Origin of the sequence: Ralstonia nicotianae, from assembly GCF_018243235.1 — a bacterium.
Classification (GTDB): domain Bacteria; phylum Pseudomonadota; class Gammaproteobacteria; order Burkholderiales; family Burkholderiaceae; genus Ralstonia; species Ralstonia nicotianae.
The window spans coordinates 1,072,236-1,530,346 of the sequence record NZ_CP046674.1 but is presented as its reverse complement, the minus strand read 5'-3'; the positions used below and the strand labels follow the sequence as shown (position 1 = coordinate 1,530,346).

Here is a 458,111-nt window from a genome sequence, read left to right as displayed (position 1 = left end):
ATGAGCCCGGCACCAGCGGCGTCGCGCCCGGCAGCGGCGAGATCATGTGGCCGCCGGTCTCGGTCTGCCAGAAGGTGTCGACGATCGGGCAGCGGCCGCCGCCGATGTTCGTGTGGTACCACATCCAGGCTTCCGGGTTGATCGGCTCGCCCACGGTGCCCAGCAGGCGCAGGCTGGACAGGTCGTACCGCTTCGGGTGGCTCGTCTCATCGGCCTCGGCGGCCTTGATCAGCGAGCGGATCGCCGTCGGCGCAGTGTAGAAGGTGTTGACCCGATGCTTCTGGATCATGTCCCAGAAGCGGCCGGCGTTCGGGTAGGTCGGCACGCCCTCGAACACCACCTGGGTGGCGCCGGCGGCGAGCGGGCCATACGCGATATAGGTGTGGCCGGTGACCCAGCCGATGTCGGCGGTGCACCAGAAGACATCGTCGGGCTTCAGGTCGAAGGTCCACTGCATCGTCAGCAACGCCCACAGCAGGTAGCCGCCGGTGCTGTGCTGCACGCCCTTGGGCTTGCCGGTCGAGCCCGAGGTGTAGAGGATGAACAGCGGATGCTCGGCGCCGACCGGGGTGACCTCGCAGGTGTCGGGCTGGCCGGCTTCGACTTCGTCCATGGCGCGGTCGCGGCCCTCGACCCAGTTCACGCCGGCGCCGGTGCGCCGATAGACGATCACGTGGCGGACGGCCTCGCTGCCCTCCATCGCCAGCGCCTCGTCGGCGATGGCCTTGAGCGGCAGCGCCTTGCCGCCGCGCATCTGCTCGTCGGCCGTGATGACGGCAACGGCCCCCACGTCGACGATCCGCTCCTGCAACGACTTGGCCGAGAACCCGCCGAACACCACCGAGTGCGTCGCCCCGATGCGCGCGCAGGCCTGCATGGCGACGACGCCCTCGATCGACATCGGCATGTAGATCACCACGCGGTCGCCCTTGCGGATGCCCAGTGCCTTCAGGCCATTGGCGAAGCGGCACACGCGGGCATGCAGCTCGCGATAGGTGATGCGCGCGACCGAGCCATCGTCGGCCTCGAAGATCACGGCGACCTTGTCGGCGTTGCCGTTCTCCAGGTTGCGCTCGAGGCAGTTGTACGAGGCGTTGAGCTCACCGTCCTCGAACCAGGTGTAGAACGGCGCCCTGGATTCGTCGAGGACCTTGGAGAAGGGCTTGTGCCACAGCAGGTGCTCGTGCGCCAGGCGCGCCCAGAAGCCTTCGTAGTCGCGCTCGGCCTCGGCGCACAGCGCGCGGTAGGCGTCCATGCCGGCGATGTTGGCCTGTTTGACGAAGGACGCGGGCGGCTCGAAGACACGCGTTTCCTGCAGAACAGATTCAATGCCAGCCATGATGTCTCCTGATAGCGAAGTCTGTAATCGTTTTGCCGCGAATCTAAGCAGCCGGCCTTACTCCAGCCTTACGCAAGCGCGACGTGCGCCGGCCGCCGCAGTGTGTCATGCAACGCATCACTATAATGCGTCACCCGCGTCCGCCGCACTCACCGCAGTGCAGCATGGCTGCCCGGCAAGCCGCGTCCGGCGCCGCTCTTCGTCGATCTTCCATCGTGCCCATCCACGCCCTCTTCCTCATTGCCGCCATGGCCCTGGTCGGCAGCAACGTCGGCTTCGGCAAATCCATCGTCGCCGTGATGCCGGTGATGCTGTTCGCCCTGCTGCGCTTCGTGATCGCCGTCGCCTGCATGGCGCCGTGGTACCGGCCATCGCGCATGCGGCGCGTGACGCGCGGCGAGTGGACCAACCTGTTCCTGCAGGCGCTCTTCGGCACCTTCGGCTTCACGCTGCTGATGCTCAATGGCGTGCGGCTGACCTCGGCGCTGGCCGCCGGCATCATCACCAGCACCATCCCGGCGACGGTCGCGCTGCTGTCGTGGCTGGTGCTGCGCGAGAAGCCCTCGGGGCGCACGCTGGTATCGGTGACGCTGGCGGTGGCGGGCGTGGCGCTGCTCAACGCCGATCGCGGCGGCGAATTCGCGGGCGCTGCCCCGGCCGATGCGGCCCGGGCCCTGCTGGGCAACGCGCTGGTGATGGGCGCGGTGCTGTGCGAATCGGTCTACGTGGTCCTGTCGCGCCGGCTGACGCAAACGTTGCCGGCCATCGAGATCTGCGCCTATACCCACCTGATCGGCGCGCTGCTGATGCTGCCGCTGGGGCTGGCGCCGCTGCTCACCTTCGACCTGCCGTCGGTGCCGCCGCACATCTGGGGCCTGGTCGTGTGGTATGCGCTGTCGGCCAGCCTCTTCTCGTTCTGGCTGTGGATGAAAGGCATCCGGCACGTGCCGGCGCATCTGGCCGGCGTGTTCACCTCGGTGCTGCCGATCGCGGCCGCCGCCTACGGCATCATCGCGCTGGGCGAGGCGCCGGGCTGGGCGCACGGCGCGGCGCTGGCCTGCGTGGTGGCGGGGATCCTGGTGGCGAGCTGGCCGGCCCGGCCGCGCCGGACGGTGCCGCGCGGGCGCATGCCCGATCCGCTGGACCCGCTCGACCCGTCGCTGGACCACGACTGACCATCGGCCCCGCCACAACCTCAGCCGCCCGACAGGCGCGCAACGTTAGAATCACGCGGTTTTCCCGTCCTATCCTTCCGAGCATGAAGTCGCCCATCGCCCCGCTCCGCCCGATTCCCCGCCTGATCTTCTTTTCGCGCTGGCTGCAGCTGCCGCTGTACCTGGGCCTGATCGTCGCCCAGGCCGCCTACGTCTACCTGTTCCTGGTCGAGGTCTGGCACCTGGTGGCCCACCTGGGCGAGCTGGACGAGACCAAGATCATGCTGGCCGTGCTGGGCCTGATCGACGTGGTGATGATCTCCAACCTGCTGATCATGGTGATCATCGGCGGCTACGACATCTTCGTCTCCAAGCTGGGCATCGAAGGACACGAGGACGAGCCGGAATGGCTCGATCACGTCAACGCCGGCGTGCTGAAGGTCAAGCTGTCGATGGCGCTGATCAGCATCTCGTCGATCCACCTGCTCAAGACCTTCATCGACGCCGCGCAGAAAGACACCCACACGATCCTGTGGCAGGTGACGATCCACGTGGCGTTCCTGATCTCGGCCCTGGTGATGGCCTGGGTGGACCGCCTCGTCTCGCACGCCATCCCGCAGGAAGCGGCCGCCCAAGCACACTGACGCGGCGCCCGCCGCCGGGCGATTCCGACCAATCCGCTCGGACAATCCGCCGCCGGCATTGCGTGTATGATTCCGGGCTGGTCTGAGCCGGCGGCGCCCTGCCGCCGGTACGCCGCGCAGGCCACTGCCGCTGCGGTTGCCGCACCCGGTTTCCCATTCCTACATCGTTGGTCCCCACCATGACCGTCATTCGTCAAGAAGACCTCATCCAGAGCGTCGCCGACTCCCTGCAGTACATCAGCTATTACCACCCGATGGACTACATCACTGCTCTGGGCCAGGCCTATGAGCAGGAGCAGAGCCCGGCCGCCAAGGATGCCATCGCGCAGATCCTGACCAACAGCCGCATGTGCGCCGAAGGCAAGCGCCCGATCTGCCAGGACACCGGCATCGTCACCGTGTTCCTGAAAGTCGGCATGAACGTGCGCTGGGACGGCGCCACGATGAGCCTGGAAGACATGGTCAACGAAGGCGTGCGCCGCGCCTATAACGACCAGGACAACAAGCTGCGCGCCAGCGTCCTGGCCGACCCGGCCGGCAAGCGCACCAACACGAAGGACAACACCCCGGCGGTGATCAACATGTCCATCGTGCCGGGCGACACAGTAGACGTGATCGTCGCGGCCAAGGGCGGCGGCTCCGAGGCCAAGTCCAAGTTCGTGATGCTCAACCCGTCCGACTCGATCGTCGACTGGGTGCTCAAGACGGTGCCGACCATGGGCGCCGGCTGGTGCCCGCCGGGCATGCTGGGCATCGGCATCGGCGGCACCGCCGAGAAGGCGATGCTGCTGGCCAAGGAAGCCCTGATGGAGCCGATCGACATCCAGGACCTGATCGCGCGCGGCCCGTCGAACCGCGCCGAAGAGCTGCGCATCGAGCTCTACGAAAAGGTCAACGCACTGGGTATCGGGGCCCAGGGCCTGGGCGGCCTCGCCACCGTGCTCGACGTGAAGATCAAGGACTACCCGACCCACGCCGCCAACCTGCCGGTGGCCATGATCCCGAACTGCGCGGCCACCCGCCACGCGCACTTCACGCTGGACGGCAGCGGCGTCGCCAAGCTCGAAGCGCCGGACCTGTCGCAATGGCCGAAGGTCGAGTGGGCGCCGAACACCGAAACCTCCAAGCGCGTTGATCTGAACGCGCTCACGCCGGAAGAAGTCGCCTCGTGGAAGCCGGGCCAGACCCTGCTGCTCAACGGCAAGATGCTCACGGGCCGCGACGCCGCGCACAAGCGCATCGCCGACATGCTGGCCCGCGGCGAACAGTTGCCGATCGACTTCACCAACCGCGTGATCTACTACGTCGGCCCGGTCGATCCGGTGCGCGACGAGGTGGTCGGTCCGGCCGGCCCCACCACGGCCACGCGCATGGACAAGTTCACCGAGACAATGCTCGCCAAGACCGGCCTGATCGCCATGGTCGGCAAGGCCGAGCGCGGTCCGGTCGCCATCGAGGCCATCCAGAAGCACAAGTCGGCCTACCTGATGGCCGTGGGCGGCGCGGCCTACCTTGTGTCCAAGGCCATCCGCGGCGCGAAGGTGCTGGCATTCGAAGACCTGGGCATGGAAGCCATCTACGAATTCGACGTGAAGGACATGCCCGTCACCGTGGCGGTCGACAGCGCGGGCACCTCGGTGCACAAGACCGGCCCGGCGGAATGGCAGGCCAAGATCGGCAAGATCCCGGTCGCCGCGGCGTGATCGGCTGACGCCATCCCGCCATGACGACACGCGCGCAGGCACCGGTCGGGGTCTTCGACTCCGGCCTCGGAGGGCTCTCCGTCCTGCGCGCGATCCGTGCCGAACTGCCGGCCGAATCCCTCCTCTACCTGGCGGATTCCCGCCATGCCCCGTACGGGGAAAAACCTCCTGAATTCATTGCCGGGCGTACGCTGCGCGTGTGCGAGTGGCTGGTCGGCCAGGGCTGCAAGGCACTGGTGATCGCCTGCAACACGGCCACGGCGCAGGCCGTGCACCTGCTGCGCGAGCAGCTCGCCGTGCCGGTGATCGGCGTCGAGCCGGGCCTGAAGCCGGCGGTGGCCACATCGCGCAGCCGCGTGGTCGGCGTGCTGGCGACGGAAAGCACGCTACGCAGCGACAAGTTCGCGCGCCTGCTGGGCAATGTCTCGGGGGATTGCCGCGTGCTGTGCCAGCCCGGCTACGGCCTCGTTCCGCTGATCGAGCGCGGCGACACGCACTCGCCCGCCGTGCTGGAGCTGCTGCGGGCCTACCTGCTGCCGATGCTCGAAGCCGGCGCCGACACGCTGGTGCTCGGCTGCACGCACTACCCGTTCCTGCAGGACGCCATCCGCGAGATCGCCGGCGACCGCCTCACGCTGATCGACACCGGACACGCCGTGGCGCGCCATCTCGGCCGCACGCTGGCCGCCGCGCACTTGCAGGCCACGGGGGCCGCCGCGTCCCCGCGCTTCCTGAGCACCGCGGACGTGCTGCCGCTGCAGGCCATGGTGGCCGCGCTGCTGGGCGAGGCGCCAATGGCACAGCGGATCGACATCGGCGACATCGGCGACACCGCCGTCCCGCCGCTCGCTTCGCACCAATAAGCAATCCGCAATAAAAACGGGCCCGCAGAAACCTGCGGGCCCGTCATGTCATGGCCTCGGTGGGAGCGCGGCTCCCTGGACCAGCGGACTGCGCCGCCGGTCCGAGGGCAAGGACGCGCCTTAGCCGGCGCTCGCGATATCCGCCTGCGCCGCGGCGGGCTGGACCGCTTCCGCCTCGACCTCGTCCTCACGCTCATACTTCGCCACCACGGCGGTGGCAATGCTGTTGCCGATCACGTTGGTGGCCGTGCGGCCCATGTCGAAGAACTGGTCGATGCCCAGGATCAGCAGCAGGCCCGCCTCGGGCAGATGGAACATCGGCAGCGTCGCGGCCACCACCACCAGCGACGCGCGCGCCACGCCGGCCATGCCCTTGCTGGTCAGCATCAGCACCAGCAGCAGGGTCAGCTGTTGCGTGAAGCCCATTTCGATGTTGTAGGCCTGTGCGATGAACAGCACGGCAAAGGCCTGGTACATCATCGAGCCGTCGAGGTTGAACGAGTAGCCCAGCGGCAGCACGAAGCTGGAGATGCGCTTGGGCACGCCAAAGCGATCCAGCGCCTCGATGGTCTTCGGATAGGCCGACTCGCTGCTGGCGGTCGCGAAGGCCAGCAGGATCGGCTCACGGATCAACGAGGCCAGGCGCCCGATGGAGCGGCCCAGCAGCAGGTAGCCCACCAGGAACAGGATCATCCACAGCAGCGCCAGGCCGAGGTAGAACTCGCCGATCAGCTTGCCGTACGTCCACAGCACGCCCACGCCTTCCACGGTGATGGCGGCGGCCATGGCGGCAAACACGCCCAGCGGCGCAAAGCGCATCACGTAGTCGGTGATGCGGAACATCAGCTTGGTCAGTTCCTCCAGCCCGCGCCCGACGACGGTCTCCATCGGCTTCTCGACGCTGGCCAGCGCCGCACCGAAGAACAGCGAGAACACCAGGATCTGCAGGATCTCGTTGTTCGCCATCGATTCCACGATGCTGCGCGGGAAGACGTGGGTGAAGAAGCCCTTGAGCGTGAAGTCGCCCGTCTTGAGCCCCACCGCCGCCGCCGTATCCGGCAGCGGCATGTTCAGCTGCATACCGGGCTGGAAGAAGTTGACCAGCACCATGCCCAGCGCCAGCGAGATCACGGACGCGGTGACGAACCACAGCATCGCGCGCAGGCCAATGCGGCCGACCGAGCGGCCGCCGCTCATGCTCGCCAGCCCCGTCACCAGGGTCGAGAAGACCAACGGCGCAATGATCATCTTGATCATGCGCAGGAAGATATCGGTCACGATACTGAAGTACGAGGCGAGCTCCTTGGCCGCCTGGGCGTCCTTCGCGTACTCGTGGCATCCCCAGCCGACCGCGATGCCAAGCAGCATCGCTACGCCGATATGGGTGGTCAGGCGTTTGGTGTTCATTCCCCCTCCTACGGGTGCTCGGGCCATGACTTCGACCCTTGGCTTTGATGGTGTCGCTGCGGATGGCGTCTGGCCTGCCGCTGCGCCCGAAAGCGCGAGCGGGTCAGCCTCTGCGTACCGGGAATCCGCCGTCCAGTTGCCTGGCCGCCATACTCCCCACTCCGTCACGATCTGACAAAAAGCGAGGATATTAGAGAAGCAGGGGCCTATTGTTATGTCGATGTTGCATAGCACCATGCAAATTTTGCATAGTTTTGCGCAAAAACCGTGTGTCCGCCCCGGATCGCCGCACCGCTGCTGGGGTGGTGGCGTACGACCGACATTGTGAAGACGGGCGACAGCGCGTGCCGCGCGGACGATGCGGGGCGCCTTGCCGCGCACAAGCGCTGCGGGCCATCCCGCGCCGCCGCACTGCTAGCATCGAGGTCCACCGCAATCCGCATTCAGCCAGGAGCCCGCTCCATGAAGATGGCCCCCTTCGCCTTCGGCACCACCGACTGGTCACGCATTGAACCCACCGAGCACAAGGGCGAGACCGGCATGGCGACCTGGCGCACATGCCACTTCGGCGCCGAGCCGGACCGCATCCGGGTGCGCATGGTCGAGTACACACCCGGTTACCTGGCCGATCATTGGTGCAAAAAGGGACACATCCTCTTCTGCATGGAAGGGGCGCTGGAGACCACCCTCGAAGACGGCCGCAAGTTTGTTCTCACCGCCGGCATGAGCTATCAGGTCGGCGACAACGCCGAAGCGCACCGGTCCTATACCCGGAGCGGCGCCCGGCTGTTCATCGTCGATTGAGCCGGCGCGGACCGGCCCCTTCCGGTTCACGGCCCACGGCCCGCGCTAGCCGTCCAGCGAACGCCCCAGCGCATCGAGCAGGAACTGCGTGCCGCGCTCGCGCGAGCCGGCATCGTCGTAACCGTCGAGATAAGCGCCCTGCTCGGTCATCACCAGCCGCGTTCCGGTGCCGGTCCCGGACGGCTTGAGCTCGATCGTGGCCAGCGAGACGGAAATCTTCCGCGCGTCCAGATGCATGGTGTATGCGTAGACGATGCGCTCGTCCGGCACCACGTCGTGGTAGACCGCCTCGAAGGTCGACACCACGCCGCTCTCCCATCGCCCCTTCACCAGCTCGCGCCCGCCGGGCCGGACGTCCATCTCCCGCACGAGCACCGTATAGCCGTTGCCGCCGGCAAACCACCTGGCCTTGGCGGCCGGATCGGTCAGCGCCTGGAACACCCGCTCGCGCGGCGCCGGGTACGTTCGCTCGATCGTGAAGCTCGCGTGCACGGCCGAGCGCTCCGCCGGTACCGACTCCGGCATCCGGGCGGCTTCGCGGGCCAGGCGATCCAGCGTCTGCTCCCAGCCCTGCGGGGCGCCCCGCAGCATGGCCTCGGCCACCGACGGCACCAGCACCGTGTAGCGCTGCGTGACCTCCAGCCGCGTCCCGCCCTGCGCGTCCGTGAAGGTGGCGACCGTGTGCGCATGAAACAGCGGCTTGCCCTGATCATCGACCGCGCTCATCTCGATCACCAGCCGGGCGTCGGGCACGATCTCCGTGTAGTGGCCGCGTGTCCAGTAGTCCTGCCCTTCCGGCGAGCGCATGCAGACGTTGAAGACCCCGCCGACCCGGAAATCGATCTCCGCCTGCGGCACGGAAAAGCCCGCCGGGCAAAACCAGCGCCGGATGTGCTCCGCCGATGTCCATGCCTTGAATACCCACGCGCGCGGGACCAGGAACGTCCGGGAGACCACCAGCGGCCGTGCCTGCAGGTCCGTCGCGTTTTCATTCGCCGTCGTCATGAGCTGCTCCTTCCTGTCCGAGGGTTGCCAGGTAGGCGCCAAGCCGGTCGAAGTGGTGTTCCCACTCGATGCGCCGCTGGTTGATCCATTGCTCCGCCAGGCTCAGCGCCTGCGGTTCGATCCGGCAGGTCCGCACGCGGCCGGTCTTCTCGGAGCGCACGAGGCCCGAATGCTCCAGCACCGCCAGGTGCTGCATCACGGCCGGCAGCGACATCCCCAGCGGCCGTGCGAGCTCGCTCACAGAGGCAGGGCCCCGGGTCAGCTGCGCGAGCATCGATCGCCGGGTCGCATCGGCGAGCGCCTGAAACGTCAGATCGAGCGAAGCGTCATGGTTAAGCATGTCCTTAAGTCTAGGAAGGCAAAACAGTTAAGCAAGTCCTTTATCTTCCGATTGCGCCGGCAATGAAAAACCCGCGCACCCTGTGGGAATGCGCGGGCAGTCACGTGCCGTCGCGGGTATCCGCCGGCTAACGCGGCACAAACCCCATCGAGCGCCGTTCGCGCAGCTCCGGCTTGATCGCGTGCTCCTGCCGCAACTGCGCCAGGAACGCCTCCGGATCGAGCGCCTCGCCCAGGAGCACCGCCTGCTGCTTGACGGTGGCGAAATCGCCGGGGGTCAGCACGTCGAGCGAGGCAAGCGCATCGCGCCACGCCGCGGTCATGGCGTCCGCATTGCCGCCCAGCGCCTCGGTGATGAACATCCGCTCGCGCTGCGCGCGCTCCAGCGGCCGGAAGCGGATCTTGAAGGCAAAGCGCCGCAGCGCCGCCTCGTCGATGCGGTCGAACAGATTGGTCGTGCAGACGAAGATGCCGTCAAAGCGCTCCATGCCCTGCAGCATCTCGTTGACTTCCGACACTTCGTAGTTGCGCACCGCACCCTGGCGGCTCTGCATGAAGCTGTCGGCCTCGTCGAGCAGCAGCAGCGCGCGCTCCTCCTCGGCCCGCGCGAACATCGCCGCGATCTGCTGCTCGGTCTCGCCGACGTACTTGCTCATCAGGTCGGAGGCGCGGCGGATCATCAGCGGTATGTCCAGCCGGCTGGCGATGTGCTCGGCCAGCACGGTCTTGCCGGTACCCGGCGGCCCGAAGAAGCACAGCGTGCCGCGCCGCCGCACGCGCAGGGCCTCGATCACGCGCTCGACCGGGAAGCGCGTCTCCAGGTTCAGGTAATCGAGCCGGTATTCCGTCACGACGCGATGGGCCTGCATCTCCGGGCGCATCCCCATGGCGTGGTCGGCATGGTCGAGCTGGCGCACGATCAACGACTCCGCGGACTCGGCCATGGCCGGCTGCGTCAGGCGCGCGAACCGCGCGGCGGAATCGATCTGCGCGGGCGTGAGCGTCTTGCGCGCCGCCAGCTTGGCCATGAAGGCATCGGAGACATCCAGCCCCTCCAGGTGCTTGCGGATGATGCTCTCGCGCACCATCGGCGGCGGCACCCTCAGCTCCAGGTGGAACTGGAAGCGGCGCAGGTAGGCCGGATCGATCTGGCGGATCGAGTTCGACACCCAGATCACGGGCACCGGATTCTGCTCCAGGGTCTGGTTGACCCACGCCTTGCCGTTGACCGAGCCGCGCGGCTCCTCGTGGCCGAACAGGCTCATCAGCTCGCGCGTCGGCCCCGGGAAGACATCCTCGACCTCGTCGAACAGCAGCACCGCGCGCGACCGGCCCCGCAGGAAGGCCTGCGACACCTGCAGCGAGCGATAACGGTCCTTGCCGGACAGGCTGTTGCCGTCCTTGTCCAGGCAGTCGACTTCGTACAGCTCGCAGCCGGCGTCGCGCGCCAGCACGCGCGCCAGCTCGGTCTTGCCCGTGCCCGGCGCACCGTAGAGCAGGATGTTGACGCCCATGGCGCGCTGGCGCGTGGCGCTCTCCAGCAGGGCCGCCAGGTAGCGCGCGTCGGTCTCGACGTGGGGGTAGTCCGCCTGGGTCAGCGTGGTCGGCGGGGCCGGCCGCGTGAACACGGCCATCATCTCGGCCTCGCAGGCATAGTCGCCCAGCAGCACGTGCAGCAGGCGATCGGAGATGCGCATCAGGTCGCCCAGGTCGGTCACGCTGTTCTCGGGCAGCGGCGGCTCGATCAACCCCAGCGTCTCCAGCCGCGACCCCGGCCGCAGCGAGGCCGCCACCTCGGCCGTGCTGGCCCCGGCCAGGCCCGCCAGCAGCTGGAAGGCCTCCTGGCTGTGCGCCACCTTGCAGTCGACCATCACCGCGCGCAGGTCGCGCTTGTACTTGACCAGCGACGCGAACAGCAGCAGCGCCCGCTCGTGCGGCGGCAGGCCCAGCACGCGCGCGAGCATGTCGATGTTGCCGACCAGCAGCACGCGCTCGCTCGCCAGCCGTTCGTTCAGCGCATCGCACGATGCGCCAAACACGGTGAACATGTCCTTGGCGTGATGCTTGACGTATTCGTCGAGGTAGTAGAACAGCGAGCCTTCATCGAAGGCGCTGCTCCATTGGCCGTGGCGGTCCATGAAGGTGGACAGGTCCAGCCGGCCGACGCTGCGCCAGCCCGGCATGTCGGCGCAGCGGGCGGCCAGAAAGCGCTGCAGCCGCTGAATGACCGTCACCGGCCAGATCAGCTCCGGCGCGCACACCGTCAGGATGTCGTTGATATTGGTGCGCAGGTTGAAGCGCAGGCCCATCGCGCACACCGTGCGCAGCGCAAACTGCGCGCACATGGAATCCAGCGACGACAGCAGCGCTTGCGGCTGCCTGCCGCCGGTGGGGACGAACGCGCCGTCATCGGCGTCGTCCAGGCTGAGGTTGACATCGTCCATGATCGCCCCCGTTCCCCGTTCACGGTTGGCCGGCCGGTCACCGTGTTCGAATGCATTCAATCCTAGCGCGTTTGAACGAACACCGTACCCCCGGTCCATCCCTGCCTCCGCAAGTTGCAGGCCAGCACCCGCGCTTCGGATAGGCCACCGCAGCCGGACACGCCCTGCCCTAGGCCATCCGGATACAGCCCCCACCCTACAAATGACGCGGCCATTCCCCGCAAATGGGAATCATTATCGTTTATACTCGACCCAATCGACGCGATAGGCTGAACCGTCACTGCTTCCCGTTGTCGCAACACTGTTGCATGAAGGTCGCCTACAATGTCTTCTCTTGCGGGCCTCGCGGCTTGGCCGCAACCACTCCTTGCGCCATGGAACTGCTCCTGAGTCTGATCATCAGCATCGGTGTTTCGCTGATCGTCTTCGGCAAGCGCTGAACGCGCGCGCCATGCCCCGGATGCCGGCCAACCGCTCACTCCCGATTCCGCTTTCGATTTCCCGCCGTTGATGATTCACCCTCGTACCCTCAAGATCCTCGTCGTGGTGCTGCTGATGCACGTGGGTGTGCTGACGCTGATCCAGCTCGGCCTGATCGCATCGCCGCTGCGCCAGGAACCACCACCCGAACTGCAGGTGAACATCATCCCGGACACGCCGCCGCAACCGGTGCGCCAGCCAGAACCGCCCAAGCCTGAGCCCGCCAAGCCCGCGCCGCCCAAGCAGGTGAACATCGTCAAGCCCGTGCCGCAACCCAAGCCGGCTCCGACGCCGGCACCGGCCTTGCCGCCCTCCGATACCGCACCCGTGGTGCCGGCCGCACCGCCCGCGCCTCCCGCCCCGCCGGTGGAGGCCGCACCCGCGCCGGCTCCGGCCCCGGTCCAGTCGGGCCCGATCAACGTCGGCATCAACGACATCCAGTGCAGCAACCCGCCGCTCGTCTACCCGACCATGTCGCAGAAGATGGGCGAGGAAGGCCGCACCCTCGTCAAGATCACCATCGGCCCCGAGGGCGACGTGGTCAACGCGCTGGTGGCCACCACCAGCGGCTCCGCGCGCCTGGACCGCGCCGCGCTCGAATCGGCCCGCAGCCTCCATTGCTCGCCATACAAGCAGAACGGCCGCGCCATGACCGTGGTGGCCAACAAGCCGTTCGTCTTCAAGCTCGACAATTAAACTGAACTTCGTCTTTCGCTAAGTAGGAAACCCATCATGCAGGAACTCGGTCTCTCCCATCTCTGGACACAGGGCGACATCGTCGCGCGCGGCACGGCCCTTCTGCTGCTGCTGATGTCGCTGGCCTCCTGGATCGTCATCCTCACCAAGGCGTGGGACCTGATCCGGCTCAAGTCGATGGCCCAGGGCGCCGAAAAGCGCTTCTGGCACTCCGATGACTTCGATCACGCCATGCACACGCTGGGCTCGCCCAAGGACAACCCGTTCTACGCGCTCGCGCAGACCGGTCGCGAGGCCGCCCAGCACCACCGCGCCAGCCATCCGCAACTGCACGACGTGATGGACATCTCCGACTGGATCACGCGCTCGCTCAAGAGTGCGATCGACGAATCCGTCGGCCAGATGCAGTCCGGCCTGGCGGTGCTGGCCTCGGTGGGTTCGACGGCTCCGTTCGTCGGGCTGTTCGGCACGGTGTGGGGCATCTATCACGCGCTGATCGGCATCGGCGCGGTGGGCGTGCCGACCATCGACAAGGTGGCCGGCCCGGTGGGCGAGTCGCTGATCATGACGGCCTTCGGCCTGGCCGTGGCGATTCCCGCCGTGCTCGGCTACAACGCGCTGACCCGCGGCAACAAATCGGTCATCGCCAAGCTCAACCGCTTCGCCCATGACCTGCACGCCTACTTCGTGACCGGCGCGCGCCTGCGTCCGGGCAACGCGCGCCAGGACGACGCGAGCGTGCGCCTGGCCTCGGTCAAGCCGCAATAAGGAACGGTCATGGCTTTCGGAACCTTCGACAACGATGACGAGGTGATGAGCGAGATCAACATGACGCCGCTGGTGGACGTCATGCTGGTGCTGCTGATCATCTTCATCATCACCATCCCGGTGATCAACCACGCCGTGAAGATCGACCTGCCGCGCGCGACCAACAAGCCCGACGACGCCAAGCCGCAGAGCGTCAATGTCGAGATCGACGCCAAGGGCCTGGTGTACTGGAACAACCAGCCGGTCGACGATGCCACGCTGGAGGCCGACATCGTGCAAGCCGCACGGCAGCAGCCCCAGCCCGAGATGCATCTGCGCGCGGATCGCAGCGTCCGCTACGAGCGCGTCGCCCAGGTGATGGCCGCCATCCAGCGCGGCGGCCTGGCGCGCATCGGCTTCGTGACCGAACCGATGCACAACTGACGCACCCGCCCCGCCATACGAGAACCCCCGCCACTGCGCGGGGGTTCGTCTTTTTGCGTACGCCGCAGACGGCGAGCCTCACGGCGTCAGCGTTTTGTCAGCACCGCACTTGTAATGATAACGATTCTCATTTAGAGTGACAGGTATTCGCTGGAACCTTGCCAGCCCATGCCTTCCGCCAGCCAGGACATCGCCATGAACACCGTTGAATCGCAGGACGCCGGCCGCACCGTCACCCGCCGCCGGCACATCATCGTGGCCCGCAAGCGGCCGGCTACCCTCGAGCACAGCCCCCTGGATGCCGAACCGGCTGCCGCGCCCAGCGTCAACGCCCCGGCCACCGTCGTGGGCGACGCCCGCATCATGACCTCGGAACAATTGTTCGGCGGCCAGAACGCTGTCGCCATCCGCCACAACGGCGCGCTTTACACGCTGCGCGTGACACGCTTCGGCAAGCTGATCCTGACCAAGTAACCGTATCGACTTTTGTGGGGACTGTCTCTCTCAGGAGACATTCGGCAGTAGCCAGCCATTGTCCATTCGCGTTCGCAGACATCCCAGACCCCGTCTGCCCGACAAGCGCCAGCCAAGCCGTTTCTTTCCCGCATCCTCCGAAAAAAAAGGGCGCCACGATGCGCCCTTTTCCTTGCCGGAGATGGATGTCCGTTCAGCAGATCACGTGCACGGCGGCGATGCCCGCCTTGGCGATCTGCACATCCTCCGCCGACTTCACGCCCGACACGCCCACTGCACCGGCGCACACGCCCTCCACCAGAATAGGCACGCCGCCCTCCAGCATGCCGTGCAGCAGCGGCACCGACAGGAACGAAGTCCGGCCATTGTTGATGATGTCTTCGTAGATCTTCGATTCACGACGGCCCAGCGCGGCCGTGCGCGCCTTCTCCGGCGCGATGTAGGCCGAGATGGACGCACAGCCGTCCATGCGGCGCAGGCCCAGCGGATGGCCACCGTCATCGACCACGGCGATCGTCACGGCCCATTGATGCGCGCGCGCTTCCTTCTCTGCGGCATCCAGGATCTTGTTGACGTCTTCCTGGGTCAGACAGGGCTTGGTTTTCATGGTTTTCTCCTTGGTCGTGTCATGCGATCAGCGAATGCCCTGACGGATGGACAACCACAACTGGCCCAGCGCTTCGCGCAAGGCGAAGCGGGTCAGCATCAGGCCATCCGTACGCGGCAGCAGCGAGAGTATGCCACCGGCGGGGCTCTCCTCCACCTCGCCACCCCAGCCGCACGGCGCCGGCGTGACGGTGAATCCTTGCCCTTCAAAGTATCGTCGCGCGCGCGCCATGTGCCAGTAATGCGTGACGAGGTAGATGCGCCGGATGCCCGCCGCGCGCAGCATCGGCGCGGAGAACGCGGCGTTTTCCTCGGTGGTGGCCGAGCGTGTCTCGATCCAGCGCGCATCCTGCCCCATGTCGGCGACAAGCCGGCGCATCAGCTCGGCCTCGGGCACGCCATTCCCCTCCGGCGCGCCTCCCGTCGCCAGCACCGGCAGGTGGGCAGCGCGCGCCAGCCGCGCCGCGTAGACCGTGCGCTCGAGCGACGGGCCGGACAGCGCGGTCGCGCCCTGCCCCGCATATTCACGCGCCGCCAGCTTGCGCGAACCACCCAGCAGCACCACCGCGCCCTCGCCCTGCGGCTGCAGCGCATCGAGGCGCAAGGGCGGCGCGGGATGCGTCCACGATGCCAGCAGCCGGCCGCACCACGGCGTCGCCGCCACCCAGGCCGCGATCAGCGCGATACCGAGCACCCGGCCCGCGGAGCGGCGCCAGCGCGGCACGCGCCAAGCCACCGTGCCCGCCAGCAGGGCCAGCACCAGCGGGCCGCCGGGCGGCAACAGCAGCGTGACGACAAGCGTGCTCAACAGCCAATGGGGATGCATCCGGTTTCGGTCCGTGGCGACAATGGCGCGCACCTTAGCACGCGCCCTCGCGTGGCCAGATGCCCAAATGGAGAGCCCGGGAATATGCCGGGCCTGATCGTGAAGCGCGATGGCCGCCCGCAGCCGCTGGAAGCCGTGCGGCATACCTGGGTTCCGGCCAAAGAAAAAGGCTCCCGAAGAAGCCTCTTTCCTGATGCAGCCGCCTGCGCGTCAGCGCCAATGTCCCCAGCGGTAGCCGTCATACCAGCGGTAGCGCGGCCCCCAGCGGTACCAGCCCGGGGCCACCACAACAGGCGGCGGGCCGTAGTAGACCGGTGCCGGCGCGTAATACACCGGCGGCGGAGGCGGTGCGTAGTAGACCGGCGGAGGCGGCGGGTAATACACCGGGGCCGGGGCCACGTACACCGGCGCAAACGGGACCCCGATGCCGATCCCGACGCTCACGCGCGCCGACGCTGCCTGCGGCACGGCCAGCACGGCCAATGCGGCGGCAGTTGCCATCAACAGCCCATTGCGTCGATTCATCTTCATCACCTGCGACTGGATTGGCCGGACACACCTGATTGATGCGTACCCAGGCACGATTGCGGTCTCTCTATTTTATGCAGGGCCCCAATCACAGGTGCTACGGCGAGGGCAAATTGGTAACAGGACGTAACGCCGGCGCAGGGCGGCTAAGCCGCCTTGGGCTTCGCGTCGAGCGCACCGTCCTCGATGATCCCTTCGGCATAGGCCCGTGCGGCTTCCAATGCACCACCGGCGGTGGGATACGCGCTGACCGAGTCGAGCACGGTGGTGAGCGGCAGCAGCGTCTCGCCCGTGCTGACGCGCGAGATCACCACTTCTGCACGCCACGTATCCGGCGAGATTTCATAGGCGGCCACTTCGATCTTGCAGTCGTCGTGGAACGTCATGCTTCCTCCGCATCGTGTGAAGCGCACGTCTGACCTCGCGCGTATCCGTGCGTCAACGCACGGACAGCCGGATCAGCAGCATGAATGCGGGAACGCCCGGCAGCCACGCGACGCGATCGGGCACGGTCTCCCTCCACACAGGGTGGGACATGCAGGAAGTGTAGGCGCCGGCGCCCGGCACGGGTATCGAAGCCCGCCCGCGCCGTCGTGTAGGACGGCGCCGAAACCCCTGTCGGCCCGGTGCCGACGATCCTCCCCCGGCTGGGGCAGCGCGGATCAGCGCGGCTCGGTACGCTGGCCCCCAACCTCTTCGATGACCAGTTCTTCCGCAACCTCCGCCGCGGCGACTTCCCAGCCGACCGCCGCCTTCATCAGACTCACCACCGCCTCCGAACCCGGCGGCGCACTGTCGACAAGGTTTTCCGTGACAGCGCCCCAATGGCGGCGCACCTCGTCGCCGTGACGCTGCAGCGCCTGGGCGATGCCGTTCTGCGTCTGCACGCCAATCTCCACCAGGTTGCGCGTATAGCCCGAGACCCGCTCGCCCGCCGGTTGCAGGTAGCGCACATGCGCGGTGAACCACTGGCCGGCATCCTGCGCGCCGGCAACCTCGTGCAGGCACTGTTCCGTCTCGCCGAGCCCGGCCTTCAGCGCCTGGAGATTGAGACCGATCACCCGATTGATGCCGTCGACCGCCTCCTTCGTCACAGCCAGCCAAGCTTCCAATTGGGCGCGATGCAAAAAGCCGAGTTGCTCGAGCGTCATCATGACTGTCTCTCCATGTCGTCGTTGCGAGATTGCGAACCGGTCGCCGCTGCCCGCCCGGACGCCGTCGCGGCCCGTCCATCCGCAACGGCCAGCAAGGCGCGGCGTTTCAGTGTAGCCCGCGCGATCGCCCCGTGGCGCGACCTCCTCCGTTTGCCCGACACCGGAGACGGACCGCTCCATCAGGCCGGCGGCGGCATGCGTCATGCACGGCGCGGCCGGCACACACGCCGCGGCACCGACGCACACACAAGGGCAACGTTTGCATGCGCGGCGGCCCTCGTGTCACCGGCGGCATGCGGTGCATGCGGCGGATAGGCGGCCGACATGTCGGAATCGGCTGACAACCTTTTCAGGCATCGCCGGCTGCACATCGCGCGCCGCAGCGCCTTGAATGGAAGTATGCGAACAACAAGGAGTTTGCTATGCGTGCCTTCGTATCCCTCATTCTGGCGGCCGCGCTCGCATCCGTCAGCGGATGCGCGGACATGACACCCAAGCAGCGCAATACCGCGCTCGGCGCAGCCGCAGGTGGCGTCGCCGGGGCTGCCATCTGGGGCGGTCCGGGCGCGACGCTGGGTGGCGCCGCACTGGGTGGCGTGATCGGTAACGTCGTCACAAAGTAGGTCGCCATACGCAGCCGCTGTGCGCTGCGGGATCGGGGCCAGGCAACGCTGCCTGGCCCTTTTTGTTGACTGAGCGCGCCGATTCCCTGCACGCGTCCCGGTCATACGCGGCTGCCGGAGCGGGCGCATAATCACCGTTTTGCAACGGAGGCCACTTGCGATACGAGCAACCGCCCGGCCCGGGCATCGGCAGCACGCCGATCCTCAGCGTCGAAGGACTGCGCAAGCGCTATGGCGAGCAGACGGTGGTCGACGGCCTGAGCTTTTCGGTCCGCCGCGGCCAGTGCTTCGGACTGCTCGGGCCCAACGGCGCAGGCAAGACCACCACGCTGCGCATGCTGCTCGGCATGACGATGCCCGATGCGGGCACCCTGCAGCTGTGCGGCGAGACCATCCCCGGACATGCGCACCGCGCGCGCATGCGCGTGGGCGTGGTGCCGCAGTTCGACAACCTCGACCCCGATTTCACCGTCTCGGAAAACCTGCAGATCTTCGGCCGCTACTTCGGCCTGCCTGCCGCGACCATCCGCAAGCGGATGCCGGGCCTGCTGGAATTCGCGCGGCTCGAGCAAAAGGCCGACGCGCCCGTGCGCGCCCTGTCGGGCGGGATGCGGCGGCGGCTGACGGTCGCGCGCTCGCTGATCAACGACCCCGATGTCCTGGTGATGGACGAGCCCACCACCGGGCTCGACCCGCAGGCGCGCCACCTGATCTGGGAACGCCTGCGCTCGCTGCTGGCCTCCGGCAAGACCATCCTGCTGACCACGCACTTCATGGAAGAGGCCGAGCGCCTCTGCGACGAACTGTGCGTGATCGACAACGGCCGCAAGATCGCCCAAGGCAAGCCGCACGAGCTGATCACCCATGAGATCGGCTGTGATGTCGTGGAGGTCTACGGTGACGACCTGCCCGCGCTGCGCACGCTGCTCGCCCCCCTGGCCGAGCGCGTCGAAGCCAGCGGCGAAACGCTGTTCTGCTACGCCCGCGATCCGCAGCCGCTGGTGGCCACCCTGCGCTCGCAGACCGAGACGCACGCCATGCCCGGCCTGCGCTACCTGCACCGCCCGGCCAACCTCGAAGATGTGTTCCTGCGCCTGACCGGCCGCGAGATGCGCGACTGAGCCGAAACGAACGCGAGACAATGATGCCCTCCGAAGCCACCCTCACCGCCCCGGCGCAGCAAGCGTATCCGCAGTCCCTGCTGCCGCTCAATTTCAGCAACTGGCGCTATGTCTGGCTGCGCAACTTCATGGTGTGGCGCAAGCTGGCAATCCCGTCGATGGCGGGCAACCTGGCCGACCCCATGATCTACCTGTTCGGCCTGGGCATGGGCCTCGGCTTGCTGGTCGGCCGCCTGGACGGCGTGTCGTACATCGCCTTTCTGGCAGCGGGCACGGTGGCCTCGAGCACGATGATGTCGGCGAGCTTCGAGGCGATGTATTCAGCGTTTTCGCGCATGCACGTGCAGCGCACCTGGGAGGCCATCCTCTACGCCCCGCTCACCCTCGGCGACGTGGTGCTCGGCGAGCTGCTGTGGGCAGCCAGCAAGTCGGTGCTGTCGGGCCTGGCGATCATGCTGGTGGCCGGCGTGCTGGGCTACGCATCGATGCCGCAGGCGCTGCTGGCGCTGCCGGTGGTCGTGCTGACCGGCTTCACCTTCGCCTGCCTGGCCATGAACATGACGGCGCTGGCGCCCAACTACGACTTCTTCATGTTCTACCAGACGCTGGTAATCACGCCGATGATGCTGCTCTCGGGCGTGTTCTTCCCGCTATCGCAGTTGCCGGCGCCGATCCGCGCCGTCACCAGCCTGCTGCCGCTGCCGCACGCGGTCGAGCTGATCCGCCCGCTGATGCTCGGCCGCACGCCGGACGACATCCTGCTGCACCTGGGCGTGCTCGTGCTCTATACCGTGGTCGCGCTGTGGTTGTGCCTGTGGCTGCTGCGCCGTCGCATGCTGAAGTGATGCCCTCGTCCGCCGCATGAAAAAAGCCCGTCACCAGGACGGGCTTTTTGCTGGAGACCAGTACACGAAAACAGCAGCGCACAGCCCATGGGCCGGGTGCGCCACCGTCCGCGAACCGCCCGCCCCTTACTCGTTGACGGCCGACGGCTGCAAGTGCAGCTGCGTGCGCGGATTGTCGTTCTGCGCGCTGTCGCGGGCAGCGCAGGCCGCCGCGCTGTTGCGCGACGCTTCCAGCCGGTCGAGATACGCTTCGTCGATATCGCCGGTCACGTAGTGGCCGTCGAAGCACGATGCCTCGAAATCGCGCAGCGCCGGGTTGACGTCGCGCACCGCGCGCTTCATGTCTTCCACGTCCTGGTAGACGAGCTGGTCGGCGCCGATGATCCGGGCGATCTCGTCGTGCGTGCGGCCGTGCGCGACCAGTTCGCTGCGCGTGGGCATGTCGATGCCGTACACGTTGGGGAACTTCACCGGCGGCGCCGCCGAGGCGAAGATCACCTTCTTCGCGCCCGCATCGCGCGCCATCTGCACGATCTCCGACGACGTGGTGCCGCGCACGATGGAATCGTCGACGATCAGCACGTTCTTGCCCTTGAACTCGATCGCCATGGCGTTCAGCTTCTGGCGCACCGATTTCTTGCGCACCGCCTGGCCCGGCATGATGAAGGTGCGGCCCACGTAGCGGTTCTTGAAGAAGCCTTCCCGGTACGGCACGCCCAGGCAGTTGGCGACCTGCATGGCCGCCGGCCGGCTCGAATCGGGGATCGGCATCACCACGTCGATCGGGTCGGTCACCTCGCGCTTGATCTTCTCGGCCAGGTAATCGCCCATGCGCAGGCGCGCGTCGTACACGGACGCGCCGTCCATGCGCGAGTCCGGCCGCGCCAGATAGACGTATTCGAAGATGCAGGGCGTCAGGACCGGATGATCCGCGCACTGCTTGGTGTGCAGCTGGCCTTCGAGGTCGACGAAGATGGCTTCGCCCGGCGCTACATCGCGCTCGAACTTGAAGCCGATGCCTTCCAGCGCCACCGATTCGGAGGCCACCATCCACTCGACGCCGTCCGGCGTTTCCTGGCTGCCCAGCGCCAGCGGACGGATGCCGAACGGGTCGCGCACGGCCAGCATGCCGTAGCCGGCGATCTGCGACACGATGGCGTACGAGCCGCGCACGCGGCGATGCATGCCGGCCACCGCCTTGAAGATGGCCTCGGGCGACAACGCGATGTCGTTGCTGGCGCGCTGCAGTTCGTCGGCCAGCACGTTGAGCAGCACTTCGGAGTCGGAGTGCGTGTTGATGTGGCGGCGGTCGCGCCGGAACATCTCTTCGCGCAGCTGCTCGGAGTTGGTCAGGTTGCCGTTGTGAGCCAGCACGATGCCGAACGGTGCGCTGACATAGAACGGCTGGGCCTCTTCCTCGCTGGCGGAGCCGGCGGTCGGATAGCGCACCTGGCCGATGCCGATGGTGCCCGGCAGGCCGCGCATGTTGCGCGTGCGGAACACGTCGCGCACCATGCCGTTGGCCTTGTGCATGTGGAAGGTGCTGCCGGCCGCGGTGGCAATGCCCGCCGCGTCCTGCCCCCGGTGCTGCAGCAGCAGCAGGCTGTCGTAGATCAGCTGATTGACGGGCGTGGCCGAAACCACCCCAACGATACCGCACATGTCGATCTCCAGCGAGAACGTATTGGTGGCGCCCACACCCGTTGCGGGCACCGAAAAAGCATGGACCGCCCGGCTCGTGGCCAGACGCTCCCCCTCAATAGTGAATGTATTTCGCGACGTCGGGCGGCAGCAGCGGCTTGGCGGCCCGTGCCGCCTCCTCCGCATACGGCCGCGTGAGCGCATCGCGCCAGAACGGCTGCTCGGGCACACTGGTGAAGCCCGCCACCGTCATCAGCACCAGGATGATCACGCCGCCGCGCGCCAGCCCGAACACCATGCCGAGGCCGCGATCGGCGGGCTTCAGCCCCGCGCTCTCCAGGACCGCCGACAGCAGCGCGCCCACCAGCGATGTCCCGATCACCGTCACTACGAACAGTAGGACGAATCCGAGAACCGTGCGTGCCACCGGTCCGCCCGGCAGCGACTCCGGCATCCAGCCCGCCGCCACGCCCGAGAAGGTATAGGCCACCCACGCCGCAAACAGCCACCCGGCCAGCGCCAGGATCTCGCGGATCAGTCCGCGAAACAGGCCCACCAGCGCCGACGCCACGACGATGAACAGAACGCCGTAATCAAAGAAAGTCGGTTGCATGAGGCGGCTGGGTTGGGCGGAAGACGGTGCAGCGGATCGGTCGGCCTGGCAAACGCGCATCGGGCCGCATGGTCACTGCTGCACCAGCTTGGGCGTCAGGCCCAGTTGCTCGGCGCGCTTCTGTGCCATCTCCGCCGAGGCGCGATCATTGAACGGGCCCGCGCGCAGCAAGGCCAGATCGCCCTTCTCGGGCACCTTCTTGTGCTCGATGTAGCCGGGAATCTTCTCGCCCTTGAGTTTGCTCAGCCAGTTGCGGGCGCGGTCTTCCGAAGCGAACGCGCCGATCAGCAGCAGGAATTTGCCGTCCTTGGCTTCGGCAGCCGGTGCAGCCTGGACGGACGCGGCAGGCTTCGCCTGCGGCTTGGTATCGGTTGCCGTCGCGCCGGCGGCGGCCTTGGGCGACGGCTTGGCGGCGGCCGGCGTGCTCGCCGCGGAGGTGCCGCCGGCGGAAGACACGACCTCTTCCCCCTGATCCAGCGCCTGCGCCTGCTGCGGGGCCGCCCCGTCGGCACGCGGCGCCGAGCGGCGGCTGGCCACCTTGGGTTCATCGGCCGACGCCTTGGCGCCGCGATCGACCGGCTGGTCCTGGATCTGGACCGCGACGCCGTCCGTCACCGGGCGCGGCTTGGCATCGAACACCAGCGGCAGCACCACCACGGCGGCCCCCACCAGCACGACCGCGCCGATCAGGCGCCGCCGCGCGCGCTGCTTTTGCGGCAGCTCGGGATCGAGACCGTCATCGACGTCATCATCGCGCCGCGCCGCGCGGCTGCGGGATGCCGAGGCGGCCCGCGACTCGCGCACCGCGTCGCGCGCTACATCGGCAGCGCTGCCGGCGGCGCCACGCGCGCTTTCGGCAGGCTTGCGGGAAGAGAAGATGGAAAACAGTCCCATGGATTGCGCCCGGGTTGGCTCTCTGACGATGCGAAACGAGGGGCTGCAGCACCGGCACCGGATCGCCCGGCGCTGCCTGGTCTTCGTTAGTGCGCGCGGGTCTTGCGCTCCGCCAGCACACCGGCAACGGTGAAGAACGATCCGAAGACGACGATTCTATCATCCTCGGTCGCCCGCTCCATGGCGTTGCGATAGGCGGTGGCGGGATCGCCATAGGTTGCGACGCTGGCCTCCTTGCCCGGGCTGAAGCCTGCATCCGCCAGGGCTTGCTCGAGTTGTGCCGCGCTCGCCGCGCGCGGCGTCGGCAGATCGGTCAGGCACCAGTGATCGACCTTGTCGAGCAGATGGCCCAGCACGCCCGCGATGTCCTTGTCCTGCATGGCGCCGAACACCGCGTAGGTGTAGCGGAAGAAGCCCATGTTCTCGAGATTCTGGCCCAGGGCCGCCGCGGCATGCGGATTGTGGGCCACATCCAGGATCACCGCCGGTCGGCCCGGCATCACCTGGAAGCGTCCCGGCAGCGCCACGCGCGATAGCCCGACGCGCACGTCCTGCGCGGTGATCGCCAGCCGGTCGCGCACCGAGTCCAGCGCAGCCAGCGCCGCCGACGCATTCAGCAGCTGGTTGGCCCCGCGCAGCGCCGGATAGCCCAGCGACGACCAGCGCCGGCCCCGCCCGCTCCAGCCCCACTGCTGCTTATCGCCCTGGAAGTTGAAATCGCGGCCGATCAGCCACAGGTCCGCGCCGATGGCCTCGGCGTGCCGGACCAGCGAGACCGGCGGCACCGGGTCGGAGCACACCGCCGGCACGCCCGGCCGGAAGATGCCGGCCTTCTCGAAGCCGATCGCCTCGCGCGTGTCGCCCAGGTAGGCCATGTGGTCGAGATCGACACTGGTGACGACGGCACAGTCGGGATCGATGATATTGACCGCATCCAGCCGGCCGCCCAGCCCCACCTCCAGGATCACCGCATCCAGCCCTGCCCCGGCAAACAGATGCATGATCGCCAGCGTGGTGAACTCGAAGTACGTCAGGCTGACGGGCTCGGCGAAGCTGCAGCGGGCGCGCTCGACCGCCTCGAAATGCGGCAGCAGCATCGCGTCGGTGGCGATCTCGCCATTGACGCGGGCGCGCTCGTTGAAGTCGATCAGGTGCGGCGATGTGTGGCAGCCGACCTTGTAGCCGGCCGCCATCAGGATGGCCTCCAGCATCGCGCAGGTCGAGCCCTTGCCGTTGGTGCCGCCCACGGTGAAGACGACCGGATCGAGCTTGAGCGCCAGCGCGTCGCGCACGCGGCTGATGCGCTCGAGCCCCATGTCGATGCCGACGGGGTGCGCGGTTTCCAGATGGGCCAGCCAGTCCGGCAGGTTATCGAAACAATGCATGCGGTGCGGTGTGCGATCGGATCGCGCAAAAAGAAGAAGCGCGGACTCTCGCCCGCGCTTCAGTTCACAGGGTGCGGGGCATCAGGCCAGCGCGTCGGCCGGCTGCTTCTGCAGCAGGGCAAGCAGCTCGGCGATTTCGCGGCGCATGCTGCGGCGGTCGATGATCATGTCGATGGCACCCTTCTGCAGCAGGAATTCGGCGCGCTGGAAGCCTTCCGGCAGCTTTTCGCGCACGGTCTGCTCGATCACGCGCGGGCCGGCGAAGCCGATCAGCGCGCGCGGCTCGGCGATCACCACGTCGCCCATGAAGGCGAAGCTGGCGGAAACGCCGCCCATGGTCGGATCGGTCAGCACGCTGATGAACGGCAGCTTGGCTTCGGCCAGCTTGTTGACCATGGCCGTGGTCTTGGCCATCTGCATCAGCGACAGCAGGCTTTCCTGCATGCGCGCGCCGCCCGTGGCTGACACGCAGATGAACGGCACCTTCTGCTCCAGCGCCGTCTGCGCGCCGCGCGTGAAGCGCTCGCCCACCACCGAGCCCATCGAGCCGCCCATGAATTCGAACTCGAAGCAGGCCACCACCACCGGCAGCGCGTGGATGGCGCCGCCCATCACGACCATGGCGTCGGTCTCGCCGGTGTCGTCCATGGCCGTCTTGATGCGGTCGGGATACTTCTTGGTGTCCTTGAACTTGAGCGCGTCGACCGGGAGGATCTCCTGTCCCAGCTCATAGCGGCCCTCGGCGTCCAGCAGCGCATCCAGGCGCGCGCGGGCGCCGATGCGCATGTGGTGTTCGCACTTGGGGCAGACGTGCAGGTTGGCTTCGACGTCGGTACGGTACAGCACCGACTCGCAGGCGGGGCATTTGATCCACAGGCCTTCCGGAATGCCCTTGCGTTGCGACGGATCGGTCTGTTGGATCTTGGGCGGAAGCAGTTTGTCCAGCCAGCTCATGCGTACTCCTTGAATGCGCTCGCGCGGGTCATGTGGCTCAGGCGTCGAGCGCCTGGCGGATGTCCGCGATGAAATCAGTCAGACATTGTACCGCTTGTTCGCGGGACGCCTCCTCCAGCAATTGCACAATGCGGGATCCGATCACCACCGCATCGGCCACGCCGCCGATCGCGCGCGCCGTCGCCGCATCGCGGATGCCGAAGCCGACCCCCACCGGCAGCCGCGCGTGCTGGCGGATCTGCGGGATGCGCGCGGCCACGCTGTCGAGGTCCAGCGTCGCCGCACCCGTCACGCCCTTGAGCGAGACGTAGTAGATGTAGCCACTCGCCACGCGGGCGATCTGCGCCATGCGCGCTTCGGTCGACGTGGGCGCCAGCAGGAAGATCGGGTCGATGCCCGCGGCCCGCATGGTCTTGGCGAACGCCTCGCACTCCTCGGGCGGATAGTCCACCACCAGCACGCCGTCCACGCCGGCTTCCGACGCGGCCTTGGCGAAGGCGTCGATGCCCATGCGCTCGATCGGGTTGGCGTAGCCCATCAGCACCACGGGCGTGGTCTTGTCGGTGGCGCGGAACGCACGCACGTAGTCCAGCACGGTGCGCAGGCCGATTTTCTTGGCGAGTGCGCGCTCCGACGCACGCTGGATGACCGGGCCGTCGGCCATCGGGTCGGAAAACGGCACGCCCAGTTCGATGACGTTGGCGCCGCCCTTGACCAGCGCATGCATCAGGTCGACGGTCAGCTCGGGATACGGGTCGCCCGCCGTGATGAACGGAATCAGGCCCTTGCGGCCCTGCGCGGACAATTGCGAAAAAGTTTGAGCAATGCGGGACATGGATTGAAGAGGTTTCAGGCGACCCTGACGGTGTCGGGCACCTGGGAATCAGTCGATTGGGGTCCAAGCGGCGTGACGGCGGCCACCCGCTCGCGCGCCACGCGGCAATACTCGGCGTTGATCTCGAAGCCGGCAAACCGGCGGCCCAACCGCGCGCAGGCCGCGGCGGTGGTACCGCTGCCCAGGAACGGGTCCAGCACCAGCCCGCCCGGCGGGCAGCTCGCCAGCACCATGCGCTCGACCAGTTCCAGCGGCTTCTGCGTCGGGTGCTCGGCGCGTTCGGGGTCCTGCCGGTGCAGGCGCGACACGCTCCACACGTCCTTCGGGTTGTAGCCGACCTCCAGCCACTTCTTGCCCTCGAAGCGCTTGCGGCTGCGGGCCTTCTTGGTCTCGGCGTCGTACGGGATGCGCACGGCGTCGACATCGAAGTAGTAGTCGCGCGAGGCGGCGAAAAAGCCGATGTTGTCGTGCACCGAAGAGAACTTGCGCGTGCTGCCGCCCATGCTGGGCACGCGGCGGTCCCAGATGATCTCGTTGATCATCGACAGGCGCCGCTTGAGCATCACGAACAGCTCCGGCGCGTACTGCCACGTGCAGAACAGGTAGAGCGAGCCGTTGCGCGCCAGCTTCGGCAACACCGCCTCGATCCAGCGTTCCGACCAGGCCAGGTAGGCCTCGCCCGACAGCTTGTCGGAGTCGTTGCCATAGTCCTTGCCCAGCCCGTACGGCGGATCGGCGATGACGAGGTCCACGCTGCCGTCGGCCAGGCGGCCGACACCGGCAATGCAGTCCTCGTTGAAGATGCCGTCGATGGCGCGCTTGGTCATTGCGTCAGAGATCGATGCCCGAGAGTTCGGCGACGGTATGCATGTCCTTGTCGCCGCGGCCGGACAGGTTGACCAGCAGGATCTTGTCCTTCGGCAGCGTCGGCGCCAGCTTGCAGGCGTAGGCCAGCGCATGGCTGGACTCCAGCGCGGGGATGATGCCCTCCATGCGGCACAGGTCGTGGAAGGCCTGCAGCGCTTCCTTGTCGGTGATGCCGACATACTGCGCGCGACCCGCGTCCTTCAGCCAGGCATGCTCGGGGCCGACACCGGGGTAGTCCAGGCCGGCCGAGATCGAATGCGTCTCGATGATCTGGCCGTCCTCGTCCTGCAGCAGATAGGTGCGGTTGCCGTGCAGCACGCCCGGCGAGCCGCCCGTGAGCGACGCGGCATGCCGGCCCGACTCGAGGCCCTCGCCCGCCGCTTCCACGCCGATCAGCTGCACGCTGGCATGGTCGATGTACGGATAGAAAATGCCCATGGCGTTGGAGCCGCCGCCCACGCAGGCGATCACGGCGTCCGGCTGGCGGCCGGCCAGCTCGGGCATCTGCACCTTGCATTCCTCGCCGATCACGGCCTGGAAGTCGCGCACCATCATCGGATACGGGTGCGGACCGGCCACGGTGCCGATGATGTAGAAGGTGTCGGCCACGTTGGTGACCCAGTCGCGCATCGCTTCATTCAGCGCGTCCTTGAGCGTGCGCGAACCGGACTCCACCGGCACCACGGTCGCGCCCAGCAGCTTCATGCGATAGACGTTGGCGGCCTGCCGGCGCACGTCCTCGCTGCCCATGTAGACCACGCACTCCATGCCGTAGCGCGCGGCGATGGTGGCGGTGGCCACGCCGTGCTGGCCGGCGCCGGTCTCGGCGATCACGCGCGGCTTGCCCATGCGGCGCGCCAGCAGCGCCTGGCCGATGACGTTGTTCACCTTGTGCGCGCCGGTGTGGTTCAGGTCTTCGCGCTTGAGGTAGATCTGCGCGCCGCCGCAATGCTCGGTCAGGCGGCGGGCATGGTAGATGGGCGACGGACGGCCGACGAAATGCTTCAGCTCGTACTCGTATTCCTTGATGAATTCGGGATCGTGCTGATAGCGCGCATAGGCATCGCGCAGCTCGTCCAGCGCGTGGGACAGCGTTTCCGCAACGAAGGTGCCGCCGTAAGGGCCGAAGTGGCCGTGGGCGTCGGGCAGGTTGTACATGGCAATCTCTCGAGGCATCCGCCGGGCTCAGACCAGGGACCGGCCGGCGGCGATATTCAGGAAGGTGCGAACCGCGAGAGACCGGCCAATGTGGCTCAGGCTTGCACCGACGCGCCCAGGGCGGCATCGGCCTCGCGGACCGCACGCACGAATGCGGTCATGCGGGCGCGGTCTTTCACGCCCCGTGCGGCCTCGATTCCGCTGCTCACGTCGACAGCGTAAGGCCGCACACGCTCAATCGCGCCAGCGACGTTTTGCGCGCTCAACCCACCACTCAAAACGAGCCGAGGAGCGGCGCTTGGCGGTGCGGATTGCGAGAGCCATTGCGGGGGAATCAGGGTCCAGTCGAAGACGTGGCCGCCGCCGCCGTAGCCCTCGACGAATGCGTCGAGCAGCAACCCCTGGGCAGCGGCAAACCGATCGGCGAATTCTACCAAATCGGTTCCCGGCTGAACACGCAGGGCGCGCAGCCAGGGCAGCCCCACCTTCCCGGCGATCTCCGCGCACTGCTCGGGCGTCTCGTCGCCGTGGAACTGCAGCAGCGTGAGCGGTACCTGGTCGAGCACCCGGGCCACGTCGTCGGCGCTGGCATTGACGAACAGGCCCGTCACGGTGACGAACGGACCGGCACGGCGGGCCAGCTCGGCCGCGCGCCCGGTGGCGACGTAGCGGGGGCTGGGCGGATAGAACACCAGCCCGATGGCATCGGCGCCCAGCGCGACGGCATGGTCGACGTCGTCCGGCTGGGTCAGGCCACAGAGCTTGATACGGGTACGGTGAAGCGGCATGGCAATGGTCATGGGCCGGCGTGCTCGTCGAACACGCCGCGAAACAGGCTGGACGACGCCGGGGATGCCGGCAGCCGGAAGGCATCAGGATAGCCGACCTCGGCAAGGTACAGGCCGTCGGGCATGAAGGTGGGGGCGGCGGCCTTGCGGTCGCGCGCGGCCAGCACCTCGCCCATCCACGCCGCCGGGCGCTTGCCCCGGCCGATCGCCACCAGGCAGCCCATGATGTTGCGCACCATGTGGTGCAGGAAGGCACTGCCGCGGATGCGCACGAACACCCATTCGCCCTGCCCCCGCACCTCGGTCGAATACATCGTCTTGACGGGCGACTTGGCCTGGCATTCTGCCGCACGGAAGGAGGAAAAATCGTGCTCGCCGACCAGCACCTGCGCGGCCTCGTGCATGGCTGTCACGTCAAGTGACTGTCCGGGCGGCAGCGTCACGTAGCCAGCCTTGCCTTCGAGCAGCGGTGCGCGCGTCGGACCGTAGGTCAGCGCGTAGTAGTACGTGCGGCGATGCGCGGAGAAGCGCGCGTGAAAATCTTCCGGCATCGCCTGCGCCCAGCGCACGGCTACCGTCGGCGGGAGGAAGGCATTGGTGCCGCGCACCCACGAGAATGGATCGCGCACCAGGTCGGTGTCGAGATGGACCACCTGCCCCAGCGCATGCACGCCGGCGTCGGTGCGGCCTGCCACGGTGGTCGGCAAGGCCACGCCGGCAAACTCGCGCAGCGCCGCCTCGAGCACGTCCTGCACGGTGTTGCCGTGCGGTTGCGACTGCCATCCCGAAAACGCGGCACCGTCGTACTGGATGCCGAGCGCGATGCGCGTCATGCCGAATGAATCCCCATGCGAAATGAAAAACGCCGGCAGGATACCACCCTGCCGGCGTTGGCGAAGCCGTACGGCGCAGTGCCGATCAGCCGATCTGGCGCATCAGCGCCTGGGCCTCGGCGTGGAACGACGGATCGCCCAGGTCCAGCACTTCCTGCAGCAGCTCGCGCGCACCTTCCTTGTCGCCGATCTCGATGTAGGCCTTGGCCAGATCGAACTTGATCTGCAGGTCGCGCACGCCATCGATGCCACCCTCGGCCGACAGCGTGTGCGGGAGGTTGGTGTCCAGGCGCATGACCGTCAGCGGCTCTTCTTGCTGCGCGACGACCTCCTGGGGCTGCGGCGCTGCGTCGAGCTGCACCGGCGTTTCCGGCAGGTCGGCAGGCTGCGCCCAGGCCGGCAGGCTGTCTGCGGCCACGGCGGCAGGCGCCGGCTCCACGGCAGGCGTCTCGGCAACGGGCGCCGTCGGGTTCAGGTCCAACGACAGATCGGACAGATCCATGTGCAGCGGCGGCACCGAAGCCGGCTGGAACGCTTCGCCGGCATGGCCAGCGAAGTCGGTCTGCGGCAGTTCGAGCGCCGGCGGGGCTTCCGGCTCGGCAAGCGGCTGGAACACCTCGGCTGCCTGGAGCGGCGCCGTGATCGGCTCGCCGGCCGCCGGCGCCGGGAAGGATTCCAGCGGCAGCTCCAGATCCGCCAGTTGCGGTGCCTTGGTCGACGGCATGGACGGATCCATGCCCGGATCCACCGTGGTCCATTCTTCGCCGCGGCGGGTGGTTTCGCCCGTCACGGTCGGCTTGAACGCCTCGGCAGCCGCCGCGACAGCGCCCATGCCCGCCAGGGCAGCGCCCGCAGCAGCCACGGCACCACCGCCGGCGTGACCGTGACGGTCATCGGCGGCAACCTGCTCGTGGTGGCCGTCGCCCTGCACCGTCAGGTACAGCGGATTGGCCGGATCGAACTTGCGGCCCAGCGCGGCGGCCTCGGCCCAGTCGGGCGATGCGGCCCCCACCTGCGCCAGCATTTCCTCGGCGATGGTCTGGAAGCCGTGCGCATCCTGGCGGTTGGCGTAGATTTCCATCAGTTTGAGGCGGATGGCCTGGCGCTCCGGATGCTGCTCGAGCGCCTCGCGCAGGATTTCCTCGGCCTGCACGTCGCGGCCATAGGCGATGTAGACGTCGGCTTCCGCGATCGGATCGACTTCATTGCTCTCGTTGCCACCGCCGATGCGGAAATCGGCCCCGAACACGCTGTGCTGCGACGTATCGATGCTCTGGCCGCCAGCCGCGCCGAACAGCGAGTTGGCCCCGGCCATCACCGTGCTCTCCTGCGACAGCAGGCTGTCCTGAAAGCCGTGCGCCTGCTCGGGCTTCTGCTGGCGACGGCGATACACCGCCAAGCCGCCCGCCAGCGCCACCACCAGGCCGCCCAGGCCCAGCGCCATCGGATTGCCCAGCAGCGAGGAGAAGAACGACTCTTCCTCGGCCGGCGGCTGCGGTGCCACCACCACTGGCGCCTTCCTGGGCGCAGCGGCGGGAGCCGAAGCCTCGGCCGCCACCGGTGCGCTGGCCGCTGCCGGCGTGGCAGCAGCCGGAGCCGACGCGCCCGCCGTTGCCGTGGCCGACGAAGCCGTTTCCGCCGAGGACGCGGCCGCAGCCGGGGCTTGTGCCGGCGTTGCCGAAGCCGAAGCTGACGGCGCCGGTGCGTTGGCAGCCGTCACCGCCGGCGCAGCCGTCGCCGGCGACGGCGCAGCACCCGCGGCGGGCTTGGCAGCCGCCGCCTTGGCGAGCTCCGCATTCTTCACTTCGATCAGGTGCTGCATCTCGGAGAGGTTCTTCTCCAGTTGCGCCACCCGCGATTCCATTTCCTTGAGCGCGTGCTCCTTGGCAACCAGTTCCTCCGCACGTGCGCCGGCGGTGGCAGCGGCCTTGCCGGTGCGATCCGCCTTGGACAGGCGCAGCTCGTCGCGCTCGCTGGCGGACGGCGTAGCCTGATCCTGGACACGGGCGGACACGCTGCCGCTCTGCTGCCTGGCGGAATCGGTATCCGTCGCGGCATTGGCTTCGGCGGCCGTAGCCAGGCGGCTGCGGTAGCCGGCAAAGCCGGACGTCTGCGCGACCACCTCGCGGCGTGCCTCACGCGACGACACCTTCTGCGCTTCGGCCGCCGACGGAACCGTCAGCACGGAGCCGGTACGCAGGCGGTTGATATTGCCGCCGATGAATGCCTTGGGATTGTTTCGGTACAGCGCAAGCAGCATCTGGTCCAGCGACACGCCGTCCTGGCCCTGCACGGCATTCGAGGCGACGTCGTAGAGGCTGTCGCCGCGCTGCACGGTGTATCCCGCGCCGGACGACGGCTCCGCCGCGGCCGCATCCGCTTGCGGGCGGGCGGCGGCCTGGCGCGCCGGACGGGCGGCGCGCGGTGCGGCCGCCGGTGCCTGCGGTGCAGCCGCGACCGGAGCCGGCGTGGAATCGACCACACCCGGCGTCGTGGCCTGCACTACCGGCGTCGGCGCAAAATTGCGGGGCGTATTGCTGGAGCCCGCGGGGTCCAGCAGGAAGGTATAGGCGCGCGAGACGCGGCCCGATGCCCAGGTCAGGTCGACCAGGATATCGACGAACGGCTCGGCGACCGGCTGGGCGGAAATCACCCGCACCACGTAGCTGCCGCCGGACTGGCGCACCAGCGAGGCCCGCAGCGTCGAGACGATCGGGTTGTAGGTCAGGCCGGCGCGCTGGTAGGCATCAGGCGAAGCCAGCTTGGCGACCAGATTCTGGGCCTCTTCCTCGGTCACGCCGCTCAGATCGATCTCGGCCTGCAGCGGCTGTCCCAGGCTGGAACGCACGTGCAAAGCGCCGAAGCCGGCCGCGTGCGCGGCGGGCTGGATCAGCAGCAGGCTTGCCGCGGCAATTGCGACAGCCGACCAGCGAGGACTGCGATGGGACGATTCTCTCCGGCGGTATTGGCTCACCCTCACCTTCGACTCCGTGATCTTTTTAATGTGCAAAACGAACTTAGCATCAATGAGTTAGCGCAGCAATCTCACTTGAAACGTGAGATGCCGAGGGCTCGACACCGTCGATGTCAATCCAAACGACGTAAATGGCGGTATCTGAAGCGTTCGGCGTACCCCCCGGAATACGAACGCTCCGATGCGGCGCTAACTCCTCCCCGTTGCTCGCCCACCCTACGAATGGGCGGACGGCGTTCCGGCCGCTATTGTGTACCAACGTAACAGTCCGTGGGCGTCCGGATGAAAAACGCCGCGTGGTGTGCGCGGCGTGGCGGCAAAAATCCTCAATTTTGTTGTCAGGTTGCAACGACAAGCATTGCGCCCCGACAACCTGCCGACAGCAAAGCCGGGATCACTTGCCCAGCAGAATGCGCAGCATCCGACGCAGCGGTTCGGCAGCGCCCCAGAGCAACTGGTCGCCGATCACGAACGCGCTGACATATTCCGGACCCATATTCAGCTTACGCACGCGGCCCACGCCGATATCCAGCCCGCCGGTGATGGCCGCGGGCGTCAGCTCCTGTTCGGTGATGCCGCGCTCGTTCGGCACCCACTTCACCCACGGGTTGCCCGAACGGATGATGGACTCGATCTCTTCGAGCGGCAGGTCGCGCTTGAGCTTGAGCGTCAGGCCCAGGCTGTGGCAGCGCATCGCGCCGATCCGCACGCACAGGCCGTCCACGGGAATCGTCCGGGCGGTGCCCAGGATCTTGTTGACCTCAGCCTGGCCCTTCCATTCTTCCTTGGACTGGCCGTTGTCGAGCTGCTTGTCGATCCAGGGGATCAGGCCACCGGCCAGCGGTGCCGGGAAGTACTCGGTCGGCACGTCCTCGCGGATGGTCTTGGCAACCTTGCGGTCGATCTCCAGGATGGCCGAGGCCGGGCTGGCCAGCTCTTCCTCCACTTCGCGGTGGATCACCCCCATGCCCTTGAGCAGTTCGCGCATGTGGTTGGCACCACCGCCCGATGCAGCCTGGTAGGTCATCGAGCTGACCCACTCGACCAGCCCGTCGCGGAACAGGCCGCCCACGCCCATCAGCAGGATGGAGTTGGTGCAGTTACCGCCGATGAAATTCTTGGTCCCGCGGGCAACGGCGTCCTTGATCAGCTGCAGGTTGACCGGGTCCAGCACGATCACCGCGTCGTCTTCCATGCGCAGCGTCGAAGCGGCGTCGATCCAATAGCCGTTCCAGCCGGCGGCGCGCAGCTTCGGGAAGATCTCGGTGGTGTAGTCACCGCCCTGGCAGGTGATGATGGTGTCGCACTGCTTGAGCGCGTCGATATCGTTGGCGTCCGCCAGCGGGGCGTCCGTCTTGGCGAACGACGGCGCTTTGCCGCCGGCATTGCTGGTGCTGAAGAACACCGTATCGATCAGGTCGAAATCCTTTTCTTCCTGCATGCGCTGCATCAGCACGCTGCCGACCATGCCGCGCCAACCGACGAGACCTACCTTCATGATGTGGAACCCTTAGTGATTTTCCCCGCCTCGGACGCCCGGCGTGACCGCGCGGGGAAGGCGAACGGGCACGACGGACGATCTACGAGATCGTTTTTTTAGTAATGATTTTGGTGGTCGTGCGAATCTCGACGGTCGTCATGCGAGCGCGTGCGGCAGCGCCCTTGGCGGCGATGGCCAGGGTGCCCAGAATGCCGAAGAGGAGCGCGGTCGAGATCATCCGACAAAATATACACGATTTGGCTGCAGCACAATGCGGTGCAGCATAGCGCCGCGCAAAAAACCACGGTCGCGGTGCCGCATGTGACGGCACCGCAACGCGTGGTCCGGCTTACAGCGCGGCCACCACGGCGTCGCCCATCTCCACCGTGCCGACCTGCTTGCAGCCCGGCGTCAGGATGTCGCCAGTGCGATAGCCTTGGGCCAGCACCTTCTTGACCGCGTTCTCGATGCGGTCCGCCTGCTCGGCCTTGCCCAGCGTGTAGCGCAGCATCATCGCCGCCGACAGGATGGTCGCCAGCGGGTTGGCGATGCCCTTGCCCGCGATGTCCGGGGCCGAACCGTGCGACGGCTCGTACAGGCCCTTGTTGTTGGCATCGAGCGAGGCCGACGGCAGCATGCCGATCGAGCCCGTCAGCATCGCGGCCTCGTCCGACAGGATGTCGCCGAACATGTTGCCGGTGACAACCACGTCGAAGTTCTTGGGCGCCTTGACCAGCTGCATCGCGGCGTTGTCCACGTACATGTGCGAGAGCTCGACCTCGGGGTACTCCTTGTGCACGTCGGTGACAATGTCCTTCCAGAACTGGAAGGTCTCCAGCACGTTGGCCTTGTCGACGCTGCACAGCTTCTTGCCGCGCTTGGCCGCCGCCTGGAAGGCGACGTGCGCGATGCGACGGATTTCCGGCTCGCTGTAGCGCATGGTGTCGAAGCCCTCGCGCGCGCCGGCGAACAGGCCGTCCGGTGCGGCACGCACGCCGCGCGGCTGGCCGAAGTAGATATCGCCGGTCAGTTCGCGCACGATCAGGATGTCGAGCCCCGCCACGATTTCGGGCTTCAGGCTCGATGCACCGGCCAGCTCCGGATAGCAGATCGCCGGGCGGAAGTTGGCGAACAGTTGCAGGTGCTTGCGCAGGCCCAGGATGGCCTGCTCGGGACGCAGTTCGCGCGGCAGCGTGTCGTACTTCCAGTCGCCGACGGCGCCGAACAGGATGGCATCGGCTTCCTTGGCGAGCTTGAGCGTGTCCTCTGGCAGCGGATGACCCTTGGCCTCGTAGCCGGCGCCGCCGACGGGCGCGGTTTCCATCTCGAACGTCTCGCCCAGCGCCTTGAGCACCTTGACGGCCTCGGCTACGATTTCCGTGCCAATGCCGTCACCCGGCAACACTGCAATTTTGGTCATGCGTTTGTCCTTGTTATGCATTTGCCGGCATCAGCCGACCAGCTTGTGCGCGAGCCACGGCATCTTGGCCAGGCGTTGTGCTTCGTAGGCCTTGATCTGATCGGCGTAGCGCAGGGTCAGGCCGATGTCGTCGAAACCGTTGAGCAAGCAGTACTTGCGGAAGGCCGTGACATCGAACGGATAGGCCGTGCCGCCCGGCGTGACGACAACCTGCTTGTCCAGATCCACAGTGAGCTGGTAGCCGGTGAAGGCCTGCGTCTCGTTGAACAGGTGGTCGACCTGCGACTCCGTCAGCACGATCGGCAGCAGGCCGTTCTTGAAGCAGTTGTTGAAGAAGATGTCGGCAAAGCTCGGCGCGATGATGGCGCGGAAGCCGTACTGCTGCAGCGCCCAGGGAGCATGCTCGCGCGAGCTGCCGCAGCCGAAGTTCTTGCGCGCAAGCAGGACCGATGCGCCCTGATAGCGCGGCTGATTCAGCACGAAGTCCGGGTTCAGCGGACGCTTGCTGTTGTCCTGGCCGGGCTCGCCCACGTCCTTGTAGCGCCACTCGTCGAACAGGTTCGGGCCGAAGCCGGTACGCTTGATCGACTTGAGGAATTGCTTCGGAATGATGGCGTCGGTATCGACGTTCTCGCGGTCCAGCGGCGCAACCAGGCCGGTGTGGATGGTGAATTGTTCCATGATCGTTCTCTCCTGCCGGTCAGCCGAGCTTGCGCACGTCGACGAAGTGGCCTTCCAGCGCGGCGGCGGCGGCCATCGCCGGGCTCACCAGGTGGGTGCGGCCGCCCGCGCCCTGCCGGCCTTCGAAATTGCGGTTGGACGTGGACGCGCAGCGCTCGCCCGGCTCCAGCCGGTCGGCGTTCATCGCCAGGCACATCGAGCAGCCCGGCTCGCGCCATTCGAAGCCGGCGGCCTTGAAAATTTTGTCCAGCCCTTCGCGCTCGGCCTGCTCCTTGACCAGGCCCGAACCCGGCACCACCATGGCCAGCTTCACGTTGGAGGCAATGCGCTTGCCGAGCTTCTGCACCACCCAGGCGGCGGCGCGCATGTCCTCGATGCGGCTGTTGGTGCACGAGCCGATGAAGACCTTGTCGATGCGGATGTCGCCGATGGCGACGTTGGGCTGCAGGGCCATGTACTCGAGCGCGCGCTCCATGGCATTGCGCTTGACCGGGTCCTTTTCCTTGTCCGGATCCGGCACGCGGTCTTCGATGCTGACCACCATTTCCGGCGAGGTGCCCCAGCTCACCTGCGGGCGGATCTCTTCGGCGCGCAGCTCGACCACGTGGTCGAAGCGGGCACCCTCATCGGAGTGCAGCGAGCGCCAGTAGGCCACGGCCTGCTCCCATTCCACGCCCTGCGGCGCGAACGGACGGCCCTTGATGTACTCGAGCGTGATGTCGTCCACGCCGACCATGCCGGCGCGCGCGCCCGCCTCGATCGCCATGTTGCACACCGTCATGCGGCCTTCCATCGACAGCGCGCGGATGGCCGAGCCACCGAACTCCATCGCGTAGCCGGTGCCGCCCGCCGTGCCGATCTTGCCGATGATGGCGAGCACGATGTCCTTGGCGGTGCAGCCGCGCGGCAGCGTGCCTTCGACCTTCACCAGCATGTTCTTGCTCTTCTTGGCGAGCAGCGTCTGCGTGGCCAGCACGTGCTCGACTTCCGAGGTGCCGATGCCGTGCGCCAGCGCGCCGAACGCGCCGTGCGTGCTGGTGTGCGAGTCGCCGCAGACCACCGTCATGCCCGGCAGCGTCGCGCCCTGCTCCGGCCCGATCACGTGCACGATGCCCTGGCGCTTGTCGGTCATCTTGAATTGCGTGATGCCGAAGCTGTCGCAGTTGGCATCGAGCGTGTCGACCTGCAGCTTGGAGACCGGGTCGGCGATGCCGTGCGAGCGGTCGGTGGTCGGCACGTTGTGGTCCGAGACGGCCAGGTTCGCGCTGATGCGCCAGACCGGGCGGTTGGCCAGCTTCAGGCCCTCGAACGCCTGTGGGCTGGTCACCTCGTGCAGCAGTTGGCGGTCGATGTAGAGCACGGTCGTGCCGTCCTCTTCGGTGTGGACGACGTGGTCGTCCCAGAGTTTGTCGTAGAGCGTCTTGGCCATGATGCGATCCGTGCACAGTGCGCCGTGTGCGGGCGCCCGCGCGGGCAGTTTCGTGGGGAGTGACCGATTATGCCACCCGGCGGCCGCGAGGCTGGACGTCACTGGCGAAAGGGGGTTTCGTCGTTTTGCGAAGGCCGCGGGCAACAAAAAACCCCGCCGGTCGCCCGGGCGGGGTTTCGCACGCCATGTGCGCCGAACGGATCAGCGCTTGCCCAGCTCGGGCACCGCGCGGGTGGCGGCGCCGTTGAACAGCTGGCGCGGACGGCCGATCTTGTATTCCGGATCGGTGATCATCTCTTCCCACTGCGCGATCCAGCCCACCGAGCGGGCCAGCGCGAAGATGCAGGTGAACATCGAGGTCGGGATGCCCAGCGCGCGCTGCACGATGCCCGAGTAGAAATCGACGTTCGGATACAGCTTGCGGCTGACGAAGTATTCGTCTTCCAGCGCGATCTTCTCGAGCGCCATGGCCAGCTTGAACAGGCGATCGTTCTCCAGGCCGAGTTCCTGCAGCACTTCATGGCAGGTCTCACGCATCAGCTTGGCGCGCGGATCGTAGTTCTTGTACACGCGGTGGCCGAAGCCCATCAGGCGCACGCCGCTGTTCTTGTCCTTGACCTGCTTGATGAACTCATCGATCTTGTCGACGCTGCCGATCTCTTCCAGCATGTTCAGCGCCGCTTCGTTCGCACCGCCGTGCGCCGGGCCCCACAGGCAGGCGATGCCGGCTGCAATGGCGGCGATCGGGTTGGTACCCGAGGAGCCGGCCAGGCGCACCGTCGAGGTCGAGGCGTTCTGCTCGTGGTCGGCGTGCAGGATGAAGATGCGGTCGAGCGCGCGCTCAAGCACCGGGTTGACCTTGTAGTCCTCGCACGGCGTGGCGAACATCATGCGCATGAAGTTGCCGGTGTAGGACAGGTTGTTCTGCGGGTAGATCAGCGGCTGGCCGATGTTGTACTTGTAGGCCATCGCCACCAGTGTCGGCAGCTTGGCGATCAGGCGGATCTGCGAGATCTCGCGCTCGCGCGAATCGTTGATGTTGGCGGCATCCGGATAGAACGCGCTCATGGCGCCCACCAGGCCGGTCAGCACGGCCATCGGATGCGCATCGCGACGGAAGCCGCGCAGGAAGAACTGCATCTGCTCATGCACCATGGTGTGGTTCATGACGGTGCTGTTGAACTCATCCTTCTGCTTGGCGTTGGGCAGCTCGCCCTTGAGCAGCAGGTAGCAGATTTCCAGGAAGTCGCACTTGCCCGCCAGATCGTCGATGGCGTAGCCGCGATAGAGCAGCTCGCCCTTGTCGCCATCGATATAGGTGATCTTGGAGTTGCACGACGCGGTCGACATGAAGCCGGGGTCGTAGGTGAACTTGCCCGTCTGGCCGTACAGCTTGCGGATGTCGATCACGTCCGGGCCAACCGTGCCCGTGTAGATCGGCAACTCGACGCTGGGCGAGCCATCGGAAAACGATAGGGTGGCTTTCACATCGGACGGCGTCATGTCGGTTTCCTTCTCTGCTGTTTATAAAAATGGACTCGGGAGTCTCCCGCTAGACGGATCGCACAAAACCGGGGGCCAGAGCGATTCGCCTTGCGGCAACCTCTCGCAGCACGCCTAGACGGCGCGCAACAAGCTCAGCACATGCCGTACGGAAGGCACGTCGAGCGCTCCTTCGGGCTCCTTGCGGGCCAGCAGGAGATCCATCAGATCGTTGTCCGGCAACTCGAACAACTGCGTGAGCGCGCCGACGTCGTCATCGGACAGCTCGGTCTCGTAGCGGTTGAAAAAACGCTCGACGATGATGTCGTTCTCCAGCAGGCCGCGTCGGGCACGCCAGCGCAGGCGCGCGCGCCTGTGCGGATCGGACTGGTGGGAAAACGTCGAAGTGTTCACGGCGGTCATGCTCTACAAAGTGCGTCGCCGGAACAATCGCTCCGGCGACGCTGGGCTGGCGGCTTACACCGCGCGGCGCACCATCAGTTCCTTGATCTTGCCGATGGCCTTGGTCGGGTTCAGACCCTTCGGGCACACATCGACGCAGTTCATGATGGTGTGGCAGCGGAACAGGCGGTACGGGTCCTCGAGGTTGTCGAGGCGCTCGCTGGTCGCCTGGTCGCGGCTGTCGGCGATGAAACGGTAGGCCTGCAGCAGGCCGGCCGGGCCGACGAACTTGTCTGGGTTCCACCAGAACGACGGGCACGACGTCGAGCAGCTCGCGCACAGGATGCACTCGTACAGGCCGTCGAGCTCTTCGCGCTCTTCCGGCGACTGCAGGCGCTCCTTCTCGGGCGGCGGCTCGTCGTTGATCAGGAACGGCTTGATCGAGTGGTACTGGTTGAAGAACTGCGTCATGTCGACGATCAGGTCGCGCACCACGGGCAGGCCCGGCAGCGGACGCAGCACAATCTTCTCGGGCAGCTCGCGCATGTTGGTCAGGCAGGCCAGACCATTCTTGCCGTTGATGTTCATGGCGTCGGAGCCGCACACGCCTTCGCGGCACGAGCGGCGGAACGCGATCGACTCGTCCAGCTTCTTCAGCTTGACCAGTGCGTCGAGCAGCATGCGCTCATGGCCGTCGAGCTCGACCTCGTAGGTCTGCATGCGGGGGGCTGCGTCCTTGTCCGGATCGTAGCGATAGACTTCAAAAATACGCTTCATTTTTGTGGGTCCTTTCCGGTGCTTAGAAGGTCCGCGCCTTGGGCGGCACGCTTTCCACCGACAGCGGCTTCATCTGCACGGGCTTGTACTCGAGGCGGTTGCCTTCGCTGTAGAACAGCGTGTGCTTGAGCCAGTTGTCGTCGTCACGGTTCGGGAAATCGCTGTGGGCGTGTGCGCCGCGCGATTCCCTGCGGGCGGCGGCCGACACCATCGTCGCCTTGGCGACTTCCACCAGGTTGGCCACTTCCAGCGCTTCGACGCGCGCGGTGTTGAACACCTTGGACTTGTCCTTCAGGTGGATGTTGGCGGCGCGCTCGGTCACTTCCATGATGCGCTCGACGCCTTCGTCCATCAGCTTCTGCGTGCGGAACACGCCGGCATGCGCCTGCATGTTGCGGCGGATATCGTTGGCGACGTCCTGCGCGTACTCGCCCGAGCTGGAGCTGTCCAGCTTGGCCAGGCGGGCCAGCGCGCGGTCGGCGGCATCGGCCGGCAGCGGCTTGTGTTCGCGGTTCTTCAGGTTCTGCGCGACGATGTGGTTACCGGCCGAGCGGCCGAACACCACCAGGTCGAGCAGCGAGTTCGTGCCCAGGCGGTTGGCGCCGTGCACCGACACGCACGAGCATTCGCCGATCGCGTAGAAGCCGTTCACGACTTCGTTCGGGCTGCCGTTCTTCGGCACCACGACCTGGCCGTGATAGTTGGTCGGGATACCGCCCATCTGGTAGTGGATGGTCGGCACCACCGGGATCGGTTCCTTGATGGCGTCCACGTTGGCGAACTTCAGGCCGATCTCGCGGATGGACGGCAGGCGCTTCATGATGGTCTCGGCACCGACGTGGGTCAGGTCGAGCAGCACGTAGTCGCCGTTCGGGCCGCAGCCTCGGCCTTCCTTGATTTCCTGGTCCATCGAGCGCGACACGAAGTCACGCGGCGCCAGATCCTTCAGCGTCGGGGCATAGCGCTCCATGAAGCGCTCGCCGTCCTTGTTACGCAGGATACCGCCCTCGCCGCGCACGCCTTCGGTGATCAGCACGCCCGCGCCGGCCACGCCGGTCGGGTGGAACTGCCAGAACTCCATGTCTTCCAGCGGGATGCCGGCGCGCGCCGCCATGCCCAGGCCGTCACCCGTGTTGATGAAGGCGTTGGTGGAAGCTGCGTAGATACGGCCGGCACCGCCCGTGGCGAACAGCGTGGTCTTGGCTTCGAGGATATAGACCTCGCCGGTTTCCATTTCCAGCGCGGTCACGCCCAGCACGTCGCCGTCCTGGTCGCGGATCAGGTCCAGCGCCATCCATTCGACGAAGAAGTGGGTCTTGGCACGCACGTTGCGCTGGTACAGCGTGTGCAGCAGCGCGTGGCCGGTCCGGTCGGCGGCGGCGCAGGCACGCTGCACCGGCTTCTCGCCGTAGTTGGACGTGTGGCCGCCGAACGGGCGCTGGTAGATGGTGCCGTCGGCATTGCGGTCGAACGGCATGCCGAAGTGCTCCAGTTCATAGACCACTTGCGGCGCCTGGCGGCACATGAACTCGATCGCATCCTGGTCACCGAGCCAGTCGGAACCCTTGATGGTGTCGTAGAAGTGATAGTGCCAGTTGTCTTCGCTCATGTTGCCCAGCGAAGCACCGATGCCACCTTGCGCCGCCACGGTGTGGGAGCGGGTGGGGAAAACCTTGGACAGCACGGCCACGGAAAGGCCGGCTTCAGCGAGCTGCAGCGATGCGCGCATGCCCGCGCCGCCCGCGCCGACGATCACGACGTCGAACTTGCGGCGCGGCAGCCCAGTCTTGACTGCGACCATGTCTTAAACCCTCCAGAGAATCTGAGCTGCGTAGCCCGCGCAACCGACGAGCCACAGAATCGTCAACACTTGCAGCGTCAAACGCACTGCCACGGGCTTCACGTAGTCCATCCAGATGTCACGCACGCCGATCCATGCGTGATATGTGAGCGACAGGAAAGCGAGGAACGTCAGCAGCTTCATCCACTGGTTGGCGAACAGGCCTGCCCAGCTTTGGTACGACGTGTCTTTCGAAAACAGGAACGCGGCCAGCAGCACGATGGTGTAGACCGCCATGATCACGGCGGTGACGCGCTGCGCGAGGAAGTCCTTCAGGCCGTAGTGTGCGCCGACGACGAGGCGCTTGGGACCGATATTGTTTTGTGCCATCGGGGACTCCTCAGAACAGGCCGAACAACTTGGCGCCGAACACGACGGTCAGCAGCAGGCTGACGATCAGCACGCTCACGGCCGACTTGGACGACGTGGTCTTGTCGATGCCGATGTGCAGGTCGAGGATCAGGTAGCGGATGCCGGCGCAGAAGTGGTGCAGGTAGGCCCAGATGAGCGCGAGGACGACAACCTTGGCGAAGCCGTTGGACAGAAGCGCCGTGAACTTGGCGAAACTGATTTCCGACGTGAGACTCTGCTCGAACAGGTACAGCACGAACGGAAGAAGAAGGAACATCAGCGCACCGCTGGCGCGATGCAGGATGGACACCTTGCCGGCCCAGGGCAACCGGTAGCGGGCGATATCCCCCAGACCGATGTTCCTGAATTCCGGCCTGGCTTTCTTGATGGCTTCTGCCATGTCAGACCCCATTGGCTAAAACGACAAACGAAACTGCTTATGCAAATCCACGCGATTTTAGCGCGCTTTTGTTGCGCAGCGCACCAATAATTTCCCGCGCCGCGCGCCACTTTTGTGCTCCGTGCGCCAGCAACGATGCAGCGCCGCGAACGATTGCCCTCCCCCGTCTTCACGGCGCGCAATACACTGTTGCGCACGCCACAAATCAAGCGCCGCCGGGCCAGTGGGGCCGGCACGACGGCGCACCGTCAACTCAATTCATTCTGGTAATAGTGCCGCGTCGTGACATACAGGCCGCGACGCAGCTCCACCGGCTTGTCACCAAACGTGTGCGACACCCGCTCGACCGACAGCAACGGCGAACCCGGCGCCACCGACAGCAGCCCGGCCGTGCCCGCATCCGCGGCCACGGCGCGGATGCGCTCGGTGGCACGCAACATGCGCACACCGAACTCGGCCTCAAAAAATGCGTACATCGGCCCCTTCCAGTCGGTGAGCTTTTCGGCCGTCAGACCCTTGAAGCTCGAGCCGGGCAGCCAGATCTCTTCGAACACGGTCGGCTCGCCGGAGAAGAACAGCACGCGGCGGATCTGCACCACGCTGTCGCCCGGCTTGAGGTCGAGCAGGCGGGCGATCTCGGCGGGCGCGCGCAGGCGCTTGCACTCCAGCACGCGGCTGCTCGGATAGTGCTGCTCGCCCTGCTCCGGCATCAACCGCAGGAAGCGGAACTGCACGCCCTCTTCGTAATGCGTGGTAACGAAGGTGCCCTTGCCCTGCCGCCGCGCGACCAGGTTTTCGGCCGCCAGTTCGTCGATGGCCTTGCGCACCGTGCCCTGGCTGACCTTGTAGCGGGCCGCCAGTTCCATCTCGGAGGGGATCATCTCGCCCGGCTTCCACTCGCCGGCCTGCAGGCTCTGCAGGATCAGCGTCTTGATCTGCTGGTACAGCGGGCTGAAGGTGGGCGCCCCGGCTCCCACGCCCGCGGGCGACGCGCCCGCCTCGCCGCCCGGAGACGGCGGCACGGCGGCGGAATTGGAAGTGGAGGCACTCGACATAGCTGTCGATTTCACCACAAAAGCGATCCACGCGTCCAGCCCGTTTATAGAATGTCTTATGTCTTATATAAGACAGAAGATTCGTTGACTTCACAAGGGCCCCGGCCTACACTCGCGCCTGTTCCGGATGAAGGGCTCCACGCGGGCGCCGGCGCGGCCATCCTCCCTGACCCAAGGGTGTTTCCACTTCGTCATGCGGACGCAGTACACTCCGAGGCTCTTGCCGATTCCGGGCCGGCTGCCAGCGCGGCGCCCGGACCGGCAATGCCTGCGCAGTGGGCGCCGACATCCCGCCAGGATGCGACTTCGCGCAGGGCGATCCGCTTTTCACTACCGTTTGGAGAGTTCTCATGGCTAAAGCACCCATGCGCGTCGCGGTGACCGGCGCTGCTGGTCAGATCGGTTATGCACTGCTGTTCCGCATCGCCGCCGGCGAAATGCTGGGCAAGGATCAACCCGTCATCCTGCAACTGCTGGAAATCCCCGACGAGAAGGCCCAGAAGGCGCTCAAGGGCGTGATGATGGAGATCGAAGACTGCGCCTTCCCGCTGCTGGCCGGCATGGAAGCCCACGCCGACCCGATGACCGCATTCAAGGACGTGGACGTGGCCCTGCTGGTCGGCGCCCGCCCCCGCGGCCCGGGCATGGAGCGCAAGGACCTGCTGTCGGCCAACGCACAGATCTTCACGGCACAGGGCAAGGCCCTGAACGCCGTCGCTTCGCGCAACGTCAAGGTGCTGGTGGTCGGCAACCCGGCCAACACCAACGCCTACATCGCCATGAAGTCGGCACCGGACCTGCCGCGCGAGAACTTCACCGCGATGCTGCGCCTGGACCACAACCGCGCCCTGTCGCAGATCGCCGCCAAGACCGGCAAGCCGGTGTCGAGCATCGAAAAGCTGTTCGTGTGGGGCAACCACAGCCCGACGATGTACGCCGACTACCGCTACGCCACTATCGACGGCCAGAGCGTGAAGGACATGATCAACGACCCGGTGTGGAACAACGACGTGTTCCTGCCGACCGTCGGCAAGCGCGGCGCCGCCATCATCGAGGCGCGCGGCCTATCGTCGGCTGCCTCGGCCGCCAACGCCGCCATCGACCACGTGCGCGACTGGGTACTGGGCTCCAACGGCAAGATCGTCACGATGGGCATCCCGTCCAACGGCGACTACGAGATCCCGCAGGACGTGATGTTCGGCTTCCCAGTCACGACGGCCAACGGCAAGTACGAAGTGGTCAAGGGCTTCGAGGTCGACGCCTACAGCCGCGAGAAGATCAACATCACGCTCAAGGAACTGGAAGAAGAGCGTGCCGGCGTGCAGCACCTGCTGGGCTGACGCGCATGATCTGACGAGAAACCGGAGCGGATCGGCAGCGAACCCTCCGGTTTTTTTACATCCCAACCCGGCGCCGGAAACGTCCGCGCCCCCACCCAATACAACGCAGTGCACCCGACCGAGGTCTTGTTCCAGGACGATGCCGCACCGGCCCAGTTGCCGGTCTGCGACCACTATGCCGGCGCAGAAAAGCTGATGCGCAAGTCGCTCGCCCTGCAACAAGCGCTTGGACCGGTCTTCGACATCACCTTCGATTGCGAGGACGGCGCCGCCGTCGGCCAGGAGCGCGCGCATGCCGAACTGGCCGCGCGGCTCATCAACAGCGACGACAACCGCTTCAACCGCGTGGGCGTGCGCATCCACGACCCGAACCATGATGCCTGGGCCCAGGACGTCGACATCCTGGTCGGCCAGGCCGGGCGCCGGCTGGCCTACGTGACCGTGCCCAAGGTGCGCGACGTGGTGGAAGTCGCGCGCGTGACCGACCGGGTCAACCAGGCGGCCCGCGCGGCCGGCATCGCGCGGCACCTGCCGATCCACGTGCTGATCGAGACGCACGGCGCGCTGGCGCAGGTGTTCGACATCGCCGCGCTGGTACAGGTGGAGTGCCTGAGCTTCGGCCTGATGGACTTCGTCTCGGCGCACAACGGTGCGATTCCCGGCGCGGCGATGGGCTCGCCGGAGCAGTTCGAGCATCCGCTGATCCGCCGCGCGCTGACGGACATCGCCGCCGCCTGCCACGCGCACGGCAAGGTGCCGTCGCACAACGTGAGCACCGACATCAAGCGCCCGGACCGCGCCGGCACGGACGCCGCCCGCGCACGCAACGCATTCGGCTATCTGCGCAAGTGGAGCATCCACCCGGACCAGATCGAACCGATCGTCGCCGCGTTCCGCCCGTCGCACGATGAAGTGGCGCAGGCCGCCGCCATCCTGACGGCCGCGCAGGACGCGTCGTGGGGGCCGATCCAGCATGAAGGCCGCCTGCACGACCGCGCCAGCTACCGCTACTGGTGGGCCGTGCTGCAACGGGCGCACGCCACCGGCGTGACCGTGCCGCCCGAAGCCGCCGCGCGCTTCTTCGGATGACGCACGCGCAACCGCATTGAGGAGACCGGACATGACCCTCGCCCCGCAAGCCAGCCCCGGCGCCCGCTTCCGCCAGGCCCTGGCCGACGAATCGCCGCTGCAGATCGTCGGCGCCATCAACGCCAACCACGCGCTGCTCGCCAAGCGCGCCGGCTACCGCGCGATCTACCTGTCGGGCGGCGGCGTGGCGGCCGGCTCGCTGGGCCTGCCCGACCTCGGCATCTCGGGCCTGGACGACGTGCTGACCGACGTGCGCCGCATCACCGACGTGTGCGACGTGCCGCTGCTGGTGGACGTCGATACCGGCTTCGGCGCCTCGGCGTTCAACGTGGCGCGCACAACCCGCTCGCTCATCAAGTTCGGCGCGGCGGCCATGCATATCGAGGACCAGGTGGGCGCCAAGCGCTGCGGCCATCGGCCCAACAAGGAGATCGTCTCGAAGGACGAGATGGTCGACCGCATCAAGGCCGCCGTCGATGCCCGCACCGATCCGGGCTTCGTGGTGATGGCGCGCACCGACGCGCTGGCCGTGGAAGGCCTGGACCGCGCCATCGAGCGCGCCGTGGCCTGCGTGGAAGCCGGCGCGGATGCGATCTTCCCCGAGGCGATGACCGACCTGTCGATGTACCGCCGCTTCGTCGATGCGATGAAGGTGCCGGTGCTGGCCAACATCACCGAATTCGGCCAGACGCCGCTGTTCACGCGCGACGAGCTGGCCTCGGCGGGCGTGGCGATGATCCTGTACCCGCTGTCGGCGTTCCGCGCCATGAACAAGGCCGCCGAGAACGTCTACGCCGCCATCCGCCGCGACGGCACGCAGAAGAACGTGGTCGACGCCATGCAGACGCGCATGGAGCTGTACGACAGCATCGGCTACCACGACTACGAAGCCAAGCTGGACGCACTGTTCGCGCAGAGCCGCGGCTGAGGCTCGCGCCGATCGGCAAGCGCAGAGAAGGAGCAGCGTAAAGGCACAAGATACAAGGCGGCGGCCCGGACACCGGGCTGCGCACGGCGAGCCCCCCTCCATTTGGATGAAAGGTGGCATCGCCGGGCAATAGAACATTGGGCACGGCGTGCAAATCGGTCAAAATATCGGCCGGTGTGCGAAACGCCATGATGTTCCCAGTCCGTGGCGGCCGCCTCCCCCACCCTGTCCGACCGAAGGAAATTCTATGAACAAGTTCATCGTGGGCGCCTGTGCCGGCGTGCTTTCGCTGGCCGCATCGCAGTACGCCAGCGCCCAGCCCACCACGTCCGCCAAGCCGGCCGCCAAGAAGGCAACGGCGAAAAAGAAGGCCGCCAAGAAAGGCGCACCCGCCAAGGAAGTGGCCGCCAAGCCGGAAGGCGTGCTGTGGAAGTGCGAACTCGGCAACGAGATGTACATCGCGGGCGACATGACGCGTGACCAGGTCGTCACGATGCACTGGAAGGGCCGCAACTATCAGCTGCCGCGTCAATTGACCCGCACCGGCGCCGACCGCTACTTCGACCAGCGGACCGGCATGGACCTGGTGGTGATCCCCGCCAAGGCCATGCTGTTCGACCGCAACGAAGGCCACCGACTGGCCGACGAGTGCCAGACCGCGGAAATGGCCGCGGGCGCACCGGCCCCGACGCAAGGCGGCGCCCTGCGCGCGCCGGCCGGCCTGCCGCTGATGATGCAGGACAACGCCGCACCGGCGCCCGCTCCGGCGCCCGCTCCGGCGCCCGCTCCGGCCCCCACGCCGGACGCCACGCAACCGGCCAAGCCGTAACGCGAGAGGCCCCGGAAACACGCCATGTCCGCGCCGGCTGCGAACATCCGCCCGAAACCCGACAAGGTCATCGTCGACATCGTCGACTACGTGACCCGGTTCAAGGTCGACAGCAAGGCCGCCTATGAAACGGCGCGCCACTGCCTGATCGACACCTTGGGCTGCGGGCTGGAGGCGCTGTCGTATCCGGCGTGCACCAAGCTCCTGGGGCCCATCGTGCCGGGAACCGTCGTGCCGAACGGCGCGAAGGTCCCGGGCACCCAATTCCAGCTCGATCCGGTGCAGGCGGCGTTCAACATCGGCGCCATGATCCGCTGGCTGGATTTCAACGACACGTGGCTGGCCGCCGAATGGGGCCATCCGTCGGACAACCTCGGCGGCATCCTGGCCGTCGCGGACTGGCTGTCCCGCACGAACCTCGCCGGCGGCAAGCAGCCGCTCGCCATGAGGGACGTGCTGACCGCGATGATCAAGGCCCACGAGATCCAGGGCTGCATCGCGCTCGAAAACGCATTCAACCAGGTGGGGCTGGACCACATCGTGCTGGTCAAGGTCGCCACCGCCGCGGTGGTCGGGCAACTGCTCGGGCTGTCGCGCGAGGCGCTCATCAACGCCGTGTCGCTGGCGTGGGTCGATGGCCAGGCGCTGCGCACCTACCGCCATGCCCCGAACACGGGTAGCCGCAAGTCCTGGGCGGCGGGCGACGCCACCAGCCGCGGCGTGCGCCTGGCGCTGATCGCCAGGACCGGCGAGATGGGCTACCCCTCCGCCCTCACCGCCAAGGGCTGGGGCTTCTACGACGTGTCCTTCAAGGGCCGGCCGTTCAGGTTCCAGCGCAAGTACGGCACGTACGTGATGGAAAACGTGCTGTTCAAGATCAGCTTCCCGGCCGAGTTCCATGCGCAGACCGCCGCCGAAGCGGCCATGACACTGCACAGGGCCATTGCCAAGGCCGGCAAGACCGTCGATGACATCGAGCAGATCACGATCCGCACGCACGCAGCGGCAATCCGCATCATCGACAAGCAAGGCCCGCTGAACAATCCGGCGGACCGCGACCATTGCATCCAGTACATAGTCGCCGTGCCGCTCATCTTCGGCCGCCTGACCGCCGGGGATTACGAAGACACCGTCGCCCGCGACCCGCGCATCGATGCGCTGCGCAAGAAGATCGTCTGCGTGGAAGACCCGCAGTTCACCAAGGATTACCACGACCCGGAGAAGCGTTCGATCGCCAATGGGATCACCGTCCGGTTCAAGGGCAAGACGGCGCCCAACGAAAGGGCGCTCAAGGAGGTCGTGGTGGAGTACCCGATCGGCCACAGGCGGCGGCGCAAGGAAGGCATGCCGCTGCTGCTCGAGAAGTTCAGGACCAACCTGGCCCGCCGCTTTCCGGCCAGGCAGCAGGACGCCATCCTGCGCGCTTCGCTGGACCAGAAAGCGCTCGAGGCCATGCCGGTCAACGAGTATGTCGATTTGTACGTGATTTGATTTGATGTATCCGCGCGGGGTGCTCCTGGTGCTCCGCGCATCCTTGAGCCTTGGAGTCATGCCATGCCCCACAACCTGAAAAAGACACTCAAAACATTCAAGATCAACGGCGGCCAGACCGGCAAGTTCCATTCCCTGCCGCAACTGGGCAAGGAACTGGGCGTGGCGATCGAGCGCCTGCCGGTTTCGATCCGTATCGTGCTGGAATCCGTGCTGCGCAACTGCGACGGCAAGAAGGTGACCGAAGAGCACGTCGCGCAGTTGGCCAACTGGAAGCCGAACGCTGACCGCGTGGACGAAATCCCGTTCGTGGTCGCCCGCGTGGTGCTGCAGGACTTCACCGGCGTGCCGCTGCTGGCCGACCTGGCCGCCATGCGCAACGTGGCCGAGCGCATGGGCAAGAACCCCAAGAAGATCGAGCCGCTGGTGCCGGTCGACCTGGTGGTGGACCACTCGGTGCAGGTCGATCACTTCCGCGAGAAGAAGGCGCTGGACCTGAACATGCAGCTGGAATTCTCGCGCAACAACGAGCGCTACCAGTTCATGAAGTGGGGCATGCAGGCGTTCGACACGTTCGGCGTGGTGCAGCCGGGCTTCGGCATCGTCCACCAGGTCAACCTGGAATACCTGGCACGCGGTGTCCATAAGAAGGACGGCGTGTTCTACCCGGATACGCTGGTCGGCACCGACAGCCACACCACCATGATCAACGGCATCGGCGTGGTGGGCTGGGGCGTGGGCGGCATCGAGGCGGAAGCCGGCATGCTGGGCCAGCCGGTGTACTTCCTGACGCCGGACGTGGTGGGCGTGGAACTGAAGGGCCGCCTGCGCGAAGGCTGCACGGCCACCGACCTGGTGCTCACCATCACCGAACTGCTGCGCCGCGAAAAGGTGGTCGGCAAGTTCGTCGAGTTCTTCGGCGAAGGCACCGCCAGCCTGTCGCTGCCGGACCGCGCCACCATCGGCAACATGGCCCCGGAATACGGCGCGACCATGGGCTTCTTCCCGGTTGACGACAAGACCATCGACTACTTCAAGGGCACGGGCCGCACGAAGGAAGAAATCGCTGCGTTCGAAGGCTACTTCCGCGCGCAGAAGCTGTTCGGCGTGCCCAAGGCCGGCGAGATCGACTACACCAAGACGCTGACGCTCGACCTGAGCACGGTTGCACCGTCGCTGGCCGGCCCGAAGCGCCCGCAAGACCGCATCGAGATCGGCAACGTGAAGTCGACGTTCTCGTCGCTGTTCGCCAAGCCGGTGGCCGAGAACGGCTTCAACAAGAAGTCGGAAGACCTCGACAAGACCTTCACGACCACCAACGGCGTGGACGTGAAGAGCGGCGACGTGCTGATCGCCGCCATCACCTCGTGCACGAACACGTCCAACCCGAGCGTGCTGCTGGCTGCCGGCCTGCTGGCCAAGAAGGCCGTGGAAGCCGGCCTGACGGTCGCTCCGCACATCAAGACCTCGCTCGCCCCGGGAAGCCGCGTGGTGACGAAGTACCTGGAAGCCGCCGGCCTGCTGCCGTACCTGGAAAAGCTGGGCTTCGGCGTGACGGCCTACGGCTGCACGACCTGCATCGGCAACGCCGGCGACCTGACGCCGGAACTGAACGAGGCCATCGTGAAGAACGACATCGTGGCCGCCGCCGTGCTGTCGGGCAACCGCAACTTTGAAGCGCGCATCCACCCGAACATCCGCGCCAACTTCCTGGCCTCGCCGCCGCTGGTCGTCGCCTACGCGATCGCCGGCAACGTGACGCGCGACCTGATGACCGAGCCGGTCGGCAAGGGCAAGAAGGGCCGCGACATTTACCTGGGCGACATCTGGCCGACCTCGGACGAGATCGCCAAGCTGATGAAGTTCGCGATGAACGCCGACACGTTCCGCACGAACTACGAGCAGGTCAAGAAGCCGTCCAAGCTGTGGGCCAACGTCAAGGGCACGAAGGGCCAGGTCTACGACTGGCCGAAGTCGACCTACATCGCCGAGCCGCCGTTCTTCGAAGGCTTCGGCATGACGCCGGCCGCTGCCTCGGCATCGGTCAAGGGCGCCCGCGCGCTGGGCGTGTTCGGCGATTCCGTGACGACCGACCACATCTCGCCGGCCGGCTCGATCAAGGAAACCTCGCCCGCCGGCAAGTACCTGCTGGCCAACGGCGTGCTCAAGGCCGACTTCAACAGCTACGGCTCGCGCCGCGGCAATCATGAGGTGATGATGCGCGGCACGTTCGCCAACGTGCGCATCAAGAACCTGATGATCCCGGCCAAGGCTGACGGCTCCCGCGTGGAAGGCGGCGAGACGCTGTTCCAGCCGAGCGGCGAACAGATGTCGATCTACGACGCCGCCATGAAGTACATCGCCGCAGACACGCCGACGGTGGTGTTCGGTGGCGAAGAGTACGGCACGGGCAGCTCGCGCGACTGGGCCGCCAAGGGCACGCAGCTGCTGGGCGTGAAGGCCGTGATCGCGCGCAGCTTCGAGCGCATCCACCGCTCAAACCTGGTCGGCATGGGCGTGCTGCCGCTGCAGTTCAAGGGCAATGACTCGGCGCAATCGCTGGGCATCACGGGCGACGAAACCTTCGACATCGAAGGCCTGGAAGGCGAAATCAAGCCGCAACAGGACGTCACCCTGGTGATCAAGCGTGCCAACGGCGAAACCAAGCGCGCGAAGGTGCTGCTGCGCATCGACACGCCGATCGAAGTCGACTACTACAAGCACGGCGGCATCCTGCCGTTCGTGCTGCGTCAGCTGCTGGCCGCGTAAGCCGCCAACCGCTGTTGCAGATCGGCAAGGCCGGCTCTTCGGAGCCGGCTTTTTTGTTGCTGCCATGCCAATCGGCATGACGAAGGCGCGCGCGCTTTTGGTACAGTGTGGCGGATAGACCGCGTGACGCCGGCCCGGCAGGCGCGCCAGCGGTCCGACCGCCGCGTTTTGCAGGAGCCCGCGTTCATGGCCAAAGTGGTACTCGCCCTACTCGTCGTCGCTGCCGCCGTCTTCTACATCCTGTTCAAGGCCCCGCAGGGCAGTACGGTGAGCGCATCGACGCCGGCCCCGGCTCCCGCGTCACAGCCGACGGCATCGGCCGAGCCCGCCTCCGGCCCGGCCGCATCGGCGCCGGCGGTGGCCGGCGCGGCGGCTGCCGAGGCACCCGCTTCGGCCGCTAAGCCTTGAAACGCGGCACTACGCGATATCCGAAGGTAAAATAACCGCCCTCTTCCCAATCTCCAATCGACCGGTACGGCACAGCATGGCAGGTTTTCGCTCCAAGGCCCCCCAACGTCTTTCTCCCGATGCCGAACGGCTCGTCGCCGACGCGCTGGCGCTCGATGCGTCCGGCAGCCGCATCGAAGACGTCTACTGGGAACAACGGCTGTCCGAACGCCTCTCCCGGCTGCTGAAAAACGGCAGCCAGTCCGCGCTCGACGCCGCACTCGACCACCTCTTCAAGCACAACGAGGAAGCTTCCGACGTGCTGGCCGAACAGGCCGAGACGCTGGCTGAATCGGCAGTGCTCAGCTCGGGTGGCGTGGAATACGATGCGCTGCTGATCGCGGCGCCCATCCTCGCGCACACGCGCTATGTGATCCCGTCGGGCGCGGTCAAGCCCGAGCTGGCGCAGACGCTGCAGGTGCATCTGCAGGCACATGTGCTGGCGTCCACCGCCCGCGTGGCGCTGGCGCCGTACCTGTACAGCATCGACCAGCTGCCGCGCACGCACTCCGACACGTTCGCCCTGACGCACAAGCTGGCCGCGTACGCGCTGTCCGGCCAGCCGCCCAAGGTAGACCTGCGCGAGATGCCCGAGACCGCGCCGATCCTGGCCGATCCGCGCTACCTGCTGGCCATCGTGGTCGCCCAGCACGGCCAGCCGCTGTTCCGCTGGCAGGAAGATGCGAAAGAGCATCATGCCGAGCGCACCACCTGCCTGGAGCAATGGCGCGAGCAGGTCACGCCGACCATCTCCACGCTGATGCCGGGCTGCGAATTCGAACTGCTGCTGCCCGACGCCTTCTTCCTGTCGTGCCGCGAATCCGACAAGCGCATCCGGCCGCTGACGGTGCGCGCGGCCGTCAACTACCTGCAGGGCGCGCTGGAGCTGCCCGCCGACCGCTTCTCGGCCATCATCGGCGCCTTCGGTGAGGAATCGATCGAGGAATACCGCGTGGCCTTCACCGTGCGCGGCGAGAAGGACCTGATCTACGGCATCGTCTGGCCGGTCTACGGCCGCGACGGCGGCGCCACCGAGGTCAGCACCGAGGGCGAGCCGGGCAGCCCGCTCGAGCAGATCTGCGAAGAGCTGCGCGCCTGCGGCATCGAAGACATCTTCCGCCACGGCCAGCTGTTCGAGCCCGAGTACTGCGAAGACTGCGGCGCCCCGCTCTACGCCGACCGCACGGCGGAGATCGTCCACGCCGAAATGCCCGAAGACGCGCCGACGCAGCAGCCGCTGTTCCACTGACGCGCCGCAAGCCAGCCACCTCCGGGTGGCTTTCTTATTGCTTGCCTATCAGCCCGTCGGCCATCCCGATGGCCGGGATGCGCCGCGCGCGCCGGACCGGGCTGCGGCACAATGACGGTCCTTCGCCACCTGGCATCACCGCCCGAACCCGAGGAGCCCTGCCGATGAACCCACGCCCCCTGCTTCGCGCCCTGATCCGCACCGTCGCCGCCTGCGTGCTGGCGGGCGCCGCCGCCACGCCGCTGGCCGCGCGCGCCGACGACCTGCGCATCGGCCTGGCCGCCGATGTGACCTCGATGGACCCGCACTGGAACAACGCCGGGCCCAACAACGCGATGGCGCTGCACATCTTCGAATCGCTGGTGTTCCTCGACAAGAACGGCCGCTACGCGCCGGGCCTGGCCACCGCATGGAAGGCCGTCGACGCCAATACGTGGGAGATCAAGCTGCGCCCGGGCGTCAAATGGAGCGACGGCACGCCCTTCACGGGCGAAGACGTGAAGGCATCGATCGAGCGCCCGGCGCGGCTGACCAACAGCCCGGGGCCGTTCACCAGCTACACCAAGTCGATCACCGGCGTGCAGATCGTCGATCCGCTGACGGTGCGGCTGAAGCTGTCGATCCCGAACTACGCCAGCATCCCGAACGACCTGAACAGCCTGCCGATCATCCCGAAGAAGGTGGCCAATGCCACACAGGCCGACTTCGACGCCGGCCGCGCCATGATCGGCACCGGCCCGTTCCTGTTCGACCACTTCACGCGCGGGCAGGAGATCGTGCTGAAGAAGAACCCGAGCTACTGGGGCCACGCGCCGCAGTGGGACAAGGTGACCTTCAAGATCATCACCGACAACGCCGCGCGCACGGCCGCGCTGCTGGCGGGCGACGTGGACGTGGTGGAAGCCGTGCCCGCCGCCGATGTGCCGCGCATCCGGCAGAACAAGGCCTTCCACCTGGAGCAGCAGGTGTCGTGGCGCACCCTCTTCTGGCAGATGGACCAGAGCCGCGACGCCTCGCCGTTCATCACCGACCGCGCCGGCAAGCCGCTCGCGAAGAACCCGTTCAAGGACCGCCGCGTGCGCGAGGCGGTGGCGCTGGCCATCAACCGCGATGCCATCGTCACGCGCGTGCTCGAAGGCCAGGGCGTGGTCGCATCCAGCATCGTGTCGCCGCAGATCTTCGGACACCCGGGCGGCAAGCCCATCCCGTACGACCCCGAAGGCGCGAAGAAGCTGCTGGCGCAGGCCGGCTACCCCGACGGCTTCGGGCTCACGCTGCATGCCACCAACAACCGCTACCTGAACGACGCACAGGTCGCCCAGACCACGGCGCAGTTGCTCACGCGCGTCGGCATCCAGACCAAGGTGGAGACGCTGCCGGTGGCGGCCTACTTCTCCAGGGCGCGCCAGGGCGAGTTCTCGTTCATGATGCTGGGCTGGGGCTCGGTGGCGGCGGACGTGGCGCTGCGCAGCATCCTCGGCACGCCCAACCCGCAGACCGGCTATGGCACCTGGAACTGGGGCCGCTACAGCAATCCGGAGCTCGACAAGCTGGTGCAAGCTTCGCTGTCCACTGTCTCGGGCGACCAGGCCCACGAGCAGGCCGCCAAGGCCGCGGCGCGCTTCGCGCAGAACGACTACGCCATCATTGCGTCGCATCACCAGCTCGCCACCTGGGCGATGCGCAAGGGCATCCGCTATGAAGCGCGGACCGACGAATGGTCGCTCGCGCATCTGTTCACCCGGCAATGACGGCGACGCCGTTACGTACGGTTACAGTAAAACGGCCGCGCACGCTGCATTGGGGAAAGCCGTAGGACCTTTCGGCCCCGGCTTTCCTCTATCATGGCGTTTTTCCACGCCGACACCTGAACGCTCGTGATGTTGCGTCCTTCCCTACTCTGTCTCGGCATCGTCGCGCTGCTGGCCGCCTGCTCCAATCTGCAGAACCCTGCGCCGGAAGACACCGCCCCGGCCAACGCCAGTACCGCCAGCCCGACGTCAAACCCCACGCCGGCCCAGCCGACCGGCACCGCGCCGGCCCTTGCCCTCGGCACGCCTGACGGCAACGGCAACACGACCATCAACCTGCCGCCCAAGGACAAGATGAGCCTGTCCGAGTACCGCGCGCAGACCCGCGACCGGCTGATCCAGAGCGAACATGCCCGTCCCGACGTGGCCGACTGCGCCGCGCATGCCAGCTGGATCGTGCCGCGCTCGACCAACTTCGACCAGTTCCGCCTGCCCACGGGGGCCCTGTCCGAAGGACAGGCCAAGGTGGAGCCATGGGACTCGCGCTTCTCGCAAAGCAAGCAGGGCGCGATCAAGGTATCGAGCGTGGTCAGCTTCAACGCGGCCGTGCACAAGCGCGGCACGCCCGGCGACCAGTGGGAGCCGGTGCACGTGCGCTGCGGCTACGACGAAGGGATGATGCTGGCGTACGAGCTGCTCGACGCCAACGGCCAGCCGTTCGCCAGCCCGGCAGCGGCATCGTCGTCGTCCGCGCGCGTGCATTGCAAGCGCGGCCGCCATTGCTCGGCCGGCACGCACGGCAAGGCCGCCAAGGGCAAGGCGTCCGCCAAATCGGCCAAGGGCGCCGCCAAGGCCAAGAAGACCAAGAAGTCGAACGCCGGCTGACAGCTCAGGCCGATGCCGCCGGAACCGCGGCGGCATCGGCTCCGCATCGGCCCCAGGCCGCGCCGTTCAGCCCAGATATTCGAGAATCGCCTGCAGCATGGCCGCGCCCAGCGCGGCGCTGCGGGCGCCATCCCAGCCGACCCGGGCATCGGGCAGGTTGGCGTTGTCCTTGAACGGCATTTCCAGCGTCAGCGACAGGCAGCCGAAGGTGTGGCCGATGTACTTGGAGGCCAGCTTGAGCGCGTCCTGGTCGTACTTGCTGGCCTCGTAGCCGAACCGTGTCTGGAAATCGGGCGAGGCGCGCAGGAACGCCGCGGCGAAGCGCGCCTGATCGGCGCGCTGGGCGTCGGTGAAGCCCGGCAGCATCTCGCTGCCCGCGATGAACACGTAGGGCAGCGCCTCATCGCCGTGGATGTCGAAGAACAGGTCGACGCCGGTGGCTTCGATGGCCTGGCGCACGCACAGGACTTCGGGGCTGGTCTCGGCGTTCGGCTCCATCCACTCGCGGTTCAGGTTGGCGCCGGCGGCGTTGGTGCGCAGGTTGCCGAGCGACGAACCATCAGGGTTCATGTTCGGCACGATGTGGAAAACGGTGCGCTCGGCCAGCACGCGGCCCAGCGGGTCACCGCGCCATGCGCCCTGGCGCGTCAGGCGGGCGAGCAGCCCTTCGACGAACCACTCGGCCATCGTTTCACCCGGATGCTGGCGCGCGATGAGCCACACCGTCTTCTTGCCCGGACCGGGCTCGCCCACGGTGATGCAGGTCATGTCGCGGCCCTGCACCGTCTGCCCCAGGCGCCGCGTGCGCACACCCGGCGCGGCTTGCGCCGCTGCCACCAGCGACAGGTGGCGCTCATCGGGATACGGCTCGAAATAGGCGAACCAGAGGCTGTCGTGCTCGGGCGTGAGCTCGATGGTGAGCGCCCGGCCGTCGTAGCGCGTCGGCACGCGGAACCAGTGCTGCCGGTCGTAGGACGCGACGGCCTGGTAGTCCTTCCAGCCGGCCGGGTACGTGCACTCGCCGGCGTTCTCCAGCACCAGCCGGCACGCCTGCCCCTGCACGCCCTGCAGGCGGAAGTGGAACCACTGCGTGAAGTCCGCGTGCGAATCGCGGCGGATGCGCAGCCGGATGGCGTCGGCGCGCGCGGCATCGACGATCTCGATGGCGCCGCTGTCGAACGTGCTGGAGAGATACGGCTGGGTGGCGGTCATGGGCAATCCTGTGGTGCGCGATGCGGGAGAAATCAGGCGGCCTTGCGGCGGAAGACCCAGCGCTCATCGTCGGAGGCTTCGGCGGCAAACGCGTAGCCTTCCGCGTCGAAGTGCTTGAGCTTGCGCGGATCGGCGATGCGGTGCTCGATCGCATAGCGCGCCATCAGCCCGCGCGCCCGCTTGGCATAGAACGAGATGATCTTGTACCGGCCGCCCTTCCAGTCTTCGAAGACGGGCGTGACGATGCGCGCCTTCAGCACCTTGGGCCGCACCACCTTGAAGTACTCCTCGGAGGCCAGGTTGACCAGGACCGGGGCGTCGTCCGCCTGGAGCAGCGCGTTGAGCGCGAGCGTGACGTCGTCGCCCCAGAACGCGTAGAGATCCTTGCCGCCCGGATTGGCCAGGCGCGTGCCCATCTCGAGTCGATATGGCTGCATCCGGTCGAGCGGGCGCAGCACGCCGTACAGGCCCGACAGGATCCGCAGATGCTGCTGCGCGAACTGCAGATCGTCGGCCGACAGCGTGTTGGCATCGAGCCCGCCGTAGACATCGCCGTCGAAGGCGAGCACGGCCTGCTTGCTGTTGTCGGTGGTGAACTCGGTGGACCAGTCGCCGTAGCGGTTGGCGTTGAGCACCGCCAGCGGGTCGGAGATGTGCATCAGCGTGCCGATCTGGGCCGGGGAAAGCTTGCACAGCGTTTCGATCAGGACAGCGGAGCGCTCGATGAAATCGGGCAGCGTGTGGGTCTTGATGCGCGGCGGTGTATCGTAGTCCAGCGACTTGGCCGGCGAGAGGACGATGATCATGTCAGAATCGCGGTTCACAAGTCTTGGATTGTATCGAATGGCCGACACCGCCGCCCCCGTCCCGCGGGTGGTCCTCGACTCGAATATCTGGGTCGACCTGCTGATCTTCGACAACGCCGCGGCCCGCCCCATCCGCGCCGCGCTGGAGGCCGGACGGCTGGCCGCCATCATCAGCCCGGCCTGCCGCGAGGAGCTGCGCCGCGTGCTCGGCTACCCGCAGTTCGCGCGCTATGCGATCGACGCGCAGGCGGCGCTGGCGTGGGTCGACCGCGTCACGCAGCCGGTGGCCGATCCGGAAGAGGCGCCGCGCCTGGAGGGCGCCGCGTTCGTGCCGCGCTGCAAGGACCGCGACGATCAGAAATTCCTCGCGCTGGCCCATGCCGCCGGCGCCGCCTACCTGGTCTCCAAGGACAAGGCCGTGCTCAAGCTCAGGCGCCGCATGGCCAAATACTGCGACGTGGCGGTGGTGCCGCCCGGACAGTTCATCACCGAGATCCGGCTGGACGCCGCGCCCCTCGCTTAGACCGTCTTCGCTTGCGCTCCCCTATCGCCCTCGCCATGACCACTGCTTCCGCTACCCGGCCCGCCCCGTCCGCTGACACGCTCGCGCCCATCGCCCCGCCACCGTCGCGGCTGCCGAAGGTCGGGACCACCATCTTCACCGTGATGTCGGCGCTGGCCGCGGAGAAGCAGGCCGTCAACCTGGGCCAGGGCTTTCCGGATTTCGATTGCGACCCGCGCATCGTCGACGCCGTGTCGGATGCCATGCGCGCCGGCTTCAACCAGTACCCGCCGATGACCGGCGTGCCGGCGCTGCGCCAGGCGATCGCCGCCAAGATCGCCACGCTGTACGGCCACGCCTACGACGCCGAGCGCGAGATCACCGTCACCGCGGGCGCCACGCAGGCGCTGCTGACGGCGGTGCTGTGCTGCGTGCATCCGGGCGACGAGGTGATCGTCTTCGAGCCGACCTACGACAGCTACCTGCCGTCGATCGAGCTGGCCGGCGGCAAGGCGGTGCCGATCACGCTGGAGGCGCCCGACTACCGCATTCCGTTCGACAAGCTGGCCGCCGCCATCACGCCGCGCACGCGCCTGATCATGCTCAACACGCCGCACAACCCGACCGGCACGGTCTGGCACGCGGACGACATGCGCAGGCTGGCCGAGATCGTCGCGCCGACCGATGTGCTGCTGCTCTCCGACGAGGTCTACGAGCACATGGTCTACGACGGCGTGCCGCATGCGTCGGTGTCGCGCATCCCGGAGCTGGCGCGGCGCGCCTTCGTGGTGTCGAGCTTCGGCAAGACGTATCACGTGACGGGCTGGAAGGTCGGCTACGTGGCCGCGCCCGCGGCGCTGTCGGCGGAATTCCGCAAGGTGCACCAGTTCAACGTGTTCACCGTCAACACGCCGGTGCAGCACGGGCTGGCCGCCTACATGGCCGACCCGCGCCCATACCTGGAGCTGCCCGCGTTCTACCAGCACAAGCGCGACCTGTTCCGCGCGGGGCTGGAGCGCACCCGCTTCAAGCTGCTGCCGTGCCAGGGCACCTACTTCCAGTGCGTGGACTACAGCGCCCTCTCCGACCTGCCCGAGGCCGCGTTCGCCAAATGGCTCACCAGCGAGATCGGCGTGGCGGCGATCCCGGTGTCGGCGTTCTATTCGCAGCCGCACGAATCGGGCGTGGTGCGGTTCTGCTTCGCCAAGAAGGACGAGACGCTCCGGCTCGCGCTGGAGCGCCTGTCCAGGCTGTAAGCCCGCCGGGCGTTACTGGCGCTTGCCGGCGTAGTACGCGAGCATCTGCTCGGTGTTCACCTTGCGCTCGGCGTTCACGCGCTGCACGTTGGGCATCTCGCCCATCCTGGCAAGGTACGGCTTGAGGCCCTCGATGGGCGCGAGCAGGTCTTCGCCGTAGATGATCTTGGTGGCCGAGCTGATCAGCGGGAAGTGCACGATGGCCGCGCAATCCGCGATCGTGAAGGTGTCGCCCGCCACATAGGGTGCGAACTTCAGCAGCCGGGCCGTCGCGGGGATGTTCTTCTGCAGTTGCTCGCGCACCCGGGCCTTGAAGTTGTCGCTGATCTTGCCGCCGAAGAACGCCTCCGGATACAGCTGGCGCGCCACCAGCTCCAGGTGCAGCTCCAGGAAGGTGATGATCTCGCGCACCTTGGCCGCCTGGAACGGGTCGGCCGGCATCAGCGGAGGCTGCGGATAGCGCGCCTCGAGGTAATCGACGATGACCTGCGATTCGCACATCCCCCCGTCTTCGCCCACCATGTAAGGCACCTTGTGCAGCGGCGAGAGGTCGCCGTCGGTCTGGTCGGGCCAGCGCAGCGCTTCCTCGAAGGGAATGCCCTTCTCCATCAGCGCGAGCTTGACCTTGTTGTAGTAGTTGCTCGCGGCAAAGCCGTACAGCTTCAGCATGGGCCATCTCCTGGTGGTATGACTGCGGTTCGGGTCTGTGCGGATGAAAAAATCGCACGCTCGTGCTATTTTAACCGGACTTCCTTCACGGCGGATTTTGCATGAATGCGATCGGGATCGTGGGTACCGGCGCCATGGGGCGCGGCATTGCGCAGATCGCGGCCCAGGCCGGCCTGCGCGTCAGGCTGTTCGACGCCAGCCCACAGGCCGTGGAGGCAGCCCGCGCCGCGCTGGCCGATACGCTCGCCAGGCTGGCGGCCAAGGGCCGGCTCACCGCCGACCAGGCCGACGCCGCCCTCGCGCGCCTGATGCCGGCCGCCGCCCTCGCCGACCTGGCCGACTGCGACCTCGTGGTCGAGGCCATCGTCGAGGACCTGGAGGTCAAGCGCGATCTGTTCCGCCAGCTCGAGGCCATCGTAAGGCCGGAAACAATCCTCGCCTCCAACACCTCGTCGCTGTCGATCACGGCGATTGCCGCCGCGTGCCGGCGGCCCGAGCGCGTGGCCGGCTTCCATTTCTTCAACCCGGTGCCGCTGATGAAGGTGGTCGAGGTGATCGCGGGCCTGCGCAGCGCCCCCGCCGCCTGCGATGCCCTGGCCGCCCTGGCCGGGCGCATGGGCCACGCCGCCGTGCGCTGCATCGACATGCCGGGCTTCATCGTCAACCACGCGGGGCGCGGCATGAACACCGAGGGCCTGCGCGTGGTGCAGGAAGGCGTGGCCGCCTTTGCCGACGTGGATGCGGTGATGCGCGAGCAGGCCGGCTTCCGCATGGGCCCGTTCGAGCTGATGGACCTGACCGGGCTGGATGTGTCGCATCCGGTGATGGAGTCGATCTACCGGCAGTTCTATGACGAGCCGCGCTACCGGCCGTCGCGGATCACCGCCGTGCGGCTGGCCGGCGGCCTGCTCGGCCGCAAGACCGGCGAAGGCTTCTACCGCTACGCCGACGGCCAGAAGCCGGTGCCGCCGGAAGCGGCCGCGCCCGCCGCGCGGCCGAAGTCGGTGTGGGTCAGCCGCGCGCACGCGGCCGGCCACACCGCCGCGCAGCGCCTGCTGCTGGACCTGGGCGTCACACCCGAGGACGGCGCCTGGCCCTCGGCCGAAGCGCTCATCGTGGTGACGCCGCGCGGGCTCGACGCCACGGCCGCCGCGGTGGCCGAAGGCCTGGACGGCCGCCGCACCGTCGCGCTCGATACGCTCTATCCGTTCGCCGCCACCCGGCGCCGCACGCTGATGACCACGCCCGCCACCGACCCCGCCCACCGCGACGCCGCGCACGGCCTGTTCGCCGCCGACGGCGTGCCGGTGACGGTGATCCGCGACTCGGGCGGCTTCGTGGCGCAGCGCATCGTCGCGTGCATCGTCAACATCGCATGCGACATCGCGCAGCAGCGCATTGCCACGCCGGCCGACATCGACCTGGCCGTCACGCTGGGCCTGGGCTACCCGCAGGGGCCGCTGGCGTTGGGCGACACGCTCGGCGCGGGCGCGGTGCTCGAAGTGCTGCAGAATCTCACCACGCTGTACGGCGACCCGCGCTATCGCCCGAGCCCATGGCTGCTGCGCCGCGCGCGCCTGGGCCTGTCGCTGCTGACGCCGGACGCCTGATCCGCCCCCCCCCCCCTTCCTCCGAGGCCATCGCCATGACCGCGCAACTGCTCTCCCGACGCACCGGCTCCACGCTGGTGCTGACGCTCTCCAACCCCGACGCGCGCAACGCGCTGGACCCTGTGATGTACACCGCGTCGATGGAGGCCCTCAACCTCGCCGCCAAGGACAAGGAGATCCGCAGCGTGATCTTCACCGGCGCGGACGGCGCCTTCTGCGCCGGCGGCAACCTCAACCGCCTGCTGGAGAACCGCAGCAAGCCCAAGCACGTGCAGGAAGAAGGCATCGATGCGCTCAACCACTGGATCGAGACCATCCGCACCTTCCCCAAGCCGGTGATCGCGGCGGTGGAGGGCCCGGCGGCGGGCGCGGGCTTCTCGCTGGTGCTGGCGTGCGATTTCGTGGTGGCCGCCGCGGATGCCAAGTTCGTGATGGCCTACGTGAACGTGGCGCTGACGCCGGACGGCGGCGGCTCGTGGCACATCGCCCGCTTCCTGCCGCGCCCGCTGGCCAGCGAGATCATCATGCTGGGCAAGCCTGTCAGCGCGGAGCGGCTCGCGCATTTCGGGCTGGTCAACGAGGTGGTCCGGCCCGGCGCAGCCCTGGACCGCGCGCTGCTGCTGGCCGAGCAATTGGCCGCGCAGTCGCCGCACGCGGTCGGTCGCATCAAGGGGCTGATCGCGCATGCGGAGGAGGCCTCGCTGCACGCGCACCTGCAGGCCGAGCAGCACAGCTTCGTCGAAGCGCTGCACCACGCCGACGGCAACGAAGGCATTTCGGCCTTCCTGCACAAGCGCCAACCCCAGTACCGCTGAGGCGCCGCGCGATGGTCCCGTTTCCCGCCCCCAAGCGCCGCCGCATCTACCTGATGCGCCACGGCGCGGTCACGTACTTCGACGCAACCGGCCGCCCCATCCTGCCCGAGACCGTGCCGCTCAACGAAGACGGCCGCAGGCAGGCCGCCGCGGCCGGGCAGACCTTCGCGGCCGAGCGCATCGTCTTCGACCGCGTGATCGTCAGCGGCCTGCCGCGCACGGTGGAGACCGCGCAGCGCGTGCTGGCCGAGATGCCGGCCATGCAGACGCGGGACCTGGCACTGGAGCCCTGGCCCGAACTGCAGGAAATCCGCGGCGGCAAGCTGGCCGAGATTCCCGAGCACGACGTCGCCCAGGCCTTCATCGGCGCATTCGAGGGCAGGGTGCCGGAGGACCGGCGCTTCCTGAACGGCGAGCGCATCGGCGACTTCCTCGACCGCGTGGTCCCGGCCATCGCCCGGCTGCGCGCCCTGCCCGACTGGGACACCGTGCTGATGGTGCTGCACGGCGGCACCAACCGCGCGATCCTGTCGCATGCCATCACCGGCGGCGAGCGGGTGTTCTTCGGCAACCTCGCGCAGACCGCCGGCTGCATCAACGTGCTCGATGTGGGCGAGGCGCCGGGCGACTGGGTGCTGCGCATGGCCAACTTCTCGCCGCCCTCGCCGGCCCATCTCGGCTCGCGCCTGACGACGATGGAAGTGCTGCTGCAGCAGTACCTGCGCTACCGCCAGCCATCGGCCTGAGCGCATCCACCACGGAACACGATTCGGAGACACACCATGACGCAGCAGGATTTCTCGGCCTTCGAGGGCACCCGCCCGGTGGCGGAACAGCAGCGGTTCGACATCGGCGCGCTGGAGGCCTGGATGCGCGGCCACGTGGAGGGCTTCGCCGGGCCGCTGTCGGTCGAGCAGTTCAAGGGCGGCCAGTCCAACCCCACCTTCAAGCTCATCACGCCGTCGCGCACCTACGTGATGCGCGCCAAGCCGGGGCCCAAGGCCAAGCTGCTGCCATCGGCGCACGCCATCGAGCGCGAATACCGCGTGATGGACGCCCTGGCCCGAACCGATGTGCCGGTCGCGAAGATGTTCGCGCTGTGCGAGGACGAGTCCGTCATCGGCCGCGCCTTCTACATCATGGAATTCGTGCAGGGCCGCGTGCTGTGGGACCAGGCCCTGCCCGGCATGACGCGCGACGAGCGCGGCGCCATCTACGACGAGATGAACCGCGTGATCGCCGCGCTGCACAGCGTGGACCACGCCGCCATCGGCCTGGCCGATTTCGGCAAGCCGGGCAACTACTTCGCGCGCCAGATCGAGCGCTGGAGCCGGCAGTACAAGCTGTCGGAGACCGAGTCGATCCCGGCCATGGACAGCCTGATCGACTGGCTGCCCGAGCACGTGCCGCACGAGGCCGACGAAGTGACCCGCATCGTGCACGGCGACTACCGGCTCGACAACCTGATCTTCCACCCGAGCGAGCCGCGCGTGCTGGCCATCCTCGACTGGGAGCTGTCGACGCTGGGCCATCCGCTGGCCGACTTCAGCTACCACTGCATGAGCTGGCACATCGCGCCGGGGCAGTTCCGCGGCATCGCGGGGCTGGACCATGCGGCGCTGGGCATTCCCACCGAGGCCGAGTACATTCGCCGCTACGAAGCGCGCACCGGCCGCCGCATCACCGGCGACTGGAACTTCTACCTCGCCTACAACATGTTCCGCATCGCCGGCATCCTGCAGGGGATCATGAAGCGCGTGGTGGACGGCACCGCGTCGTCCGCGCAGGCGCTGGAGGCCGGCAAGCGCGCCCGTCCGATGGCCGAGCTGGGCTGGCAGTACGCCCGGCAGGCCGGCTGAGGCTGGACGCGCGCGGCTCAGCCGGCGTCGCGCGCGCCGTCCAGCGGACCGGACAGGCGCGCCTCCAGCTCCAGCACCACCGCGCCCGGCAGTTGCACGAAGATCTGCGCGGCCGCGCGCTCCGGATGCGACTGCACGCGATGCGGCATGCCGCTCGCGCGCACCCTGGCCAGCACATCGGCCGCATCCTGCGTGGTCCGGAAGGCGATGTGCGAAAACACCAGCCCGGGCGCATCCCCTTCGGTCGCCACCAGGTGGACCAGCGCATCCTGGCCCTGGTACAGCCAGGCGCCGGGCACCGGAAACGGCGGCCGGTGACCGGGCTGCCAGCCGAGCACATCGGCGAAGAACTTGAGGATGGCCGGTTCGCCCGCCACGCTGAAGTTCACGTGGTCGAAGGTCCATGCGCCGTCGGATGTCATCGCTGCCTGCCTCCCTGGAGGTTGATGATGGCGCCGGCCATGCCGGCAGGGGGTCCCGGGCGGGAGCGCCGGCATGCCGAGACCGCCGGCCGGCACGCGCCGATGCGCGCCATCATGGCACGGCACCGGTCCGGACGTCGGCATCGGCCGCACCGGCTGCCGCGATGCACCGGACACCATGACGCCGCCCCCGGGGATGGAAAGACCGTAGGCCGATTGCGGCCGTTCGTCCAGCCGGCCGCCCGCTATGCGTTCCTGCCGGCGAGCGCCGCGGCAGCCTCGTCTTCGGCCACGCTGGCCATCGCGGCGAGTACGTGATCGCGCAGCCAGCGGCCGGCGGCATCCTGGTCACTGTTGGCGTGCCAGTACAGGTAGAGCTCCAGCGGCGGCACCTTGAACGGCAGCGGCAGCATCACGTTGCCGTACGGCGCGTTGGCGATGCGCGCATAGCGCACCGGCAGCGTCACCAGCAGGTCGGTGCAGCTGACCACGCGACACGCCGCCGGGTAATGCTGGCAGCGCAGCCGCACGCGCCGCTCGCGCCCGAGCCGGCGCAGCTCCACGTCCTCCAGCCCCGCGCCGCGCCGGCGCGATGACACGTGCACGTGCTCGTAGGCCAGGTAGCGCTCCAGTGTCAGCGGCCCCTGCGTGACCGGATGGCCAGGCCGCGCCAGCACCACCATCGGGTCCGACAGCAGGGGCGCATGGCGGATGGCCGGCGACACCGGCAGCAGGATGTCGACCGCCGCATCGATGGTGCCGGCGAGCAGTTCGGCTTCGAGCTGGCGGCGGTCGCCGCGCACGGTGGTCACATCGATGCGCGGCGCCTCGCGGGCGATGGCGGCCATCAGCGGCGGCAGCAGCGTCGCTTCCAGCGCATCGCGCATCGACAGCGTGAAGCGGCGCTCGCTGGCGGCCGGATCGAAGCGCGTGCCTTCGCGCAGCGTGCGCTCGAAGCCCTGCAACGCGGCGCGCACCTCGGCGACCAGCGTGCGGGCCAGCGGCGTCGGCACCATGCCCTGCCCGCGCCGCTCGAACAGCGGATCGTCGAACAGCTCGCGCAGCCGCCCCAGCGCGTGGCTGACGGCCGGCTGCGTCAGGTTGAGCGTGCGCGCGGCCGCGGTGATGCCGCCTTCGCTGTAGATGGCGTCAAAGACGACGAACAGGTTGAGATCGACCCGCGAAATATGCACGATGTTGATGGATGGCAATCCACGAAATTCATTTCTCTTATTTTAGGCGAGCGCTTATGCTGCGGGCATCCGTGTTTGCCGTCGTGCCCGCCATGACCTCCGCCGCCAACCTGACCGTGCCGACCGTGCCCGCCGGCTTCGAGACGCTGGTCAAGCCCAGCCCCTTCCTGACGCTGCTGGGGCCGGTGTACGCACGCGGCATCGGCCCGTCGAGGGTGATGGGTTTTCACGTGGGCCATCATCACCTGAACCGGCGCGGCATCCTGCACGGCGGCGTGGTCGCCTCGCTGGCCGATGCGGCGCTCGGCTACTGCCTGGCCGACCCCGCCAGCGGCGACGGCAGGGACGGCGTGCTCGCCATGTCGACGGCGAGCCTGACGGTCGACTTCATCGCCTCGGCGGGCGCGGGCGACTGGATCGAGATCACCCCGCAGGGCCTGCGCACCGGCAGCAAGCTGGCCTTCGCGCAGGCCCTGTTCCATCGCGGCGACCGGCTGGTCGCGCGCGCCAGCGCGGTGTTCGCCGTGCTCGGCACTCGCGTGGCCGGCCCGGTTTGAAGCGCATCGATTTTCGGAGGAGACACCATGCATTTCGACTACTCGCCCAAGGTCAAGGAGATGCAGGCCCGCCTGCTCGACTTCTTCGACCGGCACATCTATCCGAACGAGCACCGATTCCACGAAGAAGTCGAAGCCAACCGCCGCGCCGGCAACGCCTGGGTCCCGACCCGGGTGATCGAGGCGCTCAAGCCGCTGGCGCGCGAGGCCGGGCTGTGGAACCTGTTCCTGCCGCGCTCGCCGCGCGCGCCGGAAGGCCTGTCGAACCTCGAATACGCGCCGCTGTGCGAGATCATGGGCCGTGTGCCCTGGGCGCCCGAGGTGTTCAACTGTTCCGCGCCGGACACCGGCAACATGGAGACGCTGGAGCGCTACGCTTCCGAGGCGCTGAAAGACCGCTGGCTCGAGCCGCTGCTGCGCGGCGAGATCCGCTCGGCCTTCCTGATGACCGAGCCGGCCGTGGCCTCGTCGGATGCCACCAACATCGAGTGCCGCATCGAGCGCCAGGGCGACGACTACGTCATCAACGGACGCAAGTGGTGGTCCTCCGGCGCCGGCGATCCGCGCTGCGCGGTCTACATCGTGATGGGCAAGACCAACCCGGATGCGGGCCGCCACGAGCAGCAATCGATGATCGTGGTGCCGGCCGACGCGCCGGGCATCACCGTCCTGCGGCCGCTGTCGGTGTTCGGCTACGACGACGCGCCGCACGGCCACATGGAAGTCGATCTGAAGAACGTGCGCGTGCCGGCCACCAACATCCTGCTGGGCGAGGGACGCGGCTTCGAGATCGCGCAGGGCCGCCTGGGTCCGGGCCGCATCCACCACTGCATGCGCAGCATCGGCGTGGCCGAGCGCGCGCTGGAGCTGATGTGCAAGCGCCTGTCGAGCCGCATCGCCTTCGGCAAGCCGATCGCGCAGCACAGCGTCTGGCACGAGCGCATCGCCGAGGCGCGCTGCATGATCGAGCAGGCGCGCCTGCTCACGCTCAAGGCCGCGTACATGATGGACACCGTCGGCAACAAGGTCGCCCGCGCCGAGATCGCGATGATCAAGGTGGTGGCGCCCAACGTCGCCTGCCAGGTCATCGACTGGGCCATCCAGGCGCACGGCGGCGGCGGCGTGTCGGGCGACTTCCCGCTCGCCTCGGCCTATGCGCACCAGCGCACGCTGCGCCTGGCCGACGGCCCGGACGAGGTGCACCGCGCGGCCATCGCCAAACTGGAACTGGCCAAGCACCTGCATCGGCTGGCGGACGTGGTCGACATGCCGATCGCGCGCGGCGCCTGAGCGGACCGTACCGTTCACTCCTTGGTCCCCGCGTCATGCGGGGATTTTTTTTGCGCGCGCGGGCTGTCTGCGCGTTTTCGCGTTCTGTGCTTGAATGGGCGGCTTGCAACGTCTCCCATCTCTCTTTTCCGCTCAGGAGCACCAACTCATGATCGACGTCTACAGCTGGGCCACACCCAACGGGCACAAGGTTCACATCATGCTGGAGGAATGCGGACTGCCCTACCGCGTCCATGCCGTCAACATCGGCGCTGGCGACCAGTTCAAACCCGAGTTCCTGAAGATCAGCCCGAACAACAAGATTCCGGCCATCGTCGACCAGGACGGGCCGGACGGCCAGCCGATCTCGCTGTTCGAGTCGGGGGCCATCCTGCTGTACCTCGCCGGCAAAACCGGCAAGTTCCTGCCCGAGGACGTGCGCGGCAAGTACGAGGTGCTGCAATGGCTGATGTTCCAGATGGGCGGCGTCGGCCCGATGCTCGGCCAGACGCACCACTTCCGCATCTACGCGCCCGAGAAGATCGACTACGCGATCAACCGCTATACCAACGAGGCCAAGCGCCTGTATGGCGTGATCGACAAGCGCCTGTCGGAATCCAAGTACCTGGGCGGCCCGGACTACTCCATCGCCGACATCGCCACCTGGCCGTGGCTGCGCAGCTGGCAGAACCAGGGGATCGTGCTGTCGGACTACCCCAGGCTGCAGCGCTGGTTCGAGGCCATCGAGGCGCGCCCCGCCGTGCAGCGCGCGGTGAAGGTGCTGGCCAAGGAACGCTCGCCCCTGCAGGACGACAAGGAACGCGAGGTGCTGTTCGGCGCGACGCAATACGCGCGCCGCTAGGCAGCGCTGCTGCACAGGGAAAGGGGCCGCGTCGTGCGGCCCTTTTTGCTTGGGACGCCCCCCTGCGGAAACCGCCGGCCCCGCCCGCGCCGCCTACACTGGCATGAGACCCATCCCATTCCCGAGACGACGCGGCCATGGCACCCTCCCCCAAGCTCGCGGCCATTACGGTGGTCTCCGTGCTGGCGTTTCTCGGCCTGGCCGTGCTGGGCTGGGGCGGCCTGGCGGCCTTTCTCGCCCACCCGGCGCGCGTGGCGCTGGTGGCGGTCACCGCCGTGCTGACGGCGGCGGCGCTGTGCTCCGAAGGCAACCTCAGCGCCGGCGAGCGCGAAGACCGCGCCAACCGCTGGGTGCTGCCGGTCTTTGGCGTGATCGGCGTGCTCAGCGCCTGGCTGCCCGCCTACACCGACCGGCACGACCTCTGGAGCCTCGACGGCGACACAGCGCGCTGGCTGGGCATCGTGCTGTACGCGGCGGGCGGCGCGCTGCGGCTGTGGCCGGTGTTCGTGCTGGGCAAGCGGTTCAGCGGCCTGGTGGCGATCCAGCCGGGGCATCAGCTGGTGACCGACGGCGTGTACGGCGTGGTGCGCAACCCGAGCTACCTGGGCTTGCTGGCCAACACGCTCGGCTGGGTGCTGGCGTTCCGCTCGCTGGCGGGCGTGGTGCTCACGCTGCTGCTGATTCCGCCGCTGGTGGCCCGCATCCGCGCGGAGGAGGCGCTGCTGCGCACCCAGTTCGGCGAGGCCTACGACGCCTACTGCGCACGAACGTGGCGGCTGATCCCCGGTGTGTACTGAGCCGGGCGCGCGGTCATGCCCTCGCCCGCCGTCAGGCCGGCAGCGCGACGCATCGGATGTCCGGCGCCGTGTAGGGCGTCGGATACGGCGCGCGCGGCCCGACCTGCAACCGCAGCGGCTGCGTGGCCAGCACTTCGGCCTCGTTGCGCTCGCGCGTGGTCAGCGGCGCCGAGGTGCCCGGCGACATCACCGGCGCCATGGGCTGGTTAACCGCGCAGCGCACGGGCCTGCCGTCCGCCAGCCGCACCTCCATCGTGTACGACGGCCCGATGATGGCCGGTGTACACGCCACCGCACTCCATGCCGATATCGCCAGCACGCATCCGATCCGTCGGCCCATGGCACACCTCCGCGCCGCATCCGCCCTGTGACCGGTTGGACCCCGGCCACGCAAGCGAGTGCCGCCCGCACGACCGCCGGACGGCGCCATGCTTTCCTCCTACCCGGCGCCCCGGCGGCTCAGGTCTGCAGGAACGCCAGCTTGCCCGCCAGCATCAGCATGGTGACGCCGATCACGAAATCGAGAATCCGCCAGGCCACGGGGCTCGAGAACAGCGGACGCAGCAACGCCGCGCCGTACCCCAGGCAGAAGAAGAAAATCAGCGACGCCGCGCTCGCGCCCACGCCGAATTTCCAGGACTCATCGCCGAACTGCGCCGAAATCGACCCGATCAGGAAGACCGTATCGAGATAGACATGCGGATTGAGAAAGGTGAACGCCAGGCAACTGAGCAGCGCCTTGGGCAGGGAATCGGCTTCCTTGGCCTTCGAGATGTCCATCTGGCTGTCGCCGCGCAGCGCGGACAGCAATCTCGAGATTCCGTACCACAGGATGAACGCCGCGCCGCCATACCGTGCCACGTCCACAATATAGGGCGTGTGCTTGACCAGCACAAAGAACCCCGACACGCCCGCCACGATCAGCAGGGCGTCGGACAGGGCACACACCGAGCACAGCACGAACACATGCCGGCCCAGGATGCCCTGCCGCAAGATGAAGGCATTCTGCGATCCGATGGCCAGGATCAGGGAGAAACCGAGAATCAATCCTTGGGTTGCTGCGTTCATTTTGCTTCGGACATGTCGTGTTGCGCGATGGCGAGGCGCTGGAAGAAATCGGCCCGGTGCATCAAGGTGCGGTAGTTGTAGTCTTCGGCCATCAGATATCGGTGCGCCGCTCCCTGGCGCCACCAGGGGATCGCAGGATACAGGTGATGCAGCAGGTGATAGGCATCGCCGGCCGGATGAAAGATCAGCTTGTCGACAAACGAGCAGTTGTTGAACGTCGCCTGGGCTTCCGTGTCCGAGGCGGCGTAGTCATGCTCGGACCATTCGGCGACCAGCCGCAGGCACGGCAGGACCAGCAGGCCCGCAACCAGCAGGTGGCCGTAGAAGAAGCCGGCGAACTCCGGGTTCAGCGCATTCATGGCGAAATAGGCCGCCGCGTGATAGAGCAGCGAATAGAGCAGGATCGTCCGGTTCGACCCCACTTCCCGATAGAACGAATAGATGCCGTAGACGATTCCGGAAACCAGCCCGAGCTGCCGCGACTCGACGCGATCGCGGATGCCGTTGATCGCCTCGATCCGGTTCTTGCAGGGATCGTCGTCACCACCGAACAGCACGTGGTGCTTGTTGTGAAACACCCGGTATCGCTGCACCCACTGGAAGGTCGGAACGGCCGCGACGGCGTTGACGATGGCGTCATTCACGCTGCGCTTGCTGGTGATGTTCAGATGGCTGCCGAAGTGAACGATGTTTTCCATGGCCCGCAGCTGGCGGGCGAAGAAGATGCACACCACCGCTTCCATGACCCAGCGGGCGGCCCCGAGGCTCCCATCGACCGAGAATGACCAGGCCATGTAGCCGCCCACGAGCATGCTCGCCGGCACGCATATGACATACAGCAGGGCGAGCCAATGATTTCTCGCGCTGAATTCGCGCCTGAAACTCGCCAATTTCTCTTTCGGCATCGAGCTATGGTAACCAATGGATTTGTACGCCATGCGTTCTCCTATTTTTCAAATCGATCCAAACATCAGCGAAATCGCCGAAACGACCCGCGCGCCCAAGCGGACAGACCGCGCCACGGACTTGTGCCATGGCACCGTCGTCCAACGGCCCCCCAATTTCTGATTTTTTTTTGAGATTTGGCTCAACGGAATTCGCGCTGTTTCCGGATGCGAATCGGTCTCCGTCAATCCGCGCAGCCGACTAAAGCGCCGCGCCGGATTTCCTCTGATTCAGCGCCGCCCGGCACCGATCATCGAAATGACACGACGACGATCCGCATGCGGCCGCAATGGCTCCGCCGTTTCGGCAATGCCCGACGCAAGATGAATACCGAAGCGGCGCATGCCGGCGTGCGATGGATGCTGTGACGGCCAATCGCGCCGGTGTTCCCATTTCCGGCGAAATGCCGGTGCGCGGGCGAACAGCGGATTGCTTGCGCGGACGACACACGGGCGGCCACGCCCGATGCAGGCCATGGTGCCCCTGCCATTGCTTACCATCATGCTGACCACGTAGTCATACGTACCGGAATGGCCGTCGATCAAGGGCATGGCTGTCATTTCATATGCCCGATCACGGCGAATGACCGATAGAGAGAGTCCAGGAACGGTCTACGATAGTTCGGATTGGAACCGATATCTAATGAAAAACAGATTTCGATTCGGAAAGGGGGATTTCACGGATGCGCGAGCGTGGCATCCCATGACCCAATCCATGCATTGATCGAATATCGACTAACACATGATTGAGGCAATTGATCGCGATTGGATCATTCAATCTCCCGCACGAAGCCGGAAGCGTGAAATCGATGGGTGTAAAAACAAGCGCCAATAACCAGCGTTGCGGCAAAGGTCGTTACCGGGAAGTCGACAAGTCAAGTCTTGCCCAATTGGGCGGTTTGAATTGCGTGGCGGAAGGAAAAAGAAAAGGCTGAGGATTGGCGAGAGCGAAACAGCGTCCGCTCCCCATTGCAACCTTACGGCATCCGCCATGCCGGCGCCGGCGCCGCCGTCGTCCGCGACGGCGCGGCGATGATCGGCCGGCGGCCCACCCCGTGGCCGGAGCGCTCGCGGCCACGCGGCCGCATGCCGATGCCGCCCGGATCAGCCCGCGGCGGGCGCCGCCAGCATGCCCTGCTGCTCGATGAAGCGCACGACCGCGTCCAGCCCGGCCTGCTCCTTCAGGTTGCACATCACGAACGGGCGGTCGCCGCGCATCTTGCGCGCGTCGCTGGCCATCACGTCCAGCGAGGCACCGACATACGGCGCGAGGTCGGTCTTGTTGATGATCAGCAGGTCCGACTTGGTGATGCCCGGACCGCCCTTGCGCGGAATCTTCTCGCCGCCCGCCACGTCGATCACGTAGATCGTCAGGTCCGACAGCTCGGGGCTGAAGGTGGCCGCCAGGTTGTCGCCGCCGGATTCGATGAAGACGACGTCGGCATCCGGAAACCGCGCGAGCATGCGGTCGACGGCTTCGAGGTTGATCGAGGCATCTTCGCGGATGGCGGTGTGCGGGCAGCCGCCCGTCTCCACGCCCATGATGCGCTCGGCCGGCAGCGCGCCGGAGAGGGTCAGCAGGCGCTGGTCTTCCTTGGTGTAGATGTCATTGGTGATGGCGACGAGGTCATAGCGCTCGCGCATGGCCTTGCACAGCATCTCCAGCAGCGTGGTCTTGCCGGAACCGACGGGGCCGCCCACGCCGACGCGCAGGGCGGGCAGTTTCTTGGTACGCATGATGAGGTTCAGGAACGGAAGAGTCGTGAGTATTGCGTCTCGTGCCGGGCCGACAGGACACCGAGCCCGGGCGAGAAGGTCGAGAGTTCGGGCGGATGGCAGGCTGCGCGCCGCGCGGCGTCTTCCGCCGCCTGCCCCACCGCCGCATGCAGGCCGAACAGGATGCGCTGGCCGGCCGCCTGCCCCAGCGGAATGGCCTTGACCGCCGCGGCCACCTGGTTTTCCACCCAGGCGAAGCTGTACGCGGTGAGGCCGTCGCGTGCTTCGATGCCCAGCGCGACGGCGGCGGCGGCAAAGGCGGTCGGGAACGTGATGGCGGCACGGGCGGCCAACGCATCGCGCATGGCCGGGGCGCCCCACCCCATCTGCGCGATCAGGCGGGCGAGCGACCAGCCCATCTGCGCGGTCTCCAGCCGCAGTTCGCGGGTCTCGCGCGTGGCCAGAAACCAGCCGTCGCGCTCGGCCACCGCGTCCAGGCGGCCGGCCTGCCAGTCGGCGTACTGCAGCAGCCACAACGGCGCCTCGCAGGCGGCCAGCACCGCCAGCCCTTCGGCGATCCATCGCGCGGCGGACGCCTCATCGTGCACGTGGCGCGCCTCCACCGCCGCTTCCAGCCCCTGCGAATAGCTGAACGCCCCCACCGGCAGCGCCGGTGAGGCGAGGTGCAGCAACGCGGTCAGCTGCGCGGCGCTAGTCATGGCGATGGTGATGCGCGTGACCGCAGCCGGGGCCGTGCACATGGCCCTGCCCATGGCCGTGATCGTGATCGTGATCGTGATCGTGATCGTGATCGTGATCGTGGCTGTGGCTGTGGCTGTGGCTGTGATCGCAACCGCGGTCGTTCGAATGGCCGTGATGTTCCCGGTATAGCGCCTGCGCGGCGGCGTAGTCTTCCTCGAACGTGGTGTCGTGCCCATGACGGTGGCCCCCGCCATAGGCTCCCGCCTCGGGCTCGAACGGGGCTTGCACGTGCGTGACGGCCACGCCCAGGCGCACCAGCATGTCTTCGAGCACGGGGTCGGCTTCGAGCTGCAGCGCGTCGGCCACCACCTGCACCGGCGTATGGCGATTACCGAGGTGGTACGCCGCGCGCATCAGCGCCAGGCGGCTGTCGCTGGTGACGCGCAGCACCTGCTCGGGCGCGGCCTGCACTTCCACCAGCGTACCGTCCTCGGCGACCAGCACGTCGCCGCCGCGCATCACGGTGCCGCGCGGCAATACGACGGCGACTTCGCGTCCGTCATCCAGCGTGGCGCGCAGGCGGCTGCGGCTGCGCGCCAGGAACGGCAGCACCAGCTTGGGCGCGCGCCTGACCAGCACGGCGGCCAGGCCATGCGGCGCGGGAAGATGTTTATCGATCGACAGCATGTTCAGAACAGGAAATAGCGCTGCGCCATCGGCAGCACCTCGGCCGGCTCGCAGGTCAGCAGCATGCCGTCGGCGACGACCTGGTAGGTCTCGGGATCGACCGTGATGCTGGGCTGCCAGTCGTTGTGGATCATCTGCGCCTTGGTGACCGCGCGCGTGCCCCGGACGACGGCGGTCGTCTTGGCGAGGCCGTAGCGCTCGGCCACGCCGGCCTGCGCCGCCGATTGCGAGAGGAAGCTCAGCGACGACCGCGCCAGCGCGCCGCCCGCCGCCGCGAACATCGGCCGGTAGTGCACCGGCTGCGGCGTCGGGATCGACGCATTGGCATCGCCCATCGCCGCCGAAGCAATCATGCCGCCCTTGAGAATCAGGCTCGGCTTGACGCCGAAGAAGGCAGGCTTCCACAGCACCAGGTCGGCCCACTTGCCGACCTCGATCGAGCCGACCTCGTGCGCGATACCGTGCGTGATGGCGGGGTTGATCGTGTACTTGGCGACGTAGCGCTTGACGCGGAAGTTGTCGTGCCCGCCGCGCGCGTCGTTCGGGTCGCCGGCCAGCTTGCCGCGCTGCGCCTTCATCTTGTGCGCGGTCTGCCAGGTGCGCAGGATCACCTCGCCGACGCGGCCCATGGCCTGCGAGTCGCTCGAGAGCATCGAGAACGCGCCCAGGTCGTGCAGGATGTCTTCGGCGGCGATGGTTTCTCGGCGGATGCGGCTCTCGGCGAAGGCGATGTCCTCGGCGATGGAGGCGTCCAGATGGTGGCACACCATCAGCATATCGAGGTGCTCGTCCAGCGTGTTGACGGTGAACGGCCGCGTCGGGTTGGTCGACGAGGGCAGCACGTTGGACTCGCCGCACACGCGGATGATGTCCGGCGCATGGCCGCCGCCCGCCCCCTCGGTGTGATACGTGTGGATGGTGCGGCCCTTGAACGCGGCGATGGTCGCCTCGACGAAGCCCGATTCGTTGAGCGTGTCGGTGTGGATGGCGACCTGCGTGTCGGTGTCGTCGGCCACGCCCAGGCAGCAGTCGATGGCGGCGGGCGTCGAGCCCCAGTCTTCGTGCAGCTTCAGGCCGATGGCGCCGGCATCGATCTGCTCGCGCAGCGCGCCGGGCAGGCTGCCGTTGCCCTTGCCCAGGAAACCGATGTTCATCGGGTAGGCATCGGCCGCCTGCAGCATGCGCTGCAGGTGCCACGGCCCCGGCGTGCAGGTGGTCGCATAGGTGCCTGTGGCCGGCCCGGTGCCGCCGCCGATCATGGTCGTCACGCCGCTGTTGAGCGCCTCGTCGATCTGCTGCGGGCAGATGAAATGGATGTGCGTATCGACCCCGCCCGCCGTGACGATCATGCCTTCGCCCGCGATGATCTCGGTGCCCGGCCCGATGACGATGTTCACGCCCGGCTGGATGTCCGGATTGCCCGCCTTGCCGATGGCGGCGATGCGGCCGTGCTTCAGGCCGATGTCGGCCTTGACGATGCCCCAGTGGTCGATGATCAGCGCGTTGGTGATGACCGTGTCGGCGCAGTCCTTCGATTCGCGCTGGCTCTGGCCCATGCCGTCGCGGATGACCTTGCCGCCGCCGAATTTCACCTCTTCGCCGTAGATCGTGTAGTCGCGCTCGACCTCGACGATGAGGTCGGTGTCGGCCAGGCGGACGCGGTCGCCGGTGGTCGGGCCGAACATCTCCGCATAGGCGCGGCGGGTGATCTTGAGTGTCATATCGGTTCCCTCAACCTCAGAGCTTGCCCATCACGCGGCCGGCAAAGCCGTAGACCACGCGGTCCCCGGCCAGCGCCACCAGTTCCACGGTGCGCTCCTGCCCCGGCTCGAAGCGCACGGCGGTGCCGGCGGCGATGTTGAGCCGGTAGCCGCGCGTGGCCTCGCGGTCGAAGCGCAGCGCGTCGTTGACTTCGTGGAAGTGGTAGTGCGAGCCGATCTGCACGGGACGATCGCCGGTGTTGGCCACCGTCACCGTCAGCGTGGGCCGGCCCGCGTTGAGTTCGAGATCGCCGTCCTGCGGCAGGAGTTCGCCGGGGATCATGGCGCGCCCCTCAGACCGCGGCGGCCAGCAGGCCGGCGCCGTACAGCGCGACGCCCACGCCCGACAGGCGGGCCAGCCACGCCAGGCGCGGCTTCAGGGCCAGCCCGGCGCCGATGCCCGCCGCGTGCAGCAGCGCCGTCGCGGCGGCAAAGCCGGCCACGAAAGACGGGAACATCGCCTGCGCGCCGGCCGGGAATTCCGTGCCGTGCGCGTAGCCGTGGAACAGCGCGAAGCCGCCGCACAGCAGCGCGCCGGCCCACCGCGGCATCGCCGCGCGCGTGGCGATCAGCAGGCCGAACACCAGCAGCGACGCGGCAATCATCGGCTCGACCATCGGCAGCGCCATGCCGCCCGCGCCCAGCAGCGCACCCGTCACCATCAGCGCGACGAAGGCGACCGGCGCCCACAGCGCGTCGCGCACCGCGCGCGCGGCCAGCGCGCTCCACACGCCCACGGCCACCATGGCCAGCAGGTGATCGGCACCGGTCAGCGGATGCAGGAAGCCGGCCAGCAGGCTACCGCCGGCGGTGTGGCCCGGATGCCCCGGGTGCGCAAACGCTACGGAGGCGCCCAGCGTGAGCGCGATGGCGGCCGCGGGCCGGATGAAGCGAGACAGGGAGTGCGTCATGGCAGGACTCTTTTTGGTTGGTGTTCGGGTTCAGACGATCGGCTGGTGCACGGTGACCAGCTTGGTGCCGTCGGGAAAGGTCGCCTCGACCTGGATGTCGGGGATCATCTCGGCCACGCCGTCCATCACGTCGCCGCGCGAGAGGATGGTCGTGCCGTAGTACATCAGGTCGGCCACGGTCTTGCCGTCGCGCGCGCCCTCCATGATGGCGGCGCTGATCAGGGCGACCGCCTCCGGATAGTTGAGCTTGAGGCCGCGGGCCTGGCGACGCTCGGCCAGCAAGGCGGCGGTGAAGATCAGCAGCTTGTCTTTTTCGCGCGGGGTCAGTTCCACGGGAGGCTCTCTAAAAGGGTTGAATGCGGACGGGCGACGCGCTCACGTCGCCCACAGGCGCAGCGGACGGCCCGCCACGCCATGGATCGGTTCGCGCAGCGCCAGCCAGGTCTGGCTCAGCAGGGCGCGCGCGTCTTCGGGCCGCCGTGCCAGCACGCGCAGCAGCAGCACGCTCGGGCGGCCGGGCGCGTCTTGCGTCAGGCACGTCACACCGGCGCGGAGATCGTCGCGGTAAGGCAGTTGCTCGGCCAGTGTCTCGGCAAGGGCTTCAGTGGCGCCCGCCCCCACGGCCCACAGCGTGCCGACCACGTGAAAGCCGGCCATGCCCGTCGTCGCGCCCAGCACGGGCGACTGGGCATCGAACGCCGTGGACTCGATCCACAGCGGCTGCCCCTCGCAGCGCAGGCGCGTGTGCATGGCGATGCGGCCTTCCTGCCAGGACTCGCCGGCGGCATGACGGCCGAGCATGGTGATGTCCCAGCCGATGGCGGCGGCGCCCGGGGCGAGGTCCAGCGTCAGGTCGATGATCGGGCGCGCCTGGTTGAAGACGATGTTCTCCTGCGGCAGCCAGTCGAGCCGCGCGCCGGCGTCCAGGCGGATGGCCACCTGCTGCATGGCGGTGCGGCCGGGCGACTTGTACCACTTGGTGGCGCCCGGTGTGGTCAGCACCGCATGCGCCTCGGCACCCAGCTCGATGCCGATGTCGAGCACGTCGCCGCCGGCGATGCCCGCGGGCGGATGCAGCAGCACGACATGGCAGACGCCCTCGCCTTCCGGATACAGCGCCTTCTGCACGCGCAGCGGCCCCCGGTGCCGGCACGATGCCAGCACGGTGCGCCCGCCCCGGCGCGCGAATGCGAGCCGCAGCGAGGCTTCCCAGGAGGCGAATGCATCGATCCGGGGCGGAACGGGAAAATCGGGATGGCGCATCAATCGTGCAGCGCAGCGGCGGAACGGGGTTTCATCATAGCGAGATGCCGGCCGTTTGGCACGGCTTCGCGCCCCGCTTTTTCGCCGCGCGCGCGAGAATCAGACGGCCACCAGTTCGCGCACGCCATCGGCATCCATGTCGGCGCCGTCGCCCTGGGCGATGACCTCACCGCGCCGCATGACGACGTAGCGGTCGGCGATGCGCCGCGCGAAATCGTAGTACTGCTCGACCAGCAGCACCGACATGCCGAACTCGTCCACCAGCCGGCGCAGCGTGCGGCCGATCTCCTGGATGATGGATGGCTGGATGCCCTCGGTCGGCTCGTCCAGGATCAGCAAGCGCGGCTCGCTCATCAGCGCGCGGCCGATGGCCAGTTGCTGCTGCTGGCCGCCGGACAGGTCGCCGCCGCGGCGCCCCTTCATCTGCGCGAGCACGGGAAAGAGCGCATAGATCGAATCCGGCACCCCGGACGGTGCGCGCCTGGCCGCCGCGCCGATCAGCAGGTTCTCTTCCACCGTCAGGCGCGGAAAGATCTCGCGGCCCTGCGGCACGTACGCGAGCCCCCGCGAGACGCGCTCGTAGGCCGGCAGCTTGTGGATGGCCCGGCCCTCCCAATCGATCATGCCGCTGGTCGCCGGCAGCACGCCCATCAGGCACTTGAGCAGTGTGGTCTTGCCCACGCCGTTGCGCCCGAGCAGCGCGGTCAGCTTGCCGGCCGGCACCTCGAAGCTGACGTTGCGCAGGATGTGGCTGCCGCCGTAGTACTGGTTCAGTTGCTGGATCTGCAGCATGTCGGATTCGCCGTTAGCGCCCCAGGTAGGATTCGATCACGCGCGCGTCGCGCTTGACCGCGTCGAGCGTGCCCTCGGCCAGCACGCTGCCTTCGGCCAGCACGGTCACGCGGCCCGTCTCGCCCGCCAGCGCGGCGACGAACTCCATGTCGTGCTCCACCACCATGATCGAGCACGCGCCGCGCAGGCCGTTGAGCAGGTCGGCCAGCTGCATCGTCTCTTCATCGGTCATGCCGGCCACGGGCTCGTCGAGCAGCAGCAGCTGCGGCCGCTGCATCAGCAGCATGCCGATCTCCAGCCGCTGCTTCTGGCCATGCGACAGCAGGCCGGCGCTCCGGTACGCCTCGGCCTCCAGCCCGATGCGGCCGAGCGTCTCTTCGATGCGGCGGCGGCCGTCGTCGAGCAGCCGCGCGCGCAGCGGCACCCACCAGCGCTTGTCGGCCTGCATCGCCAGCTCGAGGTTTTCCCACACGCCGTGCTGCTCGAACACGGTCGGCTTCTGGAACTTGCGGCCGATGCCGATCTGCGCGATGCGCGGCTCGGTCAGGCGCAGCAGGTCGATGGCCTGGCCCAGGTAGACGCGGCCGGCGACGTCCGCGTTGCGCGGACCGGTCTTGCCGGTGATCACATCCATCATCGTGGTCTTGCCGGCGCCGTTGGGACCGATCACACAGCGCAGCTCGCCGTGGTCGATCGACAGCGTCAGCGCGTTCAGCGCGCGGAAGCCGCCGAAGCGCACCGTCACGTCTTCGAGGTACAGGATGGGGCCGTGCGAGACGTCGATGGCGTCCGGCTCGAGCACGTGGCCCATGCCGGTGGTGGTGCCGCTGAAGTTTCCGACCTGCGCGCGGTCGGGGCGTGCGGTGAAGGGCCTCATGCGCGGTCTCCGGCGGGCGGGGTGACAACGGGCTCGCCGGCGCCGGCATCCGCACGGCCATCGGCCGCCGGCCGCACGCGCCGCCCGGAGCGGCCACGCAGCAGGCCCAGCACGCCGTTCGGCAGGAACAGGGTCACCAGCACGAAGACCGCGCCCAGCACGAACAGCCAGTACTCCGGCACCCAGGCCGTCAGGACGGTCTTGGCGCCATTGACGAGGAACGCGCCGACGATCGGGCCAACCAGCGTGCCGCGCCCGCCCACGGCCACCCACACCGCCATCTCGATCGAGTTGCCCGGCGACATCTCGCTCGGGTTGATGATGCCGACCTGCGGCACGTACAGCGCCCCGGCGATACCGCACAGCACGGCCGAGAAGGTCCACACGAACAGCTTGTAGCCGAGCGGGCTGTAGCCGGAGAACATCACGCGCGCCTCGGCGTCGCGGATGGCCGTCACCACGCGCCCGAACTTGGAGGTGACGATGGCCCGGCATGCGATGAAGGCCAGCACCAGCGCGATGAAGGTGGCGACGAACAGCACCGTGCGCGTGGACACCGCTGCAATCGGGTATCCGAGGATGCGCTTGAAATCGGTGAAGCCGTTGTTGCCGCCGAAGCCCGTTTCGTTGCGGAAGAACAGCAGCATGGCCGCGTAGGTCATGGCCTGCGTGATGATCGACAGGTACACGCCCTTGACGCGCGAGCGGAACGCGAAGAAGCCGAACAGCCACGCCAGCACGCCCGGCACCAGCACCACCAGCAGCGCGGCCCAGGCGAAATGCCCGGTGCCGTGCCAGAACCAGGGCAGGTCCTTCCAGTCGAGGAAGACCATGAAATCGGGCAGATCGCTCTGGTACACACCGTCGCGGCCGATGGCGCGCATCAGGTACATCCCCATCGCATAGCCGCCGAGCGCGAAGAACAGGCCGTGGCCGAGGCTCAGAATGCCGCAGTAGCCCCACACCAGGTCGAGCGCCAGCGCGGCCAGCGCGTAGCACATGATCTTGCCCACCAGCGTGAGCGCATAGGCCGACAGGTGCAGCGGATGCCCCGCCGGCACCGCCAGCGCGCACACCGGCACGCCGACGCAGACCAGCAGCGCCGCCGCCGCCAGCACGGACCAGCCCCGCCGCGACAGCAGCGGCATGCGCGCGGGAATGTCGAGGGAGAACGGTGGCTGCGCCATGTCAGGCCTCCGCGCTGCGGCCCTTGAGGGCGAACAGCCCCTGCGGACGCTTCTGGATGAACAGCACGATCAGCACCAGCACGAAGATCTTCGCCAGCACCGCGCCATAGAACGGCTCGATGCACTTGTTGATCAGCCCCAGCCCGAACGCGCCGACGATGGTGCCGGCCAGTTGCCCCACCCCGCCCAGCACCACCGCCATGAAGGAATCGATGATGTAGCCCTGCCCGAGGTCCGGCCCCACATTGCCGATCTGCGACAGCGCGCAGCCGCCCAGGCCGGCGATGCCCGCGCCGAACGCGAAGGCGTAGCTGTCCACCTTCCAGGTCCGCACGCCCACGCACGCCGCCATGGCGCGGTTCTGCGTGGTGGCGCGCACGAACAGGCCCAGCCGCGTGCGGTTGAGCACCGCCCACGCCAGCGTGACCACCACCAGCGCGAAGGCCAGGATCACCAGCCGGTTATACGGCAGGATCAGCCCCGGATACAGCGCGATGCCGCCGCTCATCCAGCTCGGGTTGGCCACCTCCACGTTCTGCGCACCGAACACGCTGCGCACGGCCTGCATCAGCAGCAGGCTGACGCCGAAGGTGGCGAGCAGCGTCTCCAGCGGCCGGCCGTACAGGTGCCGCAGCACCATGCGCTCCAGCACGAAGCCGACGACGGCCGCGGCCAGGAACGCGGCCGGCAGCGCGGCGGGCAGATACCAGTCGAACGCCGCAGGGAAATGGTTGCGAAAAAGCGTCTGCACCACATAGGTGGCATACGCGCCGATCATCAGGAACTCACCGTGCGCCATGTTGATGACGCCGATCAGGCCGTAGGTGATCGCCAGCCCCAGCGCGGCCAACAACAGCACCGAGCCCAGGCTCAGGCCGGCGAACAGGTTGCCGATCAGCTCGGCCTTGCGCGCCTGCGCGGCAAGGTTGTCCAGCGCCTGCCGGGCAGCGGCGCGCAGCGCGTCGTCGGCGCCGCTGTCCTTGGCGAGCAGCGGCGCGATGCGCTGGCGGGTCTGCGGGTTGGTATCGCCGGCGAGCAGCCTGAGCGCTTCGAGCTTCTCGGCAGGCGAGCCGTCGTCGAGCGCCAGGTTGGCCCACAGCAGATGCAGGCGGGTCCGCAGTTCGGGATCGGTCTCCTGCTTGCGCGCCGCATCGACCACCGTGCGCGATGCCGTCTCGGGATGCGCCAGTAGCGTATCGATGGCCTGCGCGCGCACGGCCCGGTCGGGCGACTGCAGCACGAAGCCGCTGGCCGCGCTGTCCACCTGGGCGCGCAGGGCATTGTTCAGCGTCAGCGCTTGCAGGTCATCGGCCTTCATGGCAACCGGCTGGCCGCTGATCGCATCGAGATAGCGCTCGCCCTCCTGGCGCAGCATGCCGGCAGCGGGCGCATAGAACAGCGCATCATTCTGCAACGCCCGCAGGATGGGGCCGGCCTGTTCGGCGGGCGCGGCGGCCAGGGCGTTGAGCACCTTCACCTTGGCGTCGAAGTCGTCTTCGGCCAGCGGCTTGAGATCGGCCTGGGTCAGCGGTTGTCCGGCCGCCCATGCCGATGCGGCAAGCGTGGCAACCAGGCAGAAGGCGCACAGCAGTGCGGCGAGGAAGCGTGTCATGGCCATCCGGAACGCGGCGGCCCTTGCAGACCGCCACGCCATGCAACGTCGAAAAAGAGACCGGCCGGCGCTGCGGGCCGGTCCGCCCGGTCACATCACCTGATCGGGCTTGCCCTCGTTGCCCGGAATGTACGGGCTCCACGGCTTGGCGCGGATCGCCGTCGGTGTCTTCCACACCACGTTGAACTGGCCGTCGCCGCGCACCTCGCCGATCATCACCGGCTTGGACAGGTGATGGTTGTTGTTCATCGCCAGCATGAAGCCCGACGGCGCCTTGAACTGCTGGCCGACCATCGCCTTGCGGACCTTGTCCACGTCGGTCGAGCCGGCCTTCTCCACCGCCTGCTTCCACATCATGATGCCGACGTAGGTGGCTTCCATCGGGTCGTTGGTGACGCGCTTGTCGCCGCCCGGCAGGTTGTTGCTCTTGACCCAGGCCGCCCACTTCTTCTTGAAATCGTCGTTGACCGGGTTCTTGACCGACATGAAGTAGTTCCACGCCGCCAGGTGGCCGACCAGCGGCTTGGCGTCGATGCCGCGCAGCTCCTCCTCGCCCACCGAGAAGGCCACCACCGGCACGTCCTTGGCCTTCAGGCCCGCGTTGCCCAGCTCCTTGTAGAACGGCACGTTGGAGTCGCCGTTGATGGTCGACACCACCGCCGTCTTGCCGCCCTGCGCGAACCGCTTGATGTTGGCGACGATGGTCTGGTAGTCGGCATGGCCGAACGGCGTGTAGACCTCTTCGATGTCGCTGTCCTTCACGCCCTTGCTGTGCAGGAAGGCGCGCAGGATCTTGTTGGTCGTGCGCGGATACACGTAGTCGGTGCCCAGCAGGAAGAAGCGCTTGGCACCGCCGCCTTCCTTGCTCATCAGGTATTCCACCGCGGGAATCGCCTGCTGGTTGGGCGCCGCACCGGTGTAAAAGACGTTCTTGGACATCTCCTCGCCCTCGTACTGCACCGGATAGAACAGCAGGCCGTTCAGCTCCTCGTACACCGGCAGCACCGACTTGCGCGACACCGAAGTCCAGCAGCCGAACGTGACCGCCACCTTGTCCTGCGTCAGCAAGCCGCGCGCCTTCTCGGCGAACAGCGGCCAGTTCGAGGCCGGGTCCACCACCACCGGCTCCAGCTTGCGGCCCAGCACGCCACCGCTCTTGTTGATCTCGTCGATCATCATCAGCGCGACGTCCTTGAGCGACGTCTCCGAGATGGCCATGGTGCCCGACAGCGAATGCAGGACGCCGACCTTGATCGGCGCCTTGGCCTGGGCCAGCGCGACATGCGGTACCGACAACAGCGCTGCGGCGGCAACGGCCGACAGCTTGAGCAGCTCACGACGTTTCATTTCGGCTCCTTGGTGATGGGTGGCGAGAACGACCCCCAGCGGCCAAAATCGCAACTAGCGTGCCATCGCATTTCGCTCACGGGCCGTGAACCCCGCCCCAAAACCGTGCCGGAGCCGCGCCAAACCTGCGCATCTTGCATAGGCAACGCCCCCATGCAGGGCGCGGGCAGACAAGCACAGAACCGTCGATACGCAAGAAAAAAAGCTGACGCCCCTCACGGGAACATCAGCTTTCCGGTGCGGCAGCGATCGCCGCGCGGGCTCAGGTCAGGAATAGCGGCGCGAAATCGACTCGGCCACGCACACGGGCCGCGCCTGCCCTTCGCACTCGATCGTCACGCCCCAGGTCATCTGCGCGCCGGTCAGCGCGGGCGCATCCGGCGATGGCTGCAGCGGCGGCAGCATCTCCATCTCCAGCAGGCTCACGCGGGCGCGCAGACGGCTGCCCACCGGCACCGGCGCCGGAAAGCGGACCTTGTTCAGGCCGTAGTTCACGCCCATCTTCACATCGGGCATGTCGAGCGCGCTCTGCATCAGCGCCGGCAGCAGCGACAGCGTCAGGAAGCCGTGCGCCACCGGCGCGCCGAACGGCGACTCGCGCCGGGCGCGCTCCACATCCACGTGGATCCACTGGCGGTCTCCCGTGGCCTCGGCAAACTGGTTGACCTGCTGCTGCGTGATCTCCACCCAGTCGCTGACCGCGACCTCCTGGCCGATCAATCCCCGCAGCGCGTCGAGCGATTCGATGACACGCATCGTTGGCAGTCTCCTCGTGACCCGGTTCAGGCGGCCGGGCGGCGGCCGAACAGACCCATGCCGACCAGGGTGCAGACCAGCTCGCCGTGCTGGTTGCGCGCTTCCCAGCGGTTGATCGCCACGCCGCGGTCGGGCTTGGACTGCGACGGCCGCACCTCCAGGCAGGTGCTCGACACCGACAGCGTATCACCCGGATACACCGGCCTGAGCCAACGGATCTCGTCCACGCCCGGCGAACCCATGCTGGACGACTTGCTGAGAAAGTTCTGCACCATCAGCCGCATCATCACCGCGCAGGTCATCCAGCCGCTGGAAATGAGGCCGCCGTAGATGCTGCGCCGGGCCGCCTCCGGGTCGACATGAAACGGCTGCGGGTCGTACTGCCGGGCGAAGGCCAGGATCTCGTCCTCAGTCACCGCGTAGGTGCCCATCTCCATCGTCTGGCCGACCTGGAAATCGTCGAAATAGAACGTGTACGGCAACGCTGCTTCCGTCATGGTTTCTCCTCCATCGCCGCCTCCGCTGCGCGGGCGCGGCCGCTCAAAAAGACAGCGCCCCGCGGCTGCGCGGGGCGCGCCGGGTGGCATCACGCGGCGTCGCGGAAACCCGGCCGCGACGCAAAGCGCGCCAGATGGTGATCGACATCGCCGAGCGTGGTGTTGATCATCGTCAGCCGCTTGAACATGTGCGCGGCGGGCAGCTCGTTGGTCACGCCCATGCCGCCGTGCAGTTGCACCGCCTCCTGCCCCACTTCGCGGGCCGCCTGGCCGACGCGCGCCTTGGCGGCCGACACGTAGCGGCGGCGCGCCTCGGCATCGCCGTCTTCGAAATGCGCGGCCGCGAGATAGGTGATCGAGCGCGCCTGCTCCGCATGGATGAACATGTCGACCATGCGGTGCTGCAGCGCCTGGAAGCGCGCGATCGGCACGCCGAACTGCTGGCGCGTCTTGGTGTATTCCAGCGTGGCGGCGTTCAGCGCATCGATCAGGCCGATCGCCTCGGCGCACAGCAGCACGCAGCCGAGATCCGCCACCGCATCGATGATCTCCCACGCCTCGCCGGCCTGGCCGAGCAGCGTGGCCGGCGCATTGTCGAAGCGGACGTCGGCCGCGCGCAGGTTATCGATGGTGCGGTAGTCCTTGACCGTCACGCCCGCGGCCTCGCGATCGACCAGGAACAGCGACAGGCCCGATGTGTCGCGCGCCTCGCCGCCCGTGCGCGCCGAAACGACCAGCTTGTCGGCCTGCCCGCCGTGCACCACCACGGCCTTGGCGCCCGACAGCGTCCAGCCGCCGCCCTGCCGCGCCGCGCGCGTGGTCACGTTGAACAGTTCGTAGCGCGACTGCGGCTCGCCGAAAGCCGCCGCCAGCTTCAGCGCGCCGCCCGCCACCGGCTCCAGCAGCGCCTCCTGGCCGCCCGCCAGCTTGAGTGCCTGCATGCCCAGCACGGTGGCCGCATAGGGCTCCACCACCAGACCGCGCCCCAGTTCCTGCATCACCACCAGCAGGTCCATCGCGCGGCCATCGAAGCCGCCCTGCGCTTGCGGCACCGGCAGCGCGGTCAGGCCCAGCTCGGCCAGGGCGTCCCAATGCGCCTGCGACACGCCCGCGTGCGAGTAGACGACCTTGTTGCGCGCTTCAAAGCCGTAATCCTTGTCGATGAAGCGGCGTACCGCATCCGCCAGCTGCTTCTGTTCGTCGGTGAACGAGAAATCCATGGTTGTCTCCGCTGTTCGTTCTGGTCAGACGCCGAGGATCATCTGGCTGATGATGTTGCGCTGGATCTCGTTCGACCCGCCGTAGATCGAGGTCTTGCGATAGTTGAAGTAGTACGGCGCCAGCGGCGCGGCATCGTTGTCGCCGGTGACGGCGCGCGGCGTCTCGCCTTCCAGGTAGTCCGGGTCGAACGGCTGCGCATACGGGCCCACCGCCTCGACCATCAGCTCGGTCAGCATCTGCTGGATCTGCGTGCCCTTGATCTTGAGCAGCGACGCCTCGGGGCCCGGCCCCCGGCCCACGCCCTCGCTCGACACCACACGCAGCACAGTGATCTCCAGCGCCATCAGCTCGATCTCCAGCGATGCCACCTTGGCCGCGAACACCGGGTCTTCCAGCAGCGGCCTGCCGTTCTTCTGGTGCTGCAGGGCGACGCGCTTGAGGAACGCCAGCTCGCGCTTCGAATGCCCCACGCGCGCGATGCCGGTCCGCTCGTGGCCCAGCAGGTATTTGGCGTACGTCCAGCCACGGTTCTCTTCGCCGATCAGGTTCTCGGCCGGCACGCGCACGTTGTCGAAGAACACCTCGTTCACTTCGTGCTCTTCGTCCAGCATGATGATCGGCCGAACGGTGATGCCCGGCGTCTTCATGTCGATCAGCAGGAACGAGATGCCCTCCTGCTTCTTGGCCTGCGGATCGGTGCGCACAAGGCAGAAGATCATGTCGGCGTGCTGGCCGAGCGTGGTCCAGGTCTTCTGGCCGTTGACGATGTAGTGGTCGCCCTCGCGCACGGCGCGGGTCTTGAGCGAAGCGAGATCGGAGCCGGAGCCGGGCTCGGAGTAGCCCTGGCACCACCAGTCGGTGCAGTCGAGGATGCGCGGCAGGTAATAGCGCTTCTGTGCCTCGTTGCCGTACTTCATGATGACGGGCGCCACCATGCTGACGCCGAACGGCAGCACGCCCGGCGCGCCGATGCGGGCGCATTCCTCGTCCCAGATGTGCTTCTGGATCGGGCTCCAGCCGGTGCCGCCCCACTCGACCGGCCAGTGCGGCACCGACCAGCCCTTGGCCGCCAACGCCTTGTGCCAGCGGACGAAATCGTCGCGGTTCAGGCGGCGGTGGTTCAGCACCTTGTCCTGGATGTCCTTGGGCAGTTCGGCTTCCAGCCAGCCGCGGACTTCCTGGCGGAACGCATCGTCGGCCGCCGAGTAGTTCAGATCCATGCCTGTCTCCTGTGGTGTCGCCACCGCCGCGGCAACCGGCGGAGCGTGCTTCGGACCGGCGCGGACCTGATTGCGCGCGACTAGTGCACAGGCTGCTTGAGCGCGTCCGGCACCAGCAGCGGCATCACCTCGATGCCCTCCTCCGCCAGCTCCAGCGCCTCTTCGTGCGATGTCGTCCCGCGAATGCCCCGCTCCGGCGCCTCGTTGTAGTGCATCCGGCGCGCCTCTTCCGCAAACCGCTCGCCCACGTCCTCGGTATTGGCCAGGAGGTGGCGCACGGCCTTGAGATAGCGCTGCTGCAAGGTCGCCAGCGCGCCACCCTCGTCCGCCGATGTCTTCACGGTGCCGCTCTGCCGGGCGGCATCCGGTCGCGACGACGACAGGTTCAGGCGCGGTGCGCTCGGCAGGCGCTCAACCTCGGTATGGCCGCAGACCGGGCACGTCAACAGACCGCGCTCGCGCTGCGACTGCAGGTCGGCATCGGAGCCGAACCAGCCTTCGAAGCGATGGTCATTGGCACAACGGAGGTCCAGCACTTTCATGATCGGTCCAGCGCATGGGGAGCAGTGTATCCCCGATTCGAAAATTTTTGAACGGTCGTGCTAATTTTTCCGCACGGCCGTCCGTCCGGGTGGCGAAGCGTTGTCAGATGAGGGCACCCGGCGGCACGTCAAGCCGCCGGAGCAGGCCATCCAAGCGGTTCAGGCGTCGCCCGGCGTCCACGTGCCCGACAGGATTTTCTCCAGCCAGAATACGCCGATGATGGTCTTGACGTCGGAGATCCTGCCGGTGCGCACCCAGTCGATCAACTGGCCGGCCGGCGCGCTGAAGGTCTCGAGGAACTCGCCCTCGTCCAGCGCGCTTTCGCCCGGCTGCAGGTCGCGGGCGAGATAGAGATCGATGAACTCGGTGGAATACGAGATGACCGGGTGGATGCGCGTCAGAAAATCCCAGCGCTGCGCCACGTAGCCCGTCTCCTCGCGCAGCTCGCGCTTGCCGCAGGCCAGCGCGCCCTCGCGCGGATCGAGCTTGCCCGCCGGGAATTCGATCATCACCTTGCCCACCGGATAGCGGAACTGGCGCTCCATCAGCACGGTGCCATCGTCGAACAGCGGGATCATCATCACCGCGCCCGGATGGATCAGGTATTCACGGCTGGCGTTGCGGCCATCCGGCAGGCGGACGACATCCTGCTTGAGCGTCAGGAACTTGCCCTGGTGCACCAGCGCCGAAGCCAGCTGCGTTTCGCGCAGGCCGGCATCCGGATCGGACACGGCCTCATTGGAATCGGCGGACAGGCGGGCAGGATCGGGTTTCATGGGAACCTCGAACGCCGGACCATTGGCGTGCCCGGCTGGAAATCAATGACGTTGGCGGCGCACCAGATACTGCCAGGTGAACCCGGGAAAGGCGAACACCAGCATCAGGCAGGCGGTGATGGCGTAGAACTGCCAGCCTTGCGAAAAGGCATTGCCCTGGCCCGATTCGATGCCGAAGCCGACCAGGCCGACCACGGCATACATGGCCATCAGCTCGACGCCGCGCAGCCAGAACGGCTTGCACGGCCAGCGTGCCGGCAGCAAGGCCAGCACGCGCTGGTTGACGAACGGCAGGTTGGCACAGATCAATGCCAGCACGATGACAAACAGGCTGCCTGTCGAAGTGCCCATGCCGTTCGCCGCCGACTCAGGACGCCAGCGTCAGGCGGATCGCCTGGTAGCACAGGCCCATCAGGCTGGCCGGGAAGATGCCCAGCAGCAGCACCAGCAGACCGTTGACCGACAGCAGCGAACGCAGGCCGAACGTCGCCTGCACCGGGCCTTCGTCGGCCGGCGCGTCGAAATACATCGCCTTGACGACGCGCAGGTAGTAGAACGCGCCCACCAGCGAGAACAGCACCGCCACGATGGCCAGCCACGACATGCCGGCGTCGACCACCGCGCCCAGCACCGACAGCTTGGCGTAGAAGCCCACCGTCGGCGGCAGGCCCGCCAGCGACATCATCATGAACAGCGTCAGCAGCGCGAACCACGGGCTCTTCTTCGACAAGCCCTTCAGGTCGGCGATCTCCTCGGCCTCATAGCCCTTGCGCGCCAGCAGCAGGATGACGCCGAAGGCACCCAGCGCGGTCAGCACGTAGGTGATGGCGTAGAACATCGACGCGCTGTACGCCTGCGCGGTCAGGTCCGGCTTGCCGCTGCTCACGCCCGACAGCAGGCCCAGCAGCAGGAAGCCCATGTGCGACACCGTCGAATACGCCAGCAGACGCTTGAAGTTGGTCTGCACCACGCCGGTGATGTTGCCGATGGCCAGCGACGCGATGGCCAGCACGATCAGCATGTTCTGCCAGTCGAACGCCAGCGGCAGCAGCCCTTCCACCAGGATGCGCAGCGTCATCGCGAACGCCGCGACCTTGGGCGCGCCGGCGATCAGCAGCGTCACCGCCGTCGGCGAGCCCTGGTACACATCCGGCACCCACATGTGGAACGGTGCGGCACCCAGCTTGAACGCCAGGCCGGCCACGATGAACACGACACCGAACACCAGGATGGTCTTGTTGATGTCGCCGGTCTCGATCGCGTGGAAGACCTTGCCCAGGTCAAGCGAGCCGGTCGCGCCGTACAGCATCGACATGCCGTACAGCAGCAGGCCCGAGGCCAGCGCGCCGAGGATGAAGTACTTCATGCCCGATTCCGACGACACGTTCGAGCCGCGGCGCAGCGCCACCAGCGCGTACGAGCCCAGCGACAGCAGCTCCAGGCCCAGGTACAGGGTCAGGAAGTTGTTGCCCGAGATCATCACGATCTGGCCCAGCAGCGTGAACAGCGCGAGGATGTAGAACTCGCCGTTGAACATCTCGCGGTCAGCCAGGTAGCCGCGGGTGTAGACGAAGGTCACCAGCGTCGCCAGCGCGCAGAACGAAGACAGCACCTGCGCCATCGGATCGAACACGGCCATGTTGCTGAACACGTAGTGTGTCTCGCCCGAGGCGGCCTGCACGGCAAACCAGAGGGTCAGCGCGAGCGTGGCGAACAGGCTCAGGCCGTAGGCCGGGCTGCTGCCCTGCTCGCGGCGGAACACGTCGGCCAGTTGGATCACGGCGATCATCACCGACAGGAAAATAATCGGCAACAACGGTGCCCAGTTCATGTTTTGCATGATCGTTTCGACTCCCCGCTTACAGCTTGGTCTGGGCCACGTGGGTGAGGAGATTCACCACGGACGCATGCATGACATCGGTGAAAGGCTTCGGATACAGGCCCATGTACAGGGTCGCGATCGCGAGTACGCCCAGCATGAAGAATTCGCGCGCATTCAGGTCCTGCAGCTCGGCCACGTGCTTGTTCGCCACGTCGCCGAAGATCACGCGCTTGACCATCCACAGCGAGTACGCTGCGCCGAAGATCAGCGCGGTGGCCGCCAGCAGGCCGATCCAGAAGTTGAACTTGACCGAACCCAGGATCACCATGAACTCGCCCACGAAACCGGAGGTGGCCGGCAGGCCGCAGTTGGCCATGGCGAAGAACACCGACAGCGCCGCGAACTTCGGCATCGTGTTCACCACACCGCCGTAGTCGGCGATCTGGCGCGAGTGCACGCGGTCGTACAGCACGCCGATGCACAGGAACATCGCGCCCGAGATGAAGCCGTGCGAGATCATCTGCACGATACCGCCCTCGACGCCGATCTCGTTGAAGATGAAGAAGCCCAGCGTGACGAAGCCCATGTGCGCGATCGAGGAATACGCCACCAGCTTCTTCATGTCGGCCTGCACCAGCGCCACCAGGCCGATGTAGATCACGGCGATCAGCGAAATCGCGATGACGAAGGCCGCCAGGCTATGGCTCGCGTCCGGCGCGATCGGCAGCGAGAACCGCAGGAAACCGTACGCGCCCAGCTTCAGCATGATGGCGGCCAGCACCACCGAACCGCCGGTCGGCGCTTCCACGTGGGCATCCGGCAGCCAGGTGTGCACCGGCCACATCGGCACCTTCACGGCAAACGCCATGAAGAAGGCGATGAACAGCAGGATCTGCTCGTTCAGCGACAGCTTCAGCTGGTGCCATTGCAGGATCTCGAACGTGCCGCTGTGGAAGTACAGGTACAGGAACGCAACCAGCGTCAGCAGCGAGCCCAGCAGCGTGTACAGGAAGAACTTGATGGCCGCGTACACGCGGTTCGGGCCGCCCCACACGCCGATGATGATGTACATCGGGATCAGCGTGGCCTCGAAGAACACGTAGAACAGCAGGCCGTCGAGCGCCGCGAACACGCCGATCATCAGGCCCGACAGGATCAGGAACGCCGCCATGTACTGCGCGACACGCTCGGTGATCACTTCCCACGCCGAGATCACGACAATCACCGTGATGAACGCCGTCAGCACCACGAACCACATCGAGATGCCGTCGACCCCGAGGTAGTAGCTGATGTGGAAGCGCTCGATCCAGGTCGACTTCTCGACGAACTGCATCGCCGCGGTCGACTTGTCGAAGCGCGTGATCAGCGGCAGCGTGATCACGAAGCTGACCAGCGAGCCGATCAGCGACATCCAGCGGACATAGCCGGGATTGCGGTCTGAGCCCGAAGCCAGCACCAGCACGCCAAAAAAGATCGGCAGCCAGATCGCAAAAGACAGAACCATTTTTCGTTATCCCTTATTTGCCCGCCAGGAACACGAAGTACGTCAGCAGCAGCACGGTGCCGACGATCATCGCGAACGCATAGTCATAGATGTAGCCGGACTGGAGCAGGCGCACCACGCTGGCGAACCACCCCACCAGACGCGCGCTGCCGTTGACGACCACGCCATCGATCACGCCCTGATCGCCGCCCTTCCACAGGCCGCGGCCGAACTTGACCGCACCGTTGGCGAAGACGATCTCGTTGATCTTGTCCATGTAGTACTTGTTGTCCAGCAGCGTGTGGAGGCCGGAGAAACGCTTGGCGATCGCGGCCGGAATGTCCGGGCGCTTCAGGTAGAAGAACCACGACAGCGCCACGCCGGACACCAGCAGGATGAACGGAGCCGACGTGAAGCCGTGCAGCGCCATCCCGACCCAGCCGTGGAAATCCTCGGCCAGCACCTTCATTGCCTCGTGGTGCTCGGCGTTGAAGATGACATCGGTGAAGACCACGCCGTGCTTGAAGAACTCGCCGAACAGCATCGGCTGGATCGCCATCGCGCCGACGACGACCGACGGAATCGCCAGCAGCACCAGCGGCACCGTCACCACCCACGGCGACTCGTGCGGCTTCTGGCCCGGCGCCAGGCCGTGGTGGTGGTCGGCGGTCTCTTCCTCGTCCACGTGGTTGCCCTCGTGATGCGAGTCTTCCTTGCCGAAGCGCTCTTCGCCGTGGAACACCAGGAAGTACATCCGGAACGAATAGAACGCGGTCACGAACACGCCGGCCAGCACCGCCCAGTAGGCGAAGCCCGCGCCCGGCAGGTGCGACTCACGCACCGCCTCGATGATCGAATCCTTCGAATAGAAGCCCGAGAAGAACGGCGTGCCGATCAGCGCCAGCGAACCCACCAGCGACGTCAGCCACGTGATCGGCATGTACTTGCGCAGGCCGCCCATGTTGCGCATGTCCTGGTCGTGGTGCATGCCGATGATGACCGAGCCCGCGCCCAGGAACAGCAGCGCCTTGAAGAACGCGTGGGTCATCAGGTGGAACACGGCCACCTGGTAGGCGGACGCGCCCAGCGCCACCGTCATGTAACCGAGCTGCGACAGTGTCGAATACGCCACCACGCGCTTGATGTCGGTCTGGATGATGCCGAGGAAGCCCATGAACAGCGCGGTGATGGCGCCGATCACCAGCACCACCGACAGCGCGGTGTCCGACAGCTCGAACAGCGGCGACATGCGCGCGACCATGAAGATGCCGGCCGTCACCATGGTGGCCGCGTGGATCAGCGCTGAAATCGGGGTCGGGCCTTCCATCGAGTCCGGCAGCCACACGTGCAGCGGGAACTGCGCGGACTTGCCCATCGCGCCGATGAACAGGCAAATGCAGGCGACCGTCAGCATCTGCCAGTCGGTGCCGGGGAAGCCGATGACGGCGAGCTTCTCGCGTGCCGCGAACACATCGGCGTAGCTCAGGCTGCCGGCGTAGGCCAGCAGCAGGCCGATGCCGAGCACGAAGCCGAAGTCACCCACGCGGTTGACCAGGAACGCCTTCATGTTGGCGTAGATGGCCGTCGGGCGCTTGAACCAGAAGCCGATCAGCAGATACGACACCAGACCCACCGCTTCCCAGCCGAAGAACAGCTGCAGGAAGTTGTTGCTCATCACGAGCATCAGCATCGAGAAGGTGAACAGCGAGATGTACGCGAAGAAGCGGTTGTAGCCCGGGTCTTCCTGCATGTAGCCGATGGTGTAGATGTGCACCATCAGCGAGACGAAGGTCACCACGCACATCATCATCGCGGTCAGCGAATCGATGAGGAAGCCGACTTCCATCTTCAGCGAGCCGACCGCCATCCATTCATAGACGGTGCCGTTGTAACCGGCGCCGCCCATCACGTCGAACAGCACCAGCGCCGACAGGATGAAGGCGATCGCAACACCGAGGATGGTGACGCTGTGGGACGCCGCGCGGCCGATCTTCTCGCCGAAGAACTTGGTGCCGAACAGCCCGGCGATCGCCGCGCCGGCCAGCGGCGCGAGCGGGATCGCCAGCAGCAGGTTGGGATTGAGCGTGGTAGCCATGGAGCTTCTTATGTGTGGATGCGGCGATCAGCCCTTGAGGCTGTCCAGATCGTCAACGTTGATGGTGTCCAGGTTACGGAACAGCACCACCAGGATGGCGAGACCGATCGCGGATTCCGCCGCGGCCACCGTCAGGATGAAAAACACGAACACCTGCCCCGCCAGGTCACCCAAGTAATGGGAGAACGCGACGAAGTTCATGTTGACCGCGAGCAGCATCAGTTCGATCGCCATCAGCAGCACGATGACGTTCTTGCGGTTCAGGAAGATGCCGACGATGCTGATGGCGAACAGGACGGCGCCGAGCACGAGGTAATGGGCGAGCGATAGCATGTGGATTCTCCCGGGGCTCAGCGGTTGGTCTCGGCCGGGGCCGCGGACGCGGCCTTCTCCGCCGGCATCGAGACCAGGCGGACGCGGTCCTTGCGCTGCACGCGGATCTGGTCGGCCACGTTCTGGGCCTTGCTGTCCTTGCGGCGGCGGGCGGTCAGCGCCACGGCGGCCACGATCGCCAGCAGCAGCACCGCGCCGGCGACTTCAAACGCATAGATGTAGTCGGTGTAGATCAGCTTGCCGAGCGCCTGGGTGTTGGGGCCCGACAGCGCCTTGGGCAACTCCTGCACCGGCTGCGAGCGCCCCATGAAGGCCTTGGTCAGGACCACGGCCATTTCCATGATGATGACAGCCCCCACGAACGCACCCATCGGCACGTAAGTCCAGAAATCGCGCCGCAGATGCTCGATGTCGACATCGATCATCATCACCACGAACAGGAACAGCACCATCACCGCGCCCACGTAGACCAGCACCAGCGTGATGGCGAGGAACTCCGCCTTCAGCAGCATCCAGATCGCCGCCGCCGTGAAGAACGACAGCACGAGGAACAGCGCCGCGTGCACCGGGTTCTTCGCGGTGATGACCTTCAGCGCCGACAGCACCAGCACCAGCGAGAAACAGTAGAAGATGATCGTCGTGATTTCCATGATCCTGACGCGGGCCGTTTTGCGGCACGCGCTCATCCAAAGCCGCGGCGGCATGATACCGCCGCAACTGGCTGGCTCACGAGGAGCCGTTGTCCAACCGGAATTTCAACTGCGCCGCCCGCAGCCGCAGTCGCGGGCGTCTTGAATCTGCATCAGCGGTACTTCGCGTCGGCTGCCTTGTTGGCGGCGATTTCCGGCTCGAAGCGGTCACCCACGGCCAGCAGCATGTCCTTGGTGAAGTACAGATCGCCGCGCTTCTCGCCGTGGTACTCCAGGATGTGCGTCTCGACGATGGCGTCCACCGGGCACGCCTCTTCGCAGAAGCCGCAGAAGATGCACTTGGTCAGGTCGATGTCGTAGCGCGTGGTGCGGCGGGTGCCGTCGTCGCGCTGGTCCGACTCGATCGTGATGGCCAGGGCCGGGCACACCGCCTCGCACAGCTTGCACGCGATGCAGCGCTCTTCGCCGTTCGGATAGCGGCGCAGCGCATGCAGGCCGCGGAAGCGCGGCGACAGCGGCGTCTTCTCTTCCGGGAAGAGGACGGTGATCTTGCGCGCAAACAGGTAGCGCCCGGTCAGCGCCAACCCCTTGAAGAGTTCCTTCAGGAGCAGGCTGTTAAAGAATTCCTTGATGGCAAGCAACATGGTGCCTTCCTATTGTCCCGTTACTTCCAGATGTTCCACGGCGACACCAGCCAGATGGCAACGATGATCAGCCAACCCACGGTGAGCGGAATGAAGATCTTCCAGCCCAGGCGCATGATCTGGTCATAGCGGTAGCGCGGGAACGACGCACGCAGCCAGATGAAGACCGACAGCAACAGGAAGACCTTGATCAGCAGCCAGAAGAAGCCCGGAATCCAGTTGAACACCGGCGCATCGATCGGCGCGGACCAGCCGCCCAGGAACATCGTCGCCGTCATCGCCGAGATGACGATCATGTTGATGTACTCGGCCAGGAAGAACAGCGCGAACGCCATGCCCGAGTATTCGATCATGTGGCCGGCCACGATTTCCGATTCGCCTTCCACCACGTCGAACGGGTGGCGGTTGGTTTCGGCCACGCCCGAGATGAAATACACGCCGAACATCGGCAGCAGCGACAGCCAGTTCCACGACAGGATGTTGATGCCGTGGTTGGCGAAGAAGCCGCGGTTCTGCGAGTTGACGATGTCCGACAGGTTCAGGCTGCCGGTGACCATCAGCACCGTCACGAGCGCGAAGCCCATGGCGATTTCGTACGAGATCATCTGTGCCGAGGCGCGCATCGCGCCCAGGAACGCGTACTTGGAGTTCGAGGCCCAGCCGGCCAGGATCACGCCGTACACACCCACCGAGCTGATCGCCATCACGTACAGCAGGCCGGCGTTGATGTTCGACACCACGGCCTCGGCCTGGAACGGCACCACCGCCCAGATCGCCACGGCCGGCATCAGCACCATCAGCGGCGCGATGATGTACATGCCACGGCTGACCGCGCTCGGCACCATGACTTCCTTGAGCAGCAGCTTGAGCACGTCGGCGATCGGCTGCAGCAGGCCCATCGGGCCCACGCGGTTCGGACCCACGCGCACGTGCATCCAGCCGATCAGCTTGCGCTCCCACAGGATCAGGTAAGCCACGCACAGCAGCAGCGGCAGGATGATGCAAACGGCACGCACCAGCGTCCAGATCAGCGGCCACCAGCCGCCGAAGGTCGCCGCGCCGAAAGAGGTAATCGACTCGATCATGTTGATCCTTACACCGTAGCCGCCAGCGCGGAAGATTCGGCCTTTTCAACGCTCACCGTACCGAACATCGGGCCCAGTTGCGCCGATGCCTCGGTCGCGGCCGGCACGCGGATCACACCGGAGGCCAGCGTGCGGTCCAGCACCGCCGGCAGCACCACGCTGCCCTGCCCCTGCGAGACGCGCACGGCGTCGCCGACGGCCAGGCCCAACTGTTCGAACAGGTCGGCCGGCAGACCGGCGCGCACCGCGGCGCGGGACGCGGCCGTCAGTTGCAGCGAACCGGCACGGCGCACGATCGGATCGGCATGGTAGATCGGCACGTCGGCCAGTCGCTCGATACCGCCTGCGGCAGCAACCGGTGCAGCAGTCTGCGCGGCGGTGGCGTTCGACAGCCGCTCGGCGACCGGCTTGGCCAGCACGTCGTCACGCACGGCTTCCGACGTTTCGTACTCGAAGCCCGACAGGCCCAGCAGATTGCCCAGCACGCGCAGCACCTTCCATGCCGGACGCGAATCGCCCAGGCTGCGGACCACGCCGTTGAAGCTTTGCGGCAGGCCTTCGCAGTTGATGTAGGTGCCCGAGGTTTCCGTGAACGGCGCAACCGGCAGCAGCACGTCGGCGTGTTCCATCGCGGCGCGCGAGGCGAACGGCGACAGCATCACCACGGTGTCGGCATGCGCCAGCGCGGCACGCGCCTGCTGCGGATTCGCCGAATCGAATTCCGGCTCGGCGCCCAGGATGACGTAGGCACGCCGCGGCTGCGCCAGCATGGCGGCAGCGTCCAGGCCGTTGCCTTGCGGCAGCGCACCGGCGATGTAACCGCCGACGGTATTCGCGGCTTCGGTCAGGAAGCCCAGCGTCGCGCCGGTCTGCTGCGCGACCCACTGGGCCAGCGCATGCAGCTTGGAGAACTGCGGATGGGCCACGGCAGCGTTGCCCAGGAACACCGCCTTGCGCTCACCCGAAGCCAGGCTCGCGGCGATGCGCTTGGCGACTTCGCCGGCCTCGATGCCATCGGTACCGACCGGGCGGGCAACGCTATTGGCGGCGGCGATCGCCACGGCCACTTCCGACAGCAGCGACAGCCACTGCGACGGCGCACCCAGCAGCTGCGTCGCCGGCATCAGCAGGTCTTCGCCGCCGGCGCCGATCACGCTCAGTTGCGCGCCCTTCTTGCCACCCTGGCGCAGACGCGCGGCCAGCAGCGGATGATCCTTGCGCAGGAAGGCGCCCACCACCAGCGTGCGCTGCAGCAGCGACACATCGGCGATCGGCATGCCCAGCCACGGTGCGCCCGTCGGCTTGGCGGAGAAATCGGATTGGCGCAGGCGGAAGTCGACGCTGTCGCTGCCGATGCCGCGCACCAGCTTTTGCAGCAGGAACAGCTCTTCCAGCGTGCTGTGCGGGCTGGCCAGCGCACCGATCTGCTCGGCACCGTGGTCGCGCTTGATCGCATTCAGGCCGTTGGCGACATACTCCAGCGCCGTGGTCCAGTCCACGGTCTGCCATTGGCCGCCCTGCTTGAGCATCGGCTGGGTCAGGCGCTCGTCGCTGTTGAGGCCCTCATAGGCAAAGCGGTCCTTGTCGGACAGCCAGCATTCGTTGATGGCATCGTTTTCCAGCGGCAGCACGCGCATCACGCGCTGGTTCTTGGTCTGGACGATCACGTTGGCGCCCAGGCCATCGTGCGGCGACACCGACTTGCGGCGTGCCAGCTCCCACGTGCGAGCCGAGTAGCGGAACGGCTTGCTGGTCAGCGCGCCGACCGGGCACAGGTCGATCATGTTGCCCGACAGCTCGGAATCGACGGTCTGGCCGACGAACGTGGTGATCTCGGAATGCTCGCCGCGGTTGAGCATGCCCAGCTCCATCACGCCGGCCACTTCCTGGCCGAAGCGGACGCAGCGCGTGCAGTGGATGCAGCGCGTCATCTCTTCCATCGAGATCAGCGGGCCGACGTTCTTATGGAACACCACGCGCTTCTCTTCCTTGTAGCGCGATTCGGACTTGCCGTAGCCCACGGCCAGATCCTGCAGCTGGCATTCGCCGCCCTGATCGCAGATCGGGCAATCCAGCGGGTGGTTGATCAGCAGGAACTCCATCACGGACTTCTGCGCCTTCACCGCCTTCTCGGAGTTGGTGAAGACCTTCATGCCCGCGGTAACCGGCGTGGCGCAGGCCGGCAGCGCCTTGGGCGCCTTCTCGACCTCGACCAGGCACATCCGGCAGTTCGCCGCGATCGACAGCTTGCGGTGATAGCAGAAGTGCGGGATATAGGTGCCCGCCTGACGGGCGGCCTCCATCACCAGGCTGCCTTCGGCAACCTCGACCTTCTTGCCATCGATTTCGATTTCAACCATGTTCTGCCACGCTTAGATGTAGGTGGGCACCATGCACTGCTTGTGCTCGACGTGATACGCGAACTCGTCCCAGTAGTGCTTGAGCATGCCGCGGACCGGCATCGCGGCGGCATCGCCCAGCGCGCAGATGGTCCGGCCCATGATGTTCTCGGCCACGTTGTTGAGCAGGTCCAGATCTTCCTGGCGGCCCTTGCCGTGCTCGATGCGATCGACCACGCGGTACAGCCAGCCGGTGCCCTCACGGCACGGCGTGCACTGGCCGCACGACTCCTCGAAGTAGAAGTACGACAGGCGCAGCAGCGACTTCACCATGCAGCGCGTCTCGTCCATCACGATCACGGCGCCCGAACCCAGCATCGAGCCGGCCTTGGCGATCGAATCGTAGTCCATGTCGGAGGCCATCATCAGGTCGGCCGGCACCACCGGCGCCGACGAGCCACCCGGGATGACCGCCTTGAGCTTCTTGCCGCCACGCATGCCGCCGGCCAGCTCCAGCAGCTTGGAGAACGGCGTGCCGAGCGGAATCTCGTAGTTGCCCGGGCGCTCCACGTCGCCGGACACCGAGAAGATCTTCGAGCCGCCGTTGTTCGGCTTGCCCATCTTCAGGTAGTTGTCCGGACCGATGGACAGCAGGAACGGCACCGCGGCAAAGGTTTCGGTGTTGTTGATGGTGGTCGGCTTGCCATACAGGCCGAAGCTGGCCGGGAACGGCGGCTTGAAGCGCGGCTGGCCCTTCTTGCCTTCCAGCGATTCGAGCAGCGCGGTTTCCTCGCCGCAGATGTACGCGCCATAGCCATGGTGCGCATGCAGCTGGAAGTTGAAGCCGGAGCCGAGAATGTTGTCGCCCAGCAAACCTGCGGCACGCGCCTCTTCGAGCGCCTGCTCGAAGATCTTGTACTCGTTCCAGATCTCGCCGTGGATGTAGTTGTAGCCCACGGTGATGCCCATCGCGTAGCCGCCGATGGCCATGCCTTCGATCAAGGCGTGCGGGTTGTAGCGGATGATGTCGCGATCCTTGAACGTGCCGGGCTCGCCCTCGTCCGTGTTGCAGACCAGGTACTTCTGGCCCGGGAACTGGCGCGGCATGAAGCTCCACTTCAGGCCGGTCGGGAAGCCCGCGCCGCCACGGCCGCGCAGGCCCGAGGCCTTCACGTCGGCGATGATCTGTTCAGGCGAAATCTTTTCCGTCAGGATGCGCTTGAGCTGCTGGTAGCCGCCGCGCTTGACATAGTCTTCGAGGTGCCAGTTGTCGCCGTTCAGGCCGGCGAGAATCAGCGGCTGGATGTGTCGATCGTGCAGGGAGGTCATTTACTTGCCTGCTCCATTGGCGGGCGCCTTCGCCTTCAGGTCGGCGATCAGCGCGTCGAGCTTCTCGTTGCTCATGAAGCTGCACATATGGGTGTTGTTGACGATCATGACCGGAGCATCGCCACATGCGCCCATGCACTCGCCTTCCTTGAGCGTGAAGGTGCCGTCCGCGGTCGTCTCGTTGAAGCCGATGCCCAGCTTCTGCTTCAGGTAATCGGCCGCGCGCTCGCCGCCCGACAGCGCGCACGGCAGGTTCGTGCACACGGTCAGCTTGAAGCGGCCCACCGGCTTGGTGTCGTACATGTTGTAGAACGTCGCCACTTCCTCGACCCACACCGGCGGCATTTCGAGATACTCGGCCACGAACTGCATGACTTCGGGCGAGACCCAGCCTTTCTCGCTCTGCGCGACCGCCAGCGCCGCCATCACGGCGGACTGCTTCTGGTCGGCGGGATATTTCGCGACCGCCCGGTCGATTTCCTTGAGAGCTTCTGCTGATAGCATTTTCGTTGCGATTGGTGCGGGACGCGGGGCTCGCGCCCCGGCGTGCGTCCTCGATTCACAGCCGCGCCTGCCAGCGCGTCAAACCGTTGTTTCCTGTCGGCTCAGCGGTCGATCTCGCCGAACACGATGTCTTGCGTACCGATGATCGTCACCGCATCGGCGATCATGTGCCCCTTGGCCATCTCGTCGAGCGCCGCCAGGTGCGCGAAACCCGGCGCGCGGATCTTCAGGCGATACGGCTTGTTGGCGCCGTCCGAGATCACGTAGATGCCGAACTCGCCCTTCGGATGCTCGACGGCGGCATACGCTTCGCCCTCGGGCACGTGCATGCCTTCGGTGAAGAGCTTGAAGTGGTGGATCAGCTCTTCCATGTTAGTTTTCATCTCGACGCGCGACGGCGGTGCCACTTTGTGGTTGTCGGTGATCACCGGGCCCGGGTTCTTGCGCAGCCATTCCACGCACTGGCGGACGATGCGGTTGCTCTGGCGCATCTCTTCCACGCGCACCAGGTAACGGTCGTAGCAATCGCCGTTCACGCCCACCGGGATGTCGAAATCGACGCGGTCGTACACTTCGTACGGCTGCTTCTTGCGCACGTCCCACGCAATGCCGGAGCCACGCAGCATCGGCCCGGTCATGCCCTTCTGCAATGCGCGCTCGGGCGTCACCACGCCGATGCCGACCAGGCGCTGCTTCCAGATCCGGTTGTCGGTCAGCAGCGTTTCGTATTCGTCGACGTACGTCGGGAAGCGGTCGGTGAAGGCCTCGATGAAGTCCAGCAGCGAGCCCGAACGCGTTTCGTTCATGGCCGCCAGTGCCTTCTCGTTGCGCACTTTCGATGCCTTGTACTGCGGCATCGAGTCCGGCAGGTCACGGTAGACGCCGCCCGGACGGTAATACGCCGCGTGCATGCGTGCGCCCGACACGGCCTCGTACATGTCAAACAGGTCTTCGCGCTCGCGGAAGGCGTACAGGAACACCGCCATGGCACCGACGTCCAGCGCGTGAGCGCCGATCCACATCAGGTGGTTCATGATCCGCGTGATCTCGTCGAACATCACGCGGATGTACTGCGCGCGCAGCGGCACGTCGACGCCGAGCAGGCGCTCGATGGCCATCACGTAGGCATGCTCGTTGACCATCATCGACACGTAGTCGAGACGGTCCATGTACGGCACGTTCTGGATCCAGGTCTTCTGCTCGGCGAGCTTCTCGGTCGCGCGGTGCAGCAGGCCGATGTGCGGGTCGGCGCGCTGGATGACTTCGCCATCCAGCTCCAGCACCAGACGCAGCACGCCGTGCGCGGCCGGGTGCTGCGGGCCGAAGTTGAGGGTGTAGTTCTTGATGTCTGCCATGATCAGGCGCCCTTCAGTGCTTCAGGCCACCGTATTGATCCTCGCGGATCACACGCGGCGTAATCTCGCGCGGCTCGATGGTCACCGGCTGGTAGATCACGCGGCGCTGCACGGGGTCGTAACGCATTTCCACATAGCCCGACACCGGAAAATCCTTGCGGAACGGGTGGCCGATGAAGCCGTAGTCGGTCAGGATGCGGCGCAGGTCCGGGTGGCCTTCGAAGACCAGCCCATACAGGTCGAACGCCTCGCGCTCGAACCAGTCGGCGGCGTTCCAGACATCGACCACGGACGCCACGACGGGAAGATCATCGTCCGGCGCGAACACGCGCACGCGCACGCGCCAATTGTGCGTGACCGACAGCAGGTGCGACACGGCGGCAAAGCGCGGGCCGTTCCAGGCACCGTCGCCGTAGGCGGAATAGTCCACGCCGCACAGATCGATCAGCTGCTCGAACTTGAGCGCGGCATCGTCGCGCAGCGTGCGCATGGTTTCCAGGTAATCGGCCGCCTTCACCACGAGCGTGATTTCACCGACCGCCTCGGTCAGGCTCTGGATGCGATTGCCCAGCGCCTTTTCGAGCGCGGACTGCAGGGTGGCAAGCTTGTCGGTCATGTCAGCCCTTGCGCGCGATGGTGTTGGTACGGCGGATCTTCGCCTGCAGCTGGATGATGCCGTAGATCAGCGCTTCGGCTGTCGGCGGGCAGCCCGGCACGTACACGTCAACCGGCACGATGCGATCGCAGCCGCGCACGACGGAGTACGAATAGTGGTAGTAGCCGCCGCCGTTGGCACACGAGCCCATCGAAATGACCCAGCGCGGCTCGGCCATCTGGTCGTAGACCTTGCGCAGCGCGGGCGCCATCTTGTTGCACAGCGTGCCGGCCACGATCATCACGTCGGACTGGCGCGGTGACGGGCGGAACACCACGCCGAAGCGGTCCAGGTCATAACGCGATGCGCCAGCGTGCATCATTTCCACCGCGCAGCAGGCCAGGCCGAACGTCATCGGCCACAGCGACCCGGTGCGGGTCCAGTTGATCAGCTTGTCAGCGGTGGTGGTGACAAAGCCTTCGTTGAGTACGCCTTCGATCGCCATTTCACATCACTCCCAATCGAGCGCGCCTTTTTTCCAGATGTAGACGAAGCCCACAAGAAACTCGAGAAGAAACACGCCCATCGCGAAGAAACCCGGCCAGCCGATGTCGCGCAGCGCCACGCCCCAGGGGAAGAGGAACGCGGTCTCGAGATCAAACAGGATGAACAGGATGGCGATGAGGTAGTAGCGCACGTCGAACTTCATGCGCGCATCTTCGAAGGCTTCGAAGCCGCACTCGTACGGCGAGAGCTTGTCAGGATCGGGATTGTTCGGACCGAGAATCCGGCCGATGGTCATCAGCGCCAGGCCAAGGCCGACACCGATGATGATGAACAGCAGAACGGGGAAATAGGCTTCGAGGTTCAAGGGACGCCCGCCTTTTTGAATGGTTGCAACAAGCACTGCCCGCAGGCGGCGCCTTGTCGCCCCATCAAAGGCGCCGGGTCCGCAGCCTCACGACGCCCTGACTGCCGCGCCGTTTTGCGGATGAGGCCTGCACGGAACAATCCCGTTGAACAGACCCCGAAAATGATTGGTGCCGACGGCGAGACTCGAACTCGCACAGCTTTCGCCACTACCCCCTCAAGATAGCGTGTCTACCAATTTCACCACGTCGGCTGGGGGAAAAAACCTTTCTTCAGGAAGCCGGCTCAGGCGATCCGCCATCTCCGTTCCCTTATTGTTTCAAGCCTCGCATTCTACCGCAAAGCAACGCTTTTGTTCAATGCACAAACAAAAAATTGCACCGTTGAGGCGCACCGCAAAACCGCGCGGCGCGCCGTCGCCCGGATTACTTCGGCACGGCCGGGGCCGAGGCAGGGGCCGGCACCGATGCTGCGGGCGCGGAAGCCGCCGAAACCGGTGCGGCACCACCCATGACACCCGCAGAAACGTTGCCCTTGCTGGTGCCGAGCAGCGTCAGCGTCAGGGTGGCGACGAAGAACACCGTCGCGAGGATCGCCGTCGTGCGCGACAGGAAGTTGGCCGAACCGGTAGCCCCGAACAGGCTGCCCGATGCGCCGGAGCCGAAGGCCGCGCCCACGTCGGCGCCCTTGCCATGCTGCAGCAGCACCAGGCCGATCACGCCAAGCGCGCTCAGGATTTGCGCCACCAGCAGCAGAGTCTTCAAAATTGCCATTTCGCTTCTCTCAATAATGTGTTGTGACCCCAGGAGCCACAACGGACGGCGATCTCGGGGGCCGATCAGGCCCGGCCGATCGCCAGGAAATCTTCGGCCTTCAGGGATGCGCCGCCGATCAGGCCGCCATCGATGTCCGCCATCGCAAACAGTTCGGCCGCGTTGTCCGGCTTGACGCTGCCGCCATACAGGATCGGCATGCGCTGCGCGACACCGGCATCGCAAGCAGCCACGCGGCCACGCAGGAACGCATGCACTGCCTGCGCCTGCTCGCTGGTCGCGGTCTTGCCGGTACCGATGGCCCAGACCGGCTCGTAGGCCACGACGATGTGACCCAGCTGTTCGACCGACAGCGACTCCAGCACCGCCTCCAACTGACGGGCCACGACCAGCTCGGTCTCTCCGGCCTCGCGTTGCGCCAGCGTTTCGCCGACACAGACGATCGGGGTGATGCCGTGCTCCAGCGCGCGCAGCGCCTTGATCGCCACCTGCGCGTCGGTCTCGCCGTGATACGTGCGACGTTCCGAGTGCCCGACGATCGCGTAGCCGCAGCCGAATTCCGACAGCATCGACGCCGCCACCTCGCCGGTGAAGGCGCCGCGCGTCTCGGCCGACACGTCCTGCGCGCCCCAGGCCACCGACGAGCCGGCGAGCACCGACTGGCACTGGGCCAGGTACGGGAACGGTGCACAGACGGCCAGCGCGGCGCGGGTCTGCCCGGCTGCCTTGATCTTCTCAAGCAGCTCGGCGTTGCCGTTCAGGCTGCCATGCAACTTCCAGTTGCCCACCACCAGCTTCGGTCTTGCGCTCACGTTGTTGTTCCGCCAAGTCGACAGTCAAATAAACCCGGCATTCTACCGTGGCGGCAAAAACGGGGTCAATTTTGTCGCCCGGACGCGACCGCATGCGTGCGCTAGCCCCAGGTCAGCATGATCTTGCCGATGTGCGCACTCGATTCCATCAGCGCGTGCGCCTGCGCGGCATGCTCCGCGGGCATCACCTCGTGGATGACCGGCCGGATGCGACCGGAAGCCAGCAGCGGCCACACCGTGTCATGCAGGTGAGCGGCGATCGCCGCCTTGAACGCCACGGGACGGGGCCGCAGCGTCGAGCCCGTCAGCGTGATGCGCCTGCGCAGGATCTCGCCCAGCGGCACCTCGGCCTTGGCGCCGCCCAGCAGCGCGATCAGCACGATACGGCCATCGTCCGCCGTGCAGGCAATCTCGCGCGCGACGTAGCTGCCGCCCACCATGTCGAGCACCACATCGACGCCGCGCCCCGTCTCGGCCTTGACGACCTCGGCGAAATCCTCGGTCCTGTAGTGGATGGCGCGCGCCGCGCCCAGCGCGACGCAGGCGGCGCACTTCTCGTCGCTGCCGGCCGTGGAGAACACGCGATAGCCGAGCGCGGAGGCCATCTGGATGGCCGTGGTGCCGATGCCACTGGAGCCGCCCTGCACCAGCAGCGTCTCGCCCTTGCCATGCGCGCCCTGCCCCAGCTGGCCGCGGTCGAACACGTTGGACCACACCGTGAAATAGTTCTCGGGCAGCGCCGCCGCCTCGATGTCGGACAACCCCGCCGGCACCGGCAACACCTGGCCAAGCGGCGCCGTGCAAAACTCGGCGTAGCCGCCGCCCTGCACCAGCGCACAGACCCGATCGCCCGCGCGCAGGCCATACCGGTTGTCGGCGTGCGCGAGATCGCCGCCGACGATTTCGCCGGCCACTTCCAGGCCCGGGATATCGGAAGCGCCCGGCGGCACCGGATAGTTGCCGGTCCGCTGGAACACATCGGGCCGGTTCACCCCGGCAGCGCGCACGCGGATCAGCACCTCGCCGGCCTTCGGCTCCGGCATCGGCCGCTCGGCCGGTTTCAGGACGTCGGGACCGCCGTACTGCGTGATTTCAATCGCTCTCATGGCATTCGGGATCGGGATTACGATGCGCTGCGCTTGGGCTCGACAAAATGCTGCGGGATGCCGCGCGTGGTCTCGCGCAGGATCTCCTGCTTGCCGTGGACGATGGCGTCGGCGATCTTGCCGATATGCAACTTGAGCCACATCTCGGTCTGCGAGCCCGGCCGGTAGTCGGCAGGACCAAAGCTGTCGACACGGGCGCTCGCCCGCAGGTTGTCGGCCTGCTCGAAGGAGCGCGCGCTGTCGGGGTTGTAGACCGCATAGGTGCGGCCACCGCCCTTGCGGGCAACGGAAAACGCCGGGATGTCGCTCGGGCCGTCGGCCACGTAGATCATGTTGGAGAACGGCACGCGCCGTTCCGCCTCGGCGATCGACGCATTCACGCTGACCGCCTCGGGATGCTTATTGACGCCCTTGTTGATCTCGAACAGCGCGCGCGTCTTGGTCGTGTTGTCGATGGCGTAGATGACCTCGGAGATCACCGGCCGGCCGGCCGTGTCCGGCGCCTCCAGGAACTCGCATCCCCACACCCCGTCGATGTGCGGGGCAATGGGTGAACCCTTGATCATCTCGGTCAACCCGGTGCTGACGATGTAGTGCTCGAGCCGGATATCGAAGGCCTGATAGGCCGGGTTGCCGGCAACCCAGGTCTTGCTGTGCTCGAAGAATTCCGCCGCACCGGGAAAGAACTCCAGTTCCGCGCCGAGCTGGCGCAGCGCGGCGTTATCGAGCCCGGCCATGCGGCCATCGCGCACGTGGCGCAGCAGCACATTGAGATAGAAGGTCTCGTGATTGACCTTCTGGCCACGCGACTCGATGCGCCTGGAGCCGTCGCCCACCTCATCCCAGAAGCCCTGCTCGGCGATGTCGTAACGCTCGAACAGCGGCACTTGCATGTAGCGCGGAATCAGCGTCTTGTCGAAATCCCAGACGATGGCGATACGGTTTTGCTCGAACAGGCGGCTCATGGTCGGTCGCGTTGGTGGAACCCGCGACGCAGTGTAAACAAAAAAACGGCTGGACACTGTCCAGCCGTTTCCGTGGCGGAGATTCCCGCGCTTACTGCTGCTGCGACGTCGCGTCGCCAGCGCCCGGCGCCTGCGGCGCGGTGGCCGGCACATCGCCTTCCTCAGCCTTGGCGGCCTTGATCGACAGGCGCATGCGGCCCTTTTCGTCGGTGCTCAGCAGCTTCACGCGCACCATCTGGCCTTCCTTGACGTAGTCCGACACCTGGTTGACGCGCTCGTTGGCGATTTCCGAGATGTGCAGCAGGCCGTCCTTGCCCGGCAGGATGTTGACGATCGCACCGAAGTCCAGCAGCTTGAGCACGGTGCCGCTGTAGATCTTGCCCACTTCGGCTTCGGCCGTGATGCCTTCGATGCGGCGCTTGGCTTCGGCCATGCCCTCGGACGAGGTCGACGCGATGGTGATCGTGCCGTCTTCCTGGATGTCGATCGTGCAGCCGGTTTCCTTGGTCAGCGCCTGGATGGTCGAGCCGCCCTTGCCGATCACGTCGCGGATCTTCTCCGGGTTGATCTTGACGGTGATCATGCGCGGCGCATGCTCCGACAGTTCGGTGCGTGCATGGCCCATCGCGGCCTGCATCTTGCCCAGGATATGCAGACGGCCTTCCTTGGCCTGCGCCAGAGCCACCTGCATGATTTCCTTGGTGATGCCCTGCACCTTGATGTCCATCTGCAGCGCGGTGATGCCGTTATCGGTACCGGCCACCTTGAAGTCCATGTCGCCCAGGTGATCTTCGTCGCCCAGGATGTCGGTCAGCACGGCGAACTTGTTGCCCTCCAGGATCAGGCCCATGGCCACGCCGGCCACGTGCGCCTTGACCGGCACGCCGGCATCCATCAGCGCCAGGCAGCCACCGCAGACCGAAGCCATCGACGACGAGCCGTTCGACTCGGTGATCTCCGACACCAGACGAATCGTGTAGGCGAATTCGTCTTCCTTCGGCAGCACCGGGATCAGCGCGCGCTTGGCCAGGCGGCCGTGGCCGATTTCGCGGCGCTTCGGGCTGCCCACGCGGCCGGTTTCGCCGGTGGCGAACGGCGGCATGTTGTAGTGGAGCATGAAGCGGTCGCGGTACTCGCCCTGCAGCGCGTCGATGATCTGCTCGTCGCTCTTGGTGCCCAGGGTGGCCACCACCAGCGCTTGCGTCTCACCGCGCGTGAACAGCGCCGAGCCGTGCGCGCGCGGCAGCACCGACGAGCGGATCTCGATCGGGCGCACCGTGCGGGTGTCGCGACCGTCGATACGCGGCTCGCCGTTCAGGATCTGGCCGCGCACGATCTTCGATTCGAGCTCGAACAGGATGTTGTCGACTTCCACGCCGTCGGCTTCCACGCCGGCTTCGGCCAGCTTGGCCGCGACCGATGCGTAGACTTCCTTCAGCTTCTGGCTGCGTGCCGACTTCTGGCGCAGCTGGTAAGCGGCTTGCAGATCGGCCAGGCCCAGCTCGGACACCTTGGCGACCAGGGCTTCGTTCTTCGGCGCCGCTTGCCAGTCCCACTCCGGCTTGCCGCCGTCGCGCACCAGGTCGTGGATCGCATTGATGGCGATCTGCATCTGCTCATGGCCGTACACCACGGCGCCCAGCATCACCTCTTCCGACAGCTGGTTGGCTTCGGATTCGACCATCAGCACGGCACGCTCGGTGCCGGCAACCACCAGGTCCAGGTCCGAATGCGCCAGTTGCGCGCGGTTCGGGTTCAGCAGGTACTGGCCGTCCTTGTAACCCACGCGGGCGGCGCCCACCGGGCCGTTGAACGGCAGGCCCGACACGGCCAGCGCGGCCGAAGCGGCCACCAGCGCCGGGATGTCGGCCGGCACTTCCGGGTTGATCGACAGCACGTGGATGACGACCTGGACTTCGTTGTAGAAGCCTTCCGGGAACAGCGGACGCAGCGGACGGTCGATCAGGCGCGAGGTCAGCGTCTCGTTTTCCGACGGACGGCCTTCACGCTTGAAGAAGCCACCCGGGATCTTGCCGGCGGCGTAGGTCTTCTCGATGTAGTCGACGGTCAGCGGGAAGAAATCCTGGCCCGGCTTGGCGTTCTTGGCGCCCACCACGGTGGCCAGCACCACGGTGTCGTCCATGTCGAGCAGCACGGCGCCGCTGGCCTGGCGAGCGATCTCGCCCGTCTCCATGCGCACCTTGTGGTTGCCCCACTGGAATTCCTTGACGATCTTGTTGAACATGTCTTCTCCTGTTCGGTATGCGCGGCGCGCATCGTTGCTTGCGCCGCGACCAACACGCTCCGGAAGACGGTGCGGTTGCAGAGGTGTGTTTATGCCATTCCAGCGCGGTGCTGACGCCCAGCACCGTGCTGGAATGACACAAGACTCTGCTCCCTGCCGCCCCCGGTCCCCGGCAGCCGGTCAGCCGGCTGCCATCGCTTGCCGGTTGCCCGGCACGGCCGCGAACGCGGCCGCAAAAAACAAAATGCCTGCATCAGCATGCTGACGCAGGCACTTGTTCGTCACGCGCAACGCGTGAGACCCACCATTACTTACGCAGACCCAGCTTCTCGATCAGCGAACGGTAGCGGTCGGCATCGTTCTTCTTGAGGTAGTCGAGCAGACGGCGACGGCGGCTCACCATCTTGAGCAGACCGCGGCGGCTGTGGTGATCCTTCATGTGCGCCTTGAAGTGCGGGGTCAGCTCGTTGATGCGAGCGGTCAGCAGTGCGACCTGCACTTCGGGGCTGCCCGTATCGTTGGTGCCACGGGCGAATTGCTTGACGACTTCTTGCTTGTTGATGTCAGCGACGGACATTTTCGTTTCCTTTGACTTGCGGACACTGCAGCGCCCTTTGCAGACGCCACCGGTGCCGTGTTGAACACAATCTTGTCAGCCCAACCGGATGCCCGACTGAATGACAAGGGCGCGATTATAGCCCAATTCCTCCGCCCGATGACAGCACCGAGGCGGATTGCCTCAATAGCGCGCCATCCGGCACGTGGTGGGCAGGGCCGTTTGGGCTGGAGGAATCACTTTCAGCGTCCGGAAACCGTAGCCGGATCCCTCGATATCGAACGGCGCGCCCGGCGTCCCCGCGCGCGCCATCTGCATGACGACCAGCGGCTGGATGGCCTGGTGATCCTCGGCCCGCAGCGTGAGGCGATGGAAGCCGGTGTCGAGCGAAGCGCCTTCCAGCGCACGCGCGACCGCGCCGGCTTCGGTCGTGCCGGCACGCTCGATGGCGGTGGCCAGCAGGTCGATCATCATCTGGTCGCGCAGCAGCGGATAGTCGTCCGCCGGCGCCGGGTAGCGCGCGCGGAACGCCTTGTAGAACGCGTCGGACCCCGTCCCGCCCAGGTTCGGATGCCACTCCGCCACCGCCACGACCCGGCCGACACCCGCCTCGCCCATCGCGCCCGGGGCACCGAGCGAATTGCCGTAGAAGGTGAAAAAGCGGGCTTTCAGGCCGGCATCGCGCGCCGCCTTGACCAGCAGCGTCAGGTCATTGCCCCAGTTGCCCGTGATGACGGCATCGGCGCCCGACGCCGCGATGCGGGCCACGTAGGGCGCGAAATCCTTCACCTTGCCGATCGGATGCAGCACCTCGCCGGCGATGGCGATGTCCGGCCGCTTCTCGCCCAGTTGCCGGCGCGCCAGCTGCGCCACTTGCCGGCCGAAGGTGTAGTCCTGGCCGATCAGGTAGACCTGCTTGACGGACGGATCGGCGCGAATCACTTCGGTCAGCGCATGCATGCGCATGTCGGCCGAGGCGTCGAAGCGGAAATGCCAGAAGCTGCAGGCCTCGTTGGTCAGCGCCGGATCGACGGCGGCGTAGTTGAGGAACAGCATGCGCGCGTCCGGAGCGCGATCGTTGTGGCGCGCGATCGACGCCGAAAGCGCCGCCGCGGCCGCCGAGCTGTTGCCCTGCAGGACAAAGCGGATGCCCGCATCGCTGGCCGCCTGCAGCTGCAGCAGGGACTCATCGACCATGTTCTTGCTGTCGAACCGCACCAGGGCGAGCGGATGGCGCCCGTCCGGCAACCGGATTCCGCCGCGCGCGTTCACGCCCTCGATGGCGATGCGCAGGTTGCGGTCCACTGCCTCGCCCGCGTTGGCGAACGGGCCGGACAGGCCCTCGATCAATGCCAGCCGGATCGGCGCGACCGCGGGCTGGGCGCCGGCGGCGCCACACAGCCCCATGGCCGCCAGCGCAGCCATCAACAGACGAAACATATGGAACTCCCCGTGAGGAGCGGATGGTAAGGCGTGGCGCCGCGCCGGCACAAGCCGCGTTCCGCCCTACACTCAAGGCATTGCAGGAGGCCGCATCATGAAAGTGCGTTGGATCGTTCGCATGGGGGCGTCGGCCATGGCATCGGTGGCGGCCGCCGGCTGCGCGGTGCTGGCACCCGTCCCGGCCGGCGAGGCCCTGATCGGCCAGCCCGCGTCCGTCGTGGAAGCGCGCTTCGGCAAGCCGCCCGAACAGTACCCGCGCGCCGGCGGCGGCACGCGCTGGCTGTATCCGACCCAGCCCTACGGGCAGTTCACCTACGCCGCGGATTTCGACGCCTCGGGGCGCCTGGTGTCATTCCGGCAGATCCTGACCACGCTGGATTTCGCGCAGATCCGCGTCGGCACCTCGACGCAGCAGGATGTGCTGCGGATGTTCGGCAAGCCCGAGGAGACCGCCTACTTCCGCCTGATGGACCGGCAGGTGTGGTCCTATCGTTTTAAGCAGGAAGGCGTGTGGCCGTCACTGATGCACTTCTATTTCGACCGCGACGGCATCGTCCGGCTCACGCAGGTCAGCCCCGACCCGATGTACGACCACGATGCGAACTCGCGCTGCTGAGCGCGCCGCAACGGCAACATCCACGCGAGGCGCCTGGCCTGGCGTGGATGCTCGGGTCGGCCATGCCGTGGATCGCACGGGCATCGCCTTTCAAAGGCGGCCGGTTCCGGATGGCGCTGTTGACGCATCCGTTGCGGCCGCACCCGCTTCGCGGCCCGGTGGGTCACCGGGTGCGCGCTCTGTTGTGATCGTGTTCAGGCCGGGGCTGGCGCCTGCATGTGTCGATCGAAATCCGAGACCCGAAGTCAGATCTGCGGATTGAGCTTCTCGCTGCTCTTGTCCTGCAGCTTGTTCAGCGCCGCCAGGTACGCCTTGGCCGATGCCGCGACGATGTCCGGATCGGTGCCCACACCATTGACGATGCGGCCCGACTTGGACAGGCGCACCGTCACTTCGCCCTGCGCCTGGGTGCCGGTGGTAATGGCGTTGACCGAGTACAGCAGTTGCTCGGCGCCGCTGGCGACCTTGCTCTCGATGGCGTTGAGCGTCGCGTCGACCGGGCCGTTGCCCTCTGCCTCGCCTGTCACTTCCTTGCCGTCGGCGACGAAGACGATGCGCGCGTGCGGCCGCTCGCCGGTCTCCGAGCGCTGCGACAGCGACACGAAGCGGAAGTGCTCGCCCTCGGCGTGCTGGGCTTCGTTGGAGACGATGGCGACGATGTCCTCATCGAAGATCTCGGCCTTCTGGTCGGCCAGCTCCTTGAAGCGCGTGAAGGCGGCGTTCAGTTCGGCTTCGGAATCGAGCTCGATGCCGAGTTCCTGCAGACGCTGCTTGAACGCGTTGCGGCCCGAGAGCTTGCCCAGCACGATCTTGTTGGCGGTCCAGCCCACGTCTTCGGCGCGCATGATCTCGTAGGTATCGCGCGCCTTGAGCACGCCGTCCTGGTGGATGCCGGAGGCATGCGCGAAGGCGTTGGCGCCCACCACCGCCTTGTTCGGCTGCACCACGAAGCCGGTGATCTGCGAGACCAGCTTGGAGGCCGGCACGATCTGCGTGGTGTCGACACCGACATCAAGGTTGAAGTAATCGCGGCGGGTCTTGACGGCCATCACCACCTCTTCGAGGCTGGTATTGCCGGCGCGCTCGCCCAGTCCGTTGATCGTGCACTCGATCTGGCGCGCGCCGCCCAGCTTGACCGCGGCCAGCGAGTTCGCGACCGCCATGCCCAGGTCATTGTGGCAGTGCACCGACCAGATCGCCTTGTCGGAGTTGGGAATGCGCTCGCGCACCGAGCGGATCAGCGCGGCATAGCCTTCCGGCACCGCATAGCCGACCGTGTCCGGCAGGTTGATGGTGGTGGCCCCCTCGGCGATCACGCCTTCCAGCACGCGGCACAGGAAATCCATGTCGGAGCGGCTGCCGTCTTCCGGCGAGAACTCGATGTCGTCCGTGAACTGACGCGCGAAACGCACAGCCAGGCGGGCCTGCTCGTACACCTGGTCCGGCGTCATGCGCAGCTTCTTCTCCATATGCAGCGCGGACGTGGCGATGAAGGTGTGGATGCGGAACTGCCCTGCCGGCTTGAGCGCCTCGGCGGCGCGGGAGATGTCGCGGTCGTTCGCACGCGCCAGCGAGCAGATGCGGGAATCCTTGACCGACTGGGCGATGGCACGGATGGCCTCGAAGTCGCCGTTGGAGCTGGCGGCGAACCCCGCCTCGATCACGTCCACCTTCAGCCGCTCGAGCTGCTTGGCGATGCGGATCTTTTCTTCCTTGGTCATCGACGCCCCGGGCGACTGCTCGCCGTCTCGCAAGGTGGTGTCGAAAATAATCAGTTTGTCGCTCATGGCGGCTCCTTGTGGGGTGACGTTTTTGACGTCGATCTCGGTGGTGATCTCGGGTGGCCCTTTTTTCGCGGCGCAGAATGCAAAACGCCCCGGCGTGCATGGTTGCAGGCCGGGGCGCTGTGATTCCTGTTTCGCGAAGACTAGGCGGTTCCTGGTTGCCTGTTCTGCGATTCCTATGCGCGTGTCCCGACCTGACGACCTAGTAGGCCATCAATCGAGACTAGCGTAATCAGAATGGAAATCGGGCGCGAAAGCATGCGGACGACTATAGACGAATTCAAAAACCGGCGCAAGCGCGCAAGCAGAAACCTAGGGTGCCGCGCACGAAGGCGCCGATCGATCACTCGTCGGCATCTGCCGGCACGGGCTCGCGCGGCAGGCGCGGGCTGCCCGGCCGACCGTGCAGCGCACGCCAGCCCCACAGCACGTAGCCCGACACCGCGTAGACGACGAACAACCCGAACAGCGCCACCGGCGGGTCGCTCGACACCACCACGAACAGCACCAGCACGAGCACCATCACGCCGAACGGCACCCGGTGCCGCACGTCCAGCGCCTTGCCGCTGTAGAACGGCGCGTTCGACACCATCGACAGCCCCGCGTACAGCGTCAGCCCGAAGGCGACCCACGGCATCCACAGCTCCTTGACCGGCAGCTTGTTGTCGATCGCCAGCCAGACGAAGCCGGCGATCAATGCCGCGGCAGCGGGGCTCGGCATGCCTTGGAAGAAGCGCTTGTCGACCACGCCGATGTTGGTGTTGAAGCGCGCCAGCCGCAGCGCGGCGCCCGCGCAATAGACGAAGGCCGCCAGCCAGCCCCACTTGCCCAGATCGCGCAGGATCCATTCGTACATCACCAGCGCCGGCGCCACGCCGAAGGAACACATGTCGGACAGCGAGTCGTACTGCTCGCCGAAGGCGCTCTGCGTGTTGGTGATGCGGGCGACGCGGCCGTCCATGCCGTCGAGCACCATGGCCGCGAAGATGGCGATGGCGGCGGTCTCGAAGTTCAGGTTCATCGCCTGGACGATAGCGAAGAAGCCGGCGAACAGCGCGGCCGTCGTGAAGGCGTTGGGCAGCAGGTAGATGCCGCGCCGGCGCGGACGCACGACCTCCAGCTCGTCGTCGTCCGAGCGCGGCTGGTTGTGGCGCAACGGACGCAGGTGCATCACGTTGCTGGCGGTAAAGCGCTTCTTGCGCCGGTTGAACGCGGGCATGATGGCCTCCGGGTCAGTCCAGCTCGGCGAGCACCGTCAGCGTGGCGGACACCTTCTCGCCGATGGTCACGCGCGGGCGCGCCGTGAGCGGCAGGTATACGTCGACGCGCGAGCCGAAGCGGATGAAGCCGTAGCGCTGGCCGCGCGCGAGCGTCTCGCCGACTTTGGTATAGCAAAGGATGCGGCGTGCGATCAACCCGGCCACCTGCACCGACGTGACGACCTGGCCGTCGGCGCGGCGCAGCACCACGGCGTTGCGCTCGTTCTCGAGCGAGGCCTTGTCCAGGTCGGCGTTGACGAACTTGCCGGGGAAGTACTGCACCTGCTGCACGGTGCCGTCGACCGGCGCGCGGTTGGAGTGCACATTGAACACGTTCATGAACACGCTGATCTTCAGCGCATCGCGGTCAGCGTACGGATCGCGCACCTGCTCGACAGCGACGATGCGGCCATCCGCGGGCGACAGAATGGCATTGGCCTGCGTCGGCACCGTGCGCGCCGGATCGCGGAAAAACTGCAGCACGAACACCGTCAGCAACCAGAACGGCCACGCCCAGCCAAGTCCGGCGGCGGCATGGACGATGAGCGTGACGATGAAGATCCCGCCCAGGTACGGCCAGCCCTCGCGCGCGATGATGGGGTGCGGATACGTGTTGTTCAAAATCAGACCTCGGGATGCGTCGTGAAGGAAATGCGGCATTCTAGCCGACACACGGCGGCGCCAGCACCGCGGGCATCCCGCAATCGGCGTCGGCCAGCATGAAAAAAGCCAGCCCGAGGGCTGGCTCCGTCGCACAAGGCGCGATCGATCAGTTCTTGGACTGGTCGACCAGCTTGTTCTTGGCGATCCACGGCATCATCGCGCGCAGCTTGGCGCCGACCTGCTCGATCTGGTGATCGGCGGTCAGGCGGCGGCGCGAGATCAGCGTCGGGGCGCCGGCCTTGTTTTCCAGCAGGAAGCTCTTGGCGTACTCGCCGGTCTGGATGTCGTGCAGGCACTGCTTCATGGCCTGCTTGGTCTCGGCCGTCACGACGCGCGGGCCGGTGACGTACTCGCCGTACTCGGCGTTGTTCGAGATCGAGTAGTTCATGTTGCCGATGCCGCCTTCGTAGATCAGGTCGACGATCAGCTTGAGCTCGTGCAGGCACTCGAAGTAGGCCATTTCCGGCGCGTAGCCGGCTTCCACCAGCGTCTCGAAGCCGGCCTTGATCAGTTCGACGGTGCCGCCGCACAGCACGGCTTGCTCGCCGAACAGGTCGGTTTCGGTCTCTTCGCGGAAGTTGGTCTCGATGATGCCGGCGCGGCCGCCGCCGTTGGCGGTGGCGTACGACAGGGCGATGTCACGGGCCGAGCCGGACTTGTCCTGGTGGACGGCGATCAGGTGGGGCACGCCGCCGCCCTGGGCGTAGGTGCCGCGCACGGTGTGGCCCGGGGCCTTCGGCGCAACCATGATGACGTCCAGGTCGGCGCGCGGAATCACGGCGCCGTAGTGCACGTTGAAGCCGTGGGCGAACGCCAGCGCGGCGCCCTGCTTGATGTTGCCGTGCACTTCGTTCTTGTACACGTCGGCGATCTGCTCGTCCGGCAGCAGGATCATGACGACGTCGGCGTCCTTCACCGCCTCGGCCACTTCCTTGACCTGCAGGCCGGCGTTGACGGCCTTGTTCCACGATGCGCCATTCTTGCGCAGGCCGACCGTCACCTTCACGCCCGAGTCGTTCAGGTTCAGGGCGTGAGCGTGGCCTTGCGAGCCGTAGCCGATGATGGTGACGTTCTTGCCCTTGATGAGGGAGAGGTCGGCGTCCTTGTCGTAAAACACTTTCATGTTGATGTCCTGTTTTTCAGATATGCATGGGTTCCGGCAGCGGAATGCTGTCGGCTCAAACCTTCAGAATGCGCTCGCCGCGGCCAATGCCTGAACCGCCGGTGCGGACGGTCTCGAGGATGGCGGTGCGATCGATGGCATCGAGGAACGCGTCAAGCTTGGTGCCATTGCCGGTCAGCTCGATCGTGTAGGTCTTCTCGGTCACGTCGATGATGCGGCCGCGGAAGATGTCCGCCGTGCGCTTCATCTCCTCGCGTTCCTTGCCGACCGCGCGCACCTTGACGAGCATCAGCTCGCGCTCGATGTGCGCACCTTCGGTCAGGTCGACGACCTTGACGACTTCCACCAGGCGGTTCAGGTGCTTGGTGATCTGCTCGATGATGTCGTCCGAACCGGTTGTGACGATCGTCATGCGCGACAGCGAGGCGTCTTCGGTCGGGGCGACCGTCAGCGTCTCGATGTTGTAGCCGCGCGCCGAGAACAGGCCCACCACGCGCGACAGCGCGCCCGGTTCGTTTTCCAGCAGGACGGAAATGATGTGGCGCATTACAGATCCTCCGCGCCGAGCAGCATTTCAGAGATGCCCTTGCCTGCCTGGACCATCGGCCAGACGTTTTCGGTCGGGTCGGTCTGGAAGTCGAGGAACACGGTGCGGTCCTTGAGTCGGAAGGCTTCGCGCAGCGCGGGCTCGACATCGGCGGTCTTTTCGATCCGCATGCCCACGTGGCCATACGCTTCGGCCAGCTTCACGAAGTCAGGCAGCGCCTGCATGTAGGAGTGCGAGTAACGGTTGTCGTACTCGATCTCCTGCCACTGGCGCACCATGCCCAGGTAGCCGTTGTTGAGCGAGCAGATCTTCACCGGCGTGTCGTACTGCAGACAGGTGGAGAGTTCCTGGATGCACATCTGGATCGAGCCCTCACCGGTGATGGTGACGACCTCCTTGTCCGGGAACGCCTTCTTGACGCCCATGGCATACGGCAGGCCCACGCCCATCGTGCCCAGACCGCCGGAGTTGATCCAGCGGCGCGGCTCGTTGAACTTGTAGAACTGCGCGGCCCACATCTGGTGCTGGCCCACGTCGGAACAGACGAAGGCATCGCCCGCGGTCAGTTCCCAGATCTTCTCGACCACGTACTGCGGCTTGATGATCTCGGAGGTGCGGTCGTACTTCAGGCAGTCGACGCTGCGCCACTGCTCGATCTGCTCCCACCACTTGGCGAGCGCCGTCTTGTTCGGCTTGGCCTCGCCCGCCTGGATCTGGGCGATCATCTCCTGCAGCACGTCCTTGACGTTGCCGACGATGGGGATGTCCACCTTGACCCGCTTGGAAATGGACGACGGATCGATGTCGATGTGGATGATCTTGCGCGGCTGCGAGGCGAAGTGCGCCGGGCTGCCGATCACGCGGTCATCGAAGCGCGCGCCGACGGCGATCAGCACGTCGCAGTGCTGCATGGCCATGTTGGCTTCGTACGTGCCGTGCATGCCCAGCATGCCGAGGAACTGCTTGCTGGCGCCGGGGAAGGCGCCCAGACCCATCAGCGTGTTCGTCACCGGGTAGCCGGTGAGGGCCGCCAGCTGGCGCAGCTCTTCGCTGGCATTGGCCAGCACCACCCCGCCGCCGGTGTAGATGTACGGACGCTCGGCCTGCAGCAGCAGGCTCACGGCCTTGCGGATCTGGCCGGAGTGGCCCTTGTTGACCGGGTTGTACGAGCGCATCTCGATGGTCTTCGGATACTCGTACTTGCACAGCTCGCGCGAGACATCCTTCGGGATGTCCACCACCACCGGACCCGGACGGCCGGTCGAGGCGATGTAGAACGCCTTCTTGATGGTCGAAGCGAGGTTGCGCACGTCCTTGACCAGGAAGTTGTGCTTGACGATCGGGCGCGTGATGCCGACGGTGTCGCATTCCTGGAAGGCGTCCTGGCCGATGGCGTGCGTCGGCACGTTGCCGGTGATGATCACCATCGGGATCGAATCCAGGTAGGCGGTGGCGATGCCGGTCACGGCATTGGTCACGCCCGGGCCGGACGTCACCAGGGCGACCCCGACCTTGCCCGTGGCGCGCGCATAGCCGTCGGCCGCATGGACCGCCGCCTGCTCGTGGCGCACCAGGATGTGTTCGATCTTGTTCTGCTTGTAGAACGCGTCGTAGATATAGAGCACCGCGCCGCCCGGGTAACCCCAGACGAACTCGACGCCCTCTGCCGCGAGCGCATTGACGAGGATGTCAGACCCCATCATTTCGGCAGGTGAACCGCTATTGGCGTGGGAAAATTCCGCGCTTGGCATATTCATGTCAGTCCTTTGCAATTTTCGGCAAAAAATTGTTTGGATGCTCTCTACCGGGCTTGTGGCGCGGGTTCGAGCGGTGCGCGTCTGCATGGATGGCCGCCTGTTGAGCGGCCAGATGAGACAACCACAGATGTTGTGAACCGGCGATGATACTGCAATGCCGCAGGCCGGTCCAGCGACCGCGCCATTCGCCACAGCGCGGGGCCCGACACGCCGCCAGGCTGTCCGGCGACCCGCATTTTTGCTAGCATCGCACCATTTTTGGCGGCTTGACCGCACTGTTCGCGCGCATCAGCCATCACATTTTGCCGCGCAGCACCCCACAGGATTCGCTCCCGCCGTTGTATGGCCTCTGAACAGGAACTGTCGGCCTTCCTCCTAAGCGTCGAAAAACGCGCCTTCAAGCAGGCGGTGTTCGCGGTCCGCGACGACGATGCCGCCCTCGACATCGTCCAGGATGCGATGATCAAGCTGGCCGAGAAGTACGGCGACAAGCCCGAGGCCGAGCTGCCGCTGCTGTTCCAGCGCATCCTGCAGAACACGATCCACGACTGGTTCCGGCGCACCAAGGTGCGCAACACCTGGGTCAGCCTGTTCTCCAGCTTCCGCACGGACACCGACGGCGACGACACCGACCCGCTCGAACTGATCGAAAGCGAAGCCGGCTCCACTGCGGCGGAAAGCAGCGCCGACAAGGTCGAGCGCGCCCAGGTGCTGCAGATCCTGGAGCGCGAAATCGAGAAGCTGCCGGCACGTCAACGGGAGGCCTTCTTGATGCGTTACTGGGAAGACATGGATGTTGCCGAGACAGCCCAGGCCATGGGCTGTTCCGAGGGCAGTGTGAAGACGCACTGCTCGCGGGCAACGCACGCCCTCGCGCAAGCGCTCCGGGCGCGAGGAATCCGACTATGAACCCAGCAGAACTCCGAGAACGCCGCTTCGCGTACGCCGTCCACACCGCTCTGAACGAGTCGGCGGGACAGTTGCCGCCCGATGTCCGCGACCGCCTGGCGGCCGCGCGCCGGACGGCGCTCGCGCACAAGAAGGCCGAGGCGCCACAGACGGTCCGTTCTCCCGCCCTGGCACTGCCAGGCGTCGGTTCGATGTCGCTGGACGTGGACGGCGATGCGCCGCCCGCGGCACGCAAGGTGCTCAGCCTGCTGCGCCGCCTGGGCCTGCTGTGGCCGGCCATCGCGCTGGTCGCAGGGCTGGCGGGCATCTATCAGTGGCAGCAGCAGCAGCGCGTGGACGAGCTCGCCGAAGTCGACACCGCGATGATGCTCGACGACCTGCCGCTGGCCGCCTACGCCGATCAAGGCTTCCATCAGTACCTCAAGCGCGATCAGTAAAGGCTGGTCGATGAGCCACATCCAACGCACCCCCGGCCAGGCACCGCGAGGCGATCGGACCCTGCGTCGCCGTCTGGCCGGCGCGGCGTTCGCCTGTGCGGCGGGCATCGTGGCGAGCGTCGCAGCGGCGCAGGTGCCGGCGGCTTCGAGCCCGACCGCAACCGCGCCGGCCGCAGCCACCAGTATGCCGGCCTTCGCGCCGGCAGCGCCCGCGACAAACCCTCAGCCCTCGCTTCACCCGAACTGGTCCGAGCTCAGCATCTTGCAGCAGCGCATCCTGGCGCCGCTGGCGCCGGAGTGGAACGGCATGCCGGAGCTGGCGCGCAAGAAGTGGCTGCAGATCGCCCAGGCCTATCCGAAATACACGCCGGCCCAGCAGCAGCGCCTGCAGACGCGCATGGTCGACTGGGCCAAGCTGACGCCGGAGCAGCGCCACCGCGCGCGCGAGAACTACCAGACCAGCAAGTCGCTGCCGGTGCAGAAGAAAAGCGAAGCGTGGCAGAACTACCAGCAGTTGCCCGAAGAGCAGAAGAAGGCTCTGGCCGCCGCAGCCAAGGCACAGAAGCCCCAATCCGCGGTGACTGCGCTGCCGGGCAGTACCAGCCTGGCCAAGGATGCCGCCAAGGCAGTCCATCACGGCGCCCGCACCCGGCCCGGGAGCACGCGTTCGGCGCCGAATCCGCTTGCGACGTCCAAGTCGGCCGTGGCGGCATCGGCCCCGATTGCCGCGCCCGCCCCGGCTCCGGCCACCGCACCCGCGAGTGCGCCCGTGCCCGCCGTAACACCACACCCGTCGGCGCCGCCCGCCGGTCCGGGCGGCGAAATGGGCAATCCGCCGCCGTCCACGGTGCTCGGCGGATAAGGCCGGCGGTACGCCCTTTGGCATAATCAGGGCGCGCGCCGCCTTCCCCGCTACCGGCGCATGACGCCGCCGCAGTCCGCCTGCGGGGCCCTGGATACCGATGGCCGCCACTTCTCCTGCCTCCCCCGCCGCCTCCGGCGGTGCGATCGATGCATCGACCGCACCGCCCCTGCGCCGGCGCCTTGCCGCGATGCTCTATGAAGGCCTGCTGCTGTTCGGCGTGCTGTTCGGCGCCACGGCCCTCTTCCTGGTCCTGCGCGCGATCGTGCCGCCGCTGGCGCGCACGGGCGACGTGGGGCTGCAGGTCTGGGGCTTCCTTGCGCTCGGGCTGTATTTCGTCGGGTTCTGGCGCAAGCGCGGGCAGACGCTGGCGATGCAGACGTGGCGCATCCGCCTGGTGAGTGCGGACGGCGCGCCGGTATCGCTCGGGCAAGCCATTGCGCGCTACCTGCTGGCGTGGATCTGGGTGGCCGTGGCGGCCGGTGTCATCCATGTCAGCGGACTCTCGCGCTGGGCGGGGGCCGGCGTCGCGCTGGCATGCGTGCTGGCGTGGGCCGCGCTGGCCTGGCTCGATCCGCGGCGCCAGTTCCTGCATGATCGGCTGGCCGGCACGCGGCTGATACGCGACTGAGCGCCGCCACCCGCCAGCGGATTCCGCCATGACCCGCGCCAGCCTGCCAGCCGCTCCGGTGCCCTGGGCCTCGGTGACGGCGGCGAATGCGCGCCGGGCGGCCGTCGCCCTGCAATGCGCGGCAACGCTGGGCGTCGCCTACGCGGTGCACCGGTGGGCCGCCCCGGACTGGCGCTGGGCCGCCGCCGCCGCGCTGGGCGCGCTGGCCGGCGGTTACCTGGTCTCGGTCGGCTGGGCCTTCGCCATCGCGCTGACGGGCCTGGGCACGCGCGTGCCGGACGAGCCGGAGTGGTGCCGCATGACCGTGCCACCAGCGCAGCGCCTCGGTATCGGCGGCGCGCTGTCGTGCTGGCTGCGCGAGTGCGTGTCGGTGGCCTGGATCTTCAATGTGCTGCAGCCGTTTCGCGCTCGGGCCGCCTTCGTGCCCGCCGCGCCGGGCCCGGCTCGCGTGCCGGTGCTGATGCTCCATGGCTACGGCTGCAACCGCGCGGTCTGGCTGCCGATGCAGCGCGCGCTGGCCGCGGCCGGTCATCCCGCCGAGGCGATCGACCTGATGCCGCTGCTGGGCGACATCGACCACTATGCCGGCGCCATCGCCGATGCGGTGACGCGGATGACGCATCGCTACGGCCGCGCGCCGGTGCTGCTCTGCCACAGCATGGGCGGGCTGGCGGCGCGGTCCTTCCTGCGGCAGGCCCGCGGGGCGCCTGCGGTGGCGCGGGTCATCACGCTGGGCACGCCGCATCGCGGCACGGCGATGGCGCGCGCGGGCCGGGGACGCAACGTCAGGCAGATGGCCTGGGCCAATCCGTGGCTGCGCGAGCTGGCCGCCGCCGAGACGCCGGCAACGCGCGAGCGCATCACCTCGATCTTTTCCTGGCACGACTCCATCGTCGGGCCGCCCGGCGCCGCGTGGCTGACGGGCGCGCGGCACGTGCCGCTCTCCGGCATCGGCCATGTGTCGCTGCTGTGCGACGCGCGCTCGCGCGGTGCGGTGCTGGCGGAACTTGCGCGCATCGATCCGCCCGGTCCGGCATCGCCGGCCTGAGACCCGTGCGGGGCGCGGCTCTCGAGCAGACCGCCCGGGCGCCGAACGCCGTGGCGTCATGTGACGGTCATGTTTCCGACACGGCTCGTTCACACAGTGGTGGCGAAATCCATCCAACGCAGCCACTGTTGCCGACATGGTCTTGCCAACTCGCCCCGGTTTTCTTCGCCGCCTCGCGCAACGCTTTCGCGCCGCGCCCTCCATCAGTTCCGACTGGAACGCCGCTGCGCCCCTGATGCAGATGGCCGCCGGACTCACCGCCGCCGGCGCGCTTGGCGCGCCTGCCGGACGGGGCGACGTGCGCAACCACGAAGCGCCGTCCGCCGCGCCGGCGCCCGCGATGGCCCCTGACCACCAGGCGCAGGCGGACACCGATCCGCCCGCCGAGAAAGTCCACCGCTATCGCGCCATCTGGCTGTCGGACATCCACCTCGGCACGTCGGGCTGCCAGGCCGACTTCCTGCTGGATTTCCTCAAGCACAACGCGTCCGACACGCTGTACCTCGTCGGCGATATCGTCGACGGCTGGCAACTGCGCCGCGGCTGGTACTGGCCGCAAGCGCACAACGACGTGGTGCAGAAGGTGCTGCGCCGCGCGCGCAAGGGCACCCGCGTGGTGTTCATCCCCGGCAACCACGATGAGATGGCGCGCCAGTTCCACGGCCTGAACTTCGGCGACATCGAGGTGGCCGAGGACGCCATCCACGTGACCGCCACCGGCAAGCGCCTGTGGGTGGTGCACGGCGACCTGTTCGACGGCGTGATGCAGCACGCGCGCTGGCTCGCCTACGTGGGCGACACGCTGTACACGCTGATCCTGGCGATGAACCGGCATTTCAACCGCATCCGCGTGCGGCTGGGATTCCCGTACTGGTCGCTGTCGCAATACCTGAAGCACCAGGTGAAGAACGCGGTCAACTACATCAACTCGTTCGAGCGCGTGATGACCGACGAGGCGCGCCGGCGCGGCTGCGACGGCGTGGTCTGCGGGCACATCCACAAGGCCGAGATCCGCGAGATCAACGGCCAGCTCTACTGCAACGACGGCGACTGGGTCGAGAGCCTCTCGGCGCTGGTCGAAACGATGGAGGGCGAGTTGCAGATCGTCTACTGGACACATCTGCTCGATGCGCCGAGCACCTCCCGCCGCGCGCGCCGCGCCGCGGCCGCCGCTGCCTGACCGGAAACCCCATGACCACAGTCGATCTCATCCAGACCGCCCCCGCCCACGCGACACCCATGCCCCAAGGAGCACCCGTGAAAGTCATGATCGTCACCGATGCCTGGGAACCGCAGGTCAACGGCGTCGTCCGCACTCTCACGTCGACGCGTCGCGAACTCGAAGCCATGGGGCACATCGTCGACATGATCACGCCGCTCGAATTCACGACGGTGCCGTGCCCGACGTATCCGGAAATCCGGCTGTCGATCCTGCCGGCCAAGCGGGTGTGCCGGCGCATCGAGGCGTTCGCGCCGCAGGCGCTGCATATCGCCACGGAGGGGCCGCTCGGCCTGGCCGCGCGTGCGTATGCGCTGCGCCACAAGCTGCCCTTCACGACGGCGTACCACACGCGCTTTCCGGAGTACGTGCAGGCACGCTTCGCCATTCCGCTGGCATGGACGTACCGCTTCCTGCACTGGTTCCACGGCCCCGCACAGGCGGTGATGGCGCCCACGCCCGTGGTGCTGCGCGACCTGGAGGCCTACGGCATCACCAACGGCGTGCTGTGGACGCGCGGCGTGGACCTGGACGTCTTCACCATGCAGCGCCCGAACGCGCTCAACACGGCACACCCGATCTTCCTCTACGTGGGACGCGTGGCGGTGGAGAAGAACGTCGAGGCCTTCCTCGAGCTGGACCTGCCCGGCTCCAAGTGGGTGGTGGGCGAAGGCCCGGCGCTGGCCGGCCTGAAGGCCAAGTACCCGAACGCCAACTACCTGGGCGTGCTCAGGCAGCCGGAACTGGCCAAGGTGTATGCCTCGGCCGATGTGTTCGTCTTCCCGAGCCGCACCGACACCTTCGGCCTGGTGCTGCTCGAAGCGCTGGCCAGCGGCCTGCCCGTCGCGGCGTATCCGGTGACCGGACCGATCGATGTGCTGGGCGACGCGCCGGCCGGCGTGATGCGCGAAGACCTGCGCGAGGCCTGCCTGGAGGCGCTGCGCATCGACCGCGCCACGGCGCGCGCGCATGCCGAGCGCTTCTCGTGGCGCGCGGCGTCCGAGCAGTTCCTGGCCCACCTGCGCCCGCTGCCCGCGGCGCAGGCGGCCGACACCCAGGCCCCGCAGCCTTCCACCGCCACGGGAGCCTGACGCTTGCTGTCCATGAAACCCACCACGCCGCCGAAACGCTCTGCTCCGCCGCCTGCAGCGGGCGCCTACTCGCCCGCCGACAATCCGCACAAAGGCAACCGTGGCCTCACGCGGGCATTGTTCGCGCTCAAGCATTCCATCAGCGGCATCCGCTTCGCCATCGACGAGGAGAGCGCGTTCCGCCAGGAGCTGACGCTGTGCGCCGTCCTGCTGCCGTGCGCCTTTATCATCCCGGCCACGGTGGTGGAGCGCATCCTGATGATCGGCACGCTGGTGCTGGTGCTGATCGTCGAGCTGCTCAATTCGAGCGTGGAGGCGGCGGTGGACCGCATCTCGCTGGAGCAGCACGGGCTGTCCAAGCGCGCCAAGGACTTCGGCAGCGCGGCGGTCATGCTGGCCCTGCTGCTGTGCGCGGGCACCTGGGTGGCGATCGCTTGGCCGTGGGCGGCATCGCTGCTGCGCTGAGCGCGCGCAGCGCGCGGGCCCCGCGGCCGGCGGGGATCGTTGCTCCAGCACGATCTCTTATAATCCGGGCAACAACATGCCACGGAGACAGGGCCCCGCGCCTTGGCAGTTCAATGGAAACCAAGCCGCACGCCACCGGACCCCGCCGCACCCGCGACCGCATCCTCGAAGTGTCGCTGCGCCTGTTCAACGAGCTGGGTGAGCCCAACGTCACGACCACGACGATCGCCGAAGAACTGGAGATCAGCCCGGGCAACCTGTACTACCACTTCCGCAACAAGGACGACATCATCAACTCGATCTTCGTCCAGTTCGAGCAGGAGATCAGCCGCCGCCTGCGGCTGCCGGATGATCACAAGGCCACGCTGGACGAAACCTGGGGCTATCTGCAGTACATGTCGGAGTTCATCTGGAACTACCGCTTCCTGTACCGCGACATCAACGACCTGCTGGCGCGCAACCGCATGCTGGAGCTGAACTTCAAGCGCATCGTCGAGCAGAAGCGCCATTTCGCGATGGACATCTGCCATCAGTTCATCCAGGACGGCGAGATGGAGGCGACGCCCGAACAGGTGGACGCGATCTGCACCAACATGGTTGTGGTGGGCACCTATTGGCTGTCGTTCCAGTTCGTGCAGCATCCGCGCCAGTACAACGATCCGAACGCCATCCGCGACCACCTGCACGGCGCGAGCTATCACATCCTGTCCATTCTCGCGCCCTACCTGCGCGGCAAACCCCGGCGCGCCTTCGACCTGCTGGCGGTGAGCCGCAGCAGCGATCCGACGGCCACCCACCCCGCTCTATGAAATCGATCTGCGTCTATTGCGGCTCCAGCCCGGGCGAGCGCCCGGAATACAAGGCCGGCGCCATCGCGCTGGGCAACGAGATGGTCGGGCGCGGGCTCACGCTGGTCTACGGCGGCGGCAACATCGGCCTGATGGGCATCGTGGCCGATGCCGTGCTGCGGGGCGGCAACCCGGTCATCGGCATCATCCCCAAGTCGCTGGTGCGCAAGGAGGTCGGCCACAAAGACGTGACCGAGCTGCACATCGTCGACAGCATGCACCAGCGCAAGCAGATGATGGCGGACCGCGCCGACGCCTTCATCGCCATGCCGGGCGGCATCGGCACCTATGAAGAGCTGTTCGAGACCTTCACCTGGCTGCAGCTCGGCTATCACGGCAAGCCGATCGGCCTGCTCAACGTGGCGGGCTTCTACGACAAGCTGCTCGCCTTCATCGACCACGCGGTGGAGGAAGGCTTCCTCAAGCGGCACCATGCCGACCTGCTGCACGTCAGCGCCGATCCCGCCGAGCTGATCGACCGGCTCGAGCGCGCGCCGCGCCATCCGGTCGACAAATGGGCGGAACGGCGCGAGCGCACGTAAGCGCGAACGCATCCGGCGCCCTCCCGCAACAGCGCAGAGACCGGCGAGCCTCGCCGGACACACGGACCGGATGACCGCCGGCGGCCGCGGTGGCGCGAGCGCCGCCGATGAAACAACCCATGCGGGACGATCAACCCAGGAGATGGTGTGCCCATTCAGGAGACATTGCTCAAGATGTCGCTTTACGTGTCGCTGGTGCTGATCATGCCGGGACCGACCAACACGCTGCTGCTGTCCTCGGGCCTCAAGGTCGGGGTACGGCGGACGCGCCATCTCGTCATGGCCGAGGCGCTCGGCTACGTCATCGCGATCTCGCTCTGGGGGTTCTTCCTGTGCTCGCTGGCGGCCAGCCGGCCCTGGCTCCTGGATGCCATCAAGCTGCTGAGCTCGGTCTACATCCTCTACCTCGCGGTCAAGATGTGGACGAAAAGCCGGGCACTGCAGCATGTCGAGGCCGGCCCCGTGGGTTTCCGCGATGTGTTCGTCACCACGTTGATGAATCCGAAGGCGCTGCTGTTCGCGAGCACCCTGTTTCCGCTCGAAGCGTTCCGGTCCGCGGCCTATTTTGCGTGGGCCATGGCCGTGTTCCTGATCGTGCTCGCGCCGATCGGCATCGGCTGGTCGTATCTCGGCGTTCTGCTGACGTCACGGCGTGCTTGGGCGCCCCATACGCCCAAGCTGCTGCGCGGCGCGGCGCTGGTGCTGCTCATGTTCTCGGGCACGCTCATGTTTTCGATCCTGGGCCGCTGAGCGGCGCGGCATGTCCAACCGGCAGGGCGTCTGAAAGCACGCCTCGCCGCGCAAGCCCCTAGAACGACGCGCCCGGCAGGCTCAGGAAGCCGATCTCCTCGGGCGTCGACGCGCGCCCGAGCGCGGCATTGCGATGCGGGAAGCGCCCGAAGCGGGCGATGATGTCGCGGTGCCGGTGCGCCCACATCAACGAATCGGCATCCCCTTCCTGATCGCGCAAGCGCGTGAACAGGCGGATCGACTCGTCCTGCGCGGCCAGCGCCTCGCCGTGCTCGAACGGCAGGTAGCAGAACATGCGATGGAAGCGGGTCGGCAGCTCGGCATCCCAGCCGGCGGCCACGACGATGCGCGCGGTGTGCAGCGCCATCGCATCGCTGGCAAAGGCGCGCGGCGTGCCGCGGAACATGTTGCGCGGAAACTGGTCGAGCACCACGATGCGCGCGATGGCCTCCAGCGGCGTGTCCATCCAGGTGTCGGCAGAGCCGGCGCAGAGCGCTTCCCACAGCGGCAGGAAGCGCGCGCGGATGTCGGCGTCGAAGGCGTCCGACCGGTCGAACCACGTCGCGCACGGGGCGGCGATCGGCGCGGTGCCGAACCAGAAGGCGAGGACATCGTCCGCGGTGGGCAAGCCGATCATGGCGGGGCTCCGGCGTGGTCGTGATGGGTTGGGACGGCGCGGTCAGCGCGGCACGTTGCGCATCCAGTCGGCGGTCTGCCAGAAGGCCTGCATCAGCCGCATCTGCAGGGCGTCGTCGATGCCGAGGTCCTGCATCGCCAGGGCCATGCAGCGCATCCACTGGTCGCGCTCCCGGGTGCCGATCTCGAACGGCAGGTGGCGCGCGCGCAGGCGCGGGTGGCCGAAGCGCTCGATGTAGTGGCTGGGGCCGCCCAGCCAGCCGCACAGGAACCAGAACAGCTTGTCGCGCGAGCCTTCCAGGCTGGGCGGATGCAGCGCGCGCAGCTCGGCGAACGCCGGCTCCAGGTCCATCAGGTCGTAGAAGCGGTCGGCAAGTTCGCGCACGCGCGCCTCGCCGCCGAGCAGGTCGAAGGCCAGGGTTTCCTGGCCGGAAGCAGCGTCAGTCATACAGCATCACATCGGTCGGTCGTTGGTTCAGGCATCGCGCAGCGTGGCCATGGCCGGGCGCCGCAGCACCTCGCGCAGGCCCAGCCAGCCGCCCGCGAAGGCGCATAGCATACCGGCCGCGATGCCCACCGGCAGGATCGCCGGGTTGAAACGATACGGGAAATCGAACACCTGCGCCGACAGCACCCAGCCGATGGCGATGGCGCCAGCGCTCGCCATCAGGCCGGCCAGTCCGCCGACGATCAGCACCTCGGCATATTGCGTCTGCCGCACCACGGCCGAACCCGCGCCCAGCGCGCGCAGCACGCCGGCATCGCGCAGGCGCTCGTCGCGCGAGCCGGACAGCGCCGCGTACAGCACCAGCACGCCGGCCGCCAGCGTAAAGACGAAGAGGCACTCCACCGCCGCCGTCACCTGGTCCAGCACGTCCTGCACCTGCTGCAGGATCAGTTCGGTGTCGACCACCGTCAGGTTCGGAAACGCCTGCACCAGCCTGGCGGGCAGATCGGCGCGGCCCGCGGGAATGCGGAATGCCGTCACGTAGGTCTGCGGCATGTCGCGCAGCGCCACCGGCGGCAGGATCACGAAGAAATTCACGCGCATCGAGCTCCAGTCGAGCTTGCGCAGCGAGGTGATGGGCGCATCCACCGTCTGCCCGGCGACGTCGAAGCGCAGCACATCGCCCAGGCGCAGGTTGAGCGTCTTGGCGATCCCCTCCTCCACCGACGCCTCGGGCCGCTGGCCGCTGAACCACTGCCCGGCGATGATGCGGTTCTCGGGCGGCTGGGCGGCGGCGTAGGACAGGTTGAACTCGCGCTCGACCAGGTTGCGCGCGCGCGACTCGGCATAGGAATCGCGACCGATGGCCTGGCCGTTCACCTGCGTCAGGCGGCCGCGCACCATCGGATACAGCCTGGGCTGCACCACGCCCGCCTGCGCCAGCGCCTGCGACACCGGCGCCACCTGGTCGGGCTGGATGTTGATGATGAAGCGGTTGGGCGCATCGGCCGGCGTGGCGTTGTGCCACGAACGGATCAGGTCGTTGCGCGTCATGGCGAGCAGCAGCAGCGCCATCAGCCCGACCGCGAGCGAAACCGTCTGCAGCACGCTCACGCCGCGGCGACGCTCCAGCACGGCCAGCGCGAAGCGCCAGCCTACCGCCAGCGCGCGCGCCCGGCCGAGCGATGCCGCCAGGGCCCGCAGGCCGCCCGCGGCCATCAGCGCGAAGACCACGATGGCGGCGCCAAACCCGGCCGCGGTCAGCGCGCCCAGCTTGAGATCGCGCGCCGACACCACCAGCAGCGCAAAGAACGCCGCCGAGCCCAGCGCATAGCCGACCCAGGTGGCGATGGCGCGCTCGCCGGCATCGCGCCGCAGCACCCGCAGCGGCGCCACGCGCACCAGGCTCAGCAGCGGCGGCACGGCAAAGCCCACCAGCAGCACCAGCCCCGCCGCCACGCCGACCAGCGCCGGCCATGCCGACGGCGCCGGCAGCGACACCGTCACCAGGCTGCCCAGCGACGCCACCAGCAGCCAGTGCGCGCCGTAGCCCAACGCCACGCCCACCGCCGAGCCGATCACGCCGACCGCCAGGAACTCCAGCGCGAAGAGGCCGAGAATCTGGCCCTGACGCAGCCCCAGGCATTTGATGATGGCCACCGCATCGGTATGCCGCGCGGTGTAGCGCCGCGCCGCCATGGTGATCGCCACCGCCGCGATCATCGCCGCCAGCAGGGCGACGAGGGAGAGGAAACGCTCGGCGCGGTCCAGCGTCTCACGCATCTGGGGCTGGCCGTTCTGCAGCGACTCGATGCGCACGCCGCGCAGATGGCGCGCCTGCAGCTCATGCTCGGCCCAGGCGTGGAAGGCGGCGGTGGCGGCGTCGGGGCCGGCCACCAGCAGACGGTAGGTCACGCGGCTGCCGAAGGTGACCAGGCCGGTGGACGGCAGGTCGGCCATGGGCAGCATCACGCGCGGCGCAAAGTTCATGAAACCGGCGCCGCGATCCAGCTCCTGGGTGATGACCCGCGTGATCCTGAAGGTGCGCGTGCCGAGCCGGATGGCCTCGCCCACGCGCACGCCCAGCGCCTCCAGCAAGGGGGGATCGACCCACACCGTGCCCGCCTCCGGAATCGTGTGGACGGGCGCCCCCGCGGCTTCGCGCGCCGTGCTCACCTTGACGGTGCCGCGCAGCGGATAGCCGGCGTCCACCGCCTTGACCGCCGCCAGCTGCGACGCGGGCTCGCCCGAGGCACCGGCCGCCAGGGCGCTGGCCATGCTGGGGAAGGTGGCCGTATGCGAGACGCGCAGGCCGCTCGATGCGGCATGCGCCTCGATATCCGGCGGCAACGGCAGATCGGAGACCACCACCACGTCGGCGCCGAGCAGTTGGCGGGCATCGTGCTCCAGCCCGGCGTGCATGCGATCGGCGAGGAAGCTGACCGAGGCCAGCGCGGCCACGGCCAGCACGAGCGCGATCAGCAGCAGGTTCAGTTCGCCCGCGCGCCAGTCGCGGCGCAGCATGCGCAGCGACTGGGCGGTGATGGAAAAACGGGACATGGACAGGACGGGTGGAAAGCGCGGGCCCCGCGCGACACCCGCCATGTTCGCACGAGTTACCGCGCGGCCGCCCGGGGCTCGTCGGCGTGCCAGGGCAGCGCCTGTTCGGCGGTCGTCAGCACGACGTGCTCGGGGGCGCGGTAGCCGGCCAGGTGGTCCAGTCCGGCGCGGAAGGCGGGCGAGCCGATGCGCTCGGTCAGCTCGCGCACCCAGGGCGCCATGGCGTCGTTGCGGCGCACCGCGAGGTAGTACGTCTCGCGCGTGAGCGGCACGAAGTGCAGGCCGTGCGCTTCGGCGCCCGGGCGCAGGCCGAAGCCGACGTCGGCGCGGCCCGCCTGCACCGCTTCCGCGACCTTGTCGCTGGAGAATTCCTGCTCGTCATAGCCGTGGATCTGGTCGGGGTACAGGCCCTCGGCCACCAGCAGCTGGTCGAACAGCAGGCGCGTGCCGGAACTGCGCTGGCGGTTGATGAAGCGGGCGCGGGTGCGCACCAGGTCGGTCAGCGACTGCACGCGCCCGGCCCACTGCGCCGACATCATCAGCCCCTGCTCCCGGTCGGCCAGCGCGATCAGCCGCACCGCGGTGGGCCGCAGCCACTTGCGCAGGGTCTGGTGCGCGATCGAGCCGCTGCCCTGCTGCGGCGCCACGTAGAAGCCGGCCACCTCGCACTGCTTTTCCTGCAGGCAGATCAGGCCCTCGACGGCGCTGCAAAACACCGTGTCCAGGTTCGCGGCGTCGGCCTGGCCGGCAAAGACCTGCGCCAGCACTTCGACCGCCGGGTCATGGCTGCCGGAAAAGCGGATGCGCGCCTGCGGCTGCGCAGCGTCTTCCAGCTCCGACAGGAACTGCCCCGTTGCCTGCCGCAACAGCGGATCGATCTGCTCGTGCAGCCGCATCTCCGCGCGCAGCATGCGCTCGCCGAACAGGGTGAGCGAGGCGCCGCGCCCGCGCTCCATATCGAGCAGCGTCCGCCCGAGCATGTCTTCCCATCCGCGCATCACGCCCCATGCGTGGCGATAGGACAGGCCGATCTGCTTGGCCGCGCGGTGCAGCGAGCCGGTTTCGCGCACCGCGCGCAGCAGCTGGAACACCTTGCCGTTGGCCCTGGGATTGTCGTCCGGCCCGACCACCGGAAACACATCGAACTGGAATGTCATTATGTTATTGGTTTCCTATTTACTTCCCCGAAAGGCGCGGGAACAATCCAACCGTTTCCGGTGGGCGTTCTGGCCGCCGCACGCCGACATCATGCAGCATCCGACATAAAGCGTCCACGTTGCCTGAGACTCCCGCGCCATGTCCAAACTGTCCGACATCCTCCGGTTTCCCGCGCGCTTCTGCCTGGCATTGGCCATCGTCGGCGCCGGTGCCGCATATGCAGGCGAGCTCCGCATGGCCACGACCACCAGCACGGAAAACTCCGGCCTGCTCAAGGTGCTGCTGCCCAAGTTCGAGGCCGCCACCGGGGTGCACGTGCAGGTGATCGCCGTGGGCACCGGCAAGGCGGTCAAGCTGGGCGAAGCCGGCGATGTCGACGTGGTGCTGGTGCACGCCCGGCAGCTGGAGGACGCCTTCGTCGCGTCCGGCGGCGGCATCGACCGGCGCGACGTGATGTACAACGACTTCATCCTGGTCGGCCCGAGCGCCGATCCGGCCCACGTGCACGCGAGCAGCAATGTCATCCAGGGCATGGAGGCCATCGCCGCCGCCGGCGCGAAGTTCGTCTCGCGCGGCGACCATTCCGGCACCGATGTCATGGAGCAGCATTACTGGAAGACCGCCGGCATCGACCCCAAGGGTAAGCCCTGGTACGTGAGCGCGGGCCTGGGCATGGGCGAAGTCCTGAACATGGCTGCGCAGATAAACGCCTATACGCTGTCGGACCGCGCCACCTACGGCGCCTACCGCGCCCGCACCGGGCTCGACATCGTGCTGGCCGGCGACCCGCGCATGTTCAACCCCTACGGCATCATCGCCGTCAATCCGGCCAGGCACCCCGGCATCAACTACACCGACGCGACCCGGCTGATCGAGTGGATCACCTCGAGCGCCGGTCAGCGGGCGATCGCCGAGTTCAAGGTGAACGGGGAGCAGGTGTTCTTTCCGAACTACGGGAAGGCGGTTGCCGGCGGCAAGTAGGCGTCAGGCGGGCCGTACCGGGGCGCCGCCGGCTCAGGCCGCCGTCTCCAGCTGAGGATGCTGCGGCAACTCCGCCGCCACCTCGCCGATCATCCTGCGCAGCCACATCACATCCGGCGCGGCGTGGCTGCGCTCGTGCCAGAGCTGGTAGAAGCGCATCTTGGGGAAGGCCACCGGAGCCGGCAGGATGCGGACCGGCAGGTACTGTGCGCAATGCGCCGCAAATTGCCGGCCGGTCGTGAAGACCAGGTCCGTGCGCATCAGCACATAGGGCACCAGCCCGAAATACGGCAACGACACCTGGATCCGCCGCTTCAGCCCCTGCTCGGCGAGTGCCTGGTCGATCATGCTGCGCTGCATGACGGCGTACGGTGCCGGGGCCAGGTGCGGCATCTCGATGTAGTGCTTGAGCGAGAGGCCCTTGCGCGCCAGCGGATGCTGGGCGCCCAGCATGCAGACGACCTCATCGTCGAACAGCGGCGAAATGTGCAGGTGCTCGGGCGGCGAGAGCCAGTTGCCGATCACCAGGTCCATGCCGCCCTGCTCCAGCGCGGCCAGGTAATCGACGCCCGCGTTGAGCGGATGCACGATCAGCCTGGCCTGCGGCGCGTGCTTGCGCAGGCGCTCGATGATGTTGGGCAGGAAGAAGGCGTCGAGATAGTCCGGCGCGCCGAGGTGGAAGGTGCGCGTGGTGGTGGCGGGGTCGAACGCCTGCGACGGCCGGGCGATGCGCTCCATCGCCTCCAGGCTCTGCTGCGCCAGCGCCAGCAGCTCATGGCCGCGCTCGGTGGGCACCATACCGTTCTTGCCGCGCACGAGGATGGCGTCGCCGGTGATCTCCCGCAGCCGCTTGAGCGTGTTGCTGATGGCCGGCTGCGATTGCCCGAGCTTGACAGCCGTGCGCGTCACGCTCTGCTCGGTCAGCAGCGTGTACAGGACGCGCAGGAGGTAGGTATCGAGGTGGTCTTTGCCGTGCATCTGCATCGGGCGCGCGGGCGGTGGCGCGCCACCGGAAACATCGCGGGGGAGTCGACTCAGTGTAAGTCACCTGCCGGGCGCGCCGCCAGATCGCGGCCGGTGGGTAAACCCCCGATTCTGGCGTTCCGATGCGGGTTATCACCTGGGCCGAATATTGCAGGAAGGGGGTGGTGCTATGGTTCAGTTACAGACACGAGACAGGCGCAAGATCCCCATGGAGACTCAGTCCATCCGCTTTTTCCATCGCGGGCAGGTCCGCACCGTGACGCACGCCCCGATCACCCGGACGGTGCTGCAGTACCTGCGTGAAGACGCCCACTGCACAGGCACCAAAGAAGGGTGCGCGGAGGGCGATTGCGGTGCATGCACGGTGGTGCTCGGCGAACTGCAGCCCGATGGCAGCATCGGGCTGAAGGCCGTCAACGCGTGCATCCAGTTCCTGCCCACGCTGGACGGCAAGGCCCTGTTCACCGTCGAGGACGTGCGCGGCCAGGACGGCACGCTGCACCCGGTGCAGCAGGCGCTGGTCGAGTGCCATGGCTCGCAGTGCGGCTTCTGCACGCCGGGCTTCGTGATGTCGCTGTACGCGCTGTACGAGAACACAGGGCATGCGCCGCCGCCCTCGCGCGAGGCGATCTGCGATGCGCTGACCGGCAACCTGTGCCGCTGCACCGGCTACCGCCCCATCATCGACGCCGGCCAGCGCATGTACGCACTGCCCGCGCCCGCCGGCATCGACCGCACGCAGCTGGCCGAAACGCTGCGCGCCATCCAGCGCACCGAGACCTTCTGCTACGCGCCAGCCGGCGTCGAAAACGCGCCGCGCTTCTACGCGCCGCGCACCGTCTCCGCCTTCGCCGCGCTGAAGGCGGCCCACCCGGACATCCGCGTCCTGGCCGGCAGCACCGACCTCGGCCTGTGGGTCACCAAGCAGTTGCGCGAGCTGGGCGACCTCCTCTACGTGGGCCAGGTGGCCGACCTGTGCGCACTGGACAAACGCGACGGCTGGCTCGAGATCGGCGCCGCCGCGACGCTGGAGCAAGCGTATGCCTTCCTCGCCGAGGACTACCCCGAACTCACCGAAATGTGGCGCCGCTTCGGCTCGCTGCCGATCCGCAATGCCGGCACGCTGGGCGGCAACATCGCCAACGGCTCGCCGATCGGCGACTCGGCCCCGGCGCTGATCGCGCTGGGTGCGCGCGTCGTGCTGCAGCGCGGTGACGCACACCGCGAGCTGCCGCTGGAAGACCTCTACCTGGCCTACATGAAGCACGCGATGGTGCCGGGCGAGTTCGTCGCCAGCCTGCGCGTGCCGGCGCGCGCGGGCCGCGATGCGCTGCGCTTTCGCACGTACAAGCTGTCCAAGCGCTTCGACGAAGACATCTCCGCCGTGTGCGCGGCGCTGGCCATCGAGCTGGACGGCGGCATCGTGCGCAGCGCCCGCATCGCCTACGGCGGCATGGCCGCCACCTCCAAGCGCGCCCCCGAGACCGAAGCCGCCATCACCGGCAAGCTGTGGGACGAAGCGACCGCGCGGGCTGCCATGGCCGCCATGTCGCGCGACTACGCCCCGCTGACCGACATGCGCGCCACCGAGCACTACCGCCGCACCTCGGCCGCCAACACGGTGTACCGCTTCTGGCTCGAAACCCGACCCGATGCCCCGCTGCCGGCGGCACAGATCAACGTGCGCGCGGTCGAACCGGATATCCCGACCGTGGCCTGAGCGCAAGCGCGAACGAGACCTCGCATGAACAAGCAAACCGAATCCTTCCTGCTGGCGCAGGCCGACATCGCGGCCGCCGCGCAGGCCGGGCGCGGCGCCGTGGTCGGCGTCTCCCGGCCGCACGAGTCGGCGCACCTGCACGTGGCCGGCACCGCCACCTATACCGACGACATTCCCGAACTGGCGGGCACGCTGCATGCCGCGCTCGGCATGAGCACGCAGCCGCACGCGCGCATCGCGCACCTGGACCTGGCGCGCGTGAAGCAGGCGCCGGGCGTGATCGCCGTGTTCACGGCGGCCGACATCCCGGGCACCAACGATTGCGGCCCGATCCTTCATGACGATCCGATCCTGGCCGCCGGCACGGTGCACTACGTCGGCCAGCCGGTCTTCCTGGTGGTGGCCACGTCGCACGACGCGGCGCGGCGCGCGGCCCGCCTGGGCACCATCGAATACGAAGCCCTGCCCCCGCTGCTGACGCCGGAAGACGCGCGCGCCGCCGGCCGCGCCGTGCTGCCGCCGATGCACCTCAAGCGCGGCGACCCCGACGCGCGCATCGCCGCCGCGCCGCACGCGCAAGCCGGCCGCCTGTCGCTGGGCGGGCAGGAGCAGTTCTACCTGGAGGGCCAGATCTCGTATGCCGTGCCGAAGGAAGACAACGGCATGCACGTGTGGTGCTCGACGCAGCATCCGACCGAGATGCAGCACGCCGTGTCGCACATGCTGGGCTGGCATGCCAACCAGGTGCTGGTGGAATGCCGGCGCATGGGCGGCGGCTTCGGCGGCAAGGAATCGCAGTCGGCGCTGTTCGCCTGCTGCGCCGCGCTGGCCGCGTGGAAGCTGGCCTGCCCGGTGAAGCTGCGCCCCGACCGCGACGACGACATGATGATCACCGGCAAGCGGCACGACTTCCGCTTTGCGTACGAAGCCGGCTACGACGACGACGGCCGCATCCTCGGCGTGAAGGTCGACATGACCGCGCGCGCGGGCTTCTCGGCCGACCTGTCCGGCCCGGTGATGACGCGCGCCATCTGCCACTTCGACAACGCCTACTGGCTGCCCGAGGTGCAGATCGACGGCTTCTGCGCGCGCACCAACACGCAGTCGAACACGGCCTTCCGCGGCTTCGGCGGGCCGCAGGGCGCGTTCGCCATCGAGACCATCCTGGACAACATCGCGCGCGCGCTCGGACGCGACCCGCTGGATGTGCGCCGCGCCAACCTGTACGGCAAGGACAGGAACAACGTCACGCCGTACGGCCAGACCGTGGAAGACAACGTCATCCACGAACTGCTCGACGAACTGGAAGCCTCGTCCGACTACCGCGCCCGCCGCGAGGCCGTGCGCGCCTTCAACGCGACCAGCCCGGTGCTCAAGCGCGGCCTGGCGCTGACGCCGGTGAAGTTCGGCATCTCGTTCAACGTGCGGCACTTCAACCAGGCCGGCGCGCTGGTGCACGTGTACAACGACGGCTCCATCCTGGTGAACCACGGCGGCACCGAGATGGGCCAGGGCCTGAACACCAAGGTCGCGCAGGTGGTGGCGCATGAGCTGGGCGTCGCCTTCGGCCGCGTGCGCGTGACGGCCACCGACACCAGCAAGGTCGCCAACACGTCCGCCACCGCGGCCTCCACCGGCAGCGACCTGAACGGCAAGGCCGCGCAGGATGCCGCGCGCCAGATCCGCGAGCGCCTGACCGCCTTCGCCGCGCAGCACTACGACGTGCCCATCGAGACCGTCGCCTTGGTCGACGACCACGCCGAGATCGGGGCCCAGCAGGGTCAACGCAGCGTGCCGTTCGACGAACTGGTGCGCCTGGCCTACATGGCGCGCGTGCAGCTGTGGTCCGACGGCTTCTACGCCACGCCCAAGCTGCACTGGGATCAGGCCAGGCTGCATGGCCGCCCGTTCTACTACTTCGCCTACGGCGCGGCGGTCTCGGAAGTGGTGGTCGACACGCTGACCGGCGAATGGCGCCTGCTGCGCGCCGACGTGCTGCACGATGCCGGCCGCTCGATCAACCCGGCCATCGACATCGGCCAGGTGGAAGGCGCGTTCATCCAGGGCATGGGCTGGCTGACCACCGAGGAGCTGTGGTGGAACCCGTCGGGCAGGCTGATGACGCATGCGCCGTCCACCTACAAGATCCCGACCGTCAACGACTGCCCGCCGGACTTCCGCGTGCGCCTGTTCGACAACGCCAACGCCGAAGACAGCATCCACCGCTCCAAGGCGCTGGGCGAACCGCCGCTGCTGCTGCCGTTCTCGGTGTTCTTCGCCATCCGCGATGCGGTGGCGGCGGTCGGCGACGGCCGCACCAGCCCGCCGCTGAATGCGCCCGCCACCTGCGAGGCAATCCTCAAGGCGGTGGACGCGCTGCGCAGCGCGCCGCTGTCCGCCTGACCCGACGCACCGCGCCCGGAGACCGCCATGGACCACACGCAACTGCGCCCCTTCCGCTTCGCCGATGCGCTGGCCGCCGTGCAGGCCGGGCAGCCTTGCGTGCTGGTCACGGTGGTCGATGTGCAAGGCTCCGCGCCGCGCGAGCCGGGCACGCTGATGCTGGTGTGCGCCGACGCCTTCTTCGGCACCATCGGCGGCGGCCACCTGGAGTGGCGCGCGATGGCGATCGCGCAGGCCATGATGGATGCGCCCCAGGCCAGCGGCGACGCACGCCGGCAATACGTGCGCATCCCGCTCGGGCCGGCGCTCGGCCAATGCTGCGGCGGCGTGGTGCGGCTGTCGCTGGAGCGGCTGGACGCGCGCGACGCCGCGTGGCTCGCCGTGGCGGACCAGGCCATGCGCCAGCGCCGCAGCGTGCGCCGCTTCGTGTCGGCCGATGCGGCGCTGCCGGTCGACGCGACCATCGGCGACGCAGCGGCGGCCGGCGTGGTGATCGACGCCAACGGCTTCACGCAAACCCTGCTGCCGCCCGACATGTCGATCGTGCTGTGCGGCGCCGGCCATGTCGGCCATGCCATCGTGCGGGCACTGGCCCACCTGCCGTGCCGCGTGACCTGGGTGGACGAGCGCGATGCGATGTTCCCGGCCGAGGCGCCGCCCAACGTCGCCATCGAAGCGACCGACACGCCGGAAGCCGTCATCGACGCCGCGCCGGCCGGCAGCTACTTCCTGGTGATGACGCACAACCACGCGCTGGACCTCGCGCTGTGCGAGCGCATCATGCGGCGCACCGACTTCGCCTACTTCGGCCTGATCGGCTCCCGGACCAAGCGCGCGCGCTTTGAGCACCGCATGGTCGCGCACGGGGTGGACCCGGCGCGGCTGCCGGAGATGGTCTGTCCGATCGGCGTGGCCGGCATCGCGGACAAAGCGCCGGATATCATTGCGGTCTCCGTCGTCGCGCAGTTGCTGCAGGTCCGCGAGCTGCACCAGCACGCGCTGGCCAGCGCGAGCAGCGGCGCGGCGGCTCCCTATCGCGTCCCCACCTCCGCTTAAGCACCATGCCGATCTCGCCCGCCCTCGCAGAACGCATCGCCACCAGCCCGAAAGCCGAGCTGCACATCCACATCGAAGGCTCGCTCGAACCGGAACTGATGTTCGCGCTGGCCGAGCGCAACGGCGTCAAGCTGCCCTACGCCTCGGTCGACGAAGTGCGCGCCGCCTATGCCTTCAACGATCTGCAGTCGTTCCTGGACCTGTACTACGCCGGCGCCAGCGTACTGCTGACCGAGCAGGACTTCTACGACATGACCGCCGCCTATGTGGCGCGCGCCGTGGCCGACAACGTGCGCCACGCCGAGATCTTCTTCGACCCGCAGACGCACACCGCGCGCGACGTGCCGATGCACGTGGTGATCGGCGGCATCGTCCGCGCGCTGGACGACGCCGAGCGCACGCACGGCTTCTCCAGCCGCCTGATTCTCTGCTTCCTGCGCCACCTGAGCGAGGCAGACGCCTTCGACACGCTGGAAGCGGCCCTGCCCTACATCCAGGACCCGGCCAACCGCATCATCGGCGTGGGGCTGGATTCGTCGGAGCGCGGCAATCCGCCCGAGAAGTTCGCGCGCGTGTTCGCCCGCTGCAAGGCACTGGGCCTGCGCCTCGTGGCCCACGCCGGCGAGGAAGGCCCGGCGCAGTACGTGATCGACGCGCTCGACATCCTCCAGGTGGAACGCATCGACCATGGTGTGCGCGCCATCGACGATGCCGCCCTGGTCAAGCGCCTGGCCGCCAGCCGCGTCGCCCTGACGGTGTGCCCGCTGTCGAACGAAAAACTCAAGGTCTACCCCGACCTGCGCGACCACTCGCTCAAGCAGCTGCTGGACGCCGGCTGCGCGGTCACGCTGCATTCGGACGACCCCGCCTACTTCGGCGGCTACATGAACACCAACTGGCTCGCCACCTTCAACGCCCTCGGCCTGTCCGCCGCCGATGCGCACACGCTCGCGCGCAACAGCTTCGAGGCGTCGTTCCTGCCCGAGCAGGACAAAGCCCTGTGGCTGAACGCCGTCGATATCCACTGGCGAGCCCATACCTGAACCGCAAGAGACGACAGATGACCACCTTGCCGCCCGCGCCCGACGCCACCCTCCACGCCTACCGCGGCCGCGTGCTGCATTTCCTGCACGACCCGCAGTATCGCGAGCACGATGCCTATCAGTACTGGGAAGACGGGCTGCTGGTCATCGGCGCCGGCAAGGTCGTGCGGGCCGGCGACCACGCCGCGCTCAAGGGCACCCTGCCCGCCGGCGCGCAGGTGCACGACTACAGCGGCAAGCTGATCGTCCCCGGCTTCATCGACACGCACATCCACTTCCCGCAGACGGACATCATCGCCTCGCCATCGCCGGGCCTGCTGCACTGGCTGGAGACCTACACCTTCCCCGAGGAGCGCCGCTTCGAAAGCCCGCAGTACGCGGCAGGCGTGGCATCGTTCTTCCTCGATGAGCTGCTGCGCAACGGCACCACCAGCGCAATGGTCTGGAGCACCGTGCATCGCGGCTCGGCCGAGACGCTGTTCGAGCAGGCCCGTGCGCGCGGCATGCGCCTGATCACCGGCAAGGTGATGATGGACCGCAACTGCCCCGAATACCTGCGCGACACGGCCGAGCGCGGCGCGCGTGATGCGGCCGACCTGATCGCGCACTGGCACGGCAAGGACCGGCTCGCCTACGCCATCACGCCGCGCTTCGCGCCGACCTCGAGCGAAGCACAGCTGGCGGCCTGCGGTGAGCTGGCCCGGCAGCATCCGGACGTCTTCATCCAGACCCACGTCGCCGAGAACCCCGACGAAGTGAAATGGGTGGCCGAGCTGTTCCCCAATGCCCGCAGCTACCTGGACGTCTACGACCGCTACGGCCTGCTGCGCCGCGGCGCCCTCTACGGCCATGCCATCTGGCTGGACGACGGCGACCGCCGGCGCATGGCCGAGTCCGGCGCGGCCGTCGCGCACTGCCCCACCTCCAACCTGTTCCTCGGCAGCGGTCTGTACAACTTCCACGCCAGCGACGCGCACCGCCTGGCGCTGACGCTCGCCACCGACGTGGGCGGCGGCAGCTCGTTCTCGATGCTGCGCACCATGGGCGCCGCGCACGAGGTCGCGCGCATGGGCGGCTACCACCTGAGCGCGCTGCGCCTGTTCTACCTGGCCACGCGCGGCGCCGCCGAGGCGCTTGGCTGGCAGGACCGCATCGGCAGCTTCGTGCCGGGCGCGGAAGCCGACTTCATCGTGCTCGACCCGGCCGCCACGCCGCTGCTGGCGCGCCGCAATGCCCGCGCCGAAACGCTGGAGGCACAGCTGTTCTCGCTGGCGCTGCTGGGCGAAGACCGTGCCGTGGCCGCCACTTACATCCAGGGCGAACCCGCCAAATTCGCGGTTGGCGTATCGGCCTGATCCCCTTATAATGCCGGCTTCCATTGGGGAGTAGCCGCCTGGAGCCAATGCTCCGGGGGCCACGTCAACAGACTTGACCGTCGTCGCAATGGCAGACGGTTATGGCGTGGTCAGCAACATCCTGGGTGCCCCGCACCCGGTGACGCGCCTGGCGAGACCGATGACACGCCTTTCCGGACAGGGCCGGGAAAGGTGCGTCATTGGTTCGTACACGGCCCGGACACCCACTGCAACATGGAAGCCTTCCTCGTCTCCACCGGCATCGTCGCGCTCGCGGAAATCGGCGACAAGACGCAACTGCTGTCGATCCTGCTGGCCGCGCGCTTTCGCAAGCCGGTGCCGATCATCCTCGGCATCTTCATCTCCACCCTCGTCAACCATGCCTGCGCCGGCGTCGTGGGCGGCTGGATCACGCAGGTGCTCGGCGAAGACATCCTGCGCTGGATCCTGGGCGCGGGCTTCATCGCCATGGCGGTGTGGATGCTGATCCCCGACAAGCTCGACGACGAGGAAGCCCCGAGCGGCACGCAGCGCGGCCTCGGCATCCTGGGCACCACCCTCGTCGCGTTCTTCTTCGCCGAGATGGGCGACAAGACGCAGATCGCCACCGTGGCGCTGGCCGCGCGCTTCCACGACGTCGTCGCGGTGGTCGCGGGCACGACCATCGGGATGCTGCTGGCCAACGTGCCGGCGGTGCTGCTGGGCGACAAGTTCGCCTCGCGCATGCCGATCAAGCTGGTGCACCGGATCGCCGCGCTGATCTTCCTGGCGCTGGGCGTAATGGCGCTGCTGGGCGTGGGCAAGTAAGGACGTCCGACGGACCACGACCGACGCGTCCGGATCGGGGCGGATCCGGATGGCGTCGGTACCCGTGGCCCCGCGCACGGTCGGGATGGCGCCGGTCGGCATGGCAGCCGGCTTCGGACGGGATCCGGTTTCGCTTTCGGCGTCACCGCTTCCCCTTCCCTCAGACCCTCTTTCTGCATGGCGGGTAACCTGCCGCGCTTACACGGCCGCCTGCGTTCCCCGCGTCGCCTTCCGGCGTGCGCGGTGCGCCGGACGGCGACTTCCAGGCCCGCTGCCCAAGGCGGCGATCCAGCGCCTTCCCCACCGCGCTTCATCGTTTCGACGCCCATGCAGATACGCAACGTCCCTCGTTCAGACCTCACGCCCATCCGCTCCGGCGACAACGTGAGCACGCCCGCCCCCAACAGCGTACCCCCGAGGCGGGCGCGCTCCGCCAGCGATCTCCAGGCCATGGGCCTGTGTGCACGCGGTACGCCGTCATCGGCCCCGCTGGCACTGCCCGCCATCGGCATCGCCACGCACCATGAAGCAGTACAAGAGACCCACCTGAGCGCAGCCGCCGCGCTGGAGACGGAACTCCTCCTCCCCCACGCCACGGACGCCGGCCTAGCGCCGCGCATCGCATCCAGACTGATGAACGTTGCGACCCGGATTGCCGAGCACTGTGCCGTCAAGCCGTCGCCCGGCGAGCCACAGGCGCCGATACCCGAGGCGTGGCGATGCCTGGAGGCACTGGCATCGCTGCGCCTGAGACTGCATCCCGCGCAGCTCGGTCTGGCCCGTCAGATGCTGCTCGGCGCGGTTGAAGCGTCGACCCACGCGCCACTCGACAAGGCCCTGCTCCAGGACATCCTCAAGGCGGTGACCCAAGCCGACGGCCCCGGGCTGGACGAATACGTTGCCAGGCGCGCCTACGATGGCCTGTGCCTCGGTCAGCTGCAACTGAAGGCGGACGACGAGGCCGAGCCCCCCACCCGGACCTTCAACAGCATCCTGCCGAGCCTCGCGGCCAGCACATATGACCACAACCCGCTGGGGCGCACGCTGCTGTGGGAAGGCGCGTGCCGGCTGTTCGATGGCCCCAGCGCGCAACGGCGGCGCGCGGCGCTCCAGACTGCCGTGTTTTCCCTGCCGAACGTTCCCGCGCCGGGCAAGCAGCCGCTCGACAACCTGATCGAGTTCGTCCTGGCCATCGACGACATGAAACTCTACGAAACCACCCCGGCCAGCGAGCCCCGCGCAGCGTAAGCTCGGGTGACGGGCTCGGCGAAGAGCATGGTGCGTCCGGCTGGAGATGGAGGTCCGGTCCCGGCCAGGTTGAGACATGCGACGCACGCAATCAGACCTGCGCATCCATCGTGAACCGCGGCCCGCATCGCTGCGCTGAGCACTGGCCCACGCCGCCAAGCATCCGCCGGCGTACCGGATGGGGCTTCTGGATGGCATCGGCGCGTTTGTGTCGATGGTGCTGGAGGCGTGTCAGGTCAACCCTGAAACACGGGAAGTGCTTGCCGCCGTAGAGCGGGCTGGCGAAAACCAATCACCAGATCGACCTATCCCCGATGTGACGGGCGAGGATGCCACGCACCGGGTGCCATGGCACCCACCCAAAGGCGGGCTCGTGCGGCATAGGCCTTTGCCATCACCCTCCGCACCCCGGCCTCGCCCTCCTGCCATGGTCGTCCGCCCGCACTTGCACGGGTTCCGAGTACGGCTCGGGTGGCGCGGTTCCGTTCTGCCGCAGCTTCTGCCGCGTCTGTCCCCGATCTTCTGAACGCGCTGGTGGTCGTGGTGGTACATGCGCATTGGCTGCCGCTTACCGTCAACCGGGGCACCACGCCGTTCTCTCTCTCGCATCGGCATCGCCCGGGCGTTCCAAAACAGTGCGGCTGCGCACCAACCCCAAGCTGCTGACGCCTCCCTCCGGCAGCGCGTGCCTCACGCAAGGGCATGGCGCAAGCGGCCGGCCCCGCGCCACAGCGCCAAGACGCTGTTTTTGTTGCTTGGCACAAAACTCGCATATGCCGTGGGCGACCGGTCAGACCACGACCGAGTCTTTCCCTCTTTCAGGCCCATGCGCAGCATTCCATCCTCCGTTGCACAAGCGCTCCAGCAACGCATCATGAGCGGCGATTACGCCAGTGGCACCCGGCTGCCGCCGCAGCGTGAACTGGCGGCAAGCCTGGGGGTGAGCCGCGCCTCGCTGCGCGAAGCCCTGACCGTGCTGGAAACGCTTGGCCTCGTAGACATCCTGCCGAGCAAGGGTGTGGTGGTGCGCGGCCCGCACGCGGATGCCGAGCGCATGCACCGCCCATTCGCCACGCCGGCGCTCGGCACGCTGTCGCCGCGTCAACTGATTGAGTTGCGCCTGGTGCTGGAGCCCGGCTGGACAGCGCTGGCCGCGACTCGCATGCATGCCGCCGGCCTGCGTCAATTGCAGTGGCTGCAGAAGCAGCTTGCCCATGCGCTGGAGCGCAACGACCTGCTCAGCGCGGCCGAGGCCGACTTGCAGTTCCACCTGCTGCTGGCCGAGTTGTCAGGCAACCCGGGCCTGGTTGCGATGGCGGGCCAACTGGAGCACGCCATTGGCCACAGCCTGCGCCTGCCCTTTGCCAAGAACGGCGCAGACGACCAGCCCGCGCGCGAGCACGACGCCATCGTGCAGGCCATTGGCGCGGGTGATGCCACCGCCAGCGCAGAAGCCATGCGCGCCCATTTGATGTCGGCCGCGCGCCGCAGCGGTATTGACCTGGCCACGCCGGTCCCCGCACCAGACCGCACGCACAACAATCCTGTTTCCTTTCGCTTCGACCCGACTTCTGAAGGAGTTCTTGAATGACCCGCTTGCTCACCCGCCGCACATTCATCCACGCCATGCTGGCAGCCAGCGCCGTGGCCGCCTTGTTGCCGGGCCGTCCGGCCCATGCCGATGCGCTGACCAACATCCAGAAAGCGGGCCTGATCCGCGTGGCCATTCCGAATGACTTCCCGCCGTTCGGCTCGCTGGGCGCAGACCTGAAACTGCAGGGCTATGACATTGACATGGCCAACCTGGTCGCCAAGGAACTGGGCGTCAAGGTGGAACTCGTGCCCGTCACGAGCACCAACCGCATTCCGTTCCTGACCACCGGCAAGGTCGACGTGGTGATCTCCAGCCTGGGCAAGAACGCAGAGCGCGCCAAGGTGATCGACTTCACGCAGGCGTATGCACCGTTCCCCAAGAGCGTCTACGGCCCCAAGGATGTCCCGATCAAGACGCCGGCGGATCTGGCCGGCAAGACGATTGGCGTGACGCGCGGCTCCACTGAAGATCTGGCGCTGACAGCCGTTGCCCCGGCCTCGGCCACCATCAAGCGCTACGAAGACAACAACGCCACCGCACAGAGTTACCTGATCGGTCAGGTGCAACTGGTGACGCTGGGCAACATCGTGGCCAATGCGGTGAACGAGCGCACGCGCCTGCGCCAGTTGGACGTGAAGTTCCCGGTGGAAGACACCCCCTGCTATGTGGGTGTGGCCAAGGGCGAACCCGCACTGCTGGAGAAGGTGAACGCCGCCATCACCAAGCTCAAGTCTGACGGGCGCCTGAACGATCTGTCGCAGCGCTGGATCAAGATGCCGCTGCCCGCAAAACTGTAAGCAACGCCTTCGTAACGCAGGCCTGCCGCACGCGCGGTCGTGCGGCATCCGGAACACCTCAATGGCATATCAATTCGACTTTGGCGCCGTCTTCAGTTACAGCGGCCAGTTGGCGCAGGGCGCCGGCTTTACGCTCGCGCTCACGGCGGCGGGCGCTGTGCTCGGCGGCGCCATCGGCTTGGCTGGGGGCGTGTGCCGCGCCTGGCGCATCGCGCCCTTTAACGGACTGTTCAAGGTGTATGTGGAGGCCATCCGCAACACGCCCTTCCTGATTCAGCTGATGTTCGTGTTCTTCGGCTTGCCCTCGCTGGGCCTGCAGATCAACGAATGGCAAGCCGCCTTGCTCACAACGGTGGTCAACCTGGGTGCCTACATCACCGAGATCGTGCGCGCGGGCATCCAGGAAACACCGCGTGGCCAGTTGGAAGCTGCCAGCGCGCTGGCCATGAGCCGCTGGGCGTGCTTTCGTCATGTGGTGTTGCGGCCGGCGCTGCAGAAGGTCTGGCCGGCACTGAGCAGCCAGATCGTGATCGTGATGCTGGGCACCTCGGTGGTCTCGCAGATCGCCGCGCAGGACCTGACCTTTGCCGCCAACTTCATCCAGTCGCGCAACTTCCGCGCCTTTGAAACCTATCTGGTGGTCACGGCGCTGTACTTCGCGCTGGCCCTGTTGCTGCGTCAGTTGCTGGCCTGGATTGCCCAGCGCTTTGTCGTGGTTCGCCGCACACCGGCTGCACCTGCCTCAGCGGCCGCACCTGCGGCAGCACGCACAGCCACAGCCACCACCTCAGCCCGGAACGCCGCATGATTGCCGATATCCCTTTGCTGCCCATCCTCCTCAAACTCAGTGAGGGGCTGCTTGCCACGCTGCTGCTGTCGTTGATGGCCTTCGCTCTGGGTGGCGCGGCGGGCCTCGTCGTGCTGTTTGCCCGCGTCGGGCGTAACGCAGGCCTGCAGCGCGTGAGTCAGGTCTACATCCAGATCTTCCAGAACACGCCGCTGCTGATGCAGATGTTCCTGGTGTTCTTTGGCGCGTCGATGGCGGGCCTGGAGATGTCGCCATGGACTGCCGCCGCCATCGGCCTGACGCTGTACACCAGCGCCTACCTGGCAGAAGTGTGGCGCGGCTGCGTGGAGGCCATTCCGCGCGGGCAGTGGGAAGCCTCCGCCAGCCTCGCCATGGGTTACTTCCAGCAGATGCGGCATGTGGTGCTGCCGCAGGCCGTGCGCATGTCGATTGCACCCACCGTGGGGTTCTCCGTGCAGATCGTCAAAGGCACGGCGGTGGCGTCCATCATCGGGTTTGAAGACCTGACCAAGCTGGGCTCCGTGCTGGCCAACGCCACCTTCCAGCCTTTCCTCATCTACGGGCTGGTCGGCATGGCGTACTTGGCGCTGTGCTGGCCGCTGTCCCTCTGTGCCTCTCACCTGGAAAAGAAGCTCTATGCCGCTCGTTGATCTCTGCGCCGTACACAAGCACTACGGCAACAACCATGTCCTCAAGGGCGTGGACCTGCGCGTCGAAAGCGGCCAGGTGGTCGCCATCATTGGGCGCAGCGGCTCAGGCAAGAGCACGCTGCTGCGTTCCATCAACGGGCTGGAGGCCATCGACGACGGGCAGATCGTGGTCGACAACGCGGTGCTCAAGGGCTCGCAAGCCACACCGGCCCAGCTGCGCGCGCTGCGCTTGAACGTGGGCATGGTGTTCCAGCAGTTCAACCTGTTTCCGCATCTGACGGCAGGTGAGAACGTTGCGCTGTCGCCCGTGGTGGTCAAGGGCATGAAAAAGTCCGAGGCCGCTGATCTCGCCCGCCAGATGATGGCCAAGGTGGGGCTGGCCGACAAATACGATGCCTACCCCGACCAGCTCAGCGGCGGCCAGCAACAGCGCGTGGCCATTGCCCGCGCACTGGCCATGCAGCCCAAGGTGCTGCTGTGCGATGAGATCACCTCCGCACTGGACCCTGAGCTGGTCAATGAGGTGCTGGCCGTGGTCAAGCAACTGGCGGCCGAAGGCATGACGCTCATCATGGTCACGCACGAGATGCGCTTCGCGCGCGACGTGGGTGATCAGCTTGTGTTCATGCACCAAGGGTTGATTCACGAAAGCGGCCCGGCCAAGGCGTTGTTTGCCAATCCCAAGACTGCGGAATTGGCGGCTTTCATTGGTGCGGTGCAGTAAGCCTGCCTGCGATGCGCCCATGCGGGTAGCCGGTACGTCCGCGCAACAGCGGGGGCGTCCAATGGCGACGCGTTCCTGCATGGGCACACCGATACGACCTCTTGTAGCCATTTTGGATTAGGCATTTTCAACACCCCTTCCGATCGGCTTTGTAGATATTAATTCCGCGCAATCAACACAATTAATGATGCACAGCGATTGATAATCAACATATTCAATTTACCCTCCATCTACCCTTCGTATCTCTCAGCAGCAGCCGGGATTTTCTTTGCTTATGCTACTGGAGCCCTGAACCCGGGCCGGCAAGTGCGGTGAAAAGCGCGCCGCATTTGCTTGATGGATATTGAAATCAACCAAGTGATCCAACTCGTTCACTTTTTCTGGAGACGAAATATGTCGAGCGTTCAGACCGCTGCCACTTCGTGGGGAACCGTCCCGTCGATCCGTGTGTACACGGCCAATAATGGCAAGATCACCGAGCGTTGCTGGGACGGGAAGGGGTGGTACACGGGTGCCTTCAACGAGCCCGGCGATAACGTCTCCGTGACCAGCTGGCTGGTCGGCAGCGCTATCCATATCCGCGTCTATGCAAGCAGCGGCACCACGACCACGGAGTGGTGCTGGGACGGCAACGGCTGGACCAAGGGCGCCTACACCTCCACCAACTGATTTTCTGCTGGGCAATGTGGAATCCGTTGGGGTTCCGCACGCGTCGGCGCAAGGCGATTGAATTCGCTTTGCGCCGATTTTGTTGATGCATTGGGTTTCGTGGGTTTTGAGCCTGCCGCTGACCCAGCACCGGAATTGACCGTGTAGGGTCACCCCTAGAAAAAATGGCGAACGCCTGCGCGAAGCAACACCTGATTCCGATTGGATGAGACCCCCGCGGCACCGGGCACATAGGCCACATCGAGAACCGTACCGGTAGCATCGCCACCCGCGTGCTGATACACCCCTTGCAGATAGACATCGGTCCGCTTCGACAACAGGTGGTCCGCCATGAGGCCGATCGAATGGTAGGTCGGATGCTGCCTTCCGGACGTAGCGTTGAAGCTGGTGCGCGTATAGGTGTACATCGCGCCGACCCAATACGACGCGCCAAACGGATATTTGACATTGACATCGAGACTCTGGAAGCGGAGCGAAGACAGCCGCCCCACCGGCGGGATGATCGGACCGACGTAGCCCGAGCTTTGAGGGTCGCCGACGTCCGCATTGGAATACGCGAGCCCCAAGGTCGCCTTGCCCAAGGTATAGGTGGCCCCGGCGCCGACGATCCTCAGCCGGCTGCCGAGCAGGTTCTGATCCCCACCGTTGTTGATCGCGCCGTAGGACGTGGCGGAAGGATGGTCAGCCTGAAGGTAGGCGGCAGACAGCAGCCATCCGCCAACGGTGTATTGGCCCCCAACGCTGAACAGCCGATTGTTCGAGGCCTTCACATCGTTACTGAAGCCGTACGTGGCCCCGAACTTCAGGCCACCCAGTGCCGGGCTGGTGTACTTGACCGCATTGTTGGTCCGGAACGTGTTGATCAGGTTGTCGCTATCGTACGGGTGCGCGAACATGTATCCGCCCCAGGTGCCGCCGGCGGTGTTCTGTGCCAGGAAGTCCACCACGGCATCGTACTGGCGGCCAGCGGTGAGTGCGCCCAGCGTGTCACTGGACACGCCCACGTACGCCTGGCGCCCGAACAGCAGTCCGCCTTGAAAGGCCCGGCCGCTATCAACGTCGAACCCGTTCTCGAGCTGGAAGATCGTTTTGATCCCGCCACCGATCGCCTCGGCACCCTTGAGCCCCCATCGACTGCCATGCGGAAATCCGCTGGCGAGCGCGACCTGGCTGTGCCCCCCGACGTTGTTCGTATAGTTGAGCCCTTCGTCGAGCACCCCATACAAGGTCACCGAGCCTTGCGAAGACGCAGGCGTAACCACGACCCACGAAGCCAGTGCGATGAACAGCCGGATTTTCATATGCGTCTCCCGGGACCGACTTTTGTCCTGATGGTTTCGTTGCGGCTTGATTGCGACGTTGGTGGCGCGGTTCGCTCGGCGAGGCCGACGTCACCGGCGTGCAAGCGGCCACGCCCAGCCGATGGCTGACCGCTTGCGTGAATTGGGACGACAGGCCAACCCGCCCCGGTCGCTCCGTCAACCGGGGCCGTCAAGGCTCGAGCGTCCGCTCGGCACTCACTGTTCGTGGATACGCTCGTGCGCGTGCCATCGGGCGCGCTCCGGCGAGGAAGGTGCCGTTGAACGTTGCCCGCGTGTCGCCAGCCAGCACAGGATGGACCCCGCGCAGACCATGGACGCGCCCTTCCAGAAGGCCGACGAAAGCGGGGTGCGCAGAAGGGTGGCCGCCAGGGCAGCGGAAAACACCGGAATGAAGTACGAAGCGCCGGCGAGGACCGTGACGTTGCCGTGCAGGATGCCCACATTCCAGGCCGCGTAACCAAACCCCATCGCACAAGCCGCCATCACCAGGTAGAGGATCGCCTGGTAACTGAAATGCATCGCGCCACCGCCCGTGGCGAGATATTTGATCCACAGCACCAGCGCCGTCAGCATGAAGAACAGCGTGATGCCGTTCTTGCCTTCGGCCATCCTGCTGGTGACCGCGCAATATGCCGCCCAGATCAGCGCGCCCGACAACGCCAGTCCGTAGCTGAGCGGATTGTCCTGGATGTTCGCTGCCATGCCGGCGAAGTCCAGGCCCTGGTCGCCGCCAAGCACTTGGCAAATCCCAAGGATGGCAACCAGAACACCCGGAATGATCAGGAGGTTCGACGGTTGGCGATTGAATGCAATGGCGAACAGCATCGTAAAGGTCGGCCACAGGTAGTTGACCATCCCGACCTCGATGGCCTGCCTGTCGCTGTTGGCATAGCCAATGGACAAAGAGAGGCACAGCTCGTAGGAAACAAACAGGATGCTGCCCCAAACGAGATACCGCCTGGGAAACGCATTCACTTTGATGAAGCCAACGGAGAACAGCAGAAAAATCGAGACAACGGTATACATCATGGCCGCACCGCCGACTGCCCCAAGGCTTGCACTGACCCCACGAAGCAGCCCGACGATCGAGCTCCACAAGACAACCGCGAAGAGCCCGATGAGTGTTGCCTTACGCTTGCTTTGCATGACACCTGCTTGCATTGATATGTCGACCCGACAGGGTCCGATCTTCATTGACCGCGCCCCGCGCAGCCGCGGCCGACCTGGCCATGGCTGCGCCGAGCGTGGCTTGTCTTCCACTACTTGGCCGCCGTGCAATCCGGCACATCGATCCAGATGGTCTTGATTTCGGTGTACTGGTCATGTGCCCAGATCGACTTGTCCCGTCCGCCGAAGCCCGACTCCTTGTAGCCGCCGAAGGGCGTGGTCACGTCGCCTTCGCCAAAGCAATTGACCGTGACGACGCCGGCGCGGATCTCACGGGAGAGCCGGATGGCGTTGTTCAGGCTGCCCGTGTAGACGGACGCGGCCAGCCCATAGACGGAATCGTTCGCCAGCGCGATGGCGTCTTCCATGCGGGTGAACGTGGTGACCGACAGGATCGGACCGAAGATCTCTTCCCTGAACAGCCGGCTGCCCTGCCCCACGCCATCGACGACGGTCGGCTCGACGAAGATCCCGCCCTCGGTACCGCCGCCGAAGGCCACGCGCAGCTGCTCGGCACCGGCCTGCTCGAGGTAGGACCGGACCTTCCGGAAATGCGATTCGCTGACCAGCGAGCCGACGCGGTGTTCCGGATCGAGCGGATTCCCCATCTTCCATTCGCGCATGTGCACGCCGATGCGCGCCAGCAGTGCATCCTTCACGTCGGCATGGACGATCAGGCGCGACGATGCCGAGCAGTTCTCCCCCATGTTCCAGAAGGCACCGTTGACAACGTGCTGGGCGACGGCATCCAGATCGTCGACATCGTTCATCACCACCGCGGGATTCTTCCCCCCGCACTCCAGCACGATGCGCTTCAGGTTCGAGTCGGCAGCGTACTTGAGGAACAGCCGGCCGGTGTCCGTCGAGCCGGTGAAGCTCACCATGGACACGTCCATGTGCCTGCCCAGCGGTTCGCCGACCTCCTTGCCGCCGCCCGGAAGCACGTTGAACACGCCGGCGGGCACCCCGGCTTCATGGGCCAGTTCGGCCACGCGCAACGCGGTCAGCGAGGTCTCCTTGGCGGGCTTCACGATGATCGAGCAACCGGCCGCCAGTGACGGGCCGATCTTCCACGCCAGCATCAGCAGCGGGAAGTTCCACGGCAGGACGAGTCCGACCACGCCGATGGGCTCCCGGACCACCAGGGAGAGGGCATTCGATCCGACCGGCGCCGTGCTGTCGTAAATCTTGTCGATCAGCTCAGCATGCCAGCGGATCGTATGGATCGTCTCGGGAACATCCGTCGCCTGGCATTCGCGGATCGGCTTGCCGCTGTCGAGGCTCTCCATGACCGCCAGCTCGTGCGCGTGCTGCTCGAGCAGGTCGGCCAGGCGCAGCAACGTGGCCTTGCGTTGCGCCGGCGAGCGGCGATGCCAGCGCCCGTCCTCGAATGCGGCCTTGGCCTTGGCGACCGCGATGTCCACATCGCGCGTATCGCAGGCGGCGATCTCGGCCAGGACGTTCCCGGTTGCGGGATTCGTCGTCTGGAACGTCTTGCCCGACACGGCGGGCACAAAGGCGCCATCGATGAACGCCTGCGTCGGCAGCGCGAGCTTCCCGGCCATCGCGGCGTATTCGGATACGGTCAGAAGTTGGGCCATCAGACGCCCTCCGCGACGACCGTGGCGACGTCGTGCCGCAGCCGCGCGACGATGGCTTGCAGCGTCTGCTTCTCGCTCTCGTCGAGCGACGCCAGCGGGGCCCGCACCCCGCCCGAACGCAGTCCGGCCAGTTCGCAGCCGAACTTGATGGACTGCACGAATTTCCCGCCTTCCAGGAAATCCATCAACGGCAGCATCGCCGCCATGATGCGGCGGCCCTTGTCGAAATTCTTTTCGATGACGCAGGCTTCGTACAGCGCGATATGCTCGCGCGGGATGAAGTTCGAGCCCGCGCACACCCAGCTGCGGGCGCCCCAGGCGAAGAACTCCAGCGCCTGGTCGTCCCAGCCGCACGAGATGCCGATGTTCGGGAACGCCGCGGCCAGCATGTGCAGCTGTGCCGTCTGGCCGGAGCTCTCCTTGATCGCAACGAAGTTGCTGGAGGCGGCCGAGACGGTGCTGAAGAACTCGCGGCCCATCGACACGCTCATCCGCCCGGGATAGTTGTAGAGCATGATGGGCAGGCCCGCCGCCCGGTCGATCGTGAGCGCGTGGGCCGCGTTCTCGCGCTCGGTCGGCAGCGCGTACGGCGGCGAGCCGACGAGAATCGCATCGGCCTTGATGGCCTTGGCCGCCTTGGCATACTCGACCGAATCTTCGGTGCGCACGGCTCCGGTGCCGACCACCAGCGGCACGCGCGTGCCGATCACCGACTTGGCGAGCGCGGCGAGTTCAAAACGTTCCTGCGGCGTGTGCGCATAGTATTCGCCGGTCGAGCCACCGATGACGATGCCGTGGACGTTGGCATCCAGCAGGGATTCCAGGACTTCGGCAAAGGCGCCTTTGTCGATGTTCCCCTCCTGCGTCAGGGGTGTGATTGCGGGCGTGTAGATGCCTTCGAATTTCATGATTGCTTTTCTCCGTTCAAGCGGAAGCGTCGTTTTCAAGGAAGAGACTGCGTCGCCGGTCGCGCCACCGGCGACACGGGGAAACTAGCGACTGAGCGAAGCCGCCTCCTGCAAGCTGAGCGCGCGCGTTTCCGGGGCGATGGCCAGTGACACCAGCAGGCCGAACAGCGTCACCCCGGCCGCCGCGAACATCGTGTTGCCGACACCAATGCCCTGCAGCGCGAGGGGGACCGCCCACGTTCCAATGGCTGCGCCGATGCGCGACAACGAGGCCCCCATGCCCACCGCAGCCGACCGGATTTCGGTGGGAAACAGCTCATTCGGATAGACCAGCTGCAATACCTGCGCACCGCCGATAAACACGGCATAGGCACCGAACAGCACGAGCACCAGCATTTCCGAGCCGTCGCAGAAGAGGCCCAATCCCAGCAGCGCCAGCCCCGACCACAGGAAGCTATGAATGAGCATGCTGCGGCGGCCGACGGTATTGATCAGCCGCGTGGCAACGAAGCAGCCGACCACGAACAGCAGCGTGATGGCCACGGAGCCGAACGACGCCCAGGCCCCTTTCAGATGCAACGCCTGCAGTACCGTGGGCGCGAATGCGTACACGGCAAACACGGGAATCACCGAGCAGCTCCAGAAGACCGACACGAACAGCATGCGCTTGCCGTACCCGGAGTGCAGCAGGCTCAGGAGCGACACCTTCTTCTCCGGCAGTTGTTCGGGAAGATTCTCGAGCGAAAACTGGGGGCCATAGACCTGCTGGATGACGCGCTCGGCCTCCGCTGCCCGCCCTTTGCTCAACAGCCAGCGAGGCGACTCCGGCGTCCCGATGCGCACCAGCAACAGCAGTGCGCCGATGACGGCCGGGCTTGCGAGGACCAGTCTCCATGCGTCGGCACGCCCGGTATCCAGGATCGCGTTGCCCACCATGTAAGCCAGCGCCGCACCGGCGAACCACAGGATGGTCAGCATCGCCAAGCGCGGGCCTCGATCTTTCCTGGGCATGAACTCCACCAGCAAGGAACCCGCAACCGGGTATTCGAACCCGACACCGACCCCGATCAGGAATCGGAAGAAGAACAGCGCCGCGCCGGAATCCGCCCAGAACTGCGCCAGCGAGCACACCACGAAAATCGTCGGACCGAAGAAGTACAGCTTCTGGCGACCCAGGCATCCGGTCAGCAGCCCGCCCAGGAAGCCTCCGCAGAAAATCCCGGTCAAGGCCGAGGCCGCAACCATGCCTTGCCAGAAGCCGCTCAAATGCAGCGCCGCCGACAACTGCACCATGGCCACGCCGATGATGCTCAGTACGTAGCCGTCCAGGACCCAGCCGCCGCCGGATCGAATGCTGAGCAGTTGATGGAAGCCATTCAAAGGAACGTCTTCGATAGAAACGTTGTTTGCCACCTTTTGTCTCCTGCAAATGCCCGGATGATGTGAAATGGAATGATGAATCCGGGTCTAATCAATGAAATCGGTTTATGGCATTCGGCAATACCTATTGATGTTCGATACGCTTTCCTTGGATAGGATGTTTTAAGTTCTAGACTTCAGCGCCGGCACGGTGTTGTCCCAGCCAAAGATTGGCATTCACGCCAATTGAAAGAATCGGTTCCGGCGGATTCCTGTTCGGGCCGGGTGACGACAGCAGGAAATCAATCAGATCGCTGCGCTTGCCCGCCAGGTAATCCGCCAGCAACGTGCCGGTGACCGTGCCCCGGGTGACGCCCAGACCGTTGCAGCAAAGTGCGCCGTAAACATGGGGCGCGAGCGGGCCGAAATGGCCCATATGATTGCGTGACAGCGCCAGCGAGCCGCCCCATGTGTATTCGAACTCGACGTCTGGCAGCATCGGAAATCGCCTCTCGAAGGCATGCCTGTGTGTCCTGACAAAGCGGTCGAGATACTTCTGCTTGCTGCGCCCGTCGCGATTGAAGCTGAAGCTGTTTCTGACCAGGATGCGGTTGTCATGCGTGCGGCGCAGCGTGGTCCCGAACGGGTCCGCCGGAATGAGGCCCCAGAACGGTTTCCCGCCAAGACACGCCTGCTCTGCCGGCGTCAGCGGCCTCGTGAGGCTCGCATAGGTGAAAATCGGAAGCATCGTCCCGCACAGAAAGCCGAAGCGCATGCCAAAGGCATTGTTCGTGAGAATCAGCTTGTCCGCGGCAATGCGGCCATGCGCATGGGAGAGCACGATTTTTTCACCGTACTCGACATCGGCAATGGCGGTGCGCTCATACAGGCTGACATTCCGGGGCAGGCTGTCGGCCAGCCCCTTCACCAGCGCAGAAGGCTGGATCAGGGCGGTTCCCGGCGTGAACAGTGCCTGCCGGTAGAACGACGTGCCGATGTGATGGGGCAAATCCTTGCCGTCAATCATTTCGTACGCCTGGCCAAGCTTGTCGAGGCCGCGACGGTAGGCTTCGAGTACCGCCACGCCCCGGTCTTCAACCGCCGCCTGATACTTTCCGGAGGCCCGGAACTGGCAATCAATCTGGTGCGCGTCAACCAGGGACTTGAGGATCCGCTGTCCGGTCAAGTTCAGGTTCAAACTGATTTTTGCGGTTTCAATGTCGCCGATATAGTCTTCCGCTCCGATATCGTGAGGCAGGTCGATTGCAAAACCGGCATTTCTTCCCGACGCGCCGAAACCCACTTCCTGGGCGTCCACCAGCACCACCTCATCGTCCGGAAAATTGAGCGCCAATTGCCGCGCGGCAGCCAGGCCGGTAAAACCGGCGCCAACGACGGCCCAGCGCGCATTCGTTGTTCCGGAATGAGATGGTTTTGGCCGGCGGGGCTGACTCAGATGAAACCAGCCGCATGTCGAATCATCCGCGGGAAGGGAAGTTACTCTCGTCATTTCAAAACTCACTGTTTCAATGCATTTGCGCCACACCCGCTAACGGGAAGCGCATCGCGCGATTGCAATCGCGCGTTCAATCCGGATCGCTTCAATCCCCAACTTCGTGGCGCGGCATGCATGCGCCGGGAAACTTCCACGCATCGAACTGGCGGTGCCCGCCCTACCCGGAGCGGGAGGACCTGCCGTTCCCGATACGCTGCCGCGCCGATGGCATGACCTCGCCCGAAGCACCCGCCGGCCAATGTCTACAAATTGTAGACAGATGATATTTAGACGATAGACAGCATGCCATCAGGGTTTACGAGCGCGAGACACTGCCCCGGCAAGGTGTGGGAAGCACGTACCGGAGCCGCCCGTTCCCAGAGCACGGCCGAGAAGACAGACGCGGTCGGTTGTCATGGGAGGCGGTCGGTCGGCCATGCCCGATCCGGCTTGCATGGCGCGGCGGAGGCTCGACACCGGGGGGCAATCCAAGGGAGAAAAAGCGAACCGCGCTGAACGCAGCGAACAAGGACGGCATGGATGCAGCCGTTGCCGCTCAAGGCCTACGCGGCGGCCGTCGCCTCATGCTATAAAATGTCTACGATTGATAGACAAGGAAATGGACATGACGAGAACGAAGGTCGCCGCGGAAAGCGATGCGCAAGTGGCCGATCCTTCTGTTGACCGGAAGGCGCTATTGAGCGAAGCGCTGCGCAGACGGATCGTCAGCATGGAAATGGCGCCCGGCGCGGTGGTGGACGAGCTGGCGCTCAGTGAGGAATTCGGCCTCTCCCGCCCCCCCGTCCGGGAAATCATGCGGCAGATGGCGGCCGAGGGATACATCGACCTCGAAGCCAATCGGGCAGCGCGCGTTTCGTCGATGAACCACCAGTCGTTGAGGAATTTCTTCCTGGCCGCCCCGCTCATTTACATCGCGACCACGCAATTGGCGGCGGTGAATGCGGCACAGCACGAAATTGATGCGCTGAAGGCCATTCAGCTGCGGTTTCGTCAGGCCATCGAAGACAACGATGTCGAGAGCCGCGTCTTATACAACGACCAGTTCCATCTCCAGATCGGGGTGATGGCTCACAACGCCTACCTGATGCCGAGTTTGCGCCGCATCTTGATCGACCACGCCAGGCTCGGAAAAATCTTCTATCGGCATCCGACCACCAGCGACATGCAGGCGGATCTCGGCAAAGCGGCCAGCCAGCACGACCAGATCATCGAGGCGATCGAGCGCCACGATGCAAACGCCGCCGCAGACATCGTGCGCGCGCACATGGATCTGTCCCGTCGCCGGATGACGGAGTATGTCGCGCCTGCGGCTGTTGAGGTGCCGCTGACGTACTGAGGTCGGGGCAGTTGCGTCGCCGCCGGCCTGACCGCCATGCATCGACGGCGATTTGAATGACCGGATGGAGGGCGACAAGGGCCCTTCGCTGTCCTCCGCCCATCCGCACAGCTTCCCCCTCAAAAAAAAAAAAAACGGGACCGCAGCCCCGTTCAACCCTCACCGGCCATGCCGCCCGCCCGAAGGCAGACGGCATGCTCCGATCATCCAAGCTCGCCTCGTCAGCGGGTGGTGCTGGCACCGTCCTCGAACCACTTGGCGATCACCGTGCGCTCCTCATCGGTCATCTGCGTGACGTTGCCCAGCGGCATCAGCTTCTGCTGCACGGCCTGCTGGTACACGAGCTGTGCATGCGCGGCCAGCTGTTCCGGCGTGTCGAGCAGCACGCCCTTGGCCGGCGATGGCATCAGCGTAGGATGCGCCGAGTGGCATTGGTAGCACCGGGCGGTCACGACTGCCTGTACTTTGGCGAAGGCCGAGCCGCCGGATGCCGCCGCCCCGCCCTGCGCCGCCAGCGCCGTGGCAGCCGCCGCGGTATTCGCCTGCGGCGCCGACGGACGCTGCACCGGCGCCAGCCACACCGCCGTGCCCAGCAGCAGCGCCACGCCGCCCGCCGGATACCACCCGTTCCACACGCCCTTGTGTTTGAGGATGAAGAACTGGCGGATCAGCACCCCGGCCAGCATGATCAGCACCAGCACCACCCAGTTGAATGGGTGCGAGTACGTCATGCTGTAGTGGTTCGACAGCATGGCGAACAGCACCGGCAGCGTGAAGTACGTGTTGTGCACGCTGCGCTGCTTGCCGCGCTTGCCGTGGATCGGGTCCGGCTTCTCGCCGGCCTTGAGCGCGGCCACCACCTTGCGCTGCCCCGGGATGATCCAGAAGAACACGTTGGCGCTCATGATGGTCGCGATCATCGCGCCGATCAGCAGGAAGGCCGCGCGGCCCGCGAACAGGTGGCACGCCGCATACGCCGCGATCACCACGTAGACCGCCACCAGCGCGCCCACCAGCCGGTCGCTCTTGCCGAACACGCGGCAGATGGTGTCGTACACCAGCCAGCCGACCGCCAGGAACGCCAGCGCCAGCAGCACCGCTGTGGTCGCCGTCATGTCGAACACACTGCGGTCGATCAGGTAGACGTTGGCGTTGAACAGGTACACCACCGTCAGCAGCGCAAAGCCGGACATCCACGTCGAATACGACTCCCAGTAGAACCAGTGCAGGTGTTCGGGCAGCTGCTTCGGCGCCAGCAGGTACTTCTGCGGGTGGTAGAACCCGCCGCCGTGCACGGCCCACAGCTCGCCGTCCACGCCCTTGTCCAGCAGGTCCGGCGCGCTCGGCCGGGTCAGGCTGTTGTCGAGCCAGACGAAGTAGAACGACGAGCCGATCCACGCGATCGCCGTGATCACGTGCAGCCAGCGCAGCAGCAGGTTGGCCCAGTCGAGGAGATAGCCTTCCATGACGCCTCCCGCTCAGCTGCCGCGATAGGTCGAGTACGACCACGGCGACACCAGCAGCGGCACGTGGTAGTGCGCGCCGGCATCGGCCACGCCGAAGCGCAGCGTCACCACATCGAGGAACGCGGGGTCGGGGAGGCTGACGCCGGCCGCGCGGTAGTAGTCGCCCACCGCGAAATCCAGCTCGTAGATGCCGGCCTGCAGCGCCTCGCCTTCCAGCAGCGGCGCCTCGCAACGGCCATCGTGATTGGTGCGGACCGTTTTGATCGGCTGCCTTAGATTGTTGACAATCTTGAACAGGGTGATCGCCAAGTCCTTGCCCGGCGTGCCTGCAGCGGTGTCGAGCACATGGGTGGTCAAGCGTCCCATTTGTCTTCCTCTGTTGTTGGAATCATCAGAAGCGCCGCTGCCTCCACTTGCACCTCGCGCCAAACCCTTGTGTGACAAGGGCCGGCACCGGGGCCTGCTCGGTACGTGCGATGCACGCATCCCGGCGCGCGTCCTGCCGGCTGACGCTGGCCGCCTCCGCGTGGGAGGGACCGGCCAAGCCGGCAAAGCCGTCGCATGTCCGGAGTCCGCCCGCGTGTCTGCGTGGGAAAGGGCAACAGGGATTGCCCCAATCTGTCGGAACTCCGAACACATTTTGTTGACAATATTGGAGGCGTGATCGAATAATTGTCAACAGGTTTTCGCGGTCGCCCATGCTGCATCGCACTGTTCTCTAGCGGGTCTGCCATGTCCAAAAGTCTCAAGCTGGTCTCCACCGATGCGGCGTCGAAGTCGGGCGCGAAGGCGTCGGGCACAACGCGCATGCCGGTCGAAGAGCGGATGTACCACGAGATCTACGATGCGATCATGGAACACCGCCTGCCGCCGCGCACCAAGCTGACGGAGCATGCGCTCTGCGAAATCTATGCCACCGCGCGCCATACCGTGCGCAAGGTGTTCTCCCGGCTGGCCGCTGACGGCCTGGTCGACCTGGAGCCCAACCGCGGCGCCTTCATCGCCGCGCCGTCCATCGACGAAGCCCACGCCATGTTCGAGTTGCGCCAGATCCTGGAGCGCGCGGTGCTCGACAAGGTCGGCCGCAGCGCCAGCCCGAAGGCGGCCGTCGCGCCGCTGCTGGCGCGGGTCAACGAAGAGCGCCAGGCCTTCGTCAGCCACGATAGGCCGCGCTGGATCCGGCTGTCGGCCGAATTCCACGTGGCGCTGGCCGAGCAGGCCGGCAACCCGCTGGTGGTGGAGATCATGCGCCGGCTGGTCTCGCGCACCACGCTGATGATCGCCAGCGTCGAGGCGCCGGGCCACAACGCCTGCTCGTTCGACGAGCACCTCGACATCCTTCGCGCGCTCGAGCGCGGCGATGTCGGCGCCGCGCAGGCGCACATGGCCCAGCACTTGCAATGCTGTGCCGACCGCGTCCGCCCGGAAGCGCCCGCGGACTTTGACCTGCGCGCGGTGCTGGGCCGGGGCGACGCCCCCCTCTAGCCACCCGGTTTTGCCGACCCGGCGAGCCGGCCCGACAGAGGCTGGCCGCCACCGGCCGGATGCCATCCGGCCCGCCGCCACAAGGAGACCCCATGGCAAGCACCCTCGCCGCCCCGCCGGCGGACCTGACCAACGAGCGCGTCGCCTATGCCCGCCTGCTCGCCCTCGGCCTGCAACATGTCCTGGTGATGTATGCAGGCACCGTGGCGGTGCCGCTGATCGTGGGCAGCGCACTGCATCTGCCCAAGGAGCAGCTCGCCTTCCTGATCAACGCCGACCTGTTCGCCGCCGGCGTGGCGACGCTGATCCAGTCCCTGGGCGTGTGGAAGTTCGGCATCCGCATGCCGGTGATGATGGGCGTGACGTTCGCCTCGGTGGGCCCGATGATCGCCATCGGCGGCGACCCGGGCATCGGCCTGCTGGGCATCTACGGCGCGGTCATCGCGGCGGGGCTGTTCGGCATCGTGGTTGCGCCGCTGATGGGGCGCGTGCTGGGGCTGTTCCCGCCGGTGGTGACCGGCACCGTCATCACGCTGATCGGCGTGTCGCTGATGGGCGTGGGCATCAACTGGGCCGCGGGCGGCCAGCCCACCCTCAAGGCCATGGTGGACGGCGTGCTCAGGACCGTGCCCAACCCGGCCTACGGCGACCCGGGCGGCCTGGCGATCGCGCTGTCGGTACTGGTCATCATCCTGCTGCTGACCAAGTACGGACGCGGCCTGATCGGCAACATCGCAGTGCTGCTGGGCATCGCCTGCGGCACGCTGATCGCCATGACGGCCGGCAAGGTCAGCTTCGCGGGCGTGGCCGACGCCGACTGGATGGCCGTCATCACGCCGCTGCACTTCGGCATGCCGACCTTCCACGCCGGCGCCGTCGCCTCGATGTGCGTGGTGATGCTGATCACGCTGGTGGAATCGACCGGCATGTTCCTGGCGCTGGCCGAGATCACCGGCAAGACGCTCACGCATGACGACCTGACCCGCGGCCTGCGCGCCGACGGCCTGGGCTCGGTGATCGGCGGCCTGTTCAACACCTTTCCCTACACCTCGTTCTCGCAGAACGTCGGGCTGGTGACCGTCACCGGCGTGCGCTCGCGCTTCGTGGCGGCGGCCGGCGGCGTGATCCTGATCGCGCTGGGGCTGTTCCCGAAGATGGCGCACGTGGTGGCCTCGGTGCCCGCCTTCGTGCTGGGCGGCGCGGGCATCGTGATGTTCGGCATGGTGGCCGCCACGGGCGTGCGCATCCTCGGCTCGATCGACTTCAACCGGCATCGCCACAACCTGTTCATCGTGGCCATCGCGATCGGCTTCGGCATGATCCCGACGCTGGCGCCGGCCTTCTTCCAGTACCTGCCGCGCTGGCTGGAGCCGGTCACGCACAGCGGCATCGTGCTGGGCACGCTGGTGGCGGTGATCCTGAACCTGTACTACAACGGCATGCAGCCGGCCGAGCACGCCATGCGCGCGGCCGCGGCCACCACGCACAGCGCGGAGTGAGCGCATGACCACCCACCGCACCAGCTCCGACCCGCTCCTGATCGCCCGCCACGCCGACGTGCTGGTCACCATGGACGCGCAGCGCCGCGAGATCGCCGACGGCGCGCTGGTGGCGCGCGGCGGCGTGATCGAGTGGGTCGGCGCCACCGCCGACCTGCCCGTGCCCTATCGCGACGCGATCGGCCGCCCCAACGTGCGCGTGCTGGAACTGCGCGACCACGTGGTCACGCCCGGCCTGGTCAACACGCACCATCACATGGCCCAGAGCCTGACGCGCGCCCTGCCCGCCGCGCAGGATGCCGAGCTGTTCGGCTGGCTCACCCACCTGTATCCGGTGTGGGCGGGCCTGACGCCGGAGATGGTGCGCGTGTCGACGCTCACCGCGATGGCCGAGCTGATGCTGTCGGGCTGCACGACTTCGAGCGATCACCTGTATCTGTATCCCAACGGCTGCCGGCTCGACGATGCGATCGAGGCCGCGCGGCAGATCGGCATGCGCTTTCACGCCGCGCGCGGCAGCATGAGCGTTGGCCGCAGCCAGGGCGGGCTGCCGCCGGACCGCGTGGTCGAGGGCGAGCCCGCCATCCTGCGCGAAACCCAGCGCCTGATCGAGACCTGGCACGACGCCGACCGCCATGCGATGCTGCGCATCGTCGTGGCGCCCTGCTCGCCGTTCTCGGTGTCGCGCGACCTGATGCGCGAATCGGCGCGGCTGGCGCGCAGCTACGGCGTGTCGATGCACACCCACCTGGCCGAGAACGACAGCGACATCGCCTACTCGCGCGAGCGGTTCGGCATGACGCCCGCCGAATACGCCGAAGACCTCGGCTGGGTCGGCCACGACGTCTGGCATGCGCACTGCGTCAAGCTGGACGCGCACGGCATCGAGCTGTTCGCGCGCACCGGCACCGGGGTGGCCCACTGCCCGTGCTCGAACATGCGGCTCGCCTCGGGCATCGCGCCCGTGCGCGCCATGCGCGATGCCGGGGTGCCGGTCGGCCTGGGGGTGGACGGCAGCGCGTCGAACGACGGCGCCCACATGCTCGGCGAGGCGCGCCAGGCGATGCTGCTGGCGCGCCTCGGTTTCGGCCCGGCGGCGATGGGCGCGCGCGAGGCGCTGGAGATCGCCACGCTGGGCGGCGCCTGCGTGCTCAACCGCGACGACATCGGCGCGCTCGCGCCCGGCATGTCGGCCGACTTTGTCAGCTTCGACCGCCGCCAGGTCGGCTTTGCCGGCGCGGACCACGACCCGGTCGCGGCGCTGGTGTTCTGCGCGCCGTCCGGCGTGTCGCACAGCGTGATCAACGGGCGCGTGGTGGTCGACAACCGTCGCCTGGTCACGCTGGAGCTCGGCGCCCATCTGAGCGTTCACCGCAAGCTTGCGCTGGAGCTGGCGCAGACCGCCCGGGCCGTTCCGACCTCCGCATGACCTCTCCTCGAACGACAGCCATGACCCACAAGAACTATCCGCGCGATCTCATCGGTTACGGCAAGACCCCGCCCGACCCCAAATGGCCCGGCGGCGCGCGCATCGCCCTGCAGTTCGTCCTCAACTACGAAGAAGGCGGCGAGAACTGCGTGCTGCACGGCGACGCGGGCTCCGAGCCGTTCCTCTCCGAGATCATCGGCGCGGCAGCCTACCCGGCGCGGCACATGAGCATGGAGAGCCTCTATGAGTACGGCGCGCGCGCAGGCGTCTGGCGCATCCTGCGCGAGTTCGAACAGCGCGGCCTGCCGCTGACGATCTTTGGCGTGTCGATGGCGCTGCAGCGCCATCCGGATGTGACGCAGGCCTTTGTGGACCTGGGCCACGAGATCGCCTGCCACGGCTGGCGCTGGATCCACTACCAGCACATCGACGAAGCCACCGAGCGTGAGCACATGCGCATCGGCGTGGAGATCATCCGCGAGCTGACGGGCAGCGCGCCGCTGGGCTGGTACACCGGCCGCGACAGCCCCAACACGCGCCGCCTCGTCGTCGAGCACGGCGGCTTCGTCTACGACGCCGACTACTACGGCGACGACCTGCCCTTCTGGACCGAGGTCGAAACCTCCGTGGGCGAGCGCAAGCCGCACCTGGTGGTGCCCTACACGCTCGACACCAACGACATGCGCTTCGCCAGCCCGCAGGGCTTCAACACCGCCGACCACTTCTACCAGTACCTGAAGGACGCCTTCGACGTGCTGTACGAGGAAGGCGACCCCGACGGCCTGGCGCAGCCGAAGATGCTGTCGATCGGCATGCACTGCCGCCTGCTGGGCCGTCCGGCGCGCTTGCGCGCGCTGCAGCGCTTTCTCGACTACGTGCAATCGCACGACAAGGTATGGATCTGCCGGCGCATCGATATCGCCCGCCACTGGATCGAACACCATCCGTACACCGGCCACCCCGTCCCGAGCACCGCCGCATGAGCCAGACCGCTGCCCCCCTCGCCCAGCTCAACGCCATGGACACCGCGCAGTTCGTGCGCACGCTGGGCGGCATCTACGAGCACTCGCCATGGGTGGCCGAGCAGGCCGCCGGGCAGCGCCCGTTCGCCTCGGCCGACGCGCTCGCGGCCGCCATGCGCCGTGCCGTCGACGGCGCCGGCGAAGGCCCGCAGCTCAAGCTGGTGCGCGCCCACCCGGAACTCGCAGGCAAGGCCGCCGTGCGCGGCGAGCTGACCGCCGAATCGACCCGCGAGCAGGCGGGCGCCGGCCTGGACCAGTGCTCGCCCGAAGAATTCGCGCGCCTGCAGGCACTGAACGCGCGCTACAACGACAAGTTCGGCTTCCCGTTCATCCTGGCGGTGCGCGGCTACGACCGGCACGGCATCATCGACGTGTTCGCCAGGCGCCTCGAGAACGACCGCGCCACCGAGCTGCGCGCGTCGCTGGAGCAGATCCACCGCATCGCCGGCTTCCGTCTGCACGACCTGATTTCAGGCTAGCCATCAAAAGCGGAACGCCGCGGGCGCGGCACCACATCAAGAACACCATCTCGACGGGCGACACGAAGGCCAACGGCGGCCAGCTGGGCGTGTCGGTGCCGCTGGGCGCGGGCAGCATCCTCGCGTCGTACGCGTACACCAAGACCTCGGGCGCGGCCGACGTCAAGCGCAACACCTGGGCGATCGGCTACGACTACGCGCTGTCCAAGCGCACCGACCTGTATGCGGCCTACTTCCGCGACAAGGTCACTTCGCTATCGACCGCCGACACCCTGGGCGTGGGCATGCGGGCCAAGTTCTAGGCGGTCGGCAGCCGATCCGGACACGGCAAAAGAAAACGGCGCCCGAATCGCTTCAGGCGCCGTTTCGTTTTTCCTGGCCGCCGCGCAACGCAGCGGCCATGCGGGGCGATCCGCCGATCAGCGTGTCGCCGACACGTCCGCCACCGCCAGCGCGGTCATGTTGACGATGCGCCGCGACGTGGCCGCCGGGTTGAGGATGTGCACCGGCTTGGCCGCGCCCAGCAGGATCGGGCCCACCGTCACGCCGTGCCCGCCCGTGATCTTGAGCAGGTTGAAGGCGATGTTGGCCGCGTCCAGCGTCGGCATCACCAGCAGGTTGGCGCTGCCGGCAAACGCGCTCTTGGGCAGGAAGTGGTGGCGGATGTCTTCGACCAGCGCGGCATCGCCCTGGATCTCGCCTTCCACCTGCAGGCTCGGCGCCTGCGTCTTGAGCAGGTCGTACGCCGCGCGCATCTTGCGCGCCGACTTGCTCTTGGACGAACCGAACATCGAGTGCGACAGCATCGCCACCTTCGGCTCCAGGCCGAAGCGGCGCACTTCTTCCGCGGCCAGCTCGGTGATCGCGGCCAGCTCTTCAGCCGTCGGGTCTTCGTTGACGAAGGTGTCGGCGATGAACAGCGTGTGCTTTTCCAGCATCAGGCCGTTCATGGCGGCGAACACCTTGGCGTTGGGCGCCAGGCCGATCACGTCGCGCACGTGCTCGAGGTGCGCGTCGAAGCGGCCCACCGTGCCGCACAGCATCGCGTCGGCATCGCCCAGGCGCACCAGCAGCGCGCCGATCAGCGTGTTGGAGCGGCGCAGCGCCGACTTCGCCATGTCGGGCGTCACGCCGTTGCGGCCCATCAGCTCGTGGTAGGCGGTGTGGTACTGGTGGTAGCGCGGATCGTCTTCCGGATTCACCAGCTCGAAATCCACGCCCGGCTTCAGGCGCAGGCCTGCCTTCTGGATGCGCATCTCGATCACGTGCGGGCGGCCGACCAGGATCGGCTTGGCCAGGCCCTCGTCGATCACCGTCTGCACCGCGCGCAGCACGCGCTCCTCTTCGCCCTCGGCGTAGACCACGCGCTTGGGCGCGGCCTTGGCGGCGGAGAACACCGGGCGCATGGTCATGCCGGTGTGGTAGACGAAGTCGTTGAGCTGGTGGCGGTAGGCGTCCAGGTCGGCGATCGGGCGCGTCGCCACGCCGGACTCCATCGCTGCCTTGGCCACCGCCGGCGCGATCTTCTCGATCAGGCGCGAATCGAACGGCTTCGGGATGATGTAGTCCGGACCGAAGTTCAGCTCCTGGCCGGCATAGGCCTGGGCCACGGCGTCGTTGGTCTCGGCTTCGGCCAGCTCGGCGATGGCCTTCACGCAGGCCAGCTTCATTTCTTCCGTGATCTTGGTGGCGCCGCAATCGAGCGCGCCGCGGAAGATGTACGGGAAGCACAGCACGTTGTTGACCTGGTTCGGGTAGTCCGAACGGCCCGTGGCGATGATGCAGTCCGGACGCGCGGCCTTGGCGATCTCGGGACGGATCTCCGGCTCGGGGTTGGCCAGCGCCAGGATGATCGGATTGGGCGCCATGGTCTTGACCATGTCGGCGGTCAGCACGCCGGCGGCCGAGCAGCCCAGGAACACGTCCGCATCGCGCACGATGTCGGCCAGCGTGCGGGCCGCGGTGTCCTGCGCGTAGCGCGCCTTGTTCGGCTCCATCTTGGCGTCGCGGCCGGCATAGATGACGCCCTTGGAGTCGACCACGAACACGTTCTCGCGCTTGACGCCCAGGCTCACCATCAGGTCCAGGCAGGCGATGGCCGCGGCGCCCGCGCCCGACACCGCCACCTTGACCTCGCCGATCTGCTTGCCGACCACCTTCATGCCGTTGAGCAGCGCGGCCGACGAGATGATCGCCGTGCCGTGCTGGTCATCGTGGAAGACGGGAATGTTCAGGCGCTCGCGCAGCTTCTGCTCGATGTAGAAGCACTCCGGCGCCTTGATGTCCTCGAGGTTGATGCCGCCCAGCGTCGGCTCCAGCGAGGCGATGATGTCGACCAGCTTGTCCGGATCGCGCTCGGCCAGCTCGATGTCGAACACGTCCACGCCGGCGAACTTCTTGAACAGGCAGCCCTTGCCTTCCATCACCGGCTTGCCGGCCAGCGGGCCGATGTCGCCCAGGCCGAGCACCGCGGTGCCGTTGGTGATCACGCCGACCAGGTTGGCGCGCGAGGTGTACTCGGCCGCCAGCGACGGGTCGCGCTCGATCTCGGTACACGCATAGGCCACGCCCGGCGAATACGCCAGCGACAGGTCGCGCTGGTTGATCAGCGTCTTGGTCGAGCGGACCTCGATCTTGCCGCGCGTCGGCGAGCGGTGGTATTCGAGCGCGGCGCGGCGCAGTTCGGCCTCGGCCCCCTTGTCGAGTGTATCGGGCGAGGCGTCGTGAAGCTTGTCGTTCATATCAATGACATCCTGGAGGGACGTTCCGCGGATCAAGCGCTGGTGAGCGCTTCAGGCGAAGGCGTCCTGGTACGGAGGAGAAGCAAAAAAAACGGAAAAACCGCAAGCGGAGCCGCAGGAGGCACGGCACGCCGTCATCGCGATAGCGACGGCGCGCGGCAAGCGCCGGCCAGGGGTGGCGGTCGGCGCGAAGTGGAATGGGATCACAGCGCTCAAGCGAGGGTACGGCTGGTCGGCCCGCAAATTAGGTCAGGCATTCTAACGTAGACCGGCCGCCCGGCCCACCCGCGACTCATTTGACCGGCTTGACCTTGGCGTCGAGCGGTAACTCCACCAGGATCGGCTGCGCGTTCGGCGCCGGGAAATTGGCGAAGGCGCTGCGGACCAGGTAGGGCATCACGCCCGCCAGCGAGCCGTCGCCGCCTTGCGTCTGCGCGGTCACCTGGTAGACGCGCTTGCCCGTCGCCGCCTCGTCGATCTCCGCGTGATAGGCATAGAACGGCACTTGCACGGTGGTATCGACATACTGCGGACCCCACGGGCCCCAGGCCCCCCACGGTCCGTGCCACGGTCCCCACGGGCCCGGGCCCCAGTACGGATCGGGATAGACCGGCTGGCGCACCTGCATCAGGCGCGTGGCGGCCGAATAGTCGAGCCGGACGAGGTAGCGGGCGCTGCCGTGCGGCGCAGCGGCAAACCCGCGCGCGGCCAGTTGGTCGGCGGTCCAGGCCTCGTAGGTCTGGCGCTCCAGGTCGTTCTGCTGCGCCGCGGTACGCTCGAAGGCGAAGGTGCGCGGCGGGTTGTCGGTCCAGCCGGGCTGCCTGAACGCCGTCACCTGGCTGGTCACGGTGCTGGCGCAGCCGGCCAGCAGACCGGCGGCGGCCAACGCGCCCGCCAGTGCCCAGCGCACGGGCATCTTGATTCCGTTCCACATGGATGCGTTCCCCCACAACATGATCGGAGCGGCGCACCTGCCGGCCGCTGGGCCGGGCGCGCCGCCTGTTTACTCAGAGTCACCCGCGCCGGGAAGATTCCCGGCCGGCGGCCCGGCAGGCATCCCTTGGCTACAATGGCCTTTTCGCATGCGAGGATGTTACCGATGTTGCGCACCGATACCGCCGTGACGATCTACCGCCAGGACTACACCGCCCCCGCCTTCCGCATCGACGACGTGGCGCTGGAAATCGACCTGGTGCCCGAGCGCACCCGCATCGTCAGCCGCCTGCGCATGACGCGCCTGCGCGCCGGCGCCCCGCTCACGCTGGTCGGCGAAGGCCTGGAGCTGGCGGGCGTCACGCTCGATGGCCAGGCCCTGCCCGGCATCCAGCCCGACGGCGACACGCTCACCATCGAAGCGGCCCCTGCCCAGGCCGATACCGCCTTCACGCTGGAGCTCACCACCTTCTGCAACCCCGCGGCCAATTCGTCGCTGATGGGGCTGTATGTCTCCAACGACAACTTCTTCACGCAGTGCGAAGCCGAGGGCTTCCGCAAGATCACCTACTTCCTCGACCGGCCCGACGTGATGGCGGTCTACACCGTCACCCTGCGCGCCGCCAAGGCAGACTACCCGGTGCTGCTGTCCAACGGCAACCTGGTCTCCCAGCGCGATCTGCCGGACGGACGCCACGAGGCCGTCTGGCACGACCCGTTCAAGAAGCCGTCGTACCTGTTCGCGCTGGTGGCGGGCACGCTCGAATGCATCGAGGCGCGCATCCTGTCCGCCTCGGGCAAGGAGAAGCTGCTGCAGGTCTGGGTCGAGCCGCACGACCTAGGCAAGACCCGCCATGCGATGGATTCGCTCATCCACGCCATCCGCTGGGACGAACAGCGCTTCGGCCTGGAGCTGGACCTGGACCGCTTCATGATCGTCGCCGTGGGCGACTTCAACATGGGCGCGATGGAGAACAAGGGCCTGAACATCTTCAACACGAAGTACGTGCTGGCCAATGCCGAGACCGCCACCGACGTCGACTTCGCCAATATCGAATCGGTGGTCGGGCACGAGTACTTCCACAACTGGACCGGCAACCGCGTCACCTGCCGCGACTGGTTCCAGCTGAGCCTGAAGGAAGGCCTGACGGTGTTCCGCGACCAGGAGTTCTCGGCCGACATGGCCGCGCAGGCGGCGGCGCAGGCCGGCAACACAGCGGCCGCCGCCAGCGCCCGCGCCGTCAAGCGCATCGAAGACGTGCGCCTGCTGCGCCAGGTGCAGTTTCCGGAAGACGCCGGCCCCATGGCCCACCCGGTGCGCCCCGACAGCTACGAAGAGATCAACAACTTCTACACCGTCACGGTGTACGAGAAAGGCGCCGAAGTCGTGCGCATGTACCAGACCCTGCTGGGCCGCGAGGCTTTCCGCAAAGGCATGGACCTGTACTTCCAGCGCCACGACGGCCAGGCCGTCACCTGCGACGACTTCCGCGCCGCCATGGCCGACGCCAACGGCCGCGACCTGACCCGGTTCGGCCGCTGGTACAGCCAGGCCGGCACGCCGGTCGTCGCGGTCGAAGGCCGCCATGACGCGGCCACCCGCACCTACACGCTCACGCTGCGCCAGCGCTGCGAGCCGGTCGGCATCGAAACCGCCGACGGCAGCCTGCACAAGCAGCCCTTCCACATCCCCTTCGCCATCGGCCTGCTCGATGCGCAGGGCCGCGACCTGCCGCTGCGCCTGCGCGGCGAGCCGGCCTCCGCCCAGCCGCTCACCACGCGCGTGCTGGACTTCACCGAAGCCGAGCAGACCTTCGTCTTCGAGGACGTGGCCGAGGCCCCGCTGCCGTCGCTGCTGCGCAATTTCTCCGCGCCGGTCGTCGTCGAATACGGCTACACCACCGGGCAGCTGACCTTCCTGCTGGCGCACGACGCCGACCCGTTCAACCGCTGGGAAGCCGGCCAGCGCCTGGCCACCGACGCGCTGCTGCGCATGGTGGCCGACGTGCAGCAGGGCCGCACCCCGCAGGTCGACCCGGCCCTGGTGGAGGCGCTGCGCGCCGTGCTGGCCGATGCCTCGCTCGACCCGGCCTTCCGCGAGCAGATGCTGATCCTGCCCGCCGAGACCTACCTGGCCGAACGCATGGACGTGGCCGACCCGGCCGCCATCCACGTCGCCCGCCGCACGCTGCGCCGCACGCTGGCCGAAGCGCTCGGCGCCGAGTTCCTGCGCGCCTATCACGACAGCACGACCGACGGCCCCTACACGCCCGATGCCGTGTCGGCCGGCAAGCGCGCGCTCAGGAACATCGCCCTGGGCTACCTGGCCGAGGCCGAATCGGCCGAGGCGCTGGCCCTGGCCGAGCAGCAATACACCACCGCCGCCAGCATGACCGACCGCATGGGCGCGCTCGCGGCGCTGGTCAACAGCTACGCCCCGGGCCGCGAAGCCGCGCTGGCCGACTTCTACACCCGCTTCGCCGACGACGCGCTGGTCATCGACAAGTGGTTCGCGCTGCAAGCCATGCAGCCGGGCGCCGCGGGCAAGCCGACGCTGGCCACCGTGCGCGCGCTGATGGCGCACCCGGCCTTCACGCTGCGCAACCCGAACCGCGCGCGCGCGCTGATCTTCAGCTTCTGCTCCGGCAACCCGGCGCAGTTCCACGCCGCCGACGGGTCCGGCTACGCCTTCTGGGCCGAGCAGGTGCTGGCGCTCGATGCCATCAACCCGCAGGTATCGGCGCGGCTGGCGCGCTCGCTGGACCGCTGGCGCAAGTACGTTCCCGCCCTGCGCGAGGCGATGCACGACGCGCTCAAGCGCGTGGCCGCGCATCCGAGCCTGTCGCGCGACGTGCGCGAGATCGTCGGCAAGGCGCTGGCGTGACGACGCTCACACGGTCTGTCGTAAAATCGCGCCCGTCCCAGGAGAACCCATGAAGCGCATCAACCTCACCCGCTACCTGATCGAAGAGCAGCGCGAGCACAACACCATCCCCGCCGAGCTGCGCCTGCTGCTCGAAGTCGTGGCGCGCGCCTGCAAGGCGATCTCGCACAGCGTCAACAAGGGCGCGCTGGCCGGCGTGCTCGGCTCGGCCGGCACAGGCAACGTGCAAGGCGAAACCCAGCAGAAGCTGGACGTGATCGCCAACGAAGTCCTGCTCGAAGCCAACGAGTACGGCGGCAACCTGGCCGCGATGGCCTCGGAAGAGATGGAGTCGTTCTACGAGATCCCCCATCGCTATCCGAAGGGCGAATACCTGCTGCTGTTCGATCCGCTCGACGGCTCGTCCAACATCGACGTGAACGTGTCGATCGGCACCATCTTCTCGGTGCTGCACATGCCCAAGCCGGGCCAGACCGTGACCGAAGCCGACTTCATGCAGCCGGGCGTCAGGCAGGTCGCCGCCGGCTACGCCGTCTACGGTCCGCAGACCACGCTGGTGCTCACCGTCGGCAACGGCGTGCACATGTTCACGCTCGACCGCGAAGTCGGCAGCTTCATCCTGACCAACCGCGACGTGAAGATTCCGGCCGACACCAAGGAGTTCGCCATCAACATGTCGAACATGCGCCACTGGGCCCCGCCCGTGCGCCGCTACATCGACGAATGCCTGGCCGGCACCGAAGGCCCGCGCGGCAAGGACTTCAACATGCGCTGGATCGCCTCGATGGTGGCCGACGTGCACCGCATCCTCACGCGCGGCGGCATCTTCATGTACCCGTGGGACAAGCGCGAGCCGGGCAAGGCCGGCAAGCTGCGCCTGATGTACGAAGCCAACCCGATGGCCTTCCTGGTGGAGCAGGCCGGCGGCGCCGCCACCAACGGCAATCAGCGCATCCTCGAGATCCAGCCGGAGAAGCTGCACCAGCGCGTGGCGGTGATCCTGGGCTCCAAGAACGAGGTGGACCGCGTCACGCAGTACCACCGGGAAGCCCAGCAGACCGCCTGAGACGGCCCTTGAGCCGGTTGTTTCTGTGGTTCTTGCAGCGCGCCAAAAAGTTCTGCTAGAATCGCGGTTTCCGATGCCGGTGTAGCTCAGTTGGTAGAGCAGCGCATTCGTAATGCGAAGGTCGTAGGTTCGACTCCTATCTCCGGCACCAAAGAAATTGAAGGGCCACAGGTTTGTTCCTGTGGCCCTTTTCTATTTCTGCTCGCCATGTAGCGCAAAGCCCGGCCATGCCTGGCGTGACGATTTCGTGTGCCACGGCACCGGAGACAGCCGCAGCCCGCGGCTGATCACTGCTGCGCGACAGCCGACGGTCTTTGTCACGGCCGCCCCCGCTTGGATCGAAGCTTCTAGGCCTCCAGTGCCGCTCTCGCGCAGGTCTCGTCTGTCACAAGGCCCGATAGCCAGCCGCCGCGCAGCGCCGCGATCACCGCATCGCGCTTGCGCGGCCCGCCCGCGATGGCGATGGTCGGGCGCTCGGGCGGCGCGTGCAGCGGCACGCTTGTCACGCGCGCACTCGTCGATGCCGTCACGCGCTGGCCATGGGCATCGATCGGGATGCCCAGCATCTCGGCGACCGCACCGAGCGAGATCAGTTCGTCGAGTTCTTCCGCGGTGATAAAGCCATCCTCGAACAGCGGGCACTGCGGCGCAATGTTGCCGATGCCGACGAACGCGACATCCGCCTCGGCCGACAGCGATTCGACGATCCGGTACAGCCGGTGATTGCACCACTGCGCGCGCTCGGCGTCGCTGTCCGCGAACAACGGCGCGGGCAGCAGGAAATGCTTGCCGCCCGTCTTCTCGGAGATCGCCTGAGCGACATCGTAGCGATTCGACGCACCGTCCGGCGCGATCGCGCCGACCATCGACACGAGCCGGTGCTGCGGCCGCTCGATCTGCGCGATCTGCGCGACGGCGGCCTTCAGCGTACGCCCGCTGCTGATCGCGATGACCATCGGGCGCGTCTCGTTCAGATAGAACTCCATCACTTGCGCCCCCGCGACCGCGAGCTTGCGATCGATCGCCTCGGGCGCATCGGCATCGACGGGGACCACCTCGCACATCGACAACCCGTAGCGCTTGGACAACCGCGCGCCAAGATCGAGACAGTCGGCAAGCCGGTGATCCACGCGCACGCGGATCAGATTCTTCTCGACCGCGAAGGCGACAAGGCGCTGCGCAACGGGCCGCGAGACCTGAAGCTTTTCGGCGATCTCGTTCTGCGTGTCGCCCGCGATGTAGTAGAGCCAGGCGGCTCGGGTCGCCAGATCGAGTTTTTCTGTGGGCTTGGGCACGATGGTGGAAGGACAGTCGGGTCTGCGTACGGGAACGATACGCACTGTACCGCAGTCGGGCTCAGGCCAGTCGCGGCCGCGACGGCTCGTACAGCGGCTGCACGTGCCGGTACAGCTCACGGAACGCGACGAGCCGCTCGCAAAGCGCGGCGTGACGCGCCGCGTTCGGCGCATATTCCGCGCACACCGGCGGCTTGGCCAGCACGGTGTCCGGATCGCCGCCGACGGCAAGCCAGCCCAGCCGGGCCGCACCGAGCGCCGCGCCGGTCTCGCCGCCGCCATGCTGGCGCGTGCGCACGTTCAGCGCATCGGCGATCATCTGCGCCCAATACTGGCTGCGGGCACCGCCGCCGATCAGCGACAGGGCGTCCGTCTCGATGCCGCGCAGCGCGTCGAAACCGTCCGCGAAGCCGAGCGTGACGCCTTCGAGCACCGCATAGCCAAGATGCGCGCGCTCGGTTGCGTGCGTCATGCCGAAGAACACGCCCTGCGCGTACGGATCATTGTGCGGCGTCCGTTCGCCGGACAGATAGGGCAGGAAAAGCGGCGCTTGCGCGCACGCGCGCGGGTCGAGCCGCTCAACCTCGGCGAGCAGCGTCGGCTCATCGGTGCCGGTCAGCGTGCAGATCCAGCGCAGGCAGCTCGCCGCCGACAGCACGACCGTCATCAGCTGCCAACGCTCCGGAATCGCGTGACAGAACGCATGCGTCGCCAACGCCGGATTGGGCGTGAAGCGATCGCTGACGATGCTCAGAACACCCGACGTGCCGAGCGACACGAAGCCGTCGCCCGCGTGCGTCGCGCCGATACCGAGCGCGCTCGCCGCGTTGTCGCCGCCACCGCCTGCAACGACGACGCGCGGGTCCAGGCCGAGTTCGCGCGCGAGGTCCGCACGCAGGGTGCCGGACGGCGCGTTGCCTTCGACGAGCCTCGGCATCTGGTCACGCGACAGATCGCACGCGGCAAGCAGCGCGTCCGACCAGTCACGACGCGCAACGTCGAGCCAAAGCGTCCCGGCCGCGTCGGACGGGTCGGACACCTTGGCGCCGGTCAGCCTGAAGCGCAGATAGTCCTTCGGCAGCAGCACGCAGGTCGTTGCCGCGAACACGTCGGGCTCATGCCGCGCGACCCAGAGCAGCTTCGGCGCGGTGAAGCCCGGCATCGCGAGATTGCCGGCAATTGCATGCAGGTCGGGCGCGCGTTCCGTCAGGAGCGTGCATTCGTCGTCGCTGCGCATGTCGTTCCACAGGATCGCCGGGCGCAGCACGCGGTCTGCCTGGTCGAGCAGCACCGCGCCATGCATCTGACCGGACAGACCGATGCCGCGCACCCGCGCGAACGCGTCCGGACAGCGCGCGCGCAGCATGCCCAGCGCAGCGAGCGTGCCCTGCCACCAGTCTTCCGGGTGCTGCTCCGCCCAGCGCGGATGCGGTCGCGACACCGTGAACGGGGCGCCCGCTGTACCCACGACGGTGCCGTCGGGGGCGAGCAGCAGCACCTTCACTTCCGAGGTGCCGAGGTCAATGCCTAGGTACATGGCGCGATCGATTCGGCAATTGGCGAGCCGCTACTTTAACCGCGCGACGGATGGCGTGTCATGCCGGTGGATCCCCAGCGCGCACGCCGGCGTCAGCGGCGTGCGGCTCGCCATGCTTCAACGCGCGCGCGTCCCGCACGCACCGCCTGGACAAGCGCGTCGCGGCCCGCAAGCGAACCCCACAATTGGCGATCTGAACAGAACGCGGCAACGGAATCCGGAGCCTCGACGATGCTGCGTGCGGCGGCGCCATCCATCACGCCGTCCTGGTATACGTAGGGCAAGGTGCCGCGCGCCCAACCTTCAAGGAAGCCCAGAAACAGCGCCGGCAACACCGCGGTCGCGACCGGATCGGCGCCGCGCGCAAAGCATTCGGCGAGCGTCGGTGCGATGAAGCCGGGGATTTTCGAGAAGCCATCGGCGGCGACACGCTGGTTGGTATCGAGCACGTACGGATTGCCGAAGCGCTCGAGCACGACGTCCCGATAGCGCTCGAGATCCAGCGGGCTCGGCGTCAGGCAGGGAATCACGTCGTCGGTGACGTAGTCGTAGGCGAAGCGATAAATGGCCGCATCACGCATCCCTTCGTGAATGTAGGTGAGTCCCGCGAGCGTGCCCGCCCAGGCGATGCAGCTGTGCGTCGCATTCAGGATCCGGATCTTCGCCTCTTCGTACGGATGCACATCGGCGACGATCTCCGCGCCCGCGATCTCCCATGCCGGCCGGCCGGCGATGAAGTTGTCCTCGATCACCCATTGGATGAAGGATTCGCCCATGACCGGGCAGCGGTCGTCGACGCCGGTGGCCGCGTGCACGCGCGTGCGGACGTCGTCGGTCGGCCGCGGCGTGATCCGGTCGACCATCGCGCTCGGGCACGATACGTTGGCGTCGAACCACGCGAGGAGCGCTGCGTCGCCGCGCAGCGCGAGGAACGCGCGCATGCCCGCGCGAAAACGCGCGCCGTTGCTGCGCAGATTGTCGCAACTCTGCAGCGTGAGCGGCCCGGCTCCGCGCTGGCGGCGCTCGGCGAGCAGCGCGACCAATGCGCCGTATAGCGTCGAGCGGGCGCCCCGCAGGTCGGCCGCGAGATCGGGATGCGTGACATCGAGACGATCGTGCTCGTCGAGGTAATACCCGCCTTCGGTGACCGTAAACGACACGATCCGGCACGCGGGATCGGCGCCCGTATCGATGAGCGCGGCAAGATCGGCGGACCAGGGCAGCACCCGCGCGATCGAGCGGATCGTCTCATACGCACGCTCGCCTTGCGGCGTGACGGTCTCGAGCGTGTAGGCACCCTGCTGCGCGGCCAGCGCGGCGAATGTCGCGTGCATGTCGTCGCGAATGTTCCCGACCGTCAGCGTCCAGCGCTCGCCGGGAGGCACGGCCGCGTTGACGCGATGCAGATACCACGCCTGGTGCGCACGATGGAAAGATCCGGCGCCAATATGCAGCAGCACTGGCGCACGCGCGAGGGACGACCGCGTCATCCGTGTCTCCTGACGGCTGCTCGCCGCCTGAAATGAACATTTGCTCCACTTTTGAGCCAATGATCCAATCCAGAAAAAAGAATGTCAAGATGAGCACGAAGGGTTTCGATGGTGCGGTGCCCAATGCAGACGTCGCGATCACGTCATGTCAGGGCTGTGGGCTCGCCGGATGGCGCCCGGCCTGCGGGGCAAACCCGATGTCGCGCGGGGCCGCACGCGCCTAAAGATCGATTTCCAGGCGATGCCGGGCAGCCCATGCCTTCAGTCGCGGCGCAGCGGCCTCCAACATGCCGGGTGAATCGGAAAGGCCCCGGTTTGTGTCGATGTACGGCAGCAAGCCCGCGCGGAGCATGCCGAGTGACTCCCGACTCTCGCTGCGCAAGCTGGCCTGGCTGCATAGGCGCTCGATCCGGTTCATGGCAGCGCAGACCAGCGAGCGCATTTCCGCCTGCAGGTGCAGCGCCTCCATCGCCTTGAAGATCGTACCGATGCTGCTTGCGGAGGCCGTCTCGAAGCGCTCCCGGTGCAAGCCGAGGTGGGCCGCCAGTGCCCTGAGCTTGGTGCGCGCCAGTGCCTGGATCTCGACTTCATCGGAAGCCGAGAGGAACAAACGCGCCGATGCATTGGCGATCTGGGCCAGATTGATCATGTTGAACTGGCGCCATGGACAGCCCGACTCGCCCAGCGATCGCATCAACAACAAGGTGACGTGACGGCAGGAAGACGCCTCCGGCCACTTGCTCAGCGCGTTCAGCGTGTTGGCGACCTGTTGCGCGTCCATGCTGTGCCGCAGGGCGGCGTCCTCCGCCACGCGCGCGGCCAGGCGCAGCGCCGCATCCCGGCAGCCCGTTTGCGCCGGCCACTTGCTCAACGCGTTGAGCGCGTTTGCGGCGGCCTGCGCGCTCATGTCGTATCGAAGCGCGGCATCGTCCGCCACGCGCGACGCCAGGGACAGCATCGCATCCCGGCACTCGCCGCGCTCCGGCCACTTGCTCAACGCGTTGAGCACGTTCGCGACATTCTGTGCGTTCATGTCGAGCCGCAGCGCGGCATCGTCGGCGACCCGCGCGGCCAGGGACAAGACCGCATCGCGGCAGCCCGCCTGCTCCGGCCACTTGCTCAGGGCGCTGAGCGTGTTGGCCACATTCTGCGCGCTCATGGCGTGCCGCAGGCTGGCATCGCCCACCATGCGCGCGGCCAGGGACAGCGCCGCATCGCGGCAACCTGCCTGCTCCGACCACTTGCTCAGCGCATTGAGCGCGTTGGCCACGGCCTGCACGCCCATGTCGTGCCGCAACCCGGCATCGGCCGCCACGCGCAAGGCCAGGGTCACCGCGGTATCCCGGCACTCGACCCGGTCCGGCCACTTGCTCAGTGCATTGAGCACGTTGGACGTGACCAGTGCGTCCATGCTGCTCCGCAACGCGGCATCGTCCGCCACGCGCCGGATCAGGGGCAGCGCGGCGTCGCAGCACTCGCCCTGCTCCGGCCACTTGCTCAACGCATTGAGCGCATTCGCCACGTGTTGCGCATTCATCGCCTGCCGCAGCGTGCCATGCTCCCCCACATGCGTGGCGAGGGAGAGGACCGCGTTCCGGCACTCGATCCGCTCCGGCCACTTGCTCAGCGCATTGAGCGCATTGGCCACCTCCTGGGGCTTCATGCGGCACCGCAAAGCGACATCGGCCGCCACGCGTACAGCCAGGGCCAGGACCGCATTCCGGCACCCGATCCGCTCCGGCCACTTGCTCAGCGCATTGAGTGCGTTGGCGACGGCCTGCGCGGCCATGTCGCGCTGCAGGGCGGCATCCTCCGACACGCGCGCGGCCAAGACTTCAACCGCATCCCGGCAATCGGCATTCCCGGACCATTTGCTGCAGGCATTGAGCATCAGGCTGACGCTCTGCGCGCGAAAATCCCCCGCACCTGCGCGCACCACATGTCGGCCGATCCGCGCAACCGCCTGTTCGCTCCGGCCGCACCCGCTGTTTTTCGACAGGGCGTTGGCCAACAGGGCCAGGTCTTTCTCGCCCAAAGCGGGCATCTGCGCAGGCGCCAGGACTTGATCGGCGATCCACGACAGCGCCTGCAGACAGGCCGGGTGGTCGGGATATTTGCTCAGCAGGTTGCCCAGCATGACGAATGGCCGCAACGGCGCGCGCGCAAACCACGGTGTCTTGAACAGATAGTGCGCAGCGAGATCAGCGCATTGGCCCAGCTGACGCCGTTCCGGCTGACTGGCCCGGAGCGAGGCCGCTTGCAACGCGAAGAAGTAGTTCGTCAACTGCCGCACATTCTCTTCGGGCGTCGCGCCTGCCGCCAGGAAAACCAGCGCCAGACCGTAACCGTTGCGCTTGGCCAGTACGTTGGTGCAAGCCAGATCCACACACTCGTGAGCGGACACCTGTTTGCGCAGCCGGGAATCTTCCGCAAGCTTCGTCAGCCGGCTGACATGCTGCGCGCGCTGCTGCTGGAGTTCAGCGCAGTGCAGCAGCGCCCGCTCGCATTCGACCAGCTGTTCGCCAGTCGGCGCGTGCGCGCGTTGAGCGCCATGAGCCGAGCATGCCGGGGCAACCCGCCCCGCTTGGGTGTCATGGCGGAATGGTGTTGAAACATCAGGCTCGGCAGCCGATCTCGGTCGCATTTTTCGTACACCCTTTATTTCGGTCGACATTTCCAAAGCGTTGCGTGAGCGGCGGCGCTTTCCGAGGGTGCCAACCCGCGCCAGGCTTCAGCCGAATAACGAAGCACGACGAGTTGCCTTCACCGCATGGAATTCGCATTTAAATACTCAATTCCAAAATCCCATCACACCCAACGATTCAAACTCCAACCATACGATTACCCGCCGCCCCGGCACCACACTGAAATCATTGAAAATAAATCAAACAATCAATTCATAATCCGGAATATCAACCACCTCATTTAATTCAGGAGATGGATTTATATTGGATAAAGAATGCTTTCGCAAGAGCGCACAAAAATGTGCGTGACGAATTGGATTTGAGGATGGCGGCGTGGCGATGGCGCCAGCGTGAGCCGCGCGACAGCGGCCTGCAAGACACGAGGGCGATCAGGTGGACTCGCACTCCACTGAGATGGGGTCGATGGATTTCGTGGTGGACGCCTTGCCCGACCGGCGTCGCCCGTCGGGCAAGGAAGCGCGCCTCGACGGACGACGCAATGATCGCCGCTCCCCGCTGGGTCAAGCCTGGCGCGGATGGGTCAGAGCGGCGAGTGCAGTCCAGATGAGATCGATGCGCTTGGCCTCATAGGAATTGCTATAGGTACACAATAACGGGACGTTGTAGTCGACGGGACGCTCCCGCCGCTGTATCTCATGCGCAGCGTAACGCTCCACCAAGGTCTGTCCCTTCTTGTTGACCTTGCCATCCGGCCTGTCCATCACCCTAGAGAGGGCGCCACGCGCCCGTTCCGCTACATATGCATCGAGCACACGCTTGGACGTTGCGTGCTTGTACAAAGAGGGCGGCAAGAATTGAGCCGCCTTCCTCTCATCCGCACGGTAAACCCCCTCTTTGTACTGCCCCATAGCCATCATCTGCAGCGTTAGGTCTTGAAGCCCGCGGATGGCGCGATCGGAGGCCATCTTCTTCGCGGCGGATAGTGCGAATATGCCGCTGCCTTCTTGGCTCCTCTGCGTATTGATGGCAAAAAATTGCACGCGCAGCCTGACTGGCGACGCTGACGGACCCAGTTTGGCTTGAATGTCTGGAGCGATCGCCTGCACCACACCGCGCCACTTCTTCGTGACTTCACGGTCTGCGGACCCGGAGTCGATCACAAGAATTGAAACGTCATTGGAAGATCTGGAGCATTGAACACCCATAGCGATGCTATGGCCGGTATCGTGAATAATCTCCCGCCACCCGTTCGATGCGCGCTGACGCGGCTCAAGCCGCAACTCGGCCTCCAGCGTCTTCGCTAATACGGACTCGCGAATCTGCTCGGGGCTGTCATCAGCCTGCATCTTGTCAAAATGCAGGTTGAGCATCGGATCGGCGAGATTCAACCCTTTGATGATGGTCTCCATGTGATCGATGTCCTCGATTGGATGGAGTACGGTATCGCTTCCGTAAGCCGCTTCCAGGCGCTCAAGATAATGGGTCAGCGCGGGGTACCGCTTGCGTGCGAGGTCCATGCTCAACTCGGGCTTTGGGGCTGACGAAGGAGACGCACCGCTGTCCACCCTCGGTTGAGAGGCGGCCTTCGCTGCGTCAGGTGGCAAGGACACTCGCGGACGCTGTGCCGCGGGCTGATCAGTCGGAGGCAAAGCATTTTCGTCACGAGACCGCCTGCGCGGAAGCACCGCAAATTGCTCGTCACGCGCTCTGACGCCAGGCTCCGCCTGCGAAAGACCCCTTGCGGTCGGGACGCGGTCGGTTGACGCTTGACCAATGGTGGCAGGTGTCGTCGTGTTGGCCGAGGTATCCGGCACGGAATGCTGGCGGTTGACGCTGTTGTTGAAATTGGATCGCATGGTGAAGAACCCTCTGTAGGAACAACGACCTCTCGCTAGCTCGCCGGTCGGCATCGCAGACGGCACAGCAGAACCTCTTGCCATGTTTGAACGCGGCATACCGCTGCAGGCATTGACCTGAGCGGCGCCGCACACCCGTGCCGGATTGCGACGATGCGTATGGCACGTTCTCGAACTTCTGGGGGAGAGCGACTTCTTCCAGGCTCCAGTCTTTCGAGAGTCGGAGCCGCCTCGGTACCCAAGGCGGTTTCGTGGTCAGGCGCAAACGCGCGGGCGAATCCGAACAGGCTGTGTATCCGGTTCCGCCTTCACCCGAATATCCGGCTTCAGGGCTTGCTGATCGGCAGCGCCAGCGTCGCGCTGGCGGCCGTCTCGCCGATGATCCGGCTGCCCACCGTGAGCACGCCCAGCAACGATCCCTTGAGGTTGCCCATCCCGCGCAGGTCGTCCGAACCAGGGCGGCCGTAGCGGTTGTCGTCGGCAACGGCCAGCAACAGCGCCAGCCAGATGCCCGGCAGCAGGGCGAGAGAAGCGATGGACAGAGGTTTGCGCACGGCGGCCCCCTTGGAGAGAGCCCGCAGTTTGACGGGGTGCCACTCGCGCGTCTGTCTGGAAATTGCCGGGAAGTTGTGAGCAATTGTGCGCGAGTGTGTGCGAGTTTCGCGTCAAGCCGCACCTGATGGTGCTGGCGGCCGCAACGACCACCCTGGTCGCTGCCCGCCATTGGCTTGCTTGGCCATTCCGCGACGCAATCACCCAAGGCGAGCGCGAAGCGCGCAATGGCGATGCTTTCGTCGTGACCGAAGACATCGGGTCACGCAGTCTTGGAGCCGCACGCCGTGGAGCGCTGCACCTGCGGAACGCCAATTCGCGGGAGCCGCTCAACTTCGTTCGCGTCCCGGCTCGCGGCGTTCAAACCGCCTCTCGACGCTTCACAGCCCGCACTTGACGAAGGCGACAGCCGCTCCACGGCAAATACGTCGAGCACCAGAGTGCCTTTGCCCGCCGCAGAGCACCTTGCACACCCATGAACTTTTGCCCACAACAAGGTCATTTGCTTGACAAACACCAACCCGCATTCGATCATTTGATCTCAAACAGGACAATTGATCAATCAAGCCAGGCAAAAGCGATGGACTCGCATCGCGACATCCCACGAAAGGAGACAACTGCATGTTCCGCACGCATCAACGCGGGAAGGCCTGCCTGTCATGGCTGACCGCCTTCGCGGCGCGCCTTGCTGTCTCCACGCACCCCGCAAGCGCCACGCTGGCGATCATCACGATGAGTGCCCCTCGCACAATCGGGCTGCGGAAGCCATTGATGCAGGGTGAGCCGGCGCACGCCAACATCGAGCCACGTTGGATCACGCGATCGAAGGCGCGGGCAATCGCCAGGATGTTGCGTGCGCGGCCGACGCCCCGGAACGACGACCGCGCACTCATAACGGCCAAGGGCTGGGGCGAACTGTCAACACAGCGGGCCGCATCCAACGACAGACAGCCCGGATTCCAGCCATCGAGCATGGCAGGCGGCCATGCACGTCCCCTCGCACGCATGGGCAAGACCGCGGTGAACGACGTGCGACGCGTCTCGCAATCGCAGGCCCCGCATGCAGTGTGTCCGGCCTGCCCCCTGTAGTCGCTGTCAGCCAACCCAAACCCGTTGTTGCTGTTCCGAGACCATCGTCCGTGCCGAGCTAGCCGGCGCCGGCGATGGTGTCACCTGCCCGTACGCCTCGGCTATGGGCCAATGATGGTCGGGTACAAAAACCAGCAGCCCGACCGGTTATGCGTTTTGGAGGAGACCACTCATGACGTACATCATCACCCGCTGCATCGCACCCGCTGTCATTGCCGCTGCGCTCGCCCTGCCCGCGCATGCCCAGTCTTCTGTCACGTTGTACGGACGGGTCGTCGGCGGCGTCGAGTACATCGACAAGGTGGCCGTTCCGGCCACGGGCAAGACCGGATCGCTGCTGCAAGCCGCCGGCAATCAGTGGGGAACCAGCATGTTCGGCATGAAAGGCAGCGAGTCGCTCGGCGGAGGTCTGCAGGCGCTCTTTACGCTGGAAAGCGGCTTCAGTCTGCCCAATTCCGCGCTGAACGGGCCGGGCCTGTTCAATCGCCGTTCGTACGTCGGGCTTTCCAGTCCGAGCTGGGGTACGTTGATCGTCGGCAAGAACCTGTCCATCAGCAACGATATCTGGGACATTGACCCGACCGGGCAGCAATTCATGAGCACCGCCACCCTCGTCAAGGGCAGGAACTGGCCGGGTGCCGATAACATGATCGAATACCGCTCCCCGGATCTGGGCGGATTCTCGTTCGGGGCCCAGGCTTCCCTCAGCGAGCAACCCGCAGGACGGCGCGTCAGTGCTCAAGGGCTGTCGGCAACCTACCAGACCAGAGACCTCATGCTTCGGGGCATCTATACGGAGCGGCGAGACAGTGCCGGCGCGTTCAGCGATGTCTACAACGCTTCCAAGGATGGCATCCTGGGCGGCACGTATCGCATCGGGCCGGCCAAGCTCTTTGCCGGGTATGAACGCATCCTGGCATCGCAGACCGGCGCGGGCACGGCACCTTCGGCGCTCAGCCAGGCGTGGCTCGGGGTCCGCTACGACCTGACGCAAGCGGCGACCCTCATTGGCGCCGTCTACCACGTCAAAAGCAACCAGTCCGGCGGCAATGCCACGCTGGCCATGCTGGGCGTCGACTATTACCTGTCGAAGCGAACCTTCCTCTATGCCTCGCTCGGCGGGGTGAGCAACGGCGCGAACGCGGACTACGCGGCCGATGTCACGGCGGCGGGCCCCGGCGTGGGCAAGTCGCAACGCGTCGTTTATGTCGGCATGGGACATTCGTTCTGACTTGAAAGATCGGTGGCATCGCAGGCGATGTCACCGATCCATCGGCGACGGCCGCGAAGGCTGAGTGTGTTGAAGCCGTAGCCCTTCCCTATTGATAACGCGACCTCCCATCCGCTTGATCGACATGCCCACCGCCCTTCCCGCCCGGCAGTCCCTGTCGCAACATGCCCAAGCGATCCGCGCCACCCACATGCGTGATTGGTTTGCCGCACCGGACGCCGAGCAACGGGTGCACGCCTTCACCGTGGAAGCCGCCGGGCTCACGCTCGACTACGCCAAGAACCGCATCCCCCCCGAAACGCTCGCGCTGCCGCTCCAGCTCGCAGACGAAGCCGGCGTCCTCGCGCTGCGCGATGCCATGCTGCGCGGCGAGCGCATCAACAACACCGAGCACCGCACCTTCGTGCAGGGCGCGGTCTGGAACATCAACTCGTTCGACCAATGGGGCGTCGAACTCGGCAAGAAGCTCGCCAAGCCGATCCTCGAAGAACTGGAAGGCGCGCCGGCCTCGGTGGCGCCCGACACCTCGACGGCGGCGCTGATCCGCCGCGCCAGGCGCGATCCGGGCAACCCAGCTTAACCGCGCATTGCGATGTATTTGGCCATGGAAACAAAAAGTCGGGCATTGACAACTGCGGCGGCACAGGAAAAGCCGGTGTGCGGGATCGTGGACGATCCCTACGCAGAGTTTCATGTTGTGCTGGAAGTCCTCGACCGGGTTGGGGACAAATGGACAGTGACCGCAATCGGCGCTTTATCGGAAGGGCCGATGCGCTTCAATGCCATCATGCGCGCAATCAGGGGCATCTCTCACCGCATGCTGACGCTCACGCTCCGTGGTCTCGAACGCGATGGCCTTGTCAGCCGGACCGTCTACGCAACGGTTCCGCCGAAAGTCGAATATGAACTGACCGAAGTCGGCCGCTCCCTGATTGAACCGCTGCGGACGCTTGCAAACTGGGCACTGGAGAATCGCATAGAGATTGAAGCGGCACGCGCCCTGTTCGACACGGAAAAAGCGCGAGCCGACTGACGCATTGGCGTTGGCAGGGAACGCCATTAACGGATGGCTTCACTGTCGGCAGACGTGATTTCAGACCGTCGTCCACAATTCGTCTCTGATCGTCTTCTCCCATCCGCCCGCTTGAATCCGTGATCTCGGCACGGTTTTACCGCCTGCGACGCCACTTCGCGATCAAATGCATTCATCGCGTACATTCTTGTGCATTCTTGCGGCATTGTCCGATCTCAAATATAAATCCGCTTGTCTTTTTGACGGATCAATCGAAAGCGTATCGACACGAATATTGGCGTTGGAGATTTAATCATCCAGGTCGATACAGTGCGTGATAGCAGACCATGAATTTCCACAAGAATTCATGACATTCCCGGCAGGCCCATCCTCATTCGCAACGCCGATATGCGGTCGCGCCGCGGCAATGGCGTCATGACCGCCATTCCAGGTCTAGGAAAAGCCGGCAACGCACCTTCATGCGGCGGCCTGCATTGCGTTGCCTTTTCCTCTTGTATTCATTTGGAACGGAGAGCAGCCATGTCGATTGGCAGATCAAAGTCGGTTGCTGGCGCATCGGCCAGCCATGCGCCGGCGTCGGGTGAAAACGGCTCCACGCAACCGCAGACCGTCACGCCGTTGGCGGGCGCAACCCGGCGGCGCAGGAATAGCGGCTTGCTCAGCGGGCTCCAGTCGATGTGCAAGCGCACGCTCAGGGCGACATCGCAGACCATCGTCTTTCCGTTCTACAGCAAGACCGGCACGACGCCCACGCGGGCCCAACCCAAGCCTGACGTTGTGCCCGCGCTGAAACCCGCGCCCCGCCGCATGAGACCGCCCGCCGCGCCCGGTCGCAAGCACCAACGCAACGTCGATGCTGTCGTGCCGCCGGCAATGGCGACCTCGCCGCGCGCCGAGATACGGTTTCCCCTGACGACGGCGGACACGCAGCGCTACCTCCGCGCGCAATGGCGGCAGGTGGAAACCGGCGGCCGGTTTGATCAGGCCGCCGTTGATCGACTGACCACGACACTGACCGCACGTCTGCTTGCGACCTCCGCCGCCACGGGCAACGGCGTACACGAAGACAGCGGCGAGAAGGCATGCGCCCGCGCCATCATGGTCTCCGACGCGCTTGCACAGGCGACAGGAGGGGACCCCGCCAGAGCGCATGACGCGCTGCTGGCACTGCTCGATACCACATCGCATGCCGATGCCCGTGTGCGAGCCGATGTGCTCGCGCTGCAGACCGCGCTCGGCATGACGGCGATCGGCCTGGATACGTTGCTCGCCATCGCACCGCATGTGCTGCCGCAGCGCGGCTTGGCCGAGGGCTCGGCCGCGCCCGAAATCCAGCGCGAAGCGCTTCGGCACGCGCTGCGCGCGGCCGACCATTTGCTGCGGCGCAAACCGGCCGATGCACCTGGCCCGACCAGCCTTGAGACGCTGGCGGCGCTTGCCGATCCGGTCCTGCCGGCCGTCGAGCGTGGCCGCCCCGGCAGCAGCGCAGCGGCGTCCACAGCCCCGCCGGGCAAGGCACCCGCGTGGCTCGCGGATCCTGGCAACGCGCTGGCGATCAAGGCATTGCATGCGGCCAATGCCCTGCGCGCCGATCCGGCCGCGCAATGTCCGCCGCATCTGGCGCAAGCCTATCTGGCGTGGCGCAACGGGTTCGACCGCGAAGGTCCTGGCACGGATCTCGCCAAAGCGCAGCAGCGCCTCTTCAAGCTGTTCACGTATGCCGAACGCGCGGCCCGGACGGGCATGGCCGCACGCGCGGCGGCGGGCTTTTTCGGCACGCAGAAATCGCCGCTATCGGCGTTGCAGAACTTCGGCACGGCAGGCGTGATGCTCGGCCACCCCGATGACGAGTTTGCCCGTTTCACCGCTGCACTCGCGCCGGTGAAAACCCAGCTCGCGGACCGGCTCAAGGCAGCCTCGACATCCCGCGCGCTGAAAACCCGGTGCGCCGTGCGCCTTGCCGCAATCGAGCAGTGGGAGCGGCGCATGGCGTCAAAAGGTCTGCGCAGCACGTTCCGATTTTCATCGCGCGACCTCGAGACCGTTGCTGCAAGGGCGCGCCCGTTGCTGTCCAACAGGGTGGCACTCCATGCCGACGGCAGCCCGGCCGACTTGGCGCTGGATCCGCACCGCAACCGCGACGCCATCCGCGCCGAGGTAAAGCCGCTGCGCGGCATGACGCCCGCACAACTGCGCACGTGGGCCGACGAAGCATGGCGCCTGTCAGGGCAAGCGGTTCCCGAACCCATCCGCGCGAACATCGACCTCGTCGAATCCCGCCTCGCGGGCGACATTCGCCCGAAGCCCGGCGACACGAACGCGCAGCTCGATGCCATCGGCGCGCTGGTGAAGCAGATGCCCGACATCTACGACATCCGCGTCAGCAGCGGCGGGACCGTCGGCCTGGGCGGTGTCCCATCGCAATCGCTGGCGGCGCTCTCGAGCCACCTGGGCGTCCCGCACGTGTCGGTGCTGCCCGACGGCGGTTATCTCCAGGGGCGGCACGCGGTCATCGACATCGGATCGAATCAGCACTTCGGCCACCTGTTCATTGGCACGGAATCCCGCAAATCGCTGTATGGCGGGCTCGGCGGCTATGCAGGCTGGTCTTTCGGCCAGGACGGGATGGCCAATGTCGGGGTCTCGGGTGGCCTGCGACGCAGTCGCGATTGGGGCGGCCCGCGTGGCGTCACCATCCGCACGCGCCGTTCGGATGACGAGCAGCCCGGCCGCCCCGACGCATGGCGCACAACGATGCTCGAGGTATTGCACGCGGCGCGCAGCGCCGGCCCCAACAGCGATGCGCCCCGAAACGCCCGCGAGATGTGGGGCAGCCTTGCCCGGCGATTCTGGAACGATCCGGCATGCTCGATCAACTGGACCGATAGCCGGAGCACGACATCCGCCACCTCGGGCTCCGCCAGCGCGACGGCGCGTGTGGGCACCGCCGACACGAAATGGGGGCCGGCACTTGGCGCAACGTTGCGGCACGTCGCCAGGGCGGCCCACCGGCAATGGGACAAGACCGGCAATCATGCCATCGACGTCTCGACCCACAACAGCGGCCGGGCCACCGCTGTCGCGGCCACGCTGGTCGAAGCCCTTCCCGGCATTCCCGTGCCCAACGGCAGCGGGCATCTGGCCGCGCTATCGTTTCCGACTCAGCCGTACGTCGGCATCGGCACAACGCTCTTCACGACCCAGACCAACGCCGCGCTGCGGATCGGCCGCGACAGCGGACGGATCATCCCCAAGCACACCTTCAGGGATACGGAATTCGGCACCTTCAAGGCATTCAAGCAGTTTGTGGACACCCACCGATCGGAATGGCTCACCGCGCTGGGCGGCACCGACGACGCGCGAAGGCGGCTCGACGAGATGGTGGCGACCGTGAAGGCGCGCGCGACCGCGGGCAACCTCATCATGGGCGAGCGCATGCACATGACCGATGAGGCCGCACGGCGCCTCGACTTCCTCTTTCACCGGAAACAGCGTTTCGACCGCATCCCGGCCCCGACACCGGTGCAGGCACGAGAACGGGCCAGCATCGATGCCGATATCCGGCAGATGCTGGCCAGCGAAAACAGCTGGCGCCGGCAGGCGCTCTACGTGCTCGAAGCGCTTGGCGTGCAACGTACGGTCGGTCTGTCGTTCCTGTTGAACGCGCAAAGCACGCAAGCCGTCTCGGGCGTGCGAGAACTTGCGGGACTGTCTCCCGAATAAGCGGGCCTGGTGGCGGCCCCCGGTGACCAGGCCGGCGCGATGGCTGTCCTGGTCAAGCCTTGCGCAAGGCGAGCCGATAGAACGCGTCGCGTCCGATCTTCAACCGCAGGCAGCGTTCGCCGTCATGCGGCCCTCTCGTAGGCGCTCAGGCGCGCAAACGCATTCCCCTGCGCATCGAACAGGTGGCAATGCGCGGGGTCCGCGTGCACATGCAGCGTCTCGCCCGCGCGGTACGTGTCGAGCGGCGGAATCCGCGCGATCAGCCCGTCCGGCGCGACCGGCGACTCCGCGTACAGATAGGCGGCATCGCCGAGCGACTCGACCGCCATCGTCTTCACCGACACCCCTTCAGCGCTCATGCCGACCTGCAGGTGCTCGGGCCGGATCCCGACCGTGACCGACGCCCCGCGCGCGAGCCCCTGCCCGTCGATCCTGACCTGCTGTGTCTCGCCGCTCGCATAGCGGACGAGCACGCCGTCCGCCGCGGCCGACTCGACCGTGCCCTGCAGGAAGTTCATCTTCGGCGAGCCGATGAAACTCGCGACGAACTGGTTCGCCGGCGCGTGATACACCGTGTTCGGTGTCCCGACCTGCTGCACGCTGCCCCCGGACAGCACGACGATCTTGTCCGCGAGCGTCATCGCCTCGACCTGGTCATGCGTCACGTAGATCATCGTCGTCTTCAGCTCACCGTGCAGCCGCGCGAACTCGAGACGCATCTTCACGCGCAGCGCGGCGTCGAGGTTCGACAGCGGCTCGTCGAACAGGAACACCTTCGGCTTGCGCGTGATCGCGCGGCCGATGGCGACGCGCTGACGCTGCCCGCCTGACAGCTGCTTCGGCTTGCGGTCAAGCAGATGGTCGATGTGCAGGATCTTCGCCGCGCTCTTCACCGCCTGATCGATCTCCGCCTTCTTTGCGCCGGCAAGCTTGAGCCCGAACGCCATGTTGTCGTACAGCGTCATGTGCGGATACAGCGCATACGACTGGAACACCATGGCGATGCCCCGCTTCGCGCTCGGCACGTCGTTGACTTTCGCGCCGTCAATCAGCAAGTCGCCGCTCGAAATGTCTTCGAGACCGGCAATCATCCGCATCAGCGTCGACTTGCCACAACCGCTCGGCCCCACGAACACGACGAACTCGCCGTCAGCAATCTCGAGATTCACGTTGTGCAGCACTTCGTTGTTGTCGTAGCGTTTCGCGATATTGCGCAGAAGCACGCTTGCCATGATGGGTCTCCATTGATGGGTATCGTGCGCCGCTGTCGCGCGGCGCCGGATTCAATTCGGCAGCACGGCGCCCGTCGTGCGCCAGCGCGCGACATAGCCGGGCAGCTCGCGCATGTCGTCGAATACGTGGCGCGCGCCGATGCCGCGCAGCGCATCGGTCTGCGCGGGCGTCGCGTGGCCCGCGCCCGTGAAGCCGAGCACCGTCATGCCCGCCGCCGCCGCCGCGGTGATGCCGGCGATGCTGTCCTCGACGACGAGGCATTGGAGCGGCGTCACCCCGAGCGTGTGCGCCGCCGCCAGATAGACGTCCGGCGAGGGCTTCGGGCGCGCGACGCTGTCCGCGCAGAACAGCCGCTCACCGAAGAAGCGCTTGAGCCCGGTGCGGCTCAGCACCGCTTCGACATACACCCGGCGGCTGTTGCTCGCGCACGCGATCGTCAGCGGCACCTCGGCGAGCGCCGAATCGATCCCGTCGACGGCCGGCGCGTTGACCGCTTCGGCGAGGACCGCGCGCTCGATCGCCGCCGCGTCGGCTTCCGACAGCGTGCGGCCCAGCGCGTCGCATGTGCCGGACAGCACGCGCGGGATCTGCAATCCGAGCAGCGGCAACACGGCGGATCGCGTGTCCGCACCCGGCCAGCGCGCCTCGAGCTCACGCACGAGCACGTCGGCCGCGATCGCCTCGCTGTCGATCAGCACGCCGTCGCAGTCGCAGATCAGGATGCCCTCTTCTCGGATGCGCGCGCTCATTTGACCGCTCCGAACGTGAGCCCGCGAACCAGCTGCTTCTGCGACAGCCAGCCGACCACCAGGATCGGCGCCACCGCCAGCAGCGACGCGGCCGACAGCTTCGCCCAGAACAGCCCCTCCGGACTCGAGTACGACGCGATGAACACGGTCAGCGGCGCCGCATTCGAGCTCGACAGGTTGATGCTCCAGAACGCCTCGTTCCACGACAGGATGACGAGCAGGAGCGCGGTCGACGCCAGGCCCGGCAGCGCCATCGGCATCAGCAGGTAGACGATCTCCTGCCACGTCGATGCGCCGTCGATCCGCCCCGACTCGAGGATGTCCTTCGGGATCTCGTTGAAGTAGGTGAACGCCATCCACACCGCGATCGGCAGGTTGATCAGCGCATAGACAATGACGAGCCCGGAGACCGTATCGAGCAGCCCGGCGTTCTTCCACAGCAGATAGATCGGCACGAGCACGCCGACCGACGGCATCATCTTCGTCGACAGCATCCACAGCAGCACCTTCTGCGTGCGGCGGTTCGGGAAGAAGGCCATCGCATACGCGGCGGGCACCGCGAGCGCGAGGCAGATGACCGTTACGCCGGCCGAGATCAGCACCGAATTCCAGGCGAACGCGAAGTAGTTGCTGCGCGCGAACACCTCCCGGAAGCTGTCGAGCGTCGGCACGAAGAACAGCGATGCCTCGTAGGCCTGCTGCTCGGTCTTGAACGCGGTGATCGCCATCCAGAAGATCGGGAAAAACAGCGCCAGCGCGATCAACCAGGCGAGCACGCCCGGCAGCGCGCGCCGCACCGCGCCAAACACGTTCGGCGGGCCGCCCGCACGGCGCATATCGAGCATCCCATCGCTCATTGCTGGTACTCCCCTTTCAGGTTCTTCGCGAGCATCCGCACCAGGAAGAACGACACGATGTTCGCGACCACGACAGCCAGGATCCCGCCCGCCGAGGCGAGCCCGACGTCGAACTGCTGCAGGCCGAGCGCATAGATCAGATACGACAGGTTGGTCGTCGCGTTGCCGGGGCCACCGCCCGTGGTCGTGTAGATCTCCGCGAAGATCGACAGCAGGAAGATCGTCTCCATCATCACCACGACCGCGATCGCGCGCTTCAGATGCGGCAGCGTGATGTAGAAGAACATCGCGATCGGTCCGGCGCCGTCGATGCGCGCCGCTTCCTTCTGCTCCTGGTCGAGCGACTGGATCGCGGTGAACAGGATCAGGAACGCGAACGGCAACCACTGCCACGCGACAATGATCACGACAGCGGTCAGCGGATAATCGGCGAACCAGTCGATCGGTGTCAGCCCGACCGCGCGCATCGCGCTCGCGACGAGCCCGTATACCGGATGCAGGATCATGTTCTTCCAGATCAGCGCGGACACCGTCGGCATCACGAAGAACGGCGCGATCATGAGCAGACGCGCGATGCCCTGCCCGTAGAACTTGCGATCGAACAGCACCGCCGTCAGCACGCCGCCGACCACGGTGATCACCAGCACCGCGCCGATCAACGCGAGCGTGTGCCAGATGGCTGGGCCGAACGACGGATCCGTCGCCAGGAAATGGTAGTTGTCGAATCCGGCGAAACCCTTGACGTCCGGATTCAGCAGGTTGTATCGCGAGAACGAAAACCAGATCGTCATCGCGAGCGGGATCGACATCCACAGCAGCAGCGCCGCGACGGACGGCGACACGAGCCAGCTCGCGCCGTCGCGCCGCCGTGGCGCGGACGGCGATGCCGGCTTGCCGACCGCCGTCGTGTGGCTAAAGGAAAGATGCAAGTGACGCATGGTCGGGACCATCCTCGATCAACGATTCAACCGCGGGCGCGACCGCACGCCCGCCTTCGTCATCCGGCGTGCCGCCCCTGCCAGCGCGGCGCGCGTCACCGTTCACTTCTGGTAACCGCCCTGCCGCACCGAGCGATCGGCGGCCGCCTGTCCTGCGGCAAGCGCCTGATCGACCGAGAACTGCCCGGCAACCGCGCCCGCGATGCTCTGGCCGACCACCGTGCCGAACGACTGGAACTCCGGGATCCCGACATACGCGACGCCCGTGTACGGCACCTTCTTGGCCGACGGATCGGTCGGATCGGCGGTCTCGATCGCACGCAGCACGAAGTCGGAGAACGGCGCGGCAGCCTTGTACTCGGCGCGCTGATACGTCGACGCGCGCGTGCCCGGCGGCACCGAGGCCCAGCCTTCATCCTTGCCGACCATCTCGATGTACTGCTTCGATGTCGCCCACGTGACGAATGTCTTCGCGGCCTCCTGCTGCTTCGACGTCTTCGGGATCGCAAGCGCCCACGCCCACAGCCAGTGCGAACCCTTTGGCGTGTCGGCGATCGGCGCGGCGGCAAAACCGATCTTGTCCGCGACCTGCGACTGCTGCTTGTTATAGAGCATGCCGGCCGCGACTGTCGCATCGATCCACATCGCGCACTTGCCCGATGCCGTCAGCGTCAGGTTCTCGTTGAAGCCGTTCGAACTCGCGCCCGGCGGGCCGTTCTTCTTCAGCAGGTTCACGTAGAAGCCGATCGCCTTCTTCCATTCGGGCGAGGTCAGCTGCGCGTTCCACTTCTCGTCGAACCAGCGGCCGCCGAAGGTGTTCACGACCGTCGACACATAGGCCATGTTCTCGCCCCAGCCCGCCTTGCCGCGCAGGCAGATGCCGTACACCCCCTTGTCTTTGTCGGTCAACTTGTCCGCGAACTGCGCGATCTGATCGTAGGTCGGCTGATCCGGCATCGTGAGGCCCTTCGCCGCGAACAGATCCTTGCGGTAGAACGTCATCGAGCTCTCGACGTAGAACGGCAGCGCATACAGTTGGCCGTCGTACGACAGGCTGTCGCGCGCGGTCTTGATCACGTCGGCCAGATCGTAGTCGGCCGGCAGGTTCGCCATCGGCGCGAGCCAGCCGCGCTTGCCCCACAGCGGCGTCTCGTAGGTGCCGATCGCCATGACGTCGAACTGGCCGCTGCCGGTCGTGATGTCGGTGGTCGCGCGCTGGCGCAGCACGTTCTCTTCGAGAATCACCCAGTTCAGCTTGATGTCGGGATGGTTCTTCTCGAACGTCGCGGACAGCTTCTTCAGCTCGAGCATGTCCGGATTGTTCAGCGTCGCAATCGTCAGCGTCGCCGCCTGCGTGGCCCACGCGGCGGTGGCGATCGCCGCACCGGCAGCGAAACGCGCGGCGGCGGTCAGCGTCTTGTGTTGCATGGTTTGTCTCCTGTGGTTTTATTCATATGGCATCGGCCCAAGCGCAGCCGGTCAGCCCGACCGGTGCATTCCACACGCGCGCGCATACCGCGCAATCACGTCGCGAATCCGGTGGCGGACCCACGCGCGCGGGTCCGGCGCAAGCGTGCCCTTCCGGGACGCCGCGTACACGTCGGGCAGCCACTGCGCGACCAGCGTCTCGGGCACGCGCTGAGCATCGAGGTTGGCCAGCAGCCGCTCGACCGCGGCCGCGACCCGCGGCTGCGGCCAGTAATAGCGGATGCGGTCGCTGTAGCTGAACCGCCGCGCAAGCGACTGCGCGGCAGCGTCGCCGCGATAGTACGGTGCCCAGTAGCCGGGCTGCGCGCACATCGCCGCGTCGACGACCTCGCGCAACCGCGAACGCCGCGCTGGATCGTCGATCAGCGCGTCCTCGATATAGCTGAGCGCGAACAGCGCCTCGCGCAGCGCAAACGTCAGCGCCGGGCCGACCTTCAGGATCGCGAAATGGTCGCGCACGAGCGCGGTGAGCGCCGCGTCGGTCTGGTAGTCGGTCGAGTGCGCTTCAAACACGAGCCCCGGCGTGCGCAGGATGCTCGCGCTGAGCGCCGCGGCCTTGTCGCTGTCGTAGTCGAGCACGTGGCGGTCGTCGAAATCGACACCCGGCTGGGCGACGATCGCGATCACGCGCGTCCACACATCCTGCAGGCCGAGCGCATCGAACGCCTCGCGGTGGGCTGCAAGCGTCGCCGCGATGCTGTCCGCCTGTGTGACCGCGATCCGTGCGATCCCGCTGACACCGTCCGCGTCACCGCCGGTCTCGCCGCCCGGTGTCGGCACCTCGGTGCCGATGACATAGACCGGCCGCGTGCCCACGCGCGCGGCGGCCGCCTCGGCGACACGGCACAGCCGCGCGGCGCGATCCGCGATCGTGCGATCGTCGAGCGGGCTGGCATCGTCGGCGCAAGCCATGCTCGCATCGAGATGGATCTTCGTGAAGCCGGCCTCGACATACGCCGCAACCATGGTCTGCGCCTCGTGCATCGCCTCGGCTGCTGGACGGTCGCGCCATGGATTCGGGCCGAGATGGTCGCCACCGAGCACGAGCGCCGAGGCAGCGAGCCCGCAACGCTCGGCAATCGCCTCGACGTCGCGACGAAAATCGGCCGGCGTCATCCCGGTATAGCCGCCGAGATGGTTGACCTGGTTGCAGGTGGCTTCGATCAGGAGCGGCGAACCATCCGCGCGCGCCGCTTCACACGCCGCTTCGAGCACGAAGGTGTGCGCACTGCAGACCGAATAGATGCCGCGCTGCGCGTCCCCGCGATTCGCGTCGAAGATCACGCGCAGCACCGCCTCGGTGTGCGAGGCACGCGGGCGTTCGAGCGTGTTCGTCAGGCCGGGCATGCGACACCCCGCTCGGCCAGGAAACGATCGATGTCGGCCGCATGGCTGTTGCCCTCCATCGGCCCGCGCTGCATGACCGCGAGCGCGCCGGCCGCGTTCGCCCGGCACAGCGCCGCGTCGATCGGCAGCCCCGCGACCAGGGCCGCGATCAGCGTGCCGCCGAAACAGTCGCCGGCACCGGTCGGATCGACTTCGCCAACCGGATACGCCGGCACGGCAACGCTGCCGCCGCGGTCGAACGCCGTGCTGCCCGCCGCGCCGCGCTTCAGCACGACGCGCTCGAACAGCGGATATGTCGCCAGCAACGCCTCGATCGCGCGCTCCGGCGCCTGGGCGCCGCAGAAGAACGGCAGATCCGCCTCGCTCGGCAGGAACAGATGGCACACGGCAAGGATGTCGTTCAACGCCGCGCGCATCGGCTGGAAGCCCAGCATCTCGGCACGCACGTTCGGATCAAATGAGATCTTCGCGCCGACGCGCGCCGCTTCCATCAGGCCGCGCCGGATCGCGGCGATCGCCCCCTCACTCGAGAGCGACGACCCCATCACGTGAAAATAGCGGCACCCCTCGAACAGCCGCGTATCGACGTCAGACGCATCGAAGCAGCCGGACGCGCTGTGCGCGATGTTGTACACGAAGCTGCGCGAGCCATCGTCGCGATACGCAACGAACGCGGTTCCGGTCGGGCGCTCGATGCGACGGATCTGCGCGGTGTCGACGCCATCGCGTTCGAGCCGCGCGATGATCGCGTCACCGAATACGTCATGACCGACGCAGCCCGCATAGGCGACGCTCGCGCCCTGCCGCGCGGCCTGGTCCGCGAAGATCGCGGGCGCGCCGCTCGGGAACGGTCCGATGAATGCACCGGGCTCGGCGAGCATCTGCCCCCGCTCGGCGGCAACGAATTCGGCGAGCAACTCGCCCGCTACGACGATCGCGGCCATGGCCTCAGCTCATCCAGTTGCCGCCGTCGACGTTCAGCGTCTGAGCGGTGATGTAATCAGCGTCGGTCGACGCGAGAAACAGCGCGGCGCCCGTCAGGTCAGCCGGCACCCCCATCCGGCCGAGCGGTACCGCCTCACCGACCAGACGCTTCTTCTCACCGAGCGGGCGATTCTCATAGCGCGCGAACAGCGCGTCGACCTGCTCCCACATCGGCGTGTCGACGACGCCCGGCGCGATCCCGTTCACGTTGATCTTGTACGGCGCGAGCGCCAGTGCAGCCGACTGCGTATAGCTGATGACCGCCGCCTTCGTCGCGCAATAGTGCGACACCAGCGCCTCGCCGCGCCGGCCGGCCTGCGAAGCCATGTTGATGATCTTGCCGCCGCGTCCCTGCGCCGCCATCCGCTGTGCAACCGCCTGCATCAGAAAGAACATGCCCTTCACGTTGACCGCGAACAGCCGGTCGAACACCTCCCAGGCTTCGTCGAGCAACGGACGCATGTCGAACGCGGCCGCGTTGTTGAACAGGATGTCGATGCCGCCGAAACGCTCGACCGCAGCCGAGACGATGCGCTCGATATCGTCACGTTTCGTGACGTCGGCGGACAGCGCGAACGCACGGTCGGGATGCGTTTCGATGAGTTGCGCGAGCGTGCCGCCCGCGGGTTTCAAATCGACGAGCACGCAGCGTGCGCCTGCTTCCAGATAGCGTTGCGCGACCGCTTCGCCGATGCCGCTGGCTGCCCCTGTCAGGATCGCGACCTTGTCCTGCAATCTCACTGGCTGTCTCCGAATCAACGTCTGTTTTATGAAGTATCGAGATGCGAGCGAATGCCCCTTACAAGAACAATTGCTCTATCGATGAACGAATGATTGAACGCGAACCCAACAATGTCAAGGCGGAATCGAGCAGTTTCGATGATGCGGTGCAGCGTCGCGGAGCCAACGCGAGCGGTCGAAATGTGCGGCGGATCCGCGCTTGGAGCGGCACGTGTGGCCGTCGCTGCACCGCCAGGCTTGCCCAGCCAAATGCGCGCCAGATGGAGGGCACCGACGCTTTGGCTGCTGGGGCATCGACAATGTCCGCGCTCGGGTACGGCTACCGTCCAGCCGGTCCCGCTCCAATCACGACCGCCTTCCCACCCGCGCCAAAGGCGTGCCCCTCTCCGGCACGGGAGCACAAAAAAAGCCAGGCAGTCCGCCTGGCTTTTGTCCTTTCCACATCCGGCTCGCTTATACCGCCGGAATGCGCAGCTTCTGCCCCGGATAGATCCGGTTCGGGTCCGACAGCATCGGCTTGTTGGCCTCGAAAATCACCGGGTACTTGTTGGCATCGTCATAGAACTTCTTGGCGATGGCCGACAGCGTGTCGCCCGAGGCCACCGTATGCCACTGCGACTCCGGCGCCTGCGTGCTGACCGACATCTGGTCGTCGACGGACTGGATGCCCGTCACGTTACCGCAGCACAGGATGATCTTCTCGCGCGTCGCCTGGTCGGCCGCCACCCCGAACACCTTGGCCTGATCGCCGTCCACCTGCACCGACAATGCGGTGGCAGTCAGGCCCTGCTGAGCGATGTATTGCTCGATGGCTTCGCCCTTGGCGCGATTCGCAGCCTCGGCCGCATCCGCATCCGCCGAGGCATCGGCTGGTGCCGCTGCGCCGCCGTGGAACAGTTTTTCGCCAGCTTCCTTGATGAAATCAAAAAAACCCATGAGGACCTCCTGAAAGACACGGGGAAAAAAAGGGCGGGCGCGAGACAGCGGGGGCGCGCCCGTCGCCGCAGTGTAGCCGCTCGACCCGCACGTCTCCATGACACATCGCCATCAATTGCAAACTTTGTGATCCCCAGTCCGACGCGGACCGTTGCGATTGCCTGACGGCGCGGCCGGCTCCGCCGAAGGCTGGCACAATGGTTCGCAATCGACTTTCGCGACCGCCCCGAACGGGCGTGCGCCCCTGCGCGTCCCGCCCAGCTACACGCCGCCGCCATGCACCGAACGTGGATGAAGTCCGTCTCCCGGCTGGTCAATGCGTTGACCCCGACCAGCCTGGGCCGCCCGGCCTGGCCGCCGAAACCGGTCAAGCCGGCCAGGCCCGCCACCCGGCGCCCCCGCCCGGCCGTCACACCGACCCCGACCGCCGGCACCTTCGTGCGCGAACGCTTCATCTACGAGCCGGAATCTCCCGCCGTGGTGGCCCGTCGGCCCGAGTACTGGCTGTACACGCCGCCCTCGCGCGGCAGCACGCCACCCGCGCTGATGGTGATGCTGCATGGCTGCAAGCAGTCGGCCGAGGCGCTTGCCCACGGTACGCGCATGAACGCGCTGGCCGACCGCGAAGGCTTCATCGTGCTGTACCCCGAGCAGCCGCGCCGCGCGCATCCGCAGTGCTGCTGGCACTGGTATGACCCCGAACACGCCGGTGCGCACGAAGCGGATGACCTTGCCCGGCTCGTGGCGCAAACCCTGACCGAGACCGGCGCCGACCCCTCGCGCGTCTATCTCGCGGGGCTGTCCGCGGGTGCCGGGCTGGCCGGGCTGATGGCGCTGCGGCACCCTCACCTGTTCGCCGCCCTGGCCCTGCACTCCGGACCAGTGCTCGGCGTCGCCCGCACGGCCGCCTCGGCGCTGAACCTCATGCGGCGGGGCGCGCGCATCGACCCCGTCGAAGCCCTGGCCACGATGGTCGACACCGGCACCTATCCCGGTATCCCGACGCTGCTGCTGCACGGTCTGCGCGACGAGGCCGTCAGTCCTGTCAACCAGGCCCAGCTGGCAACCCAGTTCCGCGCCCTCAACCATCTGTGCGACGCCGCCGACGTGCGGCGCGAAACCACGCGCGGCGACGGCTACGTCCTGCGCAGCGATCTGCGCGACGACGCGTGCCTGCTGGCCACCTGCCAGTTCACCAGCACCGGGCACGCATGGAGCGGCGGCGATCCGCGCTACGCCTTCCACGCGGCAGGCCCCGATGCGACCTGGCTGTGGTGGCAATTCGCGCGACAGCACGCGCGCACCACCGCACCCGCCACCTGAGCGCGGCGAAGCGCGCGCTACAGATCGAAGGACGACTGCCCGCCGCCACGGCTGAGCAGCACATCGACCAGACCGTAGCCGCGCGAAAAACCCGCATCCTCGGCAGCTTCCCGCGTCGGCAGCGGACGCTCGTCATGCGAATGGGCCACCAGTGTCTCGACGGCCGTCGGATCCGCGCCGGACTCGCACACGCGGACCACGAAATCCCATTGCGCGGCGGGCTTCGCAGCCTTGCCCGGGGCGCGCGCCGCGCGCGGAATCGCCAGCACGTAGACGTCGAAATCCTTGTAGAGTTCGGTACGCCAATTGGCTTCCACCGTCATGTCGCCTCCCGGATCGAGGTCGGTGCACGATCGCGCCGGCACGCTGCGGCGCGCAGGCACGCAAAACAAAGGCCGGCACATGGCCGGCCCGTGATCACCTGATCAGCATTCACCCTTCTTGGCGTGGCCCGGCGGGCAATGCCAGCGGCCGCGACCATCGTCGTCGCCGCGGCGATCCCAGTCGCGGCGGTCCCAGCCACCCTCACGCATCATCCAGCCGTTCGGCCCCTGCTCCCAGCGCGGCGCGCGGTAGGCGTAGCCCTGGCGCTCATGGACTCGATAGCCCGGTCGCCACATGTAGCGGCCTTCCTGCCATTGCCAATAGCCCGGCGCCCACACATAGCCCGGCGGCATCACGGGAACGGCCTCGTACTGGGGCGGCGGCGGCGGCATGGTCGGCCCGATCTGAACACCGATCGACACCTGGGCCTGCGCGGGTACGGCCACCCAGGCTGCGCCGGCCGTCAGCAGACATGCCGCGAACATCCATACATTCTTCTTCATGCGATCCTCCATCGACAACTTGTTTGATTCGATCCTAGCATCGCCGATGCGGCAGGGCCCTCGGGTGTTACGCGGCGTTACCTCCGTTACGGACCGGCGCCAGTCCGCTCACATTCGCGGCGCGCAAGATCCGTGCCGCTGTCAGCGGTGCACGGAACGCCCGCACCGCTGCGTCGCCGAGATTACGCGCGGGGGCGATGCCGGCGCGACGAGCCGCCCCGCCCCCAGGCCATCGGCCACGCCAATCGCCTTCGGCCTGCGCGACTTCGTGCATCCGCCCGGGGGCCGGCATAGCTTATGCGGCGCGCGGCGGATAAGTGACCGCCAGGATATCGATCGGCTCGACACCCGTCGGCGTGCGCAAGGCGACCGTATCGCCCTCGCGCGCCTTGATCAGGGCCCGCGCGATCGGCGAGATCCAGCTGACCTGGCCCTTGTCCAGATCCACCTCGTCCATGCCGACGATGGTGATGGTGGTCTCGTCGCCGTCCTGGTTGGCATAGGTGACGGTGGCGCCAAAGAAGATCTGGTCGTTGTCGCCCTGCAGGCTGGCATCGACCACCTCGGCGCGCTCGATGCGGCGCGTGAGGAAGCGGATGCGGCGATCGATCTCGCGCAGGCGCTTCTTGCCGTAGAGGTAGTCGCCGTTCTCGGAGCGGTCGCCGTTCGAGGCCGCCCACGACACGATGCCGACCACCTCGGGCCGCTCGACGTCGATCAGGTGCATCAGCTCGGTGCGCAAGCGCGCATAGCCGGCCGGCGTGATGTAGTTCTTCGAGCCCGCAGGCAGCGGCGCGGCGCCTTCGGGCAGATCGTCTTCTTCATCGCCGGCGTCTTCCCGGACGAAAGCCTTGTTCATGATGGAAGCAATGGTGGACGGTGGTTCTGGCCTTCAATTATAGAAAGTTGGCCTCCCGGAAAAAAAAGTGCAGAAGGGGGTTCACAAGATCGGAAATCTCTGTATAATTTCATTTCTCGGTTGCGGCTGTAGCTCAGTTGGATAGAGTACTTGGCTACGAACCAAGGGGTCGTGGGTTCGAATCCTGCCAGCCGCGCCAACCCAATGTGAGAAAGGGCTTCCAGAAATGGAAGCCCTTTTTCTTTGGCCGCGTCCACCGCACGCCACCCGGCCCGCACCGCAAGCCGGCGCCATGCGCACCGCGCACCGCGCACCAACAAAAAAGGCGAAGCCGCAGCTTCGCCTTTCCTCATCTCCGTCGGCGGCAATGCCTCCGCGCTACTCTCCACCCCGGTCCCGCGCGATGCGGATCACATCGGGGTTGCGTCGCAGCGCACGCATCACGTCGGCCAGGTGCACGCGGTCATGCACCTGGATCAGGAAGGTCATGTACGTGGCTTCCTGGCCACCACCCTCCTGCTCCATCGACACATGCGCGACGTTGGCATCGGCCGAGGTCAGGTCCGCGGCCACCCGCGCGAGAATGCCCTTGGTATTGCGCACCAGCACCTTGATCGACACATCGAAGGCGCGCGTGGTGTGCTCCGCCCACATGACGTCGATCCAGTGCTCCGGATCCTTGCCGTGCAGGCGCTTGGCCACGCGACATTCTTCCACGTGGATCTGCAGCCCTTCGCCCTTGCCGATGTAGCCGACGATCGGGTCGCCGGGAATCGGCCGGCAGCACGGCGAGAACACCATGGCCATGCCTTCGTCGCCGCTGACCGTCACGGCGGGCGCCTCTTCGCCGGCGAAGGCGTGGACGGCGGCGATCAGCGCTTCATCGCCCTCGTGCCCGCCCTCCTGCAACCCGATCTCGATGCGCCGCGCCACCACGGCGGCCACGCGCCGGCCCAGCGCCAGGTCGGCGAAGATGTCTTCGCGCGCCTTGTTGCCGGTCCACTGCACGATCCGCTCCCACACCTGCGCGGGCACGGCTTTCATGTCGATGCCCAGCTGGCGCAGCGCCTGCTCCAGCAGCCGCTCGCCCAGCTGAATGGCTTCGTCCAGCTTGGCGGTCTTCAGGAAATGGCGGATCGCCGCGCGCGCCTTGCCGGTACGCACGAACGTGAGCCACGCCGGGTTCGGCTTGGAGTACGGCGCCGTCACCACCTCGACGATATCGCCGTTCTTGAGCTCGGTACGCAGCGGCAGCAGCGCATTGTTGATCTTGACCGCCACGCACTGGTTGCCCAGGTCGCTGTGCACGGCATAGGCGAAGTCCAACGCCGTGGCGCCGCGCGGCAGCGCGCGGATCTCGCCCTTGGGCGTGAACACGTAGACGGCATCCGGGAACAGGTCGATCTTGACGTGCTCCAGGAACTCCTGCGAATCGCCGCTCTGGCTCTGGATATCGAGCAGCGACTGCAGCCACTGGTGCGCCTGCTGCTGCGCGCGATCCGGCTCGTCGTGGTGCTGCTTGTACATCCAGTGCGCCGCCACCCCGGCCTCGGCGATCTGGTTCATCTCGCGCGTGCGGATCTGGAATTCGACCGGCGTGCCGAACGGCCCCACCAGCGTGGTGTGCACGGACTGGTAGCCGTTGATCTTGGGGATGGCGATGTAGTCCTTGAACTTGCCGGGCATCGGCTTGTACAGACCGTGCAGCGCGCCCACCGCCATGTAGCAGTGCATCTGCGTCTCGACCACCACGCGGAAGCCGTACACATCCAGCACCTGCGAGAACGACAGCTGCTTGTCGTGCATCTTGCGGTAGATGCTGTAGAGCGTCTTCTCGCGGCCGGTCAGCTCGGCCGAAACGCCCGCGTCGCCCAGGGCGCGCTGCGCGGCCTCCAGGATGCGGCTGACCACCTCGCGCCGGTTGCCGCGCGCGGCCTTGACGGCCTTCTCCAGCGTGGCATACCGGAACGGCGAGCCGATGCGAAAGCTCAACTCCTGCAGTTCGCGGTACGTGGTGTTGAGCCCGAGCCGGTGCGCGATCGGCGCGTAGATCTCCATCGTCTCGCCGGCGATGCGGCGGCGCTTTTCGGGCGGCACGTGGTCGAGCGTGCGCATGTTGTGCGTGCGGTCGGCCAGCTTGACCAGGATCACGCGCACGTCGCGCGCCATCGCCAGCAGCATCTTGCGGAAGCTCTCCGCCTGCGCCTGCTCGCGGCTCTGGAATTCGAGCTTGTCCAGCTTGGTGAGGCCGTCGACCAGCTCCGCGACCTTGGGGCCGAACTTCTCGGCCAGTTCGCTCTTGGTGACGCCCTGGTCCTCGATCACGTCGTGCAGCAGCGCGGCCATGATCGATTGCACGTCCAGCTTCCAGCCCGCGCAGATTTCCGCCACCGCCACCGGGTGCGTGATGTACGGCTCGCCGCTCTGGCGGTACTGGCCGAGGTGCGCCTCGTCGGAGAAGTGGAAGGCTTCCTTCACCAGCTTGATGTCGGCCGGCTTCAGGTACGACAGCTTCTCCGTCAGCCCCGCGATGGAGACCACCTGCTGGCGCGGCGGCGCGGCCGGCTGCGAGGTCGGCCCGAACAAATGTCGGTACGTCTGCTCGAGCACCGCGTCGATAAAGAGGGTCTCACCCGCGGGCGGCTCGGCCCTGGCGGCAGCCGGCGCGGATGCATCCGCGCCCTGCGGCACCGCTTTGGGCGATCGCGGCGGAAGCGCTGCCCGTTCGCCCACCAGGTCCGCGCCATGCGGGTCGGGCAGGTTCGGCGCGCCCGTGCGGGGCGACGCGGAACCGGAAGCGGAGGTCGGCATGGAAGCGAATGAAGCGGAGGCAGCCCCGGGCAAGGACGCCGCGGGCGCTGCCGCGCCGGTGGGCTGACCCGGCGGGATGGCGTCCTGGTGCGCGGAAGCGCGCTTGGAGCCGGGTGAAGAAGCGGGCGGCGAGGTAGGCATGCCGGGGTCTCGTTGAATCGCGGCTTTCACGTCCATGAAAGATCGCGTCGACGATCAGCGACCGGGGCAGCGTACCACGCCAGGCAATGCAGTCAGCTCAGGAAGGGACCTTCTTGAGCATTTCGATCCCGACCTGGCCGGCGGCGATCTCGCGCAGCGCGGTCACGGTCGGCTTGTCCTTGGCATCGACCTTGGGGGTGTGGCCCTGCACCAACTGACGCGCGCGGTACGTTGCGGCCAGCGCCAGTTCGAAGCGATTCGGAATCTGTTTCAAGCAATCTTCGACGGTAATACGCGCCATGAAAACTCCACCTGTGGCAAATCGTGTTGATGCCGGTATTTTAGCAGCAGCGCGGCGCCTGCCCCGGACGCCTCGTCGGCGCGGGGCCTACCACACTTTCGCTTGCGCGCCGGAAAACGCGCGGCGACGCTCAGTGAATGCCCAGCTCGACGAAGAGCTCGGCGTGCCGCGCCTTCTGCGCCATGTAGCGCAGCCGCGCGGCCTGCACCACGGTGCGCAGCTCGGCCAGCGCGGCCTCGAAGACCTCGTTGATGATCACGTAGTCGGCTTCGGGCGCGTGCGCCATTTCGCTGCCCGCGGCGAGCAGCCGGCGCACGATCACGTTGGGCTCGTCCTGGCCGCGCTTCTTGAGGCGGTCTTCGAGCGCGGTCAGCGACGGCGGCAGGATGAAGATCTCGACCGCGTTGGCGAAGCGGCGATGCACCTGCTGCGCGCCCTGCCAGTCGATCTCCAGCAGCACGTCGGTGCCGGCGCGCATCTGCTCTTCGATCCACACGCGCGAGGTCGCGTAGTAGTTGCCGTGCACTTCGGCCCATTCGAGGAACTCGCCGCGATCGCGGCAGGCCTTGAACTCGTCGACCGTCATGAAATTGTATTCGCGGCCATGCTGCTCGCCCGGCCGCGGCTTGCGCGTGGTGGCGGAGACGGACAGGCGGATCGACGGGTCCTGCGCCAGCAGCGCGTTCACCAGCGTCGACTTGCCCGCGCCGGACGGCGCCACCACCATGAACAGGCTGCCGGGAAAATGGTTCTCGATGGGCGTATCGACCGCCGAGTGCGCTTGGGAAGAAGGCATGTTGTTGTTCTGCGTGGTGCGTGGTTATTCGAGATTCTGGACCTGCTCGCGCATCTGCTCGATCAGGAGCTTGAGCTCCATCGAGGCATCGGCCAGCTCTTTGGCGGCGGCCTTGGAGCCGAGCGTGTTCGCCTCGCGGTTGAGCTCCTGCATCATGAAGTCGAGCCGCTTGCCGATCTGGCCGCCCTTCTCCAGGATGTGGCGCGTCTCGCGCAGGTGCGCCTGCAGCCGGGAGAGCTCCTCGGCGATGTCGATGCGGATGCCGTAGACGGTGGCTTCCTGGCGGATGCGCTCGGTGAGCTCGTCGCGCGTGAGCGCCGGGGTGCCGTCGGGCGCGGCCAGACCGAAGGCCTCGCGCAGGCGCTCGGTCAGCTTGTCCTGGTGCTGCTGGATCAGGTTCGGCACCATCGGCACCAGGTCTTCGACGATCGACAGCATGGCATCGACGCGCTCCAGCAACATGGCCTTGAGCGCCTCGCCTTCGCGGCGGCGGGATTCCAGAAGTTGCTGCAACGCCTCTTTCGCGGCGGCCGTGACCGCCTCGCGCAGCGCGTCCTGCGTCAGCTCGGGCTCGGCCAGCACGCCCGGCCAGCGCAGGACCTCGCCCATGCGCAACGAGCCCGCGGCCGGCAGGTGGCGCGCGACCTCCTGCTCCAGCGTCGCCAACTGTTGCAGGACGCCGACATTGAGCGCCGCGACATCGCCGGCGGCCTCCTGGCGCTGCAGGTTGATCCGGCATTCCAGCTTGCCGCGCGACAGTGCGCTCATCAGCATCTCGCGCAGGGCCGGCTCGAAGGCGCGGCACTCTTCCGGGGCACGGAACAGCAGATCCAGAAAGCGGGAGTTGACGGTACGGAATTCGACCGACACGGTGGCGACGTTGTCGCACGGGGCGCCGCTATGGTCGGTAAAGGCTGCCTGGCGCGTGGCGACGCCATAGCCGGTCATGCTGTGGATCATGAGATCGTGGTCTTCTTATGCGTATCGATGGTTCGGGCGGGCCGGGCGAGCCGGGGAATTGGCAGGGGATCCCCCACCTTTTGTCGCTTTACAACGTGTGGACTCGTCGGGGAGAATCCGACTGCTATTTCGCCACACAAACCCATGACAGAGTCAAAAGGCTCAGGACAGCCACGCAGTGCGCCGCTACCGGTCGGCACGTTGCTGTCCAATTATCGCATTGTAAAGAAGTTGGCCAGCGGGGGGTTCAGCTTCGTCTATCTCGCTACCGATGAACATGGGACGCCGGTAGCCGTCAAGGAATACCTGCCGTCTTCGCTCGCCCGGCGCTCGCCCGGCGAGTTGATCCCGGTCGTGCCCGAGGAAAGCGCAAGCGCATTCCGCCTCGGGCTCAAGTACTTCTTCGAGGAAGGCCGGTCGCTCGCCAAGATTTCCCATCCGTCCATCGTGCGCGTGCTCAATTTCTTCCGGGAAAACGGCACGGTGTACATGGTGATGACGTACGAGCAAGGCAAAACGCTGCAGGAGCATGTTCTCGGCGCGCGCCAGCAGGGCAAGCTGAAGGTGCTGCGCGAACGCTTCATCCGGCAGGTCTTCCATGACCTGATGAGCGGGCTGCGCGAGGTCCACATCCACAAGCTGCTGCACCTCGACATCAAGCCGGGCAACATCTATCTGCGCGAGGACAGCTCGCCGATCCTGCTCGACTTCGGTGCCGCGCGGCAGACGCTCACGGCGGAAGCGTCGCGCTTCCAGCCGATGTACACGCCGGGCTTCGCCGCGCCGGAGCTGTATCGCAAGCACAACGAGCTGGGCCCGTGGACCGACATCTACAGCATCGGCGCGACCATCTATGCCTGCATGGCCGGCGCACCGCCGCAGGAAGCCACGCAGCGCGAGAAGGAAGACAAGCTCGGGGAAAACCTGGAGCGGCTGCGCACCGTCTATACCGGCAGCCTGATCGACCTGGTGGCCTGGTGCCTGAAGATGAAGCCGGAAGAGCGGCCGCAGAGCGTCTTCCGCCTGCAGAAGGTGCTGCGCGAAGAGAGCAACGCGCTGACCGAGATGCAGGCGCTTACGGCGGTCACCCAGGGTGGCCCGGTCGCGCCCGAAGCCAAAGAGGCGTTGACGACACGTTTCATGAGCCGCCTCTTGCGCCGCCGGGACAACTGAGGCCCGGCCCTCGGAGTATGATTTTCAAACGATGCGGCATCGGCGGAGTCCCAGCCGGCCGCGTTGCTTCCCTTTACCGAATTCTCTGAAGCCGCAATGCGATTCTCGGTTTATCAAGAAAGCAAGAAAGGCTCGCGCCGCGTCAACCAGGACCGCATGGGGTACTGCTTCACGCGCGATGCCATGATGATGGTGCTGTGCGACGGTCTGGGCGGACACTCCCTGGGCGAAGTGGCGGCCCAGCAGGCGCTGCAGACCATGGCGCGCCAGTTCCAGCGCCACGCGCGCCCGATGATCCGCAATCCGAACGACTTCCTGCACGAGAGCATCATGCTCGCGCACCGGGAGATTCACCGCTACGCCGAAACCAACGGCCTGCCGGATGCGCCGCGCACCACCATCGTCTGTGTGCTGGCCCAGCGCGGCTCGCTGCACTGGGCGCATGCCGGCGATTCGCGCATGTACCTGATGCGCAAGGGCGAGCTGGTGACGCGCACGCGCGATCACTCCAAGATCGAGAACCTGCTGCAGCAGGAACGGGTGCTGCCGATGCAGGTCGCGAACCACCCCGAGCGCAACAAGATCTACAACTGCCTGGGCTCGCCCAACCTGCCGCTGATCGACATCGGCGGCCCGACCAGCCTGGAGCCGGGCGACGTCGCCCTGCTGTGCTCCGACGGTCTGTGGGGCAGCGTGGCGGAAGACGAGTTGGTCGACACCTGCACCAGCTTCTCGGTCACGCAGGCGATCCCGGAGCTGATCGCCCGCGCGCTGCGCAATGCCGGCGACACCGCCGACAACACCACCGCCATCGCCATGATGTGGGAGCTGGACGCGACGACGACCACGCAGGATTCGGTGCAGACCGACACCCTGCCGCTGAACGCCTTCACCACCTCCATCCTGGACGCGCCAAAGAGCGAGTCGGGGCTGATGTCGGAAGAGGAGATCGAGCGCTCCATCGCCGAGATCCGCGCCGCCATCGACAAGACCACCAATCTGACGCGCTGAGCGTCCGCCCGCCCCCTTCCCGCCGGCCCGCCCTGCCGAACGCAGCGCGGGCCGGTATCATGTCGGGTTATCCGTTTTCTTGCGAGACACCCACATGCGACCCAGCGGCCGCCAGCCCGACCAACTCCGTCCCGTCACCCTCACCCGCCATTACACGCGCCACGCCGAAGGCTCGGTGCTGGTGTGCTTCGGCGACACGCACGTGCTGTGCACGGCCAGCGTGCTGCCCAAGGTGCCGCCCCACAAGAAAGGCAGCGGCGAAGGCTGGGTGACGGCCGAATACGGCATGCTGCCGCGCTCGACGCACACCCGCTCCGACCGCGAAGCGGCGCGCGGCAAGCAGAGCGGCCGCACACAGGAAATCCAGCGGCTGATCGGCCGGGCGATGCGCTCGGTGTTCGATCTGTCCGCGCTGGGCGAGCACACCATCCACCTGGACTGCGACGTGCTGCAGGCCGACGGCGGCACGCGCACGGCCAGCATCACCGGCGCCTTCGTGGCGGCCCATGACGCGATCTCGGTGATGCGCAAGAAGGGCCAGCTGACCGGCGAGCCGATCCGCGACTTCGTTGCCGCCGTGTCGGTGGGCGTGGTCGATGGCGTGCCGGTGCTCGATCTCGACTACCCCGAAGACGCGTCCTGCGACACCGACATGAACGTCGTGATGACCGGCGCCGGCGGCTTCGTGGAAGTCCAGGGGACGGCCGAAGGAACGCCGTTCACGCGCACCGAGATGGACGCGCTGCTGGGCCTGGCCGACCACGGCATCCGCACGCTGATCGGCCTGCAGAAGCAGGCGCTTGGCCTGTGAGCGGGGCGGACGTGCGCAGGATCGTCCTGGCCTCCAACAACCCCGGCAAGCTGGCGGAGTTCAATGCGCTGCTGGCCCCGCTCGGCCTGGATGTCGCGCCGCAGGGCGAGCTGGGCATTCCCGAGGCGGAAGAGCCGCACGCGACCTTCGTCGAAAACGCCCTGGCCAAGGCGCGGCACGCCAGCCGCCTGGCCGGCCTGCCCGCGCTGGCGGACGACTCCGGCATCTGCGCGCACGCACTGGGCGGCGCGCCGGGCGTGTATTCGGCCCGCTATGCGCAACTGGCCGGCGGGCCGAAGTCCGACGCCGCCAACAACGCGCGCCTGGTGCGCGAACTGGCCGGACACGCCGATCGCGGCGCACACTATGTCTGCGTGCTGGTCTACGTGCGCCACGCGGACGATCCGCAGCCGATCATCGCCGAAGGCAGCTGGTTCGGCGAAGTGGTCGACGCGCCGCGCGGCGACGGCGGCTTCGGCTACGACCCGCACTTCCTGCTGCCCGCGCTCGGCAAGACGGCCGCCGAGCTGTCCAAGGCCGAGAAGAATGCCGTCAGCCACCGCGCGCAAGCGCTGGCGCAGCTGGTCGAGCGGCTGCGCCTGTTCGAGAACGCCTGACGCTTCATGATTCCGATCCACCCCGTAGGCGGGAGCCAGACGCCCGCTTCTTCCACCGCCGCAGCCGGGACCGGCGATACCGTCACGTCGGTCTTCCTGCAGCCGGGCAGGATCAGCCTGCCGGCCTCGCCGCCGCTGTCGCTCTATGTGCATGTGCCGTGGTGCGTGCGCAAATGCCCCTATTGCGATTTCAACTCGCATGCGGAGCCGGAGGCGGGCATCCCGGAAGACCGCTTCCTCGCGGCCATCCGGCAGGACCTGGAGGCCGCGCTGCCGATGGTGTGGGGCCGACGCGTGCATACGATCTTCATCGGCGGCGGTACGCCGAGCCTGCTGTCGGCGCGGGGGCTGGATACGCTGCTGTCGGACATCCGCATGCTGCTGCCGGTCGATGCGGATGCCGAGATCACCATGGAGGCCAATCCCGGCACCTTCGAGGCCGAGCGCTTCCGCAGCTATCGGGCCAGCGGCGTGAACCGGCTGTCGATCGGCATCCAGAGCTTCAACGACACGCACCTGCAGGCGCTGGGCCGCATCCACAGCGCCGCCGAGGCACGGGCGGCCATCGACATCGCCCGCGCGCACTTCGACAACATCAACCTCGACCTGATGTTCGCCCTGCCCGGCCAGACCCTGGCCGAATGCGAGGCCGATGTGGAAGCCGCGCTGTCGTTCGGCACCAGCCACGTCTCGCTGTACCACCTGACGCTGGAGCCCAACACCTACTTCGCCAAGCACCCGCCCGCGCTGCCGGACGACGACACCGCGTTCGCCATGCAGGACTGGATCCACGCACGGCTGGCCGCGGCCGGCTACGAGCACTACGAGGTGTCGGCCTACGCCAGGCCGGGCAAGCGCTGCAAGCACAACCTGAACTACTGGCAGTTCGGCGATTACCTCGGCATCGGGCCGGGCGCGCACGGCAAGCTGAGCTTTCCGCACCGGGTGATCCGGGACATGCGCCACAAGCACCCCGAGACCTACCTGCGCCAGGCGGAAACGGCCGGCGGCGCGACGGTGGTGCAGGAGCAGCGCGAAGTCGACGCGGCCGACCTGCCGTTCGAGTTCATGCTCAACGCGCTGCGGCTGACCGACGGCTTCCCCGTCACGCTGTTCCAGGAGCGCACCGGCCTGCCGCTGCGCGGCATCGAGCGCGAACTCGATGCCGCCGAGCGGCGCGGCCTGCTCGTGCACGACCACGTAACGATCCGGCCGACCGAACTGGGCCAGCGCTTTCTCAACGATCTGCAGGCGCTGTTCCTCGCCGACGACGAAAACTGACAATCCCGTCGGCCGGCGGACTGTGCTGCCGCGCCGGCAGCCGTTACAATGGCGGCCTCGCGCGCCATGTGCGCGCATGCCGTCTCCGGAAGCGTGGCCGAGTGGTTTAAGGCAGCAGTCTTGAAAACTGCCGATGGGGTAACCCATCCGTGAGTTCGAATCTCACCGCTTCCGCCATTGAAATCAGAAAACCCCCAACGGTATGCCATCAAGCATGCCATTCACGTTTGGCAGGGATCAGAAGCGATTGGACTGTTCGGCCGGCCGAGATAGCATGGCGGTCGCGGCACAGGATCGAACAGCATTGGGAACGACTCCTAGGCCACAGTTCCGCCGCCTGCGGGGGATGGAAAAGCAGACGGTGCCGGGCTGCGCGACCCTTGGTCCATAGGTCGGGTGTTCGAGTCACTCTCGCCCCGCCAGATTGAAAAAGGGCTCCGAGCAACCGGAGCTCTTTTTGTTTGTCCGCGAACCTTGAACGAAATTCGCCCTGCCGCAACTCAGCCGGCCAAGCCAGCCCAGGCCGCACGCACCTCAGCCGTCAGCGCGGAGCCGTGCCCCTGGTAGCGGGGCGAGAAATGGAACGGCACGACAGCCCCAGCCCCGAGCGCCCGTGCGATCAACCCCGCCTGACGGGCAGTCAAGTGGTTCTTGCGCAGGCCATGCGCCTTGTCTTCGTCGAGGAACACGCTCTCGATATACAACTGATCGACGCCACGCATGAGCTGCACAAGGGTCTGCACGTTTTGTTCGGTGTAGCGCAGGTCGGTGACATAGCCAATGCGCTGGCCCGGCACGACATCAAGCACCAGCTGACACAACTCCCCGACCAGCCGAGTGCTGGCGTGATCGCCATGCCGGTCGCGCCATTGCACCAGCAGCGGCGTGTCGGCGGCGGCGCCGCTGAGTACAGCATGCTTTAACTCGCGCAGCCAGGCGCCGGCGGTCATCCCCAGCGCCATGAGCCCATCCTTGTTCACGCCGATGCGCGCCTTCTCCTCGATCAGGAAAGCGAGGCAAGGCATGTCGTGATCGACAAAGCGGCCCCGCACACGAAACGTCATTTCGTCGTGCAGCACGTCATCCGTGCGCTCGAGACGCGCGCCGGCTTCGGGCGCGAAGTGGCGACGGCTCGAGAAAAGCACGCGCCGCTGCCAGCCGTCCAGTCCGATCTCGCGTGCCTCGATCACCAATGCCTCCGTGTAGCGCTCCACCATGTTCCAGGTGTAGGCGCTCAGCTTGTGCCCCACTTGCGCGATGAAGCCCGGCCCACCAAGCACCACGATACGGTCCTTGCGCCCGAGCGACACGCGCAGCAACCGATCGAAACCGGCGAAATGATCCATGTGCGTATGGGTAACGAAAACATGGGACAAGCGCAACAGCTGGCCGGGCAGAAGCCTGGAGAGATCGCCGAGATCAAACAGCAAGGCGCGCCGCTCGTCATGGAAATCCAGATAGAGGCCCGGATCCCCGAAGGCATCGTTGACAAGCCGGGCGTCGAACAGGCCGTGCATGGCTATCCTCAGTGCGCGGTTTGGGCACCATCAGCGTCAGTGTAGCCATGGCGACATGCGCATAGGGTCCCGGCGACGCATCGATGACAGGCCGCCAAGCGGCCCAACCGGTACATCCGGCCCCTGCCGCTGCCTGGGCACCATCACCTACCGGGCGAGCGTCAAGCGCACCATAATGAATGCGTGAGATCAACCGGAGACAGCGCTCCTGGATCCACGCCAGCCTCTCCCGGGCTGGCAATTGCGGATGTTCTCTTGAATCCACACGTTGCCTGCATTCTGCTAGGAGACGCCCATGACCAATACTCAAGACGGTATCGTCCTCGCCCTGAATCGCCTGATCGAGGTCGGCAAGAATGACGAGTTGAGCTGCAGTTCAGGTGCCCGCGAGGTACACGACCCTCAACTGCGTGACATCCTGACAGACGCGGCACAGTCCTGCCGTGCATCGGTTCAGGAGTTGCAGCAGCTCGTCAGGTCGCTCGGCGGCCAGCCGCGTGACCGCGGCAGCATGAATGGCACCCTGCATCGGGGCTGGATGGAGATCCGGCACCTGATCACGCCGAACGATGACGATGTCGTGCTGGAAATGTGCGAGCGCGAAGAGGACATCGCCAGGCACGAATATCAAACGACCCTGCAGCAAGACCTGCCGGCGGAGATTCGCGCGGTCGTACAGCGACAATACGAGGGCATCCAACTGCATCGCGAACGTATCCACGCCATGCGCGGGATGCAGATTCATTGACGACGCCCGGTGGCGTGAGCGCTGCGCCGCCATCTCTCGCATCACATCGATGCCGGGCCGCCTGCCCTCATATGGGCAGGCCGGGCACCATACGCCCCGTAAGATTCGGGCGCCGGTGATCGCCCATTAGCGCCCCTTCGCGCACCGGAACCGACAGCGGCTTTGGCGTCTTCATAGCGGCGCGAGCGCGTCGCCAGGCAACCCAATCGTCCCAGCATCACGGCTGTAGGCATGGGTGCGGCCTCATCAAAGTGAACCCGACTTGAATCGGGTCCGATGCATCGCAAATCGCTGTTCCTCCGGCGCGTCTGCAATCATCGATCGGCCCCTGGGGATTGGGCCTCACGCACCGCTACCGCTACGCGAAGCGCGATCACTGCCGTTTCGTCACGCCTCGTACTGACCGATTTCCCATTGTGCTGATATCGCGGATCGGTGTCCGCGCAGACCTGCAACCGTTGATCAATTCAGGATGCCTACTTGAATAGCAATCAACCCAAGACACTTTTATTTCTCCTCGGACAGATTGTTGCTACTCGCCGAGCGCTCGACCGGCTAGATCAGGCAGGTGACCTGCCCCGCGTCCACGGAATCCGCGCACGAAACTGCTAACTGCTATAGTCGCGCCGACTCCGATTCCCGACCTCTGCCATGACACCTGACTTCCGTCACACCGTTCTCGCATGCGTTATCGCCGCGACCGCCGTCGGCAGCGGGCTGGTCCGCGCGCAGGCCACGGCGCCGCAGACGCAGGCGAGCGCCCCGGCCGCATCGACCGGATCGGTGGCGGAATTGCGGCAGCTGCTGGCGCAGAAGCGCCTGACCGAGCTGCGCACGACCTACAACGGCGATTACGGCACGAGCCTGCTGCTGGTCAACGAAGACACCACGGCCTATGTCGCGCTGTCGTATCGCAGGGAACTGTGGCGGGTGTACAAGTTCGGGGCGGCCGCGCCGGCCGAAGCCGCGTATGACATGCTGGCCCGGCAAACCCGTGCATGGGCCGAGGACGATGTGCGCCATGCCGTCGCCGCCGGCCAGAAGGCCCAGCTGGAGCGCGAGGCGCAGGCGGCCGAGCAGCGTGCGGCGGCGCTGAGCCAGGAAGTGCGCGCCATGCAGGCCCAGCGCCAGCAGATGCTGGAAGAACAGCAGGCCGCGCGGCGGCAGACCCAGGCGCTGGATGCCGAGCGCCACGCCTACAAGGCACAGATCGACTCGCTGCAGCAGCAGATCCGCCTGCTGGAAAAGCAGTTGAACGATCCGCACTGGTCGCCCGCGCCCTGAGTCGCGGGCACGATCGTCCCGGGCTCAGTGCAACTGACCGCCCGCTTCCCGGATGTCTTCCTGCCTGCGCAGCGTTGTCTCGATCGAAATGCGCAGTCCGGCGACGACGGTGTCGTGCGCCATGCTCGGCTGCCCGGGATGCCCGGCCGCCTGCGCCGGCAGATAGGGAATATGGATGAAGCCGCCGCGCGCGTGCAGCCCGTGGTGGGCAATCGCGTGCATCAGCCCATAGAAGACATGGTTGCAGACGAACGTCCCCGCCGTCTGCGACACCGAGGCGGGCACGCCGGCGGCGCGCAGTTCGTGCACGATGGCCTTGATCGGCAGCGTCGAGAAGTACGCCGCCGGCCCGCCCGCGACGATGGCGGTATCGATCGGCTGCCGGCCGGCGTTGTCGGCGATGCGCGCATCGTCCACGTTGATGGCGACGCGCTCGATGGCCATCTCGGCGCGCCCGCCGGCCTGGCCCACGGCGATCACCACGTCCGGGCGCAGGCTCATCAGCAGCCTGTCGAGCACCCGGATCGATTCGCCGAACACCGTCGGCAGCTGGCGCGTGACGATGTCGGCGCCGGCGATGCCCTGGCCGTCGAGCGTACGCACGGCTTCCCATGACGGATTGACGGGCTCGTTTTCGAACGGATCGAAACCGGTGACGAGGACGGTGGGCATGACGGTCTCCTGCGACGGTACCCGATCGCCAATGATGATAGCCGCCCGGGCGGCACCATGCCCGGGCGCCTTGCGTGCTGCCCGGTCAGTTGAGCTTGCGCTTGTGCTCGTAGGACAGCAGGATGTCGACCTCTTCGGTCCCGACGGAGCGTAGCCATTCGCGCGTCAGGCGTTCGCCGAGGCGGCGCATGTCGCCCAGCAGCGTCACATCGGGATTGATGACGCGCACGCCGGTCTTGGCGAGCTCGACCTCATCGCGCTCGTAGGTCTGGCGGCTCGCTTCCCAGCCGCGCTTTTCGTATTCCGCGGCGAGCTTCAGCACCGCCTGCTGCGCGGCGGGCGACAGCCTGGCGAAGCGCGCTTCGCTGACGAACACGGCGTTCTTGGGAATCCACGCGTTGACCTTGTAATAGTAGGTCAGGCGCTGGCCCGCCCGGGTCTCGAGGCCGGTCGACGGCGAGGTCAGCATGGTGTCGATGCGGCCGGCGGTGATCGCGGCGCCCAGATCGGCGGCTTCCACCGGGATGGGCTGCGCGCCGTACAGATCGGCGATGCGTTTCTGCTCGGCATTGTAGGTGCGCAGGCGATGGCCCCTGAGGTCGGACAGGCGGGCGATCGGCGTGCTGGAATACAGGTTCTGCGGCGGCCAGGGCACGGCGTACAGCAGGCGCAGGCCGCTGGCCTTCATCAGCGACTCGATCTTGTGGCGCGACGCCTCCCACAGCAGGCGGGCATCGTTGTAGTTCTCGACCAGGAACGGAATCGAGTCGACGCCGAACATCGGGTCGCGCTGCGCCAGCGTGGACAGCATCACCTCGCCCCCTTCGGCCTTGCCCTCCTTCACGCCGTCGAAGATGGCGGCGGGCTTGAGCAGCGTGCCGCTCGGGTAGACCTCCAGCCTGAGCTCGCCGCCGGTGGCCGGGCCAACGGCGCCGGCGAAGGCCTGCAGGTTCTGCGTGTGGAAGTTGGTCGCCGGATACGCCGTGGCGACGCGGAACGTTTCGGCGTGCGCGTGGACGGCCGACAGGAGCGAGAGCGCTCCCGCGAAAACACAAAGAAGGCGGCGTGCCGGCATGGCACGTCCGCCCGTCATCTGGCTGCTCATGGATTCCCCCCGGAAAAGAGCTTGATGCGGATTGTTTTGTTATGTGGATGACGCAGCGCCGGCCGGCATGGCGCCAATGGCGTACCGGCCGGCGTGCGGGCGCGATTATCGCAGCATCAGGAAGTACAGGAGCACGATATTGGCTGTCAGCAACAGTAGCGCGGTGGGGACTTGCGTTTTGATGACGGCGTTCTTGTCGGACAGCTCCAGCAGCGCGGCCGGCACGACGTTGAAGTTGGCCGCCATCGGCGTCATCAGCGTGCCGCAGTAGCCGGAGAACATGCCGATCGCCGCCATCACCGCCGGGTTGGCGTGGTACACGCCGACCAGGATCGGCACCCCCACCCCGCCCGTCATGACCGGGAAAGCCGCGAAGCCGTTGCCCATGATGACGGTGAACAGCGCCATGCCCACGCAGTACACGATCACCGCCACCAGGCGATAGTCCATGTTGATGTAGGCGGTGGTCAGGTGTGCCACGGCCTTGCCCACGCCCGCATCGGCGAAGACCAGGCCCAGCATGGCCAGCATCTGCGGCAGCACCAGCGCCCAGCCGAGCGACTCGGTCAGGCGGCGCGATTCGCGCATGGCCTGCGCCGGCGTGTCGCGGGTCAGCCAGCAGGCCAAGCCCAGCGCGACGATGCAGCCGATCCCGAGCGACACGAAGGTCTGGTTTTTCGGATCGAGCAGGAAGGCGCCGCCGAGCTTCACGTCCTTGAGCAGCACGCTGCCGATGACGGTGACCACCGGGATGGTCAGCGCCGGGATGAACAGCCGGTTGCCCAGACGCTCGGCGGAGGCGCGGCGCGCTTCGACGGGCAGCTCGCCGTGCTTGCCCAGCACCACGCCGCCGAAGCCGGCCAGCACGGCCATCAGCACCGCGCCGAGACCGACCACGATCGGCGGCAGCCGGTCGCCCACCAGGAAGATCACGGCGAAGATCGCCCAGAACAGGCCGGTGGCCCAGCGGCGCGGGTGCGTCTTGTCGGCGAAGGTCATCAGCGCGGTGATCGTCAGGACGATCCCGGCCAGCCAGTACAGATAGTTGATCGACAGAATCATGGTGCTCACCCCTGCTTGGCTGCGGCTACGGTGCCGACGGCGCCCATCTCGCGGGCGAGCCAGCCGTCCAGGCGCTTGAGGCGCACGGCGTGGATCAGGAACGCGCAGATCGCGGTGGGAATGCCCCACACGGCGATGCGCAGCGGCTCGACGTCGATGCCCGAGCCCAGCAGGAAGGTATGCATCAGCGCGATGGCGCCGAAGGCCACGAAGATGTCCTCGCCGAAGAACAGGCCGACGTTGTCGGTGGCGGCGCAGAAGGCCAGCAGGCGTTCGCGGATCGGATCGGGCAGCTTGCCGAAGCGGCTCTCCGCGGCGCCCTCGGCCATCGGGGCCAGCAGCGGGCGCACCATCTGCGGATGGCCGCCGAGGCTGGTCAGGCCGGCGGCCGCGGTCAGCTCGCGCACTGCCAGGTAGACGATCAGCAGGCGGCCGACCGTGGCCGAGCGGATGCGCGCGATCCAGTTCTGCGCGTGCTCGCGCAGGCCATGCCGCTCAAGCAGGCCCACCACCGCCAGCGGCATCAGGATGATGAGCGGCAGCGTGCGCGTCTTGATGACGCCCGTGCCGATCGCCGTCAGGATCCTGTCGATCGGCATCGACGCCGCGAAACCGGTGGCGATGGCGGCCACGGCCACCACCAGCATCGGATTGAACCGCAGGATGAACCCCGCGATGATGACGACCACCCCGATCAGCGGCCATAGATTCACTGCCGTATCCATGTGGAACTTCCCCCCTTCTTGTTGTGAAAAAAAGCCCCGCGCGAACCACCGTGCGGGGCAGGTTTCAGGCGCCGGCGCGCACAGCGATGCCCTCGCTGCCGAGCCGGTCCCGGATGCGCCGCGCGAACGCCAGCGCATACGCGCCGTCGCCGTGCAGGCAGACGGTCTGCGCGCGAATCGGGACCCACACGCCGTCGACGGATTGGACACGCTGTTCGCGCACCATGGCAAGTGTCTGCGATAGCGCGGCTTCTTCGTTTTCGAGCAGCGCACCGGGTGTGCCGCGCTTGACCAGCGTGCCGTCGGCGTTGTAGCCGCGGTCGGCGAAGACCTCTTCCTTGGCGGCCAGGCCCAGCTCGCGCGCGGCCTGCACCAGCTCGCCGCCGGCCAGCCCGAACACCGCCAGCGACGCATCGAAGTCGCGCACCGCGCGGGCGATCGCCATGGCGAGCGGCCGGTCGCGCGCGGCCTGGTTGTACAGCGCACCGTGCGGCTTGACGTGCGCGAGCCTGCCGCCCTGCGCCCGCACGATGGCCGACAGGCCGCCGATCTGGAACAGCACGCCGGCATAGACCTCGTCCGGCGGCAGGTGCATCTCGGTCCGGCCGAAGTTCTCGCGGTCGGGGAAGCTCGGATGCGCGCCGATCGACACGCCCTGGCGCAGCGCCCAGGCGGTGGTCTGGCGCATCGTGTTGACGTCGCCCGCGTGCCAGCCGCAGGCGATGTTGGCCGAGCTCACCAGCGCGAGCAGGGCTTCGTCGTTGTCGCAGCCTTCACCCAGGTCTGCGTTCAGGTCGATTGCTGTCATCGGTAGGTTCCTCGTTCCATCAAGCCATCGGGCGTGTCCTGGCGGTGCGCCGCGCCACCGACAGGATGCCCCGGCGCTGCCAGTCCAGCGCCGTCTCGATCTGCTGCAGGTAGCGCGACACGTCGGCGCGCGCGGCCTCGGCCTCTTCCAGCGTCGCGCGGGCAAAGCGGATGCGCGTGCCGAGCGGCACCTGCGCCAGGCGCCACTGGTCGGCCAGGATGACGGTGCCGATCTTCGGGTAGCCGCCGGTGGTCTGCGCGTCGGCCATCAGCACGATCGGCTGGCCGGACGGCGGCACCTGGATCACGCCCGGCACCACGCCGTGCGACAGCAGGTCGCCGCTGCGCAGCTGCCTGCGCACGAGTTCCGGCCCCTGCAGGCGAAAGCCCATGCGGTTGCTGTTGGGGGTGAGCGTCCACTCCGATTCCCAGAACGCGGCCTGCGAATCGGCCAGGAAATCGTCGTATTCGGGACCGGGCAGCACGCGCATCACCGGAAGCTCGCCGCGCATGCGGTCGAAGGTCCAGCGCGGCGCCTTCACGCCGATCGCGGCGCCGCTCACATCGGGCGCGTGCGACCGATCGGCCGGCAGCGCGGCCAGCCGGTCGCCGTCGCGCAGCGGACGGCCTTCGAAGCCGCCGAAGCCGGCCTTGAGGTCGGTGGCGCGCGAGCCCATCACCTCCGGCACGTCGATGCCGCCGGCCACGCACAGGTAGGCGCGCACGCCGCCCTGCGCCACGCGCAGCGTCAGCGTCTGGCCGCGCTGCACGGGAAAGGCATGCCAGGCATGGACGGGCGCCCCATCCAGCGTGGCGAGGCAGTCGGCCCCGGTCAGGGCGACCAGCCCGTCGGCCAGGAACCGCAGCGTGGCGTGGCCCAGCGTGAATTCGATGCCGGCCGCATCGCTGCGGTTGCCCACCAGCCGGTTGCCGACGTACAGCGACAGCGGATCGAGCGCGCCCGACATGCACACGCCGAAGCGGCGATAGCCGGTGCGGCCGAGGTCCTGCACCGACGTCAGCACGCCGGCCCGCACGATCTCGATCAAGGCCGGCGCGGCACGGGAAGTGGGCCGGCTCATGCGTGCACCTTCGAGGCGACAAAGCGGATGCGGTCTCCGGGCGCCAGCAGCGCCGGCGGGTCGCGCTGGGGCAGGAACAGCGCCGCGTCCGTGCGGCCGAGCAATTGCCAGCCGCCGGGGGAGGCGGCCGGGTAGATGCCGGTCTGCTCGCCGCCGATGCCGACCGAACCGGCCGGCACCGCCATGCGCGGCTCCGCGCGGCGCGGCGTGGCGAGCGACTTGTCGAGCCCGCCCATGTAGGCGAAGCCCGGCAGGAAGCCCAGGAAGTAGACGATATATTCGGGCGCGGTATGGCGGCGCACCACCTCCTCGGGGCTCAGGCCCGTGTGGGCCGCGACATCGCGCAGGTCCGGGCCGTCGTCACCGCCGTAGGCGACTTCGATGTCGATCCGCTTGCCGTCGGCGATCAGCGCGCCGCTCTCTTGCCACGCCTCGCGCAGCAGCGCGGTCAGCGCCTGCGCATCGGCCTGCGGCCCGAAGACGAGCGTCAGGTTGTTCATGCCCGGCACCACGTCGATGACGCCCGCCCACTCGGACGCGCGCGAGGCCATCGCCCAGATGCGCTGCTGGCAAGTCAAGGTCGCCGGCGGCGGCACTTCGCACAACAGCGCCAGTTCGCCCAGCCGGTGAATCGTGCACTGCAACTTGGCCCCCGTTCGTCATGGGCCCCGCTCGGAAGATATCGAGAAAGGGGCGCTGAATCCAAATCGATACGTTAATAAAATGTCGGTAAATTATGTATAAGAAGTAACCCTTAGCTCACCAAACGTGCATCTCCGCGTGCTTTTGGTGCGATCCGGGCCCCGTTCATCATAGGCAAGGTGCTGCCCCGGATGGACAGCCGACCGTGCCTGCGTCATCTCGAACCGAAGCGGCAGCCGAAAACGGCACCGCGCCGCCGTCTTCAGCCGCCGTGCTCGTGCTGCGTGGCGCGCAGGCCGAGCCACAGGGCCAGCACGGCGCTGACCGCCATCATGCCCAGCAACGGTGCCGCGCCCTGCCCGAACGCGGCGACCACCGTGCCGGTGACCATGCCCAGGCCGAACTGCATGGCGCCCATCAGCGCCGAGCCCGTGCCGGCGCGGGCCCCCTGCCCGGCCATGGCAAGCGCGCCCGTGTTGGGCGAAATGCAGCCGATCGAGGCGACGTAACAGAACAGCGCCGCCAGCACCAGCGGCAGCGGCATGAAACCGGCGCCGACCACCGCGGCAGCCGCCACGCTCGTCGCGGCCGGCATCCACAGCGCGCGGCGCAGCACCCGGGCCGGCGTAGACCGGCGCATCAGCCGCACATTGATCCGGGAGGCTGCAATCATGCCCGCCGCATTGCTGCCGAATACCCACGCATAGTGCGACGGGCTCAATCCGTAATGGTCGATCAGCACGAACGGCGAGGCGGTGATGTAGGCGAACATGCCCGACACGAATACCGCGCCGCACGCCGTATAGGCGGCGTAATGGCGATCGCGCAGCAGTTCCCAGTAGTCGCGCAGCACCCGGCCGACGGCCAGCGGCCGCGCGTGCGCCGCATCCAGCGACTCGCGCATCAGAAAATGCACCGCCGCCAGCGACAGCACGCCGAACGCCGCCAGCACCGCGAAGATCATCCGCCACGAGGTCACCTGCAGCAGCGCCCCGCCGATCATCGGCGCGAGGATGGGCGCCACACCCATCACCAGCATCAGCGTGGAGTAGGCCTGCGCCGCGCCGGCCGGATCCATCCGGTCGCGCACGGCCGCGCGCGAGATCACCATGCCCGCGCAGCCGCCGAACCCCTGCACGGCGCGCAGCACGGCCAGCATGGTGGCATCGGTGGCGAACGCGCAGCCGACCGACGCCGCCACGTACAGGGCCAGGCCGATATAGAGCGGGGGCTTGCGGCCGAAGCGGTCGCTGGCCGGGCCGTAGATCAGCTGGCCGATCGCCAGGCTGACCAGGAACGCCGTGAGCGTGATCCCCGCCGCGGCCGACGACGTCCTGAGATCGCGCGCGATGGTGGGCAGGCTCGGCAGGTACATGTCGACCGATAGCGGACCGATGGCGGTCAGCGCGCCCAGCAGCAGAAGCCAGCCGGGAATGGCGCCGCGCAGGCGGGGCAGGCGAGCGCGTCTGGAATCGGGAGCAGTCATGGGGGCGCGGGAAACACGGCAGCGATCGCGCACGGAAACGGATCGGGATCGCGCCGGAGCAAACGTCAAACTGTAGCGCAAAGCCGCATCGCCCGCCGGACGCGGCCACGGCACTGCCGCGGTGCAAACCGAAGCCCGCCGCGCCACCGCGGGGAGCCGCGGCCCACCTGGATACCCCGGCATGACAAGCCGGCCGACGCCGATTCCGGGCACCTCGCGCGCCCGGCCTGCCATGACGCGCGGCTCGCATACCCGGCACGGGATTTGCACACCCACCGCCCCCGTACGAGACGGCGCGCAAGCGCCCGGACCGGGCGGCCGGCGAAAAGCCGGAAGCTATAATCGTCCGTTGATGGCAGGCATCACACGCCTATGATGATGAATGCGATGCATCGGCACGAATCTGCGCCGTTGCCGCATGCTGTGAAGCGTCGTCAACAACCCATACAAGACCGCTTCGGGGGCGCTTCGGGCTCGCGGCAAGCGGCACGGAAACCACGAGCCAACCTGTTGTGACACCACTTCCTCCGCGCCTGTCGCTGACAGGCATGACCAAGCGATACCCCAGCGTGGTCGCCAACGACGGCGTGAGCCTCACCGTCGCGCCGGGCGAGATCCATGCCGTGCTGGGCGAGAACGGCGCCGGCAAGTCGACGCTGATGAAACTCATCTTCGGCGCGGTCCAGCCCGATGCCGGCGAAATGCAGCTCGACGGCCAGCCGGTCGAGATCGCCAATCCGCACCAGGCGCGCGCGCTGGGCATCGCCATGGTGTTCCAGCATTTCTCGCTGTTCGATACCCTCACCGTGGCCGAGAACATCCTGCTCGGCCTGCCCGCCGATCGTGGTGACCTGCGCGATCTGCGCGACGTGGCCGAACAGGTCCGCACCACCGGCGACCGGTACGGCCTGCCGCTCGAGCCGCATCGCCATGTGCATACGCTGTCGGTGGGCGAGCGCCAGCGCGTGGAGATCGTGCGCGCGCTGCTGACGCGGCCGCGCCTGCTGATCCTCGACGAGCCCACCTCGGTGCTGACGCCGCAGGCGGTCGAGAAGCTGTTCGTCACGCTGCGCCAGCTGGCGGCCGAAGGCACCAGCATCCTCTACATCAGCCACAAGCTCGACGAGATCCAGGCGTTGTGCCACGCCGCCACGGTGATGCGGTCGGGCAAGGTCACCGGCGTGTGCGATCCGCGCCGGGAGACCGCGTCGTCGCTGTCGCGCATGATGATCGGCGGCGAGCCGCCGCGCGAGCTGCGTCCGCAGACCACGCCGGGCGAAGTGCGCCTGGAAGTGGCCGGCCTGTCGCTGCCCAAGTCGCACGCCTTCGCGACGCAGTTGCACGACATTGCCCTGCAGTTGCGCAGCGGCGAGATCGTCGGCATCGCGGGCGTGTCGGGCAACGGGCAGCAGGAACTGCTGGCCGCGCTGTCGGGCGAGGACACCCGCGCCGCCGCGCAGACGGTGAGGATCGACGGCGAGCCCGTCGCCAGGCTGGACCCGCGCGCGCGCCGCAAGCGCGGGCTGTCGTTCGTGCCGGAGGAGCGGCTCGGGCGCGGCGCGGTACCCTCGCTGTCGCTGGCGGCCAATACGCTGCTGACGCACCAGCGCGCACCGCAGGTACGCGGCGGGCTGATCGATAGAAAGGCCGCCGCCGGGCTGGCCGCCGGCATCATCCAGCGCTTCGGCGTCAAGGCCGGCGGGCCGGATGCGCAGGCCAAGAGCCTGTCGGGCGGCAACCTGCAGAAATTCATCGTCGGCCGCGAAATCGAATGCGCGCCGCGCGTGCTGATCGTCGCGCAGCCCACCTGGGGCGTCGACGTGGGCGCGGCGGCGCAGATCCACAACGAGATCCTCGCGCTCAAGGCCGCGGGGTGCGCCATCCTGATCGTGTCGGAAGAACTCGACGAACTCTTTGCGCTGTGCGACCGCCTGCACGTGATCGCCAACGGCCGCCTGTCGCCCTCGACGCCCGCCCACGCCACCGACCGCGAGCAGATCGGCCTGTGGATGAGCGGCATGTGGGACAAGACCGCCGCCCACGCGGCTTCCACGACGGAGGTAGCCCATGGCTGACGTCATGCACGGCAGCCGCCTGGCGCTGCCTGTTTCGCTGGAACTGCGCGCGCTGCCGTCGCGCGCCATGGCCTATGCCTCGCCGCTGATCGCGCTGGCGCTGACCCTGGTGTTCGGCCTGCTGCTGTTCGCGCTGCTGGGCAAGGACCCGGTGGCCGGCGTGCGCGTGTTCCTGATCGAGCCGCTTGCAACCAAGCGCGCCATCGGCGAGGTGCTGCTCAAGACCGTGCCGCTGGTGCTGTGCGCGCTGGGCCTGTCGGTGTGCTACCGCGCCAACGTGTGGAACATCGGCGCGGAGGGGCAGCTGATCGTCGGCGGCATCTTCGCGGCGGCCACCATCATCCACTTCGATACGCCCACGCCGGCCATCCCGGGCGGCGCCGCGCTGCTGCTCGCCGTCGTGGCCGGGCTGGCCGGCGGCATGCTGTGGGCGGGCCTCACCGCCCTGCTGCGCGACCGCTTCCATGCCAACGAGATCCTGGTCTCGCTGATGCTGACCTACATCGCACAATTGCTGCTGCTGTACATGGTCAACGGCCCGCTGAAAGACCCGAACGGCATGAACTTCCCGCAGTCGATGGTGTTCGACAGCGCCTTCGTGCTGCCGACGCTGGTGGCCGGCACGCGCCTGCACGTCGGCTTCCTCTTCATGCTGGCGATGGCCGCGGCGATGACGCTGTTCGTGTTCCGCAGCTTCGCCGGCTACCGGCTGCAGGTGGGCGGGCTGGCGCCGCAGGCCGCGCGCTACGCGGGCTTCTCGTCGCGCGCGGCGCTATGGACGGCGCTGCTGGTCTCGGGCGGGCTGGCGGGCATTGCCGGCGCCTTCGAGGTGGCGGGGCCGATCGGCCAGCTGCTGCCGTCGATCTCGCCCGGCTACGGCTTTGCCGCCATCGTGGTGGCCTTCGTCGGTCGGCTGCATCCGTTGGGCACCGTGCTGGGGGCGATCGTGATGTCGCTGTTCTACATCGGCGGGGAGCTCGCGCAGTCGCGCCTGGGCCTGCCGGCCGCCATCACCGGGGTGTTTCAGGGCATGCTGCTGTTCTTCCTGCTGGCCTGCGACACCCTCATCGAATACCGCCTGCGCTGGCGCGCGCACCGCTGATCCGGACCCCGCCATGGAAAGTCTCGCTCCCCTGATCGCTGCGTCGATCAACGCCGGCACCCCGCTGCTGCTGGCCGCCCTGGGCCTGCTGATGAACGAGCGCGCCGGCGTGCTCAACCTCGGCGCCGAAGGCATGATGCTGGTGGCCGCCGTGGCCGGCTTCATGGTCGGCTACCAGACCCAGATCCCGCTGCTGGGCTTTGCCGCCGGCGCGCTGGCCGGCATGGTGATGGCCGCCCTGTTCGCCTGGCTGGCGCTGGTGCTGGTGACCAACCAGGTCGCCACCGGCCTCGCCCTGTCGATCTTCGGCACCGGGCTGTCGGCCTTCATCGGCCAGCGCTTTGTCGGCATGTCGCTGCCGGCGCAGGCGTACGGCATTCCGGGGCTGAAATCGCTGCCGTTCGTCGGACCGGCACTGTTCGGCCAACACTGGATGGTCTACTGCGCCCTGCTGCTGTGCGGCGCCATCGCGTGGTTCCTGTTCAGGACGCGGGCCGGCCTGACGCTGCGCGCGATCGGCGAATCGCCGGAATCCGCGCACGCGCTGGGCTACCCGGTGCGCACCATCCGCTTCGGCGCGCTGCTGTTCGGCGGCGCGTGCTGCGGGCTGGCCGGCGCCTACCTGTCGCTGATCTACACGCCGATGTGGGTGGAGAACATGGTGGCCGGCCGCGGCTGGATCGCGCTGGCGCTGACCACCTTCGCCACCTGGCGCCCGCTGCGCATCCTGTTCGGCGCGCTGCTGTTCGGCGGCGTGACGATCCTGCAGTTCTACCTGCAGGGGATCGGCGTATCGGTGCCGTCGCAGATCCTGTCGATGGCGCCGTTCGCCGCGACCATCGTCGTGCTGGCCGTCATCTCGCGCAACCCGGACTGGATCCGGCTGAACATGCCTGCCTCGCTGGGCAAGCCGTTCCGCCCCGGCACCGCCTAGGCCGGCCCCGCCTTCCTTCGCTTCATCTCACGCAACCGAGCCACACAAGAGGAGAAATCGATGAACGTTACCCGCAGGATCACGCTGGCCGCCCTGGCCGCCGGCGCCGCCATGGCCCTCTTGGGCTGCGGCAAATCCAACGAAGCGGACAAGACCGCCGCGCCCGCCGCCTCGGCACCCGCCGCGGCCACCGCGCCCGCCCCGGCCGCGGCCGAGCCGCTGAAGGTCGCGTTCGTCTACGTCGGCCCGGTCGGCGATGCCGGCTGGACCTTCTCCCACGACATGGGCCGCAAGGCCGTCGAGGCCAAGTTCGGCAACAAAGTGAAGACCACCTTCATCGAAAGCGTGCCCGAGAGCGCGGCCGACGCCGAGCGCGTATTCCGCGACCTCGCCACCCAGGGCTACAAGGTCATCTTCGGCACCAGCTTCGGCTTCATGGAGTCGATGCTCAAGGTCGCCAAGGAATTCCCGGACGTGAAGTTCGAGCACGCCACCGGCTTCAAGACCGCCGACAACCTGGCCCAGTACGACGTGCGCACGTACGAGGGCGCCTACCTGGCGGGCGTGGTGGCCGGCAAGATGAGCAAGTCGGGCCAGCTGGGCGTGGTGGGTTCGGTGCCCATCCCCGAGGTGATCCGCAATATCGACGCGTTCACGCTGGGCGCGCGCAGCGTCAACCCGAAGGCCACCACCCGCGTGGTGTGGGTCAACAAGTGGTTCGATCCGGGCAAGGAGCGCGAGGCCGCCACCACGCTGATCGGCCAGGGCGTCGACGTGCTGATGCAGAACACCGACTCCGCCGCCGTGGTGCAGACCGCCCAGGAGAAAGGCGCCTACGCGATCGGCTGGGACAGCGACATGACCAAGTTCGGCGACAAGGCCCACCTGGCCGCCTCGATGAACAACTGGGGCGTGTATTACACCAAGGTCGTCGGCGATGTGCTCGACAACCAGTGGAAGTCCGGCTCGACCTGGTGGGGCCTGAAGGAAGGCGCGATCGACCTGGGCGCGTTCAATCCGGTGGTGCCGCAAGACGTCAAGGCGCTGGTCGAGACCCGGAAGAAGGGCGTGATCGACGGCTCCGCCCCGATCTGGAAGGGCCCGCTCAAGGACAACACCGGCCGCGAAGTCCTGCCCGCCGACAAGGTCGCCGACGACGGCTTCCTGCACGGCATCAAGTTCTACGTGGAAGGCGTGGAAGGCAAGATTCCGGGCTGATCCGCATCCGCCCGGACCGCAAGCCGGCCGCTCGCGAGGGCGGCCGGCTTTTTTCGTCAGTTCTCGTCAGTACTTGTAGAAAGGTTTCGAGTTGACGTAGTACTCCACGAAGGTCCAGGGCGACGACGCCACCCCGGGCTCGCGGGACAGCGTCACCTGCTCCGTGTACAGGAGATCGGGCGCGCCCGAGAACACGGCATCGTAGATGGCGATCACGTACTCGCCCCCGGGGAGATTGGGCAGCATGCGGAATCCGCCTTCGACACCCTGGACTGCCCGTGCCTTCACGGCCCCCAGCGATCCCCGGTTCGAGAGGATGCGATCGGAGAACGCCGTGCCGTTCGAATAGCGGGCGTGGGTCACGCCGCCGGCACGCTGGTAGACCCCCTGCAGATAGCGGGCATCCCGGACCCCCGCGTCGATTTCCTTCAGGATCTGCTCGGCGACCGTCCGCACCGCGGAGCGATCCCGATCGTCCAGCCAGAACAGGAATTCCTTCTGCCCCATCGTCTCGGCCGCCCGCGAGGTCGGCAGGCCCACGCCGGCCATGCCCACCAGCGAAACGCCGGCCGCCAGTCTGAATGCATCACGCCTTTTCATGATCGCCCCGGAAATCGCAAGACTCATTTCCCCCGCAGCGAGCCGACCCGCTCCGGATCCTTCACGCTCACCAGAATGTCGTAGCCGGACTTCACCCGGATCGACAGGACGCGCGGCCCCGCGATTGCCGCGAAGATCCGGCGCTTGTCGGCGCCGACATACCAGCCGGAGTGGTAGCCCGGCAGGCTGAAACCGTTGGTCCGGATCTTCGGCCCCCGCTCCGGATGCTGGGCGAGATCCACGATCGTCGGCTCGCCCTCCACGTCGGCGAGCGGAACCTTGACCTCGTAGAAGCTGCTCCTGACGGTCAGCACGCCGTCGGCAACCCCGAAGTCGGCCCGATGCATGAACACCAGCAGGACCGCGAACGTCACGAGCAGCACCCCGACGATCGCGGCGGGCACCCGATACCCGGCCCCGCCTTTCGCATAGACATTGGCCACCACCACCACCAGGGCCGGCACGCAGACCACGAGCAGGAACAGCACCAGCGCGGCCCTGGTATCGGGCCGAAGCACTTCCACGTTTTCCACCCTACCCTCCATCACATGAGCGCTGCGGCGCGCAGCGAGATGTTCTGCATCGCCTCGACGACGGATTGCCTGGTCGCCGCGGGAATGGTCAGGACGCCGATCTTCTCGGCCGCGGCGACGAAGGCGTCGACCTCGTCCCGCACGAGCTGCCGGTTGGTTTCCAGCAGGAACTGATCCTGGTTCAGCAGCCGCGCCACCCGCGCGGCCTGCTGCGCGCTGGCGAAATAGGCCGGATCCAGCGCGAGCATGCGCTTGGCCAGCAGCGCGCGCTCCGCGAACGCGTGCTCGACGGCCCGCTGCGCTTCCGAGCGGGAAGTGCCCTTTGAGATCGGCGCGGTCACCGGCCCCGCGAACAGCGCGTCGGACGACGTCCCGCAGGTGTTGCCCCCGCTCGCGACCACGGCCGTGGCCACCGCGACCGAGATGTAGACCCCCGCCAGAATGGCGACCGTCACCGTGGTCGCGACCGACACATAGGTCACCACGATGGCCGCGATGGCCACCGGCACGGCCGCCACGGCAACCTGATCGATGCTCGGCGCGATCTGGCTGTAGATGAATTTCAGTTCATCGTCCGCCGCCAGCGCGCTGATGTCCTGGATGTCATTGGTGCGCACGTCCACGCCGCCACGGCGGAGCATCGCCCCGCCGCTGCGCAGGACTTCCAGCACCCGCTTCTTGAGAATGGACGGCGGCCCCGAGCGGATGACCGCCAGGCGCGACAGCTCGCCGAGAAACCCGGCATAGTCGCCGCGGATCGAGGCGGACAGCACCCGCTCATCGCAGATCGCCAGCAGGAGCCGGATCTCCTGGTCCCGCGCCCCGAGCACGCTTTCCGGAATCCCGTTCGCCTGCAGATACGCGGCGGGATCGCGCTGGAACCTCGCCTTTTCGTCGGCGTTCGTCAGCACCCGCTCCCACACCCCGCCGAACGACGTCAGGGCGCCGGAAATGGCGGGCGGAAGCTTGTCCGCATCCAGCACGAGACGCAGCGGGTCGCTCGGGTACGCGCTTTTCGCGAGGCCGATGCTGGCCGGCGTTCCGTAAAGACTCGTGCCGGAAGCGGCCCCGGGGAGGCCGACCATCCCCGCAATCGCGCCCAGTATCCGCCTGCGCTTCATGACTGCCCCCTCCCGCTCGCCAGAGCCTTCTCGTGTTGGCGGAATGCGATCCGCAAATTGAACCGCGCAATGACATCGGGAACGAATTCGTGATACCGCTCCTGCAGCGCCCGCCTCACTTCCGGGTGCTGGTGCAGGATCGCGCAGGCTTGGCAGATGTGGTGGACACCGCTGAGCTCATCGTTGATGGCCTCGCCGAACAACTTCCGGAGGATGTCTCCGGGGCCATCCATGTGGATCCAGATCTTCAGGAAATCGCGGAAAGTGTCCTCGAACAGGTCGCCCATGGACCGGCTGGCCAGGCTGCCGACCTTGAGTTCGTCGATGTGCTCGAACGTCAGGCCGCAGCAGACCGCCAGCTCCTCGCGCGGCGTGACGACGAGGTTATGGAAGATCTGCGAGCACCCTTGCGTCAGCGCCGCGAGCCCGGCCGGCTTGCCGCGCTGTACGTACCGGTCGTTGAACGGCATCCAGCTGTTGCATTGCAGCGAGAACTTCAGCGGCTTGGATCGCAATGCCGCCTGAAACACGTCGCTCTGTGTGGCCTGCGCAAAACAGTCCGATGTCTCCGAATCCCGCTCGACCGTCACCAGCGTGAAGATGTCCTTGCCGACCAGGGCTTCGACCGCGTGCTCGACCGAGGCAAACGGCACCCATCGCTGGTGGTCCATGCCCGTGCTGATATTGATCTCCGCGACGCCGCAGGACTGCAGCCGGTCGGCAACGGCCTGCGCATGCGCCGGCTTCCGGCCCCAGAAGGCATTCGTCACGCAGCGGGTCAGCAATCCCTTCTTCGCGGCATAGGCCACCGCCTCGAACAGGTCTTCCTTCAGCAGGAAGACCTCCCCGCCGCTGAACACGATCAGCTTCAGGTTCTCGAAGCGGTCGACCGCCGCATCGATGCTGCGCTTGATGTCATCCAGCGACAGCCGCGTCCGGATTCTCGGATTCGATTCAAAGCAGCACTGCTCGCATTGCGCGTTGCAGCGGTAGGTGGGAATGATGGTCAGCGAGTCGGGGAAAACAGACAGCACACGCCGATCGATATAGTCCGGGATCGCCATGGCCTCAATGCCCGCCGATGCGTTGATCGCCGGCCAGGCAGCGGACGACGAGCCGGGCGTCCGGCGCCAGCTGGCCGAACTCCATCGTTCTCGCGGACGGGACGTGATAGTAGAGCGGGTATTCCGCTTCCCGCGGGTCGGGCGACTTCACCCAATAGAAATCGGCATCGCGATACCCGGCCGGCGCATCGGCGCGGTAGCAGGCCAGCTCTTGCGCGTCGGGCAGCCAGCAGATTGCCGGGCTCAAGGCGGCCAGCTTCGGGGCGATTTCCGATTTCGCCACCAGGCCCTCGAATGCGCGCCACACCGTCCGCTGCGTTGCGTGCGCGCCGGCGCGGCAGTCGATTGCCGATGTCGCTTGGCAATGCGTCGAAACCCACGCGATCAGAATGCAACGTCGCCAAATCAATGTGATCCCCCCAATCCAATTCATCATAGATATGAGAGGAGTCATCCATTGTCAAAATTCGCTGAGCCGGAGCGCCCGCCGGCGGGCGCAACGCCCGGCGCAAGATGCGCGCGGCGTGAACGGCAAGATCGGCAACAGGAAGCCGGCCGGCATCTTCACGGCCGCGCTTGAAAACCGCTCGGTCTCCCCAAGCTGCTACGATGGCCCGTCGGCGTCGCGCCCATGTGACGCCGGCCCTTCATGAAGGAGCCTGTCATGTTCGGACGCCTCTTCCGCCTGTGGAGCGTGGTGCGCAACGATGTGCGCCTGCTGTGGTTCGCGCTGCGCCATCCGGAGGCGCCGTGGTGGCTGACGCCGGCCGCGCTGCTGCTGGCCGGCTACGTGGTCTCGCCGATCGACCTGATCCCGGACGTGATCCCGGTGATCGGCTGGGTGGATGACATCGTGCTGGTGCCGCTGGCGCTGCATGCGCTGTTGCGCGCCCTGCCCGAACGCGTGCGCGAGGAGGCACGCTTTGCCGCCGCCCGGCGCGTGCGGCCGAGCGGGCGGTAGCCGCCGGCTTACGGCAGGAGGATCGTCGAGCCGGTCGTCTTGCGCGCTTCGAGGTCGCGGTGCGCCTGCGCCGCGTCGGCCAGTGCGTAGCGCTGGTGGATCTCGATCTTCACCTTGCCGCTGCCCACCACGTCGAACAGCTCGGCGGCCATCGGCTCCAGCAGCGCGCGCTGCGCTGTGTACGTCATCAGCGTCGGGCGCGTCAGCTTGAGCGAGCCCTTGGCGCTCAGCACGCCGAGGTCGAACGGCGGTACCGGGCCGGACGCGTTGCCATAGCTCACCATCATGCCGCGCGGCGCGAGGCAATCCAGCGAGCCCGAGAAGGTGTCCTTGCCGATGCCGTCGTAGACCACGGGCACGCCCTTGCCGCCGGTGATCTCGCGCACGCGCTCGGTGAAGTTCTCGCGCGTGTAGACGATGGTGTGGTCGCAGCCGTGCGCGCGGGCCAGCGCCGCCTTGGCATCGCTGCCGACGGTGCCGATCACGGTGGCGCCCAGCGCCTTGAGCCACTGGCAAGCGATCAGGCCCACGCCGCCGGCCGCCGCGTGGAACAGCACGGTGTCGCCCGGCTGCACGCGGTAGCTGTCGCGCAGCAGGTATTGCGCGGTCAGCCCCTGCAGCATCATGGCCGCGCCGGTCTCGAAGCCGATGGCCTCGGGCAGGCGCACCAGGATATCGGCCGGCATGGTGCGCACCTCGGCGTAGGCGCCGGTCGGACGGCCGGCGTAGGCCACGCGGTCGCCGGGCCGGACGTGGGTCACGCCCTCGCCCACCGCCTCCACCACGCCCGAAGCCTCCATGCCGATGCCGCCCGGCAGCGGCTGCGGATACAGGCCGCTGCGGAAATACACATCGATGTAGTTCAGCCCGATGGCATGCTGCCGGATGCGGGCTTCGCCGGGCCCCGGCGCGGGCGCCTCGGCGTCGACGAGCTGCATCACCTCGGGACCGCCGGTTTCAAAGATGCGGATGGCTTTCGTCATGCGTGGATCTCCTTGGGGTCGGGTTGCGCCAGGCCCAGTGCAATCATCACCAGGTCGGCCGTCGCCAGATTGGTGGCGCAGGGAATGTTGTGGACGTCGCAGGCGCGGACCAGCGCGTTGATGTCGGGCTCGTGCGGCTGCGGCGTCATCGGGTCGCGCAGGAAGATGACGGCATCGACGCGGCCCTCGGCCAGTTGCGCCCCGATCTGCAGGTCGCCGCCCCACGGGCCGGACAGCATGCGCTGCACGCTCAGGCCGACTTCGTCCTGCAGCCGGCCGCCGGTGGTGCCGGTGGCCAGCAGGTCGCATCGCATCAGGAAGGCCTTGTGCGTCTGCGCGAAGGCGATCATGTCGTCCTTCTTGTGGTCGTGCGCGATCAGGGCGATGCGGCGGCGCTTGGGCACGGGGCCCTCGGGCGTGATGGTGGTCATGGTCGTGGACTCAGAACGTTCCGGGATAGGCGCCGCCATCCAGCAGGATGTTCTGCGCGTTCAGGTAGCCGGCCTGCCGGCTGCACAGGAACGCGCACACGGCGCCGAACTCGGCCGGCTGGCCGAAACGCCGGGCGGGGTTGGCTTCACGCCGGCGCGCGTAGTGCGCCTCGGCGCTGACGCCGGCGGCCCTGGCACCGGCTTCCAGTGTCTTGGCCAGGCGCTCGGTCTCGAACGGGCCGGGCAGCAGGTTGTTGACGGTCACGCCGTGCCGGGCCACTTCGCGCGCCAGGCCGGCCACGAAGCCGGTCAGCCCCGAGCGTGCCCCGTTGGACAGCCCCAGCACATCGATCGGCGCCTTCACCGCGCTGCTGGTGATATTGACGATGCGGCCCCAGCCGCGCTCGATCATCGGGTCGACCGTGGCCTTGATCAGCTCGATGGGCGTGAGCATGTTGGCGTCGAGCGCGGCGAGCCACGCCTCGCGGCCCCAGTCGCGAAAGTTGCCCGGCGGCGGGCCGCCCGCGTTGGTGACGAGGATGTCGGGCGAGCCGCCCAGGCGCTGGCAGGCCAGCAGCGCTTCGGCGCGGCCTTCCGGTGTGGCGATGTCGGCCACCACCGCCTCGACGCGCACGCCATGCGCGCCGCGGATGCGCCCGGCCGCCTCCTGCAGCGCCTCGGCGCCGCGCGCGACGATCACCACGTCCACGCCCTCGGCCGCCAGCGCATCGGCGCAGGCGAAGCCCAGTCCCTTGCTCGCGCCGCAGACCAGTGCGCGCTTGCCCCTCAAGCCCAGATCCATCCCGGCTGCCTCCTCGACTCAGTTCGATTGATTGCCGCGCCGCGACAGCAGTGCCATCCCGGCCAGCACCAGCGCACTGCCGCCGACCTGCCACAGCGTGATCGGCTCGCCCAGCAGCCACCAGCCCAGCAGCAGCGTCGACACCGGCCCGATCATGCCCGCCTGCGACGCCACCGGCGCGCCCACGCGCGCCACCGCCATCATGGTCAGCGTCACGGGCGCCACCGTGCAGAACACCGAGTTGATGGCCGACAGGCCGTAGACCTGCCACGGCAGCACCAGCGCCGACACCGGCCGCAGGACGAAGAACTGGACCATGCACGCCACCGTCGACACGCACATCGCATAGGCCACCAGCCGCATCGAGCCGACCCGCCGGACCAGCTCGCCGCTGGCCAGCAGGTAGATGCCGTAGCTGAGCGCGCTGGCCAGCACCAGGCCGCCGCCGAGCCAGACGTGGCGGCCGCCCAGGCCCAGGTCATGCGCGAACACCATCACGATGCCGGCGTAGGCGATCGCCATCGACAGCCACTGCAGGCCGGTGATGCGCCGCTTGAACACCGTCGCCGTGATCAGCAGCACGAACGACGGCGTGAGGAACAGGATCAGCCGCTCCAGCCCGGCGGTGATGTATTGCAGGCCGAGGAAATCGAGAAAGCTGGACAGGTAGTAGCCGATGAGCCCCAAGCCGACGATGCGCCAGCGGTCGGCCGGCGCCAGCGGCGCCGCGCGGCGCGACTGCCACCAGCCCATCGCCATGAAAAGCGGCGCGGCCAGCAGCATGCGCAGCGTGATCACCATCACCGCGTCGATCTGGTAGCGGTACATCAGCTTGGCGACGATGGCCTTGGCAGAGAACAGCACGGCGCCCACCGAGGCCAGCAGCAGACCGCCGGCATCGGCCGGACGCGTGGAGGCGGGGGACGCAGAAGACGCGGTGGTCACAGGGGAAGCGGACGAGCGCGGGTTGAAGGGCGCCGTCGATTGTATGTGAATTCGGCAAAACGTTCCGGCCCGCGCGGGCCGCGCCACCCGGCGCCGGAGCACGCCGGTACAATGCCCCACATTCCTGCCGGACCCGCTGCCATGACACAAGATCCGCGCTTTCCCAACCTGTTCATCCTCAACCACCCGCTGATCCAGCACAAGCTCACGCACATGCGCGACAAGGACACGTCCACGCGCACCTTCCGCGAGCTGCTGCGCGAGATCACGCTGCTGATGGGCTACGAGATCACGCGCAACCTGCCGCTGACCACGCGCCACATCGAGACGCCGATGGGCCCGATGGACGCCCCCGTCATCGCCGGCCGCAAGCTGGCGGTGGTGCCGGTGCTGCGGGCGGGCGTGGGCATGAGCGACGGGCTGCTGGAGCTGATCCCGTCGGCGCGCGTCGGGCATATCGGCGTGTACCGCGACGAGCAGCACCGCCCGGTCGAATACCTGGTGCGGCTGCCGGACCTGGAAGAGCGCACCTTCATCCTGTGCGATCCGATGGTCGCCACCGGCCACTCGGCCGTGCACGCCGTCGACGTGATGAAGCAGCGCGGCGTGCCGGACGAGCACATCCTGTTCCTCGCGCTGGTGGCGGCGCCGGAAGGCGTGGAGGTGTTCCAGCAGGCGCACCCCGGCGTGAAGCTGTACGTCGCCTCGCTCGATTCGCACCTCAACGAGCACGCCTACATCATCCCCGGCCTGGGCGACGCGGGCGACCGGCTGTTCGGCACCAAGAACTGATCGCGCCGGCACGCGCGCAGACAGAAACAGCCGGTCATGCCGGCTGTTTTGCCGCTCATGCCGGCTGTTTTCGTTGCGCGGTGCGGCAGCCTCAGCGCCGCTTCGATCCGCCCAGCAGGCTGCCCAGCACGCCGCGCACGATCTCGCGCCCGACCTGCGAGCCGATGCTGCGCGCCGCGGACTTGGCCAGCGCCTCGACCACGGAATCGCCGCGGCCGCTGCGGCCGGTGCCCTTGGTGAGGATCGCGCCGGCCGCATCCTGCAGCCAGCCGCCGATGCCGCCGCCGTTGCCGGCCGGTGCCTGCGCCGGCGCGGGAGCAGGAACGGGAGCCGGCACCGTGCCGGCCGACGCGCCAAAGTCGGTGCCGAGGGGGCCCGGTGCGGGCGCAGATGCCGGCGCCTGGCCGATCGAAGCCACGCGACCGGTCAGCTTTTCATACGCGGACTCGCGGTCGATCGGCGTGTCGTAGCGGCCGGCCACCAGCGAGCCGGCCATCAGCGCGCGGCGCTCGTCGTCGGAAATCGGGCCGATGCGCGAGGCCGGCGGCACGACGAAGGCGCGCTGCGTGATCTCGGGACGGCCGCCCTCGTCCAGCATGGAGATCAGCGCCTCGCCCACGGCCAGCTCGCCGATCGCCTGCTCGATGCTGAACTCGGGATTGGCACGCATGGTCGTGGCGGCCGCCTTCACCGCCTTCTGGTCGCGCGGCGTGAAGGCGCGCAGCGCGTGCTGCACGCGGTTGCCGAGCTGGCCGAGCACGGTGTCGGGCACGTCGGCCGGATTCTGCGTGACGAAGTACACGCCCACGCCCTTGGAGCGGATCAGCCGCACCACCTGCTCCACCTTCTGCAGCAGCGACGGCGGCGCGTCGTTGAACAGCAGGTGCGCCTCGTCGAAGAAAAAGGCCAGCTTCGGCTTGTCCAGGTCGCCCACCTCGGGCAAGTGCTCGAACAGCTCCGACAGCATCCACAGCAGGAAGGTCGCATACAGCTTGGGAGCGTTGAGCAGCTTGTCGGCCGCCAGGATATTGACCACGCCCTGGCCGCGCACGGTCTGCATCAGGTCGGCGATGTCGAGCATCGGCTCGCCGAAAAACTGGTCGGCGCCCTGCTCCTCCAGCCCGATCAGGCTGCGCTGGATGGCGCCGATGCTGGCCGACGAGATGTTGCCGTACTGGTTGGTGTACTCGGCCGCATGCTCGCCAACGTGCTGCAGCATCGCGCGCAGGTCCTTGGCGTCGAGCAGCGCCAGGCCGGCGTCGTCGGCGATCCGGAAGACGAGGTTGAGCACGCCGGTCTGGATGTCGTTGAGCTCCAGCATGCGCGCCAGCATCAGCGGGCCCATGTCGGACACGGTGGCGCGCACCGGGTGGCCCTTTTCGCCGTAGACGTCCCATAGTGTGACGGGACAGCCGGCCCATTGCGGCTCGGGCAGGCCGCGCTCTTCCAGCCGGGCCTTGAGCTTGTCGGTCGGCTGGCCCGGCTGCGAAATGCCAGTCAGGTCACCTTTGACGTCGGCCAGGAAGACCGGCACGCCGATCTTCGACAGGCCCTGGGCGAGGGTCTGCAGGGTGACGGTCTTGCCGGTGCCGGTGGCGCCGGTGATCAGGCCATGCCGGTTCGCGAGCTGGGGCAGCAGCACCAGTTCGGCCTTGGCGTTCTTGGCAATCAGGATGAGATCGGTCATGGCGATACGGGGTCAATCAATGGGGGTGCGTCCCCGCGACTCGGCCGGACGGGCGGGTCGGCGGCGAAGGGCCGGCATGCTAAAATCCGCGACCGATTATAGAGCGTCACCCCGGCGTCAAACCGCCGAACCGCTGTCTGCGCGCGCTCGATTCCATTGCATTTCCGCTCGGAGAGTTTCATGGCCGGTCATTCCAAATGGGCCAATATCAAGCATAAGAAAGCCGCTGCCGACGCCAAGCGCGGCAAGATTTGGACGCGCCTGATCAAGGAAATCACCGTCGCGGCCCGGCTGGGCGGCGGCGACGTCGACTCCAACCCGCGCCTGCGCCTGGCCATCGACAAGGGCACCGACGCCAACATGCCCAAGGACAACATCCAGCGCGCCATCCAGCGCGGCGTGGGTGGCCTGGAAGGCGCGCACTACGAAGAAATCCGCTACGAAGGCTACGGCATCAGCGGCGCGGCCATCATCGTCGACTGCATGACCGACAACCGCACGCGCACCGTGGCCGAAGTGCGTCACGCGTTCGACAAGCACGGCGGCAACATGGGCACGCAGGGTTCGGTGGCCTTCATGTTCGACCATGTCGGCCAGTTCATCTTTGCGCCCGGCACGCCGGAAGACAAGCTGATGGACGCAGCGCTGGAAGCCGGCGCCGAAGACGTCGTCACCAACGACGACGGCTCGATCGAAGTCCTCTGCCCACCCAACGATTTCGCCAAGGTCAAGGCCGCGCTGGAAGGCGCCGGCTTCAAGGCGGAGCTGGCCGAGGTCATCATGAAGCCGCAGACCGAAGTCGAGTTCACCGGCGACGACGCGGCCAAGATGCAGAAGCTGCTCGACGCCCTGGAGAACCTGGACGACGTGCAAGAGGTGTACACCAACGCCGTCATCGGGGAGTAACACCCGAGACGCGCACACAACGGCGATCGGACCCACGATCGCCGTTTGTTTTTTCAGAATTCGAGTCTCTCAGCAGGTTAAAGCTATGAAAGTGATGGTTGTCGGTTCGGGCGGACGCGAGCACGCCCTGGCATGGAAGCTGGCACGCTCACCCAAGGTGCAGGTGGTGTATGTGGCGCCGGGCAACGGCGGCACGGCGCTGGACAAGCGCCTGCAGAACGTGCCGATCACCGATCCGGAAGTGCTGGCCGCGTTCGCCGAGCGCGAAGGCGTGCACTTCACCGTGGTCGGGCCGGAAGCGCCGCTGGCCGCCGGCATCGTCGACCTGTTCCGCGCCAAGGGCCTGCGCATCTTCGGGCCGACCCGCGCCGCCGCGCAGCTCGAATCGTCCAAGGATTTCGCCAAGGCCTTCATGCAGCGCCACGGCATCCCGACCGCCAAATACCAGACCTTCGGCAACGCGGCCGAGGCACACGCCTACGTGGACCGCGAAGGCGCCCCCATCGTCATCAAGGCCGACGGCCTGGCCGCCGGCAAGGGTGTGGTGGTGGCAATGACGCTGGAAGAAGCGCACGGCGCCATCGACATGATGCTGGCCGACAACCGCCTGGGCGACGCCGGCGCGCGCGTGGTGATCGAAGAATTCCTGGCCGGAGAGGAAGCCAGCTTCATCGTCGTCTGCGACGGCAAGGACGTGGTGGCCATGGCCACCAGCCAGGACCACAAGCGCCTGCTGGACGGCGACGCCGGCCCCAACACGGGCGGCATGGGCGCCTACTCGCCCGCGCCGGTGGTCACGCCCACGCTGCATGCCCGCGTGCTGCGCGAGATCATCCTGCCGACCATCCGCGGCATGGAGAAGGACGGCATCCCCTACACCGGCTTCCTGTACGCCGGCCTGATGATCGACGCCGACGGCACCCCCAAGACGCTCGAGTTCAACTGCCGCATGGGCGACCCGGAAACGCAGCCCATCATGGCGCGCATGAAGACCGACCTGTTCGACGTGCTCGACCGCGCCATCGACGGCAAGCTCGACGGCATGGAGCTCGACTGGGACCGCCGCACCGCGCTGGGCGTGGTGATGGCGGCCTACAACTATCCCGATACGCCGCGCAAGGGCGATGTCATCACCGGTATCCCGAAGGAGACGGAAGACAGCGTCACCTTCCACGCCGGCACCACGCTCAAGGACGGCGCGCTGACAACCAGCGGCGGCCGCGTGCTGTGCGTGGTCGGCCTGGCCGACACCGTCAAGGCAGCGCAGCGCGCCGCCTACGGCGCAGTGGAGCAGATCCAGTTCGACGGCGCGCAATACCGCAAGGACATCGGCCACCGCGCCATCCGCCGCTAACGCCATGCAACCTGCCGCGCCGATGCCCCACCGCGGGGCGGCGCGGTCGCCGTCACCCAGGGTGATCCCCCGGCTTGCCCGGGCGGCGCGCCCGCTACAATGGTGACAACCGTATGACTGGGCCGCCGCAGCGGCCCCTCCCGACCCGATGGATACCCAAGCCGTCCGAGCCTACCTGCTGGATCTGCAGGACCGCATCACCACCGCCGTCGGCACGCTCGACGGCGGCACGTTCGTCACCGACACGTGGGACAAGCCGCCCACCGAACGCCTGCGCGGCAGCGGCCGCACCTGCATCCTGGAGAACGGCGCCGTGCTGGAGCGCGGCGGCGTGGGCTTCTCGCACGTGATGGGCGACACCCTGCCGCCGTCGGCCACGGCCAACCGGCCCGAGCTGGCCGGGCGCGGCTTCGAAGCGATGGGCGTGTCGCTGGTGTTCCACCCGCGCAACCCGTACGCGCCGACCGTGCACATGAACGTGCGCTGCTTCGTCGCGCAGCGGCCCGACGCCGAGCCGGTCTGGTGGTTCGGCGGCGGCATGGACCTGACCCCCTACTACGGCTTCGCGGAAGACGCCGCGCATTTCCACCGCACCTGCAAGCAGGCGCTGGAGCCGTTCGGTGAAGAGCTCTACCCGCGCTTCAAGCAGTGGTGCGACGACTACTTTTACCTGAAGCACCGCAAGGAAGCGCGCGGCGTCGGCGGCATCTTCTTCGACGATTTCGCCGAGCTCGGCTTCGAGCGCAGCTTCGAGATGATGCGCGCGGTCGGCGACGCGCTGCTGCCGGCCTGGCTGCCGATCGCCGAGCAGCGCCACGCCACGCCGTACGGCGAGCGCGAGCGCGCGTTCCAGGCCTATCGCCGCGGCCGCTATGTCGAATTCAACCTGGTGTTCGACCGCGGCACGCTGTTCGGCCTGCAGAGCGGCGGGCGGACCGAGTCGATCCTGATGTCGATGCCGCCCGTGGCCAACTGGCGCTACGACTGGCAGCCGGAGCCGGGCTCGCCGGAAGCGGCGCTCTACACCGACTTCCTGCCGGCGCGCGATTGGGTATGACGCCTCCCGATCTTGGCCGCCCCTATCGCCTGGGCCTGCTGGGCGGCACCTTCGACCCGCCGCACGTCGGCCATCTCGCCCTGGCCGAACTGTGCATCGCCCAGCTCGATCTGGACGAGCTGGTATGGATCCCGACCGGCATGTCGTGGCAGAAGGCCGCCGACATCACGCCCGCCCCGCTGCGGCTGGCGATGACCGAGCTGGCGGCCCGGGCCGTGCGCCCAGGCCGCGCCCGCGTGCGCGTCAGCACCATGGAGGTCGAGCGCAGCGGCCCCAGCTACACCATCGACACCGTGCGCGAGCTGCGCGGCGCCTATGGCCCCGACACCTCCATGGCCTGGCTGATGGGCGCCGACCAGCTGGTCGGCCTGGACACCTGGCACGGCTGGCAGGACCTGTTCGAATACGTGCACCTGTGCGTGGCCACGCGCCCCGGTTTCGACCTGCACGCGCTGCATGCGCCGGTGCAGCTCGAGCTCGACATGCGCCGCGCCGGCCCGGCATTGATACAATGCGCACCCGCCGGCCGCATGTGGATCGACCAGACCCTGGCCGTCGACCTGTCGTCCACCCGCCTGCGCCAGCAGCTTGCCGCCGGCGAGCGCTGCGACGCCGACCTGCCGGCCGGCGTGGCCGACCTGATCCAGTCGCATGCGCTGTACCGCCGTGCCGATGGCACGGTCAGTGCTTGATCCGATTTTTGACCGCCTTTTTTCCCGCCCCCAACGTTCTTCTTACTCAGTATGGATATTCGCAAACTACAACGCGTGATCGTCGACGCGCTCGAAGACGTCAAGGCGCAGGACATCAAGGTCTTCAACACGACCCACCTGACCGAGCTGTTCGACCGCACGGTCATCGCCAGCGGCACCTCCAACCGCCAGACCAAGGCGCTGGCCGCCTCGGTGCGTGACGCCGTCAAGGAAGCCGGCGGCCACGTGATCGCCGTGGAAGGCGAAGACGTGGGCGAGTGGGTGCTGGTCGACTGCGGCGACGCCGTGGTCCACATCATGCAGCCGCAACTGCGCCAGTACTACAACCTGGAAGAGATCTGGGGCGACAAGCCGGTGCGCATCCAGCTCGGCGGCACCAGCGGCCGCGGCCTGCCCAAGGCCAGCGAAGGCTACGACGACGAGGAAGACGAGGCCGAAGAAGTCACGCCGGCCAAGCGCCGCACCACCAAGCCGAAACTGGCCGGCGAGCGCCCGACCAAAGCGGCCGCCCCCGCCAAGAAGACGACCAGCCGCCCGGCCACCAAGCGGGCTTCCGGCACGAGCAAGCCCGCCACGAAGACCGCCGCAAAAACGGCTGCAAAGCGCGCCCCGGCCAAGCGCGCATCGTAATCCCGCGCGGGCAGCCTCGCCATGCAGTTGCTGATCGTCGCAGTCGGGCACAAGATGCCGCGCTGGATCGAAGACGGCTTCGCCGAATACGCCAAGCGCATGCCGCCCGAACTGCGCATCGAGCTGCGCGAAATCAAGCCGGAGCAGCGCTCCGGCAGCCGCACCGCCGCCACCGTCATGCAGCTCGAAGCCGCGCGCATCGAAGCCGCGCTGCCCAAGGGCTGCCGCATCGTCGCGCTGGACGAGCGCGGCAAGGACCTGACCACGGCCGCACTGGCCGACGCCCTCACCGGCTGGCAGCGCGAGGGCGGTGACGTCGCCCTCATCATCGGCGGCGCGGATGGGCTGGACCCGGCGCTCAAGGCGCGCGCCCACATGCTGATGCGCCTGTCGAGCCTGACGCTGCCGCACGGCATGGTGCGCGTGCTGCTGGCCGAGCAGCTCTACCGCGCATGGAGCATCACGCAGAACCACCCCTACCACCGCGTGTGACGATGGAACCGACCGCCGCGCCGCATCCGCACCTGTACCTCGCCTCGCAAAGCCCGCGCCGACAGGAGCTGCTGCGCCAGATCGGCGTGCGCTTCGAACTGCTGCTGGCCGACGGCGACGAAGACGCCGAAGCGCTCGAAGCCGTCCTGCCCGGCGAGACGCCCGACGACTACGTCCAGCGCGTCTGCGCCCTCAAGGCCCAGGCCGCTGCCCGCCGCCGCGGCGCGCGCGGCCTGCCCGCCCGGCCGATCCTCACGTCCGACACCACGGTCTGCCTCGGCGGCGAGATCCTCGGCAAGCCCGCCGATGCGGCCGACGCGCACCGCATGCTGCGCGGCATGTCCGGCCGCGAGCACCGCGTGCTGACCGCCGTCACCGTCGTCACCGCGGACGGCACGCCGATGCACGCGCTGTCCGTCTCACAGGTGCGCTTCGCCGTGCTGACCGATGTCGACATCGCCCGCTACATCGCCAGCGGCGAGCCCTTCGGCAAGGCCGGCGCCTACGGCATCCAGGGCCGCGCGGCCGCCTTCGTCGCCCATATCTCGGGAAGCTATTCGGGTATCATGGGCCTGCCCCTGTTCGAGACAGCCGCGCTGCTCGCCCAGGCGGCCATCACGCTTTAGCCCGCACCCCGACCGGCCGCACGATCGCACGCCGGACCGCGTGCGAGGGCCGGTTTCAAGACACGCTTCAGGCGAGCATGGCCAGCCCTGGAGGCGGGTGCTGAAACCCGCTCTCTTGGTATTCCGCCCATGTCCGAAGACATCCTCGTCAATATCACCCCGCAAGAAACGCGCGTAGCCATCGTCCAGCAGGCCGCCGTCCAGGAACTCCACATCGAACGCACGCTGACGCGCGGGCTGGTCGGCAACATCTATCTCGGCAAGGTCGTGCGCGTGCTGCCGGGCATGCAGTCGGCCTTCATCGACATCGGGCTGGAGCGCGCGGCCTTCCTGCACGTGGCCGACATCTGGCACCCGCGCGAAGCCAAGGACGCCCCGGCCGCCCCGCACGTCGCCATCGAGAAGACGCTGTTCGAAGGCCAGGCGCTGACGGTGCAGGTCATCAAGGACCCGATCGGCACCAAGGGCGCGCGGCTGTCCACGCAGATCAGCATCGCCGGCCGCACGCTGGTCTACCTGCCGCAAGACCCGCACATCGGCATCTCGCAGAAGATCGGCAACGAGACCGACCGCGAGGCGCTGCGCCAGCGCGTGACCCGCATGGTGCCGGCCGACGAGCGCGGCGGCTTCATCGTGCGCACCATCGCCGAGGAAGCCACCGACGAAGAACTGGCCAACGACGTCGCCTACCTGCGCAAGATCTGGGCGACCATCCGCCACAACGCCACCACCCTGCCCGCGCCGTCGATCCTGTACCAGGACCTGAACCTCGCCCAGCGCGTGCTGCGCGATTTCGTGACCGACGACACGCGCAGCATCCAGGTCGATTCGCGCGAGAACTACCAGAAGCTGATCGAGTTCGCGCAGGAATACACGCCCGCCGTGGTGGAGCGCCTGACCCACTACACTGGCGAGCGGCCGATCTTCGATCTATACAACATCGAGGCGGAGGTCGAGCGCGCGCTGTCGCGCCGGGTCGACCTGAAGTCCGGCGGCTACCTGATGATCGACCAGACCGAGGCGATGACGACCATCGACGTCAACACCGGCGGTTACGTGGGCGCGCGCAACTTCGACGACACCATCTTCAAGACCAACCTGGAAGCGGCGCACACCATCGCGCGCCAGCTGCGGCTGCGCAACCTGGGTGGCATCATCATCATCGACTTCATCGACATGGAGTCCGGCGAGCACCGCGACGCCGTGCTGGCCGAGCTGCGCCGCGCGCTGGCGCGCGACCGCACGCGCATCACGGTCAACAGCTTCTCGCAGCTGGGCCTGGTGGAGATGACCCGCAAGCGCACGCGCGAATCGCTCGCGCACGTGCTGTGCGAGCAGTGTCCGGTGTGCCAGGGCAAGGGCCAGGTGAAGACGCCGCGCACGGTGTGCTACGACATCCTGCGCGAGATCATGCGCGAATCCCGCCAGTTCAACCCGCGCGAGTTCCGCATCCTCGCCTCGCAGTCGGTGATCGATCTGTTCCTGGAAGAGGAAAGCCAGCACCTGGCGATGCTGGGCGACTTCATCGGCAAGCCGATCTCGCTGCAGGTGGAATCGGCGGCGGCTAGCCAGGAGCAGTACGACATCATTTTGATGTGATCCAAGCGCACCTTTTCAGGACGATGCCCGAAGTGGCCCCTGCCCCGCATGGCATCGCCTAGAATTTTTCCATCACCCGAACACCACGCCGCGGCGCGCCCGATGCCGTGCGCAGCGGGCACGCCGGTGGCGAAGCGAGATCGCCATGTCCGAGCAGCCGATGCCGCCCCAAGAGGTCTACGAGGGCTTTGAGATCCACGTCCTGCCGAGCCCGTCGCCGCTCGACAGCACACGCTACACGTACATCGGTTACGTGTGCCATCCCGGCGCCGATCCGGCCCTGCCTGGGCATACGGTGCCCTTCCATGCCGACGGCGACGAGCGCTTCCGCAACCCCGAAGACGCCATCGAGGAAGCACTGCGCGTGGGGCACAGCATCATCGATGGCACGCACCCGGATCTGTCGGTGCTATCGCTGGTGACACACGGGTACTGACGCCGTTGCGGCGTCACGTCATGCAACGGCGTCCGACGCTCATTTTTCGCGCGGCAGCCGCCCCAGCAGATAAAACTCGTCATTCGGCCGCATCGAGATCACATTGGCGATCCGGTTCGACAGGCCGAAGAACGCCGTGATGCCGGCGATGTCCCAGACGTCCTCGTCGGTGAAGCCGTGCACGTGCAGCGCGTCGTAGTCGGCTTCGTTGACGGTGTGCGAGGCGGTGCAGACCTTCATCGCGAAATCCAGCATGGCGCGCTGGCGCGGCGTGATGTCGGCCTTGCGGTAGTTGACGGCCACCTGGTCGGCGATAAGCGGCTGCTTTTCGTAGATCCGCAGGATGGCGCCATGCGCGACCACGCAGTACAGGCACTGGTTGGCGGCGGAAGTGGCCACCACGATCATCTCGCGCTCGCCCTTGGTCAGGCTGCCGGCTTCGCGCAGCATCAGCGCATCGTGGTAGGCGAAGAAGGCGCGGCACTCGTCGGGCCGATGGGCCAGCGCGAGGAAGACGTTGGGCACGAAGCCGGTCTTTTCCTGCACGGCGAGGATGCGCTCGCGGATATCCCCGGGGATGTCCGCGAGCTCGGGCACGGGAAAGCGGCTAATGGGAGGGTGGCTGGGCGGCGTGATGGCTGTCATGGCGTCTCCTGAAGTGTCGTCGGAGACCCCCGGACCCGCCGCCCGGAGGCCCTATTGCGTGGCGAACTGGATGCGATGCAATCCAGCATACAACCCATCGCGATCGAGCAGCTCGCGGTGCGTGCCGGCCTCGACGATCTGGCCGTGTTCGAGCACGACGATGCGGTCGGCATTCTCGATGGTCGACAGGCGGTGCGCGATCACCAGCGTCGTGCGGCCCTGCATCAGGGCTTCCAGCGCGGCCTGCACCTGGCGCTCGGACTCGGAATCGAGCGCGGAGGTGGCTTCGTCCAGGATCAGGATCGGCGCGTCCTTGTAGACGGCGCGGGCGATCGCCAGGCGCTGGCGCTGGCCGCCGGACAGCTTGGAGCCGTTGTCACCGATGTTGGTGTCGACGCCATCAGGCAGGTTGTCGACCACGTCGGTCAGGTAGGCGGCTTCCAGCGCACGACGCACGCGCGCCATGTCGATCTCGGAGGCATCGCGCGCGCCATACGCCACGTTGGCGGCGATGGTGTCGTTGAACAGCACCACGTCCTGGCTCACGAAGGCGATCTGGCGGCGCAGATCCTGCAGCGACAGGTCGGCCAGCGCGTCGCCGTCGAGCACGATGCGGCCAGAGGTCGGCTCGAAGAAGCGCGGCAGCAGGTTGACCAGCGTGGTCTTGCCGCTGCCCGACGGGCCCACCAGCGCGACGATCTCGCCCGCCTTGACGTGCAGATCGATGCTGTCGAGCGCCGCCCGGCCGTCCGGGCCGTAGCGGAAGGTGACGTGCTCGAAGCGCAGGTCGCCGCGCGCGCGGTCGATGTGCTTGCCGCCGTCCTGGGGCTCGATCGGCGTGTCGATCAGGCCGAAGATGAACTCGGCGGCAGTCAGGCCGCGTTGCATCGGCTGGTTGACGTCGGTCAGGTGCTTGAGCGGCGAGATCAGCAGCAGCATCGCCATCACGAAGCCGGTGAAGCCGCCGACGGTGGTCTGGTTGGCTTGCGCCTGCACCATCGCGATCGCCAGGATGACGGACAGCGCCAGCGCCGCCAGGAACTGCGTCACCGGCTGGTTCAGGCCGCCGGCCACGGCCATGCGCATGGCGTAGCCGCGCAGGCGGTTGGTCATGGCATTGAAGCGGCGTGACTCGTAGGCCTCGCCGCCGTGCAGCTTGACGACCTTGTAGCCGCCGGCCGCCTCCTCCACCACGTACGCGGCTTCGTTGGTCAGGTTCTGGTGCTCGCGATTGAGCGAACGCAGGCGGCGGTTGATGCGCGACATCAGGAACCCGATGACCGGCAGGATCACGGCCACCACCAGCGTCAGGCGCCAGTTGGTATAGAAGAGGAAGATCAGCAGCGCCAGCACCGTCATCGAATCGCGCACCAGCGTGATGAACACGCCGGTCAGCACCTGCAGCACCTGGTTGACCTCGAAGATGACGGCGTTGATGAGCGAGGCCGCCGTATTGCGCTGGTAGAACGCCGCCGGCGCCTGCAGCAGGCGCTCGAACATCTTCATGCGCAGGTTCAGCAGCACCTTGTTCGACACCAGGCTCAGGAAGTACGTGGCCCCGAACTGCGCGACGCCGCGCACTACCGCGATGCCGACCAGCATGGCCGGCACCCGCCACAGCTTGCCGGCGTATTCGCCGCCGAAGCCCTGGTCCAGCAGGTCCTTCACCACCTTGGGGATGATCCCCTCGGTGGCCGCCACCACGCCCATGGCGACCATGGCGAGGATGAAGCTGCTGAGTTCGGGACGCAGGTAGGTCCACAGGCGCTTGAAGTGGCCCGGCTGGCTGGCCGCGGGCGGCTGGGAAGACGAAGAAGAAGTCACTGCCATGAAGATCGGAGAGAAATCGGACCGGCCACCGCGATCGGCGCCGGCAACGCATTAGAGCACAGGCACACCGGGCCGCAGCCGGCGCGTGAGGTCGTTGCGGCGCAGGTCCCACCGCAGGGCGGAGGTGAGTTCCGGCTCCGGCAGGCGCCAATCCGCGCCGGCCGGCGTGCCGCGCCGAAGGAAATACTTGTCGAAGGTCGACTGCGACAGCCCCCACTTGTTGAGGAACTGGCGGCGGCCGTCGTTCTTCTTGACCTTGCCGGTCGACTTGCACTGGAAGTGGTAGACCAGCGAGTCGCCCGCGCCCAGGAAGATGCGGCAGCCGGCGTGCCACAGCTTCATGGAAAAGTCGTTGTCGCTGCTCATGCCGGGCGTCAGCTCGCTGCTGTAGCCGCCCAGCTTGAACCACCAGCGCCGGTGCACCAGGGTCGGCGGCCAGGTCGCGCCGAGCCAGTCGCCGCGCGCCAGGCGCGGCACATCCGCCAGCAGGCGGGCCGCGTCGAACGTGTCGGCGTCGCGGCCGTAGTTGCCCACCACCACGCACGGGTTGCCCGTATCGACCGGCTCGATCATGGTGCCCGACAGCATGAACAGATCGGTGTCGAGCGTGTCCAACCGGCGCAGCAGCGCGGTGTCCCAGCCCGGGCAGCAGACCATGTCGTCGTTCAGGTACACGATGTAGTCGTGCCGGGCCAGCATGGCCGATTCGTTGACGGCCAGGCAGATGCCGACATTCCCGGGAGAATGCGTGTGATCGAGCCCCTGCTCGCGCACCCACGCCAGCGTGCCGTCGGAGCCGTCGTTGACGTGAACGATGATCTGGTGGTCATGCGCCGAATGGGCGCGGATGCTCTGCACGCACAGCTTGAGCAGCGCGAGGTTGTTCCAGGTCGGCAATAGGATGGAAAACATAGACGAAAAAGTAAGCCGCCGGACGATGGGCCCGCCTGATGCCGGCGGGGTACCGGTATACTCCGGCCCTGGCTGTTCGCGCGGCCGCCGCGCCGCATCGGCGCACGCGGGCGGGCGTGACGGCAACGACAAGATCAAACCGTCGCGTATTGTACAACCGGCCACCCCGGCCTCCGGAGGCACCGCGCGGCGCCGTATCCGCCACGCCGACGGCCCCCTCCTCCCACGGCTTTTCTGATATGCCCGGCAAGCTGACCGCCACCATCCTGACGCGCAACGAAGCGGCCAACATCGGCGACTGCATCGACTCGCTCGCGCAACTGGCCGACGAGGTGATCGTGCTGGACTCGGGCAGCACCGACGCCACCCGCGACATCGCCCGGGCACGCGGCGCCAACGTCATCGAGGACGACGGCCCCTGGCCCGGCTTCGGCCCCCAGAAGAACCGCGCGCTCGACCGGGCCACCTGTGAGTGGGTGCTGTCGATCGACGCGGATGAGCGCGTGCCGCCGGAACTGGCCCAGGAGATCCGCACCGCCATGGCCCGGGCCGATGCGGATGCCTACGCCATCCCCCGGCTGTCGCAGTTCTGCGGCGCCTGGGTGCATCACAGCGGCTGGCGCCCCGACCATGTGATCCGGCTGTTCCGGCGCGGCAAGGCCCACTTCTCGGAGAGCCTGGTCCACGAAAGCCTGCAGGTGACGGGCAACGTTGCCCGGCTGCGCACCTCGCTGCTGCACTACAGCTACACCTCGATGGACCAGGTGCATCGCAAGAGCGCGCAATACGCGGAAGCCGGCGCGCGGGATCTCGCCCAGCGCGGCAAGCACATCGGCGCGCTGTCGCCGGCGCTGCACGGCACGTGGGCGTTCGTGCGCACGCTGGTGCTGCGGCGGGGGTTCCTGGATGGCGGCACCGGCCTGGCCATCGCCAGGATGAACGCCACGGTCAGCTACCGCAAATACCGGCGGGCACGCGAACTGGCGAGCGGCGCGAACCACCGGCCGTGACGCGCCGGCGGCAGGCGCGGCCCCGGCGGAAGCCGCGGCCTCAGCGCCCGGCCGCCTCGTCGGACGGCTGGACCACGAGCTGCGCGGGCAGGTTCGGCTCCCAGCCGCGCAGGTCGCCGGTCGGGTACTGCCGCAGCGCATAGAGCAGCCGCTTGAGGCGCCCGACCAGGCCGGGATGCGGCACCGTCGCCAGCGCCTGCGCCCCGGCGCGCGCCGTGGCCCGCACGTAGCCGTGCGTGAACTCGTGCTGGGAAATGCCCCACTTGAGCAGGAACTCCCGGCCGCCGCGGTTGCGCCGCACCCGGCGCGTGGTCGAGCAGCCGAAGTGGTAAATCGTGCTGCCCCCCACCACGCGGAAGATCCGGCAGCCCACCAGCCAGAGCTTCATCAGGAAATCGTCGTCGCTGCTCATGCCGGGGCCGAACTCGATGCTGTAGCCGCCGACCAGGTGCCACAGCCGGCGGTTCAGCAGCATCGGCTGCACGGCGAAACCGTCGCGGTCCGGCAACGGCGGCTGCGAGGCCACGTACGACAGCAGGCCCGTTTCGTTGAAATTGTCCGGCCCGGTGCCGAAATCCGCCACGCTGACCTGCACGTTGCCGGTATCGACCGGTTCGATCAGCTGCGCGGCCAGATAGGCGAACCGGTCGCCGACCTGACGCACGGCCGACTCGAACGCCCGGTCCCAGCCCGGCGTGCAGACCATGTCGTCGTTCATGAACAGGATCCAGTCATGCGTGGCCAGGCGCGCCGCGTCGTTGAGCGCGAGGCAGACGCCGACGTTGCCCTTGCTCCACGTATGGCGCAGCCCCTGGGCGCGCACCCATTCGAGGGTGCCGTCCGTGCCTTCGTTGACGTGCACGATGATCTCGTGCTCGAACGCGGAATGGCGCCGGATGCTCTCGATGCACAGCTGCAGATACGGCAGATTGTTCCAGGTCGGGATCAGGATACTGAACATCGCGCTCAACGCTCGGTAGGGGAAGACGTGCCTGCCTCGGACGCAGGACCGGTGTGCGAGGCGATGCCCGCCAGGCTGGCGATGACGGCCGCGTAGAAGGATGCCGTCATCTTCAGGGTGAAGATCTCGACCGTCAGGCCGAAGACGAAAAACGCCAGCGCGAAGACCGCCCCCATCAGCGCAGCCCGGCGCATCGGTGCGGCCGTCGCCTTCAGGCAGCGCCAGCACAGCAGGCCCGGCACCAGATGGATCGCCACGATCGACAGGCCGCCCACGAGGCCGAAGTTGGCCGTGTAGGCGAGCAGCTGGTTGTGCGCCTCGCCGCGGCCCAGTTGTGCGGCGGTGGCGCTCATCCGGCCGGCATCGACCAGCGCCTGCAGGCTGTCGGCAAACCCGCCCGGCCCCAGGCCGAAGATCGGGTGCTTCGGGATCAGCATCAGCGCGGCCTGGTAGATCTGCAGCCGGATCCCGATGGAGGTGTCCTTCTGGCCCTGCGCATACTGGGCCAGGTCCACCCACACCATGTGGATCCGCTCGTGGATCGTGCCGGACACGGCGTACAGCACGGCCACGCCGAGCACGGCCACGGCAGGCACCAGCACCCGCCACCGCGCCGGCTTGTCGCGGCCGCGCGCGACCGCCACCAGCAACAGGATGAACGGCAGGGCCACCCATCCGCCCCGGGAGCCGGTCAGCAGCGAAGCGACCAGGCCGGCCAGCAGCCCGCCGACCTTCAGCAGCCGCACGGCGAGCGGATCCTTGCGCCACCAGTTGATCGACAGCGCGGACAGCACGCCCAGGATCAGCGCGATGTCACCAAAGTGGATCGGATTCAGGAACGCGCTGCCCATCCGGCCCTCGCCCCAGTCGCGCGCCGCCCACAGGCCGACGCCCAGCGCCGCCAGCGCCCCCGCGGCGAACGACCCGTCGGCCCAGCGCAGCGCGCGCAGCGGCGCCCGGCGCAGCAGCAGGAACAGCGGGACCGCCGCCAGAAAGCGCGCGGGCGCATCGAAGGCGTTCCAGCGCAGTTGCCCATGCCACGCCTCGCTCAGGATCACGGCGGCCAGCGGCATGCACAGGGCCCAGCCCGTCAGCCGAACCAGCCGGTCGGCCCCCTCCGGCGTGGCCGGCCCGGACAGCGCGCGGCGGACGGCCACCCCGGCGCCGAGCGAGAGGACGCCGGCGGCAATCAGCAGCGCGCTGGCGCTGCCCTGCTTGAGCACCGTCAGCACGGGGTAGATCAGCAGAAACACCGCCAGCGGCGCGTACCACCGGTCGGCGCGGACGGAATGCTTGTCGGACCAGTTCATCATCGTTGTATGCGGCTCCCCCGCGCGCCGCCCTGGCGTTCCGTCCGGTGCCGGCGGCGCGATCAGGCTGGCGAGTATACGTTGCCGGTTTGGCGGACCCGCGAGGCTCAGCCGTAGATCATGTAGACGTTCTCGGTCGACAGCGCCGAGCGGAAGCTGGCCAGCACCTCGTCCGATGGCGTCACCTGCCATTGCTCGCCGAGCACGGCTTCGCAGCGCGCGCCGTTGGCGGCATAGCTGATGCGCACGCGCACGCCGGGCACCTGGGCCGCCAGGTGCGGCGTCAGCAGCTCGCGCAGCCGCGTGGCCGACGCATTGTCGCGGAACGTCAGCCCGATCGCGTCGGCATAGCGCGCGCGCGCCTGGGTCAGGTCCAGCACGGCCTCGGCCGTCATCCGCACCCCGCCGGTGAAGGTGTCGTGCCGCGCGTTGCCCTGCACGATCAGCACCTCGTCTTCCTTGAACAGCGCGCGGTTGGCGTCGAACAGCTCGTTGAAGACCGTCACCTCGGTGGCCTCGCTCTGCGAGCCATCATCGAGCATGACGACGATCATCTTGCCGCGCTGGGTCATCTGCGTGCGCAGGCCGACGATCACGCCGGCCACGGTCTTGTTGCGCGCGTCGCGGCTGCCGTAGCCGCCGCCATTATTGCCACTGCCGTTGACCTCGCGGGCGAGGTCGGCGAGCGTCGTGCGGGCAAAGCGGCGGACCTCGTCGCGGCACTCGTCGAAGAGGTGCCCCGACAGGTAGAAGCCCAGCGCCTGCTTCTCTTCCTGCAGCTTGCGCTTGGTGCTCCAGGGCGCCTCGTCGAGCAGCTCCGGGCGATGCTGCTCGGCGTCGTCGCTGCCCATCAGGTCGAACAGCGAGACCTGGTTGGCCGCTGCCGCCTTCTGCTCGGCCGCCTCCATCGCCAGCCCGATCGAGACCAGCAGCTGCGCGCGATTGGCGTTCAGGCTGTCGAAGGCGCCGGCGCGCACCAGCGCCTCGATGGTGCGGCGGTTGACCTGGCGGCGGTCGACGCGCTCGCAGAAGTCGAACAGGTCCTTGAACGGGCCGTCCTCGCGCGCGCGCAGGATGTCTTCGATGGCGCCCTGCCCGCTGCCCTTCACGCCGCCCAGGCCATAGCGGATGGTCTTGGCGTCGGTGGGCGTGAAGCGGTACTGGCTGGCGTTGATGTCGGGCGGCAGCACCGCCAGGCCGTTCTTGCCGCGGGCGTCGTCGTAGAGGATCTTCACCTTATCGGTGTCGTCCATGGCGAGCGACATGTTGGCTGCCATGAATTCGGCCGGGTGATGCGCCTTGAGCCACGCGGTGTAGTACGCCAGCAGCGCATACGCCGCCGCGTGCGACTTGTTGAAGCCGTAGCCCGCGAACTTTTCCATCAGGTCGAAGATCTCGTCGGCCTTCTCGGTGGACAGACCGTCCTTGGCCGCGCCGCCACGGAACAGCTCGCGGTGCTCGGCCATCTCTTCGGCCTTCTTCTTGCCCATCGCGCGGCGCAGCAGGTCGGCGCCGCCGAGCGAGTAGCCGCCCACGATCTGCGCCATCTGCATCACCTGCTCCTGGTAGACCATGATGCCGTAGGTCTCCTTGAGCACCGGCTCGACGCGCGGGTCGGGGTACTCCACCTTCTCGCGGCCGTGCTTGCGGGCGCAGAAGCTGGGGATCAGGTCCATCGGGCCCGGACGGTACAGCGCCACCAGGGCGATGATGTCCTCGAAGCGGTCGGGCTTGGCGTCCTTGAGCATGCCCTGCATGCCGCGGCTTTCCAGCTGGAACACGGCGACCGTGTTGGCCGTCTTGAGGATGTCGAACGCCGCCTTGTCGGTCAGCGGAATGTGGCTGCAGTTCCAGTCCGCCTTGGACGGATCGAGCGTGCGGATGTAGCGCTCGGCCCAGTCCAGGATGGTCAGCGTGGTCAGGCCCAGGAAGTCGAACTTCACCAGGCCGACGGCTTCCACGTCGTCCTTGTCGTACTGGCTGACGACGCCGGCATCCTCGCCGCCCTGGGTGTAGAGCGGGCAGAAATCGGTCAGCTTGCCCGGCGCGATCAGCACCCCGCCCGCGTGCATGCCGACGTTGCGGGTCATGCCTTCGACGCGCTGGGCGAGTTCGAGCAGCTGCTTGACCTCTTCTTCATTGGCCTCGCGCTCGGCCAGCAGCGGCTCTTCCTTCTTGGCTTCCTCGATGGTGACCAGCTTGCCCGGCTTGAACGGGATCAGCTTGGCCACGCCGTCGACGAAGTTGTAGCCGAGATCCAGCACGCGGCCCACGTCGCGCACCGCGGCCTTGGCGGCCATGGTGCCGAAGGTGGCGATCTGCGAGACGGCGTCCTTGCCGTACTTCTCCTTCACGTAGTGGATGACGCGGTCGCGGCCATGCTGGCAGAAGTCGATGTCGAAGTCGGGCATCGACACCCGTTCCGGGTTCAGGAAGCGCTCGAACAGCAGGTTGTACTTGAGCGGGTCCAGGTCGGTGATGCCCAGCGCGTACGCCACCAGCGAGCCCGCGCCCGAGCCCCGGCCCGGCCCCACCGGCACGCCGTTGTTCTTGGCCCAGTTGATGAAGTCCGCCACGATCAGGAAGTAGCCCGGGAAGCCCATCTTGATGATGGTGCCGGTCTCGAACTCCAGCCGCGCGTAGTACTCGGGCCGCTTGGCCTCGCGCACCGCCTCGTCGGGGAACAGCACGGCCATGCGCTTCTCCAGCCCGTCCTTGGCCAGGTGGACGAGGTAGTCGTCCAGCGACATGCCGTCGGGCGTGGGGAACAGCGGCAGCTTGGGCTTGCCCAGTTCCAGCGTCAGGTTGCAGCGCTGCGCGATCTGCACCGTGTTGGCCAGCGCGGACGGGATGTCGGCGAACAGCGCGCACATCTCGTCCTGCGTCTTGAAATATTGGTCGGTCGTGAAACGCCTGGTGCGGCGCGGGTTGGCGAGCAGATCGCCCTCGGCGATGCAGACGCGCGCCTCGTGCGCAGTGAAGTCGTCCGGCGTCATGAACTGCACCGGATGCGTGGCGACCACCGGCAGCTGCATCGACGCGGCCAGCTTCACGGCCTGCTGGACGTAGGCCTCGGTGCCGGCGTTCCCGGCGCGCTGCAGCTCGATGTAGAACGACGCCGGGAACACCTGCGACCACTGCGTCGCCAGCTTGCGCGCCAGCGCCTCGTTGCCGTTGGCGAGCGCCATGCCGATGTCGCCGCCCATCGCGCCGGACAGCGCCAGCAGGCCGGTGGCCATCGGCGCCTCTTCCACGCCGGGCTCGGTGAACCACTCGGGGGCGATCTCCGCGCGGCCGCGATGCTGGTTGGACAGCCAGGCGCGCGCCAGCAGCATGCACAGGTTCAGGTAGCCCTGCTTGTTGCGCACCAGCAGCAGCAGGCGGCTGGGCTTGTCGCGCTCGTCGTGATTGGTGATCCACACGTCGGCGCCGACGATAGGCTTGACGCCCTTGCCGCGCGCGTCCTTGTAGAAGCGCACCAGGCCGAAAGCGTTGGCAAGGTCGGTCAGCGCCAGCGCGCCCATGCCATCGGCGGCGGCGGCCTTGACGGCCTCGTCCAGGCGGACGTTGCCGTCGACGACGGAATATTCGGAATGGAGACGGAGATGGACGAAGCGCGGCGAATTCATCCGCGTATTGTACCGGGTGGCTCCCGGCGCAAGACAGGCGCGGCTTGCGCGAACGCGCATCCACCGCCCCGCCACCCTGCCTGGGCCGTTATAATTTCGGCTTACGAATCAACAGGTTACCCAGGCGCCTCGAACCGGCGCGGCAGCACATGCAGATCGTCAACATTTCCGCTTACAAATTCGTCACCCTCAACGACCGCGAGACGCTGCGCCAGGCCCTGCTCGCCGAATGCCAGGCACGCGACCTGAAGGGCACGGCCCTGCTGGCACCCGAGGGCATCAACATCTTCCTGGCCGGCACGCGCGAGGCGATCGACGGCATCGTCGGCTGGCTGCGCGCCGATGCGCGCTTTGCCGACCTGGCGCCCAAGGAAAGCCTCTCCGACCACCAGCCGTTCCGCCGGCTGCTGGTGCGCCTGAAGAAAGAGATCATCACCATGCGCTATCCGCTGATCCGCCCGGAAGACGGCCGCGCGCCATCGGTGCCGCCCGCCACGCTCAAGCGCTGGCTGGACCAGGGCCATGACGACGACGGCCGCGAGGTGGTGATGCTCGACACGCGCAACGGCTTCGAAGTCGCGGTCGGCACGTTCCGCGACGCGGTCGACTACGGCATCCGGAAATTCACCGAATTCCCGCCCGCCATCGCCGCGCACAAGGACGATTTCGCCGGCAAGACAGTGGTGTCGTTCTGCACCGGCGGCATCCGCTGCGAAAAGGCAGCCATCCACATGCAGGAGATCGGCCTGCAGCACGTCTACCAGCTCGAAGGCGGCATCCTCAAGTACTTCGAGGAAGTCGGCGCCGACCACTACGACGGCGACTGCTTCGTCTTCGACCACCGCACCGCGCTCAACGCCGAGCTGCTGCCCGCCGGCCCCAAGCAATGCTTCGCCTGCCGCGCGGTCGTCACGCCGGAAGAGCAGCAGTCCGCCGACTACATCCCCGGCCAGCGCTGCCCGCACTGCGCCGACCACCAGGCCCGCGCCGCCACATGAGGCGCGGCGTCGCCAGCCCCCGGTCCTGATCGCCACCCCCAATGAAAAACGCCGGACATGCCGGCGTTGTCTTGTTGGCGATGCGCCGCGCTTACTGGCGGCCGCGCACGAACTGCCGGGTCACGGCGACGATGCGCTCGCCGAACAGCCTGGCGGTCTCCAGGTCGCCGGGCAGCGGCCCCTCTTCCGGGCTCGCATCCGACGGCGCCTGCGACAGCGCGCCGCCGAAGCCGCCCATGTAGTTGATGTCGTTGCGGGTGGCAGCCTTGCTGCTGGCCGGCATCATGCCGGTGCCCACCCAGATCATCCCGTGCTGCTGCGACAGCGTCCACAGGTACTGGATCGATGCGTACTTGTCGCCGTTCATCGATGCGGAGTTGGTGAAGCCCGCGGCGATCTTGTCCTTCCATTGGCCGGTGAACCAGGCCTTGGACGAGGCATCGGCGAATTTCTTGAAGTCGCCCGACACGCCGCCCATATAGGTCGGCGCGCCGAAAACGATGGCGTCGACGCCGGCCAGCAGTGCCCAGGTCTGGTCATTGACGTCGGCCACCGAGATCAGGTGCGCTTCGGCGCCGGCGGCCTGCACGCCCGCGAACACCGCCTCGGCCTGCTTCTTGGTATGGCCATAACCACTGTGATAAACGACTGCAACTCGTGCCATGGGAATCCTCTCTGGGTTGAAAGACACAACAAGGGGACGAACGGAATGGCCAGGGCGCACGCCTGCATGCGCCCCGCCAGCCCGGCCGATCAGGGCAGATCGAACACCAGCACCTCGCTGCCCTCGCCCCCCGACAGCGTGACGGTCGGCTCCCGCGTCAGCTTAGCCGCATCGCCGCCCGACAGCGGCGTGCCGTTGACCTCGACCTTGCCGCGCACCACGTGCACATAGGCGCGGCGACCGTCGGCGAGGGGCAGCGTGGCGGCCTCGGCGCCATCGAAACGGCCGGCGTACAGGGCCATGTCCTGGTGCACCCTGACCGAATCGTCGCGTCCGTCGGCGCTGGCGATCAGGCGCAGCCTGCCACGCTTCTGCGACGCCTCGAAATGGCGCTCCTCGTAGCCCGGCGCGAGATCCTGCTGCGCAGGCAGCACCCAGATCTGCAGGAAGTGCGTGGTCTGGTCCGGCGCATGGTTGAACTCGGAATGACGCACGCCGGTCCCAGCCGTCATGCGCTGCACGTCGCCCGGGCGCAGCACGCTGCCGTTGCCGAGGCTGTCCTTGTGCGCCAGTTCACCGTCGAGCACGTAGCTGATGATCTCCATGTCGCGATGGCCGTGCGTACCGAAGCCCATGCCGGGCGCGACGCGGTCTTCGTTGATGACGCGCAGCGGCCCGAAGTGGACGTGGTCCGGATCCATGTACTCGGCGAACGAAAAGCTGTGGTACGACTGGAGCCAGCCGTGGTCGGCGTAACCGCGCTCCTGGGAGGGTCGGATTTCAATCATTTTGATGAATCTCCTATCCAAATACTGCATTGATGGGATCAATGGTACGATGGTTGGCCGTATTCTGGCCAAACGGCTTTGATCCATCTCATCAAATTTTCTGAATAATGGCGCTCTCCCTCGAATCCCTGGAAGTGCTGGACGCGATCGAACGCAAGGGCAGTTTTGCCGCCGCCGCGCACGAACTGGGCAAGGTGCCGTCGGCACTGACCTACGTGGTGCGCAAGCTGGAGGACGACCTGGACGTGCTGCTGTTCGACCGCCGCCGCCACCGCGCCGAACTGACGCCCGCCGGCCGCGCGCTGCTGGACGAAGGCCGCCACCTGCTGCAGGCCGCCGACGAGCTGGCCCGCCGCGTCAAGCGCCTGGCCACCGGCTGGGAAGCGACGCTGACCATCGTGATGGACGACCTCGTCCACTTCCGCGCGCTGATGCCGGTGATCCAGGACTTCTATGCAGAGAACACCGCCACCCGCCTGCGCTTCTGCCGCGAAGTGCTGGCCGGCAGCTGGGATGCGCTGCTCTCCGGGCGCGCCGATCTGCTGATCGGCCCCGCGCACATCGCGCCGGTGCAAGGCGTGCAGACGCGTCCGCTGGGCGAGATTCCCTTCGTCTTCGCGGTGGCGGCGCATCACCCGCTGGCGCAGCTGGAGGAACCCCTGCCCGCCAGCGCCATCGCGCGCCACCGCATCGTGGCGGTGGGCGACACCTCGCGCAACCTGCCGCCGCGCACCGTCGGCATCATGGCCGGCCAGGACACGCTAGTGGTGCCGGCCATGGCCGACAAGGTCCAGGCGCAGATCCGCGGCCTCGGCTGCGGCTGGCTGCCGAGGCCGCTGGCGCAGCCCTACCTGGATTCCGGCGTGTTGGTGGCCAAGGCCACGGTGGAGGACCGCCGCGCGGGCAACTTCCAGATCGCCTGGCGCACCAACATGCGCGGCAAGGCACTGCAGTGGTGGGTCGACAAGCTTGAAGACCCGCGCCTGGCGCAGGCCCTGCTGATGCAGTAGACCCTCCGATCGCGCACAATAGCGCCATCGGCCCTTGCCCGACGCCCGGAGTCCCGCGTTGTCCCAAGCCAATCTCGAATTCCCCGAATCCGTTGCAGCGGCCCCGCGCGGGCCGTATCGCGGCCGCTTCGCGCCGTCGCCCACGGGGCCGCTGCACATCGGTTCGCTGGTCACCGCGCTGGCGAGCTGGCTCGATGCGCGCGTGCATGGCGGCACGTGGCTCGTACGCATTGAAGACATCGATTTCCAGCGCAATGTGCCCGGCGCCGACCGCGATATCCTTGCCTCGCTCGAAACGCTGGGGCTCGTGCCGGACGAAGCGCCGCAGTGGCAGAGCGCGCACCTGCCCCGCTTCGAAGCGGCGCTGGCGCAGCTGCAGGCGATCGACCGGCTCTATCCGTGCGGCTGCACCCGCCGCGAAATCGCCGACTCCATCACCACGGTCGATGCGCAGGGCCACCTGCGCCACCAGACCCTGATCTACCCCGGCACCTGCCGCAACGGCCTCATGGGCCGCCCGCCGCGCGCCTGGCGCGTGCGCCTGCCGGACGCCGATGCCGCCACGGTCTGCTTCGACGACCGCTGGCAAGGCACGCAATGCCAGAACCTGGCCGAAGCGGTGGGCGATTTCGTGCTCAAGCGCGCCGACGGCATGTGGGCGTACCAGATCGCGGTGGTGGTGGACGATGCCGCGCAGGGCATCACGGATGTGGTGCGCGGCGCCGACCTGCTCGATTCGACGCCGCGCCAGATCTACCTGCAGCGGCTGCTGGGGCTGCCCGCGGTGCGCTACCTGCACGTGCCGGTGGTGGTCAACGCCGCCGGCGAGAAGCTCAGCAAGCAGACCGGCGCACGGGCCATCAACCGCAGCCAGCCGCTGGCCGCGCTGACCGAAGCGGCGCGGCACCTGGGGCTGGAGATCCGCGCAGCGGACATGGAAGGGTTCTACCGGGCGGCCGTCCCGGCATGGGCCCATCGCTTGGCCCAGTTGACGCCGGCGGCCTAGCAGCGGCCACCGCGCTCAGTGCAGCAAGACCGCTCAGCGCTTGCGCGGCACGCCGCCCAGCAGGGCGGCAATCGGGCGCTTGGCGCTGCGCGGGTGACCGCCGGCCGGTGCCGGCTTGGCGGCCTCCGCAGCCTCGGCGGGCACGTTCGACTCGTACGGGCGCGAGAAGAACGGATCCTCCGACGGCCGGAAGGGCGGGCGCACCACGGTATGGTCAAGCACCCGGGCGCCGTTGCGCTCATCGCGCTCGCGGGCCCGACGGATCTCGGTGCGGTTGCGGCGCTCGTCGCGCTCGCGGCGTTCGCGTTCGCGGGCCTGTTCGCCGGTCGGATCGAAATCGGTGAGCGTCTCGCGCGGCAGATTGCGCTTGATCAGCTTCTCGATGTCGGCCAGCAGCCTTTCATCGCCCGGGGCGAACAGCGACAGCGCATCGCCCGAAGCGCCGGCGCGGCCGGTACGGCCGATGCGATGGACATAGTCTTCCGCATTGAACGGCAGATCGAAGTTGATCACGCAGGGCATCTGCGAGATGTCGAGACCGCGCGCCGCCACGTCGGTGGCGACCAGCACGTCGACCGTGCCCTGCTTGAACGCTTCGAGCGTCTGCATGCGCTCAGTCTGGGTCTTGTCGCCGTGGATGGCATTGGCGTTGATCTTCTCGCGCTCGAGCGCCCTCGCCAGGCGCGAACAGCCGATCTTGCTGTTGGAAAACACGATGCACTGACTCGGCAGGCCCTGTTCGGCGCGCTGGCGCAGCAGGTGCACGAGCGCCGCCTGCTTGTGGCCGTCCGGCACGGTGTAGATGACCTGGCGGACGTTGTCTGCGGTGGCGTTGCTGCGCGCCACTTCGATGGTCTGCGGATGGCGCAGGTAGCTCGCTGCCAGCTTCTTGATCTCGGGCGAGAACGTGGCCGAGAACAGCAGCGTCTGCCGGTGCGCCGGCAGCAGGTTGATGATGCGCTGCAGGTCGGGCAGGAAGCCCATGTCGAGCATGCGGTCGGCTTCGTCCAGCACCAGCATGCGCACCTGCGACAGGTTCACGCTGCGCTGCTGCACGTGATCGAGCAGGCGGCCCGGCGTGGCGACGAGAACCTCCACGCCGCGACGCAGCTGCTCGGTCTGCGGATTCATGTCGACACCGCCGAAAACGACCGCGCTGCGCAGCGCCGTGTGCTTCGCGTACTTGGCGACGTTGTCGTAGACCTGGTCAGCCAGCTCGCGCGTGGGCGTGAGGATCAGCGCCCGCACGGGGTGGCGCGCCGGCGAGGCGCTGGTGTTGGCGTCCGGCAGCAGGTTCTGGATGATCGGCAGCGAGAAGCCGGCGGTCTTGCCCGTACCGGTCTGCGCCGCGCCCATCACATCGCGGCCGGCGATCACCACGGGAATCGCGGCGGCCTGGATGGGCGTGGCCCGGGTGTAGCCGCTCTCGGCCAGGGCCCGCAGGATATCGGGGTGCAGGCCGAACGTGTCGAACGTCACAGGATCGCTGGACGGTGCTGCAGACGTTGTCTCAGTGTTCATAGAGGGGAAGGCAGCCTGCCGATCGGCAGGCAGACGCGACGGGCGCGGGCGGAAACGACCGCGAGCGGCGTACGCAAAGTATTGAAAAATCGAAATTTTATCATGCTGGGCCCGGTGCGGGACGCTGAACCGGTGTCGGCAAGCCCTCGCAGGCACCACAGCCAAATTGACACGGATCAAGTCTCGGCATGCCGCCCTGCGCCACCATCGCGGCTTGCCAACCTGCGCCCCGGCCATGGTCACCACCCTCTACGAAACACCTGAGCATGCCTGCCTGATGTTTTCTGACCTGGTCGACGACCACGACGACCAGTCGGTCCAGACCAACCAGTTCCTCGTCGTCGACCATGGCCACGGCGCGCTGATCGACCCGGGCGGCAACATGACGTACAACGCGCTGTACCTGGCGATGAACCAATACTTCCCGCCCAAGCAGCTCGACTATGTGCTGGCCTCGCACGCGGACCCGGACATCGTCGCCTCGGCCGGGCGCTGGCTCACGAGCTCGAACTGCAACATCCTGATCTCGCGCGTGTGGGAACGCTTCCTGCCGCACTTCTGCAACGTGGGCAAGACCGACGGCCGCATCCTGCCGATCCCCGACACCGGCATGGCGATCCCGATCGGGCAGTCGCACCTGCTGGCGGTGCCGGCGCACTTCCTGCACTCGGAGGGCAACTTCCAGTTCTACGATCCGGTGTCGCGCATCCTGTTCTCGGGCGACCTGGGCGCGTCGATGGTCCACGCGGAGATCGCCGCCGCGCCGGTGGAAGATTTCGATGCGCACATTCCGCTGATGGCGCCGTTCCACCGCCGCTACATGAGCGGCAACCGCGTCTGCCGGCTGTGGGCCGAGATGGTGCGCGGGCTCGAGATCGAATGGATCGTGCCGCAGCATGGCCGCGCTTTCCACGGCCCGGCGATGGTCCGCCGCTTCATCGACTGGGTGGAAACGCTCACCTGCGGAATCGACCTGATGACGCAGGAGACCTTCCGCCTGCCCGCGCTGCCCAGGGTGGCGGCCGGCGCCCCGCTCAGGACGCCGCAGCCGTAGCGATCGGGCCCGGCGCGGCCGGCAGGACGATCTTCATCATGGCGCTCGACAGCTCGTGCGCCAGCACATCGGGATCGATGCGCGACGGGTCGTGCCAGGTGTACATGAAACCCATCACGCCGCCCATCGCGTGCGCGGCCACGCGCGCGTCGCCGAAATCGAACACGCCGGTGCGCTTGCCTTCGTCCAGCAGCGCATAGAGGTCGCGGTAGTACGCCCGCGACATCGTGTGCAGCCACTCCACCGTCTCGGAGCGCAGGTACTGGCGGTCGCGGTAGGTCAGCGCGGCGGCGTGGTGGCAGGCGATGCAGCGGCGCGCCATCTCCAGCAGGCAGGCCTGCAAGCGCTCGCGCACAGGCAGCACCGGATTTGCCGTTTCGCGGATGGCCGACAGGCAGACCTGCGCGGCCTCGCGGCACAGGATGTCGAAAATCTCGTACTTGTCCGTGAAGTAGTAGTAGACCGCCGGCTTGGTCACGCCCAACGCGCTGCACAGGTCGCTCATGGTCATGCCGGCATAGCCCTTGGTGTAGAAGAGCTGCCCGGCGGTATCGAGAATCTGGCGGCGGCGCGCCTCCTGGCGCTCGGCGATATGCGGGCGCGTGACCGGCGCGACGGCCTCAGGCGATTCGGCGTCGGCCGACGAACGCGCGTCGGAAACGGTTTTACGGACGGTGGACATGAGCGGCATTTTCGCATGCCGGCCGCAAACACGCCGTGGCGCGCGCGCATCTTTGCGTTGGGTGGCCGCCGGCCGGCCACCCGATGCAATGAAGCAGCCGGCCGGCGCGCGGCGGCCTCAGTCCTGGCGATCGGTGCGCAGCGGCCCGTACTCGATCGGCACCCACGCATAGGCCTTGCCGTCCTTGCGCACATGCCCCAGGCCGGGGAACGGCAGGTGCGCGCCGCCCACCCACAGTTTGTCGTGCGCGGCCTCCGCGAACAGCCTGCGGCGCGTGGCAACGGCCTGCTTCGGATCGACGTCGAACTCCATGGCGACTTCCGGATGCTGGAACTGCACCGCATGGCTGTGCACGATGTCGCCCCACACCAGCAGGCTGCGCCCCTTGGAAGCGAACAGGTAACCGCTATGCCCCGGCGTATGGCCGTTGGCGGTGACCGAGCGCACGCCCGGCAGCACTTCGTCGCCGGGCTTGAACGGTTTCAGCCGGCCGGCCGCGGCATACGGCGCCACGGCATCACGCGCCATCTTGAAGAAGGGCTGCATGTCCTTCGGCTTGGATGCCGCGACGACTTCGCTCAGCCAGAAGTCTGCCTCCGGCGCGGCCACGTAGACTTGCGCGTTGGGGTACGCCGACTGGCCCTGCGGCGTCAGCAGCCCGCAGGCGTGATCGGGATGCAGGTGGGTCAGCAGCACCACGTCGATCTGCTCGGGCTGATAGCCCGCCGCGCGCACATTGCCCAACAGGCCACCCATGGTCGGGCCGAAGCAGGTGCCGGAGCCGGTGTCGACCAGGATCCGCTGGCTGCCGGCATCGATCAGATAGCCGTTCACCGCCGTCTGCATGCCCGGCGTGGACGACACGAACATCCGCGCGAGCAAGCCCTGGATCGACTGCGCGCTCAAGCCCAGCAGCGTCTTCGCGGGCAGGTCGACATAGCCGTCATACAGCGCGGTCACGACATCGTCACCCAGCGCCATGCGGTAGTAGCCCGGCACCTGCGCACGCTGCTGCGTGGCGGGCGCCGCCGCCGCCGTGGTCTGTGCCTCGACTGCACCGGCGGTAGCCAGCAAGGTAGCCGCCAGGGCAGCGGCGCGTGCCGTCCGGGCGGGCATGGAAAGCGTGGGGAACAGTCGCATGGTCTTGGCTCCTCGGGAGATGCGCCGCACGCGTGTCGCAGCGGCGGAAGCCCGGATCATGCCACGCACCGCGCACATGCGCTGACCCCATTCGCGACGGGGGTCTTGCTCAGAGAACGCAGCCAAGCCACCCTGCCGCCGGAGCCGCATCCGCAGCCGGTCCGCTTGATGGACAGCCATCGCCCGAGTGATGAAAAAAGGGGAGACCGAGAGAAAGCGTGGTGGGCCCGGTGGGTTTCGAACCCACGACCAAACGATTATGAGTCGTCTGCTCTAACCCCTGAGCTACAGGCCCTGCGGAAGCGGCAGCCAGAACGGCCGCCGGCAAAAAAGAGGCCCGGCTGGTTAGGCCGGGCCTCGGGCGGGATTTTACCTCGAAAGTGTGGCCAAGCCCACTCGAGACATCACGCCGGCGCTGGATCAGCTCCCCTCGAGGAAGCTCTTCAGCTTGTCCGAACGGCTCGGGTGGCGCAGTTTGCGCAGCGCCTTCGCTTCGATCTGGCGGATACGCTCGCGGGTCACGTCGAACTGCTTGCCGACCTCTTCCAGCGTGTGGTCCGTGCTCATCTCGATGCCGAAGCGCATGCGCAGCACCTTGGCTTCGCGCGGCGTCAGCGAGTCGAGCACGTCCTTCACCACGCCGCGCATGGAGCCATGCAGCGCCGCTTCAGCCGGGGCCAGCGTGTTGGTGTCCTCGATGAAGTCGCCCAGATGGGAGTCGTCGTCGTCACCGATCGGCGTTTCCATGGAGATCGGCTCCTTGGCGATCTTCATGATCTTGCGGATCTTGTCTTCCGGCATCTCCATCTTCTCGGCCAGCGTCGCCGGATCCGGCTCGTTGCCGGTTTCCTGCAGGATCTGGCGCGAGATGCGGTTCATCTTGTTGATCGTCTCGATCATGTGCACCGGAATCCGGATGGTGCGCGCCTGGTCGGCGATCGAGCGCGTGATGGCCTGGCGGATCCACCACGTGGCGTACGTCGAGAACTTGTAGCCGCGGCGGTATTCGAACTTGTCCACCGCCTTCATCAGGCCGATGTTGCCTTCCTGGATCAGGTCGAGGAACTGCAGACCGCGGTTGGTGTACTTCTTGGCAATGGAGATCACCAGACGGAGGTTGGCCTCGGTCATCTCGCGCTTGGCCTCGCGGGCGCGGCGCTCGCCTTCGGACATCTTCTTGTTGACGTCCTTGAGCTCAGCCAGCGGCAGCACCACGCGCGCCTGCAGGTCGATCAGCTTCTGCTGCAGCTCGTGCACGGCCGGGATGTTGCGCTCGACGATGGCGCTGTACGGCTTGCCGTCGGCGACCACCGTGTTGATCCAGCCGAGGTTGGTTTCGTTGCCAGGGAAACGCGAGACGAAATCGCCACGCGACATGCCGCACTTGTCGACCACGATGTTCAGGATCGCGCGCTCGAGCTTGCGCACCTCGTCGACCTGGCCGCGCAGCGTGTCGCACAGGCGCTCGACATTGCGTGCCGTGAAGCGGATCGTCATCAGCTCGTTCTGGATGGCTTCCTGCGCCTTCAGGTACGGCTTGGACTTGTAGCCTTCCTTCTCGAAGGCGCGCCGCATCTTCTCGAACTGGTCGCCGATGATGGCGAACTTCGCCAGCGCGGCCTGCTTGAGCTCTTCGAGCTGGCGCGCGGATGCGGCCGAGCTGCCCGAGCCGTCGTCGTCCTCGTCTTCCTCTTCGTCGCCGCTCTCGTCGGCGTCTTCGTCCTCGAAGTCTTCGTCCTCGTCGCCGGCCTGCGCGGCTTCGGCGGCGTCGGCGTTCGGGTCGATCAGGCCGTCGATGTACTCGTCGATCTTGGCCTCATCGTTGGCCACGCGCTCGCCCATGGCGAGGATCTCGGAGATGGTGACCGGGCAGGCCGAGATGGCCATGACCATGTCCTTCAGGCCGGCCTCGATGCGCTTGGCGATCTCGATTTCGCCTTCGCGGGTGAGCAGCTCGACCGTGCCCATCTCGCGCATGTACATGCGCACCGGGTCGGTCGTGCGGCCGAATTCGGAGTCGACCGTGGACAGCGCGGCTTCGGCTTCCTCTTCCGCCTCTTCTTCCGTGGTCACGGAAGGCGCGTTGTCGTTGAGCAGCAGGGTCTCGGCGTCCGGGGCCTGCTCGTACACGGCGATGCCGATGTCGTTGAGCGTGGCGACCAGCGTGTCCATCGACTCTGCGTCGACCATGTCGTCGGGCAGATGGTCGTTGATTTCGGCGTAGGTCAGGTAGCCGCGCGATTTGCCCAGCTTGATCAGCGCCTTGAGCTTCTGGCGGCGTGCCTCGAGCTCTTCTTCCGACCCGCCTTGCTGCGTTGCAGCAAACTCCTTCAGCAGGGCTTTTTCCTTGGCCTTGCGGTCGCGGGCCTTCTGCTTGTCGGATTTGTGTGCCGGAGCGGCGGGTGCTTCGTCAAATTCTTCAGTCACGTCCGTGCTGCTTTCGTCGTCTGCCTGCGCCCCGGCACGGGGCTTGCGGCCGCGCTTCTTGGGCTCGGCCGCGGCCTCGGCGCGGGGTGCAGGAGAAGTTGGGGTGGGGATGGCCTCTGCCTCGCGAACGGTGCGCTTGGTGTCTGCATCCGCGGCCTTGTTCGGCTTTGCGGTGCTGGTACGAGCGGTACCGGTCTTGGCTGCGCGTGCGCTGGCAGCGGACTCTTTGCTCTCGACTTCGGTGATCTTCGATTTCGCCACGGTGGTTGTCTTACCCTTGAGTGCGACGGAAGCGGCTTCTTTGCCGCCAGGTCTGGCGCTCGTGCTCATCGACGTCGAGACCTTGCCTGAGGTTGAAGATTGGATCGCGCCCTTCACGCGCGGTGCCGGCTTGGCGGCGGCGGAAATCTCGGCGGTCTTGCTCGGCTGGGCTTTTCCCGTTTTTGCCGGCACAGCTGCCTTTCCTCCCGCCTGCCCCACATGGCTGCGACCATTGGCGAGCTTCGCCGTTCCCGCTGCAGTCTTCCCTCCCCCCGTGCCGCGCGCCGAAGCGGTGCGCGATGCGGAATCGGAGACAGGACTGGCCTTGGAACCGGCCTTCGCGGAGGTCTTCACCTTCACCATGGGCACGCTCACTCCCCCAAGAGATGGGAAAAAGGACTTGCAATCCAAACCGGTTATTCTAGCACGCCAGCCAGGACCGGTCTAAGTGAAAATCGGGTTTTCGCCTGAAAAATCAAGGGACTACCCGCAATCGCCCGTCCTGTCTGGGCCTGCACTGCGGCGTGCGCGCTACACCAGCCGGCGGCGGCGGCTGATCTCGCTGACCAGCCATCGCAGGCGTTCCTTGTCGGCGTCGGTGGCGTGGCCGCCTTCCATCTTGCGCTGCAGCATCTCCAGTTCGCGCCGCAGTGGCTCGGCCAGCATCTTCTGCACGGCGGCATCGAATTCCTGCGTGGCCGGCTCGAGCTCGATGTCGTCGTTCAGCACGGCCACGCGCAGCCCGGCAAAGGCCTCGGCATACGGCGTCTGGCCCAGGCGCTCGACGAAGGCGCCGAAGTGCATTTCCGGGCCTGCGGTGTCGCATTCGGCCAGCAACCCCGATAACACCTCACCTTGGGGCAGTTCCGGCGCAGTCAACTGGGTGCGCGTGTCGGCGTCCAGGCGGGCCGCCAGCGCGGGGTAGCGCATCAGCAGACGCAGCACCTTCTGTTCCAGTGCGGTCGGTGCCGTACGCGCCACACGCGGCCGCTTCTGGGTCATGCGGCCGGCCTGCGCCGGGTCGCTGCGCAGGCCGCACAGCGCCTCGATGTCGGCCGGCGTGGTGCCGGTCATCTCGGCCAGCCCGCGCACGATCTGCAGGCGCAGGCCGCCCGGCGGCATGGCCGACAGCAGCGGCTTGGCCTCATACTGCGCCCGCGCGCGCCCCTCGGGCTGGCGCAGGTCGAGGTCTTCGGTCACCGCCTGCAGCAGGAAGCGCGACAGCGGCATCGCATTGCGCACCTCGGCGGCGAACGCTTCGGTGCCCTCTTCGCGGATGAAGGTATCCGGATCGTGCTCGGGCGGCAGGAATAGGAACTTGACGATCTTGTTGTCGGTGACGTGCGGCAGGCAGGCTTCCAGCGCGCGCCGCGCCGCCCGGCGCCCGGCCGCATCGCCATCGAACGAGAAGATGACGGTATCCACCTGCCGCAGCAGCTTCTGCACGTGCACGGGCGTGCAGGCCGTGCCCAGCGTGGCCACGGCATTGGCAAACCCGAGCTGCGCCAGCGCCACCACATCCATGTAGCCTTCCACGACCAGCACGTAGCCGAACTCGCGGATGGCATTGCGCGCCTCGAACAGGCCGTACAGCTCGGTGCCCTTGCTGAACAGCGGCGTCTCGGGAGAATTCAGGTATTTCGGCTCGCCCTGCCCCAGCACCCGCCCGCCGAAGCCGATCACCACCCCCTTGGTATTGCGGATGGGGAACATGATGCGGTCGCGGAAGCGGTCGTAGCGGCGATGCCGGCCGTCGGCATCGGTCTTCTCGCTTTCGATGACCAGGCCGGCCTCGATCAGCGGTGTGGCGATGGCGTCGTCGCGATAGGCGCCGAACACGGACTCGAGCGACTGCCAGTCGTCCGGCGCGTAGCCCAGGCCGAAGTGCCCGGCGATCTCACCGGTCAGGCCGCGGCCCTTGAGGTACTGGACGGCGCCGGGGGCGCCGCGCAGCTGCTTGCGGTAGTGGTCGCTGGCGCGCGCCATGACGTCGCCCAGGGCGACGGTCTTGGCCTGCCGCTCGGCGCGGGCGGCGGGCGGCGGGCCGCCGCGCTCCTCCGGCACCGCCATGCCGACCGACTGCGCCAGATCGCGGATGGCCTCGACGTACGACAGCCCGGAGAACTCCATCAGGAAGCCGATCGCCGAGCCGTGCGCGCCGCAACCGAAGCAATGATAGAACTGCTTGGTCGGCGACACCGTGAACGACGGCGACTTCTCGTTATGGAACGGGCACAGCCCCATGAAGTTGGCGCCGCCCTTCTTGAGCTGCACGTAGCGGCCCACCACGTCGACGATGTCGACGCGGTTGAGCAGATCGTCGATGAACGGCTGCGGAATCACGCGTGGGGCGCGCCTTGCGGATGACGGAACGCGGCCGGACTCAGGCGCCGGCCAGCACGGCCTTCACGCGGGCCGAGACCTGCGTCATGTCGGCGCGGCCGGCCAGGGCCGGCTTGAGCAGGCCCATCACCTTGCCCATGTCCTGCGGACCGGCGGCACCGGCCTTGGCCACGGCATCGCGCACGGCGGCGTCGACCTCGGCGTCCGACAGCTGCGCCGGCATGTAGGCCTGCAGCACGGCGACTTCGGCCGATTCCTTGGCGACCAGGTCATCGCGGCCAGCCTGCTGGAACTGCGAAATGGAGTCCCTGCGCTGCTTGATCATCTTGTCGATCACGGCCAGCACGGCGGCATCGTCCAGCTCGATGCGCTCATCCACCTCGCGCTGCTTGATGGCGGCCTGCAACAGGCGGATGGTGCCCAGGCGGTCCATTTCCTTGGCGCGCATGGCGGCCTTCATGTCTTCCGTGATCTGTGCCTTCAGCGACATTCGAAACTCCGATAAACGGCAAAACCCGCTCGGGCGGCACGCCCAGCGGGTTGCAAACGTGGAACAACGCGGATCATTGATCGTAGCACAGAACCGGGGCAATCCGGGTCCGTTCAGCTGCCCGCCACCGCCAGCCCGGCCGCCACGGCGGAAGCCCAGGCCCACTGGAAGTTGTAGCCGCCCAGCCAGCCCGTCACATCGACCACCTCGCCGATGAAGTGCAGTCCGGGCGCGGCCTGCGCCTCCATCGTGGCGGACGACAGCGCCCGCGTGTCGACCCCGCCGCGGGTGACCTCGGCCTTCCGGTAGCCCTCGCTGCCGGATGGCGTCAGCGCCCAGCGGTTGAGCGCGCAGCCCAGGGTCCGCAGCACTTTGTCGGACAGCTCGGCGATGGGCGCGTGCGGGCTGGCGCCATGGGTGGCACACCACGCCTGCGCGACGCGCTCCGGCAGGCGCTGCGCCAGCACCGTCCCCAACTGCTTGCGCGAACCGGCCTTCTCGCCGCACAGCCATTGCGCGGCATCGGTGTCGGGCAGCAGGTCGATCGACAGCGGCTGCCCGGCGCTCCAGAAGCTGGAAATCTGCAGGACGGCCGGGCCGGACAGGCCGCGATGCGTCAGCAGCAGGTCTTCACGGAACGTCGTGGCGCCGCCCCGGTTGCCCCGATGGCCCGCCTTGCCGGCAGCCGCCGCCGGCGCGACCGTCACGTCCACCTCCATCGACACGCCCGACAGCGCGGCGAACGGCGCCCAATGCTCGGACTGGAAGGTCAGCGGCACCAGCGCCGGATGGGTCTCGACGATCTTCAGGCCGAACTGGCGGGCGATGCGGTAACCGAAATCCGTCGCGCCGATCTTGGGGATGGACAGCCCGCCGGTGGCGATCACCAGCTTGTCGGCGACGATCTCGCCGGCGCTGGTGGCCAGGCGGTAGGCATCGCCGGCCTTGCCGACCTCGGCGATGGCGCAGCCGGCGCGCCAGAGGACGTTGCCCTTGTCGCACTCGGCTTCGAGCATGCGGATGATGTCTTCCGCGCTGTCGTCGCAGAACAGCTGGCCCTTGTGCTTCTCGTGATAGGGAATGCGGTAGCCGGAAACCAGCCCGATGAAGTCCTGCGGCGTGTAGCGCGCCAGCGCCGAGCGGCAGAAATGCGGGTTGTTCGACAGGTAGTTGGCCGGCCCCGCATTGCGGTTCGTGAAATTGCAGCGCCCGCCGCCAGAGATGCGGATCTTCTCGGCGAGCTTCGTGACGTGGTCGATCAGCACCACGCGCGCGCCCCGCTGCCCGGCCACCGCCGCGCACATCATCCCGGCCGCGCCCGCGCCGATCACCGCTACATCGCACCGCATCATGATCGCCGCGCCGCCCCTTGGTTGCCTGTCTGTACGAAAACCGCGCATTTTAACTTGTGCTATCTTCGGCGGCCTTCCCATTGCATTTCCTCACGCCTTCACGCGCCATGCTGGTCCTCGGCATCGAATCCTCCTGCGACGAAACCGGCGTCGCCCTGTACGACACCGACGCCGGCCTGCGCGCGCACGCGCTCTACTCGCAGATCGCCATGCACCGCGACTACGGCGGCGTGGTGCCGGAGCTGGCCTCGCGCGACCACATCCGCCGCGTGATCCCGCTGCTGGAGGACGTGCTGGCCGAGGCCGGCGTCGGCCGCGCGGACATCGACGCCATCGCCTATACGAAAGGGCCCGGACTGGCCGGCGCGCTGCTGGTGGGAGCCTCGGTCGCCAATGCGCTGGGCTTTGCGCTGGGCAAGCCGCTGGTGGGCGTGCATCACCTGGAAGGGCATCTGCTCTCGCCGCTGCTGGAGGCGGACCGGCCCGCGTTTCCGTTCCTGGCGCTGCTGGTGTCGGGCGGGCACACGCAGTTGATGCGCGTCGATGCGGTCGGCCAGTACACGCTGGTGGGCGAAACCCTCGACGATGCCGCCGGCGAGGCCTTCGACAAGACCGCCAAGCTGCTCGGCCTCGGGTATCCCGGCGGACCGGCCGTCTCGCGGCTGGCCGAGTTCGGCAACCCGGGCGCGTTCGAGCTGCCCCGGCCGATGCTGCATTCGGGCAATTTCGATTTCTCGTTCGCCGGTCTGAAGACCGCCGTGCTGACGCAGGTGCGCAAGCTCAATCTCGACGGCGGCGAGGCATGCGAACAGCCGCGCGCCGACTTGGCCCGCGCCTTCGTCGATGCCATCGTCGACGTGCTCGTCGCCAAGACGCTGCGCGCCGCGCGCGAGCACGGCCTCAAGCGCATCGTGGTGGCGGGCGGCGTGGGCGCCAACCGCCAGTTGCGCGAGCGCCTGAATGCCGAAGGCGGCAAGCGTGGCCTGCGCGTCTACTACCCCGACCTGCAGTTCTGCACCGACAACGGCGCCATGATCGCTTTCGCCGGCGCGATGCGGCTGCAGGCCGACCCCGGCCAGGTCCAGTCAGGCTACGGCTACGGCGTCACGCCGCGCTGGGACCTGGAAGACATCCGCATCCGGCAGGCATGAAAAAAGCCGCTCGATGGAGCGGCTTCTTCCGGGGGTCGGCGTCGATCAGCCGGCGCGGCGCTTGTCGCGCTCGATCAAGGCATAGGCGCTGTGGTTGTGGATCGACTCGAAGTTCTCCGCTTCCAGCGTGTAGGCCACGATGCGGTCGTCTTCATTCAGGCGCATGGCGATGTCGCGCACCAGGTCTTCGACGAACTTCGGGTTCTCATACGCGCGTTCGGTGACGAACTTCTCGTCCGGGCGCTTGAGCAGGCCCCACAGTTCGCACGAGGCTTCTTCCTCGGCCATGCGGATCAGCGCCTCGACCGGCGTATCGGCCGCCAGTTCCGCGTCGATGGTGATGTGCGAGCGCTGGTTGTGCGCACCGTACTGCGAGATCTTCTTGGAGCACGGGCACAGGCTCGTGACCGGCACCAGGGCCTTGACGCGCACGGTGGTGTGGCCATCGCGCACTTCGCCGATCATCGTCACCTCGTAGTCCATCAGCGACTGCACGCCCGACACCGGCGCGGTCTTGCTGACGAAATACGGGAAGCTGACTTCGATGCGGCCGGCGTCGGCTTCGAGCTTCTCCAGCATCTTCTCCAGCAACAGCTGGAATTGCGCCAGGTTCAGCGGCTCGCGCTCTTCTTCGAGCAGCGCGACGAAGCGGGACATGTGCGTGCCCTTCTGATCGGCCGGCAGGTGCACATCCAGGTTGAAGGTGCCCACGGTGCTCAGCACGCCCGACGGCGTCTGCAGCGACATCGGGTAACGCACGCCGCGCACGCCCACGCGCTGAATCGGAATCTGACGGGTATCGTGGCTGGACTGCACGTCCGGCATCACGAAGCCCGGGTTCATATCATTCATGGTCGGTTTCCTTTACGGTCGCCCGGCCATCGCAGTCGGCCGGCGCGCAACGAGTGTGAAACCGCGGAACCGGATTGAAAGCGACCACCACTTAAGTGATCCAATCGACCCATCCCGCGACTGCGCACACACTTCACAAAAACGGACGCAGTGTAAGGGAAATTGTCCACCTCTGCTGTCGGCCGCTCAAACCCGCAGTGACAATGCGGGTGATTGAAACGGCCTATCGTAAAGCGCCCCTTACGCCACACGCGGTTGCACCGCGCGCGGCTGCACCGCAAAGCGCTCGCGGATCGACGCCAGGATGCCGTTGGCGTCCAGCCCGCACTGCGCCAGCAGCGCCGCATGATCGCCGTGATCGACGAAGCGGTCGGGCAAGCCCAGCTGCAGCACCGGCGTGGCCACCCCGGCGGCGGCAAGCGCCTCCAGGCAGGCGCTGCCGGCGCCGCCCATCACGCAACCCTCTTCCACTGTGACCACATAATCGTGGGTGCGTGCCATCTCCAGCACGCAGGCCGCGTCCAGCGGCTTGACGAAGCGCATGTTGACCACGGTGGCATCCAGGCGCTCGGCGGCGGCGGCGGCCGGCGCGACCATCGAACCGAAAGCCAGGATCACCACGCGCTGGCCCGCCGGTGCGGTGGACGCGCGGCGCACCTCGGCCTTGCCCACCGGCAGCGGCTCCAGCGTCGGCTGCACCACCACGCCCGTGCCGGCACCGCGCGGATAGCGCACCGCCGTCGGGCAGTCCTGGGCGAACGCCGTGCTGAGCAGCTGGCGGCACTCGTTCTCGTCGGCCGGCGCCATCACCATCATGTTGGGGATGCAGCGCAGGTAGGCCATGTCGTAGGCGCCGGCATGCGTCGCGCCGTCCGCGCCGACCAGGCCCGCGCGGTCCAGCGCGAACACCACCGGCAGGTTCTGCAGCGCCACGTCGTGGATCAGCTGGTCGTAGCCGCGCTGCAGGAAGGTCGAATAGATGGCGACCACCGGCTTGAGGCCCTCGCACGCTAGGCCACCGGCGAAGGTGACAGCGTGCTGCTCAGCGATGCCGACGTCGTAATAGCGGTCGGGGAAGCGCTGCTCGAACTCCACCATGCCCGAGCCCTCGCGCATGGCGGGCGTGATACCGACCAGACGCTTGTCGGCGGCGGCCATGTCGCACAGCCACTGGCCGAACACCTGCGTGTAGGACACCTTGGCCGGGCGCGCGGCGGGCTTGATGCCTTCCTGCGGATTGAACTTGCCCGGGCCGTGATAAAGGATCGGATCGGCCTCGGCCAGCTTGTAGCCCTGCCCCTTCTTGGTCACCACGTGCAGGAACTGCGGCCGGCCGCCCTCCAGCGCGCGCTGGCGGATGTTCTGCAGCGTCGGCACCAGGGATTCGAGATCGTGCCCGTCGATCGGCCCGATGTAGTTGAAGCCGAATTCCTCGAACATCGTCGCCGGCACCAGCATGCCCTTGGCGTGCTCCTCGAAGCGCTTGGCGAACTCCAGCACCGGCGGCGCCACCGACAGCAGCTTCTCCACGCCCTTCTTGGTGGCGGCGTAGAACTGGCCGCTCATCAACCGCGCCAGGTAGCGGTTGAGCGCGCCCACCGGCGGCGAGATCGACATGTCGTTGTCGTTGAGCACCACCACCAGCGGCAGGTTTCGATAGACACCGGCGTTGTTCATCGCCTCGAAGGCCATGCCCGCGCTCATCGCCCCGTCGCCGATCACGGCGATGGCGACGCGGTTCTCGCCCTGCGTCTTGGCGCCCAGCGCCATGCCCAGCGCGGCGGAGATCGAGGTGGAGGAATGCGCGGTGCCGAAGGTGTCGTACGGGCTCTCGCTGCGGCGCGGGAAACCGGAGATGCCGTCCAGTTGGCGCAGTGTCGCCATCTGCTCGCGGCGGCCGGTCAGGATCTTGTGCGGATAGCTCTGGTGACCGACGTCCCACACGATGCGATCGTCCGGCGTGTTGAAGACGTAGTGCAGCGCGATGGTCAGCTCGACCGTGCCCAGATTCGACGACAGGTGGCCCCCCGTCTGCGCGACGGATTCGAGCACGAAGGCGCGCAGCTCATCGGCCAGGGTGCCGAGCTGGCGACGGTCCAGGCGGCGTAGCTCGGCCGGAGCGTCGATGGTGTTCAGAAGTTCGTACGTCATGTGAGACCGCCGCTCGGGCGTCTAGGCAAAGACTTCTAATGTGTCAGTGCAATGTTGTTCAGTGGCCACGCCACACGATCAGGTCGGCCATCCCGGCCAGCCTGGCGGTGCGCGCTTCACCCAGTTCGCGGGACAGCTGCGCCACCGCCGCGCCCGCCGCGGCATGCAACGCATCGGCCAGCGCCCGCGCGCGCTCCAGGCCGAGGATCGACACATAGGTCGGCTTGTCGTTGGCCTCGTCCTTGCCGGCGGTCTTGCCCAGCGTGGCGGTGTCGGCCGTCACGTCGAGAATGTCGTCGACCACCTGGAATGCCAGTCCGACCGCGCCCGCGTAGGCGTCCACCTGTTCCAGCGCCGCGGCATTCACGCCGGCGCACAGGGCGCCCATGCGCAGGCTTGCCCGCAGCAGCGCGCCGGTCTTCATGCGGTGCATGGTCTCCAGCGCGTCCTGCGACAGGGCCACGCCCACGCTCTGCAGATCGATCGCCTGCCCGCCCGCCATGCCGAGCGAACCCGACGCGCGCGCCAACTCGCCGACCAGTCCGGCGCGCGTGGCCGGGCTCACCGCGCCCAGCTCGGCCAGCGCGATGAAGGCCTGGGTCTGCAAAGCGTCGCCGACCAGCAGCGCCGTCGCTTCATCATAGGCGCGATGCACCGTGGGGCGACCTCGGCGCAGGTCATCGTCGTCCATGCAGGGCATGTCGTCGTGGACCAGCGAATAGGCGTGGATCATCTCCACCGCGCAGCTCACGCCGTCCAGCGCCTCGGGCGATGCCTCGCCCAGCGCCCCGGCAGCATGCGCGAGCAGGGGGCGGACCCGCTTGCCCGCCCCCAGCGTGGCATAGCGCATCGCCGCATGCAGGCGCTGCGGCGCGACCGATTCGCCGGGCAGGGCGCGTTCGAGCGCGCTTTCCGTCCGTGCAACGACGGAGGCCATCCAGTGGGCGAAATCGCTCATGCTCCGCCCTGTTCGTTCGTGCCTTCGCCCGCCAGGGGCTTCAGGGCATCGCCGTCGAGCACGCGCACCTGCTGCTCGACGCGCTCCAGCACCTGCTGGCAATACCTGACCAGCTCGGCGCCGCGGCGATATGCCGCCAGCGAGGCTTCCAGCGGCAATTCACCGGACTCCATGCTGGCGACGAGGGTTTCGAGTTCAGCCATGGCCGCCTCATAGGAAGCTGGGGTCGCTGGAGAGGAAAGGGTTGCATCGCTCGGGGCGACGTCTTGGGCACGGGGCATGCCGGTTGCGGAAAGGAAAGAACAGTCCCGCATTTTACGGCAATTCCACGCGGGCTCCGCGTGCCGGCCGCGTCACGCTCGGCGAGCGCTCACGTCACGCAGGCGGACGAAAGAGGACCCGCCCCGGGCGATAGCCTGCCGCCAAAATATGACCGAAATCAGAGACTTATCAGTGGCCCTGGGGTACAATCGTCCTTTTTCCTCCAAAGGCCGGGCCAGCAGCATGCTGCCCCGCACGGCGGCCATGCCGCCCGCCGATGGCGTTCTTTCCCATATCGATTTTTCGATGGTTGGGTTGTTCACTGCTTTCACCGTTCTTGGGAGTGGGGATAATGTCCAATCTCAGCACCGCGCTGAATCTGGTGCCGTCTGAAACCCAGCTGCCCGTCTCCGCATACTTCGACGAGGCGCTGTACCAAACCGAAATCGAACGTCTGTTCAAGCATGGCCCGAGCTACGTCGGCCATGAGCTGATGGTGCCCGAGGTGGGCGACTATCACACGCTTGCCGCCGAGGCCGAAGGCCGCGTGCTGGTACGCAATCCGAACGGCGTCGAACTGCTATCCAACGTATGCCGGCATCGCCAGGCGATCATGCTCAATGGGCGGGGCAATGCCCAGAACATCGTCTGCCCGCTGCACCGCTGGACATACGACCTGAAGGGCCAACTGCTGGGCGCGCCGCATTTCGAGCGGCAGCCGTGCGTGCACCTGTCGCGCTCGCTGCTGCAGAACTGGAACGGCCTGCTGTTCGAGGGCAAGCGCGACGTGCGCAACGACCTCGCCCGCCTGGGCGTGGCGCGCGACCTCGACTTCTCCGGCTACATGCTCGACCACGTCGAGGTGCACGACTGCGACTACAACTGGAAGACCTTCATCGAGGTCTACCTGGAGGACTACCACGTCGTGCCCTTCCACCCCGGCCTCGGCCAGTTCGTCTCGTGCGACGACCTGACCTGGGAATTCGGCGAGTGGTACAGCGTGCAGACGGTCGGCATCCACGCCGGCCTGCGCAAGCCCGGCACGGCGACCTACCAGAAGTGGCATGACGCCGTGCTGCGCTTCAACAACGGCGAGATGCCCAAGTACGGCGCGGTATGGCTGACGTACTACCCGAACGTGATGGTGGAGTGGTACCCGAACGTCCTGGTGGTCTCGACCCTGCATCCGATGGGCCCGGGCAAGACCCGCAACGTGGTCGAGTTCTATTACCCGGAAGAAATCGTGTTGTTCGAGCGCGAATTCGTCGAGGCCGAGCGCGCCGCCTACATGGAGACCTGCATCGAGGACGACGAGATCGCCGAGCGCATGGATGCCGGCCGGCTGGCCCTGCTCAGGCGCGGCACCAGCGAGGTCGGGCCTTACCAGTCGCCGATGGAAGACGGCATGCAGCATTTCCACGAGTGGTACCGCCGCGTGATGGACTATTGATCCGTCCGCCGCGGCACTGCTGGCGCCCAAGCGCCAACGGAGTGACAATGTAAACGGTGCACGCGCGCGGCGTGCACCGTTTTTTTTCGCCCCGCCCATGTCGACCGACCACACCATACCCATCGCCCAGCAGACGATCAGCTCGTCCCGACAATCGCTCTGGATGGTGCTCGCGGCATTCGCGTTCTCGGCAATGGGGGTCTGCGTCAAGCTGGCCTCGGCGCACTACAGCACCGGCGAGATCGTCTTCTACCGCAGCCTGATCGGCGTGGCGCTGATGGGCGCGGTGCTGTACCACACGGGGGCCGGCGTGCGCACGCCCCACTTCGCCTCGCATATCAAGCGCAGCGTGTTCGGCGTGACCTCGCTGCTGCTGTGGTTCAGCTCGATCAGCCTGCTGCCGCTGGCCACCGCCATGACGCTCAACTACATGTCGCCGGTGTGGATCGCGCTCATCATCGGCGCGGGCGCCACGCTGGCCGGCAAGGCCGGCGGGGCCGACCGCAAGATGGTCACGGCGATCCTGATGTCGTTCGTCGGCGTGATCTGCCTGCTGCAGCCGAGCGTGGGCCCCTCGCAGATGACCGGCGGCATGATCGGACTGGTGTCGGGCGTGTTCACGGCGCTGGCCTACGTGGAAGTCCGCCAGCTGGGCGACCTGGGCGAGAACGAGGCGCGCATCGTCTTCTATTTCTCGCTGGTCAGCTCGATCGCCGGCGGCGCGTGGATGCTGATCGCCGGCGCGCACGCGCACACCTGGCAGAGCGCCTGGCTGCTGGTGGCCGTGGGCCTGCTGGCCACGCTCGGCCAGACCGCCATGACGCGGGCCTACAAGCGCGGCAACACGCTGTTGACTGCCAACCTCCAGTACACCGGCATCGTCTTTGCGAGCGGATGGGGCATGCTGCTGTGGCACGATCACCTCAACGCGCTGTCGTGGATGGGCATGGCGCTCATCATCGGCAGCGGCATCGTCACCACGGTCATGCGCGCGCGCCAGTCGGGCGTTGCGCATCCGACACCGCAGACCGCCGTGTCGGGGCCGGAAGCCGAGATCCACCCGGAAGTCTGATTCCGACTCTTCGATCCAGGAGATTGCCTATGAGCGAACGCGCACCCCGCTATGCCACGCTGATCACCGCACCCCAGCTCGCCGCGCTGCAGCAGAGCGCGCCCCGCAGCACGATCGTGTTCGACTGCAGCTTCGATCTGGCCAACCCGGCCGCCGGGCGCGAGGCGTATCGCGCAAGCCACATCCCCGGGGCGTTCTACCTGCACCTGGACAACGAGCTGTCGGGACCCAAGACCGGCACCAACGGCCGCCATCCGCTGCCCGATGCCGATGCCTTCGTCGCCCGCATGCGCGCGCTGGGCGTGAACGACGACACCCAGGTCGTCGCCTGCGACCGGCAGGCCGGCATGTTCGCCGCGCGGCTGTGGTGGCTGATGCGCTGGGTCGGCCATGCCGACGTCGCCGTGCTCGACGGCGGCCTGCCGGCCTGGGAGGCTGCGCGTCTGCCGGTCGACAGCGTGGTGCCCGACGAACTGCAACTGAGCACCGCACCGGGCAACCTGAGCCGCAAGCCGTCCCTGGTGCCGCTGATGACGGCCGACCTGGTGCTCAAGCGCCTGGGCCAGCCGGCCCTGCCGATCATCGACGCCCGCGCGCCGGACCGCTACCGCGGCGAGAACGAAACCCTCGACCCGGTCGGCGGCCACATCCCCGGCGCGCGCAACCGCTTCTTCCGCGACAACCTGCAGGCCGACGGCACCTTCAAGCCCGCGGCCCAGCTGCGCAGCGATTTCGAGGCCGTGCTGGCCGGCGCCCGGCCGGAAGACGCCGTGCTGCAATGCGGCTCGGGGGTGACCGCCAGCCACAACCTGCTGGCAATGGAAGTGGCCGGGCTGCCCGGCGCCGCGCTCTATGCCGGCTCGTGGAGCGAATGGGTCAGCGACCCCTCGCGCCCGGTGGCGACCGGACCGAATCCATGACGCCGGGCCCCGGCGCGACCAGCAAAAAGCCCGGCAATGCCGGGCTTTTTTTCATGCGGTTCCGCTCACCGGACCATCAATGCGCGTGGTGGTGCAGACCGTCGGTCAGCAGAAAGATCATCACGATGCCCGCCGTGACCAGCGCGATCTGCACGGCGGACTCCTGCCAGCGCGGCCGGCGCTTCATCTGCGGCATCAGATCGCACACGGCGATGTAGATGAAGCTGCTGGAGGCCACCACCAGCACGTAGGGAATCCACGCCGACATGCGATCCAGCAGGTAATAGCCGAGCACCGCCCCCACCAGCGCGCACACGCTGCAGATCAGGTTGTAGACGAAGGCGCGCGTCTTGGAGAAGCCGGCGTTGAGCAGCACCATGAAATCGCCGATCTCCTGCGGGATCTCGTGCGCCGCGATCGCCAGCGCGGTGACGATGCCGACACGCGTGTCGGCCAGGAAGGCCGCGGCGATGACGATGCCATCGGAGAAGTTGTGCAGGCCGTCGCCCACCAGGATCATCAGCCCGCTGCGGCCCGCCTCCTGCCGGTCATGGCCGTGGTGGTGGCCATGGCCGTCGCCCTCGTGATGGTGCGAATGGCGGATCAGCGCAATCTTCTCCAGCAGGAAGAACCCCAGCAGCCCCGCCAGCAGCGTGGCGAACAGGGCGTGGGTATTGGGCTCGATGCCGTGGTGCGACTCGAACGCCTCGGGCAGCGAGTGCAGCAGCGACGTCGCCAGCAGCACGCCGACAGAGAAACTGACCATGCGGTCGACCACGCGCGCCAGCACGGTCAGCGACAGCGCGGCGGCGCCGGCCATGCTGCCGATGCCGGACAGCGCGGTAGCGAGAAGAATGCCTAACAGGGTGGAATCAGCGGTCATGCGGCGGTCGCCAACAAACGCAACAGAGTTGCAAGAAGAAAGGCATTGTATGCGCCTTTGCCGACCTTTGCCAGCATCGCCGCAAAACAAAAGGCCCGCGTGGGGCCTTTCGTGTGGGATGAATGCGGGGCTACGCCACGCCGTGGTCCTTGAACCAGGCCAGGCACTTCTTCCAGCCGTCCTCGGCGTCCGCCTTGACATAGCTGGGCCGGTAGTCGGCATGGAACGCGTGGCCGGCGTCCGGGTAGACGATGATGCGCGAGGCCTTGGCCCTGGGATTGGCGGATGTCTCCAGCGCCGCCTTCATGGCCTGGACGGCATCCTGCGTGATGCCGGTGTCCTTGGCGCCGTACAGGCCCAGCACCGGCGCCTTCAGGTCGGCCACCTTGTCGATCGGGAACGCCGGCTGCAGCGCGGTCGCATTGCCCTTCAGGTGGCCATACCACACCACCGCGGCCTTGATGTCGGGACTGTGCTCGGCGAACAGCCAGGCCTGGCGCCCGCCCCAGCAGAAGCCGGTGATGCCGATACGCGCCGGATCGCCGCCGTTCTGCCTGGCCCACGCCACCGTGGCGTCCAGGTCGCCGATGACCTGCGCGTCGGGCACCTTGGAGATCACGTTGGCCTGCAGTTCCTGGATGGTGCCGTACGACTGCGGGTCGCCCTGGCGCACGAACAGGTCCGGCGCGATGGCGAGATAGCCGAGCTTGGCGAAGCGCCGGCAGACATCGGCGATGTATTCATGCACGCCGAAGATCTCGCTGACGACGATCATCACCGGCAGCCCGGTCTTGCCTTCCGGCTGGGCGCGGTAGGCGGGCACCTTGAAGTCGCCGACGGGCACGGTCACCTCGCCCACCGTCAGCCCGTTGAAATCGGTGTGGATGGCCTGCGCCGACACCGGCAGCACCGCCGCGGCAAACGCCGAACCCAGCGCCGTCTTCACGAAACTGCGGCGGTCGAAGCTGCGGCCGGGCACCAGGCTTTCCACTTCCGCATCGAGCTCATGCATCGCATTCTCCCAAAGCGCCCGCAGGCGACGGTCAACGAAGCGGCTAGTGTAGCTTGACCCGCGGATTGGTCTTGCTGCGCAGCCAGTGCGTGACGGTATCCAGCGCCATGCGCACGAAGCCGTGCAGCGCCATCACGTGCATGCGGTACAGCGACGTGTACATCAGCCGCGCCATCATCCCTTCGATGAACATGGTGCCGCCGATCAGGCCGCCCATCAGGCTGCCGACCGCGCTGAAGTGGCCGAGCGACACCAGCGAGCCCAGGTCCTTGAAGCCGAACGGCTCCACCGGCTTGCCTTCCAGCCGGCGGCACAGGGCTTTATACAGATAGGTCGCCTGCTGGTGGGCGGCCTGGGCGCGCGGCGGCACGCTGGCCGATGCCTCGGGCCACGGGCAGCTGGCGCAATCGCCGAAGGCATAGATGGCGTCGTCGCCTTCGGCCTGCAGCATGCGCGAGACGACCACCTGCCCCAGCTTGTTCACCGGCAGCCCCAGCTCGCCCAGGATCGCCGGCGCGCGGATGCCCGCCGCCCACACCGTCAGATCGGCCGGGATCGACTTGCCGCTGGCCGTCTTGACCGCGCTGTCGGTGACCTGGTTGACGCGCTCGCCGGTGATCACCTCCACGTTCAGCTTCTGCAGCAGCTTGGTGGTCTCGGTGGAGACGCGTTCGGACAGGGCGGCCAGGATGCGCGGGCTCCCTTCGATCAGGTGGATGCGGATATCGCGGAGCGGGTCCAGCTTGTGCAGGCCGTAGGCCGCCAGCACGTGGGCGGTGTTGCGCAGTTCCGCCGACAGTTCCACGCCGGTCGCGCCCGCGCCGACGATGGCGATGTCCACCTGCGCGCGCGCATCGCCCACGCCGTTCTGCGCGCGCATGCACGCCGAAATCAGCTTGCGGCGGAAGCGCTCGGCCTGCGACGCGGCATCCAGCGCAATCGCATGCTCGGCCGTGCCCGGCACGCCGAAGAAATGCGTCACGCTGCCGATGGCGAGCACCAGCATGTCATAGGCGATGGCGCGCTCGGGCAGCACCTCGGTGCCGTCGGCGTCGACGCAGCCGGACACGGTGATGGTCTTGGCGGCGCGGTCCAGGCCCTTCAGCTCGCCCTGCTGGAACTCGAAGCCGTGCCAGCGCGCCTGGGCGGCGTATTCGAGCTGGTGGGTGTTCGGGTCCATGCTGCCGGCGGCCACTTCGTGCAGCAGCGGCTTCCAGATATGTGTCGGGTTGCGGTCGACCAGGACGACCCGCGCGGCGCGGCGCTTGCCGAGCTTGTCGCCCAGGCGCGTTGCCAGTTCCAGCCCGCCGGCGCCACCGCCGACCACCACGATGCGCGGACCACCCGCGCCGTCCACCTGCCCTGCCATGCTGCTACTCCTGTGAGTCTTGTGATCTTCCGGTTGCAGTTTGCTGCAACGCAACATCCGCTGCAACCCCGCCCGCTCGCGATACGGGCCGCGGAAGCGGTGGATCGCGCAGCACACACGCCCCGCCCGCTCTGACGCTGCCGCGGCAGCCAACCACCTGCGACAGTCCGCCGCAGCGACGCCGTCAGTGCGCCTCTTCCCAGTTCGCGCCGACGCCCACCTCGGCCACCAGCGGCACACGCAGCGACGCCACGCCGCACATCAGCTCGGGCAGGCGCTCGCGCACCAGCGACAGCTCTTCCTGCGGGACTTCCAGCACCAGTTCATCGTGCACCTGCATGACCTGGCGCGTGCGCATCGGCGCGCCGGGCTTGCTGGCGCTGGGCGAGCCATCCAGCCAGTCCTGCACGGCCAGCATCGACAGCTTGATGAGGTCGGCGGCGGTGCCCTGCATGGGCGCATTGATGGCGGCGCGCTCGGCGGCCTGGCGGCGCGGGCCGTTGCCGCCGTTGATGTCGGGCAGCCACAGGCGGCGGCCGAACACCGTCTCGACGTAGCCGCGTTCGTGCGCGACCAGGCGGGTCTCGTCCATGTAGCGGGCCACGCCGGGATAGCGCGCGAAATACCGGTCGATATAGAGCTTGGCGGCGTCGCGGCCGATGCCGAGGTTGCTCGCCAGCCCGAACGCGCTCATGCCGTAGATGAGGCCGAAGTTGATGACCTTGGCGTAGCGGCGCTGTTCGGCCGTGACCTCCAGCGGCGTCACACCGAAGACTTCGGCCGCGGTGGCGCGGTGCACGTCCTGGCCCTCGCGGAAGGCGCGCAACAGGCCTTCGTCCTCGGACAGGTGGGCCATGATGCGCAGCTCGATCTGCGAGTAGTCGGCCGAGACGATCACGCTGCCCGCCGGCGCGACGAACGCTTCGCGGATGCGCCGCCCTTCTTCCGTGCGCACCGGGATGTTCTGCAGGTTCGGGTCGGTCGAGGCCAGCCGGCCCGTGACGGCGGTCGCCTGCCCGTAGGTGGTGTGGACCCGGCCGGTCTGCGGATTGACCATCTTCGGCAGCTTGTCGGTATAGGTGGACTTGAGCTTGGCCAGGCCGCGGAAATCGAGCAGCAGCTTGGGCAGCGGGTAGTCCTCGGCCAGCTTCTGCAGCACCTCTTCGTCGGTCGACGGCGCACCGCTGGCGGTCTTCTTGATGACCGGCAGCTTGAGCTGCGTGAAGAAGATCTCGCCGATCTGCTTGGGCGAGTTCAGATTGAACGGCTGGCCGGCCAGCGCATAGGCCTGCTGCTCGAGCTCCAGCAGGCGCTGGCCCAGCCCGGTGCTCTGTCTGGCCAGGCGCTCGGCATCGATCAGCACGCCGTTGCGCTCCATCTTCTGCAGCACGATGGAGGTCGGCATCTCGATCTGCTCGTAGACGTAGCGCAGCTTGTCGTCCTCGGCCACCTTGGGATACAGCGCGCGGTGCAGGCGCAGCGTGATGTCGGCGTCCTCGGCGGCGTATTCTGTGGCGCGGTCGAGCGGCACCTCATCGAAGCCGATCTGCGACGCGCCCTTGCCGCAGACCTCTTCGTAGGTGATGGTCTTCAGGTGCAGCACGCGCTCGGCCAGCGCGTCCATGCCGTGGTTGCGGTGCGAGGCCAGCACGTACGACTGCAGCATGGTGTCGTGCGCGATGCCGCGCAGTGCGATGCCATGGTTGGCGAACACGTGCGCGTCGTACTTCAGATGCTGGCCGACCTTCTTGCGGGCCGCGTCCTCCAGCCACGGTTTCATGCGCGCCAGCACGGCCTCGCGTGAGAGCTGCCCGGCGGCGTCCAGCCCCGACACATCGGGGCCGCGATGCGCGACCGGGATGTAGCACGCCTGGCCCGGCTCGACCGACAGCGAAAGGCCCACCAGCTGCGCCAGCATCGGATCGATCGAGGTGGTCTCGGTGTCGATGCAGACCAGTTCGGACGCATCCAGCAACCGCATCCACGATTCGAGCTGCGCTTCGGTGGTGACGGTTTCGTATTTGACCTCGGCCGGCGGCGCTTCGACGTCGAACAGGCTGGCCTGCGGCTGCGCCGCGGCCTCCGGTGCGTATTGCTTGACGGGCGTGGCGGCCTTGCGCGCCGCGCCCACGCTGCGGGTATCCGGCAGCGATTCGCCGCTGGCCTCGCGCAGCCAGGTCTTGAAGCCGTAGCGGCCGAAGAAGTCGACCAGCTTGGCGCGATCCTCGCCGCCATCGACGAGGGCCTCGAAGGTCGGGACTTCCGTGGCGAGATCGCAGTCGGTCTTCACGGTCAGCAGCTCGCGGCCCTTGGGCAGCCAGTCGAGCGTGTTGCGCAGGTTCTCGCCGACCACGCCCTTGATCTCGCCGGCGCGGGCGATCACGCTGTCGAGCGAGCCGTATTCGCCCAGCCACTTGACCGCCGTCTTCGGGCCGACCTTGGGCACGCCCGGCACATTGTCCACGGTGTCACCGATCAGCGACAGGTAATCGACGATCTTCCCGGGCGGCACGCCGAACTTGGCCAGCACGCCGGCCGGATCGAGCGTCTCGTTGCTCATGGTGTTGACCAGCGTGACATGGTCGTTCACCAGTTGGGCGAGGTCCTTGTCGCCGGTCGAGACAACGGTGCGGATGCCCTCCCGGGCGGCGCGTTCGGCCAGCGTGCCGATCACGTCGTCGGCCTCCACGCCGTCGACCATCAGGATGGGCCAGCCGAGCGCGCGCACGGCTTCGTGGATCGGCTCGATCTGCTGGCGCAGGTCATCGGGCATCGGCGCCCGGTGCTCCTTGTAGGCGGGGTACAGTTCGTCGCGGAAGGTCTTGCCTTTAGCGTCGAAAACGCAAGCGCTATACTTGGCCGGGTAGTCGTTGCGCAGCTTGCGCAGCATGTTCACGATGCCGTAGATGGCCCCGGTAGGAAACCCTTCTCCATTGCGCAAGTCGGGCAGTGCGTGATAAGCACGGTACAGATAACTCGAGCCATCGACGAGCAATAGCGTTTCTTGACTTTCCGACATTCCCATGGACTCTAATGTGACTGGAACGCCCGACGGCGTTTCCGACAATGGCGCTTCCGCTGAAGGCGGCGTGGCAAAGCAGGCTGCCGGCGTGTCCGCGGCCGAGTTGATCGGCGTACAGCCGGCCCATCAGGCCACGGCGGCCGACATGGACGTCAACGTGACGGTCGGTGCCGAGCATCGGGCAGCGGATGCGGCTGCCAAATCCGACGCCGCGCACGGCCGCTCCGAACGCAAGATGATCCCCAGCCTGCGGGCACTCGCCGACGAGGAACGCGCCACCGCGAAGAAAGCGCGCGCCTCCTGGCAGATGTTCACGATTATGGCAGAGTTCATCGAGGCGACCGAGTACCTCTCGGAGATCCGCCCGGCGGTCTCGATCTACGGCAGCGCGCGCCTGCGCGAGGATTCGCCGTACTACCAGCGCACCATCGACATTGCCCGGCTGTTCTCGGATGCGGGCTTCGCCGTCATCTCCGGCGGCGGCCCCGGCATCATGGAGGCGGCCAACAAGGGCGCGCACGGCGGCAAGTCGGCCAGCGTCGGCCTGAACATCGAGCTGCCGCACGAGCAGCAGGGCAATCCGTACCAGGACATCTCGATGCGCTTCCGCCATTTCTTTACGCGCAAGGTCACCTTCGTGAAGAACTCGGATGCCTTCATCGTGATGCCCGGCGGCTTCGGCACGCTCGATGAGCTGGCCGAGGTGCTCACGCTGGTCCAGACCGGCAAGTCGCGCAGCGTGCCGGTGGTGATGTTCGGCAGCCATTTCTGGAAGGGCCTGCTCGACTGGTTCCGCTTCACGCTGCTGCCGATGGGCCTGATCGCCGAGCACGACCTCGACATCATGCGCATCGTCGACGAACCGAAGGACGCGCTCGACGCGGTCTACGAGTTCTACGAAAAGCGCGAAGGCGTCTCGCCGATCCCGCCGAAGGAAGAGATGTTCTACCTATAGGCAACGGCACCGGTCGGATGGACGATGGCAACAGTCCCGGACTGTTAGAATGTGAAGTCTCGGACCATTGCTGGAGTCCATCATGGATTCGCTGTTTTCCCCGGCGGTCTGCGCTGTCCCGCGCGTGCGCCTGATGCGCCATGCGGGCGCGCTGGCCGCCTTCGCCGCCTGCCTTTTCGTCCTGCCCGCGCAGGCCGAAGTGACGCCGGATAGCGCCGGCCTCGACCTGCCCGACGTGAAGGCCATCAACAACCAGCCGATCGCCAAGCCGACGCGCGGCGCGATCCACCACGAGACCGTCAAGCCGAGCTTCGAGTATCGCGACAACGACGGCACCCAGATCGAGGAGTACCGCGTCAAGGGCCAGGCCCCCGACATCCATGTCAAATCCGGCATGGGGACGTCGTACCAGATGAGCAAGCCCGAAGACAGCTCGCCGCGCATCCGCGAGCGCGACGGCGACAACAGCCGCCTGCCCTCGGTCAACATCCTGAAGTTCTGAGATCCGCGCCGCATTGCCGGCGCCGAGCGGCGGTCCAGCCCATCTGGCCGCCGCGTTTCCTTTTACCGTTTTCCGTTTCATAGCATGGCTGTTTTCACCCCGGTCACCAACGCCGAGATCGCCCTCTGGCTGGAGCAATACGACGTGGGCACGGTCCGCGCGCTGCGCGGCATTCCCTCGGGGATCGAAAACACCAACTTCTTCCTGACCACGGAGAAGGACGGCGCCACGCACGAGTACGTCGTCACGCTGTTCGAGCGGCTGACCAGCGAGCAGCTGCCGTTCTACCTGTACCTGATGCAGCATCTGGCGCAGCACGGCATCTGCGTGCCGGCGCCGATTCCCGGCCGCGACGGCGCGATCCTGCGCCCGCTCAAGGGCAAGCCGGCGACCATCGTGACGCGCCTGCCCGGCCGCTCGAACCTGGCGCCCACGACGAGCGAATGCGCCATCGTCGGCGACATGCTGGCGCGCATGCACCTGGCCGGCCGCGACTACCCGCGGCACCAGCCCAACCTGCGCAGCCTGCCGTGGTGGAACGAAGTGGTGCCAGACATCCAGCCCTTCGTGCAGGGCGCCACGCGCGAGCTGCTGGTCGCCGAGCTGGCCCACCAGCAGCGCTTCTTCGGCAGCGCCGACTATGCCGCCCTGCCCGAGGGCCCGTGCCACTGCGACCTGTTCCGCGACAACGTGCTGTTCGAGCCGGCCACTGACAGCCAGCCCGAGCGCCTGGGCGGGTTCTTCGATTTCTATTTCGCCGGCGTCGACAAATGGCTGTTCGACGTGGCCGTGACCGTCAACGACTGGTGCGTCGACCTCGCCACGGGTGCGCTCGATGCCGAACGGATGCGCGCCATGCTGCGCGCCTATCACGCGGTGCGGCCTTTCACCGACGCGGAGGCCCGTCACTGGCGGGACATGCTGCGCGCCGCGGCCTATCGCTTCTGGGTATCGCGCCTGTGGGACTTCCACCTGCCGCGCGACGCCGAACTGCTGCAGCCGCATGATCCGACCCACTTCGAGCGCGTGCTGCGCGAACGGGTGCGCGCCGAGGGGCTGACATTGGATATTCCCGAACCATGCAACTGATTGAAGTCTCCGGCAAGCAGGGCTACGTCTGGCTGCGCCAGGGTGCGTGGCTGTTCCGCAAGAACCCGATCGGGTTCCTGCTGCTGCTGTTCATCTACCTGTTTTCCGTCAACCTGCTGATGGTGCTGCTGCCGCCCATCGGCGTGGTCGCCATCCTGCTGGCCAATCCGGCCATCTTCGTGGGCTTCATGTCGGCCTGCCGCGATACCGTGGCGGGCAAGCGCATCGGCCCGGCATCGCTGGTCGCCGGCTTCCGGGCCTATGGCAAGGACGCGCTGCGCGGCCTGCTGCGCCTGGGCGCGCTGTACTCGGTGCTGGTGCTGATCGTCAGCGGCCTGCTGATGACGATGGTCGATGTCGACACGCTGACGACGATACTGAGCGACAAGCCGCTCACCACCGACGCCATCCGCGAGTTCTACCTGGCCATGGTGATGGGCTCGGTGCTGTATATCCCGGTGGCGGTGCTGTTCTGGTTTTCGCCGCTGCTGGTGGCGTGGCACGGCATTCCGGTCGGCAAGGCGCTGTTCTTCAGCTGGATCGCGGTCTGGCGCAACCGCGCGGCGTTCATCCTGTATGGCGTGCTGTTCGCGGTGCTGCTGATCGCGGTGCCGCTGTTCATCGATGCGCTGTTCGCCTCGGGCGGCGCCAACAACATCGCTCCGCTGATCGCCACGCCGTACCGGATCCTGGTGATGGCGGTGCTGTACTGCTCGTTCTACGCCACCTATCGGGGCTGCTTCAACGTGACGCAGGCCGCCGGCCAGACCACCGACACGGCGGCCTGAGCGTCCGGCCCGCAGTACACGGGCCCGGTCAGGTCAGTTGATCGGGTCCAGCTTGGCGATGCCCAGCGCCAGCACCTTCACGCCGTGGCGGCTGAACTTGATGTGGGCGCGCGCATCGGCGCCCTCGCCTTCCAGCGTCGTGATGACGCCTTCCCCGAACTTGTTGTGGAACACCGACTGGCCGACGCGGAAACCCGTTCCGGCCGCGCGCTTGGTGTCGGCGTAGGTGTTGCCGGTGTCCATGCCGCCGGTCGGGCGGCCGGTGTAGGCCTCGTTGTCGCCGCGCTCGGGGCGCTTGAACCACTCGCGGCCCCAGGCGCTATCGCCCTGCATGCCCTGCCCGCCCTGCGCGCGACGCGTGGGGCTGTAGCCGGTATGCTGCGGCGTCAGCCACTTCAGCGTGGCTTCCGGCAGCTCGTCGAAGAAGCGCGAGCGAATGTGGTAGCGGATCTGCCCGTGCAGCACGCGGCTCTGTGCAAACGACAGGTACAGGCGCTCGCGCGCCCGGGTGATGGCCACGTACATCAGGCGACGCTCTTCTTCCAGGCCGTCGGTGTCCAGCAGGCTGTTCTCGTGCGGGAACAGGCCCTCCTCCAGGCCGGTAATGAAGACAACGTGGAACTCCAACCCCTTGGCGGCGTGCACGGTCATCAGTTGCACCGCGTCCTGGCCGGCCTGTGCCTGGTTGTCGCCGGCCTCCAGCGAGGCATGCGTCAGGAAGGCGACCAGCGGGGTCATCTCCGTCGGCGTTTCATCGGCGACCAGCTCGGTGACGGCATCGCTGTCCGTCTCGCCGCCCTCGATGCGCAGCATCGCGTCGTGGCGCATCGGCAGCGCGGTGGCGATGGCATCGACGCCGTAGCCCTCCTCGGCCACGAAGGCCTGGGCGGCGGTCACCAGTTCCTGCAGGTTCTCGATGCGGTCGAGACCTTCCTTCTCGCCCTGGTAATGCGTGATGAGGCCGCTGGCGTGGATCACGTGCTGGACGATCTCGGGCAGCGTCATCTGGCGCGTGTCGGCGCGCATCTGCTCGATCAGCCGCACGAACGCCGCCAGCTTCGTCCCCGCCGCGCCGGTCAGGTACGGCACCGACGCCGCCAGCGACACGCCATACAGCTTGGCCGCATCCTGCAGCTGCTCCAGCGACCGCGCCCCGACGCCGCGCGCCGGGAAGTTGACCACGCGGCCGAAGGCGGCATCGTTGTCGGGGTTCTCCAGCAGTTGCAGGTAGGCCAGCGCGTGCTTGATTTCGGCGCGCTCGAAGAAGCGCAGCCCGCCATACACCTTGTAGGGAATACCCACCGAGAACAACGCATGCTCGATCACCCGCGACTGCGCGTTGCTGCGATACAGGATGGCGATCTCGGAACGCGCCGTGCCGCTGGCGATGCGCTCGCGGATTTCTTCGACGATCCAGCCGGCCTCCTGCCCGTCGGTGGCGGACGGGTAGACGCGCACCGGCTCGCCGTGGCCGGCGTCGGTGCGCAGGTTCTTGCCCAGGCGGCGGGTGTTGTGGGCGATCAGGTGGTTGGCCGTGTCCAGGATGTTGCCGTGCGAACGGTAGTTCTGCTCCAGCTTGATGCGGTGCGCGACACGGAATTCGCGCTCGAAGTCCACCATGTTGCCGACGTTGGCGCCACGGAAGGCGTAGATGCTCTGGTCGTCGTCGCCCACGGCGAAGATGGCGTTGGGCGTGACGCCCGCCTCGCCCAGGCCGGCCAGGATCTTCAGCCAGGCGTATTGCAGGCGGTTGGTGTCCTGGAACTCGTCGACCAGGATGTGCTTGAAGCGCCGCTGGTAGTGCGCGCGGATCGCATCGTTGTAACGCAGCAGCTCATAGCAGCGCAGCAGCAGCTCTGAAAAATCGACCACGCCTTCGCGCTGGCACTGCGCATCGTAGGCAGCGTACAGGTCGGCCATGCGGCGGTCGAACTCATTGGCGATCTCCAGGTCGCCTGCGCGCAGGCCCTGTTCCTTGGCGCCATTGATGAAGTACTGGACGTTCTTCGGCGGAAACTTCTCGTCGTCGATGTTCAGCGACTTGAGCAGGCGCTTGACGGCCGAGAGCTGGTCTTGCGTATCGAGGATCTGGAAGGTCTGCGGCAGCCCGGCGTCGCGGTAGTGCGCGCGCAGCAGCCGGTTGCACAGGCCGTGGAAGGTGCCGATCCACATGCCGCGCGTGTTGATCGGCAGCATGGCGGACAGCCGGGCGGTCATCTCCTTGGCCGCCTTGTTGGTAAAGGTGACGGCCAGCACACCCGACGGCGACACCCGGGCGCTCTGGATCAGCCAGGCGATGCGGGTGGTCAGCACGCGCGTCTTGCCGCTGCCCGCCCCGGCCAGGATCAGCGCCGACTCGTCGGGAAGCGTGACGGCGGCGCGTTGTTCGGGGTTCAGGTGAGCGAGCAGTTCGGACATGCGGGGAGAGCCTTTGCGGAATCCGGAAATTATACCGGCCGCCTCGCCCGCTTCGCCCATGCCGGCCACCGACAGGCCGTATAATTCCAGGCTTTCGCCCGTCATTTTCCCGGGCCAAACGTCTTCTTGTGCCCCTTCCCAGCATGACCGATCCGAACCAGTCCCTTGCCAAGAGTTTCGAACCCGCCGCCATCGAGCAGAAGTGGAGCGCGGCATGGGAAGCGATGGGCATCTCCCGCGCAACGCTCGAAGCCGGCCGCCCGGATTTCTGCATCCAGCTGCCGCCGCCGAACGTGACCGGCACGCTGCACATGGGGCATGCCTTCAACCAGACCATCATGGACGGCCTCGCGCGCCACGCGCGCATGCAGGGCGCCAACACGCTGTGGGTGCCCGGCACCGACCACGCCGGCATCGCCACGCAGATCGTGGTGGAGCGCCAGCTGGACGCCCAAGGCATCTCGCGCCATGACCTGGGCCGCCCGGCCTTCGTCGACAAGGTCTGGGAGTGGAAGGAGCAATCGGGCTCGACCATCACCCGGCAGATCCGCCGCATGGGCGCCTCGATCGACTGGGAGCGCGAGTACTTCACGATGGACCCGAAGATGTCGCGCGCGGTCAGCGACGTGTTCGTGCGCCTGTACGAGCAGGGCCTGATCTACCGCGGCAAGCGCCTGGTCAACTGGGACCCGGTGCTGGGCACCGCCGTGTCCGACCTCGAAGTCGTGAGCGAGGAAGAAGACGGCGCGCTGTGGCACATCCGCTACCCGCTGGCCCAGCCCGATGCCAAGACCGGCCTCACGCACCTGACGGTCGCCACCACGCGCCCGGAAACCATGCTCGGCGACGTGGCCGTGATGGTGCATCCGGAAGACGAGCGCTACGCCCACCTGATCGGCCAGGCCGTGCGCCTGCCGCTGTCCGGTGAGGCCGATGCGCTGGACACCGCCCAATGGCGCGAGATCCCCATCATCGGCGACGAATACGTCGACCGTGCGTTCGGCACCGGCGTGGTCAAGGTGACCCCGGGCCACGACTTCAACGATTACGCCGTCGGCCAGCGCCACGGCCTGCCGCAGATCTCGGTGCTGACGCTGGAGGCGAAGATCGCCGACACCGCGCCCGCGACCTATCGCGGCATCGACCGCTTCGAGGCCCGCAAGCGCATCGTGGTCGACCTGGAAACGCTGGGCCTGCTGGCCGAGGTGAAGAAGCACACGCTGATGGTGCCGCGCGGTGACCGCACCGGCGTCATCATCGAGCCGATGCTGACCGACCAGTGGTTCGTCGCCATGAGCAAGCCGGCGCCCGAAGGCACGCGCTTCCCGGGCCGCTCGATCGCCGAGGTGGCGCTGGATGCGGTGCAGGGCGGCAAGATCAAGCTGGTGCCCGAGCAGTGGGTCAACACCTACAACCAGTGGCTCAACAACATCCAGGACTGGTGCATCTCGCGCCAGTTGTGGTGGGGCCACCAGATCCCGGCGTGGTACGACGAGGCCGGCAACGTCTACGTCGCCCGCACCGAAGAGGAAGCCCGCGCCCAGGCAGCGGCCAAGGGCCATACCGGCGCGATCAAGCGCGATGACGACGTGCTCGACACGTGGTTCTCGGCGGCGCTGGTGCCGTTCTCTTCGCTGGGCTGGCCGGCCGACACGCCCGAGCTGAAGCACTTCCTGCCCTCCACCGTGCTGGTGACCGGCTACGACATCATCTTCTTCTGGGTGGCGCGCATGGTCATGATGACCCTGCACTTCACCGGCGAAGTGCCCTTCCAGACCGTCTACGTGCACGGCCTCGTGCGCGACTCGGAAGGCAAGAAGATGAGCAAGTCCGAAGGCAACACGCTCGATCCGGTCGACCTGATCGACGGCATCGCGCTGGAGCCGCTGCTGGTCAAGCGCACCACCGGCCTGCGCCGCCCGAAGGACGCGCCCAACGTCGAGAAGCGCACGCGCAAGGAATTCCCGGACGGCATCCCCGCCTTCGGCGCCGACGCGCTGCGCTTCACCTTCGCATCGCTGGCCACGCTCGGCCGCAACATCAACTTCGACTCCAGCCGCTGCGAGGGCTACCGCAACTTCTGCAACAAGCTGTGGAACGCCACCCGCTTCGTGCTGATGAACACCGAGGGCCAGGACTGCGGCCTGCAAGAGTGCGTCGGCGACTGCGGCCCGGAAGGCGCCCTGCACTTCTCGCCGGCCGACCGCTGGATCGTGTCGCTGCTGCAGCGCGTGGAAACCGAAGTCGAAAAGGGCTTCGCCGACTACCGCTTCGACAACATCGCCAGCGCCATCTACAAGTTCGTCTGGGACGAATACTGCGACTGGTACCTGGAGCTGGCCAAGGTGCAGATCCAGACCGGCACGCCGGCCCAGCAGCGCGCCACCCGCCGCACGCTGCTGCGCGTGCTGGAGACGGTGCTGCGCCTGGCGCATCCGATCATTCCGTTCATCACCGAAGAGCTCTGGCAAAAGGTCGCGCCGATGGCCGGCCGCGCCAAGGGCGACGGCACCGAAAGCCTGGCGCAGCAGGAATACCCGCGCGCCGTGCTGGCCAAGATCGACGAGCAGGCCGAGCAGTGGGTGCAGCAGCTCAAGGCACTGGTCGATGCCTGCCGCAACCTGCGCGGCGAGATGAGCCTCTCCCCCGCGCAGCGCGTGCCGCTGTACGCCCACGGCGACGCCGAATTCCTGCAGGCCGCCGCGCCCTACGTGCAGGCGCTGGGCAAGCTGTCGGAAGTGAAGGTTTACACCGATGCCGCCGCCATGGAGCAGGACGGCGCGGGCGCGCCGGTCGCCATCGTCGGCGAGAACAAGCTGCTGCTGAAGATCGAGATCGACGTGGCGGCCGAACACGCGCGCCTGTCGAAGGAAATCGATCGCCTGCGCGGCGAGATCGTCAAGTGCGAAGGCAAGCTGGGCAACGAGTCGTTCGTCGCCCGCGCGCCGGCGGCCGTAGTGGAGCAGGAACAGAAGCGCCTGGCGGACTTCAAGGCCACGCTCGGCAAGCTCGAAGCCCAGATCGCGCGCCTGCCGGTACAGACCGCCTGAGCCGGCGCAACGAACTCATAACGATACCAAGGAAACCCGATGCAACGCGTCACCAAAGCCGTCTTCCCCGTCGCGGGACTGGGCACCCGCTTCCTGCCCGCCACCAAGGCCAGCCCGAAGGAAATGCTGCCGGTGGTCGACAAACCCTTGATCCAGTACGCCGTGGAAGAAGCCATGGCGGCCGGCATCACCGAGATGATCTTCGTGACCGGCCGCAGCAAGCGCGCCATCGAAGACCACTTCGACAAGGCCTACGAGCTGGAAGCCGAACTGGAAGCCAAGCAGAAGACCGCGCTGCTCGAAGTGGTGCGCTCGATCAAGCCGGCGCACGTGGACTGCTTCTACGTGCGCCAGCCGGAAGCGCTGGGCCTGGGCCACGCGGTGCTGTGCGCCGAAAAGCTGGTCGGCAACGCGCCCTTCGCGGTCATCCTGGCCGATGACCTGCTGGACGGCAATCCGCCTGTGATGAAGCAGATGGTCGATCTGTACGAGCACTACAACTGCTCGGTGATCGGCGTGGAAGAGATCGAGCGCGAGCAGAGCCGCTCGTACGGCGTGGTCGACGGCCGCCCGTGGGAAGAGGACGGCAGCGTGATCAAGATGTCGGGCATCGTCGAGAAGCCGGCACCGGAGGCTGCGCCGTCGAACCTGGGCGTGGTCGGCCGCTACATCCTGACGCCGCGCATCTTCGACCATATCCGCAACATCAAGCCAGGCGCCGGCGGCGAACTGCAGCTCACGGACGCGATCCAGTCGCTGCTGTCGGCCGAGCAGGTGCTGGCCTACCGCTACGACGGTGTGCGCTACGACTGCGGCAGCAAGCTCGGCTATCTGAAGGCCACGGTAGAGCTGGCGCTCAAGCACAAGGAAGTGGCCGAGGAGTTCCGCGAGTACCTGGCCTCGCGCTGAGCATCCGACTCCGCCGCAAAAAAAACCCGCGACAGCTTGCGCTGCGCGGGTTTTTTGTTGGCCATGCAGGCCGTCACATGCCGGGCGATGCCTGCTTATTGCGGTGCCGGCAGCGGCGTGATCGTCTGCTTGAGCAGGTTCCAGTAGGTGCTGGTCGTGTACGGCAGCATCTGCTCAACGTAGTTCCACCAGAAGTAGCCGCCGATGAAGCGCGGATCCGACGCCATCTGCGTAGTCCCGATCGGGTAGTACGTTTTGATCAGGCTCTGCTGCACCGAGGTGGGCGCGTAGATGCTGGACGTGCCGATCTCGCCGAAACCGACCTTGGCCACGGGGAAGATCTGCTCCAGCAGTTTGAAGTCGCTCGTCCACGTCGGGCTCAGGCCCGGGCAATCCTGGTACGGGTAGTAGCTGAACAGGGCGTAGTCCGCGCCCTGGCGCACGCGCGCGGGCAGGAAGTTCGTTGCCCAGGTGCGCCACGAGTCCATCGGCAGCTCATAGCAGTTGGTGCCCTTGCCGTCGTCGTTGTAGTACATCGTCACCGACACCAGGCCGCCGGCGCCCTTGACGATGTCGTAGGCGCTGCCGACCATCTGGCCGATCGCCTGCTCCTGCGACGTGGCCGTCGCGGTCGGGCCGCTCGGGTTGGCGCGCAGCCATTCACCGTTGATCTCGTTGGCGATTTCCCACACGTCCACCACATTCTTCAGCGTACCGACCAGCTCCTGCGTGCGCGCCTGATAGGTGGCCAGATCGGTGGGGAAGTAGTACGAGTCCATGATCTCGCCCATCACATAGGCGACGGCATGGAGCTTCACCAGGGCCGGGTAGTACTGCGCCGCGGTCGTGCCCGGATCGAACACCACGCGCACCGTCGGCTTGTACGGCAAGTGTGTCAGCGATGCAACAATGGCGTTGATGTTGCTGACGTCGTCCAGCGTGACGCCGTAGATCGGCGCCTTCGGGCGCGTCGCCTGCGCGGACGCACTGCCTGCGCCCAAGCCACCCAGCAGCGCGACCGCTGCCGTCAGGCCCACCATGGCGCGCCGGCTCATGCGCGCCCATTTTTGTGCTGCTTTGTTTTCCAACATACCTATTCCCTTGGGCGTGACGTAACACGCCCATGTTTCCAATGGACAAACGCCGACCTACCTGTGCGGTATCTCAATGTGGTGTGACTCGGTAGACACACTGAAGGCCGAACCGATGCAAGCGTCGAAGACGCTCCGGTCGGCGAGATGGATGCGCGATTGGAAGCTCATGCCGGAGGACCGGCAGGCTATGCGCTTATAGGATGGACTGGTACAGCTGGCGCGCGCTCATCTGCTGCGAGGCGCGGCTTGACACGAGTGAAAAGCCCTGCACATCAGTTGACCGTCAACACGTTCCCCCCGGGTTGACGGTCAAAAGAATTTTACCCCAAATGGGGTTGCTTTACAAAACGTTTTCGTGTATTGCCCAGGCACATAAAAAAACCGCGGACGGTGTCTCGCGGTCTCTGATATGGCCGATGGTCGACACCGGGCCTTATTTGTGGCGGTAGTTGATCCGCCCTTTGGTCAGGTCGTACGGCGACATCTCCAGCTTCACGCGGTCGCCCGCGAGGATGCGGATGCGGTGCTTCTGCATCTTGCCGGACGCGTAGGCCCAGACTTCCACGCCGTTTTCCAGCTGCACGCGAAAACGGTTGTCGGGCAGCGCTTCGGAGACCACCCCCTCAAATTCGATCAGTTCTTCCTTGGCCAAACTCGTTCCTTTGTATCGTTGCAGCACGCGGCTGCGTCAATGGTTGCAATGGCGAGAGACCCTCCCCGGCACCTTGCCCCGCATGCAGGGATGCGGGCGCCATGCCGCGTCTCTCTGTGCGGACAGCAGGCGGCGGTGACCGGTCGCACAAAGAAGCGGAAACCTCGCACGCCGATCGCGTGCGCCGCTCAGTGCAGGTGAGGATTAGGGACGGTCGCAGGTGCGCGCCGCCCGGCTCGACGCGGGGATCGCCCCCGGTGCTGGACTCAGCCGCCAGCGACCCATGACGGCCGCGCTGTAGACTGGATGCGCCCGCGATTCTACCACGGACACGGATTGGCCGTCCGCCAGTTCAAGCGCCGTCGACCACCGACAGGTCGGGCACGGCCCCATCGATGATGTTCTCGGCAAAACGCAGCGCCGCCACGCGCGCGTCACCCACGTTGCTGAACTGCTGATCCCCGGAGAGGCGGAACACCTGCGTCTGTCCCGGCTCGGGCGCCACACCCTCCCTGCAGATCATGACGGCCGCGTTGTAGCTGCGGTCTTCCCTGGCCTCGGGCCATCGCGCCGTGCGCTCGTGCTGGAAAGCCAACGGGTAGATGTCGAAGCCTTTGTACTGGCCGGCCGGCGAAGTGTCCATCGCAATGCCCCTTTCCTTATCGACGAAGTGCTTTCCGACTATACACCCGCGCGTTTTGCGTGGCCATGAAAGCGCCGCCAACCTTTGATCTACCTCTGTCCGGGGCTTGCGCACGGGCTCGATCCGATCTGCCCAGGCGAGCCGATGGAAAGCGGGTCTTAAGAACTTTCAGGACGCATCCCCCGCTTCCGTCAAGCTTCGGAGCGCACCCGTGTGCTAGCGTGCTTGCCGTGCGCCTCACAAACCTTTGCCACAATGCGGGGACGCAGAATCACAACATTCCATTCGGGTCATCCCACGCTCTCTCCAGACGAATCATGCGCCTGTCCCACACCACGCTCGCTCTCGCCTGTTCCGCCCTCATGCTCTGCGCTTGCGGAGGCGGCGATGGCGGCGGCAGTTCACTGTCGATCCAATCCGACGCCGCTGCCGCAACAAGCACCTCAAGCACCTCAAGCACCTCAAGCACCTCAAGCACCTCAAGCACCTCAAGCACCTCAAGCAACGCCAACGTTGCGGCATCGGCCGCGGCTGTAGCCGTCTGCGGCGCGAACAGCATGTCGCCGCTCGCGGGCGTGCGGACATGGATGTATCAACTGCAGGATCTCCTGACCGACGCGCAGATCAACGCGCTCGATGCCCAGCCGTACGACATGGTCGTCGTCGAGGCCGGCAATACGGTCAAGAACCAGGAGACGTTCAACACGGCCGGCATGGTCACGCGCCTGCATACCAAGGCCGACGGTTCGCCGCGCAAGGTGATCGCCTACATCGACATCGGCCAGGCAGAGAGCTTCCGCACGTATTGGATCGACAATCAATGGAAAACGCCGACCGCCACCAAGCCCGGCGTACCCGATTTCATCCTGACGGCGGACCCGGACGGCTGGGCCGATGACTATCCGGTGGCCTACTGGGACCAACGCTGGCAAGACCTGTGGCTCGGCACCAACGGCGCCGTGGCACAGCTCGCGCGCGAAGGTTTCGACGGCGTCTATCTGGATTGGGTGGAGGGCTACACCAATGCCAAGGTGGTGGCCGCGGCCAAGAAGGCGGGCGTGAATCCGGCCAAGGCGATGGTGGATTTCATCGCCAAGATCCGCGCTGCGGGCCGTGCGATCAACCCGCAGTTTGCGGTGATCCAGCAGAATGCGCCTGAGCTGATCGACGCCGTCGGTGCAGCCAAGCTGCTGCCGAACCTCGACGCGATCTCGCAGGAAGACACGTGGTTCGGCGGGGACGCCGGCGCAAGCTGGGGCGATGCGAGCGGTACCGACCAGGCCACCGAATCCGCCGACACGCAGTGGACCATCGAGCAACTGCAGAAGCATTGCGCGGGCGGCCTACCGGTCTTCACGATCGACTACGCGCTGACGTCCCCGAACCCGCGGACGGTGTACACCACCTCGCGCAGCCTGGGCTTCCGTCCGCTGGTCTCGCGCGTCTCGCTGTCCAAGCCGACGACTACGCCGCCCTGGAACTACTGACGTTGCCGACGGTATTCAGTGCCCTCGCCGGCGCATCGGCAAACGGCAGGCCGACGTAGTTCTCGGCCAACGTGCGTGCCGCGGCCGGCGAGGTCGTCAAGTACTCCAGCTCGGCGTGCTGCAGCCTCTGCATGAACGGGGTGTGGTCGTCGAAGCGATGCAGCATCGACGTCATCCACCACGAGAAATGCTCGGCGCGCCAGATGCGTTGCAGGCAGCGCTCGGCGTAGCCGTCCAGTTGCGCCGTGTCGTTCTGCCGGTAGCGCGCGGTGAGCGCCTGGGCCAGCACGCGCACGTCGGCCACCGCCAGGTTCATGCCCTTGGCGCCGGTGGGCGGCACGATGTGCGCCGCATCGCCCGCCAGGAACAGGCGCCCGTGCCGCATCGTCTCGCAGACGAAGCTGCGCATCGGCGTCACGCTCTTCTGCAGGATCGGGCCTTCCTTCAGGTGCCAGCCATCGTTGTTTTCCAGGCGCGTGTGGAGTTCGTCCCAGATGCGCGCATCGGACCATTCGGCGAGGTTCTCGTCCGGCTTGCATTGCAGGTACAGCCGCGTGATCTTCGGTGAGCGCATGCTGAACAGCGCGAAGCCGCGCGCGTGGCTGGCGTAGATCAGCTCGTCGGCCGCGGGCGCCGCCTCGGCCAGGATGCCCAGCCACGCGAACGGATAGACGCGCTCGAACACCGCCTGCCGCTGCGCCGGGATCGCCGGCCGGCAGATGCCGTGGAAGCCGTCGCAGCCGGCGATGTAGTCGCAGTGCAAGGTCTGCGGCACGCCCTCGTGCACGAAACGCACCGACGGCGTGGCCGATTCGATGTCGTGCAGCGACACCTCCGACACCTCGAACAGCAGCGGTGCACCCTGGCCGATACGCGCGGCGATCAGGTCCTTCACCACCTCGTGCTGGCCGTACACGGTGATGGAGCGGCCGCCCGACAGGGCCGTGAGGTCGAGGCGGTGGCGCTTGCCTTCGAACAGCAGGTCGATGCCGTGATGCACCAGGCCCTCGCGACGCATGCGCTCGCCGACGCCCGCCTCGTTGAGCGTGTCGACCGTGCCCTGCTCCAGCACGCCCGCGCGGATGCGCTCTTCGACGTACTGGCGGCTCCTGGTTTCGAGGATGACGGCATCGATGCCGCTGCGCTGCAGCAGCTGTCCGAGCAGCAGGCCGGCGGGGCCGGCGCCGATGATGGCGACCTGGGTACGCATGGTGGTTGTCTCCGCAAGGATTGGAATCGTTCTGCAAGCATTGTCGGCACAGCGGTTGATATCGGACAATGCAATATCGCCGATAATCTCTATCGCAAATCCATATAGTTCGGAGACTGCCATGACGGCCGCGCTGCCCGCGTTCGATCTGAACCTGCTGCCGATCCTGCTGGCGCTGCACGATGCGCGCAGCGTCAGCACGGCGGCGCAGCAGCTCGGCATGAGCCAGCCGGGCGTGAGCACGGCGCTGGCCAAGCTGCGCACGGCGTTCGGCGATCCGCTGTTCGTGCGCACCTCGCGCGGCATGGAGCCGACGCCGCGCGCGCTGGCGCTGATTCCGGCGGCGCGCGATGTGCTGGCGCGCATCCAGCAGGGCATCGTGGAGACCGGCGCGTTCGATCCGGCCACCACCACGCACCTGTTCTCGATCGCGCTGTCGGACGTGGGCGAGATGGTGTTCCTGCCGCGCATCGTCGAGGCGATGGCGCGGCAGGCGCCGCATGCCTCGGTGCAATCGGTGACGTTGCCGCCGGCGCAGATCGAGCGTGCCCTGGAGACCGGCACGCTCGACCTGGCGGTCGGCTACTTCCCCGATCTGAAGAAGAACAACTTTTTCCAGCAGCGGCTGTTCACCCATTACTTCACCTGCATCGTGCGGGCCGACCACCCGGTCACGCGCGGCGGCAACACCCGGCTGTCGATGCAGCAGTTCCTGGAGTACGGCCACGCCGTCGTGCGGGCCGAGGGCCGCAGCCAGGAGCTGTACGAGCGCTTCCTGGAGCGCAAGCGCATCCGCCGCAAGCCCGCGCTGCTGACGCCGCATTTCATGAGCATTCCCTTCATCCTGGCGCGCACCGACCTGATCGCGACGGTGCCGCATGCGGTGGGGCTGTCGTTCATGCAGTCGCACGCCAACATCCGCGTGATGGAGCCCCCGCTCGCGCTGCCCAGCTTCGACCTCAAGCAGCACTGGCACCGCAAGTTCCACAACGATGCGCGCAGCCAGTGGCTGCGGGCGCTGGTGTCGTCGCTGTTCAACGATGAGGCGGACGAGTGGCGCGAGCCCGGTCATCAGCCGGCGCGGCGCAGGCAGACGCAATAAGGCCGCCCTGAGATGGCGCCGCATCACCGTTCGGCAATCGAACGTTCGATTGCAAGGCGAACATGAAGCCGATACGATCGTGACGCGCAGCCGGCGCCGCGGCGCCACGCCCTCGGCCCACGCCCGCCGATCAACCTTCGGAGACTTTCATGAAACGTCGTGCCTTGCTGCTGACCGCCGTCGCCGGCGCGCTGGCATCCTGCCTGACCACGCTGCCGGCCCACGCGGACGAGCCGATCCGGATCGGCCTGATCGCGCCGTTCTCCGGCGCCTTTGCCGAATACGGCAAGCAGATGGAGGGCGGCATCAAGGCCTACCAGAAGCTGCACGGCACCACGGCAGGCGGCCGCCGCGTGGAGATCATCATGAAGGACACCACCGGCCCCGTGCCCGAAATCGCCAAGCGCCTGGCGCAGGAGCTGGTGGTGCGCGACAAGGTCGATTTCCTGGCCGGCTTCTGCCTGACGCCCGAGGCACTGGCCGTCACGCCGATCGCGCAGCAGGCGAAGGTGCCGATGGTGGTCTTCAACGCCGCGTCGTCGTCGATCACCACCAAGTCGGACTACGTGACGCGCGTGTCGATGACGCTGCCGCAGGTGTCCGCGCCGATGGCCACCTGGGCGCTGAAGAACGGCATCAGGCAGGTCGCCATCGTGGTGGCCGACTACGCGCCGGGCATCGATGCCGAGAACGCCTTCCGGCAGACCTTCACCGCCGGCGGCGGCCAGGTGGTGGAAGCCGTGCGCGTGCCGCTGCGCAACCCCGAGTTCGCGCCCTTCATCCAGCGCGTGAAGGACGTCAAGCCGCAGGCGGTGTTCGTCTTCCTGCCGGCCGGCGAGCAGGGCGTGGCGTTCATGAAGGGCTTCCGCGACCGCGGCCTGGCGCAGGCCGGCATCAAGCTCATCGCCACCGGCGACCTGACCGACGACCACGTGCTGCCCGCCATGGGCGATGCGACGCTGGGCGTCATCACCGCGTTCCACTATTCGGCGGCGCACGATTCGCCGCAGAACAAGACCTTCCTGAAAGCCTTCGCGGACGCCAACCCGGGCGCGGGCCGGCCGAACTTCATGGCGGTGGCGGCCTATGACGGCCTCGGTGCGATCTACGACGTGATCAACAGGCTCGGCGGCAAGATGGACGGCACCAAGGCCATGGGCCTGTTCAAGGGCATGAAGATCGACAGCCCGCGCGGTCCGATCCTGATCGACCCGGCCACGCGCGACGTGGTGCAGACGGTCTACATCCGCCGCGTGGAGAAGGTCGGCGGCGAGCTCTACAACGTCGAGTTCGACAAGTTCGCCGACGTGAAGGACCCGGGCAAGTAACCGCTTACGCCACCGCCACCAGCCGCTGCAGCAGCGGCGCGTCGGCCAGCAGGTCGGCGCTGGCCGATGCATGGACGATGCGGCCGCGGTCCAGCACCAGCGCGCGCCGCGTCAGTTCCAGCGCCAGGCGCGCGTGCTGCTCCACCAGGATGACCGCCATGCCGCCCTCGTCCACCAGCGCGCGGATGGCGCGGCCCAGTTCCTGCACGATGATGGGGGCCAGCCCTTCCATCGGTTCGTCCAGCAGCAGCAGGGCCGGATTGGTCACCAGCGCGCGGGCGATGGCGACCATCTGCTGTTCGCCGCCCGACAGCTGGTTGCCCAGATTGCGGCGGCGCTCTTCGAGGCGCGGAAAGGCCCGGTAGACCCGCGCGACATCCCAGGCGCCCGGCCGCGCCACGGCAGTCAGGTGCTCCTCCACCGTCAGCGACGGGAACACCCAGCGCTCCTGCGGCACCCAGCCCAGGCCGGCCCGCGCGCGCCGGTGCGGCGGCACCCGGGCGATGTCCGCGCCGCGCCAGCGGATGCGGCCGCCATGCAGGCGCGTGAAGCCCATCAGCGTGGCCAGCAGCGTGGTCTTGCCGACGCCGTTGCGGCCCAGCAGCGCGAGGCTGCCGCCGGCGTCGAGGCCGAACGACACGTCGTCCAGCACGACGGCGTTGCCGTAGCCGGCGGTCACGCGCTCCAACGACAGCAGTTCAGCCATGCGCGGCCTCCCCGAGATAGACCTCGCGCACGCGCGGGTCGGCGGCGATCTCTTGCGGCGTGCCTTCGGTCAGCACGCGGCCGGCCACCAGCACGCTGATCCGCTCGGCGAAGCGGAACACCAGGTCCATGTCGTGCTCGATGAAAAGGATGGTGATGTCGCGCGGCAGGCCGGCGATCACCTCGAACAGCTCGGCGCTCTCCCCGGCCGGGATGCCGGCGGCGGGCTCGTCGAGCAGCAGGATGCGCGGCAGCGTCGCCAGCGCCAGCGCGATCTCCAGCAGACGCTGCTTGCCGTAGGGCAAGGCGTGCGTGGGCGATGACGCATCCGCGCCGAGCTGCAGGCGGCCGAGCAGCGCCATCGCCTCGTCGCGCGCCGCCGTGTGCGCCGCCACGGTGCGGTGCCAGTGCCAGGACGCGCCGGTGCGCTCGAAGATGGCCAGCATCACCGATTCCAGTACGGTCAGCCCCGGGAACAGCGTGTTGATCTGGAAGGTGCGGGAGATGCCGCGCTTGACGCGCTGGTGCGCGCTCAGGCGCGTGATGTCGTCGCCGTCCAGCCGCACCTGGCCGGCGGTGGGCGCGAAGGTGCCGGTCAGCAGGTTGATGAAGGTGGTCTTGCCGGCGCCGTTCGGGCCGATCAGCGCGTGGCGCGCGCCCGGCGCGAACGTCAGCGAGATGTCCGCGTTGGCGTGGAAGCCGCCCCAGCGTTTGGACAGGCCGTGCGTGCTGAGTGTCGGCGCGGGAGGCATCGACGGTGCGTTCATGCCGGCCCTCCCCTGCGCGCGCGCCAGGCGCGCATCGCCGCCTCCAGCCCGCCCAGAATGCCGCCGCGCGCGAACAGCACGATCACCATCAGCAGCAGGCCGATCCAGAACTGCCAGTAGACCGGGTTGATGCCGGCCAGCACATCCTGCGCCAGCATGAACACCGCCGCGCCGACCAGCGCGCCGTACAGCCGGCCCGCGCCGCCGAGCACCAGCATGATCAGCAGTTCGGCCGAGCGCGAAAAGCCCAGCGCATCGAGCCCGACGAACTGCGTGGTCTGCGCCAGCAGCCCGCCCGCCACGCCCGCGACGGCGGCGCTGACGGTGAATGCCGCCACCAGCCGCATCCGCACATCCGCGCCGAGCGCCGGCATGCGCCCCGGCCCCTGCTGGATGCCGCGCAGCGACAGCCCGAACGGCGAGCGCACCAGCCGGCGCAGCAGCACGAACACGCCGAACAGCACGGCCAGGCTGTAGACGTAGGCGGTGCGTCCCGACAGATCGAACTCGAAGCTGCCCAGCAGCTTGTCCATGGTCACGCCGGACAGCCCGTCGACCCCGCCGGTCAGGAACGCCATCTTGTTGGCCGCCTCGTACAGCATCAGGCCGATGCCGAGCGTGACCATCAGGCGCGTCAGGTCCTGTCCGCGCACCACCAGGAAGCTGACGCAACACCCCGTCAGCGCCGCCACCGCCGCCGCGGCGACGAGCCCCGACAGCGGCTCACCCCAGCCATGCGCCGCCAGCAGGCCCGCCGTGTACGCTCCCAGGCCGAAGAAGCCCGCGTGCCCCAGCGACACGATGCCCGCGTAGCCGAGCACGAGGTCGAGCGACAGCGCGAACAGCCCGACGATCAGCACCTGGCTGCCGAACACCAGGTAGTCGGGCAGGATGAAGAAGACCAGCACCGGCACGCACCAGAACGCGATCTCCAGCGGCGACCAGCGCGCGTCCGGCAGCCCGTGCGGCCTGGCCGGCGCTTCGGAACGGACGGATCGCGCCACCCGTTGCAGCCCGTTCATGCGTGCCTCCCCAGCAGGCCGCCCGGAAACAGCGCCAGCAGCAGCACCATCAACCCGTAGATGACGAATGCGCCGACTTCGGGCACGTAGTACTTGCCCGCCACGTCGAACACGCCCAGCACCAGGGCCGCCAGCAGCGTCCCCTTGATCGAGCCCGCGCCGCCCACCGCCACCACGAGCAGGAAATACACCATGTACTTGATCGGGAACGCCGGATCGAGACCGAGCACGTCGATGCCCAGTCCGCCGCCCAGGCCGGCCAGCCCCGAGCCCAGCGCGAACGTGACCGAGAACACCAGGCCCACGTTGATGCCGAGCCCGGCCGCGGCCTGCTGGTTGTCCACCGACGCCCGCACCCGCGCGCCGAAGCGCGTGCGCTCGATCAGCCAGGCCAGCAGCGCCGTCAGCACGACCACCACGCCGACCAGGAACAAGCGGTAGCGCCCGACTTCGAGCCCCGTATCGAACACGCGCAATTGCCCGCGCAGCGCGTCCGGCAGCTCCACCGGCTGCTGCGACGGCCCCCAGACATAGGTGGCGCCCGCCATGGCCATGAAGACGAGCGCGATGGAGAACAGCACCTGGTCGAGCGGGCTGGCGCGATAGAGCCGCCGGTACAGCGTGCGCTCCAGCACGAAGCCGGCGGCGGCGGTGGCCAGGAAGGCGATCGGCAGCGTGGCCAGGAACGGCATGCCGAGGCGGTTCATCAGCACCACGCACACGTAGCCGCCCGCCATGGCGAAGGCCCCGTGCGCGAGGTTGATGAAGCGCATCAGGCCCATCGTCACCGACAGGCCGATGCCGATCAGGAACAGCAGGCAGCCGTAGGCCAGCCCGTCGAACAGCACGCCCAGTGCGCTGAGCATGGGGTCTCCTCCTTGGGTCATCGGCGCGCCGGCCGGTTGACGCTGTGGGGTCGCGTGGATGCCCCGCCGCGCGGGCGGGGAACCGAGCTTACTTCGCAGCCGCCTCCGCGTCCATGTCGGCGAACACCGCCTGCGCCAGGTGGAAAGCGTGGTTGGCCGCCGGCACGCCGCAGTAGATCGCGGTCTGCAGCAGCACTTCCTGGATCTCTTCGCGCGTGACGCCGTTGTTGGCGGCGGCACGCAGGTGCAGGCGCAGCTCGCCGTCGCGGTTGAGCGCCACCATCATCGCGATGGTCAGCAGGCTGCGCGTGTGGCGCGGCAGACCGGGCCGCGTCCAGATCTCGCCCCAGGCGTAGCGGGTGATGAGGTCCTGGAACGGCGCGGTCAGTTCGGTCTGCGCGGCGGTGGCACGGTCGACGTGAGCGTCGCCCAGCACGGCGCGCCTGACCTGCATGCCGGCGTGGTGGCGATCGCGCTCATCCATGGACGGCCTCGCGCGCGACGCCGGTGGTCAGGAAGCCGACCAGCACATCGGTATAGGCCTCGGCCTGCTCCCAGTTGGCGAGATGGCCGGCGGACAGCTCCACGTATTGCGCGCCGGGCACGCCCTGCGCGATCGCCCGGGTCTGCGCGGCCGGCGTCGAGATGTCGTGCGTGCCGCCGATGGCGAGCAGCGGCACGCGGATGGCCTCGAGCTGCGCGCGCAGGTCGGCGTCGCGGATGGCGGCGCAATTGCCGTTGTAGCCGGCCGGCGGCGTCGCCAGCAGCATCGCCTTGACGAGGTCGACGCGCGCCGGCGCGGCGGCGCGGTAGCCATCGGTGAACCAGCGCTCGAGCACCGTTTCGGTAATGGCAACCATGCCGCCCTGCTCCACCTGCGCGATGCGGGCGTTCCAGCTCTGCTGGGTGCCGATCTGCGCGGCGGTGTTGCTGACCACCATGCGCGGAAAGCGCTCGCCGTGATGCGCGGCGAGCCACAGGCCGGTCAGGCCGCCCATCGACAGGCCGCAGAACAGCGCGAATTCAATGTCGTAGTGGTCGAGCAGCGCCAGCACGTCGCCGCCGAGCTGCGCCACGCCGAACGGCGCGTCGGGCACGCTCGACCGGCCGTGGCCGCGGGTGTCGTAGCGCAGCAGCCGGAAATGCCGGCGCAGCGCCTCCAGCTGCGGCGCCCACATGCCGAGATCGGTGCCGAGCGAGTTGGACAGCACCAGCACCGGCTTGGCCGGGGCAGGGCCATCGTCGAATTCGTGGTAGAGGCGGACGTTGTCGTGTTCAAGCCAGGGCATGCTGTCTCCGTGGGAGTCGGGTTCAGGCGCGGCGACGGTCGTGTTCCGCCAGCACGCGGTCGACGGCGGCCGCCGCGTCGCCGAGGTAGTGGGCGGGATCGAGCAGCGCGTCCAGCCGCTGCGGCGCCGCATCGCCCCAGGCGCGCAGCACGTCGGCGTCTTCGGCCAGCACGTCGCGCAGCGTCCGGTGCTGCCGGACAGCCAGGCGGCTGGCGGCCTCCACCACGTGGTGCGCCTGCAGGCGGCCCAGGTCGGCGCCCAGGGCGAGCATCACCGCTTCGGCCAGGATCAGGCCGCGCGTCAGGTCGAGGTTGGCGCGCATCCGCGCGGCGTCGACGTTCAGCCCGGCGATGAGCTCGCGCATGCGGTCCAGCGCGCCGGCGGCGAGGCACGCCATCTCGCGCAGCGTGGCCCATTGCGCCTGCCAGCCGCCGAGCGCGCGCTCGTGCTCCTGCGGCAGCGCGGCCAGCAGGGTCGCCGCCAGCCCCGGCATGCGCGTGGCCGCCGCCAGCACGGTGGCACAGCCGACCGGGTTGCGCTTGTGCGGCATGGTGGATGAGCCGCCCTTGCCTGCACCCGCCGGCTCGGCCACCTCGCCCACCTCGGTCTGCATCATCAGCGACAGGTCGCGCGCCATGTGGCCAAGCGTGCCGGTCAGCAAAGCCAGCGCGGCGCCGATGTCGGCGATGCGGTCCTGCTCGCCATGCCACGACGCCGCGGGCAGCGGCAGATCGAGCGCCTGCGCCAAAGCCTGCACCACGGCCCGGCCTTGCGTGCCGAGGCTCGCCAGCGTGCCGGCCGCGCCGCCGAACTGCAGCGCGGGCACATGCGCGCGCAGCGCGGCCAGGCGGTCCTGCGCGCGATGCACCGCCTCCAGCCAGCCTGCCACCTTGCGGCCGAAGGTGGTCGGCAGCGCCTGCTGCAGCCAGGTGCGCGCGACCATCGGCGTATCGCGATGCGCGCGAGCCAGCGCGGCCAGCGCGTCGGCCAGTTGCCGCAGATCGGCATCGAGCAGCGCGGCCGCCTGCCGCCATTGCAGCATCAGGCCGGTATCGATGATGTCCTGGCTGGTCGCGCCCCAGTGCACATAGCGCGCGGCGAGTTCGTCGTGCTGCGCGACGGCGGCGGTCAGCTGTTTGACCAGCGGAATCGCGAGGTTGCCCGCGCCGGCCGCGGCCGCGCCGAGCGCCTCCAGGTCCAGCGTCGCCCTGGCGCACACCGCGCGGATGGGCGCCACGGCCTGCGCCGGGATCACGCCGACCTCGCCCTCGGCCTGCGCCAGCGCGGCCTCCACGTCGAGCATCGCGCGCACGGTGGCCGCGTCGGACCACACCGCCAGCATGGCCGGTGTGGAGAAGGTACGATCGAGCAGTGCGGTAATCATGGCGCGTCCGTGTTCACACGCGTTCGATCACCAGCGCGATGCCCTGGCCGACGCCGATGCACATCGTGCACAGCGCATAGCGGCCACCGGTGCGCTGCAGCTGGTACATCGCCGTGGTCACCAGGCGCGCGCCGCTCATGCCGAGCGGGTGGCCCAGCGCGATGGCCCCGCCGTTCGGGTTGACGCGCGCATCGTCGTCGGCCAGGCCGAGCTGGCGCGTCACCGCCAGGCCTTGCGCGGCAAACGCTTCGTTCAGCTCGATCACATCCATCTGGTCGATCGTCAGGCCGAGCTGCCCGAGCACCTTCTGCGAGGCCGGCGCCGGGCCGATGCCCATCACGCGCGGCGGCACGCCGGCGGTGGCCATGCCGATGATGCGCGCGCGCGGTGTCAGGCCAAAGCGCTTGGCGGCATCTTCGCTGGCGAGCAGCAGCGCGCAGGCGCCGTCGTTCACGCCCGAGGCATTGCCGGCCGTGACGGTGCCGTCCGGGCGCACCACGCCCTTGAGCCTGGCGAGCGCTTCCAGGGTGGTCGCGCGCAGATGCTCGTCGCGGGCGACCACGATGGGATCGCCCTTCTTCTGCGCGATCGTCACCGGCGTGATTTCCTGTGCCAGCGTGCCGTCGGCCTGCGCGCGCGCGGCGCTGGCCTGGCTACGCAGCGCGAAGCGGTCCTGGTCTTCGCGGCTGACCCGGTAGTCGGCGGCGACGTTCTCGGCGGTCTCGGGCATCGAGTCGACGCCGTACTGCGCCTGCATCAGCGGATTGACGAAGCGCCAGCCGATGGTGGTGTCGTAAATGGCGGCGTCGCGCGAGAAGGCGCTGGCGGCCTTGCCCATCACGAAGGGCGCGCGGCTCATGCTCTCCACGCCGCCGGCGATCATCAGCGCGGTTTCGCCGGCGCGGATGGCGCGCGCGGCGGTGCCGGTGGCGTCCATGCCCGAGCCGCACAGGCGGTTGATGGTCGAGCCCGGCACGCTGTCGGGCAGTCCGGCCAGCAGCGCCGACATGCGCGCCACGTTGCGGTTGTCCTCGCCGGCCTGGTTGGCGCAGCCGAAGATCACGTCGTCGATGGCCGACCAGTCGACCCGCGGGTTGCGCGCCATCAGCGCCTTGAGGGGCACCGCGCCGAGGTCGTCCGCGCGCACGGCGGACAGGCTGCCGCCGTAGCGGCCGATGGGCGTGCGGATGGCGTCGCAGATAAAGGCTTCCGTCATGATTGTCCTGTGTCCTGAACCGTCAAGCGCGACGCAGCGGCACGGCCGTCAGCGTCTGCAGCGTCTCGAAATCGAGGCCATCCGCCATCTCGCGCACGACCAGCCCGCCGGGCGTGACGTCGATCACGGCGAGATCGGTGTAGATGGTATCCACGCAGCCGATGCCTGTCAGCGGGTAGGTGCACGCGGGTACGATCTTGCTGTCGCCCTGCTTGGTCTGGTGCTCCATCATCACGAAGACCTGCTTGGCGCCGATGGCCAGGTCCATCGCCCCGCCCACGGCGGGAATCGCGTCCGGCGCGCCGGTGTGCCAGTTGGCCAGATCGCCGGTGGCCGACACCTGGAAGGCGCCGAGCACGCAGTAGTCGAGATGGCCGCCCCGCATCATGGCAAACGAATCGGCGTGGTGGAAGTAAGCCCCGCCCGGCTTGATGGTCACCGGCTGCTTGCCGGCGTTGATGAGGTCGGGGTCTTCCGCGCCGGGCGCGGGCGCCGGGCCCATGCCGAGCAGGCCGTTCTCGCTGTGCAGCAGGATCTCGCGGTCGGCCGGCAGCTGGTTGGCCACCAGCGTCGGCAGGCCGATGCCGAGGTTGACGACCGAGCCGTCGGGGATGTCGCGCGCCACGCGGGCGGCGATCTGGTCGCGCGTCCAGCGCTGGATCTTGGCGGTGGCTTCGGCGTTCATGCGGCCTCCCTGGTTTGCGCGGCGGCGCCGACCGGCACGATGCGCTTGACGAAGATGCCCGGCGTGACGATGTGCTCCGGGTCCAGCGCGCCCAGCTCGACCGTCGCATCGACCTCGGCGATGGTGCACTTGGCCGCCATCGCCATCACGGGGCCGAAATTGCGCGCGGTCTTGCGGTAGACCAGGTTGCCCCAGCGATCACCGCGCAGGGCCTTGATGAGGGCGTAGTCGGCGGTCAGCGGCAGTTCGAACACGTAGGGCTTGCCGTCGATGATGCGCGTCTCCTTGCCTTCGGCCAGTTGCGTGCCGTAGGCGGTCGGGCAGAAAAAGCCGCCGATGCCGGCGCCCGCCGCGCGAATGCGCTCGGCCAGGTTGCCCTGCGGCACGAGCTCCAGCTCGATCTCGCCCGCGCGGTAGAGCGCGTCGAACACGTACGAGTCGGACTGGCGCGGGAACGAGCAGACGATCTTGCGCACGCGCCGCGCCTTGAGCAGCGCCGCCAGGCCCGTCTCGCCGTTGCCGGCGTTGTTGTTGATGATGGTCAGCTCGCGCGCGCCGTGGGCGATGAGCCCGTCGATGAGCGCAGCGGGCATGCCGGCGGTACCGAACCCGCCGATCATGATGGTGGCGCCGTCCGGGATATCGGCCAGCGCGGCCTCCACGGACAGGCAAATCTTGTTGATCACGTGACATCCTCCGGCCAGGGCGCCCCGGGGCGGGCGCCGATGGAGCGTCGCCCGGCCGGCTGCCCGGTCGGCAAGGCCACGGATCGCGGCCTGCGAGTCTCCTGTTGAACGCGGATCGACGGGGCCTTGTGCACCGGCCTGCTCTCTCTTGCTTGTTCGATAAGCGAACTCACGTTCGATCCAAGAACCAATCTACGGCAGCCCCCTCCCCCTGTCAAGGCGTACGCATGCCGACCAGCCGTTCGAGTGGCGAAGCACGGAGAAAGCCAGTAGGCTTGATGAAACCGGTTCCATTCATGTCTTTCCTTTTTTGCATGTCCGTCTCCGATCTGCCCGCCGAGAAGCCCAGCGATTCCTATGTGCAGTCGTTCGCACGCGGGCTCTCGGTCATCCGTGCCTTCAATGCCGAGCGCCCCGCGCAAACGCTGTCCGAGGTGGCCGAGGCGACCGGCCTCACGCGCGCCGGCGCCCGCCGCATCCTGCTCACGCTGGTCAGCCTCGGCTACGTCAGCTTCGAGGGGCGGCTGTTCCGCCTGACGCCCCGGATCCTCGACCTCGGCTTCGCGTATCTCACCTCGATGCCGTTCTGGAACCTGGCCGAGCCGGTCATGGAAGAACTGGTGCAGACCGTCCACGAGAGCTGCTCGGCCTCGGTGCTGGACGGCACCGAGATCGTCTACGTGCTGCGCGTGCCCACGCAGAAGATCATCGCGCTGAACCTGTCGGTCGGCAGCCGGCTGCCGGCGTTCTGCACATCGATGGGGCGCGTGCTGCTGTCGGGGCTGCCAGAGGACCGGCTCGACATCGTGCTGCGCGAGTCGGACCGGCGCCCGCGCACGCAGCGCACCATCACCGAGGTCGACGCGCTCAAGGACGTGATTGCCGGCGTGCGCGCGCAGGGCTGGGCGCTGGTCGACCAGGAACTGGAAGAAGGGCTGATCTCGCTGTCGACGCCGATCCGCAACCGGGCAGGCGATATCATCGCCGCCATGAACATCAGCGGGCAGGCCAACCGCACCTCGGCCAGGCAGATGACCCGGCAGTTTCTCGGCCCGCTGCAGCAGGCGGCCGAACGGATTTCTTCCATGGTGCGGGTGCGAACCTGAGCGCGCGCAAGCGTCGCGCATTCAGGTGCGCTCAACGCCTCGCATCCGGGAAGAATTTTCAATAGAATTGTGGCTCTGTGGGCAAAGAGAAAGTACGTGACTCGACACGCCGCCACTCGGACCGGACTGGATGCGAAACGCCTGCTGCGTCGCCGCCGCGGTGACGCCGTGCACGCCATGGCGATCGCCCTGGCGCTGCTGGCGGGCACGGTCTGGGCACAGCCGGCGCCGGCTGCGTCGCCCCTGCCTGCGGCCGCGGCGCTGCAAGACCTCTCGCCGCTGGCCCGCATGCTGGTCGGTGCGGCTACGGGCCGCAGCACGGCGGCGGCCGGCGTGCCGGCCCTGACCGGGTCCGCCCGCAACACCGATCGCGTCCTCACCCTCGCCTGCGCCGAGATCAACCGGTTCACGCCCGTCCCGCTCGACCGCGAGACCGCGCTGGCGCAGTGTTCGCTGGCCCAGAAGAAAAACCTCGTCTTCCTGATCACCCTGACCAACTACGCGGCGCATTCGGCCGCATCGCAGGGCTTCCGCCTCAATTTCGTGCCAATCCTGCAGAAAAACATCTGCAACAACGGCGACGTGCGCATCCTCACGCGGCTCGGCCTGAGCCTGGTCTACCGCTACCGCGGCAACGACCACGAGATGGTCGGCGACGTACCGATCAACGAGACCATCTGCGGCACGCTCTAGCCTTGCAGCGTGCGCCCCGGGAATCTCCGGATTGAAGCCCCCGGAGAGCTTTGCCATTAATGACCGACAACGCGACAACAAGCGCCCCGGCACCTGTCCCTGAGGGCAGGCGCCGCATTCCATGTTTGCCGCGGCCCCGCAGGGGAACCGCTCCCGCCAACCGCAGGACCATGCGACGTGAGCCGCGCGCCCGATCGTCCCGATGCCCGCCCGGCCGCCCCGGCCCCGGCCCCTGCCCGCCGCATGAAGACCGGCCGCGGCCCGGCATCGACGTTGCCGCACGCACCGCATGCCCGGCATGCACCGGCCCCGACAACCCTCCCATTCATATGGATATGCGGACATCGCGCTTCCCCGCGAGCCGCATGCCGGCGTACGCTGCGCGACGCCAAGCGGACGATGCACCGCATCCGTCGTACGCCGTCCGTTGCTCAACCACCCAAGCCGTCATGGAGGAACACCAATGAAAACCATCCGCCCAACCCGCCGCCTGGCCGACCTGGCCTGCGCCGCCATCGTGGCTGCGGTGACCCTGGCCGCGGTTCCGGCCAAGGCCGACCAACTGGCCGACGTCAAGAAGAAGGGGGAACTGGTCTGCGGCGTGCTCGGCACCGACGAGCCGTTCAGCTTCCTGAAAGATCCGATGAGCCGCGAGATCGTCGGCTACGACGTCGACATGTGCAATGCCGTCGCCAAGAGCCTGGGCGTCAAGCCGGTGCTCAAGCAACTGGCCGTGGCCGCGCGCATCCCCGAGCTGCAGCAGGGCCGCGTCGACCTGCTGGCCGCCTCCCTGACCCACAACAAGGAGCGCGAGGCGCAGATCGATTTCTCCGTGTCGACCTTCGTCACCGGCCAGAAGGCGATGGTCCGCAAGGACAGCGGCATCACGTCGCTGGCACAGCTCGACGGCAAGAAGGTGCTGACCGTCAAGGGCTCGACGATGGAGGCCAACATCGGCAAGGCGATCAAGAACGCCGACATCGTCTCGTTCGACAACAGCCCGCAGGCCCTGCTCGCGCTGCAGCAAGGCAAGGGCGCGGCCTACGTCAACGACGAGACCACGCTGGTCGGCAACATGGCCAAGCTGGGGACCGCCTCGCGCGACTACGCCCTCCTGCCGCAGAACCTGTCGACCGAGCACTTCGCGCTGGGCCTGCGCAAGAACGAGCCGGCCTTCCGCGAGCAGGTCAACAAGGTGCTGCGCGGCCTGGAAGCCAGCGGCGAAGCGCAGACGCTCTATGACAAGTGGTTCGGCCCGGGCACCAAGATGAACTTCGGCCCGCGCAGCTTCAAGCTGTCGACCGACAAGATCGACTGAGTACCCGCCGCGCCGCCCGGACGCCCTCCGGGCGGCGGAACGCCATGCCCAATTTCGATCTGTCGATGCTGCTGTCGGGGCAGTATCACCAGTGGCTCGTCACCGGTTTCCAGTTGTCGATCAAGCTGACCGCGCTGGCCTTCGTGCTGGCCCTGCCGCTGGCCATCGCGGTGGCGCTGCTGCGCCTGGCGCCGGCGGCGCCGCTGCGGGCGGTCGGCCAGGCCTATGTCGAGGCCATCCGCAACGTGCCGCTGCTCGCCCACATGCTGTTCTGGTACTTCGGCGCGCCGCAGCTGCTGCCGATGTCCGTCAAGACCTGGCTCTACAACCTCAATTACGAAGCGGCGAGCGCGGTCATCGCGCTCGTGCTCTATACGGCCGCCTACATGGCGGAGGACATCCGCAGCGGCCTGCGCTCGATCCCGAAGGAGCAGTTCGAGGCCAGCCGCGCGCTGGGCCTGAGCTTCCTGCAGGCCATGCGGCTGGTGGTGCTGCCGCAATCGCTGCGCGTGACCGTACCGCCGCTGGTCAGCCAGACGCTGAACCTGTGGAAGAACTCCAGCATCGCCATGGTGATCGGCGTGGCGGAACTGATGTACCAGGCGCAGCAGGTGGAAAGCGCCACCTTCCGCGGCTTCGAGGCGTTCGCCTTCGCCACGGCGGCCTATCTGTCCATTTCGATGGCGATCACGGTATTTTCGGCGTGGTACCAGCATCGCTACCCCGTGCGGACCCTGTGACCATGCTCGAACTCATCCAGACCTACGGCCTCTACTACCTGATCGGACAGTATCCGAACGGCCCCCTGGGCGGCCTGGCGCTCACGCTGCTGCTGGCCGCCGCCGGCCTGGTGCTGGCGCTGCCCGCGGGCATCCTGCTCGGCCTGTGCCGGGTCAGCCCGATCCGGCTGCTGCGCTGGCCGGCCACGGCGCTGGTCTACGTGGTGCGCGGCACGCCGCTGCTGATGGTGATCTTCTGGGCGTACTTCCTGCTGCCCACGCTCACCGGCCAGCGCACCGACCAGTTCAACACCATGCTGACCGCGCTGGTGGTCTTCGATGCCGCGTACCTGGCCGAGATCGTCCGCGCGGGCATCCAGGCCCTGCCGCGCGGGCAGATGGAGAGCGCGCGCTCGCTGGGCCTGCCGTACCTGCAGGCGATGCGGCTGGTGCTCCTGCCGCAGGCGCTGCGCAACATGCTGCCCTCGCTGGTCAACCAGCTCGTGTCCACCATCAAGGAGACCTCGCTCGGCTACATCATCAGCCTGCCCGAAGTGTCGTTCGTGGCCGGGCAGATCAGCACGTCGGTCATGACCCAGTCGGCCGAGGTGTACGGCCTGCTGGCGCTGAGCTACTTCGCGATGTGCTTTGGCCTGACCCGCGTGGCCTTCCTGCTGGAGCGGCGCCTGGCGGCGCGCGCACTGACCCAACCATGAACATGATCACCATCGAGCATGTCGACAAGTGGTACGGCGACTACCACGCGCTGGTCGACGTCAACGAAACCGTCGCCAAGGGAGAAGTCGTGGTGGTGTGCGGGCCGTCGGGCTCGGGCAAGTCCACACTGATCCGCACGCTGAACCGGCTGGAGGCCATCCAGAAGGGCCGCATCACCGTCAACGGCCAGGACGTGCATGCGCACGGCGTGAACGTGAACGTGCTGCGCAGCGGCATCGGCTTCGTGTTCCAGCAATTCAACCTGTTCCCGCACCTGACCGTGATGCAGAACTGCACGCTGGCGCCGGTGCGGCTCAAGCGCCTGCCGCCGCAGGAGGCGAAGGATTTCGCCATGCGCCTGCTGGAACGCGTCGGCCTGCCGCACAAGGCGGACGCCTATCCCGGCGAGCTGTCGGGCGGCCAGCAGCAGCGCGTGGCCATCGCGCGCGCGCTGGCGATGAAGCCGCCGGTGATGCTGTTCGACGAGCCGACCTCGGCGCTCGACCCGGAAATGGTCAACGAGGTGCTGCTGGTCATCAAGGACCTCGCCCGCGACGGCATGACCATGATGTGCGTCACGCACGAAATGGGCTTCGCGCGCGAGGTGGCCGACCGGGTGCTGTTCATGGACCACGGCGAGATCCTGGAGCGGGCCCGGCCGGAAGACTTCTTCCTGCGCCCGCAGCATCCGCGCGCGCAGCGCTTCCTGGCCGACATCCGCTCGCCGTGGGGCGCGCCGGCCTGACGCCCGGGCGCGTGCCCATGAAAAGAACGGGGGACCACGTCCCCCGCCTCCACCGGTACGGCTGCCGGTGCGTCCGGCGCCGCCTCTCGCCCGATCGGCCGCGTTACTGGATCGCCTTGTCGTTCGGGTGGGCGTACAGCGCCTTCATGCCCTCCGTCATCGGGTAGTTCAGGTTCAGGCCCTTGGGCGGAATCGGAGACAGGAACCACTTCTTGTACAGCGCGCCAGCGCGGCCCGAGGTCATCAGATCGGCGATCACGTCGTCAGCGACCTTCTTGAAGGCCGGATCGTCCTTGCGCATCATGCACGCGTAGGTCTCGGTCTGCAGCGGCGTGCCGACCACCACCCAGTCGTTCTGGTTCTTGGCCTTGGTGCGCTCGCCGTAGAGCAGCGGCTCGTCCATCACGAAGGCCACGGCGCGGCCCGACTCCAGCGTCAGGAAGGCCTGGCCGTGATCCTTGGCGAGGATCAGGTTCATCTTGTCGGCGTCCTTCGCCTCGCCGTTCATCTTCTGCAGGATGCGGTCTTCGGTGGTGCCGGCGGTAGTGACCACGGTCTTGCCCTTCAGGTCGGGGAAGTCCTTGATGCCGGCGTCCTTCTTCACCAGCATCAGCATGCCGTAGATGAAGATGTTGTTGGAGAACGCCACCTGCTTCTGGCGCTCCAGGTTGTTGGTGGTGGAGCCGCACTCGAAATCGATGGTGCCGTTCTGCAGCAGCGGGATGCGGTTCTGCGAGGTGATCGGCGTGAGCTTGACCTGCAGGCCGGACAGGCCGAGCGTCTTCTTCACGCCATCGACGATCAGGTTGGAGATCTCCTGCGAGTAGCCGGTGATGTTGCCGCTGCTGGCCTCGTACGAGAACGGGATCGACGATTCGCGATAGCCGACGGAGATCACGCCCGATTGCTTGATCTTCGCCAGGGTGTCGTTGGACTGCGCCTGCGCGCCGGCCGACAGCATCGCCAGGGCGCCGGCCGCGGCCATCGTCAGGCAGCGCAGCGTGCGCCGGGTCGTGTGCAAGGTCTTCATGATTCCCCTCCTGTTCGGGATGTTCGGGTCAGGACTGCTTCACCAAGAAAGGCCGATACGGATCGCGTGCCTAGCGCGCCAGCGCATACGGCGCCGCCGCGATCGCCGGCGCGCGCCGCGCGATCAGGTCGGCCAGCAGGCCGGCGCTGCCCATGGCCAGCGTAAAGCCCAGCGCGCCATGGCCGACATTGAGCCACAGGCCGTCCACCGGCGACGGGCCCACCACCGGCACGCCGGTCGGGGTCGCCGGCCGCATGCCCGCCCACGGCGCGGCATCGGCGCCGGCATCGCTGGCGCGCAGCGCGGCGGGAAACAGCGCGCGGGTTTCATCGTAGAGGGTCTGCACGCGGCGCGGGTCGAGCCGGTCCGACCAGCCCACCAGGTCCGCCATGCCCGCCACGCGCAGCGTGCGGCCGATGCGGGCGTAGACGATCTTGCGCGCCGCGTCCGTGACGCTGACGACCGGTGCGCCATCGCTGCCCGCCCCGCCCTCCCCCAATGGCAGGCTGATGCTGTAGCCCTTGAGCGGATACAGGCCCGGGTCGATGCGCAACGGGCCGAGCAGTCCGGCACTGGCCACGCCGGTGGCCACGACCACGGCATCGGCGGCGATCGGCTCATGGGCAGTCCTCACGCCGCGCACGCGCCGGCCCTCCACCCACAGCGACTCGACACCGGTATTGAAGCGCAGCGCCACATTGGGCAGGGCGCACAGCCGGTTGAACAGGCCGACGCAGAGCTGGTGGCAGTCGGCCACGTCTTCATCCGGCGTGTAGATGGCGCCGACGATCGCACCGCGCGCGCCAGCCAGCGCGGGCTCCCGGACGATGGTCTCGTCGGCCGACAACGCATGCTGCTCGCAGCCGAGCGTCGCCTGGTAGCCGACCTGGGCACGGGCCGACGCAAAGGCCGCGGCATCGCGATAGACCACCAGCTTGCCGCGCCGCGCAAAGCTGAAGGACAGATCGGGCGAGGCCGCGCGCAGCGCCTCCATGCGGGCGCGGCTGTAGAACGACAGCGCCAGCAGCTCGCGCGTGGTGCGGTCGGCCCGTTCGCGGTTGCACGCGGCAATGAAGCGCAGGCCCCAGCGCAGCAGCGCCGGGTCCAGCGACGGCTTGAGCCGCAGCGGCGAATCGCGCCGCAACAGCCAGCCCGGCACATGCGACAGCACGCCCGGCCCGGCCAGCGGCGCCACATAGCTATAGCTGAGCTGGCCGCCGTTGGCATAGCTGGTGCCCTCCCCGGGGCCCGGGTGACGCTCGACCAGCGTGACCTGATGGCCCTCCTGGGCCAGCGCGTACGCCGTACTGATGCCGACGATGCCGGCGCCCACAACCGTGATCTGCATGAACTTGCTGGAATATCGGGGAATGCGTTGCCGGCAGATTACGGACGGTGGATGGGTCAGCGCAAATGCTGCGTTGTTGGAGGCAATGTCATGGGGCTATGGGTGGCGCGGTGCCGGTCTTGCCGGTCCGGGTTCCGATGGACCATCCGGCCCCGCCCAGAACTGGCAAGGTCAGTGCGGACTACGCCCGTTTGCGTTGCGCCGGGCCGCCCCACACCGCCGTGCCGGATGTCGCAAACGTTGGCACGCCAACGCGTCGACAGGCCATTGACGATGCCCGCATTACGAATCTTTGCAATTTGCCCAAAGTGCGCACCGTTGCCAGACCTAATCTTCCGACACCCCCCAATCGAAGAGGCAGCCATGAAAACACGCTATCAGAAGACCCTCATCGCGCTGCCACTGCCGTTCATCATCGCCGCGTGCGGTGGCGGTGGTGGCGCAGACACGGCCGGCATGGGCGCGCTTCATGTCGCGATGACGGATGCACCGGCCTGCGGCTTCGATCATGTCTACGTAACCGTGGACAACGTGCGCGTGCACGCCAGCGCGTCCGCCGCCGACACCGACAGCGGCTGGACCGACATTGCGCTGGCCACCCCGCAGAAAGTCGACCTGCTCGCGCTCACCAACGGCGTGCTGACCGACCTGGGCCGCGCGCCGCTGCCAGCCGGGCAATACCAGCAGGTGCGCCTGGTGCTGTCGGCCAACCAGGGCAACGTCCTCGCCAATTCGGTCGTGGTGACCGGCTCGGCCACAGAGCAGGCGCTGGCCACGCCCAGCGGCACGCAGAGCGGTTACAAGATCATCCAGCCCTTCACGGTGCAGGCCGGCACGCTGGTCGATCTGGTGCTGGACTTCAATGCCTGCAAATCGATCGTGCAGCAAGGCAACGGCGCCTATAGCCTCAAGCCGGTGGTGACCGCCACGCCGGTGGTCGTCAGCGGCGCGATCTCGGGCTACGTGAGCGCCGCGCAGGCCGGCACCACGGTCTATGCCGAACAGAACGGCGCGGTCGTTCGCGGCACGATGGCTGACGCCATGGGGCAGTTCGTGCTCTCGCCGCTGGTGCAGAGCAGCACCAACGGCACGTACGACGTGGTCGTGGTCGACAACACGCTGCCGACCGGCCATGCCACGGGCATCATCCGCGCCGTGCCGGTCACGGCCAGCGCCACGACGACGGTAGCCACCGCCGCCACGCCGATCACCTTGCCCACCTCCACCACCAATACGGCGTCGGGCACGGTCACCGCCTCGGCGCAGGCCTCGCTGCGGGCGCTGCAGACCATCAGTTCGGTGTCGTATGAGATCGCCTCGGCGAATGCCAACCTCGATACCGGAGCGTATTCGCTAACGCTGCCGGCCGCAGCACCGCTGGTGGGCACGTACAGCGCGCCGCTGCCGATCGCGCTGTCGGTGGTATCGTCCGTGGCCGGGCAGTACTCGGTGCAGGCGACCAGCGCGTCTGGCGTCACGCAAAGCCGTGCGGTGAATGTCTCGGCGGGCAGCCAGACCGGCGTCAACTTCAGTTTCTAACCAGGGAGCACGGGAGCCGAGCCGCCCCCCGACAACACAATGAAAAAAATCCTTCTCATCCTGTCGCTCGGTGCCGCGATGCTGGGCGGCTGCGCTGTGTACGTTCCCGACTCGGGCGTGGTCGCGGCGCCGCAGGGCGGCCCCGGCAACGGCTTCTGCCCGCCGGGCCAGGCAAAGAAAGGCAATTGCTGAGCGTGGCGCGCAGCAAAAAAGGCCGGTCACGGTGAACTGCACCCCAAAGGTTGAACAGATGTCCAACTTTACGGGGTCAGTTCACGGCGACCGGCCTTTTTTCCGTGGCAGCGCGCTTACTTCAGCTTGCCCGCGTGCTTGCGCTGCATCGACTTGCCGTGCTGATGTGCGCGGTCCGCCGCGCGGGCGCGGCCCTTGTCGCGATCGGCGGCATCGGGACCATTGGTATTGGCCAGCCCCCGGCTGCTGATGCGCGCGGCAGAACCACCACCGGCATTGCCGCCCTTGGCCTGGGCCGCCATCGAAACGGTGCACAGCAGGCCAACCGCGCAAGCCACCATCCATCGTGCTCGAACCATTTTTGCGTCCTCCTTCTGGTTTTGGATTCCACCGATTGTAGGCAAGTGTGGACAGGCGTACGCACGGCAGTGCAACCAATCGTAACCGCATCGCGGATGCCGTCAGGAGGACAGGCGACCCCGCCGCCGGACGCTCCCAAAGCAACGGCCCGCGCGGCTATTGCAGCATGAACGTCTCATACTCCAGCCGATCCAGCTTCCGATCCAGAATGGTCAGGCTGGCCATCACCACCAGCAGCAGCGCCACGGCGAACCCGTAGCCATACCAGGCCGGCCCCAGTTGCAGCGTGATCCATGTCAGTATGCCGTTGAGCACCACGAACGCACCGGTGAGCACCATCACCACGCGGCGGCGATCGAGGTAGAAGAAGATGTTGAGCACGCCCAGGAACACCACCTGGAGGCTGGCGGCGAGCGTGTCGACGTACAGCAGCGGCAAGTACAGCTCGGAGATATGCAGCGCGCGCAGCAGCGCGGCGCCCAGGGCGAACAGCAGCAGCGCGGCCATCGACTGGACCTTGACGATCTCGTACAGGCCGGCGCGGATCGTCAGCACCATCGTGTTGCGCATGTCTTCGATGTGCTCGAGCGAGGCGCCACCGCGCACGGCGTTGTAGAAGGCGTCGTAGTACTCGACGAAGTCGGTCTCGATGCGCACGAGGAACACCGCCATGCCGGGGATGATGCCGAGGTAGGCCAGGAACACCGGGATGTCGTAGATGACCGACGCCTTGAGCGGCCCGATCACCTGCTGGCCCGTGCCGGGGGCATACCAGAACATGAACTTGTCGAGCCAGATGCCCAGGTTGTAGAACAGCCCGATCAGCATCAGCGACGGATAGGCGTGGCGCGGGTTGAACACCTCGAACGATATGAAGCGCCGCCCGGTGAAATTGCGGTAGATCAGCGCCACCGTGCCGATCAGCAGGCACAGCTGCCCCGTCACGAAGCCCAGCAGCAGCCCCTCCAGCCCCAGCCGGTTGAACAGCAGCGCCAGCAGCACGGTCATCGTGTAGCCGACCAGGAAGGTCCAGACGATGGCCTTGTACTGCTTCATGCCCGACAGGAAGATCACCGCGATCCAGATGTTGCACATGACCACGAAGCCGGCCAGCATCAGCACCCGGTAGATGGCCGACTGCTGCGGGAACACGAACAGCACGACGATCGACCCCAGCCAGGCCGCCCCCAGGGTGATGACGAACGACACCGCGTGGTAGTTGGGCAGCACCAGGTCGGCGCGCTTCTCGAACAGGCGGTCGGACGTGAACCGCGTAAGCGCGAGCTGCAGCGGCCCGGTCACGATCAGGCTCACCGCGATCAGGTAGGTGACGGACACCTGGAACTGCGTGATGAGCACGCCGGGAATCACGAACGGCAGGCTCAGGATACCGATCAGCAGGATCCCCACGATCGACAGGATCCACGGCCCGGAACTGATGATGCCGGCGTAGGTGTAGGCGCGCAGCAGCCCGAGCAGGCTGTCGCGCCGGAGCATCTTGCGCAGTTCGAAACCGATGCCGGCCATCAGCGCGCTCCCTGGTGATGCGGACACGCCGCGGCGGCGGCCTTGGCGCCCGGCCCGGTGGGCATGTCCGGCTGCGCGCGCAGGCGCTCATACAGCTCGCGGTAGCTGCCGACCATCATCTCCTGCGTGTAGTAGCGCTCGACGCGGGCGATGCCGGCGGCCTGCGCGGCGTACCAGCGGGACTCGTCGCTCAGCAGGTTCAGCACCTCGGCGGCCAGCGCGGCCGGGTCGGCGATGCGCACCACGGCGCCCGCCGCGCCCAGCGCCGCGTCGTCGCCGTCCAGGCCGAACAGCAGCTGGCGGCACGAGCCGACATCGGTGGTGACCGACGGCACGCCGGCGGCAAACCCTTCCAGCACCACCAGCGGCAGCGCCTCGCTGATCGAGCTCAGCACCAGCACCCCGACCTTGGGCAGCACATCGTCGATCTTCTGGAAGCCGAGGAACTTGATGCGCTCGCCCAGCCCCAGGCTCTCGGCCAGGCTGTGGCATTCCTGCGCGTAGTCGGGGTCTTCGTCTTCCGGGCCGGCGATCCAGCCTTCGGCGTCGGGCATCTCGCGCGTGATGGTCAGCATGGCGCGGATGAACGTCTTCACGTCCTTGATCGGCACCACCCGGCCGATCAGGCACATCACGCGCGGCACGCTGGGCCCGCGCCGGTCGCGCAGCGCGGCCAGGCGCGGCAGATTGATGCCGTTGGGGATGTTGCGGGTCTTCTGCGCCGGCGCGCCGTCGAGCACTTGCCGCAGGCGGTTGCCCTCGTACAGCGAGATGATGTCTTCGGCGGCGTCATAGCAGACCCGGCCGATGGTCTCGAAGAAGCGCACCCACAGGTCGCGGAAATAGCTGATCTGCGAGATGTCCTTCTCGAAGATGCTGCGGTTGTCGCGAATCCACTGGCTCTGGAACAGGTCGATCTTGCGTTCCTTGGTGTAGATGCCGTGCTCCGAGACCAGCAGCGGCCGTCCCCAGCGGTAGCGCAGCAGCGCGCCCAGGAACCCCGCGTAGCCGGTGGAGATGGTGTGGAACACCTTCACCGGGATCAGGTTCTCGGCAATGCGCACCAGCATCCACAGCGGCTTGTGCATGATGCGCACGGTCCAGAAGTAGTCGGTGAACGACGGGTCGGTGCAGTAGCGCCGGTAGTAGTCCGTCATCATCTCCCAGGCGCGGTGGCTGTAGAGGAACTGCTCCTCGGCCAGCGGGCCGTCCTCACGCAGGTCGGCGATGGAGGCGCGGATCAGCTCGGCGGTCTCGCCGTGGTTGGCCGGGTCGCGCAGCGCGTCATGCAGCTTGCGCGAGCGATCGAAGGCCCGGGTATCGCCGCCGCTGGCCTGCACCAGCGGCGGCGCGGGAAAGTCGTACAGGTAGTGGCACTCCACGTGCACCACGTTGTCGGGCAGGGCGTAGACCGGCTTGCCGTAGTCTTCGCGGCGGCTGCCGATGAAGACGAGGGCGAAGCGGATGTCCGGAAAGGCCCGGATCATCTGGTTGACCCAGCTCGACACCCCGCCGCTCACATAGGGAAAGGTCCCTTCAAGCAGCAGTGCGACATCGGCGGATTCGGCACGCGGGAATTCGTCGGTCATGATGTCCAGTAGCGCAACAGCGGGCGCAGCAGCGGTAGCGGCGAGCGGCTGGAGAACTGCGCCAGCGCGGCCCGCGCGCCGGCATAGTCGCGGCGCAGGTAGCAGGCCTCGGCCAGCGGCGGCAGCAGGCGGTCGCGCGGGAAGCCCAGGGCCTCGGCCCGGCGCAGGTGCGACTCGGCCACGTCGGCCTCGCGGCGCGACAGCGCCAGCCGGCCGCGCATGTACCACAGCGCGGCGTTACCGGGCAGGATGTCCAGCGCGGCGCTGGCATAGCGCTCGACCTGCTCGGCGGTATAGCGGTAGACATCGCCCTGCACCAGGTTCTGGTAGATCAGCTCCCAGTACAGGTCGGCCAGGCGCTTGTTGATCTCGTAGCGGGCCTCCGGCGTGGTGGCCGCCTCCTCCAGCCGCGGCAGCTCGGCCAGGATCTTCTGCATCAGCACCTTCTCGGCGCTGTCGAGCATGCCGTAGGCCAGCAGGCGGATGTCGTCCACCGGATCGGCCAGCAGGTCGCGCAGCACCGGACTGGCGGTGCGGGTCGGCATGGTCTGCATGGCGACCAGCGCCGTCATGCGGCTCTGCACCGGCGCGCGCGTGTTGCCGAGCTGCGCCCGCAGCCGGGCGCCGCCGCCGTGCGTCACGCGCGAGATCAGGTGGGCCACGAAGACCGGCAGGCCGACCTCGGCAAGCGCGCTCTTCTGCTTCGGCTCGGGGAACATCTTGCCGATCAGCGCGCTGCCGAGCACCAGCAGGCAACCCGCCACCGGGATGACGAAGCACAGCGTCACCAGGTAGCCGTAGCTCCAGACGAACGGCACGCGGTAGCGGCGCGGCAGCAGGCGCCAGGCGGCCAGGCCGATCAGCAGGGCGGCCATGCCCTGCGTCATCATGCAGGACAGCAGCAGCGGCAGGCTGTTGCCCGCATGCAAGGCCATGGCCACCGCCGCGATCTGCGCCGCAACGCCGCTGAGCGTGAGCTTGAACATGCGCGCCTCAGCCGTCCAGGTGACAGCGTCCGATGAAGCGCGCGAGCGCCTCGCCCGGGTGCTCGCCGGTCACGTACAGCGTCTGCACGTTGACCTGCGCGGCCTCGAAATCGACGCCGAACTGCGCGCGCAGGCTGTCCTCGATGCGCACCAGGTAGGCCGACACCGCGCCCGCCCCCGACAGCGGCATCAGCGTGACGATGGCGCGGCACGCACTGCCGCGCATCTGCCAGACCACATCGAGCGCACGCCGGCTGCGCACCACGTGCTCGAACAGGGCATCGCTGGCCTCGTCGTTGCCGAAGGTCAGCGCCACCACGGAAGAGTCGATGCCGGTGTCGCGGTGCAGGCGCGCCAGGCGGCCGAGATCCAGCGCGAACTCGTACGGCGCATCCGGCACCAGATCGAGGATCTCCGAACTGACGGTCAGGTGGCGCACGCCGTCGGCGTAGTAGCCGAGCAGCACGAGCAGGAACTGCAGGTTCTCGTACGACAGCGACAGGAACGGCATCTGCTGCACCACCACCACGCCGATCAGCTCGTCGGCGCCCGACAGGATCGGTGCGCAGGCCACGTAGCGCGAGCCGTCCTCCTGGCGCAGCTCGGGCGCCTGCGGATGGCCGAGGGTATGGGTATCGATGCAGTGGCGGATCAGCGGATCGTCGGCGACAACCTCGAACGCGGCGCCGACGCGCGCCACCGGCTCCGGATCGACCCGGTTGCCGGTCACGCGCACCATGGCCGCGACTTCCAGCTGGCAGGCCTGCGCGGCCCACTGCAGGAACTGCGTCGCGCCGGGCAGCTGGGCCACGTCGGGCGCATCGTCGCCGCTGGCATGCTCGCGCGCGGCCAGCGCCAGGCTGCGCAGCTGCGTGAGCGTGTCGCGCAGCGTGGTCGGCTTGGCCAGCAGGTCGTTCTCCAGCCGCTCGTGCGACAGGCGCAGCAGGAAGTGGTTCTTGGTGAGCGCCGCCAGCCGGTCGTTCAGGTAGCCGTTGACGATGCGGGCCCGCGACAGCCGCGCGCCCCAGATATCGCCGTATTGGCCGCCCACCAGCATCATCATCAGGCCGCCCAGGAAATACATGCGGGGAAACGTGCCCTGGCCGTAGAACACCCACCAGGCACCGACCACCACCAGCGCCGCCACGGCACCCAGCAGGGTGCCGTAGCGCAGCGCCAGGATCAGCGGCACCAGCCAGATCCACGGGAAGCCGTAGCCGAGCAGCAGCGGATTGTTCGGCTCGAACAGCCAGACGATGCCGATGGCGACCATGGTGGCGCCGATCGTCTCCAGGATGGGCGTGCGCCGGGTGAGCGTCGGCGCGACCAGCCGCCCGTACCAGGTCGACGCGCCGATACCCTGCGCGTTGCGCCGCCGATCCTGCTGCCGCGCATCGGATGCGGCGGCCGCGGGCCTGGCCTTGGTGGAAGGATCGGCCTGCACGGTGTCCGCCCCCATCAGCTCCGGCCCAGCGGCGACAGCAGCTCGCGCAGCAGCTTCTGCGCCACGGCCGACACGGCGTCGCGGCTCCAGCCGGTGCGGCTGCCGGTGGCGCTCCAGATCACGTTGCCGCTGGGCACGTCGATCACCTGCAGGGTGATGCCCACGGCGGGCTCGCCGTCCACGCCCACCTTGTACCGCCATTCGGACACCGCGCCGGTCAGGGCATAGCGGGCCTTTTCGCCGCGCGCCCATTCGAGCGCGCGCGCCGTGGCCTCGCGCTCGGCCGGTTCGAACAGCGACTCGCTGTTCAGGCTGGGCGGATATTGCTTCAGGTTGCTGAAGCCGCGCGCCTTCAGCAGGCTCATCGCGATGCTCTCGGCGCGCAGGCCGGCCTGCGGCGTTTCGGTGTAGTTGGCGATCGGCAGCACGACCCACGCATCGGATGCCTTGCCCGCCGGGGCGCGTCCGCTGTCGACCACCGCGCAGGCCGACAGCGCGAGCGCCAGCCCGAAGCCGGCCGCGACCGCCAGCCAGCGCCGGCGGCCGGCCCGGATCGTGTCGAGAAAGGGTGTCATGGTTCTCTCCGTTGCTTCCTTCAAGTCGTTCTTGTCCTGTCCTGCTCAGTACAGCCACCGGTAGCGCAGGCCGATCTCGGTCATGGGCGACGTGCCGGCGCGCGTGATCGAGGCATGCCCGATATACAGCGCCAGGTGGTCGTTGCCCAGGACGCTGCCGGCCGCGCCCACCTGGAGCTGGACACCCCAGCCCTGGCGATTGTCGTGCAGCATGCCCGCATCCAGGAACGGCCGCCAGGCACGAGCATAGCGCTCCAGGTAGTCGGTGCCGAAACCGAACAGCAGCCCGTACTGCGCGAACGAGCGCGGCACGAACTGTTCGGCCGACATCGCCGCCCCGGCAGGCAGCAGCCGGCCGAGCGGCGCGCCCGGCGCCCCCGATGCGCTGTACCGCGCATACGTGCCGGTCAGCCGGATCGTATAGTCGGGATACTCCACCCGGAAGCGGTGGCCGATCTCGCCGTCGAACACCGTGCCGCTGCCGAGGAAGGAGCGGTCCTGGCCGTAGAAGCGGTCGCCCTCCACCCGGGCACGGACGTATTGTCGCTGCGTGAACCGCCAGTTGGCGCCGATCGTCGCGATGTCCTTGACGCCGCCCACGCGCAGCTGCGGCGTCTCGCTGGCCGGCTGATTGCGGCCCACCGCGAACTCCGTGACCACCGGCCCGGTCTGCCCCAGCTGGCCGTCCAGCCGGAACGTCGTGAAGGATGCCAGACCCTGGCGCCAGCCGACAGTGCCCTTCCACCGCGCATCCCGCGTCAGGTATTGCGAAATCCAGTCGACGCTGCGGTCCTGCGCCGGCACGCCGGTCAGCTGCTGAGCGTCGATGGAGCGCTGGTTGCGCTGGGTGGCACGCAGCAGCATGCTGTAGTGATCCGTCAGCCGGGTGCCGGCGGCCGCGCTGCTCTCGAAGTACGTCAGCGGCGCCTGCTTATACCAGGTCCCGCGCGGCTCCAGCGCCTGCGCGTTGGCCAGCAGCGTCTCTTCGACGCGCTGGTGCAGCTGCGGTTCGTCCGGCGCGGTGGTCAGGCCGCCGAAGGCCAGCCGCTGCGCCTCGCCCAGGCGATCCGTCATCGCGTTGGCGTCGATGCGGGCCGCCAGCGGGAGGCGGTCCGGGGTGTCGTCCAGCAAGCGGTTGAGGGTTGGCAGGTCGCGCTCGGCCAGGGCGATCGAGATCTCGGCGTAGGCCGGCCGCGCCGCGCCGCGAGCGTACTGCTGCAGCAGCCAGGCGCGCGCCAGGTCGTTCGCCTCCTGCGACAGGGCCCAGCCCAGCGCGGCCTCCTTGGCGATGGCGGACACCAGCTGGTCGCTGGCGCGGGCCGCATTGCGCGAGGCGGCAGGCGATTCGGGCGGCTCCGGCGGCAGCACATCGAGGTCGCCCAGCTCCGACCCGGCGATGGCCGCGCGGCCGCCCTCGCGCGCGGCGCGGGTTTCGCGGCGATCGTCGCGCAGCAGCTCGATCAGCAGGCGCTGGGCCAGGTCGCCCGACCCGAACGTCTGCGCCAGCGTGGCGCGGCGGGCACGCAGTTCGGCGCGCGCGCCGTCCTCCAGCGCAGCCGGCTGCACCTCGTCGGACGCGGCGGCCCGGCGTTCCCCCGGGGCCCCGGCGCCGGCCTCTTCCCCTCGCCACAGCAACCGCCAGGCCTCGCGGCGCAAGCGCCACGCCACATCGGCCTGTCCCGCCATCTCGCGCGCATCGGCGTAGGCCAGCAGCCAGAGCGGGTCGTTGCGCATCGACTTGCCCTGCCGGCCGAGAAAGCGCAGCGCCAGGCCGGGATCGGCCAGCCGCAGGCCGGCGGCGGCATAGGCGCCCCAGTAGACGGAGTCGTTTTCCGCCTCGCCCCGCCAGTGGGCCAGCGCGCGCTTGAGCTCCGCGATCTGGCCGGAATCGATCAGGCTCCACAGCAGCGCCGCCTTCACGTCGCTGCCGGCATCGGGCAGCGAAACCGCGCAGCGCAAATCACGCATGGCGGCGTCCCACTGGCCGCGCTGGCGGTAGTACTCGGCGCGGGCGGCCAGCACGCCGGCGGAGCGCTCGGCCGCGGCGCGCTGCGCCGGCGTGAGCGAGGCAAGCAGCCCTTCGACGCGGTGGAAGGCCCCCGCCCGCGTGTAGTAATAGAGCGCCCGCTGCAGGTGAATCGGACCGCCGTCCTTGCGATAGGCCAGCTCGGCCAGCCGGCCGGCATCGATCGGGCTGGCATCGTAGAACTCGACCATCGTCGACAGGTCGTCGACCACCGCGCCCCCGCCGATCAGCAACTGGCGGTAGGCCTCGCGCATCAGGTCGTCACGCTGGTTCAGGCGGGCAAGCTGGGCGAAGGTGCGCCAGTAGAGGTCGTCGGTCGGCGAGGCGATGTGCTCGGCCGTCTGCATGGCCGCCAGCGCCAGCTCGAACTGGTCGCGCACGTACAGCATGTTGGCGAGCTTGAGCGCGTATCCGGCGTGGGGGCCGAATTCCCGCTGCAGGCGCTGGTAGCCGGCATAGGCCAGGTCGTCCTTGCCGGCCCGCTCGGCCAGTTGGGCGTAGCGCTCCAGCACGGCCTGCCGGTTCGGGCCGCGCGCGACGCTGTCCAGGTAGGCCAGCCCTTCGGCCGGCTCGCCCAGGCGCTCGTAGGCCGCGACGATCTGGTCCAGCAGCTTCATGTCGGCCGGCTGGCTGCCGGCCTTGTGGCGCAGCGCCGCCAGGTAGGCGTGGTCTTCATTGAGCGCGGGCGCCAGGCGCAGCACGTTGCGCCAGGCCACGTCGTCGCCGGTGGCCTGGGCGTAGGCCAGCCAGTGCTGCAGCGCAACCATCGGCTGGTGGTTCCATTCGGCCACCTGGGCGGCGCGCTCGGTCCAGAGCTTCAGGTCGGGGCGCTGGCGCACGGCGGCCTCGGCCACGCGCATGGCATCGTTCAGGTTGCCGCTGCCGAGAAACACGCGGAAAGCCAGGTCGTAGTCTTCCGCATTGAACGGCGCAATGCCGTGCGCGGCGGCCTGGGCGCCCGCGGGCGGCGCGGCGGGCGCGCTGGCCGCATCGGCCACGCGGCGGATGCGCGCGGCGCCGCGCGGGCGGCGCGCCATGCCCTCGACCCCATCCAGGAACACCGCCTCGGACGGCGACGGCAGGGGCTGCGGCCGCCCGCCGAACACCCAGTCGTGCCGCGCCGCACCCTCCGCCAGCGCGATGGCCGCGTCCGGCGCCGCCTGCCAGGACAGGTGCAGCAGCCGGCGCGCGTAGTAGTCGGCCAGATCGGCACGATTGCACGCCATCGCCAGCCGCGTCAGGAAGCGCAGGGTCTCCTGATCGTCGATCAGCGGGCCGGCGCGCTGCTGCGCCTCGCGCATGGCTTCGTCCAGCAGACCGCCGGCCTGCAACGCCTTGAGGCCGCCCATGAAATACCGGCGCCGCTCCTCGAGCGACGAAGCCGCCGCCTGTGCCGCGAAATTCGCCGCCGCGGCGGCGCGATAGTCCCCCACGCCCAGCGCGATCTCGGCGGAGCGGGACTGCCACTGCGCGGCGCGCGACGGGTCCTGCTTGGACAGCCGCTGGTAGAACCGGGCTGCAATCGCGCCGGCATCCAGCCCGCGCGCCTGGCCGGCCAGGACTTCCATCTCGGACGCGGTCCAGCGGTAGTCGAGCGCCTGGCCGAGCAAACCACGCAGCTCGTCCAGATAGGCCTTGCGGCGCGCATCGCCCGGCTGCAGCGCATAGGCACGCTGCTCGCGGATGGCGATGTCGAGCAGCAGGGCTTCGCGGCCGATGGCCTTGTCGTGCAGCGTGCGCATGCGGGCCAGCATCACCTCGGCCTCGTCGAGGCGGCCGGTGCGCACGTACTGGGCCGCCAGCACGGCCAGGAACTCGCCGTCGTTCGGACGCACGCGCAGCCAGGCTTCCAGGTAGGCCATCGACAGGGCATCCACCTTGCCGCCTTCCAGCAGCCGCGTCTCGAGGCGCTCGCGCGGAAACATCATGGCAAGCGCCAGCGCGACGAACCCGCCGAGCGTGCCGATCAGCCAGGGCGGCAGCAGCCGTTCGCGCGGCGCCAGATCAGCAGACCACATCGACACGCTGGTAAGTCACGCTCTGCGCGGCGACGCCGGACAGCTCCACGCGCACCGTGTTGTCCTGCGCATGGGCCGCGCGGGCCGGCCGGCCGTCGACCTGGATGCTGCACGCGCCGGCATTGGCGAGCCGCACGAACGGCTTGTAGTAGCCGCCCGCGTCGAAGGACATGCCGTTGCCGCGCCGCTCCAGCCGCTGCACGAAGGCCGCGGCTTCGGCCAGATAGGCCGGCTGGGCGGCCTGCGCATCGGTCGACACGGCAAAGCGTGCCGCGCCGCCATCAAGATGGATGTAGATTCCGCCGGCCGCCTTGCCATAGCCCGCGACGCCGTGCGCATCGGCCAGGCGGGGCGTGCCCGGCGCCATCCAGCGCAGCTCGCGCAGATCGCCGTTGCCGCGCACGACCCAGGCATCGCCGTCGCGGGCGATGGCCATGTCGCGGAAGTCGAGCACCTTGGCCACGTAGTCGGTCGCATAGATGGGCAGCACCGGCTGCGCGAGCGCGTAGTCGTAGACCTTCTTCAATGCCTTGAGCGACGCAAGCTTGGTGCCCGAGTACATGTGGTAGTAGAGGTTGATCGGCTTGAAGCGATAGGGCGTATCGGTCATCTGCAGCGTTTCGATCAGGCGATCGAAGCCATAGTACGGACCGGTCCAGTCATTGGTATAGACGTTCTCGTTCTGGTTGGGGGCGAAGACCTGGTAGGCGCCGGGCCCCTTGTCGATGCCCAGCGATGCGATCTCGGTCCACGACGGCGAACTGCGGGTGATGGTGGTATCGCCGCCGTTGATGTTGCCCACCCCGGCGTCCCATGCCATGCGCACCGCGAGCTCCGGCGGCCGGCAGTCGCCCGACCATTGCACGATCCGGACCCGCTTGTCCGGCGGCGCCAGCCTCGCGTTGATGTAGCGGATGGAGCCGCCGATCTCCCGCTCCAGGCTGAATTTGTAGCCCGGAATGGTCAGCGCGAAGGCGGAATCGCCCCCCCCGGCCTGGGCGGGCGCGCCCGGCACCGTGCGGCCCCACTTGAAGGGGTGCGAATAGGTGTGCGTGCCGAGCTCGACATAGGGCAGCGCGAACATCTTCCGGGCAATCGCCTCCAGGCGCGGCGTGAGCTTGGGATACAGGCCGCTCGGCCCCACCTCGCCCTCGATGACCGACAGCGTGGTCGGAATGCCGTAGCGCTCCCAGACCTCCTGCATCAGCACTTCGCCGGAATATTCGGGGCCGGGAAATTCAGCGCGCGAGGCGAAGCCGTCGCCGTCCACATGGACCAGCATCAGGCGCCGGCCGTTCTCGCTCGTCACATCCGGGATCGGCATGTCCGGCAGCGCCAGCGCCCGGCGCAGGAACGCCAGCGGCTGGATCACCCAGCGCGACTGCTCGATCGTGCCCAGCGAAAACACCGCGTACGGGTTGAGCACGTAGCCGCCCCACGGTGTGATGGCGGCGGCATCGAACTCGAAATCGCCCGACTTCAGGCGCAGCAGCGACTGCCCGTCCGCGCCCACCCGGATCGGCTGCGCGGCACGCCGGTCGGGCCGGGGCGCCATTTCGAAGCCGACGATCCGGTCCTGCGACACCACCGACAGCGGCCCGGTGGCATGGCCGCGCACCAGCTGCAGCCCGAGCATGTCGGTCAAGCTGCCGTCCGCCGGCAGGCCGAGCTCGTTCATGAAGGCAATGCGCACGCCGTCGTGAATGCGCTGCCGCACCCACGACGACAGCGCCGCCACCTGCCTGACCGGACCGGAGTTGATCCACACCACCACGCCGGCATAGCGGTCGGGCGGCACCTCGGCCGGCAGCGGCTGGCCGAGGTCGGCGTACTCGACGTCGTAGCCGAGGAAGTTGAGCGGCATGGCGAGAAAGCGCACGCCTTCGCTGGTGTCGATATCGGTGTTCGGGGCGCGGTCCTGCAGGATCAGCACCTTGCGCGGCAGCACCTCGATGCGCCCGACCCCGATCGTCGACAGCGCCGGATCGGTCACATAGGGAATCAGCCCCTGCGCCTCGATGCGCCTGGCGGTCTCGCGCGCGCAGGCGCGATCGGCGGGCGGACAGTAGTCGATGGCGATGACGGGCAGGCGGTATTCGTCGCGGATCCTGCGCGCCTGGCCCATCAGCCACGCGCGGTCGGCATCGTTGACTTCGCGGTACTGCTTGCTGCCCTGGTCCCAGCTGCGGTACAGCGACTCGAACGCCACCGCGTAGACCAGGTCATGCACCTGCGGCAGGATCTCGAAGCCGCGGTTGAAGATCAGCTTCGCCTCCGGATAGCGTGCCTTGATGGCCCGGATCACCCGGATCATGCCGGCCTCCTGCGCTGCCCGCGCGGCGGCGTCCTTGGCGACGAGCTGGTATGAATCGAGGGTATCGAGGAAGAAGCCGCGATAGCCCTTGTCCCACAGCGGCGCGATGACGTGGTCGACGTAGAAGTCGGGCCACTGCGGCTGGGACTGGTCGATCACGCGCGAGGCCCACGCCGCGTTGCTGCCGGCCAGCCAGGCCTTGGGCAGCGCCTGATACCAGCGGCGCCCGGGCGCGACCTCGCCTACGCTCACGTAGGCGAACCATTGCGTCGCGGGCGTCCTGGCGCGTGACGGATCGAAGCCGTGGTCGGGCTCGACCACGACCGCATCGAAGGCGCGTAGCTGCGCCACGGGGGGCTTGTCGCCGTAAAACCAGGCAATGTTCGGCGCCTCTGCGGTGGCGGCTTGCGCGGGCAGAGCACCCTCGCCAGTCGCCGCATCCGGCGCCTGTTGGGCCGGCGCCCCGCAAGGCATGGCAACGACCACGGCCGCGCACAGCGCTGCCAGCCATTCCGACACCCTTGCCGTTTTTCCCCGTTCCCCCGCGGCGCGCCGCTGTCGGCGGCTTGTTAACCACATGGAAAGCAACTCCTATGCAACTGAATGCATGCATTAGGCCGGTCTGCGCCAGCGTTTCCGTGGACGCGCTGACCGCGCGCCCTTGGAACGTCCGCCCTTCTCCGATCATGGCTGGGGCACCCGGCCCCGCACGATCCGGGACGGTACGGTCCGGATAGAGTCAAGTCAGCCCCCACGCGACACGACAGACGTGCACCAGATGAGAGCAGCCCCGAGTATCGCCGATGCCGCACCGATGCGGCAAACCCCATTTCGGTTGCTTGGCCCCCACCACGGGGGCATAGACCATTTTTGACGTTTGATCGTGCGCGCGGCGGTTTGACAAAGCGATCGAGGCTCCACCATGATGGACCGGCGCCCGCCCGCGGGCAGTCGCCACCACCCGGCTTGCCGGCCCTGACGGAAACGCTATGTACGTGCTCGTTCTGGTCACGCTGATCCTGGTCAGCGCCTTCTTCTCCGCCGCGGAAATCGCCCTGACCGCCTCGCGCCGCACCCGCCTGCAGACGCTTGCCGACGACGGCGACAGCCGCGCCCCGCGAATCCTGCAGCTCAAGGACACGCCGGGCAACTTCTTCACGGTCGTGCAGATCGGCGTGAACGCGGTCGCCATTCTGGCCGGCATCATCGGCGAGCGCCAGATCTCGGACACGCTGGCCGGGTGGTTGGCCGACTGGCTGCCGCAGGCGCGCGCCGACCGCGTCGCCAACCTGGCCGGCTTCGTCATCGTGACGGGGCTGTTCATCCTGTTTGCCGACCTGCTGCCCAAGCGCCTGGCGGTGCTCTACCCGGAGCGCTTCGCGCTGGCCATCATCGGGCCGATGCAGGGCTGCCTGCGGGTGCTGCGCCCGGTGGTCTGGGTGTTCAACGGGGCGGCCGACCTGATCCTGAAGCTGCTGGGCGTGCCGACGCAGCGTGTCGAGCAGATCACCACCGAGGACATCGCCGCCATGGTGGGCGCCGGCGCCGAGGCCGGCGTGCTGCGCAAGTATGAGCTGGCGGTGATCGAGAACGTGTTCGAGCTGGAGTCGCGCACCGTCACCTCCGTGATGACCGTGCGCGACGACATCGTCTACTTCACCCTCGATGAGCCGCTGGAATCGATCAAGCGCAAGATCGTCGGCCAACCGCACGCCGAATACCTCGTCTGCCGCGACGACATCGACTCCGTGCTCGGCTTCATCGCCTCCAAGGACATCCTGCAGCAGATCCTGTCGGAGGAGTCTTCCGCCGTGATCCGCAATGTCGGCAAGCACTACAACAAGAATCTGCTGGTGCTGCCCGACACGCTCAACCTGTCGCAGGCGCTCGCGCGCTTTCGCGAGATGCACGAGCGCTTCGGCGCGGTGGTCAACGAATACGGGCTGGTGGTGGGCGTGGCGACGCTCGACGACATCGTCGGCGCGGTGATGGGCGACATCCTGTACCTGGGCGAGGACGAACAGATCGTGCGCCGCGACGACGGCTCCTGCCTGGTCGACGGCATCACCCCGATCGCAGACGTCAAGCGCGCCTTCGACCTGGACGACCTGCCCGGCGAGCACTACGTGGAAACCATCGCCGGACTGGTCATCTACGCGCTCAAGCGCATCCCCAAGAAGAGCGAGAGCGTCGACATCGGCCCGCTGCACATCGAAGTGCTCGACATCGACAGCCACCGCATCGATCAGTTGCTGGTGTCGCGGCGCACCGACGGGCCCGCCGCATCGACACCCGCCACGCCGGCCGCATCCTGAGCGGCGAACACCGCCTTGGCGGCGCTCATGCCGTTGAGCGCCGCGGGGAAGCCGGCATGGAGCGCCATCTGCAGGATGGCCTCGGTGATCTCCTCGCGGGTCAGCCCCACGTTCAGTCCGGCCTCGATATGCACCCCCAGCTGCGGGGCGGCGTTGCCCAGCGCGCTCAGCGCGGCGATGGTGGCGACCTCACGCTCGCGCAGCAGGAAGGCGAGCCACGTCATGTCCGTGGCGCGGAACACGCGGTGGCCGTGGGCGCTCGACGCCGTCCAGCAGGCCGATGCGCTCGTAATAGCGCAGCGTATGCGTCGACAGCCCGGTGGCCCCGGCGGCCTGGCGAATGGAATGGTCAGGAAAGGGTCATGGCCGGAGCATAGAAGTTGGAGCGCGCTCCAAGTCAAGCCACGTTACCGCGCCGGCGGCCGGCCCCAAAAACAAGGCGCCGGCCCCTCGCAAGGGCCGGCGCCTCGGATGTGCCCGGAAGCGGGGGCGATCCGCCGATCAGTTCCCCGCGCCGTAGGCGCTCTTGTCCTGCTGCTTCGGGCGATGGTCGTGGTGCTTCTTTTTCTTCTTGTGTGCCTTCTTCTCGTGCGGGGCCGGCGCCGGGGCAGCCGGTTCGGGCACGGCGGCGGGCGCTGCCGGGGCCGGCGCGGCCGGCATGGCAGGCGCGGTTGCCTGCGCGAAGGCGCCGGCGGCAAAGACGGTCGAGACGAGTGCAACCAGGAGTTTCTTCATCGTATTGTCCTTGTCAGAAAGTCACATGCGGCGCGCCGATTGCCGGGCGTGACCCACCGCGCCCATGCACCGCAACGATTCAACGCCCGGCGCCACCCGCGGGATGGCCGGACGCCACCGGAGTGTGGTGCAGACCGCCCCCGTTGTCCATCAGGAATGGCCGGCGGGCATGGCCGGTTTCATTGGGGCCATGCAACGGCCGCCCGCCGTGGCGGTCCGTGTTACGCCCGCTTACACCGTGGGCGAATCCCTTACAAACGGCGGTCCACGCGTTCACGATGCCGGGCGTTTTTGCAGACATGGATCGCAAATGGGACGAGATCCATGTATCTGGAGTCCCACTCATATCCGTTAAGGAGTCTCGCATGAAAGTCGCTCAATCCCTGGCCGCCCTGATCGTTGCTGGCGCCTTCGCAGCCCCCGTGTTCGCCGCTGGCACCGCCTCCGCGCCGGCCGCTGCCGCCCCCGCTTCGGCGCCGGCCGCAGCGACCATGACGGAAGCCGCTTCGGCACCGAAGGCCGAAGCCAAGCACGCGAAGAAGCATCACCACCACAAGAAGGCCGCGAAGGCCGCAGCGACGTCGGACACCAAGGCCGACGCCGCCTCGGCGCCGAAGGCCGCCGAGCCCGCCAAGCAATAAGGCGGCGCGCGCGAGGGAAAACGCCGGGAAGCCCCCGGCGTTTTTCTTTGGGAGCCAATCCAAACCTGACGAACCAGAACCCGGGGCTTGGCCTCGTGTGGGTGTGCCGGGTTTTCTGCGGTGTTGCGATGCGTCGAGTGCTGCGGCTGCGTGCCACGGATCGCTTCCGGGTAGATCGCCCCTTATCGTGCACCGGCCTCTCCATCGTTGCGGCTACATGCAACGCGTAGTCGGCCTATGCGGCCTCCCAGTCGGTGATGTTCTCGCACCCCGGCGGCAGCGGCACGGCGCGGAACGCCTCGCGAGCCGGGCGGGTCAGCTCACGCAACCGCTCGGCCGGGGCACCCTCCAGCCGCAATCGGTGCAACTCCTTGTACAGATCGTGATAGCGCTCCTTCAACGCAAAGCTCTCTCGCGTGTGGAACTGGATCTCCCACAGATGCCCCTCGGGACTGCGCAGCGTCACGTTGACCGCGCTGAAGGGCTCGGGCGCCTTGGTGAAGTGGTTGGTCAGCTTCGTGCGCACGTGCCCCTGCGCGTCCAGGGCCGCCTGGATGCGCCGACTGCCCTCGGCGAACCGGTCCGGCGGCAGCACCACGCTGTAGCGCAAGGCATCGTTGATGCTGGGCAAGACCTGCCGCAGCGCCATGCGCTTGCGCGCCACGCGCTGCCGGATCTTCTCGATCAGCGAGTCCTCGGACTTCAGCCTCAGCCGCTCCCCAGCCAGGGCCGCTCCGGCATCCTGCACCACCTTGCGCAGCATCGGGGTGATCCGGCGATCCATCTGACGGGCCCGCTCGCCCAGCTGCCGCGCGGCTTGCGCAATCTCTAAGGGCGGCACCTCGGCCAGTTGTGCCGTTGGCGGCGGGGGCGGCGCGAGCAATGCCGCCTGCTGCAACGACTGCACCGCGTCCTGCATGACGCCGGCCGCCATGGTCGGCATGCGCTGCAGCACCGACTTCGCCTGCTCCGGATCGAAACGTCCGTCATGCATCGCCCGCGCGGTTTCCTTGCCATGCGGCACATTGCGGACACGGTCGGCATGCGCGCGTTCGGTACGCTCGCAGGCTTCTACCACCTTGGCAAACAACTGCGTTCCGGTGTCGGACTTCAACGCATCGGTGCCGACCTTGATCGCCAGGGTCAGCAGGTTGCGCATCGTCAGCTCCGGCTCGCCCTCGATCCACCCGGGCTGCCCGTTGGGGAACTGCTCATGCGACAGACGGCACACCGGATAGTTGTCCAGGATGGCATGGATGCGGGCGGCGGTGTCGGTCGCGCGCTCGTAGGCCGCGGCCAACTGCGGAAAGTGCTCGGCCAATGCCGCCGGCATAGCGGACGGTGCGGACAGCGCGGGCTGTTGCAACTGACGGATCTGCTCATGCAGCAGCACCGCCGCCTCGCGCGCCTCGGGCAGGTGGGCTCGCCCGATGGCCTCCTCGGCCTGCACTCCAAGCTGGCGCAGCGCCTGCGGATCGAACGCCCCGGCCTCGAACCACGCGCGCAAGCCGGTACGCAACGAACGGTCGATGCCGTCGTAGGTGCCGAACATCATGGCGCGCGCCATCGCTTCGCGCACCTCGTGGGGTTGCGACAGGAAGCGTGCCGCCAGGTTGCTGGCGCTGCCCATGAGCTGGCGCCCGCGCTGCTCGGCGAGAATCTCCGCCGCGCGCCCGGCCAGGTAGCGTCCGCTGCCGGCATCGAAGGCCGGCGTGGCCGTCTTTGGCGGCTTGAACGACACTGGGCGCCCGCGCCGCGCATCACGTTCGCGCATCACGCGACCGATCAGCGCGGCCAGCTTCGGATAGCCCGCGTAGATGAATGCATCGTCGCCGTCGGTATCCATATTGCGCTTGCGCAACTCGGCAATGGGCAGCGCCCCCAGCCGCCCCGGCAGCACGGTCTCCTTGACCCGCAGGCTGCCGGTCACAAGCATCCGCGACGGCACGGCGGCGCGGTCGCGCCCGGCCTTCCAGCGTGACAAGGTTTTCAGGTCCTCCTTGGAGCACACCAGGTCCAGGCCCTCGTGCGCAGGCGACCAATACTGCGGCGGCGGGACGATGAGCATCCCCTTGCTGTGCAGCATCTCGGCGCCGTCGACATGGTCTTCATTGTCATCGTTGAAGCCGGTATAGCTGTACTGGATGGCAAAGCTCTCTGATAGGAACGCCGCCGTCGCATCGCCGCGAGCCGCGGTGGCCACCCGGTCTTCAGGCACCGGCAGCAGGTTCTCCTTGTCGTACGGGGGCTTGCCGATCAGCAGCGCGCCGCCTTCGCGGTCAAAGACGATACTGCATTCGCGTGGCAGGTGGACCTTGTCGTCGGCCGAGGGCACGGCGCGTACCTTCTGGCCCTCGTAGCCGCCGCTCACCGTCAGGTTGTAGAGCGTAAGCGCGTTCACCGTCGGCGCCCCGCCGCCGGCCGGCGCGCGTTGCTGCGCCAGTCCTTGCAGCCGGCGCTGCATGACCCGGTGCGCCTCCTCGAGCGCCTCCGCGTCGCGCGGGAAATGCTGCAGCGCCTGCGGCGCCAGTCGCTTGGGCTCGTCGTCGGCGGCCACCAGCGCGCGCTGCGCGTTGCTGGCCAGGCCTTCCCGCACGGCTTGCCAGGCAAGCACGTGCTCCCGGAAGACCGGGATGCGCATGGCCACCTCGAACTTAAGGAAGCCGCAGCCGTCGTTGGGGCACAGCTGGATGCGTTGGCCGTCGGGCCCGGACAGCTTGAAGGGATGCTGCTCGCCCGGCACGTCGTCGAAGAAGCCCATGCGCAGCGTCCCCTCGACCGCGTGGTCGCCCGGCACCGTCTCCAGCAACGCCCGCTGCATCCGCGACCAGTCCTCGCGTTGCGGCGCGAGCTTGGTGGTCAGGTCCATCAGGGCGCTGCCCGGCGCGCTGTCGGCGTAGCGGATCGCCGGCAGCATCGAAGCGGCCGCGGCACTGCCGGCCAGGATATCGGACGGCCTGCGCTGGCCGCCTCGACTCAGGCGGCTGCCGCCGAACATGTCGAACCGCCATGGCTCGCCTTGATAGTTGAAGGTCCGCGCGAGCATGAACGCCGACAGCTCGCCGGGCAGCTTGACCTCCACCAGCGGCTGTCCCGTCAGGCGGGCATACAGCGAGTACGGCTTGTGCGCCTCGGTGTCGTTGGTCTTCAGTTCGCGGCCCTGCATGTCCACCACCACGTGCCGGGTGGCGCCCCCGGCCGCCGCTACGAGTTGCCCAGGCTCCGTGCGCATGGCATGGTGTTGGGCAGCGAGGTCGAAGCGGTGGGACGGGTGGAGCTGCGTGATCTGATCGGCCTGCTTGAATAGGCGCAGGTCCAGCGCGGTCAGTACGTCGTCGCCCGCTTCGATCTGCGCGATGAGGTTCCAGCTCATTGCGCCCAGATCCGACTCGATCGCCTCGCGCGTGCGCTCGAGCGTCTTCTCGACCCAGGCTGAGAGCTGCTCCCGGCGCTCGCGCACCGCCTTGCGCGCACCTTCGATGTGGCGCGGCTTCCACCGCCGGCTCACCACCGCGTACGCCTTGAGCACCTGATAGAACGTCAGCGCCGGCCTGCGCGTGTCATACCGCTCGTCATGCACGCCGGCATCCGCCCCGGTCCGCTGCGCCTGCAGGAAGCCATCGACCTTGCGCGCGGCAATCGGCTGCATCGCATCGAACACCCCCAGTGCCTGCCGCCGATGTGCGGCCAGCTCGCTGCTGCGCGCCAGCGGCAGCAGGCCCAGGCACAGGGTACCGATCGCCTCAAGGTTCTCGTCGCGCAGGCCGGTCTGGCGACATAGGCTCTCGATCTGGCTCAGGGCGGCGCGGGCCAGTGGCCGCATCTGCGCCTGCAACTGCAGCGATGCCATCGCCTTGAAGAGGATGCCAATACTTCTGGCCGAGGCTGTCTCGAAACGCTCCCGATGCAGGTCGAGGTGGGCGGCCAGCCCCCCGAGCTTTGCGCTCGCCAACGCTTGGACCTCGACCTCGTCGGGGGCCGAGAGGAACAGGCGCGCCGATGCGTTGGCGACCTGGGCCAGGCCGCTCATATCGAATTGCCGCCATGGGTGGCCGGCTTCGCCCGGCAAGGCCATCAGCAGCACGGTGGCCCGGCGGCAGGCGGGCGCCTCCGGCCACTTGCTCAGCGCGTTCAGCACACTGGCCATGGCCCGCGTGTCCATGCCGTGCCGCAGGGCGGCATCGTCTGCCACGCGCGCGGACAGGACCGCGGCTGTATCCCGACACTCGACCCGCTCCGGCCACTTGCTCAATGCGTTCAGCGCGTTGGCTATCTGTTGCGCGTTCATGACGTGCCGCAGGGCGGCCTCGTTCGCCACGCGCTCGGCCAGGGACAGCACCGCATCCCGGCACTCGATACGCTCCGGCCATTTGCTCTGCGCGTTCAGCGCGTTGGCCACCTGTTGCGCGCTCATGGCGTATCGCAGGCCGGCATCGCCCGTCACGCGCACGGACAGGGCCACAGCGGCACTCCGGCACGCGACCCGCTCTGGCCACTTGCTCAGCGCGTTGAGCGTCATGGCGACAGCCTGGGCATCCATGCCGTACCGCAGGGCGGCCTCGTTCGCCACGCGCGCGGACAGGGGCAGCGCCGCATCCCGGCACTCGACACGCTCCGGCCACTTGCTCAGCGCGTTCAGCGCATTGGCTACCTGTTGCGCGCTCATGTTGTGTCGCAGGCCGGCATCGCTCGTCACGCGCGCGGCCAGGGCCACTGCGGCACCCCGGCACTCGGCCCGCTCTGGCCACTTGCTCAGCGCGTTGAGCGCATTGGCCACGGCCTGCGCGTCCATGTCGTGTCGCAGAACGGCATCGTTCGCCACGCGCACAGACAGGGGCAGGACGGCATCCCGGCACTCGACCCGCTCCGGCCACTTGCTCAGTGCGTTGAGCGCATTGGCCACGGCCTGCGCGTCCATGTCGTGTCGCAGGACGGCATCGTCCGCCACGCGCACAGACAGGGGCAGAACGGCATCCCGGCACTCGACCCGCTCCGGCCACTTGCTCAGTGCGTTCAGCACATTGGCCACCTGTTGGGCGTTCATGCTGTGCGGCAGGCCGACCTCGCTCGCCACGCGCACAGCCAGGGACACAGCGGCATCCCGACACTTGCCATGCTCCGGCCACTTGCTCAGCCCGTTGAGCGCCATGGCCACGGCCCGCGCGTCCATGCCGTGCCGCAGGGCGGTGTCGTCCGCCATGCGCACGGCCAGGGCTGCACCGGCATCCCGGCACTCGATACACTCCGGCCATTTGCTCAGCGCGTTGAGCGCGCTGGTTACCTGTTGGGCGTTCATGTCGTGCCGCAGGCCGACCTCGCTCGCCACGCGCGCAGCCAGGGATACAGCGGCGTCCCGGCACTCGATACGCTGCGGCCACTTGCTCAGCGCATTGAGCGCGTTGGCCACCTGTTGCGCGCTCATGGCCTGTCGCAAGCCGACCTCGCTCGCCACGCGCGCGGACAGGGATACGGCGGCATCCCGGCACTCGATCCGCCCCGGCCACTTGCTCAGCGCATTCAGCGCGTTGGCCACAGCCTGCGCATCCATGCCACGCTGCAGGCCGACCTCGCTCACCGTGCGCGCTGCCAACGACACGGCGGCATTCCCACACTCGGCCCGCTCCGGCCACTTGCTCAGCGCATTGAGCGCATTGGCCACCTGTTGCGCGCTCATGGCCTGTCGCAGGCCGGCCTCGCTCGCCACGCGCACGGCCAGGGACACAGCGGCATCCCCGCACTCGGCCCGCTCCGGCCACTTGCTCAGCCCGTTGAGCGCGTTGCCCACGGCCTGCGCGTCCATGCTGTGCCGCAGGCCGGCATCGCCCATCACACGCACAGCCAGGGACACAGCGGCATCCGCGCACTCGACCTGCCCCGGCCACTTGCTCAATGCACCGAGCACGTTGGCCACGGCCTGCGCGATCATGCCGCGCCGCAGACTGGCCTCACCCGACACGCGTGCGGCCAAGGACACGGCGGCATCCCGGCACCCCGCCTGCTCCGGCCACTTGCTCAGGGCATTCAGCGCATTCGCCACGGCCTGCGCGTCCATGTCGTGTCGCAACGCGGCCTCGCCCGCCACGCGCGTGGCCAGGGACACGGCAGCGTTCCGGCAGCCCGCCTGCTCCGGCCACTTGCTCAGCGCATTGAGCACGTTGCCCACGGCCTGCGCGGTCATGGCGTGCCGCAGGTCGGCCTCGTCCGCCACGCGTGCGGCCAGGGACAACACTGCATCCAGGCACTCGACCCGCTCCGGCCATTTGCTCAACGCACCGAGGGCGTTCGTCACGGCCTGCGCGCTCATGCTGCGCCGCAGGCCGGCATCGCCCGCCACGCGCACGGCCAGGGACACCGCGGCATCCCCGCACGCCGCCCACTCCGGCCACTTGCTCAGCCCATTGAGCGCGTTGGCCACAGCCTGCGCGTCCATGTCGCGTCGCAGGGCGGCCTCATCCGCCGCGCGCATGGCCAGAGACACCGCAGCGTTGCGGCAGCCCGCCTGCTCCGGCCACTTGCTCAGCGCATTGAGCGCATTGGCCACAGCCTGCGCGCCCATGTCGTGTCGCAGTGCGGCGTCGTTCGCCACGCGCGCGGCCAGCGCCACAGCGGCCGCCCGGCACTCGCCCCGCTCCGGCCACTTGCTCAACGCATTGAGCGCGTTGGCCACTTGCCGCGAATTCATATCGCGCCGCAGGCCGGCGTCGTCCGCCACGCGCGCAGCCAGGGGCAGTACCGCATCCCGGCAGCCTGCCTGCTTCGGCCACTTGCTCAGCCCATTGAGCGCGTTGGCCACGGCCCGCACGTCCATGCTGCGTCGCAGAGCGGTTTCGTCCGCCACGCGCGCGGCCAAGGACACAACGGCGTCCTGGCACTCGACCCGCTCCGGCCACCTGCCCAGCGCATTGAGCGCGTTGCCTACGGCCCGTGCGTCCATGGCGTACCGCAGGGCACGCTCGCCCGCCACGCGAGTGGCCAGGGACACCGCAGCGTCCTCGCACTCGCCCTGCTCCGGCCACTTGCTCAGCGCACTGAGCACGTTGGCCACGGCCTGCGCATCCATATCGCGCCGCAGGCCGGCCTCGCCCGCCACGCGCGCAGCCAGGGGCGCCGCCGCATCCCGGCACTCGGTCCGCTCCGGCCACTTGCTCAGCGCATTGAGCGCGCTGGCCACTTCCTGAGATTTCATGCCGTGCCGCAAAGCGGGCTCGCCCGCCACGCGCTCAGCCAGGGATAGGGCTGCGTTGCGGCAGCCCGCCTGCTCCGGCCACTTGCCCAGCGCATTGAGCGCGACGGCCACGGCCTGCGCATCCATGCCGTGCCGCAGGTCGGCATCATCCGCCACGCGCACAGCCAAGGACAACGCTGCATCCCGGCACTCGACCCAGCCCGGCCACTTGCTCAGCGCATTGAGCACGGTGGCCACGGCCCGCGCATCCATGCTGTGCCGCAGGAGAGCCTCGCTCGTCACGCGCGCGGACAGGGACAGGACGGCATTCCGGCACTCGGCCCGCTCCGGCCACTTGCTCAGCGCATTGAGCGCGTTGGCCACTTGTTGCGCATTCATGCCGTGCAACAAGGCGGTATCGCCCACCACGCGCGCGGCCAGGGACACAGCGGTGTCCCGGCAGCCGGGCTGCTCCGGCCACTTGCTCAGCCCATTGAGTGCGTTGGCTACCTGTTGCGCGCTCATGGCGTACCGCAGGGTGGCCTCGCCCGCCACGCGCACAGCCAGGGACAGGACGGCGCTCCGGCACTCGACCCGCTCCGGCCACTTGCTCAGCGCACTCAGCGCGGTGGCCACGGCCTGCGCATCCATGTCGCGCCGCAGGCCGGCCTCGCCCGCCATGCGCGCGGCCAGGGACACCGCGGCGTCCCGGCACTCGACCCGCTCCGGCCATTTGCTCAGCGCGCTCAGCGCATTGGCCACAGCCTGCGCGCTCATGGCGTGCCGCAGGCCCGCATCATCCGTCACGCGCGCGGCCAGGGACACCGCGGCATCCCGGCATTCGGCCCACTCCGGCCACTTGCTCAGCGCACTCAGCGCGGTGGCCACGGCCTGCGCATCCATGTCGTGCCGCAGGCCGGCCTCGCCCGCCACGCACGCGGCCAAGGACACAGCGGCGTCCCGGCACTCGACCCGCTCCGGCCACTTGCTCAGCGCACTCAGCGCATTGGCCACGGCCTGCGCGCGCATGGCGTGTCGCAGGCCCGCATCATCCGTCACGCGCGCGGCCAGGGACACCGCCGCATCCCGGCATTCGGCCCGCTCCGGCCACTTGCTCAGCGCACTCAGCACGTTGGCCACGGCCTGCGCATCCATGTCGCGCCGCAGGCCGGCCTCGCCCGCCACGCGCGCGGCCAGGGACACCGCCGCATCCCGGCATTCGGTCCGCTCCGGCCACTTGCCCAGCGCATTGAGCGCGTTGGCCACCTCCTGGGCTTTCAGGTGGTGCCGTAGAGCCGTCTCGTCCGTCACGCGCGCGCCCAGGGCCATGGCGGCGCTCCGGCACTCAACCCGCTCCGGCCACTTGCTCAGCGCGTTGAGCGTGTTGGCCACTTGTTGCGCGTTCATGGCTTGCCGCAGGGCGGCATCATTTGCCACGCGCACAGCCATGGCCACCGCGGCATCCCGGCAGCCCGCCTGCTCCGGCCACTTGCCCAGCGCATTGAGCGCGTTGGCCACGGCCTGCGCATCCATGGCACGCCGCAGGACCGCATCGCCCGCCAAGCGCGTGGCCAGGGCCTCGGCAACATCCCTGCAATCGGGATTCCCGGCCCATTTGCTGCAGGCATTGAGTATCAGGCTGACACCCTGCGCCTTGAAATCCCGCGTACCGATGCGCAGCACGTGCCGGCCGATCCGCGCCACAGCCTGTTCGCTTCGACCGCACCCGATGTTTTTCGACAAGGCGTTGGCCAGCAGGGTCAGGTCCTTCTCCCTCAGAGCGGGCATCCTCTCGGGCGCCAAGACCTGGCCGGCGATCCACGACAGGGCCTGCAGGCAGGCGGGCCGGTCTGGATATTTGCTCAGCAGGTTGCCCGGTGTGACGAGTTGCCATAACGGCACGTGCTCAAACCACGGCGTCTTGGACAGATAGTGTGCAGCCAGATCGACACAGCGGCTCAACTGGTGCCGGTCCGGCAGGCTGGCGCTGAATGAGGCGGCTTGCAACGCAAACAAGTAGTTGGTCAGCCGCCGCACGTTCTCCTCGGGCGCGGCGCCTGCTTCCAGAAAGATCAGCGCCAGACCGTAACCGTTGTGCTCGGCCAGCTCGTTGTTGCGAGCCAGATCAAGACACGCTTGAGCGGACACCTGTTGGCGCCGCCGGGAATTGGCCTCCAATTCGGCCAGCCGCCCGACGTGAAGCCCCCGCTGCTGCCGTAGTTTGGTGTTGTGACCCAGTGCTCGCTCGCAGTCGACCAGTTGCTCGCGACTCGGGGCATGCGCATGTCGAATGCCATGGGCCGACCATGCCTGGATGAGCGCCCCCCCTTGCAAGTCAGCGCCCGATTGTTCACGTGACTGGAATGGCGTGCGGACACCGCTCCCGGACGTACGGTCATGCAACCTCGCGCCGGACGAAAGCGGCGACCGGTGGCCACGCGCATTTTCCGCGGCATCGGCTGGCAACCGCCTCCCCAGACCGCTCAAGGCACTGTCGCGAGTACGCAATTGCGTCGAAGAACCCGCTTGCCTTGGCGGGGAAAGCCTTGCCTCGAATTCAGGCGACCCTAAGGTCCGATTCCTATTGATCCGCATATACGATTTAACCAGCCAGACTGATGAGCAACGAGTCCATTCGAACCACGGCTCTTGCTTCCCATTTCTCGAAATGATCCGGCTGGCGGCACACATCAATGGACGATGCCATCGTTGGTCATATCGAACGCCTTTCACGAAGGGCTTTTCGATGCCAATTCGAGCGTCGATGCATTTCTGTGGAATACCAGCCCGCACAAGGCCGCAACGGGGCCTGCGCCCGTTGGATGCCGAAGCGCAATGGCCCTTGCGTGACGGCTGAATGAGGGTTGCGCGCTTCGCGCTGACCACGGTGTGTGGCCCGTGATGGCCACCCTCATCGATACGGCTCGACGACTCAGCGGGCTCCGTGGATGCGGGGGATTCCGATGCACGGCACTGCCCAGCAAATCAACGCTAAATGCACCCCGCCTCGGTGGACACATCCATGGCATGCGTGAAATCACTGTCACGACGTAGCCTCGCGTCGAAGCCGCGAATGACTGCAGGCTCGGCGGGAATCTCATGCAATCTTGCGGAAATTCCCGGTCCTGCCATCAATCACTTTACCGAGCCATTGACTTGGATCACCAACAACAGTTCGATGCCTTTCCGATTGTCTCGAAATAAATACAAGCGACTTTATATTTGATATTAAATAACCCCACAAGAACGCACAAAAATGTACGCAACGAATTCATTTGATCGCAAATTCCAAACAGAAGGCTTTTTTCAGCCTCCCGCATAACCGGATAATTAAGGAATCGCGCCCCCCAACCCTCCGGGAGATTTCCATGGGAAATCTGTTTTCTTTCGATGTGGCAGGGGTCGCCTTCCGGGCCTTCAACCGCGCCGCTCGCCGTCGCGTCGGCTTGCTCGTCGAACACGCCTTTCTTGACCGACGCGACGCCGCCTGTAGGGGGGCATTTGACCGCCACTCGACAATGCGTCACCTGCGGCTCGTGGCCGTCGCAGTCATCGTGAGCGACGCATCGTTCGGGACGATTCGCCGGTCATCTGGCCGACCATGCCGGGGAACGCATCGGACGGAAACGGCGCGCGGGCATTCCGGTACGCCGCGCCCTGGCGCACGAGGCGCGCCAGCGTGGAGGCCGGGCGCGTGCCGACATGCATGACAAATGCGACGGGCCGCCATGCGGCGCCGCCCGCGATTCCTCTAAAATGCCGTGTCCTTCTCATGCGCCCCGACGCCGCAGACACCATGCCCGTGCCCACTTCCTCCACCCTGCGCGCGTTGCCGCTCGTCTGCCTGCTCGCCTGTGGACTGACCGCGGGGCCCGCGGCGCACGCCAACACCGGCAACGACGACACCGCGAGTGACTGGAGCATCGCCATCGGCCCGTCCGTGTACGTGACGCCCAAGTATCCCGGCGCACGTTCGAGCTTCGTCTTCCCGTGGGTGGACCAGGAGATCGAGTACCGGCACCGGTTCTTCTCGAAGGGCACGGACTTCCTAGGCGCCTATCTCGTCAACGACGACACCTGGCAGGTCGGCGGCAACTTCCAGCTCGATCCGACCTGGCGCCACGCGAGCGACGATGCGCGGCTGGCCGGCCTCGGCAACGTCAATGCCACGGTGCGCGCCAAGGTATTCGCGCAGTACACCGTGTCGTTCCTGACGCTGTCCACCGATGCCGAGCAGGACATCCTCGGCAACCGCCAGGGCCTGATCGTCAACGGCGACGTCTACGCCAGCGCGCCGGTGGGCCGCTGGCTGTTCAGCCTCGGCGCCGGACTGAGCTGGGTCAACCGCCAGTACATGGGCACCTTCTTCGGCGTCGATGCGGACCAGAGCGCCCGCTCCGGCCTGCCCGCCTTCGCCGCGCGCGCCGGCGTGCGCGACCGCCACCTCAACGCCATCGTCACCTGCAAGCTGGACGACCGCTGGACTGCGAGCGGCTCCGTCACCCTCGCCCGCCTGCGCGGCGATGCCGCCGACAGCCCGATCACCCAGCGCCGCCAGCAGACCACTGCGATGGCGTCCGTGACGTACCGCTTCCGCTAGTCCTGCCTCCCGCTTCCCATCCCCGTTCAGCGGATCGCGGGCAGCGCGATCGCCCGCGCAGCCCCATGGCGCGCTGAGCAAAGTTGAAATTCCGGCCGCGCCCTCGGTTAGCGGCTCGACTACCCTTTTCTACGAGATGCACCCAGGCGCGCACGGCTTCGCAAAAACGCGCGCCATCCCCGGGGGGCCCGGCTTCGGCAGCGGGTCCCTTTCGTTGACCTCAGCCTCCCTTGAACCGCACATGGCCCAGACGAATATGAAACCGATCGCATGTCTCTTCGCCGCCTTCGCCGCCCTGCCGGTGCTCGCGCATGCCCAGACCGTTCAGATGCCCGACGTCCTGGCCGCCGAGCATGCGCTGTCCCTCGGCAAGCCGGTGACCGCCACCATCGACCTGACCCGTTGCACCGGCGACACCGCCACCACCCCGGCAGGCACGACGCGCGGCGGCGTGACCGTGAATCCGTACCGGATCCAGCCGGACAACACCCTGAGCTTCTCCGACACGCACTTCACCGTGCGCAGCGACGGCACGCCGATCACGCAATTCCTGCGCTACTCCATCGACACCAGCGGCACGGCGCGCTTTTCGTCGTACATCTTCGCCATGCCGGCCTACACGCTGCAGAGCCAGGTGTCCTACACCTGCAAGCTGGGCGAGGGCGTGAAGCTGTTCGCCCGGTTCTGACCGGCACACAACCCCGGCGTCCGGCCCGAACCGGCGCATCCTGTCGGCGGCACCACCGGCAGGCGCTTCGCCCGCAAGCGGGCGCGCCTGCGGCCGCCGGACATTCCAACACCACGATGCCGTTCCCGCGCCTCACGACATGAGCCTGACCGGACATTCCATCGAAAGCCTCGCGACCGAACCCGGCCTGATCTCCCATGGCACGGATCACGAAGAGACCGATGCCGCGCTGCTCGAGCGCGTCCACGCACGGCTGCGGGCCGCGGGTGACGTGCCGGGCGCGACGGTCCAGCACATGCTGTCGCTGGCCGACGCGCTGGCGAGCTTCGGCCTCGGACGCTTCCTGCTGCGCCACCAGGGCCTGAATGCGTACTGGACCCACCAGTTGGTGACCTACCAGCCCGGCACCTTGCCGGCCAGCAGCGCAGAGACGCTCGAATACCAGATGTTCGAAAAGCTGCCCGTCGTGCTGGCCACGCGAGAGCGCTTCGGCATCTTCCGCAGCCAGCTGCAGGCCCTGATGAAACCGGGCGCCACCGCCGCCTCGGTGCCGTGCGGCTTGATGGGCGAGCTGCTGCTGCTCGACTACAGCAGCCTGCCCGGCGTCTCCCTGATCGGCGTGGACCTGGACCAGGACGCGCTGGACAGTGCCCGCGCGCTCGCCGCGACGCGCGGCCTGACCGAGCACGTCTCGCTGCACCGCCAGGACGCTTGGGCGCTCGACCTGCGCGCCAGCGTCGACGTCCTGGCCAGCAACGGACTGAACCTCTATGAGCCCGACGACGGCCGCGTGACCGAGCTGTACTGTGCCTACCACGACGCCCTGCGCCCCGGCGGCACCCTGGTCACCAGCTTCCTGACCCCGCCGCCCGCGCTATCGCCCGCGTCCCCCTGGAACATGGAGGCGACCGACCCGAAGGCGCTGTCGCTGCAAGCCCTGCTGTTCGTCAAGATCATCGAGGCGAAATGGCAGACCTTCCGCACGCACGCGCAGACGACGGCGCAGTTGCAGCGCGCGGGCTTCGTCAACATCCGCTTCATCGACGACCGGGCGCGCATGTTCCCGACCGTGATCGCGCAGCGGCCCCGTTGAATGGCCGCAGGGGGCGTTTGAGCACGCCCGGCCGGCGCAAGCGCCGGTCGCTGCCCGGTTGCCGGAAGGACCGGGCCGGCGCGGTCGGGGCAACCGGTTGCCCGCTGGTCGGGCTGCACCGGGCAGCGCCTGGCCTCTCGTTCCGGGATCGGCGTCCGCGGGGGCCTCTGCCGGCCGCCAATCCGCTGCGGGCCTTGCAGACGACCACGGCGTAGTCCGCGTGACACCCGCCTTTGCGGCAGACGGCGCGAGCCACGTCACCCAGTCGATGCCCTCACAATCCGGGCCGGCTCCGCAACGGCGCCGCGACAGCCGCCAAGCTGCGCCGTCAGCGCAACAAGGGCGTGATGACGCGGTCCAGACGCTCGGCGGTCCAGGCCGGTTCGCGCGCGTCCCAGCCGTTGTCGGCCAGCAGGCCCTTGCGGTCGATCGTGAAGTTCACCGGCAGCCGCCAGATGCGGCCATAGCCTCCGGCGTAGGGGCTGCCGAGCAGGCCCACCGGAAAGCTCAGCCCGGCCGCCACCTCGCGCACCGCCGGCAGTGCGTCGGGCTCGTCCAGGCAGAAGCCGAGCACGCGCAGGCCGCGATCGGCATGGCGTGCGGCATAGGCGGATAGCAGCGGCAGCTCCTTGCGGCAGGGCTCGCACCAGGTTGCCCAGAAGGTCAGCACCACCACCTGGCCGCGCAGGTCGTCGGTCGCGATGCTGTGGCCGTCCAGGGTGTGCAGAACCAGGGGCGGTGCCGAACGCCCCACCTCCAGGCCGGCCGCTTGCGCCGCGGGCGGCATACCGCCCAACCCGGCGCCCAGGGCCGCCGAACCCGCGGCCCGCAGCCACGCGCGCCGCGACCAGGAGGGCGATGCCAGCCCGCTGAGATCAGAACGCATAGCTGGCTCCGACGGTACCCGACCAGCGCGGGAAAAGTTGATAGCCCTGCAGATTGCTGTACACCGCCTTCTGCAGGAACGCATAGACCTGAAGGTTGTGCATCACGCTCACCGTCACGCCCGGCGACAGGTAGACCACCGTGCCGGCCGTGTTGGCGGTATCGGCCAGCGCGCCCTTGTCGGCGTTCTTGCGCGTCACGTTGAACTGCAGCTGCGGCACGATATGCGGATCCGCTTCGTAGCGCAGTCCGAAGCTCACCGTGGCGGTATTGCCGGGGCGGAAGTCGGCACCCGCGTCGCGCAGGTTCTGCCGCACGGCGGACTGGACCTGGCCATTGATGAACGCATCGAAATCCTGGCTGACGGGCTGGTAGTAGTAGGCGCCCAGGATCAGGTCGGTGGTGCCGGTGCCGGGCTGCAGGCTGGTATCCAGGGCCTGCCCCGCGGCGGCATTGGGGCCGCTGGAGAAGAGCACCGGATTGCGCCCGACCGTGGCGCCGGTCAGCACGTTCTGGCCGCCGTAGCGGCCGGTCGGCAGCTTGACGCCCAACTGCACGCCCAGGTTGTGGGTGGGCAGAAAACCCTGGTAGCTGGCGATCAGCTTGATGTCGCCCAGGCCGCTGGCCGTCGCGCCGCTGACGTTGTCCGGGGTGAGCTGATCGGGCGTGGCCGAACCATAGGTAGTGTGCCCGCGATCCACGTAGGGCACGATCACGCTGAAGTTCCAACTGCTGTTCGGGCTGTAGTGGACGCCGAGGTTGACATAGCGGTTGATGGTCTGGCGCTCGACCTCCTGGTTGCCGCCGGCCGCGTTGATGCCCGCCACCTCCGCCGCCGCGACCGAACCCGTGCCGTGGCGCAGCTGGTTCTGCGGGATGTAGGTGTAGTCCAGGCTGATGCGCCAGCCCGGGATGGCGGAGTAGCCCATGGCGGCATCGGTGCTGAGCGAACAGCCGCAGGTGGCGCAGGCATGTGCCCCGAGTGGCGCGAGCAGGCTGGTGACGCCGGCCAGCAGCGCCGCTCGCTTGAGGGTATTCGGTCGTGTCGTCATCGGGATTCCCCACCCTGCCTGCACGGGCACGCACCCAAGCCAGGAGGCTGAGCGCGGCCCGCAATGCTCCACAACGGAAAGATCGCGCGGTCCGGCACGCATGCGTCCGGACCGGCCGCATCGGGTCTGAACGGCTCAACAAATGTGTACTACGTGAACGCGAGTGTAGACGCGGTTGCTTCCGCTGTCGCCATCGCGCTCCATCGCGCTGCATGCCGGCGCCGATCTCACCCGATCCAAGCAGGCGCCGCGGTCCGGGCACGCCGCGCGATCAGGACATAGTACGTCGCCCCAGAAAAGAAGTAGGAACCCTCCCCATTCCTGGCCCGCCGGGCCGCCGCCTAACATTGCAGTCATGGGACCACGGCAAGGCGGCCCATTGCGCCGGGGAGGCATGATGACGACTGCGACAACCCGCATCAAACGCGCCGGCGCCGCGCTGTGCTTCGTCCTGACGTGCCTGGCCTTGCCGTGCGCGCGGGCCAATCCCATCTTCGCCCGCCAGACGGGGCTGAATTGCGCGTCCTGCCACACCATCTATCCGGAGCTCACGCCGTTCGGCCGCAAATTCAAGCTGACCGGATACACCATGGGCGAGCGCGAGAAGATCCCGCTGGCACTGATGACGGTCGTTTCCAGGAACGCCATCAGCAACGACACGGACAAGTCGACCGGCGCGCCGCTCTTTGCAAAGAACAAGGAATTCGTGCTGGATGCCATCAGCCTCTTCTCCGGCGGGAAGATCACGGACAACGCCGGCGCGTTTGTCCAATGGACTTACAACAATCTCACCACCACGGACAACCTCACTTTCACCGGGCACGGCGCGCTCGACAACACCGATGTGCGCGTGGTGAAAAAATTCGGCGCCGAAGACAAACCGACCGTCATCGGCCTGACGCTGCACAACAATCCCACCGTGCAGGACATCTACAACACCGCACCGGCCTGGAGCTTCCCGTATTGGGCACCGAGCGTTGCCGCACCCGGGCGCGGCACCCCGACCTTTCTTGAAACGGGTGCGCGCGTGGCGGGCATCGGCGCCTACGCCTACCTCTTCGATTCGCTCTACCTGGAGGCGACGTCCTATCAGACGGCAAAAGGCTTCTTGTCGCCACTGCGAGCGGGCACACCGGATGACCAGCGGGTGACGCTGACCGGAGCGAATCCGTACTGGCGGATTGCCTACACCATCGGCGACGACCATCAGAGCCTGACCATCGGGCACTTCGGCGCCATTGCGGACGTCAAGGACCCCACCGTCGACACCCCGGCAGACCAATTCCGCGACCTCGGACTCGACGCGCAATTCCAGTATCTCAGCCCGGACGATCGCCACATCATCAGCGCCCAGGCGACCTACATCGACGAACGAACGAAGTGGCGAACGGGCTTTCCCAACGGAAGCAATGACAACCCCACGTCCAAGCTGCGCTCTTTCAGGGCAAAGGCAACCTACGTGTACGACCACACCTACGGCGTGACCGCTGGCGTCTTCAAGGTGACCGGCGATGCTGACTTCGCCAGGTTCGGCTCGACCACGGGCACGCCCGATACCACCGGCTACATCATCGAACTCAACTACTGGCCGAAGTTCAAGGCGCCCTTCGATCCGCAGACGAACGTCCGGTTCGGCATCCAGTACACGGGCTACACGAAGTTCATGGGCAGTTCCGAGAATTTCGACGGCACGCTGCGGCGGGCCCGGGACAACAACACCTTGTTCATCTACGCCTGGTTCATGTTCTAGACATGCGGTGAGCCATCCGTCGCTTGTTTTCAGGGGCGCCTTGCCGGTTCGGCGTATCCAGGCGGGCAAGGCGCGTGTCGTCATTGGCAGAACGTGGGGCCGGAAATCATGAACACCATCAAGACCCTCTCGCGGCGGCGGATGCTCCGCCGCAGCGCCCGTGCGCTGGGCTCCATCATGCTGGCCCCGATCGTGTTCCACGCCCGGTGCGCCGACGCCGACAGTGGCAACCGGGCCATGCTCCACTACCAGGACAGCCCCAAGGACGGCAAGCGGTGCGCGGATTGCACCGCGTTCAAGCCGGGGGCCGAATCCGCGCCCGACACGGGCACGTGCAAGGTCATCGGCGGGCCGGTCAGCCCGAATGGCTGGTGCATGGCGTTTTCGCCCCGGTAGCGCGGGCGCCGTACACAGCGCGCAGGGGCCGGGCTCGGCCGATGCGCTACAGGGTGGACGCCGACAGGCGCCGGTAATGCGCCATCACGGCCGGCACGTAGGACCGCGTCTCCGCGAGCGCCGGGATCCGGTAGCCGGCCCGGATCACCGCGTTCTCGCCCGCGTTGTAGGCCGCGACCGCCAGCTCGACATCGTTGCCGAACAGGTCGAGCAGGAAGCGCAGATACTGCGCGCCGGCCAGCACGTTCGCGCGCGGATCGAACAGGTCGCCCGCCGTAAAGCGTCGGGCAGTCCCGGGCATCAGTTGCATGAGACCGCGCGCGCCGCGCTTCGACACGGCGCGGGGGTTGAATTTCGATTCGACCGCGATGATGGCCCGCAGCAGCTCGGGTTGCACATTCCACTTGCGGCCGGCTTCGGCAATGATGTCGCTGAAGCGCGTGGTGTCGACCGCGACGACCACCGCGCGCGCGTTCTCGGCAAGCGGCTGGGCCGGCCCGCGGCGCGCGGCGACGATGACGCGAAACGTCGGGCTGTGCGGGCCGCTCTGCAGGTTCGTCAGGACCACCGTGCCGTCCGATTGCACCGCACCGAAAATCTGCGCGCTCACCGACGGCGCACCCGCCATGCCCGCGATGAGCACAGCGGCAAACCCGGAACCTGGGAACGACGCGTGCATGTCAGCGCCCGGCCGCCCCGTCAGGGGGACGCGACGAGACCGTGATACGAATCGAGCAGCTCATCCGCCGTCGCGAATCCGTCGATTCGAAGCCAGTTCCGGCCCGGCGCGGCGCGCAGCAACACCACCGGGTTGTGGTCCATCTTGTCCTCCCGGAACACATTGAAGGCTTTCTGCGCGGCAACGCTTGCGGCAAGCGTGCCGGTGTAGTGCTGCCATTCCGGCCCCGCGCCGAATTTCGCCGCGTACGCGCGCAGGCGCGCGGGGGTATCGTTCTCCGGGTCGATCGAGATCGACACCAGGTGCACCTTGTCGCGGTCCGGCCCGAGCTTGGCCTGCAGCTGCGACAGCGTCTGGCTGATCACCGGGCAAATCGACGTGCAGGTGGTATAGATGAAGGTCAGCACCACGGGGCGCCCGTCGTTCAGCGCATCCTTGAGCGATACGGCCCGGTCGTCGTCGCGCACGAGCGTCACGTCGGGCAGGCTGTAGGCCACCGACGACATCTTCATGTCGCGCATCATGTGATGGTGCGCATGCGGATCGGCGTCTTCGTGCGCCGACGCGGGTGGCGCGGCCGCCGCGATCATGCCGGAGACGGCGATCGCGGCGAAGCGCGCCGAGCATCCGAGAACCGTCTTCATAGCGTCCTCCGGGCCGGATCCCTGGTACGTTCATTGTGTGCAACCCCGCGGCCGATCGAAATGGGGATCCCCCCACCCGGGCCGTAGGCAAATCCTGCCCTGGCGCTACCCTGCGAATGCGGTGCGCTAAGGCACGATCCAGTCGCCGTCCGCCACGATCCGGGTTCCGCTGGCGTCGGCAAAGTGCACCAGGTAGCCGCCCTTCGACGCGAAACGCTGCCCCGGCGCGAGGGTCAGGCGCGGGTAGTAGCCGGTGATCACGCGGCGCTCGAGCATGTCCTCGATGCGCTCCACGAGGTAGTCGCGCACGAACGTATCGGCCATATGGCTTAGGGTCTCGGCGAGCAGCCCGCAGGCCAGGAAGGTGTCGGCCTGCACCTGTTCATCGACCACCGGGATATGCCGGATGGCGAACCACCCGAGCGCGTAGTCGACGCGCACACGCCGGCGCTCCGGCAGGTCGAACGGATAGGCAATGCGCGTCACGTCACGCCAGAGCGCCGGCAACGGCGCGCGCTCGAGGCCGCCCATGAGCCCCGACATGAACACGGTCTGCGTGGGCACGGTCTTGCCCAGGGCGGCGAGATCGGCCGGGCGCAGCCAGAGCACCAGGGCATCGTCCTTCGACATGCCGACGAATGCCTTGGCGAGGCGCTCGCCCGGCGCCAGCGCGTGGCTCGAGACATCGATGCCCTTGCTCCGCAGCGCCTGCGCCAATGCCTGTGCGCCGGCTTCGCCGGTGTCGCCGCTCCGGTAGACCTGGTGCACCGCCTTGAGCGCGCCACCGCGCATCGCGTCGGCAACGCCGGCGGCCAGCAAGCCGGCTTCGAGCCGCACGCCGCGCGAGAAATACAGCGCGTAGAAATCGCCGTGGCCGATGTCCGGTGCCTCGACGTTCGGGAACAGGCACGGCACGGCCGCGCGCTCGCAGAACGCGCTCACCGGTGCCCAGTTCGTGCCGCCCAGCCCCGACACCACGGCAAAGACCGGTTCGGCGGCCAGATGCTGCTCGAGCTGCGCCTCCCATGTCTGCGGGGGGCCGCTCAGTTCCCAGACGTGCAGCTGCCATTGGCGGTTGACCATGTACATCATCTTGCGCGACGCGCGCAGCGGCGGCGTCGCGCCCAGCGGGAAGGCGTTCTTCTCGGCCACGTAGTGCTCCAGCACATCGAGCATGCCGCGGCGCTTCACGGGATCGGCGTCGGGCGTGATGATGGTGGCGAAATGCAGCACGCCGCTGCCCACGCCGGGTGCGCGGCGCGGGTCGAGCCGCTTCAGATAGGCGATCAGGGCCGCCATGTCGCCGTCGCCCAGCGTGAAATGCGGCATCAGGTAGCGCATCGGCCGCCCCTGCGAATCGATCCCGTCGCGGATCGCCCGCGCCAGCGTCGCATCGGTATACGGCTCGCGGTCGCCGCGCATGGTCTCGACGTAGGGAATGCCGCGGTCCTCGCCGCTTTTGGCAGGCGGATGGAACAAGTACCGCCCGGTGATCGGCGGAATGCTGGACAGGCCGGATCTCGCGCCCAGCCCGCTGCGCCGGTGGCAGTTGACACAGGCTCCCGCCGCGCCCTCCATGCGCATGCCGCCGTCGCGCGTGGCGACCAGCGGCGCACCGGAGGGCAGCACGCCCTCACGGAAGATCGCCTCGCCCGGATCCGCCGCCGACGCGCTGCCCGCCTGGCCCGCCGGCATGGCGAGCCACATGAAGGCCCCCGCCGCAGCCAGCGTGCGCGATAGCGTCCTCCACCTGCGAGGGGCCCCCTGCCGCGTGGTCACGGCCCGCTCCGCGGCTAGGGTGCCGCCATGCCGTGCGGCATCGTGATGGCCGCTCCGGCATCGGGGTGCGCCTGCACGGAGCGGCTGCGATCGGCCGCCACCACCGGCCGGGCGAACAGGTTGTCGTCCAGCGTCGGGTTGAACTGCACCTTGTCGATCACGAGCTTGTCGGCGGCCTGCTCCGGCCCGGCGTGGCTTTCAATGACCAGCGGCAATGTGACGTCGTGGATGGCCTGGTAGTTGCGGTAGTAGACCGCCACCTTGACCGGCTGCCCCGCCATGCCACGGGTCTCGCGCTCGTATTTGACTTCGAGGAAGGTGCCGGCGTCGATCCATACGCGCCGCGTTGCGCCCGAGGGCATCCGGACATTGAGCCGATACGCCTTGCGCCCCTCGATGTCGTCGGTGCCCTCCAGCGCGATCTCGATGCCTTTCGCCGCATGATCGATCAGCAGGCCATCGATGACCTGCTCGTCATGCGCGAACTTGAGCTCGTCCGGCGTGTACGGCTGCACGTTCGGCCCCTCGCCGCGCTGCATCGGACGCAGCTTCCAGCCTTGCGTGCCGTCGTAGACGCGCAGGGCCATCCGGTTCATCGCGACAACCTCGAAGCGCGTCTTGTTCGGGCGCCGCATCGCCAGCACGAAGCGCGCGGGCGCGTTGCTGCTTTCCACGTGCCCGATCCAGACCATGGAATCGATCCGGTGCCAGGCCTCCGCGCCCCCGCGCGCGGCGGCGTTCTTCGCGACGATCTGCGCCACGGAAGGCATGCCCGCCGCGCCCGGCCCCGTTTCCCCCGCGCAAGCCGACAGGCACGCAGCCAGCGCCCACACCGCGATCCGTCTCATCATGGCAATCCCCCGGATGGACTTCCTACTGGTGAAGCATTTGCGCGCTCGCCAGCTGGGGCTTCGCAAAGAGCCCGTCGTCTGCCGGCGCATTCACCGTCACCCGCTCAATGGTGATCTTGTGCGTCTGCCGGACACCCTGCACCGCTGTTTCAAGCACGTGCGGCACCTTCAGGCCGTGCTCGATCCGGTAGTCGCGGAAATAGACCGCGACATCATGCATCTTGCCGTCGAGCCTGCGCGGCTCGCCATCGATCTTGAGTTCCAGAAAGGTCGAGGCGTCGATCCACAGGTGCCGCATCGCGCCGTCCTTCATGGTCAGCTTCAGCTTGTAGGCGCGGTGCCCCTCAACCGTCTCGACACCCTGGACGGCAATCTGCGTGCCCTTGGCGGCGTAGTCCACGAGCGGGCCATCGAGCTCGGAGGATGCCGCGGCGGACTTCAATTCGTCCGGCGTGTACGGGTCGACTTCGTCGCGCCCGAGGAAGGGCCTGACTTTCCAGCCCTGGGCGCCGTCATAGACCTGGAGCGCCGTCTGTCCCTGGAACCGGATCTCCAGACGGTTCTTGTGCGGGCGCTTCATCGTCATCACGAATGCAAGCGTGGCGTTCTTCTTGCCCCCGGCTTCGAGCTGCCCCGACATCTCCATCGTATTGACCGCGCGCCACGCCTGCAGGCCGCCGCGCGCGGCGACGTTGCGTTCCGCGATCTGCGCCGCGCTGAGCGGGCCTGCCGATGCGGCGCCGGCCGCCGCCGCCGCGGATGCGGCCAGCGTGCACGTCAAGCCCAGTGCCAGGAAATGGAATCGTGTCATGACGCCCCTCCTCTTCGTGTATGGGCAACAGCCGGTGGCGCGCTCACTCGACCGCCAACCCGTCGATATGCATGGCGCCGGCCAATACGCTGACGCGATCGCCAACCTTGATCAGGTTGCCCTTGTTGGAAAACACCATCCAATAGGATCGGCCCGGCTCCAGCTGCCCGACCTGCCGCAACTGCCCGACGGTATCCATCGCGGGCACCTGCAGCAGCGCCCCCGCTCGCGGCCCGAACAGATACGGCGTGATGTTCTTGTCTGCGAACACCTTGGCCACCGCCGGGTCGATCACGCGATAGCTCAGGCGGATCAGATTGCCCGATGCGGTCAGCCGCACGCTCAACTGGTCGACACCGCCGTAGGCTCCGTAGTAGTAGTCCGCATGGTCGGGCACCCGCATCGGCAAGTACGGCGACGCCCTGTGCGGCGTCCTGGCAAAGGCGGCGGATTTGCCGCCCCCTGCCTGCGGCGCGCCCGCGCAGCCCGCGAGCGCCGCCGCCATCGCCAGGGTCGCCGCGAGTGCTGCCGGCCTGTTCATCGCTGCGCTCCTTGCAAATTCAGCGGCAGCACCCTGAGTGGATTCAGCGGCAGCGCCCCCTGCTGGTTGCCACCTTGTTGCCCCCCCTGCTGGTTGCCACCTTGCTGGTTGCCGCCCTGCCCGGCAAGACCACCGATCGGCAACCACTCCACGGCGCCGATGTCGATCCGGCCCACGCGCGGGTCGCCGAAGAAATCGAGCGGCGGCGCGCCCTGCACGGTGCCGCCGCCGATCGCCGGCGAACCCAGCTGGATGGCGTAGTTGCCAAGCGGCATGCCATAGCTTGCGTTGCCGGGCACCAGGGCGGCATTGAACAGCGACAGCGGTCCGTACTGCAGGTTGATCCAGTTGTTGCCCTCGTCCGGCGTGGCAGACGGCGTGAGGCTGAACAGCGGATTCGGCAGCACGGTGTCCGAGATGCCCGGGGGCACCAGGATGCCATTGCCCCCCGCCTCCGGCGGCACGCGCGCCCCGTTGCAATACTGGCTGATGACCTGCGGATTGCCGGCCCGGTTGTTCTGGTTCGGATAGTCCGTCGCATCGGTCAGGATCGAGTACGTCGGGTTGAGCGTGTAGCCGGAACCATGGTTGTTGGCGGCCGTGTCTCCCGCGACACCGATGTCCCAGTAGACCGCGCCCGATGGGCAATACCCCGTCGGGTGGCCAGCCTGGTTCAGCGTCGGGATCAGCGTGACGATGTTTTGCAGCCCTTGGATGCCGGTGTCGAGTCCGCCCACCGTGATGTGGAACGTGCGGTTCTGCCAGAAGAGGTTGTTTGTCATCAGCGGGTTGGAAATCTTCGTGCAGTTCGGCATCCCGGCCGGGCAGGCTCCGCTCGCCCCGGTGAACGCGGTGTTGAGGTTGCCCGTGTGCGGCGCCGTTTCCAGACCGGCCGGCTGGTTGGTCGACGTCGTGATGGGCTGGCACGTGGTTTCCGCGCCCACCGTGGTGCAGTTCGGCGGGCCGACGTTGGCCTGCGCCGCGGCGTCGGTGTTGAACAGCACGCCGGACGATGCAGTCGCGTCGTTCGAGACGACCGTGTTGTTGATGAAGCTCACGTTCACGGCATCCTGCAGCGACACGCCCCCACCCGCCCAGCCGGCGACGTTGTTGCCGATGATGTTGTTGATCACCCGCACGGCATACCACTTGCTCGGGTCGCTGGGGCTGCGCTGCACGTCGGTGCCGTTGACCTGCTGCAGCCTGAGCCCGCCGCCCTTGCCGCTCTCGGCGGTGTTGCCGATCAGCAGGTTGCTGTCGATCACCAGGCCCGGGCCGGCACCATCGGACAACTGCGGAGCGCAATCGACATCGACCGTGGCGTTCTCGCAGAACGTGCCATCCGGCGGCACGCCCTGGGCGATGATGCCGCCGCCGTAGGTGGGCAGCGTCGGGTTGTTGCTCTGATTGAAGAGCACCCAGTTGCGCGCAATCTGGCCGTTGTAGCTGAAGCCGAAATGCGCCACCCCTCCGCCATCGCCGCTGCTGATGTTGCCACACACCCAGTTGTCGTTGAACTTGTAGTAGTCCGCGCCCGTGCAGAACGTCACCCCGCCCGCCGCGGACGGCGTGGTCGAGTTGATCTCGTCGCCGTACGAAGCGTTGCTGGTGACGGCGTTGTTGTGCACGTTCACATGGGTGTTGTACGCGAACGGCAACTGCGTCACGCCATCCGCCCCGCCGATGGTGCCGTCGGGCGTCTCCACCTGCCCCACGGTAATGCCCCCTGTCAGCGTGCCGGCGTTGCTCGACACGCGGTTGTTGGCAATCTCCATGTAGTGGTTCCAGCCGTGCACGAAGATCCCGCCGCCGCCTTGCGAGCTGTTCGAGAACGTGATGCCGTCGATGCGCGACGGATTGCACAGGAAGTTGCTCGAATACGTGTTGCAGTCCGCCGCGCTGTTGGTCAGCGGCGTGCAGATGCCGTTGGCCGTGCAGTTCGGATCGGCCTGCAGGCCATTCGCGCCCGCCACGTCGCGCACGCCCTTCCCGAGCACGGTGATGGCCGCGCCCTCATACGCCCCCATCAGCGTCGGCTCCATCAGCAGCTCGGCCAGATTGCCGTTGAGGTTCGCATCCCAGCCAACCGTGGGCTCGAACGGAATCGCATCGACCTGGCGCTGCATCGTCGCCGGGCAGCTGTACGGGCTCTTGCCGCTAGGATCGAACGGATGGTTCGAGGTGATCAAGCCGCCATCGAGCGACACGCCGAACAGGCAGTCGGCCTGCGCACGCCATGCGTCCATCTTGCCGGACGGATGCGTGGTGGCGTTGACGACGACCGACGGCGCCCCCACGCCCTGCAGCCGCACGGGCTTCCACATCAGCAGCATCTCTCTATAGCTGCCCGGCCCGACGACGATCATGTCACCCGGCATGGCGGCGTCCAGCGCCGTCTGGATCGCGTTGCCCGCCGCGTTTTCGCCGTTCACATAGGTCGGCGGCTTGCCGCCGACCGTGACGGTGACCGCATCGATCGACTTCTTGCCGTTGGCCGCGGTCACGACCAGCTCGCCGCAGAAGGTCTGCGGCTGCCCTGCCTGCTGGATCGGGCAGCTCGATTGCGCCGCGCTCAGGGACGGGACCAGCACCTTGATCTGGGTGTCGCTCCACGAGGTGGCCATTGCCCTCACGCCGCCGATCGTGACCGAGCTCGTGCCGCCTCGCGCCCCGAAACCGTAGTGGCGCTTGATGAACTTCTGGTTGAACGGCGCCGTCGTCGCGGCCGGCCCGGTATAGCCGCTGTTCGGCACGACCTGGTCTCCCAGCGCGTTGATCGTCAGGGTGTGCAGCGGTGCGCTCACCCAGGGTCCGCTGCCGCCTCCCGCCAGGGCATCACCCAGCACGGTGGAGATCGCCGGCGTGGCATCGGGATACGCGCAATCCGGCGGGTTGTATCCGGACGCAAACGCCTGCACGGGCACGACCGGGGTGTCCATGTACTGCGTCTGGCCGGGCATGAACGGGATCTCGTAGCAGAACTGGCTGTAGGCCGGGTTGTACAGCGGATCGCGGATGGTCTGGCCGGGATGCGCCGGGTCGGGCATGTCCGGATCGTTCATGCAGGCGACCATCATGGTCGGCGCGTAGCCGGTCGGGTTCGGCGGGTTGACCTCCCAGGTCGAGTAGTTCAGGCCGTTGAAGATGCCCCATTGGTCCGAATACAGCCGCGCGACCTCGTTGCCGGCAAAGTCCTTCATCGAGATCGGCACATTCGGCACCGCGAATTTCTCGCCGAACTGCGGCGAATACGGGTCGAACTCCGACGAGAAGTCATCCAGCATGAAGCCGGTGAAGTGCGAAGCGACGTGTGTCGAGCTGAACAGGTAGAACTTCGCCAGCACCGTCATCTGATTGTCGAGCCGCACCTCCTTGCGATCGCACAGGCGGCGCGATGCCCCGGCAAACGGCGCCACTTCCTTCGCGCCCGGGAACAGGCTCAGGTAGTCCGGCACGATGCGCAGGTTACCCGCGCACGGCCAGAAGGTCTCGGTCATGCCGGTGTCGCCCTCGCTGCGCGGGAACGTCACGGAACCGAGATGCGACGTGGGGTTCTGCGGGTTGTTGGCGTTGTAGGTCGCGTTCACCGTGGCCTGGTCCGGCAGGATGTAAATGTTGCTCAGACCGGCAAACTGCTGCGTTACGGGGGCGATGAAGTTGTCGCCGATCAGGATGTTCTTGTCTTCCTCCTTCATCAGTTCGTAGCCCGGCGGCACGACCACTTCGACCACGTACTTTCCGGATGGCAGCATCATCGTGCCGTCGCCGGTCGGATTGGGAGCGCAGACCGTAGGGTCACAGTTCGTGCCGGTCGGCTTGCCGGTGCGCGGGTCGCGGCTGGTCACGCTCGGGAACTGGTACATCCCATCGTATGGCGCGGGCTGCAGCTGGTTGAACACGTGCATGCCGTCGTAGCACTTGAACTGTGCGTTGCTCGGCAATGCGCGCTGCTGCGGATCAAGCCATTGCGTCGTGTTCTTCAGCGTGAAGAAGAACGGATCGGTTGCTTCCTGCCCCGGGCAGTTCATGTTCGGGATGCCGTCGGTGCGGAAGCCTTGCGCCCAGTCATCCCAACTGGTCGTCTTGGTGGTATCCACGAGCTTGAGCGTCGAGGTGCCGTCCACGGCGGCGGTCTCCTGATACAGGTTGACCGTGACATTGGGGATGTTCGGTATCCACCTCACGTGCACCGTGAGCGCGGGGTCGTCGAATGCGCGCGTCGACGCGTAGGCCACTTCGCCGCGGATACCGCCGTTCTCATTGGGCGCGAATGCCTTCTTGCCGAACTCGATGAACGCATTCTGCCCCGAGAAGCCCTGCCAACCCATCGTCGTCACCCATGGCGGATCGACACGGCCGGTCGACGGGCTGGTGCCCGTGCGATCCTTGCAGTCCGCGTCATTGCAGTAGACCGCTCCCGGCACCCGCAGGTTGGCCGGCAGATGGGCGGTGGGTGACTCAAGCGTGTTGGCCAGGTTCGCGGCAATCGTCGAGGTTCCGCCACCGGGCGTTCCATCGGGCGGACCGCCGGCGTCGTACACGACATGCACGCCGGTTTGCTTGTAGCGCGTCGTATCCGCCTCGACCACGTACCAGTTGAACAATGGGAACACTTCGTTGAATGGCGCGTAGCCGTTCAGATCCGTGTTGTTGAGGTTGGACATGCTGCCATCCCGGAAGCGCACGTTGGTCGGCACCAGCGCCAGGCCAGGATCACTGTCGCGCGACACACCGTCTCCCACCAGATCGATGAAGGTGCGCGTATACAGGTTCGTGTGCCACTGCAGCACGGCAATGTCGCCGACATCCATCGTCGTGCCGCCTTTGAGCGCCACCGCCCGCGCCAGCCCGTCGACGATCTGGTCGTTCCACTGGTCGAACACCGTGATCCTGAAGGTGCCGTCCGGCAGGCCGGCGAAGCTGAAGGTGCCGTCCGCGTTGCACTTGGTGAAGGCGATGTCATCCCCGTCGGTATCGCCCACGCTCACGTAGCACTGCGTGAACCCGAGCGACTGCCGCGAACCGCTGCCGTACAGGTTTTCGTTGGGCGGGCGGCTGTAGTGCAGATTCGTGATGCGACCCTTGATGCCGTTGGCACAGGCGACGCCATTGCACACAAGCGGCAGGCGGTCGTTGATGATCTTCGGATTGGCAAAGCCGACCGACACGTGGAATCCGGCCGGCCCGAACTCCTGGAAGTAGGCCGGGCCGCCGACCTTGATGAACGCGTCATGCGCTTTCTGGCCATCCAGCGTGTTGGTCTGCAGCCATTCCTCGCCGCGCGCGATGCGGTCGGCGGCCGGCGTCGCCACCACGCCGTAGCGGCCCGGCATCAGGTTGGCAATGACCGCCTGCCCCACCAGCGGCGAAACGGTCTGCCCATCCGATTCAAACTGAGGGCAGGTCGGGATCATGCCCACGATGCCGTCTTTTGCAGCCGTGATCGGGCATGCATTGAGACCGGTAGCCGGGTCGATCGTGCCGGCCAGCGAATTGGTCAGCGGCATGTTGAACATGTCGTAGCTCATCTGGCCCGTGGCGTCGCCGGTGCCGCCCGCGTCATCGAACAGCTTGATCTCGAAGCCGCCGAGGCCGGGCTCGCGCGCGCTACCCATGGCATCCGTGCCGCCATGCACGTCAACCTCACCGTTGAGCGGCGAATCATCTTCGAACACAAACACCGAGACCTTCGCCGTCTGCAACGGCGTCTGCTGCAGCACGACGCTGACCGTCTTCTGTCCGGCGGCGATCGGCGCGCCGCCCATGGCATGACCGCACTTGCCGCTAGGTGGTGCGAAATCCGCGCCCCCCGGCCCGGAAGGACAATCCTGCGCGATGCTGAATTGCCGTGCCCCGGCGGCGGGGTTGTTCGGATCGATCGGCTGCGGCACGCCCCCGCCGTTCGTGAACGCGTTGCCCGCGTCGCCCGGCAGGATCGATAGGTAGTAGCGCTTCTTCGGGTCGAGTGCGACCTGGCTCGGGTCGACCGGCACCTGCTGCACTGCGCTCGTGCGGCAGACCCCATTGCCGATGTCGCACACGGTGGGCACATGCGTATTGGTGGCCGGGTTGAAAACCGTCTGACCGAGTTCGCACGCATACTGCCCCACGCAACCCGATGCCACCACCGGCATATAGCTGGTGTGGAAATTCGTCCCCAGGCTCGGCACCGGCAGCGGCGGGCAGGTGGCCGGGCGGCCGGTGGTCGAATTCACCTGGCACGCCGGGTCGATATAGAAGGTGCGATCCTCCTCGATGATCCAGCGGTAGTCGGTGATCGGCGTGCCGGTGTTCGCATCCTTCACGGCAACGGCAAGCCCGCTGCCCGCCTTGAAGGTGACGGTCACCGTGGCCGGCGTGCTCGAGGTGTGCTGCGCGTTGACGGCCTGGTACTGGAAGGTCACCGTCGCGGTGGATACGCCGGTCGGCGCCGTGGCGGGCGTGGCGACGAACGAGCCGTCCGGGCTGACCACGACGGTGCCGCCCTGTGCCGCACCGGACATCACGGCCGTCATCGGCAGGCCGGAGGGGTCCTTGGCATAGGACAACACCCCGGGCGAAGACACGCGCAGCTGGGAGGCGACGTTGCTCATGTAAGCCTGGTTGCCGGCCGTGGGCGCACCGCCCAGGCACCCGGCACCGGCCGCGCCCGGCGCGCAGGCGGCCAGCGCGGTCAGCGTCACGGTTCCCGTGATGCCGGCATTGCCGTTGGCTTCATAGACGAAGCTGTCCGAGACCGTGTTGGCATTCGGCACGTACGTGAACGTGCCGTCGGCATTGAGCGTGACGGTGCCGCCCTTCGCGGCGCTCAGCAGCGAGACGCCGTAGATGCCCGTCGCGTTGGCCATCACCCCTTTGGCCGGATCCGAAACCGTCAGCGTCGTGTTCGGCACGAAATAGTATTGGGAGGATTGGGCGACCACCCCGTTCACCGCGCCCATCTGCGTGGGCAGCACGCCGCCATTGACACTGAGATAGGCCTGCATGCCGCCGTCGCGCTGGTTGTCGGTCGACAGGCTCAATTGCCGGTCGAACACCGGCATGGCGGGCGCCCCCGCCGCGGGAGCGTTCATCATCACGTCGTACACCTTGCCGGCGGGCAGGAACACTTCGTTCTGAATCTTCCAGTTGCCCGGCTGGACGTTGCCGTCCTCCGCAATCAGGGCAAAGCCGGGAACCGCCGCATTGCTGCCCGCCGGCACCACTTGCGGGCCCACCATGGACGGCACGTGCATGCGCAGGCCGGCATTGACGAAACGCACCAGGACCTGGCCCGTCAACGGCGTGACGTTGCTGACCGAAAACTGCGAGCGGGCCGGATTGCTGCGGTCGAACGCAACGCCGTTGATCAGGTAGTAGCGCGGGTCATAGTTGACCACCGGCGGATAGCAGGTGCGGTACGTCGCCGAGGCGGGATTGCCGCACTGGTTGGGCTGGCCCGACCACGGCTTGGTCTCGCTGAAGCTGGGCGTCACCACGTCGAGGGCGATCTCGCGGTTGAGCGCGGGATCGATCTCGCCCAGCACGAGCGGCACGTCGGCGTCGTAGCTGATGTTTGGATACGCCTGCGCGCGAACGGCGCCGTTGGCTGGCGTGCGGACAACGAGCACGCCATACAGGCCCATCGGCCCCTGGATGGACGGATGCGTGCCGGACTCGATCAGATACGTTCCGGGCCGCAGGTTCTGCCATGTCAGCGTCGCGCTCGCGCCATGCGCCACTTCGGTAGTGAACGACTGCACACGCGGCAACTGCTGCGGAGGCTGGAACACCACGGGCGGCGGAGCTCCGGTGCCCGCGACACCGCTCGCGCCGACAACGATCGGCCACGTCGTCGCCGTCTGCGGCGCGTGCACGGGACTCGCGACCGAAGTCGCGGTGGTGCCCAGACCGCCACCGACCTGGTTCATGACCGCGAGCGAGGTCGGCACCGTGCCGGGCAGGTTGTTGGTCAGCTGGATCGTCAGCGGACCAGGGGGCACCGTGATCACGACCGGCGACCACCCCGCGCCGGCATTGGGATTCAACGCCGCGCAGGTGGCCGGCGCCGTGACGGCGCCGCACTGGTAGCGCCACATCGGCACCGCCTGGCCATCCGGCAATGCGGCGTTCGCGGCCGCCGCCGTCAGGCTGACGGTCTGCGCGAACGACACGCCGCTCGCCGCCGCCAGGATCGATGCCACCAGCCCAGCCTTGCTCACTAGGCCGAAGAGCATCGCATTGAACGAATCGGATCTCATCGCCTTGCTCCCTGGTGTTGCTAGTTGGCCTCGTTGATCACGAAGGCCTGCGGATCGACGAGCATCATCATCATCATTCCGCCGGGGAAGATGTTGTTCGTCGTAATTTCTCGCTCATTGTGCGAATGCCACATGAAGGCGAAACCTGCTTCCGTGGTGGGTGGATTCGCGATCGTCCCGGTCGGCGGCGTCGTACCGGTCGCACCGACGGCGCGAATCGTGGCATCCGGCCCGAGGTACGGGCTGCCCCCATACCAGGCCCCATTGGAAAAAATGTTCGGATCGGGCAGCGTGACCGGCCCCCCGCTGTTGACATCGCCGAAGGGGTGCGCCTCGAGCGGCTTGTCATGGTCGGCGCACCATTCGTAGTAGTTGGGCGCCGTGGGATCCTGCGTGTAGTAGCCGTTTGCATCGGGAATGCAGACGCTGCCGTCGCCGGGCTTGTGCCCGTACACATCCCAGTTCAGCCCCCTGCCTGTCCAGTAGAAGATCCCGTCCATGGCCAGGCCAGGCGTGGTGGTGGTCGTAAACAGCAGCGGCCCCGCGACCTTGCTCGGATCGCCTTGGCTGAGCAGCAGGTTGCCGTCGCGCGCCAGCACGCGCACGTGGTTGCCGTGCTCATGGAACGGATGCTGCCAGCGCCCGGTTCCGATGATGCGCAGCAGCACCAGCTCGCCCGGATGCATGTGCGGGTTGCCGTTGTAAGGCTGGCTCGGATACTGCGGCGCGTAGTTGGTGTCCATGTCATCCGGCATCGAGCGGCCGTTGACCATGAAATACGCGGGGTGATACGGCTCGGTCCGGACGATCATGCAGCCGGCGGGCTGCGCGCACGGCAGACCGGCCTGCTGCTCGGCCTGCACATGAATGGCCGGATCGATCTCCGAGAACTGGAACAGGTATTCCCGGTCGTAGCACGCCATGCTGTGGTTGTAGGCGGCGGCGGCGTTGCGGTAGTCGGGCTGGCCATCCGGCAGCAGGCCGCTCACCGCGCGGCATCCCGCGGGCACCGCCACCGAGCCCGATGCGGTCGGCAGCACGATCAGCGCGCCATACAGCCCCATCTCGACCTGCAGGTCGCCCTGCGTGCCGCTGTAGTACGCATGCGTGCCGGGCGTGGTTGCGATGAAGGTGTACGTCACCGTCTTCCCCGTCTGTGCCTCGCGCGTGAGCAGGCCCTGCACGCCGGTCGGCGTGCCCGAGCACGCGCCGGTGTTGGGATCCAGCGTGCCGGCACACACCTGGAAGCCCGGGAACAGGATCGAGGTGTTGCCGGCGGCCGGCGGCAGGTTGTTGGTGAGCGTGACGGTCACGACGTCGCCCTGATGGACGATCAGCGTGGGGCCGGGAAGCTGCATGCCCGGACAGTTCTGCCCGGACAGCGGGTTGACGCTGGGCAGGAAGCCCGGCACGGTGCGCGGGTTGCATCCATAGCCCCAGGAGTAGACGCTGGCGCCGTCCGGCTGATTGGCGCGGCCCGGCTGGGCGGTCAGATCGAAGGTCGGGCCGGTAATCCCCGGCACCGCCGCACGGGCGACGACCGGGAGCAGCGAGAGGACGGCGGCCGCGGCAAGGCGCCACAGCCCCGCCTTCCACGTGTTGAAAGTCATGTGGCTCACGGCTGTTCTCCTAGGGGGTGCATTGCTTGGTTGCCGGGTCCACCGCGCCGCAGATGTGCACCTCGGTCATCAAGCCGCCGAAGTTCTCCGCATCGTTCGACAAATGGTCGAGATTCGGCGTGTACAGGTAGAACGTGGAACCTCGCGGATAGCTGCTCGTGTCGCTGGCATCCAGCAGGACGTCAAGCGACTCGCCGCCGCCCAGCGTGATCGAGTTCGCGTAGTACGTCATGTCGCCGCCGGCCATGTCGCGCAGCAGGCGGGCATTGATGCCGATCACGTGCATTGGAATGCCGAGCGACGCCAGCGTCTGGTATTCGGTGACGTCCAGGTTCGAGATGCGCAGCAGCGCCTTGCCGCCGGCCGGGATATTGATGACGGTCGGCAGCGGCTGCGAGTAGTGCAGCGCGCCGTCGGACGAAGGCGTGGTCATCGGTCCCGTCGTGATCGTGTCCGGATAGCTGCGGCCGTTCAGCATGAAATACTTGTCCTTCATGTCGGTGAACGGCTCGGGGTTGAACGTCATGCCGATGAAGTGGAAGTTGGGGTCGAAGCCGTGGATCTGGATCGGGTACTCCACGTCGTACGCGGTGGAGCCGTCGCCGTCGTTGTAGGCGTACAGCGTCGGCGTGCCGTTCTTGTTGTTGAGGCGCTTGACGGCATTGGTGGGCGGCAGCGGCGTGGAGCACAGGATGTCGGTCGCGCCGCAGGCGGTGCGAAGATCGGCCTGCTGCCCGACCAGTGCCGTATACAGCGCCGCTCCGGCCGGCACGCGGTCCTGGCGCGGCCGCACATAGATCTGGCCGACCATGCCCATCTGCAGGTGTTCCGGCGGAGTGATATGGCAGTGCCAGAAATAGGTGCCCGCGTCCGGCGCCAGGTAGTAGTACGTGAAGCTGCCGCCGATGTTGATGGCGACCGAGGCATCCGGCACGCCGTCATAGAACGACGACGCATTCGGGTAGCCGTGGAAGTGCACCGTGTGCCGCTCGAACAGGTCCGGACGCATGATCATGCCGACGTTGGTGAGCGTCAGGAAAAACTCGTCGTCCTCGTCGATGGCCATCAGCGGCGCGGGAATGTTGCCGTTCATCACGCCGATGTCCATGATCGGCCGCGGATCGACGTGGCCGTCGATCTGGTTGGGGGGCACCGAGTTCGGATCCGGCGTCAGGCCCACCGCGCCATTGAACGTCGTGTCGGTGTACGGATTGCCGAGCGTATTGAAGATCGACGCCGGCTGGGTGCCGGGCAGGCCGTTGCGGATATCGGCAAGGCCGGAGAGCGGACCGAACGAAAACATATAGGTCTGCACGCCGTCGGCCATGGTCGAATAGCCGTCGCCGCCGGAAATCTGCTGACACTTGATCCCGCCGGGGAAATTGCTGTTCGGGTTGTGCGTGATCGTCGAGGTGGGACACTGCACCCGGAACGACTGGGCATGAACCGGCAGCGCAACAAGCAGCGGCAACAGCAGCGCCACGAGCCCGCTGCGTGCCGCACGGATAGCGAACATATGACCTCCTTGCACCTGGTCATTGCGCGCGGTGCTACGTGTCGGGCGCCCTGTCCTGCCCGGGTAGCCACCGTGCCGTCTTGATTTCCCGTCTCCCCGCATGTCTATTTTGGAAAGCCGGGGCGGCTTCCGACATGGGTCAACCTCCTACTGTTGCGGTAGGGCAAACCAGTGTCAGCGCGCGGGGCGGCCCGGCTTGGTGGTCAGTCTCGGCGGCAGGCCCGGCAGGCTGCCCGCGGCGGACCGGCCCATGCCCGGCATCGGGTAGATGAACGCCCAGTCGGCATAGGTCTGTGCGTTGGAAAAAAACGCGTATCGGCCCGGAAAATTCGCGTGCTTGATCGGCACGCCGTCCGACCGGCTGTGAATGCCGTAGATGCCGGTGCCGTCGCGCAGCAGCTCCCAGTCGTTGCGCCCGGTGACCGGGTCGGGGTACGCGCGGCGCAGATGATGCATGGGCACGGGGAAGCGTTTGTCGTCGATCAGGTCATCGATGGACATCGGCAGGCTGCGCCCCACCAGGTAGTAGCGTTCGATGGCCTGCCGGTACTGGTTGCCCACGAACAGCAGCGCGTCTTCCTGCTGGCGCCGCCGCTGCAGGGCCCACACGTCCATCCCCGCGAGCAGCGCGATCGACGCGAGCATCAGGGCGATCAGCAGCGTGAGCATGACCAGGCCAGGCGAGCGCTGCCGCCGCCAGGGCCGACGCGTCGGGTACCGATGCCGGGCGCCGCTCATTTTGCCGCCACCGGTTCGGACGCGGCCGCCGGCACGCCCGCCTCGCGCGCCGGGCCCACGTCGTAGATGCCGGTCTTCGAGGTGTCCGGCGGCGCAATGACGGCCCACGCGGTACCGCCGCTGACCGGGTCCACCGGAATGCCGCGCAGATAGCGCTTCGCCACCAGATCGTCCAGCGTGTCCGGGTACTGGCCGTTGTCGCCGTAGTACTTGTCGATCGCGTCCCGGATCACGGCCAGATTCTGCTGCTGCACCTGGGCCCGCCCGCGCTCGATGCTGTGGAAGTAGCGTGGCAGCGCAAGCGTCAGCAGCAAGCCGATGATGGCCATGACCACCACCAGCTCGATCAGCGTGAATCCGCGGCGGCGCGCGTGCGGTGCTTGTGTCATGGTGGCCTCACCAGTCCTTGTACGGAATGCCGTCCAGACCCGTGCCGCCGGCTTTCGATGTGACATCGAACACGTCGTCGCCGCCGGTCCCGCCATCCACCGGCACGCCGTATGCGCGCAGGTTCCAGGTATCGGCGGCAGGCGTGGAGGCCTCGCCCGTGAAGAACGGATCGCGCGGCACCCTTCGCAGGAACATCAGCAGGCCGCCTTTCGGGTCCTTGGCGTCCTTGACGCCCTCCACCAGCACCGCGAGCGACGGCGGGTAGCCGGACGCGCCCGCCTCGTGCTCGACCGAACCCGAGTCGCTCGCTTCCTTGTACGCATCGATCGCGGTGCGGATCTCGCGCAGCGCCACCCGCAGCGCCTGCTCTTTCTGGCGCTGCACGGCCAGCTCGGAAAGCGGCACGATGGCCATGGCGACGATGCCCACCAGCGCAAGCGTGATGACGAGCTCGATCAGCGTGAAGCCGTGGCCGCGGCAGTTCGCGCGGCCACGGCCAAGGTGGAGGTCCTTCAGGCGGACCATGGCTCAGTACGCCCCCGTCGGGATCGGATGCAACGGGTTATCGCTCGGCATGTCGCTCGGCGGCGTCGGCACGATCGGCGGCGGCGATGCCGCTGGCGGCGCGGCGGCGGGCGCGGCGGGCGCTGGCGTGTATGGCGCTGCCGGCGCGGGTGCGGGCGGTGCGGCCTCGGTCGGGCTGACCGCTGCCGCTGCCTCGGGCCCGGCCGTGCCAGCCGCCGGTGCTGCTGCTGGTGCCGCCGCTGCCGGCGCTGCCACCGCCGCAGGCGCAGCTGCCGGTGCCGGTGCCGGCGGCGCCGGTGGCACAACCCCTTCGGGCGGCGGCACCGTGGTCATGAAGCGGCCACCGAACATTGCCGGCGGCGGCGTCGTGCGCGGCGCGGCGGGCGGCTGCCCAAACGCGCCGTTGGGCGGAACCACGCCGCTGGCCGCGGCCGGCGCGGCAGCCTTGGGCGTCTGTTCGCCACCCGTGGTGCCGCCGCCGACGGCGCCCGGGGAGACGACCGCCACCCCGGCGGCCGGCGCCGGAAGCGCCGCAGCAGGCGCAGCAGGTGTGGCAGGCGCGGCGGGCGCGGCCACGCTCGGCGGATCGAGCCGCAATTGCTCGGTGCGCACAGTGCTGTCGGTGCCGGACCAGATCTCGCGCGTATCCGCATCCGCCGCCAGCTGCGGCCGCACGATATGCGGCGTGATCTGCAGCACGATCTCGGTCTTCTTGTGGTCGCCGTTGTGGTTCGAGAACAGGCGCCCAAGCACCGGCAACTGCCCAAGCCCCGGAACCTTGTTAGCCGCGTCCCGATCCTCATCCTGGATCAGGCCGCCGAGAATCTGGGTCTCGCCGTCCTTGAGCCGCAGCGTCGTCGACGCATTGCGGGTGCCGATCTGGTAAGCGAGCGAGCTCAGGCCGGTCTGCGCGTTGCTGCTCGAAATGATCTGGGTGATGTTGCTGACCTCGAGGCTCATCTTGATGCCGACATCGTTGTCCCGGTACACCTGGGGCTCGACCTCCAGCTTGATGCCGACATCCAGGTACTGGATCGACTGCGAATAGACCGGGCCGCTGGTGCTCGGCACGCTGGAGCTCGAGATCACGGGCACCTTGTCGCCGATCAGGATCTTGGCCTTCTCCTTGTTGCGCGTGCGGATGCGCGGGCTCGCCAGCAGGTTCGCGTCGGTATCGGTCAGCTTGAGATTGGCCGTCACCGACAGCCCGCTGGCCGTGAGCTGATTGGCCGTCAGGTGATGCAGCGCGCCCCACGTGCTTGCCGAGGACGGCGTCCCGAGCGAGAAGCTGTTCGGCCAGTCGATGCCCAGATCGGTGAGCCGGTCGCGCGACACCTCCAGCACCTCGACTTCCAGCATCACCTCCGGCTCGGGCAGATCCTGCGCGGCGATCATCCGCTCGGCCACGCGGATGGTCTCGGGCGTCGCCCGGATCGACACGGTATTGGCCCGTTCGTCGGTGACGATCTCCTTGATCTTCAGAAGATTCTTCAGCAGCGTGTCGATGTGCTTGGCGTCCGTGTTGGACAGCTGGAACGTGCGCACCTTGAGGTCCTGGTATTCCTGCTGCTTGGCCGGCGTGGCCGGATAGATGAACACCGTGTTGGCGTTGAGCACCTTCTTCGCGAGCTGGTTCTGCAGCAGGATCATGTCGACCGTGTCTTCGAGCGAGGCATTCGAGACGAAGATCGTGGTCTTCAGATCGACGCGCACATCGCGATCGAAGATGACGCTCAGGCCCGTCGTGCGCGACAGCGCTTCGAACACCATGCGCACGTTGGCATCCCGGAACTGCAGCGACACCGGCTTGCGCATGATCGACGCCGCGGCGTTCTTCTCTTCGGCGGCCTGCTTTTGCAGACGCCGCTTCTCGCTGATCTCGCGGTAGAGGCGCAACGCGCCGGCATCATTCGGATTCTCCGCGAGCACGTGCTCGACGCGCTCGGCCGCGCCATCATACGAGCCGCGCGCCATCATCCGCTCCGCTTCCTGGAGCACGGCGCCGTTGCGCCGGTCGACGTCGATGGCGGCGGCGATGCGCCTGCCGCGCTCGTTGCCCGGATCCAGCCGCAGGGCTTGCAGGAGCAGGACCTGGGCCCGGTCGAAATCGTGGATGAGGCGCAGCCGGTCCGCCCCGTCGAGCAAGTCCTTGACCTGGCGGTCGCGCTCATCCATGTACTTGAGCTTGAGCTGCGCGTTGGTCGGCTCCCGCTGGCTGGTGGTCTGCAGCTGCTCGATGTCCCTGGTGGTGGCGCACCCGCCGATCAGGACCACAGCCATGGCCCACGCCAGACCGTTGTGCGGCGTGGCGGCGCTTCGATCGGGGAACGATGGGCAGCGGTCCGCTTCAAGCGCCGCACCCGGACGGCAGGACGGTTTCATTTAGTTCCCCTCGCCTTGAACGGACATCACTTGCCGCTGGTTGAGCGGCAGGTAGGTAAAGCGCGCTTCCGTGGCCGCGATCGATTCGAATCGGTACACCCCGTCGATCACATCCCCGGGCGAAACGATCAGGAGCCGGTCCCCGCTGCTGATGAACACCTGCGGCTTGGCCGCCTCTGGATTGAGCGTGCCGAGGTACACGAACGGCAGCGCAGGCGCGCTCGGCGGCGGCGCCGGCTCGGGGGCGGGCGCTGCCGCCGCGGGTGGGGGCGGCGGAGGCGGCAGCCATGACAGCACGGTGAACGGATCGTTCTCCGACTCCGGAGAAAGCGGCGGCCGCAAGGCGGCAAGGCGCGCGCGCGGCGTCGGCCCGTCCGTGCCGGTGGCGGGCTGCGCCTGGGCGTCTGCCGTGGCCGGCTTGGCCGCGGTCCGGTCGGATCGATGTCCCGCGCGAGCATCGGCGGCGCCCTTCCCGTCCGGCAAGCCCGACTGCGCCACCGCTTGCTGCCCGCTGTGCGGCACCGCCGCCTCCGCGCGCGACGCGTGCAGGCGCTGCACGCCGATCCAATAGGACAGCGCGGCGATGGCAATCACCGCCACGCCGGCCAGGCTGCGCATGACGAGGGTCGGTCTCATGATCGGCTCGCCCGGTAGATCAGATCAAACCGGATGCGCGCGTCCAGCACATCGCCGCTGACCGCGGGCCGCTCGACGTGAATCTCCTGCAGCGCGGCGTTGGGCAGGCTGTTTAGCACCAGCGCCACGAAACGCCGGATCGCGACATAGCGGTCCTTGACCGGCAGCAGCACCTGGTAGGTCGTGTACGCGCCGGAGCGATCGGCCCCGATCTGATACTGCGCGGAGCCGAGGGTGAGATTCACCGCGCGCGCCTGCGCCAGGATCGTCGCCACGTCGTCGCTGCTCTGGGCGAAGAGCGGGAACCGTTCGGGCAATGTGTCCAGCAACTGTGCATCCGAGTCGGCGCGCGCCGCATGCGCGGCCGCCTGCGCCGCCGCGGCGCGCGCCAGTTGCGCCTGGTGATGCAGCTCGCGCGTGCCGGATTCGAGCGCGGGCGTGGCCAGCCGGGCTGCGGCGGCCACGGCCAGCAGCACGGCACCGGCCAGCCCCGTCCAGCCGAACCCGCGCCGCAAGGCGAATTGCACGGCCAACAGCGGATCGCGCAGCCCGGTCGCGCTCATGGTTTTCTCCACACCGCGGTGACCTGGAATCGCACCGGCACACCCGGCACCGTCGTTTCGATCAGGTGCGTGTTCAGCGCCGCCTCGCGCAACAGCCGGCTTTCCTGCAGATACTTGAGATAGCCGATCAAGGCCTCGAAATCCTTCGCTTCCGCCGTGATGCGGATCTGGCCTTGCGCGGGCATCTGGTCGATGCCGATCAGCGCCACGTCGTGCCCGCGATACCCTTCCACGATGGCCAGCAGGTCCTGCCATGGCACGGTCAGTTCGGACAGCACGGCACGGCTGTCCTTGGCCGTCCGTTTCTCGAGCGCGGTCGGCTCCAGCTTTGCGGCGCGCGTCTTGACCGGCGCGCTCGCCGCCACCGCGGCGAGTTCGGCGCGGGCGCGGTCGTTGTTGCGGTAGGCACGCCACAGCGCATCGCCCGCGAACAGCAGCAGCAAGGCGGCTGCGATCATCAGCGCAACCCCGGCCGTGGTCGGGCCGGTCCGGCGCCGCGCGAAGTCGATGTTGAGAGGCGACATCATTGCGCGAACCTCATCAGGCATCGTGCGGGAGCGTGGCCGCTGATGTGGCCCGTCAGCGGATGGACACGCTCGAAGCACGGGTCGAACTGCCGGGGGTCGACAGCCAGCCCGCAGAGATAGACCTCGCAGTCATCATGCTGCCGCACCAGGGACCGCTCAAAGACATGGCGGGCAACCTCGGCGATCGGCGCCGCAACACCGCCCGCATCGGCAAAGACACGCTGCGCGTCGTAGGCGAGCCAGCGGCCGCCATCGAGCGTCACGGCGTGCAGCATCGTTTCATCGACGACCAGCAGCAACCCATCGCGCCCCGCCAATGCCCGGCGCACGCGGTTCAGCCGCTGCGGCAGCCCCAGCGTGATGCTCCCGACCTCGACCCGGGCGGCGGCGCAGGCCTCGCCAATGCCATCCAGCAGCGAACGTGACAGCGCGCTTGCAAAAAGCGCGCGCCCGTCGTCGCGCAACTGCCAGCGCGTCGACACGGTGGACGTCTCGGCGCCGAACACGTCGGCAACGTACGCACACGCAACCTCATCGAGGTCGTGCGCGGACATCGAGCGAAAATCACCGCGCAGAATCGCGTGCTGCCCCCAGAAATCGTCCAGCACGATCGCCGCGCGCCGCGTTGCGCGGGCGCCGGCGCCTGCCGGCCCGGCCGTCGCCGGCGTGTCGCCCGTCAGCGCGCGGCGCAGCGCGTCCAGCGCACCCTGTTCCGTGTAGCGCAGCGCCGCATCGATCTCCACCATCAGGTCGGGGGCGTCGACATCGTCGGACGCGGATTCGGCCGTGGTGTCCGCCTGCGCGTCCGCGGATCGCCCCGAACGCAGCGCGCCCCACGCGCCAAACGCCGCGTGCAACCGCGACAGCACGCTTCGACGCCGGCCCAGCGCCAGCGCGCTGGCACCGAGTCCGATCGCCAAGGCCTCAGTCGACAAGCGTGACACGGTTGATCTCCTCAAGCGTGGTTTCGCCCGCGGCAACCAGCTTGACCGCCGCGGTGCGCAGCGTCGTCATGCCGCTGCGCATCGCCGCCTGCTTGATCTGCCCGATCGGCGCGCGCTCGGACAGCAGTTGCCGCAGTTCATCATTCATGCGCAGCGCCTCTGCGATGGCGCGGCGGCCGCGATAGCCGGTGCCGCGGCACGCCGCGCAGCCGATGCCGCGCCGAAAGTGGAAACCCTGCGCCGCATCGGGCTCGATGCCGGCGCGCGCGAGCAGCTCCGGCGCATACCGCTCCTGCGTCGCGCAATCCGGGCAGCAACGGCGCAGCAGGCGCTGCGCGATCACGCCGTTCAGCGCCGAAACAAAGCTGTACGAATCGACCCCCATGTTGGTGAAACGCCCGATCACGTCGAACACATTGTTCGCGTGCACGGTCGTGAAGACCTGGTGGCCGGTCAGCGCGGCCTGCACCGCGATCTGCGCGGTCTCGCTGTCGCGGATCTCGCCGACCATGATCTTGTCGGGATCGTGCCGCAGGATCGACCGCAGGCCGCGCGCGAACGTCAGCCCCTTCGCTTCGTTGACGGGAATCTGCAGGATGTCGCCCAGCTGGTACTCGACCGGATCCTCGATCGTGACGATCTTCTCGAGGCCGTCGTTGATCTCGGTGAGAATGGCGTACAGCGTGGTCGTCTTGCCGCTGCCGGTCGGGCCGGTCACCAGCAGCATCCCATAGGGCATGGCCGCGACCGTGCGCATGAACGACATGTCGCCCGCCTGGAACCCGAGCGCTTCGAGCGTGAGCCCGCCGGCGGCCTGCGAGAGCTGGTACCGGTCCAGGATCCGCAAGACCGCATCCTCGCCGAACTGGTTGGGCATGATCGACACCCGAAAGTCGATGTCGCGCGCCGCGTATTGCGCCTTGAAGCGCCCGTCCTGCGGCACCCGCCGCTCGGCGATGTCGAGCTCGGAAATCACCTTCAGCCGTGACAGCACCTGGTCGGCAAGCTCACGCCCCTCCATCCGGCTGACGACATTCAGGACGCCGTCGATCCGGTACTTGATGGTCAGCCCGCCGGCACGGCACTCCAGGTGAATGTCGCTCGCCTGCAGTTTCAGCGCGTCGTAGATGGTGGAATTGAGCAGCCGGACGATCGGGCTGTCGTCATGGCTGATGCCTTGCAGCGTCAGGGCCAGCGCGGCCGTCTCGCTGGCGCCCCGCACGGCGCCGTCCATCGCGAGCGTGTCCATCGCCCGCACATCCTTTTCGCGGGCGGCAAGATAGGCATTCAGATCGCCGACGCTCGCGAGCGACCACCGGTACGGCACGGTGGGGCGCGCGCGCATGCGCTGGTCGATGCAGCCGCGGATGCGGGCGTCGAGCGGATCGGCGATCACGAACAGCAGGCCCGCCCCGTCGCGGAAGCCCATGCACAGCCGCGCGGTGGCCTCGACGAACGGCATCACGCTGAAATCCGGCTCGAGCCCATGCATCTCGCGGATGCCGATGGGCGTCATCCGGAACGCCTGCGCAAGCAGCGCCAGCACCGTATCGGCGTCGGCATCGACATGCGCCGGCAGTGCCTCCAGCGCCCGGATGCCCGAGCCGTAGCGCTCGCCGAGTTCGCGCAAGGCATCGCGGTACAGGGTGCCGCGCGAGTCGGGGGTTGCGCAGTTCGTGTCCATGGCGCACCTACTGGACGCTCGACGCCAGTTGAAAGATCGGCAGGTACATCAGCACGACGATGCCGCCGATCACGACGCCGATCACCATCATCATGGCGGGTTCGACCAGCCGTGACGCCAGGTCGATCGCATGGGAGACGTGCGCCTCCTGAAAGGCGGCGATCTTGTCGAGCACCGGCCCCAGCCCACCCGTCTTCTCGGCGACCGTCAGCAGCCGGTAGGTGATCGGGTCGGCCAGCCCGCTGCCGAGAAACGCATCGGACATCCTGCCGCCATTGCGAATGCGCTCCATGGCCGACGCCAGCGCGGCGCGATCCGCGCGGCTGACCAGTCCGCACGCCAGATCGAACGCCTGCACGGCCGGGATGCCGCCATCGACCAGCATGGCCGACGTGCGGAAGAACTGTGCCTGCCGGTAGACACGGAAATGCTCGCCGACACCCGGCAGGGAGAGCAGCCGATCGGTGGCCCAGCTGCGCGTCGCCTGGCGACGCAACGCGCCGATTCCGGCCAGCACACAGATGGCAAACCCGACGGCGAGGCCCTGGCCATGCGCATGCACCATCGCGCCCCAGGCCATCAGCCATTGAGACAGCATCGGCAGCTCGCGCCCGCTGTGCTCCAGCAGCCCGGCGAAGCGGGGCACCACGAACGCGAGCAGGAACACGGCAACCGAGCCTCCCACGGCAAGCAGCACGGCGGGATAGATCGACGCGGACACCACGCGGGCACGCAAGGCCTGCAGCGTCGCGCTGTTCTGCGAATAGCGCTTCAGGCTGGCGGCAAGACCGCCCGTCTGCTCGCTGGCCTTGACGCAGGCCACCAGCACGGGCGGGAAGACGTTGTCCGCCAGCTCCAGGGCCGCCGACAGCGCGTGGCCTTCCTCCAGGCGCCGCAGCAGATCGCGATAGACCGCCGCCGATGCCTCCCGGCGTTCGTTGCTGCCGAGCGTGCGCAGCGCATCGATGACGCTCACGCCCGCATCGAGCAGCGCCGCGAGCTCGCGCGCGAACAGTTCGACGTCGAATGCCGTCCCTCCCAGCACCGTGCCGCGGATGCGGTGCCGGCCGCGCGCGCCGCCGGCCCGGACCGCGATCACCTTCCAGCCCCGTGCGTGCGCTGCCGCGGTCGCGCCGGCCGGCGTGTCGCCCTCGATGCAGACCGTCTGCACCAGGCCACCGGAATCGAAGACTCGCAGCAAGTACTTCACCTCAGCCCCCTCTAACGGCCCGGCCGCAGGCTTCACGGCCAGCCGGTCCGCGCCTTCACCACGATGTGACCGCCACGTTCTCGCCGGTGCCGCCGGGCTGCCCGCTCTTGCCCAGCGAGTACAGGTCGTATTCGCCGTGCTCGCCGGGCGACCGGTAGACGTACGGGCGATCCCACGGGTCGAGCGGAACCGCCTTCTTCAGATAGGGGCCGCTCCACCGCGGCTGGCTCTGCGGCCGCGTGTTGAGCGCGTCCAGGCCTTCCTCCGTGCTCGGATACGCGCCGACATCGAGGCGGTACTGATCGAGCGCCTTGCCGAGCGACTCGATCTGCGCCTTCGCGATCTTGAGGTTGGACTTGCCGATCTGATCGAAATACTGCGGCGCCACCAGGCCCGCCAGCAACCCGATGATGACCATCACGACCAGGAGCTCCAGGAGCGTAAAGCCCCCTTCCCGGCGCGCGCATCGACGTGCGAAGACGCTGCCGCCGTCATCCCGTGGGCAACGCAAGACCCCGATCATTCGCGTATCAAGCACCACGACGCCCCTCCCTTTCCGTCCTCCGGGACAGCCGGCCCAACTGGGCTTGATCTCATTCTTGTCTGTGCATCACGGTGGAAGAAGTGAGGAACCCCCTCCCCCTCGTATGGGTAACGCCCCGATGGTCGGTAGGCGCACAGCCCCCCGTTGCGCGCGGCCCGGCGAAACCTAAAATGTGATCACAAGAATCCCGAGGTCGCGATGGCCGAGCGCAGACACTGCGCATGCCGGCAATCGGCGCGTGCAGCAGCGGCGCGTATTGATGTCGCACCGCATCAACCGGTCCCCCGTTCGGAGGCCAGATGAAAACCTCTTCGCAGCGCGACGGCCGGCACCTCCACCTGACGTGGCGTGACGTCATCGATGCTGTCCGCAAGCTGACCGCAACCGTTCAGCCCAACGAACAGAACTTCGACGCGGCGTCCGATGTCCGCGGCGCGGCGTTTTGCATCCTGTCTCCCGACGGACATTTCGTTTCCGCGAACGACAGCACCGGCGCCATCTTCGGCTACTCGGGCAACGAACTGATCGGCCATTCCCTGGTGGACATGGCGGCGAACGGCGGACGGCAGGACATCATCGATGGGCTGTCGCGCTGTGCTTCGGGGACGTTCCATTCGTTTCGTGCGCAGCTGTCCATGCGCGGCGGCCGCCACGCCTCGGTGCTGCTGCACCAGCATCCGATCTTCGACAGCGATGGCTGCATCGGCGCATTGCTGACCATCTTCGAAGAGCCGTCCGCAAGCGAACCCGCTGCGCCGGACGCCGCCGCCAGCCCGCCATCGGCCGAACCGGATGCCAAGCGTCAATATGCCTTTCTGATGATCGGCCAGGAAAGGGAGCGCAAGCGGATCTCGGCTGAGCTGCACGATGGGCTGGGCCAAGCGCTGACGCTCGTCAAGCTGACGGTCGAGGATGCCCTGATCCATATCCATCGCAACAACATCACCGAGGCCGCCGAGCTGCTCAATACCGCCGTGCTGCGCATCCGCGAATCGATCGGCGACCTGCGCCGCATCTGCAGCGAACTGCGCCCCGCCCTGCTCGATCGCCTCGGCCTGGCCGCTTCGCTCGACGCCCTGTGCAAGCGTGTCGAACAGGAAGCGGGGCACCTTGCCGTGCGCTTCGATAGCGGCGTCGAAGACGAGGAGGTCCCCGACAACCTGAAGGCCGACATCTTCCGGATCACGCAGGAGGCCATGAACAACGCGATCAGGCATGGCGCGGCCACCGAAATCCGCCTGAGCCTGCGCCGCATCGAGAGCGGCATCCTGCTGACGATTCAAGACAACGGCATCGGCTTCGACACGCAGCCCCTGTTTGCCGACCCGGTGTCGCAATCCGGCCTCGGCCTGATCGGCATGCAACAGCGGGTCGAGCTCAACGGCGGCAGCTTCTTCATCCAGTCGAGCGTGGGCGACGGCACGCTGGTCTCCGCGCTATGGCGCGCATGACCACGGGCAGCCGCCCACGGTGACCTCAATACCGTCAAGCCACCGCCGCCCGTTCACCTCACCTCACGGCGATACGCCGGGGGCTCGATATTGGTGTCGCTTTGCAGATCCGACTGCGGTGCGATCAAGCCCAGGCCGATCGCGGCAAGCACCAGCCCGGTCACATTGCCGACGCCGAGCTTTTCCATCAGGTGCGCGCGGTATTTCTCGATCGTCTTGGGACTGAGGTTCAGGTAGAGCCCGACCTGGCGATTGGTCCGGCCTTCGGCCACGAGCTGCAGCACGCTGCGCTCGCGCGCGGTCAGCGTTTCCCAGGTGCTCTTGGGCGCCAGTGCCTCATGACCATTGACAAACGACTTGACCACGTTGCCATAGACATCGGCGCTCAGATGTCGCTTGCCCTGCATGACCGCGCGCAGCGCAGCCACCAGTTCCTCGAACGACGCATCTTTCAGGACATAGCCGTCGACCCCCACGCGCAGCGCTTCCCTCACATACTCTTCCGACTTGTAGACGGTCAGCACGACCACGCGGATCTGCGGCAGGCGGCGCTTGATCGTCGCCACCATATCGATGCCGTTCATGCCGGGCATCGACAGATCGGTCAGCACCAGGTCCGGGGCCAGCGAGATGGCCAGTTGGCACGCCTCCCTTCCGTCCTTTGCTTCCCCGACCACGTCGTATTCACCCAAGGCGGACAACATGGATCGCAGACCACACCTGAGCAAATGATGATCCTCCGCGATCAACAGGCGATGTACGGTGCTCACGGCGACTCCTCCTCAGTTCGGCCGCTTGGGCGCACCGGCCGCCTGAATTGTGTTCGTTGTCCCAAAACCTCACGGGAATTCCTGCCGCATAGTTCGAATGCTTCGGTCCGTTCGCCCCAGTAAAAAACGTGCGACGAAGCTCACACAGACTAAGCAAGGAATGCGCCATGCGGTCCATCACAAGAAGCGCGAGAAAGCCGCCATGCATCCGCGCGGCAAGCATGCGGCAAAGCGTTTCACGGACGTAACAACATGCTGTGCTGAACGCCTTGGCGCCCGCGCATCGCCCATCGAAACGCGGGGCAGCCGGGAGGGCGAAAGCCTGATGGGGCCTGCGTAAACGACCCATAGCCCCCCACGGCATGCGCTTGTAGCGTGCTGTGAGAATCCTGAAACAATTCGTAATACAGGTGGGGAGGCATTCCCTCTTGTGATCCCCATCCGCCACGCCGTGAAGCCGGGTCGCATTCCATGCCAAAGGATTGCGCCTCGGCGCGGAAACGTTCAATCCCCGCTGCCATGCAAGCAGTAGCAGGCCGGTTTCAGCGATGGCGAACCCTTGCGATGAGAGCGCTCGGATCGGGGGGAACATGCCCACCTACCGCTGAGCCGCCGACGTTGGCCGACCGGAAGTCGACCGACGACTCGAAACTACCGCGCGGTCCCGTTTTTCTCAACCCCGCCTCACTGTAGTGGTCAACCCATCCCGGACACTGCGTTAAGTTTTTGTTCCGCGACAGCCGGCGCGAGTCCGTCATTGAACTGATGTGGCCGTATCCAGTTGTACCGGTGCATCAGGTAATGGCTGATGTCCCGGTGTGCTTCATGCGCCGTCATGTAACCCACTGGCGGCAACCACTCGGTTTTCAGGCTGCGGAACAGTCGCTCCATCGGGGAGTTATCCCAACAGTTGCCACGACGGCTCATGCTCTGCTGTATCCGATAGCGCCACAGGCGCTGCCGGAACTTCCGGCTGGCGTACTGGCCACCCTGGTCCGAGTGAAACAGCAGTCCCTGCGCTCTGCCGCGCTGCTCATAAGCCATGTCCAGCGCCTGCACGACCAGATCGGCGTCGGGGCGTGTCGAGAACGCCCAGCCGACGACGCGCCGCGTGAACAGATCAAGCACCGCTGCCAGGTAATGCCAGCGACCCTGCGCCCAGACGTAGGTGATGTCACCACACCAGACCTGATTCGGCGCATCGACCTCGAACTGGCGGTTGAGGTGGTTTGGAATGTCGATTCGCTCGACCGTGGCCCGTTGGTAGGCGTGGCAGCCCGGCTGCTTGCAGATCAGCCCCAACTCCTCCATCAGCCGACTGACCTTGACGCGGCCAATGACCGTGCCTTCCTCGCGCATCATGCCCATGATGCTTCTGCTGCCAGCCGAGCTTCGGCTCTCGACGAACAGTTCGGGGACGCGACTGCGCAGCGCCATGCGCTCGACATCGACATGCCGAGCCCGCTCCCGATGGGCATACAGACAAGAGCGCAGCACATCACAGACCCCGCACACCAGTTCGACTGATTCGGTTTGGCAGACCCGATCGATTACCTCGTACGTTCGATGCCTTCCGACATCAAGAGCGCGGTAGCCTTTTTTAAAATAGCCTTCTCGCGCTCAAGGCGCTCAATACGCGCTTCAAGCTCCTGGATACGCTGCTGATCCGGCGTCATGGCCAAGCCTCGCGGCGTGATGCCCTGGCGTTCCATCTGAAGCTGCTGCACCCAGCGACGCAGCACCGACTCGGCGACGCCGACCGAGCGACTCGCTTCGATATGGCTGTAGCCCTGGTCGAGAACCAGGCAGGCAGCCTGCTGCTTGAACTCGGGGGAAAACGAACGTCGTTGCTTGACCATCAGGCACCTCTCTCCTGCGAGCATTCTCGCCTAAGTCAGTGTCCGGATTCATTAGACCACTACACTACTGAGGCCGGGGCGATTCATCTCCGATGACGTGCCAATGTTGTCGACCCTACGACTGCCTGACCATCCCTGCTCCAGCCAAGTTAGATAACCGGTTCAGGCGAGGCGGACCACACTGGCCGCGCCATTCGTAAATCATGTCGTCGTCGATGGGCGCCTGTTGCTCGAAAGCCCTTCAGCTTGGCGTTGTAGCAGGCCTAACCTTTGGTGCCGGACGGCTGGCCCATCGCTACAATAGGACAAGCGCAACGGCTGGTTTCCGGGCGTTCACGAAGGGGATAGGGGAAGAGATGACAACAGCGCGCGCTGGTACGCGAGAAGAAGCGCTGCGACTGCTAAACACGAGCGAAATTGCAGTTGTTGAGCTGGATTACGAAACCGGCTGGCAGGATGCCGTCGAGCTGGGCCGCATGGGCCAGAAAGCCGGGATTCGCGTGGAGTTTCGCAGCCAGGAAAACATCGCCGTCCGATCATTGAAGGCGCTTGTGGCTGGGCTCTCTCGCCCCAAGCTGACATTCCGCCAGCGGAATCTCTATTGCCAGTTCGATCTAGATGCGCTGCCCACGGGCGAGCTGGAGAAGCTGGAAGCCAAGACTGCAACATTTGGGGACTACATTCTTGGCGGTCATTTGCTGCACGACGTGGACGTCCGTTGGGACGAATAGAGGCAGGGAGCAGTAGAGTCCACTGTTGCTGATGATGCGATGTCGGAAAACCCAAGCAGACCGAAAGTCGCATACGCATTTATCTTTTCCTAGGGGCTTCGCCACCTAACCTGCACCTGTTGATCCAGTCTGGGTGAACAGGGCGTATTTACATAGCCCCGGTCGATAGTGATCGCTGGCCGGCGACACCTCGCTGACGGCGTCCGATTTCCAACCGACAACGGATAGTGGGGTTACGCGACACCGCATCAGAAGAGGGTGACAGGGCGATACGCACGTAGTCAGAGCGGATGGAGCGGCTATTAACCGCGCTGTGCCAGTGGGCCGGTTGGCGCGTGGGCTCGCCGCAGCCAGAAAAGGCTGACCGCCGCCGCCAGCACCGGAGGCAGGATCAGGCCACAAACCAGCGGCCATCCGTAGGTTGCCAGCAAGCCGCCCGATGCGAACGAGCCGACAACCATGGCCCCAAACACGACAAAGTCGTAGATGGACTGCACGCGAGGGCCTTCCGCCGGGGTGTGGCACGTCAGCACCATGGCCGAGGCACCCAGGAAGCCGAAATTCCAGCCCAAACCGAGCAGCAGCAGCGCGACCCAGAAGTGATTCACTGACACGCCGGTCATGCCCGTCGCGGCCGCTAAGGCGATCAACGCCAGCCCCGCCAGGCTCACGCGTGGCGCACCGAAGCGCGCGATCAACCGCCCCGTGAAAAAGCTCGGCGCATACATGGCGATGACGTGGATTTCGATGCCGTAGTTGGCATGCACACGCGGGATGCTGCATAGCTCCATGGCCAGCGGTGCGGAGGTCATCATGAAGTTCATCATCATGTAGCTCACGACGCCGCAGAGCATTGCCACAACAAAGCGTGGCTGCCGCATGATGTCGGAACTCGGTCGCCCATGCGCGTGGGCCGAGACCGGCGGCTGGTGCTCGAACCGCACGCCCTGCAGCACGATGGCCGAGAGCACGGCCGTACCAGCAGAGGCGAGGTAGGTGACCGCATACGCGTGCGGCGACCATAGATTCATGGTGGCCGTCACCAACTGCGGCCCGAGCACGCTCGCCGCCCCCCCCCCCGGCCAGCACGGTGGACATGGCCCGCGCGCGATGCTCTGCCGGCACGCATTCGGCGGCCGCGAAGCGGTACGTCAGCACGACCGCCGCATACGCACCACCAAACAGCATGGCGACGCAGAACAGGCTGAACGACTGGATCACAAGCGCCAGCGCCGCCAGCAGGCCGACAGTCACGCCGCATACGCTACCGAACAGGGCAGAGGTTTTCCGGCCGTAGCGCCGGGTCACCACGCCAACGGGAAGCGTCGCGGCGGCCATCCCCACGACAAAGATGGAGACCGGCACGGTGGCCAGGGCCGGACTTGGCGCAAGCATGTGGCCGATGATGGCGCCGGTCGCAAAGATGACCGTCGAGTTGGCACCGGCCAGCGCTTGTGAGGAGGCCAGACGCAGAACGTCAGGATTGAGTCTTGAGTTGAACATCAGACCAGAGATTCGCTCGCGAGATTGCCTGTCAAGTCAGTGTGTTCACATCAAAATGCTGTAGGAGTTTGTATCCCTCAGCCCAGTCATCCAGTCGGCTCGCGGCATTCAAATGTCCACGTGCTCCGACGTCGAGAAATTCGCTGCCCCATGTACGGGCACAGGACTTTGCATAGCTGATAGCCCCATAGGGATCGTCGTTGCTTGCAACCACGATACTGCGAAAAGGCAATCTTGCTGACGGCACGGGCGAGAACCCGTCGCAAAAGGCGCTGGGAAAGGCCGATGCCGATGGGTCTGGAACAGCTACGAGCAGTGCCCCTCGAATGGTGACCGCGTGACGCATAGCCCAATGCACAACCGCGAGGCACCCGAGACTATGCGCGACGATGATCGTATCGGCACCGAGAGCCGTCACTTCGCGATCGATTGCCGCTACCCATTCATCGCAGACGGCGTGATCCCAGTCTTCGATCTTCATGCGACGCCAGTGTCCCGGCTTCGCAGCCTCCCAGATGGTTTGCCAGTGTGTTGCCCCTGAATTGCCGTAACCGGGCACGATCAGAACTCGTTGACTCATGTTGAATTTAGCCTCCCTGAATGAGCATCCAGTGTAAAAGCCGATGCGCTCTGTCAGAATGGCTGAGCCATTGAAATCAATGCCAACTGGCTTCGAATACACGGAATTGAAGGGCTTAAACGAATGAAACCTAAGGCGGTGGAGCTGGATCGACTCGACTGGCGCATTCTCGAGGTGCTACAAACGCATGCGCGCGTGACGAATACCGAGCTGGGCAAGCAGATTGGATTGTCGCAGCCGGCTGTCAGCGCGCGGATCAGGCGACTAGAGGAGCAAGGCGTGATCGAAGGCTACTCGGCAAGAATCAACCCCGAGCTGGCCGGTCGTGACATCTCCGCGCTAATCCGTATACAAACGACTCACGCGCAGATCACGAAGTGCCTGAAGGCCTTCGCGACGATGCCTGAGATCATCGAGGCACACCGGATCACGGGCGACGATTGCTTCATTGTGCGTGCGGTAGTCCAAAGAATGAAGCAGCTCGAAACCGTCGTCGACGCGCTGGCCAGATTTGGACCTGTGACGACCTCGATCGTATTGGCAAGCTATCCGCCCAAGGCGATTGGCGAAATCAGGTAGTCGATCCTGAGCAATCCGCAGACCAACAGGGACGAGAGCGATACGTCCAGCGAATCAGCAGGTCCGATCTCGACAAATGAATCGCCCATTGCGAACACAATCTGCCGATGCCCGAAGCAAGCTACAAGACGGAAACCTACTGGGAACAGTACCAATCTTTTTTCCCCGCACACGCGCGAGTTACCGCCGCCAGCGGCCCAAATGAAGAGTGGTTCCCTTGGAAGGGCGCATCGATCCATCTCGATCGATTTCCCTGTGCGGCATCGCCGTTGACGGTGATCGTAGTGCATGGAGGTGGAGGATACGGCCGGCTGTTCGTGCCGATTGGCAAGCTACTGCACGCGGCCGGCTATGAGGTGGTCACCCCGGATCTGCCGGGATATGGCTTGAGTCAAGCGCCTCCTTCACTGGTGACCTATCAGGCGTGGACCGACTTGCTATGCGATCTGGCGTCCACCGAGTACCAAAACACGGGGCGACGCGTCGTCTTGTGCGGTGGAAGCCTTGGTGGCTACCTGGCGTACCTGTGCGCGGCGCGAATGGGCGCCGGCCCGATTGCCGGCGTGATCGCCACAACCCTTGCGGATCCGCGCTCACCGCTGGTGAGGCGCCAGTTCGCCCGCAACGCACTGGTGTTACACGCCGCGATGCCGCTGTTGCCCTTCTGTGCGCCGGTGTTCGGCAGGCTGAGACTTCCCGTGAAGTGGTTTACCAAAATGGGCGCGATGTCGAGCGATCCAGCGCTAAACCGGCTTGTTGCCGAGGACCCCTATGGTGGCGGCGTACGTGTGCCGGTCAATTTCATGCAGTCGATTTTCACCGTTCGGCCGGATGTCGAGCCCGAAGACTTCGATCACTGTCCGGTTCTGCTGGCGCACCCGGGGGACGACCGCTGGACGGGCTTCGAATCGAGCCGACAGTTCTTCGATCGCATCAAGGGCGAAAAAAGATTGGTGATGCTGGAAAACTGCAGTCACTTTCCGACTGAAGAGCCGGGCATCACGCAATTGGAACAAGCTTCGCTCCGGTTTCTAGGGGAGATTGCCAGCAACGGATCGCGCTCATGAACCCTGTGCATCGCCGAATTGGTGCAGGGCTTCGCGCGCCGCGATGCTCAGATGAAGTTGGCTTTGGCACAAAAGTTTCTACGGATTCTTGACATGCTGGTCGACACGGGGGACTGACGAAGCGCGGCACTTCAGCTTGGAGAGGCATTTCGGGGCGTTCGTTTGCCAACCGCTACTATGGGCGCGGTCTAGGCGATCCAGTTGAGGTTTTTGGACTCTCACGCGCGACACCGACGTTCCGGCAACGCATTTGGACTGCCAGTTCGATTTGGGTGTTCTGCCTGCAGGTGAAATAGCAATGCTGGCGGCCGGGGTCACTGCCCTGTGGGCTACATTGTCGGTGGCCGCACGACGCGGACGTCCGTTGGGCCGAGTTTAGGCAGCGGGCAGATCGGACTGCCGCAACCAGCTGTCGCTGCGCGCATCAAAAGACTGGAAGAGCAAGGCGTCATCGAGGGGTACGGGGCGCGGATCAATCCGGGTTTCGTGGGGCGTGGCATCTCAGCGATCGTGCGAATCCGCACCACCCACGCTCAGATCAAGCAGTGCCTCAGCGCCTTCGATGCGATGCCTGAAATCGTCGAGGCGCACCGGATCACCGGCGAAGACTGCTTCATGGTCCGCATGGTGGTCGCAGAGATGACACAACTCGAAATGGCAATCGATGCGCTGGCCAGATTCGGTCCGGTCACGACCTCGGTCGTGCTGGCGAGCTATCCACCGAAAACGATCCGTGGCTCTCAACCTTGACCGGCTACCTGGCCGTACCCTACGCGCTGGTATCTCCTGTCTCCAGTTCCTGAGCGCCTCTCGGTCGAAGGATTTTCTCAACCAGGCGTGCCGACATCTCGCGGCTCAACAGCCTTTGCAAATTGGCAAGCAGCCGATTCTGTGTCCCAACAATCCGATAGCTCCGATTGCGATCCAGCGCCCACAGTGCGTCCTGCACCACGCTCGCGACAGGCATCGGCGTGCCGACAGCCGCTTCCTTTGCGCCAACGACATCAAAAAAACCGGTTTGCGTCGCGCCGGGACATAGCGCGAGAACCCGAATGCCGCGATGCCGGTTCTCAGCCCAGACGGCTTCTGAAAATGACAAAAGAAAGGCCTTGGTGGCGCCGTAGATCGCCATATAAGGATCGGGCTGGAATGCGGCTGTTGACGCGACGTTAATGACTGCGCCATCGGATCGTGCCTGCATCCCCGGCAGCAGAAGATGCGTCAACTCGATCGCTGCCATGCAGTTCACCAGCACTTCATCGCGTTGGCGCGTCCACGGAATCGTTTCGAAGCGTCCGTAAGTCGCAAAGCCCGCGTTGTTGATGAGGACATCGACGACCGTGCCGGTCGCCTTGAGAAGATGCGCCAGCGTAGGGACGGCGTCAGGTGCGCTCAGGTCAACCGTCAGGAAATCTGCGTCGCAGGCGTAGTCGCGTCGCAATTCAGCGGTCAGCTCGTGCAGCTTGTCGCGAGAGCGTGCAACCAGCAGAAGTTTCGCGCCACGTTTGGCTAACGCATAGGCGAACTCGCGCCCGATACCCGACGATGCACCCGTGATGAGTGCTGTTTTTCCGCGAAAATCGAAACAATTTTTCATGGCCTGCTGATGGAGTGGAAGGTGGATCGGACTGTAAACCGTTGACTAAAGGCAACGGTCAAGCCCTAATGACGATCCACAACATTGGGTACAGGCAACATGCGCATCGGCGAACTATGCAAGCGAGCGGGCGTTTCGCGCGATACCGTGCGCTACTACGAGCGCATGGGGCTGCTGGACAAGGCAACACAACCTCACGCCACAAATACGTACAAGCGCTACTCCGAACTCTCGTTACAGCGGATACGGCTGATCATCCACGCGAAAGCGCTGGGCTTCACGCTCGCGGAAATTAACGACGTCATTCATGTCTGGGATAGTCCGACGTTCGCTGTTGCGCAAAAGGTCGCGTGTCTGCAAGCAAAGCTTGCAGAACTCGATGAAAAGAGCCATGCGCTGACCATGCTGCGCGCGGGGCTGCTGAATGCGTTGACCAAAGTCGGCGGTGATTGCGTCGAAGGACAAGTCGCGTGATGCGGCGCTGTTGGTGCACGCGACAAGGCAGGGCCCTGCTCAAGAGCACGCATCGTCGACCCGCGATGTTGGAAGGGATACCAGCGATGAGTGCGGGCTCCGACATCGAGCCGTAGACGTCATTGTGTGCACTGCCGGCACATCGCAGTCAGAGACGACTCGCCCGAAGGTGCCGAGGATGGCAAGCACGGCGATCCACGCAGGACGCCGCGTGGCGACCGGTCATCGCTGCGCCTTTCTGCCGGAGAAGATCAGGAAGCTGGCAGCAGCGAGCACCCAGACAGCGATGCCGCTGTAGAGCATGACCCCGCCGAAGCCGTGCACTAGCGCCGCGCGGCCGATTGTCTCCAGCGTCTCTGGGGACATGGGCGCCCACGCGGTAGCGTCAGCGGCATGCAAATTCCCGGACGCAATACGGCTGGCCAGCGCGCGCCAGGATGCTTCGTCGGCCGATTTGACCAGCGCGATTTGCAGATATTGCAGCACCCTTTGCATCAGCAGAAATCCCATCAAAGCAATGTTGATGGCCAGGGAGATCATGCGGGCGCTCATGTCGATGCCGGACGCCATACCGGCGCGTGCGGGCGACACCGAGCCCGTGGTGGTGTTGGTCACAGGCGTATTGGTGATGCCCAAGCCCGCGCCAGCCAGCAGGCAGCCTGGCAGTACGGTCAGCCAACTCGCCTGATCGATGCTGCTGCCAATGAGCATCAGGAAGAACCCCAGCCCAATGATGAATAAGCCGACGGGAATGACGATGCCCGGCCGGTACCGCAACGCCAGCCGCTCGCCGATGGGTGGGAACACCAGCGTAGGCAGGGTATAGGCCAGCAGCGACACGCCTGCTGCCGCCGCACCTTGCCCCAGCGCACTCTGGAAGTAAATGGGCAGGTAGATGATGAACGGCCAGAAGCTGAAGTTCATGCCCACTGAGCCAAGCAACGCGCCCGAGAAATTGCGCACCCGGAATACCGAGAAGTCGAACATCGGGTGCGCGGCGCGCATTTCCACGATAAGGAATAGCGCAAAACTGACCGCAGTCGCTGCAATCACCCTCAGGGCGGAAGCGCTGCCGAAACCTGTGTCGGCGCCCTGCGTCACGAAGTAGGCAAGCCCCAGCACCGTGAGGGATAGGGTGACGATGCCAGCCAGGTCCAATCTCCTTGCATGCGGATCGCGTGATTCGCGCACGCCGACGATGGCAAGGCCGAATGTCAGGGCCGCGATGAAAACATGCACCCAGAAGACCCACTTCCAACCGGACATGGCGACGATCAGGCCACCGATCAGCGGTCCGAAGCCGAGCCCGATGCCGAAGACGATCCCCCAGATGCCGAACGCCTTGCCGCGTTCGGCGCCTTCGGGGAACTGGTGCGAGAGCACTGCCACGAGGCAAATGAGCATCGCGCCACCGCTCGCGCCCTGCAAGAAGCGGCTGGCGATCAGGATGGGCGTATTCCACGCCAGGCCGCACAGCAGCGAGGCGACGCCAAACAATGCGATCGTGTAGAGGAATACGCGTTTGCGGCCATAGCGGTCCGCCAGCGTTCCCGTCGCCATCAATACCGCAGTGCAGGCGATGGTGTAGGCATTCATGATCCACTGGATGCCGCTGAAATCGCCATGCAGCGCCACTTCCAGCGTGGGGAGAATCACCGGCACGCTGGAAATCTCCAACCCGAACATCAGGGCGGCCAAGCATACGGCCAGTAGCGCCACGGTGTTGCGCGCGGCAAAGGGATGGTCTGTCTGCGGCCGGGTTGGCTGCTCGATGTCATGCGCCTGCATGGTTGTTTCACTCGGGGATGTTGAGAAGGGTGTCTGGCTGCCCGCTGGCAGCGCCGCGTCTTCGGCGGCATGCTGAGGAGCGTTCGTGCAGCGTTGTTCTCTGTGCGGTGGCAGACTGCTGGGCTCAACGCCCGTCTAGCGTGTCGAAGAGGTGAGCCGGGTGCGGAGCCCCGTGTGCGCAATCACCAGCGCCCCCACCGGCGCCACCGCAAACAGCAGGAACAGCCAGCGCGACGCGGCGCCCAGATCAGGCGCCGAGCCTGCCGCCCCCAGCGTGTTGAGCACCACCCCGCCCAGCGCTGCCCCCAACGCCGTCGCCACCAATTGCACCGTCACGATCGACGCCGATGCACGGTCATGGTCTTCCGCCGGCGCCGCCGTCATGATGCGGTTGCCCAGGTGCGGCCACACAACGCCCACGCCCAGTCCCACCAGCGTGAGCGCGACGATGATCAGCGTGGTCATCCACGCGCTGCCCGCGCCTATCGGCACCAGCATCGCCAGTACCAGCAAGCCCAGCGCGCACGCCCACGGTGCCAAGCGGATCGCGCGTGTGACCGACGCCGCGCGCAGCGCAGCGCTCAGGATGGCGCCGAGCGTCCAGCCGGCCGACGCCGTGGCCGCGATGTAGCCGGCAATCAGCGGGCTCTGCCCATGCAGCCGTTGCAGGAACAGCGGCACGAAAATCTCCGTGCACGTGACCGTAACGGCCAGCAGCGCAGACACGCCATACAGCGCGGCGAGCGCCGTGCGGCCCGTGTACGCATCGGCGGGCAGGATGCGGCGTGATGAGCGCATCTCCACACGACGGATTGCCAGCAGTGTGAGAGCGGCCGCGATCAAGCCGAGTGCGCCCAGCCACGGCGAGTCGCTGACGCTGGCCCACGACGCTGCCACCACGGCAACCGCGAGAAGCACGAGCTGGCGCGTCGGCACCGGCGTCGGACGTTCTGCCTGGGGGGCTGCCGGTTTCAGCACGACCACGGCTGCAGCCGCCGCCAGCGCAATCAGCACGACCAGCGACCAGAACGCCAGCCGCCACGTCGCGTACTGCGCAAAGATGCCGCCCACCGCCGGCCCGAGCAGTGTCGCAATGCCCCACATGCCCGAGAGCAGCGCCAGCGCACGCGGCCACAGGGGTTCGGGCAGCACGCTGCGCATCAGCACATACGGCGCCGACAGCAGTACGCCACCGCCCAACCCCTGTAGCACACGGCCGACCAGCAGCACCGGCATGGTGGGCGTCAGCGCGCACAGCGCCGAGCCGCCGCCGAACACCATGGCGCCCAGCAGGTAGGCGCCGCGCGGCCCGAGATGCTGGATCACCTGCGCCGCCACGGCCGCCCCGGTGATCGACGCGACGATGAACAGTGTCGTGTTCCACGCATAGAACGCCACGCCGCCAATGTCGTCGACCACGCTCGGCAGGATCGTCGTGGTCAGGTAGAGGTTGATGGCATGCAGTGCCACGCCTGCGGCCAGCACCAGCACGCGCAGCGCGTTGGCACCGCGAAACAGATCGAGCCAGGAGGCGTCGTCTGCGGTGATCGAGGTTGAACTCATCTTGGGCTCCGGCAAGGGAATGGGGGGGATACCCAATAGACGCGGGAGTTCACAGACCTGTGGCAGCTCGCTTGCGTCGTACCGCTCGGTATCGCATTATCTCGGCGTAAAGATAAAAATCATTTGTCTCGACGTCAAGATAACTGCTACTGGAGGAAGGGAGAATGGACCGCGCCGCACAGGCTGTCGAACAATGGAACCGCGAGCGCCCGGACCTAGATGTCAGCTCAATGCTGCTGCTCGGGCGTCTGGGGGAAGCAGCGCTTGTCATTGCACGTGAACGCCTGAACCCGCTGTTTGCGGAGTACGGCCTGCAGCCTGGCGAGTTCGACGTGCTCGCTACCCTGCGCCGCTGCGGCGCACCGTACGCGCTCACGCCCACCGCGCTGTACGACGCGGCGATGATGTCCTCGGGTGGCATGACCAACCGCATCGACCGTCTGCAACAGGCCGGCTGGGTGGAGCGCCGCCCCAATCCTGAAGATGGACGCGGCACCTTGGTCGCCCTGACCAATGCGGGTTTTGCGCTGATTGACGAAGCCGTCAGCGCGCATGTCGAGAACCAGCGTGCCGTGTTGTCGGTGCTAACGGAAGTGGAGCAGCGGCAGTTGGCGAAGTTGCTGGCGAAGTTGATCGAGGGACAGCGAGAGGAGGACAACTAGTCCGCCATCACCCTACGCCGAGAATGCATTGCTCAAGAGGGGTGCGAAGAAGAAGGTCTCAGCACGCCTCGTTGGCTGATTCATCACGCCAAGAGGGTCATTTGCTCTGTGGAGCGGCCCCACGTATCTGAGGACACAAGGACACTCTTAAAATAAGGGATAGTCTTGTGCCTATCAGTAAGCCTAGTCATTACGTGGAATCCATCGAAGTTCTGACCGAGCCGGAGCGCCGTCGTCGGCGCACGGCACAGGAAAAAATCGCCATCGTGCAGGAAACGCTGGCACCGGGCGCATCGGTGTCTGCCGTTGCGCGGCGGCACGGCGTGAACCCGAACCAGGTGTTCGGCTGGCGCAAGCAATACCAGGAAGGCAGCCTGGCGGCAGTGCAAGCGGGCGAAACCGTTGTGCCTGCATCGGAGCTGGCCGCAGCCATCAAGGAAATCAAGGAACTGCAGCGGCTACTCGGAAAGAAAACGATGGAAGTCGAAATCCTGAAAGAAGCCGTCGAGTGGGGTCGGTCAAAAAACCTGATTGCGCGCTCGCCCTTGTTGCCGGGGGACGACCATTGAAAACGGTCTGCGAAGTTCTCGGCGTGGCGCGCTCTGGCGTGGCGGTGAAGCAGGTTCGCTCGTCCGGTTGGCAAGATGGTCGCCGTGCCAAGCTGACCGACGACACGGAACTGGTCGAGGAAATCCTGGCCCATGTGGCGCACTTGCCGACCTACGGCTACCGGCGCATCTGGGCGCTGCTGCGACGCAGTCGTGAGATAGTCGGCGCGCCGTGCATCAACCACAAGCGCGTCTATCGGGTCATGCGCGAGCATCAGTTGCTGCTGAGCCGTCCTGGCGTGCGTCGAGACAAGCGGCGACACGACGGTCGGGTAGCCGTGGACCGGAGCAATGCTCGTTGGTGCTCGGATGGCTTCGAATTCCGTTGCGACGATGGCACGCCGCTGCGCGTAACGTTCGCGTTGGACTGCTGCGACCGAGAAGCGATTAGCTGGGCGGCAACCACAGGCGGACATAGCGGTGACGTAGTGCGTGACGTGATGCTGGCTGCGGTGGAACAGCGTTTCGGCACCACGCAGGCTACTCAGCCCATCGAATGGCTGACGGACAATGGCTCGGCCTACATCGACCACCGCACGCGCCGCTTTGCGCGCGAGCTGGGCCTGGAGCCACTGACCACGCCCGTGCGTTCGCCGCAGAGCAATGGCATGGCCGAATCATTCGTGAAGACCATGAAGCACAATTACGTCGCCTATATGGACAAGCCCGATGCGCCAACGGCGCTCTCGCGTCTGGCTGTTGCGTTTGAGCATTACAACGAGCGTCACCCGCACAAAGCCCTGAAATACCGCTCGCCTCGCGAGTTCAGGCGTGCTGCCGCGTCATCAACCTAACGGTGTTCGCGTGTCCTGAGTTACAGGGGCAACTCCACTCTGCCGCCGATATGGCCGGTGAGTTGACGTCCAATTGATTTCGAAACTCCGTCTGAATCGCCCCGGCCTCAGTAGACACCTGTGAGCCTCAAACTAGAGGTTAGACAGGAGGTGCGATGAGCGCGCAGAGATACACCGAGAAATTCAAGGTCGAGGCGGTCAATCAGGTCCTAGACAGAGGCCACAGCGTGGCCGACGTCGCGCAGCGGCTGGACGTGAGCCAACACAGCCTGTACCAATGGATCAAGCAACGACGCCAACCCGTGGCAGAGCCCCAAGGGCAGGTCTCGCAATCCGACGAGGTACGCAGGTTCAAGGCCGAGCTCAAGCGGGTGACCGAGGAGCGTGACATCCTAAAAAAGGCCGCAGCGTACTTTGCCAAGCAGTCCGGGTGAGGTACGCCTTCATCAAGGCGCACGCGGGTCAATACAGCGTGCGCCGTCTGTGTAAGGCGATGTTGGTGCATCCCAGTGGTTACTACGCATGGCATGCACGCCCCTTAAGCCCACGTGCGAAGGACGATCAACGCCTGCTGAGCTGGCTCAAGCAGGCTTGGCTGGAGAGTGGTGGCGTCTATGGCTATCGCAAGCTCACCCTGGACATGCGCGATTTGGGCGAGCGCTGCGGCAAGCACCGCGTGGCTAGGTTGCTCAAGGCCGAGGGACTGCGCTCGCAATCGGGCTACCGTCGACATTCTGCGGGGCGTGCCGGCAAGCCGGCGGCGGTCGCGCCCAATCACCTGCAGCGGCAGTTCACAGTCAACGGCCCGAACCCGTCCTGGGTGACCGACATCACCTATATACGCACGCACGAAGGCTGGCTGTACCTGAGCGTGCTCATCGATCTGTGGTCACGCATGGTCGTGGGTTGGTCCATGGGGCAGCGCATCGATACTCAGCTGGCGCTGGATGCCTTGCTGATGGCGCTACGGCGACGCCGCCCGCACCGGCAGGTTCTGATTCACTCGGATCAGGGGTGCCAGTTCACCGGCCACACCCGGCAAAGCTTCCTGCGCGAGCACAACCTGCTATGCAGCATGAGCCGGCGCGGCAACTGCCACGACAACGCCGTGGCTGAGAGCTTCTTCCAGTTGCTCAAGCGCGAGCGAGTGCGTCGGCAAATCTATGCCACCCGACAGGAGGCCAAGTCCGATGTCTTCAACTACATCGAGATGTTCTGTAGTGGTCAACCCAACACGGCGCCATTCGAGCGCCAACGGACTATCACCGGTAGAGTTCGAACAACACCATTCCCAACGGCTCATAGGTGCCTAGGAAAACCGGGGCGATTCAGACCACAAATTTTCTTGCGAAGCAACACATCGTGATCTCGACGTCCAATGGTTAATCACGCGCTGCGTAATTGCGTTACCGACACTCCGGTGACACATCGATCCAGATAGTCCAGCCACCCCTGCATCATCTTGGCTCGCGGCTCCAAGTAAAGCGCATGGTTGTACGCTGCGCTGACATCGTTGCGTTCCTGGTGCGCCAGTTGAAGCTCGATGTGCTCGTGCGGCCAGCCTTGTTCACGGAGGATCGTCGAAGCGATGCCCCCGAACCCGTGTCCGGTCATGCGCCCCTTGTAGCCCATGCGTTCCAGCGCCTTGAGGATGGTGTTGTTCGACATCGGCTTTTTGAAATCGCGCTCGCCGGGAAATAGCAAGTCACGATGGCCGGTCAAGGTATGCAGCATCTGCAGCAACGTCACGGCCTGACGTGACAGCAACACGATATGCGGCGACTTCATCTTCATCCGCTCGGCCGGAATGTCCCAACGGGCATTGTCCAGATCAAACTCGTCCCAGCGTGCACCAATCAACTCACTGGTTCGCACGAAGGTCATCGCCATGAGCTTCATCGCCATACGGGTCACGCTACTACCCTGGTAGACCTCGATATGCCGCAGCAGCGCAGGCAACTCCTTGGCATCCACACGTGCGTAGTTCTGCTTCCTGCGCGAAACGAGAATGTCACTTGGCCGGATTTCGGTTGCCGGGTTGCGAGTAGCCAAACCGTGAGCGATCGCGTAGCGAAAGATCTGACTACAGGTCTGCAGGGAACGCTTAGCAATATCCAGCGCGCCACGCTCCTCAATCGTCTTGGTCATGCGGACCAGTTCAGGAGCCTGGATCTCGCTGATCGGACGCTGCCCGAGCACCGGGAAGATATCGGTTTCCATGCGGCGCAGCACGTAGTCAGCGTACCGAGCGCTACGCGACGACGACCAGTGACCCCACCATTGACAAGCGACCTGCATAAAGGCCGCACCTGCCGGAGCCAAGGTCTGCTGTTTGCGCTCTGCCATCGGGTCGGTGCCAGACGCCAGCAGTTTCCGTGCGGCTTGATGGGCTTCGCGCGCTTCGGCCAAGGACACATCCGGGTACACGCCCAAGGCCATGACCTTCTCCTTGCCCTCGAAGCGATACTTCCAGCGCCAGTGCTTGCCGGCTTGATTGACCAGCAAGTAGAGACCCCCGCCGTCGGCAAGCTTGCGGGGCTTGTCGGAAAGCTTTTCCTTCTGGACTTGCAGGTGAGTCAGCGCCGTGCAGGGGTATCTAGTGTTGAGGGTCGGTAGACATGCCCCAAAAATACCCCTGGCCACTCCGGATTGCAACGGACCACCTAGGACCCTTCGGATGCAAAAAAGCCCGTGAAACGTTGATTTCACGGGCTTTCTGCTTTTCTTCCGAACCGATTTGCATCTCTTCGGATTACATCTTGGCGGAGAGGGTGGGATTCGAACCCACGGTACCGTTGCCGGTACGCCTGATTTCGAGTCAGGTACATTCGACCACTCTGCCACCTCTCCTGGTAACTGGGTCGCTGTATCGCGAAACCGCAACTATAACAGACTTTCGCGCCCCGTTTCAAGAGGCACGCGCAATCTTTGTCAGGCCGCCGGTTTCAGCACCGCTTGGCCGCCCAGGTACGGGCGCAGCGCCGCCGGCACCGTCACCGAACCGTCGGCGTTCTGGTAGTTCTCCAGCACGGCCACCAGCGTGCGGCCCACTGCGAGGCCGGAGCCGTTGAGCGTGTGCAGCAGCTCCGGCTTGCCCTGCGCATTGCGGAAGCGGGCCTGCATGCGGCGCGCCTGGAAATCGCCCATGTTGGAGCACGAGCTGATCTCGCGATAGGTGTTCTGCGCGGGGATCCACACCTCGATGTCGTACGTCTTGGTGCTGCCGAAGCCCATGTCGCCGGTGCACAGCACGACGGTGCGGAACGGCAACTCCAGCTTGCGCAGGATGTTCTCCGCATGGTGCGTCATGGCGTCCAGCGCCTCGAACGACGTCTCCGGCTGCACGATCTGCACCATCTCGACCTTGTCGAACTGGTGCTGGCGGATCATGCCGCGCGTGTCCTTGCCGTACGAGCCGGCCTCCGAGCGGAAGCACGGCGAATGCGCGGCGAACTTCATCGGCAGCGCATCGCCCGCGACGATCTCATCGCGCACGAGGTTGGTCAGCGGCACCTCGGCGGTCGGGATCAGGTAGAAGTTCTCGACGTGCTCGCCGGCCTCGGCTTCGGTGGCCTGTCCCATCTTGCGGGGCACACGGAACAGGTCTTCCTCGAACTTCGGCAACTGGCCGGTGCCGCGCATCGACGCGGCATTGACGATGTAGGGTACGTAGGCCTCGGTGTAGCCGTGCTCCTGCGTGTGGGTGTCGAGCATGAACTGCGCGAGCGCACGATGCAGGCGCGCCACCGGGCCCTTGAGCACCGCGAAGCGCGAACCGCTCAGCTTGGCGGCCACGTCGAAATCCAGCCCCAGCCCGGCGCCCAGATCGACATGGTCCTTGACCGGGAAGTCGAACGCGCGCGGCGTGCCTTCGCGACGCACCTCGACGTTCTCGGCCTCGCTCTTGCCGGCCGGCACGCTCTCGTGCGGCACGTTCGGGATCGACAGCAGCAGGTCCTGCAGCCTGCCCTGCACCACGTCGAGCTGCGCGGCCGACGCCTTGAGCTCGTCGCCGATGCCGGCGACTTCCGTCATCACCGCCGAGGCGTCCTCGCCCTTGCCCTTGAGCATGCCGATCTGCTTGGACAGGCTGTTGCGGCGCGCCTGCAGTTCTTCGGTACGGGTCTGGATGGCCTTGCGTTCCGCTTCGAGCGCGGCGAAGCCGGCCACGTCGAGTTCGTAGCCGCGGTCGTTCAGGCGCGCGGCGACGGCGTCGATGTCTTTGCGGAGCAGTTGGATGTCGAGCATGGTGAGGAGGAAAACCGAGGATGGCGAACGATCGAAAGGGCCGATTTTATCGCACCGGCCCCGGCCTCAGTCGTCGCGGGAGGATTTGTTCTTCTGCTGCGCCAGCCATTGCGCGTCCAGCTCGCGCAGGTGCCGCAGCTTGTCGCCGATCTTGCCTTCCAGCCCGCGCGGCGTCGGCACATACCAGCCTTGGGGCGACAGGTCGTCCGGGAAGTAGGTCTCGCCGGCTGCGTAGGCTTCGGGCTCGTCGTGGGCGTAGCGGTAGGCGTGGCCGTAGCCGAGCTCTTTCATCAGCCGGGTCGGCGCGTTGCGCAGGTGGACCGGCACCGCCCGCGACTTGTCATGGCCGACGAAGGCGCGCGCCGCGTTGTAGGCGTTGTAGCCGGCGTTGGACTTGGGCGCGATGGCCAGGTAGATCAGCGCCTGCGCCAGCGCCAGTTCGCCTTCGGGCGAGCCCAGGCGCTCGTAGGTCTCGGCGGCATCCAGCGTGATGCGCGCGGCGCGCGGATCAGCCAGGCCGATGTCTTCCCAGGCCATGCGGACGATGCGGCGCGCCAGGTAGCGCGGGTCGGCGCCGCCGTCGAGCATGCGGCAGAACCAGTACAGCGCCGCGTCCGGATCGGAGCCGCGCACCGACTTGTGCAGCGCGCTGATCTGGTCGTAGAAGGCATCGCCGCCCTTGTCGAAGCGGCGCAGGTTCTCCGACAGCGCGGAGGCCAGCAGCGCCTCGTCGATGGCCGGCACGGTCTCGCTCCCGGCCTGCGCGCGCGCGGCGCGGGTGACGATCTCGATGTTGTTCAGCAGCTTGCGGCCGTCGCCATCGGCGGAGGCGACCACGGCATCGAGCGCGGCGGGCGCCCACTCCAGGCCGCCCAGCTCCTGCCGCGCGCGCTCGGCCAGCTGCTTGAGCTCGTCGTCCGACAGGCTCTTGAGCACATAGACCGCGGCCCGCGACAGCAGCGCACCGTTCACCTCGAACGACGGGTTCTCGGTGGTCGCGCCGATGAAGGTAAACAGGCCGCTCTCCACGTGCGGCAGGAAAGCGTCCTGCTGGCTCTTGTTGAAGCGGTGCACCTCGTCGACGAACACCAGCGTGCGACGGCCGTGCGCGCGAAACTGCTCGGCCCGCTCCACCGCGTCGCGGATGTCCTTGACGCCCGACAGCACCGCGGACAGCGCGATGAACTCCGCGTCGAAGGCATCGGCCATCAGCCGCGCCAGTGTGGTCTTGCCCACCCCCGGCGGCCCCCACAGGATCATCGAATGCGGCTCGCCCGAGGCGAACGCCACGCGCAGCGGCTTGCTCGGCCCGAGCAGGTGCTGCTGGCCGATGACCTCGTCAACGGAATGCGGGCGCAGGCGCTCCGCCAACGGCATGTGGGCGGGCGGCGCGTCCGGGAAAAGAGAAGCGTTCATGCGAGGATTGTCGCAGAAACCGCGACACGGCCCGCTACCGTACCGGCCGGGCCGGTCGCGCCGGCAGACGTCAGTTCGCTGCGCGCTGCACCAGGCCCATGAATTCCCTGGCCGGCAGCGGCCCGTGGCACGACGGCTTGCCGTCGGCCGAACGCAGCAGCAGCCAGACGCTTTCGCTGGCCGGCGGCTGGATCACGAACGGCTGGCGGGCGGAAGCCTCCGGCAGGCGCGGATCGGCCGGCGCCGGGATCGGCACCACCTGGTTGGCATGCCCCTTCACCAGTGCGTTGCACTCCGCGGCCGGCAGCTGGGTGGCGCCCAGAAAGTCCTTGTTGACCAGCGCCTCGGCCAGCACCGTATCGGGCGCGGTCAGGAACGAGTCGACATCGAAGCGGGACGCGCCCGTCGAGGCGCATCCGGCGAGCGCCGCCACCGTCGCGGCAACGGCAACGGCGCGGCGCAGCGGTGTGAAAGTCGAAAAACGCATGGTCGGTCTCCTTGTCGAAAACCGGCCCCGTCGCGTTACTGCTTGATGACGTCGGCCCCCTTGGGCGGCACGAAGCGGAACGCGCTGGCCGGCAGTTGCGGATTCTTCTGGATATGCGAGAACGTCAGCAGCGTGGTGTTGCCGAAAGCATCGCGCAACTCCATGCCCTCCAGCTCGCCCGCGCGGAAGCCGATGGCGACGCGCTCGAACTGGGTGTCTTTCGCCTTGGGCGTCAGCTCGACCCAGTCGATGCCGTCCTTGGTGCCGCCTTCCTTGAGCACGAAGTTCTTCGCCAGATCGTTGCTGCCGAACAGGATCGCGGCCGGGCTGGAGCCGAGCGAGGCATCGAGCTTGCGCTCCGTGACCTGGCTCAGGTCCTTGTCGTAGATGTAGAGCATCTGGCCATCGGCCGACAGTTGCTGCTCGTAAGGCTTCAGGTAGCGCCAGATGAAGCGGCCCGGGCGCGAGAAGGTGAAGTCACCGCTTGAGGTGCCGGCCACGCGCAGCGGGCTGCCATTGGCGCCGCCCTTCACCTGCCGCTGGACGAACTCGCCGCGCGCGGTGGTGACGTTGCTGACGAAGGCATTGAGCTGCTCGATCGCGCCGGCCTGGGCGCCGGCCGACCACGCTGCCAGCGACACCAGTCCGGCGGCCATCAGGTGACGTGCTTTCAACACAAACATAGGAATCCCGGTTTCAGTTGATCTTGTTGTTAGTGGCCGGCCGCGCCTGAACATTCCAGGGATGCGGTAACGCGATGTAACCGCGGCGTCATTCCTCTTCGACGACGTTGCCGTTGCGGTTGGGCGCCAGGATTTCGCGGTTGCCGTTGCCCGACATGGCCGACACCAGTCCGGCCTTCTCCATGTCTTCAAGCAGGCGCGCCGCACGGTTGTAGCCGATGCGCAGGTGGCGCTGCACCAGCGAGATCGACGCGCGCCGGTTCTTCAGCACCACGTCGACGGCCTGGTCGTACAGCGGATCGGCCTCGCCGGCACCGCCGCCCGCGAGCCCCGCGCCACCGCCGAAGCCATCGCCGCCGCCTTCGCCATCGGCCGTGCCGCCCTCGAGGAGGCCCTCGATGTAGTTCGGCTCGCCCTGCGACTTGAGGTTCTCCACCACGCGGTGCACCTCATCGTCCGACACGAAGGCCCCATGCACGCGCACCGGCAACCCGGTGCCCGGCGCCAGGTACAGCATGTCGCCCATGCCCAGCAGCGCTTCCGCGCCCTGCTGGTCGAGAATCGTGCGCGAGTCGATCTTGCTGCTCACCTGGAAGGCGATCCGCGTCGGCACGTTGGCCTTGATCAGGCCGGTGATCACGTCCACGGACGGGCGCTGCGTCGCCAGCACCAGGTGGATGCCGGCCGCGCGCGCCTTCTGCGCGATCCGCGCGATCAGCTCTTCGACCTTCTTGCCGACCACCATCATCAGGTCGGCCAGCTCGTCGATGACGATGACGATCATCGGCAGCTTGTCGAGCGGCTCGGGCGCGTCGGGCGTCAGGCTGAACGGGTTGGGAATCTTCTCCTCGCGCGCGGCGGCCTCTTCGATCTTCTTGTTGAAGCCCGCCAGGTTGCGCACGCCCATCTTGCTCATCAGCTTGTAGCGGCGCTCCATCTCGCCCACCGCCCAGTTCAGGGCGTGGCCGGCCTGGCGCATGTCGGTCACCACCGGGCACAGCAGGTGCGGGATGCCTTCGTAGATGCTCAGCTCCAGCATCTTCGGGTCGATCAGGATCAGGCGCACCGCATCCGCGCGGGCCTTGTACAGCAGCGACAGGATCATCGCGTTGATCCCGACCGACTTGCCCGAGCCCGTGGTACCGGCCACCATGCAGTGCGGCATCTTGGCCAGGTCCGCCACCACCGGCTTGCCGGCGATGTCCTTGCCCAGCGCCATCGTCAGCTGCGAAGCGCTTTCGTTGTAGACCTGCGAGCCGAGAATCTCCGCCAGGCGCACTGCCTGCCGCTTCGGGTTCGGCAGCTCCAGGCCCATGCAGTTCTTGCCGGGAATGGTCTCCACCACGCGGACCGACACCAGCGACAGCGAGCGCGCCAGATCCTTGGCCAGGTTGACGATCTGGCTGCCCTTCACGCCGGTGGCCGGCTCGATCTCGTAGCGGGTGATGACCGGGCCCGGATAGGCCGCCACCACCGTGACCTCGACGCCGAAGTCCTTGAGCTTCTTCTCGATCAGGCGCGAGGTGAATTCCAGCGTCTCGGCGCTGACGGTTTCCTGCGCGGGCGGCACCGCGTCCAGCAGCGCCAGCGCCGGCAGGTCGGAATCCTGGATGTCGACGAACAGCGGCTGCTGCTTCTCGCGCTCCACGCGCTCGCTCTTGACCACGGCGGCCGGGCGCACGATCTGCACCGGCGGCGCCTCCTCGATGCGCACGCGGCGGGTTTCGACCACCTCCTCGCGCTCGACCTTGGCCGCTTCGCCGATGGCACGGTCCTGCTTGTTCTCGCGGCGGGTCTTGAAGCCGACGAACAGCGTCTCGACGCCCGCGCCGATCTGCTCGGCCAGGTTCAGCCAGGAGAAATGGAAGAACAGCGACAGGCCCACCGTGAACATCAGCAGCAGCAGCAGCGTGCCACCGGTGAAGCCCAGCGCATGCTGCAGCGATCCGCCGATCAGGTCGCCCAGCACGCCGCCCGGCGCGCGCGGCAGCTTCATGTGCAGCGTATGCATGCGGATGGCTTCCAGGCCCATGCTGGCCGACAGGATCAGCGCGAAGCCGAACCAGGTGACGCCGGCGTCCACGCGCGGCGTGGCGGCGCGCGGCACGCGCTCGTCGGACATCAGCTCGCGCCAGCCGCGCCAGACGCGGCGCAACAGCAGCAGCGCCCACCAGTAGGCCGAGGCGCCGAACACGAACAGCAGCACGTCGGCGAACCAGGCGCCGACGCGACCGCCCAGGTTGCGCACGTCGTCGACCTGGCTGGCATGGGACCAGCCGGGGTCGGCCTTGTTGTACGACAGCAGGATGGTCAGGAAGGCGATGGTCACCGCCAGCAACAGGAACCAGCGGACCTCGCCCAGCAGCCGGCCGATGCGGGACGGCAGCGCAGCGGGATCGGTACGGGTCGTCGGAGTGGTGGAAGCTCGGGCCATGCGGGAAACGGGTGCGCCGCACGGCACGGACGCCGCTCGGCTTGGGACTGCGCAAAGACAACGGACCGATTGTAACGCGCCACCGTGGCGCTATTGCCGCGATTGGAAATTGCAACGGGCCGGATTCCGGGGGCCACTTTATAATGGCGCCCTCACCCTCACCTACTCGGCACGGCGGCCATCCAACCCACTCACCCGCCGCGCACATCGAACGCATCATGGCAAAACACGCAAAAGTGCTGATCCTCGGCTCCGGCCCCGCCGGCTACACGGCCGCCATCTACGCCGCCCGGGCCAACCTGAACCCGATGCTGATCACCGGCCTGGCGCAGGGCGGCCAGCTGATGACCACCACCGAGGTGGAAAACTGGCCCGCCGACAGGGAAGGCCTGCAGGGTCCCGAGCTGATGCAGCGCTTCCTGGAGCACGCCGAGCGCTTCAGCACCGACGTGGTGTTCGACCATATCCACACCGCGCACCTGACCGAAAAGCCCATCCGTCTGGTGGGGGATTCCGGCGAGTACACCTGCGACGCGCTGATCATCTCCACCGGCGCCTCGGCCCAGTACCTGGGGCTGCCGTCGGAAGAGACCTTCTCGGGCCGCGGCGTGTCCGCCTGCGCCACCTGCGACGGCTTCTTCTACAAGGGGCAGGAAGTGGCCGTGGTGGGCGGCGGCAACACCGCCGTGGAAGAAGCGCTGTACCTCGCCAACATCGCCTCCAAGGTGACGCTGATCCACCGCCGCGACAAGTTCCGCGCCGAGCCCATCCTGGTCGACCGCCTGCTCGAGCAGCAGAAGAAGGGCAAGATCGAGATCAAGTACAACACCGTGCTCGACGAAGTGCTCGGCGACGACTCCGGCGTGACCGGCGTGCGCCTGCGTGGCGTGAACGGCAACGCGACCGGCGCGGAAGAGGTCAGGCTGGCCGGCGTCTTCATCGCCATCGGCCACAAGCCGAACACCGACCTGTTCAAGGGCCAGCTGGACATGAACGAAACCGGCTATCTCCGCACGCAGAGCGGCCTGGTCGGCAACGCCACGGCCACCAACATCCCGGGCGTGTTCGCCGCCGGCGACGTGCAGGACCACATCTACCGCCAGGCCATCACCAGCGCCGGCACGGGCTGCATGGCCGCGCTGGACGCCCAGCGCTACCTGGAAAACCAGGAATAAGCGACAGGCGCCTGCGCCACGCGCAACGGCCGATGGAAAACCCATCGGCCGTTTTGTTTTGTCATGGCGGCCCGGTGCGCGGGCATTCGTATAATCGACATACGCTCCACCCGATCCGTCCTGCCGCCATGAAACGCGCCCACCCTCCCGCCTCCAGGCTCGACCTGACCGACCTGGCCGCCCTGCGCGACCAGCTCAAGCACGAGACCGAGCAGCGCGAGGCCGAACGCCAGCGCGCCGAAGCCGCCGCGCGCCAGGCCGAAGCGGAAGCCGACCTGTTCCGCGCCAGCATCGGCGAAGTAAGCGCGCTGCGCCAGGGCAAGCGGGTCGAGCACCCGCGCACGCCGCCCGCGCCGCAGCCCGTGCACTCCCGCGCCGAGGAACAGCGCGTACTGCGTGCCTCGCTGTCGGACGAATTCGACGTCGACAACCTGCTCGACACCGACGACACCCTCTCCTACCGTCGCCCCGGCATCGGCGAGGATGTGCTCAAGAAACTGCGCCGCGGCGAATGGGCCACGCAAGACCAGATCGACCTGCACGGCCTGCGCCGCGACGAAGCCCGCGAGGCGCTGGCCGCCTTCCTGCGCCGCGCCGTGCAGCGCGGCATCCGCTGCGTGCGCGTGGTCCACGGCAAGGGCCTGGGCTCGCCCGACAAGGCGCCCGTGCTCAAGGGCAAGGTGCGCTCGTGGCTGGTGCAGAAAGAGGAAGTGATCGCCTTCGTCGAGCCGCGCAACACCGCCGGCGGCGCGGGCGCCGTGCTGGTGCTGCTGCGCCAGCCGCACGGGTCCTGACACGCCGCCTTCATCTTCCGCACCGCCCCAATCCCGCAACGATGCACGAAAGCCGCCTGCTGCTGGTGATGCACTGGACGGAGATCCTCGCGGTCTTCTCGTTCGCCGTCTCGGGCCTGGCCGAGGCGCGGCGGCGCCGGCTCGATGCCGTGGGCGCCTTCATCGTCGCATTCCTCACGGCATTCGGCGGCGGCACGCTGCGCGACCTGCTGCTCGACCGCCGGCCCTTCTACTGGGTCGAGCACGAGCAGTATCTGCTGGCGCTGTTCGTGATGAGCCTGTTCGCCAACCGGGTGATCCGGCTGGTCAGCCAGCTGGTGTCGGACCGCGTGCTGATCGTGGCCGATGCGGTCGGCCTGGGGCTGTTCGGGGTGCTCGGCACGCAGCTGGCGCTGGATGCCGGCGTGCCGGTGTTCGTGTCGGTGATGATGGGCGTGATCACGGCCGCGTTCGGCGGCCTGCTGCGCGACGTGGTGTGCAACGAAATCCCGATGCTGCTGCGGGACAACCGCCCGTACGCGACCTGCGCCTTCCTCGGATGCTGGCTCTACGTGGGGCTGACCCACACCAGCCTGCAGCCGAGCGTGGCCGTGGTGGTCGCCACGCTGGCGATCGTGGCGGGCCGGCTGGCGACGCTGCGCTGGAACATCACCCTGCCGCGCTGACCGGTGCGGGCGCGCCGGCCGCGAGGGCGCGCCCGCTCAGACCGCGGCTTCGTTGGTCTCGCCGGTGCGGATGCGGATGACCTGCTCCACCGCCGTCACGAAGATCTTGCCGTCGCCGATCTTGCCGGTCTTGGCCGCCTTGACGATGGTGTCGAGCACCTGGTCGACCTGGCTGTCGGCCACCACCACCTCGATCTTGATCTTCGGCAGGAAGTCGACCACGTATTCGGCGCCGCGATACAGCTCGGTGTGGCCCTTCTGGCGGCCGAAGCCCTTGACCTCGGTGACGGTCAGGCCGGTCACCCCCACGTCGGCGAGCGACTCGCGCACTTCGTCCAGTTTGAAGGGCTTGATGATGGCGGTGATCTGTTTCATGGCGGGTCTCGCTGGCTAGTGTGTAAGGTACTCGAGCGTCCAATAATACTGGAGACGGGTGATGCGTACATCCGTGGCGATGCCGTCGACCGCCTCCAACAGGGCCCGATCGTCGGGGAAATTCTTCAGAACGTCGTGCAGGCTGCCGTCGTCGAGCGGCCGGCGCTGCCAGGTGTTGCCGTGGTCGTCCGCATACGCGATCGGCGTGCTGGAGCCGGGCACGTACCGGTTGTCGAACCACAGCACGCGCACGCCGGGCCCAAGCACGCCATGCAGCCGCCCCAGATGCGCGCGCAGGCCCTGCCGCGGCACGTGCGACCACCAGCCGCCGGCCGTCATCGCGTCGAACCGGCCCGGCGCGAAGGGCAGCGCATCGTTGTCCGCAAGCACGAACGACGCCCCGGCGATCCCCTTGGCGCGCGCAATGCGCACCACGGTGTCGTTGACGTCGGCGCCGACGATGTTGCGCGCCTGCGCCATCGCCGCCGTCCAGTAGCCGGTGCCGCAGGGAAGGTCCAGCACCTGCGCGCCGCGCGTGAACTCGCGCACGCGCGCCCTCAGCCACGCCAAGTCCGCCTGCCGTTCCGGCTTTGCGTAGATGCGCTCGTATTCGGGAGCGCGCTTGGCGTAGTAGTCGAGCATCGCGTGGCCGGCCTACTCTTTGAAGCGTGAGGTGATCGGATACCGCCAGTCCCGGCCGAATGCCCGCTGCGTCACGCGGATGCCCACCGGCGCCTGGCGGCGCTTGTATTCGTTGATCTTGATGAGCCGCACGATCTTCTGCACATCGGCCTCGGCAAACCCCGCGGCGATGATCTCGGCCACCGGCTGGTTCTGCTCCATGTAGCGCTGCACGATGGCATCGAGCGCGTCGTATTCGGGCAGGCTGTCCTGGTCGGTCTGGTTCTCGCGCAGTTCGGCCGACGGCGCGCGCGTGAGGATGCGCTCGGGAATCACCTCCGACAGCGCATTGCGATAGCGGCACAGCCGGTAGACCAGCGTCTTGAAGATGTCCTTGATGACCGCGAAGCCGCCCGCCATGTCGCCGTACAGCGTGCAGTAGCCAACCGCCATCTCGCTCTTGTTGCCGGTGGTCAGCACGATGCGCCCGGACTTGTTGGACAGCGCCATCAGCAGCGTGCCGCGGATGCGCGCCTGGATGTTCTCTTCGGTGGCGTCTTCGGGCAGGTCGCGAAACTCTTCCGCCAGCGCGCCCCTGAACGCGTCGAACATCGGCATGATCGGGAGCTCGTCGTACCGCACGCCCAGGCGCGCGGCCATGTCGCGCGCGTCGAGCCACGAGATGTCGGCCGTGTAGCGCGACGGCATCATCACCGCACGCACGCGGTCGGCGCCCAGTGCATCGACGGCGATCGCCAACACCAGCGCCGAGTCGACGCCGCCCGACAGCCCGATGATCGCCCCAGGGAAGCCGTTCTTGCCGATGTAGTCGCGCACGCCCAGCTTGAGCGCCGCGTACACCTGCGCCTCCAGCGTCGCCTCCGGGGCGATCTCGCCGGGCAGGGGCCTGGCGCCGTCGAAGCGCACGTAGCCCACGCCCTCGACGAACTGCGCCATCCGCGCCGCCGGCTTGCCGTGGGCATCCAGCACGAAGGAGCCGCCGTCGAACACCAGCTCGTCCTGTCCGCCGACGAGGTTCACATAGACATGCGGCAGGCCCGACTCCTGCACCCGCGCGCCGATGATCTGCTCGCGCAGGTCTTCCTTGTCCAGGTGATACGGCGACGCGTTGGGGATCAGCACCACCTGCGCGCCCGCCGCCTTGGCCCAGGCCGTGGCCTTGGGATACCACGCGTCCTCGCAGAGGATCACGCCGAAGCGCGTGCCCTCCACGTCGAACACGAAGGGTTCGCCGCCGACCTGGAAGTAGCGCTTCTCGTCGAAGACCTCGTTGTTGGGCAGCTCGAGCTTGTGATATTGGCCGAGCACACGGCCGTCGACCGCCACGGTGGCGGTGTTGGTCGGCTTGGGCAGCGCGCTGCCCGGCGCCGGCGCCTCGAACAACAGCTGCGGATGGCCGATCAGCACATGCAGGCCCGCGAAAGCGGCCAGCTCGGCCACCAGCGCATCCAGCGCGCGTGACGCGGCATCCAGGAAGGCCGGACGCAGCAGCAGGTCTTCGGGCGGATAGCCGGTCAGCGACAGTTCGGGCGTGACAAGAATGCGCGCACCAGCCTGGTGCGCCTCGCGGGCCGCCGCGACGATGCGGGCGGCGTTGCCGGCAAGATCGCCAACGGTGCAGTTGATCTGGGCAAGAGCGACGAGAACGGTCATGGAAGGCGATGTCGGAGCGGGCACGGCGTCCCGGGCAGGAATTAGAATCGGCGGCATGACCTCCCGCCCTCTCGTTCCCGAGCCCGAAACCCGCGCCGGATCGCGGCATTATCGCACGCGGCTGGTGGCCGATCTGCCCGAGATCGGACGCGCCGCGTGGGACGATCTGCTCGCACGGCAACCCGATGCCACGCCCTTCCTGCGCTTCGATTTCCTGCACGCGCTGCATGCCAGCGGCAGCGCCTGCGCCGAGACCGGCTGGTCGCCGCAGTACCTGACCCTGTGGGAAAGCGCCCCGGACGGCTGCGGAGGTGACGTCCTGGCCGCGGCCATGCCGCTCTATGTGAAGAGCCATTCGTACGGCGAATACGTGTTCGACTGGGCGTGGGCCAATGCGTATGCGCAGCATGGGCTGGCGTATTACCCGAAGTGGCTGTCCGCCGTGCCGTTCACGCCGGTGCAGGGTGCGCGGCTGCTGGCGCGCGATGCGACGGCCCGCGCCGCGCTGCTCGAGACCGCGCTGGCCATGGCGCGGCAGAGCGGGCTATCGTCGCTGCATGTGCTGTTTCCCGGCCCCGACGAAGCCGGGCTGATGCGCGATGCCGGCATGCTGCTGCGGCAAGGCGTGCAGTTCCACTGGTGCAACAGCGGCTTCGCCAGCTTCGATGGCTTCCTGGCCGCGCTGGAGCAGAAGAAGCGCAAGAACATCCGCGCCGAACGCCGCCGCGTGCACAGCGCGGGCATCACCTTCCGCCACGTGCCCGGCGCCGCGGCCACCGAGGCCGACTGGCGCTTCTTCCACCGCTGCTATCGGGCCACCTACCGCGAACACCATTCGTCGCCCTACCTGAACCTCGACTTCTTCCTGCGGATCGGCCAGGCGATGCCCGAGAACCTGCTGCTGGTGGTCGCCATGCGCGAGGGCCGCGACATCGCCACCGCGTTGCTGGTGATCGATCCGCGCCCCGAGGCCTCGGTGATGTACGGCCGCTACTGGGGCGCGATCGAACATCACCCATGCCTGCACTTCGAGACGGCGTACTACCAGCCGCTGTCGTACTGCATCGAGCACGGCATCCGCACCTTCGAAGGCGGTGCCCAGGGCGAACACAAGATGGCCCGCGGTTTCGAGCCGGTGGCCACGCAGTCGGCGCACTGGCTGGCCCATCCGGCATTCGCGGATGCGGTCGGCCGTTTTCTTGACCATGAAACGGCCGGCATGGAAGCGTATCTGGATGAACTGACAGACCGTTCACCGTTCCGGCAACGATCGGGAGAATGAGAGGTGCTTGGGGGAATCTGCCCTGGCAGCGACCGGCCGGGGCGGCGGGAACCACGACCGCACCCGGGGCGGGCACGGCCGGCAGCCACTATCGCGTTGCGGTCTTCGGCGGTGTGGCGCAGTACGTCGACACGGTGTCGGCGTGAGAGACCGCCTCGCGTTCGCCTGCGTGGGCAGCATCCGGCGGCCCCACCAGCAGCGCCCAGACCGTGAACGCAGCCATCGCCGCAGCGGAAAGAACGGGGACAACCACAGTCTTGTTCAACATCGCATTACCACGGGTTGGAGTCAAGCTTGATGGGCAGTCTAGAGCGACCCTTCGCAGCGAGCAATTGAGCTTTACTTAACTCTCTGTGTAGCCTGCTTGCTTTTCTTGATGATGCGTTTTTCCTCAAACAGGATGCGAATTACATAATTCGCGTCCTGCTGCCCACAAAGCCAGCTGCCATGCGGGTCTGCGGAGCGTTTTGTCACGCTGCGCCATTGGTATTCAAACAAAACATCCCGGCAATCCGAAAGGAATGCCGGGATGATCGAGATGACACCGTACGACAAAAAACGAGAATCGCTTACTTCTTATAGTTGGCTACGCCATCGACGATTTCTTTATGCGCTTCCTCGATGCCGCCCCAGCCTTCCACCTTGACCCACTTGCCGGGCTCCAGCGCCTTGTACTGCTCGAAGAAATGCTTGATCTGGTCAAGCAGGTTCTGGCCGATGTCGGACAGGTCCGTCATGTGCGCGGTGGCCGGCGACAGCTTGTTGACCGGCACGGCGACCAGCTTGGCGTCCTGGCCCGACTCGTCGGTCATCTTCAGCATGCCCAGGGTGCGGCAACGCACCACGCAGCCGTGGACCAGCGGGAACGGCGTGACGACCAGCACGTCCACCGGGTCGCCGTCGCCGGCCAGCGTCTGCGGGATGAAGCCGTAGTTGGCCGGATAGCGCATGCCGGTGCCGACGAAGCGGTCCACGTGCAGCAGGCCGGTTTCCTTGTCGGCTTCGTACTTGACCGGGTCGCTCTGCGCCGGGATCTCGATGATGACGTTGAAGTCGTTAGGGATGTCCTTGCCCGGCGAGACGTTGTTGAAGCTCATGGAAAGTGCTCCGGAATGCGTGAAATCAGCGGATTGAAAAAACGAATGCGTGAAAACTTTTCGCGGCCGGCATTATAGCCGGTGGCACCCGGCCGGCCGTGCGAGAATCGAACGCTCCCGATCCCCCCTGGACCCTCCGATGCACGCCCAGCACTTCATCGCCAACCGCCTGATGGCCGCGGACTCCGGCCTGCGCATCAAGGTATTCGACCCGTCCGACGGCCAGCCCTTTGCGGAGATCGCGCGCGGCAACGCCACCGATATCAGCGTGGCCGTGCACGCCGCGCGCCGTGCCTTCGACGGGATCTGGGGCCGGCTGGCGCCGGCCGAGCGCGGACGCCTGCTGATGCGCGTGGCGCTGCGCCTGGCCGACCACGAAGAGGAACTCGCCCGGCTGGAAGCGCGCGATACGGGCAAGCCGATGCGCCAGGCCCGCGCGGACGCCCGCGCCATCGCCCGCTACTTCGAGTTCTATGCCGGCGCCGCCGACAAGCTGCACGGCCAGACCATCCCGTACCAGCCCGACACCACGGTGCTGACCGTGCGCGAGCCGCACGGCGTGACGGCGCACATCATCCCGTGGAACTACCCGATGCAGATCTTCGGGCGCAGCGTGGGCGCAGCGCTGGCGGTGGGCAATGCCTGCGTGGTCAAGCCGGCCGAAGACGCGTGCCTGTCCATCCTGCGCGTGGCCGAACTGGCGGCCGAGGCGGGCCTGCCGGACGGCGCGCTGAACGTCGTCACCGGCTACGGGCACGAGGCCGGCGCGGCGCTGGCGGCGCATCCGGGCATCAACCACGTGTCGTTCACGGGATCGCCGGAAACCGGCAAGCTGATCGTGCGCGCGGCGGCGGAAAACCATGTGCCCGTGACGCTGGAGCTCGGCGGGAAATCGCCGCAGATCCTGTTTGCCGATGCCGACCTGGATGCGGCGATTCCGGCGGTGGTGAGCGGCATCGTCCAGAACGCGGGACAGACGTGCTCGGCGGGCAGCCGCGTGCTGATCGAGCGCGGCCTGTACGAGACCGTGCTCGACCGCCTGGCCAGCGTGTTCGAAGCCATCAAGGTGGGCCCGTCGACGCTGGACCTGGACTGCGGCCCGCTGATCAACCCCAGGCAGCAGCAGCGCGTGTGGGACTTCGTATCGGACGCGCAGCATGCCAACATCCCGGTGATGGCGCAGGGGCTGGTGGTGCCCGAAGCGCCCGAGACCGGCTACTACCAGGCGCCAATGCTGCTGCGCGACGTGCCGCCCACCCACCGTCTGGCGCAGCAAGAGGTGTTCGGCCCGCTGCTGGCCGCCATGCCGTTCGACGGCGAGGCCGAGGCGCTGGCGCTGGCCAACGGCACGCCGTACGGGCTGGTGGCCGCCGTCTGGACGCGCGACGGCGCACGCCAGCTGCGGCTGGCCCGCGCGCTGAAGGCGGGCCAGGTCTTCATCAACAACTACGGCGCGGGCGGCGGCGTAGAGCTGCCCTTCGGCGGCACGGGCCAGTCGGGCCACGGCCGCGAGAAAGGCTTCGAGGCGCTGTACGGCTTCACCACCGTGAAGACCATCGCCATCCGCCACGGCTGAGACCATCCCACCGACGACAAAGGAGGAGACACCATGCGGCTTGCCGGCAAAATCGCCATCGTCACCGGGGCGGGTTCGGGCTTCGGCGAGGGCATCGCCACCACCTTTGCCCGCGAGGGCGCGCGCATCATCGTCAACGATCTCAACGTCGAGGCGGGCGAGCGCGTGGCCAGCGCGATCCGCGTGGCCGGCGGGGATGCCCATTTCGTCCACGCCGACGTGTCGGACGGCGAGGCCGTGGCCAGCCTGCTCGCCGCCACGCTCGAGCGCTACGGCGATCTCGACATCGTCGTCAACAATGCCGGCACCACGCACCGGAACAAGCCGGTGCTGGAGATCACGGAGCACGAATTCGACCGCGTCTTTGCCGTCAACGTGAAGAGCCTGTACTGGACGGCGCGCCACATGGTGCCGCACTTCCGCGCGCGCGGCGGCGGCGTGTTCGTCAACGTGGCGTCGACGGCGGGCGTCCGGCCGCGGCCGGGGCTGGTCTGGTACAACGCGAGCAAGGGGGCCGTCATCACCGCCAGCAAGGCGATGGCGGCGGAGCTCGGGCCCGACCGCATCCGCGTGAACTGCGTCAACCCGGTGATGGGCGCGACGGGCCTGCTGGAGCAATTCATGGGAATGCCCGATACGCCCGAGAACCGCGCGCGCTTCCTGGCGAGCATCCCGATGGGGCGGCTATCCACGCCGCAGGACGTCGCCAATGCCTGCCTGTACCTGGCGTCGGACGAGGCCGAGTTCATCACCGGCGCCTGCCTGGAGGTTGACGGCGGGCGCTGCGTGTGAGCCCTGCCGGCAGGCGGCTTGGCGCCGCCGCACGGGAGGCGCAGAATGCGGTGGCGGTTCGATCGGGTCGGCCGGAAGCCTGCGGCGCGGGCGCGCTGGAGGGGCAGAGCCGCAACCGGCCCGCATACAAAACAAGACAGGAGACCCGATGGCCACCACCACCCCGCCTCTCGGCCCGAGCGCCGGCGCGCTGCCGCCCCAGTCCGCCAGCGGCTTCGAGGAAGCCACGTACCGCAAGGTCAGCTGGCGCCTGATCCCCTTTCTGCTGCTGTGCTACGTGGTCGCCTACCTGGACCGGGTCAACGTCGGCTTCGCCAAGCTGCAGATGCTGAACGATCTCAAGTTCAGCGAGACCGTGTACGGGCTGGGCGCGGGCATCTTCTTCATCGGCTACTTCCTCTTCGAGGTGCCCAGCAATGTGATCCTGCATCGGGTCGGCGCGCGGATGTGGATCGCGCGGATCATGATCTCGTGGGGCCTCATCTCCGCGGCCATGATGTTCGTGACCACGCCGGCCATGTTCTACGTGATGCGCTTCCTGCTCGGCCTGGCCGAGGCGGGCTTCTTCCCGGGCATCATCCTGTACCTCACGTACTGGTATCCGGCCGAGCGGCGCGGGCGCACCACCACGTTCTTCATGACGGCCGTGGCGCTGTCGGGCGTGATCGGCGGCCCCATCTCGGGCTGGGCGCTCAAGACGTTCGGGGGCGTCTACGGCCTGGCCGGCTGGCAGTGGATGTTCCTCATCGAGGGCATCCCGTCGGTCGTCATCGGGCTGTGCGTGCTGGCCTACCTGGACAATCGCATCAGCCACGCCAGGTGGCTGACCGACGAGGAAAAGGCCCTGCTCACCCGCAACATCGCGGCCGAGGAGGCGCAGAAGGAAGACGCGCCCATCGCCGCCATCATGGCCAGCCCGCGCGTCTGGCTGATGAGCCTGATCTACTTCAGCTTCGTGATGGGCCTGTACGGGGTGAGCTTCTGGCTGCCGACGCTGATCAAGCAGACCGGCGTGGCCGATCCGCTGTCGGTGGGCCTGCTGACGGCGATCCCGTACGGCGCGGCGGTGATCGCCATGGTGCTGGTCGCCCGCAGCGCCGACCGCACGCGCGAGCGCCGCTGGCACATTGCCATCCCGGCCCTCGCGGGCGCGATCGGGCTGGTGCTCTCGGCGGTCTGGCACGCCAACACCACGCTGGCCATGGCGGCGCTGACGCTCGGCACCATGGGCATCCTGACCACGCTGCCGCTGTTCTGGAGCCTGCCGACCGCCTTCCTGGCCGGCACCGGCGCCGCCGCCGGCATCGCGCTGATCAATTCGCTGGGCAACCTGGCCGGCTTCCTGAGCCCCTACGCCGTGGGCTGGCTGAAGGACACCACCCGGAGCACCGACTCGGGCATGTACCTGCTGGCGGCGTCGATGGTGCTGGGCGCGCTGCTGACCCTGTCGGTGCCCGCGCGGACGGTCAACCGGTAGCCGCATCGCGAACCTCGCCGCGCGGGCCCGCCGCACGGCGATTCTTGCGATGGCCTTTGAGCGGGCCGCGCCATGGCCCGCGCCGTATTGCGAACCATTCTCAGCCACAGTACGCTGCCTCTTCCCTGAACAGGAGGAGACTCCCATGCTGAAGCTAACCCTGGCCGTCCTGGCCACCGCGTGCTCCGCCAGCGCCTTCGCCAGCGCCAACTGCACCGCCCATCCCAAGAACGAATGGATGCCCGAAGCCGAGGCCCAGGCCAAGATCAAGGCCCAGGGCTACACCATCAAGAAGTTCAAGGTGGACGGCCACTGCTACGAAATCTACGGCACCAACCAGGACGGCAAGAAGGTCGAGATCTACTACGACACCAAGACGCTGGATGTCGTGAAGTCCGAGATCGAGAAGTAAATCGCTCCCGCCTTGCCTGCACTGCCGCCATGACATCGTCCGAAGCGTCCGTCCCGGTGTGGGACAAGGTCGTCCGCCTCACGCACTGGGGCGTGGCGGCCCTGGTGCTGTGGGAACTGTACGAGGATTCCGGCGGTCCGCTGCACCGCGGCCTCGGCTATGCGGCGGTGGCACTGGTGGCGGTGCGCCTGGCGTGGGGCTGGATCGGCAGCGAGGCGGCACGGTTCCGGACCTGGGCGCCCCGCCCGGCCGAGGTGGTCCGGTATGTCAAGGCGCTCTGCACCGGCAGGGCGCCGCGCCATCTCAGCCACAACCCGGCCGGCGCCGTGGTGATGTTCGCCATGTGGACGCTCATCCTCGCGCTGGGCGCAACGGGATGGCTGTCCCGGCTGGACGCCTTCTGGGGCGAAGACTGGCCCACGGACCTGCATGGCCTGCTGGCCGATGCGCTGGCCGTGCTGATCGTGATCCACGTGGCGGCGGCCATTGCGATGAGCGTGCTCCACAGGGAAAACCTCATCCGCGCGATGCTCACCGGCAGGAAGCGCCGCGACTGACGGACGCGGCGCGCCTCCCCTGCCCTCCGGATGCACCCTGCTTACTTGACCGCCAGCAGCGCGCTCTGCCGGAAGTGGCGCTGCGCCTCTTCCTGGCGGTCGGTCTGCTCATAGAGCTGCGCCAGCGCCAGGTGCGCATGAGCGCGCAGATTGCCGTGGTGATCGGCATCGGCATACTTGAGCGCGGATTCCAGGCTCGACTGCGCCTTGCCCCACAGCTGCTCCTTGAAGCACAGCATGCCCAGCGTGTAGAACAGGTCCGCATCGACCGGATGCTGGGCCAGCCATTTCTCGGCCTGCTGGATCAGCGGCAGCGCCTTGCCGGGCACGGCGCAATCGGCATAGCGGCGGATCAGGCGGCCATCCCAGTGCGCCCTCAGGGCGTCTTCGACGATGCGCTTGGCCTCGTCCGTGCGGCCGAGCTGTGCGAAGTACAGCGCGGCCTGCGAAGCGATGCGCGGCGAGCGGCGCTCTTCCGTGGTCAACTCGCGCCAGAAGTCGTTGAGGGCGTCGGTGTCGTGGCGGCGCTCCTGCAGCAGCGTCTCGCAGGCCATCTGCTTGAGGCGCGCGGCCAGCACCGAGTGGATCGCGTTGCGCTTTTCCAGCGCGCGCGTCAGGCGCAGCACCTCGTTCCAGTTCTTCAGGTGCTGGTGCGCGCGCAGGGCGATGCGCTGCGCCTGGATCTGCCGCGCGCCCTGCGCCTGCAGCTGCGCGATCTTCTCCAGCGCGCCATCGGCATCGCGGGCGTCGACCAGCAGTTCGGCCATCGACACCAGCTTGGCCTGCTCGCGGTCGGGTGAGGTCACCTCGGCCATCCAGGCGTCGCGGCGGTCGGTCTCCTGCATGCGGTGGGCCGCGCGGGCGCCGATCAGGGCGGCGGTCTCGCGTTGCGGCTCCCATGCCTGGGCTTCGCGCGCCAGGCGCTCGGCGCGGCCGAAGCGGCCGGCGAACAGGCTTTCCATCGCATCGCGCAGCGCCGCCGAGGCACGCAGGATGCGCGTGCGCTCGCGGTACGCCGCCGCGCGCGCCGGCATGCCGGTCACGTGGTGAAACAGCCGCAACAGCAGATGCAGTACAACAAACACCAGCACCAGCGACGCCAGCACGAAGTTCAGCGACACGTCCACCCGGTACGGCGGGTAAAGCAGCACGACGTTGCTCAGGTTGAGCTCGGTGAACAGCGCCAGGCCGACGGCGGCGGCAAACAGCAACGCAACCCAGAATACCCAGCGCATGGTTACTCCTTGCCCTGGCCGCGGGCGGCGGCGAGGCTGTCGGCCAGGGTCGGCACCTCCAGCGCGCCGACGCTCGCGCGCGCCTGCTGCAGCAGGGTCTGCTCGGCCACCACGCGCGGCGACTGCGTGTCGAAGTAGCGCGCGAGCAGCGTATCGGCGCGGCCGAGGTCGGCGCGGAACACGGCCTCGTTGCGCGACAGCAGCGCCAGCCGCGCGTTCATCAGCCACAGCTTGAGGTTCTCGCGCAGGAACCACGCCTGATCGGACGACAGCAGCAGCGCATCGGTCTGGTCGACGCGGCGTACCTGCACGATCTGGCCCAGCTCGCTGCGCACGTCGTGCCAAAGGCGGCTCCACCAGGCGCGCACGCCGGCCGACCAGCCGGACTCCGCCGCCGGCGACGCCGCGGACGCCGAAGCCGGCACCGCGCCCTTGCCCGGCCTGGCGGGACGGCCTCGCGAGGCCGGTGCGGCCTGCCCCGACTCCAGCGGCACGGCGGACGACACCAGCGGCAGCGCATCGATGCCGTTGATCGCATCGTCCAGCCGGATCGCGGCGCCCGACAGGTCGACGGCGGGCATGGCCTTGAGCTTGGCGATGTCGCGGGCGACAGCGCGTCGCATGGCGCGGAACTGCGGCTTGTCGACGGTGGCCAGGCGAGCGTCGATGGTCTGCAGCGTGGCCAGCGCGCCGCTCACGTTGCCGGTGAGCTGCAATTGTTCGGAAGCGACTTCGAGCGAGCGCTCGATCTCGGCCCGCTGCCAATCGTCGCGGTTGCGCAGCAGGTCCTGGCTGGCCTGCTCGAGCGCACCCTGGCGGTCGCGCGTTTCGGCGGTGCGGGCGTCCAGCGCGCCGAATTTCTGCTGCAGCTGGGCAAAGGCGTCCTGATTGTTGCGCGACAGCACGCGCATCTCCTGCGCCAGCGTCTCGTTCTGCTGCGCGCGCTGCCGGACCTCGCGCGCCAGCCGCTCATTGCGGATCTGCAGGCCGGCCACCACCACGAGCGCCAGGATCAGCGCGGCCCAGAGCAGCCAGCCGCCGCGGCCGGGTCCGGCGCCGGCGGTCATGGTCGGAGCGGCAGGCGCGGGAGCCGGCCCCGGCGAGGCGGCGGCCGGGCCCGGTGTGGGAACGGACGTGGGAACGGGAGTCTGCGACACGGTCGGAGCAGGTGAGGAAGGGTTCGATTCGGCCGGCGCCGCCACGGGGGCGGGCGACGGCGTGGTCTCGGCGGCGAGCGCGACGGGGCCGGCCCACGCGAGCACGCCGGCCAGCAGGCGGTCGTCGCCGGCGCCGGTCAGCGTCACGTCGCGAAAGCCCAGCGACTGTGCCTGCTCGACAATGCGGGCATGGGGCGCGAAGCAGGGCGCCGCGTACAGCGCCTCGACCTCGGCGGCGCTCAGGCTGGCGCGCGCAAGGCTGTCGAGATTGCGCGCCGCCTCGGAGCTGGTCAGCGTCCAGGCGTGGCGGCCGGCCAGCACCTCGCGCAGCGCGGCCCAGGCCGCGGCGTCGGGCACCGGGACACTGCGCCGATACGCCTCCACCGTGCGCACGGCAACGCCCGCTTCGCGCAGCCGGTCGGCCAGCCATTCGCGGCCGCCGTTGCCGCGCACGATCAGCACTTCGCGGCCGCTCAGCGTGGCCACGTCCAGGCGCGCATACAGCGCCTCGGAATCCTGCCGCGCGTCGTCGGCATGGGAGTCGGGCCGGATCACGCGGTACGTGGGCGCCGCGACGCCGTGCGCGGCCAGGGCCTGGGCGCTGGCGGGGCCGACCACCGCGGCCGGCACATCCTGCGGCCAGCGGAAGCCTTCGGGCATGGCCGCAAACGCCTGCTGCACGGCATTGGGGCTGACGAACACCACCAGCGCATAGCGCGACGGATCGGCCAGCGCGGCACGCAGGTCGTCCAGGTTGGGCGTCGGCGCGATGTCGAGCAGCGGAAACTGCAGCGTGCGCAGCCCGTGGCGCTCCAGCGCGGCAACCAGCATGGGCGCCTGCGCGCGCGGCCGCGTGACGATGACGACGGGCGCGGAAGGATGCGGGAGAGCGTCGGGCGGCACGCTGGATGGAGAAGGCGAGCGGTCGTCCATGGCGGGCCGGGAGGTCAGGTGGCGGGCGGCGCGTCGGCGCCCAGCGTGGCGAGGATGTCGTGTGCGCCGCCGTCCAGCATCTGCTGCGCGACGCGGGCGCCCAGGGCCTCGGCCTCGGCCGGTGTGGCGGGCGTGGCCTCGGCTTCGGCGGCAAGCTTGCGGCGGCCGTCCGGCGAAGCGACGAAGGCGCGCAGGCGCAGCGCGCCGGCATCGGTCCATTGCGCGAACGCGGCCAGCGGCACCTGGCACGAGCCGCCCAGCTGGCGCGACACCGCGCGCTCGGCGGTCACGGCCAGCGCCGTGGGCGCGTGATGCAGCGGCGCGAGCCAGGCCTGCACGTCGTGGCGATCGACGCGGCTCTCGATGCCGAGCGCGCCCTGCCCCGCCGCCGGCAGGGACGTTTCGGGCGCGATGACGGCGCGGATGCGCTCGGACAGCCCCAGCCGCTTGAGCCCGGCGGCCGCGAGGATGATGGCCGCGTAATCGCCGCGGTCGAGCTTGGACAGGCGCGTGTCGAGATTGCCGCGCAGCGGCTGGATCACCAGGTGCGGAAAGCGCGCCCGCAGCGACGCCTCGCGGCGCAGGCTGGAGGTGCCCACCACCGCGCCCGCGGGCAGCGCGGCGAGATCGGCGTAATCATTGGAGACAAAGGCATCACGCGGATCCTCGCGCTCGAGGATGGCCGACAGCACGAAGCCCGGCGGCAGCTCCATCGGCACGTCCTTGAGCGAGTGGACGGCGAGGTCGGCGCGGCCCTCGGCGAGCGCGACCTCGAGCTCCTTCACGAACAGGCCCTTGCCGCCCACCTTGGCGAGCGAGCGGTCGAGAATCTGGTCACCGCGCGTAGTCATGCCCAGGATGGACACGTCGCACGCGGGATAGTATTTTTGCAACGCAGCACGCACGTATTCGGCCTGCCACATGGCGAGCCGGCTTTCGCGCGAGGCGATGACCAGCTTGGTCGGCGCCTGGGCTGCCAGAGGGGATTCGACGGAGGTCGGACGGGCGTTTGAAGACATGCGGCAATGGTAGCACGCAGCTTTTTCGCCACAGGGCGGCCATCCCGTGGAAGTGATGCAGAAAAGAAGACCGATCCGGCACTTGACCCATCCAACCAGGAGACACGCATGACGCAGTCCGCCGCGCGCCGCGCATCCTCGCGCGCGACCCCCGCGCGCAAGACGCCACCCGCCCCCGCCAGCCAGACCCCGGCGCCCTCGCCCGGCGGCACGGCCGGCACCGCCCTGGGCCCGACCTCGCGCCGGTCCTCCGGCAGCGCGGCGGCCAAGGACCAGCCGCTCAAGGAGGACATCCGCTTCCTCGGGCGCCTGCTGGGCGACGTGCTGCGCGAGCAGGAAGGCGCCGCCGCCTTCGAGACCGTCGAGACCATCCGCCAGACCGCGGTGCGCTTCCGCCGCGACGGCGACCGCCAGGCCGAGCAGGAGCTCGACCGGCTGCTCAAGACGCTGTCGCGCGACCAGACCACCTCGGTGGTGCGCGCCTTCAGCTACTTCTCGCACCTGGCCAACATCGCCGAAGACCAGCACCATAACCGCCGCCGCCGCGTGCACGCGCTGGCCGGCTCGTCGCCGCAGCCGGGCAGCCTGCTGCGCGCGCTGCTGTCGGCGGCCGACGAGGGCCTCTCGGGCGATGCGCTGCGGCGCTTCTTCGACGCCGCGCTGATCGTGCCGGTGCTGACGGCCCACCCGACCGAAGTGCAGCGCAAGAGCATTCTCGACGCGCAGCACGAGATCGCCCGCCTGCTGGCCGAGCGCGATGCGCCGCTGACCGTGCGCGAGCGCGAGCGCAACGTCACCCTGCTGCGCGCCCACGTCACCAAGCTGTGGCAGACGCGCATGCTGCGCACCACGCGCCTGATGGTGGCCGACGAGATCGAGAACGCGCTGTCGTACTACCAGACCACCTTCCTGCGCGAGATTCCCGCGCTGTACCGCGAGCTGGAAGAGGACGTCGCCACGGTGTTCCCGCGCCGGGGCGCGCGCGGCGAGCCGGCCCCGCTGCCCGCCTTCTTCCAGATGGGCTCATGGATCGGCGGCGACCGCGACGGCAACCCGTTCGTCACCGCGCAGACGCTGCGCCATGCCGCGCAACGGCAGGCCAGCGTGATCCTCACGTGGTACCTCGACGAGATCCACGCGCTGGGCGCGGAGCTGTCGATGTCCACCTTGCTCGTCGACGTGAGCGCCGACCTGCTGGCCCTGGCCGAACGCTCGCCCGATCACTCCGAGCACCGCGCGGATGAGCCTTACCGGCGCGCGCTGATCGGCGTGTATGCGCGCCTGGCGGCCACCTGCCGCGAGCTGACCGGCGAGGATGCCGGCCGCCACGCGGTCGGCCCGGCCCCCGCCTACACGTGCGCGGAGGAGCTGCGCGCCGATCTCCAGATCGTCATCGATTCCCTCGCGGCGCACCACGGCGAGGCGCTGGCCGATGCGCGGCTGGCCTCGCTGGCGCGGGCGATCGACGTGTTCGGCTTCCACCTCGCGTCGATCGATCTGCGCCAGGTGTCGGACGTGCACGAGGCCACCGTGGCCGAGCTGCTCCGGGTGGCCGGCGTGGAAGGCGCCTATGCGGCGCTGTCGGAAGCCGACAAGCGCACGCTGCTGCTGCGCGAGCTGCAACAGCCGCGCCTGCTGGCGCTGCCCTTCCACACCTACAGCGAGACGACCGCGTCAGAGCTCGACATCTTCCGTGCCGCGCGCGAGGTGCGCGCGCGCTACGGCAGCCGCATCGTGCGCAACTACATCATCTCGCACACCGAAACGCTGTCGGACCTGCTGGAAGTGATGCTGCTGCAGAAGGAGGCGGGCATGTTCCGCCACGGCACCAACGGCAGCGGCGGCGCGGGCCTGGATGTGATGGTGATCCCGCTGTTCGAGACCATCGAAGACTTGCGCAACGCCCCGCAGATCATGGGCGAGCTGCTCGCCCTGCCCGGCTTCGATGCCGTGCTGGCCGCGCAGGGCAACGAGCAGGAAGTGATGCTCGGCTATTCGGATTCCAACAAGGACGGCGGCTTCCTGACCTCCAACTGGGAACTGTACAAAGCCGAGCTGGCGCTGGTGGAGCTGTTCGAGCGCAAAGGCGTGCGCCTGCGCCTGTTCCACGGCCGCGGCGGCACGGTGGGCCGCGGCGGCGGCCCGACCTACCAGGCCATCCTGTCGCAGCCGCCGGGCACGGTGAACGGGCAGATCCGCCTGACCGAGCAGGGCGAGATCATCTCCAGCAAGTTCGCCAACCCCGAGATCGGGCGGCGCAACCTCGAGACCATCGTGGCCGCCACGCTCGAAGCCACGCTGCTGCCCACGCGCAACCGGCCCAAGGGGCTGGAGGAATTCGAGGCCGCGATGCAGGCGCTGTCGGACCACGCGTTCTCTGCCTACCGCCACCTCGTCTACGAGACCCCGGGCTTCAAGGACTACTTCTTCGCCACCACGCCCATCACCGAGATCGCCGACCTGAACCTCGGCTCGCGGCCGGCCTCGCGCAAGCTGATGGACAGGAAGCAGCGCCGCATCGAAGACCTGCGCGCGATTCCGTGGGGCTTTTCGTGGGGCCAGTGCCGGCTGCTGCTGCCGGGCTGGTTCGGCTTCGGCAGCGCGGTGCAGCGCTGGCTGGACGAGGCCGGCAGCGCCAAGGCGAAGGCGGCGCGCCTGGCGACGCTCAAGCGCATGCACAAGCAATGGCCGTTCTTTGCCAACCTGCTCTCCAACATGGACATGGTGCTGTCCAAGGCCGACCTGAACGTGGCCTCGCGCTATGCCCAGCTGTGCGAAGACCGCAAGCTGCGCAACGCGGTGTTCTCGCGCATCTCGGCCGAGTTCACGCTCACCGAGCAGGTGCTGGGGGCCATCACCGGCCAGTCGGAGCGGCTGGCGGACAACCCGCTGCTGGCGCGCTCGATCAAGAACCGCTTCCCCTACCTCGATCCGCTCAACCACCTGCAGGTGGAGCTGCTCAAGCGGTTCCGTTCGGGCAAGGCCGGCAGCAACGATGCGCGCGTGCGGCGCGGCATCCACCTGTCGATCAACGGGATCGCGGCGGGGCTGCGCAATAGCGGCTGACGGCGGCGCCTCCGCCGAGGAACGCCTCCGCCCCTGGGCGGAGGCTGAATTGCACCTCGCTGAGGAAGCATCCGGTTACAGGTGCGCGATGGCTCGGCGAAATGCGACCGAATACACGTGCCAGCGCTCAAACGTGCGCGATTGATAGGCATACCGGGCAGCGCCCGCATCAGGCCGCGCTTCATCCTCTCCCGGCCAAGCGCGATCTGGCAGCTCCGTGCCAGCATGCGACGCACGCTTGACCTCCGCTCGCGGCCCCAGGTGCCAGGCCCTCGCCTCGATGCCGTCGTCGACCCGGACCGCTTGCACGATCGCATGCAGCGCGGCCGCAGCGCTGTCGGGATGGCGCGCCAGAAAATCGCGCGAAGACGCTACGACCTCCGCCGCCGCAAGCGCATTCGTGAAGCGCTTGCTCAAGGGGCCGTACCACAGCGCGAATAGGGGGTGGTTGGTTTCGAACTGCTTGTCTTCGCGCAGGGAAACCGCTGCATAAGCAACGTCGGCGGCAAGCCCGGCAAGGCGAGACTCAAGCCGCTCGGGTGCATCAAAGACGTTGCGCGGAATATGCAGTTGCCACGTCGCGACGTCGAAAGCCGCCTTGCGCTTCTGGTGCGACACACCATTCAGACCCGCCACATTGGGCAACACCACGACAGAGGAAGCGTAGAGGTTGACCGCCGGAACCAATGCCGCCGGCAGCTGCGAGGGTGCCAAGCCCAGTAGCCGGCTGGCCAGCAGCACCACCACCTCGCGCAGGTCATCGGCGGCAACAGGCTCCTCTTTGCCGAGCCGCGTTTTCAGGTCTGCGACTGCGGACGAGAAACCGGACGCCGACCGGGCTGCGGAAATCGCGGCGGGCAGCCCTTGCGCATGCGCAAACCCGCAGCGCTCAAGCAACTGCCCCAGAACGCCGATGGGGTCCTGCTTTGCTGCGTCGAATGCCTCGGGAGTGACCGGCCGCGCCTTCAGCGCATGGACAGCATGGCCATGTGTTTGGGCTACGCGTTCCAGAAAGACCTCCAGCGTGTCCGCAATCAACGCCAATGCCTGAGCGCTGCGCTGCTTCGCAGTATCGACCAGGAAACGCTCCAGCGCGTCCGCCAGTCCGAGCAGTCCGCTGCCCAGGGGCGGTTCGGTCCTGATGGCATCGCATCTTTGCCTCAATATCTCCAGCGTGCCTTTCCAAGCGTCTGCGGCGTCGGCGTCCCACGCTGTCGATTCGGCCATCTCGTGCAGCGAAGCGGCGGACAGCAGAATCCGCTCAAGTGCCTCGCCTGCCTCCGGATAACGCGCGGGGTCGAATTCCGCGAGGATGCCGCGCGCCGCCTGCTCCTGCGGCCCCGCCACGTTGAGCGCGTCCGCAACCTCGGCAAGCAGATCGGCAAGTTCGTGCAGCCGTGCATCCTGCCTGGGCACATATGCCCCCATGCCCTGATCGCTCGGAAGGAGCGAACGCAATTGCGCTTCCTCCAGATAGGCTTGCGCCTCGGTGGGGTCGCTCACGTAGCAGATCTTCGCGGTCTCGGCGCTCACATCCGTCGGCGGCAGGACGGGCAACGTTCTTGCCGCTTCCAGAAAGCCGGCCCGCGCGTGGGCGGCGGTGTCGACGTGGGTGGTCGGCGCGCGCAACATCAGGGCATTGAACAAGCCCAATCGTTTGTTGTACTGCGCCTCATGGACACTTTCATGCGCGATGACGCTCGCGTTATTGACGGCCTTGCCTCTCACATGCAGGTGGCTCGTCCCAAATCCACCGCTCCCGCTGATTGCTGCGGCGAATCCATCGCTATCCTGGCCGGGGCCATAGATGAGCGCAGGCAGCGTGTGCGACGGCATGCCGTTGTGCGCCTTCCAGCGATTGTGGTGTTCGCCGAGAAACAGCAGCCCTGCAAGGGCCGGTGATCTGCACCCGCCTTGATCTTGCGCACTGTTCAGGATCAGGGCCCGCCCCTTGACCAGCTTGGCGAAGACCAGATTGGCCGACTCCGGCGGCATGACATCACGGTGGGCGATGGCGGACAGTTGGCGCGCTGAATCCAGCCTGACATCATCCAGATCGTCCGCCAGACTGCTGTCCCAAGCGAAGCCGTTCGCAAGCAGAACCTGCATGTGTACCGTTTCGGACAGCTGGCGGACCACCTCCGCCGGAAGTTGCCGACGCGCACGCAGTTCCTTGGATGCCTGGGGCTGCGTGCCACCTCGAACACGGGAGGGCACGCTTTCCGCCCGATCTGCCGGCGGGCCGGCAACATTGGGGCGCCTCGGCGCTTCGGCCGACAGCGCCTGCCCGTGCAATGCATCTGACGCCCCGGCATCGCCCTGCGTTACCGCGCCCCGGGGATTCCTCGCCGCCGGCCCGGTGCGCCGCTGTTCCAACGGCAGTCCTCTGGCACGCGGTGGGCGGCCTGTCCGTCCAGGCTCGGCATGCTGTGGCACGGCATCAGCAGCCGGTTCACCAGACACGGTTGCCGAAGGCGGACCAATTCGAGGGGCGGTAGGGCGCATGGTGTGTCGTTCCTTCCCTGCTCGGGGGGATCAGATGCCGTCCCTCGCGGAGAACCGATGGACGCACCCCGCGCGAACCTCGCGCAACGCGCAGGGACAACGGATGCTATGCCTCGCACGCGTTCCGCGCCGGACACCGTGACGAATGATCGGTTCGCCGCCCGAAGTTCGGTCACGCATCGGGAGGCACGGCAAACGCCCCACCGCACATCGGCGCGGCGGGGCAACGCAAGACCGGGTTCGGGCAGCGCCCTAACCAACGAAAGCCACCGGCACCGGGTCTTCACCCAGCACCGACAGCAGGATCGCCCAGTGCATGGCCTCATCGCCCAGGATGCTGGCGGCGGCCTTGGTCAGATCCCGCGTATAGAAATTAGGCAACACGCCCAGATAGGCCGAAGTGGCCCCCTTCTCCAGCCCGGCGGCAAAGCGCAGCACGTCGGCCTGCGTCTTGAGCTGGCTGACCGGGAAGTTGTATTCCGCCACCTTCTTTTCCATCACCGGCGTGCCGCCCAGCTTGGAGACCGTGCCCGACAGCACCTGCGCATGCGCCTTGTGGTGCCCCTGGAACTTCACTGCCGTGGCCAGTACCGGTTTCTGCAGCAGCCCGCTTTCCGCCCCCACCTGGTACGCGGCGATGGCCTGGTACTCCAGCCCCAGCGCCGTATTCAGGATATTGATGTCGTCCTTCACGCTGCCCGACTGCGTCTGTGCCCAGGCCGGCATCGATCGCCCGAGCGACACCGCCGCCAGCGAGCCGAGCGCCAGCAGGCCGGGTGTCCGCAGCAGCACGCGGCGGCGCACATCGATGCGGGGGAGGTCGGCATCGAGCTGCGCTGCGTCTACGTCTTTCGTCGTATCCATCGTTGCACTCCTTGCGTTCATGGGAAGGTGGCGCACGCCGGCGTTTGCCGAGCGCCTGTCCGCTTATACGAAGGGCGCGCCGAAACGGATGCGGACCACGGCGCAGCCCCGGGGAATGCCCACCCACGGGGGTGATGGTTTCTTCCTACAATGGCCACAGCATCCTCACGACGACCCGCCCGTGCCCAGCCTCGAACGCACCGCCGCAGACCATGCAGGGCAGGACGCCAGCCGGCCGCCCATCGCCGCCCGCGCCCCGGGCGCGGAAGCGGACGAGCTCGCGGCCCTGCTCCAGCGCATCGGCCTGGGCGAGCGCGAGGCCCTGCGCGCCCTGTACGCGCGCTGCGCAGCGAAACTGTTCGGGCTTGCGCTGCGTATCTTGGTCAGACGGGACTGGGCCGAGGATGTCTTGCAGGAAAGCTTCGTCAACATCTGGCGCCACGCCGCCGACTACCGGCCGCAGCTGGCCGCGCCGATGACGTGGATGGCCACCATCGTGCGCAATCGCGCCCTCGACTGCCTGCGCCGGCAGCGCGCCGAGCGCGTGGCGGAATCGGTGCCGCTCGACGACGCCCACGCGGACGCGCTGGCCGACCACGCCCCCGGCCCCGCCGACCTGGCGCTGGCCGGGCAACAGGCACGCGCCCTGGCCGAATGCCTGAAGCGCCTCGACCCGCGGCAGCGCGAAGTGGTCTCGCTGGCCTATCTGCGCGACCTGTCGCACAGCGAACTGGCGCAGGTGCTGTCCGTGCCGCTAGGCACGGTGAAATCGTGGATGCGGCGCGGCCTGGACCGCCTGCGCGAATGCCTGGGGACGCCTTGATGGACCCGCGACGCCAACCCGACCTGATCGACCGGCTCGCCGCCGAATACGCGGTCGGCACGCTGCGCGCGGGCGCCCGCCGGCGCTTTGAGCAGCTGATCCGCCACGATACCGACGTGCGCACGACGGTCGAGCGCTGGCAGCGCTACCTGGCCGATCTGCCCGCGCTGCAGCCCGCCTCCGCGCCGCTGCCTGAGATTCTCTGCCGCGTCGAGGTGCAGCTCGGCTGGCGCCGGCCGGAACCGCGGCGGCGCACGCGCTGGCAGCAGCTCTGGCACGGGACCGGCTTCTGGCGCGTGGCTGTGGCGGCGACGGCCATCGTGGCCGTGGTGGCGATCGGCCTGAACCTGCGGCTGGCGCGGCAACTGCGCGAAGCCCCCGTCGCCAGCGCGGTGGCCGTGCTGCAGGACGCACAGGCCCAGGCCGCCGTGCTGGTCACCTGGGACGCGCGCACCGGCACGCTGTCGCTCAAGCGGCTCGACGCCACGCCGCTGACCAGCCAACAAGCACTGCAATTGTGGGCGCTGCCGTCCGACGGGCGCCCGCGATCGCTCGGCGTGATCGGGCACCAGCGCGCGATGCGGCTGATGCCCGCCCAGCCGCTGGCGCGGGTGCCGGCGCTCGCGGTGAGCGTGGAGCCGCGCGGCGGCTCGCCCGACCCGAACGGGCCGACCGGGCCGGTGATCTTCAAGGGCGCGCTGATCGACAGCGCGCTGTAGCCGGGCCGTGGAGCGCCGGGCTGGCCATGGGCCGGCGGACGATATAATCGCGGTTTCCTGAATCCGCGGCCGGCCCATCCCGCCCGGCTGCCCTCCTCCGCTGTCCGCCATGACCTCCCAACTCGCCAAGAAGGCCGAAGCGTGGTCCGCCCGCTTTAACGAGCCGATGTCCGACCTCGTCAAGCGCTATACCGCCTCGGTGTTCTTCGACAAGCGCCTCGCGCTGTTCGACATCCAGGGCTCGCTCGCGCACGCGGCCATGCTCGCCAAGCAGGGCATCATCGCCGAGGCCGACCGCGCCGCCATCGAGCGCGGCATGGCGCAGATCCGCCAGGAGATCGAATCCGGCGCGTTCGAGTGGAAGCTGGACCTGGAAGACGTGCACCTGAACATCGAGGCGCGCCTGACCGCGCTGGCGGGCGACGCCGGCAAGCGCCTGCACACCGGCCGCTCGCGCAACGACCAGGTCGCCACCGACATCCGCCTGTGGCTGCGCAGCGAGATCGACAATATCGTCGGCTTGCTCCGCGCCCTGCGCGGCGCCCTGCTGGACCTGGCCGAGCAGCACACCAACACCATCGTCCCCGGCTTCACGCACCTGCAGGTCGCGCAACCGGTGGTGTTCGGCCACCACCTGCTGGCCTATGTCGAGATGTTCACGCGCGACACCGAGCGCATGCTCGACGCCCGCAAGCGGGTCAACCGCCTGCCGCTGGGCGCCGCCGCGCTGGCCGGCACGAGCTACCCGATCGACCGCGAATTCGTCGCGCAGCAGCTGGGCTTCGACGGCGTGTGCCGCAACTCGCTGGATGCGGTGTCGGACCGCGACTTCGCCATCGAATTCTGCGCCGCCGCCGCGCTGGTGATGACGCACATCTCGCGCTTCTCCGAAGAGCTGGTGCTGTGGATGAGCCCGCGCGTGGGCTTCATCGACATCGCCGACCGCTTCTGCACCGGCAGCTCGATCATGCCGCAGAAGAAGAACCCCGACGTGCCCGAGCTGGCGCGCGGCAAGACCGGCCGCGTCAACGGCCACCTGATCGGCCTGCTCACGCTGATGAAGGGCCAGCCGCTGGCCTACAACAAGGACAACCAGGAAGACAAGGAACCGCTGTTCGACACGGTCGACACGGTGGTCGACACGCTGCGCATCTTCGCCGACATGGTGCCCGGCATCACAGTCGAGGCCGACGCCATGCGCGCCGCCGCCCTGCAGGGCTACGCCACCGCCACCGACCTGGCCGACTACCTGGTCAAGCGCGGCCTGCCCTTCCGCGACGCGCACGAAGCCGTGGCCCACGCCGTGCGCGCCTGCGACGACCTGCGCTGCGACCTGGCCGACCTGTCGGTGGCGCAGCTGCGCGAGATCAGCGGCCTGGGTGACAAGGCGAACCTGATCGGCGACGACGTGCACGCCGTGCTGACGTTGGAAGGCTCGGTTGCTTCGCGCAACCATATCGGCGGGACGGCGCCGGAGCAGGTGAGGCTGGCGATTGTTGCGGCGCGGGCTGGGCTGGCGGGCTAACCGCCGGACAGCCGGACCGTCGCCAGCCGCTCGAACCACGGCCCGTCCGGGGGCGTGCGGCTGGCGAAGAGCGACAGGCTGTCGAACCGCATGGCCGCACCGTGCAACGCGTGTGCGGCCGTCTCCAGCGCGGCGACGCAAGCCGGCGATGCCGACGCCCCGCCCAGCCGGGCCAGCGTGATGTGCGGCTGAAACGGCCGCGTCTCCGGGCGATAGCCCGCATCACGGGCTAGCGCTTCCGCGCGCGACGCCATTGCCTGCGCCCAATCCTCGGGCTTTGCCGTCACCACCAGTACCCGCGGGCGTGCAGGCGACGGCCACAGCGCCGCTCCAATGATCCCCAACGGCCCCCGTTCGGCGGCCATGCCAGCAAGCGACTCCAGCATCCGCATCCAATACGGAACGCCGTCTTCCGGCGTTGCGCCGAGAAATCGCACCGTTGCGTGCCACTGGTCACGGGGCATCCAACGCGCGTGAGGCCAGGGCTGCGCCGCCAAAGGCGTGGCGACGCGGCGCAAAGCATCGATCGTGCCGGCGCTCGGGTCGAGCGCAATAAAAAGACGCTGATGGGGCATGGATACGCAAGCGGCAGGCTGGAACGCGCCGGTGCTCGGGCGCACATGAACTCAGCATACGCCCCGGCACAGGCGTCGCGTCACCGGACATGAAAAAGCCCGGCACTTGGCCGGGCTTGCTCATCTGCTCGTACAGTCGGCGCACGACGACTCGTGCGCCCCTGTTGCGGCAATCACCTCACGCAGTCGACAAAGTACCCAACCCGACCCTCAATCTCCTCCTCCACCAGCCCGTGGATATCGGTCTCGAAGCCGGGGAACAGCTTGTTGAACTCGCGCGCGAACTGCAGGTACTGCACGATGGTCCGGTTGAAGCGCTCGCCCGGGATCAGCAGCGGAATGCCCGGCGGATACGGCGTCAGCAGGATGGCGGTGATGCGGCCCTCCAGGTCGTCGATGGCCACGCGCTCGGTCTCGCGGTGCGCCATCTTGGCCCATGCGTCCGACGGCTTCATCGCCGGCTCCATGTTGGAGAGGTACATCTCGGTGGTCACGCGGGCCACGTCGTTGGCCTTGTAGACGCTGTGGATGGCGTCGCACAGCTCGCGCAGGCCGATGCGCTCGTATTGCGGATACTGCCGCACGAACTCCGGCAGCACGCGCCACAGCGGCTGGTTGTTGTCGTAGTCGTCCTTGAACTGCTGCAGCTCGGTCACCATCGAGTTCCAGCGGCCCTTGGTGATGCCGATGGTGAACATGATGAAGAACGAGTACAGCCCGGTCTTCTCGACGATGATGCCGTGCTCGGCGAGGTACTTCGTGACGATGGCCGCCGGGATGCCCGACTCGCTGAACTTGCCGTCCACGTCCAGGCCCGGGGTGATGATGGTGGCCTTGATCGGGTCGAGCAGGTTGAAGTCCTCGGCCAGGTCGCCGAAGCCGTGCCAGCGCTCGTTGGCCTTGAGCATCCAGGCCTCGCGCTCCTCGATGCCTTCATCGGACAGGTCGTTCGGGCCCCAGACCTTGAACCACCAGTCGTCGCCGCGGCCGTTGCCACCATTCGTGCCGACGTACTCCTGCTCCACCTTGCGCATGGCGCGGCGGAAGTCCAGGGCCTCGGCGATGCTCTCTTCCACCAGCGCGGTGCCGCCCGGCGCTTCCATCATCGCCGCGGCCACGTCGCACGAGGCGATGATCGAGTACTGCGGGCTGGTCGAGGTGTGCATCAGGTACGCCTCGTTGAAGCGGTACGTGTCGAGCTTGCGCGTCTCGGAATCCTGCACGAGGATCTGCGAAGCCTGCGACAGGCCGGCCAGCAGCTTGTGCGTGCTCTGCGTGGCGAACACCAGCGCGTCCTTGCTGCGCGCGCGGCCCTGGCCGATGGCGTGCATGTCGCGGTAGAACGGGTGGAACGAGGCGTGCGGCAGCCAGGCCTCGTCGAAGTGCAGCGTGTCGATCTCGGTCGACAGCATGTGCTTGATGCGCTCGGCGTTGTACAGCACGCCGTCGTACGTGCCCTGCGTGAGGGTCAGGATGCGCGGCTTCTTGTTCGCGGCCTGGCTGGCGAACGGATGCTCGGCGATCTTGCGGGCGATGGTCTCGGGCTCGAACTCGCTCTGCGGAATCGGGCCGATGATGCCGTAGTGGTTGCGCGTCGGCATCAGGAACACGGGGATCGCGCCCGTCATCATGATCGCGTGCAGGATCGACTTGTGGCAGTTGCGGTCCACCACCACGATGTCGCCGGGCGCCACGTTGGCGTGCCACACCATCTTGTTCGAGGTGGACGTGCCGTTGGTGACGAAGAACATGTGGTCCGAGCCGAAGATGCGCGCGGCATTGCGCTCGGAGGCCGCCACCGGGCCGGTGTGGTCGAGCAGCTGGCCGAGCTCGTCCACCGCGTTGCAGACGTCGGCGCGCAGCATGTTCTCGCCGAAGAACTGGTGGAACACCTGGCCCACCGGGCTCTTGAGGAACGCCACGCCGCCCGAGTGCCCCGGGCAGTGCCACGAGTAGGAGCTGTCCTGCGCGTAGTCGATCAGCGCCTTGAAGAACGGCGGCGGCAGCGAATCCAGGTAGTTGCGGGCTTCGCGGATGATGTGGCGCGCCACGAACTCCGGCGTGTCCTCGAACATGTGGATGAAGCCGTGCAGCTCGCGCAGGATGTCGTTGGGCAGGTGGCGCGAGGTGCGCGTCTCGCCGTACAGGAAGATGGGGATGTTGGCGTTGCGGCGGCGCACTTCGGCCACGAAGCTGCGCAGGTTTTCCACCGCTTCCGGTTCCGGCTTGTCGTTGTCCGGGTTGATGAACTCATCGTCGTCGATCGAGACGATGAAGGTGGACGCCCGGCTCGACTGCTGCGCGAACGAGGTCAGGTCGCCATAGCTGGTCAGGCCCGTGACCTCCATGCCCTCTTCTTCGATGGCCTGCGCCAGCGCGCGAATGCCCGACCCGGAGATGTTCTCGGAGCGGAAGTCCTCGTCGATGATGATGACGGGAAAACGGAATTTCATCGGGGTTCCTTGACTGATGAAACAAAAGGCACCGCTCCGGATCGCGGAAACGGACAACTGAAACTAGGTTTTTGGCAGCGTAACGCCGTGCTGGCCCTGGTACTTGCCGCCACGATCCTTGTACGAGGTCTCACACGGCTCGTCGCTTTCGAAGAACAGCACCTGCGCGCAGCCTTCGCCGGCGTAGATCTTGGCGGGCAGCGGCGTGGTGTTGGAGAACTCCAGCGTCACGTAGCCTTCCCACTCGGGCTCGAACGGTGTGACGTTGACGATGATCCCGCAGCGCGCGTAAGTGCTCTTGCCCAGGCATACCGTCAGCACGGTGCGCGGGATGCGGAAATACTCCATCGTGCGGGCCAGCGCGAACGAGTTCGGCGGGATGATGCACACATCGCCCTTGAAGTCGACGAACGACTTCTCGTCGAAATTCTTCGGGTCGACGATGGTGCTGTTGATGTTGGTGAAGATCTTGAATTCGTCGGCGCAGCGGATGTCGTAGCCGTAGCTCGACGTGCCGTAGGAGACGATGCGCCGGCCGTCGGCCTCGCGCACCTGCCCCGGCTCGAACGGCTCGATCATGCCGTGCTGCTCCGCCATGCGGCGGATCCACTTGTCGGATTTGATGCTCATGGGATGCCTGTGATGAACAAATGGGGGCAGGCTTCGCGGGTGCGAAAACTGTCCCCATTTGGTCACGGCTGGGTCGCGGCGCTCGGGCCGGCGGCGCTCGAAAACGCGGATTGTACCCCCAAACCCGTGACGGAAAACCGCGTGCGCGCGGACCGGCCGGCCCGCGGCTTATCGGCCGGATTCCGCCGGCTGCGGCAGTTCCCCGCGCGGGCCGACCACGGCCGCCATGCCGGGCTCGGCGATGAAGCGCTCGCGCCCGGTGTACAGCAGGAAATGCCGCCCGGTGCAGCGCGCGAACAGTGTCAGGTTGACCCGCTGCGCCATCCGGTAGCCCATCTGCGTGACGCCCGAGCGCGACAGCAGGAACGGGATGCCCATCTGCGCGCCCTTGATGACCATCTCGGAAGTCAGGCGCCCCGTGGTGTAGAAGACCTTGTCGCCGCCCGCCATGTCCTCCAGCCACATGCGGCCGGCGATGGCGTCGACGGCGTTGTGGCGGCCCACGTCCTCGATGAACATCAGCAGCTCGCCCTGCGCATCGAACAAGGCGCAGCCGTGCACCGAACCCGCCTGCTTGTAGATCGACTGCTGCAGCCGGATGGTGTCGACCACGCGGTACAGCGTGGTCTGCGTGATGCGTGCCTCGGGCGGCAGGTGGACGGCATCGATCTCGTCCATCAGCGAACCGAACACGGTGCCCTGCCCGCAGCCGGTGGTGACGGTGCGGCGCGCGGTCTTCTCGTCCAGGTCGGGGATGCCGGCGCGGGTGGTGACGGCGGCGGACTCGGTCTCCCAGTCCACCTGCACGGACGCGATGTCCTCGACGCTGCCGACCAGCCGCTGGTTGCGCAGGTAGCCGAGCACCAGCGCCTCGGGGGCGCCGCCCAGCGTCATCAGCGTGACCAACTCGCGCTTGTCCAGATAGACCGTCAGCGGCCGCTCGCCGGGGATGTGCACGGCGCGCACGTGGCCCAGCTCGTCGACGACCTCGACTTCATCGAGCAGCGGCACGCAGGCGTTGGTCAGTTCGGGGCGCAGCGGCATGGAGCGGTATCCAAAAAAAATGCGCACGGCAGCGTGCGCATTCCTGCATGCGGCCGGCGCCCATCCATTCCAGAACGGGCGCCGCGTGCGGGCGTCAGTTCGCCACGATCACGCCGCAAGCGACGCGCCCGCCGGAGTTGCCGGTCGGCTGGGTCTTGTAGTCGTCCATGCCCGCATGGACGATCACCGCGCGGCCGACCAGGCTGGTGGCGCCGGGCGTGAGCGTGACGCCGGTCAGGACGATCGAGCCGACGGCCTTGCCGCTGGCATCGGACTGCAGCATCGGGATGTCGCCGGCATGGTGCGGGCCGGAGCGCGGATCGCCGTGCGGCTGGCCGGTCGGGTTGAAGTGGCCGCCCGCGCTCATGCCGTCCGGCGAGGAGCAGTCGCCCTTCTCGTGCACATGGAAGCCGAACATGCCGTTGGGCGGCAGGCCGGCAATGTCGACCGCCATCGCAACCCGGTTGTCGCCTTGCTGCAGCAGCTTGATGGTGCCTTGCACGTTGCTGCCGCTCTTGGGCGCCAGCGTGGCCAAAGCCGAGGTGCCGGCGGCGGGTGCGCCGGTGCTGGCGCCGGTGCCGGCATTCGAAGCGCAGCCGGCCATCAGGCCGATCGCGGCAAGTCCGATCACGAGTTGCTTCATGTGTCACCTCCAGTCAGGGTTCACTTGCGAGCGGACGATTGTACTGCCGGATGATGAAGACGCAACATCGGCGCGGTCTCAGCCCTTGGGAGCCGGGGTGGCTGGGGTGGCCGGCGCGGGCGGCACGAAGGGGCCCGGATCGGCGCACGGCGCGCCCGCCTGCGTGCGGGTGCCCTTGCCGCTGGCCTGGTACTGCGCCACGGCCCGGTCCTGCGCGTTGCACAACTGGAAGGCGGCCACCTTGTCGCTCCAGGCCGCCTTGGCCTTGTCCATCTCGGCCCGGGCCTTCTGCTCGGCGGTCGGCGGGGGCAGCCTGGCGCCTGCCGTGGCGCTCGCCAGGCCAAGCAGCGCGGCAGCAAGCCACGTTCCCGACCGGCGCATCTTCCTGGTGGACCATGTCATGGCGGGGCTCCTCGGATCGATGGCGTCAGCCCTTGGCCGGCTGTTCGCGCGCCTCGGGCGGCTCCGGCGGCTTGGAGCGCTGCGCGGGAATCCTGCCGGCCTGGATGTCGTCGTACCAGAGCACGTGGTGCTCTTTGGCCCAGGCCTCGTCGACATAGCCCTCGCGCATGGCGCGATAGGCGCCTTCCATGCCGATGGTGCCGATATAGATGTGGCCGAGCGACATGCAGATCATGCCCACCGCGGCGATGGCGTGGACGATCTCGGCCAGCTGCATGGTGCTGCGGTAGTAGTCGACGCCCGGCACGATGCGGTCCAGCACCCAGCCCGAGGCCGACAGGATCAGCCCGAACACCACCAGCCCGCCCCAGAACCACAGCTTCTCGCCCGCGTTGAAGCGATGCGACGGCACCTCGGCACCATGGCCACCGAACATGCCGCCCAGGCGCAGCAGCCATTGCAGATCGCCGCGGCGCGGCAGGTTGTCATGCGCCCACATCACGAAGGCAACGACGATGCTGACGGTGAACAGCGGCCCGACCAGGTTGTGCAGGTTCTTCAGCACGTAGGTCAGCCAGCCGAACAACTGGTGGCCCATCAGCGGCAGCAGGAAATGCTTGCCCCACAGCATCGCGATGCCCGAGACGCCCAGCGTGACGAAGCTGATCGCCATGGTCCAGTGCACGTAGCGCTCGGTGGGCGTGAAGCGTTCGATCCGGCGGCCGGTGGGCGCCGCCTTCAGGCGGATCTGGCCCCGCCGCAGGAAGAACGCCAGGATCGCCAGCGGCACCAGCACCACCAGCCAGCCGCCCCACACGGTGATGACACCGTTGCGGAACAGCCGCCACTTCTGGCCGGTACGCTGGATCAGCACGCCGCTCTCCAGCCCGGGCAGGCTCGCGTAGCCGGCCTGGTCGGAATTGACCTCGCGCCAGACCGGCGCGTTGTTGCCCGGCTGCGTGACGCGGCGCGCGGTCTGGTCCTGCGCCTCCTTGGCCAGGTCGCGCCGGGGCAGGTCGAAGACGCTCTCGGAGACGACGTTGGCGAACGGCTGCGCGGGCCGCACGGCCGGATTGGCGGGCGCGACGGCGGGCACGCTGGCCGGCTGCTGCGCCGATGCGAGCGCCGCCGCGCTGCCCAGCAGCAGCGCCATCGCCAGGTGTTTCCAGCAGGCAATCATGGACGGGCCTCCGCTCGCGCGCCTCAGGGCGTCCGGTTGTATTCGTTCTGGTACTGGCCGCGCGCGCGGATCTGGTTCTCCCAGCTCGTGCGGTCACCCGGCGTCCAGTCCTTGGCCATGAACGGGTCGCCCTCGGCGCCCTTGTAGGCCGGGGCATCGTCCTTGCGGTGCGAAGCGAAAGCAGTCTGCGCACGCTCGCCGCACCCCGCCAGCGCCGCGGCCAGGGCCAGGGTAACAACCGTCGCCACCATCCGGATCGTATCCATGGCTAGTACGCTCCCGAGGCCGGTGCGTCCGGCTTGGCGGCGGGTGCGGCCGGGGCAGCTGGAGCAGTTGGGGCAGCCGGTGCGGCCTGGGCGCTCTTGCCGGCGCCTCCGTAGGCCGTCCCCCAGCCGAACAGCTCCGCTCCTTTTCCCCGCTTCATGACACGATTGCGCAGGATGTCGGCAATGACATCCCCGTCGCCGCCCAGCAGCGCCTTGGTCGAGCACATCTCCGCGCACAGCGGCAGCTTGCCCTCGGCCAGCCGGTTGCGGCCGTACTTCTCGAACTCGGCATCGCTGCCGTTGGGCTCCGGCCCGCCCGCGCAGAAGGTGCACTTGTCCATCTTGCCGCGCACCCCGAAGGTGCCCTGGCTCGGGAACTGCGGCGCGCCGAACGGGCAGGCGTACGAACAGTAGCCGCAGCCGATGCAGACGTCCTTGTCGTGCAGCACCACGCCGTCCTCGGTGCGGTAGAAGCAGTCGACCGGGCAGACCGCCATGCAGGGCGCGTCGGAGCAGTGCATGCACGCCACCGAGATGGATTTCTCCGCGCCGACCATGCCGTCGTTGATGGTGACCACGCGGCGCCGGCTCACGCCCCACGGCACCTCGTGCTCGTTCTTGCAGGCGGTGGTGCAGGCGTTGCACTCGATGCAGCGCTCGCTGTCACAGATGAATTTCATGCGCGCCATGATCGCTCCCCGCGCTTAGGCAAAACGCTCGATCTGGCAGACCGTCGTCTTGGTTTCCTGCATCATCGTCACCGAGTCGTAGCCGTACGTCGTGGCCGTGTTGACCGCCTCGCCGCGCACGATCGGGTGAGCGCCCTCGGGGTAGTAGTCGAGCAGGTCCTTGCCCTGCCACCAGCCCGAGAAGTGGAACGGGATGAAGGCATGGTCCACGCCCACGCGCTCGGTCACCAGCGCCCTCACCTTGATCTGCGCGCCGGTCGGCGTCTTGACCCACACGTAGTCGTTGTTGCGGATGCCCCGGTCGGCGGCGGCCTTCGGGTTGATCTCGACGAAGTTCTCCTGCTGCAGCTCCGCCAGCCAAGGGTTGGAACGCGTCTCTTCGCCGCCGCCCTCGTACTCGACCAGCCGGCCGGAGGTCAGGATGATCGGGAATTTCTCATAGACCTTGTTTTCGATATTGCGCTGCTGCACGGTCTTGTACAGCGTCGGCAAGCGCCAGAAGGCCTTCTTGTCGTCGTGCGTCGGGTACTGGGCGACCATGTCGGGCCGTGTGGAATACAGCGGCTCGCGGTGCTGCGGGATCGGGTCGGGGAAGTTCCACACGACGGCGCGCGCCTTGGCATTGCCGAAGGGGTGGCAGCCGTGCTTCATCGCCACGCGCTGGATGCCGCCCGACAGGTCGGTCTTCCAGTTCTTGCCTTCGGCGGCCTTCTTCTCGACATCGGTGAGGTCGTCCCACCAGCCCAGCTTCTTCAGAAACACGTGGTCGAACTCGGGGTAGCCGGTGGTCAGCTCGGCACCGAGCGAATACGAGCCGTCCTCGGCCAGCAGGTTGACGCCGTCGCGCTCCACGCCAAAGTTGGCGCGAAAGTTGCCGCCGCCGTCCATCACGTGCTTGCTGGTGTCGTACAGGTTGGGCGAGCCGGGGTGCTTCAATTCCGGCGTGCCATAGCACGGCCACGGCAGGCCGAAGTAGTCGCCGGTCAGATCGTAGCCGGTGACCGGGTCCTTGCCGCCCTGGCAGCGCAGCGTGCGCACGTCGAACAGGTGCATGTTGCGCATATGCGCCTGCAGGCGCTCCGGCGATTGGCCGGTGTAGCCGATGGTCCAGTTGCTGCGGTTGATCTCGCGCAGGATCGACTCGGTCCCGGGCTCGCGCCAGGTCATGCCGGCGCGCTTGTACTCGATGATCTTGAGGTTCTTCGACAGCTCGCCGCCGAACCCCAGGCGATCGGCCAGGGCCTGCATGATGACCTGGTCCGGCTGCGACTCGAACAGCGGCTCGATCACCTTCTCGCGCCATTGCAGCGAGCGGTTGGACGCGGTGCACGAGCCCGAGGTCTCGAACTGCGTGGCGGCCGGCAGCAGGTAGACCGCGCGGTTCGGATTGGGCGGCGTGCCGTCGGCGGCGGGCATGTTGGCCATCGCCGCGGTGGCCGACGGATAGGGGTCGATCACCACCAGCAGGTCGAGCTTGTCGAGCGCGCGCTTCATCTCCAGGCCGCGCGTCTGCGAGTTGGGCGCATGGCCCCAGTAGAACATCGCGCGGACGTTGTGGTCCTGGTCGATCAGTTCGTTCTTCTCCAGCACCGCATCGATCCAGCGCGAGACGGTGGTGCCGGATTTCTCCATCATCGCCTGCGAGGCGAAGCGGCCCTTGATCCAGTCGTAGTCCACGCCCCACACGGCGGCGTAGTGCTTCCACGCGCCGGCGGCCAGGCCGTAGTAGCCGGGCAGCGAATCGGGGTTGGGGCCGACGTCGGTGGCGCCCTGCACGTTGTCGTGGCCGCGGAAGATGTTGGCGCCGCCGCCCGTCCGGCCGATGTTGCCCAGCGCCAGCTGCACGATGCACGAAGCGCGCACGATGGCGTTGCCGATGGTGTGCTGGGTCTGGCCCATGCACCACACCAGCGTGCTCGGGCGGTTCATCGCCATCATCTCGGCGACCTTGCGCACCTGCGCCTCGGGCACGCCGCAGACGGCCTCGACCTTGTCCGGCGTCCACTTGGCGAGCACCTCGTCGCGTACCTTGTCCATGCCGTAGACACGGTCATGGATGAACTGCCGGTCTTCCCAGCCGTTCTTGAAGACGTGGTGCAGCACGCCGAACAGGAAGGCGATGTCGGTGCCCGAGCGGATGCGCACGTACTCGTCCGACTTGGCCGCCGTGCGCGTATAGCGCGGGTCGACCACGATCACCTTGCAGCCGGTCTCCTTGGCATGCAGCAGATGCAGCATCGACACCGGGTGCGCCTCCGCCGCGTTCGAGCCGATGTACAGCGCGCACTTGGCGTTCTGCATATCGTTGTACGAGTTGGTCATCGCGCCGTAGCCCCAGGTGTTCGCCACGCCCGCCACGGTGGTGGAGTGGCAGATGCGTGCCTGGTGGTCGCAATTGTTGGTGCCGAAGAACGACACCCACTTGCGCAGCAGATACGACTGTTCGTTGCTGTGCTTGGACGAGCCGACGAAGAAGAACGAATCGGGCCCGGTCTCCTGGCGGATGGCGTTCATCCGGGCGACGATCTCGTTGAGCGCCTGCTCCCAGCTGATGCGCTGGTAGCGCCCGTCCACCAGCTTCATCGGCGTCTTCAGGCGGTATTCGCCGTGGCCGTGCTCGCGCAGCGCGGCGCCCTTGGCGCAGTGCGCGCCCATGTTGATGGGCGAGTCGAACACCGGCTCCTGGCGCACCCACACGCCGTTCTGCACCACCGCATCCACCGCGCAGCCCACCGAGCAGTGCGAGCACACGGTGCGCCGCACCACGATGTCGTCCTTGCCTTCGGCCGCCCTGGCCTCGCCCACCACCGTGGCCTTCTTCACCAGCGACAGCTGCGACGCCGCCAGCCCCGCGCCCACGCCGATGCCGGAGCGCTTGAGGAAGGTCCGCCGGTCCATGGTCGGCAGCGCGCCGGCCAGGCCACGCGCCAGGCTGCCGGACAGCGTCGCGGCGCCGGGGCGGCTTGCCTGCCCGGTCTTGGCATCCTGCGCCGCCGGTTTGCGGGTCAGAAGCATGGTGTCACCTGGGAGGGGAGGAACGGGAATCGCGCGGGAACCGGGAGGCTGGCCTCAGATCCACGTGGTGCGGTAGTACTTGCGGATGTGCTCGGTCAACCGATAGCCGGTGGCCTTGTCATCGGCGGGCTCAGCAGGCTCGGCGGCGCCGGGAGCCTGCGGCGGCGCCAGGCGGCCCGTGGTGGCTGCCGCGCCGGCCGCCGCCGCGGCAACGGCGGCGCCCATCAGGAAACGGCGGCGCGCGGGCCCGGCATCGACGGTGTCAGCCTGGGCCGGGGCGTGGGGATTCGTCTTCGGGTCTGGCATGGCCATGCTCCCTCGGTTCAACCGAACCGATGACCGAACGAAATAGGAATTGATCGACACATTCTAGGATTAATGGTCCTAGAAAACCATGCCTGTTAGCCCTGAAAAGCCGCGTTTTCCGGGAACGGGGCGAAGCATTTTTTCAATCGCCGCGCCACAGGCCATTCCGCCGGGAGGCTGGCGGGGCTTCGCTCTTCGCCGGCTGCGGCGGCGTTCTCAGGCACCCCTGCCGCGATCCGTCACGCCAGCTCGAGGGCGAGCCGCTCGACTTCAAAAAACGCCTTCGCCAGCCCCGCCACCCCGGCATAGAACGCGGCGCGCGGATGCTGCAGCACGGCATCGCAGGCAGACTCGGCCCACGGCGCCAGGTGGCGCTGGAAGAATGTGCGCTGCTCCGCCACGTGAGCCACGGCGGCATCCTCCCCGGCGATCAGGTAGCGCATCACCTCGCACAGCGTGGCGAGGTGGTCTTCGGTCTCGGTGATGCCCTCGGCGCGTTCCAGGCCGTAGCGGCGCAGGTCGTCGCGCAGCACCACCAGCGGCTTCTCGTTGAGGAAGCCGGCCTGGTAGTACGAGCCGTACAGGAACACCTCCGGCTTGCCGACGCCGATGAACAGCTCGGTGTATTCATCGTCGGCCTGCGCGGCGGTGGTCTGGCCGGCGCGGGCGACCAGGCGGCGCCAGGCCTGCGTCAGGGCGCTGCCCGCGGCACCTTCCGCGTCGGCGGGATCGGCGGCGGCTGCGTCGGCCGGGTCCAGCGGCGCGGCGGCGATGCGCTGCAGCAAGCCGGCATCCGGCGCGCGATACAGCAGCGTCGCCAGCAGGCCGTACAGGTCGGCGCGGGCGAGATCCTCCGCGCTGTCGGCGGGCGTGGCGGCAAGCTGGAACTGCAGGGGCTGAGCGTCGGTCATGGGCTCGGGGCGGCGGGTTCAGTGCGTGGCGCCGGGCTGCTCGCCCCGCTCCAGCATGTCGATCACGCGGCAGTCGCCGCACATCTTCAGGCGCTCGCCCGCCGCGCCGGCAAAGGCCGGATGGGCGCCGAGCCGGGCCATCATGGCGGCGACCATCTGCGCCGTGCCGAACGGCTTGCCGCAGCGGATGCAATGGAACGGCTGGGTCTCATTGAGCACGACCGGCTGGCGTGCGTCAGCCGACAGGTTCAGCCGCGGCACCAGCGCGATGGCGTCTTCGGGGCAGGTGGTATCGCACAGGCCGCACTGGACGCAGTTGCGCTCGATCATCGACAGCACCGGCCGCTCGGCCGCATCGCGCAGCGCCTGCGACGGGCAGGCGCTCACGCAGGCCATGCACAGCGTGCAGCGCGCGCGGTCCACCTCGATGGCGCCGAACGGCGCGCCGGCCGGCAGCGGAATCACGGCGTCGACCGCCCCGGCGTGGCGCGCCAGGTGATCGAGCGCGAACTCAAGCGTCTCGCGCTTGGCGGCGGCCACGGCAAACGTGGCGGGCGGCATGTCGGCCCGGAAGCCCTGCACGGGGCCGCACACTTCGACGGCATTGAGACGGGCATCGAGCGCGCCGGCATCCGGCGCATCGATCAGCACCACGCCGGCCGCGTCGGCCGGCTCGCCCAGCCCAGCCAGCACGGCCCGGGCCACCGCCGCCTGTTCGGCGAGCATGGCGCGATACTGCGGCGCATCGTCCTCGGTCAGCAGAATGGCGATGCGTGCCGCCCCATAGGCCAGCGCCGACAGCCACAGATCGAGCCCCGTCGACGCCGCGTGGAACACCTCGACCGGCAGCACGTTGACCGGCACGCCCTGCGCCTTGCCGGTCCGCGCGGCGCGGCCGAGCTGCTCGATCAGCGCGCGGCCGCGACCGCCGTTGTGCAGCAGAACCACCGCGTCGTGCCCGCCCGCCGCCGCATGGGTCGACAGCAGCGTCTTCAGCTTGCGCCCCTGGTACGGCGCGCTCGGGTAGGCATAGGTCAGCGCGCCGGTCGGGCACGCCGTCGTGCACGCACCGCAGCCGACGCACAGATTGGGTGTGACGTGCACGCTGCCGCGCCCATCCTGCCACTGCGACGCGATCGCCACGGCCGAGCAGACCCGCACGCAGGCATCGCAGCCGACCCGGCCATTGCGGCCGTGCGCGCAGATCGAGGCCTTGTACTGGAAAAACCGGGGCTTCTCGAACTCGCCCACCAGCTGGAGCAGCGCCAGCGATGCGGTGAGCTGGCGGCCGGCGTTCGCGCCGGCATGGAAGTAGCCCTGCGGCGGCTGGTGCTGCGCGAAGGCCGGCGCGTCGTTCAGGTCCAGGATCAGGTCGAACCGGCCGGAGGCGGTCTGCGGCGCATCGAGCCGCCCGAAGTCGATGGCCATCGCCTCGCCGCATGCCCTGACGCAATCGCGGTGGTCGCGACAGGCCTCCAGGTCGATCTGGTAGAGCGTGTCGATGGCGTCTTCCGGGCAGGCATCGATGCAAGCGTTGCAGCGCGTGCAGCGGTCCAGGTCGATCGGGTTGCGGCTTTGCCACTGCACGTCGAAGGCACCGAGCCAGCCGCTCACCTGCACCCGCTCGCCCGCCTGGATCGGCCAGCGGCGCGCCATGGGCGGCGACAGCGGGCCGGCGCCGCGATCGCGGCCGGTCGCCAGCACGGTCACGCTCAACTGGTCGGCCAGGCGCTCGGCCCAGGGCAGCGCGCGCTCGGCCGGGCCGACGATCAGCAGGCTGCCGTCGGAACGGTAATCGACCACGGGCACCGGATCCGGCGCCGGCAGGCCGGCCACCGCCAGCAACGCCGCGGCCTTGGCGTGGAAGCCGCGCGCATCCCGCCGCGCCCCCGCCGACCATCCGCCCGTCTCGCGCACGTTGACGAAATGGATCGGCGCCGTCACGCCGCCATGCCGGGCGGCCACCTCGGTGAACAACGCAGCCTCCTGCGTACAGGCGACGATCACATCCTCGGCGCCGTCCAGGGCCCGGGAGAAGGCGCCGATCTCGCGGCGGCACAGCAGGTGATGCGTCTGGCCCGGCGCATCGATGGGCGCACCGGACGCGCGCAGCCCGTCGCTCACCGCGTCGGCGTCGAGCGGCATCGTGTGATTGCAACTGCAGACCAGCGTGGGCATGGAGGTTGCGCATGGGTGCCCGCGCCGGCTGCGCGGGCTGTGGGGACACACACGGCCGCGCGGTCATGGCCGCGCGGTCCTCGCCTCTATTCTACGGAGGACGGTTTGCCGTCGCTATGCGGGGTTGCCTGGGCGGATGCATCCGACGCGGCCGGTGGCGGCGCCGGCTGGACGGGCGCCTCGTCCGCCGTGGCGGCCGGCGCCTCGGGCGCGCTTCCCGCTTCGGATGCCGCCGGTTCCGCACCCGCCTCGTCGAGCGTCTCGAACAGACGCAGTTCCGCCGCCTGCCGCAGTTCCCGCAGCATCGCGGGCGGAATCGGGTCGGGCTGCGAATAGTCGTCGATATAGGTATCGAGCCCGTCCATCACGTTGAAGCGCGGATCGGCAAACAGCTTCTTGAGCGCGGCGCGCTTGACGGCCTCGTCCACGCCACGTGCGACGAAGGGCGCGAAATCGTCGGCGGGGGTCAGCTTGGCGGCATCTTCAAGCGTGGGCGGCGGGGCCTCGGGGACCGGCTCGGCAGCCGGCGCGGGCTCGGGCGCGACCACACCGGCAGCCGGCACATCGGCCGGCGGCGCCGGTTCGGGTTCCGGCTCGCCGCGCCGGTCGGCGGCCTTGCGGCGCGACCAGCGGAACAGGAAGGACGACTCGCTCATGGCGGCTCCCGCCTCGGTCTCTCAATATTTCGCGCGGTCTTCCGGCGACAGGAACGACTCCGGCCGCCGCCGCTTCTTCGGCTCCGGCCGGTAGTTCTGCTCCACGTAGGCCCGCAGCCACGCGAGCGACGCGGCGTCCAGCGGCACGTTCTCCACCGTCTCGCCGCCGTCGAGCCAGCGGCCGGCCTCGTTATAGCTGAGCGACACCGTGTGCGGAACGGCCCGGCCTGCCTCCGCCGTGTCCGGCTCGCCCATGCGCCACAGCACGAACCAGCACGGCGCGGCGGCGGTCGCGTTCAGATAGTAGCCCTCGGCCTCGTCGTGGAACAGCGTGACGCCGAAGCCGGGCGTGAGCCAGCGCTCGGCCGCATCGGTGCGGTCCAGGCAGCGCGGCACCGCGCCGAACTCGCCCAGGTCGGGCACCACCGCCTCCAGCCGCCACTGGAACGGCTGCCAGCGGTTGCCCGTCGGCCGGCGGCACAGCACCACCGCCACGCGCACGGACGGGTGTTCGGTCGGCAGCGGCTCGGCGGGCGTATCCACGATGGGCCTCAGGTGTTCTGCACCACGATCGACGGGAACTTGCTGGTCATGTCCTTCGCCTTCTCGGCGACGGTGATGGCAACGCGCCGCGCGATCGCCCTGTAGATGTCGGCGATGGCACCCTCTGGATCGGCCACCACGGTCGGCCGGCCCGCATCCGCCTGCTCGCGGATCGACAGGTTCAGCGGCAGGCTGCCGAGGAAGGGCACGCCGTACTGCGCGCACATCTTCTCGCCGCCGCCCGCGCCGAAGATGTGCTCGGTGTGGCCGCAGTTCGGGCAGCAGTAGACCGCCATGTTCTCCACCACGCCGATGATGGGGATGCCCACCTTCTCGAACATCTTCAGCCCCTTCTTGGCGTCGATCAGCGCGATGTCCTGCGGCGTGGTGACGATCACCGCGCCCGTCACGGGCACCTTCTGCGACAGCGTGAGCTGGATGTCGCCCGTGCCCGGCGGCATGTCGACGATGAGGTAATCCAGGTCGCGCCAGTTGGTCTGCTTGAGCAACTGCTCCAGCGCGGAGGTGACCATCGGGCCGCGCCACACCATCGGGTTGTCCTGCTCGATCAGGAAGCCGATCGAGTTGGCCTGGATGCCATGGCCTTCCATCGGCTCCATGGTCTTGCCATCGGTGGATTCCGGCTGCCCCTGGATGCCCAGCATCATCGGCTGGCTGGGGCCGTAGATGTCGGCATCGAGCATGCCCACGCTCGCCCCTTCGGCGGCCAGCGCCAGCGCCAGGTTCACGGCCGTGGTCGACTTGCCCACGCCGCCCTTGCCCGAGGCCACCGCGATGATGTTCTTCACGTTCGGCAGCAGGTGCACGCCGCGCTGCACCGCATGCGCGACGATCTTCATCGACACCTGCACGCTGACATTGGCGACGCCGCCGACCTGGCGCAGCGCGCCGATCACCAGCTTGCGGATCGGCTCGAACTGGCTCCTGGCCGGGTACCCGAGCTCGACATCCAGCGACACGTCGCCGCCGTCGACCCGGACGTTGCGCACCGACTTGGAGGACACCAGGTCGCGCCCGGTATTGGGGTCCACCACGCCGCGCAGGGCTTCGGTGATCTGTTCGACGGTCAGGCTCAAGTTGCACTCCAGCAAGAATTTTAATGCGAATGAGGGACGGCCCAACGGTTGCGACGCATGAACTTTGCGGCGCCCTGGCCACTCTATGTACTGTTTTGCTATTGTATTTTGCCGGCGCGGCTTCCGTTTGATTCCCCCGTATCCCTTGTCCGCGCCGGATATCGGCAAACAACGACAACCGATCCCGTTAGCACAAGGAGAATTCATGAAAGCCAAGCTTATTTCCGTCTCGCTGGTCGCGCTGCTGGCCGCCGGCTGTGCCACCGAACAGCAGAATCAGACCCTGGCGGGCACAGGCGTGGGCGCCGCCGTGGGTGCCGGCATCGGCGCGCTGGTCGGCAACAGCAAGGGCGCGGCCATCGGCGGCGCGCTGGGCGCGGCCGGCGGCGCGGCCGTCGGCTACAACTGGAACGCGATCAAGTCCAAGCTGACCGGCGACACGGCCGGCACCGGCACGCAAATCTCCGAGCAGCCGGACGGCTCGCTCAAGCTGAACATCCCGAGCCAGGTCTCGTTCGATACCGACAGCGCCGTGATCAAGCCGTCTTTCCGCGGCCCGCTGGACAGCGTGGCGGAAACCCTGAGCCAGCATCCTGAACTGGCCGCCAACGTGGTCGGCCACACCGACAGCACCGGCAACCCGAACTACAACATGAGCCTGTCGCAGCGCCGGGCCCAGAGCGTGGCCAGCTACCTGACCGACCGCGGCGTGGCCCGCAACCGCATGTCGGCCGAGGGCCGCGGCCAAACGCAGCCGGTCGGGGACAACGCCACCGAGGCCGGCCGCGCACAAAATCGCCGCGTCGAAATTTATTTGAAACCAATTCAAGGATGACCCGGTCATAGAGAACGGGTGCCGCTTGCCACACGTTGCTGGCTCGCGATGCGTGGCTGACCTCCCGGGCGGCGCCTGATTTCTCCTCCTTTTCCGTTGTGGAAAGCTGCGCCGGCACTTGCCGGCGCTTTTTTTTGGATCACGCTGCTGCAGCGTGCCGCGGGCCCCGCGTTTCCCGTCGGCCGCCGGCCGGCCGTGCGCAGCCCGCCCCTGCCGGGCACCGCGCTAGAATATGCGTTTCCCGGCGCGCCGCCCGCCTCGTGGCCCCTGCCCGCACTTTCCTGGTCCGTCCCATGTCCGAACGTCGCATCCTCGTCACATCCGCCCTGCCCTATGCCAACGGGCCGATCCACATCGGCCACATGGTCGAGTACATCCAGACCGACATCTGGGTGCGCTTCCAGCGCATGCGCGGCCACGAAACCTACTACGTGGGCGCCGACGACACGCATGGCACACCCGTCATGCTGCGCGCCGAAAAGGAAGGCATCACCCCGCGCCAGCTGATCGAGCGCGTCTGGACGGAGCACAAGCGCGACTTCGACAACTTCCTGGTCTCGTTCGACAACTACTACAGCACCGACTCCGACGAGAACCGCGAGCTGTGCGAGCGCGTCTATCTCAAGCTCAAGGAGGCGGGCCTGATCGACGTGCGCGAGGTCGAGCAGTTCTATGACCCGGTCAAGGAAATGTTCCTGCCGGACCGCTTCATCAAGGGCGAGTGCCCGAAGTGCGGCGCCAAGGACCAGTACGGCGATTCCTGCGAGGTGTGCGGCGCGACCTACCAGCCGACCGACCTGAAGAACCCGTATTCGGTGGTGTCGGGCGCCACGCCGGTGCGCAAGTCTTCCGAACACTACTTCTTCAAGCTGTCCGACCCGCGCTGCGAGACCTTCCTGCGCGATTGGGTGGGCGACCTGGCCCAGCCCGAAGCCACCAACAAGATGCGCGAATGGCTGGGTGACGAAGGCGAATCGACGCTGTCGGACTGGGACATTTCGCGCGATGCGCCGTACTTCGGCTTCGAGATCCCGGGCGCGCCGGGCAAGTATTTCTACGTGTGGCTGGATGCGCCGGTCGGTTACTACGCCAGCTTCAAGAACCTGTGCGGCAAGCTGGGACTCGACTTCGATGCGTGGGTGTCCACGCACTCGACCGCCGAGCAGTACCACTTCATCGGCAAGGACATCCTGTACTTCCACACGCTGTTCTGGCCGGCGATGCTGCAGTTCTCGGGCCACCGCACGCCCACCAACGTGTTCGCGCACGGCTTCCTGACGGTGGACGGCGCCAAGATGAGCAAGTCGCGCGGCACCTTCATCACCGCGCAGAGCTATATCGACACGGGCCTGAACCCGGAATGGCTACGCTACTACTTCGCCGCCAAGCTCAACGCCACGATGGAAGACCTGGACCTGAACCTGGACGACTTCATCGCACGCGTGAACAGCGACCTGGTCGGCAAGTTCGTCAACATCGCCAGCCGCTCGGCGGGTTTCCTGGTCAAGCGCTTCGAGGGCCGCGTGAACGATGCCGCGCTGGCCAACCCGCTGATGGTCCAACTGCGCGAAGCCGCGCCGCAGATCGCCGACCTGTATGAGAAGCGCGAATACAGCAAGGCCCTGCGCACAGTGATGGAGCTGGCCGACGCCGTGAACGCCTACGTCGACACCGAGAAGCCGTGGGACCTGGCCAAGGACGAAGCCCAGCGCGACAAGCTGCATGCCGCGTGCTCGGTGGCGCTGGAAGCCTTCCGCCTGCTGGCGGTCTATCTCAAGCCGATCCTGCCGAGCACGGTCGCTCGCATCGAGGCGTTCCTGAACATCGAGCCGCTGAACTGGCGCGCGATCGACGCGCAGCTGTCGTCGGCGCGACCGATCCAGCCGTATTCGCACCTGATGACGCGCGTGGACAAGAAGCAGGTCGATGCACTGCTGGAGGCCAACCGCCAGTCGCTGCAGGCCACGGTGGATGCGGTCCCGGCCGCCAACGGCACGCCTGCCGTCGAACCGATGGCCGAGACCATCGCCATCGACGATTTCGCCAAGATCGACCTGCGCGTGGCCAAGATCGTCGCCTGCCAGCGCGTGGAGGGCTCCAACAAGCTGCTGCAGCTGACGCTGGACGTGGGCGAAGGCAAGACGCGCAACGTCTTCTCCGGCATCCAGTCGGCCTATGCGCCGGAAGACCTGGTCGGCAAGCTGACGGTGATGGTGGCCAACCTGGCGCCGCGCAAGATGAAGTTCGGCATGTCGGAGGGCATGGTGCTGGCCGCCTCGGCCGCCGACGAAAAGGCCCAGCCGGGCCTGTACATCCTTGAGCCGCATGCGGGCGCCGTGCCCGGCATGCGCGTCCGTTAAGACACGCCCTGCCCGCCGCAGCGATCAGCCGCCGTTCAGGCGGTTGTCGCTGCGCGATGTCGTGGTGACGCGGCCGTCCGGCCCGAAATGCACGTT

Annotated in this window: 408 protein-coding genes, 6 tRNA genes, 4 pseudogenes and 1 riboswitch (2 of these 419 cut by a window edge); of the genes and pseudogenes, 156 read left to right on the top strand and 262 right to left on the bottom strand. The window is 67.4% G+C overall.

Annotated features, from left to right (window positions below):
• Positions 1–1,339: the 5' portion of an acetate--CoA ligase gene (gene acs, locus GO999_RS07100; protein WP_028860712.1), read on the bottom strand. It extends 644 nt beyond the left edge of the window; only the first 1,339 of its 1,983 coding nucleotides appear in the window; its start codon is at positions 1,337–1,339; its stop codon lies off the left edge, out of view.
• A gap of 215 nt (positions 1,340–1,554) precedes the next feature.
• Here acs and GO999_RS07095 point away from each other — a divergent pair, with 215 nt between their 5' ends.
• The 4 genes from GO999_RS07095 to murI all read left to right on the top strand — a co-directional run bounded on the left by GO999_RS07095 (position 1,555) and on the right by murI (position 5,703).
• Positions 1,555–2,514, top strand: coding sequence for a DMT family transporter (locus GO999_RS07095; protein ID WP_316047667.1), 960 nt, complete (start codon positions 1,555–1,557; stop codon positions 2,512–2,514).
• Positions 2,515–2,597: 83 nt separating this feature from the next.
• Positions 2,598–3,137, top strand: a complete 540-nt coding sequence (locus tag GO999_RS07090) for a TIGR00645 family protein (protein ID WP_011001891.1) — start codon at positions 2,598–2,600, stop codon at positions 3,135–3,137.
• A gap of 179 nt (positions 3,138–3,316) precedes the next feature.
• Positions 3,317–4,840, top strand: a complete 1,524-nt coding sequence (locus GO999_RS07085; protein WP_011001892.1) for a fumarate hydratase — start codon at positions 3,317–3,319, stop codon at positions 4,838–4,840.
• A 20-nt stretch (positions 4,841–4,860) separates the two neighbouring features.
• Positions 4,861–5,703 (top strand): glutamate racemase, encoded by an 843-nt coding sequence (gene murI, locus GO999_RS07080; protein WP_071623784.1) that lies wholly within the window; start codon positions 4,861–4,863, stop codon positions 5,701–5,703.
• Positions 5,704–5,823: 120 nt separating this feature from the next.
• On the opposite strand, the gene GO999_RS07075 is transcribed toward murI, so the two are convergent.
• On the bottom strand, positions 5,824–7,110 hold the full coding sequence (locus GO999_RS07075; protein WP_011001894.1) for a dicarboxylate/amino acid:cation symporter: 1,287 nt from the start codon (positions 7,108–7,110) through the stop codon (positions 5,824–5,826).
• A gap of 462 nt (positions 7,111–7,572) precedes the next feature.
• On the opposite strand from GO999_RS07075, the gene GO999_RS07070 reads away from it, so the two are divergent.
• Positions 7,573–7,914, top strand: a complete 342-nt coding sequence (locus GO999_RS07070) for a DHCW motif cupin fold protein (protein WP_011001895.1) — start codon at positions 7,573–7,575, stop codon at positions 7,912–7,914.
• A gap of 45 nt (positions 7,915–7,959) precedes the next feature.
• Here the strand turns inward: GO999_RS07070 and GO999_RS07065 are convergent, their stop codons facing one another.
• The 3 genes from GO999_RS07065 to GO999_RS07055 all read right to left on the bottom strand — a co-directional run bounded on the left by GO999_RS07065 (position 7,960) and on the right by GO999_RS07055 (position 11,702).
• On the bottom strand, positions 7,960–8,919 hold the full coding sequence (locus GO999_RS07065) for an SRPBCC family protein (RefSeq protein ID WP_016725285.1): 960 nt from the start codon (positions 8,917–8,919) through the stop codon (positions 7,960–7,962).
• The gene (locus GO999_RS07060) at positions 8,903–9,259 is read right to left on the bottom strand and encodes an ArsR/SmtB family transcription factor (RefSeq protein ID WP_011001897.1); all 357 of its coding nucleotides are present in this window, start codon (positions 9,257–9,259) and stop codon (positions 8,903–8,905) included. The genes GO999_RS07065 and GO999_RS07060 overlap by 17 nt, the downstream gene beginning before the upstream one ends.
• A gap of 127 nt (positions 9,260–9,386) precedes the next feature.
• Positions 9,387–11,702 carry an AAA family ATPase gene (locus tag GO999_RS07055; RefSeq protein ID WP_016725286.1) on the bottom strand — a complete coding sequence of 772 codons (2,316 nt, stop codon included), beginning with the start codon at positions 11,700–11,702 and terminating at the stop codon, positions 9,387–9,389.
• 308 nt (positions 11,703–12,010) lie between these two features.
• Here GO999_RS07055 and GO999_RS24940 point away from each other — a divergent pair, with 308 nt between their 5' ends.
• From GO999_RS24940 to hemP, 5 genes are all read left to right on the top strand, one after another.
• Entirely contained in the window at positions 12,011–12,142 is a 132-nt protein-coding gene (locus GO999_RS24940; RefSeq protein WP_011001899.1) for a hypothetical protein, read from the top strand.
• A gap of 70 nt (positions 12,143–12,212) precedes the next feature.
• The gene (locus GO999_RS07050) at positions 12,213–12,878 is read left to right on the top strand and encodes an energy transducer TonB (protein WP_011001900.1); all 666 of its coding nucleotides are present in this window, start codon (positions 12,213–12,215) and stop codon (positions 12,876–12,878) included.
• A 36-nt stretch (positions 12,879–12,914) separates the two neighbouring features.
• Positions 12,915–13,646 (top strand): MotA/TolQ/ExbB proton channel family protein, encoded by a 732-nt coding sequence (locus GO999_RS07045; RefSeq protein WP_011001901.1) that lies wholly within the window; start codon positions 12,915–12,917, stop codon positions 13,644–13,646.
• A 9-nt stretch (positions 13,647–13,655) separates the two neighbouring features.
• On the top strand, positions 13,656–14,069 hold the full coding sequence (locus GO999_RS07040) for an ExbD/TolR family protein (RefSeq protein WP_011001902.1): 414 nt from the start codon (positions 13,656–13,658) through the stop codon (positions 14,067–14,069).
• Between the two features lie 195 nt (positions 14,070–14,264).
• Complete coding sequence (hemP, locus tag GO999_RS07035) at positions 14,265–14,543, top strand: hemin uptake protein HemP (protein WP_011001903.1); 279 nt, start codon at positions 14,265–14,267, stop codon at positions 14,541–14,543.
• 193 nt (positions 14,544–14,736) lie between these two features.
• On the opposite strand, the gene GO999_RS07030 is transcribed toward hemP, so the two are convergent.
• The 5 genes from GO999_RS07030 to GO999_RS07010 form a co-directional block, all read right to left on the bottom strand.
• Entirely contained in the window at positions 14,737–15,150 is a 414-nt protein-coding gene (locus GO999_RS07030; RefSeq protein ID WP_011001904.1) for a GlcG/HbpS family heme-binding protein, read from the bottom strand.
• Positions 15,151–15,177: 27 nt separating this feature from the next.
• Positions 15,178–15,975 carry a YdcF family protein gene (locus tag GO999_RS07025; protein ID WP_028853292.1) on the bottom strand — a complete coding sequence of 266 codons (798 nt, stop codon included), beginning with the start codon at positions 15,973–15,975 and terminating at the stop codon, positions 15,178–15,180.
• Between the two features lie 210 nt (positions 15,976–16,185).
• Positions 16,186–16,506 (bottom strand): membrane protein, encoded by a 321-nt coding sequence (locus GO999_RS07020; protein WP_011001906.1) that lies wholly within the window; start codon positions 16,504–16,506, stop codon positions 16,186–16,188.
• 143 nt (positions 16,507–16,649) lie between these two features.
• Entirely contained in the window at positions 16,650–16,889 is a 240-nt protein-coding gene (locus GO999_RS07015) for a hypothetical protein (protein WP_011001907.1), read from the bottom strand.
• Between the two features lie 276 nt (positions 16,890–17,165).
• On the bottom strand, positions 17,166–17,657 hold the full coding sequence (locus GO999_RS07010; RefSeq protein WP_019718616.1) for a phasin family protein: 492 nt from the start codon (positions 17,655–17,657) through the stop codon (positions 17,166–17,168).
• A gap of 422 nt (positions 17,658–18,079) precedes the next feature.
• On the opposite strand from GO999_RS07010, the gene GO999_RS07005 reads away from it, so the two are divergent.
• From GO999_RS07005 to nodJ, 3 genes are all read left to right on the top strand, one after another.
• A complete protein-coding gene (locus GO999_RS07005; RefSeq protein WP_003264057.1) occupies positions 18,080–18,280 on the top strand; it encodes a YMGG-like glycine zipper-containing protein in 201 nt (66 codons plus the stop codon).
• Between the two features lie 185 nt (positions 18,281–18,465).
• Positions 18,466–19,401 (top strand): nodulation factor ABC transporter ATP-binding protein NodI, encoded by a 936-nt coding sequence (gene nodI, locus GO999_RS07000; RefSeq protein WP_509162587.1) that lies wholly within the window; start codon positions 18,466–18,468, stop codon positions 19,399–19,401.
• Between the two features lie 23 nt (positions 19,402–19,424).
• Positions 19,425–20,246, top strand: coding sequence for a nodulation factor ABC transporter permease subunit NodJ (gene nodJ / locus GO999_RS06995; RefSeq protein ID WP_020832236.1), 822 nt, complete (start codon positions 19,425–19,427; stop codon positions 20,244–20,246).
• Between the two features lie 126 nt (positions 20,247–20,372).
• Here the strand turns inward: nodJ and purF are convergent, their stop codons facing one another.
• The 23 genes from purF to GO999_RS06880 all read right to left on the bottom strand — a co-directional run bounded on the left by purF (position 20,373) and on the right by GO999_RS06880 (position 44,505).
• Complete coding sequence (gene purF / locus GO999_RS06990) at positions 20,373–21,908, bottom strand: amidophosphoribosyltransferase (RefSeq protein ID WP_011001912.1); 1,536 nt, start codon at positions 21,906–21,908, stop codon at positions 20,373–20,375.
• A 94-nt stretch (positions 21,909–22,002) separates the two neighbouring features.
• On the bottom strand, positions 22,003–22,500 hold the full coding sequence (locus GO999_RS06985; RefSeq protein WP_011001913.1) for a CvpA family protein: 498 nt from the start codon (positions 22,498–22,500) through the stop codon (positions 22,003–22,005).
• Between the two features lie 72 nt (positions 22,501–22,572).
• Positions 22,573–23,394, bottom strand: coding sequence for an SPOR domain-containing protein (locus GO999_RS06980; RefSeq protein WP_011001914.1), 822 nt, complete (start codon positions 23,392–23,394; stop codon positions 22,573–22,575).
• A gap of 86 nt (positions 23,395–23,480) precedes the next feature.
• On the bottom strand, positions 23,481–24,779 hold the full coding sequence (gene folC, locus GO999_RS06975; protein WP_011001915.1) for a bifunctional tetrahydrofolate synthase/dihydrofolate synthase: 1,299 nt from the start codon (positions 24,777–24,779) through the stop codon (positions 23,481–23,483).
• An 81-nt stretch (positions 24,780–24,860) separates the two neighbouring features.
• Entirely contained in the window at positions 24,861–25,733 is an 873-nt protein-coding gene (gene accD, locus GO999_RS06970; protein ID WP_011001916.1) for an acetyl-CoA carboxylase, carboxyltransferase subunit beta, read from the bottom strand.
• A gap of 37 nt (positions 25,734–25,770) precedes the next feature.
• On the bottom strand, positions 25,771–26,568 hold the full coding sequence (gene trpA, locus GO999_RS06965) for a tryptophan synthase subunit alpha (RefSeq protein ID WP_011001917.1): 798 nt from the start codon (positions 26,566–26,568) through the stop codon (positions 25,771–25,773).
• A 14-nt stretch (positions 26,569–26,582) separates the two neighbouring features.
• Entirely contained in the window at positions 26,583–27,395 is an 813-nt protein-coding gene (locus GO999_RS06960; protein ID WP_011001918.1) for a DNA-methyltransferase, read from the bottom strand.
• A 4-nt stretch (positions 27,396–27,399) separates the two neighbouring features.
• Positions 27,400–28,593, bottom strand: coding sequence for a tryptophan synthase subunit beta (gene trpB, locus GO999_RS06955; protein ID WP_016722990.1), 1,194 nt, complete (start codon positions 28,591–28,593; stop codon positions 27,400–27,402).
• Positions 28,594–28,688: 95 nt separating this feature from the next.
• Positions 28,689–29,393, bottom strand: coding sequence for a phosphoribosylanthranilate isomerase (locus GO999_RS06950; RefSeq protein ID WP_016722989.1), 705 nt, complete (start codon positions 29,391–29,393; stop codon positions 28,689–28,691).
• On the bottom strand, positions 29,390–30,214 hold the full coding sequence (gene truA, locus GO999_RS06945; RefSeq protein ID WP_016727020.1) for a tRNA pseudouridine(38-40) synthase TruA: 825 nt from the start codon (positions 30,212–30,214) through the stop codon (positions 29,390–29,392). The genes GO999_RS06950 and truA overlap by 4 nt, the downstream gene beginning before the upstream one ends.
• A gap of 85 nt (positions 30,215–30,299) precedes the next feature.
• Positions 30,300–33,194: a FimV/HubP family polar landmark-like protein TapV gene (tapV, locus tag GO999_RS06940; protein ID WP_211906696.1), complete on the bottom strand. Its 2,895-nt coding sequence runs from the start codon at positions 33,192–33,194 to the stop codon at positions 30,300–30,302.
• A 388-nt stretch (positions 33,195–33,582) separates the two neighbouring features.
• A complete protein-coding gene (gene asd, locus GO999_RS06935) occupies positions 33,583–34,686 on the bottom strand; it encodes an aspartate-semialdehyde dehydrogenase (protein ID WP_011001923.1) in 1,104 nt (367 codons plus the stop codon).
• A gap of 82 nt (positions 34,687–34,768) precedes the next feature.
• Positions 34,769–34,906 carry a hypothetical protein gene (locus GO999_RS06930; RefSeq protein ID WP_211906695.1) on the bottom strand — a complete coding sequence of 46 codons (138 nt, stop codon included), beginning with the start codon at positions 34,904–34,906 and terminating at the stop codon, positions 34,769–34,771.
• Positions 34,907–35,017: 111 nt separating this feature from the next.
• On the bottom strand, positions 35,018–36,088 hold the full coding sequence (leuB, locus tag GO999_RS06925; protein ID WP_058907233.1) for a 3-isopropylmalate dehydrogenase: 1,071 nt from the start codon (positions 36,086–36,088) through the stop codon (positions 35,018–35,020).
• A 30-nt stretch (positions 36,089–36,118) separates the two neighbouring features.
• The gene (gene leuD / locus GO999_RS06920) at positions 36,119–36,769 is read right to left on the bottom strand and encodes a 3-isopropylmalate dehydratase small subunit (RefSeq protein ID WP_011001925.1); all 651 of its coding nucleotides are present in this window, start codon (positions 36,767–36,769) and stop codon (positions 36,119–36,121) included.
• A gap of 19 nt (positions 36,770–36,788) precedes the next feature.
• A complete protein-coding gene (gene leuC / locus GO999_RS06915; RefSeq protein WP_011001926.1) occupies positions 36,789–38,198 on the bottom strand; it encodes a 3-isopropylmalate dehydratase large subunit in 1,410 nt (469 codons plus the stop codon).
• A 201-nt stretch (positions 38,199–38,399) separates the two neighbouring features.
• Positions 38,400–39,701, bottom strand: a complete 1,302-nt coding sequence (gene gltA / locus GO999_RS06910) for a citrate synthase (protein WP_011001927.1) — start codon at positions 39,699–39,701, stop codon at positions 38,400–38,402.
• 114 nt (positions 39,702–39,815) lie between these two features.
• Positions 39,816–40,103, bottom strand: a complete 288-nt coding sequence (locus tag GO999_RS06905; protein ID WP_011001928.1) for an FAD assembly factor SdhE — start codon at positions 40,101–40,103, stop codon at positions 39,816–39,818.
• A 54-nt stretch (positions 40,104–40,157) separates the two neighbouring features.
• Positions 40,158–40,859 carry a succinate dehydrogenase iron-sulfur subunit gene (locus GO999_RS06900; protein WP_003264033.1) on the bottom strand — a complete coding sequence of 234 codons (702 nt, stop codon included), beginning with the start codon at positions 40,857–40,859 and terminating at the stop codon, positions 40,158–40,160.
• A gap of 22 nt (positions 40,860–40,881) precedes the next feature.
• A complete protein-coding gene (gene sdhA, locus GO999_RS06895; protein ID WP_011001929.1) occupies positions 40,882–42,660 on the bottom strand; it encodes a succinate dehydrogenase flavoprotein subunit in 1,779 nt (592 codons plus the stop codon).
• A 3-nt stretch (positions 42,661–42,663) separates the two neighbouring features.
• A complete protein-coding gene (gene sdhD, locus GO999_RS06890; RefSeq protein ID WP_011001930.1) occupies positions 42,664–43,029 on the bottom strand; it encodes a succinate dehydrogenase, hydrophobic membrane anchor protein in 366 nt (121 codons plus the stop codon).
• A 10-nt stretch (positions 43,030–43,039) separates the two neighbouring features.
• The gene (sdhC, locus tag GO999_RS06885) at positions 43,040–43,450 is read right to left on the bottom strand and encodes a succinate dehydrogenase, cytochrome b556 subunit (RefSeq protein WP_016722983.1); all 411 of its coding nucleotides are present in this window, start codon (positions 43,448–43,450) and stop codon (positions 43,040–43,042) included.
• A gap of 248 nt (positions 43,451–43,698) precedes the next feature.
• Entirely contained in the window at positions 43,699–44,505 is an 807-nt protein-coding gene (locus tag GO999_RS06880; RefSeq protein ID WP_016727023.1) for a GntR family transcriptional regulator, read from the bottom strand.
• A gap of 350 nt (positions 44,506–44,855) precedes the next feature.
• Here GO999_RS06880 and GO999_RS06875 point away from each other — a divergent pair, with 350 nt between their 5' ends.
• From GO999_RS06875 to GO999_RS06830, 10 genes are all read left to right on the top strand, one after another.
• Positions 44,856–45,845 carry a malate dehydrogenase gene (locus tag GO999_RS06875; RefSeq protein ID WP_011001933.1) on the top strand — a complete coding sequence of 330 codons (990 nt, stop codon included), beginning with the start codon at positions 44,856–44,858 and terminating at the stop codon, positions 45,843–45,845.
• Positions 45,846–45,953: 108 nt separating this feature from the next.
• Positions 45,954–46,934, top strand: a complete 981-nt coding sequence (locus GO999_RS06870; protein WP_019718608.1) for an HpcH/HpaI aldolase/citrate lyase family protein — start codon at positions 45,954–45,956, stop codon at positions 46,932–46,934.
• Between the two features lie 31 nt (positions 46,935–46,965).
• Positions 46,966–47,862 carry a methylisocitrate lyase gene (prpB, locus tag GO999_RS06865; protein WP_211906694.1) on the top strand — a complete coding sequence of 299 codons (897 nt, stop codon included), beginning with the start codon at positions 46,966–46,968 and terminating at the stop codon, positions 47,860–47,862.
• A gap of 247 nt (positions 47,863–48,109) precedes the next feature.
• Positions 48,110–48,691: a hypothetical protein gene (locus GO999_RS06860; RefSeq protein ID WP_211906693.1), complete on the top strand. Its 582-nt coding sequence runs from the start codon at positions 48,110–48,112 to the stop codon at positions 48,689–48,691.
• 24 nt (positions 48,692–48,715) lie between these two features.
• Positions 48,716–50,182, top strand: a complete 1,467-nt coding sequence (locus tag GO999_RS06855) for a bifunctional 2-methylcitrate dehydratase/aconitate hydratase (protein ID WP_211906692.1) — start codon at positions 48,716–48,718, stop codon at positions 50,180–50,182.
• Positions 50,183–50,245: 63 nt separating this feature from the next.
• Entirely contained in the window at positions 50,246–52,951 is a 2,706-nt protein-coding gene (gene acnA, locus GO999_RS06850; RefSeq protein WP_011001938.1) for an aconitate hydratase AcnA, read from the top strand.
• A gap of 186 nt (positions 52,952–53,137) precedes the next feature.
• Positions 53,138–53,359, top strand: coding sequence for a hypothetical protein (locus GO999_RS06845; protein WP_011001939.1), 222 nt, complete (start codon positions 53,138–53,140; stop codon positions 53,357–53,359).
• A gap of 76 nt (positions 53,360–53,435) precedes the next feature.
• On the top strand, positions 53,436–54,647 hold the full coding sequence (locus GO999_RS06840; protein ID WP_011001940.1) for a DUF2863 family protein: 1,212 nt from the start codon (positions 53,436–53,438) through the stop codon (positions 54,645–54,647).
• A 164-nt stretch (positions 54,648–54,811) separates the two neighbouring features.
• Positions 54,812–56,398: an ABC transporter substrate-binding protein gene (locus tag GO999_RS06835; RefSeq protein ID WP_071011026.1), complete on the top strand. Its 1,587-nt coding sequence runs from the start codon at positions 54,812–54,814 to the stop codon at positions 56,396–56,398.
• A 129-nt stretch (positions 56,399–56,527) separates the two neighbouring features.
• A complete protein-coding gene (locus GO999_RS06830) occupies positions 56,528–57,283 on the top strand; it encodes a BspC domain-containing protein (RefSeq protein WP_011001942.1) in 756 nt (251 codons plus the stop codon).
• A 66-nt stretch (positions 57,284–57,349) separates the two neighbouring features.
• On the opposite strand, the gene GO999_RS06825 is transcribed toward GO999_RS06830, so the two are convergent.
• Both GO999_RS06825 and yaaA read right to left on the bottom strand, forming a co-directional pair.
• Positions 57,350–58,495, bottom strand: a complete 1,146-nt coding sequence (locus GO999_RS06825; RefSeq protein ID WP_011001943.1) for a M14 family metallopeptidase — start codon at positions 58,493–58,495, stop codon at positions 57,350–57,352.
• Between the two features lie 32 nt (positions 58,496–58,527).
• Entirely contained in the window at positions 58,528–59,301 is a 774-nt protein-coding gene (gene yaaA / locus GO999_RS06820) for a peroxide stress protein YaaA (RefSeq protein WP_211906691.1), read from the bottom strand.
• A 37-nt stretch (positions 59,302–59,338) separates the two neighbouring features.
• Between yaaA and GO999_RS06815 the strand changes: the two genes are divergently transcribed.
• Both GO999_RS06815 and GO999_RS06810 read left to right on the top strand, forming a co-directional pair.
• Positions 59,339–59,824 (top strand): putative toxin-antitoxin system toxin component, PIN family, encoded by a 486-nt coding sequence (locus GO999_RS06815; RefSeq protein ID WP_211906690.1) that lies wholly within the window; start codon positions 59,339–59,341, stop codon positions 59,822–59,824.
• Between the two features lie 35 nt (positions 59,825–59,859).
• On the top strand, positions 59,860–61,059 hold the full coding sequence (locus GO999_RS06810; protein ID WP_165591289.1) for a pyridoxal phosphate-dependent aminotransferase: 1,200 nt from the start codon (positions 59,860–59,862) through the stop codon (positions 61,057–61,059).
• A 12-nt stretch (positions 61,060–61,071) separates the two neighbouring features.
• Here GO999_RS06810 and GO999_RS06805 read toward each other — a convergent pair whose 3' ends face one another.
• On the bottom strand, positions 61,072–61,728 hold the full coding sequence (locus GO999_RS06805) for a glutathione S-transferase (RefSeq protein ID WP_011001947.1): 657 nt from the start codon (positions 61,726–61,728) through the stop codon (positions 61,072–61,074).
• Between the two features lie 101 nt (positions 61,729–61,829).
• On the opposite strand from GO999_RS06805, the gene GO999_RS06800 reads away from it, so the two are divergent.
• Genes GO999_RS06800 through GO999_RS06785 form a run of 4 tightly spaced genes read left to right on the top strand, consistent with a single transcriptional unit; the run spans position 61,830 to position 66,012 of the window.
• Positions 61,830–63,338 carry a 3-hydroxyacyl-CoA dehydrogenase gene (locus GO999_RS06800; RefSeq protein WP_211906689.1) on the top strand — a complete coding sequence of 503 codons (1,509 nt, stop codon included), beginning with the start codon at positions 61,830–61,832 and terminating at the stop codon, positions 63,336–63,338.
• Positions 63,339–63,373: 35 nt separating this feature from the next.
• Positions 63,374–64,153: an oxepin-CoA hydrolase, alternative type gene (locus GO999_RS06795; RefSeq protein WP_011001949.1), complete on the top strand. Its 780-nt coding sequence runs from the start codon at positions 63,374–63,376 to the stop codon at positions 64,151–64,153.
• A gap of 11 nt (positions 64,154–64,164) precedes the next feature.
• Complete coding sequence (locus GO999_RS06790; protein WP_028860726.1) at positions 64,165–64,899, top strand: histidine phosphatase family protein; 735 nt, start codon at positions 64,165–64,167, stop codon at positions 64,897–64,899.
• Between the two features lie 36 nt (positions 64,900–64,935).
• Positions 64,936–66,012, top strand: coding sequence for a phosphotransferase (locus GO999_RS06785; RefSeq protein WP_011001951.1), 1,077 nt, complete (start codon positions 64,936–64,938; stop codon positions 66,010–66,012).
• Between the two features lie 17 nt (positions 66,013–66,029).
• On the opposite strand, the gene GO999_RS06780 is transcribed toward GO999_RS06785, so the two are convergent.
• Entirely contained in the window at positions 66,030–66,434 is a 405-nt protein-coding gene (locus tag GO999_RS06780) for a VOC family protein (protein ID WP_011001952.1), read from the bottom strand.
• Positions 66,435–66,679: 245 nt separating this feature from the next.
• On the bottom strand, positions 66,680–67,645 hold the full coding sequence (locus GO999_RS06775; RefSeq protein ID WP_211906688.1) for a LysR family transcriptional regulator: 966 nt from the start codon (positions 67,643–67,645) through the stop codon (positions 66,680–66,682).
• Between the two features lie 38 nt (positions 67,646–67,683).
• Between GO999_RS06775 and GO999_RS06770 the strand changes: the two genes are divergently transcribed.
• From GO999_RS06770 to GO999_RS06755, 4 genes are all read left to right on the top strand, one after another.
• Positions 67,684–68,184, top strand: a complete 501-nt coding sequence (locus GO999_RS06770) for a PaaI family thioesterase (RefSeq protein WP_019718593.1) — start codon at positions 67,684–67,686, stop codon at positions 68,182–68,184.
• Positions 68,185–68,211: 27 nt separating this feature from the next.
• Positions 68,212–69,474, top strand: a complete 1,263-nt coding sequence (locus GO999_RS06765; protein ID WP_011001955.1) for an acyl-CoA dehydrogenase family protein — start codon at positions 68,212–68,214, stop codon at positions 69,472–69,474.
• A gap of 148 nt (positions 69,475–69,622) precedes the next feature.
• Positions 69,623–70,315, top strand: a complete 693-nt coding sequence (locus GO999_RS06760) for a glutathione S-transferase N-terminal domain-containing protein (RefSeq protein WP_011001956.1) — start codon at positions 69,623–69,625, stop codon at positions 70,313–70,315.
• Positions 70,316–70,452: 137 nt separating this feature from the next.
• Complete coding sequence (locus GO999_RS06755; RefSeq protein ID WP_011001957.1) at positions 70,453–71,112, top strand: methyltransferase family protein; 660 nt, start codon at positions 70,453–70,455, stop codon at positions 71,110–71,112.
• Positions 71,113–71,143: 31 nt separating this feature from the next.
• Here the strand turns inward: GO999_RS06755 and GO999_RS06750 are convergent, their stop codons facing one another.
• The 46 genes from GO999_RS06750 to GO999_RS06525 form a co-directional block, all read right to left on the bottom strand.
• The gene (locus tag GO999_RS06750) at positions 71,144–71,452 is read right to left on the bottom strand and encodes a hypothetical protein (RefSeq protein ID WP_028860728.1); all 309 of its coding nucleotides are present in this window, start codon (positions 71,450–71,452) and stop codon (positions 71,144–71,146) included.
• 119 nt (positions 71,453–71,571) lie between these two features.
• Positions 71,572–72,180, bottom strand: a complete 609-nt coding sequence (locus GO999_RS06745; RefSeq protein ID WP_011001959.1) for a LysE/ArgO family amino acid transporter — start codon at positions 72,178–72,180, stop codon at positions 71,572–71,574.
• Entirely contained in the window at positions 72,177–73,118 is a 942-nt protein-coding gene (locus GO999_RS06740) for a fatty acid desaturase family protein (RefSeq protein WP_011001960.1), read from the bottom strand. The genes GO999_RS06745 and GO999_RS06740 overlap by 4 nt, the downstream gene beginning before the upstream one ends.
• Before the next feature lie 237 nt (positions 73,119–73,355).
• Positions 73,356–73,676 carry a hypothetical protein gene (locus tag GO999_RS06735; RefSeq protein ID WP_211906687.1) on the bottom strand — a complete coding sequence of 107 codons (321 nt, stop codon included), beginning with the start codon at positions 73,674–73,676 and terminating at the stop codon, positions 73,356–73,358.
• A gap of 552 nt (positions 73,677–74,228) precedes the next feature.
• A complete protein-coding gene (ureG, locus tag GO999_RS06730; protein ID WP_011001964.1) occupies positions 74,229–74,861 on the bottom strand; it encodes an urease accessory protein UreG in 633 nt (210 codons plus the stop codon).
• An 8-nt stretch (positions 74,862–74,869) separates the two neighbouring features.
• On the bottom strand, positions 74,870–75,559 hold the full coding sequence (locus tag GO999_RS06725; RefSeq protein ID WP_011001965.1) for an urease accessory protein UreF: 690 nt from the start codon (positions 75,557–75,559) through the stop codon (positions 74,870–74,872).
• Positions 75,552–76,229 carry an urease accessory protein UreE gene (ureE, locus tag GO999_RS06720; protein WP_211906686.1) on the bottom strand — a complete coding sequence of 226 codons (678 nt, stop codon included), beginning with the start codon at positions 76,227–76,229 and terminating at the stop codon, positions 75,552–75,554. The genes GO999_RS06725 and ureE overlap by 8 nt, the downstream gene beginning before the upstream one ends.
• 2 nt (positions 76,230–76,231) lie before the next feature.
• The gene (gene ureC, locus GO999_RS06715) at positions 76,232–77,950 is read right to left on the bottom strand and encodes an urease subunit alpha (RefSeq protein ID WP_016722960.1); all 1,719 of its coding nucleotides are present in this window, start codon (positions 77,948–77,950) and stop codon (positions 76,232–76,234) included.
• Positions 77,951–77,966: 16 nt separating this feature from the next.
• The gene (locus GO999_RS06710; RefSeq protein WP_011001968.1) at positions 77,967–78,272 is read right to left on the bottom strand and encodes an urease subunit beta; all 306 of its coding nucleotides are present in this window, start codon (positions 78,270–78,272) and stop codon (positions 77,967–77,969) included.
• 10 nt (positions 78,273–78,282) lie between these two features.
• Positions 78,283–78,900 (bottom strand): HupE/UreJ family protein, encoded by a 618-nt coding sequence (locus GO999_RS06705; protein WP_019718585.1) that lies wholly within the window; start codon positions 78,898–78,900, stop codon positions 78,283–78,285.
• Between the two features lie 30 nt (positions 78,901–78,930).
• Positions 78,931–79,233, bottom strand: coding sequence for an urease subunit gamma (locus tag GO999_RS06700; RefSeq protein ID WP_011001970.1), 303 nt, complete (start codon positions 79,231–79,233; stop codon positions 78,931–78,933).
• 42 nt (positions 79,234–79,275) lie between these two features.
• Positions 79,276–80,163, bottom strand: coding sequence for an urease accessory protein UreD (locus tag GO999_RS06695; RefSeq protein ID WP_028860730.1), 888 nt, complete (start codon positions 80,161–80,163; stop codon positions 79,276–79,278).
• A gap of 99 nt (positions 80,164–80,262) precedes the next feature.
• Complete coding sequence (gene urtE, locus GO999_RS06690; protein WP_028860731.1) at positions 80,263–80,955, bottom strand: urea ABC transporter ATP-binding subunit UrtE; 693 nt, start codon at positions 80,953–80,955, stop codon at positions 80,263–80,265.
• A 13-nt stretch (positions 80,956–80,968) separates the two neighbouring features.
• Entirely contained in the window at positions 80,969–81,832 is an 864-nt protein-coding gene (gene urtD / locus GO999_RS06685) for an urea ABC transporter ATP-binding protein UrtD (RefSeq protein WP_211906685.1), read from the bottom strand.
• Positions 81,829–83,019 (bottom strand): urea ABC transporter permease subunit UrtC, encoded by a 1,191-nt coding sequence (gene urtC, locus GO999_RS06680; protein ID WP_064477884.1) that lies wholly within the window; start codon positions 83,017–83,019, stop codon positions 81,829–81,831. The genes urtD and urtC overlap by 4 nt, the downstream gene beginning before the upstream one ends.
• 1 nt (position 83,020) lies before the next feature.
• Positions 83,021–84,637 carry an urea ABC transporter permease subunit UrtB gene (gene urtB / locus GO999_RS06675; protein WP_211906684.1) on the bottom strand — a complete coding sequence of 539 codons (1,617 nt, stop codon included), beginning with the start codon at positions 84,635–84,637 and terminating at the stop codon, positions 83,021–83,023.
• A gap of 84 nt (positions 84,638–84,721) precedes the next feature.
• The gene (gene urtA / locus GO999_RS06670) at positions 84,722–85,978 is read right to left on the bottom strand and encodes an urea ABC transporter substrate-binding protein (RefSeq protein ID WP_211906683.1); all 1,257 of its coding nucleotides are present in this window, start codon (positions 85,976–85,978) and stop codon (positions 84,722–84,724) included.
• 267 nt (positions 85,979–86,245) lie between these two features.
• Positions 86,246–86,734: a MaoC family dehydratase gene (locus GO999_RS06665; RefSeq protein WP_011001977.1), complete on the bottom strand. Its 489-nt coding sequence runs from the start codon at positions 86,732–86,734 to the stop codon at positions 86,246–86,248.
• Between the two features lie 26 nt (positions 86,735–86,760).
• Positions 86,761–87,231, bottom strand: a complete 471-nt coding sequence (locus tag GO999_RS06660; protein ID WP_011001978.1) for a MaoC family dehydratase — start codon at positions 87,229–87,231, stop codon at positions 86,761–86,763.
• A gap of 89 nt (positions 87,232–87,320) precedes the next feature.
• Entirely contained in the window at positions 87,321–88,451 is a 1,131-nt protein-coding gene (locus tag GO999_RS06655; RefSeq protein WP_111374494.1) for an acyl-CoA dehydrogenase family protein, read from the bottom strand.
• Positions 88,452–88,475: 24 nt separating this feature from the next.
• Positions 88,476–89,672, bottom strand: coding sequence for an acyl-CoA dehydrogenase family protein (locus tag GO999_RS06650; protein WP_019718580.1), 1,197 nt, complete (start codon positions 89,670–89,672; stop codon positions 88,476–88,478).
• 80 nt (positions 89,673–89,752) lie between these two features.
• Entirely contained in the window at positions 89,753–90,214 is a 462-nt protein-coding gene (locus GO999_RS06645) for a DUF1178 family protein (protein WP_020832271.1), read from the bottom strand.
• A gap of 159 nt (positions 90,215–90,373) precedes the next feature.
• Positions 90,374–90,991, bottom strand: a complete 618-nt coding sequence (locus tag GO999_RS06640; protein ID WP_020832272.1) for an NUDIX domain-containing protein — start codon at positions 90,989–90,991, stop codon at positions 90,374–90,376.
• 42 nt (positions 90,992–91,033) lie between these two features.
• Positions 91,034–91,342 (bottom strand): DUF2818 family protein, encoded by a 309-nt coding sequence (locus GO999_RS06635; RefSeq protein WP_011001983.1) that lies wholly within the window; start codon positions 91,340–91,342, stop codon positions 91,034–91,036.
• 16 nt (positions 91,343–91,358) lie between these two features.
• Positions 91,359–92,831 (bottom strand): NADH-quinone oxidoreductase subunit NuoN, encoded by a 1,473-nt coding sequence (gene nuoN / locus GO999_RS06630; protein WP_016722947.1) that lies wholly within the window; start codon positions 92,829–92,831, stop codon positions 91,359–91,361.
• A 19-nt stretch (positions 92,832–92,850) separates the two neighbouring features.
• Positions 92,851–94,317: an NADH-quinone oxidoreductase subunit M gene (locus tag GO999_RS06625; protein ID WP_011001985.1), complete on the bottom strand. Its 1,467-nt coding sequence runs from the start codon at positions 94,315–94,317 to the stop codon at positions 92,851–92,853.
• Positions 94,318–94,330: 13 nt separating this feature from the next.
• On the bottom strand, positions 94,331–96,391 hold the full coding sequence (gene nuoL / locus GO999_RS06620) for an NADH-quinone oxidoreductase subunit L (protein ID WP_211906682.1): 2,061 nt from the start codon (positions 96,389–96,391) through the stop codon (positions 94,331–94,333).
• A 27-nt stretch (positions 96,392–96,418) separates the two neighbouring features.
• A complete protein-coding gene (gene nuoK, locus GO999_RS06615) occupies positions 96,419–96,724 on the bottom strand; it encodes an NADH-quinone oxidoreductase subunit NuoK (protein WP_003261941.1) in 306 nt (101 codons plus the stop codon).
• Between the two features lie 17 nt (positions 96,725–96,741).
• On the bottom strand, positions 96,742–97,374 hold the full coding sequence (locus GO999_RS06610) for an NADH-quinone oxidoreductase subunit J (protein ID WP_011001987.1): 633 nt from the start codon (positions 97,372–97,374) through the stop codon (positions 96,742–96,744).
• Positions 97,375–97,526: 152 nt separating this feature from the next.
• The gene (gene nuoI / locus GO999_RS06605) at positions 97,527–98,018 is read right to left on the bottom strand and encodes an NADH-quinone oxidoreductase subunit NuoI (RefSeq protein WP_003261939.1); all 492 of its coding nucleotides are present in this window, start codon (positions 98,016–98,018) and stop codon (positions 97,527–97,529) included.
• A 20-nt stretch (positions 98,019–98,038) separates the two neighbouring features.
• Complete coding sequence (nuoH, locus tag GO999_RS06600) at positions 98,039–99,103, bottom strand: NADH-quinone oxidoreductase subunit NuoH (RefSeq protein WP_011001988.1); 1,065 nt, start codon at positions 99,101–99,103, stop codon at positions 98,039–98,041.
• Between the two features lie 8 nt (positions 99,104–99,111).
• Entirely contained in the window at positions 99,112–101,463 is a 2,352-nt protein-coding gene (nuoG, locus tag GO999_RS06595) for an NADH-quinone oxidoreductase subunit NuoG (RefSeq protein ID WP_211906681.1), read from the bottom strand.
• A 12-nt stretch (positions 101,464–101,475) separates the two neighbouring features.
• Entirely contained in the window at positions 101,476–102,771 is a 1,296-nt protein-coding gene (gene nuoF / locus GO999_RS06590; protein ID WP_016722942.1) for an NADH-quinone oxidoreductase subunit NuoF, read from the bottom strand.
• The gene (gene nuoE / locus GO999_RS06585) at positions 102,772–103,275 is read right to left on the bottom strand and encodes an NADH-quinone oxidoreductase subunit NuoE (RefSeq protein ID WP_011001991.1); all 504 of its coding nucleotides are present in this window, start codon (positions 103,273–103,275) and stop codon (positions 102,772–102,774) included.
• A 101-nt stretch (positions 103,276–103,376) separates the two neighbouring features.
• Positions 103,377–104,630, bottom strand: a complete 1,254-nt coding sequence (locus tag GO999_RS06580; protein ID WP_211906680.1) for an NADH-quinone oxidoreductase subunit D — start codon at positions 104,628–104,630, stop codon at positions 103,377–103,379.
• Positions 104,631–104,643: 13 nt separating this feature from the next.
• The gene (locus GO999_RS06575; RefSeq protein ID WP_016722940.1) at positions 104,644–105,246 is read right to left on the bottom strand and encodes an NADH-quinone oxidoreductase subunit C; all 603 of its coding nucleotides are present in this window, start codon (positions 105,244–105,246) and stop codon (positions 104,644–104,646) included.
• Position 105,247: 1 nt separating this feature from the next.
• Positions 105,248–105,730, bottom strand: a complete 483-nt coding sequence (nuoB, locus tag GO999_RS06570) for a NuoB/complex I 20 kDa subunit family protein (RefSeq protein WP_003261929.1) — start codon at positions 105,728–105,730, stop codon at positions 105,248–105,250.
• A gap of 6 nt (positions 105,731–105,736) precedes the next feature.
• Complete coding sequence (locus GO999_RS06565) at positions 105,737–106,096, bottom strand: NADH-quinone oxidoreductase subunit A (protein WP_011001994.1); 360 nt, start codon at positions 106,094–106,096, stop codon at positions 105,737–105,739.
• 167 nt (positions 106,097–106,263) lie between these two features.
• A tRNA-Leu gene (locus GO999_RS06560) sits at positions 106,264–106,348 on the bottom strand.
• A gap of 172 nt (positions 106,349–106,520) precedes the next feature.
• Positions 106,521–106,868, bottom strand: coding sequence for a preprotein translocase subunit SecG (gene secG, locus GO999_RS06555; protein WP_011001995.1), 348 nt, complete (start codon positions 106,866–106,868; stop codon positions 106,521–106,523).
• A gap of 65 nt (positions 106,869–106,933) precedes the next feature.
• Positions 106,934–107,680, bottom strand: coding sequence for a triose-phosphate isomerase (gene tpiA, locus GO999_RS06550; RefSeq protein WP_016722939.1), 747 nt, complete (start codon positions 107,678–107,680; stop codon positions 106,934–106,936).
• A gap of 101 nt (positions 107,681–107,781) precedes the next feature.
• Positions 107,782–108,786, bottom strand: coding sequence for an NAD(P)H-quinone oxidoreductase (locus GO999_RS06545; protein ID WP_211906679.1), 1,005 nt, complete (start codon positions 108,784–108,786; stop codon positions 107,782–107,784).
• 17 nt (positions 108,787–108,803) lie between these two features.
• Positions 108,804–109,751, bottom strand: coding sequence for an HAD family hydrolase (locus GO999_RS06540; RefSeq protein ID WP_016727044.1), 948 nt, complete (start codon positions 109,749–109,751; stop codon positions 108,804–108,806).
• Between the two features lie 91 nt (positions 109,752–109,842).
• Entirely contained in the window at positions 109,843–111,996 is a 2,154-nt protein-coding gene (pnp, locus tag GO999_RS06535; protein WP_011001999.1) for a polyribonucleotide nucleotidyltransferase, read from the bottom strand.
• 307 nt (positions 111,997–112,303) lie between these two features.
• Positions 112,304–112,573 (bottom strand): 30S ribosomal protein S15, encoded by a 270-nt coding sequence (rpsO, locus tag GO999_RS06530; RefSeq protein WP_011002001.1) that lies wholly within the window; start codon positions 112,571–112,573, stop codon positions 112,304–112,306.
• A gap of 162 nt (positions 112,574–112,735) precedes the next feature.
• Positions 112,736–113,992, bottom strand: a complete 1,257-nt coding sequence (locus tag GO999_RS06525) for a branched-chain amino acid ABC transporter substrate-binding protein (protein ID WP_211906678.1) — start codon at positions 113,990–113,992, stop codon at positions 112,736–112,738.
• A gap of 97 nt (positions 113,993–114,089) precedes the next feature.
• Between GO999_RS06525 and GO999_RS06520 the strand changes: the two genes are divergently transcribed.
• Positions 114,090–114,611: a hypothetical protein gene (locus tag GO999_RS06520; protein ID WP_058907185.1), complete on the top strand. Its 522-nt coding sequence runs from the start codon at positions 114,090–114,092 to the stop codon at positions 114,609–114,611.
• A gap of 245 nt (positions 114,612–114,856) precedes the next feature.
• Here the strand turns inward: GO999_RS06520 and GO999_RS06515 are convergent, their stop codons facing one another.
• From GO999_RS06515 to GO999_RS06490, 6 genes are all read right to left on the bottom strand, one after another.
• Positions 114,857–116,398, bottom strand: coding sequence for a 2-isopropylmalate synthase (locus GO999_RS06515; protein ID WP_011002004.1), 1,542 nt, complete (start codon positions 116,396–116,398; stop codon positions 114,857–114,859).
• A 340-nt stretch (positions 116,399–116,738) separates the two neighbouring features.
• Positions 116,739–117,614, bottom strand: coding sequence for a CDP-diacylglycerol--serine O-phosphatidyltransferase (pssA, locus tag GO999_RS06510; RefSeq protein ID WP_011002005.1), 876 nt, complete (start codon positions 117,612–117,614; stop codon positions 116,739–116,741).
• A 13-nt stretch (positions 117,615–117,627) separates the two neighbouring features.
• Positions 117,628–118,275, bottom strand: a complete 648-nt coding sequence (locus GO999_RS06505) for a phosphatidylserine decarboxylase (protein ID WP_011002006.1) — start codon at positions 118,273–118,275, stop codon at positions 117,628–117,630.
• Between the two features lie 148 nt (positions 118,276–118,423).
• On the bottom strand, positions 118,424–119,440 hold the full coding sequence (gene ilvC / locus GO999_RS06500; RefSeq protein ID WP_011002007.1) for a ketol-acid reductoisomerase: 1,017 nt from the start codon (positions 119,438–119,440) through the stop codon (positions 118,424–118,426).
• Positions 119,441–119,495: 55 nt separating this feature from the next.
• Complete coding sequence (gene ilvN / locus GO999_RS06495) at positions 119,496–119,987, bottom strand: acetolactate synthase small subunit (protein ID WP_003261911.1); 492 nt, start codon at positions 119,985–119,987, stop codon at positions 119,496–119,498.
• Complete coding sequence (locus tag GO999_RS06490; RefSeq protein ID WP_011002008.1) at positions 119,987–121,744, bottom strand: acetolactate synthase 3 catalytic subunit; 1,758 nt, start codon at positions 121,742–121,744, stop codon at positions 119,987–119,989. Before GO999_RS06490 ends, ilvN begins: the two co-directional genes overlap by 1 nt.
• A 342-nt stretch (positions 121,745–122,086) precedes the next feature.
• Between GO999_RS06490 and GO999_RS06485 the strand changes: the two genes are divergently transcribed.
• The 11 genes from GO999_RS06485 to GO999_RS06435 all read left to right on the top strand — a co-directional run bounded on the left by GO999_RS06485 (position 122,087) and on the right by GO999_RS06435 (position 130,546).
• Positions 122,087–122,653 (top strand): RNA polymerase sigma factor, encoded by a 567-nt coding sequence (locus tag GO999_RS06485; protein ID WP_011002009.1) that lies wholly within the window; start codon positions 122,087–122,089, stop codon positions 122,651–122,653.
• Positions 122,650–123,090, top strand: coding sequence for a DUF3619 family protein (locus GO999_RS06480; RefSeq protein WP_016722931.1), 441 nt, complete (start codon positions 122,650–122,652; stop codon positions 123,088–123,090). Before GO999_RS06485 ends, GO999_RS06480 begins: the two co-directional genes overlap by 4 nt.
• A 10-nt stretch (positions 123,091–123,100) precedes the next feature.
• On the top strand, positions 123,101–123,952 hold the full coding sequence (locus GO999_RS06475) for a DUF3106 domain-containing protein (RefSeq protein ID WP_016722930.1): 852 nt from the start codon (positions 123,101–123,103) through the stop codon (positions 123,950–123,952).
• 100 nt (positions 123,953–124,052) lie between these two features.
• Positions 124,053–124,583 (top strand): RDD family protein, encoded by a 531-nt coding sequence (locus tag GO999_RS06470; protein WP_011002012.1) that lies wholly within the window; start codon positions 124,053–124,055, stop codon positions 124,581–124,583.
• 28 nt (positions 124,584–124,611) lie between these two features.
• Complete coding sequence (locus tag GO999_RS06465; protein ID WP_011002013.1) at positions 124,612–125,631, top strand: esterase/lipase family protein; 1,020 nt, start codon at positions 124,612–124,614, stop codon at positions 125,629–125,631.
• Positions 125,632–125,866: 235 nt separating this feature from the next.
• Positions 125,867–126,811 carry a UDP-2,3-diacylglucosamine diphosphatase gene (locus GO999_RS06460; protein ID WP_011002014.1) on the top strand — a complete coding sequence of 315 codons (945 nt, stop codon included), beginning with the start codon at positions 125,867–125,869 and terminating at the stop codon, positions 126,809–126,811.
• Positions 126,812–126,870: 59 nt separating this feature from the next.
• On the top strand, positions 126,871–127,941 hold the full coding sequence (locus tag GO999_RS06455; RefSeq protein WP_211906767.1) for a glycosyltransferase family 4 protein: 1,071 nt from the start codon (positions 126,871–126,873) through the stop codon (positions 127,939–127,941).
• A 12-nt stretch (positions 127,942–127,953) separates the two neighbouring features.
• On the top strand, positions 127,954–128,406 hold the full coding sequence (locus GO999_RS06450; RefSeq protein WP_211906677.1) for a diacylglycerol kinase: 453 nt from the start codon (positions 127,954–127,956) through the stop codon (positions 128,404–128,406).
• 113 nt (positions 128,407–128,519) lie between these two features.
• The gene (locus tag GO999_RS06445) at positions 128,520–129,215 is read left to right on the top strand and encodes a TetR/AcrR family transcriptional regulator (protein WP_028853328.1); all 696 of its coding nucleotides are present in this window, start codon (positions 128,520–128,522) and stop codon (positions 129,213–129,215) included.
• Positions 129,212–129,796: an LOG family protein gene (locus GO999_RS06440; RefSeq protein ID WP_011002018.1), complete on the top strand. Its 585-nt coding sequence runs from the start codon at positions 129,212–129,214 to the stop codon at positions 129,794–129,796. The genes GO999_RS06445 and GO999_RS06440 overlap by 4 nt, the downstream gene beginning before the upstream one ends.
• A 147-nt stretch (positions 129,797–129,943) precedes the next feature.
• On the top strand, positions 129,944–130,546 hold the full coding sequence (locus GO999_RS06435; RefSeq protein ID WP_016727053.1) for a LysE family translocator: 603 nt from the start codon (positions 129,944–129,946) through the stop codon (positions 130,544–130,546).
• Between the two features lie 58 nt (positions 130,547–130,604).
• On the opposite strand, the gene GO999_RS06430 is transcribed toward GO999_RS06435, so the two are convergent.
• Genes GO999_RS06430 through GO999_RS06415 form a run of 4 tightly spaced genes read right to left on the bottom strand, consistent with a single transcriptional unit; the run spans position 130,605 to position 135,346 of the window.
• Positions 130,605–131,183 carry a DUF924 family protein gene (locus GO999_RS06430; RefSeq protein ID WP_211906676.1) on the bottom strand — a complete coding sequence of 193 codons (579 nt, stop codon included), beginning with the start codon at positions 131,181–131,183 and terminating at the stop codon, positions 130,605–130,607.
• A 42-nt stretch (positions 131,184–131,225) separates the two neighbouring features.
• Positions 131,226–131,630, bottom strand: a complete 405-nt coding sequence (locus GO999_RS06425; protein ID WP_019718572.1) for a group II truncated hemoglobin — start codon at positions 131,628–131,630, stop codon at positions 131,226–131,228.
• 27 nt (positions 131,631–131,657) lie between these two features.
• Positions 131,658–134,189, bottom strand: a complete 2,532-nt coding sequence (locus GO999_RS06420; protein WP_058907182.1) for an ABC transporter permease — start codon at positions 134,187–134,189, stop codon at positions 131,658–131,660.
• Between the two features lie 56 nt (positions 134,190–134,245).
• Positions 134,246–135,346: a substrate-binding domain-containing protein gene (locus GO999_RS06415; protein ID WP_011002023.1), complete on the bottom strand. Its 1,101-nt coding sequence runs from the start codon at positions 135,344–135,346 to the stop codon at positions 134,246–134,248.
• A 139-nt stretch (positions 135,347–135,485) separates the two neighbouring features.
• Between GO999_RS06415 and GO999_RS06410 the strand changes: the two genes are divergently transcribed.
• Entirely contained in the window at positions 135,486–136,328 is an 843-nt protein-coding gene (locus GO999_RS06410) for an ABC transporter substrate-binding protein (protein ID WP_211906675.1), read from the top strand.
• Between the two features lie 33 nt (positions 136,329–136,361).
• On the opposite strand, the gene GO999_RS06405 is transcribed toward GO999_RS06410, so the two are convergent.
• Positions 136,362–137,306 (bottom strand): LysR substrate-binding domain-containing protein, encoded by a 945-nt coding sequence (locus GO999_RS06405; protein WP_038938270.1) that lies wholly within the window; start codon positions 137,304–137,306, stop codon positions 136,362–136,364.
• Positions 137,307–137,520: 214 nt separating this feature from the next.
• Between GO999_RS06405 and xdhA the strand changes: the two genes are divergently transcribed.
• The 13 genes from xdhA (at position 137,521) to GO999_RS06340 (ending at position 152,186) form a co-directional block, all read left to right on the top strand.
• On the top strand, positions 137,521–139,032 hold the full coding sequence (gene xdhA / locus GO999_RS06400; protein ID WP_211906674.1) for a xanthine dehydrogenase small subunit: 1,512 nt from the start codon (positions 137,521–137,523) through the stop codon (positions 139,030–139,032).
• 24 nt (positions 139,033–139,056) lie between these two features.
• The gene (gene xdhB, locus GO999_RS06395; protein WP_211906673.1) at positions 139,057–141,435 is read left to right on the top strand and encodes a xanthine dehydrogenase molybdopterin binding subunit; all 2,379 of its coding nucleotides are present in this window, start codon (positions 139,057–139,059) and stop codon (positions 141,433–141,435) included.
• Between the two features lie 27 nt (positions 141,436–141,462).
• Positions 141,463–142,491, top strand: a complete 1,029-nt coding sequence (gene xdhC / locus GO999_RS06390; protein ID WP_058907177.1) for a xanthine dehydrogenase accessory protein XdhC — start codon at positions 141,463–141,465, stop codon at positions 142,489–142,491.
• Positions 142,492–142,496: 5 nt separating this feature from the next.
• Positions 142,497–143,534, top strand: a complete 1,038-nt coding sequence (locus GO999_RS06385) for an adenosine deaminase (RefSeq protein ID WP_028860747.1) — start codon at positions 142,497–142,499, stop codon at positions 143,532–143,534.
• A 17-nt stretch (positions 143,535–143,551) separates the two neighbouring features.
• A complete protein-coding gene (gene guaD / locus GO999_RS06380) occupies positions 143,552–144,889 on the top strand; it encodes a guanine deaminase (RefSeq protein WP_071506978.1) in 1,338 nt (445 codons plus the stop codon).
• A gap of 13 nt (positions 144,890–144,902) precedes the next feature.
• Positions 144,903–145,020: riboswitch (yybP-ykoY riboswitch) on the top strand.
• A 103-nt stretch (positions 145,021–145,123) separates the two neighbouring features.
• A complete protein-coding gene (locus GO999_RS06375; RefSeq protein WP_016722917.1) occupies positions 145,124–145,696 on the top strand; it encodes a TMEM165/GDT1 family protein in 573 nt (190 codons plus the stop codon).
• Positions 145,697–146,023: 327 nt separating this feature from the next.
• On the top strand, positions 146,024–146,944 hold the full coding sequence (locus GO999_RS06370) for a hypothetical protein (RefSeq protein ID WP_016727061.1): 921 nt from the start codon (positions 146,024–146,026) through the stop codon (positions 146,942–146,944).
• 826 nt (positions 146,945–147,770) lie between these two features.
• Positions 147,771–148,535: a FadR/GntR family transcriptional regulator gene (locus GO999_RS06365; RefSeq protein ID WP_016727062.1), complete on the top strand. Its 765-nt coding sequence runs from the start codon at positions 147,771–147,773 to the stop codon at positions 148,533–148,535.
• Positions 148,532–149,335: a transporter substrate-binding domain-containing protein gene (locus GO999_RS06360; protein WP_071011073.1), complete on the top strand. Its 804-nt coding sequence runs from the start codon at positions 148,532–148,534 to the stop codon at positions 149,333–149,335. Before GO999_RS06365 ends, GO999_RS06360 begins: the two co-directional genes overlap by 4 nt.
• A gap of 61 nt (positions 149,336–149,396) precedes the next feature.
• Positions 149,397–150,143, top strand: a complete 747-nt coding sequence (locus tag GO999_RS06355) for an amino acid ABC transporter permease (RefSeq protein WP_016722913.1) — start codon at positions 149,397–149,399, stop codon at positions 150,141–150,143.
• The gene (locus GO999_RS06350; protein ID WP_016722912.1) at positions 150,140–150,793 is read left to right on the top strand and encodes an amino acid ABC transporter permease; all 654 of its coding nucleotides are present in this window, start codon (positions 150,140–150,142) and stop codon (positions 150,791–150,793) included. The genes GO999_RS06355 and GO999_RS06350 overlap by 4 nt, the downstream gene beginning before the upstream one ends.
• Positions 150,780–151,517 (top strand): amino acid ABC transporter ATP-binding protein, encoded by a 738-nt coding sequence (locus tag GO999_RS06345; protein ID WP_011002037.1) that lies wholly within the window; start codon positions 150,780–150,782, stop codon positions 151,515–151,517. Before GO999_RS06350 ends, GO999_RS06345 begins: the two co-directional genes overlap by 14 nt.
• A gap of 393 nt (positions 151,518–151,910) precedes the next feature.
• The gene (locus GO999_RS06340) at positions 151,911–152,186 is read left to right on the top strand and encodes a fucose-binding lectin (RefSeq protein WP_011002038.1); all 276 of its coding nucleotides are present in this window, start codon (positions 151,911–151,913) and stop codon (positions 152,184–152,186) included.
• 155 nt (positions 152,187–152,341) lie between these two features.
• Here the strand turns inward: GO999_RS06340 and GO999_RS06335 are convergent, their stop codons facing one another.
• From GO999_RS06335 to GO999_RS06310, 6 genes are all read right to left on the bottom strand, one after another.
• Positions 152,342–153,487, bottom strand: a complete 1,146-nt coding sequence (locus tag GO999_RS06335) for a porin (RefSeq protein ID WP_211906672.1) — start codon at positions 153,485–153,487, stop codon at positions 152,342–152,344.
• Between the two features lie 216 nt (positions 153,488–153,703).
• The gene (yddG, locus tag GO999_RS06330; protein WP_211906671.1) at positions 153,704–154,654 is read right to left on the bottom strand and encodes an aromatic amino acid DMT transporter YddG; all 951 of its coding nucleotides are present in this window, start codon (positions 154,652–154,654) and stop codon (positions 153,704–153,706) included.
• A 113-nt stretch (positions 154,655–154,767) separates the two neighbouring features.
• Positions 154,768–156,276: an aldehyde dehydrogenase gene (locus GO999_RS06325; RefSeq protein WP_019718559.1), complete on the bottom strand. Its 1,509-nt coding sequence runs from the start codon at positions 156,274–156,276 to the stop codon at positions 154,768–154,770.
• Positions 156,276–157,184, bottom strand: a complete 909-nt coding sequence (locus GO999_RS06320) for a dihydrodipicolinate synthase family protein (protein ID WP_019718558.1) — start codon at positions 157,182–157,184, stop codon at positions 156,276–156,278. Before GO999_RS06320 ends, GO999_RS06325 begins: the two co-directional genes overlap by 1 nt.
• Positions 157,185–157,268: 84 nt before the next feature.
• Positions 157,269–158,597: an MFS transporter gene (locus GO999_RS06315; protein WP_087451787.1), complete on the bottom strand. Its 1,329-nt coding sequence runs from the start codon at positions 158,595–158,597 to the stop codon at positions 157,269–157,271.
• 136 nt (positions 158,598–158,733) lie between these two features.
• Positions 158,734–160,053 (bottom strand): NAD(P)/FAD-dependent oxidoreductase, encoded by a 1,320-nt coding sequence (locus GO999_RS06310; protein WP_211906766.1) that lies wholly within the window; start codon positions 160,051–160,053, stop codon positions 158,734–158,736.
• 610 nt (positions 160,054–160,663) lie between these two features.
• Here GO999_RS06310 and GO999_RS06305 point away from each other — a divergent pair.
• On the top strand, positions 160,664–161,395 hold the full coding sequence (locus GO999_RS06305; protein WP_011002045.1) for a GntR family transcriptional regulator: 732 nt from the start codon (positions 160,664–160,666) through the stop codon (positions 161,393–161,395).
• A gap of 221 nt (positions 161,396–161,616) precedes the next feature.
• On the opposite strand, the gene GO999_RS06300 is transcribed toward GO999_RS06305, so the two are convergent.
• Complete coding sequence (locus GO999_RS06300) at positions 161,617–162,861, bottom strand: urate hydroxylase PuuD (RefSeq protein WP_011002046.1); 1,245 nt, start codon at positions 162,859–162,861, stop codon at positions 161,617–161,619.
• 12 nt (positions 162,862–162,873) lie between these two features.
• Positions 162,874–163,227 carry a hydroxyisourate hydrolase gene (gene uraH / locus GO999_RS06295; protein WP_011002047.1) on the bottom strand — a complete coding sequence of 118 codons (354 nt, stop codon included), beginning with the start codon at positions 163,225–163,227 and terminating at the stop codon, positions 162,874–162,876.
• Positions 163,228–163,593: 366 nt separating this feature from the next.
• Between uraH and GO999_RS06290 the strand changes: the two genes are divergently transcribed.
• From GO999_RS06290 to GO999_RS06265, 6 genes and pseudogenes are all read left to right on the top strand, one after another.
• A complete protein-coding gene (locus GO999_RS06290; RefSeq protein ID WP_011002048.1) occupies positions 163,594–164,346 on the top strand; it encodes a GntR family transcriptional regulator in 753 nt (250 codons plus the stop codon).
• A gap of 92 nt (positions 164,347–164,438) precedes the next feature.
• Positions 164,439–165,845 carry a nucleobase:cation symporter-2 family protein gene (locus GO999_RS06285; protein WP_211906670.1) on the top strand — a complete coding sequence of 469 codons (1,407 nt, stop codon included), beginning with the start codon at positions 164,439–164,441 and terminating at the stop codon, positions 165,843–165,845.
• Between the two features lie 4 nt (positions 165,846–165,849).
• Positions 165,850–167,274: an 8-oxoguanine deaminase gene (locus GO999_RS06280; protein ID WP_211906669.1), complete on the top strand. Its 1,425-nt coding sequence runs from the start codon at positions 165,850–165,852 to the stop codon at positions 167,272–167,274.
• 20 nt (positions 167,275–167,294) lie between these two features.
• Entirely contained in the window at positions 167,295–168,257 is a 963-nt protein-coding gene (gene puuE, locus GO999_RS06275) for an allantoinase PuuE (RefSeq protein WP_016727071.1), read from the top strand.
• A complete protein-coding gene (uraD, locus tag GO999_RS06270) occupies positions 168,254–168,775 on the top strand; it encodes a 2-oxo-4-hydroxy-4-carboxy-5-ureidoimidazoline decarboxylase (RefSeq protein WP_087451782.1) in 522 nt (173 codons plus the stop codon). The genes puuE and uraD overlap by 4 nt, the downstream gene beginning before the upstream one ends.
• 32 nt (positions 168,776–168,807) lie before the next feature.
• Positions 168,808–169,077 (top strand): annotated as a pseudogene (locus GO999_RS06265) (porin); the annotation flags it as partial.
• A gap of 117 nt (positions 169,078–169,194) precedes the next feature.
• Here the strand turns inward: GO999_RS06265 and GO999_RS06260 are convergent.
• Together GO999_RS06260 and GO999_RS06255 are read right to left on the bottom strand one after the other, a co-directional pair.
• Entirely contained in the window at positions 169,195–171,516 is a 2,322-nt protein-coding gene (locus GO999_RS06260; RefSeq protein ID WP_019718553.1) for an NADP-dependent malic enzyme, read from the bottom strand.
• A gap of 292 nt (positions 171,517–171,808) precedes the next feature.
• The gene (locus tag GO999_RS06255) at positions 171,809–172,450 is read right to left on the bottom strand and encodes a DUF4136 domain-containing protein (protein ID WP_011002055.1); all 642 of its coding nucleotides are present in this window, start codon (positions 172,448–172,450) and stop codon (positions 171,809–171,811) included.
• 165 nt (positions 172,451–172,615) lie between these two features.
• On the opposite strand from GO999_RS06255, the gene pepN reads away from it, so the two are divergent.
• The 3 genes from pepN to GO999_RS06240 all read left to right on the top strand — a co-directional run bounded on the left by pepN (position 172,616) and on the right by GO999_RS06240 (position 176,550).
• A complete protein-coding gene (gene pepN, locus GO999_RS06250; protein ID WP_211906668.1) occupies positions 172,616–175,333 on the top strand; it encodes an aminopeptidase N in 2,718 nt (905 codons plus the stop codon).
• Between the two features lie 49 nt (positions 175,334–175,382).
• The gene (locus GO999_RS06245; protein ID WP_089190734.1) at positions 175,383–176,399 is read left to right on the top strand and encodes a class 1 fructose-bisphosphatase; all 1,017 of its coding nucleotides are present in this window, start codon (positions 175,383–175,385) and stop codon (positions 176,397–176,399) included.
• Between the two features lie 75 nt (positions 176,400–176,474).
• Positions 176,475–176,550: transfer RNA gene (locus GO999_RS06240), tRNA-Thr, on the top strand.
• A 196-nt stretch (positions 176,551–176,746) separates the two neighbouring features.
• Here GO999_RS06240 and GO999_RS06235 read toward each other — a convergent pair.
• From GO999_RS06235 to GO999_RS06210, 6 genes are all read right to left on the bottom strand, one after another.
• Positions 176,747–177,694 carry a sugar-binding transcriptional regulator gene (locus GO999_RS06235; RefSeq protein ID WP_016722893.1) on the bottom strand — a complete coding sequence of 316 codons (948 nt, stop codon included), beginning with the start codon at positions 177,692–177,694 and terminating at the stop codon, positions 176,747–176,749.
• Between the two features lie 61 nt (positions 177,695–177,755).
• Positions 177,756–179,231, bottom strand: coding sequence for a xylulokinase (gene xylB / locus GO999_RS06230; protein ID WP_016727073.1), 1,476 nt, complete (start codon positions 179,229–179,231; stop codon positions 177,756–177,758).
• A gap of 92 nt (positions 179,232–179,323) precedes the next feature.
• Positions 179,324–180,721, bottom strand: coding sequence for a D-arabinitol 4-dehydrogenase (dalD, locus tag GO999_RS06225; RefSeq protein ID WP_211906667.1), 1,398 nt, complete (start codon positions 180,719–180,721; stop codon positions 179,324–179,326).
• Positions 180,722–180,941: 220 nt separating this feature from the next.
• On the bottom strand, positions 180,942–183,107 hold the full coding sequence (locus GO999_RS06220) for a hypothetical protein (protein ID WP_211906765.1): 2,166 nt from the start codon (positions 183,105–183,107) through the stop codon (positions 180,942–180,944).
• Positions 183,108–183,926: 819 nt separating this feature from the next.
• Positions 183,927–185,321: a YopJ family acetyltransferase gene (gene ripJ / locus GO999_RS06215; protein WP_211906666.1), complete on the bottom strand. Its 1,395-nt coding sequence runs from the start codon at positions 185,319–185,321 to the stop codon at positions 183,927–183,929.
• Between the two features lie 227 nt (positions 185,322–185,548).
• Positions 185,549–185,776, bottom strand: coding sequence for a hypothetical protein (locus GO999_RS06210; RefSeq protein ID WP_211906665.1), 228 nt, complete (start codon positions 185,774–185,776; stop codon positions 185,549–185,551).
• Between the two features lie 619 nt (positions 185,777–186,395).
• Here GO999_RS06210 and GO999_RS06205 point away from each other — a divergent pair.
• The 5 genes from GO999_RS06205 to GO999_RS06185 all read left to right on the top strand — a co-directional run bounded on the left by GO999_RS06205 (position 186,396) and on the right by GO999_RS06185 (position 192,850).
• Positions 186,396–186,863 (top strand): hypothetical protein, encoded by a 468-nt coding sequence (locus GO999_RS06205; RefSeq protein WP_197385976.1) that lies wholly within the window; start codon positions 186,396–186,398, stop codon positions 186,861–186,863.
• A 172-nt stretch (positions 186,864–187,035) separates the two neighbouring features.
• Positions 187,036–188,094, top strand: a complete 1,059-nt coding sequence (locus tag GO999_RS06200) for a porin (protein WP_211906664.1) — start codon at positions 187,036–187,038, stop codon at positions 188,092–188,094.
• Between the two features lie 124 nt (positions 188,095–188,218).
• Positions 188,219–188,674: a phosphoglucose isomerase-related protein gene (locus tag GO999_RS25080; protein ID WP_408004887.1), complete on the top strand. Its 456-nt coding sequence runs from the start codon at positions 188,219–188,221 to the stop codon at positions 188,672–188,674.
• 12 nt (positions 188,675–188,686) lie between these two features.
• Positions 188,687–189,127 (top strand): winged helix-turn-helix transcriptional regulator, encoded by a 441-nt coding sequence (locus GO999_RS06190; protein ID WP_143012688.1) that lies wholly within the window; start codon positions 188,687–188,689, stop codon positions 189,125–189,127.
• Positions 189,128–189,646: 519 nt separating this feature from the next.
• Positions 189,647–192,850, top strand: a complete 3,204-nt coding sequence (locus tag GO999_RS06185; RefSeq protein WP_211906662.1) for a hypothetical protein — start codon at positions 189,647–189,649, stop codon at positions 192,848–192,850.
• 122 nt (positions 192,851–192,972) lie between these two features.
• Here GO999_RS06185 and GO999_RS06180 read toward each other — a convergent pair whose 3' ends face one another.
• The 9 genes from GO999_RS06180 to lysM form a co-directional block, all read right to left on the bottom strand.
• Entirely contained in the window at positions 192,973–194,082 is a 1,110-nt protein-coding gene (locus GO999_RS06180; protein WP_087451774.1) for an ABC transporter ATP-binding protein, read from the bottom strand.
• 51 nt (positions 194,083–194,133) lie between these two features.
• Positions 194,134–194,832 carry an HAD family hydrolase gene (locus GO999_RS06175; protein WP_028853367.1) on the bottom strand — a complete coding sequence of 233 codons (699 nt, stop codon included), beginning with the start codon at positions 194,830–194,832 and terminating at the stop codon, positions 194,134–194,136.
• Entirely contained in the window at positions 194,829–195,677 is an 849-nt protein-coding gene (locus tag GO999_RS06170) for a carbohydrate ABC transporter permease (protein ID WP_020425238.1), read from the bottom strand. The genes GO999_RS06175 and GO999_RS06170 overlap by 4 nt, the downstream gene beginning before the upstream one ends.
• Before the next feature lie 8 nt (positions 195,678–195,685).
• Positions 195,686–196,627: a carbohydrate ABC transporter permease gene (locus GO999_RS06165; protein WP_028853368.1), complete on the bottom strand. Its 942-nt coding sequence runs from the start codon at positions 196,625–196,627 to the stop codon at positions 195,686–195,688.
• 102 nt (positions 196,628–196,729) lie between these two features.
• The gene (locus tag GO999_RS06160) at positions 196,730–198,055 is read right to left on the bottom strand and encodes an ABC transporter substrate-binding protein (protein ID WP_011002074.1); all 1,326 of its coding nucleotides are present in this window, start codon (positions 198,053–198,055) and stop codon (positions 196,730–196,732) included.
• Positions 198,056–198,106: 51 nt separating this feature from the next.
• A complete protein-coding gene (locus GO999_RS06155) occupies positions 198,107–199,462 on the bottom strand; it encodes a D-tagatose-bisphosphate aldolase, class II, non-catalytic subunit (RefSeq protein WP_211906661.1) in 1,356 nt (451 codons plus the stop codon).
• Positions 199,450–200,406, bottom strand: a complete 957-nt coding sequence (locus GO999_RS06150) for a sugar kinase (RefSeq protein WP_019718539.1) — start codon at positions 200,404–200,406, stop codon at positions 199,450–199,452. The genes GO999_RS06155 and GO999_RS06150 overlap by 13 nt, the downstream gene beginning before the upstream one ends.
• Before the next feature lie 4 nt (positions 200,407–200,410).
• The gene (locus tag GO999_RS06145) at positions 200,411–201,187 is read right to left on the bottom strand and encodes an L-iditol 2-dehydrogenase (protein WP_021155724.1); all 777 of its coding nucleotides are present in this window, start codon (positions 201,185–201,187) and stop codon (positions 200,411–200,413) included.
• Between the two features lie 453 nt (positions 201,188–201,640).
• On the bottom strand, positions 201,641–202,123 hold the full coding sequence (gene lysM, locus GO999_RS06140; protein ID WP_011002078.1) for a peptidoglycan-binding protein LysM: 483 nt from the start codon (positions 202,121–202,123) through the stop codon (positions 201,641–201,643).
• A 291-nt stretch (positions 202,124–202,414) separates the two neighbouring features.
• Between lysM and GO999_RS06135 the strand changes: the two genes are divergently transcribed.
• Positions 202,415–203,446 carry an extracellular catalytic domain type 1 short-chain-length polyhydroxyalkanoate depolymerase gene (locus GO999_RS06135; RefSeq protein ID WP_058907633.1) on the top strand — a complete coding sequence of 344 codons (1,032 nt, stop codon included), beginning with the start codon at positions 202,415–202,417 and terminating at the stop codon, positions 203,444–203,446.
• Positions 203,447–203,463: 17 nt separating this feature from the next.
• Here the strand turns inward: GO999_RS06135 and GO999_RS06130 are convergent, their stop codons facing one another.
• From GO999_RS06130 to greB, 3 genes are all read right to left on the bottom strand, one after another.
• The gene (locus GO999_RS06130) at positions 203,464–203,769 is read right to left on the bottom strand and encodes a hypothetical protein (RefSeq protein WP_011002080.1); all 306 of its coding nucleotides are present in this window, start codon (positions 203,767–203,769) and stop codon (positions 203,464–203,466) included.
• Positions 203,770–203,871: 102 nt separating this feature from the next.
• The gene (locus GO999_RS06125) at positions 203,872–204,273 is read right to left on the bottom strand and encodes a YXWGXW repeat-containing protein (RefSeq protein ID WP_011002081.1); all 402 of its coding nucleotides are present in this window, start codon (positions 204,271–204,273) and stop codon (positions 203,872–203,874) included.
• A 295-nt stretch (positions 204,274–204,568) separates the two neighbouring features.
• Positions 204,569–205,132 (bottom strand): transcription elongation factor GreB, encoded by a 564-nt coding sequence (gene greB / locus GO999_RS06120; RefSeq protein WP_011002082.1) that lies wholly within the window; start codon positions 205,130–205,132, stop codon positions 204,569–204,571.
• A gap of 122 nt (positions 205,133–205,254) precedes the next feature.
• Here greB and GO999_RS06115 point away from each other — a divergent pair.
• Positions 205,255–205,331, top strand: a tRNA-Arg gene (locus GO999_RS06115).
• Between the two features lie 179 nt (positions 205,332–205,510).
• On the opposite strand, the gene GO999_RS06110 is transcribed toward GO999_RS06115, so the two are convergent.
• The 4 genes from GO999_RS06110 to GO999_RS06095 all read right to left on the bottom strand — a co-directional run bounded on the left by GO999_RS06110 (position 205,511) and on the right by GO999_RS06095 (position 210,141).
• On the bottom strand, positions 205,511–207,943 hold the full coding sequence (locus tag GO999_RS06110; RefSeq protein WP_016722870.1) for a RelA/SpoT family protein: 2,433 nt from the start codon (positions 207,941–207,943) through the stop codon (positions 205,511–205,513).
• Positions 207,944–208,181: 238 nt separating this feature from the next.
• Positions 208,182–208,385 (bottom strand): DNA-directed RNA polymerase subunit omega, encoded by a 204-nt coding sequence (gene rpoZ, locus GO999_RS06105; protein ID WP_003262123.1) that lies wholly within the window; start codon positions 208,383–208,385, stop codon positions 208,182–208,184.
• Positions 208,386–208,515: 130 nt separating this feature from the next.
• A complete protein-coding gene (gmk, locus tag GO999_RS06100; RefSeq protein ID WP_011002084.1) occupies positions 208,516–209,181 on the bottom strand; it encodes a guanylate kinase in 666 nt (221 codons plus the stop codon).
• A gap of 24 nt (positions 209,182–209,205) precedes the next feature.
• Positions 209,206–210,141, bottom strand: a complete 936-nt coding sequence (locus GO999_RS06095; RefSeq protein ID WP_011002085.1) for a YicC/YloC family endoribonuclease — start codon at positions 210,139–210,141, stop codon at positions 209,206–209,208.
• A gap of 144 nt (positions 210,142–210,285) precedes the next feature.
• Here GO999_RS06095 and GO999_RS06090 point away from each other — a divergent pair, with 144 nt between their 5' ends.
• The 6 genes from GO999_RS06090 to GO999_RS06065 all read left to right on the top strand — a co-directional run bounded on the left by GO999_RS06090 (position 210,286) and on the right by GO999_RS06065 (position 215,211).
• Positions 210,286–211,314, top strand: a complete 1,029-nt coding sequence (locus GO999_RS06090; RefSeq protein ID WP_016722868.1) for a serine/threonine protein kinase — start codon at positions 210,286–210,288, stop codon at positions 211,312–211,314.
• A gap of 96 nt (positions 211,315–211,410) precedes the next feature.
• Positions 211,411–212,325: a PP2C family protein-serine/threonine phosphatase gene (locus tag GO999_RS06085; RefSeq protein ID WP_089190730.1), complete on the top strand. Its 915-nt coding sequence runs from the start codon at positions 211,411–211,413 to the stop codon at positions 212,323–212,325.
• 94 nt (positions 212,326–212,419) lie between these two features.
• Positions 212,420–213,136 (top strand): ribonuclease PH, encoded by a 717-nt coding sequence (gene rph / locus GO999_RS06080; RefSeq protein ID WP_016722867.1) that lies wholly within the window; start codon positions 212,420–212,422, stop codon positions 213,134–213,136.
• Positions 213,137–213,147: 11 nt separating this feature from the next.
• Positions 213,148–213,753 (top strand): RdgB/HAM1 family non-canonical purine NTP pyrophosphatase, encoded by a 606-nt coding sequence (rdgB, locus tag GO999_RS06075; RefSeq protein WP_211906660.1) that lies wholly within the window; start codon positions 213,148–213,150, stop codon positions 213,751–213,753.
• Between the two features lie 6 nt (positions 213,754–213,759).
• Positions 213,760–215,034: a radical SAM family heme chaperone HemW gene (gene hemW / locus GO999_RS06070; RefSeq protein ID WP_089190729.1), complete on the top strand. Its 1,275-nt coding sequence runs from the start codon at positions 213,760–213,762 to the stop codon at positions 215,032–215,034.
• An 87-nt stretch (positions 215,035–215,121) separates the two neighbouring features.
• Positions 215,122–215,211, top strand: a tRNA-Ser gene (locus tag GO999_RS06065).
• 323 nt (positions 215,212–215,534) lie between these two features.
• Here the strand turns inward: GO999_RS06065 and GO999_RS06060 are convergent.
• Entirely contained in the window at positions 215,535–216,551 is a 1,017-nt protein-coding gene (locus GO999_RS06060) for a ribonuclease Z (RefSeq protein ID WP_016722864.1), read from the bottom strand.
• Positions 216,552–216,846: 295 nt separating this feature from the next.
• Here GO999_RS06060 and GO999_RS06055 point away from each other — a divergent pair, with 295 nt between their 5' ends.
• Together GO999_RS06055 and GO999_RS06050 are read left to right on the top strand one after the other, a co-directional pair.
• Positions 216,847–217,299, top strand: coding sequence for a PA2169 family four-helix-bundle protein (locus GO999_RS06055; RefSeq protein ID WP_011002092.1), 453 nt, complete (start codon positions 216,847–216,849; stop codon positions 217,297–217,299).
• Between the two features lie 651 nt (positions 217,300–217,950).
• A complete protein-coding gene (locus GO999_RS06050) occupies positions 217,951–218,583 on the top strand; it encodes a DUF2968 domain-containing protein (RefSeq protein WP_089190728.1) in 633 nt (210 codons plus the stop codon).
• A 24-nt stretch (positions 218,584–218,607) separates the two neighbouring features.
• On the opposite strand, the gene pcp is transcribed toward GO999_RS06050, so the two are convergent.
• The 8 genes from pcp to GO999_RS06010 form a co-directional block, all read right to left on the bottom strand.
• Positions 218,608–219,255 (bottom strand): pyroglutamyl-peptidase I, encoded by a 648-nt coding sequence (pcp, locus tag GO999_RS06045; protein WP_089190727.1) that lies wholly within the window; start codon positions 219,253–219,255, stop codon positions 218,608–218,610.
• An 85-nt stretch (positions 219,256–219,340) separates the two neighbouring features.
• Positions 219,341–220,360, bottom strand: coding sequence for a TRAP transporter substrate-binding protein (locus GO999_RS06040; RefSeq protein WP_011002095.1), 1,020 nt, complete (start codon positions 220,358–220,360; stop codon positions 219,341–219,343).
• Between the two features lie 105 nt (positions 220,361–220,465).
• Positions 220,466–221,422: a DUF979 domain-containing protein gene (locus GO999_RS06035; RefSeq protein WP_011002096.1), complete on the bottom strand. Its 957-nt coding sequence runs from the start codon at positions 221,420–221,422 to the stop codon at positions 220,466–220,468.
• A gap of 5 nt (positions 221,423–221,427) precedes the next feature.
• On the bottom strand, positions 221,428–222,147 hold the full coding sequence (locus GO999_RS06030; RefSeq protein WP_089190726.1) for a DUF969 domain-containing protein: 720 nt from the start codon (positions 222,145–222,147) through the stop codon (positions 221,428–221,430).
• Between the two features lie 64 nt (positions 222,148–222,211).
• Positions 222,212–222,955: a 5-oxoprolinase subunit PxpA gene (gene pxpA, locus GO999_RS06025; protein ID WP_089190725.1), complete on the bottom strand. Its 744-nt coding sequence runs from the start codon at positions 222,953–222,955 to the stop codon at positions 222,212–222,214.
• A gap of 19 nt (positions 222,956–222,974) precedes the next feature.
• Positions 222,975–224,036: a 5-oxoprolinase subunit C family protein gene (locus GO999_RS06020; RefSeq protein ID WP_021155266.1), complete on the bottom strand. Its 1,062-nt coding sequence runs from the start codon at positions 224,034–224,036 to the stop codon at positions 222,975–222,977.
• On the bottom strand, positions 224,033–224,680 hold the full coding sequence (gene pxpB / locus GO999_RS06015) for a 5-oxoprolinase subunit PxpB (RefSeq protein ID WP_020832339.1): 648 nt from the start codon (positions 224,678–224,680) through the stop codon (positions 224,033–224,035). The genes GO999_RS06020 and pxpB overlap by 4 nt, the downstream gene beginning before the upstream one ends.
• Positions 224,681–224,940: 260 nt before the next feature.
• Complete coding sequence (locus GO999_RS06010; RefSeq protein WP_071895445.1) at positions 224,941–226,164, bottom strand: multidrug effflux MFS transporter; 1,224 nt, start codon at positions 226,162–226,164, stop codon at positions 224,941–224,943.
• A gap of 548 nt (positions 226,165–226,712) precedes the next feature.
• Here GO999_RS06010 and GO999_RS06005 point away from each other — a divergent pair.
• The 4 genes from GO999_RS06005 to GO999_RS05990 are packed head-to-tail and all read left to right on the top strand — an operon-like array spanning position 226,713 to position 231,493.
• The gene (locus GO999_RS06005; RefSeq protein ID WP_011002102.1) at positions 226,713–228,239 is read left to right on the top strand and encodes an ABC transporter ATP-binding protein; all 1,527 of its coding nucleotides are present in this window, start codon (positions 226,713–226,715) and stop codon (positions 228,237–228,239) included.
• Positions 228,232–229,341, top strand: coding sequence for an ABC transporter permease (locus tag GO999_RS06000; RefSeq protein ID WP_011002103.1), 1,110 nt, complete (start codon positions 228,232–228,234; stop codon positions 229,339–229,341). The genes GO999_RS06005 and GO999_RS06000 overlap by 8 nt, the downstream gene beginning before the upstream one ends.
• Before the next feature lie 13 nt (positions 229,342–229,354).
• Positions 229,355–230,275, top strand: coding sequence for an ABC transporter permease (locus GO999_RS05995; RefSeq protein WP_167798251.1), 921 nt, complete (start codon positions 229,355–229,357; stop codon positions 230,273–230,275).
• A gap of 60 nt (positions 230,276–230,335) precedes the next feature.
• Positions 230,336–231,493 (top strand): BMP family ABC transporter substrate-binding protein, encoded by a 1,158-nt coding sequence (locus GO999_RS05990; protein ID WP_020832342.1) that lies wholly within the window; start codon positions 230,336–230,338, stop codon positions 231,491–231,493.
• Positions 231,494–231,559: 66 nt separating this feature from the next.
• On the opposite strand, the gene GO999_RS05985 is transcribed toward GO999_RS05990, so the two are convergent.
• From GO999_RS05985 to GO999_RS05965, 5 genes are read right to left on the bottom strand one after another with little or no spacing between them, the layout of a single operon-like run.
• Positions 231,560–232,120 (bottom strand): DUF4019 domain-containing protein, encoded by a 561-nt coding sequence (locus GO999_RS05985; protein ID WP_011002106.1) that lies wholly within the window; start codon positions 232,118–232,120, stop codon positions 231,560–231,562.
• Positions 232,117–232,638, bottom strand: a complete 522-nt coding sequence (locus GO999_RS05980) for a hypothetical protein (RefSeq protein WP_089190724.1) — start codon at positions 232,636–232,638, stop codon at positions 232,117–232,119. Before GO999_RS05980 ends, GO999_RS05985 begins: the two co-directional genes overlap by 4 nt.
• A complete protein-coding gene (locus GO999_RS05975; protein ID WP_011002108.1) occupies positions 232,638–233,747 on the bottom strand; it encodes a hypothetical protein in 1,110 nt (369 codons plus the stop codon). The genes GO999_RS05980 and GO999_RS05975 overlap by 1 nt, the downstream gene beginning before the upstream one ends.
• On the bottom strand, positions 233,744–234,811 hold the full coding sequence (locus tag GO999_RS05970; RefSeq protein WP_011002109.1) for a radical SAM protein: 1,068 nt from the start codon (positions 234,809–234,811) through the stop codon (positions 233,744–233,746). The genes GO999_RS05975 and GO999_RS05970 overlap by 4 nt, the downstream gene beginning before the upstream one ends.
• 4 nt (positions 234,812–234,815) lie before the next feature.
• Positions 234,816–235,118: a hypothetical protein gene (locus tag GO999_RS05965; protein WP_223259709.1), complete on the bottom strand. Its 303-nt coding sequence runs from the start codon at positions 235,116–235,118 to the stop codon at positions 234,816–234,818.
• 357 nt (positions 235,119–235,475) lie between these two features.
• On the opposite strand from GO999_RS05965, the gene GO999_RS05960 reads away from it, so the two are divergent.
• Positions 235,476–235,772, top strand: a complete 297-nt coding sequence (locus GO999_RS05960; protein ID WP_016722844.1) for a YkvA family protein — start codon at positions 235,476–235,478, stop codon at positions 235,770–235,772.
• 8 nt (positions 235,773–235,780) lie between these two features.
• On the opposite strand, the gene GO999_RS05955 is transcribed toward GO999_RS05960, so the two are convergent.
• Genes GO999_RS05955 through GO999_RS05940 form a run of 4 tightly spaced genes read right to left on the bottom strand, consistent with a single transcriptional unit; the run spans position 235,781 to position 238,933 of the window.
• Positions 235,781–236,755, bottom strand: a complete 975-nt coding sequence (locus GO999_RS05955; RefSeq protein ID WP_011002112.1) for a quinone oxidoreductase family protein — start codon at positions 236,753–236,755, stop codon at positions 235,781–235,783.
• A complete protein-coding gene (locus GO999_RS05950) occupies positions 236,752–237,186 on the bottom strand; it encodes a methylglyoxal synthase (RefSeq protein WP_019718524.1) in 435 nt (144 codons plus the stop codon). The genes GO999_RS05955 and GO999_RS05950 overlap by 4 nt, the downstream gene beginning before the upstream one ends.
• 10 nt (positions 237,187–237,196) lie before the next feature.
• Complete coding sequence (locus GO999_RS05945) at positions 237,197–237,988, bottom strand: SDR family oxidoreductase (RefSeq protein ID WP_011002114.1); 792 nt, start codon at positions 237,986–237,988, stop codon at positions 237,197–237,199.
• A gap of 18 nt (positions 237,989–238,006) precedes the next feature.
• A complete protein-coding gene (locus tag GO999_RS05940; RefSeq protein WP_011002115.1) occupies positions 238,007–238,933 on the bottom strand; it encodes a DMT family transporter in 927 nt (308 codons plus the stop codon).
• Between the two features lie 141 nt (positions 238,934–239,074).
• Between GO999_RS05940 and upp the strand changes: the two genes are divergently transcribed.
• Positions 239,075–239,725, top strand: a complete 651-nt coding sequence (gene upp, locus GO999_RS05935; RefSeq protein WP_011002116.1) for a uracil phosphoribosyltransferase — start codon at positions 239,075–239,077, stop codon at positions 239,723–239,725.
• Positions 239,726–239,816: 91 nt separating this feature from the next.
• Here upp and GO999_RS05930 read toward each other — a convergent pair whose 3' ends face one another.
• Positions 239,817–241,412, bottom strand: a complete 1,596-nt coding sequence (locus GO999_RS05930) for a helicase HerA-like C-terminal domain-containing protein (RefSeq protein WP_211906659.1) — start codon at positions 241,410–241,412, stop codon at positions 239,817–239,819.
• Between the two features lie 180 nt (positions 241,413–241,592).
• Here GO999_RS05930 and GO999_RS05925 point away from each other — a divergent pair, with 180 nt between their 5' ends.
• The 9 genes from GO999_RS05925 to GO999_RS05885 all read left to right on the top strand — a co-directional run bounded on the left by GO999_RS05925 (position 241,593) and on the right by GO999_RS05885 (position 249,225).
• Positions 241,593–242,318: a YebC/PmpR family DNA-binding transcriptional regulator gene (locus GO999_RS05925; RefSeq protein ID WP_011002118.1), complete on the top strand. Its 726-nt coding sequence runs from the start codon at positions 241,593–241,595 to the stop codon at positions 242,316–242,318.
• Between the two features lie 85 nt (positions 242,319–242,403).
• The gene (gene purD, locus GO999_RS05920) at positions 242,404–243,672 is read left to right on the top strand and encodes a phosphoribosylamine--glycine ligase (RefSeq protein ID WP_011002119.1); all 1,269 of its coding nucleotides are present in this window, start codon (positions 242,404–242,406) and stop codon (positions 243,670–243,672) included.
• Between the two features lie 148 nt (positions 243,673–243,820).
• Positions 243,821–244,729 carry an oxygen-dependent coproporphyrinogen oxidase gene (hemF, locus tag GO999_RS05915; RefSeq protein WP_011002120.1) on the top strand — a complete coding sequence of 303 codons (909 nt, stop codon included), beginning with the start codon at positions 243,821–243,823 and terminating at the stop codon, positions 244,727–244,729.
• On the top strand, positions 244,726–245,421 hold the full coding sequence (locus GO999_RS05910; protein WP_011002121.1) for a nicotinate-nucleotide adenylyltransferase: 696 nt from the start codon (positions 244,726–244,728) through the stop codon (positions 245,419–245,421). Before hemF ends, GO999_RS05910 begins: the two co-directional genes overlap by 4 nt.
• Before the next feature lie 51 nt (positions 245,422–245,472).
• The gene (gene rsfS / locus GO999_RS05905; protein ID WP_211906658.1) at positions 245,473–246,072 is read left to right on the top strand and encodes a ribosome silencing factor; all 600 of its coding nucleotides are present in this window, start codon (positions 245,473–245,475) and stop codon (positions 246,070–246,072) included.
• 21 nt (positions 246,073–246,093) lie between these two features.
• A complete protein-coding gene (rlmH, locus tag GO999_RS05900) occupies positions 246,094–246,564 on the top strand; it encodes a 23S rRNA (pseudouridine(1915)-N(3))-methyltransferase RlmH (protein WP_011002123.1) in 471 nt (156 codons plus the stop codon).
• Positions 246,565–246,566: 2 nt separating this feature from the next.
• A complete protein-coding gene (locus tag GO999_RS05895) occupies positions 246,567–247,190 on the top strand; it encodes a Maf family protein (protein ID WP_118872096.1) in 624 nt (207 codons plus the stop codon).
• Positions 247,191–247,319: 129 nt separating this feature from the next.
• The gene (rng, locus tag GO999_RS05890) at positions 247,320–248,789 is read left to right on the top strand and encodes a ribonuclease G (protein WP_016722836.1); all 1,470 of its coding nucleotides are present in this window, start codon (positions 247,320–247,322) and stop codon (positions 248,787–248,789) included.
• Positions 248,790–248,934: 145 nt separating this feature from the next.
• Positions 248,935–249,225, top strand: coding sequence for a hypothetical protein (locus GO999_RS05885; RefSeq protein ID WP_011002126.1), 291 nt, complete (start codon positions 248,935–248,937; stop codon positions 249,223–249,225).
• Positions 249,226–249,264: 39 nt separating this feature from the next.
• On the opposite strand, the gene GO999_RS05880 is transcribed toward GO999_RS05885, so the two are convergent.
• From GO999_RS05880 to GO999_RS05870, 3 genes are read right to left on the bottom strand one after another with little or no spacing between them, the layout of a single operon-like run.
• On the bottom strand, positions 249,265–249,870 hold the full coding sequence (locus GO999_RS05880) for a peroxidase-related enzyme (RefSeq protein WP_071623869.1): 606 nt from the start codon (positions 249,868–249,870) through the stop codon (positions 249,265–249,267).
• 51 nt (positions 249,871–249,921) lie between these two features.
• The gene (gene msbA, locus GO999_RS05875) at positions 249,922–251,700 is read right to left on the bottom strand and encodes a lipid A export permease/ATP-binding protein MsbA (protein ID WP_016722833.1); all 1,779 of its coding nucleotides are present in this window, start codon (positions 251,698–251,700) and stop codon (positions 249,922–249,924) included.
• Positions 251,701–251,751: 51 nt separating this feature from the next.
• On the bottom strand, positions 251,752–252,612 hold the full coding sequence (locus tag GO999_RS05870; RefSeq protein ID WP_011002129.1) for a glycosyltransferase family 2 protein: 861 nt from the start codon (positions 252,610–252,612) through the stop codon (positions 251,752–251,754).
• Positions 252,613–252,851: 239 nt separating this feature from the next.
• Here GO999_RS05870 and GO999_RS05865 point away from each other — a divergent pair, with 239 nt between their 5' ends.
• Positions 252,852–253,622, top strand: coding sequence for a glycosyltransferase family 2 protein (locus GO999_RS05865; RefSeq protein WP_211906657.1), 771 nt, complete (start codon positions 252,852–252,854; stop codon positions 253,620–253,622).
• 40 nt (positions 253,623–253,662) lie between these two features.
• Here GO999_RS05865 and GO999_RS05860 read toward each other — a convergent pair whose 3' ends face one another.
• The 3 genes from GO999_RS05860 to dnaE form a co-directional block, all read right to left on the bottom strand.
• Complete coding sequence (locus tag GO999_RS05860; RefSeq protein WP_019718516.1) at positions 253,663–254,583, bottom strand: glycosyltransferase family 2 protein; 921 nt, start codon at positions 254,581–254,583, stop codon at positions 253,663–253,665.
• Positions 254,584–254,588: 5 nt separating this feature from the next.
• Positions 254,589–255,896, bottom strand: coding sequence for an O-antigen ligase family protein (locus GO999_RS05855; RefSeq protein WP_020832358.1), 1,308 nt, complete (start codon positions 255,894–255,896; stop codon positions 254,589–254,591).
• A 104-nt stretch (positions 255,897–256,000) separates the two neighbouring features.
• Positions 256,001–259,522, bottom strand: coding sequence for a DNA polymerase III subunit alpha (gene dnaE, locus GO999_RS05850; RefSeq protein ID WP_211906656.1), 3,522 nt, complete (start codon positions 259,520–259,522; stop codon positions 256,001–256,003).
• A 149-nt stretch (positions 259,523–259,671) separates the two neighbouring features.
• Between dnaE and GO999_RS05845 the strand changes: the two genes are divergently transcribed.
• Positions 259,672–260,520, top strand: a complete 849-nt coding sequence (locus GO999_RS05845) for a sulfurtransferase (RefSeq protein WP_020832360.1) — start codon at positions 259,672–259,674, stop codon at positions 260,518–260,520.
• Between the two features lie 91 nt (positions 260,521–260,611).
• On the opposite strand, the gene GO999_RS05840 is transcribed toward GO999_RS05845, so the two are convergent.
• Together GO999_RS05840 and GO999_RS05835 are read right to left on the bottom strand one after the other, a co-directional pair.
• On the bottom strand, positions 260,612–261,184 hold the full coding sequence (locus tag GO999_RS05840; RefSeq protein ID WP_016722827.1) for a flavodoxin family protein: 573 nt from the start codon (positions 261,182–261,184) through the stop codon (positions 260,612–260,614).
• A gap of 89 nt (positions 261,185–261,273) precedes the next feature.
• Positions 261,274–261,972 (bottom strand): pirin family protein, encoded by a 699-nt coding sequence (locus tag GO999_RS05835; RefSeq protein WP_011002136.1) that lies wholly within the window; start codon positions 261,970–261,972, stop codon positions 261,274–261,276.
• 107 nt (positions 261,973–262,079) lie between these two features.
• Between GO999_RS05835 and GO999_RS05830 the strand changes: the two genes are divergently transcribed.
• Positions 262,080–262,982, top strand: coding sequence for a LysR family transcriptional regulator (locus GO999_RS05830; protein WP_011002137.1), 903 nt, complete (start codon positions 262,080–262,082; stop codon positions 262,980–262,982).
• 58 nt (positions 262,983–263,040) lie between these two features.
• Positions 263,041–263,988 carry a tRNA glutamyl-Q(34) synthetase GluQRS gene (gluQRS, locus tag GO999_RS05825; protein WP_058907657.1) on the top strand — a complete coding sequence of 316 codons (948 nt, stop codon included), beginning with the start codon at positions 263,041–263,043 and terminating at the stop codon, positions 263,986–263,988.
• Between the two features lie 33 nt (positions 263,989–264,021).
• On the opposite strand, the gene GO999_RS05820 is transcribed toward gluQRS, so the two are convergent.
• On the bottom strand, positions 264,022–265,509 hold the full coding sequence (locus GO999_RS05820) for a DEAD/DEAH box helicase (RefSeq protein ID WP_011002139.1): 1,488 nt from the start codon (positions 265,507–265,509) through the stop codon (positions 264,022–264,024).
• A 235-nt stretch (positions 265,510–265,744) separates the two neighbouring features.
• Between GO999_RS05820 and GO999_RS05815 the strand changes: the two genes are divergently transcribed.
• Entirely contained in the window at positions 265,745–266,563 is an 819-nt protein-coding gene (locus GO999_RS05815; RefSeq protein WP_016722823.1) for an oxygen-binding di-iron domain-containing protein, read from the top strand.
• Here GO999_RS05815 and GO999_RS05810 read toward each other — a convergent pair.
• From GO999_RS05810 to GO999_RS05780, 7 genes are all read right to left on the bottom strand, one after another.
• A complete protein-coding gene (locus GO999_RS05810) occupies positions 266,544–267,245 on the bottom strand; it encodes a TetR/AcrR family transcriptional regulator (RefSeq protein WP_019718510.1) in 702 nt (233 codons plus the stop codon). The two genes, GO999_RS05815 and GO999_RS05810, sit on opposite strands and share 20 nt — an antisense overlap.
• A gap of 117 nt (positions 267,246–267,362) precedes the next feature.
• The gene (locus GO999_RS05805) at positions 267,363–268,385 is read right to left on the bottom strand and encodes an MBL fold metallo-hydrolase (protein ID WP_081263789.1); all 1,023 of its coding nucleotides are present in this window, start codon (positions 268,383–268,385) and stop codon (positions 267,363–267,365) included.
• Positions 268,386–268,604: 219 nt separating this feature from the next.
• Positions 268,605–268,680 (bottom strand) — tRNA-Ile (locus GO999_RS05800).
• A 125-nt stretch (positions 268,681–268,805) separates the two neighbouring features.
• Positions 268,806–271,436, bottom strand: a complete 2,631-nt coding sequence (rpoD, locus tag GO999_RS05795; RefSeq protein WP_249215062.1) for an RNA polymerase sigma factor RpoD — start codon at positions 271,434–271,436, stop codon at positions 268,806–268,808.
• A gap of 168 nt (positions 271,437–271,604) precedes the next feature.
• Positions 271,605–273,416, bottom strand: a complete 1,812-nt coding sequence (gene dnaG / locus GO999_RS05790) for a DNA primase (protein WP_211906655.1) — start codon at positions 273,414–273,416, stop codon at positions 271,605–271,607.
• Positions 273,417–273,456: 40 nt separating this feature from the next.
• A complete protein-coding gene (locus GO999_RS05785; protein ID WP_011002145.1) occupies positions 273,457–273,906 on the bottom strand; it encodes a GatB/YqeY domain-containing protein in 450 nt (149 codons plus the stop codon).
• A 113-nt stretch (positions 273,907–274,019) separates the two neighbouring features.
• The gene (locus tag GO999_RS05780) at positions 274,020–275,258 is read right to left on the bottom strand and encodes a BaiN/RdsA family NAD(P)/FAD-dependent oxidoreductase (protein WP_211906654.1); all 1,239 of its coding nucleotides are present in this window, start codon (positions 275,256–275,258) and stop codon (positions 274,020–274,022) included.
• Positions 275,259–275,365: 107 nt separating this feature from the next.
• Between GO999_RS05780 and tsaD the strand changes: the two genes are divergently transcribed.
• Complete coding sequence (tsaD, locus tag GO999_RS05775) at positions 275,366–276,409, top strand: tRNA (adenosine(37)-N6)-threonylcarbamoyltransferase complex transferase subunit TsaD (RefSeq protein WP_211906653.1); 1,044 nt, start codon at positions 275,366–275,368, stop codon at positions 276,407–276,409.
• Positions 276,410–276,454: 45 nt separating this feature from the next.
• Here the strand turns inward: tsaD and folE2 are convergent, their stop codons facing one another.
• The 4 genes from folE2 to GO999_RS05755 all read right to left on the bottom strand — a co-directional run bounded on the left by folE2 (position 276,455) and on the right by GO999_RS05755 (position 280,651).
• Positions 276,455–277,261 (bottom strand): GTP cyclohydrolase FolE2, encoded by an 807-nt coding sequence (gene folE2, locus GO999_RS05770; RefSeq protein ID WP_011002148.1) that lies wholly within the window; start codon positions 277,259–277,261, stop codon positions 276,455–276,457.
• Positions 277,262–277,501: 240 nt separating this feature from the next.
• Entirely contained in the window at positions 277,502–279,412 is a 1,911-nt protein-coding gene (gene dxs, locus GO999_RS05765) for a 1-deoxy-D-xylulose-5-phosphate synthase (RefSeq protein WP_211906652.1), read from the bottom strand.
• A gap of 58 nt (positions 279,413–279,470) precedes the next feature.
• Positions 279,471–280,370, bottom strand: coding sequence for a polyprenyl synthetase family protein (locus GO999_RS05760; protein WP_011002150.1), 900 nt, complete (start codon positions 280,368–280,370; stop codon positions 279,471–279,473).
• The gene (locus GO999_RS05755; protein ID WP_028853416.1) at positions 280,367–280,651 is read right to left on the bottom strand and encodes an exodeoxyribonuclease VII small subunit; all 285 of its coding nucleotides are present in this window, start codon (positions 280,649–280,651) and stop codon (positions 280,367–280,369) included. The genes GO999_RS05760 and GO999_RS05755 overlap by 4 nt, the downstream gene beginning before the upstream one ends.
• A 332-nt stretch (positions 280,652–280,983) precedes the next feature.
• Between GO999_RS05755 and put2H the strand changes: the two genes are divergently transcribed.
• From put2H to GO999_RS05740, 3 genes are all read left to right on the top strand, one after another.
• Complete coding sequence (gene put2H, locus GO999_RS05750) at positions 280,984–282,081, top strand: putrescine 2-hydroxylase Put2H (RefSeq protein WP_016722814.1); 1,098 nt, start codon at positions 280,984–280,986, stop codon at positions 282,079–282,081.
• Positions 282,082–282,178: 97 nt separating this feature from the next.
• A complete protein-coding gene (locus GO999_RS05745) occupies positions 282,179–283,153 on the top strand; it encodes a DMT family transporter (protein ID WP_064477921.1) in 975 nt (324 codons plus the stop codon).
• A gap of 29 nt (positions 283,154–283,182) precedes the next feature.
• Complete coding sequence (locus tag GO999_RS05740) at positions 283,183–284,073, top strand: sulfurtransferase (RefSeq protein WP_071623872.1); 891 nt, start codon at positions 283,183–283,185, stop codon at positions 284,071–284,073.
• A 76-nt stretch (positions 284,074–284,149) separates the two neighbouring features.
• On the opposite strand, the gene GO999_RS05735 is transcribed toward GO999_RS05740, so the two are convergent.
• The 4 genes from GO999_RS05735 to polA all read right to left on the bottom strand — a co-directional run bounded on the left by GO999_RS05735 (position 284,150) and on the right by polA (position 290,356).
• The gene (locus GO999_RS05735) at positions 284,150–284,956 is read right to left on the bottom strand and encodes a ZIP family metal transporter (protein WP_011002155.1); all 807 of its coding nucleotides are present in this window, start codon (positions 284,954–284,956) and stop codon (positions 284,150–284,152) included.
• Between the two features lie 130 nt (positions 284,957–285,086).
• Complete coding sequence (locus GO999_RS05730) at positions 285,087–285,968, bottom strand: dienelactone hydrolase family protein (protein WP_016722811.1); 882 nt, start codon at positions 285,966–285,968, stop codon at positions 285,087–285,089.
• A 43-nt stretch (positions 285,969–286,011) separates the two neighbouring features.
• Positions 286,012–287,337: an NAD(P)/FAD-dependent oxidoreductase gene (locus GO999_RS05725; protein ID WP_211906651.1), complete on the bottom strand. Its 1,326-nt coding sequence runs from the start codon at positions 287,335–287,337 to the stop codon at positions 286,012–286,014.
• 184 nt (positions 287,338–287,521) lie between these two features.
• Entirely contained in the window at positions 287,522–290,356 is a 2,835-nt protein-coding gene (gene polA / locus GO999_RS05720) for a DNA polymerase I (RefSeq protein WP_211906650.1), read from the bottom strand.
• A gap of 4 nt (positions 290,357–290,360) precedes the next feature.
• Between polA and GO999_RS05715 the strand changes: the two genes are divergently transcribed.
• From GO999_RS05715 to GO999_RS05700, 4 genes are all read left to right on the top strand, one after another.
• Positions 290,361–291,314 (top strand): LOG family protein, encoded by a 954-nt coding sequence (locus GO999_RS05715; RefSeq protein WP_211906649.1) that lies wholly within the window; start codon positions 290,361–290,363, stop codon positions 291,312–291,314.
• Positions 291,315–291,396: 82 nt separating this feature from the next.
• A complete protein-coding gene (locus tag GO999_RS05710; protein ID WP_016722808.1) occupies positions 291,397–291,816 on the top strand; it encodes a membrane protein in 420 nt (139 codons plus the stop codon).
• 84 nt (positions 291,817–291,900) lie between these two features.
• Positions 291,901–292,905, top strand: coding sequence for a homoserine kinase (locus tag GO999_RS05705; RefSeq protein WP_011002161.1), 1,005 nt, complete (start codon positions 291,901–291,903; stop codon positions 292,903–292,905).
• Positions 292,896–293,693, top strand: coding sequence for a BPSS1780 family membrane protein (locus GO999_RS05700; protein ID WP_011002162.1), 798 nt, complete (start codon positions 292,896–292,898; stop codon positions 293,691–293,693). The genes GO999_RS05705 and GO999_RS05700 overlap by 10 nt, the downstream gene beginning before the upstream one ends.
• 33 nt (positions 293,694–293,726) lie before the next feature.
• Here GO999_RS05700 and GO999_RS05695 read toward each other — a convergent pair whose 3' ends face one another.
• A complete protein-coding gene (locus GO999_RS05695) occupies positions 293,727–296,111 on the bottom strand; it encodes a UvrD-helicase domain-containing protein (protein WP_016726346.1) in 2,385 nt (794 codons plus the stop codon).
• A 143-nt stretch (positions 296,112–296,254) separates the two neighbouring features.
• Here GO999_RS05695 and GO999_RS05690 point away from each other — a divergent pair, with 143 nt between their 5' ends.
• On the top strand, positions 296,255–299,161 hold the full coding sequence (locus GO999_RS05690) for a valine--tRNA ligase (RefSeq protein ID WP_011002164.1): 2,907 nt from the start codon (positions 296,255–296,257) through the stop codon (positions 299,159–299,161).
• Positions 299,162–299,200: 39 nt separating this feature from the next.
• The gene (gene galU, locus GO999_RS05685) at positions 299,201–300,070 is read left to right on the top strand and encodes a UTP--glucose-1-phosphate uridylyltransferase GalU (RefSeq protein ID WP_011002165.1); all 870 of its coding nucleotides are present in this window, start codon (positions 299,201–299,203) and stop codon (positions 300,068–300,070) included.
• Positions 300,071–300,165: 95 nt separating this feature from the next.
• Here galU and GO999_RS05680 read toward each other — a convergent pair whose 3' ends face one another.
• From GO999_RS05680 to GO999_RS05670, 3 genes are all read right to left on the bottom strand, one after another.
• Positions 300,166–301,161, bottom strand: coding sequence for a hypothetical protein (locus GO999_RS05680; RefSeq protein WP_019718499.1), 996 nt, complete (start codon positions 301,159–301,161; stop codon positions 300,166–300,168).
• Between the two features lie 436 nt (positions 301,162–301,597).
• Positions 301,598–301,816: a translation initiation factor IF-1 gene (infA, locus tag GO999_RS05675; protein WP_003262224.1), complete on the bottom strand. Its 219-nt coding sequence runs from the start codon at positions 301,814–301,816 to the stop codon at positions 301,598–301,600.
• A gap of 352 nt (positions 301,817–302,168) precedes the next feature.
• On the bottom strand, positions 302,169–302,459 hold the full coding sequence (locus tag GO999_RS05670; protein WP_011002167.1) for a hypothetical protein: 291 nt from the start codon (positions 302,457–302,459) through the stop codon (positions 302,169–302,171).
• A 317-nt stretch (positions 302,460–302,776) separates the two neighbouring features.
• Here GO999_RS05670 and GO999_RS05665 point away from each other — a divergent pair, with 317 nt between their 5' ends.
• Positions 302,777–303,946, top strand: coding sequence for a glycoside hydrolase family 191 protein (locus GO999_RS05665; RefSeq protein WP_211906763.1), 1,170 nt, complete (start codon positions 302,777–302,779; stop codon positions 303,944–303,946).
• Here GO999_RS05665 and pobA read toward each other — a convergent pair.
• The gene (pobA, locus tag GO999_RS05660) at positions 303,924–305,156 is read right to left on the bottom strand and encodes a 4-hydroxybenzoate 3-monooxygenase (protein ID WP_211906648.1); all 1,233 of its coding nucleotides are present in this window, start codon (positions 305,154–305,156) and stop codon (positions 303,924–303,926) included. The genes GO999_RS05665 and pobA overlap by 23 nt on opposite strands.
• Before the next feature lie 121 nt (positions 305,157–305,277).
• Between pobA and GO999_RS05655 the strand changes: the two genes are divergently transcribed.
• Entirely contained in the window at positions 305,278–306,258 is a 981-nt protein-coding gene (locus GO999_RS05655; RefSeq protein ID WP_211906647.1) for a LysR family transcriptional regulator, read from the top strand.
• Positions 306,259–306,407: 149 nt separating this feature from the next.
• On the top strand, positions 306,408–307,586 hold the full coding sequence (locus GO999_RS05650; protein ID WP_011002171.1) for an ABC transporter substrate-binding protein: 1,179 nt from the start codon (positions 306,408–306,410) through the stop codon (positions 307,584–307,586).
• Between the two features lie 4 nt (positions 307,587–307,590).
• Here the strand turns inward: GO999_RS05650 and GO999_RS05645 are convergent, their stop codons facing one another.
• The 10 genes from GO999_RS05645 to GO999_RS05600 form a co-directional block, all read right to left on the bottom strand.
• On the bottom strand, positions 307,591–308,292 hold the full coding sequence (locus tag GO999_RS05645; RefSeq protein WP_058908074.1) for an ABC transporter ATP-binding protein: 702 nt from the start codon (positions 308,290–308,292) through the stop codon (positions 307,591–307,593).
• The gene (locus tag GO999_RS05640; protein ID WP_197360353.1) at positions 308,285–309,058 is read right to left on the bottom strand and encodes an ABC transporter ATP-binding protein; all 774 of its coding nucleotides are present in this window, start codon (positions 309,056–309,058) and stop codon (positions 308,285–308,287) included. Before GO999_RS05640 ends, GO999_RS05645 begins: the two co-directional genes overlap by 8 nt.
• Positions 309,055–310,080, bottom strand: coding sequence for a branched-chain amino acid ABC transporter permease (locus GO999_RS05635; protein ID WP_211906646.1), 1,026 nt, complete (start codon positions 310,078–310,080; stop codon positions 309,055–309,057). The genes GO999_RS05640 and GO999_RS05635 overlap by 4 nt, the downstream gene beginning before the upstream one ends.
• A complete protein-coding gene (locus GO999_RS05630) occupies positions 310,077–310,946 on the bottom strand; it encodes a branched-chain amino acid ABC transporter permease (protein ID WP_211906645.1) in 870 nt (289 codons plus the stop codon). The genes GO999_RS05635 and GO999_RS05630 overlap by 4 nt, the downstream gene beginning before the upstream one ends.
• Before the next feature lie 88 nt (positions 310,947–311,034).
• On the bottom strand, positions 311,035–311,430 hold the full coding sequence (gene pcaC, locus GO999_RS05625) for a 4-carboxymuconolactone decarboxylase (protein WP_011002176.1): 396 nt from the start codon (positions 311,428–311,430) through the stop codon (positions 311,035–311,037).
• A complete protein-coding gene (gene pcaD, locus GO999_RS05620) occupies positions 311,423–312,235 on the bottom strand; it encodes a 3-oxoadipate enol-lactonase (protein ID WP_211906644.1) in 813 nt (270 codons plus the stop codon). Before pcaD ends, pcaC begins: the two co-directional genes overlap by 8 nt.
• 22 nt (positions 312,236–312,257) lie before the next feature.
• The gene (locus GO999_RS05615; protein WP_211906643.1) at positions 312,258–313,619 is read right to left on the bottom strand and encodes a 3-carboxy-cis,cis-muconate cycloisomerase; all 1,362 of its coding nucleotides are present in this window, start codon (positions 313,617–313,619) and stop codon (positions 312,258–312,260) included.
• A gap of 13 nt (positions 313,620–313,632) precedes the next feature.
• A complete protein-coding gene (gene pcaF, locus GO999_RS05610; protein ID WP_211906642.1) occupies positions 313,633–314,835 on the bottom strand; it encodes a 3-oxoadipyl-CoA thiolase in 1,203 nt (400 codons plus the stop codon).
• Between the two features lie 22 nt (positions 314,836–314,857).
• Positions 314,858–315,520 carry a CoA transferase subunit B gene (locus tag GO999_RS05605; protein WP_019718490.1) on the bottom strand — a complete coding sequence of 221 codons (663 nt, stop codon included), beginning with the start codon at positions 315,518–315,520 and terminating at the stop codon, positions 314,858–314,860.
• A complete protein-coding gene (locus tag GO999_RS05600; protein WP_011002181.1) occupies positions 315,517–316,206 on the bottom strand; it encodes a 3-oxoacid CoA-transferase subunit A in 690 nt (229 codons plus the stop codon). Before GO999_RS05600 ends, GO999_RS05605 begins: the two co-directional genes overlap by 4 nt.
• Positions 316,207–316,520: 314 nt before the next feature.
• Here GO999_RS05600 and GO999_RS05595 point away from each other — a divergent pair, with 314 nt between their 5' ends.
• The 6 genes from GO999_RS05595 to GO999_RS05570 all read left to right on the top strand — a co-directional run bounded on the left by GO999_RS05595 (position 316,521) and on the right by GO999_RS05570 (position 321,504).
• Positions 316,521–317,312, top strand: coding sequence for an IclR family transcriptional regulator (locus GO999_RS05595; RefSeq protein ID WP_016722797.1), 792 nt, complete (start codon positions 316,521–316,523; stop codon positions 317,310–317,312).
• A 96-nt stretch (positions 317,313–317,408) separates the two neighbouring features.
• Positions 317,409–318,005: a hypothetical protein gene (locus tag GO999_RS05590; protein WP_016726339.1), complete on the top strand. Its 597-nt coding sequence runs from the start codon at positions 317,409–317,411 to the stop codon at positions 318,003–318,005.
• A 463-nt stretch (positions 318,006–318,468) separates the two neighbouring features.
• The gene (locus GO999_RS05585) at positions 318,469–319,323 is read left to right on the top strand and encodes an ABC transporter substrate-binding protein (RefSeq protein WP_016722795.1); all 855 of its coding nucleotides are present in this window, start codon (positions 318,469–318,471) and stop codon (positions 319,321–319,323) included.
• A gap of 44 nt (positions 319,324–319,367) precedes the next feature.
• Complete coding sequence (locus tag GO999_RS05580; protein WP_011002185.1) at positions 319,368–320,063, top strand: amino acid ABC transporter permease; 696 nt, start codon at positions 319,368–319,370, stop codon at positions 320,061–320,063.
• A gap of 2 nt (positions 320,064–320,065) precedes the next feature.
• A complete protein-coding gene (locus tag GO999_RS05575; protein WP_023470430.1) occupies positions 320,066–320,758 on the top strand; it encodes an amino acid ABC transporter permease in 693 nt (230 codons plus the stop codon).
• Complete coding sequence (locus GO999_RS05570) at positions 320,755–321,504, top strand: amino acid ABC transporter ATP-binding protein (RefSeq protein ID WP_011002187.1); 750 nt, start codon at positions 320,755–320,757, stop codon at positions 321,502–321,504. The genes GO999_RS05575 and GO999_RS05570 overlap by 4 nt, the downstream gene beginning before the upstream one ends.
• Positions 321,505–321,607: 103 nt before the next feature.
• On the opposite strand, the gene GO999_RS05565 is transcribed toward GO999_RS05570, so the two are convergent.
• Both GO999_RS05565 and GO999_RS05560 read right to left on the bottom strand, forming a co-directional pair.
• The gene (locus GO999_RS05565) at positions 321,608–322,534 is read right to left on the bottom strand and encodes a glutamate/aspartate ABC transporter substrate-binding protein (RefSeq protein WP_016722792.1); all 927 of its coding nucleotides are present in this window, start codon (positions 322,532–322,534) and stop codon (positions 321,608–321,610) included.
• 70 nt (positions 322,535–322,604) lie between these two features.
• Entirely contained in the window at positions 322,605–323,882 is a 1,278-nt protein-coding gene (locus GO999_RS05560; RefSeq protein WP_211906641.1) for a D-amino acid dehydrogenase, read from the bottom strand.
• Between the two features lie 363 nt (positions 323,883–324,245).
• Between GO999_RS05560 and GO999_RS05555 the strand changes: the two genes are divergently transcribed.
• Entirely contained in the window at positions 324,246–325,421 is a 1,176-nt protein-coding gene (locus GO999_RS05555) for a DUF4382 domain-containing protein (protein ID WP_211906640.1), read from the top strand.
• Between the two features lie 39 nt (positions 325,422–325,460).
• Positions 325,461–325,613: a hypothetical protein gene (locus tag GO999_RS05550; protein ID WP_011002191.1), complete on the top strand. Its 153-nt coding sequence runs from the start codon at positions 325,461–325,463 to the stop codon at positions 325,611–325,613.
• A 116-nt stretch (positions 325,614–325,729) separates the two neighbouring features.
• Here GO999_RS05550 and GO999_RS05545 read toward each other — a convergent pair whose 3' ends face one another.
• From GO999_RS05545 to GO999_RS05510, 8 genes are all read right to left on the bottom strand, one after another.
• Entirely contained in the window at positions 325,730–325,972 is a 243-nt protein-coding gene (locus GO999_RS05545; RefSeq protein ID WP_020832396.1) for a hypothetical protein, read from the bottom strand.
• 157 nt (positions 325,973–326,129) lie between these two features.
• On the bottom strand, positions 326,130–327,500 hold the full coding sequence (pelG, locus tag GO999_RS05540; protein WP_016722788.1) for an exopolysaccharide Pel transporter PelG: 1,371 nt from the start codon (positions 327,498–327,500) through the stop codon (positions 326,130–326,132).
• The gene (pelF, locus tag GO999_RS05535; RefSeq protein WP_011002196.1) at positions 327,500–329,089 is read right to left on the bottom strand and encodes a GT4 family glycosyltransferase PelF; all 1,590 of its coding nucleotides are present in this window, start codon (positions 329,087–329,089) and stop codon (positions 327,500–327,502) included. Before pelF ends, pelG begins: the two co-directional genes overlap by 1 nt.
• A complete protein-coding gene (locus GO999_RS05530) occupies positions 329,086–330,075 on the bottom strand; it encodes a tetratricopeptide repeat protein (protein WP_011002197.1) in 990 nt (329 codons plus the stop codon). Before GO999_RS05530 ends, pelF begins: the two co-directional genes overlap by 4 nt.
• A 7-nt stretch (positions 330,076–330,082) precedes the next feature.
• On the bottom strand, positions 330,083–331,534 hold the full coding sequence (locus GO999_RS05525) for a PelD GGDEF domain-containing protein (protein ID WP_011002198.1): 1,452 nt from the start codon (positions 331,532–331,534) through the stop codon (positions 330,083–330,085).
• A complete protein-coding gene (locus GO999_RS05520) occupies positions 331,534–332,094 on the bottom strand; it encodes a hypothetical protein (RefSeq protein ID WP_011002199.1) in 561 nt (186 codons plus the stop codon). Before GO999_RS05520 ends, GO999_RS05525 begins: the two co-directional genes overlap by 1 nt.
• 45 nt (positions 332,095–332,139) lie before the next feature.
• Entirely contained in the window at positions 332,140–336,138 is a 3,999-nt protein-coding gene (locus GO999_RS05515) for a tetratricopeptide repeat protein (RefSeq protein WP_211906639.1), read from the bottom strand.
• Positions 336,125–338,971 carry a bifunctional glycoside hydrolase/polysaccharide deacetylase family protein gene (locus GO999_RS05510; RefSeq protein ID WP_016726328.1) on the bottom strand — a complete coding sequence of 949 codons (2,847 nt, stop codon included), beginning with the start codon at positions 338,969–338,971 and terminating at the stop codon, positions 336,125–336,127. The genes GO999_RS05515 and GO999_RS05510 overlap by 14 nt, the downstream gene beginning before the upstream one ends.
• Positions 338,972–339,441: 470 nt before the next feature.
• Here GO999_RS05510 and paeA point away from each other — a divergent pair, with 470 nt between their 5' ends.
• A complete protein-coding gene (gene paeA, locus GO999_RS05505; RefSeq protein ID WP_016722783.1) occupies positions 339,442–340,767 on the top strand; it encodes a polyamine export protein PaeA in 1,326 nt (441 codons plus the stop codon).
• Here paeA and GO999_RS05500 read toward each other — a convergent pair.
• Together GO999_RS05500 and GO999_RS05495 are read right to left on the bottom strand one after the other, a co-directional pair.
• Positions 340,698–341,109: pseudogene (locus GO999_RS05500) on the bottom strand (carboxymuconolactone decarboxylase family protein). The gene paeA and the pseudogene GO999_RS05500 sit on opposite strands and share 70 nt — an antisense overlap.
• Before the next feature lie 159 nt (positions 341,110–341,268).
• Positions 341,269–341,502, bottom strand: a complete 234-nt coding sequence (locus tag GO999_RS05495; protein ID WP_011002204.1) for a hypothetical protein — start codon at positions 341,500–341,502, stop codon at positions 341,269–341,271.
• 365 nt (positions 341,503–341,867) lie between these two features.
• On the opposite strand from GO999_RS05495, the gene GO999_RS05490 reads away from it, so the two are divergent.
• A complete protein-coding gene (locus tag GO999_RS05490; protein WP_011002205.1) occupies positions 341,868–342,143 on the top strand; it encodes a hypothetical protein in 276 nt (91 codons plus the stop codon).
• Positions 342,144–342,378: 235 nt separating this feature from the next.
• Here GO999_RS05490 and xopAD read toward each other — a convergent pair whose 3' ends face one another.
• The 3 genes from xopAD to GO999_RS05475 all read right to left on the bottom strand — a co-directional run bounded on the left by xopAD (position 342,379) and on the right by GO999_RS05475 (position 353,016).
• Positions 342,379–351,903, bottom strand: coding sequence for a XopAD/skwp family type III secretion system effector (gene xopAD / locus GO999_RS05485; RefSeq protein WP_249215057.1), 9,525 nt, complete (start codon positions 351,901–351,903; stop codon positions 342,379–342,381).
• A gap of 566 nt (positions 351,904–352,469) precedes the next feature.
• Complete coding sequence (locus tag GO999_RS05480; protein ID WP_211906796.1) at positions 352,470–352,835, bottom strand: hypothetical protein; 366 nt, start codon at positions 352,833–352,835, stop codon at positions 352,470–352,472.
• Between the two features lie 22 nt (positions 352,836–352,857).
• Positions 352,858–353,016 carry an alkaline phosphatase family protein gene (locus tag GO999_RS05475; protein ID WP_157699177.1) on the bottom strand — a complete coding sequence of 53 codons (159 nt, stop codon included), beginning with the start codon at positions 353,014–353,016 and terminating at the stop codon, positions 352,858–352,860.
• 88 nt (positions 353,017–353,104) lie between these two features.
• Between GO999_RS05475 and GO999_RS05470 the strand changes: the two genes are divergently transcribed.
• The 3 genes from GO999_RS05470 to GO999_RS05460 all read left to right on the top strand — a co-directional run bounded on the left by GO999_RS05470 (position 353,105) and on the right by GO999_RS05460 (position 355,689).
• Positions 353,105–353,908, top strand: coding sequence for a MipA/OmpV family protein (locus GO999_RS05470; RefSeq protein ID WP_043886047.1), 804 nt, complete (start codon positions 353,105–353,107; stop codon positions 353,906–353,908).
• A 241-nt stretch (positions 353,909–354,149) separates the two neighbouring features.
• Entirely contained in the window at positions 354,150–354,596 is a 447-nt protein-coding gene (locus GO999_RS05465; RefSeq protein ID WP_016726322.1) for a VirK family protein, read from the top strand.
• A 139-nt stretch (positions 354,597–354,735) separates the two neighbouring features.
• Positions 354,736–355,689, top strand: a complete 954-nt coding sequence (locus tag GO999_RS05460; protein WP_019718472.1) for an SAM-dependent methyltransferase — start codon at positions 354,736–354,738, stop codon at positions 355,687–355,689.
• Between the two features lie 328 nt (positions 355,690–356,017).
• On the opposite strand, the gene GO999_RS05455 is transcribed toward GO999_RS05460, so the two are convergent.
• Together GO999_RS05455 and GO999_RS05450 are read right to left on the bottom strand one after the other, a co-directional pair.
• On the bottom strand, positions 356,018–356,575 hold the full coding sequence (locus GO999_RS05455) for a TlpA disulfide reductase family protein (protein WP_019718471.1): 558 nt from the start codon (positions 356,573–356,575) through the stop codon (positions 356,018–356,020).
• Complete coding sequence (locus GO999_RS05450; RefSeq protein ID WP_016722775.1) at positions 356,565–357,626, bottom strand: transporter; 1,062 nt, start codon at positions 357,624–357,626, stop codon at positions 356,565–356,567. Before GO999_RS05450 ends, GO999_RS05455 begins: the two co-directional genes overlap by 11 nt.
• A 397-nt stretch (positions 357,627–358,023) precedes the next feature.
• Here GO999_RS05450 and GO999_RS05445 point away from each other — a divergent pair, with 397 nt between their 5' ends.
• Entirely contained in the window at positions 358,024–359,376 is a 1,353-nt protein-coding gene (locus GO999_RS05445) for a cytochrome C (protein ID WP_165591735.1), read from the top strand.
• Between the two features lie 108 nt (positions 359,377–359,484).
• Positions 359,485–359,772, top strand: a complete 288-nt coding sequence (locus GO999_RS05440; protein WP_011002215.1) for a high-potential iron-sulfur protein — start codon at positions 359,485–359,487, stop codon at positions 359,770–359,772.
• Between the two features lie 46 nt (positions 359,773–359,818).
• On the opposite strand, the gene GO999_RS05435 is transcribed toward GO999_RS05440, so the two are convergent.
• The 20 genes from GO999_RS05435 to gspG form a co-directional block, all read right to left on the bottom strand.
• A complete protein-coding gene (locus GO999_RS05435) occupies positions 359,819–360,451 on the bottom strand; it encodes a lytic transglycosylase domain-containing protein (protein WP_211906638.1) in 633 nt (210 codons plus the stop codon).
• A 20-nt stretch (positions 360,452–360,471) separates the two neighbouring features.
• On the bottom strand, positions 360,472–361,095 hold the full coding sequence (locus GO999_RS05430) for an SCO family protein (protein WP_016722773.1): 624 nt from the start codon (positions 361,093–361,095) through the stop codon (positions 360,472–360,474).
• Positions 361,096–361,221: 126 nt separating this feature from the next.
• Positions 361,222–362,802, bottom strand: a complete 1,581-nt coding sequence (locus GO999_RS05425) for a c-type cytochrome (RefSeq protein ID WP_019718465.1) — start codon at positions 362,800–362,802, stop codon at positions 361,222–361,224.
• A gap of 86 nt (positions 362,803–362,888) precedes the next feature.
• A complete protein-coding gene (locus tag GO999_RS05420; RefSeq protein WP_011002219.1) occupies positions 362,889–363,725 on the bottom strand; it encodes a LolA-like protein in 837 nt (278 codons plus the stop codon).
• 22 nt (positions 363,726–363,747) lie between these two features.
• Positions 363,748–364,536: a LolA-like protein gene (locus GO999_RS05415; RefSeq protein ID WP_021155045.1), complete on the bottom strand. Its 789-nt coding sequence runs from the start codon at positions 364,534–364,536 to the stop codon at positions 363,748–363,750.
• A gap of 43 nt (positions 364,537–364,579) precedes the next feature.
• The gene (locus GO999_RS05410) at positions 364,580–365,077 is read right to left on the bottom strand and encodes a hypothetical protein (RefSeq protein WP_011002221.1); all 498 of its coding nucleotides are present in this window, start codon (positions 365,075–365,077) and stop codon (positions 364,580–364,582) included.
• A complete protein-coding gene (locus GO999_RS05405; protein WP_211906637.1) occupies positions 365,074–373,317 on the bottom strand; it encodes an Ig-like domain-containing protein in 8,244 nt (2,747 codons plus the stop codon). Before GO999_RS05405 ends, GO999_RS05410 begins: the two co-directional genes overlap by 4 nt.
• Before the next feature lie 20 nt (positions 373,318–373,337).
• Complete coding sequence (locus GO999_RS05400) at positions 373,338–374,936, bottom strand: multicopper oxidase domain-containing protein (protein ID WP_211906636.1); 1,599 nt, start codon at positions 374,934–374,936, stop codon at positions 373,338–373,340.
• Positions 374,937–374,946: 10 nt separating this feature from the next.
• Positions 374,947–376,452 carry a multicopper oxidase domain-containing protein gene (locus GO999_RS05395; protein ID WP_016726311.1) on the bottom strand — a complete coding sequence of 502 codons (1,506 nt, stop codon included), beginning with the start codon at positions 376,450–376,452 and terminating at the stop codon, positions 374,947–374,949.
• A 174-nt stretch (positions 376,453–376,626) separates the two neighbouring features.
• Positions 376,627–377,121, bottom strand: a complete 495-nt coding sequence (locus GO999_RS05390; RefSeq protein WP_111374753.1) for a type II secretion system protein — start codon at positions 377,119–377,121, stop codon at positions 376,627–376,629.
• 65 nt (positions 377,122–377,186) lie between these two features.
• The gene (locus GO999_RS05385; protein ID WP_011002226.1) at positions 377,187–377,579 is read right to left on the bottom strand and encodes a type II secretion system protein; all 393 of its coding nucleotides are present in this window, start codon (positions 377,577–377,579) and stop codon (positions 377,187–377,189) included.
• A gap of 7 nt (positions 377,580–377,586) precedes the next feature.
• Positions 377,587–378,105 carry a type II secretion system protein gene (locus GO999_RS05380; protein ID WP_064477934.1) on the bottom strand — a complete coding sequence of 173 codons (519 nt, stop codon included), beginning with the start codon at positions 378,103–378,105 and terminating at the stop codon, positions 377,587–377,589.
• A 3-nt stretch (positions 378,106–378,108) separates the two neighbouring features.
• Positions 378,109–380,487, bottom strand: a complete 2,379-nt coding sequence (locus GO999_RS05375) for a type IV pilus secretin PilQ (RefSeq protein WP_211906635.1) — start codon at positions 380,485–380,487, stop codon at positions 378,109–378,111.
• Positions 380,488–381,123, bottom strand: coding sequence for a secretion system X translation initiation factor (locus tag GO999_RS05370; protein ID WP_225891648.1), 636 nt, complete (start codon positions 381,121–381,123; stop codon positions 380,488–380,490). It lies immediately after the preceding gene.
• Positions 381,120–381,686, bottom strand: coding sequence for a hypothetical protein (locus GO999_RS05365; protein ID WP_020832421.1), 567 nt, complete (start codon positions 381,684–381,686; stop codon positions 381,120–381,122). Before GO999_RS05365 ends, GO999_RS05370 begins: the two co-directional genes overlap by 4 nt.
• Positions 381,683–382,213, bottom strand: coding sequence for a hypothetical protein (locus GO999_RS05360; protein WP_211906634.1), 531 nt, complete (start codon positions 382,211–382,213; stop codon positions 381,683–381,685). The genes GO999_RS05365 and GO999_RS05360 overlap by 4 nt, the downstream gene beginning before the upstream one ends.
• Positions 382,210–383,133 (bottom strand): hypothetical protein, encoded by a 924-nt coding sequence (locus GO999_RS05355; protein WP_240438053.1) that lies wholly within the window; start codon positions 383,131–383,133, stop codon positions 382,210–382,212. The genes GO999_RS05360 and GO999_RS05355 overlap by 4 nt, the downstream gene beginning before the upstream one ends.
• A 4-nt stretch (positions 383,134–383,137) precedes the next feature.
• Positions 383,138–384,841 (bottom strand): GspE/PulE family protein, encoded by a 1,704-nt coding sequence (locus GO999_RS05350; protein ID WP_020832423.1) that lies wholly within the window; start codon positions 384,839–384,841, stop codon positions 383,138–383,140.
• A 7-nt stretch (positions 384,842–384,848) separates the two neighbouring features.
• Complete coding sequence (locus tag GO999_RS05345; RefSeq protein ID WP_011002234.1) at positions 384,849–386,051, bottom strand: type II secretion system F family protein; 1,203 nt, start codon at positions 386,049–386,051, stop codon at positions 384,849–384,851.
• A gap of 55 nt (positions 386,052–386,106) precedes the next feature.
• Positions 386,107–386,574: a type II secretion system major pseudopilin GspG gene (gene gspG / locus GO999_RS05340; protein WP_011002235.1), complete on the bottom strand. Its 468-nt coding sequence runs from the start codon at positions 386,572–386,574 to the stop codon at positions 386,107–386,109.
• A gap of 320 nt (positions 386,575–386,894) precedes the next feature.
• Between gspG and GO999_RS05335 the strand changes: the two genes are divergently transcribed.
• Positions 386,895–388,046, top strand: coding sequence for a sensor histidine kinase (locus tag GO999_RS05335; protein ID WP_011002236.1), 1,152 nt, complete (start codon positions 386,895–386,897; stop codon positions 388,044–388,046).
• A 53-nt stretch (positions 388,047–388,099) separates the two neighbouring features.
• Here GO999_RS05335 and GO999_RS05330 read toward each other — a convergent pair whose 3' ends face one another.
• Together GO999_RS05330 and GO999_RS05325 are read right to left on the bottom strand one after the other, a co-directional pair.
• Positions 388,100–388,816 carry a response regulator gene (locus GO999_RS05330; RefSeq protein WP_011002237.1) on the bottom strand — a complete coding sequence of 239 codons (717 nt, stop codon included), beginning with the start codon at positions 388,814–388,816 and terminating at the stop codon, positions 388,100–388,102.
• A 696-nt stretch (positions 388,817–389,512) separates the two neighbouring features.
• A protein-coding gene (locus GO999_RS05325; protein WP_211906633.1) for an IS3 family transposase occupies positions 389,513–390,675 on the bottom strand; the annotation gives its coding sequence in 2 pieces (ribosomal slippage) (positions 389,513–390,420 and positions 390,420–390,675; 1,164 coding nt in all).
• Between the two features lie 356 nt (positions 390,676–391,031).
• Between GO999_RS05325 and GO999_RS05320 the strand changes: the two genes are divergently transcribed.
• Positions 391,032–391,406 carry a hypothetical protein gene (locus GO999_RS05320; RefSeq protein ID WP_011002240.1) on the top strand — a complete coding sequence of 125 codons (375 nt, stop codon included), beginning with the start codon at positions 391,032–391,034 and terminating at the stop codon, positions 391,404–391,406.
• A 302-nt stretch (positions 391,407–391,708) separates the two neighbouring features.
• Here the strand turns inward: GO999_RS05320 and GO999_RS05315 are convergent.
• Positions 391,709–392,909: pseudogene (locus tag GO999_RS05315) on the bottom strand (MFS transporter).
• Positions 392,910–392,940: 31 nt separating this feature from the next.
• Positions 392,941–393,489, bottom strand: coding sequence for an alpha/beta hydrolase (locus GO999_RS05310; protein WP_211906632.1), 549 nt, complete (start codon positions 393,487–393,489; stop codon positions 392,941–392,943).
• Between the two features lie 123 nt (positions 393,490–393,612).
• Here GO999_RS05310 and GO999_RS05305 point away from each other — a divergent pair, with 123 nt between their 5' ends.
• From GO999_RS05305 to GO999_RS05295, 3 genes are all read left to right on the top strand, one after another.
• Complete coding sequence (locus tag GO999_RS05305; protein ID WP_011002243.1) at positions 393,613–394,068, top strand: Lrp/AsnC family transcriptional regulator; 456 nt, start codon at positions 393,613–393,615, stop codon at positions 394,066–394,068.
• Positions 394,069–394,175: 107 nt separating this feature from the next.
• Positions 394,176–395,135, top strand: coding sequence for an alpha/beta hydrolase (locus GO999_RS05300; RefSeq protein ID WP_211906631.1), 960 nt, complete (start codon positions 394,176–394,178; stop codon positions 395,133–395,135).
• A 333-nt stretch (positions 395,136–395,468) separates the two neighbouring features.
• Positions 395,469–395,885, top strand: a complete 417-nt coding sequence (locus tag GO999_RS05295; RefSeq protein WP_211906761.1) for an Lrp/AsnC family transcriptional regulator — start codon at positions 395,469–395,471, stop codon at positions 395,883–395,885.
• A gap of 19 nt (positions 395,886–395,904) precedes the next feature.
• Here GO999_RS05295 and GO999_RS05290 read toward each other — a convergent pair whose 3' ends face one another.
• The gene (locus GO999_RS05290; protein ID WP_211906630.1) at positions 395,905–396,732 is read right to left on the bottom strand and encodes an SDR family NAD(P)-dependent oxidoreductase; all 828 of its coding nucleotides are present in this window, start codon (positions 396,730–396,732) and stop codon (positions 395,905–395,907) included.
• Between the two features lie 99 nt (positions 396,733–396,831).
• On the opposite strand from GO999_RS05290, the gene GO999_RS05285 reads away from it, so the two are divergent.
• Positions 396,832–397,206, top strand: coding sequence for a heavy metal-responsive transcriptional regulator (locus tag GO999_RS05285; protein WP_011002247.1), 375 nt, complete (start codon positions 396,832–396,834; stop codon positions 397,204–397,206).
• 222 nt (positions 397,207–397,428) lie between these two features.
• Here the strand turns inward: GO999_RS05285 and GO999_RS05280 are convergent, their stop codons facing one another.
• Together GO999_RS05280 and GO999_RS05275 are read right to left on the bottom strand one after the other, a co-directional pair.
• Positions 397,429–398,994 carry an MFS transporter gene (locus tag GO999_RS05280; RefSeq protein WP_064477944.1) on the bottom strand — a complete coding sequence of 522 codons (1,566 nt, stop codon included), beginning with the start codon at positions 398,992–398,994 and terminating at the stop codon, positions 397,429–397,431.
• 135 nt (positions 398,995–399,129) lie between these two features.
• Positions 399,130–400,557 (bottom strand): MFS transporter, encoded by a 1,428-nt coding sequence (locus GO999_RS05275; protein ID WP_211906629.1) that lies wholly within the window; start codon positions 400,555–400,557, stop codon positions 399,130–399,132.
• A gap of 164 nt (positions 400,558–400,721) precedes the next feature.
• Between GO999_RS05275 and GO999_RS05270 the strand changes: the two genes are divergently transcribed.
• The 3 genes and pseudogenes from GO999_RS05270 (at position 400,722) to GO999_RS05260 (ending at position 403,934) form a co-directional block, all read left to right on the top strand.
• Entirely contained in the window at positions 400,722–401,219 is a 498-nt protein-coding gene (locus GO999_RS05270; protein WP_020832438.1) for a MarR family winged helix-turn-helix transcriptional regulator, read from the top strand.
• Positions 401,220–401,422: 203 nt separating this feature from the next.
• A protein-coding gene (locus tag GO999_RS05265; protein ID WP_197362529.1) for an IS3 family transposase occupies positions 401,423–402,621 on the top strand; the annotation gives its coding sequence in 2 pieces (ribosomal slippage) (positions 401,423–401,738 and positions 401,738–402,621; 1,200 coding nt in all).
• A gap of 155 nt (positions 402,622–402,776) precedes the next feature.
• Positions 402,777–403,934 (top strand): annotated as a pseudogene (locus GO999_RS05260) (IS3 family transposase).
• Positions 403,935–404,007: 73 nt separating this feature from the next.
• Here the strand turns inward: GO999_RS05260 and GO999_RS05255 are convergent.
• The 7 genes from GO999_RS05255 to GO999_RS05225 form a co-directional block, all read right to left on the bottom strand.
• Positions 404,008–405,330: a tyrosine-type recombinase/integrase gene (locus GO999_RS05255; RefSeq protein ID WP_211906628.1), complete on the bottom strand. Its 1,323-nt coding sequence runs from the start codon at positions 405,328–405,330 to the stop codon at positions 404,008–404,010.
• 51 nt (positions 405,331–405,381) lie between these two features.
• A tRNA-Ser gene (locus GO999_RS05250) sits at positions 405,382–405,471 on the bottom strand.
• Positions 405,472–405,552: 81 nt separating this feature from the next.
• Complete coding sequence (serS, locus tag GO999_RS05245) at positions 405,553–406,869, bottom strand: serine--tRNA ligase (protein ID WP_064477946.1); 1,317 nt, start codon at positions 406,867–406,869, stop codon at positions 405,553–405,555.
• Positions 406,870–406,935: 66 nt separating this feature from the next.
• Positions 406,936–408,285: a replication-associated recombination protein A gene (locus GO999_RS05240; RefSeq protein WP_028853469.1), complete on the bottom strand. Its 1,350-nt coding sequence runs from the start codon at positions 408,283–408,285 to the stop codon at positions 406,936–406,938.
• Between the two features lie 70 nt (positions 408,286–408,355).
• Positions 408,356–408,772 (bottom strand): hypothetical protein, encoded by a 417-nt coding sequence (locus tag GO999_RS05235; protein WP_087452208.1) that lies wholly within the window; start codon positions 408,770–408,772, stop codon positions 408,356–408,358.
• A 35-nt stretch (positions 408,773–408,807) separates the two neighbouring features.
• Positions 408,808–409,455, bottom strand: a complete 648-nt coding sequence (gene lolA, locus GO999_RS05230; RefSeq protein ID WP_028853471.1) for an outer membrane lipoprotein chaperone LolA — start codon at positions 409,453–409,455, stop codon at positions 408,808–408,810.
• Between the two features lie 88 nt (positions 409,456–409,543).
• Entirely contained in the window at positions 409,544–411,889 is a 2,346-nt protein-coding gene (locus tag GO999_RS05225; protein ID WP_016722737.1) for a DNA translocase FtsK, read from the bottom strand.
• A gap of 218 nt (positions 411,890–412,107) precedes the next feature.
• On the opposite strand from GO999_RS05225, the gene trxB reads away from it, so the two are divergent.
• The 3 genes from trxB (at position 412,108) to GO999_RS05210 (ending at position 414,523) form a co-directional block, all read left to right on the top strand.
• On the top strand, positions 412,108–413,064 hold the full coding sequence (gene trxB / locus GO999_RS05220) for a thioredoxin-disulfide reductase (protein WP_011002265.1): 957 nt from the start codon (positions 412,108–412,110) through the stop codon (positions 413,062–413,064).
• Between the two features lie 128 nt (positions 413,065–413,192).
• Positions 413,193–413,858, top strand: coding sequence for a Smr/MutS family protein (locus GO999_RS05215; RefSeq protein ID WP_011002266.1), 666 nt, complete (start codon positions 413,193–413,195; stop codon positions 413,856–413,858).
• Between the two features lie 41 nt (positions 413,859–413,899).
• Positions 413,900–414,523, top strand: a complete 624-nt coding sequence (locus tag GO999_RS05210; RefSeq protein WP_011002267.1) for a trimeric intracellular cation channel family protein — start codon at positions 413,900–413,902, stop codon at positions 414,521–414,523.
• A gap of 36 nt (positions 414,524–414,559) precedes the next feature.
• Here the strand turns inward: GO999_RS05210 and glnK are convergent, their stop codons facing one another.
• From glnK to GO999_RS05195, 3 genes are read right to left on the bottom strand one after another with little or no spacing between them, the layout of a single operon-like run.
• A complete protein-coding gene (gene glnK, locus GO999_RS05205; RefSeq protein WP_011002268.1) occupies positions 414,560–414,898 on the bottom strand; it encodes a P-II family nitrogen regulator in 339 nt (112 codons plus the stop codon).
• A 15-nt stretch (positions 414,899–414,913) separates the two neighbouring features.
• A complete protein-coding gene (locus GO999_RS05200) occupies positions 414,914–415,540 on the bottom strand; it encodes a class I SAM-dependent methyltransferase (protein ID WP_211906627.1) in 627 nt (208 codons plus the stop codon).
• A 12-nt stretch (positions 415,541–415,552) separates the two neighbouring features.
• The gene (locus GO999_RS05195) at positions 415,553–417,193 is read right to left on the bottom strand and encodes an NAD+ synthase (protein ID WP_011002270.1); all 1,641 of its coding nucleotides are present in this window, start codon (positions 417,191–417,193) and stop codon (positions 415,553–415,555) included.
• Between the two features lie 55 nt (positions 417,194–417,248).
• Here GO999_RS05195 and GO999_RS05190 point away from each other — a divergent pair, with 55 nt between their 5' ends.
• Positions 417,249–418,475 (top strand): GNAT family N-acetyltransferase, encoded by a 1,227-nt coding sequence (locus tag GO999_RS05190; protein ID WP_011002271.1) that lies wholly within the window; start codon positions 417,249–417,251, stop codon positions 418,473–418,475.
• Between the two features lie 569 nt (positions 418,476–419,044).
• Here GO999_RS05190 and ppa read toward each other — a convergent pair.
• Positions 419,045–419,572 carry an inorganic diphosphatase gene (ppa, locus tag GO999_RS05185; protein ID WP_011002272.1) on the bottom strand — a complete coding sequence of 176 codons (528 nt, stop codon included), beginning with the start codon at positions 419,570–419,572 and terminating at the stop codon, positions 419,045–419,047.
• Between the two features lie 139 nt (positions 419,573–419,711).
• Here ppa and GO999_RS05180 point away from each other — a divergent pair, with 139 nt between their 5' ends.
• From GO999_RS05180 to GO999_RS05160, 5 genes are all read left to right on the top strand, one after another.
• Positions 419,712–421,148, top strand: a complete 1,437-nt coding sequence (locus GO999_RS05180; protein ID WP_011002273.1) for an aldehyde dehydrogenase family protein — start codon at positions 419,712–419,714, stop codon at positions 421,146–421,148.
• Positions 421,149–421,181: 33 nt separating this feature from the next.
• Positions 421,182–421,940, top strand: coding sequence for an SDR family oxidoreductase (locus GO999_RS05175; RefSeq protein ID WP_211906626.1), 759 nt, complete (start codon positions 421,182–421,184; stop codon positions 421,938–421,940).
• A 148-nt stretch (positions 421,941–422,088) separates the two neighbouring features.
• On the top strand, positions 422,089–423,417 hold the full coding sequence (locus tag GO999_RS05170; protein ID WP_211906625.1) for an MFS transporter: 1,329 nt from the start codon (positions 422,089–422,091) through the stop codon (positions 423,415–423,417).
• A 145-nt stretch (positions 423,418–423,562) separates the two neighbouring features.
• The gene (locus GO999_RS05165; protein WP_011002276.1) at positions 423,563–423,829 is read left to right on the top strand and encodes a PepSY domain-containing protein; all 267 of its coding nucleotides are present in this window, start codon (positions 423,563–423,565) and stop codon (positions 423,827–423,829) included.
• Between the two features lie 29 nt (positions 423,830–423,858).
• Positions 423,859–424,386 carry a cytochrome b/b6 domain-containing protein gene (locus GO999_RS05160; protein WP_016722728.1) on the top strand — a complete coding sequence of 176 codons (528 nt, stop codon included), beginning with the start codon at positions 423,859–423,861 and terminating at the stop codon, positions 424,384–424,386.
• Positions 424,387–424,427: 41 nt separating this feature from the next.
• Here GO999_RS05160 and GO999_RS05155 read toward each other — a convergent pair whose 3' ends face one another.
• The 3 genes from GO999_RS05155 to hemC are packed head-to-tail and all read right to left on the bottom strand — an operon-like array spanning position 424,428 to position 428,730.
• Entirely contained in the window at positions 424,428–425,621 is a 1,194-nt protein-coding gene (locus GO999_RS05155; protein WP_011002278.1) for a heme biosynthesis protein HemY, read from the bottom strand.
• A 2-nt stretch (positions 425,622–425,623) separates the two neighbouring features.
• Positions 425,624–427,711, bottom strand: coding sequence for a fused uroporphyrinogen-III synthase HemD/membrane protein HemX (gene hemDX / locus GO999_RS05150; protein ID WP_211906624.1), 2,088 nt, complete (start codon positions 427,709–427,711; stop codon positions 425,624–425,626).
• Positions 427,712–427,725: 14 nt separating this feature from the next.
• The gene (gene hemC, locus GO999_RS05145; protein WP_011002280.1) at positions 427,726–428,730 is read right to left on the bottom strand and encodes a hydroxymethylbilane synthase; all 1,005 of its coding nucleotides are present in this window, start codon (positions 428,728–428,730) and stop codon (positions 427,726–427,728) included.
• A gap of 108 nt (positions 428,731–428,838) precedes the next feature.
• Here hemC and ppc point away from each other — a divergent pair, with 108 nt between their 5' ends.
• The gene (gene ppc, locus GO999_RS05140; RefSeq protein WP_211906623.1) at positions 428,839–431,796 is read left to right on the top strand and encodes a phosphoenolpyruvate carboxylase; all 2,958 of its coding nucleotides are present in this window, start codon (positions 428,839–428,841) and stop codon (positions 431,794–431,796) included.
• Between the two features lie 75 nt (positions 431,797–431,871).
• On the opposite strand, the gene GO999_RS05135 is transcribed toward ppc, so the two are convergent.
• On the bottom strand, positions 431,872–433,905 hold the full coding sequence (locus GO999_RS05135; protein ID WP_249215055.1) for a hypothetical protein: 2,034 nt from the start codon (positions 433,903–433,905) through the stop codon (positions 431,872–431,874).
• A 648-nt stretch (positions 433,906–434,553) separates the two neighbouring features.
• Entirely contained in the window at positions 434,554–435,165 is a 612-nt protein-coding gene (locus GO999_RS05130) for a ferritin-like domain-containing protein (protein WP_011002283.1), read from the bottom strand.
• Between the two features lie 181 nt (positions 435,166–435,346).
• Between GO999_RS05130 and GO999_RS05125 the strand changes: the two genes are divergently transcribed.
• The 3 genes from GO999_RS05125 (at position 435,347) to argH (ending at position 438,232) form a co-directional block, all read left to right on the top strand.
• Positions 435,347–435,988 carry an RNA polymerase sigma factor gene (locus GO999_RS05125; RefSeq protein ID WP_019718412.1) on the top strand — a complete coding sequence of 214 codons (642 nt, stop codon included), beginning with the start codon at positions 435,347–435,349 and terminating at the stop codon, positions 435,986–435,988.
• Positions 435,988–436,707 (top strand): anti-sigma factor, encoded by a 720-nt coding sequence (locus GO999_RS05120; protein WP_071012967.1) that lies wholly within the window; start codon positions 435,988–435,990, stop codon positions 436,705–436,707. The genes GO999_RS05125 and GO999_RS05120 overlap by 1 nt, the downstream gene beginning before the upstream one ends.
• A gap of 109 nt (positions 436,708–436,816) precedes the next feature.
• Positions 436,817–438,232 (top strand): argininosuccinate lyase, encoded by a 1,416-nt coding sequence (gene argH / locus GO999_RS05115; protein WP_211906622.1) that lies wholly within the window; start codon positions 436,817–436,819, stop codon positions 438,230–438,232.
• Here the strand turns inward: argH and thpR are convergent.
• The 16 genes from thpR to apbC form a co-directional block, all read right to left on the bottom strand.
• A complete protein-coding gene (thpR, locus tag GO999_RS05110; RefSeq protein WP_211906621.1) occupies positions 438,229–438,807 on the bottom strand; it encodes an RNA 2',3'-cyclic phosphodiesterase in 579 nt (192 codons plus the stop codon). The two genes, argH and thpR, sit on opposite strands and share 4 nt — an antisense overlap.
• Before the next feature lie 173 nt (positions 438,808–438,980).
• On the bottom strand, positions 438,981–441,260 hold the full coding sequence (locus tag GO999_RS05105; protein WP_011002288.1) for an arginine/lysine/ornithine decarboxylase: 2,280 nt from the start codon (positions 441,258–441,260) through the stop codon (positions 438,981–438,983).
• A 63-nt stretch (positions 441,261–441,323) separates the two neighbouring features.
• Entirely contained in the window at positions 441,324–441,890 is a 567-nt protein-coding gene (gene dcd / locus GO999_RS05100; RefSeq protein ID WP_064048792.1) for a dCTP deaminase, read from the bottom strand.
• A 168-nt stretch (positions 441,891–442,058) separates the two neighbouring features.
• A complete protein-coding gene (locus GO999_RS05095; RefSeq protein WP_071012987.1) occupies positions 442,059–442,934 on the bottom strand; it encodes a formate dehydrogenase accessory sulfurtransferase FdhD in 876 nt (291 codons plus the stop codon).
• Between the two features lie 94 nt (positions 442,935–443,028).
• Complete coding sequence (locus GO999_RS05090) at positions 443,029–443,577, bottom strand: superoxide dismutase family protein (protein ID WP_016725196.1); 549 nt, start codon at positions 443,575–443,577, stop codon at positions 443,029–443,031.
• A gap of 78 nt (positions 443,578–443,655) precedes the next feature.
• On the bottom strand, positions 443,656–443,979 hold the full coding sequence (locus tag GO999_RS05085) for a hypothetical protein (protein WP_016727877.1): 324 nt from the start codon (positions 443,977–443,979) through the stop codon (positions 443,656–443,658).
• A 25-nt stretch (positions 443,980–444,004) separates the two neighbouring features.
• A complete protein-coding gene (locus GO999_RS05080) occupies positions 444,005–445,159 on the bottom strand; it encodes a formate dehydrogenase subunit gamma (protein ID WP_211906620.1) in 1,155 nt (384 codons plus the stop codon).
• A 23-nt stretch (positions 445,160–445,182) separates the two neighbouring features.
• Entirely contained in the window at positions 445,183–445,425 is a 243-nt protein-coding gene (locus tag GO999_RS05075) for a hypothetical protein (RefSeq protein WP_011002294.1), read from the bottom strand.
• A 2-nt stretch (positions 445,426–445,427) separates the two neighbouring features.
• Positions 445,428–446,114, bottom strand: a complete 687-nt coding sequence (gene fdh3B, locus GO999_RS05070; protein WP_019718407.1) for a formate dehydrogenase FDH3 subunit beta — start codon at positions 446,112–446,114, stop codon at positions 445,428–445,430.
• A gap of 15 nt (positions 446,115–446,129) precedes the next feature.
• Positions 446,130–449,129: a formate dehydrogenase subunit alpha gene (locus GO999_RS05065; RefSeq protein ID WP_071012994.1), complete on the bottom strand. Its 3,000-nt coding sequence runs from the start codon at positions 449,127–449,129 to the stop codon at positions 446,130–446,132.
• A 54-nt stretch (positions 449,130–449,183) separates the two neighbouring features.
• The gene (locus GO999_RS05060) at positions 449,184–449,435 is read right to left on the bottom strand and encodes a formate dehydrogenase (protein WP_028853495.1); all 252 of its coding nucleotides are present in this window, start codon (positions 449,433–449,435) and stop codon (positions 449,184–449,186) included.
• A gap of 239 nt (positions 449,436–449,674) precedes the next feature.
• Positions 449,675–450,346 (bottom strand): TorD/DmsD family molecular chaperone, encoded by a 672-nt coding sequence (locus GO999_RS05055; RefSeq protein WP_211906619.1) that lies wholly within the window; start codon positions 450,344–450,346, stop codon positions 449,675–449,677.
• A gap of 18 nt (positions 450,347–450,364) precedes the next feature.
• The gene (locus tag GO999_RS05050) at positions 450,365–452,524 is read right to left on the bottom strand and encodes a 4Fe-4S binding protein (RefSeq protein WP_165591209.1); all 2,160 of its coding nucleotides are present in this window, start codon (positions 452,522–452,524) and stop codon (positions 450,365–450,367) included.
• Between the two features lie 86 nt (positions 452,525–452,610).
• Positions 452,611–453,180 (bottom strand): DUF3306 domain-containing protein, encoded by a 570-nt coding sequence (locus tag GO999_RS05045; protein ID WP_071507074.1) that lies wholly within the window; start codon positions 453,178–453,180, stop codon positions 452,611–452,613.
• 21 nt (positions 453,181–453,201) lie between these two features.
• Entirely contained in the window at positions 453,202–453,723 is a 522-nt protein-coding gene (locus GO999_RS05040; protein ID WP_011002301.1) for a DUF3305 domain-containing protein, read from the bottom strand.
• An 8-nt stretch (positions 453,724–453,731) separates the two neighbouring features.
• Positions 453,732–454,820: an iron-sulfur cluster carrier protein ApbC gene (gene apbC, locus GO999_RS05035; protein ID WP_020371982.1), complete on the bottom strand. Its 1,089-nt coding sequence runs from the start codon at positions 454,818–454,820 to the stop codon at positions 453,732–453,734.
• 205 nt (positions 454,821–455,025) lie between these two features.
• Between apbC and GO999_RS05030 the strand changes: the two genes are divergently transcribed.
• Positions 455,026–455,655, top strand: a complete 630-nt coding sequence (locus GO999_RS05030) for a YiaD family glycine zipper/OmpA-like lipoprotein (protein ID WP_011002303.1) — start codon at positions 455,026–455,028, stop codon at positions 455,653–455,655.
• 293 nt (positions 455,656–455,948) lie between these two features.
• Entirely contained in the window at positions 455,949–458,015 is a 2,067-nt protein-coding gene (gene metG / locus GO999_RS05025; protein WP_011002304.1) for a methionine--tRNA ligase, read from the top strand.
• 24 nt (positions 458,016–458,039) lie between these two features.
• Here the strand turns inward: metG and bamE are convergent, their stop codons facing one another.
• On the bottom strand, positions 458,040–458,111 hold the end of the coding sequence (gene bamE, locus GO999_RS05020) for an outer membrane protein assembly factor BamE domain-containing protein (protein ID WP_016725189.1). 471 nt of this gene lie beyond the right edge of the window; 72 of the gene's 543 nt are visible here — the last part of the coding sequence; its start codon lies off the right edge, out of view; it ends in the stop codon at positions 458,040–458,042.

What these genes read in the sequence shown, in the direction of transcription:
- GO999_RS07090 (WP_011001891.1), top strand. Translation starts at nt 2,598, where the DNA reads ATGAAGTCGCCCATCGCCCCGCTCCGCCCGATTCCCCGCCTGATCTTC.
- GO999_RS07085 (WP_011001892.1), top strand. Translation starts at nt 3,317, where the DNA reads ATGACCGTCATTCGTCAAGAAGACCTCATCCAGAGCGTCGCCGACTCC.
- murI (WP_071623784.1), top strand. Translation starts at nt 4,861, where the DNA reads ATGACGACACGCGCGCAGGCACCGGTCGGGGTCTTCGACTCCGGCCTC.
- GO999_RS07075 (WP_011001894.1), bottom strand. Translation starts at nt 7,110, where the DNA reads ATGAACACCAAACGCCTGACCACCCATATCGGCGTAGCGATGCTGCTT.
- GO999_RS07070 (WP_011001895.1), top strand. Translation starts at nt 7,573, where the DNA reads ATGAAGATGGCCCCCTTCGCCTTCGGCACCACCGACTGGTCACGCATT.
- GO999_RS07065 (WP_016725285.1), bottom strand. Translation starts at nt 8,919, where the DNA reads ATGACGACGGCGAATGAAAACGCGACGGACCTGCAGGCACGGCCGCTG.
- GO999_RS07060 (WP_011001897.1), bottom strand. Translation starts at nt 9,259, where the DNA reads ATGCTTAACCATGACGCTTCGCTCGATCTGACGTTTCAGGCGCTCGCC.
- GO999_RS07055 (WP_016725286.1), bottom strand. Translation starts at nt 11,702, where the DNA reads ATGGACGATGTCAACCTCAGCCTGGACGACGCCGATGACGGCGCGTTC.
- GO999_RS24940 (WP_011001899.1), top strand. Translation starts at nt 12,011, where the DNA reads ATGAAGGTCGCCTACAATGTCTTCTCTTGCGGGCCTCGCGGCTTGGCC.
- GO999_RS07050 (WP_011001900.1), top strand. Translation starts at nt 12,213, where the DNA reads ATGATTCACCCTCGTACCCTCAAGATCCTCGTCGTGGTGCTGCTGATG.
- GO999_RS07045 (WP_011001901.1), top strand. Translation starts at nt 12,915, where the DNA reads ATGCAGGAACTCGGTCTCTCCCATCTCTGGACACAGGGCGACATCGTC.
- GO999_RS07040 (WP_011001902.1), top strand. Translation starts at nt 13,656, where the DNA reads ATGGCTTTCGGAACCTTCGACAACGATGACGAGGTGATGAGCGAGATC.
- hemP (WP_011001903.1), top strand. Translation starts at nt 14,265, where the DNA reads ATGAACACCGTTGAATCGCAGGACGCCGGCCGCACCGTCACCCGCCGC.
- GO999_RS07030 (WP_011001904.1), bottom strand. Translation starts at nt 15,150, where the DNA reads ATGAAAACCAAGCCCTGTCTGACCCAGGAAGACGTCAACAAGATCCTG.
- GO999_RS07025 (WP_028853292.1), bottom strand. Translation starts at nt 15,975, where the DNA reads ATGCATCCCCATTGGCTGTTGAGCACGCTTGTCGTCACGCTGCTGTTG.
- GO999_RS07020 (WP_011001906.1), bottom strand. Translation starts at nt 16,506, where the DNA reads ATGAAGATGAATCGACGCAATGGGCTGTTGATGGCAACTGCCGCCGCA.
- GO999_RS07015 (WP_011001907.1), bottom strand. Translation starts at nt 16,889, where the DNA reads ATGACGTTCCACGACGACTGCAAGATCGAAGTGGCCGCCTATGAAATC.
- GO999_RS07010 (WP_019718616.1), bottom strand. Translation starts at nt 17,657, where the DNA reads ATGATGACGCTCGAGCAACTCGGCTTTTTGCATCGCGCCCAATTGGAA.
- GO999_RS07005 (WP_003264057.1), top strand. Translation starts at nt 18,080, where the DNA reads ATGCGTGCCTTCGTATCCCTCATTCTGGCGGCCGCGCTCGCATCCGTC.
- nodJ (WP_020832236.1), top strand. Translation starts at nt 19,425, where the DNA reads ATGCCCTCCGAAGCCACCCTCACCGCCCCGGCGCAGCAAGCGTATCCG.
- purF (WP_011001912.1), bottom strand. Translation starts at nt 21,908, where the DNA reads ATGTGCGGTATCGTTGGGGTGGTTTCGGCCACGCCCGTCAATCAGCTG.
- GO999_RS06985 (WP_011001913.1), bottom strand. Translation starts at nt 22,500, where the DNA reads ATGCAACCGACTTTCTTTGATTACGGCGTTCTGTTCATCGTCGTGGCG.
- GO999_RS06980 (WP_011001914.1), bottom strand. Translation starts at nt 23,394, where the DNA reads ATGGGACTGTTTTCCATCTTCTCTTCCCGCAAGCCTGCCGAAAGCGCG.
- folC (WP_011001915.1), bottom strand. Translation starts at nt 24,779, where the DNA reads ATGCATTGTTTCGATAACCTGCCGGACTGGCTGGCCCATCTGGAAACC.
- accD (WP_011001916.1), bottom strand. Translation starts at nt 25,733, where the DNA reads ATGAGCTGGCTGGACAAACTGCTTCCGCCCAAGATCCAACAGACCGAT.
- trpA (WP_011001917.1), bottom strand. Translation starts at nt 26,568, where the DNA reads ATGTCCCGCATTGCTCAAACTTTTTCGCAATTGTCCGCGCAGGGCCGC.
- GO999_RS06960 (WP_011001918.1), bottom strand. Translation starts at nt 27,395, where the DNA reads ATGACCAAGCGCGCCATCGACGGCATCTTCAACGAGGACTGCATTGCC.
- trpB (WP_016722990.1), bottom strand. Translation starts at nt 28,593, where the DNA reads ATGTACAACCTGCCCGACGCCCACGGCCACTTCGGCCCTTACGGCGGC.
- GO999_RS06950 (WP_016722989.1), bottom strand. Translation starts at nt 29,393, where the DNA reads ATGACCATTGCCATGCCGCTTCACCGTACCCGTATCAAGCTCTGTGGC.
- truA (WP_016727020.1), bottom strand. Translation starts at nt 30,214, where the DNA reads ATGACGCGCATCGCGCTCGGCATCCAGTACGACGGTGCCGCGTTTTCG.
- asd (WP_011001923.1), bottom strand. Translation starts at nt 34,686, where the DNA reads ATGAAGGTAGGTCTCGTCGGTTGGCGCGGCATGGTCGGCAGCGTGCTG.
- GO999_RS06930 (WP_211906695.1), bottom strand. Translation starts at nt 34,906, where the DNA reads ATGATCTCGACCGCGCTCCTCTTCGGCATTCTGGGCACCCTGGCCATC.
- leuB (WP_058907233.1), bottom strand. Translation starts at nt 36,088, where the DNA reads ATGACCAAAATTGCAGTGTTGCCGGGTGACGGCATTGGCACGGAAATC.
- leuD (WP_011001925.1), bottom strand. Translation starts at nt 36,769, where the DNA reads ATGGAACAATTCACCATCCACACCGGCCTGGTTGCGCCGCTGGACCGC.
- leuC (WP_011001926.1), bottom strand. Translation starts at nt 38,198, where the DNA reads ATGGCCAAGACGCTCTACGACAAACTCTGGGACGACCACGTCGTCCAC.
- gltA (WP_011001927.1), bottom strand. Translation starts at nt 39,701, where the DNA reads ATGACGCCGTCCGATGTGAAAGCCACCCTATCGTTTTCCGATGGCTCG.
- GO999_RS06905 (WP_011001928.1), bottom strand. Translation starts at nt 40,103, where the DNA reads ATGACCGCCGTGAACACTTCGACGTTTTCCCACCAGTCCGATCCGCAC.
- GO999_RS06900 (WP_003264033.1), bottom strand. Translation starts at nt 40,859, where the DNA reads ATGAAGCGTATTTTTGAAGTCTATCGCTACGATCCGGACAAGGACGCA.
- sdhA (WP_011001929.1), bottom strand. Translation starts at nt 42,660, where the DNA reads ATGGTCGCAGTCAAGACTGGGCTGCCGCGCCGCAAGTTCGACGTCGTG.
- sdhD (WP_011001930.1), bottom strand. Translation starts at nt 43,029, where the DNA reads ATGGCACAAAACAATATCGGTCCCAAGCGCCTCGTCGTCGGCGCACAC.
- sdhC (WP_016722983.1), bottom strand. Translation starts at nt 43,450, where the DNA reads ATGGCAGAAGCCATCAAGAAAGCCAGGCCGGAATTCAGGAACATCGGT.
- GO999_RS06880 (WP_016727023.1), bottom strand. Translation starts at nt 44,505, where the DNA reads ATGTCGAGTGCCTCCACTTCCAATTCCGCCGCCGTGCCGCCGTCTCCG.
- GO999_RS06875 (WP_011001933.1), top strand. Translation starts at nt 44,856, where the DNA reads ATGGCTAAAGCACCCATGCGCGTCGCGGTGACCGGCGCTGCTGGTCAG.
- prpB (WP_211906694.1), top strand. Translation starts at nt 46,966, where the DNA reads ATGACCCTCGCCCCGCAAGCCAGCCCCGGCGCCCGCTTCCGCCAGGCC.
- GO999_RS06860 (WP_211906693.1), top strand. Translation starts at nt 48,110, where the DNA reads ATGAACAAGTTCATCGTGGGCGCCTGTGCCGGCGTGCTTTCGCTGGCC.
- GO999_RS06855 (WP_211906692.1), top strand. Translation starts at nt 48,716, where the DNA reads ATGTCCGCGCCGGCTGCGAACATCCGCCCGAAACCCGACAAGGTCATC.
- acnA (WP_011001938.1), top strand. Translation starts at nt 50,246, where the DNA reads ATGCCCCACAACCTGAAAAAGACACTCAAAACATTCAAGATCAACGGC.
- GO999_RS06845 (WP_011001939.1), top strand. Translation starts at nt 53,138, where the DNA reads ATGGCCAAAGTGGTACTCGCCCTACTCGTCGTCGCTGCCGCCGTCTTC.
- GO999_RS06840 (WP_011001940.1), top strand. Translation starts at nt 53,436, where the DNA reads ATGGCAGGTTTTCGCTCCAAGGCCCCCCAACGTCTTTCTCCCGATGCC.
- GO999_RS06835 (WP_071011026.1), top strand. Translation starts at nt 54,812, where the DNA reads ATGAACCCACGCCCCCTGCTTCGCGCCCTGATCCGCACCGTCGCCGCC.
- GO999_RS06830 (WP_011001942.1), top strand. Translation starts at nt 56,528, where the DNA reads ATGTTGCGTCCTTCCCTACTCTGTCTCGGCATCGTCGCGCTGCTGGCC.
- GO999_RS06825 (WP_011001943.1), bottom strand. Translation starts at nt 58,495, where the DNA reads ATGACCGCCACCCAGCCGTATCTCTCCAGCACGTTCGACAGCGGCGCC.
- yaaA (WP_211906691.1), bottom strand. Translation starts at nt 59,301, where the DNA reads ATGATCATCGTCCTCTCGCCGGCCAAGTCGCTGGACTACGATACACCG.
- GO999_RS06815 (WP_211906690.1), top strand. Translation starts at nt 59,339, where the DNA reads ATGGCCGACACCGCCGCCCCCGTCCCGCGGGTGGTCCTCGACTCGAAT.
- GO999_RS06810 (WP_165591289.1), top strand. Translation starts at nt 59,860, where the DNA reads ATGACCACTGCTTCCGCTACCCGGCCCGCCCCGTCCGCTGACACGCTC.
- GO999_RS06805 (WP_011001947.1), bottom strand. Translation starts at nt 61,728, where the DNA reads ATGCTGAAGCTGTACGGCTTTGCCGCGAGCAACTACTACAACAAGGTC.
- GO999_RS06800 (WP_211906689.1), top strand. Translation starts at nt 61,830, where the DNA reads ATGAATGCGATCGGGATCGTGGGTACCGGCGCCATGGGGCGCGGCATT.
- GO999_RS06795 (WP_011001949.1), top strand. Translation starts at nt 63,374, where the DNA reads ATGACCGCGCAACTGCTCTCCCGACGCACCGGCTCCACGCTGGTGCTG.
- GO999_RS06790 (WP_028860726.1), top strand. Translation starts at nt 64,165, where the DNA reads ATGGTCCCGTTTCCCGCCCCCAAGCGCCGCCGCATCTACCTGATGCGC.
- GO999_RS06785 (WP_011001951.1), top strand. Translation starts at nt 64,936, where the DNA reads ATGACGCAGCAGGATTTCTCGGCCTTCGAGGGCACCCGCCCGGTGGCG.
- GO999_RS06780 (WP_011001952.1), bottom strand. Translation starts at nt 66,434, where the DNA reads ATGACATCCGACGGCGCATGGACCTTCGACCACGTGAACTTCAGCGTG.
- GO999_RS06770 (WP_019718593.1), top strand. Translation starts at nt 67,684, where the DNA reads ATGCTGCGGGCATCCGTGTTTGCCGTCGTGCCCGCCATGACCTCCGCC.
- GO999_RS06765 (WP_011001955.1), top strand. Translation starts at nt 68,212, where the DNA reads ATGCATTTCGACTACTCGCCCAAGGTCAAGGAGATGCAGGCCCGCCTG.
- GO999_RS06760 (WP_011001956.1), top strand. Translation starts at nt 69,623, where the DNA reads ATGATCGACGTCTACAGCTGGGCCACACCCAACGGGCACAAGGTTCAC.
- GO999_RS06755 (WP_011001957.1), top strand. Translation starts at nt 70,453, where the DNA reads ATGGCACCCTCCCCCAAGCTCGCGGCCATTACGGTGGTCTCCGTGCTG.
- GO999_RS06750 (WP_028860728.1), bottom strand. Translation starts at nt 71,452, where the DNA reads ATGGGCCGACGGATCGGATGCGTGCTGGCGATATCGGCATGGAGTGCG.
- GO999_RS06745 (WP_011001959.1), bottom strand. Translation starts at nt 72,180, where the DNA reads ATGAACGCAGCAACCCAAGGATTGATTCTCGGTTTCTCCCTGATCCTG.
- GO999_RS06740 (WP_011001960.1), bottom strand. Translation starts at nt 73,118, where the DNA reads ATGGCGTACAAATCCATTGGTTACCATAGCTCGATGCCGAAAGAGAAA.
- GO999_RS06735 (WP_211906687.1), bottom strand. Translation starts at nt 73,676, where the DNA reads ATGCCCTTGATCGACGGCCATTCCGGTACGTATGACTACGTGGTCAGC.
- ureG (WP_011001964.1), bottom strand. Translation starts at nt 74,861, where the DNA reads ATGCGTACCAAGAAACTGCCCGCCCTGCGCGTCGGCGTGGGCGGCCCC.
- GO999_RS06725 (WP_011001965.1), bottom strand. Translation starts at nt 75,559, where the DNA reads ATGACTAGCGCCGCGCAGCTGACCGCGTTGCTGCACCTCGCCTCACCG.
- ureE (WP_211906686.1), bottom strand. Translation starts at nt 76,229, where the DNA reads ATGCTGTCGATCGATAAACATCTTCCCGCGCCGCATGGCCTGGCCGCC.
- ureC (WP_016722960.1), bottom strand. Translation starts at nt 77,950, where the DNA reads ATGACACTCAAGATCACCCGCCGCGCCTATGCGGAGATGTTCGGCCCG.
- GO999_RS06710 (WP_011001968.1), bottom strand. Translation starts at nt 78,272, where the DNA reads ATGATCCCCGGCGAACTCCTGCCGCAGGACGGCGATCTCGAACTCAAC.
- GO999_RS06705 (WP_019718585.1), bottom strand. Translation starts at nt 78,900, where the DNA reads ATGACGCACTCCCTGTCTCGCTTCATCCGGCCCGCGGCCGCCATCGCG.
- GO999_RS06695 (WP_028860730.1), bottom strand. Translation starts at nt 80,163, where the DNA reads ATGCGCCATCCCGATTTTCCCGTTCCGCCCCGGATCGATGCATTCGCC.
- urtE (WP_028860731.1), bottom strand. Translation starts at nt 80,955, where the DNA reads ATGCTGCAGATCCAGCAACTGAACCAGTACTACGGCGGCAGCCACATC.
- urtD (WP_211906685.1), bottom strand. Translation starts at nt 81,832, where the DNA reads ATGAGGCCCTTCACCGCACGCCCCGACCGCGCGCAGGTCGGAAACTTC.
- urtC (WP_064477884.1), bottom strand. Translation starts at nt 83,019, where the DNA reads ATGGCGCAGCCACCGTTCTCCCTCGACATTCCCGCGCGCATGCCGCTG.
- urtB (WP_211906684.1), bottom strand. Translation starts at nt 84,637, where the DNA reads ATGGCCATGACACGCTTCCTCGCCGCACTGCTGTGCGCCTTCTGCCTG.
- urtA (WP_211906683.1), bottom strand. Translation starts at nt 85,978, where the DNA reads ATGAAACGTCGTGAGCTGCTCAAGCTGTCGGCCGTTGCCGCCGCAGCG.
- GO999_RS06665 (WP_011001977.1), bottom strand. Translation starts at nt 86,734, where the DNA reads ATGCGTGTCATCGAATCGCTCGACGCGCTGCGGGGATTGATCGGCCAG.
- GO999_RS06660 (WP_011001978.1), bottom strand. Translation starts at nt 87,231, where the DNA reads ATGACGGAAGCAGCGTTGCCGTACACGTTCTATTTCGACGATTTCCAG.
- GO999_RS06655 (WP_111374494.1), bottom strand. Translation starts at nt 88,451, where the DNA reads ATGGATTTCTCGTTCACCGACGAACAGAAGCAGCTGGCGGATGCGGTA.
- GO999_RS06650 (WP_019718580.1), bottom strand. Translation starts at nt 89,672, where the DNA reads ATGGATCTGAACTACTCGGCGGCCGACGATGCGTTCCGCCAGGAAGTC.
- GO999_RS06645 (WP_020832271.1), bottom strand. Translation starts at nt 90,214, where the DNA reads ATGAAAGTGCTGGACCTCCGTTGTGCCAATGACCATCGCTTCGAAGGC.
- GO999_RS06640 (WP_020832272.1), bottom strand. Translation starts at nt 90,991, where the DNA reads ATGAAACCCGATCCTGCCCGCCTGTCCGCCGATTCCAATGAGGCCGTG.
- GO999_RS06635 (WP_011001983.1), bottom strand. Translation starts at nt 91,342, where the DNA reads ATGGGCACTTCGACAGGCAGCCTGTTTGTCATCGTGCTGGCATTGATC.
- nuoN (WP_016722947.1), bottom strand. Translation starts at nt 92,831, where the DNA reads ATGCAAAACATGAACTGGGCACCGTTGTTGCCGATTATTTTCCTGTCG.
- GO999_RS06625 (WP_011001985.1), bottom strand. Translation starts at nt 94,317, where the DNA reads ATGGTTCTGTCTTTTGCGATCTGGCTGCCGATCTTTTTTGGCGTGCTG.
- nuoL (WP_211906682.1), bottom strand. Translation starts at nt 96,391, where the DNA reads ATGGCTACCACGCTCAATCCCAACCTGCTGCTGGCGATCCCGCTCGCG.
- nuoK (WP_003261941.1), bottom strand. Translation starts at nt 96,724, where the DNA reads ATGCTATCGCTCGCCCATTACCTCGTGCTCGGCGCCGTCCTGTTCGCC.
- GO999_RS06610 (WP_011001987.1), bottom strand. Translation starts at nt 97,374, where the DNA reads ATGGAAATCACGACGATCATCTTCTACTGTTTCTCGCTGGTGCTGGTG.
- nuoI (WP_003261939.1), bottom strand. Translation starts at nt 98,018, where the DNA reads ATGTTGCTTGCCATCAAGGAATTCTTTAACAGCCTGCTCCTGAAGGAA.
- nuoH (WP_011001988.1), bottom strand. Translation starts at nt 99,103, where the DNA reads ATGATCGAGTCGATTACCTCTTTCGGCGCGGCGACCTTCGGCGGCTGG.
- nuoG (WP_211906681.1), bottom strand. Translation starts at nt 101,463, where the DNA reads ATGGTTGAAATCGAAATCGATGGCAAGAAGGTCGAGGTTGCCGAAGGC.
- nuoF (WP_016722942.1), bottom strand. Translation starts at nt 102,771, where the DNA reads ATGACCTCCCTGCACGATCGACACATCCAGCCGCTGATTCTCGCCGGC.
- nuoE (WP_011001991.1), bottom strand. Translation starts at nt 103,275, where the DNA reads ATGCTATCAGCAGAAGCTCTCAAGGAAATCGACCGGGCGGTCGCGAAA.
- GO999_RS06580 (WP_211906680.1), bottom strand. Translation starts at nt 104,630, where the DNA reads ATGGCAGACATCAAGAACTACACCCTCAACTTCGGCCCGCAGCACCCG.
- GO999_RS06575 (WP_016722940.1), bottom strand. Translation starts at nt 105,246, where the DNA reads ATGACCGACAAGCTTGCCACCCTGCAGTCCGCGCTCGAAAAGGCGCTG.
- nuoB (WP_003261929.1), bottom strand. Translation starts at nt 105,730, where the DNA reads ATGGCGATCGAAGGCGTACTCAACGAAGGCTTTGTCACCACCACCGCT.
- secG (WP_011001995.1), bottom strand. Translation starts at nt 106,868, where the DNA reads ATGGCAATTTTGAAGACTCTGCTGCTGGTGGCGCAAATCCTGAGCGCG.
- GO999_RS06545 (WP_211906679.1), bottom strand. Translation starts at nt 108,786, where the DNA reads ATGAGAGCGATTGAAATCACGCAGTACGGCGGTCCCGACGTCCTGAAA.
- GO999_RS06540 (WP_016727044.1), bottom strand. Translation starts at nt 109,751, where the DNA reads ATGAGCCGCCTGTTCGAGCAAAACCGTATCGCCATCGTCTGGGATTTC.
- pnp (WP_011001999.1), bottom strand. Translation starts at nt 111,996, where the DNA reads ATGTTCAACAAGATCGTCAAGGAATTCCAGTGGGGCAACCACAAGGTG.
- rpsO (WP_011002001.1), bottom strand. Translation starts at nt 112,573, where the DNA reads ATGTCCGTCGCTGACATCAACAAGCAAGAAGTCGTCAAGCAATTCGCC.
- GO999_RS06525 (WP_211906678.1), bottom strand. Translation starts at nt 113,992, where the DNA reads ATGTTTCGTCTGTTGATGGCTGCGCTGGCGGCCATGGGGCTGTGTGGC.
- GO999_RS06520 (WP_058907185.1), top strand. Translation starts at nt 114,090, where the DNA reads ATGAAAGTGCGTTGGATCGTTCGCATGGGGGCGTCGGCCATGGCATCG.
- GO999_RS06515 (WP_011002004.1), bottom strand. Translation starts at nt 116,398, where the DNA reads ATGAGCGACAAACTGATTATTTTCGACACCACCTTGCGAGACGGCGAG.
- pssA (WP_011002005.1), bottom strand. Translation starts at nt 117,614, where the DNA reads ATGCCCGCGTTCAACCGGCGCAAGAAGCGCTTTACCGCCAGCAACGTG.
- ilvC (WP_011002007.1), bottom strand. Translation starts at nt 119,440, where the DNA reads ATGAAAGTGTTTTACGACAAGGACGCCGACCTCTCCCTCATCAAGGGC.
- ilvN (WP_003261911.1), bottom strand. Translation starts at nt 119,987, where the DNA reads ATGCGCCACATCATTTCCGTCCTGCTGGAAAACGAACCGGGCGCGCTG.
- GO999_RS06490 (WP_011002008.1), bottom strand. Translation starts at nt 121,744, where the DNA reads ATGAATATGCCAAGCGCGGAATTTTCCCACGCCAATAGCGGTTCACCT.
- GO999_RS06485 (WP_011002009.1), top strand. Translation starts at nt 122,087, where the DNA reads ATGGCCTCTGAACAGGAACTGTCGGCCTTCCTCCTAAGCGTCGAAAAA.
- GO999_RS06480 (WP_016722931.1), top strand. Translation starts at nt 122,650, where the DNA reads ATGAACCCAGCAGAACTCCGAGAACGCCGCTTCGCGTACGCCGTCCAC.
- GO999_RS06475 (WP_016722930.1), top strand. Translation starts at nt 123,101, where the DNA reads ATGAGCCACATCCAACGCACCCCCGGCCAGGCACCGCGAGGCGATCGG.
- GO999_RS06470 (WP_011002012.1), top strand. Translation starts at nt 124,053, where the DNA reads ATGGCCGCCACTTCTCCTGCCTCCCCCGCCGCCTCCGGCGGTGCGATC.
- GO999_RS06465 (WP_011002013.1), top strand. Translation starts at nt 124,612, where the DNA reads ATGACCCGCGCCAGCCTGCCAGCCGCTCCGGTGCCCTGGGCCTCGGTG.
- GO999_RS06460 (WP_011002014.1), top strand. Translation starts at nt 125,867, where the DNA reads ATGCAGATGGCCGCCGGACTCACCGCCGCCGGCGCGCTTGGCGCGCCT.
- GO999_RS06455 (WP_211906767.1), top strand. Translation starts at nt 126,871, where the DNA reads ATGCCCCAAGGAGCACCCGTGAAAGTCATGATCGTCACCGATGCCTGG.
- GO999_RS06450 (WP_211906677.1), top strand. Translation starts at nt 127,954, where the DNA reads ATGAAACCCACCACGCCGCCGAAACGCTCTGCTCCGCCGCCTGCAGCG.
- GO999_RS06445 (WP_028853328.1), top strand. Translation starts at nt 128,520, where the DNA reads ATGGAAACCAAGCCGCACGCCACCGGACCCCGCCGCACCCGCGACCGC.
- GO999_RS06440 (WP_011002018.1), top strand. Translation starts at nt 129,212, where the DNA reads ATGAAATCGATCTGCGTCTATTGCGGCTCCAGCCCGGGCGAGCGCCCG.
- GO999_RS06430 (WP_211906676.1), bottom strand. Translation starts at nt 131,183, where the DNA reads ATGATCGGCTTGCCCACCGCGGACGATGTCCTCGCCTTCTGGTTCGGC.
- GO999_RS06425 (WP_019718572.1), bottom strand. Translation starts at nt 131,630, where the DNA reads ATGACTGACGCTGCTTCCGGCCAGGAAACCCTGGCCTTCGACCTGCTC.
- GO999_RS06420 (WP_058907182.1), bottom strand. Translation starts at nt 134,189, where the DNA reads ATGTCCCGTTTTTCCATCACCGCCCAGTCGCTGCGCATGCTGCGCCGC.
- GO999_RS06415 (WP_011002023.1), bottom strand. Translation starts at nt 135,346, where the DNA reads ATGACATTCCAGTTCGATGTGTTTCCGGTGGTCGGGCCGGACGACAAT.
- GO999_RS06410 (WP_211906675.1), top strand. Translation starts at nt 135,486, where the DNA reads ATGTCCAAACTGTCCGACATCCTCCGGTTTCCCGCGCGCTTCTGCCTG.
- GO999_RS06405 (WP_038938270.1), bottom strand. Translation starts at nt 137,306, where the DNA reads ATGCACGGCAAAGACCACCTCGATACCTACCTCCTGCGCGTCCTGTAC.
- xdhA (WP_211906674.1), top strand. Translation starts at nt 137,521, where the DNA reads ATGGAGACTCAGTCCATCCGCTTTTTCCATCGCGGGCAGGTCCGCACC.
- xdhB (WP_211906673.1), top strand. Translation starts at nt 139,057, where the DNA reads ATGAACAAGCAAACCGAATCCTTCCTGCTGGCGCAGGCCGACATCGCG.
- xdhC (WP_058907177.1), top strand. Translation starts at nt 141,463, where the DNA reads ATGGACCACACGCAACTGCGCCCCTTCCGCTTCGCCGATGCGCTGGCC.
- GO999_RS06385 (WP_028860747.1), top strand. Translation starts at nt 142,497, where the DNA reads ATGCCGATCTCGCCCGCCCTCGCAGAACGCATCGCCACCAGCCCGAAA.
- guaD (WP_071506978.1), top strand. Translation starts at nt 143,552, where the DNA reads ATGACCACCTTGCCGCCCGCGCCCGACGCCACCCTCCACGCCTACCGC.
- GO999_RS06375 (WP_016722917.1), top strand. Translation starts at nt 145,124, where the DNA reads ATGGAAGCCTTCCTCGTCTCCACCGGCATCGTCGCGCTCGCGGAAATC.
- GO999_RS06370 (WP_016727061.1), top strand. Translation starts at nt 146,024, where the DNA reads ATGCAGATACGCAACGTCCCTCGTTCAGACCTCACGCCCATCCGCTCC.
- GO999_RS06365 (WP_016727062.1), top strand. Translation starts at nt 147,771, where the DNA reads ATGCGCAGCATTCCATCCTCCGTTGCACAAGCGCTCCAGCAACGCATC.
- GO999_RS06360 (WP_071011073.1), top strand. Translation starts at nt 148,532, where the DNA reads ATGACCCGCTTGCTCACCCGCCGCACATTCATCCACGCCATGCTGGCA.
- GO999_RS06355 (WP_016722913.1), top strand. Translation starts at nt 149,397, where the DNA reads ATGGCATATCAATTCGACTTTGGCGCCGTCTTCAGTTACAGCGGCCAG.
- GO999_RS06350 (WP_016722912.1), top strand. Translation starts at nt 150,140, where the DNA reads ATGATTGCCGATATCCCTTTGCTGCCCATCCTCCTCAAACTCAGTGAG.
- GO999_RS06345 (WP_011002037.1), top strand. Translation starts at nt 150,780, where the DNA reads ATGCCGCTCGTTGATCTCTGCGCCGTACACAAGCACTACGGCAACAAC.
- GO999_RS06340 (WP_011002038.1), top strand. Translation starts at nt 151,911, where the DNA reads ATGTCGAGCGTTCAGACCGCTGCCACTTCGTGGGGAACCGTCCCGTCG.
- GO999_RS06335 (WP_211906672.1), bottom strand. Translation starts at nt 153,487, where the DNA reads ATGAAAATCCGGCTGTTCATCGCACTGGCTTCGTGGGTCGTGGTTACG.
- yddG (WP_211906671.1), bottom strand. Translation starts at nt 154,654, where the DNA reads ATGCAAAGCAAGCGTAAGGCAACACTCATCGGGCTCTTCGCGGTTGTC.
- GO999_RS06325 (WP_019718559.1), bottom strand. Translation starts at nt 156,276, where the DNA reads ATGGCCCAACTTCTGACCGTATCCGAATACGCCGCGATGGCCGGGAAG.
- GO999_RS06320 (WP_019718558.1), bottom strand. Translation starts at nt 157,184, where the DNA reads ATGAAATTCGAAGGCATCTACACGCCCGCAATCACACCCCTGACGCAG.
- GO999_RS06310 (WP_211906766.1), bottom strand. Translation starts at nt 160,053, where the DNA reads ATGACGAGAGTAACTTCCCTTCCCGCGGATGATTCGACATGCGGCTGG.
- GO999_RS06305 (WP_011002045.1), top strand. Translation starts at nt 160,664, where the DNA reads ATGACGAGAACGAAGGTCGCCGCGGAAAGCGATGCGCAAGTGGCCGAT.
- GO999_RS06300 (WP_011002046.1), bottom strand. Translation starts at nt 162,861, where the DNA reads ATGGAAGGCTATCTCCTCGACTGGGCCAACCTGCTGCTGCGCTGGCTG.
- uraH (WP_011002047.1), bottom strand. Translation starts at nt 163,227, where the DNA reads ATGGGACGCTTGACCACCCATGTGCTCGACACCGCTGCAGGCACGCCG.
- GO999_RS06290 (WP_011002048.1), top strand. Translation starts at nt 163,594, where the DNA reads ATGTCCAAAAGTCTCAAGCTGGTCTCCACCGATGCGGCGTCGAAGTCG.
- GO999_RS06285 (WP_211906670.1), top strand. Translation starts at nt 164,439, where the DNA reads ATGGCAAGCACCCTCGCCGCCCCGCCGGCGGACCTGACCAACGAGCGC.
- GO999_RS06280 (WP_211906669.1), top strand. Translation starts at nt 165,850, where the DNA reads ATGACCACCCACCGCACCAGCTCCGACCCGCTCCTGATCGCCCGCCAC.
- puuE (WP_016727071.1), top strand. Translation starts at nt 167,295, where the DNA reads ATGACCCACAAGAACTATCCGCGCGATCTCATCGGTTACGGCAAGACC.
- uraD (WP_087451782.1), top strand. Translation starts at nt 168,254, where the DNA reads ATGAGCCAGACCGCTGCCCCCCTCGCCCAGCTCAACGCCATGGACACC.
- GO999_RS06260 (WP_019718553.1), bottom strand. Translation starts at nt 171,516, where the DNA reads ATGAACGACAAGCTTCACGACGCCTCGCCCGATACACTCGACAAGGGG.
- GO999_RS06255 (WP_011002055.1), bottom strand. Translation starts at nt 172,450, where the DNA reads ATGTGGAACGGAATCAAGATGCCCGTGCGCTGGGCACTGGCGGGCGCG.
- pepN (WP_211906668.1), top strand. Translation starts at nt 172,616, where the DNA reads ATGTTGCGCACCGATACCGCCGTGACGATCTACCGCCAGGACTACACC.
- GO999_RS06245 (WP_089190734.1), top strand. Translation starts at nt 175,383, where the DNA reads ATGAAGCGCATCAACCTCACCCGCTACCTGATCGAAGAGCAGCGCGAG.
- xylB (WP_016727073.1), bottom strand. Translation starts at nt 179,231, where the DNA reads ATGTACCTAGGCATTGACCTCGGCACCTCGGAAGTGAAGGTGCTGCTG.
- dalD (WP_211906667.1), bottom strand. Translation starts at nt 180,721, where the DNA reads ATGACGCGGTCGTCCCTCGCGCGTGCGCCAGTGCTGCTGCATATTGGC.
- ripJ (WP_211906666.1), bottom strand. Translation starts at nt 185,321, where the DNA reads ATGCCGCGTTCAAACATGGCAAGAGGTTCTGCTGTGCCGTCTGCGATG.
- GO999_RS06205 (WP_197385976.1), top strand. Translation starts at nt 186,396, where the DNA reads ATGTTCCGCACGCATCAACGCGGGAAGGCCTGCCTGTCATGGCTGACC.
- GO999_RS06200 (WP_211906664.1), top strand. Translation starts at nt 187,036, where the DNA reads ATGACGTACATCATCACCCGCTGCATCGCACCCGCTGTCATTGCCGCT.
- GO999_RS25080 (WP_408004887.1), top strand. Translation starts at nt 188,219, where the DNA reads ATGCCCACCGCCCTTCCCGCCCGGCAGTCCCTGTCGCAACATGCCCAA.
- GO999_RS06190 (WP_143012688.1), top strand. Translation starts at nt 188,687, where the DNA reads ATGTATTTGGCCATGGAAACAAAAAGTCGGGCATTGACAACTGCGGCG.
- GO999_RS06185 (WP_211906662.1), top strand. Translation starts at nt 189,647, where the DNA reads ATGTCGATTGGCAGATCAAAGTCGGTTGCTGGCGCATCGGCCAGCCAT.
- GO999_RS06180 (WP_087451774.1), bottom strand. Translation starts at nt 194,082, where the DNA reads ATGGCAAGCGTGCTTCTGCGCAATATCGCGAAACGCTACGACAACAAC.
- GO999_RS06175 (WP_028853367.1), bottom strand. Translation starts at nt 194,832, where the DNA reads ATGAGCGCGCGCATCCGAGAAGAGGGCATCCTGATCTGCGACTGCGAC.
- GO999_RS06170 (WP_020425238.1), bottom strand. Translation starts at nt 195,677, where the DNA reads ATGCTCGATATGCGCCGTGCGGGCGGCCCGCCGAACGTGTTTGGCGCG.
- GO999_RS06165 (WP_028853368.1), bottom strand. Translation starts at nt 196,627, where the DNA reads ATGCGTCACTTGCATCTTTCCTTTAGCCACACGACGGCGGTCGGCAAG.
- GO999_RS06160 (WP_011002074.1), bottom strand. Translation starts at nt 198,055, where the DNA reads ATGCAACACAAGACGCTGACCGCCGCCGCGCGTTTCGCTGCCGGTGCG.
- GO999_RS06155 (WP_211906661.1), bottom strand. Translation starts at nt 199,462, where the DNA reads ATGCCCGGCCTGACGAACACGCTCGAACGCCCGCGTGCCTCGCACACC.
- GO999_RS06150 (WP_019718539.1), bottom strand. Translation starts at nt 200,406, where the DNA reads ATGGCCGCGATCGTCGTAGCGGGCGAGTTGCTCGCCGAATTCGTTGCC.
- lysM (WP_011002078.1), bottom strand. Translation starts at nt 202,123, where the DNA reads ATGGGTTTTTTTGATTTCATCAAGGAAGCTGGCGAAAAACTGTTCCAC.
- GO999_RS06135 (WP_058907633.1), top strand. Translation starts at nt 202,415, where the DNA reads ATGAAGTCCGTCTCCCGGCTGGTCAATGCGTTGACCCCGACCAGCCTG.
- GO999_RS06130 (WP_011002080.1), bottom strand. Translation starts at nt 203,769, where the DNA reads ATGACGGTGGAAGCCAATTGGCGTACCGAACTCTACAAGGATTTCGAC.
- GO999_RS06125 (WP_011002081.1), bottom strand. Translation starts at nt 204,273, where the DNA reads ATGAAGAAGAATGTATGGATGTTCGCGGCATGTCTGCTGACGGCCGGC.
- greB (WP_011002082.1), bottom strand. Translation starts at nt 205,132, where the DNA reads ATGAACAAGGCTTTCGTCCGGGAAGACGCCGGCGATGAAGAAGACGAT.
- GO999_RS06110 (WP_016722870.1), bottom strand. Translation starts at nt 207,943, where the DNA reads ATGCCGACCTCCGCTTCCGGTTCCGCGTCGCCCCGCACGGGCGCGCCG.
- rpoZ (WP_003262123.1), bottom strand. Translation starts at nt 208,385, where the DNA reads ATGGCGCGTATTACCGTCGAAGATTGCTTGAAACAGATTCCGAATCGC.
- gmk (WP_011002084.1), bottom strand. Translation starts at nt 209,181, where the DNA reads ATGCCTTCTTCCCAAGCGCACTCGGCGGTCGATACGCCCATCGAGAAC.
- GO999_RS06095 (WP_011002085.1), bottom strand. Translation starts at nt 210,141, where the DNA reads ATGATCCACAGCATGACCGGCTATGGCGTCGCCACGCGCCAGGCAGCC.
- GO999_RS06090 (WP_016722868.1), top strand. Translation starts at nt 210,286, where the DNA reads ATGACAGAGTCAAAAGGCTCAGGACAGCCACGCAGTGCGCCGCTACCG.
- GO999_RS06085 (WP_089190730.1), top strand. Translation starts at nt 211,411, where the DNA reads ATGCGATTCTCGGTTTATCAAGAAAGCAAGAAAGGCTCGCGCCGCGTC.
- rph (WP_016722867.1), top strand. Translation starts at nt 212,420, where the DNA reads ATGCGACCCAGCGGCCGCCAGCCCGACCAACTCCGTCCCGTCACCCTC.
- hemW (WP_089190729.1), top strand. Translation starts at nt 213,760, where the DNA reads ATGATTCCGATCCACCCCGTAGGCGGGAGCCAGACGCCCGCTTCTTCC.
- GO999_RS06060 (WP_016722864.1), bottom strand. Translation starts at nt 216,551, where the DNA reads ATGCACGGCCTGTTCGACGCCCGGCTTGTCAACGATGCCTTCGGGGAT.
- GO999_RS06055 (WP_011002092.1), top strand. Translation starts at nt 216,847, where the DNA reads ATGACCAATACTCAAGACGGTATCGTCCTCGCCCTGAATCGCCTGATC.
- GO999_RS06050 (WP_089190728.1), top strand. Translation starts at nt 217,951, where the DNA reads ATGACACCTGACTTCCGTCACACCGTTCTCGCATGCGTTATCGCCGCG.
- pcp (WP_089190727.1), bottom strand. Translation starts at nt 219,255, where the DNA reads ATGCCCACCGTCCTCGTCACCGGTTTCGATCCGTTCGAAAACGAGCCC.
- GO999_RS06040 (WP_011002095.1), bottom strand. Translation starts at nt 220,360, where the DNA reads ATGAGCAGCCAGATGACGGGCGGACGTGCCATGCCGGCACGCCGCCTT.
- GO999_RS06035 (WP_011002096.1), bottom strand. Translation starts at nt 221,422, where the DNA reads ATGATTCTGTCGATCAACTATCTGTACTGGCTGGCCGGGATCGTCCTG.
- GO999_RS06030 (WP_089190726.1), bottom strand. Translation starts at nt 222,147, where the DNA reads ATGGATACGGCAGTGAATCTATGGCCGCTGATCGGGGTGGTCGTCATC.
- pxpA (WP_089190725.1), bottom strand. Translation starts at nt 222,955, where the DNA reads ATGACAGCAATCGACCTGAACGCAGACCTGGGTGAAGGCTGCGACAAC.
- GO999_RS06020 (WP_021155266.1), bottom strand. Translation starts at nt 224,036, where the DNA reads ATGAGCCGGCCCACTTCCCGTGCCGCGCCGGCCTTGATCGAGATCGTG.
- GO999_RS06010 (WP_071895445.1), bottom strand. Translation starts at nt 226,164, where the DNA reads ATGACTGCTCCCGATTCCAGACGCGCTCGCCTGCCCCGCCTGCGCGGC.
- GO999_RS06005 (WP_011002102.1), top strand. Translation starts at nt 226,713, where the DNA reads ATGACCAAGCGATACCCCAGCGTGGTCGCCAACGACGGCGTGAGCCTC.
- GO999_RS06000 (WP_011002103.1), top strand. Translation starts at nt 228,232, where the DNA reads ATGGCTGACGTCATGCACGGCAGCCGCCTGGCGCTGCCTGTTTCGCTG.
- GO999_RS05995 (WP_167798251.1), top strand. Translation starts at nt 229,355, where the DNA reads ATGGAAAGTCTCGCTCCCCTGATCGCTGCGTCGATCAACGCCGGCACC.
- GO999_RS05990 (WP_020832342.1), top strand. Translation starts at nt 230,336, where the DNA reads ATGAACGTTACCCGCAGGATCACGCTGGCCGCCCTGGCCGCCGGCGCC.
- GO999_RS05985 (WP_011002106.1), bottom strand. Translation starts at nt 232,120, where the DNA reads ATGAGTCTTGCGATTTCCGGGGCGATCATGAAAAGGCGTGATGCATTC.
- GO999_RS05980 (WP_089190724.1), bottom strand. Translation starts at nt 232,638, where the DNA reads ATGGAGGGTAGGGTGGAAAACGTGGAAGTGCTTCGGCCCGATACCAGG.
- GO999_RS05975 (WP_011002108.1), bottom strand. Translation starts at nt 233,747, where the DNA reads ATGAAGCGCAGGCGGATACTGGGCGCGATTGCGGGGATGGTCGGCCTC.
- GO999_RS05970 (WP_011002109.1), bottom strand. Translation starts at nt 234,811, where the DNA reads ATGGCGATCCCGGACTATATCGATCGGCGTGTGCTGTCTGTTTTCCCC.
- GO999_RS05960 (WP_016722844.1), top strand. Translation starts at nt 235,476, where the DNA reads ATGTTCGGACGCCTCTTCCGCCTGTGGAGCGTGGTGCGCAACGATGTG.
- GO999_RS05955 (WP_011002112.1), bottom strand. Translation starts at nt 236,755, where the DNA reads ATGACGAAAGCCATCCGCATCTTTGAAACCGGCGGTCCCGAGGTGATG.
- GO999_RS05950 (WP_019718524.1), bottom strand. Translation starts at nt 237,186, where the DNA reads ATGACCACCATCACGCCCGAGGGCCCCGTGCCCAAGCGCCGCCGCATC.
- GO999_RS05945 (WP_011002114.1), bottom strand. Translation starts at nt 237,988, where the DNA reads ATGGATCTGGGCTTGAGGGGCAAGCGCGCACTGGTCTGCGGCGCGAGC.
- upp (WP_011002116.1), top strand. Translation starts at nt 239,075, where the DNA reads ATGACACAAGATCCGCGCTTTCCCAACCTGTTCATCCTCAACCACCCG.
- GO999_RS05930 (WP_211906659.1), bottom strand. Translation starts at nt 241,412, where the DNA reads ATGACCGATCTCATCCTGATTGCCAAGAACGCCAAGGCCGAACTGGTG.
- GO999_RS05925 (WP_011002118.1), top strand. Translation starts at nt 241,593, where the DNA reads ATGGCCGGTCATTCCAAATGGGCCAATATCAAGCATAAGAAAGCCGCT.
- purD (WP_011002119.1), top strand. Translation starts at nt 242,404, where the DNA reads ATGAAAGTGATGGTTGTCGGTTCGGGCGGACGCGAGCACGCCCTGGCA.
- hemF (WP_011002120.1), top strand. Translation starts at nt 243,821, where the DNA reads ATGGATACCCAAGCCGTCCGAGCCTACCTGCTGGATCTGCAGGACCGC.
- GO999_RS05910 (WP_011002121.1), top strand. Translation starts at nt 244,726, where the DNA reads ATGACGCCTCCCGATCTTGGCCGCCCCTATCGCCTGGGCCTGCTGGGC.
- rsfS (WP_211906658.1), top strand. Translation starts at nt 245,473, where the DNA reads ATGGATATTCGCAAACTACAACGCGTGATCGTCGACGCGCTCGAAGAC.
- rlmH (WP_011002123.1), top strand. Translation starts at nt 246,094, where the DNA reads ATGCAGTTGCTGATCGTCGCAGTCGGGCACAAGATGCCGCGCTGGATC.
- GO999_RS05895 (WP_118872096.1), top strand. Translation starts at nt 246,567, where the DNA reads ATGGAACCGACCGCCGCGCCGCATCCGCACCTGTACCTCGCCTCGCAA.
- rng (WP_016722836.1), top strand. Translation starts at nt 247,320, where the DNA reads ATGTCCGAAGACATCCTCGTCAATATCACCCCGCAAGAAACGCGCGTA.
- GO999_RS05885 (WP_011002126.1), top strand. Translation starts at nt 248,935, where the DNA reads ATGTCCGAGCAGCCGATGCCGCCCCAAGAGGTCTACGAGGGCTTTGAG.
- GO999_RS05880 (WP_071623869.1), bottom strand. Translation starts at nt 249,870, where the DNA reads ATGACAGCCATCACGCCGCCCAGCCACCCTCCCATTAGCCGCTTTCCC.
- msbA (WP_016722833.1), bottom strand. Translation starts at nt 251,700, where the DNA reads ATGGCAGTGACTTCTTCTTCGTCTTCCCAGCCGCCCGCGGCCAGCCAG.
- GO999_RS05870 (WP_011002129.1), bottom strand. Translation starts at nt 252,612, where the DNA reads ATGTTTTCCATCCTATTGCCGACCTGGAACAACCTCGCGCTGCTCAAG.
- GO999_RS05865 (WP_211906657.1), top strand. Translation starts at nt 252,852, where the DNA reads ATGCCCGGCAAGCTGACCGCCACCATCCTGACGCGCAACGAAGCGGCC.
- GO999_RS05860 (WP_019718516.1), bottom strand. Translation starts at nt 254,583, where the DNA reads ATGTTCAGTATCCTGATCCCGACCTGGAACAATCTGCCGTATCTGCAG.
- GO999_RS05855 (WP_020832358.1), bottom strand. Translation starts at nt 255,896, where the DNA reads ATGATGAACTGGTCCGACAAGCATTCCGTCCGCGCCGACCGGTGGTAC.
- dnaE (WP_211906656.1), bottom strand. Translation starts at nt 259,522, where the DNA reads ATGAATTCGCCGCGCTTCGTCCATCTCCGTCTCCATTCCGAATATTCC.
- GO999_RS05845 (WP_020832360.1), top strand. Translation starts at nt 259,672, where the DNA reads ATGCAGATCGTCAACATTTCCGCTTACAAATTCGTCACCCTCAACGAC.
- GO999_RS05840 (WP_016722827.1), bottom strand. Translation starts at nt 261,184, where the DNA reads ATGGCACGAGTTGCAGTCGTTTATCACAGTGGTTATGGCCATACCAAG.
- GO999_RS05835 (WP_011002136.1), bottom strand. Translation starts at nt 261,972, where the DNA reads ATGATTGAAATCCGACCCTCCCAGGAGCGCGGTTACGCCGACCACGGC.
- GO999_RS05830 (WP_011002137.1), top strand. Translation starts at nt 262,080, where the DNA reads ATGGCGCTCTCCCTCGAATCCCTGGAAGTGCTGGACGCGATCGAACGC.
- GO999_RS05820 (WP_011002139.1), bottom strand. Translation starts at nt 265,509, where the DNA reads ATGAACACTGAGACAACGTCTGCAGCACCGTCCAGCGATCCTGTGACG.
- GO999_RS05815 (WP_016722823.1), top strand. Translation starts at nt 265,745, where the DNA reads ATGGTCACCACCCTCTACGAAACACCTGAGCATGCCTGCCTGATGTTT.
- GO999_RS05810 (WP_019718510.1), bottom strand. Translation starts at nt 267,245, where the DNA reads ATGTCCACCGTCCGTAAAACCGTTTCCGACGCGCGTTCGTCGGCCGAC.
- GO999_RS05805 (WP_081263789.1), bottom strand. Translation starts at nt 268,385, where the DNA reads ATGCGACTGTTCCCCACGCTTTCCATGCCCGCCCGGACGGCACGCGCC.
- rpoD (WP_249215062.1), bottom strand. Translation starts at nt 271,436, where the DNA reads ATGGTGAAGGTGAAGACCTCCGCGAAGGCCGGTTCCAAGGCCAGTCCT.
- GO999_RS05785 (WP_011002145.1), bottom strand. Translation starts at nt 273,906, where the DNA reads ATGTCGCTGAAGGCACAGATCACGGAAGACATGAAGGCCGCCATGCGC.
- GO999_RS05780 (WP_211906654.1), bottom strand. Translation starts at nt 275,258, where the DNA reads ATGATGCGGTGCGATGTAGCGGTGATCGGCGCGGGCGCGGCCGGGATG.
- tsaD (WP_211906653.1), top strand. Translation starts at nt 275,366, where the DNA reads ATGCTGGTCCTCGGCATCGAATCCTCCTGCGACGAAACCGGCGTCGCC.
- folE2 (WP_011002148.1), bottom strand. Translation starts at nt 277,261, where the DNA reads ATGAATGATATGAACCCGGGCTTCGTGATGCCGGACGTGCAGTCCAGC.
- dxs (WP_211906652.1), bottom strand. Translation starts at nt 279,412, where the DNA reads ATGACGTACGAACTTCTGAACACCATCGACGCTCCGGCCGAGCTACGC.
- GO999_RS05760 (WP_011002150.1), bottom strand. Translation starts at nt 280,370, where the DNA reads ATGAGCGATTTCGCCCACTGGATGGCCTCCGTCGTTGCACGGACGGAA.
- GO999_RS05755 (WP_028853416.1), bottom strand. Translation starts at nt 280,651, where the DNA reads ATGCCCCGTGCCCAAGACGTCGCCCCGAGCGATGCAACCCTTTCCTCT.
- put2H (WP_016722814.1), top strand. Translation starts at nt 280,984, where the DNA reads ATGTCCAATCTCAGCACCGCGCTGAATCTGGTGCCGTCTGAAACCCAG.
- GO999_RS05745 (WP_064477921.1), top strand. Translation starts at nt 282,179, where the DNA reads ATGTCGACCGACCACACCATACCCATCGCCCAGCAGACGATCAGCTCG.
- GO999_RS05740 (WP_071623872.1), top strand. Translation starts at nt 283,183, where the DNA reads ATGAGCGAACGCGCACCCCGCTATGCCACGCTGATCACCGCACCCCAG.
- GO999_RS05735 (WP_011002155.1), bottom strand. Translation starts at nt 284,956, where the DNA reads ATGACCGCTGATTCCACCCTGTTAGGCATTCTTCTCGCTACCGCGCTG.
- GO999_RS05730 (WP_016722811.1), bottom strand. Translation starts at nt 285,968, where the DNA reads ATGCATGAGCTCGATGCGGAAGTGGAAAGCCTGGTGCCCGGCCGCAGC.
- GO999_RS05725 (WP_211906651.1), bottom strand. Translation starts at nt 287,337, where the DNA reads ATGGCAGGGCAGGTGGACGGCGCGGGTGGTCCGCGCATCGTGGTGGTC.
- polA (WP_211906650.1), bottom strand. Translation starts at nt 290,356, where the DNA reads ATGTCGGAAAGTCAAGAAACGCTATTGCTCGTCGATGGCTCGAGTTAT.
- GO999_RS05715 (WP_211906649.1), top strand. Translation starts at nt 290,361, where the DNA reads ATGGACTCTAATGTGACTGGAACGCCCGACGGCGTTTCCGACAATGGC.
- GO999_RS05710 (WP_016722808.1), top strand. Translation starts at nt 291,397, where the DNA reads ATGGATTCGCTGTTTTCCCCGGCGGTCTGCGCTGTCCCGCGCGTGCGC.
- GO999_RS05705 (WP_011002161.1), top strand. Translation starts at nt 291,901, where the DNA reads ATGGCTGTTTTCACCCCGGTCACCAACGCCGAGATCGCCCTCTGGCTG.
- GO999_RS05700 (WP_011002162.1), top strand. Translation starts at nt 292,896, where the DNA reads ATGCAACTGATTGAAGTCTCCGGCAAGCAGGGCTACGTCTGGCTGCGC.
- GO999_RS05695 (WP_016726346.1), bottom strand. Translation starts at nt 296,111, where the DNA reads ATGTCCGAACTGCTCGCTCACCTGAACCCCGAACAACGCGCCGCCGTC.
- GO999_RS05690 (WP_011002164.1), top strand. Translation starts at nt 296,255, where the DNA reads ATGACCGATCCGAACCAGTCCCTTGCCAAGAGTTTCGAACCCGCCGCC.
- galU (WP_011002165.1), top strand. Translation starts at nt 299,201, where the DNA reads ATGCAACGCGTCACCAAAGCCGTCTTCCCCGTCGCGGGACTGGGCACC.
- GO999_RS05680 (WP_019718499.1), bottom strand. Translation starts at nt 301,161, where the DNA reads ATGTTGGAAAACAAAGCAGCACAAAAATGGGCGCGCATGAGCCGGCGC.
- GO999_RS05670 (WP_011002167.1), bottom strand. Translation starts at nt 302,459, where the DNA reads ATGGACACTTCGCCGGCCGGCCAGTACAAAGGCTTCGACATCTACCCG.
- GO999_RS05665 (WP_211906763.1), top strand. Translation starts at nt 302,777, where the DNA reads ATGCGCCTGTCCCACACCACGCTCGCTCTCGCCTGTTCCGCCCTCATG.
- pobA (WP_211906648.1), bottom strand. Translation starts at nt 305,156, where the DNA reads ATGCGTACCCAGGTCGCCATCATCGGCGCCGGCCCCGCCGGCCTGCTG.
- GO999_RS05655 (WP_211906647.1), top strand. Translation starts at nt 305,278, where the DNA reads ATGACGGCCGCGCTGCCCGCGTTCGATCTGAACCTGCTGCCGATCCTG.
- GO999_RS05650 (WP_011002171.1), top strand. Translation starts at nt 306,408, where the DNA reads ATGAAACGTCGTGCCTTGCTGCTGACCGCCGTCGCCGGCGCGCTGGCA.
- GO999_RS05645 (WP_058908074.1), bottom strand. Translation starts at nt 308,292, where the DNA reads ATGGCTGAACTGCTGTCGTTGGAGCGCGTGACCGCCGGCTACGGCAAC.
- GO999_RS05640 (WP_197360353.1), bottom strand. Translation starts at nt 309,058, where the DNA reads ATGAACGCACCGTCGATGCCTCCCGCGCCGACACTCAGCACGCACGGC.
- GO999_RS05635 (WP_211906646.1), bottom strand. Translation starts at nt 310,080, where the DNA reads ATGAACGGGCTGCAACGGGTGGCGCGATCCGTCCGTTCCGAAGCGCCG.
- GO999_RS05630 (WP_211906645.1), bottom strand. Translation starts at nt 310,946, where the DNA reads ATGCTCAGCGCACTGGGCGTGCTGTTCGACGGGCTGGCCTACGGCTGC.
- pcaC (WP_011002176.1), bottom strand. Translation starts at nt 311,430, where the DNA reads ATGGATGAGCGCGATCGCCACCACGCCGGCATGCAGGTCAGGCGCGCC.
- pcaD (WP_211906644.1), bottom strand. Translation starts at nt 312,235, where the DNA reads ATGCCCTGGCTTGAACACGACAACGTCCGCCTCTACCACGAATTCGAC.
- GO999_RS05615 (WP_211906643.1), bottom strand. Translation starts at nt 313,619, where the DNA reads ATGATTACCGCACTGCTCGATCGTACCTTCTCCACACCGGCCATGCTG.
- pcaF (WP_211906642.1), bottom strand. Translation starts at nt 314,835, where the DNA reads ATGACGGAAGCCTTTATCTGCGACGCCATCCGCACGCCCATCGGCCGC.
- GO999_RS05605 (WP_019718490.1), bottom strand. Translation starts at nt 315,520, where the DNA reads ATGAACGCCGAAGCCACCGCCAAGATCCAGCGCTGGACGCGCGACCAG.
- GO999_RS05595 (WP_016722797.1), top strand. Translation starts at nt 316,521, where the DNA reads ATGTCCGTCTCCGATCTGCCCGCCGAGAAGCCCAGCGATTCCTATGTG.
- GO999_RS05585 (WP_016722795.1), top strand. Translation starts at nt 318,469, where the DNA reads ATGAAAACCATCCGCCCAACCCGCCGCCTGGCCGACCTGGCCTGCGCC.
- GO999_RS05580 (WP_011002185.1), top strand. Translation starts at nt 319,368, where the DNA reads ATGCCCAATTTCGATCTGTCGATGCTGCTGTCGGGGCAGTATCACCAG.
- GO999_RS05575 (WP_023470430.1), top strand. Translation starts at nt 320,066, where the DNA reads ATGCTCGAACTCATCCAGACCTACGGCCTCTACTACCTGATCGGACAG.
- GO999_RS05570 (WP_011002187.1), top strand. Translation starts at nt 320,755, where the DNA reads ATGAACATGATCACCATCGAGCATGTCGACAAGTGGTACGGCGACTAC.
- GO999_RS05565 (WP_016722792.1), bottom strand. Translation starts at nt 322,534, where the DNA reads ATGAAGACCTTGCACACGACCCGGCGCACGCTGCGCTGCCTGACGATG.
- GO999_RS05560 (WP_211906641.1), bottom strand. Translation starts at nt 323,882, where the DNA reads ATGCAGATCACGGTTGTGGGCGCCGGCATCGTCGGCATCAGTACGGCG.
- GO999_RS05555 (WP_211906640.1), top strand. Translation starts at nt 324,246, where the DNA reads ATGAAAACACGCTATCAGAAGACCCTCATCGCGCTGCCACTGCCGTTC.
- GO999_RS05550 (WP_011002191.1), top strand. Translation starts at nt 325,461, where the DNA reads ATGAAAAAAATCCTTCTCATCCTGTCGCTCGGTGCCGCGATGCTGGGC.
- GO999_RS05545 (WP_020832396.1), bottom strand. Translation starts at nt 325,972, where the DNA reads ATGGTTCGAGCACGATGGATGGTGGCTTGCGCGGTTGGCCTGCTGTGC.
- pelG (WP_016722788.1), bottom strand. Translation starts at nt 327,500, where the DNA reads ATGGCCGGCATCGGTTTCGAACTGCGCAAGATGCTCCGGCGCGACAGC.
- pelF (WP_011002196.1), bottom strand. Translation starts at nt 329,089, where the DNA reads ATGACCGACGAATTCCCGCGTGCCGAATCCGCCGATGTCGCACTGCTG.
- GO999_RS05530 (WP_011002197.1), bottom strand. Translation starts at nt 330,075, where the DNA reads ATGTTCAAGCTCACGCTCAGCGGCGTTGCGGCGCAGATCGCGGCGGTG.
- GO999_RS05525 (WP_011002198.1), bottom strand. Translation starts at nt 331,534, where the DNA reads ATGGGGGCGGACACCGTGCAGGCCGATCCTTCCACCAAGGCCAGGCCC.
- GO999_RS05520 (WP_011002199.1), bottom strand. Translation starts at nt 332,094, where the DNA reads ATGACACCCTTTCTCGACACGATCCGGGCCGGCCGCCGGCGCTGGCTG.
- GO999_RS05515 (WP_211906639.1), bottom strand. Translation starts at nt 336,138, where the DNA reads ATGTGGTCTGCTGATCTGGCGCCGCGCGAACGGCTGCTGCCGCCCTGG.
- paeA (WP_016722783.1), top strand. Translation starts at nt 339,442, where the DNA reads ATGTACGTGCTCGTTCTGGTCACGCTGATCCTGGTCAGCGCCTTCTTC.
- GO999_RS05495 (WP_011002204.1), bottom strand. Translation starts at nt 341,502, where the DNA reads ATGAAGAAACTCCTGGTTGCACTCGTCTCGACCGTCTTTGCCGCCGGC.
- GO999_RS05490 (WP_011002205.1), top strand. Translation starts at nt 341,868, where the DNA reads ATGAAAGTCGCTCAATCCCTGGCCGCCCTGATCGTTGCTGGCGCCTTC.
- xopAD (WP_249215057.1), bottom strand. Translation starts at nt 351,903, where the DNA reads ATGCGGATCAATAGGAATCGGACCTTAGGGTCGCCTGAATTCGAGGCA.
- GO999_RS05475 (WP_157699177.1), bottom strand. Translation starts at nt 353,016, where the DNA reads ATGCATGTCGGCACGCGCCCGGCCTCCACGCTGGCGCGCCTCGTGCGC.
- GO999_RS05470 (WP_043886047.1), top strand. Translation starts at nt 353,105, where the DNA reads ATGCCCGTGCCCACTTCCTCCACCCTGCGCGCGTTGCCGCTCGTCTGC.
- GO999_RS05465 (WP_016726322.1), top strand. Translation starts at nt 354,150, where the DNA reads ATGGCCCAGACGAATATGAAACCGATCGCATGTCTCTTCGCCGCCTTC.
- GO999_RS05460 (WP_019718472.1), top strand. Translation starts at nt 354,736, where the DNA reads ATGAGCCTGACCGGACATTCCATCGAAAGCCTCGCGACCGAACCCGGC.
- GO999_RS05455 (WP_019718471.1), bottom strand. Translation starts at nt 356,575, where the DNA reads ATGCGTTCTGATCTCAGCGGGCTGGCATCGCCCTCCTGGTCGCGGCGC.
- GO999_RS05450 (WP_016722775.1), bottom strand. Translation starts at nt 357,626, where the DNA reads ATGACGACACGACCGAATACCCTCAAGCGAGCGGCGCTGCTGGCCGGC.
- GO999_RS05445 (WP_165591735.1), top strand. Translation starts at nt 358,024, where the DNA reads ATGACGACTGCGACAACCCGCATCAAACGCGCCGGCGCCGCGCTGTGC.
- GO999_RS05440 (WP_011002215.1), top strand. Translation starts at nt 359,485, where the DNA reads ATGAACACCATCAAGACCCTCTCGCGGCGGCGGATGCTCCGCCGCAGC.
- GO999_RS05435 (WP_211906638.1), bottom strand. Translation starts at nt 360,451, where the DNA reads ATGCACGCGTCGTTCCCAGGTTCCGGGTTTGCCGCTGTGCTCATCGCG.
- GO999_RS05430 (WP_016722773.1), bottom strand. Translation starts at nt 361,095, where the DNA reads ATGAAGACGGTTCTCGGATGCTCGGCGCGCTTCGCCGCGATCGCCGTC.
- GO999_RS05425 (WP_019718465.1), bottom strand. Translation starts at nt 362,802, where the DNA reads ATGTGGCTCGCCATGCCGGCGGGCCAGGCGGGCAGCGCGTCGGCGGCG.
- GO999_RS05420 (WP_011002219.1), bottom strand. Translation starts at nt 363,725, where the DNA reads ATGATGAGACGGATCGCGGTGTGGGCGCTGGCTGCGTGCCTGTCGGCT.
- GO999_RS05415 (WP_021155045.1), bottom strand. Translation starts at nt 364,536, where the DNA reads ATGACACGATTCCATTTCCTGGCACTGGGCTTGACGTGCACGCTGGCC.
- GO999_RS05410 (WP_011002221.1), bottom strand. Translation starts at nt 365,077, where the DNA reads ATGAACAGGCCGGCAGCACTCGCGGCGACCCTGGCGATGGCGGCGGCG.
- GO999_RS05405 (WP_211906637.1), bottom strand. Translation starts at nt 373,317, where the DNA reads ATGAGATCCGATTCGTTCAATGCGATGCTCTTCGGCCTAGTGAGCAAG.
- GO999_RS05395 (WP_016726311.1), bottom strand. Translation starts at nt 376,452, where the DNA reads ATGTTCGCTATCCGTGCGGCACGCAGCGGGCTCGTGGCGCTGCTGTTG.
- GO999_RS05390 (WP_111374753.1), bottom strand. Translation starts at nt 377,121, where the DNA reads ATGCTCACGCTGCTGATCGCCCTGATGCTCGCGTCGATCGCGCTGCTC.
- GO999_RS05385 (WP_011002226.1), bottom strand. Translation starts at nt 377,579, where the DNA reads ATGACACAAGCACCGCACGCGCGCCGCCGCGGATTCACGCTGATCGAG.
- GO999_RS05380 (WP_064477934.1), bottom strand. Translation starts at nt 378,105, where the DNA reads ATGGTCCGCCTGAAGGACCTCCACCTTGGCCGTGGCCGCGCGAACTGC.
- GO999_RS05375 (WP_211906635.1), bottom strand. Translation starts at nt 380,487, where the DNA reads ATGAAACCGTCCTGCCGTCCGGGTGCGGCGCTTGAAGCGGACCGCTGC.
- GO999_RS05370 (WP_225891648.1), bottom strand. Translation starts at nt 381,123, where the DNA reads ATGAGACCGACCCTCGTCATGCGCAGCCTGGCCGGCGTGGCGGTGATT.
- GO999_RS05365 (WP_020832421.1), bottom strand. Translation starts at nt 381,686, where the DNA reads ATGAGCGCGACCGGGCTGCGCGATCCGCTGTTGGCCGTGCAATTCGCC.
- GO999_RS05360 (WP_211906634.1), bottom strand. Translation starts at nt 382,213, where the DNA reads ATGATGTCGCCTCTCAACATCGACTTCGCGCGGCGCCGGACCGGCCCG.
- GO999_RS05350 (WP_020832423.1), bottom strand. Translation starts at nt 384,841, where the DNA reads ATGGACACGAACTGCGCAACCCCCGACTCGCGCGGCACCCTGTACCGC.
- gspG (WP_011002235.1), bottom strand. Translation starts at nt 386,574, where the DNA reads ATGATCGGGGTCTTGCGTTGCCCACGGGATGACGGCGGCAGCGTCTTC.
- GO999_RS05335 (WP_011002236.1), top strand. Translation starts at nt 386,895, where the DNA reads ATGAAAACCTCTTCGCAGCGCGACGGCCGGCACCTCCACCTGACGTGG.
- GO999_RS05320 (WP_011002240.1), top strand. Translation starts at nt 391,032, where the DNA reads ATGACAACAGCGCGCGCTGGTACGCGAGAAGAAGCGCTGCGACTGCTA.
- GO999_RS05310 (WP_211906632.1), bottom strand. Translation starts at nt 393,489, where the DNA reads ATGAGTCAACGAGTTCTGATCGTGCCCGGTTACGGCAATTCAGGGGCA.
- GO999_RS05305 (WP_011002243.1), top strand. Translation starts at nt 393,613, where the DNA reads ATGAAACCTAAGGCGGTGGAGCTGGATCGACTCGACTGGCGCATTCTC.
- GO999_RS05300 (WP_211906631.1), top strand. Translation starts at nt 394,176, where the DNA reads ATGCCCGAAGCAAGCTACAAGACGGAAACCTACTGGGAACAGTACCAA.
- GO999_RS05290 (WP_211906630.1), bottom strand. Translation starts at nt 396,732, where the DNA reads ATGAAAAATTGTTTCGATTTTCGCGGAAAAACAGCACTCATCACGGGT.
- GO999_RS05285 (WP_011002247.1), top strand. Translation starts at nt 396,832, where the DNA reads ATGCGCATCGGCGAACTATGCAAGCGAGCGGGCGTTTCGCGCGATACC.
- GO999_RS05280 (WP_064477944.1), bottom strand. Translation starts at nt 398,994, where the DNA reads ATGCAGGCGCATGACATCGAGCAGCCAACCCGGCCGCAGACAGACCAT.
- GO999_RS05275 (WP_211906629.1), bottom strand. Translation starts at nt 400,557, where the DNA reads ATGAGTTCAACCTCGATCACCGCAGACGACGCCTCCTGGCTCGATCTG.
- GO999_RS05270 (WP_020832438.1), top strand. Translation starts at nt 400,722, where the DNA reads ATGGACCGCGCCGCACAGGCTGTCGAACAATGGAACCGCGAGCGCCCG.
- serS (WP_064477946.1), bottom strand. Translation starts at nt 406,869, where the DNA reads ATGCTCGACATCCAACTGCTCCGCAAAGACATCGACGCCGTCGCCGCG.
- GO999_RS05240 (WP_028853469.1), bottom strand. Translation starts at nt 408,285, where the DNA reads ATGAACGCTTCTCTTTTCCCGGACGCGCCGCCCGCCCACATGCCGTTG.
- GO999_RS05235 (WP_087452208.1), bottom strand. Translation starts at nt 408,772, where the DNA reads ATGCGTTTTTCGACTTTCACACCGCTGCGCCGCGCCGTTGCCGTTGCC.
- lolA (WP_028853471.1), bottom strand. Translation starts at nt 409,455, where the DNA reads ATGTTTGTGTTGAAAGCACGTCACCTGATGGCCGCCGGACTGGTGTCG.
- GO999_RS05225 (WP_016722737.1), bottom strand. Translation starts at nt 411,889, where the DNA reads ATGGCCCGAGCTTCCACCACTCCGACGACCCGTACCGATCCCGCTGCG.
- trxB (WP_011002265.1), top strand. Translation starts at nt 412,108, where the DNA reads ATGGCAAAACACGCAAAAGTGCTGATCCTCGGCTCCGGCCCCGCCGGC.
- GO999_RS05215 (WP_011002266.1), top strand. Translation starts at nt 413,193, where the DNA reads ATGAAACGCGCCCACCCTCCCGCCTCCAGGCTCGACCTGACCGACCTG.
- GO999_RS05210 (WP_011002267.1), top strand. Translation starts at nt 413,900, where the DNA reads ATGCACGAAAGCCGCCTGCTGCTGGTGATGCACTGGACGGAGATCCTC.
- glnK (WP_011002268.1), bottom strand. Translation starts at nt 414,898, where the DNA reads ATGAAACAGATCACCGCCATCATCAAGCCCTTCAAACTGGACGAAGTG.
- GO999_RS05200 (WP_211906627.1), bottom strand. Translation starts at nt 415,540, where the DNA reads ATGCTCGACTACTACGCCAAGCGCGCTCCCGAATACGAGCGCATCTAC.
- GO999_RS05195 (WP_011002270.1), bottom strand. Translation starts at nt 417,193, where the DNA reads ATGACCGTTCTCGTCGCTCTTGCCCAGATCAACTGCACCGTTGGCGAT.
- GO999_RS05190 (WP_011002271.1), top strand. Translation starts at nt 417,249, where the DNA reads ATGACCTCCCGCCCTCTCGTTCCCGAGCCCGAAACCCGCGCCGGATCG.
- ppa (WP_011002272.1), bottom strand. Translation starts at nt 419,572, where the DNA reads ATGAGCTTCAACAACGTCTCGCCGGGCAAGGACATCCCTAACGACTTC.
- GO999_RS05180 (WP_011002273.1), top strand. Translation starts at nt 419,712, where the DNA reads ATGCACGCCCAGCACTTCATCGCCAACCGCCTGATGGCCGCGGACTCC.
- GO999_RS05175 (WP_211906626.1), top strand. Translation starts at nt 421,182, where the DNA reads ATGCGGCTTGCCGGCAAAATCGCCATCGTCACCGGGGCGGGTTCGGGC.
- GO999_RS05170 (WP_211906625.1), top strand. Translation starts at nt 422,089, where the DNA reads ATGGCCACCACCACCCCGCCTCTCGGCCCGAGCGCCGGCGCGCTGCCG.
- GO999_RS05165 (WP_011002276.1), top strand. Translation starts at nt 423,563, where the DNA reads ATGCTGAAGCTAACCCTGGCCGTCCTGGCCACCGCGTGCTCCGCCAGC.
- GO999_RS05160 (WP_016722728.1), top strand. Translation starts at nt 423,859, where the DNA reads ATGACATCGTCCGAAGCGTCCGTCCCGGTGTGGGACAAGGTCGTCCGC.
- GO999_RS05155 (WP_011002278.1), bottom strand. Translation starts at nt 425,621, where the DNA reads ATGCGCTGGGTATTCTGGGTTGCGTTGCTGTTTGCCGCCGCCGTCGGC.
- hemDX (WP_211906624.1), bottom strand. Translation starts at nt 427,711, where the DNA reads ATGGACGACCGCTCGCCTTCTCCATCCAGCGTGCCGCCCGACGCTCTC.
- hemC (WP_011002280.1), bottom strand. Translation starts at nt 428,730, where the DNA reads ATGTCTTCAAACGCCCGTCCGACCTCCGTCGAATCCCCTCTGGCAGCC.
- ppc (WP_211906623.1), top strand. Translation starts at nt 428,839, where the DNA reads ATGACGCAGTCCGCCGCGCGCCGCGCATCCTCGCGCGCGACCCCCGCG.
- GO999_RS05135 (WP_249215055.1), bottom strand. Translation starts at nt 433,905, where the DNA reads ATGCAGGTTCTGCTTGCGAACGGCTTCGCTTGGGACAGCAGTCTGGCG.
- GO999_RS05130 (WP_011002283.1), bottom strand. Translation starts at nt 435,165, where the DNA reads ATGGATACGACGAAAGACGTAGACGCAGCGCAGCTCGATGCCGACCTC.
- GO999_RS05120 (WP_071012967.1), top strand. Translation starts at nt 435,988, where the DNA reads ATGGACCCGCGACGCCAACCCGACCTGATCGACCGGCTCGCCGCCGAA.
- argH (WP_211906622.1), top strand. Translation starts at nt 436,817, where the DNA reads ATGACCTCCCAACTCGCCAAGAAGGCCGAAGCGTGGTCCGCCCGCTTT.
- thpR (WP_211906621.1), bottom strand. Translation starts at nt 438,807, where the DNA reads ATGCCCCATCAGCGTCTTTTTATTGCGCTCGACCCGAGCGCCGGCACG.
- GO999_RS05105 (WP_011002288.1), bottom strand. Translation starts at nt 441,260, where the DNA reads ATGAAATTCCGTTTTCCCGTCATCATCATCGACGAGGACTTCCGCTCC.
- dcd (WP_064048792.1), bottom strand. Translation starts at nt 441,890, where the DNA reads ATGAGCATCAAATCCGACAAGTGGATCCGCCGCATGGCGGAGCAGCAC.
- GO999_RS05095 (WP_071012987.1), bottom strand. Translation starts at nt 442,934, where the DNA reads ATGCCGCTGCGCCCCGAACTGACCAACGCCTGCGTGCCGCTGCTCGAT.
- GO999_RS05090 (WP_016725196.1), bottom strand. Translation starts at nt 443,577, where the DNA reads ATGAAGCAACTCGTGATCGGACTTGCCGCGATCGGCCTGATGGCCGGC.
- GO999_RS05085 (WP_016727877.1), bottom strand. Translation starts at nt 443,979, where the DNA reads ATGACATGGTCCACCAGGAAGATGCGCCGGTCGGGAACGTGGCTTGCT.
- GO999_RS05080 (WP_211906620.1), bottom strand. Translation starts at nt 445,159, where the DNA reads ATGATTGCCTGCTGGAAACACCTGGCGATGGCGCTGCTGCTGGGCAGC.
- GO999_RS05075 (WP_011002294.1), bottom strand. Translation starts at nt 445,425, where the DNA reads ATGGATACGATCCGGATGGTGGCGACGGTTGTTACCCTGGCCCTGGCC.
- fdh3B (WP_019718407.1), bottom strand. Translation starts at nt 446,114, where the DNA reads ATGGCGCGCATGAAATTCATCTGTGACAGCGAGCGCTGCATCGAGTGC.
- GO999_RS05065 (WP_071012994.1), bottom strand. Translation starts at nt 449,129, where the DNA reads ATGCTTCTGACCCGCAAACCGGCGGCGCAGGATGCCAAGACCGGGCAG.
- GO999_RS05060 (WP_028853495.1), bottom strand. Translation starts at nt 449,435, where the DNA reads ATGCCAGACCCGAAGACGAATCCCCACGCCCCGGCCCAGGCTGACACC.
- GO999_RS05055 (WP_211906619.1), bottom strand. Translation starts at nt 450,346, where the DNA reads ATGACCGACGCTCAGCCCCTGCAGTTCCAGCTTGCCGCCACGCCCGCC.
- GO999_RS05050 (WP_165591209.1), bottom strand. Translation starts at nt 452,524, where the DNA reads ATGCCCACGCTGGTCTGCAGTTGCAATCACACGATGCCGCTCGACGCC.
- GO999_RS05045 (WP_071507074.1), bottom strand. Translation starts at nt 453,180, where the DNA reads ATGAGCGAGTCGTCCTTCCTGTTCCGCTGGTCGCGCCGCAAGGCCGCC.
- GO999_RS05030 (WP_011002303.1), top strand. Translation starts at nt 455,026, where the DNA reads ATGAAAGCCAAGCTTATTTCCGTCTCGCTGGTCGCGCTGCTGGCCGCC.
- metG (WP_011002304.1), top strand. Translation starts at nt 455,949, where the DNA reads ATGTCCGAACGTCGCATCCTCGTCACATCCGCCCTGCCCTATGCCAAC.